The organism is Streptococcus sanguinis, assembly GCF_019929145.1.
GTDB classification, from domain to species: Bacteria; Bacillota; Bacilli; order Lactobacillales; family Streptococcaceae; genus Streptococcus; species Streptococcus sanguinis_U.
This window is the reverse complement of sequence record NZ_JAHZOW010000001.1, coordinates 692,058-1,153,430: the sequence shown is the minus strand read 5'-3', so window position 1 is coordinate 1,153,430 and position 461,373 is coordinate 692,058. Positions and strand designations below refer to the sequence as shown.

The window sequence follows — 461,373 nt, the reverse complement described above, 5'->3', positions numbered from 1 at the left end:
TGACCAGCTTCATCATAGCCGACATAGCCCGGAGGAGCACCGACCAGCTTAGCCACGCTGTGTTTCTCCATGTATTCACTCATATCAAAGCGAATCATACTGTCAGCCGAGCCAAAGAGCTCAATGGCTAGTTGCTTAGACAGTTCAGTCTTACCGACACCAGTAGGTCCGACAAAGAGGAAGCTGCCGATTGGGCGATTAGGGCTTCCTAGTCCGACTCGGTTCCGGCGGATGGCCTTTGCAATCTTATCCACAGCATCGTCTTGACCGATGACATGAGCCTTTAAGTCACTGGCAAGATTGACTAGTTGAGACTGTTCCTTTTCTTTGAGGTCGCCAACTGGAATATTGGTCTTTTGCTCTACAATGTGCTCAATCGTTTTCTCGCTGATAATCGGAGTATCCTTGTCTAGTACACTTGTCTGCTGGAGTTCCTTGTACTTGGCAATCTGGTCGCGGAAGTAAGCTGCTTTCTCGAAATCTTCGTCACGGGTTGCTTGAGCCTTGAGGTTTTCTGCTTCAATCAGACGTTGGTCAATGACCTTGGGATCAACAAAGTTGAGGGTCAGATTCATCTTGGATCCGGCCTCATCCAAGAGGTCAATAGCCTTGTCTGGCAAGAAGCGATCTTGGATGTAGCGGTTGGAGAGAAGCGCAGCAGCTTCAATGGCCGCATCTGTGTACTTGACATGATGGTAGTCTTCGTATTTTTTCTGAATCCCTTTGAGGATGATAACCGTTTCTTCAACAGTCGGCTCGTCTACCTTAACGGGCTGCATACGGCGCTCCAGTGCAGCATCCTTCTCAATAATACGATATTCGTTGAGGGTAGTTGCTCCGACCATCTGGAGTTCTCCGCGAGCCAGAGCTGGTTTGAGGATGTTCCCAGCGTCCATATTGCCATCGCCAGCAGAGCCTGCTCCGACAATTTCATGGATTTCATCAATAAAGAGAATGACATCCTGACGAGAACGAATCTCATCTATAAGCTTCTGCATTCTCTCCTCAAATTGGCCACGTATACCAGTTCCCTGTACTAAGCTGACAACGTCTAGGCGGATAACTTCCTTGCCTTGGAGTTTATGAGGTACATCACCATCAACAATCTTCTGGGCCAAGCCTTCAACCACGGCTGTTTTTCCGACTCCTGGCTCTCCTATGAGAACAGGATTGTTTTTGGTGCGGCGGTTGAGGATTTCAATGACACGGACGATTTCTTCATCACGGCCAATAACAGGATCAATCTCGCCTCGCCGAGCCAACTCAGTCACGTTGATACCAAACTCTTCCAGTAGGCCTTTTGGCTTTTGCGGACTTGGCTGAGGCTGGCCACCTTTGCTTGGATTAGAGCCGTAGCCGCCACCGCCCCCATAGGCTCCGCCAGATTGGGTAGGCGGGGTAGTTGGTTCCTGAGGCTGTTGGAAATTGCTGAGGCTGTTGAAAAAGTCATCGATAGGATCTGTTCCGTGATTGTTGGCATTAGCAATTCCGCCGAACAAGGAATGTTCAGGGTCTGTTTTCATGATTTGGTAGCAGTTTTGACACAAATCCACCTGCTGTTTATGGCCATTTACATTGGTATAAAGGTGAATCGTAGATTCGTTGATTTTACAATTTTGGCAAAGCATGCAGATACCTCTTTTCTTTTAGTGTGCAAGCTATTTATAGGAATGATTAAAGGTCAAAAATAGTCAAAGTTTTATAGTTTCATTATATCAGTATTCTCGAACTTTGCAAGAATTTACTACAAAATCCTCCCTTAGACCGAGCAGAATGAAAACAAATTCTTGAAAAATTACAAAAAATTGGCTTTTAGTGGTATTTCAGCAGCTATTTATGGTAAAATAAGAGGGAACTAAGTAAATAGGAGAAACAAAATGGAATCACATTTAGTTAGAATTATTAACCGCTTAGAAGCTATGGCTAAGGATGGCGGAAATTTAAAACGTAATTTTGAGCGTGAAGGAGTGGTTGTAGCAGAAGTAGCTTACAGTTACGACGAAGAAAACGGCTCTGTCTTCACCTTGCGTGATGTTGCTGCGCGTGAGACCTATACTTTCGACAGCATCGATTTGATTGCAATGGAAATTTATGAATTACTCTACTAAAAAGCACGTCGTTGCTTTTTATTTTTACCCTTTTTATCTTAATTTTGAAAAAGATTTAGTAGGTCTGAAAATTTTACAGCTAGCTGCCAATGAATCCTCGCCTTATAACCTTGTATAAGAAAAAGTTATAGGTTGGGCACAGATTTTTTTGGTATAATGAAAAAGATAATGAAAAAGAAATGAGAATGACATGGCCCAGATTATTGATGGTAGAGGTTTGGCAGAGAAGCTTCAGAAAAAATTAGCCGAAAAAACGGCTCGCCTCAAAGAAAAGACAGGTCAGGTACCGGGCTTGGTAGTGATTGTAGTGGGAAATAATCCAGCCAGTCAAATCTACGTACGTAATAAAGAGCGCTCAGCCTTGGCTGCTGGCTTTCGGAGTAAGGTAGAACGTCTGCCAGAAGAGACCAGCCAGGAAGAGCTCTTGAGCTTGATTGAAACTTATAATCAAAATCCTGACTGGCATGGCATTTTGGTCCAGCTGCCCTTGCCTGACCATATCGATGATGAAGCTGTGTTGTTGGCCATTGATCCAGACAAGGATGTTGATGGCTTTCATCCGCTTAATATGGGTAAGCTATGGAGCGGCCATCCGGTTATGATTCCAGCTACTCCTGCAGGAATTATGGCAATGTTCCATGAATATGGCGTTGAACTGGAAGGCAAGCGAGCGGTCGTCATCGGGCGGAGTAATATTGTTGGTAAGCCCATGGCTCAGCTGCTTTTGGCTAAGAATGCGACGGTTACTCTAACACATTCGCGGACCCACAATCTAGCCAAGACTGCTAAGCGGGCAGATATTTTGGTGGTCGCTATCGGACGTGGACATTTTGTGACCAAGGACTTTGTCAAGGAAGGAGCTGTTGTCATTGATGTCGGTATGAACCGAGATGAAAATGGCAAGCTGATTGGCGATGTTCAATTTGATGAAGTGTCTGAACTTGCCAGTCTGATTACCCCTGTACCTGGAGGTGTTGGGCCTATGACCATTACCATGCTGATGGAGCAGACTTACCAAGCCTTTAAACGGAGTCTTGAATCATGAAATTTGTTTTTGATTTGGATGGGACCTTGTCCTTTGATTATATGACGATTGATGAGGAGATTAAGCAGGTTCTGCTGACGGCTCCTCAGTTTGGGCATGAAGTTCTGTTTGCTTCGGCGCGCTCCTATCGAGATTGTCTGGGACTATTAGGTCCGGAATTGAGCCAGCAGATAGTGATTGGCCTGAACGGCGGAGTAGCTTATCAGAAGGGGCAGCTGATGTTTGAGCGCCAGCTGCATCAGTCGAGTTATCAAGCCATTCTAGATACTTGTTTGACCTATAATTTGCCTTTTTTAGTTGATAATACTTTTGACTACAGCGGCCAGATTTTAGAAAAAATCCCTTTTATTGCCAGTGTGGATCCTCTCAAGCGGGCAAGACGGCTGGAACTGACTGAACTCCAGCATCCTATTAAGGTCGTTATTTACATGGGGAATCATGAGCAACTCTTAGATGATGTACAGGCTCGTTTTGCAAGCTTGCCTAATCTAAGTCTAGACTATCATGAACATGAGAAATGTTTTTATATCAATCCGGCTGAAACCAATAAAGCTTCAACTGTAAAGGAACTCTGCGGTTCGGATTATGTGGCTTTTGGTAATGATCAAAATGATATCCAGTTCTTTAAGAATTCTCTCTACGCTGTGCAGGTTGGTGATTTCCCAGGCTTGAGCGATTATGCGGATGAGCAGGTCGCCTTTCAGGAAAATTTACCCAAGGCAGTCGCAGCAAGAATCTTACAAAAATTTGCAGATTTCCGAAGAAAATAACTTTCTTGCGATACGAGGCACCTCTTTAGGTGCCTTTTGGTGTATAATGAAGATAGGTTTGAAGTGCAGGATGAAGTTGGTCTAGGAGAATATCATGTCAAAAAATGCTGAAAATATTTTAAAAAGAGTCATTAGGGAACGCCCCTTGGATAGCCACAAGGGCGATTACGGCCGTCTCTTATTGATTGGGGGGACCTATCCTTATGGGGGCGCCATTATCATGGCAGCTTTGGCAGCAGTCAATAGCGGAGCCGGTCTGGTGACTGTTGCTACAGATAGAGACAATATCGCCCCTCTGCACAGTCATTTACCGGAGGCCATGGCCTTTGACCTAGAGGAGCAAGAACGATTGATAGAGCAACTGACCAAATCAGATCTAGTTTTGATTGGTCCAGGCCTAGCAGAGAATCAACTAGGTCTAGATATCCTACAAAAGGTAATCCAGACTGTGGCAGAACAGCAGATACTCATCATGGATGGCGGAGCCATTTCTCTCTTTAGCAAAGCAGCTTTGCCATTTCCAAAAGCTCAGACAGTTTTTACCCCTCACCAGAAGGAGTGGAAAGGTTTATCGGGTTTGAGCTTGTCAGATCAGACAGCGGCAGCCAATCAGGCGGCGGTCAATCAGCTACCTTTGGGCAGTATTGTCGTGCAGAAAAAGCATGGAACGACCGTCTATCAAAGCGGGCAAGAGCAGGTCTTTGAGCTGACAGTAGGCGGACCTTATCAGGCAACTGGCGGCATGGGGGATACGCTGGCTGGTATGATTGCTGCTTTTGCTGGACAGTTCAAGTCAAGCAGTCTCTTTGAGCGAGTGGCGGCTGCAACCCTTCTTCATTCCCTTATCGCAGATAAATTGGGTCAGGAAGCTTATGTCGTCCTACCAACGGCAATCAGCAGAGCTATTCCAAGGTGGATGAAGGAGATGAGTCAGTAGACTTTTTCTTAGGTTTTAAGTCAGCTGGGTTTCTTTTGTGGAAGCCCAGTTTTTTTCTAGCTTTTCAGGGGATTTTTAGACTTTGTAATCGGTTTTTTATGCAGTTTTTTGTTATAATAAAGGTTACGGAAAAACTAGAAAAGAAAGGAAAAGGACATGCCAGAGTATTTGTCGGTTTCGACCTTGACCAAGTATCTGAAGATGAAGTTTGAGCGGGATCCTTATTTAGAGCGGGTCTATCTGACTGGCCAGGTGTCCAATTTCCGCCGACGTCCCAATCACCAGTATTTTTCATTGAAGGATGAGAAGGCCGTTATTCAGGTTACGATTTGGTCTGGTGTCTACCAGAAGTTGGGCTTTGATCTGGAAGAAGGCATGAAAATCAATGTCATTGGCCGGGTACAGCTCTATGAGCCGAGTGGTTCCTATTCTATCATCATTGAAAAGGCAGAGCCGGATGGTATCGGAGCTTTGGCTATCCAGTTTGAACAGCTCAAGAAAAAACTGGGAGAAGAAGGGCTTTTTCAAGATAAATTCAAGCAAGCCTTGCCCCAATTTCCTAAGAAAATCGGTGTTGTAACCAGTCCCAGCGGAGCGGTCATTCGGGATATTATCACGACGGTCAGCCGTCGCTTTCCGGGAGTGGAGATTGTCCTTTATCCGACAAAAGTGCAGGGAGTTGGGGCTGCAGCTCAGGTTGCTGACCACATTAGACTGGCCAATGAGCGGTCCGATTTGGATGTGCTGATTATTGGTCGAGGCGGCGGTTCTATCGAAGATCTCTGGGCTTTCAACGAAGAGGAAACGGTTCGGGCTATTTTTGAGTCTCGGATTCCTGTTATTTCTAGTGTCGGCCATGAGACAGATACGACTTTGGCGGACTTTGTAGCAGATCGCAGGGCTGCGACTCCGACGGCTGCGGCTGAACTAGCCACACCAGTCACCAAGCTAGACCTGCTGGGACATTTGCAGCAGCAGGAAAACCGCATGTCTCGAGCGATTTCCAATCGCCTGAGCTATTATCGAGAGCGATTGAATAAGCTGACCCAGTCTGTTATCTTCCGACAGCCAGAGCGGCTTTACGATGGCCATCTGCAGAAGTTAGATCAGCTTAACCTGCGACTGAAGCAAAAAATTCGCGAATATTATAGTGAAGAGCAACAGCGGGTCAAAATCTTGCAGCATCGTTTGGAAGCATTGAATCCTCTCAGTCGCGTTCAGCGTTTTCAGGAGCAGACTGCCCAGTTGGAGCGTTTGCTGCGCAGCAACATGGCGGTCATTTATGATAACAAGGTGGCTCAAGTCAGGAGATTGTCTGAGGCCTTGCTTATGCTGGATACCAGTCGAATCGTGGCGCGTGGCTATGCTATTGTCCAAAAGAATCAAAAGGTTGTCGAGTCAAGTGCAGGCATTGAAGAAAAAGATGAGCTGACCCTGCTTATGCGGGATGGGCAGCTGGAAGTAGAGGTAAAACATGTCCAAAGAAAAGAAATTTGAAGAAAATTTAGCAGACTTGGAAGTCATTGTTCAAAAGCTGGAAAATGGTGACGTAGCGCTGGAAGAGGCGATTGCGGAATTTCAAAAGGGAATGAAGCTTTCAAAAGAACTTCAGGCTAGTCTGGACAAGGCTGAAAAGACCTTGGTTAAGGTCATGCAGGCAGACGGCACAGAAACGGAAATGGAATGACAAGAAACGAGAAACTGGAAAAAATTGGTCTGACGATTGAAGATTTTTATAGGTCTCAGCAAGTGTCGTCGGATTTATCAGAAGTTATTTTGTACTCGGTGCAGGCTGGCGGCAAGCGGATTCGTCCTCTATTGCTATTGGAGTTGATTCAAGCCTTTGGCCTAGAACTAGCTGAGGCTCACTATCAGGTTGCCTCTGCTCTTGAGATGATTCACACTGGCAGCCTTATCCATGATGATTTGCCGGCTATGGATGATGACGACTATCGTCGCGGCCGCCTGACTAGCCATAAGAAGTTTGGAGAGGATATGGCTATTTTGGCGGGTGATTCTCTCTTTTTGGACCCCTATGGACTATTGGCAAGGGCCGAGCTGCCCAGTCAGGTCAAGGTGGACTTGATTTCTGAATTGTCTCTGGCAGCAGGGAGCTTTGGTATGGTCGCAGGACAAGTTCTGGACATGCAAGGTGAAGGCCAAGCAATTAGTTTAGAAGATTTAAAAAACATCCATGCCAATAAGACTGGTAAGCTACTGACCTATCCTTTTGTCGCAGCTGGTTTGATTGTTCAGGCTCAGCAGTCTGTTCAAGACAAGCTTCGTAGGATTGGAGAACTCTTGGGCTTGGCCTTTCAAGTGCGGGATGATATTTTGGATGTGACGGCCAGCTTTGAAGAGCTGGGTAAAACCCCGCAGAAAGATTTAGCTGCGGCCAAGTCGACTTATCCAGCCTTTCTGGGACTGGATGGAGCTAAAAACTTTTTCAATCAGACCCTTGATGAAGCTGTAGACATTCTGAAAGACTTGGAAGAGAAGACAGAGTTTTCAGGCGAAGAAATTCAAAAGATAATAGAAAGTTTGAGATTGAATGGCTAAGGAAAGAGTAGATGTGCTGGCCTACAGGCAAGGGCTCTTTGAGACCAGAGAGCAGGCTAGGCGCGGCGTAATGGCTGGACTGGTTATCGCTGCGGCCAATGGCCAGCGCTTTGACAAGCCTGGTGAAAAGATTGACGCAGCCACAGAGCTGCGCCTAAAAGGTGAGAAACTCAGATATGTCAGCCGAGGCGGCCTCAAGCTAGAAAAGGCTTTGCAAGTGTTTGATATTTCGGTAGCGGACCGAGTGACCTTGGATATCGGAGCTTCAACCGGCGGTTTTACAGATGTCATGCTGCAGCACGGAGCTAAGCTGGTCTATGCAGTAGATGTCGGTACTAATCAGCTGGCTTGGAAGCTCAGACAGGATGAGCGGGTTGTCAGCATGGAGCAGTTCAATTTTCGCTATGCCCAAAGGACTGACTTTGAGCAGGAGCCGAGCTTTGCTAGTATTGATGTTAGCTTTATATCGCTGAGCTTGATTTTGCCAGCTCTGCATGAGATTTTGGCTCGGGATGGCCAAGTGGTCGCCTTAATCAAGCCTCAGTTTGAAGCAGGCCGCGAGCAGATTGGTAAAAAAGGGATTGTCAAGGATAAAAAGGTCCATCTGGCAGTTCTGGAAAAGGTCACAGCATTTATGATGGAAGCTGGATTTTCTGTTAGGGGACTGGATTTTTCGCCTATTCAGGGCGGTCAGGGCAATGTAGAATTTCTGGCTTATTTAGAAAAGAGTACAGAGCCGCAGTCTCTTGATTCAGCTATGATGACAGCTGTCGTAGAGGCAGCACACAAGGAATTTAAGGATGAATAAGAAGGATAGATTAGAAAAGATTAGACGCTTTGTCAGTGACTATGACATTGGCACTCAGGAGGAAATCGTAGAACATCTCAGGGAGTCTGGGATTACAGCGACCCAGGCCACGGTCTCTAGGGATATCAAAGAGCTGGGCATTGTCAAGATACCGCTCAAGGACAACACTTATATCTACGAGCTGCCTAAGACCATGACTAGCAGTCTGGGCTTGGCTGAAAATAACATCCTGTCCTGTCATGTTTTGGGAAATATGATCAATCTCAGTCTGGTACCGGGGAGCACAGCACTGGTCAAGCGCCATCTTAGGAATGAATTTGCTGAAGATATTTTCAGTATCTTGGCAGACAACGACAGTATTTTGATGGTTATGATGACAGAGGAAGCGGCCGCAAGGATTGCAACCATCATTCACCATTGGTAGGAAAGCCTATGTTATTAGAAATTTCGATTAAAAATTTTGCCATTATTGAGGAGATTTCCCTTAATTTTGAGCAAGGTATGACGGTTTTGACCGGAGAAACCGGAGCCGGTAAGTCTATTATTATTGATGCGATGAACATGATGCTGGGCAGCCGTGCTACGACGGATGTTATTCGTCATGGGGCACCCAAGGCTGAGATAGAGGGACTTTTTTCGCTGGAAAATAGCAGAGCTTTGCAAGAGATTTTTGAGGAGCAGGGCTGGGAGCTGACCGATGAGCTGATTATCCGTCGGGAAATTCTGCAAAACGGCCGCAGTGTTAGCCGTATCAATGGTCAGCTGGTTAATTTGTCTGTTCTAAAGGCTGTCGGCCAGCATTTGGTGGATATCCATGGCCAGCATGATCAGGAAGAGCTGATGAGATCTCAGCTTCATATTGCCATGCTAGATGAGTTTGGCTCAGCAGACTTTTTGCATCTCAAAGGCCGCTATCAGGAGACCTTTGACCGCTATCGAAGCCTGCGCAAGCAAGTCCTGACTTTGCAGAAAAATCAGCAGGAGCATAAGGCCAGGATTGAGATGCTGGAGTTTCAGATGGCGGAGATTGAGAGCGCAGCCCTCAAAAGCGGTGAAGATACTGCCCTGCATCAGGAGCGAGATCGTTTGCTCAATCACAAGCTCATTGCCGATACGCTGACGAACGCCTATACCATGCTGGATAATGAAGAGTTTTCCAGTCTGGCCAATGTCCGCTCAGCTATGAATGACCTTGATTCTATCGAGGATTACGATCCAGCCTACAAGGAGCTTTCCGGCAGCTTGTCAGAGACTTATTATGTTTTGGAAGATGTCAGTAAGCGCCTAGAGGAGATTTTAGATGGACTGGATTTTGACGGAGATAGGCTGCTGCAGGTCGAGAGTCGTCTGGATTTGATTAACAGCATCACGCGTAAATACGGCGGCCAAGTAGATGATGTGCTGGATTACTTTGCTCAGATTTCCAAAGAATACAGCCTTTTAACTGGAAGTAACTTGTCCTCAGAGGATATGGACAGAGAGCTGAAATCCTTGGAGAGAGAGTTGGTAGAGCTGGCCCAGGAGCTGAGTCAGGCTCGTCATAGCCTAGCAGCCCAGCTGGAAGCGGAAATCAAGCAGGAGCTGCAGGACCTCTACATGGAAAAGGCGCGCTTTAAAGTGCAGTTCAGTAAGGGCAAGTTCAACCGTGAAGGCAATGAACAAGTAGAGTTCTACATCTCAGCCAATCCGGGCGAGGATTTCAAACCTCTGGTGAAGGTTGCGTCTGGTGGCGAGCTCTCCCGTCTCATGTTGGCTATCAAGTCGGCCTTTTCTCGTAAGGAAGGCAAGACCAGCATTGTCTTTGACGAAGTGGATACGGGCGTTTCTGGCCGAGTGGCCCAAGCTATTGCTCAGAAGATTCACAAGATTGGCTCCAACGGGCAAGTCTTGGCAATTTCCCATCTGCCGCAGGTCATTGCGATTGCCGATTATCAGTTCTTTATTGAGAAGATTTCGGATGAGAATTCGACCGTCTCAACGGTTCGCCTACTGACGGCTGACGAGCGTGTTCAGGAAGTCGCTAAGATGCTGGCTGGCGAAGATGTGACGGAGGCTGCTTTGACTCAGGCCAAAGAATTATTGAAAAAATAAACAAGCGAGACTGAGACACTAGTGTTTCAGTCTCCTTTAGGAGGTGGCGACTATGACAGAATATTTTGCAATCGGTGATGTCCATGGCAAGGCAGGCATGCTTGATGAATTGCTCCAGCACTGGGATGGTCGCAGCCAACTAGTCTTTCTAGGCGACTTGATAGATCGTGGCGAGGACAGCCGAGCAGTTTTGGAGCAGGTCAAGGATCTAGTGGACCAAGAAGGAGCTGTTTGTCTGTCAGGCAATCATGAGTATATGTTTCTGACCTGGCTGGACAATCCTGAAAAGTCTTATGACCACTACCGACATAATGGCGGAGATACGACGATTAATTTGCTTTTAGGCCGGTCTCTCAATGCTCCGGTAGATGGAGTAGCGGACGCGGAACGTGTCAAGACGGAGGCGGCAGATTTAGTAGATTTTATTCGTCAGATGCCTTTCCTATTGGAGACAGGACAGTACATTTTTGTCCATGCTGGCCTAGATTTGGAGTTGAAAGACTGGCGAGAGACCAGTGATTATCAAAAAGTTTGGATTCGCGCGCCTTTTCACGAAGGCAGCAATCAGACTGGCAAAAGGATTGTCTTTGGCCATACACCGACATTTTATCTCTTGCATGAGGTGCCGGGAACTGATCAGCTATGGATAACTGAGGATGGTAAGATTGGCATGGATGGCGGAGCTGTTTATGGTGGAGTCCTTCATGGAGTTCTCTTTGGCCATAATGGCATCATAGAGCAGTACGCCATCAAAAATGATGGTTTGATAGCTGAAGACTGAAAAAAGAGGCTGGGACAAAAGTCCTAGCCTCTCAATTGTCTTTGGATTGTCGAGCAAGACGCAGTGGTTGAGTGGGCTCTACTACGCTGATTTCATCAGCTTTTACAGCCCTACTCAACTGTGCGGAGGTGGGACGACGAAATCGAATTCTAACGAATTACCGATTTCTGTCTCACTCTCTTTTTTGCTGCGATTCTCTTTGAAAACCAGCTTTTTCCTAAAATTTTCCCCCAATAAAGCTAAAAAAGCTGCATGTAAACACTTTTTCATCTAATTTTAAAGAAGCGCAAAAAGATTAAAAAACTAAAACAAGCAGATTAAATTTAGGAAACGCTTGGTCTGAGCTGTGATTTTAGCGAATATTCCCCCACAAAACCATAAAAATTTGGTATAATGTAGTGTAATAACAAGTTAAAATTTAGATACAGAGTAGGAAATCTATGACAAAAATAAAAATCGTAACAGACTCATCTGTAACCATTGAACCAGAGGTTGCTAAGGAATTAGACATTACAATTGTGCCTCTCTCTGTTATGGTGGACGGGGTGGTCTATTCGGATGCAGACTTAGAGGAAGGTGAGTTTCTTCGTCTCATGCAGTCTAGTCGCAATCTGCCTAAAACCAGCCAGCCGCCTGTTGGAGTTTTTGCTGATGTTTTTGAGCGCTTGGCAGAGGATGGAGCACAGATTATCTCCATTCACATGTCTCACGCCTTATCAGGAACTGTCGAAGCAGCCCGTCAGGGAGCGACTTTGGCTAATGCTGATGTGACGGTTGTTGACAGCTCTTTTACTGATCAGGCTATGAAGTTCCAGGTCACTGAAGCAGCTAAACTGGCCAAAGAAGGAGCTAGCCTAGAGGAGATTCTGACTAGAATTGAGGAAGTGAAAGAAAAGACAGAACTCTACATCGGTCTTTCTACCTTAGAAAATCTGGTTAAAGGAGGCCGCATAGGTCGAGTTTCCGGTCTGATTAGCTCCTTGCTTAATATCCGGGTTATCATGCAAATGAAGGACCATCAGCTAGAGCCCATTGTCAAGGGGAGGGGTGCTAAGACCTTTAAGAAATGGCTGGATGATTTGACAGCAAGTCTGCAAATTAAGCAAGTGGCTGAAATTGGAATTTCCTATGCTGGCGGTTCAGAATTGGCCCAGGAAATGAAGGAAAGTTTACAGCCATATGTCAAGAAACCTATTTCAGTGCTGGAAACAGGGTCCATTATTCAGACACATACAGGGGAAAATGCTTGGGCTGTGCTGATTCGTTACGAATAAAACCATAATAATTTAGAAAATAGCGGCTTAGTACTTGACCTGAAAGCTATTTTTAGATATGATAATATTTGTTAGGGTTATCAACCCAGAAAAAATTTGGAGGATTTGTTAAATGGCTAACAAACAAGATTTGATCGCAAAAGTAGCAGAAGCTACAGAATTGACTAAAAAAGATTCAGCAGCAGCAGTTGACGCTGTATTCGCAGCTGTAACTGAGTACCTTTCAAAAGGTGAAAAAGTTCAACTTATCGGTTTTGGTAACTTTGAAGTTCGTGAGCGTGCAGCACGTAAAGGTCGCAACCCACAAACTGGTAAAGAAATCAAAATCGCAGCTTCTAAAGTACCAGCTTTCAAAGCAGGTAAAGCTCTTAAAGACGCTGTAAAATAATTTTGGTTAATAAAGCCTGATACACTTGCCTCTGGCGAGTATGTCAGGTTTTTCTTTTTGCTCTCAGTTCTTGAACTTAATAAAAGATTTAGTGGCTTCAAGAAAGTTGCTTGATGAACTTTCTTGGAGTTTTTATTTTGCAAAAAAGTAAAGGAAATTGTCTCTAATCAAAAGAGAATGATAAAGGGCAAACATTTTCAAAGACATAAAATAAAAAGTTGAAAATTTTAGCAAAAGTGCTTTTAAATCATAGGTGTTTATGATAAAATGAAGGGAGCATTTCTTTTTGTGTAATGATTGCGAGATCATTGAAAAAGTTTAGGAGGTAAGAAATGAAATGGAAACCACTTCAGGGCTCACTGCGCCCTGTTAATCCTTATGGCAGCAAATTTCGCCTGCTGATGGGATTGTTTGTCGTGCTTTTTTCAATCTTTCTGCTCCCCATGCAGACATTGTCTGCCTTGGAGGAGCTGAAGGATGGAACGGATTTGTCCAAGTTGAATATTCATAAGTTTGACTTGAATGTTAACAATGTCAGTGTTCTTTCTAAGTCAGAGGCGATTGAACAAGTTCATTTGACTAATCCAAATTATGAGTATCTGGGAGCAGTTTATCCTGGAGAAATGGAAAATTTCACCATCAAAGTAGACAAGTCTCAAAAAGCAGATCAGGTCTTTAATAAGCCGCTTTCTCTTAAGTTCTCTAATGTTGGAACGGCTTATGGAAAACAAGTAGATGCCTATCTGACTTTTAATAAGGTAACACTCCACTATCTGAACTCATCTACAGCAGAAGCTCAGATGAATGATGCTCAAAAAAATGCAGTTGAATTTTTCTCTATCTCAGAGTTGTGGGAAAGAAGCGCTTTTGAGATTGGGAATATCCCATATGTGGATGCTGCCCATAATAACATTATGAACAAGGCTTTCTGGGTGGAGGCTGATGTTACAGCAGAGCTACGTTATGCGGATGGTTCGGATACAGATTTAAAGTTGGTTATGAAACCGACTGACATTGATGTAGTTGACGGGTTTGGTCTAAAAGAGTCTTTCTATATTAATGATTATAAAAATGCTGTTGATAAGCGCTTGATGAACAATGCCAATGCTTTGAATCAAACAGATCAGAGCGGTCGGACAATTTGGGAAGCAACGACTTCAACTAGCGGTGCTGCTAATGAAAACAACATCTCTGGTTTGGCCGTTCGTTCTTCAGATAACACGTTGAATTTCGGTTATTTATCAACAGAAGCTTGCTCGGCAGTCTTTGGTCTTTATATTGAAAAAGTTGATCCCAAGCCAGTCTTAGAAGTGGATCCAGTTAAGATTCCAGCTAAGGAAGGTCAAGAGGTGACTTATAAGGGAACCTTCAAGATTCCAGTTCCTGGTAAGGATATTTTGGCTACCCCGACTACTATTGAGATGACTGAAACCTTTGACGAGCGTCTGGATTACAAGGAGCTCAAGGTTGAGGCTGGCGGTAATGCCTTGCAGGAAGGTCGTGATTACACGATTGAAAAGAAAGGTCAGACCGTTATGGTCAAGATGACACCGGAGTATGTTAAAGCAAATTCTTCTCAGGATATTGTCATTACCTACAAGACTGCAACCAATCAAAAGGTAGCAGAAAAGGGTGCTGCAACGATTGCAAATACCGTGACTTTAAAAGTAGATAATCTTTCAGCACCATCTAATCAAGTTACTACTGACTTGCTCTATGAAAAGAAACATGAATTTGTCAGTGGCACTGCTGGTAAGGAACTCCCGCAGGAAATCAAAGACCTAACACCAGAAACAGAAAAGAATCTGGAGAATGGCACTAAGGCCACGCCGACACAGCCGGCTAAAACAGAAGTGCAGACTGCCGATGGCACTTGGACTTTCAAGTCTTACGACAAGGCTGAAGAGACGATTAACGGTGCAGATGCTCACTTTGTTGGTACCTGGGACTTCACTCCAGCGCCAACTTATAAGGCAACTCACGAGTTCGTCAGTGGTACAGCAGGTAAAGAACTGCCACAAGCAGTGAAAGATTTGCTTCCAGCCGACAAGCCTGATTTGGCAGATGGCACGAAAGCCGCTCCGACACAGCCAACAAAGACGGAAGTGCAGACCGCCGACGGTACTTGGACCTTCAAGTCATACGATAAGAACGAAGAGACCATCAATGGAGCAGATGTGAAGTTCGTCGGTACTTGGGACTATACACCAGCGCCAACTTATAAGGCGACCCATGAGTTTATCAGTGGAACAGCAGGTAAAGAACTGCCACAAGAAGTGAAAGCCTTGCTTCCAGCCGACAAGCCTGATTTGGCCGACGACAGCAAGATCACTCCAACGCAACCAGTGAAGACAGAAGTGAAAACCGCCGACGGCACATGGGCCTTTAAGTCTTACGACAAGGCTGAAGAGACTATCAACGGAGCGGACGCTCACTTTGTCGGCACATGGGAATTCACAGCAACTCCATCATCAACTTATAAAGCAGTGCATGAGTTCGTTAGCGGTACAGCAGGTAAGGAGCTTCCACAAGAAGTGAAAGCTTTGCTTCCAACTGATAAATCTGATTTGGCCGATGGCACTAAGACCACTCCAACGCAACCAGTCAAGACAGAAGTTGAAACATCTGATGGTAGCTGGAGCTTCCAGTCATATGACAAGAACGAAGCGACCATTAATGGTGCAGACGCTAAATTTGTTGGAACTTGGACGTTTGTGGCGAAGCCTAGTTCAGCACCAACCTACAAGTCTACACATGAATTTGTCAGCGGTACAGCAGGTAAAGAATTGCCACAAGAAGTGAAAGCTTTGCTTCCAAGCGATAAATCTGATTTAGCCGACGGTACTAAAGCTACTCCAACGCAGCCAGTGAAGACAGAAGTGAAGACTGCTGATGGCAGCTGGAGCTTCCAGTTATATGACAAGAACGAAGCAACTATTAATGGTGCAGACGCTAAATTTGTTGGCACTTGGACGTTTGTGGCAAAACCTAGTCCAGCACCAACTTACAAGTCTACACATGAATTTGTCAGTGGCACAACAGGTAAGGAATTGCCTCAGGAAGTTAAATCCTTGCTTCCAGCCGACAAGCCTGATTTGGCAGATGGCACTAAGGCCATTCCAACACAGCCAGTCAAGACGGAAGTGAAGACATCTGATGGCACCTGGACCTTCAAGTCATACGATAAGAACGAAGAGACCATCAATGGAGCGGATGCGCACTTTGTCGGAACTTGGACTTTCGCAGCTGACTCAACTACGCTTACTGGCAGTGTGATCTGGATTGACAATGATAACGGTGCAGGTCGCCGACCACAGAGTGTCCTTGTTCACTTGCTTGCAGATGGACAGGATACAGGCATCAGCATAACTGTTGATGAGGCGATGGGCTGGAAATACAGCTTTGAAAACTTGCCACGCTTCGAGGATGGGAAAGAAATCATCTATAGCGTCCGCGAGGACGAAGTGGATGGCTACAGCAATCAAGCTGAAGGTATGAATGTAACTAATCGTTTGCTTGTAGATGCTCAAGTTAAAGAGATTGGCAAGAAACGAATTCTGCCTAAGACCGGCCAAGATACATCTATCTGGATGCTGATTCTTGGATTCTTGACTCTTGGAGGAGCAGTTGGCTTGACCAAACGTCAGCGTGACTAAGAGTAAGCTTCAGTAAAATACCTTGAAAATATAGAATATATGAAAAGTCTGTTGTCTCAATTTTTGTTGGGAATAGCAGGCTTTTTATTTTTGGCAGGAAAATCAAGGCACTGATAGAATTTAAAAATTTTAGGTCTTATTTACAATCATTCTTAATAGCCAAGTAAGCCTAGTCATGGTATAATGGTAATGACTTAGATGAGAGGCTATAACGGAGTAAATAATGAAACAAGAACATCAGCATGACTTTGACCAAGTAATTGGCCATTTGCGCGCCAAGGGTGTGCGCATTACAGAAACGCGGAAGGCGGTAATTGACTATATTATCCAAAGTCACGACCATCCTAGCGCTGAAATGATATATCAGGACTTGAAGCCCAATTTCCCTAATATGAGTCTGGCAACAGTCTATAATAATCTCAAGGTTCTGATTGATGAGGGCTTTGTCGCTGAGCTCAAGGTTCGCAATGATACGACGACCTACTTTGACTTTATGGGTCATCAACATCTCAATGTCATCTGTGAAAAATGCGGCCGTATCGCTGATATGGAGCTGGAACTTCCAGATGTGAAGCATGAGGCTGAAGTGCAGACTGGCTACCACATCACCCAAAGCCAGACGACTGTCTATGGCCTTTGCCCCCAATGCCAGCAGGAGACGGTGTGACTGCGAGAATGATTAGCAGCTTTTTGGAGACTCAAAGACGAACAAAGTTGTGACTCGCTTCGCAAATTCAATCTGCAACTTCAAAGCGGCAATTTGAGCAATCAGCTATTGCGTTAAGATTCTATTCCTAATAAAAGGTAAGGCTAGAACTTATGTCTCTTAGCCTTTTTCTATGTGTTTTAGCGAGGCTTGTTCGCAGGATATCATCTGAGCTTAGAGACATTGGTACCTAGTCAAGTACAGCACTTAGCAAGATCAGATATTTTAAGTATAACCCTTATATACTTATGCTATTATTTTACAGGTAGAATAATCTGTGATATAATGGGTACATAGAAAGCGCTTTTAAATAATAGAAGGGAGTAAATTATTAAAAAATAAGGCCTTGAGCCGTTTTGTTGTTTCTAAGGATTTATCATTTTTGGAGGTTTTTATCATGAAAAAAGCACGACTCACTAGCATTTTTATGCTTAGTTTACTGATTGTTTCAAACCTAGTTCTTCCGGCTCGTGTCTTTGCTGAAGAGGCAAATGCTAATAACACCGGGAAAGAAATTTTGTCTTCTCTTTTTGCAATAGAAGAAAGTTTAAACGAAAAAGGTTTGTCGCTTAAACAATTTGCTCAACTTCAACAAAGAGGGGAAGGTTTTTATTCAAAATTGGCAGCTCTAGCTGGGGAGATGAGCACAAAACAGCCACAGTTGACTGAAGAACAGAAAAAAATTGTAGATGAAAAACTGGAAAAGGCTAGAAAAATATCTGATAAATGGGATTATGCTTCTCAAATGGCACAACAAAATATGCAGCGAGATGGTAATGCAAGAGACATTAATAAAGAGACAGTCTATATGTATCTATCTCATTACATAGACATTAAGACTGGGATTTTGGATACGGTTAATCCGTATATCTCAAATGATGGCTATTTCAGTGCATGGATTGTTAATGACGATAGGCGAGCCTATGACCAGTATCTATCTAAAGCCTTACCTGTAGAGCAAGTAGCCACAGGAGTGAAAATGATAAAGTCAATTATTGATGTAAAAAATCTCTTCAAAGAACCAGGGAAAATTCTTTCAATAAATAATTACACTTTACAAATTCTCTATTCTTTAATTTTATTACGTTCAATACCCAAAGATTTACAAGGACTTGACGATAATATTAAAGAATTTGTGACTGCATTAAATGTTTCAAATGATCCTAAAATGACCATAGGAGCGTTAGAGCAAAGCCTTGAACTCGAGGGTTATGATGATGTTGTTAAAGGAGCAGTAAAAGGTATGGTTGTAAATGTCATTGCTTTATTGGCAGGACTGAAACCTTCCATAGTAATGGATTTAATTGAATCTGGAATAGAATTTTTAGGATATGCATCAAAGGATTTATATGATAAAGCATTATGGATTTCTTTGATTCAATACAATAATATGAGAGTTTCTAAACGTATCATGCGTTATTATGGGTTTGATTTTTAGGAGGTCTTATGTTCTGGAGAAGAGATTGGGAGGAAGAGATATCAGTAAGCAGAGAATCGCCTTTTTTGGAATGCCGTCATCTTCTTTTTGCAGAGGAAACGGACTATCCCATTTGTCCTTCTTGCGGCAAGCTAATAAAGAAAAATTTTCCTCAAAACAGTGTGGATCGCTCGCGTCTTTTTCTGATTTATCAAAAAGTGAAGCGACTCTGGATTATGAAATGGAAACTTATTATAATCACTCTAATTGCATTTATATCTTATAGTTTTCCAATAGATTTTAGTAATTGGCTTTTGAGGAATGGAGACTATGGTTTTAGAGACTTTTTTCCTATTACGCCTCATACACCGCTAGTATCTGACTTTACCTACATTGCTTATCTTCCTCTTTTTGTCTTCTTTTTTATTGGAGAGCGTTCTAGGCGTTTCACTAGCTTTTCTTTGGGCTTCGTTCGTTTTCATAAAATCATCTATTCCTTACCTGTGCAGCTAGCTTTTTTCTTGGCAGTATTTGCTGGGATTAATCAAGTAATGCCAGGTGTCTACAAGGTGATTGGAGATAATTACATATCAAAGTATGATTACCTAACTTCGGATCAGCACGTCAGGGGGGTAGAGCTTTTCATTTTTGTCAATATGCTCTCTATCTGGATTGTGTCTGGCTTACTGCTTATTTATCAGTTGATAGACAGGCGGCGGACTTGGTGGCTCAAGGAAGCTAATGAGGCTTATCTGTCTGGCGGGTGTTGATATGAAGAGATTTAGGAGGTCTTATGTTCTGGTGGAGAAAGAAATGGCTGGATGAGTTGTCAGACAGTGATGAATCGCCTCTTTTGGAATGCCGTCATCTTCTTTTTGAAGGGGAATCGGACTATCCTATTTGTCCTTCCTGTGGCAAGCTAATAAAGGAAAATCTTCCTCAAAACAGTGTGGATCGCTCACGTCTTTTTCTGATTTATCAAAAAGTGAAGCGAGTATGGAGTGTCAAAATTGGGATTACTTCAACACTGCTCATTATCATTCTATCTTATTGGTTGCCACAGGTTATAGGTGGCTGGTTTCTATGGACAGGCGACTATGGATTTAGTAGATTTATTCCTTCTAGTTCTCATAATCCCACCTTATTTAGTGTGACACTTTTTGGCTACATTCCCTTATTTATCCTTTTTGTAGCAAGAGAGCGTGTTAAGCGATTTTTTACCTTCTCTTTGAGGATTGAGCATTTTCATAAAATTCTTTATTCTTGGCCAGTTCAGCTTACTCTCTTTATCTTTGTTATCATCTTATTAAGTGCTTATATGCCTAAGTTTTACGAAATGGAAGGAGAATCGTTGATTGTCAAGCAAATTCAGCTAACTCCCGCCCAGCAGACTAAGGGAGTAGAGCTCTTTGTCTTTGTCAATATGCTTTGTAACTGGATAGTAGCAGGCTTGTTGGCCATTCATCAACTGATAGACAGGAGACGGACTTGTTGGCTCAAGGAAGCTAATGAGGTTTATCTGTCTGGTGGGTGTTAGGGCAAAGGTTTCTGCTAGGAAATACAAAAGCGCTTTCTTGCTGAAAAAGGTCTGATTTGACGAAATAGGCTAGCTTTTTAGGCGAAAATTTTGTAAAATAGAATAGATAAACGGGGACTGCCTCGGAAAATAAAAGGAGAATCCATCTAATGGTAAAATTAGTTTTTGCTCGCCACGGTGAGTCTGAATGGAACAAAGCTAACCTGTTCACTGGTTGGGCCGATGTTGATTTGTCTGAAAAAGGTACACAGCAAGCAATCGACGCTGGTAAACTGATTAAAGAAGCAGGTATTGAGTTTGACCAAGCTTACACTTCAGTATTGAAGCGTGCGATTAAGACAACTAACCTTGCTTTGGAAGCAGCTGATCAGCTTTGGGTACCAGTTGAAAAATCATGGCGTTTGAACGAGCGTCACTATGGCGGCCTGACTGGTAAAAACAAGGCAGAAGCAGCTGAGCAATTTGGTGATGAGCAAGTGCATATCTGGCGTCGTTCATACGATGTATTGCCTCCAGCAATGCCACGTGATGATGAGTACTCAGCACACACTGACCGTCGTTACGCTTCACTTGACGACTCAGTTATTCCAGATGCTGAAAACTTGAAAGTTACGCTTGAGCGTGCCCTTCCATTCTGGGAAGACAAGATTGCTCCAGCTTTGAAAGATGGCAAAAATGTCTTTGTAGGTGCACACGGTAACTCAATCCGTGCCCTTGTGAAGCACATCAAACAATTGTCTGACGATGAAATCATGGATGTGGAAATTCCAAACTTCCCACCATTGGTATTCGAATTTGACGAGAAATTGAACGTAGTAAAAGAATACTACCTTGGAAAATAAGCTTAAAGGAATCTGAGATTATTCTCAGGTTCTTTGCTTTTCCAGAGAGGAAGGACAAGGATTGTTAGAAGCCTAGCCGGTAAGTCTTTTAGGTTCCGTGCTTTGACGGATTTCTTCTTAACTCGTCCACTTTTTCAGATTTTCTATCAGTTTTGAAACATTCATCGAGCTGGATTTATGGTAAAATAAAGGTCAGAACTTTTACTAGAATGAGAGAGAAGATGGCAAGGAAGAAGAGAAAATTTGACAGTCATTCCATCACCAGAAGGCTTTATCTGCTGTTTGGAATCGTGATGTTTTTATTTTTAGCCTTGATTGCCCGTCTGGGCTATATGCAGGTGGTCAATCAGGACTTTTATACAGATAAGTTGGCCAAGGCCAGTAAAACCAAGATTACCACTAGCTCAGTGCGTGGGCAGATTTATGATGCTACTGGAAAGCCCTTGGTGGAAAATACGACCAAGCAGGTGGTGACCTATACACGGGATAACCGGCTGACGGCTGGTGAGATTCGAGCGACAGCTCAAAAGCTCCTGGGCTATATCAGTGTCAGCGATACAGAGGTGACAGACCGCCAAGAGGTGGATTATTATTTGGCGGACAGCGCAGTCTATCAGGAAGTAGTGGAAAAGCTACCCAAGGACAAGAAATTTGATACAGATGGTAACCGCCTGCCTGAGTCCAGAATCTATAAGGCGGCAGCTGAAAGCATTGACCCTAAGCAGCTGGGCTATACGGATGAGGAAAAGAAGGCCATTGTTCTCTTTAGTCAGATGAATGCGATTTCCAACTTTGCGACGGGGACCATCCAGACAGATCCGCTGACAACAGAGCAGGTGGCTGTACTGGCTTCCAGCAGCAAGGATTTGCCAGGTATCAGTGTCTCAACGGGCTGGGACCGCAAGGTCTTGGATACCTCGCTGGCTTCTATCGTGGGTAATATCTCGACAGAAAAGACTGGACTTCCGGCTGAGGAAGTGGATGATTACCTGAAAAAAGGCTACTCCCTTAATGACCGGGTGGGGACCTCTTATCTGGAAAAGCAGTATGAGTCGGTCCTTCAAGGCAAGCGAGCCGAGAAGGAGATTCATCTGGACAAAAATGGTAATATGGAGAGTGTGGAAAATATCTCTGACGGCAGTAAGGGAGACAATCTCAAGCTGACGGTGGACTTGAGCTTCCAGCAAGGAGTGGAGGACATTCTCAAAAATGCCTTTAATGCGGAGTTGGTGAGTGGCAATGCGACCTACTCTGAGGGTGTCTATGCTGTAGCTATGGATCCAAATACCGGCGCCGTCTTGGCTATGGCAGGCATCCGGCACGATCTGGAAACTGGAGAAAACTCTGTCGATGCTCTGGGAACCATGACCAATGTCTTTGTTCCGGGATCTGTGGTCAAAGCTGCAACATTGACCTCGGGCTGGGAGAATAATGCCATTAGCGGCAACCAAGTCCTGACAGACCAGCCGATTAGCTTTGGCGGTACGGACAGTATCACTTCTTGGTTTACCCAGTATGGTTCACGTGCTATCACAGCCCAAGAGGCCTTGGAATACTCTTCCAATACCTATATGGTGCAGGTGGCGCTGAAGATGATGGGAACGCCTTACTCAGCGGATATGAAGCTGGATTTTGATGAGCTGGATCCGTCCATGAAAAAGCTGCGGTCGACCTTTGCAGAATATGGTCTGGGCACTGAGACAGGGATTGATTTGCCAAATGAGTCCACAGGCTATCTTCCAGACAAGTTTACCTTTGCTAACTATCTGACCAATTCGTTCGGCCAGTTTGACAATTATACAACGCTTCAGCTGGCCCAGTATGCCTCAACAGTAGCTAATAACGGCAAGCGTGTGGCTCCGCATATCGTTGAAGGCATTTACGGTAACAGCGACCAAGGAGGACTCGGTGATTTGGTGCAGAAAATTGATACCAAGGAGCTGAACCAGGTCAATATCTCTGACGAGGATATGAGCATTATCAAGCAAGGCTTCTATCAAGTGGTTCATGGCAGCAGTGGCTTTACGACTGGCCGGACTATTTCTCAGGGAGAGAGTGTGCCAATCAGTGCCAAGACTGGTACGGCTGAGACCTTTGTGGACAAGGGCAAGAAAGAAGCCATCAATACCAATGTCGTGTCCTATGCACCAAGTGAGAAACCGCAGATTGCGGTGGCGGTGGTGTTCCCTCACAATACGGACCTATCTTCTACTGTCAGCCACAGTATCACTCGTGATATTATCAATCTATACAATCAACAACACCCTATGAATTAGTGCTCAATGAAAATCATCAGCAAACGGAGAAAGCTTAAGTTGTCAGTGCTCAAGTAGAGCAATCTGGTTTGAGGAGATTTTTTGAGAATAGAGAAAGGATTTTATGCTTTACCCAACCCCTATTGCCAAGCTGATTGACAGTTTTTCAAAACTGCCCGGCATTGGCATCAAAACAGCCACTCGACTGGCTTTTTACACTATTGGCATGAGCGATGACGATGTCAATGAATTTGCCAAGAATCTTCTGGCTGCTAAGCGTGAGCTGAGCTACTGCTCTGTCTGCGGCAACCTGACGGACGAAGACCCTTGTGCTATCTGCCAAGACCAGTCGCGCGATCAATCAACTATTTTGATCGTTGAGGACAGCCGGGATGTGTCAGCCATGGAAAATATCCAGGAATACCACGGACTTTATCATGTCCTGCACGGCTTGATTTCACCTATGAACGGCGTTGGACCGGATGACATCAATCTCAAGAGTCTGATTACTCGTTTGATGGATAGTGAGGTAACGGAAGTTATCGTCGCGACCAATGCGACTGCGGATGGCGAAGCGACCTCCATGTATATCTCCCGGGTCTTGAAGCCCGCTGGGATTAAGGTGACTCGCCTAGCGCGTGGTTTGGCGGTTGGCTCCGATATTGAGTATGCGGATGAGGTTACACTGATTCGCGCTATCGAAAATCGGACGGAATTATAAACATAAAGGATTTTTCTGGCTCTAGCTGGCTGGAAGAGTCCTTTTTTCTGTTCAAAAATGCTAGGAATTGTGATATACTAAAACGGACTGATACAGAAGCTTCTGCTTGGAAGACTTGACTAGCTAGGTAGATGCAAAACCAAGCTTTTGAACTTGATTCTTCTCGGGCTGGCAGCTTTTGTAAATTGTACTATTTTTAGAAAATGATAGGAAAAATCATGGCAAAACAAAGATTGATTTTATTGTATGGCGGACGCAGTGCAGAGCGGGAAGTTTCGGTTTTATCAGCTGAGAGCGTCATGCGGGCTGTCAATTATGATAGATTCTCGGTGAAGACTTACTTCATCACCAAGGATGGAGATTTTATCCAAACTCAGGAATTTGAAGCAAAGCCAGCAGCTGATGAGAAGCTGATGACCAATGCCACAGTTGATATGTCTCGGAAGATTAAGCCTAGCGATATTTACGAAGATGGAGCAGTGGTCTTTCCGATCCTGCATGGTCCCATGGGCGAAGATGGCTCTATCCAAGGCTTTCTAGAAGTACTCAAAATGCCTTATGTTGGCTGTAATATTTTATCTTCTGGCCTGGCCATGGATAAAATCACGACCAAGCGAGTGCTGGAATCGGCAGGTATCGCCCAAGTGCCTTATGTGGCGCTAGTTGATGGAGAGGATATAGAGCAAAAAATCCAGGAAATCGAAGAGCAATTGACCTATCCAGTCTTTACAAAGCCTTCTAATATGGGCTCCAGTGTCGGCATTTCTAAATCGGAGAACCAAGCAGAACTGCGTGCTTCTCTGGACCTGGCTTTCAAATACGACAGTCGGGTACTGGTTGAGCAAGGAGTGACAGCTCGCGAGATTGAGGTTGGGCTTCTGGGCAATGTTGACGTCAAGAGTACCCAGCCTGGAGAAGTGGTCAAGGACGTGGCTTTCTATGACTACGAAGCCAAATACATTGATAATAAAATTACCATGGATATTCCGGCCAAGATTCCAGAAGAAGTGGTGAGCCTGATGCGTCAAAATGCAGAGGCCGCTTTCCGAGCTCTGGGGGGTCTGGGACTGTCCCGCTGTGATTTCTTCTATACAGAAGATGGTCAGGTCTTCCTTAATGAGCTCAATACCATGCCAGGTTTTACCCAGTGGTCTATGTATCCATTGCTTTGGGAAAATATGGGGCTGGCCTATCCTGACTTGATTGAGAAACTAGTTGGCCTAGCTGAAGAGGCATTTGCCAAGAGAGAGGCGCATCTTCTCTAAAATATGATATAATAGAGGGGCTGAAAATTTTCGGTCCTTTCTTTTTGCGAGCAAACCGAAAAATGAGGAAGAGAAGAAGTATGAAATTAGATTTATATGAAATCGCAGAAGTCCTGTCTGCGAAAAATGATGTGACTCAGTTTGAAAATGTCGCGCTTAGAAATGCTGAGTTTGACAGCCGCTTGATTGAATCGGGTGACCTTTTTGTGCCCCTTAAGGGAGCACGTGATGGCCACGAATTTATCCCAACAGCCTTTGCCCAGGGAGCTGCTGCCACCCTATCTGAGCGTCCAGTTGCAGAGGGGGCTTATATCTTGGTCGATGATGTCCTGACGGCCTTTCAGCGCTTGGCCCAGTACTATCTGGAAAAGAAGCAAGTGGATGTGCTGGCAGTGACAGGTTCCAACGGCAAAACGACAACCAAGGATATGCTGGCTCAGCTACTAGCAACCACTTACAAGACATATAAGACCCAAGGTAATTACAATAACGAAATCGGTCTGCCTTACACAGTTCTGCACATGCCTGAGGACACAGAGAAACTTGTCTTAGAAATGGGGCAGGACCACTTGGGCGATATCCATCTCCTGTCTGAACTTGCCAAACCTAAGACAGGCATTGTAACTCTGGTTGGAGAAGCCCATCTGGAATTTTTCGGCAGCCGAGCTGAAATTGCCCAAGGCAAGATGCAGATTGCGGACGGTTTGAGAAAAGATGGTCTCTTGATTGTTCCGGCGGATAAGATTGTCAATGAATTTCTGCCAGCAGACTGCAAACTGGTTCGCTTTGGTCCTGATGCGGATATCTTCCTGACGCGTTTGGAAGAGCGCAAGAACAGCTTGAGCTTTGAATGCAACTTTTTAGAGCAGAGGATTGACCTGCCTGTGACCGGTAAGTATAATGCAACCAACGCCATGATTGCAGCCTATGCAGCTCTGCAGGAGGGGGTATCTGAGGTGGCTATTGCTCAAGCCTTTTCTGAGCTGGAGCTGACCCGCAATCGAACAGAGTGGAAGAAAGCTGGTAATGGCGCAGATATCCTATCGGATGTCTACAATGCCAATCCAACAGCCATGCGCTTGATTCTGGAGACTTTCTCGACCATTCCGGCCAATCCAGGCGGACGAAAATTGGCAGTGCTGGCGGATATGAAAGAGCTGGGAGCGGACTCTAAGTCTATGCATGGCTCGATGATTACCAGTCTCAATCCAGAAATTGTGACCGACCTTTTCCTTTATGGACAGGACATGGAAGCTCTCTATGACTATGCCAAGGAAATCTACCCGCCAGGCAAGGTCCATTACTTTATCAAAAATGACGAGAAAGACCAGTTTGAACAGCTGACCAAAGCTGTCAGAGAGAAGCTTGCTCCTGCCGACCAAATCCTTCTCAAAGGTAGCAATTCCATGAATCTGGCGAAGCTGGTAGAGGACTTGGAAGATGGAAACTAAAGAAATTGCAAAAACCATTCAACGTCTCCTTTCTATTACAGAGACAGGTCTAGCATTTAGTCGTGATGAATTTGATCGAGAGCGTTACTTAGAACTCCGTCAGCTTTTGGGACACCTCCTGGCTGATTGGTCAGATTTGGATGGGAAAGAATTGGCAGAGCTGTTGCGCCCAACGGATTTTTATGCCACTCCCTTGATTGATGTCCGAGCTGTACTGGTTCGAGACGGGAAAGTCTGTTTAGTCAAGGGTAAAAATGAGAAAACTTGGGCTTTACCTGGCGGCTTTTGTGAAGTCGGCCTATCTCCTAAGGAAAATATCGTCAAGGAAGTCCAAGAAGAAACGGGATTTAATGTTTCAGTTTCGCGTCTGCTTGCAATTTTTGATACTAATAAATTTCAATTTCAGAGTAAGCAATATGCTAAACTGGTCTTCGAGTGTCAGATAGAGGATGGAGATTTTCAGCCTAATACAGAAATAGAAGAGTTAGCTTTCTTTGATATCCAATCTTTACCAGAATTATCCTCTAAGCGGACGACAAAAGAACAGTTGGAAATCCTTTGGGAGATTTATCAAGGAGATAGAGAACAGTATTTGGATTAGTTAAGTAAGTTTCTGGAATGCTTTTTGTCTGAAAAAGTTAGAAATTATTGCAACAACAGGTAAAATCAACCTCGTTCAAACCTTATATTAGAATGGGAGCCTAGGAGATGGGAATAAGAGATATGTTTACAACCTATAAAACCGAACCGCCTCAACTGGGACTTTGGTATTTTGTTCTTTTGGGGCTGGTCTTTGCGATTATCTGGCTTTCCTATCGCTACTACAATCGGAAGCCTTACCAGCAGCTATTTGTCGGGATGCAAGCTTGCCAGCTGATAGGCCTCTACTCTTGGTATATGCTGACTGCTGCCCCTTTGTCTGAGAGTCTGCCTTTTTATCATTGCAGAATGGCTATGTTTGCCTTGATGTTTCTGCCTAATCGCTCAGTGTATAAATTTTATTTTGCACTTTTGGGGACTTTTGGTTCGATTGTAGCCTTTATCTATCCGATTTTTGATCCCTATCCTTTTCCCCATATCACTATTTTGTCCTTTATCATCGGTCATCTAGCGCTCTTGGGAAATTGTTTGATTTATCTTTTCAGATATTATCATACTTTCTCTATGAGCTGGCAGCGAGTGGTGTGGACGACCTTTATGATGAATGCTTTTTTGCTTGTTATCAATATGTTGACAAAGGGTTCTTATGGATTTCTTACAGATCCGCCGCTTGTTGGCAATCACGGACTCTTGCTCAATTATCTGCTTGTTTCAATCGTCTTAAGTGCAGCAGTCTGCTTGGTTTCTGAAATTTTTAAGCGCGTGGAGCAGACCAAGACAGTCACCCTAACTTAATTATCTCATGGAGGATTTATGAAAGATTTTTTAACTACGACAAAAACGGTAGCACCGCCTATCTCGATTTTATGGTATGCTGTGATGATTGCTCTGGTTTTGCTGTCTATTTGGAGCTCGCTCAAATACCACGATAATCCGCGTTTTGTCAAAGCTTTTAAGTGGATTCAGATTGCTCAACTGCTGATGCTTTATAGCTGGTATTTTGGTTTTCGAATTCCCTTTACCAACAGCTTACCCTTTTATCATTGCCGCCTGGCTATGTTTGCGGTGGTCTTTCTGCCAGACAAATGGCGCAGCAAGCAGTATTTTGCTCTTTTAGGAGCTAGCGGAGCGGTCTTTGCCTTGGGCTATCCAGTTTTTGACCCCTATGATTTCCCGCACATTACCAGCTTTTCTTTCCTAATTGGCCACTATGCCCTCTTGGTTAATTCCTTGATTTATCTGATGAATCACTATGACAAGACCCTGCTCAAGAAATACATGATTGTAGCCTACACCTTTGGGCTCAATCTTTTCCTAGTCGGCGTTAATCAAGTGACCGGAGGAAATTACGGTCTGCTAAAAAGTCCGCCTTTCATCCCTGATGCCCCCCTATGGATAAAGTACCTCCTTGTGTCAGTCATCCTTTCTCTGGCTCTGGTTCTCTTTGATATATTGTTTAAGAAACGGTGGAAAAAGCAGTTAAGTTTGGTCCGCAGTTAATTCACTTTAAATTTATAGCTCCTGTCAAGTTAATTTGGCAGGATTTTTTTATTAGGAAGCCTTATCACGCCCTGCTTTGCTTCTAGTAACAAATGGACTATTTGTCTATCAACTCTTTAAGTTGGTCGAGCTAGACGCTTCTGTGACATCTGAAGAAAAAGAAGAGCTGGAAACCAGAAAAAGCGCCTGCTCTGTTTACTGGGGTTGAACTCAATCTTTGCAATTTGTGTCATTGTCAGATTTTAAAGGAAATTTCATTGACTTAGGAGAATAGAATCGCACGAAAGGGCGATTTTTATCTTCTTTAGATAATTGAAAAAAAGCGCTAAATCCGCTATAATAGGTAGGTTGAAAGGTTGGAATACTCCAATGTAAAATATCAAAAAACAAATACTAAGATTCGCCATTATCCTAAATGAAAGAAAGAGAAGAAGATGACTTTACAAGAAGAAATTAAGAAACGCCGGACCTTTGCCATTATCTCCCACCCGGACGCGGGGAAGACGACCATCACAGAGCAGTTGCTCTACTTCGGAGGCGAGATTCGTGAGGCTGGGACAGTCAAGGGGAAAAAGACGGGTAATTTTGCCAAGTCTGACTGGATGGATATTGAGAAGCAGCGGGGGATTTCAGTGACTTCCTCTGTCATGCAGTTTGACTACGATGGCAAGCGGGTCAATATCCTGGATACGCCAGGGCATGAGGACTTCTCAGAAGATACTTATAGGACCTTGATGGCTGTGGATGCTGCGGTCATGGTTATTGACTCGGCCAAGGGTATTGAGGCTCAGACCAAGAAATTGTTTGAGGTTGTCAAGCATCGGAATATTCCGGTCTTCACTTTTATGAACAAGCTGGACCGTGACGGTCGCGAGCCCTTGGACTTGCTGGAAGAACTGGAAGAGATTTTGGGCATTGCCAGCTACCCGATGAATTGGCCGATTGGCATGGGTAAGAGCTTTGAGGGACTTTATGACCTCTACAATGAGCGGCTGGAACTTTATAAGGGCGAGGAGCGCTTTGCGACTCTGGCAGAAGGCGACCAACTGTTTGCTTCCAATCCTTTTTATGAGCAAGTTAAGGAAGATATTGAGCTCTTGAGCGAAGCTGGGAATGAATTCTCGGAAGAAGCGATTTTGGCTGGCAAGCTGACACCTGTTTTCTTCGGCTCAGCCCTGACCAACTTTGGCGTCCAGACTTTCCTGGAAACCTTCCTCAAGTTTGCTCCGGAACCGCATGGCCACAAGAAGACAGATGGCGAGGTAGTCGAGCCACTCAGCCCAGACTTTTCAGGCTTTGTCTTTAAGATTCAGGCCAATATGGATCCGCGCCACCGCGACCGCATCGCCTTTGTTCGTATCGTTTCAGGCGAGTTTGAGCGCGGTATGAGTGTCAACCTGCCTCGCACTGGCAAGTCCGCTAAGCTGTCTAATGTTACTCAGTTTATGGCTGAGAGTCGGGAAAATGTGACCAATGCTGTAGCTGGTGATATTATCGGGGTTTATGATACGGGGACTTATCAGGTCGGCGACACCCTGACTGTAGGTAAGAATAAATTTGAATTTGAGCCTCTACCAACCTTTACTCCAGAGATCTTTATGAAAGTTTCGGCTAAGAATGTCATGAAGCAAAAATCCTTCCATAAGGGGATTGAACAGCTGGTGCAAGAGGGAGCCATCCAGCTTTATACCAACTACCAGACGGGCGAGTACATGCTGGGCGCTGTCGGTCAGCTTCAGTTTGAAGTCTTCAAGCACCGCATGGAAAATGAATACAATGCTGAAGTAGTTATGAATCCTATGGGTAAAAAGACTGTCCGTTGGATTTCACCAGATGACTTGGACGAGCGCATGTCTTCTAGCCGTAACATTCTAGCCAAAGACCGCTTTGATCAGCCAGTCTTCCTCTTTGAAAACGACTTTGCCCTGCGCTGGTTCGCGGACAAGTATCCAGATGTTAAACTGGAAGAGAAGATGTAACGTACTAAGATTGCTTGGCTACATAGTAGTCTAAGCAATCTACGCCATGTCCTATGGGACCATGGCTAAGTACCTTACTAACTGCGTTTGGCAAATAAAATCGATTTGCCAAACTCCGTGTCGTAGTGAATGGGATTGTTATGATTGTATAACAAACTAAGGTTACTAAGGCCGAGTTCAGTTGGCCCCTTGCTAACCACTTGACTAATCTCATTAGGCGAGGCAGTTGATTTGATTGGTTTTGTGCTCCGACATTGCATATTTACTTGCAGGAAGAGTTTATGAAGTTGGGTGCTAGTTTATTAGAGAATTATTCTACATTGTAGAAAGGAGCTCCATGTTTCTGGAAAGAAAACTAAAAGATCAGTCTGTCTGGATCAACATTGACTCAGATAGTTTCAAAAAGAATGCCCGGATTTATCAGGATTATGAAATTGATAAAGAGACCATCGAGTATGCGCTGGATAAGAACGAGCGGGCTCACATGGATTACAATCGTGAGAATGGAACTGTTGTCTTTATCTACAATGTCCTTGATCTAGCGACAGATAAGGAACATTATGAGACGATTCCTATGACCTTTGTGGTGCAACAGAGACGGCTCATTACGATTAGCAACCAGGATAATGCCTATATTGTCGATATGATGAAGTCTTATACTGAGCGTCATGAGCCAGTATCGGTCTATAAGTTTCTCTTTGCTAGTCTAGAGTTGATCTCCAATTCTTACTATCCGGTTGTTGAGCGGATGGACAAGCGCAAGGATGAGATTAATGCTCTCCTGCGTCAGACCACTACCAAAAAACACCTATTTGCCCTGTCCGACTTGGAAACTTCTATGGTCTATCTAGTTGCTGCAGCTAAGCAGAATCGTATGCTCCTAGAGCATATTAAGAGTCATGGCATTTATCGCCGTTTTGATGAATTAGAAACCGAGCAATTTGAGGATGCTATGATTGAGGCTCGTCAGCTCGTTTCGATGACTGATCTGATTGCTCAAGTTCTCAGCCAGCTCTCTGGCTCCTACAATAATATCCTGAACAACAATCTGAATGACAATTTGACGGTATTGACCATCATTTCGGTCCTTCTGGCAGTGCTTGCAGTTATCACTGGTTTCTTTGGTATGAATGTTCCTCTGCCCTTGTCTAATGATAAAAATGCCTGGATCTATATTGTTGTCATTAGTCTAATCATCTGGGGACTTCTGACCAAGCTTCTTAAATGGTTGGCCAATAAGAAGTAAACATTTGAAATTATTTTCCCTATAACAAGCACCGAGAATGGTGCTTGTTTTTTTCTTGCTTTGGAAAGAAAATGATTAGTACAGTTTGCCTGCATTTAAAAAACTGTTATTTTATGTAATAAAACATAACATAAAAATTATAATTTTTATTGCATAAATTTTCATAATAAAGTATAATATAAAACAATTTAAAATAAGTGAGGGGTAGAAATATGGCAGAATACCTAAACGATTTAAATTACAAAGGTAAAATATACCAATACATAGACCTTGGGAAAGCCTCGGCTCTACTAGGAGGGGATATAGAAAAACTTCCTTATTCTATACGAATATTATTAGAAAGTGTTCTTCGTAAGGAAGACGGGATTGATGTAACAAAAGATAACATTAGCTCTTTGATGCATTATCGAGCTAAATCACCAAGCGGAGAAGTTCCTTTTAAGCCTAGCCGAGTCATTCTCCAGGATTTTACAGGTGTTCCTGTCGTGGTGGATTTGGCTAGTATGCGCGATGCTATTGTCGGACAGGGAGGTCAAGCTGATCAGATTAATCCAGAGATTCCGGTTGATTTAGTTATTGATCACAGTGTTCAGGTGGATTTTTATGGCTGTGACATAGCTCTAGAGGCCAATATGAATCAAGAGTTTGTCCGTAACAATGAGCGCTACGAATTTCTCAAGTGGGCAGAAAAATCATTTGATAATTATCGTGCGGTTCCCCCTGCTACTGGGATTATCCATCAGGTCAATATCGAATTTCTCAGTGATGTCATCATTGAAAAGGATGGCCAACTCTATCCAGACAGCATGTTTGGAACGGATAGTCATACGACAATGATTAATGGGATCGGTGTTCTGGGCTGGGGAGTCGGTGGGATTGAGGCTGAGGCTGCCATGCTGGGTGAGGCTTCTTATTTCCCTGTTCCTGAGGTGATTGGTGTTCGTCTCTTGGGCAAGCTGCCTAAGATTGCGACAGCGACAGATTTGGCTTTAAAGGTCACGCAAATCTTGCGGCAGGAAAATGTTGTTGGTAAATTTGTCGAGTTCTTTGGGCCTGGTTTGTCTAATCTAAGTCTGGCTGACCGGGCAACAGTTGCTAATATGGCGCCGGAATACGGAGCTACCTGTGGTTATTTTCCGATAGATGAGGAAACGCTCAATTACATGCGTCTGACCAATCGATCAGAAGATCATATCGAGCTGACCCGTCTCTATGCTCAAAAAAATCACCTCTTCTATGATGAAAAGGTTGAGCCGAACTATACCAAGGTAGTCGAAATTGATTTGTCCAGCATTGTGCCGAGCATCTCAGGACCCAAGCGACCCCAAGATTTGATTGAATTAACAGCTGCTAAAGAGGAATTTCAAGCTAGTCTAGTCAGAGAAGCGGGGGTCCGAGGCTTTGGATTAGATGAGAGCGAGCTTGAAAAGTCAGCAGTGGTCCAATTTTCTAACCATGAGGAGAAGATTAAGACGGGCCATGTGGCTATCGCTGCCATTACTAGCTGTACCAATACATCCAACCCCTATGTCTTGATGGCGGCAGGGCTTTTGGCCAAGAAAGCAGTAGAAAAAGGCTTACGAGTCTCAAAGACCGTCAAGACTTCTTTGGCTCCCGGCAGCAAGGTGGTCACAGGCTATCTTAAGAAGAGTGGTCTGCAAACTTATCTGGATCAGCTTGGTTTCAATCTTGTCGGCTATGGCTGTACCACTTGTATTGGAAATTCAGGCAATCTCCGACCGGAAGTGGCTCAGGCGATTACGGATACTGACTTACTGGCTAGTGCTGTTCTTTCAGGAAATCGCAATTTTGAAGGTCGGATCAACCCACTGGTCAAGGCCAATTTCCTAGCTAGTCCGCCCTTGGTAGTTGCCTATGCTCTGGCTGGAAATACCAATATCGATCTGACCAGCGAGCCACTAGGTTATGATCAAAAGGGACAGCCGGTTTATTTGATGGATTTGATGCCGGAGCACGACTTGGTTGCAGACTATGTTCAAAAATATGTGACGCGCCAGCTTTTTGAAAAAGAATATGCCCATGTGTTTGACGACAATGAAAAATGGAATCAGATTCCGACAGCCTCTTCTCAAAATTATCAGTGGAATCAGGCTTCGACCTATATTCAAAATCCACCTTACTTTGATGGCTTGGATGATGATTTAGCCATTCAGCCTCTGAAAAATCTTGCAGTGCTGGCAAAATTTGGGGATACGGTGACGACAGACCATATCTCCCCAGCAGGAAATATTGCCAGAAACAGCCCAGCAGCTTCCTATTTACTGGAGCATGGAGTGGATTACCAAGAGTTTAATTCCTATGGCAGCCGTCGGGGCAATCATGAGGTCATGATGCGGGGGACTTTTGCCAATATTCGGATTAAAAATGAACTGGCAGATGGAAAGATTGGTGGTTACACAGATTATAAAGGAGAGTTGCTATCCATTTATGAAGCAGCCATGCGCTACAAGGAAGAGCAAATTGACACCATAGTTCTAGCTGGTAAAGACTATGGTATGGGGTCTAGCCGTGATTGGGCAGCTAAGGGAGCTAATCTTTTGGGTGTCAAGGTGGTGCTGGCAGAGAGTTTTGAGCGTATCCACCGGTCCAATCTGGTCATGATGGGGATTCTTCCTCTGCAGTATCTAGAGGGCCAAAATGCGGCTAGTCTGGGCTTAACAGGCAAGGAGACTTTCGACATCAATCTGCCACAGAACCCACAAGTTGGCCAGCTAGTTGACGTGGTAGCGCGGAAAGGCGCTGAAGAAATAGCTTTTCAAGCTCGGCTGCGTTTTGATGCAGAGGCGGATATTCGTTACTATGAAAATGGGGGGATTTTGCCCATGGTCGTTAGAAAGAAATTAGAGGAGGTGTGAGCATGAGTCAGACGGACGGTTTGAAAGATACCATTGCCTGTGATACTAGGATTAGCCAGATTGTGGATGATTCTTTGTCTTATGCAGGCTACAATATTTCTGAATTGGTAGAGCACCATGCGAGTTTTGAAGAGGTGATTTATCTGCTCTGGCATTTGCATTTGCCGACTCAAATTGAGCTCAAGCATTTTGAGGAAGATCTGCGAGCTAATTATGCCATTAGCGATGCGGTGGAGCAGTGCATCCTTATCCAGTCCCGCAAGCACCTTCATCCCATGAGTGTCTTGCGCTCAACGGTTAGTCTTCTGGGCGTTTATAATGTCCATGCTGAGGAGGCGTCTCTTGAAGCAACCTATGAGCAGAGTATCCAGCTTATGGCAAAGATGCCAACCATTATTGCAGCTTTTGCCAGACTGAGGTCAGGTCAGACTCCGATAGAGCCACGAGAGGATTTGGGATTTGCGGCTAATTTCCTCTATATGCTCAAAGGGCAAGAGGCAAGTGAGCTTGAAGTCAAAGCCTTCAACTGCGCCTTGGTGCTTCATGCCGACCATGAGCTCAATGCTTCAACCTTTGCGGCTCGTGTATGTGCCTCAACCTTGACCGATATTTATTCCTGCGTGACAGCAGCTGTCGGAGCGCTCAAGGGTTCCCTTCATGGCGGCGCTAATGAATGTGTCTTTGATATGCTGAAAGAGATCAGAGAGGAAGGGGATTGTCAGGCCTACCTAGACCGCAAGCTGGCCTCTCACGAGAAGATTATGGGCTTTGGTCATCGAGTTTACAAGACCCAAGATCCGCGTGAAAAATACCTGCGTCAAATGGCCAAGGACTTGACGCAGGGGACTAAGGATGAGGTCTGGTATCAACTTTCAGAGGAAATTGAAGCCTATATGAAGCATACCAAGCATCTGATACCGAATGTCGATTTTTATTCGGCTACGGTTTACCATGTGCTGGGCATTGACAGCAGTATCTACACCCTGATTTTTGCCATGAGTCGGGTGGCTGGCTGGATTGCCCATATTCAGGAACAGCGTAAGAATAATAAGCTGATTCGGCCGCGTTCTAACTATACTGGTGCTCAAGGTTTGGAGTATCTTCCCATTGGAAGGAGATAAAATGGCAGATAAGATTTTGTTTGAGAAAGGGCGATTGCAGATACCGGATGCTCCTATTATTCCTTACATCCAAGGTGACGGGATTGGGGGTGATATCTGGAAAAATGCCCAGTTGGTCTTTGATAAGGCAGTGGAAAAGGCTTATGGTGGCCGGAGAAAGGTTGTTTGGAAGGAAGTTTTGGCTGGAAAAAAAGCAGCAGACCTGACGGGTGACTGGCTGCCGGATGAAACGCTGGCAACGATTAAGAGCCATCTAGTGGCTATTAAGGGCCCGCTAGAAACCCCAGTCGGAGAAGGGATTCGTTCCTTGAATGTGGCCTTGAGACAGGAGTTGGATCTCTATGCTTGCCTGCGGCCGGTTCGTTATTTCAAGGGAGTTCCAAGTCCGCTCAAGCACCCAGAGAAAACAGATATCACGATTTTTCGGGAGAATACAGAAGACATCTATGCAGGGATTGAGTGGGAGAGTGGAACGGCTGAAGTCCAAAAAGTTATCGATTTCCTGCAGGAGGATATGCAGGTTGACAAGATTCGCTTTCCAGAAAGCTCTGCTATTGGGATTAAGCCTATCTCTAAGCAGGGCAGTGAGCGGCTGATACGGGCGGCTATTGACTATGCACTAGCCAAAGGACTAAGGCGTGTCACTCTGGTTCACAAGGGTAATATCCAGAAATTTACAGAGGGCGGTTTTCGGAAATGGGGCTATGAACTAGCTCAAAGAGAGTATGTGGACGAGCTGGCTTCTGGAAAACTAATCATCCAGGATGTCATTGCGGATAATTTTCTGCAACAGATTTTGCTCTATCCCGAGAAATTTGATGTTGTTGCCTTGACCAATCTAAATGGTGACTATGCCAGCGATGCCTTGGCTGCTCAGGTGGGCGGGATTGGTATTGCGCCAGGGGCCAATATCAATTACGAGACTGGTCATGCTATTTTTGAAGCTACTCACGGGACGGCGCCAGATATAGCAGGTCAAAACAGGGCTAATCCTTGTTCTCTTCTCTTATCGGGAGCCATGCTCTTTGATTACATTGGTTGGTCGGAGGTCTCTCATCTCCTGACTAAGGCCGTTGAGAAAGCTCTCTTTGAGCAAAAAGTGACAGGGGATTTTGCCAGTCAGCTGGAAGGAGTAGCAGCTTTGACCACTAGTCAATTTGCTGAGGAGCTAGTAGCTAATATAGAAAAGTGCTTATAGTGAAGAAAAAAGCGATGAGGAAACTGCCTATCTAGACAGTCTCTTCATCACTTTTTTGTCTTTTTCGATATTCCAGTCCCCAGCCGATGATCCAGCAGAAAACTAGCAGATAATTTTCGATCCAGCCCAGTAGATTGGCTTGATTCGCCTTTTCCAGATAGCCTAGCAGATGGTTGGTACCAAAGCCCAGCCCACCTAGAATCAGTGCTAGCAAGGTCATACGCAGATAGAACCAATCATACTTTATGTTGGCAGCAATGACTAAAGGCAGAATAGCCAGATTCCAGAAACCAATTTCCCGCTGCCAGTAGGGAGCTAGACCATAGATGGACTCATTTCCCAAGAGCTGGGGCTGGAAGATCTGGATCATAGCTGCGCCCAGCATAGCTAAGATTAGTAAAATGAAAATCACTCGTAAAAATTTATTCATACCTGTCCCCTTTCTTCTTTGTAGATTATAATGTTTTTGAAAATGATTTTCAAGTTTTCGTTTTTTACAAAAGAAATCTCTAATAAAATATTTTACAGGCAAGTCCTATCTTTTTAGGTGCTTTTGTGGTATACTAGATTAGTTGCAGAAATACAGTTTTTCTATTCAGTGGGAACTAGCGACCGAGTCGGCGCTTTTTTAGTGCCTGGACTTGAGAGACCATATTTATGAAGAGAAGAGCGAATACTCTCAGAAAATCGAGATTTAGCAAGCGACACGTGGTTGTTATGTTTCGATAGTTGAGTATCAAAAGCCTTATAAGGTGGCTTCGCACCGCCTTTAGAAAGAAGAAGAACATTGAAGTTTAATGAATTACATTTATCTGCTGAATTACTAGCAGAGATTGAAAAAGCTGGCTTTGTAGAAGCAAGCCCTATTCAAGAGCAGACGATTCCACTTGCTATGGCAGGTAAGGATGTCATTGGTCAGGCCCAGACAGGGACAGGAAAGACGGCAGCCTTTGGCTTCCCAACTCTGGAGAAGATTGATACAGATAATCCTGCTGTGCAGGCTTTGATTATCGCTCCGACCCGTGAATTGGCTGTGCAGAGTCAGGAAGAGCTTTTCCGTTTTGGCCGCAGCAAGGGGGTCAAGGTGCGTTCTGTCTACGGTGGCTCCAGCATCGAAAAGCAAATCAAGGCCCTCAAATCTGGTGCTCATATCGTCGTAGGAACACCTGGCCGTCTCTTGGACTTGATCAAACGCAAGGCGCTTAAGCTGAATCGGATTGAAACTTTGATTTTGGACGAAGCGGATGAAATGCTTAACATGGGCTTTTTGGAAGACATTGAGTCGATCATTTCCCGTGTGCCAGAAGAACGTCAGACTTTGCTCTTTTCAGCGACCATGCCGGATGCTATCAAGCGTATCGGTGTTAAGTTTATGAAGGAGCCTGAGCATGTCAAGATTGCTGCTAAAGAGCTGACGACGGAGCTTGTAGACCAGTATTATATCCGTGTCAAGGAAAATGAAAAATTTGATACCATGACCCGCTTGATGGACGTGGAGCAGCCAGAGCTGTCTATCGTCTTTGGCCGGACCAAGCGCCGGGTGGATGAGCTGACTCGTGGTTTGAAAATCCGCGGTTTCCGAGCAGAGGGTATCCATGGTGATTTGGACCAAGGCAAGCGCCTTCGCGTTCTACGCGACTTTAAAAACGGCAATCTGGATGTCTTGGTGGCGACAGATGTGGCAGCGCGTGGATTGGACATTTCTGGTGTGACCCATGTCTACAACTACGATATTCCGCAGGATCCAGAAAGCTATGTTCACCGGATTGGTCGGACTGGTCGTGCTGGTAAGTCAGGTCAGTCTATCACTTTTGTTGCGCCAAATGAAATGGGCTATCTGCAGATTATCGAAAATCTGACTAAGAAGCGCATGAAAGGCCTCAAGCCTGCGACTGCAGAAGAAGCTTTCCAAGCTAAGAAAAAAGTTGCCCTTAAGAAGATTGAACGCGATTTTGCTGACGAAAGCATCCGTTCTAACTTTGAGAAATTTGGCAAGGATGCTCGCAAACTAGCAGCAGAATTCAGTCCGGAAGAGCTGGCTATGTATATCCTCAGCTTGACGGTGCAGGATCCAGATGCTCTTCCTGAAGTAGAAATTGCCCGTGAAAAACCATTGCCATTTAAACCGTCTGGCGGTGGCTTTGGCGGAAAAGGCAAGGGCAGTCGTGGCGGAAATAGCAACCGTCGCAGCAATGACAACCGCCGTGACCGAGGTGGCCGTCGCGATCAATTTAAGAAAGGTCGCAAAGACGAGCGTTTTGACAAAGAAAATCGCTACCGCAAGGACCACAAGAAGCCACGCAATACTTCTAGCGAAAAGAAAACCGGCTTTGTTATCCGTAACAAGGGTGATAAATAAAGCGGGGTGTTAACTGGAGTTGACGACAATTTTAGCGTCGAGAGAGAATGCAAGTTCTCTCTTTTTTTGTTTGTTCGATGAGTCTGGTTACCGTCTGTCCCACAGAAATATAAGTATGAGCCAATGTAGTTTCCTTAATCATGCTGATTGAAGCAGTCCTGTTTTTCAAAGTAAATTATAGCCTCCTTATTTCTGCTGTGAACTGTTTCTGGTGTTTTTGCTATAGAACAGGATTCAAAGTATTTCAACTAATTTCGACATCAAAATTCAACATATCAGCTATTTAAAATAAAAAAATTCACAAATCTTTGTTTATATGCTGGAACTGTTGTATAATAAGGTGAAGGTGAGTCTGTAAGAAATTCAGGAGCAAAAGGAGAATGTAAAATGAAAGAAAGTAGACATAGAATCATTCTGCAAGAACTGGATCAAACAGGTGTGGTTGCTGTTAAAAACCTCAAGGAAATGCTGGGTGTCACGGATATGACCATCCGTCGGGATTTGATTGATTTGGAGAAGCAGGGCATGCTGACCCGTGTTCATGGCGGAGCCCATAAGAAGGTCAAAAATGCTCTCAATGAGATTTCTCACTCAGAAAAGCAAATGCTGAATGTTGAGGAGAAGAAGCAGATTGCCCGTAAATGTGCGGATTTGATTGCTGACGGGGATACGGTCTTTATTGGGTCAGGCACCACAACCGATTTTATCGGAGACTATTTGGATGGCAAAAATATCAGCATTGTCACCAATTCGCTGCCAATTTTTGAAAAGTTAAAAGAAAGAGCCAACTTAGATTTAATTCTGATTGGCGGCCGTTATCGGGCTAAGACTCAAACCTTTGTCGGTCAGTTTGCCAATAATCTTTTGAAAGAAATCAAGGTTTCCAAGGCCTTTATCGGGGCGAATGGCATTGACGGTCATAATGTTACGACAAGCAATGAAGAGGAAGGCAACGGAGATGCGATTATCCTTAACAATGCCATCAGCAAATACATTGTAGCCGATAACAGCAAGTTTGACAGCTATTCTTTCTACTCTTTTTACCGGCTGGACAACCTCAGTGCAGTTGTGACGGACGACAATATCGCTCCGAAAGTCAAGGAAAAATACAGCACCTATGTTGAAATTTTGTGATGTCTGACCGATGAGAGAAACCTGGCTCAAATGAATAATTTATAGATGCTGTGACTGGGATTTTGTCTAGAAATTCTAGTCGCAGCTTTTTTATATCTTGGTCGATTTTTGTAAACAACAGTCTTGACTTTGCTGCGGAATTCCTTATATAATAAAATGTATTATTAAATTTTAGGAGGTCTTATGACAATCAATATAGTGATTTTTGTGGCTGTGTCGCTTTTTCGTTTGGTGTTTTTGAGGAAATCCTCTCAGAATGAGCAGGATATTCTGGCCAAGGGTGGTATGGAGTACGGGGTGAAAAACTCAAATATCATGAAGTACCTGCACATGCTTTTTTATGCGGTCTGCTTTCTGGAATTGCTCCTGAAAAAGCCAGCTTTTGACTTTGTGAGCCTATTGGGAGCTGTCTTGTTGCTCTTTTCTATGTTTATGCTCTACCTTGTTGCCAAGCTTTTAGGACCAGTTTGGACTATCAAGCTTATGCTGGTTAAGGATCATAAGTTTGTTGACCACTGGCTCTTTCGCAATGTCAAACATCCTAATTATTTCCTGAATGTTGTACCAGAATTGATAGGCTTAGCACTGCTCAGTCATGCCTACTTTGCTCTTTTCATCCTCTTCCCGATTTACTGTATCACCCTCTATGTCCGTATCAAGGAAGAAGAGCAGTTACTCAAGGAAGTTATCATTCCAAATGGAATTGCTGGTGAATAAAGTTAATAAAATGCATATCGACTGCAAAAGAAAGTCTAGGACATAAAGGTCCTAGACTTTTCTTGCATTAATTTTCGTATTTCATCAGCCATTTGCTGAGGTTGGTTCGCTTCAAAAAGTAAAGTATTTTCTTCAGGCTGGTGAGCAGTTTGGCTGAAAGCTAAAACTGGCTTCCCCTTGCTGATAGCCCTTTGGACAATTTGGTCAACTTCTCCCCAGTGATTAATATCCAAGTAAATATCCGCCCTATCGAGCAAGTCCTCAATAAAGTCTTCCTGGTGGATATTGGTGTAGAGGTTGATATTAGGATAGTCCTTAAAGCTGGCTAAGTAAGGAGAAATATTGGTCTTAGCAGCAATGTGAAATTCTAATTCTGGCAGATTTTCTGCTAAATAGGCCAATTGTTCCAAGGTATCAGAAGCCGTTAGTGTAAAGGCATGGAAATTGCCCTGTGGACGCTCCTTGATGATAAGCTCTTCCTTGCTCATAGCGATAGAGTTGCTGGGAATATCTTGGAAAATCAAGCTGTTGGCTCCAATGATGACATTATCACCAATGGTCACACCTTTGAGAATCACAGTATTGGCCCCAATCCAGCAGTTAGCTCCAATCTTGACTGGCGCAACACTATAATCAATCTTCTCGATATGGTAATTAGAATACTGATGATTGTGGTCAAAAATACGGACGCCATCACCAAACATGGTGTCCTTGCCGATTTCGATAGAGTGCTGACAGCGGACAGTGCAGTGATCGTTAAAGAAAACCCGGGTTCCTAGCTTGAGTTGTGCGCCGCTGGCTACATTGAGGCTGGTAAAAGATTGGAAGATGACATCTTGACCGATATCAAGATGACTATCTGGGGAAATTTCGATATGATGAAAGTCGCCTTTAAACTGGATTTCAGGCATGTTGAGTCCTTTCTTTGATGTAAGCCAGTTTGGCTTGTCTAGTTTTCTTTTTAAAAAGTGCTTCAGCCGACATGGCAGCCGGCTTGCTAGGGTGTTCTTCTTGGTAAAGTAAGGTAACTGGCAGCCGAGCGCGGGTGTACTTGGCGCCTTTGCCAGCTTGATGTTTTTTGAGTCGGGCTTGGACATTCGTTGTGTAGCCAGTATAGAGGGAGCCGTCCCCGCATTCAAGCACGTACATATATGCTTTATTTTCCATAGTAAATCTCGTGAATCTCCGGAGTGTAGCTGCCGTCCTGATTGTGAATAAAGAGAGGAGGCAGGATTTTTAGACCGTCGCGGGAACCATCTTTAATAGCTTCGATAAGTAGCATATTGGCCTCTTTACCCAACTTTGGATAGACAAACTGGATGCGCTTGGGAGCCAGGTTGTGGGCTTGCATGGTATCTAAAATATCTAAAAAGCGTTCTGGTCGATGAACCATAGCCAACCGACCATTGGATTTGAGGACTCGCTGGGCAATTTTGCAAATCTCTCCCAGATTGGTTGATATTTCGTGGCGGGCTAAAAGGTAGTGCTGGCTTTCATTGAGATTGGATTTCTTGTCAACCTTGAAATATGGCGGATTGCAGAGAATCATATCAACCTTGCTGCCAGTGATATAGCGTCCTAGGTTTTTCAAATCGTCCTGAATGACCTGCATTTGCTGAGTCAAATCATTGAGCTCAATGGAGCGCTCGGCCATGTCTGCCAGACGTTCCTGAATCTCGACTGCTAAAATCTGAGCCTTGGTGCGAGTGCTGGCAAAAAGTCCAACGGCGCCATTTCCAGCACAGAGATCAACGATTAGACCCCGCTGGGGCAGCTTGGGAAAGCGGGAAAGCAGCACGCTGTCTACCGAATAGCTGAAGACCTCACTATTTTGAATAATCTTGACATCCGTCGAAAAGAGCTGGTTGACGCGTTCTCCGTCTTTTAGTTTTGCTTCGTTCATAAGTCAATTATAGCATGATTTAGCAAGGATTCCAAAGGGATATGGGAAGTTTTTGCACAATCAAAAAACATGCGAGGATTCTCGCATGTTTCCATGAGCTTAAATGCTGATTCTATTTTAGCTAGTCCTTAATCAAATCTGTATTTCTGCTTGATGGTGCAGGCAACAAAGACAAGTCCAAAAATGACCATGAGAATCAGATAGACTGGCAAAGTTGCGGCTGTCAGCGTTGCAATTTCCAAAAGGTGCTGCAGGACAAAGGCTGATAGATAGAAGCCAAAGACAGAAAAGATAATGAGCAGGCTGCGCCAGAGGTTGAGTGGCAGACAGGCCCTAATGACGGACAGGAAGCTGATGCTGCCTAGTAAGTAGTAGGTCAGGGTGGACATTTCTATGTCACTCCAGCCATGGCTGCTGCCCCAGATGCGAACAAATAGCACGCTGAAGACAATCATGAGGGAGCTTGGCAGAGCAAGCTGCAGAGAGCGTTTGAGGAAGTGCTTTTCAACCGGCTTAATATTGCGCTCAAAGGTGAGGATAAAGGGTGGGAAACCTTCGACAAACTGGTCAATCAAGGTAATCTGAATCGGGATGAATGGGAAAATCAAGAGGTATTCAGTTTTTCCGAGCAGGATACTAGCGATACAGATAATAGCTAGGATAAAGGAATAGATGGTCTTGATGAAGAAAATCGGAGCAATCCGGCCGATGTTGTTAACAACTCGGCGGCCTTCAAAAAGAATCTCAGGGACATCGTTAAAGTCGGAATTAAGAAGGACCAAGTTGGCAATTTGCCGAGTTGCGGGATCGCCCTCCGCCATGACGATGGAGCAGTCTGCTTCACGTAAGGCCAAGATATCATTAACCCCATCTCCGGTCATGGCTGTTGTCCGACCAGCGGCTTTAAGAGTCTGGATGAGCAGCTTCTTCTGATGAGGAGAAACACGGCCGAAGATGGCTGTTTCTTCTGCTTGCTCAACCAGTTCTTGATCGCTGATTTTAGAGCAGTCGATGTAGCTGTCGTAGTTGGCAAATCCAGCCTGGCTCGCGATATGGGAAACGGTCACAGGATTGTCACCAGAGATGATTTTCAGATCAACATCCTGAGAGCGTAGATAATCCAAGGTCTCGGCCGCTCCCTCACGAATAGGGTCAGTGATTTCCAGAACAGCCAGAGCAGTCATATCTTCAGGCAGACGGATGCTGTGTTTGTCTAGCACTTGGTCGCTGTGAGCCAGCACCAAAACCCGCGATCCGCGTTTTTGAGCCTCTCCAACCGCTGCAGGATTGCTATCCAGCAGCATTTCTGGTGCCCCCAAAAAGATGGTTCCGACACTGGATAAATGCATAGCGCCCCATTTTCGGTCACTAGAAAATGGGATGACATTATCGCTAGTATAGGCATGGTCCAGATGGCCGTAGCCCTTGCGGATAGCCTGGGCTGTTGGATTATTATCCTCGCTGGTTTGGATATAGGCAGCTAAGATTTGACCGACAGTCTCATCAGAAAACTTATCTGACAGGCTATGTAAGGCTTCAACAGTCATCTTACCTTGAGTAATTGTCCCGGTCTTGTCTAGGCAGAGAGTATCCACCCGAGCCAGAGTTTCAACTGAATACATTTCCTGAACAAGAACCTTACGCATGCCTAGCTTGATGACAGCTGTCAGGAGTGACGTGACTGTCAGCAGAGCGATTCCCTTAGGCAGCATACCCAAAAGAGCTGTCGAGCTGGTAATGACAGAGTTCTTGACAGGCAGTCCCTTTATCACTAGGGCTTCAAAGAAGAGAGCCAGTCCGAAAGGAATGATGATTTTTCCGGTAAAGCGGGAAATTTTCCCAAGATTGTAAAGAATGCGCGAGTTGATAGGCTTGAGTGTTTTAGCCTCAGTCATGAGCTTGTTGGCATAGTTGTCTGCGCCGACATGGTGCACCTCAGCATAAATCTGCCCACTAGCCAGAAAGCTACCAGACAGCAGCTCAGCGCCTTCTTCCTTGAGCACCAAGTCACTCTCACCTGTCAGCATGGCTTCATTGGCCTCGGCAACACCCTCTACTACACGGGCATCACTGGGAATTTGCTCGCCGGCTGACAGCTTGATCAGATCGCCCAGTACAATTTCTTCTGGCTGAATCTTGACTTCCTGGCCGTCGCGGATGACTGTGACCAGCTCTCGGCTGACCAGATTGAGCTTGTCAATCATGTGTTTGGCTCGCAGCTCTGTAATAATACCAGTGACGGCGTTAAAGCTGATTACTGCGAAGAAGACTAGATTGCTCCAGGCTTGGACAGAGACCAAGGCCAGAGCAATAACAAAGTTAAGGGCATTAAAAAGGGTGAAAACATTCCGCTTAACGATTTGCCAGTTACTGGTGCTGGTGTCACTTGTAAAATCGTTGGTTAAGCCCTGCGAAATCTTTTCATCTACTTGGGTTTGGTTTAAACCAATTAATTCTTTCTTATTCATGAGATTAATGATACCATTTTTTTATGGAAATGGCTATCAGAATCAGCTGTTACAGCCAAAGTTTGGAAAAATATTGCAGACTATAAGGGTATAGGGTATAATGGGAAAGGATGTAATAAATTTCAAGTACAATCACAGTTTGAAATAAGGAGAGTTTATGTTTTATACTTATTTGCGAGGTTTAGTGATTTTTATCCTGTGGACCTTGAACGGCAATGCACATTACCACAATAAAGAAAAGATTCCTTCAAAAGATGAAAATTATATCTTGGTTGCCCCTCACCGGACATGGTGGGATCCAGTTTACATGGCTTTTGCGACCAAGCCCAAGCAGTTCATTTTCATGGCCAAGAAACAGCTTTTTGAAAATCGGGTGTTCGGCTGGTGGATTCGCATGTGTGGTGCCTTTCCTATTGACCGGGAAAATCCTGGTCCGTCAGCTATCAAATACCCTGTCAATATGCTGAAAAAGAGCAATCGTTCCCTGATTATGTTCCCAAGCGGCAGCCGCCATTCTACGGATGTCAAGGGAGGAGTGGCAGTGATTGCTAAGATGGCTAAGGTCCGTATCATGCCAGTAGTCTATGCTGGTCCCATGAGCCTCAAAGGCTTGGCAGCTGGAGAGCGCGTGGACATGAATTTTGGTAATCCAATTGATATTTCAGACATTAAGAAGATGAATGATGAGGGAGTTGAGGAAGTAGCTCGCCGTATTCATGCAGAGTTTGACCGTCTGGATGCTGAAGTGGCTCCTTATCAGGCGCAAAAAAAAGGCAATATTTTCTTGCGGATTCTACGTGCCTTTGTCTTTATTCCTGCTATTTTGATTGGAATTTTGACCATCATTTTCAGCTTTTTTGCTAGCTTTGTCTGGGATCCGGATAAGCACAGAAAATAAGAGACTAATCAGCTTGCTGAGCAATCTTGCTTAGGAGCTGATTTTTTTATGTGAGTGAGCTATAATGTTGGTATGTTTTATAAGGAGGATGCTATGTCTCTTACTTTTTTATCTTTTGTAACCTTATCACTATTTATGCTGCACGAGTTTGATGAGATTATCCTGGTTCGGCCTTGGATTTCTCAGAATCAAGACCATCAAGACTATCAAAAGGAGATGTTCATTGCCAGAAGAGGAAGTTATCTTTCTGCTGAAAGTATAGCTCTGATGATTGCAGAGGAATTTCTACTGGCTTTTATCCTTTTGTTGCTTGCGATTCTATTTCGCATTCCTGAGCTAGCTTTGGCTATTGGTTTCTGTCATACTCTTCATCTGCTGGGCCATATCATGCAAGTGTTTCGCTTTCATCGCTGGGTACCGGGCGGCTTCACAGCTTTGACGACTTTTCCTATACTCATCTTAATCTTCATCCTTTATCTATGTCAGCAGTCAGTTTCTTGGCCGCTGCTTCTGATTCTAAGCGCGCTAGTGATGGCTTTTCTTTTGGCAAATTTAGCTTTTTTACATAGCAGAGCTCAAAAGATAGAAGCTTGGATATACAGGATAAGCAAAGCAGACTGATATTGCAGCTTCTATTTTTGTCAATGGCCTTTCTATCTATACGACTTCTTGCAAAATAAAGATTTTAAAATATGACAAGCTGAAAATTCTCTCGGTTTGTCATATTTTTTTGAATTTTTTACGAATAAAAAGATAAAGGAGAAAAATATGCTTGAAAAAATCATTGAAAAGCTTAAAGAATACAAGCTCTTTGTCGGTCTGGCAGTAGTTGGCGCTGTGCTAGGTGGTTTTTTCCTCATCAAAGGAAATCACCAGCCACAAAATCAGGTAGCCGCCTTGAGCCAAGAAATAACTTCCTCATCCAGCTCAGCTGATGAAGAAAGCGAAAAAGTTCTTTCTAAGGCTAAGGCGGACGAAGAGGAGAGCGAGCAAGTTACTGTGGATATTAAAGGCGCAGTTAAGAATCCTGGTGTCTATGAGCTGAGAGCGGGAGCGAGAGTCCATGAAGCCATCCAAAAAGCTGGCGGATTGACAGCAGATGCCGAAGCTAAGTCCATCAATCAGGCGCAAAAATTAACGGATGAAGCAGTAATCTATGTGGCAAAGATTGGTGAAGAAGGAGCCGATGTCACACAGGGTGGCCAGCATCAAGCAGGAGCTTCTGATTCAGTTGGAGCCAGTGGTGGAAAGTCGGACAAGGTCAATCTAAATACGGCGACAGAGGCTGAGTTGCAGACCATCTCAGGCATCGGCCAGAAGCGGGCTTCAGACATCATCGCCTACCGTGAAAGCAATGGCCGCTTCAAGTCAGTAGATGATCTAAAAAAAGTGTCAGGGATTGGAGATAAGACCTTAGAAAAGCTGAAAGAATATGTCACAGTGGATTAAAAAGCTACCCCTCCCCCCTATCTATCTGGCTTTCATTCTTGTATGGATCTATTTTGCAGTCTATTCTGGCAGTTCCTTGGCTTATTTAGGACTGGGTGTCCTTCTGCTTCGTCTCTTTTTCAGCTATCCTCTCAAAAAAAGTCTAGCTGCCTTGGCATTCCTGTCCCTTTTTGTCCTCTTTTTCTTGCTTCGTCGGGAAATGGCAGAGCAGGCCTTTAGGCAGGAACCTCCTTTAGCTAGCGCGGTTCAGGTCTTGCCAGATACGATCAAAGTCAATGGAGATTCCCTATCCTTTCGAGGGCGAACGGACGGTCGGCTTTATCAGGTCTTCTACAAGATTAAATCAGCCAGTGAAAAGGAAGTTTTTCAGCAACTGACAGATTTGGTCGTTCTTGATATGGAAGGAGAGTTTGAACAGGCCCAGCAACAACGAAATTTTTCGGGCTTTGACTATCAGGCTTATTTAAAGAGTCAGGGGATTTATCGTACCTTAAAAATCAATAAGATTCAGTCACTAAGACCAATTTCCAGCCTGAATCCACTGGATTGGCTGTCTGTCTGGCGCAGAAAAGCGCTGGTCTATATTCGAAGTAATTTTCCTAGTCCAATGAGCCATTACATGACAGGACTCTTGTTTGGTGACTTAGATACGGAGTTTGCGGAAATGAGTGACCTGTATTCTAGCTTGGGTATCATCCATTTGTTTGCCTTGTCTGGTATGCAGGTAGGTTTCTTTTTGTATGGTTTTCGCAGAATTCTTCTACGTTTGGGGATGAAGAGGGAGACAGTAAATGCTTTGCAGCTGCCTTTTTCATTTATCTATGCTGGACTGACAGGCTTTTCTGTTTCTGTCGTCAGAAGCTTAGTTCAGAAGTTGTTGGCCCAGCAAGGACTGACCAGATTAGATAACTTTGCTCTGACACTGATGGTTCTCTTTATCATCATGCCCAATTTTCTTCTGACAGCAGGCGGTGTCTTGTCCTGCGCCTATGCCTTTTTGATTTCTATGATGGATTTTGAAAAGTTACCGCCGATTCGTAAGCTTTTAGCGGAAAGTCTGACTATTTCATTGGGGATTTTGCCTATACTGATCTACTACTTTGCAGAATTTCAGCCTTGGTCCGTGATTTTAACTTTTCTATTTTCACTACTCTTTGACCTACTGATGCTGCCAGGGTTAACTCTCATTTTTATTTTGTCACCACTGATAAAAATCTCTCAGGTCAATTTTTTCTTTGAGATGCTTGAAGATGTGATTCGTTGGGTAGCTGATTTTGCTCCGCGCCCTTTGATTTTTGGGAAGCCCAACCTCTGGTTACTGTTCGCTTTGCTTTTGGTTTTGGCTTTAATCTATGACTTTCGGAGAAAGAAAAGCTGGCTTTTATCTTTTAGTTTGCTTGCTCTTCTCTTATTTTTCCTAACAAAGCATCCGCTGCAAAATGAGATTACAGTAGTGGATATTGGTCAGGGAGATAGCATTTTTCTCCGGGAATGGCAGGGCAGGACGATTTTGATTGACGTTGGGGGACGAGTCGAGATAGGAAAGAAAGAGGCTTGGCAGGAGCGACAGACTTCATCCAATGCAGAAAAGACCTTAATTCCCTATCTCAAAAGTCGTGGTGTTGCTAGTCTGGATGTATTGGTCCTGACTCATACCGATACCGACCACATGGGAGATATGCTGGAGGTGGCCAAGCATCTTTCTATCAAGGAAATCTATGTTTCTAAAGGAAGTCTGACTCAGCCTGATTTTGTTCAAAAATTGGAGCAGATAGAAACTTCTGTCCATGTCGTCGAAGTGGGCGATGAGATTCCAGTATTTGACTCAGCTTTGCAGGTTCTCTATCCTAGTGGGACAGGCGACGGTGGAAATGATGATTCGATTGTACTCTACGGGGAGTTCTTTCAGACAAAATTTTTGTTTACAGGTGATTTGGAAAGACAAGGAGAAACCGAACTGCTGCAGCGCTTCCCTCAGCTGAAAGCGGATGTCTTAAAAGCGGGTCACCATGGTTCCAAAGGCTCTTCCAGTCCAGAGTTTTTAGAGCAAATTCAGCCGAAGCTGGCCTTGATATCAGCTGGCCAGAATAATCGTTATCAACATCCCCATCAGGAAACCTTGCAAAGATTTGAGAAGTTTAATACAGCCATCTATCGAACTGACCAGCAAGGGGCCATTCGTTTGATTGGTTGGAATTCCTGGAGGATTGAAACGGTACGCTGATATCTAGATTGAAGATTCCAACTGATACTTTTTTCTCATGTCCATTTAGCTTCAGTTAGGAAGTCATATTGATTTATTTATGCATTTGTGATAAGATAATGGGTATAAAAAATTATAGAGGAGAATTTTATGTTTGCTGCATATAAAAAATTTTGGACACACTATGCTGATTTTTCGGGCCGTTCAAGTCGGTCAGACTATTGGTGGGCGTTTTTGTGTCACATGATTATCATCGTACCATTGTTTATCATTATTTGGGTTTCTGCATTAGGAAGTATTTTTTCTGTAGCTCAGGACGCAGCTTATGGATATGAACCAGATCCATCAGCATTCTTGGCTGGGGCAGGATTTGCTGTTATTTTTTGGTTTATCCTACTGATTTATTATTTAGCTATCTTAGTTCCTAGTATGGCAATTATAGTTCGCCGTTTGCGGGATGCTGGTTATCATTGGGCTTTCCTATTTTTGGCTATTGGTCCGTCTATTGCAATCCTTATTCCTGTTCTAAATATTATTGCAGTTCTTGTAGCTCTTCCATGTTTTATTGCTTTGATTGTTTTGCTTTGTCAAGGATCTAAGCCTGAAATGGTTGGAAATTCATACGGTCAGCAATATGGCCAGCAAAACTTCCAAGGACAACAGTTTGGCCAACAGTCATACAATCAAGGTTTAAACTATGAAAAACAACCACAACAAGGTGGTTTCCAAGGACAACAGTTTGGTCAGCAATCACAGCAAGGTGGTTTCCAAGGACAACAGTTTGGTCAACAACCGCAACAATCTGTTCAAAACCAACCATTTGGTCAACAGCCACAGCAAGGTGGTTTCCAAGGTCAGCAATTTGGTCAGCAACCACAGCAACCTGTCCAAAACCAATCATTTGGTCAACAACCACAACAACCTGTTCAAAATCAACCATTTGGCCAACAACCACAACAAGGTGGTTTCCAAGGACAACAGTTTGGTCAACAACCACAGCAACCTGTCCAAAGCCAACCATTTGGCCAACAGCCACAGCAAGGTGGTTTCCAAGGACAACAGTTTGGTCAACAGCCACAACAACCTGTTTCTGAGCAAAGTCAAGCGGTGGAGCAAGCAGAACCAGTTCAAAATCCATTTACTGCTGAAACACCTGAGCAGTCAACACCTCAGGATTTTGGAACTCAAGCACCTGTTCAAGATAATCCTTTTGTTTCACCAATTCAAGAGGAGCAAGCTTCTACACCAGCTGAAAACAGTGTAGATGATGCAACTGAAAATCAAGAATAAACAAAGAAGAGTTGGAATTTCTCCAGCTCTTTTTGTTCTATCGCTCGCAGAAAATCTTGAACAGAACTGGACATTGATAGTTTTGTAGAACAAATAAAAATGAAGCCACTAACAGTTTATATTTATATAGCAGCTATACTCAAAAATTAGATTTTGTTTGCAAAGAAAATAGCAGACTTTCCGACTCTTTTTTGTTACAATCAATACATGAAAAAAATTGACAAGAAATATAAAGTAGGGGAGACTTTCTGTGTTAGCTATTGAGGAAATTAAAAAAATCACGCCAAGCAATCTTCCTGCTTTGACAATTTTGGCTGGGGATGACTTGGGGCAGTTTGAGTTGTTGAAGGAGCAGTTTCTCCGCCAGATTCAGTTTCAACCGGGCGATTTGAACACTGCTATTTTCGATATGAAAGAAGCAAACTATCAGGATGTGGAGTTGGACTTGGTCAGTCTGCCTTTTTTTACGGATGAAAAAATCGTGATTTTGGACCATTTTGCTGATTTGACAACAGCTAAGAAGCGGTATCTGACTGATGAAGAACTCAAATCTTTCGAAAATTATCTGGAAAATCCAGCGGATACGACTCGTCTGGTTATCTTTGCAGAAGGCAAACTGGATAGCAAGCGCCGTCTGGTCAAACTGCTGAAACGGGATGGGAAAATTTTTGAAGCTGCAGAACTCAAGGAAGCAGATCTACGGGCTTATTTCAGCAAGGAAACGCAGGCAGAAGGATTACAATTTGCTCCGGCAGCTTTCGATCAGTTGCTGCTGAAATCAGGTTTTCAGTTCAGTGAAGTCAGTAAAAATTTAGCCTTTCTGAAAGGTTATAAAGAGTACGGTCAGATTGGTTTAGAAGACATTGCCGAGGCCATTCCCAAGACCCTTCAGGACAATATTTTTGATCTGACCCAGCTGATTTTGCAGCAGAAGATTGATGAAGCCAGAAGTTTGGTACGAGATTTGACACTTCAAGGCGAGGATGAAATCAAGCTTATTGCTATTATGCTGGGGCAGTTTCGTATCTTTACGCAGGTTAAGGTTTTAGCAGAAAATGGCAGAGCTGAGAGTCAGATTGTGTCTGATTTGTCCGACTATCTAGGCCGCAAGGTCAATCCTTATCAAGTCAAGTTTGCTTTAAAGGATGCTCGCTCACTGAGTTTAGCCTTTCTTAAAAAGACCATGGCCTGTCTGATTGAAACGGATTACCAGATTAAGTCGGGGCTGTATGATAAAGATTACCTGTTTGATTTGGCTCTGCTCAAGATTGCGACGGGTGACTTACAAGCAAAATAGTTGAAAAATTCTAATGATTGCGTTATCATTTTTATAATCATATAGAAAAAGAGGTCTATCAAATGGCAATTATCTTACCTGATCTTCCTTACGCTTACGATGCGTTAGAGCCTTACATTGATGAAGAAACAATGCACTTGCATCATGACAAGCACCACAATACCTATGTAACGAATGTTAATGCTGCGCTTGAAAAACATCCTGAAATTGGTGAAGACTTGGAAACATTATTGGCTGATGTGGAGTCTATCCCAGCTGATATCCGTCAAGCAGTCATCAACAACGGTGGTGGTCATCTTAACCACGCTCTTTTCTGGGAATTGATGACACCAGCAGAAACATCACCATCTGCAGAGTTGGCAGCGGATATCGAAGCTACTTTTGGATCATTTGAAGACTTTAAAGCAGCTTTCACTGCAGCGGCTACAACTCGTTTTGGTTCTGGCTGGGCTTGGTTGGTTGTCAACAAAGAAGGCAAGTTGGAAGTAACTTCAACAGCAAATCAGGATACTCCTATTTCAGAAGGTAAAACTCCAATCTTGGGACTGGATGTTTGGGAACATGCTTACTATGTGAAATACCGCAATCTTCGTCCGAACTACATCCAAGCTTTCTTCTCAGTTATTAACTGGAAAAAGGTTGACGAACTTTACGCTGCTGCTAAATAAACAGGCAGTTTCAATAGATAAAAAGGCGAATCGATTAATGATTTGCCTTTTTTGATGCTTAAAATGCCTTTTTTCTGGGTTTCACTTGTTATTTTCCTCATAATTTTTTATAATACAAATGCTAGGAGAAATGTTTTGAGTAAAAAAATTGTAACGATTATCGTAGCTGTCCTTTCTTGTCTTTGTCTGCTGGGTTTCATCTTCCTTTTTATAACCCAACGAAATAAGGCTATTGAAAAGAAAGCACAAGAGGCTGCCCAACTTGCAAAGTCTGGCGAGCAAGAACAGGAAGAAGAGAAAGTCAAGCCTGATTCCAAACTAGTTGAAGAAAAGCCGAAGCCTGTTGAGAAAAGTCCAGAGGAGAAGCAGAAGGTCATGGAGGCGGACGGCCCGACTATGGATGCTTTGGGGCTGCGATTTGACTATGCAAATTTGGATTTGACTCAGGTCATTCAGGCTTATATGACTGAAATGGGAATTGAACCCTCCCAGGTTGCATTTTCATATAAGGATTTGACGACTGGCAAGACCTTTGCAATGAATGATACCCAGCCTATGACTGCGGGATCGACCTACAAGCTCCCTCTCAATATGCTGGTAGTAGATGAGGTTGCTGCCGGCAAACTTTCTATGGACGAGCGGTTTGATATTACCAATACAAACTATGAATATAGGGGCGAGCATGATAACTATGTTGGTGCTTTCAACGGTGCTATGAGAATATCAGACATGCAGGAATATTCCTTGGTTTATTCTGAAAATACTCCAGCCTACGCTTTAGCAGAGCGTCTAGGCGGCATGGAAAAGGCCTATGATATGTTTAGTCGCTACGGTCAGTCCAAGGCTGATATTAAGACGATCAGCCGTGAGAATAATAAGACCACGACGGACTACTATATTCAGGTTCTTGAGTATTTGTCTAAAAATCAGGAAAAATACAAGGATATCCTTTATTATATTGGCGAATCCTTCCCAGGTGAATACTATAAGCGCTATCTGCGTGACATTACCATCTATCAAAAGCCTGGATATGTTCGTGAGGCGCTCAATGTGGATGCATTAGTTATGGAAGAGAAGCCCTATATTATAGCTCTCTATACGGCTTATCTGGGTGGTAGCACCGAGGCCAGTGATGAGATCAGTGGTGTCGGAATTGAGCAAGTTGGTCAGTTAGCCTACGTCATCAATGAATGGCATCGGGTTAATATGAACTAAGAGCAATCTAGTCTAGACAGGCTAGATTTTTTGATAGCTATTTAGAAAAAAACCAAAATACCTCTTGCTTTTTTGAAAGAGAAGTGTTACAATCTATTTAGAAGATGTTCTAATTACTTCATTCTGCTCTGTTTAATTAGTCACTGAGCAATTTTTTATAAAAGCTATTTAGAAAAAATTCTAAATTTCTCTACTCAAAAAGGAGGAAAAATGAAGAAAGCAAGAAACTCAATCCTACTAACCGTAGTAGGTCTAGTGACGGGTCTATCCATTTGGCTGGCTGTTTTTTCCTGGGTGCTCTATAAAAATAAGGACGACCTGCAAAAAATATCCAATCAAAAACATTTTTAAATACAAAATAGGCAATCTAGTTTTTCTAGACTAGATTTTTTAATCCAGAGTATTTAGAAACAAATCGAAATACCTAAGAAGGATTAGATTGCTTCGTTTCGTACTCTTTATTTAGAAAATTTTCTAAATAGATAGATAAAGGAGAAAAGATGAAAAGAGGATTACTTTTATTGCTTATAGGCTTGCTCACGGTTTTATCCGTCTGCTGGGCAATCCCGTCTTGGATCGTTTTCAAAAATAGACGAAAATTGGAAGGAAAAATTAAATGTTGAAAGAAATTTTACGGAAATACCGCGCTTCTTATCTGGGTGCGACTATCTTTAGCATTGGAGCAACGATTTTTATCACTTTGTTTTCTTTGCAGCTGGGAGTTGTTGTGGACAGTGCGCAGAAGGCTCATTCTAACTTGCTTGGACAATTCTTTATCTGCCTTTTTTGCACTTGTGCTTGGTCTCTTTGCAGCTTGCTGGCTATTTGGTTCAAGAACAATCATCATAAGCAAGTCTTGGAAGAAGTCAAAACGAGGCTTTTCCATTCTTTTTATGACAAGAATTTGCATGACAAGGCTTCCGAGCAGGAAAATAGCTATCTCAACACAACGACCAAGAATATGGATATTTACCAAGAGAATTACTTGACCCCGCGCTGTGATATTGTGGCTGCCTTTTCTTCAGTTTTTATCAGTACACTGGCTATTTTTTGGATTGAATGGCGCATGGCTCTGGGCTTTATTCTCATTTCTTTTTTGACCATGGCTGCGTCACAAATTCCAGGGATATTGATGCGCAAGGCGACAGTGAATTTCACTCAGAAAAGCAATTACTTTTTGAAGCAAGTCACCAATTTTTTGGAAGGCTTTGAGCAAATCAAACTTTTGCAAATCCAAAAAAGGGTGGTTGAGCACCTGTCTAGCAGCAACAGCGACTTTGAGCAAGCCAGAAAAAGCTATAATGCGGCTAAGGAGGGCGCTGTGACTCTGATGATGTTCTTTAACTTTCTGTCTCAGATATTTTGTATGTCTCTGGGGATTTGGTTTGTCAGCCAAGGGTCTCTGACCATTGGGGCTTTGATTGCCAGTGTTCAGCTTTTGAACTTTGTCTTCACTCCTTTGCAGCTTTTTATCAATAACAAAAATCTCATGAGCACGGTCAAGGATATTGAGAATGATTTTGATGCTAAGTTGGCTAAGAAAGAAGCGGAGCCCGCTCAAAATCTGACCGAAACGATTGATCGGATTGATTTTGAACATCTCGGTCTGGAGTTGGGCGACAAGGCTCTCTTTCAGGATTTTTCTTATCAGTTTGCCAAGGACAAGCACTATGCTATTATCGGCGAGTCTGGTCGGGGCAAGTCGACCTTGATGAAGCTCTTGCTCAATTATTTTGATAGCAAGGACTACGCTGGTCAAATCATGGTCAATGGTCAAGCGGTCAGCCAGCTAGCAAGCGACAGTCTCTATCAGAAAATCGCCTTTATCCAAAAGAATGACTTTTTTATCGAGGGAAGTGTGGCGGACAATATCGCGCTATACAGAGATATAAATGTACCTGACCAAACTTTCTTGTACCAAAGTCTGCATTTTAATGAGGCTTTCTTGAGCAAGAAGCTGGATTTGGAGCGGCAGGAAGTTTCCTATGGTGAAAAGCAGCGGATTGATTTGGCGCGTTTCTTGGTTAAGGATTATGATGTGCTGATTTTTGATGAGCCGACCAGTAATCTTGACCCGAGCTTGGCGGCGGAAGTCATGGACTATATCTTGTCCATCAAGGACCGCATTGTTATCGTTATTACCCACAATCAAGGTCGGGCTCTTCTAGACCGCTTTGATGACTGTCTGAAATTATAAAAGGAGGAAAAAAATGAAATTAAAATGGAAAGAATTAGTGGCAAGCCTAATCGTTATTTGGCTACCGCTTATCTACGCTTTGTCAATCTATGCAGACCTACCTCAGCTAATCAGAGGGCATTTGCCCTATAGCGGTCTAGGCATGCCCAAGCAAATCTTTATCTGGTTTTTACCAGTTCTCTTGAGTGTAATTCAACTGATTGTTTGCTACACGACGACTATTAAGGAGATTATCGACAAGCAATTTGTCCATTTCCTTTACTGGCTGGTTCCCTTTATCAATGCCGTAGTTTATATCAGCGTTCTTCTTTATGCGCTCAATCCGGCTTTTCCGATATTTAAGGTCAATGGGATTATGGTGGCAATCAGCCTTAATGCTGTCAGCTACTTTCTCACGAGAAAAATAGTGGCAGACCAAGAGCCTGCACCACGCGTCTTAGCTTATATCTTCAGTGGCATCAGCTCAATCCTTTTTCTTGTGAGCCTCTTCCTCTTTTAAAAATGTCTGATACGAAAGGAGAAAATCATGTTTCATATTTTCTGTTTTGTTAAAATCCTGTTATTCTTTATCTTTGGCTGGTTGTGGCTGCTTTTCAGCCTGCTCGGTTTGCTCTCTTTCTTTCCTTTTTGAGTGAGCGAACTCTAGTAAATGATGATTGGAGGCAAACATGAAAACATCATTTTTGAAAAGCGCTGTGGCGCTGGTAACGTGTGGCTTGCTCGTTCTAGGAGCAGCCCACGCTTACGCCGACCAGCAAAAATTGCCGTCAGGCACGCCTTACGACCAAATCGGTCAGAAGATTGAAAATTACTACCAAGAACACGAAAAAACCAGCGCAGGACTGGCAACAACGGTCTTTGACAAAGACGGCAATACTCTCTATCAAAAGAACTTCGGCTATATGGACAAGGAAAAGAAGCTAGCGGTGGATGACAAGTCGGTCTTCGAGTGGGGTTCAACGACCAAAATCACCGTCTGGGTCAGCGTCATGCAGCTTTGGGAAGAGGGAAAGATTGACCTGAAAACGGACATCAGGGAGTATCTGCCCCAAAATCTCCTAAAAAATCTCAAGTACGACAAGCCCATTACCATGCTGGACCTCATGAACCACCAAGCGGGTTTTGAAGACTACCCTTTATATATAGGTTCTGACAAGGATTTAGGAGCATTGATGAAAAAAACTCCGTCTCAGATTTATGAGCCGGGAACGGTGACCTCCTATTCTAATTATGGGACAGCGCTGGCAGGCTATATCGTGGAGCGGGTGAGCGGGCAATCCTTTGCCGACTATGTCCACGAGCATATTTTCCAGCCGCTGGGTATGGAGCACACCGCTCTCAAGCCTGATTTGTCGGATAATCGCTATGTACAAAAGCAGCGGGAGAAGGAGAAAACCTACGATACAGAAGGTAACTTGCTAAAAGGTGATGTGCCATTTGTCCTCGGAGAATATCCAGCGGGGCGAGCGACAGGCACTTTTTTCGATTTGAAACGCTTTGCCCAAGCTCTCTTGCAAAAGAAAACGCTCTTTAAGCGAGCAGAGACTTGGGAGAATTTTTACAGCGCTAGCCATACTTATCCGGGTACGGACGTTCCTGTCAATGCTCATGGACTGTGGGCAACAGAATTTGAAAACACCAGAACGCTTGGGCACGGTGGAAATTCGCCGGGTTTTACGACCAGCCTCTTGCTTGATTTGAAGTCAGGGATTGGCTCAGTCGTTACAGTCAATCAGAGAAATGAGTTCCATTTTGCTATCGCCATGCCTGACCTCATTTACGGTAAGAAAAAAGAAGCCTCAAAGGCGTCACAAAGAGATTTTCAAGCTGGTTTTTATCGCGAAGCGCGCATTTTTAGCAAAGGTCCTCTGTCCATATTTAGAGTTTTCAAATCGACCAGCTATCTGAATAATCCTTCTGAAAATGCGGCTATCAAAGTCTATTTTGGTTTTTGGACGGCAGGTGAAAAAGGAGGGAGCTATCGTCTGAATTTGCCCATTTCAGATAGAATGAAGCTATCCTTGCTTGACGTTATCAGAGACTATGGCAGTTTAGTGCTTGCTGGGCTAGCCTTACTTTATGTCGCTCTTTGCTATCTTTGTGGTATTTTGGCAAAATTGTATCGTTTGCTTTTGGGAAAAAATAAGGGAAGCAACTCAGCTGTTTGGTCAATCTGGCATTATCTGACGGGCTTCATTATTCTTTGGGTGTTTCGCAATTTATTCTCATTTTTCTCTATTATTCTTGCGAAAAATTCTTTCGACCTAGCTGGTCTGACGGGGCATTTTCAACTCTTTGCCTTGCTTGCTCTAGTCTTGCTGATTAGTGCTTTTCTGCCCTATCTGCCTTTTTTCAAAGAGAGATTGAAGCAAGGAAATAAATACCTCACGCTAGCGACCAGCTCCGCCGCTTTTATCATCGCTTTTAATATTTTCTACTGGTCGCTGTACCAGTGGTGGGCACTTTAATAGAAAGGTGAATATCATGAAAAGATCATTTTTGAAAAGCGCTGTGGAGCTAGTAACTTGTGGGCTGGTCGTTTTTGGAGCGGGTCACGCTTACGCCGACCAGCAGAAATTACCGTCGGGCACGCCTTATGACCAAATCGGTCAGAAAATTGAGGACTACTACAAGGAACACGAAAAAACCAGCGCCGGGCTGGCAACATCCGTCTTTGACAAAGACGGCAATACTCTCTATCAAAACAACTTTGGCTATATGGACAAGGAGAAGAAGCTGGCAGTAGATGACAACTCGGTCTTTGAGTGGGGGTCAACGACCAAAATCATGGTCTGGGTCAGCGTTATGCAGCTCTGGGAAGAGGGAAAACTTGACCTCAATGCCGACATTAAGGAATATCTGCCCAAGGATTTCTTGACAAACCTCAAATACGATAAGCCAATAACCATGCTTGACCTCATGAACCACCAAGAAAGTTTCGACGAAACACCCCTTTACATGGGCAGTGACAAGAGCTTGGAGGAGCTGCTCAAAGAAAATCAACCACCACAATCCTACAAGCCCGGTGAGCTGACGGCTTACTCTAACTATGGAACAGCGCTGGCGGGCTATATCGTGGAGCGAGTGAGTGGACAGTCCTTTGCCGACTATGTCTATGAACATATTTTCCAGCCGCTGGGTATGGAACATACTGCTCTCAAGCCTGACTTGTCGGATAATACTTTTGTAAAAGAGCAACGCAAATCAGAAAAAGCCTACGATACAAACGGCAAGTCAATGGGATTGACACCCTTTGAAGTCGGACTTTACCCAGCAGGTCGGGCAACAGGAACCTTGGCGGACATTAAAAAGTTTGCCCAGGCTCTCTTAAGCAAAGAAAAACTCTTTAAGAGAGCAGAAACTTGGGAGACCTTTTACAGCCCTACGAATACATTTCCTCATACAGATATTCCAATCAATGCCCACGGACTTTGGTCAATAGAGTACGAAAATACCAGAACGCTTGGACACGGTGGAAATACGACAGGCTTTACGACTAGTCTTTTGCTTGATTTTAAAACGGGTGTCGGCTCTGTCATTATGGTTAATCAAGGGCTGGAGACTAATTTTACTTCTAAAATACCCGAGCTTATCTACGGTCAGAAAAAATCGACTTCGCAAGAACAAGTGAAAAACTTCCAGCCCGGCTTTTACCGTATGGCTCGCACTTTCAATCAAGGTCCGTTATCCCTGATGAAAATGATGCCCAACTATACAACTTATATCAAAAATCCTAATGATAATCCAAATATTCAATCGCGTGGTTTCTGGATAGCAGGTGAAAAACATGGACGTTATGTGATTAGTTTGCCGATTTCCGACTGGATCAAGATGTCTATATTTGATGTGGTAAAGGACTATGGTGTTTTGATTTTGGCAGCTGTAGCAGTGTTTTATGCGCTACTAGCTTACATTGGTGGTTTTCTTGTTAAAATGTATCGCTTGATTTTCCGCAACCCAAATCAGTAGCCTGCTAATCTAGTCTGGAACATCTGGCACTATGTGACTGCAGTGTTTGTGCTCATTGTGCCAGTCAACTTTGTGACGGCTTTATCCTCTATCCAAGCGACGGCTTCAACAGCTGGCAGCCGCTTGCAATTTATCCTCTTTGCCGTGATAGGACTGGTCTTGGTTGTTAGCACCCTTTTACCAGTCGTTTGGCGCTCTGCCTTCAAATCAGCTAGTAAGGCGCGGATAGCTCTCACGCTAGCGACCAGCTCCGCTGCCTTTATCATGGCTTTTAATATTTTCTATTGGTCGCTATACCAATGGTGGACTTTATAATTTTACAAATGACAGAAAGGAACATTTCATATGCAAACTTCCATTTCAACTTCAACCATTAAAAAGTTTCTCATCTGGGCTTATGGCATAGGTTGGTTTCTTATGATTTTCTTATGTTATTTCTCTCAGCAAAAGCAAAATGTCATAGCCTCGGTCTTCTCTATTTCCGCTATGTTTGCGCCGAGTATCGCCGCTCTTCTTTCTAAAGCGCCCATAAAAGAGGTTGGCTGGCGACCTAACTTTATCAAAAAGTGGAAATCTTATGCTGCGGTTTGGCTCTGGCTTGCCTTTTATGTTATCTTTGGTGCGGTGGTTTACTTCGCTATCTTTCCTCAGCACTTTTCACTAGCCTTTAGCCTACTTGCTAAAAGCATTGGAACTAGCGATCCGGCTCTGGTTCAATCCACAGCTTGGCAGTATGTCTTTAATTTTCTAACGTGGATAAATTTACTTTGTATCATTCCAGCTTTAGGTGAAGAGTTAGGCTGGCGGGGTGTGCTCTATCCTTATCTGAAAGAGCGCTATGGTCGAACCAAGGGGCGCATCATTGGTGGTCTGATTTGGGCTTCGTGGCATTTACCTATATTACTGTTTGCGGACAAATTATCACTAGACACCATTCTCTATATCATTCCTTACTACATCATGGCGATTACTATGGGCTTCTTGTTAGATATTTATTATGTAAAAAGCAAATCCATTTGGTTGCCTGCTTTTGGTCACTCCACTATTGATACACTTGGCCCCCTGACTTCTTTGTTGGTCGCAGGCAATGTCAAACCTCTTGCCTATCTCGGGCCTGGAGCCAATGGGCTATTTGTAGGCTTACTAGCCATTGTAGTGGTTACTTGGCTAACCAAGCGGGAGGCGAAAGAAAACTAGAATTAAAAAAAGAAAGGAGCATTTTATATGCAAAACACAATTTCAACTTCAACCATTAAAAGGTTTCTAGCTTGGGCGTTTGGGCTCGCTTGGCCAGGTATGCTAGCCATAGCTTACTTTTATGCGATCAATCAGAAACTTGTCGGTAACATTTTATCCGCAAGTGTGGTAATGTTCGCCCCTATGGTTGCTGCTTTTTTGGCCAAAGCTCCTGTCAAGTCTATCGGCTGGAAATTGAAGCTCGCCAGTAAATGGCGCGATTACCTAGCCTGCTGGTTAGCCATTTGTAGCATTATACTTGGCGGCGCACTTGTCTATTTTGCTGTCTTTCCGCAGCATTTGGCTTTTGCCCTGAACCCACAAGTCGCCCTTCAAATTTTAATGATTTTAACGGTCTTAACTCTAGTCATCAGTCTTTCTGGCTTGGGCGAGGAAGTCGGCTGGCGGGGTATTCTCTATCCTTATTTGAAAGAGCGCTACGGACGGACTAAGGGACGCATCATTGGGCTATTTGGCATTTTCCTGTCAATATGATTGGAGCAGGGACGCTGGGTGAGCGTTTCTTAAATTTAATTCCCTATTATATCATGGCTATTTCTTTTGGGATTATCCTTGATATTTACTATGTACGTAGCAAAACCATTTGGCTGCCAGCCTTTGGACATGGGGTCATTGATGCCGTTGCCATGATAACTACCGTTTTCACTGTTAGTGGGGTAGAAACGTTTAAATTCCTTGGTCCTAGTCCAACTGGACTTTTTAGCGCTCTCATTGCTCTTGTCATTGCCGTTTGGCTGACCAAGCGCGAAGAGAGAGAAAGTCAGCAGGGGATTTCTTAATCTTTTTTAGGTGATTTTTCTACCACTTACTAGCGCAATCTAACCACTTACCAAAAAGAGCTTGAGTTGGTGTACTTCTTTTGTTAGGATAAGGGTGTAGGGGAAAATACACCTTAAGGAGGTCACACATGACACATACTTATCAAAAGACAGCCCATCGCTCTAGTCTGGAAATCTTGCAAGAAGAAGCAGGGGCAAAAAATTGGTGGCTGAGCCTGCCGCTGGCTTTTCTTGCGATTGCTGCGGGAAGCCTCATCAGCGGAGCTTTGTCCCAATGGCTTTTGCTACCGAGCATGACGGACGCCAATCGCTTACTGATAGGCTTCGTTTCTCTATCCGTCTTTCTGGGCAGCAGTTTAGTCCTCATTCTCTTCGTCGCTAAATTTTGGGAACGGCGCAGTCTTGCCAGTTTCGGTCTCTGGAAGGAAAAATTAGGGTTCAATCTGCTGCTTGGTACAGCACTGGGTTTCTTCTTAGTCCTTCTGGAAGTGGGCTTCAATCTGCTCGGCGGACAGCTCCACATTCAAGTCGAAAAGCAGTTCAATCTAGGAATTTGGCTCTTTTTCCTGGTCAATTTCTTCTTTCAGGCGCTGGCTGAAGAGATGATTTACCGTGGCTTTGTCATGAACAAGCTCCGCACCAAACTGAGCTTGCTGCCGGCTGTCCTGCTCAACTCCCTGCTCTTTGCGGTTATCCACATTTTTAAAGGTGGAACGTCCGTCCTTTATATCCTCAATGTCTTTCTGACCGGGATTTTCCTTTCCCTCCTTTTTGCACTGACGGACAATCTCTGGCTGGTCACAGCGCTGCATGCGGCTCATAACATGATTTATCTAGGCATCTTTGGAGTGATTGGGGCGGGCAATAATCTCCAGCACGGCAGTTTTTTACAGACGACTTTGACCAGTCAAGCCAACAGTTTCTTAGCAGGAACGCCAAGCGAACCTCTATCAGGCGGGCTGATAGCAGTCATCGTTATGGCGCTGGCTGCTCTTCTCACCGCTTATCTAGCCAAGAAAAAGCAAGTGTTTAGCTAAGCCCTCCTTGTCTTTTATCCTCAAAAACAGTATAATGGAGAAAAGAATTTGAAAGTTCTCTAAATAGTTTTAGGAGGATTGCTGGCAGAAAATCTTGTCCGTTTGAGTAGCGCCTTGCTTACATTTGTAGGAGCCATGACTTATCTAGAGCTAGTTGCTTTGTTTGTCCTTAGCTAGAAATCAATTTTAAGAGGTATCAAAATTGGGAATTAGTGAAACCATGAAAGCCCTAGCTGATCCAGTTCGGCGGGAAATATTAGAAATATTAAAAAAAGGTCCTAAGTCGGCTGGTGAAATCGCTCAAGTCTTCGATTTGACGGGAGCGACGGTATCCTACCATTTGTCCCAGTTGAAAAAAGCGGGGCTCATCTATGAAGAACGGCAGAAAAATTACATTTACTACCATTTAGATGCTACGGTTTTTGAGGAAATTTTGGTCTGGATTGCCGCGCTAGGAGGGAAAAATAATGAAAACGAAACTGAGAAATAACCTTAGAGAATTGCTGCTGACTTTCTTGGTTATTTGGCTGCCACTTGCTTATGCCTTATGGATTTATCCTAGTTTGCCAGAGAATATTAGGATCAATTTCACGTCGCCGATTAGCCCGACATTTAAGTATGTACCCAAATTTCTCTTTATCTGGGGTCTGCCAATCTTTATGACTTTGGCACAGCTGATTGTTTATGGGGCAACGGCTTACCGAGAAATCACCAAGCCAGCTTTTGCCCGCTTCGTCCTTTGGATTGTTCCCTTGACCCATATCATTGTCTATCTTTCTATTTTGTTCTATGCTCTCGATTCTCACTTCAATGTTAATAAGATTGCCTTGATTTTTTCAGGCTTGATGTTTATGATTTCTGGGAATTATATGCCCAAGAAAGTGGTGGTGGAAGAAAAACCAGCGCCGCGTTGGCTAGCCTACCTCTTTATCCTAGTCGGATTGACAGCCGTACTAGTGGGACTTTTTCTTTTGTAAATCAAGTGAAAACAAAGTGCACAGATTGTGCGCTTTTGTTTAGTCTCATTCTGACTCTTTGTCAACTGTAGTGGGTTGATGAGAAGTTATAATCTGGAGAGGACTAAATCAGTCCTCTCCTTTTTGATGTTCAAAGCGATGATTTCTTTATGAGTTCCAGCATCTAGAACATCCAAGATTATGATGTTAGGGTCTTTTATTCCCAGTAAGTTTGTGATAAAATTGAACTGTTCCATAAGAGTCTTTCTAATGATGGTTTTGTCGCTTTTCATTATAGGTCTTATGGGACTTTTTTTCTACAACAAATAGACTCCATCATTCCTACAGTGGTTTTACCAACTACAGAAATTATAGAGCCGTTTTTTATTGCAGTAGAGCTTGATGATTTTTAGATTGAAGTTATTTAGAAAAAAATCGAAATAGGTTTGACAGAAAGAAAGGAAAGATGTATAATCTATTTAGAAAAACCAAAACAGTTTAGGAGAAAAAACGATGATTTCCATTCATATCTTGATTGCTATGCTGCTGATTTTAGGGACAGTCCTTGTTCCTTTGGTTTATTTTAAAAAGACCAAGCACATTTCTCTATTAGTCTTTCTTTTAGGGGGAGTTGGCTTTTATCTGTCTAGTCAGGTTCTGGAAAATATCTTGCACCGTATCGTCTTACAACCTCAGGCTGATGGGACTATCGCTTTGCAGACGGAAAAACCTTGGCTATATGTTCTTTATGGTATTGCTGCGGCAGCTATTTTTGAAGAAACAGCCCGCTGGGTCATCTTTTACTGGCTGCAAAAGAAGCGCCCACTGACCTTTAGGGATGGTGTGGCCTATGGCTTGGGTCATGGTGCTATTGAGGCTTTGTTCGTTGGTATTGTCAGTCTCTTAAACTTTTGGGTTATAGCTCAAGTAGTAACTCAGGGGAATGCTCAGACGCTGGCTCAAATTCCTCAAGCAGTTATTGACAATGTCCGCTCCATGAGCGCTGGCAGCATCTATCTTTGGGCTCTTGAACGAATCTTGGCTATTCTCATCCAAATCCTTCTGACCTTCTGGGTTTGGAAAGCGGTCAAGGAGAAGGCTCCAGTGTATTTTTTAGCCGCTCTGGGACTTCACGCCCTGATTGACTTAGCGCCTGCTCTGGCTCAGGTAGGCGTTCTTCCGCCACTTGCAGTTGAAGCTCTGCTCTTGGTAGAGGTAGTGGCACTAGTCTTTCTGACCAAGAAAATTTTGAAAGTTTACCTGAAGGAAAGGTTCAATCATGGGGATCAGTCAAACGCTTAAAGCTCTAGCTGACCCAGTTCGAAGGGGGATTCTGGAAATGCTCAAGCATGGTCCGAAGTCTGCTGGGGAAATTGCTCAAGCTTTTGAGCTGACGCCTGCGACGGTATCCTACCACCTCTCTCAGCTAAAGAAAGCCGGTCTGCTCATAGAAGAAAAGCAGAAGAACTTTATTTATTACAGCTTAGATGTCACTGTTTTTGAAGAAATTCTTGCCTGGTTTCAATCTCTTGGAGGAGGAAACGAAAATGAAAAAAAATAGTTTACAAGAATTAGGTTGGGCGCTTGGCGTCATGCTCTTGCCAGTTTTATATGCCATCTGGGTCTATCAAACATTACCAGAAAACCTAGCTATTCACTTTGACTTATCTGGAAAAGGTGATTCCTTTTTACCTAAGTTTTTAGTAGTTTCGGCTTTTCCAATTGTCATGATGCTGCTAGAAGTCATGATCTATTGGATAACCATTGCCAAAGATATCTTAAATAGAACCTTTAAGCACCTTATTCGCTGGGTCTTTCCCTTTAGCTTTGTCTTACTCTATATGGCGACTATCTATGGGGGCTTAAATGAGGAATTTGATATCCGTAAAATAGCAGCCATGATGGTTGCTTTGGTTTTCATAATAGTAGGCAATTACTTGCCCAAAAAAGTACAGGCTGACAGAAATTCCATGAATAGAAAATGGGCACACCTCTTTGTTTTGTTAGGATTTCTTACTTTTATAGTCAGCATTTTCTATTTGTAAGCGGATTTATGCTATAATGGTATCAAGTATCAAATAAAAGGGTTATCATGATTACCAAGGAGCATTATCAATTTATCCGGCAGCACCCTGCCTTTGTCAATCTGCCAGTGGAGCTTTTCGATAAATTAGCAGTGGAGATTCAGTATCGCAAGATTCCAAAAGGGCAAATTATCTTTTTTGCAGGAGACCGACGAGAGCGCCTTTTTCTCTTGTCTCAAGGCTATGTTCGGATTGAGCAGTATGATTCGACAGACACATTTTCTTATATGGATTATGTCAAGAAAAACAGTGTTTTCCCCTATGGAGGTATGTTTTTTGATGAACGCTACCATTATACAGCCAGCGCTGTCACCAATGTCGAATATTTCTCCATTCCTATCGATTTGTTTGAAGATTATTCAAAGAAGAGTGTGGACCAGCTGTTGTTCATTACCAAGCGGCTGTCGCAAATTCTGGAATTTCAGGAATTGAGATTGCGCAATGTCGTAGCGGCCAGTGCCAGTGAGCGTGTTATCCAGTCTCTATCACTGCTCTGCATGGATTTGTGCAAGGAGGGGGATAGCCTGCCCTTTCCTATCAGTATGAAAGAGTTGGCAAAGCTAGGAGCCACGACCCGGGAAACGGTCAATCAAGTTCTGAAAAAGCTCTTGGATGAAGGTCGGATTGAATACGAACATAAAAAATTAACTTTTAAAGAGAAAGAGTATTTTATGAAATACCTTGCTGGAAGCTAATCTATTTTGATTGGCTTCTTTTTTGTCAAATAAATTCAAAATATTCTAATATTAACCATGTACTGATTTTATTTTAAAAAATAAATATTCACAAAAATAATAAAATGCATAAAATATTCAAAGAAAACGCTTTAAAGAAGAATATTATAAAAATAAAAATAGAAAAAAGCAAAGGATTTGGCATTTGCAATGTAGGCTTTTTCTTGAAAGCGGTAGCATTAAATGCTAGAATAGTACATGTAAACGGGCTTAGAAAAACCTAAACCGCAAAGAAAAAGGAGGATAGTAGATGTCTACACATCCAATTCGTGTTTTCTCAGAAATTGGAAAACTGAAAAAAGTTATGTTGCACCGTCCTGGCAAGGAGTTAGAAAACTTGCAGCCGGACTACTTAGAACGTCTTCTCTTTGATGATATTCCTTTCTTAGAAGATGCACAAAAAGAACATGATAACTTTGCTCAAGCGCTTCGCAATGAAGGAGTTGAGGTGCTCTATCTTGAGCAGCTGGCTGCTGAGTCACTGACTTCTCCAGAAATCCGCGAGCAATTCATCGAAGAATATCTGGAAGAAGCCAATATTCGCGGACGTGAAACCAAGAAGGCTATTCGTGAGCTGCTCCGTGGTATCAAAGATAACCGAGAGTTGGTTGAAAAAACGATGGCAGGGGTTCAAAAAGTTGAATTGCCAGAAATTCCTGAAGAGGCAAAAGGATTGACGGACTTGGTAGAATCTGATTATCCATTCGCTATTGATCCAATGCCAAACCTTTACTTCACACGTGACCCATTTGCTACAATTGGTAATGCTGTATCGCTTAACCACATGTATGCAGACACTCGTAATCGTGAAACTCTCTACGGTAAATACATCTTCAAATACCACCCAGTATACGGTGGAAAAGTGGATTTGGTATACAATCGTGAAGAAGATACACGTATCGAAGGTGGGGACGAACTGGTTCTTTCAAAAGATGTGCTGGCAGTTGGTATCTCACAACGTACAGACGCAGCTTCTATCGAAAAACTCTTGGTCAATATCTTCAAGAAAAATGTTGGCTTCAAGAAAGTTTTGGCTTTTGAATTTGCCAACAACCGTAAGTTCATGCACTTAGACACTGTCTTCACTATGGTTGACTATGACAAATTCACGATTCACCCAGAAATCGAAGGCGATCTTCGCGTTTACTCTGTGACTTATGTTGATGACAAACTTAAGATTGTTGAAGAAAAAGGTGATTTGGCAGAAATATTGGCAGAAAACCTTGGTGTGGAAAAAGTTCATCTGATTCGCTGTGGCGGTGGCAATATCGTAGCTGCTGCGCGTGAGCAGTGGAACGACGGTTCTAACACCTTGACCATCGCACCAGGTGTGGTAGTGGTGTATGACCGCAATACAGTTACTAACAAGATTTTGGAAGAATACGGCTTGCGTTTGATTAAGATCCGCGGAAGTGAATTAGTTCGCGGTCGTGGTGGACCACGCTGTATGTCTATGCCATTTGAACGTGAAGAAATTTAGAAATCCAGTATTTTACTGATACTCAAAGAAAAGAAAGAGGAACAAATAGAATGACACATTCAGTATTCCAAGGACGTAGCTTCTTAGCAGAAAAAGACTTTAGCCGTGCTGAGTTAGAATACCTTATCGGTCTTTCAGCTCACTTGAAAGATTTGAAAAAACGCAATATTCAACACCACTATCTTGCTGGCAAGAATATCGCTCTCTTGTTTGAAAAAACATCTACTCGTACTCGTGCAGCTTTTACAACAGCAGCCATTGACCTGGGAGCACATCCAGAATACCTTGGTGCTAACGATATCCAGCTTGGTAAGAAAGAATCTACAGAAGATACTGCTAAAGTTTTGGGCCGTATGTTTGACGGGATTGAATTCCGCGGTTTCAGCCAACGCATGGTAGAAGAATTGGCAGAATTCTCAGGTGTTCCAGTATGGAATGGTTTGACTGACGAATGGCACCCAACTCAAATGTTGGCTGACTACTTGACTGTTCAAGAAAACTTTGGCCGTCTGGAAGGCTTGACATTGGTATACTGTGGTGATGGACGTAACAACGTTGCCAACAGCTTGCTGGTAACAGGAGCTATCCTTGGTGTCAACGTTCACATCTTCTCACCAAAAGAACTCTTCCCAGAACAAGAAATTGTTGAATTGGCAGAAGGCTTTGCGAAAGAAAGCGGCGCACATATCCTCATCACAGAAGATGCTGACGAAGCAGTTAAAGGTGCAGACGTACTTTACACAGACGTTTGGGTATCTATGGGTGAAGAAGACAAGTTTGCAGAACGCGTTGCCCTCCTCAAGCCTTACCAAGTTAACATGGATTTGGTGAAGAAGGCTGATAATGAAAACTTGATTTTCTTGCACTGCTTACCAGCATTCCACGACACAAATACTGTTTACGGTAAAGACGTCGCTGAAAAATTCGGCGTAGAAGAAATGGAAGTAACAGACGAAGTCTTCCGCAGCAAATATGCTCGTCATTTCGACCAAGCAGAAAACCGTATGCACACTATCAAAGCGGTTATGGCTGCAACTCTTGGAAACCTTTACATTCCAAAAGTATAATCTTACATAAGAAACCGTCTACCAACAGCTATGAGGGCTGCGACTAATAGCTTTAGTCCGGCCCTCTTTTATATGATAAGGAAAGCTCATTTTCTTATTGAAAATTAAAAAATCTACTAAAATAAATTGGAAGCGCATTCATTAGGGCGCAATTAAGGAGAATTTAATGGCAAATCGTAAAATCGTTGTAGCTTTGGGAGGGAATGCCATCCTTTCATCTGACCCATCAGCGAAAGCACAGCAGGAAGCCTTGGTGGAAACTGCTAAACATTTGGTAAAATTGATAAAAAACGGGGATGATCTTATCATTACCCATGGAAATGGTCCACAAGTAGGGAATTTGCTGCTGCAACAGTTGGCAGCGAACTCTGAAAAGAATCCTGCCTTCCCACTAGACTCTCTTGTGGCTATGACAGAAGGCAGTATCGGCTTCTGGCTGCAGAATGCTTTGCAAAATGCTCTCTTGGATGAAGGTATCGAAAAGAATGTTGCTTCTGTTGTGACGCAAGTAGTGGTAGATAAGAACGATCCAGCCTTTGTCAACCTCAGCAAACCAATCGGGCCTTTCTACTCAGAAGAAGAAGCAAAAGCAGAAGCTGAAAAGAGCGGAGCGACTTTCAAAGAGGATGCTGGCCGTGGTTGGCGTAAGGTCGTTGCTTCACCAAAACCAGTGGATATCAAGGAAATTGAAACAATTCGTACGCTTTTGAATCAAGGTCAAGTAGTGGTAGCTGCGGGTGGCGGCGGAATTCCTGTCGTCAAAGAAGAAAATGGCCATCTTACAGGTGTTGAAGCCGTTATTGACAAGGACTTTGCTTCTCAGCGCTTGGCAGAGTTGGTTGATGCTGACCTCTTCATCGTCTTGACTGGTGTGGACTATGTCTTTGTTAACTATAACAAACCTGACCAAGCAAAACTGGAACATGTGAATGTTGCTCAGTTGGAAGAGTACATCAAGCAAGAACAATTTGCACCAGGCAGCATGCTTCCAAAGGTAGAAGCAGCTATCGCCTTTGTCAATGGCCGTCCAGAAGGTAAAGCAGTTATCACATCTCTGGAAAATCTGGGTGCTCTGATTGAGTCTGAGAGCGGTACGATTATTGAAAAAGGCTAAAAAAATACTGATTGAAGGTTGATAGCAGAGATTATCTCTCTGATGGAAATCTTTTCTTGAAAATCATTTATAATTTTCAAAAATACTGGCTTTTTCAATGTTAATATGGTAAAATAAAAACAAAGTAAGCGTTTTCTTGTTTGCTCATACAGGGGAATGCAGGTTCGTAACCTCGTTAAAAAATTTTTAGGAGGGAATACAAATGAGTGAAAAAACAAAAAAAGGGTTTAAGATGCCTTCATCTTACACCGTATTGTTGATAATCATTGCCATTATGGCAGTGCTGACTTGGATTATCCCAGCCGGGGCTTTTGTAAAAGGTGTTTATCAGCCTCAGCCCCAAAATCCACAAGGAATTTGGGATGTCCTGATGGCACCGATTCGTGCTATGCTGGGCACGCATCCTGAGGAAGGATCCTTGATTAAGGAGACAAGCGCAGCCATTGATGTTGCCTTCTTCATCCTCATGGTTGGTGGTTTCCTTGGTGTTGTCAACGAAACTGGTGCTTTGGATGTAGGAATTGCCTCTATCGTTAAGAAGTACAAGGGTCGCGAAAAGATGCTGATTGTTGTCTTGATGCCTCTCTTTGCTCTTGGTGGTACTACCTATGGTATGGGTGAGGAAACCATGGCCTTCTATCCGCTTTTGGTGCCGGTGATGATGGCAGTTGGTTTTGACAGCCTTACTGGGGTGGCTATTATCCTGCTTGGTTCGCAAATCGGATGTTTGGCTTCTACGCTAAATCCATTTGCAACTGTTATCGCTTCAGAGGCTGCTGGTGTCGGAACTGGTGAAGGGATTGTCCTTCGTCTCATCTTCTTGGTTATTCTTACTGCTCTCAGCACTTGGTTTGTTTACCGCTATGCAGATAAGATTCAAAAAGATCCGACCAAGTCATTGGTTTACAGCACTCGCGAAGAAGATTTGAAACACTTTAACGTTGAAACTTCTTCATCTGTTGAGTCAACTCTGAGCAAAAAACAAAGAACTGTCCTCGTTCTGTTCATTTTGACATTCGTTATTATGGTATTGAGTTTCATTCCTTGGACAGATCTCGGTATTACTATATTTAAGGACATCAATACTTGGCTGACTGGTCTTCCAGTTCTTGGTAAGATTGTTGGTTCATCTACTTCTGCACTGGGTACTTGGTACTTCCCAGAAGGAGCTATGCTCTTTGCCTTCATGGGAATCTTGATTGGTGTTGTGTACGGTCTCAAGGAAGACAAAATTATCTCTGCCTTTATGAACGGTGCAGCTGATCTGCTTAGCGTAGCCCTAATCGTAGCAATCGCCCGTGGTATCCAAGTTATCATGAATGACGGTATGATTACAGACACTATCCTCAATTGGGGTAAACAAGGACTCAGCGGTCTATCATCACAAGTATTTATCGTCTTGACTTACATTTTCTACCTGCCAATGTCCTTCCTTATCCCATCATCATCTGGTCTAGCCAGTGCAACTATGGGAATCATGGCTCCAATGGGAGAATTTGTCAATGTCAAAGCTAGCTTGATTATCACAGCTTATCAGTCTGCTTCAGGTGTGCTGAACCTGGTTGCACCAACTTCTGGTATCGTTATGGGAGCCTTGGCACTCGGACGTATCAATATCGGAACTTGGTGGAAATTTATCGGCAAGCTGATTGTAGCGATTATTGCTATCAGTATTGGTCTTTTACTCCTAGGAACTTTCTTACCGTTCCTATAAGCTAGAAGCTGAGGTGATTCCATGAAAAAATTTATAACGGAAGAGATTAAAGAAGATTTTCTTGAATCTTTGAAAACAATCGTTTCCTATCCTTCAGTCCTCAATGAAGGCCAAAATGGAACACCTTTTGGACAAGCTATCCAAGATGTCCTAGAAAAAACTTTAGAAATCTGTCGAGGGCTAGGTTTTACAACATACCTCGACCCTAAAGGTTATTACGGATATGCAGAAATCGGTCATGGAGCTCAGCTCCTGGCCGTTCTCTGTCATTTGGATGTTGTTCCATCAGGTGATGAGTCGGACTGGCAGACACCTCCCTTTGAAGCCACTGTCAAGGATGGCTGGATTTTCGGTCGAGGGGTTCAGGACGACAAGGGACCTTCCATGGCCGCTCTTTATGCGGTAAAAGCATTGCTGGATAGCGGAGTAGAATTTAAAAAGCGGGTTCGCTTTATCTTTGGTACAGACGAGGAGACGCTTTGGCGCTGCATGGCTAGGTATAATCAGCTTGAAGAGCAGGCTGCACTTGGCTTTGCACCAGACTCTTCCTTCCCTTTGACCTATGCTGAGAAGGGGCTTCTGCAGCTTAAGCTGGAAGGACCTGGCTCTGATACTTTAGAGCTCGAAGCTGGTCAAGCTTTTAATGTCGTTCCTGCCAAGGCTTCCTATTCAGGCAGCCTACTAGAGTCAGTCGTCACAGGGCTGGAAGATTTAGGCTATGAATATGAGCGAACGGCAGAAGAAGTAACGGTTATCGGCTTGCCTAAGCACGCCAAGGATGCTGCCCGAGGAATTAACGCCATTATTCGCCTAGCTAAGGTCTTGCAGCCCTTGGATTCGCATCCAGCTCTTGCCTTTCTCGCTCAGGCGGTTGGTGAAGATGCGACAGGCAGCCATCTCTTTGGGGCTGTGTCTGACGAACAGTCGGGCTTTCTTTCCTTTAATGTTGCCGGTCTGACTTTAACCTCTGACCGCTCTGAGATTCGGATTGACATGCGGATTCCGGTCTTGGCAGACAAGGACAAGTTGGTTGAAAAGCTAGCAGAAATAGCCAGTCAATACGGGCTGACCTATCAGGAGTTTGATTATTTGGCTCCGCTCTATGTACCTTTGGACAGTGAGTTGGTCAGCACCCTGATGGCAATTTATCAGGAGAAAACAGGAGACAACAGTCCAGCCATGTCGTCTGGCGGAGCGACCTTTGCTCGTACGATGCCTAACTGTGTTGCCTTCGGCGCCCTCTTTCCGGGAGCTGATCAGACAGAGCATCAGGTCAATGAACGATTGCTCTTAGATGATCTGTATCGGGCCATGGATATTTACGCGGAAGCCGTTTATCGTTTGGCTACGACACCTTAAATGCTGACTTTTTGAAAAAACTTTAAAATCTTATCGGTCTTGCTCTACTCTGGTCAAGTATGGCTTGCTGATTTACTAATGGGTTTCATTGAGGAAAAATCGTAAATAGAAAAAGCTGAGGCAATGTTGTCTCAGCTTTTATTTACTAAAGAAGAATGGTGGGGTGAATTCCTTGAGCTTCTCAAAGCAGTCAAGAGCCCCTTGGTCATCTTCGCAGATAATCAGACAGACGTCATCACCGCAGACAGTAGCAACAATCTGCGGCAGCTCTAAGGCGTCTAAGATTGCACCGAAAGATTGAGCTAGACCAGGCAGGGTTTTCATGACGACTTGATTTTGAACTGGCCGCAACATGACCAAAGCATCCTCCATATAGAAACGAAGGCGTTTTTCCCAACGGGATGGTGCAATGCTGTTGATGATATAGTAGGAAGTATCGTTCTCACTGACCTTGACCAGATTGAGTGCTTTCATATCTCGTGAAAGAGTGGACTGGGTTACAATGACGCCGTTTGCTTCCAAATGCTCCTGGAGTTCTTGCTGGGTATGGATTTTTTTCTCCATGATTAAGGAGCGGATGAGACGGTGTCTGCTTTCAATTTTATTCATAAATTTTCACCTATAGTTATTTGATAAACATAGCATCACCAAAGCTGAAGAAGCGATAGCGCTCAGCAATAGCGTGCTCATAAGCTTTAAGTGTTAAGGAACGTCCGGCAAAGGCAGAGACTAACATGACCAGAGTTGACTTGGGCAGGTGGAAGTTGGTTGAAAAAGCATCAACGATCTTCCAATCGTATCCCGGCTTGATAAAAATATTGGTCCAGCCAGAGTCACCCCGAATCTGCCCCTGAAATTTACTACCAATTGTTTCCAAGGTGCGGATAGATGTCGTGCCGACTGCAATGACACGGCCTCCCTTAGCCTTGACCTGACGGAGTGTCTGGGCAGCTTCCTCGGACAGGCTGTAAAATTCGGAGTGCATCTCATGATCATCTAAGCTATCTACAGAAACCGGTCGGAAAGTTCCCAGTCCGACATGAAGGGTGAGATAGACCAGCTTGACTCCCTTGGCAGCGATCTGCTCCAGCAACTCTTCTGTGAAATGAAGTCCGGCAGTTGGCGCAGCGGCAGAGCCGTTTTCTTTAGCATAGACAGTCTGGTAGCGTTCGCGGTCTGCCAGTTTTTCGTGTATATAAGGCGGAAGCGGCATTTCTCCCAAACTTTCCAAGACTTCTAGGAAAATCCCTTCGTAGCCAAAGCGCACAATTCGGCCGCCGTGCTCAAGCTCTTCTACCACAGTAGCAGTTAAGCGTCCATCGCCAAAGGAAATTTGAGCACCTACTCTGAGGCGCTTGGCTGGCTTGGCTAGCACTTCCCAGTCGTCTCCCTTAGTATTTTTAAGTAGCAGCAGCTCGACATGGCCTCCTGTCTCAGGTTTGGTACCATAAAGGCGGGCGGGCAGGACACGTGTATTATTCATAACTAGGGCATCGCCGGGCTGGAGCTGATCAATAATCTGGTCAAAGTGCTGGTCGGAGAAGGCTCCCGTTTCTTTATCGACCACTAGCAAGCGGGAAGCATCCCTTTTCTCCAAAGGTGTCTGAGCAATCAGCTCTTCGGGCAAGTCAAAATCAAAATCAGCGGTATTCATCGTATCTCCTTATATTGTTTTCATCAGCCAGAGTAGATAGGCAGCGAGTAGAAAGGGACTGGCTGTAAGTAAGCCGCCCAAAATCAAACTTAGCATCTGCCAGCCTGGTTGTTTTTTCATGAGGAAACTCAGGCTGCAGAGTAAGACTCCGACTAAAAATAAAATCAATAAAACAATCAGTAAAAACATGTCTCTATTATAACACGATTTGCTGCAAAAGGAAGCGAGCATGACTAAAAAGTATGTCTATTTTGCAGACTTTTTCTTGACAAAAATTGGTCTATACCATATAATAAAATTAAGAACAGAAGTGGAGGTGGAAAATGAAAATTATTCAAGTGGAAAACCAAGTAGAAGGTGGCAAAGTGGCTCTCGAATTGCTCAAGGAAAAACTAGCTCAGGGAGCAAAAACGTTGGGATTGGCTACAGGCAGCAGCCCAGAAGGATTTTACAAGCAGATCGTTGAGAGCGATCTTGATTTCTCAGAGATGTTCAGTGTTAATCTGGATGAATATGTTGGTTTGCAGGAGGACGATCCTCAGTCTTATCGCTATTTCATGAATCAGCACCTCTTTAACCAAAAGCCTTTTAAGGAAAGCTTCCTGCCCAATGGCGCAGCGAAAGATTTAGAAGCAGAAGTGACGCGCTACAATCAGCTTCTCGCAGAGCATCCTGCTGATTTGCAGATTTTGGGAATCGGTACGAATGGTCATATCGGCTTTAATGAGCCGGGAACCAGTTTTGACAGTCAGACTCACTTAGTGGATTTGACACCGTCCACCATTCAGTCCAATGCTCGATTCTTTGACAAGATGGAAGATGTTCCGACTCAGGCCATTTCCATGGGGATTGGCAATATCCTAAATGCTAAGTCCATCATCCTCTTTGCTTATGGTTCTGCTAAGGCTAAGGCTATAGCAGGGACTGTTGAGGGGGAAGTGACAGAGGAGCTGCCAGGCAGTGCTCTCCAGAAGCATCCAGATGTTGTGATTATCGCTGATAAGGAAGCGCTTAGCCTGTTAAAACACTAGGATTTTGATATTGATGCTATAAAACTAGCTTTGCCAGATAAAAGTCTCTTAATTTCCTATCTATTTTTTAGGTAGGATTTTTAGATTTATGGTTGACTTTGCGTAAAATGTGATATACTAGATAGGTATAATTGTTCTTTGGAGGATCCTGTGAAGAAAAAGCTTTTGTTATTGGGAATTGTGTTTCTGACCTCGTTAGCGCCACTAGCTGCTAGGGCTGATGAATTGGTGGATATGGCTAAAAAGATGTATCCGCATGATAATGTTCAGGCGATTAATCGTCCCAAGTCTTCTCTCGTTATTGACGGCAGTACAGGTGATGTTGTCTGGGAGGATAATGTTGATGAGGTGCGTGACCCAGCTAGTATGAGTAAGCTCATGACGCTTTACTTGGTCTTTGAAGCGATTAAGGAAGGAAAAATCAGCGAAAAGACGGTCATTACAGCTACACCTCAGGATCAGGCTACCGCTAATATTTATGAAATTTCTAATAATAAAATTGTCGCTGGTGTGGATTATACCGTATCTGAGCTGATTACCATGACAATCGTGCCTTCATCCAATGCGACAACCGTTATGCTGGCCAATTATTTATCGGACAATGATCCAGATGCTTTCTTGGATCGGATGAATGCCAAGGCTCAAGAACTGGGCATGACGAATACCAAGTGGTTCAATGCCAGCGGTGCAGCGGCGGTTTCTTTTAAGGGCTATTATAACCCTCAAAACTACGATAATTATGCCAGCAATCAGACAACAGCCCGTGATTTGGCGATTCTGGCTTACAATTTTGTCAATCACCATCCTGAGATTTTAAACTATACTAATAAAGCAAAGGTTACGGTTAAAGCTGGAACTCCTTACGAAGAAACCTTTGAAACTTATAATTACTCTCTGCCGGGTGCTAAATACGCACTCAAGGGCGTAGATGGCATGAAGACGGGTTCTAGCCCTAATGGTGCTTTCAACTATATCGCGACCATTAAGCGTGGAGATCAGCGCATGATTGCTGTGATTATGGGAGTCGGTGACTGGTCTGACCAAGACGGTGAGTATTACCGCCATCCTTTTGGTAATGCTTTGATTGAGAAGGCTTATGCGGACTACGAGTACAAAAAACTCTTATCCAAGGGTGAGCAGGAGATTGATGGACAGAAGTATAAGCTGCCTGAGGATTTCTACGCTACTGTTAAAAAGGGAACCGAGCCTAAGGTCAAGGTAGAAAACAATGTTCTCAAGGCTGAAAATGGCTTGAAGACCTTGTCTAGCAAGATCTCTGATGAAATGAAAGTCGAGAAAGTTGAGAATCCAGTTGCTCAGGCTATTGAAAATGTGACTGGCAGCAAGTCGGAAAGCAAGCCTTGGTATGGTGTGTTCTTCAGCGATAAGATGTTAATTCTGTTGCCTGTTGGCATCCTGTTGATCATTCTGTACTTTGAATACCACAGTCGCCAAAAACGCAAGGCTGCAAAGCAGGAACGTCGTAGAAATACAGATGTTGAATAAAGGGAATGTCCTCTGTCACATACGAACGGAATGACTTTCCAAGCTAAAACTCAGTTCTTTTGCTGAGTTTTCTTTCTGTTTTAAGGAGATTTTCATGCTAAAAAAGTTTCACAACAGCTATCTAGCTCATTTTTTACTCTTTAATTTTTTCTTTCTAGCCTATTCTCTTTTTTCGACTCTGATATCAGTCTATATGCAGGACTTAGGCTATTCTAATGCTCAAGTATCGATGGTAGTGTCAGCTTCTTTCTTTGCTTCCATGTTGGCTCAGCCAATTTTTGGAGTTCTCAGCGATGCTTTGGGCATTAAAAAGGTCTTCCTTTTTAGCTTTCTAGCTATGATGGTTGGGGCTGTATTTTTCATGAAAGCGACTCAGCTTTGGCAGTTACTGGTCTGGTATAGTCTGGTCCTCATGCTGATTAACGGGGTCAATCCAGTCATGGATGTCCTTGCGGCCCAAAGTCCTTATACTTATGGCAAGATTCGGATTTGGGGAACCATTGGCTATGCACTAGGCTCTCAGCTGGCAGGATTGATTTATCAAAGAGTCGCACCGCAGGCTATTTTCCCAGTCTTTATTGGCATGATGCTTATCAGCAGCATAGGACTTTTGGGAATCCATCCCAAGCACGACCGAGCAGCCCTAGAAAGCAGGAATACCCGCAAGCAGACAGGTCTGGGGAAGATCTTGACCAACAAAACCTATCTCTTTTACCTGCTTTTGGTCGCCCTTTATTCAGGGGTAGGGAATACTGGTCATACCTATATCCCCGCTATGCTACAGCACAGTGGCTTAGAGGTGGATATGGCCTCGACTGTCGTTGCCTTATCAGTTCTGGTTGAAGCGCCTTTTATCTTTTATTCCTATCTCTTTATGGACAAGATTTCGATGAAAAAGCTTCTTTATATCTGTCTGGGAATCATCTTTCTCCAGTACAGCGTCTATGCTTTAGACCTAGATTTGATTTCGAAAATCGGGATGACTCTCCTTTCCAAGCACGTGACCGGCATGGTTTTGATTATGGTGACTTTAAAAATCGTAGCCAGCTTGGTTGATGAAAAATATCTGGTAACTGCCATTGCTCTGGTCCAGACAGCCCGGAGTCTAGGAACCATTCTCATTCAAAATCTGGCCGGCCATTTTCTGGACAGTTGGGGTTACGAAGGAATGAACCTATTTCTAGCAGCAGTTATCTGTCTAGTCTGCCTGCTGGCCCTCTTTCTAAAATTGCCAGAACGAAAAGGAAATCAATTATTTGGATAATAAAAAACGAGTCAGAGAGATGTTCTCTTGACTCGTTTTTTGATGATGTAGATCTTTTCTCTTTTCTTTTGCGAATATTTTAGTAAATGAGAGAAATTTTAGAGGGGGCTAGGATATGTTTGTGGCGAGAAATCATAAGGGGCTTTTGTGTAATGCTCTGGAGGAGAAGATTGAGAAGGGGGCTGATTTCGTCTGCCCGGCTTGTTCAGGGGCAGTCCGTTTTAAAAAAGGGAAGGTTATGCAGCCGCATTTTGCGCATGTTTCGCTAGAAGAGTGTCGTTTTTACAGGGAAAATGAGAGCGCTGAGCACCTGAACCTTAAGGCGGAGCTTTTTCGCTGGGCTGTCCAGACAGAAGAAGTTGAGGTGGAGGCTTTTTTGCCTGCTCTGCAGCAGATTGCTGATCTACTGGTTGATGAAAAACTGGCGCTTGAAGTCCAGTGCAGTCCCCTAAGTATAGAACGGTTGCAGGAACGGACGCTTTCTTACCGCCAGCATGGTTATCAGGTTCTCTGGCTTTTGGGGCGAAAACTTTGGCTCAAGGATTCCCTAACTCGCCTGCAGAAGGATTTTCTCTATTTTAGTAAAAATATGGGCTTTCATCTTTGGGAGCTGGATCAAGAAAAGCAAGTTCTGCGTCTCAAATACCTGATTCACGAAGATCTGCATGGAAAAGTCCAGTACAAGACCAAGAACTTTCCCTTTGGTCACAGTCAGCTTTTGGATATTTTGCGTTTGCCCTTTCAAAAGCAGGATATGAACAGCTTTCTGGCCCAGCAAGATCCGCAGATCTGCAATTATATCCGCCGTCAGCTTTATTACCAACAGCCTAGATGGATGCGGCTGCAGGCCCAGCTTTATCAGGCTGGAGATAATCTCCTGACTAAGTCAGCAGAGGATTTCTATCCGCAGGTTAGGCCGATACAGGCAACCTCCTTCTGTCAGATAACTACTGACCTGACAGACTATTATCAGCAGTTTGAGAACTATTATGCCAATCTCCAGCAAAAAAATCTGCAAATTGTTTATTCACCGGCCTTTTATGAGATGACAAGAGAAAATTGCTAAGTATCGTTAGTTTCCCATTGATGAAGCTATAAATTTTTAGCTATCCTTTCAGTTTTAGAATATTTTAGAATCCTGTATAATATAATAAAGTAATAAGTTAGATAGTTAAAAATTCTAAATCGTGCTAATTCAGCTAGCTATAGAAAAGATTAGAATCGAAAGGAGTTGTCATGAAGAAAGATTTTGTAATATTTCTGAGTATCATAACGATTAGCTCGGCTATGTTTTTAGGAGGGTGCAGTATTGTAAAAAGTCAATCAGAAAAAGAAGAAATGATTCAGATTGCGGAGAGTAAAAAGATGAAGAGTGTAATTGAAATTTTTTTAAAAAAATTAGATCCCAAAGCTTTGACACCAGAAGGAAAGATTAAATCCTATGAAATTCAAGAGTATAAGTTAGAATATAATCCAATGGGAGGGATAATGATTCAAATGTTTATTAACGGAGATAAGAATTTAAGTTTAAGTGTAACAGTAGTGGAAGATTCAACAACTGGTAATTATGAAATTGCTACAAATTCAAGAAGTCGGAAACTTAGTGACCTATTGGCGAAATAGAATACATAGGCTCCGTTTCCCAAATTTACGACAATATTAAGGGTGAGAGAGAATGAGTTTTTGTCTTTACAACTCTTTATACGTAGCGTAGTCCTTAAAACTTTAAAAAAATAGCACAAAAATGATAATATCAAACATTAATCTAAATCCAGTTTTCCATTTTCGTTAAGGCATTAGCTTTAGTAAATATAACAAGCGAAAGGAGCTATTATGAAGAAAATTTTTGTCATTTTTCTGAGTATCATAACGATTAGTTCGGCTATGTTTTTAGGAGGCTGCAGTATTCTAAATAGTCGGTCAGAACAAGAAGAAATGATTCAGATTGCAGAAAGTAAAAAGATGAAGAGTGTTATTGAGGAAGGGCTGAAAAAGATTGACCCTCAAGCATTAACACCTGAAGGGAAAATTAAAAGTTATGAAATTAATAAGAAGTCACTAACTCAGAACCCAATGGGAGGATTAATGTTTGATTTAATCATTAATGGTGACGAAGAAGTAACACTAGGATATGTCATTGGAGAGGACGAAAATGGGAAATTTCACAGAGATGGGACTGTGTGGTCACCGAAGCTTACAAAACTAATGGATGAAGAAAATGTAAATGGCAATGAAGAATAAGGTTTTTCTAGATAACTTCCTAACAATGATTGTGCTATCATGTTCTTTTGAAAAATAGTACAATAATTAATATAAGACGTTAATCTAAAATTGGTTTCTCATTTTCGTTAAGGTACCAGCTTTAGCAAAGATGAGAAACGAAAGGAGCCGTCATGAAGAAAATTTCTGTCATTTTTCTGACTATCATCACACTTAGTTCAGCTATGTTTTTAGGAGGGTGCAGTATTGTAAAAAGTCAATCAGAAAAAGAAGAAATGATTCAGATTGCGGAGAGTCAGAAATCTAAAAAGTTAATTGAGGAAATGTTAAGGAAGAAAGATCCTGAAGCACTGACAGAAAAGGGGATAATAAAAAAATATACAATAAATGAAAAAAATCTTAAATATAATCCAATGGGTGGCTTAATAGTTGAGCTTATAATAAACGATGACCCGGAATTAACAATTACCACAACATTGATTGAAGAGTCTGATGGGAAGCTAGAACATACAGGTTATGTAATCTCTGGTGAGATTGCAAAGAAGTTGAGGGGAGAATGACATATGATAAAGCATTAAGTGATAAGAAAAAACGAACTCTTTGGAATCTAATTTTTGTTTGGTCAGGAATTAGGTTCAAAGAGTTTTTTTATTAATTAAGTCTGTCTGCCTAGCTACTATGTGATTTTGGTACTTGAGTTTTATAAAAAGTAGAATTTTGTGATAGAATAGGGGAGTCGGAGGATTTTTTTATGGCAAAACAAAGAAATGAAATTGAAGAAAAATATACTTGGGATTTGAGGACTATTTTCCCAACAGATGAAGCCTTTGAAGCGGAGTTGGCGCAGGTTTCAGAAGAAGTGAAGAAAGCAGCTAGTCTGGCTGGGCATTTGCTGGATTCAGCAGACAGCCTCTTAACAACGACTGAAGTGCAGTTGGACTTGATGCGCCGTATTGAAAAGCTTTATTCTTATGCTCACATGAAGAATGACCAGGATACACGTGTAGCTAAGTACCAAGAGTATCAGGCTAAAGGTATGACTCTTTACAGCGATTTTGGTCAAAGCTTTGCTTTCTATGAGCCAGAATTTATGGCGATTACAGAAGAGCAGTACCAAGCTTTCTTGGCTGAGCAGCCAGCCTTGCAGCAGTATCAGCATTATTTTGACAAGCTTTTGAAAAAGAAAGCCCACATCCTAACACAGCGTGAAGAGGAGCTATTGGCCGGGGCTGGTGAAATTTTTGGTGCAGCGGGCGAAACCTTTGCTATTTTGGATAATGCAGATATTGTCTTTCCGATGGTGCATGACGAAGATGGAAATGAAGTTCAGCTCAGCCACGGTAACTATATCACCTTGGTCGAGTCTAAGAACCGAGAGGTCCGTAAGGAAGCTTACGAGGCTCTCTACAGCGTCTACGAGCAGTATCAGCATACCTACGCTAAGACTTTGCAGACCAATGTCAAGGTTCACAATTACAATGCGAAAGTCCGCAAGTTTTCATCTGCCCGTGAAGCGGCCTTGTCAGCTGACTTTATTCCAGAAAGTGTTTATGACAGCCTAGTTTCAGCTGTCAATAAGCATTTGCCTCTTTTGCAGCGTTATATCGCTTTGCGAGCGAAGATTTTAGGCATTTCTGACTTGAAGATGTATGATATGTACACACCTTTGTCAGAGACAGACTACAAGTTCACTTATGAGGAAGCCTTGGCTAAGTCTGAGGAAATTCTGGCTATTCTGGGTGACGATTATCTAAGCCGAGTGAAGACAGCTTTCTCAGAGCGCTGGATTGATGTTCATGAAAATCAAGGCAAGCGCTCAGGAGCATACTCAGGCGGTTCTTATGATACCAATGCCTTTATGTTGCTCAACTGGCAGGATACGCTGGACAATCTCTTTACCTTGGTGCACGAGACAGGACACAGTATGCATTCCAGCTACACCCGTGAGACTCAGCCTTATGTCTACGGAGACTATTCTATCTTCCTAGCTGAGATTGCTTCAACGACTAATGAAAATATCCTGACTGAGAAGCTCTTGGAGGAAGTAGAAGACGATGCTACCCGCTTTGCGATTCTCAACCACTTTTTGGACGGCTTTAGAGGTACGGTCTTCCGTCAAACCCAGTTTGCTGAGTTCGAGCACGCTATCCACAAGGCTGACCAAGAAGGTCAAGTTTTGACCAGCGAGTTTCTCAATGAGCTCTATGCTGATTTAAACGAGAAATACTATGGACTGAAAAAAGAAGACAATCCACAGATTCAGTACGAGTGGGCTCGGATTCCGCATTTCTACTATGATTACTATGTTTTCCAATATTCGACAGGATTTTCAGCGGCTTCTGCCCTGGCTGAAAAGATTGTCCATGGCAGTCAGGAAGACAAGGACAAGTATCTGGACTATCTCAAAGCTGGGAACTCTGACTATCCACTCAATGTCATCAAAAAAGCAGGTGTGGATATGGAAAAAGAAGACTACCTAAACGCTGCTTTTGCTGTCTTTGAGCGTCGGTTGAACGAATTCGAAGCCTTGGTCGAGAAGTTGGGACTGGCATAAGATGGTCGATACTTATAACCAAAACTCTAATCCCAATATGCGTCGGCCAGTGGTCAAAGAAGAAATCGTTGACTTTATGAGACGGCGTCTCCAGCCGGTAGCTGGTGGACTCAAGGAGCTGGAGGATTTTGCTAAAGCCGAAAATGTACCCGTGATTCCCCATGAGACAGTGGCCTACTTCCGTCTGCTACTCGAAAGCCTCCAGCCTGAGAAGATTTTAGAAATCGGTACGGCTATTGGTTTTTCAGCCCTTTTGATGGCGGAGCATGCTCCTCTGGCTCAGATTACAACTATTGATCGCAATCCAGAGATGATTGAGCTGGCCAAGGCTAATTTTGCTAAGTATGACAGCCGCCAGCAAATCACTCTGCTGGAAGGCGATGCGGTGGATCTGCTTGAGACACTGGAGGATTCTTACGACCTTGTCTTTATGGACTCTGCCAAGTCCAAGTATGTGGTCTTTCTGCCCCAAGTCCTCAAGCGCCTCAATACTGGTGGTCTAGTCCTCATTGATGATGTCTTTCAAGGTGGCGATGTTGCCAAGCCTTTTGAGGAAATTAAGCGTGGTCAACGGGCTATTTACCGAGGCTTGCACAGCCTGTTTGACGCAACTTTGGACAGTCCAGATTTAACTGCGAGTCTGCTTCCCTTGGGAGATGGGCTGCTTATGATTAGAAAAAAATGACATCTATGATTTTTTCCTAATTTCCAAAAATTTTTAGTAAAATTTAAGATATCAATTCAAATTTGTGCTACAATAGAAAACATGAACTTTTAAGAATAAGGAGTCAATATAAAATGAAGAAAAAAATATTTGCAGGAGCTGTGACACTCTTGTCAGTCGCTGTATTAGCAGCATGTTCTAACTCAGAAGGCAAGGACATCGTGACCATGAAAGGAAACACGATTACTGTCAATGAGTTCTACGATCAAGTGAAAAACAATGGTGCAGCTCAGCAGGTCTTGCTGCAGATGGCTATCAAAGACATCTTTGAAGAAAAATACGGCAAAGATGTCAAAGACAAGGACGTTAAGGATGCTTTCGAAAAGTCTAAAACTGCTTACGGTACAGCTTTTGCCCAAGTCTTGGCTCAAAACGGCTTGACCGAAGATGCCTACAAGGAGCAAATCCGCACCAATATGCTGGTAGAGCATGCTGTTAAGAAGGCTGCTGAAAAAGAGCTGACTGACGAAAACTACAAGGCTGCCTTTGAAAACTACACGCCAGAAGTAACAGCTCAAATCATCAAGGTTGACAGCGAAGACAAAGGTAAGGAAGTTCTTGAAAAAGCTAAAGCTGAAGGAGCAGACTTCAGTCAAATCGCTAAGGAAAACTCTACCGATGCTGCCACTAAGGAAAAAGGCGGAGAAATCAAGTTTGACTCTGGCTCTACTGATGTTCCAGATGCTGTCAAAAAAGCTGCTTTTGCTTTGGAAGAAAATGGCGTTTCAGACCTTGTGACTGTGCCAGATTCACAGTATTCAGCAAGCTACTATATTGTTAAGCTGGTCAAGAAGTCAGAGAAATCTTCTAACTGGAAAGACTACAAAGATAAACTGAAAAAGATTATCATTGCACAAAAAGAAAAAGATACTAGCTTTATCCAAAGCGTTGTGGCGAAAGAGCTGAAAGATGCCAACATCAAGGTTAAGGACAGTGCTTTCCAATCTATCTTTGCTCAGTATATCGAAACGACAGGTTCTTCAACTTCTTCATCAAGTGCTGCCAGCAGCTCAAAGACTTCTGAGTCTAGCTCAGCAGCTGAAAGCAGTTCAGCAGAAGCTTCATCATCAGCCGCAGAATAAGGTTGACGAAAAGAGAATAAGCAAGTATAATAAGACTGGTGAGAATTGATTTTTCAAGTTCTTAGTTCAGAGAATTGGCGGTGCTGCGAGCCATCTAAGACGGGGAATCATGCTACTCATCTAGCAAAGTATAATACGAAATGAGAATGACAAGTTCATTGAATGAAGGTGGTACCGCGGTTTTTCGCCCTTCGGACAAGGAACTTGTCTTTTATGTTGACTGTGGAGGTAATATAATGAAAACCTATCTTGTCAAACAGAAATTTCGCTTAGGCGGCGAACGCTTTGATATCAAGGATGATCGCGGAAATGTGGATTACCAAGTGGAAGGCTCTTTCTTCCAGATTCCTAAGACCTTTACTATCTATGATAGCCAGGGGCAAATCGTCAGTCAGATTACCAAAACCCTTTTAACCCTCCTGCCCCAGTTTGAAATCAAACTCAGAAGCGGGCATAGCTTTTATATCCGTAAGAAATTCTCTTTTTTGCGTGATAAATATAAATTTGATAATTTGGGTCTTCGAGTTGAAGGGAATATCTGGGATTTAAACTTTCGTCTGCTGGATGACAGCAATCAAGTCGTTGCAGAGATTACCAAGGAACTCTTCCATCTAACCTCTACTTATCAGGTGAGTGTCTATGATGTGACTTATTCAGATTTGGTGATTTCCCTCTGTGTCGCTATTGATTATGTTGAAATGCTGGAAAGTTCGTCGTCATAATGCAATTATTTTTAGAAAAAAATTAAGGAGAAAAATAAATGAAACAAATGTCAAGTGCTCAGGTTCGTCAAATGTGGCTGGATTTTTGGGCAACTAAAGGTCATGCAGTAGAACCATCTGTCAGCTTGGTGCCGGTCAACGATCCAACCTTGCTCTGGATTAACTCTGGTGTAGCAACCCTCAAGAAATACTTTGACGGAACCATTATTCCAGAGAATCCTCGGATTACCAATGCTCAAAAGGCCATTCGGACCAACGATATTGAAAATGTCGGAAAGACTGCCCGCCACCATACTATGTTTGAAATGCTGGGCAACTTCTCTATCGGTGATTACTTCCGTGATGAAGCGATTGAGTGGGCTTACGAGCTTTTGACTAGCCCTGAGTGGTTTGATTTCCCTAAAGATAAGCTCTACATGACCTACTATCCAGATGACAAGGACTCTTACAACCGCTGGATTGCTATGGGCGTTGAGCCTAGTCATTTGATTCCGATTGAGGATAATTTCTGGGAAATCGGTGCGGGACCTTCTGGGCCGGATACAGAGATTTTCTTTGACCGGGGTGAGGCTTTTGATCCAGAAAATATTGGGGTCCGTCTCTTAGAAGAAGATATTGAAAACGACCGTTATATCGAAATCTGGAATATCGTTTTGTCACAATTCAACGCTGACCCTGCTGTACCGCGTAGCGAGTACAAGGAATTGCCACATAAGAACATTGATACGGGCGCAGGTTTGGAGCGTTTGGTCGCTGTTATCCAAGGGGCTAAGACCAACTTCGAGACCGACCTCTTTATGCCAATCATTCGCGAAGTAGAAAAACTGTCTGGCAAGGTCTATGACCAAGATGGCGACAATATGAGTTTCAAGGTTATCGCAGACCATATCCGCTCGCTCTCCTTTGCCATTGGTGATGGGGCTCTTCCTGGAAATGAAGGTCGTGGCTATGTCCTTCGTCGTCTACTCCGTCGTGCTTCAATGCATGGTCAAAAGCTGGGGATCAATGAGCCTTTCCTTTACAAACTGGTTCCAACAGTGGGCAAGATTATGGAAAGCTACTACCCAGAAGTTCTTCAAAAGCAAGACTTTATCGAAAAGATTATCAAGAGTGAGGAAGAATCTTTTGCTCGTACACTGCACTCTGGTCAACACTTTGCAGAAACAATCGTGGCAGATTTGAAAGCTAAGGGTCAAACAGTCATCTCTGGTCAAGATGCCTTCAAACTCTACGATACTTACGGTTTCCCGCTGGAGTTGACTGAAGAAATTGCTGAAGAAGCAGACATGACTGTGGACCGTGCTGGCTTTGAAGCGGCTATGAAAGAGCAGCAGGATCGGGCGCGTGCTTCTGTCGTCAAGGGTGGCTCAATGGGCATGCAAAATGAAACCCTGCAGGCCATCACCGTAGAGAGTGCCTTTAACTACGAAAAAGAAGAGCTGACAGCTGAACTCCTTGCTATCGTAGCGGATGATGCGGCAGTCGAATTTGTTGAGTCAGGGACAGCTGCCCTTATCTTTGCAGAAACGCCATTCTACGCAGAAATGGGTGGTCAGGTAGCCGACCACGGTCAAATCTTTGATGGAGCAGGCAATCTGGTAGCGCAAGTTACGGATGTGCAAAAGGCACCAAATGGTCAGCCACTGCATACTGTAGAAGTTTTGGCTCCTCTGGCTCTGGGTCAAAGCTATAAGCTGGAAATTGACCACAGCCGTCGCCACCGTGTCATGAAAAACCATACGGCAACCCATCTTTTACATGCAGCCCTGCATAATGTTCTTGGTAACCATGCAACCCAGGCTGGTTCTCTGAACGAAGTAGAATTCCTGCGCTTTGACTTTACGCATTTCCAAGCAGTGACAGCAGAAGAGCTGCGTGCTATTGAGCAAGAAGTCAATGAGAAAATCTGGGAAGCCCTTGCCATTGAGACAGTAGAGACAGATATTGACACGGCTAAGGAAATGGGTGCCATGGCGCTCTTTGGCGAAAAATATGGTAAAGAAGTTCGCGTCGTAACCATCGGCGACTACTCTGTCGAGCTTTGCGGAGGAACCCATGTAGGCAATACTTCTGAAATCGGCATTTTCAAGATTGTCAAAGAAGAGGGGATCGGATCTGGAACTCGCCGTATCTTGGCGGTCACCAGCAAGGAAGCTTTTGCAGCCTACCGCGAGGAAGAAGAGGCGCTCAAGGCTATCGCAGCGACCCTCAAAGCACCGCAAATCAAGGAAGTGCCTCACAAGGTAGAAGCGCTGCAAGAGCAGCTGCGTCAACTGCAAAAAGAGAATGCAGAACTCAAGGAAAAGGCAGCAGCAGCGGCCTCTGGTGAAGTCTTCAAGAATGTTCAAGAGGTAAATGGACATAGCTTTATTGCTAGTCAGGTCTCTGTTTCTGATGCAGGTGCCCTGCGTACCTTTGCGGACACTTGGAAGCAGAAGGACTATTCAGATGTTCTTATACTGGTCGCAGCAATTGGTGACAAGGTCAATGTTCTTGCAGCCAGCAAGACCAAGGACATCCATGCTGGTAATCTGATTAAGGAATTGGCACCGATTGTAGATGGTCGAGGCGGCGGTAAGCCAGATATGGCTATGGCCGGTGGCAGCAAGCAATCAGCTATTCCAGACCTGCTAGCAGCAGTTGCTGAGAAGTTGTAATATTAGATAACAGATAGATGAAAAGGTCTGCTCTTTGGGCAGACTTTTTTCTGTGCTCTCGGCTCCCTTACTTCTCTATATGAGAAGCAAATAGGCCGCTTTAAGGCAAGAAATTATGAATTGTTTTAGAATAAATAATGATATTTTCAAAAATATTGCATAAAAATACAGAAAATACTTGACAAAGGGAAAATATACGAGTAAAATAAAACGCATATTTATACGGAGGTGTTTTAAAAATATGCGAATTTCGATTGTAGGAATAACTGGTTACTCAGGAATGGAACTCCTCCGTATTTTACTGCAGCATCCGCAAGCAGAAGTCGTTTCCCTTCATGCCAGCCAAGATATGGAGGCTCCTGTGTCAGAGCTTTATCCTCATTTGAAGGGGATTTGCGACCTGAGAATAGAAGCTTTCGACAGTCAGGAAATAATGCGACGAGCAGATCTTGTTTTCTTTGCAACGTCAAGCGGAGTGGCTAAAGATTTGTCAAAAGACTTTGTAGAAGCGGGATTTCCAGTCATTGATCTATCAGGAGATCATCGTTTGCCAGGGAATATTTATAAAAAATGGTATCAGAAAGAGCCAGCTGAAGACTATGTTCAAAAAGAGTTTATTTATGGGCTATCTGAGTTTACAGATATCAGAGGGAAGCGATTTATTGCTAATCCCGGATGCTATGCAACGGCTACAGAATTGGCTCTGATTCCCTTGCTGCAGGCTCAAGCTATTGAGCTGGGCTCCATTATTGTCGATGCCAAGAGCGGTTTGACAGGGGCGGGGAAAAATCCAGCTGCATCCAGCCATTTTGTCCATGTGCATGACAATTATGTGACTTACAAGCTGAATCAGCATCAGCATATTCCAGAGATTGTACAGCAGTTGCAGCATTTTGATGAGGGATTGCAACAGATTCAGTTTTCAACTTCCCTTATTCCGCTCAATCGTGGCATCGTGGCGACAGTTTATAGTAAGTTGAAAACACCTTTGACTCGAGAAGAGCTGACTGCTATTTACCAAGATTGCTATCAGGATAAGCCTTTTGTCCGTATCCAAGCTACTCTGCCGAATCTGCATCAGGTTGTCGGTACTAATTATACAGATATTGGTTTTGACTATAATTCTGTGACAAATATTTTAACTGTCGTGGCTGTGCTGGATAACTTAATTAAGGGGGCTGCTGGTCAGGCAGTTCAAAATATGAATCTGATGCTGGGCTTCCCTGAAACAGATGGCCTGCTCAGTCAACCGTCCTATGTCTAGATGAGAAAGGGTTAGATATGAAGATTATTGATGGAACGATTGCCAGTCCGCTAGGCTTTTCGGCTGACGGTTTGCACGCTGGCTTTAAGAAAAAGAAGTTGGATTTTGGCTGGATTGTATCAGAAGTACCGGCCAGTGTGGCAGGAGTCTATACGACCAATAAGGTCATCGCTGCTCCGCTTCTAGTGAACAAAGCATCAATTCAAAAGAGCCAGAAATTGCAGGCAATAGTGGTTAATTCTGGTATTGCTAATTCCTGCACAGGACAGCAGGGACTGGACGCTGCCTATGAAATGCAGCGATTGGCTGCTCAAAAGCTGAAGATTGAGCCCGACTTGGTAGGTCTGGCTTCTACAGGAGTCATCGGTGAGCAACTTCCAATGGATGCTCTGAAAAACGGCCTGTCACAGATTCTGGTGAGTGGCAAGGCAGAAGATTTTGCTGAGGCTATCTTGACGACGGATACTTGTACTAAGACCTGTGTGGTCACAGAAGAGTTTGGCTCAGATCTGGTGACTATGGCGGGAGTGGCTAAGGGATCGGGCATGATTCATCCGAATATGGCGACCATGCTGGCCTTTATCACCTGTGATGCTAATATTTCCAGTGCTACCCTGCAAGCGGCTCTCAGTCAGCATGTGGAGACGACTTTCAACCAAATCACGGTGGATGGCGATACATCGACCAACGACATGGTGCTTGTCATGGCTAACGGCTGCCGGCAGAATGAAGAAATCCTGCCAGATACAGAAGAATTTAAAAAGTTTTCTAAGATGCTCCGCTATCTTATGGCTGACTTAGCTAAAAAAATTGCCAAGGATGGCGAAGGAGCAACTAAGCTGATTGAAGTCAATGTTCGGCATGCCAAGGATGAACAGAGTGGCCGTATGATTGCTAAGAGTGTCGTTGGATCTAGCCTGGTCAAAACGGCTATTTTTGGTCAAGATCCCAATTGGGGCCGAATCTTAGCAGCTATCGGCTATGCGGGAGCAGATGTCTCGGTGGATTATATTGATATTTGGATTGAAGGGATTCCAGTTATGCAGGCTTCTAGCCCTGTGGCTTTTGACCCCGAGGAAACAAGTGATGCCATGGCTGGAGAGCTGCTAACCTTGACCATTGACCTACACGATGGGGACGCTGAAGCTCAGGCCTGGGGCTGCGATCTATCCTATGATTATGTGAAAATCAATGCCCTCTATAGAACCTAAGGAGAAATGCAATGAAAGATGTGATTGTTATAAAAATTGGCGGTGTTGCTGCGCAAAAGCTGTCTGATAAGTTTATCAAGCAGATGCAAGAATGGATAGCAGCTGGTAAGAAAATCGTGATCGTTCATGGGGGCGGTCTGGTCATTAACCAACTCATGAAAGAGCGCCAGCTGCCTACTCGCAAGGTTAAGGGGTTGCGGGTGACAGCTAAGTCTGACTTGCCCATCATTGAGCAGGCCCTGCTAGGTCAAGTCGGCCGGACGCTGACTCAAGAACTGAACGACTCAGATATTGAAAGCGTTCAGTTGGCTTCTCATTTGGGAAAGACAGTTTCGGCAGATTTTATCGATAAAGAGCTCTATGGCTATGTCGGTGATGTGACGGCCATTCAAACTGCTTATCTAGAGCAGCTGCTGGCTGTGGACATAGTCCCGGTGCTGGCTTCGTTAGGAGAAAATGCAACTGGCGAGCTCTTAAATATCAATGCAGACTATCTAGCAGCGGCAGTTGCTAGCAGCTTGCAGGCAGAGAAGCTGATCCTGATGACAGATATAGAAGGGGTTCTAGAGGACAAAAAAGTCCTGCCCCAGCTTCTGACCAGTCAGGTTTCCAAGAAGATTCAGACAGGTGTCATCAAGGGTGGTATGATTCCCAAGATTGAGAGTGCTGTCCAGACTGTGCTTTCCGGTGTCGGGCAGGTTCTGATTGGTGATAATCTTTTGACAGGCACCTTGATAGCAGAGGGATAACGATGACTTATTTATTTGAAAACTACAAGAGGGCGTCCATTGAGTTTGTTAAAGCAGAGGGCTCCTATCTGATTGACAGTGAGGGAAAGGCTTATTTGGACTTTTCATCGGGGATTGGTGTAACCAATCTTGGCTTTCACCCGCAGGTTCAGCAGGCTTTGATCCAGCAGGCAGGGCGCATCTGGCACAGTCCCAATCTCTATCTTAGCTCTCTGCAAGAGCAGGTGGCTCAGGAACTGGCAGCTTCTTATGATTATTTGGCATTTTTCTGTAATAGCGGAGCGGAAGCCAATGAAGCAGCTATTAAGCTAGCCCGTAAGGCTACTGGCAAGCAAGGTATTATCACTTTTCAGCAATCCTTTCACGGTCGGACCTTTGGTGCTATGGCCGCAACAGGACAGGATAAGATCAAGAAAGGATTTGGTGATGGGGTACCCCATTTCAGCTATGCAGTTTACAATGATCTAGCTAGCGTAGAAGACTTGGTTAATCAGGATACGGCAGCTATCATGCTGGAATTGATCCAAGGAGAATCGGGTGTTCGTCCAGCAGAAGCAGCTTTTGTCAAAGATTTGGCTGATTTTTGCCGACGAGAGGAGATTTTGCTGATTGTTGATGAAGTGCAGACAGGTATGGGGCGCACGGGTCAGCTTTATTCCTTTGAGCATTATGGGATTATACCGGATATTGTGACGCTGGCTAAGGGGTTGGCCAATGGCCTGCCCGCAGGTGCTCTATTAGGAAAATCCAGCTTGGCTCCGGCTTTTGGACCTGGCAGTCACGGCTCTACCTTTGGTGGCAATAAATTAGCCATGGCAGCTGCCTTAGAGACTTTGCATATCATGAAAGAGGCGGGCTTTTTGGAAGAAGTCAGGTCTAAGAGTGCCATCTTATTGGAGCAGCTGCAGCTTGCTTTTCAGAATCATCCAAAAATTTCTGCTGTTCGCGGTTTGGGCATGATGATTGGGATTGAAACAAGTGCCAGTCTGTCAAAGATTGTTGAAGCCGCTCGTCAGAAGGGCTTGATTATCCTGACAGCCGGAGAAAATGTTATTCGTCTCCTGCCGCCTTTGACTATCAGCAGGGAGGAAATTCAGCAGGGGATTGCTATTTTAAAAGAAGTATTTTCAGAAGTAGATGAATAAAGGAAAAGGATTCAGTTTGAGCTGGATTCTTTTTTCTCTATGATAATGGTGTTTTTGACAATGATTATTATTTTTTTGACAAATATACTTGTCAAAAAGAAAAGAATCTGTTACAATGATTTTATCCAAGGGAGAATAATAAATAAGGAGTTTATGATGCAGCTTAGAAATCGACTCAAGGAGTTGAGGGCGCGTGACGGTCTCAACCAGACAGAACTGGCTAAGCTGGCCGGTGTTTCCAGGCAGACAATCAGCCTTATAGAGAGAGGCGAATATACCCCGTCGATTGTGATTGCCCTTAAGATTGCCCATATTTTCAATGAAAACGTTGAGAATGTCTTTCGGCTGGTGGAGGAAGCAGAATGAAGAACCAATTAAGATTCATTTCAACAGGAGCTAAAACAGTCCTTCAGCCTCAGCATTCTTGTATCATCTATTGTAAAAAAATAAAGGAGAAGAAGTCGTGAAAGAGAAAAAACGTATATCTACACAGAAAAGAGTTTTATATAATGTCCTTATATTTCTAGCTGGAGCTTTAATAGGTGGTCTGTCTATTTTGTTTTCTGAAACTGGTCTGCTAAAAAACATCAGTTGGTCGACTATTTTTTCTGTTCAACTGCTGCGCCAGCTAGGTAGGGCCAGCCTTATCATCCTCTATCCCTTGGTCTTTTTCTTGATTTATCGGACTCGTAAATACAATGAAGCCTATGAAAAAGAAGCAGATGAGGATAAGAATTATGAATGGTACCGGCTAACCTTTAAAAATCTGGAATATGCGACTATTGTCTTTAATATCAGCAGTGCTATCGTTCTTTTTACGATTTTAGTTGGAGTTGTTTTTATTGGAAATATTACTAATCATAAGAGCCCTCTTCAGTGGAGTTTTATAGATTATGCGATTGCCTTTGTTTATATTATTTTGCAAGTTGTCTTTTTAAAGACAGTTCAGAAGGTGCGGCACTATAAGCTATCAGCCTTTCCGACTACTGAGGAAATAAAAGAATTTGCCCTCTCTTATGATGAGTCAGAGCTGCAAGCCAATTATGAACAGTGCTATCTCATTCTCTTCAATGTAAATCAGAGACTTCTGCCAGCCCTCTATGTCATTTTAGGGATGCTGGGAGCCTTCACACCCCTCAATGTCGTTTCCGGCTTTGTCGTCCTAGTGGTGATTCATATCTATATCAATCTTATGTATTATCCAATGGTAAGAAAATATTTCAAATAAGCTTATTTCCCGATGAAAGGCGGAAATTATGAAACTACTGAAAGAACTTGATTTTATCCATAATAAAAAGGTCAATCTGACTCTGAATATAACGGCTGTATTGCTGATCTTCCCTTTTCTAGCCCTCTTTACTTGGATTGCTATTCTGATGTATGGCAAGGGTAGCGAAGTTTTTCATTTTTTTGACTTACTCTACCTACTTGTTCTAATGGTCATCCATGAGCTGATCCACGGCTTTTTCTTCAAGGTCTTGGGGGATGAAAATACCAAGGTCAAGTTTGGTTTTAAAAGCGGCATGGCCTATGCGACCAGCCCAGGCAGTTGTTACAGTCGAAAAAGGATGCTTGTCATCATCCTGGCACCTTTCTTTCTGATTAGCCTAGCCCTGACCTTGATCTATGCCTTGCATATTCTGACTGCGGCTTCTTATATCGTCCTTGCTAGCTTCCATGCAGCTGGCTGTGCAGGAGATTTTTTCCTCGCTGCCACTATTCTCCAGCAGAAGGGAGATATTGCTGTTGAGGATACGGAAGTCGGTATCAATATTTATCAAAAGGAGAATACAAAATGAACAACTTCAAATCAACTGCTTTAGGACTTGTAAAATGGATAGGCTTAATTGCTCTTAGCCTCCTTATAAATGTTGCTCCAATGCTATTCTTAAGGCTCGGGAAGAATTTACCTATTTATGTAGAAATCTTATTGGTAGCCTTGTATCTGATTTTAGTTTTCCTGATTTTTCGTGTCTTATGGCGGCGATATCAGAAGCATGTGCCTGAAGAAAAGAAGAAATTTAAACTGTCTGGCAAGGATATCGGTTTTGCTTTTCTATTCTTTTTCCTTGCCAGAGTGGCTGCTATTATCGGTGTTTATCTCAATCTCATCTTGAGCGGCAATTCCCAGACCAGTAATGACAGCGCCATACAAGGGCTGGGGGGAATGATGTCTTCGCAGCATATCTTCTTTGCCTTGCTCTTTGTTGCGACGATTGCTTTTATTGCTCCTATCATGGAAGAATTAATTTTCCGCGGTTTTGGTACTGCCTTCTTTTTCAAAAATAATCAAAAGGTTTTGGCTGCCATTGTGACTTCTGTGGTCTTCACCCTGCCTCATATCACCCAATTGACTGAGTTCCCAATTTATTTTGCACTTGGACTGGTCTTATATTTATCCTATGCTCGTCGGGGGAATATAAAAGATTCCATGTTAGTTCATATCCTGAACAATCTCCCCATGGCTATAATACTGCTGCTAGCCATGTTTAAGTAAATCAATCTATAAGGAATCACTATGAAATTAAAAACTTTCTTTACTAATTTTGGCCTTTATATACTTGTCCTCTTGGCCTATTTCTATATATTTTCGGCTATAGTTGTCTTCACTATAGGTTCTCTGACAGGAGGAACTTCTCAACTATTAATTTTGCCGATTTTTGTCATACTTGCCAGTCTCTATTCTTTTGCCATGTGGAAATGGTACCAGCAAGATTTGAAACTGGAAATCAAAAGCACTAAGCTGACCAGTTCTATCTGGCTTCCCAGTGTTCTCTTGCTTGCTTTTCTCATCTTTCAGCAGCTCGTTCCTATTGAATCTTCTGCCAATCAGAACACTGCTGTACAATTGATTCAGCAGCAGCCAGCCTTTGCCTTCCTATACATGGTAATCTTTGCTCCTATTCTTGAGGAGTTGCTAACACGAGGATTTTTGGCTAAGTTTCTCTTTCCCGACCAAAATAGCTTGGCGAAAATCCTGCTCTATTTAACTGTATCTGCCAGCTTCTTCTCTCTTCTGCACATGCCGGGCAATCTAGTTCAGTTTCTGGTCTACTTCATCTTGGGGGCAATCTTTGGCCTAGGCTATCTAGCTAAGAAGGACCTACGTTACTCAATGGGCCTACATTTGGCCAATAATCTAATTGCCTTTGTTCTCATTGTCTTCTTTTAATAGAAAAACGAAATATAAGACAGCACTTCTAAAGTTAGGCAGTAAAGTCTAACGGCAGAAGTGTTTTTCTGTGGAATGGAGTTTAAATACCAAACTGCTTTTCTGGTCTTTCGAAAGCCAGCAGTTTCAAATTCTTGTGAAAGTGTTTTCCAGATGGTATAATAAGCTATCAAACGAAAAGAGGTTTCCTTATGTCTAAAGTCCTATTAATTGTCAACCCTAGCTCGGGAGGCGAAAAAGCCAAGTCCTATGAAGACTTGGCAAGAGAAAAACTGGCAGAATGTTTCAATGAGGTAGTGGTCAAGCATACTGAAAAAGGCGGAGACGCAGCGGCTTTTGCTAAGCAAGCAGCAGAAGACCGTTATGATAGCGTCTTTGTCATGGGTGGCGATGGAACAGTCAATGAAGGAATCAGCGGCCTGGCTGAACTAGACTATCGTCCGACTTTTGGCTTCTTTCCACTTGGTACGGTCAATGACTTGGCGCGTGCTCTTGGCATTCCCCTGGACGCTGAAGAAGCCATTCAGAATCTGGATATCAACAAAGTCAAGCCACTTGATATTGGCAAGATTAACGACCAGTACTTTATGAATGTGGTTGCCATTGGAACGATTCCTGAGTCGATTAACAATGTAGATTCAGAAGACAAGACCAAGTGGGGTAAGTTTGCCTACTTTATCTCTGGTTTCAAGCAGTTGATGGATACTAGTTTTTACGAGTTTCACTTGAAGATTGATGGAGAGGAGCGCACGATAAAAAGCAGCACACTCTTGATTGGTTCTACCAACTCAATCGGAGGTTTCGAAAGCATTCTCCCTGAAGCCACTGTCAATGACGGCTTGCTTCATCTCTTGTATCTTAAGGATAAAAATCTCTTAGATACCTTGGTTTCTGTGCCGGATTTGATTTCGGGCAATGGTGAAGAAAGTGATAATATCGAGTATCTGACCTTTAAGGAAATCACAGTTGAGTTGGCTGATGATAAGGCAGAGCTCAGCGTCAACGTTGACGGAGATGAGGGAGACCAACTGCCAGTAACGATTCGTGTTTTGCCATCTCACTTGAATGTGTATTACTAATTATTTTTGGGAAGTTCAGAAAAGCTAGAGGATATTTACTTTCTCTGTTCTCCTTGCTAGTTTAGACTACAGAACCCCTCTTTCCATATTTTGGAAAGAGGGGTTCTTTGTCTTATAAACCGTAATTATAGTCGTCATCCTGCATGGCTTCTACTTCGCCCAGCAGGTAGCCGTTACCCACTTGGGAGAAGAAGTCATGGTTGGAAGTGCCGGTTGAGATACCGTTCATGACGATAGGATTGACATCGTCCGCTGAGTCTGGGAAGAGGGGATCCTGTCCCAGATTCATCAGAGCCTTGTTGGCATTGTAGCGCAGGAAGGTCTTGACCTCTTCGGTCCATCCGACTGTGTCATACAGGCTTTCAGTATAGCCTTCTTCATTTTCATAGAGGGTGTAGAGCAGGTCGTACATCCATTCTTTGAGTTTTTCTTGCTCGTCTTCTGGCAGCTCGTTAAAGGCTAGCTGGAACTTATAGCCGATATAGGTTCCATGGACAGACTCGTCACGGATAATCAGCTTGATAATCTCAGCAACGTTGGCCAGTTTGTTATTACCCAGATAGTAGAGCGGAGTAAAGAAACCGGAGTAGAAGAGGAAGGTTTCCAAGAAAACGCTGGCTATTTTCTTTTCCAGAGCTGTACCATTCAGGTAAATCTCGTTGATAATCTCAGCTTTCTTTTGCAGATATGGATTGGTGTTGGTCCAGGCAAAGATTTCATCAATTTCTGACTTGGTGTTGAGCGTAGAAAAGATAGAAGAGTAAGACTTGGCGTGAACGGATTCCATAAATTGAATGTTGTTGAAGACAGCTTCTTCGTGAGCAGTGCGGACATCCTTGCGAAGGGCATCCACACCAGACTCAGACTGGAGGGTATCCAGCAGGGTCAGGCCGCCGAAGACTTTGCCGACCAGGTCTTTTTCCTTGTGGGATAGCTTTCTCCAGTCATCCAGATCATTGGATAGGGGAATCCGCGTATCCAGCCAGAATTGCTCAGTCAGTTTTTCCCAGGTGGACTTATCGATGACATCTTCGATAGCGTTCCAGTTAATGGCTTTGTAGTAAGTTTGCATTCTTTCTCCTTTAGTAGATGGTACGACCTGATGTGGTATCAGCTATCCCTTCTTGGATACTGTCCCAATGCTTCACGATTTTACCTTCCTGACAATGATGAGGAAGGTAAAATTGTAACATGGTCGAATTTCCTTTTCTTTTTCTAAAATCTCTTGTTAGATGACACAGCTTTCACATTGGTTGGCACCTACTTCGCCGCCATCATCAGTAAAGGTGCGGACGTAGTAGATGGACTTGATTCCCTTGTTGAAGGCGTAGTTACGCAGGATAGAAAGATCGCGGGTTGTCTGCTTGCTTTCTTTTTTCCATTCGTAGAGGCCTTTAGGGATATCGCTGCGCATAAAGAGAGTCAGGGAAAGTCCTTGATCCACGTGCTCAGTTGCGGCTGCATAGACATCGATAACCTTGCGCATGTCCATGTCATAGGCGCTGGTGTAGTAAGGGATAGTCTCAGTTGACAGACCAGCAGCAGGATAGTAGATCTTACCGATTTTCTTTTCTTGACGTTCTTCGATCCGTTGAGTGATTGGATGAATTGAAGCAGAAACGTCATTGATGTAGCTGATAGAGCCATTTGGTGCGACAGCTAGGCGGTTTTGGTGGTAGAGGCCATCAGCCTTGACCTTGTCGCGCAACTCTGCCCAATCCTCTGCAGATGGGATAAAGATGCCAGCGAAGAGTTCTTTGACACGGTCAGACTTAGGTACAAATTCACCTGTCAGGTATTTGTCAAAGTAAGTGCCGTTAGCATAGTCAGATTTTTCAAAGTTATGGAAAGTCACGCCACGCTCGCGAGCGATATTGTTAGACTCAACTAAAGTCCAGTAGTTCATAAGCATGAAGTAGATGCTAGTGAACTCTACAGCTTCCGCTGATCCATAATCGATCAGCTGCTGTGCCAAGTAGCTGTGCAGTCCCATAGCTCCCAGACCAAAGGTATGCGCCAGACTGTTACCATTGTCGATAGAAGGTACAGCTGTGATGTGCGAGCTGTCTGTGACAAAGGTCAAAGCGCGTGTCATAGTTCGGATGGATTTTCCGAAGTCAGGCGAAGTCATCATGTTGACAACGTTAGTAGAGCCTAAGTTACATGATACATCTGTTCCTAGGTGAAGATACTCTTGCGCATCATTCAAAAGGCTAGGTTCTTGTACTTGCAGGATTTCAGAGCAAAGGTTACTCATGACGATTTTACCGTCAATTGGATTTGAACGGTTGGCTGTATCAATGTTTACAACATAGGGATAGCCAGATTCTTGTTGGAGTTTAGAAATTTCTGTTTCCAAATCACGGGCCTTGATCTTGGTCTTAGTGATATTTGGATTAGCGACCAACTCATCGTATTTTTCAGTGATGTCAAGATAGGCAAATGGCACTCCATACTCGCGTTCAACAGAGTATGGGCTGAAGAGGTACATTTCTTCATTTTTACGCGCCAATTCGTAGAACTTATCCGGAATGACGACACCGAGTGAAAGGGTTTTAACCCGAACTTTTTCGTCGGCGTTTTCTTTCTTGGTAGAAAGGAAAGAGATGATATCTGGGTGGAAAACATTGAGGTAAACAACCCCAGCTCCCTGACGTTGGCCCAGCTGGTTAGAGTAAGAGAAGCTGTCCTCAAAGAGTTTCATAACAGGCACAACCCCAGATGCAGCTCCTTCATAACCCTTGATAGGTGCTCCAGCTTCCCGCAGATTGCTGAGGGAAATACCGACCCCGCCTCCGATACGAGACAACTGCAGGGCAGAGTTGATGGAGCGGCCGATTGAGTTCATATCATCTGTTACTTGGATGAGGAAGCAGGAAACCAATTCGCCGCGACGAGCCCGACCAGCGTTGAGGAAGCTTGGTGTAGCTGGTTGGTAGCGCTGGTGGATAATCTCATTTGCAATATCCTTGGCAATGGCTTCATCTCCGTTGGCAAAGTAGAGGGCGTTGAAGAGTACCCGATCTTCCATGCTTTCCAGATAGTATTCACCATCATTGGTCTTCAGTGCATACTGGTTGTAGAACTTGTAAGCAGCCATGAAAGATTTAAACTTGAAATCTTGAGCATGGATAAAAGCAGTCAGCTCCTCGATGTATTCCGGAGAATAAAGTTCAATAAATTCCTTTTCCAAATAGTTTTCTTCTATTAAATATTTAATTTTTTCTGTGATAGAAGAAAATTGCTTGGTGTTTGGCTCAACGTTTTCTTTAAAAAAAGCTTTTAAGGCTTCTTGGTCTTTATGAAGCATAATCTGACCATTAACTGGACGGTTGATTTCGTTGTTGAGTCGGAAGTATGTCACATCCTCTAAATGTTTGAGTCCCATGTTTTTCCTTTTCTATATAAATAAGATAATTAGCTAGCGGAAAAATATCCGCCTTACAAAAGAAACGGCTCCTATGAGCATAGGAGCTGCAGTTTGCCCTGATAATCTGTCTTTTAGTTTATCTCCCAATCAAGGCGCGCCGCCCTCAAAATAAACTACATTAAGACAGTTTTTTCAATTTACCAGGTTGGAAACCAGAAAATGCCTCAGTTGCTGTCTGAATCACAGGAGCAGCATTGAAACCAAGATCTTTGACATGGTCAATGAATTCTGGCTGTTCATCCAAGTTGATTTCGCGATATTCTACATGATTAGTATCTAAGAAGCGCTTGGTCATTTTGCACTGAACGCAGTTGTTTTTTGAGTAAATAGTTACCATTAAAAATTCCTCTAAACTTTCGTTTTTTCTTTTAAATAATACGAAACTAGTATATCTAAAAGAAAATAGAATGTCAATAGTTTTGAACTAAATATTGTGTGATATTTTGTTATAGGATAGATTACAATACAATATATAGTGTTTGTATAAGCGGTGAAAAGAAGTGAAAAATTGCAGAAAAGGAGCAAAATGCTGATGCGGCAATGCTTAAACAAGTCTTAAAATGTTAGAAAAATGACTAGTAGCTTTTCCGCCTAAAAACAAAAATCCAATATCTTGTGTTACAGAATTTAGGGAATCACTAGGAGGAGTGGAGGGGGAGTTTATATTCTTATTTTATAACAATTAGTTTCTATAAAATAAGAAATTTATGATTAAAAACTTAGTGGAAGCCATTTTTGAATAAAGCTTGAGGAATGTGGGATTTTGCTCGAAAATTCTCTCTTCAATATAATAAGAAGAGTTTTCATTTCCTAAGAAATATTTTGTAAGCGGGCTATAAAATTCTTGAAAAAGATTTCAAAAGGTGATATAATATCAACTTGTAAGGGTTATCACAATAACTCAAAAAGAATTATTTAAAAGGAGAGTCTAACTATGGCTTCTAAAGATTTCCACATTGTAGCAGAAACAGGTATTCACGCACGTCCAGCAACTTTGTTGGTTCAAACTGCTAGCAAATTTGCTTCAGACATCACGCTTGAATACAAAGGTAAATCAGTAAACTTGAAATCTATCATGGGTGTTATGAGTCTCGGTGTTGGCCAAGGAGCTGATGTTAAGATCTCAGCTGAAGGTGCAGATGCAGACGATGCCATCGCTGCAATCTCCGAAACAATGGAAAAAGAAGGATTGGCTTAATATGACAGAAATGCTTAAAGGAATTGCAGCATCTGACGGTGTTGCCGTTGCTAAGGCATATCTATTAGTTCAACCGGATTTATCATTTGAGACTGTTTCAGTCGAAGATACGAATGCAGAAGAGGCTCGTTTGGATGCAGCTCTTGAAGCTTCACAGAACGAGCTTTCTGTTATCCGTGAGAAAGCAGTAGATAGCCTTGGTGAGGAAGCCGCTCAGGTGTTTGACGCTCACTTAATGGTACTTGCTGACCCTGAAATGGTTGGGCAAATCAAAGAAACAATCCGTGCGAAAAAGACCAATGCAGAAGCTGGTCTGAAAGAAGTAACGGACATGTTTATCACTCTCTTTGAAAACATGGACGACAATCCATATATGCAGGAACGTGCGGCAGATATCCGCGACGTGACAAAGCGTGTTCTTGCTAACCTTCTGGGCAAGAAATTGCCAAATCCAGCGTCTATCAATGAAGAATCAGTTGTGATTGCTCATGACTTGACTCCTTCTGATACAGCACAGCTGGATAAGAAATTTGTTAAAGCTTTTGTAACCAATATCGGCGGCCGTACAAGCCACTCTGCTATCATGGCACGTACGCTTGAAATCGCAGCAGTATTGGGAACTAATAACATTACTGAGCTTGTAAAAGATGGCGATGTGATTGCAGCTAACGGTATCACTGGTGAAGTGATTATCAACCCAACTGAAGAGCAAATCGCAGCATTTAAAGCAGCTGGTGAGGCTTATGCTAAGCAAAAAGCTGAATGGGAATTGCTTAAAGATGCTCAGACTGTGACTGCAGATGGCAAGCACTTCGAATTGGCAGCCAATATCGGTACGCCAAAAGACGTTGAAGGTGTCAATGCTAACGGTGCAGAAGCGGTTGGTCTTTACCGGACTGAGTTCCTTTATATGGATTCTCAAGACTTCCCGACAGAAGATGAGCAGTATGAAGCATACAAGGCTGTGCTTGAAGGCATGAATGGAAAACCAGTTGTTGTTCGTACGATGGATATCGGTGGAGATAAGGAACTTCCTTACTTCGATATGCCGCATGAAATGAACCCATTCCTTGGTTTCCGTGCTTTGCGTATCTCTATCTCTGAAACTGGCGATGCTATGTTCCGTACACAAATCCGCGCACTCTTGCGTGCTTCTGTACATGGACAATTGCGCATCATGTTCCCAATGGTAGCCCTTCTGACAGAATTCCGCAAAGCTAAAGCGGTTTATGACGAAGAAAAAGCTAAGTTGCAAGCTGAAGGCGTTGCAGTAGCAGACAATATCCAAGTAGGTATCATGATTGAAATCCCAGCAGCAGCTATGCTCGCGGATCAATTTGCCAAGGAAGTAGACTTCTTCTCTATCGGTACCAACGACTTGATCCAGTACACTATGGCAGCTGACCGGATGAATGAGCAAGTCTCTTACCTCTATCAACCATACAACCCATCTATCCTTCGCTTGATCAACAATGTTATCAAGGCAGCTCATGCTGAAGGCAAGTGGGCAGGTATGTGTGGAGAAATGGCCGGGGACCAAACAGCGGTGCCATTGCTCGTAGGTATGGGCTTGGATGAATTCTCTATGAGTGCGACTTCTGTTCTTCGGACTCGTAGCCTCATGAAGAAGCTGGATACGAAGAAGATGCAAGAACTGGCTCAGCGTGCACTGACTGAATGTGCAACGATGGAAGAAGTTCTTGAACTTGAAAAAGAATATCTGAACTTCGATTAATCTGAAAAATTAAGATCAGGGAGATTTTCCTGGTCTTTTTTAGTTTTCTTCAAGGGAATAGTGAAGTTTGTGAAGAAAGTTGAAATCAAAGAAAACAGAAAATAAGCAGATCTAATATGAACAAAATTTAGTAATCTATCTTAATTGTGAAAAAATTCTTTAAATTTATAACTTTTGGTTGAAATTTTCAGAAAATTTGGTAAAATAATATTTAATAACATTTTGGAGGGGACAAGTGACACAATATAAAAACTATATAAATGGAGAGTGGAAAGTTTCTGAAAATGAAATTACCATCTCATCTCCTATCAACAATGAGATTTTAGGAACTGTGCCTGCCATGACTCAGGCAGAGGTCGACTATGCGATGGCAAGCGCTCGTGCGGCTTTGCCAGCTTGGCGAGCTCTTTCAGCAGTTGAACGTGCAGCTTATTTGCATAAGGTTGCGGATATTTTGGAACGCGATCAGGAGAAGATCGGCGAAATTCTTGCAAAAGAAGTTGCCAAGGGTATCAAAGCGGCAGTCGGAGAGGTAGTCCGGACAGCAGACTTGATTCGCTATGCGGCTGAAGAAGGCATTCGTATTCACGGTCAGGTTATGGAAGGTGGCGGCTTTGAAGCTGCCAGCAAGAAAAAATTGGCTGTGGTTCGTCGTGAGCCTGTAGGAGTTGTACTGGCCATTGCGCCATTTAACTACCCAGTCAATCTGTCTGGTTCTAAGATTGCTCCTGCCCTTATCGGCGGAAACGTCGTGATGTTTAAGCCACCTACTCAAGGCTCAATCTCTGGTTTGCTCTTGGCTCAGGCTTTTGCTGAGGCTGGTCTGCCTGCTGGTGTTTTCAATACCATCACAGGACGTGGTTCAGAAATCGGGGACTACATCATTGAGCATAAGGAAGTAAACTACATTAACTTTACTGGCTCCACTCCAATCGGTGAGCGCATCGGTAAGTTGGCTGGTATGCGTCCAATTATGTTAGAATTGGGTGGTAAGGATGCTGCAGTTGTGCTGGAAGATGCTGACTTGGAGCATGCAGCTAAGCAGATTGTTGGCGGGGCATACAGTTATTCCGGTCAGCGCTGTACGGCTATCAAACGTGTCATTGTCATGGAGAGCGTAGCAGATAAATTAGCGGCGCTGATTAAGGCAGAGGTAGAGAAACTGACGGTTGGTGATCCCTTTGATAATGCGGATATCACACCAGTCATTGATAACGCATCAGCAGATTTCATCTGGGGCTTGATTGAAGATGCTCAAGAAAAGGGAGCGTCAGCCTTGACAGAAATCAAACGTGAAGCAAATCTCATCTGGCCTGCCTTGTTTGACCATGTGACACTGGATATGAAATTAGCTTGGGAAGAGCCATTTGGTCCTGTTCTTCCGATTATTCGTGTGACTTCCGTTGAAGAGGCTATCCAAATTTGTAACCAGTCAGAGTTTGGTCTTCAATCTTCAGTCTTTACAAATGATTTCCCGAAAGCATTTGAAATTGCTGAGAAACTGGAAGTGGGTACTGTACACATCAATAATAAGACCCAACGTGGTCCAGATAACTTCCCATTTCTTGGTGTTAAGGGATCTGGAGCAGGAGTGCAAGGGATTCGTTACAGTATCGAAGCGATGACACAAGTGAAATCCATCGTGTTTGATGTGAAATAATGAGAAAGGCGGCTTTGTGCGGTCTTTTTTCTTACCTTGATGAACTTGTAAATTTAACAAGATTATCGAACCATTTGAAAAGAATCAAGCATTTATATATTTAATTGCTTATTATTTTAAAATGTAAATTTACATATTGGTCTATATCTTTATGAAAATTTTCATATTTTTCTTGTTTTGGATAGCTCCTATATTTAGCGAAAAAGGAATTAAAATATACTGAGAGACACAAAATGCAGTGTTTTCTCTCTCATTTATTACTAATTTCAGCTAATGTTCGGTTTTAGTAATTTTCCGTAAGGATATTTGAAATTTACTTGAAAAAGAGATAAAAATAATGTAGAATAGTATTATAGAAAACGCTTACAAATAGAAAGGTGATTGCATGGATAAGAACGAAGCATTAAGAACCTTTACAACAGGTGAAAACTTTCATTTACAGCATTATCTAGGGGCGCATCAGGATGAAGTGGACGGCAAGTCTGGCTACTCTTTCCGCGTTTGGGCACCTAATGCTCAGAGTGTCCATTTGATTGGAGATTTCACCAATTGGTATGAAGAGCAGATTCCTATGGTCCGAAATGAAGCGGGCGTTTGGGAAGTCTTCACAGAGCTGCCTAAGGAAGGAGATATTTACAAGTACAATATCAAGCGCAGCAGTGGTCAGGAAATTTTAAAAATTGATCCGTTGGCTATCTATATGGAAGAGCGTCCGGGCACGGGAGCAGTCATTCGCACTATTCCTGAAAAGAAGTGGAAAGACGGTCTTTGGCTGGCACGCCGGAAGCGCTGGGGCTTCTTCTCTCGGCCGGTCAATATCTATGAAGTGCATGCCGGATCTTGGAAACGCAATGAAGACGGCAGTCCTTATAGCTTTGCCCAGTTAAAAGAAGACTTGATTCCTTATCTGGTGGAGATGAACTACACACATGTGGAATTCATGCCGCTTATGGCTCATCCGCTGGGACTTAGCTGGGGCTATCAGCTCATGGGCTACTTCGCCTTTGAGCATACCTATGGCACACCTGAGGAATTTCAGGACTTTGTCGAAGAATGTCACTTGAACAATATCGGGGTCATTGTGGACTGGGTACCAGGTCACTTCACTATTAATGATGATGCTTTGGCTTACTATGATGGGACACCAACTTTCGAGTATCAGGACCACGATCGGGCTCATAACTATGGCTGGGGTGCTCTCAACTTTGATTTGGGCAAGAATCAGGTTCAGTCTTTCTTGATTTCCAGTATTAAATTCTGGATTGATTTTTATCATCTGGACGGAATTCGGGTTGATGCTGTCAGCAATATGCTCTATCTGGACTATGACAGCGGCCCATGGCAACCAAATAAAGATGGCGGCAATCGCAACTATGAAGGCTATTACTTCCTGCAGCGCCTCAATACGGTTATCAAATTAGCTCATCCTGATGTTATGATGATTGCAGAAGAAAGCTCCTCAGAGACCAAGATTACTGGTATGAGAGAGCTGGGTGGTCTTGGATTTGACTACAAGTGGAATATGGGCTGGATGAATGATATCCTTCGCTTCTACGAAGAAGATCCGATTTATCGTAAGTACGATTTTAATCTAGTGACCTTTAGCTTTATGTACGCTTTCTCTGAAAACTTCCTCCTACCATTCTCGCATGATGAAGTGGTTCACGGCAAGAAGAGTCTTATGCACAAGATGTGGGGCGACCGTTACAATCAATTTGCAGGGCTCCGCAACTTGCTGACCTACCAAATCTGCCATCCGGGCAAGAAATTGCTCTTTATGGGATCAGAATTTGGTCAGTTCTTAGAATGGAAGTCAGAAGAGCAACTAGAATGGTCTAATCTGGACGATCAGATGAACAAGAAGATGCAGGGCTTCACTGCTGCGCTCAATGCCTTCTATAAAGATAATCGTCCGCTTTGGGAAATTGATCTGAGCTATGATGGTATCGAAATCATTGATGCGGATAATACTGATCAAAGTGTCCTCTCCTTTATCCGTAAGACAGAAAAAGGAGATATGTTAGTTTGTGTATTCAATATGGCGCCGGTAGAGCGGAAGAACTTTACCATTGGTGTTCCAGTGGAAGCCATTTATGAAGAAGTATGGAACACTGAATTAGAAGAATGGGGAGGTGTTTGGAAGGAACATAATGAAACAGTTCAGTCTCAAGAAGGACTTTGGAAAGATTATCCACAGACCTTGACCTTTACACTGCCGGCTCTTGGAGCCAGCATCTGGAAGATCAAGCGTCGGATTGCTCGTAAAAATGTTAAAAAAGATTCCACAAAGGAGTAATAGTCTATGAAGAATGAAATGCTAGCTTTGATTCTTGCCGGCGGGCAAGGAACTCGTCTTGGAAAGCTCACACAGAGTATCGCAAAACCTGCGGTACAGTTTGGCGGCCGCTATCGTATTATTGACTTCGCCTTGTCTAACTGTGCCAACTCCGGTATTCATAATGTCGGTGTCATTACTCAATACCAACCACTAGCTCTGAATAGTCATATCGGAAATGGTTCTAGCTGGGGGCTTGATGGTATTAACTCAGGCGTGTCCATTCTTCAGCCTTATTCTGCGAGCGAAGGAAATCGCTGGTTTGAAGGTACTAGCCATGCGATTTATCAAAATATCGACTATATCGACAGCATCAATCCTGAGTATGTCCTGATTTTGTCTGGGGACCATATCTATAAGATGGACTATGATGACATGCTTCAGTCACACAAGGACAACAATGCCAGCCTGACAGTTGCCGTTCTGGATGTGCCTCTCAAAGAAGCCAGCCGTTTTGGTATCATGAATACAGATGCTAATAATCGGATTGTTGAATTTGAAGAAAAACCAGAAAATCCTAAGTCAACCAAGGCTTCTATGGGGATTTATATCTTTGACTGGCAGCGTCTGCGCAATATGCTGGTAGCTGCTGAAAAGAGCAACGTGGACATGTCTGACTTTGGTAAGAATGTTATCCCTAACTACCTAGAATCTGGTGAAAGCGTTTATGCTTATGACTTTGCAGGCTATTGGAAAGACGTTGGTACAGTAGAGTCTCTCTGGGAAGCCAACATGGAATACATCAGCCCAGAAAATGCTCTGGATAGCCGCAATCGTCGCTGGAAAATTTATTCTCGCAACTTGATTTCTCCTCCAAACTTCATCAGTGAAAATTCCCATGTAGAAGATTCGCTGGTCGTTGATGGATGTTTCGTTGACGGTACAGTAAAACACTCTATTCTTTCTACTGGTGCTCAGGTCAAGAAGGGCTCAGTCATTGAAGACTCTGTCATCATGAGTGGCGCTGTTATTGGCAAAGACGCTAAGATTAAGCGGGCCATTATCGGAGAAGGTGCTATCATCTCTGATGGTGTAGAAATTGATGGTACAGAGGAAGTATATGTTGTCGGATACAACGAGAAAGTGGGGGTACCAAAAGATGAAGATTGATAAATACTCAGCAATTTTAGGAAACACAGTCGGCTTCCATGATATGTCAACTCTGACAAATCATCGTCCAGTAGCCAGCTTGCCATTCGGTGGGAAATATCGCTTGATTGACTTCCCACTTTCAAGCCTTGCCAATGCTGGTATCCGCAGTGTCTTTGGTATCTTCCAGCAGGACAATATCAGCTCTGTCTTTGACCATATTCGTTCTGGTCGTGAGTGGGGTCTGTCTACCTTGCTCAGTCACTATTACTTGGGAATCTACAATACTCGTGTAGAAAGTTCTACAGTCGGTGAGGAATACTATGACCAGCTTTTAACCTACCTCAAACGTTCTGGTTCCAACCAAACGGTCGCACTTAACTGCGATATCCTGGTTAATATTGACCTCAATCAAGTTTTCCATTTGCACAATACAACAGAACAGCCGATTACAGTTGTCTACAAGAAATTGCATAAGGAAAATATTTCGGATGTGAACGCTGTCCTAGATATTGACGAGACGGACCATGTCAGAGGTCATAAACTCTTTGATGGTCGAGAAGATACTGAGCTCTTCAATATGTCTACAGACATCTTTGTGGTAGATACTCCATGGCTGATTGAAAAGCTGGAAGAAGAAGCTAAGAAAGAGCATCCGCAAAAACTGCGCTATGTCCTGCGTGATTTAGCAACTCAGGAAGGGGCATTTGCCTACGAATATACAGGCTATCTAGCTAATATCTATTCTGTAGAGACCTACTACCGTTCCAACATTGATATGCTTGAAAGCAAGAAATTCTACTCTCTCTTTAGTCCTAACCAAAAGATTTACACCAAGGTTAAGAATGAGGAGCCAACTTACTATGCTGAGTCTTCGAAAGTAGCTCGCTCCCAATTTGCGTCAGGAAGCATTGTGGAAGGTGAAGTTATCAATTCTGTAATTTCGCGGAATACCAAGATTAAGACTGGAAGCAGTGTTAAATCCAGTGTTCTCTTCCCTCGAGTCAAAGTTGGAGAAAATGCAACTGTTGAGTACGCGATTGTGGACAAGGGAGTTGAAATTGCTGAAGGAGTGGTGATTCGCGGAACAGCAGAAGACCCAATCGTAGTTAAGAAGGGCCAAAAAGTTACAGAGGACATAATTCGATGAAGATTTTATTTGCAGCAGCAGAAGGAGCCCCATTTTCTAAGACAGGTGGTTTGGGAGACGTTATCGGCGCTCTCCCCAAATCACTGGTCAAGGCTGGCCATGAAGTTGGTGTTATTCTGCCTTACTATGACATGACCCATGCTAAATTTGGCGACCAAGTGGAAGACCTTTTCTACTTTGAAGTCAGTGTTGGCTGGCGTCGCCAATACGTTGGGGTCAAGCGACTGGTCTTGAACGGTGTGTCCTTCTATTTTATTGACAATCAGCATTATTTCTTCCGCGGCCATGTTTACGGGGATTTTGATGATGGTGAGCGCTTTGCTTACTTCCAGTTAGCAGCCGTAGAGCTGATGGAGCGGATTGATTTCATTCCGGATGTTCTGCATGTTCACGATTATCATACAGCTATGATTCCTTTCTTGGTTAAGGAAAAATACCATTGGATTCAAGCATATCAGAATATCAAAACCGTCTTGACCATTCATAATTTGGAATTCCAAGGTCAATTCCCTGACAGCATGCTTTGGGAACTGTTTGGAGTAGGCTATGAGCGCTATGCAGACGGAACCCTGCGTTGGAATGACTGTCTCAACTGGATGAAGGCTGGTATTCTATATGCTGATCGAGTGACAACTGTATCACCAAGCTATGCAGGCGAAATTCGTACACCAGAATTTGGCTGTAATTTGGATCAAATCCTGCGGATGGAGTCTGGTAAGCTGGTCGGAATTGTCAACGGTATAGATACAGATATCTATAATCCAGAAACGGATCCGCTATTAGCCCATCACTTTGACAAATCTGACTTATCTGGTAAACTAGAAAACAAGCGGGCTTTGCAAGAGCGAGTTGGTCTGCCTGTGCGTGATGATGTGCCAGTAGTTGGGATTGTTTCCCGTCTGACCCGTCAAAAAGGCTTTGACTTGGTAGTGGAAGAGCTGCACAATCTCCTCCAGGAAGATGTGCAGATTATCCTCTTGGGAACAGGCGATCCAGCTTTTGAGCAGGCTTTCGCTTGGTTTGGCCATGCCTACCCTGATAAGCTTTCAGCCAACATTCTCTTTGATGTAACCTTGGCTCAGGAGATTTACGCTGCCAGCGATATTTTCCTCATGCCAAGCCGTTTCGAACCTTGTGGCCTGTCACAAATGATGGCTATGCGCTACGGAACCCTGCCTTTGGTGCATGAAGTGGGCGGTCTGCGTGATACCGTCGAGCCTTACAATGTCTATACAGGACAGGGAACTGGCTTTAGCTTCAATAACTTTTCTGGCTACTGGCTGACTTGGACCTTCAAGGAAGCACTCAGGCTTTATGCCGATGACAAGGAAGCTTGGAAATCTCTGCAAGAGCAGGCGATGGAGAGAGACTTCTCTTGGGATACAGCCAGCAAGGCTTACAGTGATTTATATCAATCACTTCTATAACATTTACTTTGGAATCAGTATAAGCAAATCCTCTCTTGCCCATGGGACAAGGGAGGATTTCCGTGAGAATTACATTTTTATATATTATCATACTGTGTTGGAGCCCTGTTTTTAGCTTGTGGCTGAAGTGAGCGATTCCCATCTTGATTGAAAAAAGTATTTCTACGTTTAAATCTGCTTCCCGCTATTAAGAAAGGGAGATAACCATCCACTATGGAACTAACAAAAGAACGTTTTATTCGAGATTTTAAGGATATTCTACATGAAAGACAGCTGATTAAGGTTGCTGATGCGACTTCAGTGGAGCTTTTTCAGGCTCTGGCCAGCACTGTCCGCAAGTATATCACGCCCCTGTGGCTGGAGCGTCGCAATCAGTTGATTGATCAGCAGCAAAAGACAGCTTATTACTTTTCTATTGAGTTTCTTCCAGGTCGCATGCTGGAAACCAATCTGCTCAACTTAGGTATCCTCGATACGGTCAAGGAGGGCTTTGCCGAGTTGGGCGTTGACTTTGAAGATGTCAAGAATGCGGAGTATGACATGGCCTTGGGCAATGGCGGTCTGGGCCGCTTGGCGGCTGCCTTTATGGACTCGCTGGCAACCACTGGCTATCCAGGATTTGGAAATGGGATTCGCTATCGCTATGGACTCTTTAAGCAACGCATCGTAGATGGCTATCAGGTAGAAATTCCTGATGCTTGGTTTGGCAGTCTGGGCAATGTCTGGGAGACCCGTAAGGACCATGATATTGTTGATGTTAAAATCTTCGGAAATGTTTCCCTCCATGCCAATGAAAAAGGCCGGATTGTGCCTCTTTATGAGAATTCCAAAACCTTGCGTGCTGTTCCTTACGATGTGCCGCAGATTGGCTTTGGCAATGACAATGTCAACAATCTCCGTCTTTGGGATGTTGAAATTCCAGAGGAGCATGAACTGGACTATCCGACTATTGAAGCTCGTCGCCGTGTACAAGATATCACTGCCATTCTCTATCCAGACGATTCTAGCTACGAAGGAAAAGAGCTGCGCCTGATCCAGGAATACTTCATGACCAGCGCAGGTCTGCAGACTATTATCAAATCCTACCTCAAGCAGGGTCGTCCGCTCAAAGATATTCATGAGAAGGTCTCTGTCCATATCAACGATACCCACCCAGCTGTCGCACCAGCTGAGTTTATGCGCCTCTTGGTGGATGAGTACGACCTGGAATGGGCAGATGCTTGGAATGCTACGGTTAAAACCATGAGCTACACCAACCATACCATTTTGTCAGAAGCCTTGGAAAAATGGGATGCAGAGCTCTTTAAGAATGTCCTGCCGCGGGTTTATCAGATTATCCTAGAGATTGACAACCGCTATGTAGCTGAAATGGCTGGGCGCGGCCTGGATCCGCAAGTCATAGAAAACACTCGGATTGTCAAGGACAATCAAATCCACATGGCTCACTTGGCTATCATTGGCGGTCATTCAATCAATGGTGTTGCTAAACTCCACACAGAACTGCTCAAAGAAGATACTTTGCGTGATTTCTACAGCATTTATCCAGAGAAGTTTAATAACAAGACCAATGGCATTATCCAGCGCCGCTGGCTGCAAATTGCGGACCAGCCTCTGTCAGCTGAGATTGATAAGCTGATTGGTAAGGGCTGGAGAAGTGATATCCATGAGCTGCGTAAGCTTTTGGAATTCAAGGATGATCAGCAAGTGCTGGGCGATTTTTATCGAGTGAAGCAAGAAGCCAAGGCTCGTCTGGCCGACTTCATCAAGGAATCAACTGGAGTAGAAGTTTCTACAGAAGCTATCTTTGATGTCCAGGTGAAACGCCTCCATGCTTATAAGCGTCAGCTGCTCAACCTGCTTCATATCATCAAGCTCTACTGGGACCTCAAGGACAATCCTGACAAGGACATGGTACCGCGCGTCTTTATCTTCGGTGCCAAGGCTGCTCCAGGCTACCACTTTGCTAAGTCTGTTATCAAGTTGATCAATGAAGTAGCCAATCTGGTCAACAAGGATGAAAGCCTGCAAGGCAAACTCAAGGTTGTCTTCTTGGAAAACTACCGGGTCAGCCTAGCTGAGCTCATCATTCCAGCAGCGGATGTATCAGAGCAGATTTCTCTGGCTTCCAAGGAAGCTTCTGGTACTTCTAACATGAAGTTCATGATGACAGGTGCCATTACCTTGGCTACTCTGGATGGAGCCAATATCGAAATCAAGGACGAGGTCGGTGACGACAATATTGTCATCTTTGGGATGGACAAGGACCAAGTTTACGAGCACTATGCCCGCCACGATTACTACTCACGCGGTGTCTATGAAAGCAATCCAGATATTCGCCGAGTGGTCGATACCTTTGTCAACGGCACCATTCCAAACGTCCGTGAAGAAGGATCTGAAATCTATGAAGCCCTCATTACCCACAATGACGAATACTTCCTTTTGGAAGACTTTCATGCCTATGTAGAAGCTCAAGAGAAGATTGATGCTCTCTATCGTGACAAAGAAAAATGGGCCCGCATGAGCTTGATTAATATCGCTACATCAGACAAGTTTACTTCAGACGATACCATTGAGCAATATGCCAAGGAAATCTGGAACTTGGAGAAATAATACTCCTGAGAAAACATGAACAATAAGAGATTGGGGCCTGGGCCTCAGTCTCTTTTGCTATCCATCTACCATCTTGTCTAGAAATATGCTATAGTAGAGAAAGTATGAGAATCCAACTTTTAGAAAAGCAGGGTAAGAAAGCATGAAAGACTACACGATTTTTTATCAACAATTAACGGCTCCTTTTCGCAGTCGCCCTCAGTGGCTGAAAGGGCTGGTTTACTTCAATAGGGGAATGACCCTCTTCATACCTATTGTTTATGGTCTCGTTCTAATTAGTGCCTTTCTGACGGAAGACTGGAAAGGCCTGCTTACTTTTTTCTTCTTACCAGCCATTGGATTTGCTCTGTTGTCAGCTATTCGCAAACGGCTGAATCAAGCACGCCCTTACGAGAAATGGGCTATTCAACCCTTGCTGGCTAAGGATACATCAGGCAAGTCCATGCCCAGCCGCCATGTCTTTTCGGCTACAGTGATTTCCATGTGCCTGCTCTACTTTTTCTGGCTGCCGGGGCTTATCTGCCTCTTGCTTTCAGCAGGGCTGGCCGTAGTGCGTGTGATTGGCGGTGTGCACTATCCAAAGGATGTGCTGGTCGGCTATCTTTGCGGCATTTTCTGGGGAGCTTTACTCTTTTTATTATAAAGGACCTGTTTTCAGCAGAGAGTAGACAAAGGACTTCCAGCTATATTATAATAGAAGCAGTAACAACCGTTTCGACACCAAGGATTATTCCTTGGATTATTCCTTGGTGGATCTAAAAAATATTTAAGGAGAAAACTATGTCAGAACCATTATTTCTACAGTCTGTGATGCAGGAGAAGATCTGGGGCGGAACCAAGCTGCGCGATGTCTTTGGCTATGAGATTCCCAGCAACCATGTAGGGGAGTACTGGGCTATCTCGGCTCATCCCAATGGTGTGTCAACCGTCAAGAACGGACGATTTGCCGGCCAGAAGTTAGATGTTCTCTATGCCGAGCACCGTGAGCTTTTTGGCAATCGTCCGGAACCAGTCTTTCCACTTTTGACGAAGATTTTAGATGCCAATGACTGGCTTAGTGTTCAGGTCCATCCTGATGATGCCTATGGACTAGAGCACGAAGGGGAGCTTGGTAAGACTGAATGCTGGTATGTCATTGCTGCAGACGAAGGAGCAGAGATTATTTATGGTCACAATGCCAAGAGCAAGGAAGAGCTGCGCCAGCAGATTGAGAGCAAGGACTGGGACCGTCTCCTGACCAAAATCCCAGTCAAGGCTGGTGACTTCTTCTATGTACCAAGTGGCACCATGCATGCCATTGGCTCGGGGATTCTGATTTTAGAAACTCAGCAGTCCAGTGACACAACCTACCGTGTCTATGACTTTGATCGTAAGGACGATGCTGGTAATCTTCGTGAGCTGCATTTGGAGCAGTCGATTGACGTTCTGACTATCGGTGATCCAGCCAATAGCCGTCCTGTTACCATTCAGGCAGATAGTTTGACTTCTACTCTTTTGGTGGCCAATGACTTCTTTGCTGTTTACAAGTGGGATATTGCCGGTTCAGTCAATTTTAAAAAGACAGCAGACTATAGCTTGGTCAGTGTCTTGGAAGGTGTCGGTGAGCTAGAAGTTGGTGGGGCAGTTTATCCTCTTGAAAAAGGGGAGCATTTCATCCTGCCTAGCGATGTCACAGAATGGACCTTGTCTGGAGATATGCAGTTGATTGTTAGCCATCCATAATCATAGAAAAATCAAGAGCAAATAATCACTTTGCTCTTTTTTCTTTAAAAAACATATGAAATAAGTGAAATTTTAATCACTTTCTTCTTATTTATATAGCAGAATAGTTTGTATATCAATAATAATTCAATTGTTTTGACAAGAAAATTTATAAATCAAAAGAAAGAAACAAAAAACGCTTACAATGGTGGCAAAAGATTGACTATTCGATATTTTAGGAGTAAACTAAGGAAGTAAATTTTAAAATATAAAGGAGAAGTCATCATGAATTTAACATTTTTAGGACTTTGTCTTGCCTGTATGGGTGTTTCGATTGCAGAAGGAATGCTTATGAGTAACCTTTTCAAATCAGCGTCTCGTCAGCCAGAGATTATCGGTCAATTAAGAACTTTGATGATTATGGGGATTGCCTTTATCGAAGGTACTTTCTTTGTAACATTGGTTATGGCATTCATCATCAAGTAAGAACAGGAAAGTTTTTCATCTTTAGAAAAGGAGGGGAGTTAGTTGGAAGAAAGTGTAAATCCAACCATTCAGTTAGGTCCTGTGACCTTTGATTTGACCCTGCTTGCTATGTCTCTTTTAGCTGTTCTCATGGTCTTTGCCTTTGTTTATTGGGCGAGCCGCAAGATGACCCTTAAGCCGTCGGGAAAGCAAAATGCCTTAGAATATCTCTATGATTTTGTGATTGACTTTACCAAGGGAAATATCGGAAGCAAATATATGAAGAATTATTCTTTGTTTTTGTTTTCACTTTTCTTGTTTTTGGTAATAGCCAATAACCTTGGTCTCATGGCAAAATTGCAAACGACCAGCGGTGAAAATCTTTGGACGTCACCAACGGCTAACCTCGGTTTTGACCTTAGCATGTCTTTCTTGATCACTTTGATTTGCCATGTAGAAGGCATTCGTCGCCGAGGCGTGAAAAAATATCTGAAAGCTTTTGCGACACCGGGCTTTATGACGCCAATGAATATCTTGGAAGAGTTCACCAACTTCGCTTCTTTAGCCTTGCGGATTTACGGGAATATCTTTGCAGGGGAAGTTTTAGCTGGTTTGCTGGTGACCCTTTCTCATCAGGCTTTTTATTGGTACCCAGTAGCTTTTGTTGCTAATTTTGTATGGACAGCTTTTTCCGTTTTTATTTCTTGCATTCAGGCTTATGTTTTCACTATGTTGACATCCATGTACTTGGGCAAGAAAATTAATGGTGAGGAATAAAGAGAAAGGAGTCGAATAAATGAATATAACCATAGGTGAATTGATTGGAAACTTTATCCTTGTGGCAGGTTCCTTTCTTCTTTTGATTGTCCTCATCAAAAAATTTGCTTGGGGCAATATCACCAGCATTTTTGAAGAAAGAGCAAAGAAAATTTCTGACGATATTGATAGTGCAGAATCTGCGCGTCAAAAAGCAGAAGAACTGGCTCAAAAGCGGGAGCATGAGTTGGCAGGAAGTCGTGCGGAAGCCGTTACTATCGTTGAAACAGCTAAGGAGACAGCTGAAAAGAACAAGGCTGGAATCCTAGCTAATGCGGCAGAAGAAGCAGGGCGTTTGAAAGCTAAAGCCAATCAGGAAATTGCCCAAAACAAGGCAGAGGCTATGAGCAGCATCAAAGGAGAAGTAGCCGACTTGACAGTAACTCTGGCTAGTAAGATTTTGAGTCAGGAGCTGGATAAGGAAGCTCAGAGCGAGCTCATTGACCGCTATATCAAACAGTTAGGAGATGCCTGATGGATAAGAAGCAATATGCAATCATTGAGAAATATGCTTTGCCTTTTGTTCAGACGGTCTTTGAAAAAGGTCAGCAAGAAGATGTTTTTGAAAAACTGAGTCAGATTAAGGCTGTTTTCGCGGAGACCGGCCTTGCTGACTTTTTGTCACATATCGGCATCAGTGACCACGAGAAAGAAAAGAGTCTGCGGCTCTTTCAAAACTCAGGCTCCCAGCTGCTTGATAATCTGATTGAAATTGTCATTCTCAATCATCGTGAGGACCTCTTTTATGAGATTGTGCTGGAGAGTCAGCACCAGCTTGAAAAGATCAGCAATGAGTTTGAGGTGACACTGCGCTCTGTTCAGCCTTTGACAGCCGGTCAGAAGGAAAAGATTCGACCAATTATTGAGCAGAAGATGGGCCTAAAAGTCCGCTCGCTCAAGGAAGAATTGGACAGCAGCTTGATTGGCGGCTTTGTCATCTCTGCCAATAACAAAACAATTGATGCAAGCATAAAACGTCAATTGCAAGTCGTAAAAGAAAAATTGAAATAGAAAGTGGTGTGAATTTTGGCGATTAACGCACAAGAAATCAGCGCTTTAATTAAGCAACAAATTGAAAATTTCCAGCCAAATTTTGACGTCACAGAAACAGGGGTCGTCACTTATATTGGTGATGGAATCGCGCGTGCTCATGGTCTGGATAAGGCTATGAGCGGAGAGCTGTTAATCTTTGAAAATGGCTCTTATGGTATGGCGCAAAATCTAGAGTCGACCGATGTTGGGATTATCATCTTGGGAGACTTTACAGACATTCGTGAAGGAGATACCATTCGTCGGACTGGTAAAATCATGGAAGTTCCTGTGGGCGAGGCCTTGATTGGGCGGGTTGTTGATCCGCTGGGTCGTCCTGTTGATGGACTTGGTGACATTGTCACGGACAAGACACGTCCGGTTGAAACACCGGCTCCGGGTGTCATGCAGCGTAAGTCAGTATCTGAGCCTTTGCAGACAGGTCTCAAGGCTATTGATGCCTTGGTTCCGATTGGCCGTGGCCAGCGGGAGCTGATTATCGGGGACCGTCAGACTGGGAAGACGACCATTGCCATTGATGCCATCCTGAACCAGAAAGGTCAGGATATGATTTGTATCTATGTGGCGATTGGTCAGAAAGAATCTACAGTCCGTACGCAGGTAGAAACGCTCCGTCAGTATGGTGCTTTGGACTATACGATTGTCGTGACAGCCTCTGCTTCACAGCCGTCGCCTTTGCTTTTCTTGGCGCCTTATGCTGGTGTAGCGATGGCAGAAGAGTTTATGTATAATGGCAAGCATGTTTTGATTGTCTATGATGACTTGTCTAAGCAGGCGGTGGCCTATCGTGAACTGTCCCTCTTGCTCCGCCGTCCGCCAGGCCGTGAGGCCTTTCCAGGAGATGTTTTCTATCTGCATAGCCGTCTCTTGGAGCGTTCAGCCAAGGTTTCTGATGAGCTGGGCGGTGGTTCGATTACAGCTTTGCCATTTATTGAAACGCAGGCAGGAGATATTTCAGCTTATATCGCGACCAACGTGATTTCAATCACTGACGGACAAATTTTCCTCAGCGACAGCCTGTTCAATGCTGGGGTACGTCCAGCTATTGATGCAGGTTCTTCTGTATCACGGGTTGGGGGCTCTGCCCAAATCAAAGCTATGAAGAAAGTAGCTGGAACCCTGCGTATCGACCTGGCTTCTTATCGGGAGCTGGAGGCCTTTACTAAGTTTGGTAGTGATTTGGATGCAGCAACGCAGGCCAAACTCAATCGTGGACGCAGGACTGTAGAAGTCTTGAAACAGCCGATTCATGAGCCGCTGCCGGTTGAAAAGCAGGTCGTGATTCTCTATGCTTTGACCCATGGTTTCTTAGACAGTGTGCCAGTAGACGATATTCTGCGCTTTGAGTCAGAACTATTTGCCTACTTTGATGCACATCAAGAAAGCATTTATGAAACCATTCGGACAACGAAAGATCTTCCAAGCGAAGAAGTCTTGGATGCTGCCATTACTGAGTTTATTGACCAGTCTAGCTTCAAATAAGAATAGAGGTGTCAGATGGCAGTTTCATTAAATGATATTAAAAATAAAATTGCATCCACGAAAAACACCAGTCAAATCACCAATGCCATGCAGATGGTTTCTGCTGCTAAGTTGGGAAAGTCTGAGGAAGCAGCTAAGAACTTTCAGGTCTATGCCCAGAAAGTGCGTAAGTTAGTTACGGATATGCTGCATGGCCACGAGGCAGAAAATGCCCGTCATCACTCAATGTTAATCAGTCGGCCAGTCAAGAAATCAGCCTATATTGTCATTACTTCTGACCGCGGTCTGGTAGGCGGTTATAACGCAACCATTCTCAAGGCTTTGATGGAGCTGAAAGCTGAGTACCATCCGACTGGAGAGGACTTTGAAGTCATCTGTATCGGAAGCGTCGGTGCGGATTTCTTCCGAGCTCGGGGCATTCAGCCAGTTTATGAACTGCGTGGTCTAGCCGACCAGCCTAGCTTTGATGAGGTTCGTAAAATCATTAGCAAAACCATTGAGATGTATCAGAATGAACTCTTTGATGAGCTCTATGTCTGCTATAACCACCATGTCAACAGTCTGACCAGTCAGATGCGGGTGGAGCAGATGCTGCCAATTATTGACTTGGACCCCAATGAAGCTGATGAAGATTATACGCTGAATCTGGAACTGGAGTCCAGTCGGGATTCTATCTTGGACCAACTGCTGCCCCAGTTTGCAGAGAGCATGATTTACGGTGCTATTATTGATGCCAAGACGGCTGAGAATGCTGCCGGCATGACTGCTATGCAGACAGCGACAGACAATGCTAAAAAGGTCATCAGTGATTTGACTATTCAGTACAACCGCGCTCGGCAGGCTGCCATTACGCAGGAAATTACTGAAATCGTGGCGGGTGCAAGTGCCCTAGAATAAGGCCACAAATGAATTAGAAATTAAACGAGGGAAAAAACATGAGCTCAGGCAAAATTGCTCAGGTTATCGGGCCGGTCGTAGACGTTGCGTTTGCTGCCGGAGACAAACTACCTGAGATAAATAATGCACTTGTAGTCTATAAAAATGATGAGAAAAAATCAAAAATCGTCCTTGAAGTAGCTCTTGAGCTTGGTGACGGTGTGGTGCGGACCATTGCCATGGAGTCGACCGATGGTTTGACGCGTGGTTTAGAGGTCTTGGATACTGGTCGTCCTATTTCTGTGCCAGTCGGCAAGGAAACTCTGGGGCGGGTGTTCAATGTCCTTGGGGATACTATTGACTTGGATGCGCCATTTCCTGCTGATGCAGAGCGCCAGCCGATTCATAAGAAGGCACCGACCTTTGATGAACTATCAACTTCATCAGAAATCCTGGAAACAGGGATCAAGGTTATCGACCTCCTGGCACCTTATCTGAAAGGTGGGAAAGTTGGTCTCTTTGGCGGTGCCGGAGTAGGGAAAACAGTCCTGATTCAGGAATTGATCCACAACATTGCCCAAGAGCACGGTGGGATTTCTGTCTTTACAGGTGTTGGTGAACGGACGCGTGAAGGGAATGACCTCTACTGGGAAATGAAAGAGTCTGGCGTTATCGAAAAGACGGCTATGGTCTTTGGTCAGATGAATGAACCGCCAGGAGCTCGGATGCGGGTTGCTCTTACCGGACTGACTATCGCGGAATATTTCCGTGATGTGGAAGGTCAGGACGTGCTGCTCTTTATTGACAACATCTTCCGCTTTACGCAGGCTGGTTCGGAAGTATCTGCCCTTTTGGGCCGCATGCCGTCAGCCGTTGGTTACCAACCAACACTTGCGACAGAAATGGGACAGTTACAAGAACGGATTACCTCAACCAAGAAAGGTTCCGTTACTTCCATCCAGGCTATTTATGTACCAGCGGATGACTATACTGACCCAGCACCAGCGACAGCTTTTGCTCACTTGGACTCTACAACCAACCTAGAGCGGAAATTGGTTCAGCTTGGGATTTATCCAGCCGTGGATCCATTGGCTTCCAGCTCTCGTGCCCTTTCTCCTGAGATTGTCGGAGAAGAGCACTATGCAGTGGCAGCAGAGGTTAAGCGGGTTCTGCAACGTTATCATGAATTGCAGGATATCATTGCTATCCTTGGTATGGATGAGTTATCTGACGATGAGAAGACTTTGGTTGCACGTGCGCGGCGGATTCAGTTCTTCCTGTCACAGAACTTCAACGTGGCGGAGCAATTTACCGGCCAGCCAGGTTCTTATGTACCAGTAGCTGAAACGGTTCGTGGTTTCAAGGAAATCCTTGAAGGTAAGCACGATAAGCTGCCAGAAGACGCTTTCCGTGGTGTGGGCTCCATCGAGGATGTATTGGCCAAGGCTGAGAAAATGGGATTCTAAGAGGTGAATGATGGCTCAAATGACAGTACAAATCGTGACACCGGATGGTCTTATTTATGATCACCATGCTGCATTTGTTTCCGTAAAGACCATTGATGGTGAGCTGGGGATTTTGCCCCGTCACATCAATACCATCGCTGTTTTAGAAGTGGATCAGGTTAAGGTACGCCGGGTTGACGATGACAAGCATATCGACTGGATTGCAGTTAATGGCGGCATCATTGAAATTGCAGACAATGTCATTACCATTGTGGCGGACTCAGCTGAGCGTGAGCGAGATATCGACATTAGTCGGGCTGAGCGGGCTAAGCTCCGAGCTGAGCAAGAAATCGAAGAAGCACATGATAAGCATTTGATTGACCAAGAACGCCGGGCTAAGATCGCCCTGCAGCGGGCAATCAACCGGATCAATGTCGGAACAAGATTATAAGAAGCTATTTTACATAGATTGATGGAGGTCGTTCATCATCTGGTAATATGCTTTCTTGAATACAAACTGAATACGCAAAACTGAGGCAAATCTGTCTCAGTTTTCTTTTCCAAAGAAAAAGGGCGGGATTGTTTAGTTCGTCCTTGACTGGAGTCTTGTGGTATAATAAAAGTTATGGTAGAAGTTGTTTTTAAATTATGCAGTCATTTGCTCTTTATTTTCTTTGCCTTTCATCTGCTGTCAACGGTTGTTGAGTGGGAGAGGTTTTTCAAGGTCAATGCCGATAATGCGATGAAGATTCGCTTTTTGATTCTCTTGTTTAGCATTTCCTTGGGCTATTTAGTCAGCCTTTTCTTCATTGGTATTTACGATATGAGCCGGGCGATTTTTAATGGTACTTTATAAGGTCATATTTTTGATTTTATGGTATGATAGTATGGATGATTTTAAAAATTTAGAGTAAGGAATCGGTATGGAAAAAATTATTATTCAAGGTGGAGATAATCGCTTGGTCGGAAAGGTCAAGATTGAAGGAGCAAAAAATGCGGTGTTGCCTCTCTTGGCAGCGACAGTCTTGGCTAGCGAGGGTCAGTCAGTTTTGAAAAATGTTCCGGTCTTGTCTGATGTCTTTACCATGAACAATGTGGTCCGCGGTTTAAACACTCAGGTGGATTTTAATCAGGAAGAAAATACAGTTGTTGTAGATGCCACCCAGTCCTTGTCTGAGGAGGCGCCTTACAAATACGTCAGTAAAATGCGGGCATCTATCGTTGTTTTGGGGCCAGTCCTAGCTCGTAATGGTCATGCTAAGGTTTCCATGCCAGGCGGCTGTACGATTGGCAGCCGACCTATTGACTTGCACCTGAAGGGCTTAGAAGCCATGGGCGCTCAGATTACCCAAACAGCGGGTTATATCGAAGCGAAGGCAGAGCGGCTCAAGGGAGCTCACATTTACATGGACTTTCCTAGTGTGGGAGCAACGCAAAACATCATGATGGCTGCGACGCTGGCTCAAGGCACGACAGTGATTGAAAATGCCGCTCGGGAGCCTGAAATCGTTGACCTAGCCCTCTTTTTAAATGAAATGGGAGCCAAGGTCAGAGGAGCGGGTACAGAGACTCTGACTATTGTCGGAGTGGACCAGCTACGCGGGGCCAAGCATAATGTGGTTCAAGACCGTATCGAAGCAGGAACTTTTATGGTTGCTGCAGCTATGACCAGCGGTGACTTGCTGATTGAGGATGCCATTTGGGAGCACAATCGTCCCCTGCTTTCCAAAATGCAGGAAATGGGAGTGGAAGTGACAGAGGAAGATGAAGGGATTCGGATTCGTTCCGATGTTTCGAAACTTAGACCGGTTGCGGTCAAGACCCTTCCTTATCCAGGCTTCCCAACGGACATGCAGGCTCAGTTTACGGCGCTCATGGCCATGGCCAAGGGCGAGTCTACGATGATTGAGACTGTCTTTGAGAACCGCTTCCAGCATCTGGAGGAAATGCGTCGGATGGGGCTGCACTCTGATATCATGCGTGATACAGCTCGTATCTGGGGCGGTGGCAGTCTTCAGGGAGCTGAAGTCATGTCAACTGACCTTCGGGCTAGTGCGACTTTGATTCTGATGGGCTTGATTGCCGAAGGCGAGACTAAGGTCAGCAAGCTAGTACACTTAGACCGAGGCTACTATAAATTCCATGAGAAATTGGCAGCCTTGGGAGCCAAAGTGAAGCGTGTAAAGGAAGAAGACGATGAGTGAAAATCTTAAATATTTAGGCCGGCAGATTGGCCTTGTTCTGTTGGTTCTCCTGGTAGCCGTGATTCTCTTTTTCGTGTCTCTGATGATTGGCTATAACATTATCGGAAACGGTAAGGGCTCAGTTTTTTCACCAGAAACCTGGCAAGAATTAATTGGGAAGTTTACTGGAAACTAGCTCCTAGTCGAAAAGACTGGCTGAAATGAATCCAGTTTGCTAAGTTGAGAGAAAGAAGATGAAAAGAAAGACTAGTCAGAAAAGGAATTCTAAGAGCCTGCAAGGCTGGGCTGGGCTGACTCTGGCCTTGATTTTAGCTCTGGCTGGCTATTTCTGGGGACAGGAAGGTCAGCAGCCACTTCAAAATCCAAATTCAGAAATCAGAGTTGGGCAAGTTCAAGATCAGGGCACCCCTAGTCGGGAACTGGCTGAGAGCGTTCTGACGGATGCTGTCCGAGCTCAACTCAAAGGCAGCATTGAATGGAATGGAGCTGGTGCCTTTATCGTGAATGGGAATAAGACAGACTTGGATGCGGGGATTTCTAGTAAGCCCTACGCTGACAATAAGACCAAGCTTGTACAAGGGCAAACCCTTCCGACAGTGGCGAATGCCTTTTTATCCAAGTCTACCCGCCAGTACAAAAAACGGGAAGAAACTGGAAATGCCAACACTTCATGGGTACCGGCAGGCTGGCATCAACTCAAGAACCTCCCTGGTGAGTACAATCACGCTGTGGACCGCGGACATCTCTTGGCCTATTCGCTGATCGGTGGTTTGAAGGGCTTTGATGCTTCTACTAGCAATCCTGCCAATATCGCTGTGCAGACGGCCTGGTCCAACCAAGCCAATGAAGCGGATTCGACAGGGCAGAATTACTATGAGACAAAGATCCGGAAGGCTTTGGATAAGAACAAGCGGGTGCGCTACCGGGTAACCTTGATTTATGCCACGGAGACTGATTTAGTGCCAGTTGGTTCTCATCTAGAGGCCAAGTCCAGCGATGGCAGTCTGGAATTCAATGTCTTTATTCCGAATGTGCAAAAAGGGATTCGTTTGGACTATAATAGTGGCAAGGTCAGTCTGGATAGAGGTTCTTAATTTTATACTCAAAAATAGATTTGCAAAGAGTATTCAATAGTATGAAAAGAAATGGTTGCAGATTTGTAGTCATTTTCTTTTATAATAATAGATAGAAAGAAGGCGAATTTTTCAGTCTTTTTTAAGAAAGCGGTGGTAAAATCAACGTTCTCTTACAATCTAATAAAGGAGGTTGCGATGAGACTTATTTTTAAAAGCATCCGGTTCCTCATGCGTCTGATTGGGCGTGTAGTTTGGGGACTTGCCTGGTCCTTTGTCCTGAGCTTTATGGTTATTGTCGGAATTTTCTATTTTACCACTTCGACAAAACCGGGTACAGAGGGACTGACGCAGGCTGTTCAGACAGCTGTTGGCAGAGTGGATCAGTTTTTAAATCACCAAGGCATTTCTACGGGGCTTCACAGCAGTGAGGAGACGCAGACGGATCCGCTGACAGATGAGAATGCAACAACAGGGGCTCGTTGGGATCAGCCAAGCGCTACAATTTATATTGATACAAATAATGAAACCTTCCGTTCAGCCTATAAGGAGGCTATTGATTCTTGGAATCAAACAGGTGCCTTCACCTTTCAAATCATCAATGACAAAGACAAGGCGGACATTGTTGCGACGGAGATGAACGATGGCAATGTCAGTGCAGCTGGTGAAGCTGAGTCGCAGACCAATCTCCTAACCAAGCGGTTTACCCATGTCACGGTTCGCCTTAATAGTTACTACCTGCTAGACAGTCGCTATGCCTATTCTCATGAGCGGATTGTCAATACAGCAGCGCACGAATTGGGCCATGCTATCGGATTAGACCATAATGAGGAGGAATCAGTGATGCAGTCAGCAGGCTCATTTTACAGTATCCAGCCGACAGATATCCAGGCTGTAAAAGACTTGTATCAATCGTAAGCCTATGTTAAAATCTATTTTTTACTTGATTCGACACTTTCCAGAGCAAGTTTTTCTCTTTGTTTTTAACTCAGGAATCTTTGTCTGGCTATGGAAAAGCGGCAATGAGATTGCCAACCAGCTAGGAGTGACAGCGGCTTGGGAAAATCATGTTCCGGCACCCATTCAGCTCTTCTTCGGTCAGAATATTGAGGCAGTTCAGGGCTTTTTTCACAATTCCGCCTTTATGTGGCTAGTCGGGTCCATGATTATCCTTCTGGTCATTCGTCTAATCAAGGGAATGATTAAATTTGTTGTCTTTGCGGTTCTGATTCTGCTGGGAATTTATCTGATTTTGCAGAATCAATCTATTCTCAATAGTTTTATGTAAGGCAGTCTGGTATGACTGTCTTTTTTCTTTTGGGGAGCTGAGTTCGCTTTCTCTTGAATTCTGATAGCTGTGCTTCTGGAAATCTGCTATAATGGTCTTATGATTATTTTACAAGCAAGCAAGATTGAACGCTCTTTTGCAGGGGAGCTTCTTTTTGACAATATTAACCTGCAGGTGGATGAGGGCGATCGGATTGCCCTCGTCGGTAAAAATGGAGCTGGGAAGTCAACCCTGCTCAAGATTTTGGTGGGCGAGGAAGAGCCTACTTCTGGTCAGATCAATAAAAAACGAGATCTTTCCCTGTCCTATCTGGCACAGGACAGCCGCTTTGAGTCGGAGAATACTATCTACGACGAGATGCTGCTGGTCTTTGATAGTCTGCGTCAGCAAGAGAAGCGCTTGCGGCAGATGGAGCTACAAATGGGAGAATTGTCAGGGGAAGAGCTGACTGCTCTCATGACCCAGTACGACCAGCTTTCAGAGGATTTTCGCCAGAAAGGTGGTTTTACCTACGAGGCCGATATTCGAGCTATTTTGAATGGCTTCAAGTTTGACCAGTCCATGTGGCAGATGAAGATTTCTGAACTGTCAGGCGGTCAGAATACCCGTCTGGCTCTGGCTAAGATGCTTTTGGAAAAGCCAGAACTGCTGGTCTTGGACGAGCCGACCAATCACTTGGATATTGAGACCATTGCCTGGCTGGAGACTTACTTAGTCAACTACAGCGGTGCCCTGATCATCGTCAGCCACGACCGCTATTTCCTAGACAAGGTTGCTACCATCACGCTGGATTTGACCAAGCATTCCTTGGATCGCTATGTGGGCAATTATTCTAGCTTTGTGATCCAAAAGGAGCAGAAGCTAGCCACTGAAGCCAAGAACTATGAAAAGCAGCAGAAAGAAATCGCTGCGCTGGAGGATTTTGTCAATCGCAATCTAGTTCGGGCTTCCACAACCAAGCGGGCTCAGTCCCGTCGCAAGCAGCTGGAAAAGATGGAGCGTTTGGACAGGCCAGAGACCGGCAGCCGCTCGGCTAATATGACCTTCAAATCCGATAAGGTTTCTGGAAATGTTGTGCTGACCTTGGAAGATGCGGCTATTGGCTACGGAGAGGAAGTCCTGTCGGAGCCGATTAACCTTGATATTCGCAAGTTTAATGCGGTAGCTATTGTCGGTCCGAATGGGATTGGAAAGACGACCTTGATTAAATCACTAATCGGTCAAGTTCCTTTCATCAGAGGCAAGGAGCAGCTGGGAGCTAATGTGGAAGTGGGCTACTATGACCAGACCCAGAGCAAACTGACTGCCAGCAATACGGTTCTCGATGAGCTATGGAATGACTTCAAGCTGACACCAGAGTGCGAGATTCGCAATCGATTAGGCGCTTTCCTCTTCTCGGGAGACGATGTCAAGAAGTCTGTCGGCATGCTATCAGGTGGAGAGCGGGCACGTTTGCTCCTAGCCAAGCTGTCTATGGAAAACAACAACTTCCTCATTCTGGACGAGCCGACCAACCACCTGGACATTGACAGCAAGGAAGTGCTGGAAAATGCCCTGATTGACTTTGACGGCACCCTGCTCTTTGTCAGCCATGACCGTTACTTTATCAATCGCGTGGCCACCCAGATTATCGAGCTCTCTGAGACAGGCTCTACCCTTTATCTGGGTGATTATGACTACTATCTGGAGAAAAAGGCAGAGCAGGAAGCCTTGCGTGAGGAGATGGAGCAGGTTGATTCTGACAAGCCTGTCCCTGCCAATGACTATCAAATCCAAAAGGAAAACCAGAAAGAACAGCGCCGGCTGGCCCGCCGCTTAGAGCAATTGGAAGCGCAAATCGAGGAATTGGACAGCCAGATCAGTCAGCTTCAGGAAGCCATGCAGGCTACCAACGACGCCGCTGAACTCATGGAGAGCCAGCAGCAAATCGACCAGTTGACCGCCTCCCAAGAAGAAGCCATGCTAGAATGGGAAGAACTGGCGGAGAAGGTGTAGGAGTATGCAGTTTCTGTGAGAAATGAGCTTTCCAGAGCTCAGAATGCTTAATTTACATGTGAAATCAGCCAAAAAAGAGTAAAAAAAGAATTTTTACATGTAATATCTCTAGTTTTAGAGTAAAAAGATAAATCCTTTATGAAAAATCGTTTCCCTAAGAGTAAAAACCGAACTTTTACATGTGTTCTGAGATTTTTTAGAGGAAAAGAAAGCATTTTTCATGTAATCTAAGTTCTTTTAAAGAAAAGTCAGCCCATCAGATTTTCTGAGAAGCTATTTTGGAGCAAAATGACTCTGTCAGATTTTCAGACGGTTGGTCTGAGAGCAAAACCCGAACTTTCTATTTTCTGACGAGTTCTTTTAGCAGAATTTGCCTTTTCCGATTTTCAGCCGATAAGATTTTGACGAAAGAAGCCTCGTCTGAAAATAAAATCCGAACAAGGGGCGGTGAAGGTAGTTTTGAAAGAGCGACTAGGGAAGCGAAACAGCAATTAAAGGAATTGAAGTGGTAAACAAATGGAAGATTTAGGCAAAGTTTTTCGTGATTTTCGTTTAAATGGACATTATTCTTTGAAGGAAGCGGCGGGTCAGGTTTGCTCGACTTCTCAGCTGTCTCGTTTTGAGCTGGGTGAGTCGGACATGACCCTCTCGAAATTTTTAGATCTCTTGGATAATATTCATGTGACCCTTGAAAATTTTATGGACAAGGCACGGAATTTCCAGCAGCATGAGCACGTGGCCATGATGGGTAAAATTATCCCTCTTTACTACTCAAATGACATCAAGGGATTTCAGGACTTGCAAGCGGAGCAGTTGGAAAAGTCCAAGGCCAGTAACACGCCTCTTTACTATGAGCTGAATTGGATTTTGCTTCAGGGCTTGATTTGTCAGCGAGACAGCCAGTTTCGTATGAGGCAAGAGGATTTAGATAAGGTGGCTGATTATCTTTTCCAAGTGGAAGACTGGACTATGTATGAGCTGATTCTCTTTGGCAATCTCTATAGTTTTTATGATGTGGACTATGTCTACCGTCTGGGCAAGGAAGTCATGGAGCGGGAGGACTACTACAAAGAAATCGGTCGCCATAAGAGACTAGTCTTGATTCTAGCCCTCAATTGTTACCAGCATTGTTTGGAAAGTCGTTCTTTTGATAAGCTAGTTATTTTGAGGCTTACGTAGAGAAAATCATTGGCAAAGGCATCAAACTCTATGAACGCAATGTGTTCCTCTATCTCAAGGGTTTTGCGGCTTATCAGAAGGGACAGAAGAAGCAGGGAATCACGCAAATGCAGGAAGCCATGCATATCTTTGAAGTGCTGGAACTACCTGAGCAAGTCGCCTATTATCAAGAGCATTTCGATAAGTTTGTAAAAGCATAATTTCCCAAATATGGGAAAAATAAAGAACCTCCCTCCATTCCTGATACAATAGTTTCAGAAATGGAAGGAGGTATTTTTATGAATCGACAGGCAGCACAGCTGATTACACGAGCTGCGATTAATAAAATTGGGAATATGCTTTATGATTATGGGAATAGTATCTGGCTTGCTTCTTTGGGAGCTCTGGGACAGACGGTCTTGGGCATTTACCAGATATCGGAGCTAGTCACTTCCATCTTATCCAATCCTTTTGGGGGAGCTATTACGGACCGCTTTTCCAGACGTAAGGTGCTGATGGTAACGGACTTGATTTGTGCTGGTCTTTGTCTGCTGATTTCTTTTATTTCAAATAACCAGCTCATGATTGGAGCGTTGATTTTTGCCAATGTGGTTCAGGCTATAGCCTTTGCCTTTTCTCGACCAGCTAATAAGTCTTATATTACCGAAATTGTAGACAAGGAAGACATTGTAATCTACAATTCTCATCTGGAATTGGCCTTGCAGGTTATCAGCGTCTCAGCTCCAGTTTTATCTTTTATCGTGATGCAGTATGTAAATTTGAGTGTGACCTTTCAGCTGGATGCTCTTAGCTTCTTTCTGGCTTTTGCCTTGGTTTACTTTCTGCCTAATCATGAGCCAAGCAAGCAGAAGTCTCCCATCAATTTTGGAAATATCCTGGGAGATATCAAGGAAGGTTTAGTTTATATCCGTCAGCAAAAAGAAATCTTCTTTCTGCTTTTAGTAGCTTCCGCAGTCAACTTTTTCTTTGCGGCCTTTAATTATCTATTGCCTTTTACCAATCAGCTCTACGATAAGACCGGCTCTTATGCGACTATTTTGAGTTTGGGAGCTGTAGGCTCAATCGTTGGAGCCATTCTAGCCAGCAAGGTTAAGGCCAGTATGGGAAATCTACTCCTAGCTCTGCTATTGACCGGTGTTGGAGTCGCAGTCATGGGCGTCTCTGCCTTGCTACCGGTTCATCCATATTTCTCCTATTCTGGTAATCTAATCTGCGAGCTCTTTATGACTGTTTTCAACATTCATTTCTTCAGCCAGGTTCAGACCAAGGTGGACAAGCAGTATCTAGGTCGCGTTTTCTCAACGATCTACACGCTGGCAATTCTTTTCATGCCTCCTGCGACTTTTCTGATGACTTTTCTGCCGAGTGTCCATACCCTTTCCTTTCTTCTGATTGGTTTCGGAGTGATGGGATTGGCTTTGATTTCCTACCTTTATCAAATGAGAATACAAACAAACTAGGCTGGAGTGATTTCCAACCTAGTTTTCTGTATGGGAATTTTTAAGTGCTTCTTTGGTTTTTTTAAGCTCTTTTTTCAGAGAGAAGTTTTTTAGCATGCTGATGAGAAAGGTCGTGACAGAGCCTAGGAGCACTGAGACCAAAATCAATATGATTAAGGGAAGTTTGAAGCTGAACAAGATAAAGCTAACATTGACACTCTGCATATTGGCCAAGGAAATACTGGCAACCAATAGAATGGTAATTAAAAGCAGGATATAATGCAATTTTTCTTTCATAGTGATTCTCCTGTTTATCTATTCAAACTCAGCCTTGCTCTTGATATCTCCATATTCTTCTGGGATTTCTTGGGCTAGGATATCTTCATAAGCCGCCAGTTCAATATCTGAGCCATACTTGTTTTTCAGAGCAGTGGTCACCAGACGGTAGGCCAAGTTCGCATTACGGGACAAGATGGGACCGTGGAAGTAGGAGCCAAAGACATTTTTATAATGAACACCCTCGCAACCATCCTCTTGATTGTTGCCATTTCCATAGACGACTTTGCCCAGAGGTTTTTCGTCGTCAGAGAGGAAAGTACGCCCTTGGTGATTTTCAAAGCCATAGTAGGTTTCATCGAATTCTTCGTTATGAATCTTAATATCACCAATATAGCGGTTTTTGGTCTGGTTGAGGGTATAGTGGCCCATGATGCCCAGACCTTCGATTCGTCGGCCAGAAGCTTCGATATAGTATTGGCCTAAAAGTTGGAAACCTCCGCAGATAGCTAGCACTACGCCGTTTTCATTGATGAAGCTTTCCAAAGCTTCCTTTTTAGCTGGCAAGTCACGAGCCACGATCGTTTGCTCATAGTCTTGACCTCCGCCAAAGAAGACGATGTCGTAGCTGTCCTTGTCAAAGTCATCTTCTAGAGAGACGATATCGACTTTAACCCTAGCGCCTAGCTTTTCAGCCACATACTTGAGCATGAGAACATTACCGTTATCGCCGTAGGTATTCATGAGATTGCCATAGAGATGGGCAATCTTTACATCGTAGCGATAGTCCTTGTTTTCAGGAGAAGTAAGGGATCTGTATACCATTAGTTCATCTCCTTTCTGACCACTTGTCGTTCTGCCAGTAATTCGCGGAATTCCAGCATGGCAGTATAAGTTGCTAAGATATAGGCATGCTTGGTTTCTTGCTGTTCAATGGTCTTAAAGACTGCTTCCAAATCTTTGACTTCGGTAATCTGATCTGCTGGATAGCCCGTTACCCGCAGTCGACGAGCAATTTCTGAGTGGCGGACACCACCTGCAATGACATGAGGAATCTCCATCTCTAGAATCTTCTCAAAATCAGCATCCCAGATCCAGCTGGTATCAATGCCGTCTGCATAGTTGGCATTGAGTAGGACAGACAAGCTAAAGTCAAATGGTGCAAGTCCAATCATATCCAAAGCTTGGGTCGCCCCAACCGGATTTTTAATCAAGACTAAGGTACATTCCTTATCACCGATTTTGAAAGTTTCCTGACGACCAAAGACGGCTCGGCTCTTGTCAAAGCCAGCCTTGATAGTAGCCGGCTCGACACCAAAGAACTGAGCTACTGACACAGCAGCTAAAGCATTGTAAATATTATAAAGACCGCCGATATTGATTTGATAGTCTTGACCATCAATGGTAAAGGCCGAGCGGTTATGCTCAAGTGTTTTGAGAGCGATCAGGCTGTAGTCAAGCTTAGGGCGCTTGAAGCCGCAGTCCTCACAGATATAAGCCCCCAGATTAGCATAAGTATTGAGCTCGTACTTGAGGATATGCTCGCACTTGGGGCAGAGGATGCCCTCTGTATTGTAGTGAGCTAGCTGGGCATGACCTTTCTCGGTGTCAAATCCATAGTAGCGGACAGGATTCTTTAGGGTGACCGAGTTAAAGAGCGGGCTGTCACCATTCATCAGTACAGTCGCTTCAGGCACTTTAGCTGCAGCATCCAGAATCATCTGGTAGGTCGTGTAAATCTCACCATAGCGGTCCATCTGGTCGCGGAAAATATTGGTAAAGACGAAGAGACTAGGCTTGATATAATCACAAATCCGAGATAGGCTGGCTTCATCTATTTCTAGCACAGCGATATGTTTGCCAGATTTGCCTTTTTTAGCAGTCAGGAAGGTTGTCGTAATCCCAGTGATCATATTGGCACCGCTGGGATTGGTCACCACTTCTCCAAAGGCTTCCTTGAGAATGCCTACTGTCAGAGCTGTAGTCAGAGTTTTACCATTGGTTCCGGTAATAACCACGACCTCATAGTTCTTTGCTAGGTTCTGTAGAATATTTTTATCAAATGTCAGGGCAACTTTCCCTGGCAGAGTCGATCCACGCCCCATTTTGCTGAGAACAAAGTGGGAGGACTTTCCTGCCAAGAGGCCCAATGCTGTTTTTATCTTCATAAGAAATATTTTATCATAAAAAAGTAAAGAAGGTTACAGAAAAATATTGACAAACGTGATATAATGGGGTGGTAAGTCTTTAAGCATTAAGACCCACTGTAAAATAAAAAGAGAGAAGTTAATTGAGTAAACTCTAATTACAAGATAAAATCAGGCTGTGACTAGATTTAATAAGCTCGATTTGTTGCTACAGCTGTTTGATTTTGCTTGTAGAGGAGTAGGAAGTCTAAGTATGAATTTTCAACAACTAACCAATCTCCAATATTGGGCCAGTTTGTTTTCTGACCCTTGGAGGATTGTAATTAATATTATTGACGTCGCTATCGTCGCATGGATTCTATATTATCTAATCAAGGCCATTGCCGGTACCAAGATTATGATTTTGGTCCGTGGGGTGCTCTTCTTTATCTTGGCACAGTTTTTTGCCAATATCATCGGCTTTACCACCATTTCTTGGTTGATTAATCAGGTCATCACTTACGGGGTTATTGCGGCTGTGGTGATTTTCTCGCCTGAGATTCGGGCAGGATTGGAAAAGCTGGGCCGAGCAACGGATATTTTTTCTGCGACGCCCATCAGTAACGAAGAAAAAATGGTTCAGGCCTTTGTCAAGTCTGTTGCCTATATGAGTCCGCGGAAAATCGGGGCTTTGGTGGCCATTCAGGGAACCCGCACCTTGCAGGAGTACATTGCAACAGGGATTCCCTTGGATGCAGATGTGTCCGGAGAGCTACTAATCAATATTTTTATCCCCAATACGCCATTGCATGATGGGGCTGTCATCATAAAAAACAATAAGATTGCGGCTTCCTGTGCCTACCTGCCTCTGACAGAAAGCAGCGGCATCTCTAAGGAGTTTGGAACCCGGCACCGCGCAGCTATTGGCCTGTCTGAAGTATCCGATGCTTTTACTTTTGTTGTTTCAGAAGAAACAGGTGGGATTTCCACTACACACAATGGAATTTTCAAGCATGATTTGACTTTGGATGAGTTTGAGATAGAGCTGAGAAAGGTCTTCTTATCAGAGCAGGACAAGCCAGCGGGTTTGAAAAAACGCTTCATGGGAGGATGGAAGAAATGAAAAAACGTAAAAAAATTCTTTATATCATCTCTTCGTTTTTCTTTGCCCTAGTACTTTTTGTCTATGCAACCTCTAGCAGTTATCAAAACAATACAGGAGTTCGACAGGTCACATCTGAAACTTATACCAATACGGTTTCCAATGTGCCGATTGACATCAAATATGACAGCGAGAATTACTTTATCAGCGGTTTTACTTCTGAAGTTTCCGTTGCCTTGACAGGCTCCAACCGAGTCAATCTAGCCAGTGAAATGCAGGAAAGTACTCGGAAGTTTCGAGTTGTAGCTGATCTTTCCAAGGCTACAGAAGGCACAGTAGAGATTCCGCTAAAAGTGGAAAACCTGCCGAGCGGTCTGACTGCTACAGTCACCCCGCAGAAGATTTCGGTTAAGATTGGTAAAAAAGCCAGCAAGAAGGTTGAGGTCCGCTACCTCATCACAGACAGCCAAGTGGCTGAAAATGTGTCTATCAGTGGTGTGACCTTGGAAAATAAGGAAGCTACTGTAACAAGTGACGAGGAGACCCTATCTAAGATTGAGTCTGTCGTAGCTATTCTTCCGACCAATGTCATTATCACCGGCAACTACAGCGGAACAGCACCGCTGCAGGCTGTTGATGGTCAGGGAAATGTCATGCCAAGCGTGGTGACACCATTTGAAACAACTATGCGTGTCAACACTAAAACAGCAGACAGCTCAGGCTCGTCTTCCTCTAACAGTAGCTCAAATACGAGCTCATCAAATAAAAACTAAATAAAATTTTGAAAATAAACTTGGATTAAAGCAATCTGCCTTGCTTGCAGCCTATATCTTTACATCCAGGTCTTATGAAAGGAAACTATTTATAATGGGTAAATACTTTGGAACCGATGGTGTTCGCGGAGAAGCAAATGTAGAATTAACGCCGGAATTGGCCTTTAAACTTGGCCGCTTTGGTGGTTATGTTCTGAGCCAGCATGAAAGTGAAGTGCCTCGGGTCTTTGTTGGCCGGGATACTCGAATTTCAGGAGAAATGTTGGAAAGCGCCTTGGTTGCAGGACTTTTGTCCGTTGGGATTCATGTCTATAAATTGGGTGTCATTGCAACGCCTGGTGTAGCTTATTTGGTCAAGTCAGAGAAAGCCAGCGCCGGAGTCATGATTTCTGCCAGCCACAATCCAGCTTTGGATAATGGTATCAAATTCTTTGGTGGTGACGGCTATAAGCTGGATGATGAGCGTGAGTTGGAAATCGAAGCTTTGTTGGACGCAGCAGAAGATACCTTGCCACGTCCAAGCGCAGAAGGATTGGGTGACTTGGTGGACTATCCAGAAGGACTGCGCAAGTACCAACAATACTTGGTTTCAACTGGCTTAGAACTAGAAGGAATGCATGTAGCTTTAGATACGGCCAACGGTGCGGCTTCAACCAGCGCCCGTCAGATTTTTGCGGATCTAGGCGCACAGTTGACCATTATCGGAGAAAATCCAGACGGCCTCAATATCAATCTGAATGTCGGGTCTACGCATCCTGAAGCTTTGCAGGAAGTTGTTCGTGAGTCTGGTGCAGCGATTGGTCTGGCCTTTGATGGAGATAGTGACCGCTTGATTGCTGTGGATGAAAATGGTGAGCTGGTAGATGGTGACAAGATTATGTACATCATCGGGAAGTACCTGTCTGAAAAAGGTGAGCTGGCGCAGAATACCATTGTTACGACCGTCATGTCCAATCTTGGCTTCCATAAGGCTTTGGATCGCGAAGGTATTCAAAAGGCTGTGACAGCAGTTGGTGACCGCTATGTAGTAGAGGAAATGCGCAAGAATGGTTATAATCTAGGTGGCGAGCAGTCTGGACATGTTATCATCATGGACTACAATACAACAGGTGACGGTCAGCTTTCAGCTGTGCAATTGACCAAGGTCATGCAGGAAACAGGTAAGAAACTATCCGAATTGGCTGCTGAAGTAACCATCTATCCGCAGAAACTAGTCAATATCCGTGTGGAAAACAGTATGAAGGACAAGGCGATGGAAGTTCCAGCTATCAAGACGGTGATTGAGAGAATGGAAGCCGAAATGGCTGGCAATGGCCGGATTTTGGTTCGTCCGAGTGGAACTGAGCCTCTGCTGAGAGTCATGGCTGAAGCACCAACTGACGAAGAAGTAAATTATTATGTAGATACCATTGCCAATGTTGTTCGAGATGAAATTGGGATAGACTAATAAATGTAAAGAAACTGAGACATAATGTCTTGGTTTTTTTATATTCGTATGAATTTTTAAACACTTTGAATAAAAATGTTGATAAATTGCAATACTCTTGGTATAATAAGCTACGAAAGGAGTATAAGATGAAAAATAAGAAAACACTCATTCTTAAAATTTTAATCTTGTTAACGGCCATTGTTACAGGTCTTGGTTTGGCTGCTAGGACACAGGCTGCTGAGGTAACAGATTATACCCAGCAAACAAGCATTACCAAAGATGGTGTGCCATTAACAAGTGACTCAACAGTTATGACCAATGAAACTCTGTCTGTAACAACTAGTTTCACATTCCCGTCATCTCAAACTATCGCTGAAGGCGACACCCTTACTTTCTCACTGCCGCAGGAATTAACCCTGATTACTCCCTTAAACTTCCAAGTATCTGATGTTGTCAATCACAAGGGAGAAGTAGTCGGAAAAGCTCAAGCGAATCCAGCAAGTCAGACTGTTACGGTAACCTTTAGTAATTACTTTACTAACTACACCGAACAAAAAGAAATGTCCCTGACTTTTAATGTACGAGTTAATAACGACAAGGTGCAAAATTCAGGGCCAGTTTCCTTCAAATTTGGCCAGACAGATTTTTCTTTCCAATACGAAAAGGTAGAAGGAACTGCTGGTGAGTATGAAATGAAATATGGTTACCAAGACAGTAGCGATCCAAAGATTGTCAAATGGCGCATTATCCTGAATGCAAGACAGGACATGCTTCGTAACATGGTGATTTCAGACAACTTTGGCGATGGTCTAACACTGGTACCAGGTACACTGCGCGCAGTTCGTTATGCTCCTGTAGAAGGTGGTATCCGCAATGAAGCGCACTTGCTGACTCTGCCTGTTTTGGATAACTTCACTAACAAGGCGGTTCTTACGCAAAATGCTAATGGTGATGCCAATGGCTTTACCATCAACTTTGGTGATAACTACAATTGGCCAATGTACATCGAGTACTCTACTCGCGTACCAGATGGTGTTCAAGTAGGCGATGTGGTTAACAACACCTTGTCTTGGACAGCTAAAGGCTTCCCAGAGCGTACTATTACTAAGTCAGTCCGCTTAGAAGATGGTTCTGGTAAAGGAAGCGGATTGTTAGCAAAAGACGTAATGATTAAGGCTCAGAAGAAGCTTGTTAACAAAGAGTTAGAAAAAGGTCAGTTTACCTTTGGTCTCTTTGATGAAAATGGTAACTTGCTTCAAACAGTTACCAATGAAGCAGACGGCTCTATCAACTTCAAGGCTTTAAACTACAGTGCTGCTGGTACTTACCGCTATAGCATTAAGGAAATCCCAGGAAACGATCCTAACTACGTCTATGATGACAAGGAAGCACAGCTGACAGTTACTGTAACTGACGTTAATGGTGAGCTTTTAGGCTCTGTTAAGTATGACTTGGATCCAGTCTTTACAAATACTTATAGAGGTAATGATCCAGGCAAGTCAGTTCAGCCGCCAACTCCTGGCAATAACAACAATCCAAACAACAACCCAAATAATAATCCAAACAATAATCCAAATAATACCCCAGGCAATGGTAACAATACCCCTGGTAACAGTTCCGACAATCCAAAGGGTGGAACAGACAATCCAGGGAATGGAAATAACAATTCAAACAATGGTACCAACGATCCGGGTGCTGCAGGAGGCAACAAAAAAGTTCTGCCTAAGACTGGTCAAGAAACTACACTTTGGCTGTCAGTTGCAGGTTTGGCAATCTTAGTTGGCTTTGGAAGCTATGTTTTTCTTCAAAAAAAGACTAGATAAAATTCAAAGGTTTTAAGAGTTTTCTCTTAAAGCCTTTTTGCATACTTTTCCATTTGAAAAAACGGAGCAATCATGTTAGAATAGACCTAGTAATTTTTAAAGGATAGAGGTGTTATCGTGGCTTTTGGAGATAACGGACAACGCAAAAAAACAGGATTTGAAAAATTGACGATGCTGGTCGTGATTATCATGCTCATCGTGACAGTTGGAGCTATCTTTGCTTCCGCTCTCAGTGCAATCTTTTAATCCAAACGCTTCAGGGCGTTTTTTTAGACTAGAAAAAGAGAATAGAAAAAATGAGTATGTTTTTAGATACGGCCAAGATTCAAGTTAAGGCTGGCAATGGTGGCGATGGCATGGTGGCCTTTCGCCGTGAAAAATATGTTCCTAATGGCGGTCCTTGGGGTGGCGATGGCGGTCGAGGCGGCAATGTTGTTTTTGTTGTAGACGAGGGCCTGCGTACCCTGATGGATTTTCGTTACAATCGCCACTTCAAGGCTCAGTCTGGTGAAAAGGGCATGACCAAGGGAATGCATGGCCGAGGGGCTGAGGACTTGATTGTTCGTGTGCCGCAGGGGACGACGGTTCGTGATGCTGAGACTGGCAAGGTGCTGACAGACTTGGTAGAAAATGGTCAAGAATTTATCGTAGCGCGTGGTGGCCGAGGCGGTCGCGGAAATATCCGCTTTGCGACGCCTAAAAATCCTGCACCTGAGATTTCTGAAAATGGAGAACCAGGTCAAGAGAGAGAGCTTCTGCTTGAGCTCAAGGTCCTAGCAGACGTTGGTCTGGTCGGATTCCCATCTGTCGGGAAATCCACTTTGCTTAGTGTTATTACAGCAGCCAAGCCTAAGATTGGTGCCTATCATTTCACGACAATCGTGCCCAATCTAGGCATGGTTCGCACTCATTCTGGAGAGTCCTTTGCGGTGGCAGATCTGCCGGGTTTGATTGAGGGGGCTAGCCAAGGAGTGGGACTGGGAACCCAGTTTCTCCGTCATATTGAGCGGACACGGGTCATCCTGCATGTCATCGATATGTCAGCTAGTGAGGGACGTGACCCTTATGAGGACTATCTGGCTATCAATAAAGAGTTGGAATCCTACAATCTTCGTCTCATGGAGCGCCCGCAGATTATTGTTGCCAACAAGATGGATATGCCAGATAGCGCTGAAAATCTTAAGATATTCAAAGAGAAGTTAGCAGCTAATTATGATGAGTTTGCGGAACTACCGCAAATCTTCCCGATTTCCAGTCTGACTAAGCAAGGCCTTGCGACTCTCTTGGATGCGACTGCAGAGTTACTGGATAAGACACCAGAGTTCTTGCTTTATGATGAGTCTGAAATGGAAGAAGAAGCTTACTATGGCTTTGACGAAGAAGCACCAGCCTTTGAAATTTCTCGTGATGATGACGCGACTTGGGTACTGTCTGGTGACAAGCTTGAGAAACTCTTTAGTATGACCAACTTTGACCGCGATGAAGCAGTTATGAAATTTGCCCGTCAACTGCGTGGTATGGGAGTTGATGAAGCCCTTCGGGCTCGTGGAGCCAAGGATGGCGACTTGGTTCGCATCGGCAAGTTCGAGTTTGAATTCGTTGACTAAGGAGGCTTGCAATGGGTGATAAACCAATATCCTTCCGCGATGAAAATGGAAATTTTGTCTCTGCAGCCGACGTCTGGAATGCAGAAAAGCTAGAAGAGCTCTTTAATAAACTCAACCCCAAACGCAAGCTGCGTCTGGAAAGAGAAGCATTAGCGAAAGCAGAAGAGGAATAAGACTTCTGATTTTGAAACTATAAACGCTGGGAAAAATTTCTCAGCGTTTTTAAATCTTAAAAAATGTGTTCTGATAGGTAAGTCGATTTCCTTTTAGCTTCTAAGGACATCATTAATGAAAAAATGGAAAAAGTCAAGGCTTATCAATCTGTCGTGGCCATTGCTTGCTATTTTATGGTATAATGAAAAAAATAAGTAGGAGAAGTGATAATTATGGCAAAAACGATTCATACAGATAAAGCACCAGCAGCGATTGGACCTTATGTTCAAGGAAAAATTGTCGGCAATCTTTTGTTCGCGAGCGGGCAAATTCCCCTGTCTCCTGAAACTGGAGAAATCATTGGGACGACTATTGAAGAGCAGACCCAGCAGGTGCTGAAAAATGTTTCAGCCATTTTGGAAGCCGCTGGAACAGATTTTGACCATGTAGTCAAGGCTACTTGCTTCTTGAGTGATATCAATGATTTTGTGGCCTTTAATGAAGTTTACAAAACGGCCTTTACAGAAGCATTTCCAGCTCGTTCAGCAGTCGAAGTGGCTCGCCTGCCTAAGGATGTGAAGATTGAGATCGAGGTTATTGCCGAGATTCTCTAAAAAAGAGCGGGGGAAAACCACTCTTTGACAGATTCTATCTGATGAAAGGATTATTATGTCTGAGAAGAAAATTCAGCTTGTCATTGTGACTGGAATGAGCGGGGCGGGGAAAACCGTAGCCATCCAGTCCTTTGAAGATTTGGGTTATTTTACCATTGATAATATGCCGCCGACTCTGGTGCCGAAGTTCTTGCAGCTGGTCGAAGGGACCACTGACAATGATAAATTGGCTCTGGTTGTCGATATGCGCAGCCGTTCCTTCTTTTTGCAAATCCAGAACGTTTTGGATGAATTAGAGCAAAATGAGAATATTGATTTTAAGATTCTTTTCCTAGATGCGGCGGATAAGGAGTTAGTAGCTCGTTATAAAGAAACTCGGCGCAGCCATCCGCTGGCAGCTGATGGACGGATTTTAGATGGGATTAAGCTGGAGCGTGAACTTTTAGCTCCTCTGAAAAATCTTAGCCAAAATGTTGTGGACACAACAGATTTGACACCACGGGAGCTCAGAAAGACCATCTCTGAGCAATTTTCAAATCAGGCTGACATGCACAGTTTCCGCATTGAGGTCATGAGTTTTGGTTTCAAATACGGTCTGCCTTTAGATGCTGACTTGGTTTTTGATGTGCGCTTTCTGCCAAATCCCTACTATAAGCCTGAGCTACGCAATCAGACAGGCTTGGACAAGGATGTCTTTGACTATGTCATGAACCATGCCGAGTCAGAAGAATTTTACCAGCATCTGCTGGGCTTGATCGAGCCCATTTTGCCAGGCTATCAGAAGGAAGGAAAGTCTATCCTGACGATTGCTGTTGGCTGTACAGGTGGTCAGCACCGCAGTGTAGCCTTTGCTCAGCGCTTAGCAGATGATTTGGCTAAAAATTGGCCGGTCAATGCCAGTCACCGCGACAAAAACCGTCGGAAAGAAACGGTGAACCGCTCATGAGAAAGCCACGAATTACAGTCATTGGCGGTGGAACAGGAATTTCAGTTATTTTAGACAGCCTGCGTAAAAAGGACGTAGAGATTACAGCCATTGTTACAGTAGCAGATGATGGCGGCAGTTCTGGTGAGCTGCGGAAAAACATCCAGCAGTTAACTCCGCCAGGTGACTTGCGAAATGTGCTGGTAGCTATGTCCGACATGCCAAAGTTTTATGAGAAGGTCTTCCAGTATCGCTTTGCGGAAGGAGATGGCGTTCTAGCGGGGCATCCCTTGGGCAATCTGATTATTGCCGGCATTTCCGAAATGCAGGGCTCAACTTATAATGCCATGCAGCTTTTGACCAAGTTCTTCCATACGACAGGCAAAATCTACCCTTCTAGTGACACCCCTTTAACTCTGCATGCTGTGTTTGCAGATGGGACGGAAGTTGTCGGTGAAAGCAATCTGACCAGCAAGAGTGGAATGATTGAGCGGGTCTATGTGACCAATACCTATGATGACAAGAAGCCTTCTGCCAGTAAAAAGGTGGTCGAGAGCATCTTAGAAAGCGATATGGTGGTTCTGGGACCAGGTTCACTATTTACCTCTATCTTGCCTAATCTCGTTATTGAGGAAATCGGTCAGGCACTTTTGGATACCAAGGCAGAAGTGGCTTATGTCTGCAATATTATGACCCAGCGAGGTGAAACAGAGCATTTTTCGGACAGCGATCATGTTCAGGTCCTGCACCGTCATTTAGGCAGGAAGTTTGTAGATACAGTCTTGGTCAATATCGAACCTGTCCCTCATGAGTACATGGACAGTAACCAGTTTGACGAATATCTGATACAGGTGGAGCATGATTTTCAAGGCTTACAAGAGCAGGTTCCGCGCGTTATTTCTTCAAACTTTCTGCGTTTGGAAAATGGCGGAGCTTTCCATGATGGTGAGTTGGTCGTTGACGAATTGATGCAGATTATACAGGTACGCAAATGAGCTTTACAGTAAAAGTAAAAGAAGAACTGCTGAGTCTGGCAAGCAGAGATAAAAATGAGCTGTCAGCCATGATTAAGATGTCTGGCAGTTTGGGTTTGGCCAGCAGTGGTTTGACCCTGTCTGTCACAACAGAAAATGCCAAAATTGCCCGCCATCTCTATGAGTTGCTATCTGACCTTTATCAGGTCAAGTCAGAAATCCGCCACCATCAGAAGACCAATCTGCGCAAGAACCGTGTTTATACAGTATTTCTAGATCAGAAAGTGGAAGAAATCCTTTCTGACCTGCACTTGGCTGACTCCTTTTTTGGTACCGAGGCAGGGATTGACCAGGCTATTTTGACTGATGACGAAGCCAGTCGAGCCTACCTACGGGGAGCCTTTCTCTCAAATGGCAGCATGCGGGAGCCAGACTCAGGCAAGTACCAGCTGGAAATCCTGTCCGTTTATCTGGATCATGCTGAGGACTTGGCTGCCTTGATGCGTCGTTTTCTGTTGGATGCTAAGACCATTGAGCGCAAGAAGGGGGCTGTCACTTATCTGCAGAGAGCTGAAGACATCATGGATTTTCTCATTGTCATCGGGGCTATGGAAGCCATGGCTGAGTTTGAGTCTCTTAAGCTCATGCGGGAAGCGCGCAATGACCTCAACCGCGCTAATAATGCGGAGACAGCGAACATTGCCCGCACAGTCACAGCCAGTATGAAAATCATCAACAATATTGCTAAAATCAGTGATAATATTGGCATTGAGAGTCTACCTGTAGACCTGCAGGAGGTAGCCCAGCTTCGCATCCAGCATCCAGACTACTCCATCCAGCAGTTGGCTGATAGTCTGAGCCGGCCACTGACTAAGAGCGGCGTCAATCATCGCTTGAGAAAAATCAATAAAATCGCAGATGAATTATAAAAGCTGCTGAGCTTGAGCTCGGCAGCTGTTTTTTTATAGGCTTGTAGAATGTTTGGGTTGGACTTTTTGCTCAGGATAGATATGGTTAATGGCATTGTTGACAGCAGTAGGTGCCTCACCTAACCCAGTCGCAATCAAGTCAATCTTTCCCTCGTAGCTGCAGCAGTCACCAGCTGCATAGATACCTGGCACGGAAGTTTCTTGCTTGCTATTGACCAAAATTTTGTGACGGTTGAGCTCCAAGCCCCAATCTTTGAGATTGCCGACAGAGGATTTAAAACCGTAGTTGACAAAGAGGTGATCCAGAGGCAGAAGCTGACTTTCCTCTCCTTTGACTTGGCTGATTTCCAAGTGGGTTATCTTGCCATTTTCACCAACCAATCGGCTCGGTATAAATGGTGTCTTAATCTCAACACTAGAAGCCTTGAGTTCTTCCACACTATGCTCTAAAGCTCGGAAGTTGTCCCGACGATGAACCAGACTGGTTTCTGCAATCTTTTCAAAAGCTAGCGCCCAGTCAACAGCCGAGTCACCGCCGCCCAGAACAACAACCTTTTTGCCTGCGTACTGGCTGATGTTTGAAACGTGATAGTGAAGGTTGCTGTAGCTTTCAGCATCGTCTAACTCCAAAGCCCTCGGTTTGAAGGCGCCGCCTCCCATGGCGATGATAATGGTTTTGGTCTGATGCTGGGCTTGAGAAGTCGTGATGGTGAAGCCATCATTAGATTTAACGATATCCAGAACCGTTTCATTGAGGCAAATCTCAGTCTGGAAAGTTTCCAGCTGCTCAATCAGACGCTGTGTCAGTTCTTCGCCACTTAGATTGGTAAAGCCCGGTACATCCAGAATTTTCTTCTCTGGATAGAGAATGGCTGGCTGACCACCCAGCTGAGGCAGGGAATCAATGATTTTAACCTTGGCTTGGCGCAGATGGGCGTAAAAAGCTGCGAATAGGCCAACTGGACCGCCGCCGACAATCGTAATATCATACAGTTCAGACATAATTTTCCTCAATCTTTTTAAAATAAACTAGCATTATTGTACCATAAAAAGGGGTTGAAATGTAAGCAAATGTTTTAAAGACATCTTAAAAGCCCCAGCTGGGGCTTAAAATTAGATAGCAAATAAATCATTGAGGTTTTCAGCCAGCGTTGGGTGGGTGAAGATTTGCTTGCTCAAGTAGGTGTAAGGAATCTTATTATCCATGGCTACAGTCAGGATATTGATAATTTCCTGAGCTCCAGCCGAGAAGATAGTTGCTCCGACGATTTCCTTGGTTTCAGTGTTGACAACGGCCTTGAAGGCACCACGCAAGTCAGCATTGACATGACCACGAGGCATTGCTGCGACTGGAATCTCCTTCACTGCAATCGGCAGTCCTTGCTCTTTGGCTTCCTTTTCAGTCAATCCGATTTGAGCCAAAGGCGGTGTGATGAACATGCTGGTAGGGACGTTTTTACGGTCTTCCAGTGTGTAGCTGCCATCGCCAGCCAGATAGCTATAAAGGATACGGAAGTCATCCAGTGAGATATAAGTAAACTGCAGACCGCCATTGACATCGCCCGCCGCAAAAACACCAGGTACAGATGTTTCCAAGTGCTTATTGACCTTAATCGCTCCCCGCTCTGTCAGCTCGATATCTGTATTTTCCAACTGCAGTGGCTCAACATTGGGCTTGCGGCCAGTAGCATAGAGCAGGGCATCAAAGCGGAATTCTCCCTCCTCAGTCACAACGACAACTTCAGCACCATCATTTTTAATCTGCTTGGTTTGTACATTTTGCAGGAGCTGGATTCCGTCTTCTTCCATGTACTGCTTAGCTAGAGCAGCGATAGAAGGCTCTACTCGAGGGAGAAAGACAGGAGCAGCATCCAGCACAGTCACCTGACTGCCCAATTTGTTGTAGAGTCCAGCGAATTCTAGTCCGATGTTACCGCCACCCAGAACTCCTAAACGTTTAGGAAGTTCCTTCAGATTTTGAATGCCAGTTGAGTCATAGACATGCTCGGTTTCAGTCAGTCCAGGAATTGGCAGGACATTGGAAACGGCACCGGTATTAATGACAATAGTTTCAGCAGTCATTTCCTCTTTTTCATCACCAGCTGTGATTTCGATGACTTTATTGGAAAGGAAATGAGCTTCCGCATCGATGATGTCGACACCAGCACCACTGATTGCTGCATAGTTCTTCCTGTTGAGACGGCTGGTTACAGCGTTCTTTTCAGCCATGACTTGGTCGAAAGCCAGGCCTTTTTCAGCTGCGACAAGCAGGGTCTTGGTTGGGATGCAGGCGATATTGATACAGGTTCCCCCGTACATAGCCTTGCTTCGCTCAATCAAAGCAACTTTTTTTCCTTGAGCCGCCATTTTGGCTGCCAATGTTTTACCGGCTTTCCCAAAGCCGATGACAATTAAATCATAGGTTAACATAATTTACCTCCATTTTTCAAAAAAGATTGTATCACATCTAGTCAGAAATTGCTGATTTCTGCTACGCTTTTTTTCTTCAGTATTTTTAGTATTTATTTTTATACATAATGTCCATTTTTGAGCAATGTTTTCGCAGTTCCAGTCATTCTGTGTTATACTAAGTTTCGTTATTTATTTTAGGAGGGCAAAATGTCTATTATTACACTGATTCTGGCAAGCTTGGTTGCCTTGGAATTTTTCTATATCCTGTACTTGGAGACCTTCGCGACGACTTCTGCAGCGACAGCTCGGGTTTTCGGTATGTCGCAAGAAGAGTTGGGGCAGCAGTCGGTCAATACTCTTTTCAAAAACCAAGGAGTCTATAACGGATTGATAGCTGTTTTAGTGCTGATTGCGGCCTTTGTGCAGCCTAGTCCGGTTTGGCTGGGAATTTTTATGGTTTATATCATCTTGGTAGCAGCTTACGGTGCAGTGACCAGTGACCCCAAAATCCTGCTTAAGCAAGGAGGGCTGGCGATGCTGACCCTGCTTAGTTTATTTTTCTAAATAGAGTGAAGAAAATTGATTTCTCGCTCTTTTTTATATAATGATTGACTTTTTTGTTAGACAAGTGTAGAATAAAAATAGAAATAGCATTAATTTAGAAAGCGCGTGGAAACGATGAAAAGATCTATTAAACGTTTGCCAGACGGGGAATTTACTATTTTAAAGGTAATTTGGCAGCTACCTGCCCCGACGACCTCTGCTCGTATCATGGAAAAGTTAGGACCCGACAATCACTGGAAGCCTCAGACTTTGCTGACAGTCTTGGCTCGCTTAACAGAAAAGGGCTTTTTAGAAAGTGTCCGCAAGGGGCGTGAAAGGCAGTATACAGCCTTGATCTCAGAAGATGAGTATCTGGAAGTTGAGGCTTCGGATTTCTTGAAGCGTCACAGTGGTCGTTCTATGGGCGGGTTTGTCAAAACACTCTTTTCTTCTAACTCCTTTTCGGAAAATGAATTGGATGAGCTGCGCAGTCTGCTCAACCAAGGAAAGTAGGATGGAGGGATAAGCATGAAACAGTTCCTTCTTTCTTTTCTGCTGACCAGTTTGTCAACATCCATTTTGGTGCTTTTGCTTAGTCTGCTTTTTACGGCCTTTAAGACTAAGATTTCGGTCAGAGTGAAGTATTTTATTTGGTTTCTGATATTGCTGAGTTTTCTGTTTCCGTTCCGTCCCCAATTTGGCTCAGGCCTGATTCGGCTGAATACAGGATCGGTAGTTCAGACAGCAGTGACTGCCACCCAGACAGGTGGAACGCAGGGCGCCTCTCAAACTGTTGAAAAGGCTGCCCAGACAAATCTGTGGGAGGCTTTTCTAAACCTGCCTTGGTTTGAAATTCTCTTTACCATCTGGCTGATTGGCTTTGTCTTTAGCATAGGAAGATACGCTTATTCTTATATTCGCTTCAGAAAGATGCTGAAGCGCTGGGGCACGGAGTTTCAGGACGAAGAAGCGATGGCTCAGCTGCGGGCTGTTCAGCAGGAGATGGGAGTTAAGGGCCGGATTCGTCTGCTCCACTATCCTATGTCCCAAAGTCCTATGCTGCTAGGTTTCAGAGATATTTTAATCGTGCTGCCAGAGTTGGACTACACAGAAGAAGAGCTGCAGCTGATTTTCAAGCATGAGCTGACTCACTATAAGCACCGCGATGTTTTAGTTAATCTTTTGGGAATTTTTGCCAAGAGTCTGCACTGGTTTAACCCGGTTGTCCGCTTTGCCTGCCGTGAAACCCAGGAAGCAGGAGAAATGTACTGTGACTACGATGTTCTGAGCAGTAGAGATACAGAGTATCGGACTTTCTACGGTGAAACGATTTTGACCATGATAGACCGCAGTAAGAAGACCCCAATTGCTCTGACGACCTGCTTTTACTCTGACAAGTTTAATCTCAAGCGGCGGATTGTTGGTATTATGGATAACCGCCTGCCTAAGAGGTTTCTGTCTGCTGCTTTTGTAGTGGCCGTTCCTCTACTTTTGCTCTTGACTAGCTCGGTCTTTGCTCTAGAAAGTCCAGCTGCTCAACAAAGCAGACCTGTTGCAGGGCAAAAACAGTCTCAAGGGCTCAGTCAGCATCAGGCTCTAGCGTCCGTCTTAAAAGAGCTGTCTCTTTCTGAAAAAGATATTAAAGATTTACAAATTTCTCGTGAGAAAGACACCTATAACATTCGCTTCTCGCACGGACAAACAGCCCATGAAACCATTGTCAATGCTAAGGATGGAAAACTGATCCAATCCAAGCAGCATACTATTGTCGAAAAGACGGTAACGGTCGAAAAAGAAGTCAACCCATCCTCGTCAGCTGCATCAACTCCAGCTGACAACAGCGCTACTGCAGGCACAGGGAATACGGGAGCAGCGGGCTCGACCGGAGCGAACACTGGAGCTAGTACAGCGACAGTTCAAACTCCGTCTCAGAACAGTTCCTCTCATACGACAGACACCGATGATCCGGACGATGATGATGACCATGATGACGATTAAATAAAGGATTCTGCCAGTTTAAGTTTCTTAAAAGCTTAGACTGGTAGAATTTTATTATCTTCTCAAAAGGGGATTTAGAAATCCTCCAAGAGCAGTTAGTCATCAGTTTATCTTTTTTTAGGACGATTTTGCTTACAGTTTGCACTTCGTTTCCTAATGCTAAAAAAACTGAAAGATTATTTATCTTTTTTCTTGACATTCACAAACGACAATTGTAGAATAAATTTATAAACTACATTTGTAGAATGTTTTTGAAAAATACTGCTTGGAAAGGAGAAGAAAGCAAAGCTTATCCAGACGCTTGTAGGATGCAGAGCGGAAGCTCTATTTCTTTTGAAAGCAAAAACTACATTTGTAGAATCAAAGGAGAATTCAAATGAAACAAAAGCAAATCCAAACAAATTTCCAACGGATCGAAACGAAGTATATTCTTGACCGAGCAATGCTAGCTCGTCTTGAAGCTGACATGAGGCCTTACTTCACCGCAGATGATTATGCGACATCAACCATTTCCAATGTGTATTTTGATAATGATGAGTTCCAGATGATTCAGGATTCCATTGCCAGAAAAGGTGGTCGTGAAAAGATGCGGATGCGGACTTATGCTGAGCAGCCGAATGATGATAGTCAAGTTTTCTTGGAAATCAAGAAGAAACGTGATGAAGTAGGTTTCAAATACCGTTTGGTTTCGAATCCTCTCTCTGTGACCAACTATATTGTGAATGGTGTGGCAGACCATACTATTTCTGATGACCGGGTCAAGGCAGAAGTGGAGCAGTTACAGGAGCGCTATATAGACTTGAAGCCAAAAATGGTGATTAGCTATGACCGCTACTCTATGAGAGGCTTGGAAGATAAAAAAGTTCGTGTGACAGTTGATTCCAACATCCGCTACCGAGATTATGATGTAGACTTGGCTTTAGGCCGCTATGGACTGCCCTTGCTGGATGACGACAAGGTGATTATGGAAATCAAGGTTCCTGGTCAATATCCTCAGTGGCTAGCCGATATTCTGAATAAATACGGTCTTGAAGACCAGTCCTTCTCAAAATACGGCAATGCCTACCTGAAAACTAAAGAAAGGCTGACTCAAACAGTCAAGGCCTAAGGAGGTAGTCTATGCTCAATCAGTTGTTTAACAGTATCTACTCCTCTACGGAAGTCAAGATAAATCCTTTAGCGTTGATTTTTTCACTAGCAACTAGTGTGGTTTTAGGAATTATCTTGGCCAAGGTCTATAAGCGCCAAACCATTTATACCAAGGAATTTGTCGTCACCCTCTCCCTTTTGCCAGCCATTATTTCCATTATCATCTTCTTGGTTAATGGAAATCTGGGTACCAGTGTCGCCGTAGCGGGAACTTTCAGTTTGATTCGCTTCCGGTCGGCTGCAGGTGGCTCCAAGGAGCTCCTAGCCATCTTTATGGCGACAGCTATCGGGATTACAACAGGGATGGGCTTTGTAGCACTGGGAATTGTCTTTACTCTAGCTATTTCAGGCATCTGGATGCTCTTTGAAAAGATGAGCTTTACTTCAGTCAGTCCGACCAGACGTTATGTCCAGGTTCAGGTTCCAGCTGACTTTGACTACGAAGTACTCTTTGATGCTATCTTTGAAACGACTTGTAAGTCAGCCGAACTGACATCTCTCAAGTCGGCTGAAAAGAAGTCTATCAAGCTGGACTATGTTGTTGACTTGAATCCTGACATGAGCGACAGGGAGCTTATTCAGCAGTTCCTGTTCTATGATAAGGTACAGGATATTTCCCTTTCCAAAGCCGCTAAGAAGCGTAAAACCCTCTAAGCAAAAGAAGACCAGCTGCAGCAGAGCAGTTGGTCTTCTTGTTTGTATCATAAAAAGGGGATACATCATACTTACAGAAAATACTTGACACTCTTTTCTATATGTGGTATGATTATATAGATTTTGGACTTGAAGGGAGTGAAAAAAATGTCAAAAACAGTAGTACGCAAGAATGAATCACTTGATGATGCACTTCGTCGTTTCAAACGTGCGGTTACTAAAGCTGGTACTCTTCAAGAAACACGCAAACGTGAATTCTATGAAAAACCTTCTGTTAAACGCAAACGCAAATCAGAAGCAGCTCGTAAACGTAAAAAATTCTAATTGAACAAAAAAGCAGGCTTCGGTCTGTTTTTTGTTTTGGCTCTTTGGAGAGAAGAGGATGATTATGAGCAACAGGAAAGAAAAAAACACTGATTTTCATCAGTGAATTCTCTTTATTTTTTCTCAGCCAACAAAGCTTTGATTTCTTGCAGGACTTCCAATTCAGTTGGTCCAGCTGGCGCTTCTTCAACTTCTTCCTTCTTCTTAGCAAGGCTTTGTGCTTTTTCAGCAGACTTAACGATGAAGAAGAGAACAGTACCGATTACCAAGAAGTTAATTACAGCGCTCAAGAAGTTACCATAAGCGATCCCGTTCCATTTCAATTGAGAAATTTGCTCCAAGTTTGCAGCTTTCAAAATTGGGTTGAGGAAGAGGGGAGTGATTACGTCAGTAATCAATGAAGTGACGATTGCTCCAAAGGCGTTAGCGATGATCACACCGACTGCCAAATCAATCACGTTCCCGCGCAGCAAGAATTCTTTAAGATCCTTTAACATTCTTTCTTTCCTTTCAAGAATTTATTAATGAGATTATATTATAGCTTATTTATATGACATCCTCAAGATATTTGTTTGTCAAATATTTTACATTTGCATCATTTTAGTATAAAATATAGAATGATATTCTATGATAAATTGGAGGTATTGTCTCTTGATTGATAAAGAAATCATTTCTGAAATTAAAAACAGCGTCAATATCGTCGATGTCATAGGAGAAACAGTGGCCTTGACTAAGGCTGGGCGGAATTTTCTGGGACTCTGTCCCTTTCATGGCGAAAAGACGCCCTCTTTTAACGTTGTAGAGGACAAGCAGTTTTATCACTGTTTTGGCTGCGGCAAGTCGGGCGATGTCTTCAAATTCATTGAGGATTATCGAGGCGTTTCCTTTATGGATGCCGTGCAGATTGTAGCAGATCGAGCAGGGATTCCTTTGGCTGTAGAGACAGTAGGCAATGACCGACCGAGACAAAGCCATCCGCACCAGGCTCTCTACGATATCCATACCGAGGCAGCGAAATTTTACCATGCGGTCCTGATGACGACCAAGATGGGAGAGGAAGCGCGGGCTTATCTCTACCAGCGGGGTCTGACAGATGATGTTCTTAAGCATTTTCAAATCGGGCTGGCTCCTAATGAGGGGAATTATCTTCATAAGAGTATGGCTGGCAAGTTTGATGAGAATACCATCATGAACTCAGGCCTCTTCAATCTGGCGGAGAATAATCTGGTCTATGATGCCTTTCAGAACCGGATTATGTTTCCCCTGACCAATGACAGCGGTCAGGTTGTGGCTTTTTCCGGACGGATTTGGCAAGCGGCGGCTTCAGACGGCCATCAGGCCAAGTACAAAAATAGTCGCAGCACCGCTATTTTCAATAAAAGCTACGAGCTCTATCATCTGGATAAGGCCAAGCCGGTTATCAAGAAGAGCCATGAGGTCTATCTGATGGAAGGTTTCATGGATGTGATTGCGGCTTATCGGGCCGGAATTGAAAATGCTGTAGCTTCTATGGGAACAGCTCTGACACCAGAGCATGTCCAGCATCTGAGCAAGTATTGCAAGAAGATTATCCTGTCTTATGATGGAGATAGGGCAGGGCAGGCTGCGACTGCAAAGGCTTTGGATGAGCTGAAAGATATGACGGTGGAAATTGTTCGGATTCCGGATAATTTGGATCCGGATGAATTTCTCGCTAAAAATTCTGAGGAAGATTTGCAGCATTTGCTGAGCAAAACGCGAATAAGTAATGTGGAGTTTCTGCTGCATCATCTGAAACCAGATAATATTGAAAATCTACAGGCTCAGATTGAGTTTGTAGAGAAGATGGCGCCGATTATTGCGAAGACCAAGTCCATCACAGCTCAGAACTCCTATATTTACATGCTGGCTGAGTTGCTGCCGGACTTTGACTATCAGCAGGTGGAGCAGACGGTAAATAACAGTCGGCTGGCTGAGCGCTCTAGTCGCAGTCAGGAGGCGCCGATTCAGCAGTCTCAACCAGCCGTCATGCAGTTTTCGCCTTCGAACCGGCTGAGTCGGCTCATGAGGGCGGAAAATCATATCTTCCACCGCATGATACATCATCCTTTGATTTTGAACCAATACCGGCTGAGAGAAGACTTTGCCTTTGACTCGGAAGAATTGCAGATCTTGTATGAGATTTTACTGGCAAATGGCGAAGTGACACCGCAGGATTTGTCCCAGCTACCAGATCATGTCCAGCAGGCTTGGTACCGCGTCTTGGAAGAAGACTTGCCGGATGAGGTTTTGGAAGATGAGTTGAAAGAAGTGGAAGAAACCAGAGAGCGGGAGATTTTGCGCAAGCATAATCAGTTTATTAGTAAGAAGATTCGAGAAGCCTCTCACAGCGGAGATACGGATACAGCCCTGTCCGAGCTAGAGCGCTTGATTGAGCAAAAAAGAAGAATGGAGTAGGAATGGCTACAAAACAAAAAGAAGTAACAACATTAGACGTTCAAATTGCAGAATTTATCCGCAACCACAAGCAGACAGGGGTTGCGACAGATGATGAAATCAATGACCAGCTGGTCATTCCTTTCACTTTGGATGCCGATGGGATTGAGGATTTGCTGCAGCGCATCCAGGATGCGGGCATCTCAATTACGGATAAAGAAGGAAATCCCAGCGCGCGTGTCTTAAATAACGAAGAGGAAGAAGCGGAGCTGACGGATGAAGAGCTCCTAGGCAGCAATTCAGCCAAGGTTAATGACCCAGTCCGCATGTATCTGAAAGAAATCGGGGTTGTGCCCCTTCTCAGCAATGAAGAAGAGCAGGAGCTGGCTATCTTGGTAGAACAGGGAGACTTGGAAGCCAAGCAGCGTCTGGCTGAGGCCAATCTTCGTCTGGTTGTTTCCATTGCTAAGCGTTATGTCGGTCGTGGTATGCAGTTCCTTGATTTGATTCAAGAAGGAAACATGGGGTTGATGAAAGCCGTTGATAAGTTTGACTACACCAAAGGATTTAAGTTTTCAACTTATGCGACTTGGTGGATTCGTCAGGCCATTACCCGTGCGATTGCTGACCAAGCTCGGACTATTCGGATTCCAGTCCACATGGTGGAAACCATTAACAAGCTAGTCCGCGAGCAACGCAATCTCTTGCAGGAATTAGGTCAAGATCCTACGCCTGAGCAAATCGCTGAGCGGATGGATATGACACCTGACAAGGTTCGTGAGATTCTCAAGATTGCTCAAGAGCCAGTTTCCTTGGAGACACCTATCGGTGAGGAAGATGACAGTCATCTGGGAGACTTTATCGAAGATGAAGTGATTGAAAATCCAGTCGACTATACTACTCGTGTCGTCCTTCGTGAACAGCTGGATGAGGTCTTGGATACGCTGACAGACCGCGAGGAAAACGTCTTGCGTCTGCGCTTTGGTCTGGACGATGGAAAAATGCGGACACTGGAAGATGTCGGCAAGGTCTTCAATGTAACTCGCGAGCGGATTCGCCAGATTGAAGCCAAGGCTCTGCGTAAACTTCGCCATCCAAGCCGCAGCAAACCACTCAGAGACTTTATCGAAGATTAAGAAGTGAAGAGTAAGAAGGGGCAGAAATTTTTCAGCAGGAAGCATAAAGTCGGCAACCTTAGCTGAAAGCAAAAGCCCCCTCGAGCTAACTTGAAATTTCTGCTATATCTATAAGGAGGATATTGCATGTCAGAAAAAAAATACAGCCCTGAAGAAGTTGAAAAGATTAAAACACGTATTTTGGAGAGCTTGGAGCAGGTCATTGACCCAGAGCTGGGGATTGATATTGTCAATCTAGGTCTAATCTATGAAATCCGTTTTGATGAGACCAATGGAGAAACGGAAATCGATATGACCCTGACAACCATGGGATGCCCTCTGGCGGATCTTCTGACTGATCAAATCTATGATGCTATGTCAGATGTTCCAGAGGTTACCAAGACGGATGTTAAGTTGGTTTGGTACCCAGCTTGGACGGTGGAAAAGATGAGCCGCTATGCTCGAATCGCTTTGGGGATTCGCTAAGAACTGATAGTAAGTGCTGGCCTGCTGTGTGCAGGCTTTTGCTTTTTTTAGTGGATTCTGTTATAATGTTCCTATTGTCTTGGGGTCGTTACGGATTCGACAGGCATTATGCGGCACATTTTGCAACCCATCTAGCGGATGTAAAACGCCAGTTAAATATAACTGCAAAAAATAACAATTCTTACGCTTTAGCTGCCTAAAAACCAGCCAGCGTGACCCGATTCGGATTGCTTGTGTCTGATGACAGGTCTTATTATAAGCAAGCTACGGCAAGGTCTAGTCTAGGGATTTTGCAAGAGATTGATAGACTCGCTTGACTTGGGCTTGAGCTATGTGTCAAAGTGAAGTTAAATCAATACATAGCCTATGGTTGTAGACAAATGTGTTAGCAGATGTTTGGACGTGGGTTCGACTCCCACCGGCTCCATTATTTTAAAATCCTTCTAAAACGTTGAGAAATCAACGTTTTTTGCTTTTACGATCTTCAGAGAATCTTGATTTCTGTCTGAAAAAGTAATACAATAATGTTAGTGATGACAAAGGAAATATTGGTATTTCTATTGGGTTGATTTCATAAGTATTAAGGGAAGTTTGATATGAGTTTTTTTAAGAATCTGTTTAGTAAGAAACAAGAGGAAGAGAAAGTAGAAAAGGTTGAAGAAGCAGTGCTTGATGTGCCTTCTGAAGATCCTTTTCCGAGTGAGTGGGGATCTTTCTCGACCTATATTGATGACAAGTTGGCTAGTATCCGTCTGAATCTAGCTTTGGCTGATGAGGCACCCTATCCTCTCTATGCTTATGCTATGAGGCTCAAGGTAACGCTCCTCCAGTACGATGGGGAGACAGGTTTTCCATCTAGTGATGAGTTTAAAGAGCTGAATGTGATTGAGGACCGGCTTTCTGAGGCTTTAGGGCAAGTCGGTGGCATTCATGTCGGTGTGATTACGACAGATGGAAATATTGAGTTTTACTACTATCTGCAAGACAAGAAAAGCCATCTGGAGCCAATTGCCGAAGTGATGCGCGACTTTCCAGACCGCCGCTATGACTCGGCAACCCTGGAAGACGAGGAATGGAATCAGTACTTTGATTTTCTCTATCCTAATGAATACGAGTATCAGACCATTCTCAACCAGCGGGTCTGGTACCAGCTGGAGCAGGACGGCGATGACCATAGTCAGGAGCGCGAGATTGACCATTGGGCCTATTTTGCGTCTGAGGAAGATCGAGATGGTTTCCTAAAGGAAGTCGAGGAACTGGGCTATAGCCTCGTATCCGCTGAAAAGATAGAGGATGCGGACAAACCATATCAGCTACACGTGATTCGTATGGATACGACAGAAATCTTTGATTTGAACCAGAATGTTTGGACTTTGGTTGAATTTGTGAAAAAATTTAACGGAAACTATGGCGGTTGGGGCTGTAATGTGGTATAATGGTTAAAGTTTTGAGAAAGCTAGGCTTTCTCTTTTGTGGAAGATTACTCAAGAGGCTTAAGAGGCTGTGTTGGAAACGCAGTAGGCGTGTAAAAGCGTGCGTGGGTTCGAATCCCATGTCTTCCGTCATAAGTTGCAAGAAACGCTATTTGGCGTTTTTTCTATTTGTAAAAGGAGATGAAGGCAACCTAATTATTTTAAAATATGAATATTTTTGGAAATGCTTGAAAACAATTTCAACAAAAAAATGAGTAAATTATTGTTCACTTTATCAAATAGTGTGGTAAAATGGGATTAATGGATTTTTAAAAAGGATATAAATTAAAGGGAGAATTATGTTTTTTAAACGTCAAAAAGGTAAGTACCACGAAGTAGAGCGTGTGACTCGTTTTAAGCTGATTAAATCGGGTAAGCATTGGCTGCGTGCTGCGACATCACAGTTCGGCCTTTTTAGATCAATGAAAGGGGGAGGCCTTTCATCGATCGAGCTCAAGGTAACGGAAGAACAAGTTACCGATAAGAAGAGTGGCATAGACTTTTTGAGGGGCATTGTCGCCACGGGGGCCGTGCTGGGCGGTGCTCTTGTGACAAACACAACCGTTCACGCAGAAGAAGAACAGGCTCTGGAAAAAGTCATTGACACGACAGACGTTTTAGCGACACGTGGTGAAACAGTTTTAGGAGAAGAAAGTAGTGCTGCTGAAGCGGCAACCGCAACGGCAAGCTCACATACTGAGTCAGAGTCTGTATCAGATACATCCTCAGCCAGCGCCAGTGCTTCTGTCAGTGCATCTATCTCTGCCAGCGTCTCAGCTTCAGAGTCAGTGTCACAGTCTAGCTCTGCTTCTATCAGTGCTAGCACATCTCAGTCAGTCTCAGATTCCTTAAGTGTGTCTGAGTCTCTTTCAGTATCTTCAAGTGCATCTGATTCAGTCAGTGCATCTCAGCCAGCATCTACCTCAGCTAGCTCCAAGTCAGAATCTACTGTAAATAGTCAAAGTGCATCATCTGAAACCAATAGATCTTCGACTAATAATGCCTCAACCAGTACCTCAAGTGAAACTGCTCGTGTTCGGAAACGTCGTGATGTAGCAAATGCAGTTGATACAGAGAGACCTGTTGTTAATGTTCCAAGTGAAATTACAGTTTATAGAGGAGAGTCATTCGAATATTATGCGACTGTTACAGATAATTCGAATGCTTTTGATATATCCAGAACACGATATCGTTGGCTATATAATAATGGCGATGATAGAGCTACTAATTGGGTGCAACATTCAGTTCAACAAGAGGGTAATCAGCTAAGGATACGAATTTATGGAAATGTTCCTGTTGATACAGCTATTGGTGACTATACGCGTTATATTGTTGCTACCGATGCTGCAGGTAACGTGAATGTGACGCAACAAGAAATGAACGCTGCGGTTAGAAAAAGAGAAGTTAATGGTCAGTTTATGTTAATTATTCGATACAGACCAAATCTTCCTGAGAATACTGTATTAGTCAACAATCCTAATCAATTATCTGAAACTGAAAAAAATCAGGTCAGAGAAGCGATTAAGCAGAGTAATCCAAACTTAAGAGCGATAGATGTAGAAAATAAAAACTTAAATACAGCTATTTCGGTTTCTAATAATGGTAATACTACTATCACATTCAGAGATGGCAGAACGGCCACAGTTGATGGTGGCAAGTTAGTAGATACAAGAGAAGGAAGTACTTCTAAATCTGCAAGCACCTCTGCATCCGTCAGCGCCTCTACCTCAACAATCGCATCTATTGCTGAAAGTAAGTCAGCCTCTGCTAGTGCCTCAACTTCAGCAAGTAGTTCCGCATCTATAAGTACTTCTGTGTCAATTAAGACCTCTGCGTCCACTAGCGCATCGGTAAGTGCAAGTACGTCCGCGTCGACAAGTGCATCAGTTTCAGCAAGTACATCTGCTTCCTCGAGTGCCTCAGTGAGTGCCAGCACGTCCGCGTCAACTAGTGCGTCTGTATCTGCAAGTGAATCTGCGTCAACCAGCGCGTCAGTAAGTGCAAGTACGTCGGCCTCAACGAGTGCATCAGTTTCTGCAAGCACGTCCGCATCGACGAGTGTGTCAGTGAGTGCCAGCACGTCCGCGTCGATCAGTGCATCTACAAGTGCAAGTACCTCAGCTTCAACGAGCGCGTCTACAAGTGCAAGTACGTCTGCGTCAACCAGTGCATCCGTATCTGCAAGCACGTCCGCCTCGACGAGTGCATCAACAAGTGCCAGCACGTCCGCCTCAACGAGTGCATCGGTAAGTGCAAGTACGTCCGCATCGACGAGTGCATCAGTTTCAGCAAGCACCTCAGCGTCAACCAGCGCGTCAGTAAGTGCAAGTACGTCGGCCTCAACGAGTGCATCAGTAAGTGCAAGTACGTCAGCTTCAACGAGTGCATCAGTATCTGCAAGTACGTCCGCATCGACTAGCGCTTCAGTATCAGCAAGTACATCAGCTTCAACGAGCGCGTCAGTAAGTGCCAGCACGTCAGCGTCCACAAGCGCGTCTGTGTCTGCAAGTACATCAGCTTCAACGAGCGCGTCAGTAAGTGCAAGTACGTCAGCGTCCACAAGTGCCTCTGTCTCAGCAAGTACGTCCGCATCGACTAGCGCTTCAGTATCAGCAAGTACATCGGCGTCCACAAGCGCGTCAGTAAGTGCCAGCACGTCCGCGTCCACAAGTGCGTCAGTGTCTGCCAGCACGTCCGCTTCAACGAGTGCGTCAGTATCTGCAAGCACCTCAGCCTCAACGAGTGCATCTGTAAGTGCAAGTATATCGGCGTCCACAAGTGCGTCAGTGTCAGCAAGTACATCAGCTTCAACGAGCGCGTCAGTAAGTGCCAGCACGTCAGCGTCCACAAGCGCGTCTGTGTCTGCAAGTACATCAGCTTCAACGAGCGCGTCAGTAAGTGCCAGCACGTCAGCGTCCACAAGCGCGTCTGTGTCTGCAAGTACGTCCGCGTCGACGAGTGCATCAGTAAGTGCAAGTACGTCAGCTTCAACGAGTGCATCAGTATCTGCAAGTACGTCCGCATCGACTAGCGCTTCAGTATCAGCAAGTACATCGGCGTCCACAAGCGCGTCAGTAAGTGCAAGCACGTCCGCGTCCACAAGTGCCTCTGTCTCAGCAAGTACATCGGCGTCCACAAGCGCGTCAGTAAGTGCAAGCACGTCCGCGTCCACAAGTGCCTCTGTCTCAGCAAGTACATCAGCTTCAACGAGCGCGTCAGTAAGTGCAAGCACGTCTGCGTCGACTAGCGCGTCAGTAAGTGCAAGTACGTCCGCATCGACCAGCGCGTCTGTGTCTGCAAGTACGTCAGCGTCGACGAGTGCATCTGTATCTGCAAGCACATCCGCTTCCACAAGCGCGTCAGTATCTGCAAGTACGTCAGCTTCAACGAGCGCATCTGTATCTGCAAGTACATCTGCCTCAACGAGTGCGTCGGTAAGTGCAAGTACATCTGCCTCAACGAGTGCGTCAGTATCTGCAAGTGAATCTGCGTCAACCAGTGCGTCAGTATCTGCAAGTACGTCAGCTTCAACGAGCGCGTCTACAAGTGCAAGTACGTCCGCGTCTACCAGCGCGTCAGTGAGCGCAAGTATCTCGGCTTCAACGAGTGCATCAGTAAGCGCAAGCACCTCAGCGTCGACGAGTGCATCAGTTTCTGCAAGCACATCCGCGTCTACCAGCGCATCTGTATCTGCAAGTGAATCTGCGTCAACCAGTGCGTCAGTAAGTGCAAGTACGTCAGCTTCAACGAGTGCGTCCGTATCAGCAAGCACCTCAGCGTCAATGAGCGCATCTGTATCTGCAAGCACATCGGCTTCAACAAGTGCCTCTGTTTCTGCAAGTACCTCAGCATCGACCAGCGCATCGGTAAGTGCAAGTACTTCAGCGTCGACGAGTGCGTCTGTATCTGCAAGTGAATCTGCATCGACGAGCGCGTCAGTCAGCGCAAGTACTTCAGCGTCGACGAGTGCGTCGGTATCTGCAAGTGAATCTGCATCGACGAGCGCGTCAGTCAGCGCAAGTACTTCAGCATCGACGAGTGCGTCAGTAAGTGCAAGCACCTCAGCTTCCACTAGTGCGTCCGTGAGCGCCAGCACGTCAGCTTCAACGAGTGCGTCAGTATCTGCAAGCACGTCAGCTTCAACGAGCGCATCAGTAAGTGCAAGTACGTCCGCATCGACAAGTGCGTCTGTATCTGCTAGCACGTCAGCATCTACTAGCGCGTCAGTGAGCGCAAGTACGTCAGCTTCAACGAGTGCATCTGTATCCGCAAGTACGTCTGCATCGACGAGTGCGTCAGTAAGCGCAAGCACATCGGCTTCAACAAGTGCCTCTGTTTCTGCAAGCACGTCAGCTTCAACGAGCGCATCAGTAAGTGCAAGCACCTCAGCGTCCACGAGTGCATCTGTATCTGCAAGTACGTCTGCTTCCACGAGCGCATCGGTAAGTGCAAGTACCTCAGCCTCCACGAGTGCATCAGTAAGTGCAAGCACGTCAGCGTCGACAAGTGCATCCGTGAGCGCAAGCACGTCCGCATCGACGAGTGCATCAGTAAGTGCAAGTACGTCTGCTTCCACGAGTGCATCCGTATCCGCAAGTACCTCAGCATCAACGAGCGCGTCAGTAAGTGCAAGTACCTCAGCGTCCACGAGCGCGTCAGTAAGTGCAAGTACGTCAGCGTCGACAAGTGCATCCGTATCTGCAAGCACATCCGCTTCCACAAGTGCGTCCGTATCAGCAAGTACGTCAGCGTCGACGAGTGCATCCGTAAGTGCAAGTACGTCCGCATCGACGAGTGCCTCTGTATCCGCAAGTATGTCTGCATCGACGAGTGCATCCGTAAGTGCAAGTATGTCCGCCTCAACGAGTGCATCCGTAAGTGCAAGTACTTCAGCGTCCACAAGCGCGTCTGTGTCTGCAAGTACGTCAGCGTCGACGAGTGCATCAGTAAGTGCAAGTACGTCAGCTTCAACGAGTGCATCAGTATCTGCAAGTACGTCAGCGTCCACAAGCGCATCAGTGTCTGCAAGTACGTCAGCTTCAACGAGCGCGTCTACAAGTGCAAGCACGTCTTCGTCGACTAGCGCGTCAGTATCTGCAAGTACGTCCGCATCGACTAGCGCATCTGTATCTGCAAGTACATCTGCCTCAACGAGTGCGTCTGTAAGTGCAAGTACATCTGCCTCAACGAGTGCATCAGTAAGTGCAAGTACGTCTGCCTCAACGAGTGCGTCTGTAAGTGCAAGTACCTCAGCGTCCACAAGCGCGTCTGTATCTGCCAGCACGTTGGCATCAACAAGTGCGTCTGTATCTGCAAGCATGTCTGCGTCAACCAGCGCGTCAGTGAGTGCCAGCACGTCAGCGTCCACGAGCGCGTCTGTAAGTGCAAGTACGTCAGCATCAACTAGCGCATCCGTATCCGCAAGTACGTCCGCGTCTACCAGCGCTTCTGTATCCGCAAGTACATCCGCGTCCACGAGCGCGTCTGTATCTGCCAGCACGTCGGCATCAACAAGTGCGTCTGTATCTGCCAGCATGTCTGCGTCAACCAGCGCGTCCGTAAGTGCAAGTACGTCAGCATCAACTAGCGCATCCGTATCTGCAAGTACATCCGCTTCAACGAGTGCTTCAGTAAGCGCAAGTACTTCCGCCTCCACGAGTGCGTCCGTTTCAGCAAGCACATCAGAGTCGACCAGTGCATCTGTATCTGCCAGCACGTCCGCGTCTACTAGCGCGTCTGTATCAGCAAGCACGTCCGCCTCCACGAGTGCATCTGTAAGTGCCAGCACGTCTGCATCGACGAGCGCATCAGTCAGCGCCAGCACGTCCGCGTCCACGAGCGCGTCCGTAAGTGCAAGTACGTCTGCATCGACGAGTGCGTCAGTGAGTGCAAGTGAATCAGCGTCTACAAGTGCATCAGTATCCGCAAGCACATCAGAGTCGACCAGTGCATCTGTATCTGCCAGCACGTCCGCGTCTACTAGCGCGTCGGTAAGTGCCAGCACGTCTGCATCGACGAGCGCATCAGTCAGCGCCAGCACGTCCGCGTCCACGAGCGCGTCCGTAAGTGCAAGTACGTCTGCATCGACGAGTGCGTCAGTGAGTGCAAGTGAATCAGCGTCTACAAGTGCATCAGTATCCGCAAGTACATCTGCATCAACGAGTGCGTCTGTAAGTGCGAGCGAATCCGCCTCCACGAGCGCGTCCGTAAGTGCAAGTACGTCCGCCTCAACGAGTGCGTCAGTGAGTGCAAGTGAATCAGCGTCTACAAGTGCATCAGTATCCGCAAGTACGTCTGCATCCACGAGTGCGTCTGTAAGTGCGAGCACGTCAGCTTCAACTAGCTCATCTGCGAAAGCGAGTGAATCAGCATCCACGAGCGCATCAGTATCCGCAAGTACATCAGCGTCGACGAGTGCGTCAGTATCTGTAAGTACGTCCGCCTCAATGAGCGCGTCCGTAAGTGCAAGTGAGTCCGCTTCAACTAGCTCATCTGCGAAAGCGAGTGAATCAGCATCCACGAGCGCATCAGTATCTGCAAGTACATCTGCGTCAACGAGCGCGTCCGTAAGTGCGAGCGAATCCGCGTCGACAAGCGCATCAGTATCCGCAAGCACGTCTGCCTCAACGAGCGTGTCCGTAAGTGCAAGTGAATCAGCTTCAGCTAGCAGCTCTATATCCGCAAGTGAATCCGCATCAATCAGCGAATCGACTTCAGTTCAGGCTTCTGCCTTAGCGTTGGCAAGTAGATCTGCTTCAGTAAGTGCTTCAGAATCCGCAAGTACTTCGGCTAGTCTGTCTGGTTCAGAAAGTGCTTCGATTAGTGATTCTCAGTCAATCAGCGAGTCGACTTCACTGAGCACTAGCACATCAGTCTTGCATAGTCAGCTGGATCTGGTTCATGAGAAGGAATTCTACTCACTAAGCCTTTCTACAAGTGAGTCACTGTCAGCGGCAGTCAGTCTCAGCGAACTTGCCCGTGTCAGTCAGTCTGTATCAGAAAGCCTGTCTACGAGTCTGTCAGCTAGTCAGAGCACATCTGAAAGTCTGTCCGCTTCAGCAAGACAGTCTGAGCTGGATCTGATTTCCAGAGGTCGTCTGCCTCAGACAGGGGAAACGGAGAGCAAGGCTTCTATCCTAGCTTTAGGCTTAGGAGCATTGGGCTTGGCCTTCAAGAGACGTAAAAAGAAAAGCGACTCTGAGGAGTAGCAGTAAATAGAGCCAATCAGTTTATCTTTTAGTCCGTCAAAAGTCCACTCTGTTAGTGAGCTGTGGAAGTGATGGACAAAGTAAGCCTTAAGGAAATAATTTGATAATTTCTGGTACTTGCTTCCTAAAATCCTAGACTAGGAATTAGCAAAAAGAAACCGAGAGGCAATAGAAACAGGAAGTTTTGACAACTTCCTGTTTTTTTGACAATTTAGTAGAAAAAAGTATCCTTTATTCTGCAGGAAAGTCCCTGAGAATATAGATTTTTTGGACAATATTTTATATAATATCAAGTATAGAAATGATGTTTATGAGTTTATGAAATGAAAGAGTAAGGGAAGAAATGAAAACGATTGTTTTGGTTGGGGACCAGGCCTATCAGGAGCAAGTTTCGACTACAATTAAGTCGATTTTATATTACAATAAAAATGTAAAAATCTATGTTTTCAATCAGGGATTGAGTGACGAATGGTTCCGTGATTTTAATGATCTGGCCGAGCAGCTGGACAGTGAATTAGTCAATGTTAGCTTGGACCAAGTGACTATCAGTCCAGAGTGGCTGACTCAGGACCATATCAGCTCAGCAGCCTATGCTCGCTATTTCATTCCGCAGTTTGTGGTAGAGGAGCGTGTCCTTTACCTGGACAGCGATTTGGTGGTCAATAGAGATTTGCAACCTTTATTTGATATTCCTCTGGAAGGTAAGCTTGTGGCAGCGGTTGGAGATGCCGGCGGTTATGGCTTTAACTCTGGCGTTCTGCTAATTGATAATCGAGCTTGGAAAGAAAGGCAGCTGCAGGAGATCTTTATCAAGGAAACGGACCGCATCATGGGCTTGGTTCAGTCTGGCCAGATGGAGGATTTTAACGGCGATCAGACGGTTTTAAATCATGTGCTGGCTCAGGACTGGCTGCCCTTGGATAAGATTTACAATCTTCAGGTAGGCCATGACTTGGTGGCCTTTTACAGTGGCTGGAATGGCCATTTTGAGCTGGATCAGGAACCTCTGATTATCCACTATACGACCTTTCGCAAGCCTTGGAACTCGGAAGTTAGCTATCGGTACCGTCAGCTTTGGTGGGACTTTCAGGCCTTGAGCTTGGCGGAGATTTCAGCCCATCATCGGGGAGAGTTTGAGCTGCCGGACCGTTGGGAGCAGGCCGCTCTGAACTGCATGCTCCTGACAGATGTGCAAGAGTTAGAGCAGATTGAGTTTTTAGCCCAGTCCTTGCCTAGCGTTCATTTTTATATAGCCTGTTACACAGATATGGGAGATTATCTGCGTTCTTTGGATCGCTATGAAAATATCCATCTCTATCCACAGGTTATCCATGCAGTGCTGGATGAGCTCATTGATAAGTGCCAGATCTATTTGGATATTCACCATGGAAGCGAGCACTATCAGTTGAGCAGTCGTTTCAAGACGCTGGACAAGCCAGTTTTGGCTTTTGACAATACTAAGAAAAATGAAAACGAAGAGCTGGTCTATCCGCATGAAAATCCACAGGAGATGGTGGAAAAGCTGCGCAGTCTGATGAAAAAAGAGAAGCCGCAAGCCTTTCGCGCTGTGGTGCTGGCGGCTAATGCTGCCTATAGTGAGCAGGTCTTAACCACCATTAAGTCCATCGTCTGCCACAATCGCTTTATCAAGTTTTATGTCATCAACAGTGACTTTCCGACAGAGTGGTTTGTCAGCATGCAAAAGAGACTGGCCAAGCTGGACTGCCAGATTGTCAATGCTCGGGTGGATGCTTCGCTGGTGTCAAATTTTAAAACGGATATTAGTTATACAGTTTTCCTACGCTATTTTGTAGCGGATTTTGTCGAGGAAGACAAGGCTTTGTATTTGGATTGCGATATCGTTGTCACGCGGGATTTAAGCTCCCTCTTTGAAACAGAACTTGGAGAGGCACCACTTGCTGCGGTCAAGGATCTGGGGGGGCAAGTGTATTTTCATCAGCATATCTTTAATGCTGGGTTCTTATTAATCAATAATGCCCTTTGGAAGCGAGAAAATATTCGCCAACGATTGATTGAGCTGACCAATGAATGGCATGACAAGGTACCGTCTGGTGACCAAAGCATTCTCAATATGCTCTTTGAGAACCACTGGCTGGAGCTGCCTTTTGCTTATAACTGCATTACGTTGCACACGACTTTTTCGGACTATGAGCCAGAAAAAGGTCTCTATCCGCCTGTGATTCACTATCTGACCGAGCGCAAGCCTTGGAAAGAGTATACCCAGTCTATCTATCGTGAGGTCTGGTGGTTCTATCAGGGACTGGATTGGTCGGATATGCAGGAGCCAATCGGAGCCTTGACCCATAAGATGGTAGAAGGTGAAGAGGGCTCAAGTCTGTCCTGCCTAGTCTATACCTACTCTTGTGACCTGATGCATATCAACTATCTGATTCAATCCCTGCCTGCCTGTCATTTCTACATTGCGGCACCGGTAGTGGTGGCAGAGCCGATTACGCGTCTGCTCCAATATCCTAATGTCAGCGTCAGTTCAGATATTGCTGGCATTCCGGCTCTCTTGGAGTCGCTGGAAGCCAAGTCTCAGCTGCTGCTGGATATCAATGCCGGTGATGAGGTTGGTGATATCATTGCTTGCTTTAAGTCTGCTGGCAAGCCAGTCTTTGCCTTTGACAGCACAGCCCATGGCCAGCAAGGGCAGGAGGTCTTTCCAGCTGATAACCCTGAAGTCATGGTGCAGGCTATTGAGAAGCTAAGATTGGCCGAGCCTGAAGAGCGGCAGATTTCTGTACTCTCTATCGACCAATCACTGGATTATCTCTTGGAGAAAGGTGCTTCAGTGGTTCGCTTTGGAGATGGGGAGATGGATTTAGTTGCTGGCCGTAGTATCGTTTATCAAGACTTTGGTCCAGAACTATCAGCACGCTTGAGAGAAATCATGTCTATGGAAAGCGATGAGCGTTTGATGGTCTGTCTGTCCGATGTATTTACAGGGCTAGAGCGCTATTCCATTGACGCCCAGAATTTTTGGAAAGTTCACTTGTATTATCACTTGTCAGATTACCAAGAGATTTGCCGAGCACCTTGGTACGGATCGACTTTTATTTCCCGGCCTTATATCGACTTGGAAGATAAGACACCGTCTGCGGGTTATTTTGCAAAGCTCAAGCAGCTTTGGCAGGACAAGGACCTCTTGATAGTAGAGGGCTTGACTTCCCGTTCTGGTGTGGGCAATGACCTCTTTGACGGGGCTAGGTCCATCAAGCGGATTATCTGTCCTTCGCGCAACGCCTACAGCAAGCTGGAGGCTATCAAGCAGGCTGTTCGAGAACATGCGGATAATCGTCTGATTTTGACCATGCTAGGTCCGACGGCCAAGGTCTTGGTCTATGATCTGGTTCAGGAAGGTTATCGGGCCCTGGATATTGGGCATATTGACTCGGAGTATGAGTGGTTCCAGATGGGGGCTACGCACAAGGTCAAGCTGTCGCACAAGCATACGGCTGAGCACAACTTTGATCAGGATATTGAGTTTAGAGATGACCAAGCTTATGACAGTCAGATTGTTGCCAATCTGGCTCAGGAATGAAGATTAGAAAAAGAGTATGAAAGTTAATATTACCAATCTATACGGTATGTCTGGCCAGAGTACGGCCTTGATTGCCCAGAATGATGTGACCAAGCTAGCCAAGCAGCTGGGCTTCAATGAACTGAGTTTTTATTTTTACGATATTTACAGCGACAGCCAGTCAGAGATGAGTACCCGTCTGGATGGCATCATGGCGAGTGTAGGCTATGGCGATGTCGTGATTTACCAGTCGCCGACTTGGAACGGCCGGGAGTTTGACCAGGCCTTTATCAGCAAGCTGAAGATTTTGCAGGCCAAGCTGATTACCTTTATTCATGATGTGCCGCCACTGATGTTCCCGTCAAACTACTATCTGATGCCGGAGTATATCGATATGTACAATCAGTCGGATGCGGTCATCGTGCCTTCTGAGCAGATGCGAGACAAGCTTCTGGCAGAGGGGCTGACTGTGGAAAAGATTTTGGTCCAGCGCATGTGGGATCATCCCTATGATCTGCCCCTGCACCAGCCTCAGTTTGAGCGCAAGCTCTATTTCGCAGGAAGTGTGGAGCGTTTTCCGCATCTGAGCAACTGGTCTTATGCTACGTCGCTGGAGATTTTTTCGCCTGAAGAAGAGTCAAATCCAGAGGCCAATGTCAGCTATCGCGGCTGGGTCAGCCGGCCGGAGCTGCTCTTGGAGCTGTCCAAGGGAGGTATAGGTCTGGTCTGGGGTGTCGAAGAAAATCCAGCAGACGAGCCGGAATACTACGGTCTCAATATCTCTCATAAGTCTGCCACTTATCTGGCAGCTGGGATTCCGGTCATCGTCCCTTCTTACCTGTCCAATGCAGAGCTGATTCGCGAGCGCGGTCTAGGCTTTGTCGTAGACAGTCTGGAAGAGGCCAGTCGGATTGTTGAAAATCTGACTGTCGAGGAGTATCAGGCTATGGTCGAGTGGGTTAGAAAGTTCTCTTTCCTGCTCAAGGAAGGTTATTTTAGCAAGAAAGTCTTAGTAGATGCGGTGATGGAAGTCTTATCTTAGAGCTTTTCCAACCATCGTCATGAGGAGTCAGTGTGAAGTCATTTTTTAAACCGGTCATTATCAAGAAGTTTCTGTGGACCTTATTTTTCTTATTTATTTATGTCTTGGGAACCAAGCTGACCCTGCCCTTCGTTGATATGAGTAAGGCAGCTGCCATGGACGGGACCTCTGCGACCTTGAACTATGCGACAGCCCTGATGGGGGGGAATCTGCGCAGTATGTCGCTCTTTTCTGTCGGCTTGTCTCCTTGGATGTCCTCTATGCTGATCTGGCAGATGTTTGCTGTGTCCAAGCGCCTAGGCTTGAGTAAGCTCCCTCTGGAAGTGCAGGAAAGGCGGCGGATGCTGCTGACCTTGGTCATTGCCTTGATTCAGTCAGTAGCGTTGGTCCTAAATCTGCCATTGCAAGAAGCAGGTGGGGTGGATATGACTACGATTATGGTCTTAGATACCTTGGTCTTGATGGCTGGGACTTACTTTCTCATCTGGCTGACGGATTTGAATGCTGCCATGGGACTTGGCGGCTCCATCATGATTGTCATGGCCAGCATGATTGCCTACATTCCGCAGGATATTTGGAACTCCATTCAGGAGCTGAAGATTTCTTCACTTTGGCTGGCCTTGATGCTGGTTTTCAGCCTAGTCTTTCTCTATCTGGCTGTTACAGTTGAACGGTCTAAGTACCGAATTCCAGTCAATAAGATCAACATCCATAACCGTTTCAAGAAATACTCTTATCTGGATATTCGTCTGAATCCTGCTGGTGGCATGCCCATCATGTATGCGATGACCTTGGTCAGCATTCCCCAGTATTTCCTTTTGATTATCCACTTTCTCCAGCCAGGCAACCAGCTGATTGAGCAGTGGATAGAAGCGCTGTCTATGGGAAGTCCAGCTTGGTTTATCCTCTATTTGCTGACTATTTTCATTCTGGCACTGGCCTTCGCCTTTATCAATATCAGCGGCGACCAGATTGCTGAGCGGATGCAAAAGAGCGGAGAGTATATTGAAAATGTTTATCCGGGAGGAGCAACCCGCCGGTATATCAATGGTTTGGTAACCTATTTTGCACTAGTGGGAGCTTTCTATCTTATTCTGATTTCTGGCCTGCCCATGATGGTGGTGCTTCTGGACATTCGCTATCTGCGGCTCAGTATGATTCCGGGGATTTTTATGATTTTTATCGGGATGGTCTTTTCTATTAAGGACGAGGTGGATGCCTTGACGCTTAATGACCGTTATCGTTCATTGTTGTAGGAGAAACTATGTATTACTTTATTCCTTCATGGAGTGGCAGTGGGGATCGGGTTTGGCACCGGGATATTATCCCTTGGTACCGTTCCATGCAGCGACTGGAGTTTGATGACTCGATTCATCAGATTCGGATTTTTCAAAGTGAAAATCTGCCCGTCCAGCTGCTTTTGCCAGCCTATATGCCACATGCCCGCTATCTCTTGCATCGGCAGGATATTTTTGAGACGGACTATTACTCGGTCTTTGATGAGATTCAGGGGATTCAGTCTAAAGAAATGCAGGTCTTGCAAATCAAGGAACTGGACTGGGAACCAGACTGCGAATTTGTCTATACGCCCTTTCTAGTCATGGTCCGTAGGCAGGGACAGCTCTATGCCCATGTCGAGTTTGGAGTAGAAGGCTTTATCAGCTTCATCAAGTTTTTCAAGGATGACCAGCTGGAGAAGTTTTATATCTTTGATGATCGGGGCTTTGTCTCCAGTATCACCTATTATGAAGATGGTCAGCCCCTTTATCAGGACTACCTGCAGCCGGATGGTGACTGGCGGATTCGTGAACATCTCAAGCCTGACGACAGTCGGGTAGAGGTCAACCCTGCTTACTTACTGGACTTTGATAAGCTGGAGTATGAGCGGATGCCGGACTTAATCTTGGAGAAATTGGGACACTATATCGAGCGCAATGCAGGAGAGGACAGCCGGTTTGTCCTAGCAACGCATCCCTTATACACTCAAGCCATTTTGCGCTTGTTGCCCAAGAATGTTCAAATCATTCTCAGCTTTTTCCACGAGCGCAATCATACAGTTGATTGGCCAGCTTTAGAAACAGATTTGCAGCAGACAGATTTAGTCTTGACTGATCGCATGGATTTCAAGAAGGCTATTCAGCGCTACCTGCCTGGGCAGGCTCAGAAGGTGCATTACCTGTCGCCTTTTGATACCCGTCTGCAGCTGGGCAAGAGCCAGCGTCGTCGTGAATCCAAGATTTTTTATCAAATTAATCTGGAAGAAGGGCTTAATGACTATGCCATCTTCAAGGTTCTCCACTATGTGGCCAAGCATCCAGATACAGAGCTGACTATCGGTGTTTACAATGCCTGGCAGGAAGGAATCCAAAAGGTGGAGACCAAGGTGCGGGAGGTTATTGATGAGTATCTGAATCAATATGAATTTGTCAAGAACTACCGTCGCAGTGAGCAGGCTGAGAATGCCCTGCTGGAAAATCAGGAGCAGGACCTTCGTTTTACGATTAAAAATATCACGGACGAGCTCAGCTTGATTCAGGAGCTGGACGATACACGGTTAATCATCGACCTGAGTGAGCAGCCCAATCTCTATACGCAGATTGCTGGGATTTCTGCCGGGATTCCGCAGATCAATCTGGTGGGCTCGGACTATGTGACCCATCTGCAAAATGGCTATATCTTGGACTCTATCTCTGATCTACCAACTGCTGCAGACTATTACTTGGAAGGTTTGAAAAATTGGAACCAGGCCTTGATTTATTCCATTGAAAAAATCCATCATAATACTGGTCTGGAGCTGATTGGCCGGTGGGAGCAGTGGCTCAAGGAGGCTGAGAATGCAAAATAAGCTGAAAATCTTACAGATTGGCTCAAGCGACTGGAGCAAGGAGCTTGCCATTCCAGACAATATGGCCTGGTATTATTTCTTTCCTAACTCCAATCTAGCCATCAAAAAGGTCATGGAAATGGATAAGATTGTCAAGTTTGATGCGATTCTGGTGGACGACCTGCGTCGGATTCCAGATTTGTTTATGATTGAGTCCAAGATTATCCCTCATACAGTTTTCTATGACCAGGAACAGGAAACCCAGGAAGCGGATATTGAGTACTTCCTTAAGCGTCACTGTGCTCAGCCAACGGATATGAGCGATCGAGTTGACCTGCTCCGCAAGCTGTCTAAGGCTCTCTTTTCCGGCCAGTATGGCGATAAGATGACCCCGCTTGATATGGTGGTCAGTCCCGGATTTCGGGGCAAGATTTGCTACAATGGCTATGAAAATCTAGAGCTGGAAGGGGACTTCGGTCAAGACTTTCAGCCAATCCTGTCTTGGAAATATAATATTATTGCCAACAAGTTCAATCCAGTTGAACTCTGGCTTGAATATGAAAAGTCAGGCAGCTGTGAGCTGCGGCTGCGCCTCTATAATATCCAAGAAGGATCAACTGCGGAAATTGCTCGCGAGACTATCTTCGCAGAAGAGGATATGCGGGAATCCATGGTTCTGGACAATGACTTTACTTCCTATCTGGGCGTCAGTTTGGAGGCTAGAGGCGAGGGACGGATTCAGGTCGGCGCTCTGCATCAGCGTCTGACCCGCTTTGAGTTTGGTAAGTATGTTCTGGGTGGAAAGATTTTTCGTGATAGTCACCGTCAGGAGATTAATTACTTCTTTTATCCGGGAGATTTGAAGCCGCCTTTGGCTGTTTATTTTTCTGGTTACCGTCGGGCGGAAGGCTTCGAGGGCTTCGGAATGATGCGGAGTCTGGGCTGTCCTTTTCTCTTGTTTTCAGATCCGCGCGTGGATGGCGGTATGTTTTATCTAGGCAGTCAGGAGCTAGAGAGCGGTATTCATAAGATTATCCAAGAGCATTTGGACTTTCTGGGCTTTACCGAGCGGGATCTAATCCTGTCGGGCATGTCGATGGGGACCTATGGTGCGGTTTATTACGGTTCGGAGTTTCGTCCGCGGGCTATCGTTTTGTCCAAGCCCTTGGGAAATCTAGGAAGTATTGCCCAACGTGGCCGTTTACGCCTGCCCGAGGTCTTTCCGACGGCTCTAGATGTCCTTCACCGTCACACGGGTGGCAAAGATCAGGAACATGTAGAGGAGCTGAATCAACGCTACTGGCGTAAGTTTGAGAAGGCTGATTTCAGCCGGACGACCTTTGGTATCGCCTATATGAAAGAAGAGGACTATGATCCGACGGCCTATGAGGACCTGGTGGCAGCTCTTCATCTGACTGAGGCCAAGCTGATTAGCAGAGGTGTCCCGGGACGGCATAATGACGACTTAGCTGTGTCTGTGTCTTGGTTTATGAATTACTATCGAATGATATTGGAAAAGGAATTTGGGAGAAAGAAATGAAGATTCAAAAAAGAAAGGGCATTTACTGGGGAGAGCTGAGAGGGGTTTCAGCAGCTGGTAAAATGACTGACTTTACCTATCTCTATGGCACTACCCTTATTATTCATTCCCCTTCACATGTATTTTTTGAAAATAAACTGATGGCCTCCGGCCAGACCATCCATGAATGGTCTTCCAAATGGAATTATCAGCGAGACCGGCAGGTGCCTGCTCTCCCCTTGCTCAAAAAGGGGGCTCGCTATTGCCTGTCTAGAGATATGACCACCTATCCTGAATCCAGCGTCTTTCTGAAAATCATCTTCTTTGACCGCTATGAGAAAGAAATCAGCAATCAAGTGGAGCGTTCGGAGAGTATGATCTTTACCTACCCAAAGGAAGCCTATAGCTATAAGATTCAGCTGCTGAGTGCAGGAGTTGAGTCCTTAGAGTTTCATTGCCTAAACATTGACCAAATCATAGAGGAGTCTGATGATTAAAAATCATTTTCAAATTCAGCGCTTAAAGAAAATCTTAGCCAAAGTCAAAAGCTTTGAGTCAGAAATGGCTGGCTTGTCAGATGCTGAGCTGCGGAAGAAAACTCAGGAATTTAAGGAGAGACTGACCGCAGGAGAGACTTTAGACGACTTACTGCCGGAGGCTTATGCTGTGGTGCGGGAAGCAGACAAGCGGGTGCTGGGCATGTTTCCCTACGATGTGCAGGTCATGGGGGCGATTGTTCTTCATGAGGGCAATGTCGCTGAGATGGCTACGGGAGAGGGCAAGACTCTGACGGCTACCATGCCACTCTATCTCAATGCCCTGTCTGGTCAAGGAGCTATGCTGGTGACCACCAATACCTATCTGGCTCTTCGGGATGCTCAGGAAATGGGGCAGGTCTATCGTTTTCTGGGGTTGACTATTGAGGCAGCGGTGGTAGCTGATGAGACTGAAAATTTGACGCCCAAGCAGAAGCGGCTGATTTACCAGGCGGATATTGTCTATACGACCAATAGTGCCTTGGGCTTTGACTATCTGATTGAAAATCTAGCAGAGAATAAGGATAGCCAATATCTTAGTCCTTTCAACTATGTCATCATAGACGAGATTGACTCCATTCTCTTGGATAGCGCTCAGGTACCTTTGGTTATCTCTGGAGCGCCTCGAGTTCAGTCAAACTTCTATAGTATCATGGATACCTTCATTACGACTTTGAAAGAAGAAGAGGACTACCACTACGATGACGAGAAGAATGAAGTCTGGCTGACATCAAAAGGTATTCTGGCGGCTGAGTCTTTTCTTGACTTGGAGCATCTTTTTTCCAAGGAAAATCAAGAGTTGGTTCGCCACCTCAATCTAGCCTTGCGAGCCCACAAGCTCTACAAGAAGGACAAGGACTATGTTGTCCGCCAGGGTGATAAAGAGGCAGAAGTCGTACTTTTGGATCGTTCAACCGGCCGTCTGCTGGAAATGACCCGGCTTCAGGGAGGCCAGCACCAGGCTATTGAGGCCAAGGAGCATGTCAAGCTGACGGAGGAAACGCGGGCCATGGCTTCCATTACCTATCAGAATCTCTTCCGGCTCTTCCGGAAAATCTCTGGTATGACCGGGACCGGCAAGGTGGTGGAGAGCGAGTTTATGGAGACTTACTCCATGTCTGTCATCAAGATCCCGACCAACCAGCCAGTGATTCGGCAGGATTTACCAGACCAGCTTTATCAGACCCTGCCAGAAAAAGTCTTTGCTTCACTGGACGAGGTCAAGCACTACCATGCTCAAGGCAATCCGCTCTTGATTTTTACCGGCTCAGTGGAGATGTCAGAGATTTACTCTTCCCTACTGCTGAGAGAAGGCATCGCCCACAATCTGCTCAATGCCAACAATGCGGCGCGTGAGGCACAAATCATCGCTGAGTCTGGGCAGAAAGGTGCGGTGACGGTGGCTACATCCATGGCCGGCCGCGGTACGGATATAAAGCTGGGACTGGGTGTCGCAGATTTGGGTGGTCTCGTGGTGATTGGTACGGAGCGGATGGAGAACCAGCGGATTGACCTACAGATTCGTGGCCGTTCAGGCCGTCAAGGTGATCCGGGAATTAGTAAGTTCTTCATCTCGCTAGAGGATGACCTGCTCAGGAAGTGGGGACCAGACTGGCTCAAGAAGTTCTACAAGGACTACTCAACCGAAGAAGTTCAGCAGCATCCAGTCCAGCTGGGACAGCGCCGCTTTAGACGCTTAGTGGCCAAGGCTCAGAGAGCCAGCGAAAGCAGCGCCAAGATGTCCCGTCGAATGACGCTGGAATATGCCCAGTGTATGAAGATTCAGCGGGAGATTACCTATGCTGAGCGCAATCGTCTAATTCAAGCCGAAGAGCGGATTGATGAAGAAATCAGCCGCGTCCTCAGTCAGGTCATTCATCAGGCAGCCTATGAGCAGTCCTATGGGACGCGGGCTGACCTCTATCGCTTTATCTTAGACCATTTCAGCTATCATGCTGAGCGCATTCCTTATGATTTCGATATTTATTCGCCGGAGAAAATTGCAGAGCTCTTGCAGGATATTGCCGAGCAGGAATTGCAGGCAAAGAAAGACTATCTCAAGTCTGACAAGCTCTTTACCCATTTTCAGCGGGTGTCCGTTCTCAAGGCTATTGATGAGAACTGGGTCGAGCAGGTGGACTATCTGCAGCAGCTCAAGACAGCCTTGAGCGGTCAGCATTTCTCTATGAAAAATCCTCTGGTAGAATACTACCAAGAGGCTTACGATGGCTTTGAATATATGAAGGAGCGCATGAAACAGCAGATTGTCAAGAATCTTTTGATGAGTGAATTGGCACTCAACCCTAAAGGAGAAGTCATCATGTACTTCCCGTAAGACGAGGAGAATATGACAGTATATAACATCAACTTAGGCATTGGCTGGGCCAGCAGCGGTGTAGAATACGCCCAAGCTTATCGGGCCCAGCTATTGCGCAGAATCCAGCAGCCGGCTAAGTTTATCTTTATGGATATGATTTTAGCGGATAATATTCAGCATCTGACGGAAAATATTGGTTTTCTGGATGAGGAAGTTATCTGGCTTTATAACTATTTTACTGATATCAAGATTGCACCGACGACGGTGACGCTGGACCAGGTGCTGGCTCAAGTCGCTGGTCAGCCGGAGCGCTCAGAGAGAGAGGGCAAGATTGTCCGCTATTTCTATCCGCAAGATGATCAGTTTATCACTTGCTATCTGCGGCAGGAAGACCAGGACTTTGTGGAGCATGTGGAGTATGTCTCGCGGGGGAGATTGATTCGCAAGGATTATTTCTCCTATGTCCGCTATGCCAGCGAGTACTTCGCACCCCACAATGACGCCGCCACCCTTTACCAGCGCCGCTTCTACAATGAAGACGGCAGTGTGGCCTATGACATGCTGATAGAGGATGGTCAGGAAGAGCTCTATCGCTTTCCAGATCGGATTTTCTATTCCAAGGCTGAGCTGGTTCGTTATTTTCTCCAGCGTTTGCAGCTGCAGGCAGATGATGTGGTCATCTTGGATAGGGAGACAGGGATTGGTCAGATTGTCTTTGAGGAGAGCCAGAAGGCTAAGCTGGGAGTAGTGGTCCATGCGGAGCATTTCAGTGAAAATGCCAGCAGTGATGACTACATTCTCTGGAATAATTTCTATGACTACCAGTTTACCAATGCTGACAAGGTAGACTTTTTCATCGTGGCAACAGAGGCTCAGAAAAGGATTCTAGAGCTGCAGTTCCAGCATTACTCGGACAAGCAGCCCAAGATTGTTACCATACCGGTAGGGAGTCTGGACCAGCTGACTTATCCCAAAGAGCCTCGCAAGCCTTTCTCTATGATCACGGCTTCGCGTCTCGCTACGGAAAAACATATTGATTGGCTAGTGGCAGCAACTGTCCAAGCCCATGCCCAGCTGCCTGAGCTGACTCTTGATATTTACGGTAAGGGGGGCGAAGAGGAGAAGCTGCGCCGCAGGATTGATGAAGCAGGAGCTCAGGACTATATTCGGCTCAAAGGGCATGCAGATTTGAGTCAGATTTATGCAGGCTATGAGCTTTATCTGACGGCTTCAACCAGTGAAGGCTTTGGTCTAACGCTCATGGAAGCGGTCGGATCAGGTCTGCCCCTCATTGGCTTTGATGTCCGCTATGGCAATCAGTCTTTTATCGATGATGGTAAAAATGGTTATCTGATACCGGTCAGTTCCAATCAGGTCGAGGATCAGATTATTGCTGCTTTTGTGGAGAAAATAATAGCTCTCTTTAGCCAAGGACGCCAGCAGGAGATGAGCCAACACTCTTATCAAGTGGCCGAGAATTATTTGACCAGCCGGGTTGAAGCGGCTTGGTCCCAGCTTTTAAAGGAGGTCAAAGATGATTCAGCTCTTTGATTATTACAATCAGGAAACCCAGGATCTGCATGATTCCCTCCTTGCAGCTGGCTATGACTGTCCGACCATTGTCATTGAGGCCAATGGTTTTCTGCCGGACGACATGATCTCCCCCTATACTTACTTTCTGGGGGATGAAGAGGGAGCAGACCACCCGCTCTTTTTCAATCAAGTGCCAGTGCCCCCTTTCTGGGAAATCACAGGCGACCACCAGTCGGCGCGTGTCAGTGACATGGGAGAAGAAAGAGCACGGATTCACTACGCCAGTCAGGCCAGGGGCCGGCTGGTCAAGCAGGTGGATTGGCTGGATAAAAAAGGCCAGCTGCGACTGAGTGAGCGTTATAATAAGCAAGGCCGTTGCTTTGCCAAAACAGCCTATAAATCAGGCCAGGAGGCTTTCAACACAACCTATTACAGCACTGATGGTCAGGAGCGTATCGTGGAAAATCACGCCACCGGTGACATTATCCTGACCCTGGACCAAGAGCCCTTGCGGATTTTTAAAAGTCGAGTGGATTTTATACGTTTCTTTTTGGAGCGGTTAGACTTGGACTTGGATCACATTCTCTTTAATTCGCTGGCTAATTCTTTCCTGGTTTCCCACAGCTTGACAGGTCGAGCTAGCCAGGATATTCTCTTTTGGCAGGAGCCTCTGTATGATGAGATTCCGGGCAATATGCAGCTGATTCTAGAAAATAGTCAGCTGCGGGCGCAGACCATTGTCATTCCAGATTTAGCAACTTATGAAAAGGCCAAGAGTCTGGCAGCGACTGACCAGCAGCAGAAGTTCCTGCATCTGGGCTATCATTATGACTTCAAGCGGGACAACTACCTACGAAAAGATGCCTTAATCTTGACCCATTCAGATCAGATTGAAGGCTTAGAGACCTTGGTTCAGTCCCTGCCACAGCTAGTCTTTCGCATTGCTGCCCTTACGGAAATGTCGCCTAAGCTATTGTCTATGCTGTCCTATAAGAATGTTGTCCTTTATCAAAATGCCAGTCTCAAGCAGATCGAGCAGCTCTACTTGGAATCAGACATTTATCTGGATATCAATCACGGCGGTCAGGTCCTGCAGGCAGTGCGCAAGGCTTTTGAGAACAATCTCTTGATTCTAGGCTTTGAGCAGACTCTGCATGACAGGCACTACATTGCCCAACAGCATATTTTCGACAGCAGCCAGCCAGCTCAACTGGCATCAACTTTGGAAGAAGCCTTATCTGGTGTTGAGCAGATGCGGTCAGCTTTGCAAGCTCAAGGCCGACATGCCAATGATGTACCCGTCAGTCTTTATCAGGAGACTCTCCAAAGCTTGTTAGGAGGTCAGCATGGCTAAAAAAGATTTATTTCATAAGGATATTGAGGGACGGTTAGATGAGCTCAAGCATGGCAAGCCCAAGAAAGAAAAGGCCAGCTTGGGGGAAAACCTCAACAAAGCCTTTGTCATCGTCTTGGGCTTGATGATCTTGATTGGCTTGATTTTTACATTGATTGGAGCCTTGAGGAAATAAAATGCAAATAATATTGATTATACTTACCATTGTAGCTGCCCTAGTTTTGATTTTGCTGGTTAGTCTTTTTCCCAGAGAGAGCCAGCAATTTTACAGAGACACCAATACATCGATTGGCAAGTCAGGCTACTGGGAAACCCATCTCGCAAAGAAAATCCTAGTTCTTTTGGCAAGCCTTGCCTTGATTGTGCTCATGATTTTCTTTATGATTCAATCTATCTAGCATCTGTTTAGGAAGTTACTCAGACGACTGCTAAATAAGAAAGACCCTCTATTGCAGACAATAGAGGGAATTTTTATAAGCAAATTTTTTATGTAAAGGTTTTAATTTCTGAAAGCACCTTGATATTTTTCTGAAAAGGAGTAAACTGGATATACAAGTGATGGAGGTTTGGTATGAAATTATACGTTCAGTTGATGATTATTTTTATGATTTCCCTCGTTGGAGAAGGAATTTCAAGTGTTTTCCACCTGCCTGTTCCGGGCAGTATCATTGGTCTGGTTTTGCTGTTTTTGGCTCTGCAGTTCAAGCTCCTGCGCTTGCGTCATATCAGTATGGTTGGCAATTTTCTCTTGGCAAATATGACCATCCTTTTTCTGCCTCCAGCAGTTGGCATCATGGATAAATTTCAGGTCATTGCACCTTATCTGCTGCCGATTATTTTGATTGTTTTAGGAGCGATTGTGCTCAATGTCTGTGTGATTGCAGTTGTGGTGCAGCTGATTAAGACTCGTTTTGAAGGAGATTATGAGGAAGGAGACGCCAGCAATGTCTGATTTATGGAGCAACCCTCTCTTTGGCCTTGCCTTGTCTATCTTGGCCTATCTGTTCGGTCTATTGATTTTTCGGAGATTTCCTCATCCTTTGACAACACCGTTGCTGATTGCAGCAGTTTTGGTTATTGCATTTTTAAAATTAACCGGTATTTCCTACAAGGATTACTATGTCGGCGGCTCCTATTTAAACAACCTAATTGTGCCATCTACGGTTGCTTTGGGGATTCCGCTTTACAAGACTTTTCATTTGATGAAGCACCATGCACGCAGTATTTTGATTGGGACCTTTGCGGCGGTTGTAGTCAATACCTGCTTCACTGCTCTGATGGCTAAATTTTTCGGCATGGATTTCTTTCTGGCTGTTTCTCTTTTTCCGAAATCTGTCACAACGGCCATGGCTGTCGGTATCACAGACAAGCTGCAAGGTCTTGCTACAGTGACCTTAGTGGTGGTGGTTGCGACGGGCATTCTAACCAGTGTATTAGGACCAACGCTTCTTAAGCTCTTAAAAATAACGGATCCAGTAGCTATTGGTCTTGCTTTAGGGGGAACTGGCCATGCGGTAGGAACGGGAACCGCCTTTAAATACGGCCAGGTCGCAGGAGCTATGGCAGGACTTGCGATTGGCGTGACCGGCCTCATGTATGTTCTGGTCAGCCCCATCGTGGCAGCGATTATTCTGAAGTAAAAATAAACAAGGTTGAAACGTTTTGTTTCAACCTTGTTTTGCTTATTGCAGATTTAGTTTGTTTTTTACAATGGTATGGATTGTAAAATAGAAACCAAAAATTTTGACCAGTTCAAAGACGATTCGGATAATAAGAAAGGCATCTAGCATCATTTCAAAATCCGTATCGGAGTGACTATAATCGTATGGAGAAAATAGGCCGTACGGATTTAAGAAACTAGGTAAGAAGATTGACAGGACCGCCAGAACACTCCAAATCAAAAATCCGAAAAGCACAGCCATCATAATCCGATTCTTCTTAAATAGCTGTCCGACTGAGATTGCTAGATAAAAGAAGAGGATACCAGAAAGTATTTGAAGGAGATTAAGGAAGCCGTATTTGACAATCCAAAGCCATAAATCTGGGATTTCGCCAATATATTTAAAAATCTCATTAAATGAATAGCCTGTAATAGGGAGGGCAATGCCAAAAATGACAAGGCCGCTAATAAACATGATTAGCATACACAAGAGGGTCCAAACAAATGCGGAAAGAAGTTTAGACAGAAGAATCTGATGCGGCGTAACCGGCAAGGTCCAAGTCAGGTAGCCTTCTCGCCCAAAAACATTTTTATAAAACCGACGGATGATAATGATGGTATTGGACAGAAAGACAGCGCAGGATGCAGAAAAAAGCAAGAGGAAGAGTAGGTATAAAGTGAAAATAACACCACTAGTAGCCATTGGGTAGTCACTATAGCGTTCCATGACCTCAGGTCTCAAGCTGCTGCCAGTTATAAATCCCATCAAGATAGAGAGAGACAGAAGAATGGCAAAGGTGATACAATACCATTTGTAATTAGACTTAAAGTCGTATTTAAACAGTTTTCCAAACATATAATGAAGTCCTCCTAATAAAAGCGAAACTGGCTGCGGAAGAGATTATCAATGGATTGATTGTACTGTTGACGCAGCTGATTAGCATTTTCATGCAAAAAGATCTGACCTTGGTTAATCAGGATTACTTCATCCAAGATTGGCTCGATATCTGCAATCAAGTGGGTGGAAATGATGACAGAAGACTGAGGTGTGCGGTTTTGGATGATGGTCTGCAGGATATAGTCACGAGCAGCCGGATCAACACCACCAATAGGTTCGTCTAGGATATAGAGTTCCGCATGGCGGCTCATGACCAGAATGAGCTGCATTTTTTCTTTATTTCCTTTTGAAAGGCTTCCGATGCGTGCTTGAGGATCGATATGAAGATCCTTTAGAAGCTGCATGGCTTTCGTGCTGTCAAAATTATCATAAAAATCTTGGAAATATTTTACAGCTTCGATTACTTTGGAGCTGTCGCTCAGATAAGTCGTATCTGGCAGATAGGAAACGATTCTTTTGGTATCAGGAGAAGGTTTGACGCCTTTGAGATAAATATGACCAGAGGTCGGCTGCAAGAGACCATTGATAAGCTTGATAATAGTTGTCTTGCCGCTTCCATTAGGACCTAGAAGTCCGATGATTCTGCCGGGCTGGATATTTAAGCTCACATCATACAGAGCGGGTGCGTCGCCATAATTTTTATGGACATGGTCAAGATAGACCAGAGGATACTGATTCATACATGTCTCCTTTATTTTCTTCAATTTACAATTATTATACCTTTTCCTTAGGAAAATGGCAAAGAAAGCCGGAAAGGGTGAATGGAATCTTTCTGTTCAGTCAAACTCCTATTTCCCTCATTCAGTGAATTGCGGTATAATAGTTGTAAGAAGAAGCAAAGCATGTTCAAGGAGAAAAATGTGGTGATACAACTTGATACCAAGACTGTTTACAGTTTTATGGATAGCTTGGTCCCGATAAAGAAATATGTGCAGAAAGCCAAGGACTTAGGATACAGTCATCTGGGCATGATGGATGTGGACAATCTCTATGGAGCCTATCATTTCTTAGAGGAAGCCGAATCTGCGGGACTGCAGCCACTTTTAGGCTTGGAGCTGAGTCTGATCAAGGCAGAGCAGGAGCTTCATCTCCGTCTGCTGGCCTTGGACAGTCAGGGCTATCGCAATCTGATGAAAGTCTCGACTCTCAAGATGATGGGACAAAAAAACTGGGAGGATTTCCAGCATCTCTTTAAGGGATTGGCTGTGATTGTTCCTGCTTTTGATGGAGTAGCAGATCTGGATTTGGGGTTGGATTTTTATGTTGGTGTCTTTCCAGCAACGCCCAAGCAGGAGTTCGGTCGGCCAACCCTGCCCCTGCATACTGTCCGATATTTTGACACGGGGGATTTGGAAACCTTGCAGATGCTCCGGGCTATTCGAGAAAATGCCAGCCTGCGGGAGATTGGCAGCCTTCCCAATCATGAGTTTTTGCTGGCACCAGATGCTCTGGCAGGAGCTTTTAAGGAAACTTTCCCAGAGAGTCTGGCTAATCTTGAGAAGCTAGTCCGTCATGTTCACTATGATATCAATAGGGAGCTGAAACTACCTCGCTTTAATCGGGAGCGGCCAGCTGTGGAAGAACTAAGGGAGCGGTCTGAAGCTGGCTTAAAAAAACGCGGTTTAACAGGTAAACTTTATCAGGAACGGCTGGACCAGGAGCTGGATGTCATTCATCAGATGGGCTTTGATGATTATTTTCTCATTGTCTGGGATTTGCTGCGCTTTGGTCGCAGTCAGGGCTATTATATGGGCATGGGCCGAGGATCTGCTGTTGGCAGTCTGGTGGCATATGCCTTGGAGATTACTGGGATTGACCCAGTCAAAAACAACCTGCTCTTTGAGCGCTTTCTAAATCTAGAGCGCTATACCATGCCCGACATTGATATCGATATTCCTGATGTTTACCGGCCAGAGTTTATCCGCTATGTTCGTGACCGCTATGGCAGTATGCATGCGGCTCAGATTGTGACCTACTCGACTTTCGGAGCCAAGCAGGCCATTCGCGATGTTTTCAAGCGTTTCGGTCTGCCAGAGTATGAGCTAACCAATATCACCAAGAAAATCCGCTTTGGCGATAGTCTGACCTCTGCTTATGAGAAAAATATGGGCTTTCGTCAGATTATCAACAGCAAGCTAGAATACCAAAAGGCTTTTGATATTGCTAAAAAAATCGAAGGTCATCCCCGTCAGACTTCTATCCACGCAGCCGGCGTTGTGATGAGTGACAATGACCTGACTGATCAGATACCGCTTAAATACGGTGAGGACATGTATATCACCCAATATGATGCCCACGGTGTGGAGAGCAACGGTCTGCTCAAGATGGACTTTCTGGGCTTGCGCAATCTGACCTTTGTCCAGCGGATGAAAGAAGCAACACTGAAAAAATATGAGGTAGATATTGAGATTGCAGACATTGACTTGGAGGATGCAGACACTCTGAAACTCTTTGCGGCTGGCCAGACCAAGGGGATTTTCCAGTTTGAGCAGCCGGGTGCAATCAGCCTGCTCAAGCGAGTTCAGCCAATTTGCTTTGAGGAAGTAGTGGCCACAACCTCTCTCAATCGTCCTGGAGCCAGCGATTATATTGATAATTTTGTCAAGAGAAAGCACGGGCTAGAGCAGGTGGAGCTGATTGATGACAGTTTGGCTGATATTCTAGCTCCGACTTACGGTATCATGCTCTACCAAGAGCAGGTTATGCAGGTGGCCCAGCGCTTTGGTGGCTTTAGTCTGGGGAAAGCCGATATTTTACGAAGAGCAATGGGTAAGAAAAATGCTGCTGAAATGCATCGCATGCAGGAGGACTTTGTTGCAGGTGCTCTCAAGCTAGGGCATTCGGAATCCAAAGCCAAGGAAGTCTTTGCTATTATGGAGAAGTTTGCTGGTTATGGCTTTAACCGCAGCCACGCCTATGCCTACTCAGCTCTGGCCTTTCAGTTGGCTTTCTTCAAGGCTCACTATCCAGATGTTTTCTTTGATGTCATGCTTAATTATTCTAGCAGTGACTATATCACCGATGCCTTGAGTTTTGACTTTGAAACAGCACCCCTCAGCATCAATAATATTCCCTACCATGATAAGTTTCAGGATAAAAAGATTTTTTTGGGTCTGAAAAATATCAAAGGCTTGCCTAGGGATTTGGCATACTGGATTATAGAAGAGCGACAAAATGCCACCTTTACTGGGGTGGAAGACTTTATTCTGCGCCTGCCTCAGAATTACCATAAGATTCCACTGCTGACTCCTCTGATCCAGCTGGGGCTCTTTGACAGTTTTGAGAAAAATCGCCAAAAAATTCTAGCCAATCTGCCTAATCTATTTGTATTTGCAGATGAGCTGGGCAGTCTCTTTGCGGATACGACTTATTCTTGGACAGAGGCTCAGGATTTCAGCGATGCTGAAAAGTTTGAGCTGGAACAGAGCATTATCGGTGTGGGGCTTAGCGATCACCCCTTGGTTAAACTGGCCAAAGAAGCGGACCAGCCCTTTAGCTGGATTAGTGAGCTGACGGAAGATAGCAGAGCTAGGATTTTAGCTCAAGTCCAGACTATCAAGACTATCCGGACCAAAAAGGGCGAGAATATGGCTTTCTTGCAGGTTTCAGATACGAAGAAAAAACTGGATGTCACCCTTTTTCCTGATACCTATCGTCAGTTGGCCGAGCGTATTAAGGAAAAGGGGGTTTACTACTTGACCGGCAAGGTGCAGGAACGGGATGGACGCTTACAGTTGGTCTTGTCAGATATAGAAGAAGCCACTACAGAACGGTTCTGGATAAAACTTGCTGGACATGAGCATGATCGGGAAATATCTCATATTTTGCAGAAATACCCCGGCAATATTCCGGTTGTCCTGCGCTATGAAGATGAGAAGCGAACCATGTCTGCACCGAATTTTCGAGTGGAGAAATCGGAGCAGCTGCAAGAGGAATTGAAGAATTATACTATGAAAACGATTTTTCGTTAAAAAATATGGAAAATAAGAGAATTTTCATGATGATTGTGGTATAATCTATAAGAATGTTAAAAAGAAAAAGGAGCAAAAAGCGAAATGAAACGTATTGCTGTTTTGACTAGTGGTGGTGATGCCCCTGGTATGAATGCTGCCATCCGTGCGGTTGTTCGTAAAGCAATTTCCGAAGGAATGGAAGTTTACGGTATTTATGATGGTTACGCTGGAATGGTAGCTGGCGAGATTTACCCACTTGATGCAACATCAGTTGGTGACATTATTTCTCGCGGTGGAACTTTCCTTCACTCTGCTCGTTACCCTGAGTTTGCCCAAGTTGAAGGGCAGCTGAAAGGGATTGAGCAGCTTAAAAAACATGGAATTGAAGGTGTCGTTGTTATCGGTGGTGATGGATCTTACCATGGTGCGATGCGCTTGACAGAGCATGGCTTCCCAGCTGTTGGTGTTCCAGGAACCATTGACAATGATATCGTCGGAACAGACTTCACTATCGGTTTTGATACTGCTGTTACTACAGCTATGGATGCGATTGACAAGATTCGGGATACCTCATCCAGTCACCGCCGTACTTTCGTTATCGAAGTAATGGGCCGTAATGCTGGTGATATTGCTCTTTGGGCAGGTATTGCATCTGGTGCGGACGAAATCATCGTTCCTGAAGAAGGTTTCAAGATCGAAGAAGTTGTTGAAAGCATTAAGAATGGCTATGCTAAGGGCAAGAAGCACAACATCATCGTCTTGGCTGAGGGTGTCATGTCAGCGGATGAATTCGCTGAGAAGCTAAAAGAAGCTGGTGATATGAGCGACTTACGTGTCACAGAGCTCGGACATATCCAGCGTGGGGGCTCACCGACTGCGCGTGACCGTGTTCTTGCATCTCGTATGGGAGCACATGCTGTTAAACTGCTTAAAGAAGGTATCGGCGGAGTTGCTGTTGGAATCCGCAATGAGCAGATGGTTGAAAGCCCAATTCTGGGAACTGCTGAAGAAGGAGCACTCTTTAGCTTGACTGCTGAAGGCAAGATTGTTGTCAATAATCCGCACAAGGCTGATCTGGACTTGGCTGATTTGAACCGCAGCATCAATATTTAATCATTATTTGTTATTCAGGCCAAAAGGCCAAATAGAAGAAGGAGTTTCATACAATCATGAATAAACGTGTAAAAATCGTTGCAACATTAGGTCCTGCGGTAGAAATCCGCGGTGGAAAAAAATTCGGTGATGACGGATATTGGGGAGAAAAGCTGGATGTTGAAGCATCAGCTCAAAACATTGCTAAGTTGATTGAAGCTGGCGCAAACACATTCCGTTTCAACTTCTCACACGGTGACCATGCTGAGCAAGGAGAGCGCATGGCAACTGTTAAGCGTGCAGAAGAAATTGCTGGTCAAAAAGTTGGTTTCCTTCTTGATACAAAAGGACCAGAAATTCGTACAGAATTGTTCGAAGGCGATGCAAAAGAGTATTCATACAAGACTGGTGAAAAAATCCGTGTTGCTACTAAGCAAGGTATCAAATCTACTCGTGAAGTCATTGCTTTGAACGTTGCTGGCGGATTGGACATCTACGATGATGTTGAAGTTGGCCGTCAAGTATTGGTTGACGATGGTAAACTTGGTCTTCGTGTTATCGCAAAAGACGCTGCTACTCGTGAATTTGAAGTAGAAGTTGAAAATGACGGCATCATTGCTAAGCAAAAAGGTGTGAACATCCCTAACACTAAGATTCCTTTCCCAGCACTTGCTGAGCGTGACAATGACGATATCCGCTTTGGTCTTGAGCAAGGAATCAACTTCATCGCGATTTCATTTGTACGTACTGCAAAAGACGTTAACGAAGTTCGTGCAATCTGTGAAGAAACTGGTAATGGCCATGTTCAATTGTTCGCGAAAATCGAAAACCAACAAGGTATCGATAACTTGGACGAGATCATTGAAGCTGCTGACGGTATCATGATTGCCCGTGGTGACATGGGTATCGAAGTGCCATTCGAAATGGTTCCAGTTTACCAAAAGATGATCATCACTAAGGTCAATGCAGCTGGTAAAGTGGTTATCACAGCAACTAACATGCTTGAAACCATGACAGAAAAACCACGTGCAACTCGTTCAGAAGTATCAGACGTATTTAACGCTGTTATCGATGGAACTGACGCAACTATGCTTTCAGGTGAATCTGCAAATGGTAAATACCCACTTGAGTCAGTAACAACAATGGCTACTATCGATAAGAACGCTCAAACCCTTCTTAACGAATATGGACGTTTGACAACTGATAACTTTGAGCGTAACTCTAAGACTGAAGTTATGGCTTCAGCAGTTAAAGATGCTACAAACTCAATGGATATCAAGTTGGTAGTTACCCTTACTAAGACTGGTCACACAGCTCGCTTGATTTCTAAATACCGTCCAAACGCTGATATCTTGGCTATCACTTTTGACGAATTGACTCAACGCGGTCTTATGCTGAACTGGGGTGTTATTCCAGTGACTACTGAAACTCCATCTAATACAGACGATATGTTTGAAATCGCTGAAAAGATTGCGGTTGAGCAAGGCTTGGTTGAATCTGGTGATGATATCGTTATCGTTGCTGGTGTGCCGCTTGGTGAAGCAGTTCGTACCAACACAATGCGCATCCGTACAGTACGTTAATCTAAGACAACAAAAAAGAACCGTTGATTGGAAAATCACCGGTTTTTTTCTTGTCTATGTGATACCACTTATCTTACTTGAGAGAAGAACAAGTTTGAGAATTGATTTTTGAAATAAAATTGTACCTTTGTCTATTTTGTCTAAAAATGATATAATGGTATAAAAGAGATGGGGGAGACGAATGTTAAAGAGAGATTTATTAAGAAATATTATTATTTTTTCAGTACTGGCAGCTATCATTATAGGGCTGAGAGTTTTTATTTATACGCCTTATCGGGTGACTGAGCAAGACAGCAATGCTTATTTGGCAAAGAATGACTTGGTCTTGGCGACGAGAAAGCAAGACATCAAGCGTGGGGACTTTGTCCTCTATGAAGTGGATGGCAAAGACTATGTCGGCCGGGTCATTGCCCTGGAAAAGGATCAAGTGACCTATATGGATGACCTCCTTTACCTGAACGGTCAGGTCATGTCGGAAGAATACATTGAGAAAATGCGCGAGAAATATTTGGCTTCAGCAGGAAGTTCAGGTTATTATACTCATGATTTCTCTATTATGGATTTGAAGGGCTCAAAGTCAGATAAAATTACTAAAGATACTTATCTGATTCTTAATGACCGACGGGAAAATACGAAGGACAGCCGAGAATTTGGGCTCATCAAAGCCAGTCAAATCAAGGGAGTGGTGGAGTTCCGACTCTCACCGCTTAATGAATTTGGTTTTATTAAGAATAAGTAAATTAAAGTCTATTTTCAACCAAGGCAGGGCAACCTTGGTTTTTTTCTTTGAAAATCAATTTTAAAGTTACAAGTAAACATAAAGATACTTGTTCTGATGTGGTATACTAATATTAAAAGACTGTTAAAGGAGACTGCTCTTGAAGTCAAGAAAGAAAAAATTATTATTTTTGGCTATACTTGCAATGAGTTTTCTGTCTGCATGTAGCAGCATAGTAAATAGAGATGGTGAAAAAATATGGATGTCAGATACAGAAATGACAGAGCTTCATAAGAAAGAGCAAAAGCTTGCACTTTATATCATTAATCATTATGAAGATGTTCAAAAAATTGAATTTGATGAATTTTCCAAGGGAAATTTATGGAAAGGGGATTCCGTTAGTCTCATTGTAAATGACACCAGTTATATCCCACATATTTCTTTGGAGTCAAAGGATGAAAGCTATAATATAAATAATGATTCTCACACTGATTCGACAGAATTGACTTTTCGTCTGAAAAAGAAAGAGAAGGTCACAAATTTTAAAGATACGGGTGAGACAGATGTTATTTACTCTGGAGAAAATGCTTGGCTGACGACTGAGGAAAAAGTAAAGGTACGCAACCAGGAAGAGGGGCTGGCTTTATTTTTACTGAATCACTATGAAAATGTTGAAAAAATTGAATTTACAAAGATTTCAAGAAAGCCTTTTGGACAGGCAAGATATGCTGCTTTACTTGTTAATGATAAGATAAAGATTTATACCGACCTAGATGATAGCTATGACAACTATTATTTGTCTGACAATCCTGAAAAAGACGGCCTGAAAGCTAAAGAGAAACTAACAAATTTGCAAAGTCTAGATAATATTACTGTTATTTATTATACAGGGAAATGAAGGATGTGTTGCAATGAAAAAGCCAGACTGATTTAATCATCAGACTGGTTTTTTCGTGTCTCTTGGTGAAAGATGTTTTGCCATACTTCGTGGCGGCGCCAGAGGCTGGTATGGATAACACCGTCCATTTCATAGCGGATGAGCTTGGTTTTCTGGCTGACAGAGAGCAGTTCAACGTTCTTGATAGGTGTTTTTGAGGCTCTTTCTGCCAGAAATTCAGCCTTGTTCAGCTGTCGGCCATCTTGGGAAATATAGAGAAATTCAGCAGACAGAAGCGTATCCAGTTGGCTACCTTGCTCCACGAGCTGTTCGCGCATGAGCAGGTTTGGGTAAAGATTGTCCAACGTCTCATCTTCGGGAATGGGAGCGGGCTCAATATGAATATCAATATCAAAAACTCCGAAACGCTCCATAAGCATTTCCTCAACTTGGTCCGCAATCTCATGGCTTTCAAAAACAGATAAATCAGGATTCATTTCAAGAATAATATCCAGATAGATATTACTGCCATAGGTCCGGCCACGCTGTGACTTGACTTGAGTGATTTTAGGAATTTCCAGGATAGCTTGCTTATAGTCTTGGAGCAGGCTTTCATCAAATCCGTCGGACAGGCTGAAGGAAGATTCCATAAAGATATCATAGGCCGTCTTGAGAATGAAGAAGGTGATGACAATGGCTGCCAGCTTATCAACTATTGGAAAGTTAAAGGCGCTGGCAATGATAGCAACTGAAGTGCCGATAGAAGTGACAGCGTCTGATAGGTTATCCTTGGCTGTGGCATCCAGAGCCTTGGAGTGAGCTTTTTTAGCCAGTGTTTTATTGTAAAAATAAACACCCAACATAATGATTGACGAGATAATCCCGACCACGGCACCAACAGGGTCAAGCTCGGTTTCTTGATTGGAGATGATTTTCTGAATGGTCTCAATCAGGACATCAAATCCAACGAAAAACATGATAAAAGATGTGATGAGACTGGCCAAATCTTCTATCTTCCAATGGCCGAAGCGATGGTCACGGTCGGCTGGTTTTCTAGCCATACGCAGGCCAATTAAAACGGCGATATTAGCCACGATATCAGAGACGTTGTTAAAGCCGTCGGCCGTCAGACTGGAGGACTGGAGGGTCGAGCCTGCGATAATCTTGACCGCGGAGAGAATCAGATAGGTAGCGATGGACAGGATGGCTCCTCTCTCCGCTAGTTTCAGATTGTTACTAGGATTTTTCATGACAGCCTTTCTTTTTGAGTGGGGCAGCAGAATGGAAAAGAGACTTGCGAAAAAATGTCATCTATGGACAGATGCTCTAAGTCTCATATGGGCATATTATAGCAAAAATAGACCTGATTTTCAATTTCCGTCGGGCTTAGGGTGCCTTAGATGACTTTGCCGAAAATCTAACCTAAAATCAGAAATTCCTCTTCTTTCTGGTTTAGCTTCATCAGGATTTTTGTTATAATAGTAGCATTGACTTTGAAAGAGGAAGAAAAATGCATCCTTTATTAAACGGTATGAATGATCGTCAGGCTGAGGCGGTTCAAACAACAGAAGGGCCTTTACTGATTATGGCGGGAGCTGGTTCGGGTAAGACCCGTGTCCTGACCCACCGCATTGCCTATTTGATTGATGAAAAAATGGTCAATCCATGGAATATCTTAGCCATTACCTTTACCAATAAGGCGGCGCGGGAGATGAGAGAAAGGGCTGAAGAACTCAAAACAAAGGCCCAAGATTGCTTAATAACAACCTTCCATTCCATGTGTATACGCATCTTGCGTCGAGAAGCAGATCATATTGGCTACAACCGCAACTTCACCATTGTTGATCCGGGCGAACAGCGGACTCTGATGAAGCGAATTCTCAAAAATCTCAATCTGGATCCTAAAAAGTGGAATGAGCGCGCCATTCTGGGGACTATTTCCAATGCTAAGAACGACCTGATTGATGAGGTGGCCTATGCGAACCTAGCTGATGATTTGAATACAAAGATTGTGGCCAAGTGCTACATGGCCTATCAAAAGGAATTGCGCCAGTCTGAGGCTATGGACTTTGACGACTTAATCATGCTGACCTTTCGACTTTTTGACCAAAAATCTGATGTCCTGACCTACTACCAACAACGTTACCAGTACATCCATGTAGACGAGTATCAGGATACCAACCACGCCCAGTACCAGCTGGTCAAGCTCTTGGCTTCCCGCTTTAAGAATATCTGCGTGGTCGGAGACGCTGACCAGTCTATCTATGGCTGGCGGGGAGCCGATATGCAGAATATCCTGGACTTTGAAAAGGATTATCCAGAAGCTAAGGTAGTTCTATTAGAGGAAAACTATCGTTCCACCAAAACCATCCTTCAGGCAGCTAATGAAGTCATCCGAAACAATCGCAACCGCCGTCCTAAAAATCTCTGGACTCAAAATGAAGACGGTGAGGAAATTGTCTACTATCGGGCTGATGACGAGCAAGACGAGGCTCTCTTCGTCGCCCGAACCATTGATCAGCTAAGTCGAGAAGGCTACAACCATAGGGATTTTGCAGTCCTTTACCGAACAAGTGCCCAGTCACGTACGGTGGAAGAAGCCCTGCTCAAGGCCAATATCCCCTATACCATGGTGGGGGGAACCAAGTTCTACAGCCGCAAGGAAATCCGCGATGTTATTTCTTATCTCAATCTCATTGCCAATCCTAGCGATAATATCAGCTATGAACGCGTGGTCAATGAGCCCAAGCGTGGTGTCGGACCAGGTACTGTTGATAAGATTCGAAATTTTGCAGCCAGTCAAGAAATCTCCTTGCTGGATGCGTCGGCCAATATCCTGCTGTCGCCGGTCAAGGGTAAGGCTGCTCAGGCGGTCTATGATTTTGCCAATATGCTTCTGGATTTGCGGGAGCGCTTGGACGACTTTACAGTGACGGAGCTGGTAGAGGCTGTATTGGAAAAGACAGGCTATTCTGCAGCCTTGGCTGCCCAGGCAACCTTGGAAAGCCAAGCTCGGATTGAAAATATCGAAGAATTCCTGTCTGTAACCAAGAACTTTGATGAAAATCCAGATAATCCTGCTGATGAGTCTGGTCTTGATAAGCTCAGCCGTTTTCTCAATGACTTGGCCTTGAACGAAGACTCTGATGACGGAGATACGGAAAGTTTCGAAGTGACGCTGATGACCCTCCATGCGGCCAAGGGATTAGAATTTCCAGTCGTTTTTATTATTGGTATGGAGGAGAATGTTTTTCCTTTTAAATGGCGAGAAAACAAAGATAAAGAGCTGGAAGAGGAGCGGCGTCTTGCTTACGTTGGCATCACCCGAGCAGAGAAGATTCTCTATCTGACTAATGCCAAGTCTCGAATGCTTTATGGTGAAAGAAAGTATAATGAACCTACCTGTTTTTTGAGAGAAATCAGCTCAGACCTGCTAAACTATCAGGGACTGGCTCGACCGGCAAATAGCTCCTTTAAGGTCAGCTATACCAATAGCGATATCAGCAAATTCGGTCAGGGCATGAGCCTGGCCCAGGCTCTACAAGAGCGGAAACGTCAGGCGGCACCAAGTTCGATTTCTACAGGCAGTCTGCCTTTTGGCAAGAGCAGCCAGCTATCTAAGCCGGAAGTTGATTGGGCTATCGGAGATATTGCCCACCATACGAAATGGGGCGATGGAACAGTTTTGGCAGTCTCTGGCAGCGGAAATAGTCAAGAGCTCAAGATTAATTTCCCAGAGGTCGGTCTGAAGAAAGTGCTGGCCAGCATAGCACCGATTGAGAAAAAATCATGATGAGGCGGTCGATTGAAGCCTGGATTTATCATCCAGAGGATGGAGAAATCTTGCTCTTGAAAGTTGAGGATGAGAATGTTTCCTTTTGGCAGCCCATTACTGGAGGGATTGAGAGCGGAGAGAGTCCAGAAGAAGCTTGTCTTCGTGAAATAAGAGAGGAGACAGGCTTGGTCTTAGCTTGTTCAAACCTGACGGCTCTTGGAGATTTCACAGTAAAGATTGATGAAAATCTGACCATCCACAAAAATCTCTTTCTAGTTCTGACAGAGCAGAAAGAAATCCGGATTTCTGATGAGCATGTGGGAGCTCAGTGGATAGCTTTAGACAAAGTTTCGTCGCAGTTGTACTGGGCTAGCAATCAGGCGACTTTTGAGATTATATCTGAGAAGCTATAAGATATAGCTTCTCTTTATTTCTTTTGATAAGGAAATTCTATTAGTCAAGCGAGACGTTTAGTGGTAGACTTATCACATAACTATAGTGAGGTGACCTTATGACACGTGAATTTAAATTTGAAACTCTGCAGCTTCATGCTGGACAGACAGTTGACCCGACAACTAAGTCGCGGGCTCTGCCTATTTACCAGACAACTTCCTATGTGTTTGATGATACGCAGGAGGGAGAAGATCTTTTTGCCCTACGTAAACCGGGCAATATCTACACTCGGATTACCAATCCGACCCTGTCTGCTTTTGAGGAGCGGATTGCGGCTTTGGAAGGTGGGGTTGGAGCTCTAGCAACAGCTTCTGGTATGGCGGCCCTTACCTACACCATTCTAGCCTTGGCGCATGCTGGTGATCATGTAGTAGCAGCCTCTACCATCTATGGCGGTACCTTTAATCTGCTCAAGGAAACCCTGCCTCGCTATAGCATTACCACGACTTTTGTGGATATTGAAAATCTGGCTGAAGTAGAAGCAGCTATTCAGGACAATACCAAGCTGGTTTTGATTGAAAGTTTAGGCAATCCGCTGATTAATATCCCTGACTTTGATGCTTTGGCTGAGCTGGTTCATGCTCATAAAATTCCGCTGATTTCCGACAATACCTTTGCTACTCCTTATCTGATCAATGTCTTTTCTCATGGAGTGGACATCGCGGTGCATTCTGCGACCAAGTTTATCGGTGGTCACGGAACCAGCATTGGCGGTGTGATTGTGGACAGCGGTCGTTTTGACTGGGAAGCTTCTGGCAAGTTTCCGCAGTTCGTGGACCCAGACCCGAGCTATCATGATATCAGTTATACGCGCGATGTCGGAGCAGCAGCCTTTGTCACTGCTGTCCGGACCCAGCTCTTGCGCGATACGGGCGCAGCTATGTCTCCCTTCAATGCCTTTCTTTTCCTACAAGGGTTGGAAACTCTCTCTTTGCGAGTAGAGCGCCATGTGTCCAATGCGGAGAAGATTGTAGATTTCTTAGCAGGGCATCCAAAGGTTGAGCAGGTTAATTATCCTAAGCTTGCTGACAGTCCTTATCATGCTTTGGCAGAAAAATATTTCCCTAAAGGTGTAGGCTCTATCTTCACCTTTAATGTCAAAGGTGGGGAAAAAGAAGCTCGTAAGGTTATTGACAGCCTAGAGATTTTCTCTGACTTGGCCAATGTAGCAGATGCTAAGTCGCTGGTCGTCCATCCAGCTACAACAACTCACGGTCAGATGTCGTCAGAGGCTCAGCTGGCAGCAGGCATTACACCAAATCAAATCCGTCTCTCTATCGGTCTGGAAAATGTGGAAGACTTGATAGAGGATTTGAGAATCGCCTTGGAATCTATCTAATTTTCAGGGCCTCTAGACAGAGCAAATAAGATTAAAACTAGGTTTTCGCCTAGTTTTTTGTTATAATGAGAGATATTAAAAAATAGCAGGTAATCAAAATGACAATTTCAGTGATTGTTCCGTGCTTCAATGAAGAAGAGTCTATTCCTCTGTTTCATGAAGCTATGGAAGCGGTGAAATATCAAATCCGTGACCAGTTTGAATATATTTTTGTCAATGACGGATCGACAGACCGGACCTTGGCTGTTTTGCGTGAGCTCAGCAGTCGCTGTCCTGACGTGCACTATCTGTCCTTTTCTCGTAATTTCGGAAAAGAAGCAGCGCTCTATGCTGGTTTACAAGAGGCGAGCGGGGATTTTGTGACGGTCATGGATGTAGATTTGCAGGATCCGCCTGAGCTCCTTATTGAGATGAAGGCCATGCTGGACTCGAATCCTGAGTTGGACTGTGTGGGGACTCGTCGCACTACTCGAGAGGGCGAGCCCCCAATCCGAAGCTTTTTCGCCAATTTATTCTATAAGCTGATTAACAAGATTAGTCAGGTAGAGATGGTAGATGGTGCGCGTGACTTCCGACTGATGCGCCGTCAGATGGTGGAAGCCATTCTGGAGGTTTCAGAGTACAATCGCTTCTCCAAGGGAATTTTTGCCTGGGTTGGCTTTAATACCGAGTACTTGGAATACAAAAATGTCGAACGAGTAGCTGGCAAGACCTCTTGGAATTTCTGGTCTCTTTTCAACTATTCTTTGGAAGGCATCGTCAATTTCTCTGATGCGCCGCTCAACATCGCCTTTTTAGGAGGTATCCTGTCTTGGATTTTAGCCTTTATCCTGATGGCAGTGATTATTATTCGCACCTTGGTTTTTGGTGACCCGACATCGGGTTGGCCGTCCCTTATGACTGTCATTCTCCTTATCGGAGGCTTCCAGCTGCTGACCATCGGCATACTGGGTAAATACATTGGTAAAATCTTTATGGAAACCAAGCATCGCCCAATCTATGTGATTAAAGAGAAGAGTAAGTGAGTTTTTGAGCTTAAGTTATTCTTATTTAGCTGAGGAGAGATTGTGAAAAATAAAAAAATTAATATTGTCTTATGCTTATCTTCGTTTATTTATACGATACAGTTTTACATCAATAATAAAATCACCCCAGTAGGAGACCAAACAGCATTTTTAGAATATGCTAAGGAATTTCATTACAATTATTTATTCTTTGGGATTGATCGTTATTTTACTTGGAGTAGTAGACTACTCATTGAGTCAGCCACCTTGTTATTTTCTGTTCACGAAAAGCTGTTTATAGCAGCAGCCTTTCTGGCAACTTTGCTTTTGGTTTATGCTTTAAGGAAGCTGACTCCTTCCTTGCCTTGGCTGCCAGCTTTACTAATTTTTATATTCCTTCCAGCAACTGAATTTTTAAGCGCGGGTTCTATTCCAACCTATGTCAATTACATTTTCCCTGCTTCCTTGTTGCTTTTCGCACTTTTTTTCAGAGAATCTAAAAATATTTGGATTAATATGGCTAGCCTTTTGTGCTTTTTAGTTGCTATCATGCAAGAACAATTAGCTGTCTACGCTTTTTTGTGGCTTCTGTTTGAAACTGTTCTTGCGAAAAAAGATAAAAAACCTTTACTGGGTAATTTATGCTATTTGGCACTAAGCGCTTTAGGAATCATATCAGCCAAGCTGTCTCCGGGGAATGCTCTGCGTTTGGAGAAGAACATTGTCAGTTGGTTCCCAAACTTTCCTAACTTGAATATCTTTCAAAAGCTTGGGCTTGGCTTTCTGGAGACAGGGGATAATCTGCTTTCCACGTCCTTTGCCTTTGTGATAGTCTTCTTGCTTGTGCTCTTTGTCTATGCTCTTCACAAGAAAAATGTAACAGCCATAGCTCTGAGCGGTTTTGTCATACTCAATATTTTTTCACAAAAAATGGGCTGGAATACTATTTTTGGTACCTTAACAGGTATCAGTAAAGTAGCCAGAGAATCAGGGACATTTTCTTTTAATATCACGTATATGAGCGCGGTAGCTTTTTATGGCTTGCTGCTATTAATGATTCTTTACGCTTTATGGCTTGTAGTTTCTGACTGTAAAGAAAAGATATGGCTGACCTATTTGTTTGTAATTGGCTTTATTGGCCGCATGGTCATTTCATTATCTCCGACTCTCTATGCATCAAGCACTCGAACTTTTTTGCCTCTGATGATAAGTCTATTCATTATTACTTGCAGATTGTTGTATCACTTATATACAGAATATCAAAAGCGGCAAGAGGATGTTCTCTAGATTATACTATTAAGTATATTTTTCGATAGGGATTCGATCAAGCAGATTTTTTCTGCTTTTTTTGTTATAATAAACTCATTGAATGTTTATGATGTGAAAGGAAAGACAAATGATTTTAATTACAGGTGCGAATGGACAGCTGGGTACAGAGCTCCGCTATCTTTTAGATGAGCGCAATGAAGAGTATGTGGCTGTTGATGTGGCGGAAATGGATATTACCAATGCGCAAATGGTGGACAAGGTCTTTGCGGAAGTCAAGCCAAGCTTGGTTTATCACTGCGCAGCTTATACTGCAGTTGATGCGGCTGAGGACGAAGGAAAAGAGCTGGACTATGCCATCAATGTGACCGGGACCGAAAATGTTGCAAAAGCAGCAGAAGCACACGGAGCGACCTTGGTCTACATCTCAACAGACTATGTCTTTGACGGACAAAAGCCTGTCGGAGAGGAATGGGAAGTAGATGACCGGCCGGATCCACAGACAGAGTATGGCCGTACCAAGCGCATGGGTGAGGAGCTGGTTGAGAAATATTCCAGCCGTTTCTATATTATCCGTACTGCCTGGGTCTTTGGTAACTACGGTAAAAACTTTGTCTTTACCATGCAAAATCTTGCTAAGACGCACAAAACTCTGACTGTAGTCAATGACCAGCATGGCCGTCCGACTTGGACTCGTACGCTGGCTGAATTTATGACTCATCTGGCTGAGAATCAAAAGGAATTTGGTTACTACCATCTGTCTAATGATGCGGCTGAGGACACGACATGGTATGACTTTGCAGTGGAAATTCTCAAAGATACAGATGTGGAAGTCCAGCCGGTTGATTCCAGCAAATTCCCGGCCAAGGCTAAGCGGCCTTTCAACTCAACTATGAGCCTGACCAAGGCCAAGGCTACAGGCTTTATCATTCCGACTTGGCAGGATGCCTTAAAAGAGTTTTACAAGCAAGAGAAGAAACAGTGATTTTCTTTGACGTTTATAACAGCGACAGAACTTAGTCTCAGACTAGGTTCTGTTTTTTTTTCTAGCAGACTAAAGAAACGATTTTCAGGAGCGTGCTCTGGTGGAGAAATAGCTAGCTTGAAGATGCGGGTGGAAAATGAGAATGAGAAGAATTTTCCACAGATCTTATCCCCTTAAAATAAAGATGTTTCAATTTGATGAAATTCTGTGGATAACCTTTATTATTTCATTCAACTATGTTACAATGTTACTATAAATAAAATAGAAGAGGTGTGTGAATATGTCACGTAAACCATTTATTGCTGGTAACTGGAAAATGAACAAAAATCCTGAAGAAGCAAAGGCTTTTGTAGAAGCGGTTGCTGCTAAGCTACCTTCTTCAGATTTGGTAGAAGCTGGTATCGCTGCTCCAGCACTTGATTTGACAACTGTTTTGGCAGCAGCTAAAGGAAGCAATCTTAAGGTTGCAGCGCAAAACGCTTACTTTGAAGATGCAGGTGCCTTCACTGGTGAAAACAGCCCTAAAGTTCTTGCAGAAGTTGGAGTTGACTACATTGTTATCGGTCACTCAGAACGTCGCGATTATTTCCATGAAACAGACCAAGACATCAACAAAAAAGCGCATGCTATCTTCCGCAATGGTCTGGTGCCAATCATCTGCTGTGGTGAATCACTGGAAACTTACGAAGCTGGTAAAGCAGTAGATTTCGTTGGTGCTCAAGTATCAGCTGCTTTGAAAGACTTGACAGCTGAGCAAGTTGCATCATTGGTTATCGCTTATGAGCCAATCTGGGCTATCGGTACTGGTAAGTCAGCAACTCAAGATGACGCTCAAAAGATGTGTAAAGCAGTTCGTGACGTTGTAGCAGCTGACTTTGGTCAAGAAGTAGCAGACAAGGTTCGCGTTCAGTACGGTGGTTCTGTAAAACCTGAAAATGTTGCGTCTTATATGGCTTGTCCAGATGTTGATGGTGCTCTTGTTGGTGGTGCATCACTTGAAGCTGAAAGCTTCTTGGCATTGCTTGATTTTGTAAAATAAAAAATGTTGAAAAAAGACTTGTCCTCCCAAAGGTGACAAGTTTTTTAAAAGTTGGAGAGAAAAGTTGAAATCGAAAGAATTAGTTTATTTAGCGAGTACGGCTATTTTGCTGGCAGCGACTGCCAATGTTGCAAAAGCCGAGGAACATACTATCGCTGAGTCAGAAGTTTTAAAAACAGAAAGGTCTGTTAGTTCCCAGAATCAAACAGTGAATGCGGCCGCATCACAAACGTCTAATCAGCCGACTGTAGCAGTATCATCTGCAGAACAGTCAGTTCAAGCTGTTAAGCAAGAGGAGGAAGCAACGAACGCTACAGGAACAGCTGTTGAGTCTGGAGGAGCAGCTCAATCAGTTCCTGTAGAAACTCAGGTAGCTTCTGCTAAGCCAGAAGGGCAAAGTCAGCCAGATGCAAATGCTTCTAATCAGAACGAAACTGCAGCTGATCAGTCAGCAAAAGCAAGCTCTTCTGTTGCAGATTCTGCCACTGCTTCAGAACCGAAGGCCAGTCCTGCAGTAGCATCAGCACCAAAAGCTAGTAATGCTGGAAGAACTGTATTTTATAATGCTGGGTCAAAGGCTCAGGCAGCCCGCGGGAATTCCCAAGCGGAGATAAAAGGCACATCCTTTGTAGATGTCAGCAGCCACAATGGCCATATCAGCGTAGACGACTATCGTAAATTAGCCCAGCAAGGGGTTGGCGGTGTCGTTGTCAAACTGACTGAAGGAACCCATTACACTAATCCATTTGCTGAGTCTCAGGTGAGAAATGCGCAGGGAGCTGGTTTACAAGTATCGACCTATGCCTTCTCGCACTATACCAGTGATGAAGAAGCGAGAGCAGAAGCTCGTTATTACGCTGCCTTTGCTAATAGACTAGGTTTGCCTAAAAACACAGTCATGGTCAACGACATGGAAGATCCTAAAATGCAAAATGGGATCAACCAGCATACCCAGGCTTGGGCGGATGAGATGCGCAGACTGGGTTATTCAAACCTGATGTATTATACCAGTGCCAGCTGGCTGGATCAAAATAATCTTCGCAGCAAGGGATCAGTTAATACATCGCAATTTGGCTATAGCAACTTCTGGGTGGCCCAGTATCCGTCCTCTAATTTAAATCTTGATGGAGCTAAATCTCTCAAATACAATAGTGGTGCTGGAGCATGGCAGTTTACAGCTCAGGCTCAGCTTTTAGCTGGCAAACATGTATTTGACCATAGCGTAGATTACACTGGGAGATTTACCCAGCAGTCTGCTCTTGCTAAGCAGCCTTTAAAGGGTAACATCAGTATTCAGAATAAGAATAATGTCAACGGTAGCTTTGATGTTGTGATTTCAAACGTTTCTGCTCCTTATGGAGTGTCTGTCGTTAGTGTTCCAGTGTGGTCAGAAGCTAATGGCCAAGACGATATTATCTGGTACACAGCCACTCAGCAGGCCAATGGTACTTATAAAGTTTCTGTTGATTCTAGCAGACATAAGGATTCAGTTGGAAAGTACAATGTCCATCTCTACTATGTCCGCAACGACGGTCAATTAGTCGGTGTTGGCGGTACTACAACCAATGTATCTGTCATCAAGCCACAGGGCAAAATCAGCATTCAGAATCGCAACAGCGAAACTGGTGATTTCGATATTGTGGTTTCAGGTATCTCATCCCCAGGTGGTCTTAAGACTGTCTCTCTGCCAACTTGGTCAGAGTCCAATGGCCAAGATGATATCAAATGGTATACTGCTGAACGTCAGGCCGACGGCACCTATCGGAAGCGGGTGCGCATAAGCGACCACAATAATGTGCAGGGAGAGTACAATGTCCATCTCTACTATGTTCAAAATGACGGCCGCTTGGTAGGTGTAAGCGGTACTAAAACGACAGTTTCTCTTGGTAAACCTAAGGGTACCATCAGTATTCAAAATCGAAATAAAGAAACCGGCGATTTTGATATTGTGGTTTCAGGTATTTCATCTCCGGGCGGTCTGAAGGAAGTTTCCCTGCCAACTTGGTCTGAGGCTAACGGCCAAGATGATATCAAATGGTACAACGCTGAGCGTCAAGATGATGGCACCTATCGTAAGCGTGTCCGTCTGAGCGATCACAAAAATGTAGAGGGCGAGTATAATGTGCATCTCTATTATGTGCAAAATGATGGCAGCTTGGTAGGTGTAAGTGGCACTAAAACGACTATTTCTGTAGAGAAACCAAAAGTTCAAGGCAAAATCAGCATTCAGAATCGCAACAGCGAAACTGGCGATTTTGATATTGTGGTTTCAGATATCGTATCGCCAGGCGGTCTCAAGAATGTTTCCCTACCAACTTGGTCAGAGGCCAATGGCCAAGATGATATCAAGTGGTACAATGCAGAACGTCAGGCTGACGGTACTTATCGGAAACGAGTTCGCCTGAGCGATCATAACAATGTCCAAGGCGAATATAATGTGCATCTCTACTATGTGCAAAATGATGGCAAGCTAGTAGGAGCAGGTGGCATCAAGACCAACGTTTCTATCAGCAAGCCGCAGGGTAAAATCAGCATCCAGAATCGCAACAGCGAAACCGGCGATTTTGATATTGTAGTTTCAGGTATCGTATCTCCAGGCGGTCTTAAGAATGTTTCCTTGCCAACCTGGTCAGAGGCCAACGGTCAAGATGATATCAAGTGGTACAACGCAGAACGTCAGCCGGATGGTACCTATCGTAAGCGAGTCCGTGTGAGTGATCACAAAAATGTTGAGGGCGAGTACAATATTCATCTCTACTATGTGCAAAATGATGGCAGCTTAGTCGGTGTAAGCGGTACTAAAACGACTATTTCTGTAGAAAAACCAAAAGTTCAAGGTAAAATCAGCATTCAGAATCGCAATAGCGAAACTGGCGATTTTGATATTGTAGTTTCAGATATCGTATCACCGGGCGGTCTTAAGACAGTTTACCTGCCAACTTGGTCAGAGGCTAATGACCAAGATGATGTCCAATGGTACACAGCGGATCGCCAGGCTGATGGTACTTATCGTAAGCATGTATATGCGCGTGAACATAACAACGTTCAGGGCGAGTATAATGTACATCTCTACTATGTGCAAAATGATGGCAGGCTGGTAGGAGCAGGTGGCATCAAGACCAATGTTTCCATCAGTAAGCCGCAAGGTAAAATCAGTATTCAAAATAAGAACAACGATACTGGAGAGTTTGACATTGTAGTATCAGGTATTGTGGCACCAGAAGGTCTCAAGACAGTTTACTTGCCGACTTGGTCAGAGGCCAACGGCCAAGATGATGTCCAATGGTACACGGCTGATCGTCAGGCTGACGGTACTTATCGTAAGCATGTATATGCGCGTGACCATAAGAATAATGCAGGCGAATACAATGTTCATTTGTATTACTTAAATAATCAAAATCAGCTGCAGGGAGCTGGTGGAGAAAAGACCTCTATCTCTGTGAACCGTCCTCAGGCAGCTAGTCAGCGAGACCGTGTTCTTGCGGCGGCAGCTGCTATGGTAGGTGTCAGGGGAGGAAGTGCTGAGCATCAGCGCTTGGTCAACGATTATAACAGTGTCAGACCGCTGCCGGTTGGCTATGCTGTGAAGAACACAGATGACTGGTGCGACATTTTCACGACGGTTATTTTCCAAAGAGAGGGCTTGAGTGATCTTATCGGCCGCGAGTGTGGTGTAGAGCGCCATATTCATATTTTCCAAAGACTAGGTATCTGGAATGAAGATGGTAATTCGACTCCTAGCGCAGGCGATATCATCACCTTTAACTGGGACAAAGATACCCAGCAAAACGATGGCTGGGCTGATCATATCGGTATTGTCGAAAAAGTTGAAAATGGCATCATTCACACGATTGAAGGCAACAGCAATAACGTAGTTAAACGCAATACTTACCGCATCGGTCATGGAAATATCCGTGGTTTTGCGACACCGCGTTATAGATAAACATACAAAAAAACCAAGGGAAACCTTGGTTTTTTAACGTCTTAGAATTTTCTTTATGAGCTGAAGCAGCTTAAACTTGAGAGGGTTAGGGTAGTAGCGGAAAGTTCCCATTTTTCGGATGATGAAGCCGTTGAAGTTTTGTTTGAAGCGCAGAACGCCGTCAGAACCATCGAAAATTCCCATAATACCGAGGAAATTGTAAAATGGAATGCCTCTCTTGATACTTTCGGTCATAACGTATTCCTGCAGCAGGGCAGGAGCGTAGAATTTATTAAACTCAGGATAGGAGCCGCTGAAAAGATAGGTTGCTTCCTGAGGGGTGTAGATAAAGAGGCTGGCAGCCAGAATTTGGTCTTGGTCGCCGTATTTGTCAATCAGCTCTTGGGCCTCTGATTTGCGAGTTTCAAAGCTATCAAACTGGCTGGAAAGCTCTCGCAGCAGATTTTGTTTCTTTTCAGATTGAGGATTTTTTTCCAAGTCCGCCTGCAGTTTCTGGATTTTCTGGCCCAGTTTCTCTTGGTCTTTTTGTAAGTTCTGAAGATAGTCCTTGAAGTTGAGACTGGCTGTCATAAAGTCTGCTTGCTGACCAAAGCTATCATAAAAATCTTGATAGTAGTCTAGTGGCTTGTCATCATATTCCCGTCGGTCAGAAGTGGCAGCTGTGATATCTTTAAAAATGCTGAGTTGGTCACGTTCCAGCCTTTTTAGCTTGATACCAAAGGTATTCGCCTTTTTGACGGTCGCCTTGCCATTTTTACTGAAGGATTTGAGCAAGTCTTTCTCCGTCAGACCAGTTAAGTCTTTGACATAATGCCAATCAGGCTCCCCGCCTGGATAGCCAGTCTGTAGGCCGTCAAAGTCAAAGCCCAAGTCAGTCAGTTGCTGGATAAGCTCGCCTTTTTCTTCAGATGTGGGCTGGCCATTGCTGTCAAAGGCCTGATAAGTCTCATAGGGCTTGATGATGAGCTCTAGGGCACCTTCTTTTTTAGCATAGACTTGCAAAGCTTGATAGAAAGGAGTCAGGTATTGAGCATCAGTAGAGACAGGACCGCAGTTGATTTCCATATGAAGTCCGCCAGTCATAGGCATACTATAGAGGACAGCTGACACCACGACCTGTCCCTGCGGGTCAGTGTAGCCGACATACTGGGTACTGAAGCCCCGCTTGCTCAGCAGCTCTGCCATTTCCACGGTCTGCATAAAAGAGCGTTGGGAGCTAGCTGAGGTATGCTGGATGAATTCTTCTTGGTTGAGAAGTTTAAAGGTCATAGGCTTCCTTTCTGTTAATGCTTGCTGCGCAGTTTCTTTCTGAGAGTATAGGCTAGATTGGAGAGGTGGTAGAGGGGATTAGTTGGCAGGTTGAACTCACCAGCAAATTCCTCAATGGTTGGATTGAACTTGGATTTAAAGCTGTAGAGACCGCCCTTGAGGTCGTTTTCGATGCCGCCCATATTTTGCCAATCAGCTCCGCGCTCAAAAGCATGTTTGGCTGTTTCGTACCAAGTGATGATGGCTGGCTGGTAACGGCGGTACTCCTCGTCCATTCCGGCATAGATATTTTCAGAGGTCTTGCCGTATTCTAAGACCAGTGTTCCAGACAGGGGAACAACAGCAGCCCCTTGGCTGATTTTGTCCTGTAGGAAGTCAATCTCTTCTTGGAGTCGTTTCTGTTCTTGCTGGTTATTCTCAATCTTGCCGGGCTTGGTTTTCTCGGTAAATTTCTCTGCTTCCTTGAGTGTCTTAGTCAGCTGAGCCTGCAAGTCTTCCAATCGTGCCTTTAGATCAATAGTGGACAAGGTGACATAGGAGTGCTCAGGATAAGTATCCAAGAGTTTTTGGTAATAGTCTTTGCCGCGTAGGTGGATGTTTTTTCTGTTTTCTGTCTTCTTCATCAGGCCTGAAAAGTCATCCAGTAATTCTGTTCCGCCAAATTGGATTTGAATGCCTTTGTTACGGGCTGTACGAATAGCCTGGCGAGTACTCTTAGAAAGCAGATCCTCACTAAAATCTTCTTTATGAATATTGGCCTGCAAGCGAGGCTGGATGGTTTCGTCCAGAGACTCAGTCCGTCCGACCCAGACAGCTCCAGCTTGCTGCAGATCTTGAATCAGCTCAACAGTCTCTGTATTGTCTTGCAATTCAGCACCCATCTTGCTTTCTGCCAGAAAGAGGCTAGGATCAAACTTGACAAAGAGCGCTTTTTTCTCCTTGGCAAATTTCTTGAGCGAGGCCAAAACAAAGGTCAGCAGCTCCTTGTCACCATAGTCCATGATGGGACCGCGCGGAATATAAAGCATGGTCATCCCTAAGGGCAGTGGCTTGATCAGGACACTGGCTGCAGCAACCAAGCGGTCGTCTTTATAGAAGCCCAAGCGCTCATTGGCCCAGTTATCCTTAATCTGAGCCCAGGCTGAACTCTGCAGAAGATTGGCCTGGGGATGAGCTGTGACAAAATCGTCGTGTTCCCGAGCTGAAATTCCAATTTTGTAACTAAACATTATTTTAAAACCCACTCTCTAATAGCGTGTGCTACGCCGGATTCGTCGTTTGATTTGGTGATATACTTGGCGATTTTCTTGAGTTCTTCCTTGCCGTTTTCCATGACAACAGGAGAGCCGACGGCTTCCAGCATGGCGCGGTCATTTTCTTCATCACCGATAGCCATAGTCTGCTCCTTGCTTAAGCCAAGTTTTTCAGCCAGATGAAGGATAGCAGCCCCTTTATTGACAGTCTTTTTGACAATTTCCAGATAGAAAGGAGCTGATTTAACCAGTGTATATTTTTCAGCTAATTCCGGTGGCAGCTTGGTAATGGCCGCGTCCAAAATTTCCGGCTCATCAATAAACATGCACTTGACGATTTCTTTATTGGCCATTTCCTCAGGTGTACGGTAGAAAATAGGCATGCTGACCAGATTGGACTCGTAAACAGTGTACTTGCCGATGTTGCGATTGGCTGTATAAATGCCGTCCTTGGTGATGGCATGCATGTGAACGCCTAATTTTCGCCCGAGCAGTTCGATATCCAGATAGTCCTCATAAGTCAATGTTTCTTTGATTAATTCTTGACCTGTAACAGTATCCTGTACTAGTCCGCCGTTGAAGGTAACGACATAGTTGTCTGGCTGATTAAGCTCTAGATCCTCGAGAAGCTTTTGAACGCCTGCAATAGGACGGCCGGTTGCAATGACGATCTTGACACCAGCAGCCTTGGCATCCTGAACAGCACTGAAGACTTCAGGAGTGATTTCTTTTTGGTTATTTAAAAGGGTACCGTCAATGTCAACGGCAACTAATTTGATAGACATTTTATTCTCCGTAGGTAAATTGGTCGTTTTTGATATAGTGCATAAAGGTCTGGTTTTTTTCGCTGAAAAGTCCGGTCTCTGCTAGCATTTCCTTGGGGAAGTAGAAGCGATTATCGCCCTGTCTGGTCCCGGCTAGCGAATGAACGATAGGAGATAGGCTGGACAATTCTGCTAAGCTGCCATCTTTTTGCAGAATCTCAATCTGGGTCCGGGGTTTTTCAACGTCAGGCCGGTAGAAATCGTAAGGCAAATCAAAATTACGATGGATAGCAGTATAGTAATCAGGGTCAAAACCAACCTGTCCAACTAGGTCTCGCATGATATCCAAATGCGCTTCGTTTTCCTGAGAGAAGACGATAGACTTAAAGACCTTGCGGTTGATAAAACGCTGAGCCAAGTCAGATAAAATCTTGTCTGGACTAGTCATCCAAACTTGGAAATAGGTATTCATAACACCATCATCCAAGGCCAGATAATCCTGCAGGGTCACTCTGTTTTCAAAGAATGGAATGAGATTGGGCGATGACAGCGCAAAATAATCCTTCTGAGCTGGATAGAGAAACTTGGCCCGCTTGAGCAGATTTTGCAGCAGAACTTCCATAGCACGGCTAGCTGGGTGGAAATAGACCTGCATATACATTTGGTAGCGGCTGACTACATAGTCCTCCACCGCATGCATGCCATTGCGCTTGAAGGCGATGCCGTTTTCTACTGGACAAATCACTCGTAAAATTCTGGTTAAGTCAAATTGCCCATAGGAAGCGCCAGTAAAGAAGGAATCGCGCAAGAGATAATCCATCCGGTCCACATCAATCTGGCTGGAAATCAGCTGGACCACCTGCTTATTGGGATAGGTATGGTTAATAACGCTAGCTACCTTTTCTGGAAAATCTGGTGAAACCTGCACCAGTACCTGATGAATCTCTGTTTCAGGACTGGTGATGATTTGCCGCGTAATGTCCTCGTGATTAGTATCAAAAAGGCGCTCGAAAGTGTGTGAATAAGCTCCGTGTCCCAAGTCATGCAGGAGAGCGGCTGTCATGGTCAGTAGGCTTTCATGGCTGTCCCAGTTGGCTTGGTATTTTTCGTTGAAAATCTTGGTGATGCGCCGAGCAATCTCATAAGCTCCCAGACAATGCGAAAAACGGCTGTGCTCCCCGCCGTGGAAAGTATAGCCGGAAGTACCCAGCTGTTTGATGCGGCGCAGCCGTTGAAATTCTTTAGTATTGATTAAATCATAGATAACCTGATGGTCCACATGAACATAATTATGAACTGGGTCCCGAAATACTTTTTCAATCATGTTATCATTATACCACAAATCATAGTAGGAAAAAAATCAAAGCTGCAACTGAAAGAAGAGCAATTTTGTCCTTTTTTTGATAAAATAGGGAAAGAAAAAGAGAAACGAGATAAAGATGCAAATCAGAATAAAAAATCACATCCAACTGGACGGGCATACCGAGCTAATCGATCAGGTCTACGATACGGACTGGACGCAAAAAGGAGACTTTCATTATCTGCTATACAAAAATGAAGAAGGAGAGAAAGTAGTTCTGAAGTTTCATGATAAAGAGTTGCTTATGACCCGCTTTTCTGAGCCTAAGTCCATCATGCGCTTCATCAGTCAAGGGCAGGCGCTGGTTGGCATCCATACACCTGTGGGCTTGCAGCAGTTTGTGACCGATACTTCTTTTTACAAGGTTGATTTTACCAAGCAAATTCTGCAACTTCATTATCAGCTGAAAACTGTTGATGGAGAGCAGATTTTTGCCAGCTATGAAATGGAGATTAGCTGGGGTTAATTGCTATTCTCCAAGAAAACTCTTGAAAATCATAATGTTTCCCCTTGCAAAAGCTTGAAAATTTGGTATAATAGTTTTTACTCAAGGGAGTAGCTAACGGAATAACCGTTACAAGGTCGTCAATACGAAAGAAATTTCCGGCCTTGTATGAAATAGCGAGACTTGTTAATAAACAGGTCTCTTTTTTGTTTCTGACTATTTGGATATGACTGGTGTGGCTCGATATGATGAGTCGTTGAGGTCAGAAAACTTCAGAAATAAAAGAGGCCAAGAGGAGGAATACATTGTCAAAAGAACAAAAGCGCCAAGCTTTTTACACCCAGAGTCCTGAGGAAATTTTCAAAACTTTGGACGCTTCAGAGCAAGGTTTGTCCAGTCAAGAAGCAGCCAAGCGTTTAGCTGATTATGGCCGTAATGAACTGGATGAAGGGGAGAAAAAATCTCTCTTAATGAAGTTTTTGGAGCAGTTCAAGGATTTGATGATTATCATCTTGTTGGTAGCGGCTGTCTTGTCTGTTGTCACATCAGGTGGTGAAGATATTGCAGATGCTTTAATCATCTTAGCTGTCGTAATCATCAATGCCATCTTCGGTGTCTATCAGGAGGGCAAGGCTGAAGAAGCGATTGCGGCTCTCAAGTCTATGTCTAGCCCGGCTGCGCGTGTCCTGCGTGATGGCCATGTCACAGAAGTAGATTCTAAGGACTTGGTACCTGGTGATATCGTTAGATTGGAAGCCGGTGATGTTGTCCCAGCAGATATGCGGCTTTTGGAAGCTAATTCACTGAAAATCGAAGAGGCGGCTCTGACAGGTGAGTCTGTGCCGGTTGAGAAAGATTTGACTGTTGAGGTAGCTGCAGATGCTGGTATTGGCGACCGTGTGAATATGGCCTTCCAAAACTCAAATGTCACCTATGGTCGTGGGGTTGGATTGGTTGTCAATACAGGGATGTACACGGAAGTAGGCCACATCGCGGGTATGTTGCAGGATGCGGATGAAACAGACACACCGCTCAAGCAAAATCTTAATAGCTTGTCTAAGGTTCTGACCTATGCTATCTTGGTGATTGCTGCAGTGACCTTTGTAGTCGGTGTCTTCATTCAAGGTAAAAATCCACTGGATGAGCTGATGACCTCTGTAGCCTTGGCAGTTGCGGCTATCCCTGAAGGTCTGCCAGCTATCGTTACCATTGTGCTGGCTTTGGGAACTCAGGTTCTGGCTAAGCGGAATTCGATTGTCCGTAAGCTTCCAGCTGTTGAGACTTTGGGATCAACGGAGATTATCGCTTCGGATAAGACCGGGACCTTAACCATGAATAAGATGACGGTCGAAAAAGTCTTTTATGACGGGGTCCTGAATGAAGCTGGACAAGATATTGAACTTGGACTGGAGCTGCCGCTCTTACGTTCGGTTGTTTTGGCCAATGATACCAAGATTGACCAAGAAGGAAAGCTAATTGGTGACCCAACGGAAACAGCCTTTATCCAGTATGCTTTGGACAAGGGCTATGATGTGAAGGCCTTTTTAGAGAAATATCCTCGAGTAGCCGAGCTACCATTTGATTCAGATCGTAAGCTCATGTCTACTGTCCATCCATTGCCAGATGGGAAATTCCTTGTGGCAGTGAAGGGAGCACCAGATCAACTCTTGAAACGCTGTGTTGCCCGTGATAAGGCTGGAGATGTTGCAGCGATTGATGATGCTACTTCACAGCTGATTAAGTCTAACAACTCAGAGATGGCTCACCAAGCTCTGCGCGTGCTGGCTGGTGCCTACAAGATTATTGATACAGTTCCGACTGACCTGACATCTGAAAATCTAGAAAATGATTTAATCTTTACTGGTTTAATCGGTATGATTGACCCAGAACGTGCAGAAGCGGCAGAAGCTGTTCGTGTCGCCAAGGAAGCAGGTATTCGTCCGATTATGATTACCGGTGACCATCAGGATACAGCTGAAGCTATCTCTAAGCGCTTGGGTATCATCGAAGAGGGAGATACTGAAGACCATGTCCTGACTGGTGCAGAGCTCAATGAGCTTTCTGATGCAGAATTCGAAAAGGTTGTTGGTCAATACTCTGTCTATGCCCGAGTTTCGCCTGAGCATAAGGTACGGATTGTCAAAGCGTGGCAAAACCAAGGTAAGGTCGTAGCCATGACAGGTGATGGTGTCAATGACGCACCAGCTTTGAAAACAGCTGATATCGGTATTGGTATGGGTATTACAGGTACAGAAGTATCTAAGGGTGCTTCAGATATCATTTTAGCGGATGACAATTTTGCGACAATAATCGTAGCCGTTGAAGAGGGAAGGAAAATATTTTCTAATATTCAAAAGACTATTCAATACCTACTTTCAGCTAATATAGCAGAAGTATTAACGATATTTTTTGCAACGTTATTTGGTTGGGATGTGTTGCAGCCAGTTCACCTACTTTGGATTAACCTAGTAACAGATACCTTCCCAGCTATTGCTCTGGGGGTTGAACCTGCTGAGCCAGGTGTCATGAGTCATAAGCCTCGTGGCCGTAAGTCTAGCTTCTTCTCAGGTGGAGTTATGAGCTCTATCATCTATCAGGGTGTCCTGCAAGGGGCTTTGGTTCTGGCAGTTTATGGTTATGCTATCTCTAATCCCGTTCATGTTGGTGATATAAAGGCTATCCATGCGGACGCTCTGACAATGGCCTTTGCAACGCTTGGCCTCATCCAGCTCTTCCATGCTTATAATGTAAAATCTGTTTACCAGTCTATCTTTACAGTTGGGCCATTCAAGTCTAAGACCTTTAACTGGTCTATCCTGGTTTCTTTCATCCTATTGATTTCAACTATTGTAATTGACCCACTGGAAAAGATTTTCCATGTGACCAAGCTAGACTTGTCACAATGGGCAGTTGTTCTGATTGGTAGCTTTGCCATGATTGTCATTGTTGAAATTGTTAAGTTCATCCAACGTAAATTAGGTATGGACAAAAATGCTATTTAATAGCAAAAAGTCATCTACGGATGGCTTTTTTGCGTACAAGGCGATATAATCAAATTCAAAGAAAGCAACTCGAAAGGACGGTGAAAGTATGTATCAAAACTTACGAAAGAAGTTGGAAGAAGCTTCTCCTTTATATTATGAGGAAGAAATCTTATGGTTACTGGATCATATTGATCATCCAGAAGCGAAAATCCGTGATGAGTTAGTCTTTTCGTCCATAGCAAGGGGACTTCAGGATGATCTGTTTTCAGCTGAACAGTTTCGTTTCTTAGCTCAAGAAGCAGTCAAAAGACAAGGACTTTTTTATATGAGTGATAAAAATGGTCAAGCTACCTTAACACGTTCCTTCACGGCTTTGCTTTATGCTAATCTCTTAAACTGTGATGGCAATCCAAATTCTTCGTATTATCAGGCTTTATCAGTGCAAGGAAGAAAATACTTACTAGATAAGGGGCTAACCTACTTGTCAGTAGAAAGAGACACAAGGGGTTACTCCAGGAAATACGGTTGGGTTCATGCCTTCGCTCATGGAGCAGACTTATTGACAGAAGTGGCTTGTCATCCGGACTTCCCCTCCAGTAGGATGCCAGAGGTTTTAGAGGTCATTCATCAAGTTTTTAAAAGAGTCTCAGTCCGTTTCGGAAATGATGAGGATTGGCGCTTATCCCAGGTGCTCTATCAAGCTGTCTTAAAGAAAAAACTGTCGCAGCATGAACTTAGACTGTGGCTTCAATCACAGAGTTTTCCATTGGAAAGTAACCAAGACTTCATTGCTTTTTCCAATTTTCGTTCCTGTTTATTAGAAGTCTATGTGCAGTTGGACAGCAAAAAACAGCTCTCAGATGAGCTGAGAGCTGCAATTCAACATTTCCATTACTGAACTTCAATCACTGTTAAAGCATCTCGCAGTTCAGCTGCCAGGTGTTTTTTCTTATAGTCTCGAAATTCGGCTAAATCTTTAACAGCATTATAACGCTTGTGCAGGCGGTACATCTGGGGAATCTTATACTGAGGAAAATCATTAAAAAAGTTCCGAGTCAGTTCCCATTCACGAATGTAGCCCAGAGGACGCATATGGTAGCGGACACCTTCGATGACACGGCTTTGGTGGCGGTGATGGAGATGACCGAAAACCACCTCTTTCACCCTGTATTTGACAAAGAGCCGATGAAAAGCTTGGCTTCCTAGAAAGGCGTTGAAGCGCTGGAAATAGGGATGGTCGTATAGAAAGTCTTGATGGGGGACAAAATGCAGAGCAACGATAATGGGGCCATCTAAAGTAGCCAGCAGTTTTTCTAACTTTTGCAGTGTCTGGGCCGTAATACTGGGATCGTCGAATTGACGCTCCAATCTGCGGTCAAACCAGAAATTGGTCTTGGTTCTCAGATGCTCTTCCTTGCTTTTTTCTGGAACAAAGCTGTAGTCATACCAGCCAGAAAAGCTGACGAGCTTGGTCCGGCTGAACTGCTGGACCTGAAAATCATAGTTTGAAATTTCTTGCTCAGAAAGTCCCAGCATATCGTGGTTTCCCAGATTAAAAGAAAGGGGAATTTCTTGCTTCAAAGTTTCAATAAAGGGCAAACTAATCTTGGTCAGGTCGTTGGACAGGTCTCCAGCGATGTGTAGGTGGTCAATTCCTTCCTCTTTTAAAATCTGGTGAAGAGCTTGCCGCTCAAAATCCCCAAACTGATTGGAGTCCAGATGGAGGTCGCTCATAAATCCAATTCTTGTCATGGTTTTAGTCTAGCATATTTTTCAAAACTTGGAAATGCTTAAGCACCCATGGAGAGCCTCCCTTTTATCTGAATACCTCATAAATTATCGTAACCATGTATTTCGTTTATTCATGGTCGAAGTCTAGGAAGGCTTGAAATAATTCTTCCAACCCCATGTCATTATATTACTTTTCTAACAATTAGGTGACAAGGAGTCGCTTGTCTTGCCTAGCTAGGGAAAATCCGATAAAATGTAAGCTGCTGAATGTGAGATTAGGCAAACTGTTTAATTTATGTTATAATTAAACGATATGTGAAAAGAGGTATTTATGGACATTTCAGAAATTCGTCAAAAGATTGACGCAAATCGTGAAAAATTAGCTTCTTTCAGGGGGTCTCTTTGACTTAGAAAGTCTGGAAGAAGAAATTGCCATCTTAGAAAATAAGATGACAGAACCCGACTTTTGGGATGACAACATTGCAGCCCAGAAGACATCTCAAGAGCTGAATGAACTCAAGCAAACCTATGAAAATTTCCATCAGATGACTGAGCTTTTTGATGAATCGGAAATCTTGCTTGATTTTCTGGCCGAGGATGAGTCAGTTCAGGGTGAGTTGGAAGAAAAGCTGGCTGAACTCGAGAAAATGATGACCAGCTATGAAATGACCTTGCTCCTATCTGAGCCTTATGACAATAATAATGCCATCCTTGAAATTCACCCGGGCTCTGGTGGTACAGAGGCCCAGGATTGGGGAGATATGCTGCTGCGTATGTATACACGCTTTGGTAATGCCAAGGGCTTCAAAGTAGAGGTCTTGGACTATCAAGCTGGAGATGAGGCAGGCATTAAGTCAGTGACTCTTTCATTTGAAGGGCCGCACGCTTATGGTCTGCTTAAGTCAGAAATGGGGGTCCACCGTTTGGTTCGGATTTCGCCATTTGACTCAGCTAAACGTCGCCATACTTCCTTTACCTCAGTAGAGGTCATGCCAGAGCTGGATGACACCATTGAGGTGGAAATTCGCGATGACGATATTAAGATGGACACTTTCCGTTCGGGAGGAGCCGGCGGACAGAACGTCAATAAAGTTTCTACTGGTGTGCGACTGACGCATATTCCTACAGGAATTGTGGTGCAGTCTACGGTTGACCGGACTCAGTATGGAAACCGTGATCGGGCGATGAAGATGCTACAGGCCAAGCTTTATCAGCTAGAGCAAGAGAAACAAGCAGCCGAAGTCGACTCACTCAAGGGAGATAAGAAGGAGATTTCCTGGGGCAGCCAAATCCGCTCCTATGTCTTTACGCCTTATACCATGGTCAAAGACCATCGAACTAGTTACGAAGTAGCTCAGGTGGACAAGGTGATGGACGGAGATTTGGATGGTTTCATTGACGCTTATTTGAAATGGCGTTTGAACTAGGAAATGTAAGAGATTAGAATTAGATTGAAAGGAAATTTCAATAAATGTCAATAATTGAAATGAAAGATGTTGTCAAGAAGTATGGCAACGGGACCACTGCCTTACGTAGTGTGTCTATTAACGTAGAACCTGGGGAGTTTGCCTATATTGTAGGTCCTTCAGGAGCGGGGAAGTCAACCTTTATTCGTTTGCTTTACCGGGAGATAAAGCTGGATAAGGGAAGTCTGAAAGTAGCTGATTTTGACTTGGCTAAGATTAAGAAGCGAGATGTTCCAATGCTGCGCCGTCAGGTTGGAGTAGTCTTCCAGGACTATAAACTTCTTCCTAAAAAGACGGTGTATGAGAATATTGCCTACGCCATGGAAGTTATCGGTGAGCGCCGCCGCAATATTAAAAAGCGGGTTATGGAAGTGCTGGACCTAGTTGGTCTTAAGCATAAGGTCCGCTCATTCCCTAATGAGCTTTCCGGTGGTGAGCAGCAGCGGATTGCTATTGCGCGTGCTATTGCTAACAACCCTAAAGTCCTGATTGCGGATGAGCCGACAGGAAACTTGGACCCAGATAATTCTTGGGAGATTATGAACCTGCTGGAGCGGATTAACCTTCAGGGAACAACTGTCCTGATGGCAACCCACAACAGCCAGATTGTAAATACTCTGCGTCACCGCGTTATTGCTATTGAAAATGGCCGTGTGGTACGTGATGAAGCGGAAGGAGAATACGGATACGATGATTAGAAGATTTTTTCGTCATTTGATTGAGTCGCTTAAGAGTCTTACGCGGAATGGTTGGATGACTGTAGCGGCTGTCAGCTCGGTTATGATTACCTTGAGCTTAGTGGCTGTTTTTGCTTCAGTAATTTTAAATACAGCCAAATTGGCAAATGATATTTCCAATAATGTCCGCGTCATGGTATACATGCGTAAGGATGTTTTCGATAATAGCGAAACGATTGTAAAAGAAGGCCAAACAGTTCAGAATGAAGACTATCACAAGGTCTATGATGCTCTGACTTCTATGAAAAATGTAGAGAAGGTTACTTTTTCTAGCAAGCAAGAGCAGTATAATAAGCTAACAGAGACCATGGGTAGTGAGTGGGATGTTTTTGATGAAGAAAATAATCCTCTTTACGATGCTTATATTGTTGAGACCAAGGCACCTAAGTATGTAGAATCTGTTACAAAAGATGCTCGTAAGATTGATGGTGTTTCAGAGGTTCAAAATGGGGGTACCAATACCAAAAATCTCTTTGCGTTTTCTAATTTCATCCAAACATGGGGATTGATTGGGACAGCGCTTCTGATTTTCATTGCTATCCTTCTCATTTCCAATACTATTCGGATTACCATTATTTCCCGAAGTCGCGAGATTCAAATCATGCGCTTGGTTGGTGCCAAGAATAGCTATATCCGCGGACCATTTCTGTTTGAAGGAGCATGGATTGGCTTGCTAGGAGCAACAGTTCCGTCACTTGTAGTGTATTTGACATATGGTATAGCCTACCAGACTATGAATAAGAGCTTGGTAGGTCAAGGACTTTCTATGATTGATCCAAAACTCTTTAGTCCGATTATGATAGCTGCACTCTTTGTGTTGGGAATTCTTATCGGATCATTGGGATCTATCATCTCTATGAGACGCTTCTTGAAGATTTAACAAATCATAAAAAAACAGAGTTTGAAATTCTTCGAACTCTGTTTTTGTTATAGGTAATTGTTTTAATGGCTACTGAACTAAAAATGGGTTAAAGATTTTTTCATGTGAAATAGTGGTATCATGACCATGACCAGGATAAACAGCATAGTCTTTAGGCAATACCAGAAGTTTCTCACGAATGGACGTCAGTAATTGCTCCATGTTTCCAGTCGGCAGATCCGTTCGTCCGATGCTTTCCCGAAAGAGGGCATCACCTGTCAAAACAAGGCGGTCATCTGGAAAGACTAGAGAGACACCTCCGATGGAGTGGCCAGGTGTTGCAAGCACATAGAAGTGAAAGCCTCCAAGATCATAGTCTGTTTCGTAGGAGAAAAACTCTTCTGCTCGTCGACAGATAATATCATCCAGATCAGCATGGCGCGCCAGACCAGATAGGTTATCTGTCGGTGTGTAGAGCCAGCTGCTTTCACTCTCAGCCACATAGACAGGTGGGGCAGCATAGTGCTCCCGGACCTTTTCTAAACTCATAATGTGGTCATAATGGGTATGGGTCAAGAGTATAGCAATCACAGGCTTGGCGAGTTCCTCCAGCTTGCGCTCAATCTTTTTCCAGTCACTGCCAGGATCGACGACTAGGAGACCCTGATCGTTCTCTAAGATATAGGTGTTTTCAAAAGCTACAAGGTTGGTAATTTTATGAATCTTCATTTGATTTCCTCGGAAAATGTATTCTGCTATTGAGTGTAACAGAAAAGAAAATTTTTTGCACAGAATTGCTTTCTAGGCTAGGGCTGAAAATTTTCAGATGTCTCAGAATGGCTTTTATGATATAATCATAGCAGTATGACACAAAATGATTATAAGTATGCCGTTGTGGACTTGGAGGCTACAGGAACGGGCAGCGGTGCAAAGATTATCCAGATTGGCATTGTTCTGATTGAGAATGGAAGCATTACCAAGGCTTATGAAACAGATGTCAATCCTCATGAGGATCTGGATGAGCATATCAAAGAGCTGACAGGTTTGGATGATGAGCGGCTTGGCCGAGCTCCGGAGTTTTCTCAGGTAGCAGCGGAGGTATATGAGCTGATTCAGGATGCGATTTTTGTCGCTCATAATGTCAAGTTTGATGCCAATCTACTAGCGGAGGCCCTTTTCTGGGAAGGGTTTGACTTGCTGACACCGCGTGTGGACACGGTAGAGTTGGCTCAGGTCTTCTACCCGACTTTTGATAAATACTCCTTGGGTAATCTCTGCGATCTACTGGATATTTCTTTGGAAAACGCCCATACTGCGCTGGCAGATGCTCAAGCAACGGCTCAGCTATTTTTAAAAATACAAGACAAAATCAAGAGCCTGCCCAAGGCCTTGGTTGAGAAAATGCTAACTTTGGCGGACAGCATTATCTATGAGTCGCGCTTGGCTATCGAGGAAGTTTATCAGACGATGCCGGATCAGCAAGATAAGGAACTGCAATCCTGCCATGGTATTTTCCTGCGACGTCCCCAAAAGCTGACTTCGGAAAAGAAGCTGTCGCAGGATTTCCTGACCAATCTATACCTGCTGGGCTTAGAAGAGCGGCCAGAACAGCTCAAGTTTGCTCGCTTTATGGAGGAAGCTCTGGACCAGCAGGAGGCTAGTTTTTTAGAGGCGCAGACAGGCTTAGGTAAGACCTTTGGCTACTTGCTGCCTATCTTGTCTAGAGGTCAAGAAAAAGTATTAGTGACGGTTCCGACTAAGATCCTGCAGGACCAGCTGCTGCAAAAGGAAGGGCGATTGTTGGAGGAAGTATTTGGTATTTCCTTTCACAGTCTCAAGAGTCCGGAGAATTATCTCAAGCTGGACCATTTCTATCAGACACTGGATAGGGAGTATGACAACCGTCTGATTAATCGCTGCAAGCTGCAACTTTTGGTTTGGTTGACAGAAACTAAAACTGGTGATTTGAACGAAATCGGGCAAGCTCATCGCTTCTCAAGCTACTTCAATGAAATCCGTCATGATGGCAAGCTAAGCAAACATTCTCTTTTTTATGAGGAAGATTTTTGGCGGTTGGGACAGGTCAAGTCAGCTACCAGTCGAGTCGTGATTACCAATCATGCTTATCTACTGACTCGTTTAGAGGATGACCAGTCTTTGCTGGACAATCGTGTTCTGGTAGTTGATGAGGCTCAGAAGATGTTTTTTGCCTTGGAAAGCTTCTCTCAGTCCAGTATAAATCTAACTAAAACGCTGCAGCAGATAAATCATCTCCTTCAGGAAGAAGGGGAACTTCTGCAGCAACGGCTTTTGCAAAGCATTCAGTTTGAGCTGGCTGATGCTGCAGAGAAGCATCGCAAGAAAACATCTGAGCTCAGTCCGGAAAAGATTGATCGACTGCTTCAGGATGTGTCCGAGTTAAAGACAAGTGCACTTCCTGAGCTGCAGCACTTGTTCAGTGGCAAATACCAGTATTATTGGTTGGTTGATGAAGCTTTGGCAGACCATCGCTTGATGACTCTGCATGCTGGCCGTTCAGAATTGCTGCATTTCACTGACTTCCTGCCTGAAAATGCTAAAGTTATCTTGGTTTCGTCTACTCTGGAAATTAGCTCTAAGGTTAATCTGGCGCAGTTGCTAGGCTTTGAATGTTATCACTTTTATAAGCTGAAAAGCAAGAAGAAGCCACTGCAGAAGCTCTTTTTAGATGAAAATTTTCCAGCAGTAGTGGATTTGTCAACTGAGGATTTTGCTCGAGAGATTGTTGCTTGCTTGCGAGAAGTGACGGAACTCGGTCTGCCTATCTTCGTCCTCTTCACCTCTAAAGACTTGCTTTTAACTGTTTCGGACTTGCTGGCTTTGCCGCATTTGGCCCAATATAAAAATGGCGATGCCGGCAATATTAAGCGGCGTTTTGATAGAGGAGAGGCAGGTATCCTTTTGGGATCTGGCAGCTTCTGGGAGGGGGCTGATTTTGCTGAGCAAGATCAGATTATTCAGTTGATCACTCGGATTCCATTTGACAATCCCAAGGATTTCTTTGTGCAGAAGATTAACAGCCGCCTGAAAACGGAAGGTAAGAATGCCTTTTATGATTATCAACTGCCTCTTGCCATCTTACGGCTTAAGCAGGCTATTGGCCGGACTCGGCGCAATGAGCATCAGAAATCAGCTGTTATTCTTTTGGACAATCGCATTTCTAGTAAACGCTATGGAAAGCAGATTCAGCATCATCTATCACAATTGGCTTCTTTGGATATTCTGCCAGAGGCAGCCATTATGCAGGAGTTACAAGACTTTTTTGACTGAAGCTATCTCAAATCGGCTGAGTTTTATCAGCTGATTTTTTAGGTTCATTCAGATTTTTGGGACAAAATTTGTTATAATGAGAGGCATAGGAAAGAAGGGGTGTTCGTGAAAAAATATTTACAAGGAATTCTGTTATCTTTTGGCATAGCAGCTGTTTCTATCTTTTTAGGCGGTTTGCTTCCCTTGATAGGCTCTAGTGTTTTGGCTATTATCTTTGGGATTGTTTTGAACAACAGCATGAAGCTGCCGGCTGCTTTTCAGGAAGGACTCAGCTATTCAGGGAAGAAATTGCTGCAGTATTCCATCATCTTTTTGGGATTTTCCATGTCCATTGGTCAGGTTTCTGAGACAGGGATTTCTTCTCTTCGTATCAGTCTTATCACCATTCTGATAGCCTTTCTGGCGGCTTATCTGGCTGGCCGTTTCTTTAAAATGAACCGCGTTTTGACTATTTTAATTGGTTTTGGAACAGCCATCTGCGGCGGTTCTGCCATTGCGGCCGCATCACCAATCTTAGAAGCTGATGAAGAGGAAATCGCTCTGTCTATCTCCACTATTTTCTTTTTCAATATTTTAGCAGTATTCATTTTCCCTTTTTTAGGGCATTTGCTGCAGATGTCGGATGCATTTTTCGGGACTTGGGCTGGAACAGCCATCAATGATACTTCGTCAGTAGTGGCAGCAGGCTATACATATAGCTCGTCAGCTGGCGACTTGGCGACCATTGTTAAGCTTAGTCGGGCTCTGATGATTGTACCGGCCTGCTTGATCTTCGCATCTTATCGCTATATCAAGTCTAAGAAGTCGTCACAAAAGACAAACTTGAAACAGATTTTTCCTTGGTTTATAGCTTGGTTTGTCCTAGCTTCACTTATCAGCAGTCTTGGATTTCTTCCGGCTGCTGTTATCCCCTATACAAAATTCATTTCTCAGTGGCTGATGGCTATGGCCTTGGCAGCTATTGGCGCAAAGGTTTCCTTTAAGCAGTTTAAGCAAGCAGGAGCAGCGCCTTTGCTGACTGGTGCTTTCGCTTGGTTTTGCGTCGCTGTTTCCAGCTTGATTATCCAGTATTTTTTCTAAAAAGGAGGGACTATGCCCTATCAAAGACGGACGTTTGAGTCTCGGATTGATTATAGTTTAATTTTGCCCGTTTTGATGCTGCTCTCAATCGGTGTTGTGGCTATTTACATTGCTGTTAGTCATGATTATCCTGACAATGCCTGGCCCATGGTTGGTCAGCAGATTGCCTGGATTGCGGTGGGCTTCCTGCTCAGCTTTATCCTCATGTTTTTTAACACCAAGTTTCTCTGGAAAATTACGCCTTATCTCTATGTTTTTGGTCTTGGCCTCATGGTCTTGCCTCTGATTTTTTACAGTGAATCTCTGGTAGCCTCCACTGGTGCCAAAAACTGGATTGCTATTCGTGGTGTGACCCTCTTTCAGCCCTCGGAGTTCATGAAGATTTCATATATTCTCATGCTGTCGCGGCTGGTGGTTCATTTTCTCCAGCAGCACAAGCAGGATGAGCGAACCTTGGCTTTAGACTTTTTTCTGATTCTGAAGCTTGGGCTCTACACAGTGCCTGTTCTGGTTCTGTTAACCCTTCAGAGTGATTTGGGGACGGCTCTGGTTTTTGTTGCTATATACGGCGGCATCGTTCTACTGTCAGGTGTTTCTTGGAAGATTATCCTGCCGGTCTTTCTGACGGGAGTCCTGCTGTTGGGAGGATTTCTCTTTATCTTTATTTCTGATGGCGGTCGTTCCTTTCTGCATAATCTAGGCATGCCAACCTACCAAATCAATCGGATTTTGGCTTGGCTTCATCCCTTTGACTACGCTCAGACGACCACCTTCCAGCAAGCACAGGGACAAATCGCTGTCGGAAGCGGTGGTCTGACTGGCCAAGGCTTTAATGTTTCCAATCTCTTGGTGCCTGTTCGGGAAAGTGATATGATTTTCACCGTCATTGCAGAAGATTTTGGCTTTTTGGGCTCGACCTTGGTTATCATGCTCTATTTACTGCTGATTTATCGCATGCTCAAGATTACGATTAAATCCAACAACCAGTTTTATACCTACATCTCAACTGGCTTTATCATGATGCTGCTCTTCCATATCTTTGAAAATATTGGAGCGGTGACAGGAATTCTGCCTCTGACAGGGATTCCACTGCCCTTTATCTCACAGGGCGGCTCTTCCATCATCAGTAATCTTATCGGTGTTGGTCTCCTACTGTCCGTCTCCTATCAGAACAGCCTGACGGATGAAAAGAAGGAGCGAATTCCAGCTGTCCGTAAAAAAGTCGTACTGAAGAAATTAAAATAAATATAAAGCAAGTTTTTGTCTCACAAATCAGATGTGATTTTGTGATTGGCTCATCACAGAAAGGATATTTTCATGAAAAAAGCAGCTTTACTCTTAGCTCCCGGCTTTGAAGAAATCGAGGCCTTGACAGTTGTGGATGTCTTGCGCCGTGCAGATCTTGTCTGTGATATGATTGGTTTTGATGAATCAGTGACTGGCTCTCACGCCATCACTGTTCAGGCGGATCAGGTCTGGAAGGGCAGACTGGATGACTACGATATGGTCATCTTGCCAGGGGGGATGCCAGGATCGGCCAATCTTCGTGATGACGACCGCCTGATGCAGCTTTTGCAGGATTTTCAGCAGGCGGATAAATTCATCGCTGCCATTTGTGCCGCTCCCATTGCTCTTGACTGCGCAGGTATCTTGACTGGTAAGTATTTCACTTGCTATGATGGTGCTCGAGACAATATTAAAAATGGAACTTACCGTAAAGAAACAGTTCTTGTTGATGGGAAGTTGATTACTAGTCGTGGTCCATCAACTGCCTTGGCTTTTGCCTATGAGCTGGTTCGTCAGCTGGGCGGAGACGCTGACCAGTTGGCTGATGCTATGCTTTACACAGATGTATTTGGAAACTAAAAAAAGGCTGGGACTCAAACTATGTCCCAGCTTTTTTGAAGTCTTATTTATCTTCGCAGTCCTCTATATGGAACGGGTTTAGAGCTGTTGAAAAGGACGAAACCATCATCTATTTTTAAATTTTGGATTCTTTGAGATATTTTGTTTAGAAAAAGGGTTGAAAAAAGTCGGAAAAGTGCTGGATTCGGGCAAATATTAGCCCCTTTTTCATGAAAATTATGGTATAATGAAAGGTATGAATTATCAAGATTACATCTGGGATTTAGGTGGAACACTCTTGGATAATTATGAAACTTCGACTGCAGCTTTTGTTCAAACCTTGAAAGAGTTTGGTCTGCAAGCTGGTCACGACGAAGTTTATAAGGCCCTCAAGGTGTCTACGGACTATGCAGTCCAGCAGTTTGCTCCCCAAGAAAAAGACTTTTTAAAGTTTTATAAGGCCAATGAAGCAGAAGAGTTGAGTCACCCTGTTTTATTTGACGGAGCGGCAGACTTGCTTAGACGGATTGTGGCCAAGGGTGGTCGGAACTTTCTGGTCTCCCACCGGGACAACCAAGTGCTGGAAATCTTGGAGAAAACTGCCGTTGCATCAGCATTTACAGAAGTGGTGACAGCTGCAAATGGTTTTCCAAGGAAACCCTCTCCAGACTCCATGCTCTATCTAAAAGACAAGTATCAGATTGCCTCTGGCTTGGTCATTGGTGACCGTCCGCTGGATATTGAAGCAGGGCAGGCAGCTGGCTTTGACACCTATCTCTTTGATAATATGCAGCATCTTGAAGAATTTATAGATATTGATTAGAAAAGGAACACTATGACAGAAGAAAAGCAACAAGATATACAGGCCCAAGAATATGATGCCAGTCAGATTCAGGTCTTAGAAGGCTTAGAAGCCGTTCGTATGCGTCCGGGGATGTATATCGGTTCGACCTCCAAGGAAGGTCTTCACCATTTAGTATGGGAAATTGTTGACAACTCAATTGATGAGGCGTTGGCTGGTTTTGCCAGCCACATTCAGGTCTTTATCGAAAAAGACAATTCCATCACAGTAGTAGATAACGGTCGGGGAATTCCCGTTGATATTCAGGAGAAAACAGGCCGTCCGGCCGTGGAAACCGTCTTTACTGTGCTCCATGCCGGAGGAAAATTCGGCGGTGGCGGATACAAGGTATCGGGAGGTCTGCACGGTGTAGGTTCTTCCGTTGTAAATGCCCTATCCACTCAGCTGGATGTCCGTGTTTATAAGAACGGTCAGATTCATTACCAAGAATACCGCCGCGGTCATGTAGTCGCTGATTTAGAAATCATTGGCGAGACAGACCGTACAGGTACCACAGTTCATTTCACACCGGATCCAGAGATTTTCACTGAAACAGTAGAATTTGACTTTGAAAAGCTCAATAAGCGGGTACAAGAACTGGCCTTCCTCAATCGTGGTCTCAGAATTTCCATCACTGATAAGCGAGATGGAATGGAGCAGGTCAAGGATTACCACTATGAGGGTGGGATTGCCAGCTATGTACAATACATCAATGAAAACAAGGATGTAATCTTTGAAACGCCGATTTATACCGACGGCGAAATGGACGACATTACGGTTGAAGTGGCTATGCAGTATACGACTGGCTACCACGAAACAGTCATGAGCTTTGCCAATAATATCCACACCCACGAGGGTGGAACGCATGAGCAAGGCTTCCGGACTGCCCTGACAAGGGTTATCAATGACTACGCTAAGAAAAATAAACTTCTCAAAGAAAACGAGGACAATCTGACTGGGGAAGATGTGCGAGAGGGACTGACAGCGGTCATCTCTGTCAAGCACCCTAACCCTCAGTTTGAAGGTCAGACCAAGACCAAGCTTGGCAATAGCGAAGTGGTCAAGATTACCAATCGACTTTTTAGCGAAGCTTTCTCAGATTTTCTTTTGGAAAATCCTGCGGTGGCTCGAAAAATCGTTGAAAAGGGAATTTTGGCTTCTAAGGCTAGAATTGCTGCCAAGCGAGCTCGGGAAGTAACCCGCAAGAAGTCTGGCTTGGAAATCTCCAATCTGCCAGGTAAATTGGCCGACTGCTCGTCTAACGACCCTCAGGAAACTGAACTTTTCATCGTGGAGGGGGATTCAGCGGGTGGTTCAGCTAAGTCCGGTCGTAACCGTGAATTTCAGGCCATTCTGCCAATTCGCGGTAAGATTCTCAATGTTGAAAAAGCCAGCATGGACAAGATATTGGCCAATGAAGAAATCCGCAGTCTCTTTACTGCTATGGGAACTGGTTTCGGCGCTGACTTTGATGTCAGCAAGGCCCGCTACCAAAAATTAGTCATCATGACCGATGCCGATGTAGACGGTGCTCACATTCGGACCCTGCTCTTGACTTTGATTTACCGCTATATGAAGCCGGTGCTGGAAGCAGGATTTGTCTATATCGCTCAGCCACCAATCTATGGTGTCAAGGTCGGAAGTGAAGTCAAAGAATACATCCAGCCAGGTGCTAATCAGGAAGAAGAACTTCAGGCTGCTTTGGCTCGTTACAGTGAAGGTCGCTCCAAGCCAACCATTCAACGCTATAAAGGTCTCGGAGAGATGGATGACCATCAGCTGTGGGAGACGACTATGAATCCTGAACATCGCTTGATGGCAAGGGTTTCAGTGGATGATGCAGCGGAAGCTGACAAGATTTTTGACATGCTGATGGGGGATCGCGTTGAACCTCGTCGTGAATTTATCGAAGAAAATGCTGTATACAGTACGCTCGACGTCTAAAAAAATCAGAAAAATCAACCATTATGGGCAAAAATATGATATAATCATTATGTTTGCTTTATAGTAACAATGTGAAGGAGTTCTATATGTCTATTGGACTAGTTATTCTCGTTGCTGTGGTAGCTCTGCTTTTGGTTGTCGGCTATGGTACTGCAGTTCTGATGAGAAAGAGAAATGAAGCTTTACTTCAAAATTTGGAGGAGAGAAAAGAAGCACTCTATAATCTCCCTGTGAATGATGAAGTTGAAGAAGTAAAAAATATGCATTTGATTGGGCAGAGTCAGGTAGCCTTCCGTGAATGGAATCAAAAATGGGTAGACCTGTCCTTAAATTCATTTGCTGATATTGAAAATAATCTATTTGAAGCAGAAGGCTACAATAATTCTTTCCGTTTCATAAAAGCCAAGCATGCTATCGGCAATATTGAGAGTCAGATTGACTTGATTGACGAAGACATCAAGATGATTCGTGCTGCCTTGGAAGATCTTAAAGAGCAAGAGTCTAAAAACAGCGGTCGTGTGCTCCATGCCTTGGATTTGTTTGAAAAACTGCAAACTCAGGTGGCGGAGAATGCAGACTCGTATGGGCAAGCCCTAGCTGAGATTGAGAAACAGCTGGAAAATATCCAATCAGAGTTTTCTCAGTTTGTGACCCTTAATTCTTCAGGTGACCCGGTTGAGGCGGCTGAAATCTTGGATAAGGCAGAGGACCATATTCTTGCTCTGACACATATCGTTGAGAAAGTTCCTGCCATTGTCGAAGAGTTGACTGTGAAGCTGCCAGATCAGTTGGAAGACTTAGAATCTGGTCATCGTAAGCTCTTGGAATCTGGTTATCACTTTATCGAAACAGATATAGAGTCTCGCTTCCAGCAGCTACATGCAAGCCTCAAACGCAACGAAGCCAACATTTCAGCCCTAGAGCTGGATAATGCTGAGTATGAAAATGAGCAAGCGCAAGAAGAGATTAACGCTCTCTATGAAATTTTTACGCGGGAAATTGAAGCCCACAAAGTAGTGGAGAAGCTGATTAAAAACTTACCTAGCTATCTGGCTCATACAAAGGAAAACAACCAGCAACTCCAAAAAGAGATAGAACGTTTATCTCAAACCTTCCTTATCTCTGATACAGAAACTTCTCATGTCAAGGAGTTGCAGGCCGAGCTTTCTGCCCAGGAAGATGTGGTACTTAGCGCGGTAGAAGATTCTTCTGAAACCAAACAAGCTTATTCAGTGGTTCAGGAAGAGTTGGAAGCTATCCAAGAGCGTTTGAAAGAAATCGAAGATGAGCAGATTTCTCTTGGCGAAGCACTGGCAGAGATTGAAAAAGATGATGCCAATGCTCGCCAGAAAGTCAATATCTATGCTAACAAATTGCATACCATTAAGAGATATATGGAAAAACGCAATTTGCCAGGTATTCCAGACTCTTTCTTAGAAATTTTCTTCTCAACCAGCAATAATATTGAAGAGTTGGTTAAGGAATTGGAAGCTACACGAGTCAATATCGAATCAGTTAACCGTTGGCTGGAAATTCTAGGGAATGATATGGAGCAATTGGAAGAAGAGACCTATCGTATCGTCCAAGATGCTACCTTGACTGAGCAGCTGCTGCAGTATTCAAACCGCTATCGTTCCTTTGATGATAACGTACAAGCAGCCTTCAACAAGTCCTTGTATGTCTTTGAACATGACTACGACTACGCTCAATCCTTGGAAATCATTTCAAAAGCTTTGGATCTTGTCGAGCCAGGCGTGACAGAGCGCTTTGTGACTTCCTACGAAAAAACACGCGAGAATATTCGCTTTTAAAAGAAGTTCCTTCGGGAACTTTTTTCTTTTACAAAGAGAACGTTAGAGAACAGTCAGTAACAAGGATTCTGAGATTTCAATTTTTCCCAGCTTGTTTTGAAATAGAATTTCTTGTATAATACAAAAAATAGAAAGAATGAGGTCGGACAATGAAAACAGTCAAAGGCTTGTTAGTCATGGATGTAGACAGCACCTTAATCATGGAAGAGGGGATTGACCTGCTAGGAGAGGAGGCGGGTGTAGGAGCTCAAGTTGCGGCTATTACAGAGCGCGCCATGCGAGGAGAGTTGGACTTTGAAGCTGCTTTACGTGAGCGTGTTGCACTTTTAAAAGGTCTGCCAGAGGACATTTTTACTCGAATTGCTGAAAGGATCCACTTCACTCCGGGAGCCGAGGAACTGGTCGATGAGCTGCATAAACGTGGTTATAAAGTAGGCTTGGTGTCAGGTGGTTTTCATGAGACGGTGGACAGACTGGCTGAGCAGCTTGGAATTGACTATGTCAAGGCAAATCGTTTGGAAATTCAACAGGGGTTTTTGACAGGACAAGTCTTAGGAGAGATTGTCACTAAGGATACCAAGCTTGCCATGTTAAAAGCATGGGCAGCTGAAAATATGTTGGAATTAAATCAAACGATTGCTATGGGGGACGGCGCCAATGATCTGCCTATGATTCAGGCAGCAGGAATAGGAATTGCCTTTATGGCCAAGCCAATTGTGCGAGAGCAGGCTCCTTATCAGATTCAAGAATGTAATCTCTATCGGGTCATTGATCTTTTAGACAATAGAAAAGTATAGGAGAGAGGCATGCATATTCTAATTGCACCGGATTCATTCAAGGAAAGTTTGTCAGCTGCTCAGGTTGCTCAAGCTCTGCAGACAGGATTTTCTCAGGCCTTGCCAGATGCCAGCTTTGACTTGCTGCCGGTTGGTGACGGCGGCGAGGGGACAATGGCTGCGCTGACAGCAGCTTTGGGCTGGGCTGAATTTTACCAAACTGTAACCGGACCCTTTGGCCAGCCAGTAAAAATGCCCTACGCCAGAAATGGTCAGCAAGCGCTTTTTGAAATGGCTGACTTGGTAGGACTTGCCTCTATTTCGGAGGAAAAACGAAATCCCTTGGCCATAGAAACCAAAGGATTAGGGGAATTAATTTTGCATCTGGCTGAAGACGGTGTTAGAAAAATTTTAGTTGGTGTTGGAGGTTCGGCTAGCAACGACGGTGGGATTGGACTAGCAGCGGGCCTGGGCTATGAATTTTTCGATGCGGACAATCATAGATTGCGCCCCATTGGCTCATCTTTGGAAAAGGTCGCCCGAATATCTGCTGAGCAGGTTCCTGATTTCTTGAAAGAAGTTAAGATTGAGATTTTGACGGATGTAGACAATCCTCTTTGTGGAGCGCGCGGTGCGACAACTGTTTTCGGAGGTCAGAAAGGTCTATCTCCCCTACTATTTTCTCAAGTAGACCAAGCCATGGCTGATTTCTATCAGTTGGTCAATCCTCAGGTGATTGATATGGGTGGCGCTGGAGCCGGAGGCGGAATGGCAGCAGGACTGGTTGCTTTTGCTGGAGGAAAAATCGTTTCGGGCATCGAAACCTGTCTTGACTTACTGGATTTTGATGACAGAGTCAAAAAGGCGGACTTGGTCGTAGTGGGCGAGGGTCGGTTGGACCGTCAGTCTTTGGCGGGCAAGGCACCAGTCGGGGTCGCAAGGCGAACACCAGAAGGAATCCCTGTACTGGCGATTTGCGGCAGTCTGGCAGATGATTTACCGGATTTCCCAGTTGAGAATATTCAGGCAGCTTTTCCGATTATTGCGCGAGCAGATAGTTTGGATAGGATTCTAGAGCAGGCGGAGCAAAATTTGATTCGCACAGCCAGAAATATTGGCAATGTACTAAAAATGAAAAAAAGCGGTTAGTCCGCTTTTTTTAGTAGATATTCAATTTCTTTGACTATCAATCCTTTTTCAAAGAAAAAGATGTCACAAGACAGGTCACCAAAATCATTTTCTAAAAGGGTTACAATCCGATTCTGGTCAGGACTAAGCTGATAATAAGTACAACGAAATTTGACGGGGTTCTTATGGTAGGCTTTTTAATCTTAGTCAGGTAGTCCGCTTTTCCTTTGATAATTTCGATTGTATCACCCTCTAATTCCCAGCTAACTTGATTAGAAAGAAAGGTCTGATAGGTTTGCCAATCACGCTTGTTTTCAGCTTCAAAAAAGGCAAAAAGTTTTTCTAAATTTGTCATCCTATCCAAACCATTTTTTCCAGAGGGAGCGCTTTTCTTTTGCAGGGATTTCTGCTGGTTGAAACAGGCTAGCAAACTGTTGGTTCATATCCTTGTCATCTACTTGGACAAGATGGTCGCTATGGACAATCAGGCCAAAAGGAGAAGACTGGTAATCGCTAGAGACAATAGTTGCCTCGCAGCCCAGTTCCTTGGAGGTTTTTAGATAAAAGATTTGATTGCCTGACTCGACTTCTGGGGAAATTTTGACAATTACAGGTTGGCAGTTTTTCATGATGCTGCTGAGCATTTCCTTGAAATGACTGCGAATGAGAGAATCGTTGGCTTGCTCAATAGAGCAGGAGGCCAGCACTCGCTCCTCAAAAGTCCCTAAAAACCTACGCTGTTCATCAGGGTTGAGCTTGACTCCGCCCCGAGCTTTTTTCATGATTACTTTATTAATATCAGTCATAATAAAATTGTACCATAAAAGGAGGAATTCTAAAAGCTCGAATGTCTGTTCTGATTTGCTGGAAAAGCTTTTATATAGTAAATTTGGAATCGTTTTCTTGTGCAAAATTTCTCAAATTTGCTTAGATTCTCTATTTTTCCTTGAAAAAAAAGCGTTTTTGAGGTATCATAGACTAGTAAATAATTTTAAATAATAAGGAGAGTAAGAAATGTCAATTATTACTGATGTTTACGCTCGCGAAGTCCTAGACTCACGCGGTAACCCAACACTTGAAGTAGAAGTTTATACTGAATCAGGTGCTTTCGGACGTGGTATGGTTCCTTCAGGAGCTTCTACAGGTGAGCACGAAGCAGTTGAACTTCGTGATGGCGACAAATCTCGTTACGGTGGTCTTGGTACACAAAAAGCAGTTGATAATGTAAACAACGTTATCGCTGAAGCTATTATCGGTTACGATGTTCGTGACCAACAAGCCATCGACCGTGCAATGATCGCTTTGGACGGTACTCCTAACAAAGGTAAATTGGGTGCGAACGCAATCCTTGGTGTGTCTATCGCTGTAGCTCGTGCTGCTGCTGACTACCTTGAAATCCCTCTTTACAGCTACCTTGGCGGATTCAACACTAAAGTTCTTCCAACTCCAATGATGAACATCATCAATGGTGGATCTCACTCTGATGCTCCAATCGCTTTCCAAGAGTTCATGATTTTGCCAGTTGGTGCTCCAACATTCAAAGAAGCTCTTCGTTACGGTGCTGAAATCTTCCACGCTCTTAAGAAAATCCTTAAATCTCGTGGTTTGGAAACTGCCGTTGGTGACGAAGGTGGATTCGCTCCTCGTTTTGAAGGAACTGAAGATGGTGTAGAAACTATCATCGCTGCCATTGAAGCTGCTGGTTATGTTCCAGGTAAAGATGTATTTATCGGATTTGACTGTGCATCATCAGAATTCTACGATAAAGAACGTAAAGTATACGACTACACTAAATTTGAAGGTGAAGGCGCTGCTGTTCGTACATCTGCAGAACAAATCGACTACCTTGAAGAGTTGGTTAACAAATACCCAATCATCACTATCGAAGATGGTATGGATGAAAATGACTGGGAAGGTTGGAAAGCTCTTACTGAACGTCTTGGTAAGAAAGTACAACTTGTTGGTGACGACTTCTTCGTAACAAACACTGACTACCTTGCACGTGGTATCAAAGAAGGTGCTGCTAACTCAATCCTTATCAAAGTTAACCAAATCGGTACTCTTACTGAAACTTTTGAAGCGATTGAAATGGCTAAAGAAGCTGGTTACACTGCAGTTGTATCACACCGTTCAGGTGAAACTGAAGATTCAACAATCGCTGACATCGCTGTTGCAACTAACGCAGGTCAAATCAAGACTGGTTCACTTTCACGTACAGACCGTATTGCTAAATACAACCAATTGCTTCGTATCGAAGATCAACTTGGTGAAGTTGCTCAATACAAAGGTCTTCAAGCTTTCTATAACTTGAAAAAATAATTCATTCAGATTAAATGAAGTAAAAATCCCTCAAGCTTGACTTGAGGGATTTTTCAATAAAGTAAAGGGAGATTCGGGAGATGTTTTATTTTTTTCTATATATTCTAAGTAGGGAATGGCCAGCTCTTATTCTCTTAGCTGTTGGATTGCTTATATCTTATTGGTTGAAGTCGTGGCGTTTGGCACTTTTGGCAGTCCTTGTATTCTTTTTGGTCACCAGTATATTGTGGCGACCTCAGTTGAGTCCGTGGCTTACTTTTCTCTTTTTATTCCTCGCTTTCTATTTATTCATTAAAAGATACAAATGGGTTCTTTATCCTGCTCTTGCTTTAGGCTTGTTGCTGTTGGCAGTTTCTCCTATAATTGGCTATCTTATTACAGTTTATGTTCCAGTAAGCCATTATGCCTATCTAGAGGAGAAAGGACAGACGGTAGTGGTTCGAGAAGACTATTATGGAGCTTATTTTGGTGATAGTAATATAGAGATTACAACTTATGTAGATGGGCAGCTTACATCATCAAAGGTAAAACGGTATGATAATGTCCCTATGAATAAGTTTTATAAAGAGAAAGATGTTAACTTAGATGCTTTTCTTGATCAACCCCTAACAAGCAAACGATTAGAGGAGTTAAAAGGTTTTATTAAGGAGAGGGAGCATCAAGAACCGTAGTTTACCAAGAAGTTGTTTTGATAGACCTATTGGGAATTTTCCTTGCCCGAATCGATAAAAAGTAGTATGATAAGACACAGATTATAAGGAGAAAGAAATGAAAGACTTTCACTTTGATGCGATTTCAGCATTTGAAAACTATGAGATTGAAAAGATGAAGGACGGTCAGGTTATTGTCACGACAGAAGTCGTTCAGTCTTCTTTGAACTATTATGGTAACGCTCACGGAGGTTATCTGTTTACTCTCTGTGATCAGATTTCTGGTTTAGTCTTGATTTCTCAAGATTTAGATGGGGTGACGCTTCAGTCTTCTATCAACTATATGCGAGCGGGACATCTGGGTGATAAATTAATCATTTCAGGAAACTGTGTCCACCCAGGGCGTAAAACACGAGTTGTAGATGTTACTATTACGAATCAAGATAAAGAAAATGTATGCAAGGCAACATTTACCATGTTTGTAACTGGTCAGAGAAAAGAAGCTAGCAAAATTAATATTTAGTTTAAAAGGCCTGATTTCTAACTGGAAACGGAGTTTTAAGTTTTTAAAATATGATAACCAGTATCTGAAATCGTGCACATAAAAAGCATCGCTCAAAGAGGATGCTTTTTATGTTTGTGACTTTCAGTCTGTCTCGCTCCGTTAGGTGCGAGACAAATAAACCACCCGCTATGCGGGTGCGCATCGAAGGTTATACCAAAAAAACTCCAAACGCGATACAATAAAGGTGTTCAAGCCAATTGTGAAGCGAAAGGAGAAAAATATGGCGCAAAAGGCACATAGTCTATCACACACAAAGTGGATGTGTAAATATCACATTGTGTTTACACCTAAGTATAGGTGAATCTTATCTATAATCATATCGAAACAGTTTGGGTGAAATATTTCACCCATTATGTAGTTATAAAGGTGTTGAAATTATCGAGGGTCACTTGATGCCGGATCATGTACATATGTTAGTAAGTATTCCACCAAGGATAAGTGTTTCTAGTTTCATGGGGTATTTAAAAGGGAAAAGTGCACTCATGATGTTTGACAAACACGCTAATCTCAAGTATAAGTTTGGGAACCGACATTTCTGAGCGGAAGGTTATTACGTGAGTACAGTTGGACTTAATGAAGCCACAATTAAGAAATATATTCAAGAGCAGGAAAAACATGATATAGCGTTGGATAAATTGAGTGTAAAAGAATATGAGGATACCTTTAGGGATAGTGGTAAGTAATGCAAACACCTCTTTGAGAGGATTGTGACGAGTCAAGAGCAATGAGGCTTGAACAAAGTGAAAGCCAGCGTCTTTAGGCGCTGGCTGGTGATCTGGGCTTATAGCCCTGGGACAAACCACCCGTTAGACGGGTGGTTATGATGTGTAAAGATATAACAATGGATATTTTTGATTTAGGAACCACCCTAATTGATGAGAGGGAGCTTTATCATCTTTTCCTAGAAAATTGCTTGGAAGTAGTGTGCGGGTCTGGTCATGCACCTTCCCTTGAAAAATTTGAGGATAAGATGACATTTTTATTTCGGAAAATATAATCAAGTAATCCCTGCGTTTCCTTGTGACTACATGCTTGAAAAAGTGAGTGATTTATTGAAGATTTTATAGCTTTCTTGTATCAAAATCAGTCTTTTATGGTATACTAGCAAAGTGGAAGGAGGAGTACAATGGAAGAATTATTAAATCAGGTCTTACTATCACAGGATAGTGAAGTTTTCAATCAGATATTTGACGATTACTATCCCATTGATATTGCTCTTTCTTTGGAGGCCTTGGAGGATGAGGAAGGGAATCTTCTCAAAACCTTTACAGAAATGGCTAGTGATGATCAATTGGTAGAGATTTTAAAAGAAGCCGAGCCGGAGTTGCAACGACAGATTATCCAATCGATTTCTTTCAAACGTACCAGCACTCTTTTTCATCTTATGCCAGATGATGATGTGGTAGATATTTTGGGTTACTTGAGTGTGGACTTGCGTAAGCAATACTTAAGTATGATGAAAAATACCAGTCAAGAGAATTTGAAAGCTATGTTGGCTTACGATCCTCAGACAGCTGGTGGTCTGATGACGACAGAATTCATCACCTTAAATGAAAATCTGACCGTCTCAGCAACTCTCAATAAATTGAGGGAGATTTCGCCCAATACGGAAGTTATTGATACCTTATTTATAAGGAATGTGCATCATTCGCTAGTTGGCTGGATTGATATTCGTGATTTGTTTATTCATGATGCGGAGATGAAACTCAGTGAATTTATGAATACTCAGATAGTAAGTGTAACGCCAGAGGTTGACCAAGAGGAAGTGGCACAGCTTTCTGCCAAATATAATTTATCTGTCGTACCGGTCGTCAATCATCGGCAGGTATTGCTAGGGATCATCACTATTGACGATATCGTCGATGTTTTGCAAGAAGAGTATCAAGAAGATATCTTGCGGATGGGTGGTGTCCAAGAAAGTGAAGAAATTGGAGGACCTTTCAAAGAATCACTCAAGAAACGCTTACCTTGGTTGATGATTAACCTAGTGACAGCCTTTCTAGCTTCTGCGACAGTGGCACTTTTTGATGATACGATTTCAAAAGTTGTAGCATTAGCAGCGATTAGTCCTATTATCACAGGAATGGGCGGAAATTCTGCCTCTCAGACACTTGCTTTAGTTATCCAGGGAATTGCCTTGGGGAAACTGGATCTGAAAGAAGATCGGAATTTAGTATTCAAAGAAATCGTGCTAGCTTTGGTTAATGGTTTCTTTACTGGCTTGATTGCAGCTATTGTCATGTTTGTCTTCTATCAAAATTTCTATCTGTCTGTTATTGTGGTATTGGCTATGATGATCAATCTAGCATGTGGGGCTCTATTTGGTTACTTTGTACCACTGATTATCAAGACACTGCAGCAGGATCCAGCTCTAGCCTCGACCATTTTCATTACCACAGCAACAGATGTATTGGGTTATCTAGCTTTTCTAGGCTTAGCACAGATTTTCTTACCATTGATTGTATAAAAAATGATACACAAAAAACGCTTGATTTTTCAAGCGTTTTTTTGTTTTCTTAATTGTCGAACAAACCTTTAACTTTATCAATAGCACCGCTGGCTATTTCATTTCCAGCTACTAATTTTTTAGCTTGATCAAGGTATTCACCGAGTTTGTCTTTGTTTTCTTCGATAAACTTTTTGGCGCCATCAAAGTCTTTCTTTTCAATCATTTCTTTTACTTGATTAAATAAATCTACTGGATTCATAGTTGTTGCTCCTTAGTAATTTTTTATACCATTTAATCAAATTTCAAATAGAAAGACAAGAATTCTGATTACTTGAAGGTCACACAAACGGCTTCGGGAACGTAGAAATCGTGGGAGATTTCTGTCAATTTTCCACTTTCCGCATCGCGTTTGAAGATAGTTGCATTATCTGAGTCTTGATGGACAGCAATGATATGGTTTTGATCTGGTGTGATGTTGAAATCCCGCGGATTTTGGCCATTGGTAGGTACAATCTGGATTAACTCCAAGCTGCCATCAGCTAAGATTTTGTAAACGGCAAGAGAGTCATGGCCGCGGTTGGAGCCGTAGAGGAACTTGCCATCAGCAGACAGACGTATAGCAGCTGTTCCGTTTGCGCCTTCAAAGTCCTCTGGCAAGGTGGAGACGGTTTGCAGGTGTTCAAAATGGCCGACTCCATCGTAAATTAGGACTTCAATAGTAGAATTAAGCTCACAGATCAAATAGGCGATTTTATAATGATGGTGGAAAACGATATGGCGGGCACCAGCTCCAGCGGCACACTTGTAGGTGTTCAGAGGAGCGATCTTTCCATCTTCAGCAACATCATAAGTGGTGACTTCATCAGTTCCCAAGTCGCAGGTAATCAGGTATTGATCTGGTGTAAGGTCAGCATAGTGGACGTGAGCAGAGGCCTGATTGGTGTGTGGTCCTTGACCTTTGTGGGTAGCTGAGTCAGCCAGTTCCAGTCTGCCATCCGTCAGGCGTTTGTAGACCAGAACTTGTCCCTTATGATAATTGGCACCGTAAACCAAGTCACGCTCTTCGTCAACTGCCACATAGCAGAGCGGAGCCCCCTCTTCAACGACATGGTTGAGGAGCTGACCTGCCTGATCAAAGGCTGCAATACCTCCCTGTCCGTCCTTTGCGCCAACAGAATAGAGATGTCCAGTCTTGTCAAAGGCTAGGTAGGTTGGACTGGGCTCTTCAGCAAGCAAGGTCAAGTTTTCTAAAGTTCCTTTGTTAGAATTAAAATCTGCCTTGTAAATTCCCTTGGAATCTCTGCGAGTATAGGTTCCAAAGTAAACCGTTTGTGTCATGACATTACCTCTTATATATTTAGATTGCTTGCTACTATTATATCATAAAAGCAGATGATAGGCCTTAGAGCGGAGGATTTGTCTGATTTTCAAAAGAATAGTATTGATTCGAAAAAACAGATAAAAAACAGATAGTGGGTAGGAAGGGGATAGATGGCTTTGTTAGAATAGAATTGTTCAAAAAAACAATTACTGTCAGGAAGCAACAAACTTCCTACTTGCTAAACAAAGGAGAAATCAAATGAACGTTAAAAAAATTGCTATGCTCGTTGCTCTTATCGGAATGTCAGGATTCTTTTTAGCCGCATGCGGAAATAAAGAAGCTGATAACTCAGAAATTAAGGATGGGAAACAAGTGGACTTCCAGAAGGACGCTGTTGACAAGAAAACCAAGACGGTAGATGGCAAAGAAGTGACAGAATACACAATGCCTGATGGAAACGTTATCCAAATCCCAGCAGATGGTGAGGAAATCCCAGAAGGTGGGTCAGGATCTAGCTCAGAAGCAGAATAAAGATTAAAACATGTAGGTTGGAGGCAATATGTTTCGAAGAAAAAAAATGAATCGTAAGACCATTCTATTGGGCAGCACGGTCATTCTCGCTTGTGCTGGGCTGGGAGGCTATCTGTATTTTAGACAGATCAATCAACAACAGGCCATGAAAATGGTTGATAAGACGATTGATTCGCTGACAGTCCAAGAAGCTGTCAATAACAGCAAAAAAACAAGCCTGGTTTTATCTGGGGAAGTAGTTGCCAACAATAGCAGTAAGGTCAAGATTGACCCTTCTAAAGGGGAAGTCAAGGAAGTATTTGTCAAAAATGGTGATACCGTTACACAAGGACAGCCACTCTTTTCCTATGCGACAGAGCAGCAATTGACAGCCCAGTCGGCTCAATATGATGCCCAGTCCAAGGCAAATGGCATTACAGCCGCTCAAAACAGCGCTGCGATTAAATGGGAAACCTATAATCGCAAGTTGGCCAGTCTCAATGCTCTCAAGGACAAATACAATTCCAGTCAGGATGAGTCACTGCTGGAGCAGATAAAGTCAGCTGAAGATGAGCTAGCTCAGGCGCTGAGCGATGCCAAGACTGCGGATAATGAAGTAACGACAGCTCAGATTGAGGCTGAAAAGGCCCAAGTGACAGCCCAGACAGAATCAGATCGGATGAAGTATGATACTGTGACTGCCGATACAGCAGGAACAATTACCTCTATGAATGAAGATTTGCCTAATCAGTCCAAGGCCAAGAAAGAAGAAGAAAACTTTATTGAGATTATGGACAAGTCCAAAACTCTGGTCAAAGGTACTGTCAGTGAATTTGACCGTGAAAAGCTGAGTGTCGGCCAGAAAGTGGAAGTGGTGGATCGCAAGGATCCTAAGAAACGCTGGAGTGGTACGGTAACTCAGGTCGGCAGCCTGACAGCAGAGAATACTTCCAATAATAATGGTGGGAATAAGCAACAGGAAAATCCCAACCAAGGTAAGTATCCTTATACAGTTGAGCTGGATCAGGGTGGTGAAATGCCACTGGTAGGCTCCCATTCCTATGTCAACATCGTGGAGAATGCTCCCGAGGCTGGAAAGGTAGTCGTCAATAAGGCTTATACTTTCAATAAAAATGGTAAGACCTATGTCTGGAAAGTAGAGGGCAAGACTATCAAAATGCATGAAGTCAAGACCAAGAAAGTTTCTGACCGTTTGGTGGAGATTACAGAAGGTTTGACTATGCAGGATACCATTTCAACACCGAGAGCAGGTATGGAAGAAGGGATGGAGGTAGGACAGCATGTTAAAGCTTAAGGATATCCACAAATCTTATCAGCAGGGCAGTCAGGAATTTCCAATTTTAAAAGGAATCGATCTGCATGTGAAAGAGGGGGATTTTCTAGCTATCATGGGACCGTCTGGATCTGGTAAGTCGACTCTAATGAACATTATCGGATGTCTGGATAAGGCAAGTTCAGGGACTTATCATATCGAAGGGACCGATGTGTCTGAGCTGTCTGACAATCAGCTGTCCGATCTGCGCAATCAGAAGATTGGCTTTGTTTTTCAAAATTTTAACCTCATGCCCAAGCTGACGGCCTGTCAAAATGTGGAACTGCCTCTGACTTACATGAAAATTCCTAAAAAAGAGAGACGGGAGCGGGCTCTGGAAATGCTGCGGTTGGTCGGGCTGGAAGAAAGAAGTGATTTCAAGCCTATGGAGCTTTCAGGTGGTCAAAAGCAGCGGGTAGCCATTGCGCGAGCCTTGGTAACCAATCCCAGCTTCATCCTTGGTGACGAACCAACGGGGGCCCTGGATACCAAGACCAGTGTGCAGATTATGGACCTTTTCAAGCAGTTTAATGATGAGGGAAAGACCATTGTCATCATTACCCATGAGCCGGAAGTAGCCCAACTCTGCAAGCAGACGGTTATCCTGCGGGATGGTAATATAGAGAGCAAAGCGATAGGATAGAAAGGAAGCTGTATGGAAGATATTTTTGTAGCTCTGAATTCAATCTTGTCGCATAAAATGCGCTCTATGCTGACCATGTTGGGGATTATCATCGGGATAGGCGCTATCATCGCTATCTTTTCTATCATTGAGGGAAATACGGAGAATACCAAGCGTCAGCTCATTGGCGGCAATAATAACACTATCAAGGTCGTTTATGACAAGAAAAGTGTGATTGATCCAACCATTCCAGAGAAATCTCAAGCTCAGAAGCCTTCTTATATTCCCTTTATGGGAGAGGATGTGCTGAGTAAGATTAAGGAAATCTCTGGGGTCAAGAATGCTCTGCTGACCTATGGTACAGATGAGAAGATTTACTACCTAAGCCAAAAGTCGTCTGGGAAGATTCAGGCTGTTTCGCAGACAGCCGCTGACATCAAGCAGCAACGTCTGCTAGAAGGTGAAGGATTTGACTCAGAAGCCTTTAAAAATCAAGAGCAGGTGACCTATCTGGAAAAGTCCCTTTATGACAGTCTTTTTCCAAAGGGTGATGGCATCGGCAAATATGTGGAAGTCTTGGGCAATCCCTTTAAGGTTATTGGCGTGTTTGAGTCCACAGAGCAGAGTGGCTTAACAGCTGGTGCGGAAAAGGTGGCCTATATTCCCCTGCAGCAGTGGCATCGGATTTTTGATACCATTAATGTCAGTCCTGAAGTGACCGTCCAAACCCATAAGGCAGATGATTTGAAGAAGGTAGCCAAGAAGGTTAGTGATTACCTCAATCAGCAAATGCCCCCGTCAGACTATATGTTTGGCGTGCTCAACCTACAGGAATTTGAACGGCAGCTGGACAATCTCAACAAGTCTAACTTCGTCTTGCTAGCAGGTATTGCCAGCATCTCCCTCCTAGTCGGAGGTATCGGTGTTATGAATATCATGCTGGTTTCAGTGACAGAGCGGACTCGTGAAATCGGGATAAAAAAGGCTCTGGGAGCTCGGCGGAAGATCATTCTCAAGCAATTCCTGATTGAGGCAGTTATCCTGACTCTGATGGGAGGGATTATTGGCGTGGTGGCTGGTATCGCCTCTGGCTTTGCCATCACCCAGTCTCTAGCTTATCCGTATATTTTATCCCTCTTTTCTGTCTTTGTAAGTTTGCTCTTTTGTTGTATAATAGGAGTAGTATTTGGGCTCCTGCCAGCTGTGAAAGCATCCAAGTTGGATCCGATCGAAGCCCTGCGATTTGAATAGGTAAAGGAGAAAAATCTAAGTATGCACAAGATTCTAGTGGTGGAAGATGATACGACGATTAATCAAGTGATTTGCGAGTTTTTAAAGGAAAGTCAGTATGAGGTAAGGCCAGTCTTTGACGGAGGCGATGCTTTGCAGGCTTTTGAAGAAGAGCCCTTTGATCTGGTCATTTTAGATATGATGCTGCCGACCAAGAGCGGTCTGGAAGTACTGAAGGAAATCCGCAAGACTTCTCAGATTCCGGTCATGATTTTGACAGCACTGGATGACGAGTATACCCAGCTGGTCAGCTTTAACCATCTCATCAGTGATTATGTAACCAAGCCTTTTTCACCGCTAATCTTGGTCAAACGGATTGAGAATATTCTGCGCAGAAATACAGTTGCTTCAGAGATTGCTGTTGGCGACCTGACGGTTTCGATTGATGATTGCACGGTTTACTGGCAGGGTGAGAAGATGCCTCTGACCAAGAAAGAATATGAAATCTTGCAGACTCTGGCTAAGAGGAAGGGGCATTTGGTGACCCGAGATCAGCTGATGAATACCATTTGGGGCTACAGCGAGCTGGATAGTCGGGTACTGGATAATCATATCAAGAATATCCGCAAAAAGATTCCTGGTGTGCCGCTGAAAACCATTACGGGTATGGGCTATCAGCTTGGAGGAGAAGACAAGTGAAAATTGTCAAAAAGAACTTTCTCTTGACCTCGTCCATCATTTTCGTGGTGGTGACTATCGTTCTAGCCAGTCTTTACTTTGCCATGCCGGTGTATTATCAGCAGGTTAAGAGTGGGGAAGCTCAGCAGGAATTTAACCAAGTTTCCAAGCAAGTCAAGGGAAAGTCCAGTCAGGAAATCGGCGAGCTCTTGAGCGATTATAGTAAAAAGAGCAATCTGATTTGGTTTACCTTGCTGGCGAAAGACAATACGATCCTCTATCCCTCACTCGAAGCTGGCGATGAAAGTTCTCTGCAGCTGACCATCGTTCCAACGATTGCCAACAGCGACTATGAGAGCAAGAGTTTATCAGAAAGCTTTCGAACTTCAGATGGTAAAGAAGTTGTCCTGAGAGGGGAATATTCCTTACAACCGGTTTCCGATGCTAGTCGGATTTTGCTTAATCTCTATCCATTTGTCTTGCTTGTATCTCTGAGTCTGGGTGGTCTGGCTGCCTATCTCTACAGCCGGACTTCCAGTCAACGTATCAAAGCCATCTCTAAGAGCACCCGTCAAATGACGAGTCTGGCTCCAGATGTGACCTGTCAGGTCAAGGGGCGTGATGAGATTGCCGAACTGGCCCAAGACATCAATCATCTCTATGCTAATCTACTGACCAGTATCGAGGCTCTGCGCCTGGAAAATGAAAAGGTAGCAGAAAGCGAGCGGGAAAAGGCAGAGTTTTTGCGGATGACATCACATGAGCTCAAGACGCCCATTACCAGCATGATGGGGATGGTTGATGGCATGATCTATGGAGTAGGAGAGTTCAAGGATCGAGACAAGTACTTGCAGAAGTGCCGAGAAATCCTAGAGGAGCAGTCGGAGTTGGTCCAGTCTATCTTAGCCATTTCTAAACTGGAGATGAAGACTGAAACTGAACAGGAAGTCTTTTCACTCAAGCAGGTCTTGGAGGAAAATCTGAGCACCTATCGAGTTTTAGCAGATGTCAGACACTACCATTTTCAGGTTGAGCTGGCAGAAGCGAAGGTCAAGGGTAACCGCACCTATCTGCTCAAGGCTGTCAAAAATCTTCTGGACAATGCCTTTCATTATACAGTAGAAGGCGGACAGATTTTACTCAGGCTGGAAAGGCGTAAGCTAGTCATCGAAAATGAGGCGGAACGCGTCTTAAACAAAGACCAAATCCAGCAGATTTTTCAGCCTTTCTACCGGCCAGACTACAGTCGCAATCGCAAGGATGGCGGAACAGGTCTGGGACTCTTTATCGTTCAGCAAATTTTGGACAAGCATGGTTTGCGATATCAGTTTGAAGCTGTTGATGGGCGGAAAATGCGCTTTAGCATTTATCTGCCAGCTGTCGAGAAATAACCTTGCATTCTAGCTGGCTGTGCAGGAGCAGAAGAGAGAAGTCAGAAGCTGTATTTTGCGAAAAATACAAGTTTTCTGGCTCCTCTCTTTTTTTGCTTTTCCCTATAGCTGAGCTGAGAATTTTTCTCTGAAAAATGTTACAATAAAATGACAAGTTAAAGGAGGAGAATATGGAGCACAAAGAAAAAGATTTTAGCCTATCTTGGTTTTTTAAATGGTTTTTAGATAACAAGGCCATTACAGTATTTCTAGTGACCCTTTTGATGGGGCTGAATATTTTTATACTGAGTAAAATCAGTTTTATTTTTAGTCCAGTCATTGAATTTTTGGGAGTGATTATGCTGCCGGTTATTTTAGCTGGTCTGCTTTATTATCTGTTAAATCCGATTGTTGACTGGATGGAAAAGCACAAGATTAATCGACTGGTTGCTATTACCATTGTCTTTGTTTTAATTGCTTTTTTGATTATCTGGGGCTTGGCTGTTGCTATTCCTAGCTTGCAGCATCAGGTCATGGCCTTTGTCAGAAATGTTCCAGCTTATCTGAAGCAGGCTGACAAGTTCATCGATGATGTCGTGACTAAGTATATTTCGGAGGATTTCAAGCCGCAGATTGAAGAATACACTAGCAATCTGTCTAGTCAGATTACCGATTGGGCCAGCAATTTTTCATCGCGGGCAGTTAATTGGGCAGGGAACTTAATCAGTACAACTTCGCAGATCATCGTGGCAATTATCATCATGCCTTTTATCCTTTTTTACCTGCTGAGAGATGGGAAAAACCTGAAAGGCTATGTGACCCAGTTTCTGCCAACTAAATTCCGAGAATCCTTTGGTCAAGTGATGACGGATATCAACAGCCAGCTGGCCAACTATGTGCGAGGTCAGGTGACGGTTGCTATCATTGTAGCTATGATGTTTATTGTTTTCTTCAAGATTATTGGCCTGCGCTATGGTGTCACTCTTGGAGTAATTGCGGGCGTTCTCAATCTGGTACCTTATCTGGGCAGCTTTTTGGCTATGCTTCCGGCTCTGGCAATCGGTTTGATTGCTGGCGGTCCAGTGATGCTGGCTAAAGTCATTGTCGTTTTCATCGTTGAGCAGACAATCGAGGGGCGTTTTGTTTCTCCTTTGGTTTTGGGCAGTCAGCTCAGCATTCATCCAATTACGATTTTATTCGTATTATTGACTTCTGGCACCATGTTTGGGATTTGGGGCGTTTTCCTGGGAATTCCCGCCTATGCTTCAGCCAAGGTAGCCATTGCAGCTATCTTTAAGTGGTATCAGAAAGTAAGCGGCCTCTATGAAGCCGATTTTGAACAAGAAGGAGAAATCAGTGAGCAAGAGTGAGCAAATGTTGGCAGCTTTACAGGAGCAGGACCTAGCTCTGGCTGATCGCTATTTCGAGCAAGCCCTGACTACAGACAGTGAAGAAGAATTATTGGATTTGGCCGATTACTTAGAGAGTATCGGCTTTTTCCCTCAGGCCAAGCGTGTTTTTGAAAAGTTGGCTCCTGACTATCCGGCTTCTTATATCAGTTTGGCAGCTATTGCCAGTGATGATGGGGACTTGGAGCAGGCATTTGCCTATCTGGAGGAGATTCAGCCAGACAGTGACTGGTATGTTGCTGCTCTCTTGGCTAAGGCTGACCTCTATCAGCTAGAGGGGCTGCCCGATGTAGCTCGTGAGAAACTGGCTCAGGCAGCAGAGCTGACTGATGAGCCTTTGGTAACCTTTGGTCTGGCTGAGATTGATTTGGAGCTGGGGGATTTTTCACAGGCGATTAAGGAATACGCTCAGCTAGACAATCGTACAATCTTTGAACAGACAGGCGTCTCAACCTATCAGCGGATTGGGGTATGCTATGCCAGTCTTGGAAAATTTGCAGCTGCCATTGAGTTTTTGGAGAAAGCAGTTGAGCTGGAGTATGACGATGCTGCGGTTTATGAGCTGGCGACTATTTTAGCGGACCAAGAAGAATACCAAAAGGCCAATCTTTATTTCAAGCAATTGGATACTCTGTCGCCGGATTTTGAAGGCTACGAATATGGCTATGCCCTGTCTCTTCATGCGGAGCATCGGACGGCTGAAGCCTTGACTCTTGCCCAGCAAGGCTTGGCTAAGAATCCTTTTGAGACTCGGCTCTTGCTTTTAGCCTCACAGCTTTCTTATGAACTTCACGATGAGAAAGCGGCTGAAAATTATCTTTTGCAGGCTCAGGAAGATGCGGATGATTTGGAAGAGATTGCCTTGCGACTGACTACTCTTTACTTGGAGCAGGAGCGTTATGAGGATATTTTAGAATTTGCTGAGCAAGAAGTCGATAACGCCTTGACTCGCTGGAATCTGGCGCGTGCTTATCAGGCTTTGGAAAATCTGGAAAAAGCAGAAGAACTCTATAATCAACTGGCTCGCGAATTGCAAGATAATCCAGAGTTTTTGGAGCAGTATGTCTATCTTTTGCGTGAACTAGGCAGATTTGAAGAAGCTAAAAGAGCTGCTGCTTCTTATCTAAGATTAGTGCCTGATGATGCTAGTATGCAGGAGCTTTATGAAAGCTTATAAAAGCTCAAGAAGCACTTGCTCAGCTCTTTCCCACAATTTATGGTATAATGATTGGCGGTAGAAATTCAGTAAGTACATGTAATTAGGATGAAAAAATCTTAGCTGGATGGGCAATAATATTTTTAGAAGAGAAAGATTAAGGAAAAAGAATGGCAGAACCAATCAAATTATTTCAATATAATACTTTGGGAGCCTTGATGGCTGGTCTTTACGACGGCAGTATGACTGTTGGGGAGTTGCTGCAGTATGGAGATTTGGGCTTGGGGACATTGGACTCTATTGATGGTGAGCTCATTGTTCTTAATGGTAAGGCTTATCAGGCAAAGGGCTCTGGAGAAGTGCCAGAAGTGGTTGAGGTGTCACCAGATATGACAGTACCTTACGCGGCAGTTGTTCCTCATCAGGCGGAGGTCATTTTCCGTCAGCGCTTTGAGATGGATGACAAGGAGTTGGAGAAGCGGATTGAGTCTTACTATGATGGCGAAAATCTTTTCCGCTCTATCAAGATTCATGGCGATTTCGCCCGCATGCATGTTCGGATGATTCCCAAGTCTACGACGGAACGGAAGTTTGCAGAAGTAGCAGTCAACCAGCCTGAGTATCGTAAGGAAAATGTCACGGGCACCATCGTTGGTATCTGGACGCCTGAGATTTTCCACGGGGTCAGTCTGGCAGGCTATCATCTGCATTTTGTATCGGATGATTTAACTTTTGGTGGACATGTTATGGATTTTGTTATCAAGGAAGGTGTCGTCGAGTTGGGCGCTGTAGACCAGCTGGATCAGCGTTTCCCGGTACAAGATCGCAAGTATCTCTTTGCTAAGTTTAATATGGATGAGATGAAAGAAGATATGGAAAAGTCGGAATAAATAGTAGGGGTGAGCATTGTTTGCTTCCCTCTTTTTTGATATAATTGGAAAAAGAATAGAGGAGAAGAGAAGCTATGATTTATTTGGTAAACGCCAGTCCGAATAGGAATGGTAATAGTTTTAAGTTGGGGCATTTTTTTCTGCGGGATAGAGATTATGAGGCTCTTCAATTAGTGGACTACCACATTGAGCAATATGGCCAGTCAGCAGAAAACGATAACTTCTTTCAAGTCTATGAGCAGCTGAGTCAGGCTGATGTGCTGGTCTTTACCAGCCCTATTTATTGGTGGTCTTTTTCAGGTTTGCTAAAAACTCTGTTGGACCGAGTGGCTGATGTACATGAGCCGCAGGAAGCACTTAAGGGCAAAAAGGTATTTTTCCTTCTGCAAGGTTCTCAGCCCAGCAAAGAAATTGAAATGCTGGACTACGTGATGAGCCGCTTTTGCCAGAACTGCGGACTCGAATATGAGGGGCTGGCAGTAACCAATCATAAGCTAAAAGAAATCGAAGGTTGGGAATTGGCGGCCCTGCAGGAAAAATTAGATAAGGTTTTATCAGAAGGTTAAAAGTGAGAAGATTCGTTTGCGGATCTTCTTTTTTTACTATAAAAATGGAGTCTTTTTTTTATGTGTCTATTTTTGGACACTATGCCCCTCAACTACAGTCATATCCATGGCTAACTAAATATAAATGTTGTATAATACCAATTGCTATTAAATATTAATATAGGAGATTCTATGGGAAAAGAATTATTTAACCCCCATTTAAACAAATTTTCGATTCGAAAATTAAATGTTGGAGTTTGCTCGGTATTATTATCTACCGTTTTCCTTTTAGGTACTGCGGCTACAGTCAATGCAGATGAAACTGCCAGCGGAACTGTAGATGATAATATCTCACTGCCAGAAAAACCGACGGACTCTGCTATGAGTCAGCCAGTCAGTCAGCCTGCTCTTGAGAATACAGCAACATCCGCTGTTTCTGAAACAGCTAACTCAGAAGCAAGTGTTAATCAAAATCAGCTGGTAAGTCCAGCTTCTGCCCCAGAGCAAGTGACACCTGAAAAGGCGCAAGAAGCTAATCAGACAGTTGAGACCTCTAACGAAGCTAGTCGGACGCGCTCTTACTCAGTGCAATATACGCCAAAACCAAGTTCTGCGGCTATGCCAAAGTCTGATCGTAATGGCCAGCCAATGGAGACAGGAACATCATTCCGTACAGCCAGTCCTGCTGGTCAAGCTAGCTCTGCCATACAAGATGCAACACCTAATCCTACAGTTTCTAAACCAACATTGGAAGAATCAGTGAGGAAACGTTCTGATGAGTTGATGAAGCAAGTGAACTGGCTGGATTTTGGTGATACGAAATCATTGAGAAATCTAGATAAAGACGGCTCGTTTAAAGTTGGAACGGTATATGAGAAGGAAATTTCGCCGGGCTATGTGGTCAAACTGACTGTCACGGAATTGAAACCTTTCTATGCGACAGAGATTTATCGTGATCGAGTAAAGGGGACTGAGTACGAAAGCAGTTATGATCCCAATGCAAAAAATACTTGGCTTCAATATAACAATAGTAATAATTATGCTTATCAGTATTGGTATGGTGATGATTACCGTCCTAAAATTACTGGTGCAGCTCAAAACCAATGGTCTGCTATTAAGTCAGAGGGAATTGATACCAAAGGGCGTAAGACCCAACTGCAGGTTCCTAAAGATGAAGCCAACTATGGTGTGAAGTTCAAAGTTGAAGCTAGATATCGTGGGAAGCCAGTTAAAGCAACAGTTGTCATGGCTGATGGAGAAGAGGCAAACCCAGGTGAGTATGCTATCTTTACAACCAATGGTAAGGGTTGGGAACATTTGGCCGAGTGGAAGCGTACAGTTACAGACGCAAATGGTGTGACTACTGAGATTACAGAAACCTATAAGCCAATGAAGCCTACTACAGAAGGACAATTTATTGGAAATGACGGTACAGGCGTTCATTGGCAGGCCTATGTCAGTCCTGACCAAAAGACTGGCGGACTGGGAAGTCAAGTATTTGGACCGAACGTTTCTAGAAACAATACAATTCCGCTTGTGATGACTCGTGGTGCATCAGAGGTTGGTATTTATATAGCTTCTTCTGGCCAGCAGGCTGCGATGATTGGTTTTATGGCAATCGATGAAGGGGATGCACCGGATTCTTATGGAAAAGCTATCCATGCTATTTCAAGATACAATGCTGAAACTGGCGGTCAAAATCCACAGCCATTCTTGGGCCGTGTTGCGGCTGATATTGATACCACATCTGGAAACAACTGGAAGCATGACGATCAGAATGATTTAGCCGATGAAGGTATTAATCAGCTCTTGTCTGATGATTTAGTCGGGAAAACCAATGGTCTTTTTCCAGTCAACCGTCTGCATGACGGAGATTATTCTCTCCGCATCCATGCTTCAGCTAACGGATACGAAAAAGCCTATGTCCGTGCCTGGATTGACTTCAATAATAATGGTGTCTTTGACGAAGACGAAGCCAGTGAATTTACCGAAGTAACAACTGCGGGAGATTATACTGTCAACTTTAAGAAGAATCCAGCTATGACTAATCCTGAACTTAGCAAGCTGGGAATGCGGGTTCGTATCGCCTTGAACAAGGGAGATATTGAAAAGCCAACCGGAACTGCATTTAGTGGTGAGGTGGAAGATCTAGAAGTTGAACTGACTTATCCACCAAAAGGTGAGAAGAAGGAAAGTACTGGAATCCGTGATCAGAGACAGACAGCCACTCTTCATTTTACTCCGCAGGGGATTGCTCAAAATACTGAAAATAAGAGAGTAGCGATTGATACTACTAAAGCTCCGATTGTATTGGATGCGAGAGGAAATGCCCTGACAGCTGATGCAGAAGGCTGGTATAACACTGCTGAAGGCCGTTATAAAGTAACTGCAAACGGTGCTGATGTAGATGTGGTATATGAGCCTAAGGCAGGCTTTATCGGCACAGCTCAGGGGATTAACATCCGTCGTTTTGATACTAACGGCGCAAGTACGGATTGGATTGCCAAGAATCAGGCTGAACCAGTCATCAATGATCAACTGAATACGATGGATGGACGCTATGTGCCAACCGTGCTCAATGTTCCTAAGTATGAAACAACGGATGCTCAAGGATTAACGCAAGAAAAGACGCCTGTCTTTAATGATGGTGATGCTCGCAAAACTCCGGCAAGTCCGACGGCAGCAAATCCAGTAAAATTTGTGAAAGCGGATGGAACGACTACAGATGATACTAGAGTTCCAGCTTTATCAAATGGTCGGGAAGTCGGTCGTTTTGAAGTCGAATCTGCAACAGGTAAGATTACTTTCAAACCAAACAAAAACTTTGTTGGTACTGTAGACCCTGTGTCTGTTCAAATGATTGATGGCAAAGGTATTCCCCATCAAGCTGTTTATCAGCCAAAGGTGATACCTGTCAGACCAACTGCTCAAGGTGCCAGCAGCGAGGGCATTCAAGGTGCAGTTCAGACAGGACAGTTGAGCTTCAATCCGGGCAATAATCGTGTGCCTATTGATAGCAAGAAGTTGCCAACCTTTGATAATGGCAGCCAGACTAAAACAGTTGCTGGTGTCGGTACCTATCAGATAGATAATCAAGGCCTAGTTACCTTCACTCCACTACCGACTTATGCTGGACGTCCAGCTGCAGAGACTGTCAAGCGAGTAGATGTCAATGGAACGGAAGTAACAGCTACTTATCAGGCTGATGTAAAAGCAGCAGCACCAAGTGCGACGAATGCTGAAACCAGTGGCAGACAAGGCCAAGTTCAGCGAGGCAAAGTCAGCTTCACAGAAGGTTCTGCGCAAGTTAATGGTCAAAAGCAAACGGTGGCCTTTCCAACTGGCTCAACTCCGCTCTTCGACAATGGTTCGAATGTTAAAGAAGTGGCTACTGTTGGTAAGTTTGAAGTGGATGTGAATGGAAATGTAACCTTTACTCCAGAGAAACAATTTAAAGGCCTTACGCCGGACATCAGGATTACTCGTACAGATACGAATGGCAGCACAGCTATAGCTATCTACAAGGCAACAGTCACTGCTGTTACTCCAACTGGAACAAACATCACTAGCACTGGTAAACAAGGCCGTCCACAGACAGGTAAGCCAAACTTTGTAAGTGGCAACCCAGATGTACCAATGGATAATGATACTCCAGCGACTTTCGATGATGGAAGTAAGCGCAAAGTCGTTCCAAATGTCGGAATCTTTGAAGTGGCACCAGATGGATCTGTCACTTTCACACCAGACAAGCAATATGTTGGGACACCAGATCCAGTTCTTGTTAAGCGAGTGGACAAAAATGGCACTCCTGTGACAGCTAAATATACGCCTACTGTTGAGAAAGTGACCCCAAGAGCAACAGGTGCTCAGACAAAAGGCCCGCAAGGTCAAGTTCAAAAAGGAAAAGTTACTTTTGAACCAGGAAGTCCTCAAGTTGGTTTCCCAGAAAACAGCACCCCAGTCTTTGACACCGGCACGAATATGAAAGAAATTGCCAAAGTCGGTAAGTTCGAAGTGGATGGAGAGGGTAATGTCACCTTTACTCCAGTCAAAACCTTTGTAGGTAAAACTCCTGAAGTTGAACTCAGCCGTACAGATGTCAACGGTACAGTAGCTAAGGCCAAATATCGAGCGACTGTGACCGCTGTGACTCCGACGGGAACTGGAGATCAGACAGAAGGTCCGCAAGGCCAAGTTCAAAAGGGCCGTGTAACTTTTAAAGCTGGCGATCCTAAAGTAGGATTCCCAGCCAGCAGCACGCCAGTCTTTGATACAGGTACAAATGTGAAAGAAATTGCCAAAGTTGGTAAGTTCGAAGTAGATTCGGAGGGCAATGTCACCTTCACGCCAGACAAACAGTTTAAGGGTGAAACACCAGAAATTAGCATTTCTCGCAAAGATGCAAATGGTATTGCCGCGAAAGTCACTTATATCGCGACGGTTACATCTGTAACTCCAACAGGAACTAATGTGACTAGCACTGGTCCTCAAGGTCTTCTGCAAACGGGTACCCCAACTTTCCAAGGTGGCGATCCACTGGTTCCGATTGATGAAGCAGTTGAGCCAAGCTTTGACGATAGCAGCAAGGAAAAGGTTATTCCAGGTCAGGGAACTTACACCATTGCACCAGATGGCACAGTGACCTTCAGGCCAGAGAAGCAGTTTGTAGGCACACCGGACCCAATCACAGTGAAGAGAGTGGATAAGAATGGTACGCCAGTAACTGCGACTTACAGCCCAGAATTCACCAAGGTGACTCCAACAGGTACTGGTGATAAGACAGAGGGCTTGCAAGGTCAGGTTCAAGAAGGTCATGTCACCTTCACGCCTGGTCATGCCTCTGTACCATTCCCAGCTGAAACAACTCCGCTCTTTGACAATGGTTTGACTGTTAAAGAGATTCCAACCGTTGGTAAATTTGAAGTGGATGCCAATGGCAAGGTGACTTTCACGCCAGACAAGCAGTTTAAGGGAACCACTCCTGAGCTGACATTGGTTCGAGCAGATGTGAATGGTACTCCTGTCACCGTTAAATACCAAGCAGTAGTGAAAGAAGTGGTTCCAACGGGAACAAATATTACCAGCACTGGTGAGCAAGGTCGGCAACAAACAGGCAAACCAAACTTCGTAAGCGGCACTCCTGGAGTACCATTGGATAATGACACTCCGGCTACTTTCGACGACGGAAGCAAGCGCAAGGTTGTTCCAAATGTCGGTATCTTTGAAGTGGCACCAGACGGTTCTGTTACCTTTACTCCAGATAAGCAATATGTTGGCACACCAGATCCAGTTGTTGTTAAGCGAGTGGACAAAAATGGCACTCCTGTGACAGCTAAGTATACGCCAACAGTTGAAAAAGTGACTCCAAGAGCGACAGGTGCTCAGACAGAGGGGCTTCAAGGCCAAGTTCAAAAAGGCAAGGTTACTTTTGAAGCAGGAAGTCCGCAAGTAGGTTTCCCAGAAAACAGCACGCCAATTTTTGACACTGGCACTAATGTCAAAGAAATTGCCAAAGTCGGTAAGTTCGGGGTTGATGCGGATGGTAATGTTACCTTCACACCAGTTAAAACGTTTGTCGGTAAGACACCAGAAGTTGAACTCAGCCGTGCAGATATCAACGGTACAGCAGCAAAAGCCAATTACCAAGCAACTGTGACAGCTGTTACTCCGACAGGTACTGGTGACAAGACAGAGGGCTTGCAAGGTCAGGTTCAAAAAGGTCATGTCACCTTCACGCCAGGCCATGAATTAGTTCCATTCCCAGCAGGTTCGACTCCGCTCTTTGGTAACGGAAAAAATATTAAAGAAGTACCAAATATCGGTAAGTTCGAAGTGGATGCAGATGGCATTGTGACCTTCACTCCAGACAAACAGTTTAAGGGTGAAACACCAGAATTAGGAATTATTCGTGTGGACGCCAACGGAACTCCAGTAACAGTTAAATACCAAGCGGTAGTGAAAGAAGTAACTCCGACAGGTACCACCGTTACGAGCACCGGTCCACAAGGTATCCCGCAAACAGGAACTCCAATCTTCAAAGCTGCGGACCCACTAGTTCCGATTGATGAAACAGTTGAGCCAACCTTTGCGGATGGAAGTAAGGAGAAGAAGATTCCAGGTCAGGGAACTTACACCATCACTCCAGATGGCGTAGTGACTTTCACGCCAGAGAAGCAGTTTGTAGGCACACCTGACCCAATCACAGTGAAGCGAGTGGACAAGAACGGCACTCCAGTGACGGCAACTTACAGTCCAGAGTTCACTAAGGTAACTCCAACTGGTACCGGTACTAAGACAGAAGGCTTGCAAGGTCAGGTTCAAGAAGGTCATGTTAGCTTCACTCCAGGCCATGATTCAGTTCCATTCCCGGCAGGTTCAACTCCATTATTCGATAATGGTACCGCAGTTAAAGAAGTGCCAAATGTTGGTAAGTTCGAAGTGGATGCGGATGGCAAGGTGACTTTCACTCCAGACAAGCAATTCAAGGGTGAAACGCCAGAACTTGAATTGACTCGTGTAGATGCCAACGGCACCCCTGTTACAGTTAAGTACCAAGCGGTAGTGAAAGAGGTAACTCCAACAGGCACCACCTCAACCAGCACTGGCCCACAAGGCCGTCTACAAACGGGTAAACCAAACTTTGTTGGTGGCGACCCGAATGTACCACTGGATAATGATACTCCAGCGACTTTCGATGATGGAAGCAAACGCAAGGAAGTTCCAAATGTCGGAATCTTCGAAGTAACACCAGATGGATCTGTCACTTTCACACCTGACAAGCAATATGTTGGTACACCAGATCCGGTAACTGTTAAGCGGGTAGATAAGAATGGTACACCAGTGACGGCTAAGTACACACCAACTGTTGAGAAAGTGACTCCAAGAGCCACAGGTGCTCAGACAGAGGGGCTTCAAGGCCAAGTTCAAAAAGGTAAGATTACTTTTGAAGCAGGAAATCCGCAAGTCGGCTTCCCAGAAAACAGTACGCCAGTCTTTGACACTGGCACGAATGTCAAAGAAATTGCCAAAGTCGGTAAGTTCGAAGTAGACGGAGAGGGTAATGTTACCTTTACTCCAGTTAAAACGTTTGTTGGTAAGACACCGGAAATCGAACTCAGCCGTGCCGATGTTAATGGCACAGCAGCTAAGGCTAACTACCAAGCGACTGTGACTGCTGTTATTCCAACTGGTACTGGTGATAAGACTGAAGGATTGCAAGGTCAGGTTCAAGAAGGTCATGTTAGCTTCACACCTGGTCATGCCTCTGTACCATTCCCAGCAGGTTCAACTCCATTATTCGATAATGGTACCGCAGTTAAAGAAGTGCCAAATGTTGGTAAGTTCGAAGTGGATGCAGATGGCAAGGTAACTTTCACTCCAGACAAACAATTCAAGGGTGAAACACCTGAACTCGAATTGACTCGGACTGATGCTAATGGAACACCAGCAACTGTCAAGTACCAAGCAGTAGTGAGAGAGGTAACTCCAACAGCTACTACGTCAACTAGCACTGGTCCACAAGGCCGACCACAAACGGGTAAACCAAACTTTGTCGGTGGCGACCCGAATGTACCACTGGATAATGATACTCCAGCGACTTTCGATGATGGAAGCAAACGCAAGGAAGTTCCAAATGTCGGTACCTTTGAAGTAGCACCAGATGGATCTGTCACTTTCACACCTGACAAGCAATTTGTTGGGACACCAGACCCAGTTGTTGTTAAGCGAGTAGATAAGAATGGTACCCCAGTGACGGCTAAGTACACGCCTACTGTTGAGAAAGTGACCCCAATAGGAACTACCGCAACTAGCACTGGCCCACAAGGCCTTCCTCAAACTGGCACCCCAACCTTTGCAGGTGGTGATCCATTGGTTCCGATTGACGAAACAGTTGAGCCAAGCTTCGACGATGGTAGCAAGGAAAAGACCATTCCAGGTCAGGGAACTTACACCATTACTCCAGATGGCTCAGTGACCTTTACTCCAGACAAGCAGTTTGTAGGCAGACCAGATCCAGTCACAGTCAAACGAGTGGATAAGAATGGTACTCCAGTAACTGCGACTTACAGTCCAGAGTTTACCAAGGTAACTCCAACTGGTACTGGCGCCAAGACAGAAGGTCTTCAAGGCCAAGTCCAAGAAGGCAAAGTAAGCTTCACCCCAGGCCATGAGTCTGTTCCATTCCCAGCTGGTTCAACTCCATTATTCGATAATGGTTCCGCAGTTAAAGAAGTACCAAATGTTGGTAAGTTTGAAGTGGATGCAGATGGCAAGGTAACTTTCACTCCAGACAAACAATTCAAGGGAGAAACGCCAGAACTTGAATTGACTCGCACTGATGTCAATGGAACCCCTGTTACAGTTAAGTACCAAGCGGTAGTGAAAGAGGTAACTCCAACAGGCACCACCGTGACGAGCACTGGCCCACAAGGCCTTCCGCAAACAGACACTCCAACCTTCAAAGGTGGTGATCCATTGGTTCCAATTGACGAAACAGTTGAACCGACCTTTGAAGATGGAAGCAAGAAGAAGACCATTCCAGGTCAAGGAACGTATACCATCACTCCGGATGGAGCAGTGACCTTCACGCCAGACAAGCAGTTTGTAGGTAAACCAGATCCAGTCACAGTAAAACGAGTGGATAAGAACGGCACACCAGTGACAGCGACCTACAGTCCAGAGTTTACCAAGGTAACTCCAACAGGCACCGGTACTAAGACAGAAGGTTTGCAAGGTCAGGTTCAAAAAGGTCAAGTGACTTTCACGCCAGGACATAAATTAGTTCCATTCCCCGCTGGTTCGACTCCACTTTTTGGTAACGGAAAGAATATTAAAGAAGTACCAAATGTTGGTAAGTTCGAAGTGGATGCCGATAACAAGGTGACTTTCACTCCAATAAAACAATTCAAGGGTGAAACATCAGAACAGGGATTAATTCGTTTAGACGCTAACGGAACTCCGGTTATTGTCAAATATCAAGCAATAGTGAAAGCAGTAGTCCCAACTGGTAAAGATACCACATCTACAAATATCAAGGGCCATGTTCAGACTGGCACACCTGTCTTCGAAGCAGGTGATCCATTGGTTCCAATTGATGAGTCAGTTGAGCCAACCTTCGAAGACGGAAGCAAGGAAAAGACCATTCCAGGTCAGGGAACGTACACCATCGCACCAGATGGGACAGTTACTTTCACTCCAGAAGCTGACTTCCTTGGTCAAGGAACCGGTGTGACCCTTGTTCGTCGTGATAAGAATGGCACCTCAGTGACAGCTCGCTACGTTCCGACCGTAGTTGAACCATCAACTAGCAAGGACAGTGTATCCAGCGGTCGCAAGGGCCAAGCTCAAACAGGCACGCCGACTTTTGAAGGAGCGATTGACCAGGCAGTGGCACCGACCTTTGCGGACGGCAGCACCGAAATGGTTGTCCCAGGTGAGGGAACTTACAGGTTCAATATGCTAGGGGCAGTGACTTTCGTACCGGAAGCCGACTTTGTCGGAACTGCTCGCGGAGTTGTCGTGAAGCGTTCAGATATTTATGGCAATGCCGTGACGGCTACCTATACACCAACTGTTTTGGGAAGCACTGCCACAGAAGATAGCGGCAGCACCGGTCTTAAAGGTCAGCCGCAGACTGGTAAACCAATCTTTGAAGGCGACGTGGATCCAACTGTTCCGCCAACTTTCGAGGATGGCAGTACTGAAAAGGTCGTTCCGGGTCAAGGTACTTACACGATTGCGCCAGATGGCACTGTAACCTTTGTACCAGAAACGGGCTTTGTCGGTCAAGCTGACGGTGTGACAGTGATTCGCAAAGATCGTAATGGTCAGACGATTTCAGCGGTTTACGTTCCAACTGTGACAGAAAATCCTGTTCAGCCAGAGCGGACGATTACACCTGCACCGCCATCACTTTCCAAGAGTGAGGGTGCAAAATCCCTTCCTAAGACCGGTACAGAAGAAACCTCATACTTAGCAGCAAGCTTACTTGCAGGAGTATCAGGTTTGGGACTGATGGGCTTAGATAAGAGAAAGAAGAAGTCTGAAGACTAAGAGGTGAGAACTTAGCTTCTAACCGCTAAATCAAAATAGGAAAGATTCGTTTATGGATCTTTCCTATTTTTTGTTAAAAATAGACTGTTTTTAACAAAGTGTCTAATTATAATGTTAGTTTCTTACAATTATAGTTATATATATGGATAACTAAAATAGAATAGTGTATAATAAAAGCTGCAATTTAAATGATTATTTAGGAGATTATTATGGGAAAAGATTTATTTAATCCTCACCTGCGTAAGTTTTCGATTCGAAAACTAAACGTCGGTGTTTGTTCTGTGCTCTTATCAACCCTGCTTCTTTTGGGTGCGGCAACGCAGGTTAGCGCTGATGAGACTGTTTCTTCTGGGACTCAAAGCGAGGTTTCTCAAGCAGGCATAGCTGATTCCTCAGTAAGTACTGCAGAGCCGCTAAATTCACCAGCTGAGGAAAGCAGACCTGCTACTTTCGTGGCTCAAGCAGAAGATGCGTCTGCGGTAGCGACTGCAAGGCCTGATTCAGTTGATAAGCCAACAAGTGAGCAGCCGGCGGCAGAAACTACCTCTGCACCAGCTGTTGTTCCTGCAGAAGTTAAGACTGAAGATAATGCCCAACCAGCTCCTGCTCAACCGGCAGGAACTACAGAGCCTGCTCAGCCTAGTCGCTCTCGTCGGGTAAGACGGGATGCAGCACCTACTGGTCTGCGAGATGGTGACCCTAACAACACCATTGAGAAGCCTACTTTGGCTGATTCTGAAAAAAAGAACCCGACAGACTTGATGAAGCAGATTAACTGGCTGGATCTTGGGGATAAAAGTGCTATCAGCAACTTAGATACGGACGATTCCTTTAAAGTTGGTACTGTCTATGAAAAAGAAATTTCACCTGGCTATCGTATCAAACTGACAGTGACGGAATTAAAACCCTTCCACTCAACAGAGATTTATCGTGACCGCGTCAAGGGTACTGCGTATGAAAGTAGCTATGATCCGAATGCGAAAAACACTTGGTTCAGATATGTAAATGAAGACTATAAAAAGCAGGAAGCTGAGGGAGATTCGGCTAGACCGAAAATTATAGGAGCGGAGCAGAATCAATGGACATCTGTCCGAGACCAAGGGATTAACACCAATGGCCGAAAGACTCAATTACAAGTTCCTAAAAATGGTGCTAGCTACGGTATAAAATTCAAGGTAGAAGCGACTTACCTTGGGAAACCTGTAAAAGCGACGGTTATCATGGCAGATGGAGAAGAGGCCAACCCAGGGGAGTATGCTATCTTCACGACCAATGGCCAAGGTTGGGAACACTTGGCAGAATGGAAACGTGTCCTACCAGATGGTCGGGAAATTACCGACACTTATGCACCGATGAACCCTAATAGATATGGACAATACATAGGGGATAATGCGACTATACCTGTAATCGACTGGACTGCTTTTACTAATCCAGATCAAAAAACAGGAGGCTTGGGTTCTCAGGTCTTTGGTCCTAATACTTCTAAAGATCGCACAGTTCCGATTGTGATGACACGAGGTGCTTCAGAAGTTGGGATTTATATTGCTTCTTCTGGTCAGCAAGCTGCTATGATTGGTTTTATGGTAGTTGATGAGGGAGATGCTCCGGCTTCTTATGGAAATGCTGTTCATGCTATTTCTGGTTATGATGCCAATACAGGTGCAAGAACTCCTCAGCCATTCTTGGGTCGAGTTGAAGCTGATATTGATACTACTTCGGGTAATGACTGGAGGCATGATGACGATACTGATCACGCAGACGAAGGGGTTAATCAGCTCTTGCCCTCTGATTTGACAGGTAAGACGAATAACCTTTTCCGAGTCAATCGTCTTCAAAATGGTGACTACTCAGTTCGCTTGCAAGCCTCTGCCAATGGTAATAGCAAGGCCTATGTTCGTGCTTGGATTGATTTCAATCAAAACGGTATTTTTGATGAAAATGAGGCCAGCGAATTTACTGAAGTAACAACGGCTGGTGACTATACTGTTAATTTCAAGAATAATCCAGCGATGACCAATCCTGAAGTTAGCAAGTTGGGAATGCGGGTCCGTATTGCCCTGAATAAAGGAGATATTGAAAAACCTACTGGAGCAGCCTTTAGTGGGGAAGTTGAAGACTTAGAAGTCATCTTGACCTATCCGCCAAAAGGTGAAAAGAAGGAAAGTTCGGGAATAATCGGTCAGCCTCAGAAAGCTACTCTTCAGTTTACACCTCAAGGTATTGATCAAAATGATGAAAGCAAGAAAGCGGCTATTGATACAACTGTAGCACCTGTTGTTTTGGACAATGCTGGAAATACATTAACAGCAGATGGCGACGGTTGGTACAATACTGCTGAGGGACGATATAAAGTAACAGCCAAGGGTACAAATGTGGATGTGATATTTGAACCTAGCACTGGCTATATCGGTACTACTCAAGGAATTAATATCCGCCGTGTTGATACTAATGGCGCAAGTACAGATTGGATTGCGAAGAATAATGGAGAACCTGTTATCAACGATAAGTTGAATAACATGGATGCCCGCTATATTCCGACTGTTTTGAATTTCACGGAACATCGTTCGACGGACGCACAAGGTTTGCCTCAAGTACAAGATATTGTCTTTAATGATGGAAATCCTGCTAAGACACCTGCTCAACCATCTGCAACGAATCCTGTCTTTTTCTTGGATGCTGATGGCAATCGTATTACTGGAACAAGTGCGAAGGCAACCTCGCAAGGCCAAGAAGTGGGAACCTTTGAGTTAGATCCAGCTACTGGTCGTGTGATTTTCACTCCGAATAAGTCGTTTGTGGGGACAGTTGACCCAGTCAATCTACAATTGCATGATACCGATGGAACAGAGCACCGTGCAACCTATCAACCAACAGTAACTCGTGTTGTTCCAACAGCACAAGGAGCAAACTCTGAAGGTATTCAAGGTGCTGAACAATCTGGTAATTTGATCTTTACGCCAGGTGATAATCGTGTGCCAATTAATGAGGCAGTTGCTCCAACTTTTGATAACGGTCAAACAACTAAGGTTGTTCCGAATGTTGGAACTTATATGGTTGATAACGCAGGTCGTGTAACCTTCCAACCGGTTCCTAGCTACACTGGCCGTCCAAGTGCTGAATATGTTAAACGTGTTGATATGAACGGGACAGAAGTAACCGCAACTTATCAAGCTGAAGTTAAGGCTGCGACCCCAACTGGTCAAGATACACAGACTGTTGGGCTTCAAGGACAACTTCAAACTAGCCAGCTTAACTTTACTCCAGGTCAAGCAACTGTTAATAACCAAACACAAACAGTCCCATTAAACCCAGCAGGACCACAATTCGTTGTGGATGGGCAGGTTCAACAGGGTAATACCTTGGCAGTTAACGACGCAAGTGGCAAGCTACAAGGAACTTACACTGTTCAAGCTAATGGAGATATTAGCTTCCAACCTGCTCCTGATTTCTACGGAACGCCTACTCCTGCACATCTTCGTGTAAGGGATAAGAACGGTTCTACTGCAGATGCAGTTTATTGGCCAAACGTTACGCAAGTAACTCCAACTAGCACTGATGCGACTAGCACTGGTCCTCAAGGTGTGCCACAAACTGGCACCCCAAGCTTCCAAGGTGGTAATTCACTGGTTCCAATCGATGAAACAGTTGAGCCAACTTTCGAAGGTGGAAGCAAGAAGAAATCCATTCCAGGTCAAGGAACATACACGATTGCCTCAGATGGGGCAGTGACCTTCACACCAGAGAAGCAGTATGTTGGTACACCAACACCAGTCACAGTAAAACGTGTGGATAAAAATGGCACGGAAGTGACTGCAACTTACACGCCAACTGTGACTAAGGTAACGCCGGTAGGTACTAATGCGACTGGCACTGGCCCTCAAGGTCTTCCACAAACGGGCACTCCAACCTTTGCGGGCGGTGACCCACTAGTTCCGATTGATGAAACAGTTGAACCGACCTTTGAAGATGGAAGTAAAGAGAAGAACATTCCAGGCCAAGGCACTTACACCATCACTCCAGATGGGGCAGTGACTTTCACACCGGAGAAGGAGTTTGTAGGTAAGCCGTATTCAGTTACTGTGAAACGTATCGATAAAAACGGTACGCCAGTGACTGCAACTTATAGTCCTGAGTTTACGAAAGTGACTCCAACAGGCACCAATACAACCAGCACCGGTTTACAAGGTGTTCCACAAACCGGCACACCGACCTTTTCAGGTGGTGATCCACTAGTTCCAATCGATGAAACCGTTGAACCAAGCTTCGAAGATGGAAGCAAAGAGAAGACCATTCCAGGTCAAGGAACATACACGATTGCTCCAGATGGCGCAGTGACCTTCACGCCAGACAAGCAATTTGTAGGCAAGCCCGATCCAGTCACTGTAAAACGTGTGGATAAAAATGGTACGCCAGTAACTGCAACATATAGCCCAGAGTTTACTAAGGTAACTCCAACCGGCACCACAGCGACTAGCACCGGTCTGCAGGGTGTTCCGCAAACAGGCACTCCAACTTTCCAAGGTGGTGATCCACTGGTTCCAATTGATGACTCGGTAGAGCCTACCTTCGCAGATGGAAGTAAAGAAAAGACCATTCCAGGTCAAGGAACTTACACCATTGCTCCAGATGGGGCAGTGACTTTCACGCCAGACAAGCAATTTGTAGGTAAACCGGATCCTATCACTGTGAAGCGAGTGGATAAGAATGGTAGCCCAGTAACGGCTACATACAGCCCAGAGTTTACTAAGGTTACGCCAATCGGCACCAACGCAACCAGCACAGGTCCTCAAGGTCTTTCGCAAACGGGTACCCCAACCTTCCAAGGCGGTGATCCATTAGTTCCAATTGATGAGACAGTAGAGCTAAGCTTCAACGACGGAAGCAAGGAAAAGACAATTCCAGGCCAGGGAACGTACACCATTACTCCAGATGGCGCAGTGACCTTCACGCCAGACAAGCAATTTGTAGGCAAGCCAGATTCAGTGACTGTTAAACGTGTTGATAAGAATGGCACTCCAGTAATTGCGACATACAGTCCAGAGTTCGCCAAGGTAACTCCAACTGGTAAAGATGCTACATCTACAAATATCAAGGGCCATGTTCAAACTGGCAAACCTATCTTCGAAGCAGGTGATCCATTGGTTCCAATTGATGAGTCAGTCGAGACAACCTTTGAAGACGGAAGCAAGGAGAAGACCATTCCAGGTGAGGGAACATATACCATCACACCAGACGGTACAGTCACTTTCACTCCAGATGCTGATTTCCTTGGTCAGGGAAGCGGTGTGACTCTTGTCCGTCGCGATAAGAATGGCACCTCAGTGACGGCTCGCTATGTTCCGACCGTGGTTGCACCATCAACCAGTCAGGACAGTGTGTCCAGCGGCCGCAAAGGCCAAGCTCAAACGGGCACGCCAACCTTTGAAGGAGCGATTGACCAGGCAGTAGCACCGACCTTTGCGGATGGCAGCACAGAAAAGGTTGTCCCAGGTGAGGGAACGTATAGATTTACCGTTCTGGGAGCAATAACCTTTGTGCCAGAAGCTGACTTTGTCGGAACTACTCGCGGAGTTGTCGTGAAGCGTTCAGATATTTATGGCAATGCTGTGACGGCTACCTATACCCCAACTGTTTTGGGAAGTACTGCCACAGAAGATACCGGCAGCACAGGTCTTAAAGGCCAGCCGCAGACTGGTAAACCAATCTTTGAAGGAGACGTGGATCCAACCGTTCCGCCAACATTCGAGGATGGCAGTACCGAAAAGGTTGTTCCAGGTCAAGGTACTTACACGATTGCGCCAGATGGCACCGTGACCTTTGTACCGGAAACTGGCTTTGTCGGTCAAGCTGACGGCGTGACAGTGATTCGTAAAGACCGCAACGGTCAGACGATTTCAGCAGTCTATGTTCCGACTGTGACAGAAGATCCTGTTCAGCCAGAGCGGACGATTACGCCTGCACCACCGTCTCTTTCTAAGAGTGAGGGTGCAAAATCCCTTCCTAAGACTGGTACAGAAGAAACCTCCTACTTGGCAGCAAGCTTACTTGCGGGAGTATCAGGTTTGGGGCTGATGGGCTTAGAGAAGAGAAAGAAAAAGTCTGAAGACTAAAATAGGCTTGAAGAAATTTCGCCAATGAACTAGAAGAATTTCAGGAGAGCGCAAAAACAGGTAGAACATAAGTTCTACCTGTTTTGTTATCAAAAAATTCTTGAAAGTGATGGAGATAATAGAATGCTTCAGCTGGCTAATGACTGTCCTGCTCCTAAGTCAGTTTGATAGTTAAAGAGGGTAACTTTATATCTTCATGCTTTTAATTTTCTCTTCATCCGGTGTGACGCGCAGGGTTTTCTGGCCCGTATAGGTGACAAATCCTGGCTTTCCACCGGTTGGTTTGTTGAGCTTTCTAGTCTCAATCATATCTACTTGGACCAGATTAGAGAGTCTGGCCTTGGAGAAGTAGGCCGCTAGCTCGGCAGCGTCAGTCTTAACTTCATCGCTGGGCTGAAGATTGCCTGTGATGACCACATGACTACCTGGAATATCCTTGGCGTGAAACCAAAGCTCATCCTTTTTAGCTATCTTAAAAGTCAGCTCGTCATTTTGTAGATTGTTGCGGCCAACTAGGATAATGGTTTGGCCATCTGTTGCCAGATATTTCTCCGGTTTCTGCCTTTTCTGGATTTTCTCTCTCTGGCGTCGGCGGATAAAGCCAGTCTGGATTAGTTCCTCCCGAATTTCCGCAATTTCAGTCAGGCTGGCTTGAGCAAGGGCTGTTTCCACGCTCTCTAGATAGAGAATCGTAGTCCGTGTTTCCTCGATCAAGCTGGTCAGATGTTTGACGGCTTCCTTGAGCTTCTGGTAACGTTTGAAATAGCGCTGGGCATTTTGGTTGGGGGTTAGGGCCTTGTCAAGCGAGATAATAATCTTCTCACCTGTATAGTAATTATCCAACTCAACCTGGTCCTGATCGTTAGGTACCTGATGGAGAAAGGTAGTTAAGAGCTCCCCTTTTTGACGGAATTCCTCTGCATTCTCCGTTGCTAGAAGTTCTTCCTCTTGCTTGACCAGCTTTTTTCGGTTCTTTTCCAACTCATTTTCTACTCGACGAATCAGTTCGCTAGCCTGCTGGTTGACTCGATCTCGCTCAGCCTTGTCCTTATAGAAAGTGTCCAAAAGCTCGGATAGCGTGGACATTTGGGTCTTGCTGTTGGAAAATAGCAGAGCAGAGAAGGATTTTTCGGTCAGGCTTGGCTGAGTTGGACTGGAAAAAAATGCACGGAAAGTTTTGAGCTTATCAGCTGTCAAACGGCCACTGAGCTCAGTAGCCGTATCTCGGCCCAATCCCTGAAAAATTTGCTGCAAGCGTTTGGGCTCTAAGTCTTCAGTATGTAAGATTTCAAAGAGCTTTTCATCGCCCACAGTGAATGGGTTGAGACTGCCAGTCTGAGGAGGTGCGACATAGGTTGATCCTGGCAGGATGGTTCGATAGCTATTCTGCGAAAATCCGACATGTTTGATGGCTTCAATAATCTTACCGCTAGCTTTGTCCAAGAGAATGATATTGCTATGCTTGCCCATGATTTCGATGACCAGAGTCACAGCCACGCTGTCGCCGATTTCGTTCTTATTGGAGACGCTGATTTCCAAAATCCGATCATTCTCCACTTGCTGGATTGCTTCAATGACAGCGCCCTGCAGGTATTTGCGCATCACCATGATAAAGGTATTGGGAACAGCTGGATTTTCAAACGTGGTATCTGTCAGCTGGACGCGCCCAAAGACCGAGTGGGCTGATAGGAGCAGCTTGTGGCTTTGGCGATTGCTGCGAATCTGTAAAACCAGCTCCTGTTCAAAGGGCTGATTAATCTTCTGAATGCGGCCGCCCAACAATTCGCGGCGGAGCTCCTCTGTCATGTGGTGTAAAAAAAATCCGTCGAAAGACATGCTTTTCTCCTTGAAAGTTGCTACAGAAAATTATAACAAAAAACCAAGCTAAAAGCTTCTAAAGTCTCGCCAAAAAGCAATTTAATTTTTGCCTATAATTGCCTCTATAAACCAAATCCGAACATTTTATAAAAATTTTCAAAAAGGTCTTGACATCCTTTCAGGAAAAACTTAAAATATAGGAAATTAGAAAAGTAGTAGATGAATTTGTTTTTAGCGAGCTTGTGGTTGGTGGAAATGAGCAGCAAATCTTTACGAAGTTGGGCTAATTGATAAAATGAATTTGAAACAATAAGAATTCGGTGGGCACACCTTACAGTGCAGCTTGTTTGATGACAAGATAGAGATATGGGAATATTAGCTATTTTCCATAATTGAGGTGGCACCGCGATTTTCGCCCTCACACAGAATACCTGTGTGAGGTTTTTTGTTGCTTATTATAAAAAACAAGGAGAACTGCCTATGTTTAAACGATGGCGTCCCTAGGGATTAAACAGAAAAAATATAAAACATAGAAATGGAGAAAGAACATGAAAAATAAACGATTAATGACTATCTTAGGCCTTCTGGCCGTTTTGGCAATCGGTGGGATTGTCTATTCCAGCTTGAACAGCAAAGGTAACACCACTAAGACTGGCGACGACAGTCAGACAGTCAAGGTAGGCGTGCTGCAGTATGTCAGCCACCCTTCGCTAGATTTGATTTACAAGGGGATTCAGGATGGTCTGGCTGAGGAAGGCTATAAGGGCGACAAGATTAAGATTGACTTTATGAATGCTGAGGGCGATCAGAGTAAGGTCTCTACTATGAGCAAGCAGCTGGTCTCCAATAACAATGATGTGCTGATTGGGATTGCGACTCCGTCTGCACAAGGACTGGCTGCAGCTACTAAGGACAAGCCTATTGTCATGGGAGCTATCACAGATCCTGTCGGAGCAAACCTAGTGAAAAATCTGGACAAGCCAGGTGGCAATATCACTGGTGTCTCTGACCGCAATCCAGCTAAGCAACAGCTAGAGCTGATTAAAAAATTGACCCCAGATGTTAAGACTATCGGTGCGCTCTACTCTAGCAGCGAAGACAACTCCAAAGCTCAGGTGGAAGAGTTCAAAAAATTAGCTGAAGAGGCAGGCTACAAGGTAGAGGAATACTCTGTTCCGTCAACCAATGAAATTGCTTCAACCATGAATGTCATGACTGGCAAGGTTGACGCTATCTGGATTCCAATTGACAATACCATTGCGTCAGCTTTTGCGACAGTTGTGTCCAGCAATAAAGAGGCTAAGAAACCGATTTATCCAAGTGCGACAGCCATGGTAGAAGAAGGAGGCCTTGCCTCTGTCGTTGTAGACCAGTATGACCTAGGTGTTGCGACTGGTAAAATGGCAGCTAAAGTCCTTAAAGGTGCTAAACCTGCTGACACTGCAGTAGATATTTTCGATACAGGTAAATCTGTAATCAATACTAAAAATGCCAAAGAACTTGGCATTACTGTACCAGAAGATGTCCTCAAAGAAGCAGGACAAGTGATTAAATAGAAAGAAAGGGAGTCTGTTGTTTCACAGGCTTCTTTTTCTTGATAGTCTCTTCTTGTAAATTCTTTAACTGAGCTTGCGAAATGTTTAGAAATCTGTTAGAATGAAATATAACTAAATAGCAATCCGCAAGACCAGTAACCTAGGGGAAGTTTAACAGGGAGGGGAGCCAGCGACTGAAAGCTCTCTAGATGAAAGCTAGGCGAATTCACTTGCTCTAGGATTGATAAGTAAGGTCTGGCTTGCCAGATAAAAAACGGATGGTACCGCGTGTCAACGCTCCGCTTATGGAGATTGGCGCGCTTTTTATTTTGGAGGGAAAATGACGAAAACGATTGAAGAACAACTAAAAAGCCTGCGTGAAGAGACTCTAGCTTCTCTCAAGCAGCTCAAGGCTGAGAATCAAAAGGAACTGCAGGACTTGCGTGTAGCTGTCTTGGGTAAAAAAGGTTCACTGACTGAAGTCCTGAAAGGGATGAAGGATATCTCTGCAGAAATGCGGCCGATTATCGGGAAGCACGTCAATGAAGCGCGTGATATTCTGACAGCAGCCTTTGAAAAGACTGCTCAAGAGATGGAAGAGCAATTAGTAGCTCTGAAACTGGCTGAGGAATCCTTGGATGTGACTCTGCCAGGCCGTCAAATTCCGGTAGGGAACCGTCATATTCTTAGTCAGACTAGTGAGGAAATCGAAGATATTTTCATCGGGATGGGCTATCAGGTCGTGGACGGCTTTGAAGTGGAGAAGGATTATTACAACTTTGAGCGGATGAATCTGCCTAAGGACCATCCTGCACGGGATATGCAGGACACTTTCTACATTACAGAGGAGATCCTGCTCAGAACCCACACCAGTCCGGTACAGGCGCGGGCTATGGATGCTCATGACTTTTCTAAAGGGCCACTCAAGATGATCTCACCAGGACGCGTCTTCCGTCGAGATACCGATGATGCGACTCACTCCCACCAGTTCCATCAGATTGAAGGCTTGGTGGTTGGAGAAAATATTTCCATGGCCAACCTGCAAGGAACGCTGCAGCTGATTGTCCAGAAGATGTTTGGCCAAGACCGCAGTATCCGTCTGCGTCCGTCTTACTTCCCATTCACAGAGCCGTCTGTTGAAGTGGATGTTTCCTGCTTTAAGTGTGGCGGAGCCGGCTGTAATGTCTGCAAGAAGACAGGCTGGATTGAGATTATGGGAGCTGGTATGGTGCATCCACGCGTGCTGGAAATGAGCGGCATTGATGCAGAGAAATACTCTGGATTTGCCTTTGGTCTTGGTCAAGAGCGGGTAGCTATGCTTCGCTACGGTATCAACGACATTCGTGGCTTCTACCAAGGAGATATTCGTTTTTCTCAGCAGTTTAAGTAGAAACCTGTAATCATCAATGCAGCTTTTCTGAGAAAGGAGTGCAGTATGCTAGTCAGAGTCAAGAAAGAAGAAGCGAGTCTCTTGCGAGAGTTGGAGGTCGCGACTTATCAAGAAACTTTTGGTCCTTTTATCAAGGAAGCTGATATGACTCATTATTTTGACAATGAGCTGTCGCTTGCAACTATCGAAAAGGAACTGGCAGATCCTGAGTCAGAGACCTATTTTGTTGTCAAAGATGATAAAATTGCTGGTTTTCTCAAGTTTAACTGGGGACAAGCTCAAACGGAGCAAGAACTGCCACAGGCCTTTGAGGTTCAGCGAATCTATGTCTTGAAAGCTTATCATGGTCAAGGCTTGGGCAAGGAAATGTTTGAATTCGCCTTAGATGAAGCCGAGAAACGAGGCTTTGACTGGGTCTGGCTGGGCGTCTGGGAAAAGAATTTTAGAGCTCAAGATTTTTACTTCAAATACGGCTTTGAAAAGTTCAGCCAGCACGACTATATCACTGGTGAGACGGTGGACACAGACTGGCTGCTGCGCAAGAAATTGAAATAAACAAGAAAATTTAAAGAGAGGAAATGATACGACCTAAAAGTTTAAATTTAGATGATTTGGTCATTCACATTCAGATTCCTCAGTGATAGAATAGAGAAAGGAATTGAACCAGGGCTAAAAACTCGGAAAAAAGATAGATTTGCAATCATTCATTGAATGCTTAGCCAATCTCCTATTTTTCAGTCGTTTTTGACGCCCTTGGTATCTTAAATATGCTAGTAAGTTATAAGTGGTTAAAAGATTTAGTAGACATTGATGTGGCGAGCGCTGAGCTGGCTGAGAAAATGTCAACGACAGGAATTGAAGTGGAAGGTGTGACGTCACCAGCTGCTGGCCTGTCAAATATTCTTGTTGGTGAGGTGGTATCGTGTGAGGATGTTCCTGATACCCACCTGCATGTTTGTCAAGTCAATGTTGGAGAAGAGGAGAACCGTCAGATTGTCTGTGGTGCTCCAAATGTTCGCGCAGGCATCAAGGTTATGGTGGCTTTGCCAGGTGCTCGCATTGCGGATAATTATAAGATTAAAAAAGGGAAAATCCGTGGCTTGGAGTCACTGGGCATGATCTGCTCTCTCGGTGAGCTGGGCATTTCTGATTCTGTCGTGCCAAAGGAATTTGCGGATGGCATTCAAATCCTGCCTGAAGAAGCAGTGCCAGGTGAGGAAGTCTTCTCTTATCTGGACTTGGACGATGAGATTATCGAGCTTTCCATCACACCAAATCGGGCAGATGCTCTGTCTATGCGTGGGGTGGCTCATGAAGTGGCTGCCATATATGACAAGTCAGTACATTTTAAAGATTTTCCGCTGGTGGAAAATGAAAAGCAAGCAGGTGACAGCCTATCAGTGGCTCTTGAAACCGAGAAAGCCCCTTACTATGCGGCTCGTATCTTGGAAAATGTCACTATTGCCCCAAGTCCTCAGTGGCTGCAAAATCTCCTCATGAACGAAGGAATCCGTCCGATTAACAATGTAGTGGACGTGACCAACTACATCCTGCTCTACTTTGGTCAGCCTATGCATGCCTTTGATCTGGATACGTTTGAGGGCGACCAGATTGTCGTCCGGGAAGCGCGTGCTGGTGAAAAACTGGTGACGCTGGACGGTGAAGAGCGGGATCTGGAAGTGAGCGACCTAGTCATTACTGTCGCAGATAAGCCGGTGGCTCTGGCTGGTGTTATGGGTGGTCAAGCGACAGAAATCTCTGAGAAATCTAGTCGTGTCGTCTTGGAAGCAGCTGTCTTTGATGGAAAATCAATCCGAAAGACCAGCGGTCGCCTCAACTTGCGCTCGGAATCATCTTCCCGCTTTGAAAAAGGCATCAATGTGGCAACTGTTAATGAAGCTTTGGACGCAGCAGCAAGTATGATTGCGGATTTGGCGGGAGCGACTGTTCAGGCTGGTATCGTATCAGCTGGTAGCTTAGACACTAGAGATGTAGAAGTAGTGTCTAGTCTCGCGGATGTCAACCGTGTGCTGGGAACAGATTTACTTTATACAGATATCGTGGATGTCTTCCGCAGACTTGGCTTTGGCCTGTCAGGAAGTGCTGAACAGTTCACTGTCAGCGTGCCTCGCCGTCGCTGGGATATTTCAATCGAAGCAGACCTCTATGAAGAAATTGCCCGCATTTACGGCTATGACAAATTGCCAGCTAGTCTGCCAAAAGATGACGGGACTGCTGGTGAATTGACTGCAACGCAGCAACTGCGCCGTCAAGTAAGGACCTTAGCAGAGGGAGCTGGACTGACAGAAATCATCACCTATGCTTTGACGACGCCAGAAAAGGCGATTGAGTTCACTCTAAATCCTAGCAACCTGACTGAGCTTATGTGGCCGATGACAGTGGAGCGTTCTGTTCTTCGTCAGAACATGGTTTCTGGCATTTTGGACTCCCTAGCCTACAATGTAGCTCGTAAAAATAAGAATCTAGCTCTCTATGAGATTGGAAAAGTTTTTGAGCAGACTGGCAATCCTAAGGAAAAACTGCCAAATGAAATCAATAGCTTTGCCTTTGCTTTGACAGGTCTGGTTAATGAAAAAGACTTCCAGACCAAGCCAGTAGCAGTTGATTTCTTCTATGCTAAGGGTGTAGTGGAAGCACTCTTTGCTAAGTTGGGCTTGACTGCTGAATACGCGGCTAACAGCCAAATTAAGAGTTTGCATCCTGGTCGGACTGCTTTAATCTCTATCAATGGCCAGCCTGTCGGCTTTGTCGGCCAAGTCCATCCTGCGACAGCCAAGGCTTACGATATTCCTGAAACTTATGTGGCTGAGCTCAACCTGTCTGCTATCCAAGAGCAGCTCCAGCCAGAACAGCCATTTACAGAAATCACTAAATTCCCAGCTGTCAGCCGTGATGTGGCCCTCTTGCTCAAGGCTGAAATCACTCACCAAGAGGTCCTTGATGCAATCCTAGCAGCTGGTGTTAAGCGCTTGACAGATATTAAGCTCTTTGATATCTTCTCTGGTGACAAGCTAGGTGTCGGCCTCAAATCCATGGCCTACAGCCTGACTTTCCAAAATACAGAATCTAGCCTGACTGATGAAGAAGTGGCTAAATACATGGAAAAAATCGAAAAATCTCTGACCGAAAAACTTGGTGCAGAGGTACGTTAATGAACTATTCCCCAGTCATGTGATTGGGGATTTTGATTAATACTCTTCGAAAACCTATTCAAATCATAGTTGATTTGCAGTTTCGCTTAGCTTTCTGTCTTGGCAAACTTATTACTGGGTTGCGAGCAATAATGTAGACGAAACGAGAAGTATTCGAAATTAAAAATCAGTAGGAAAAGTAATCATGGAAAATGTAAACCAAATCTCCCAATGTCAGACTCTTTGGGCTAGAAATAAATATCTGGTTCTCAGTCATTCCAGTAAGATCTATCTGGAAATCCGCCAATATCTAAAAAGTGACTCGGTGGAAGCAGCACATGTTCAAGGCTTGATTGACCAGGCGGTAGCCTTGTCTGAAAACCGCGGTCAGGTCAGCAATGCCTTTCAGCATATTTGGGGCTATTTTAAGAAAAAAGCCAGTAAGACTGAAAAAGAAGATTTTATGCATCTTTTGCTTCGTTACCAATCCGGTCAGGCTGAGCAGAAAGACTTGGTAAGAGCTGTAAGGGGCCTGCTAGTCAAGTATCCCAATTCTTATCTGCAGCAGTCAACCTTGTTATTTGGGGATGAAGAATGAGTAACTGAAATCCAGGTGAAAGATAGTTACTTTAGTAGCTTTGAGGGGTGTAGATGATAAGAATAATTTGTTAGGCTCATAAACAATATTATTTTGACTGGTTTCGATAAAGGCTCCACCTCGAGCAAAACGTGTCTTTAAGGTATGATTGGAGAAAAAATGTTTTTTACTTATCAGGGAAATAAATTATATTATAAAGTGATTGGTCAAGGAAAGCCAGTCTTGGCAATTCATGGTTTGGGCTGTTCATCTGAATTGATGGAAGGATGTTTGGAACCTATTTTTGAGAAACATGCTGACTATAAAAGGATTTATTTAGATTTGCCTGGCATGGGTAGGTCTGATGCCAATCCTGCTTTTGCAAGCGCGGATGCGATTTTAGAGATGATCTTAAACTTTATAGAGACTGTAATCAGCGGACACTCCTTTCTCTTAGCTGGAGAGTCTTATGGTGGCTATCTTGCTAGAGGAATTTTGGCTAAGAAAAGGTCGGAGATTGATGGTTTGCTGCTTATTTGTCCAGTAGTTGTACCCAATCCGCAAGAAAGAATTCTGCCAAAAGACAGCCTGCTAATTAGAGAGGTAGGTTTTGATATAGCAGGCAAAAGCGAAGATTTCGTTGATTTAGCGATTTTGCAGACTAAAGAAACTTATCAACGATTTGAAAAAGAAATCCTAGCAGGGCTTCAGATGATGAATGCTCCCTTTGTCCAAAAGCTGCAAGAAAACTATTCTTTTTCGTTTGAAGTGGATCAAGAGCTACAGGAAAAGGGCTATGACAAGCCCAGCCTTTTTATAGCAGGAAAGCAGGATCAAGTCGTGGGCTTCCAGCAGTTAGCCCAGCTGTCTCGCTATTATCCAAGGGCAACTCATGCTGTAATGGATCTTGCTGGCCACAATGCACAGATAGATCAAGAGGCTCTCTTTACGGCCTTGGTTGAAAATTGGCTCAAGCGAATTGAACTTTCCTGATACTACATGATTTAATATATTGAACGGATGTAGATGAAACTGGAGTTCATCAAAGAAATCTAATTCAGCCCCAAATTGATTTTAAAAGCATTGAAAAAAGCGGTCATACCGCTTTTTTGCTTATTATCCCCAGAATTTCTGGGCGATTTCTTGGCCTTGTTTTATTTTGGCCCATTGTTGCTCAATGGTGAGTTCGTTTCCAGAGTCACAAGAGGCGAAGCCGCATTGGTGGGAGAGCAGGAGACGCTCTTTCGGTAGAACGGTTGCTGCTTTCTCGAGGAGGTCTAGGACACGCTTTTCATCATCCAAGCCTGTCGTCTTACTGGAGAGCAGTCCTAAAACAACTTCAGCATCCTTGTCTTTCAAAGCTGCTAGAGCTGATACATCACCAGCTACATCGCTGTCCCACTCTAGGAAGTAGCGATCATAGTGTTGGTCGCGCAGGAATTTTTCCGCGATAGCTTCGTAGGTACCCTCGGCAGCAGAGCGGCTTTCGTAGTTACCACGGCAGTTGTGGGTCCAGACAGTCAGTCCAAGCTCATGAGCGTAGTCTACGACTTCATTGTTGATGGCGACAAACTCGTCTGCCAGGTCAGCCAGACTAGCATTGCCCTCCGCAAAAAAGCTAGCAGGATTGGACTCATCAAAAAGCTCCCAGAGGCAGTCGTCAAACTGGATAATCTGTCCGCCAGCAGCCTTATAGTCGTCCAAAAATTCCTTATAGGCTTGAATCAAGCCTTTTTTCAAATCTTCATTGGTCTCATAAACTTGTCCTGGTCCAGCCAAGCGGTCAAAGACAGCTAACTCAGTATAAGCGTGGGCAGGCCCCCAGACAGTCAGCTTAGTATCTTCACCAGCAGCCTCTTCCTTGACTAGCTTATAAATTTCGATAAAGTGATGGTTTTTACCAGATAGTGGTGCTGTGATACGGATACCAATATCCTTGCGGGTCTCGTATTGCCCGCCGTCGTGGTCCTTGAAGGTATAGCCGTGGTCAGCAATGTAGCGCTCGATTCCCTTAAGTCCCCAGACAAAGTCCAGATGCCACATAGACTTGGAGTATTCTCCATCCGTCAGGATGTCAATCCCCTTAGCCTTTTGCTCAGCAATAATCTCCTTGATGTCAGCTGTCTCCGTCTCATGGTAGCCTGGGAAGCTGTCGTAGAAGGGGTATTGAATATCATCGCGGTGCTCAATTTCTGTCTTATACTGGCGGAGATTTTCTGGGCGCAGAAGAGATCCAACCAGTTGAAATTTTGATTTCGTCATAAGATTTCTCACTTTCATTAGGGATTATGGTCTATTGTATCGAAAATTCCTCGGCAAATAAAATAGTTAATTCTGCTGGTAGGGTATAGTCGAAAACTATTGCTAGCGCTTCCTGGAATTTGTCTTTCAAAATCAAAGTATCTTCTCCATCACTGTTTCCTGAGGCTGAAGCCCTAACCGCTCATAGAATCGTAGGGCTCCGACATTGTCGTTCCAAGCATTGAGAGTCAGATTATAGCAACCGATTTCCCGAGCATAGTTTTCCGCAAAGCGATAAAGCTGTTCGCCAACCTTTTGCCCTCTGGCTTTCCCATCTACACATAAGTCCTCGATAAAAAGTGTCTTGATGGGATTGAGTATAGGACTGACAGGTTCCTTGATGGAGCAAAAGAGGTGACCGAGGATTTCTCCAGCTTCATTTTCAAAGACGAAAATAGGGGTGGACTCTTGCTCCAGAATCTTCTCTAATTCTTCATTGCTAAACTTGCTTCCCTTGGCCTTGAAAATGTCTGGACGAGCCTGATGGTGGACAAGCAGGATTTGCTGAAGGAGTTCTTGGAGTGCAGGAATATCTCTGACTTGGGCTTTTCTGATTGGCATAATTTTCTCCTTTTATCGTTCATAGAATCATTATACGACAGGGAACTATTTTGTCAAGCGAGCTTGGAAAGACTAAGAGAACAAGTAGCATCTAAATAGCAAATGTCAATCAGAGTGCGTCATTTCCTTTATATGTATTTTCCTTATAATAAAAACTGCTTTTTCTTGACAAATGAAACAGACAAGTGTAGAATATAAGTATAAACTACAAATGTAGAAAAAGGAGAAAGCGATATGACTATTACAAAAAAAGCCTTTATCGGAATTCTATCTCTGACAGCAGCAGTTCTATTAGCTGCCTGCTCAGGCAATACCAACCAAGGAGGGAATACTAGTTCATCACAGAATACGCAAGGCCAGACATCACAATCTGCGCAAAATCAGACTTCGCAGTCATCAGCTGCATCTTCCTCTAATCAGCCTTCGTCATCATCAAATGCAGGGCAGGCTACTAATCTAGACGGGCGCTACCAAGCAACCGACCATGATGGCGACCAACATGTCCTAGAAATCAATGGTACGACTGGTACTTGGACTGAGACCGAGGTTGATGGCAGTAAGGAAATCAAGCAGGTACAAGTAGATGCTGCTAATCAAAGACTGATTGTCGGTGATGATGCTAAAAGTTACCGCCAAAATGGCAATCAGCTGATTGTGGACGAATTGGATGATGATCCAGACACTCTGACCTTTACTAAGCAGTAAAGCGCTTCTCATTCTGCTCAGGACAACAGGGATGAGCAGTGAGGAATTAAACTAGGAAACTCTGAGAAAAGAGTTTCCTTTTTTATAAGAATTTTATCTTAAATAATGTCAAAAATTTGACTTCTAGGTTGCTCTAAGTTGTATAATAGTTACTATAAAGATATCAAAGGAGAAGAAACGATGAAATCAGCAGTTTATACAAAAGCGGGCCAAGTTGGGCTGACTGAGATTGATCGTCCGCAAATTATTGAGGCAGATGATGCCATTATTCGGATTGTTCGGACCTGTGTCTGTGGCTCTGACCTATGGCGCTACCGCAGTCCAGATATTGAAGCAGGCCATCAAAATAGCGGGCATGAAGCTATTGGAATTGTCGAAGAAATTGGCGATGCAGTAACGACTGTTAAACCTGGCGATTTTGTTATCGCCCCATTTACTCATGGATGCGGGCAATGTGATGCCTGTCTGGCAGGATTTGATGGCACTTGTGATTCTCATATTGGGAATAACTGGTCAAACGGAGTACAAGCAGAATATATGCGCTTCGAATTTGCTAACTGGGCTCTTATCAAAATTCCGGGTCAGCCTTCTGATTATACAGAAGGCATGCTCAAATCACTCTTGACACTGGCTGATGTTATGCCAACTGGCTATCATGCTGCGCGAGTGGCAGATGTTAAGCCTGGTGATAAGGTGGTCGTGATTGGTGATGGAGCTGTTGGACAATGCGCTGTTATTGCTGCTAAAATGCGTGGTGCTTCCCAAATCGTTCTCATGAGCCGTCACGAAGATCGACAAAAGATGGCCTTGGAATCAGGTGCGACAGCTGTTGTGGCAGAACGTGACGAAGAAGGAATTGCCAAAGTCCGTGAAATCCTTGGTGGTGGTGCAGATGCAGCTCTGGAATGTGTCGGGACAGAAGCAGCTGTTGATCAAGCTATGGGAGTTCTTCACAACGGTGGTCGCTTGGGCTTTGTCGGTGTGCCTCACTATAATAATCGAGCTCTCGGTTCTACCTTTGCTCAAAATATTACAGTGGCAGGAGGAGCAGCCTCAGTCACAACTTACGACAAGCAAATCTTGCTCAAGGCAGTTCTTGACGGTGATATTAATCCGGGAAAGGTCTTTACTTCAAGTTACAAACTGGAAGATATCGATCAAGCTTATAAGGATATGGATGAACGCAAGACCATTAAGTCCATGATTGTCTTTGATTAGGTGTAGAAGAAAACAGCCTTGCTGCAGTCTCTTTAAGATGGCAGTAGGCTGTTTTTGCATGGCTTGGTAGTTCTTTTCATGAAAGGAAATTCATTCTTTATGCTCTTTGCACCAAGTTATCCATCTTGACCATTCGGCAGCCAGGTGGAGCTGGTGTTCTTTGATAAGGCTGTCTGGACAAAGGCTGGGGAATTCGACGCAGAATCGGGCTTCTAGGCCTTTTTCTGTGTCGCGAAATTGATGGCGAATTCCACCGATATTGCAACCATTCGCTAGACTGGCAGCACCGACAGTTTGGAAGGGATAAGACGCATCACGAGGCTCCTCTATCTCAGCTTCACCACCAAGGCCAAGAAAAAACTGTGTCGGTAGCGGGCTGTTTCCTGCTGTCTCAATGACTTCTAGTTTATCGCCGTGCGGCTGCAAGGCATAATGGTCTGGACAGGCACCAAGATTGACTCGTTTATGAACATTTGTCTTTTCTAACATCAACTTTTCTAGCATTTTACTGAAAGAAGCAGCAGTCAGTCCACTTGCAAAAATTGTGATGATAGCTCTTTTTCGTGGTTTCTTGGACCATTTGGCCGCCCATTTCATTAAACATTGGCTCCATTTGAGTTTGGTTCCGATTTGCTGGATTAGCTCTTCGTATGTCAGCTTCATTTTTGCTTCCAGTAGGGCTTGGTCTAAAATCTCCGTGTTGTCAGTATTAGGTAGTTGTAGATTAAGTATCTTAGCTGCTTTATGGATTCTCTTCTTCCGCCATTGCTCAATTCTTTCTTGACCGACTTCCTTTTGATTGATCATAATCTTCATCTTTTAATCCTCCTGTTCTTGCCTTCTGCTTGTATTTATTATATAGTGGGAGCTGGATGGTAGACAAGCATCAATTTTAGAGAGACTGTTGCATTTTGAGGTGAATGGCATGTATGAGAAAAAAAGAAGAAAGACAGAAAAGCAGATAGAGACTAGCTTGCTGAAGCTGATGAAGGAGCAGACTTTTGATACTATCAGTATTCGCCAGCTTATTGACTTAGTAGAAGTGAATCGCAGTACTTTTTATCGGCATTATCTGGATAAATATGATCTACTGGAGAAGATAGAAGACCGCTTGCTAGGTGATTTGCAGGCCTATTATCAAGAGGCTCTAGAATCTGCCTGCTTGTTCAAGTTAGAAAAGGATTTTAAAGTGGAAGACTATATCCATGAGAAACAAAATCTTTTTCATTTTTTTGAGCCTTACTTGGAAGATTTAGCCATTCTTTTGGGTCCGAATGGAAGTCCAACTAGTTTTAGGCGGTTGCAGAATGCTCTGAGGGAGATTTTCTGGCAGAGTATTTCCTTGGGTAATCCACATTTAGAGGAGGTAGAAGCGGATTTACTACTGAATCATCAAGCTGCGTCCTTTATGGGAACCCTGACTTACTGGATGGCTCATCCTCGCTATAAGGCTCAGCAAATGAGTGATTTTCATGCTAGGGTGACCGCTGTCGGTCTGGCAGGTTTTGTCAGAGAGCATATGCAGGGGGATTGACAGGATAGTTTTTCCAGTTTGCTTCTTTATGGTATAATAGTCTCGAATATCTCAAAGGAGGACAGCTTTGTTTTTAGCTTTTAAAGAGATTGTCTACAGTCGCGGACGCTATCGTTTAGTGGTTGCTGTGGTCTTTCTCATTACCTATATGGTTTTCTTTTTATCTAGTCTTTCCGTCGGTTTGGCTAGGCTCAATCGCTTGGCTTTGGACCAATGGCAGGCTGAGTCGATCGTCTTGTCGGAGTACGCCAATAAGAATCTAATAGCTTCGACTCTCAAGGAAGAGGAATACAGCCGCCTGCTTCAAGGGGACTCAATCGCTGCTTTGGGACAAACGTCAGCAGTGGCCAATTATGAAGATGGGACTGATAAACTCAATGCTCAGGTTTTTGGTCTCACTTGGGATAGTTTTCTAGCGCCTGACATTATTGAGGGACGTCCTGCTGAGAATGCTTATGAAGTTATTGCGGATAAGCGTCTGCAGCAAAAAGGTGTGAAACTAGGCGACCAGCTTCAGCTTAATGGAAGTGAGCGCCTCTATCAGGTTGTTGGTTTCACAGAGGATAATAGCTTCTTTACGCAACCTGTAATTTTTATGGATCTAGATGATTTCAGGGAATTAAAGTACGGCTCTAGTCAGGTTAAGAATATCAGTGCACTTGTGGTCAAGGATGGTCAGAAGATTGAAGAAGCAGGACTTAGTCAGCTCTCTATGAGTGATTTTATAGAAAATATCCCTGGTTATCAGCCTCAGGTACTGACTTTTTCCTTTATGATTGGGGCCATGGTTCTGATTACATTTTTGGTATTGGGAATTTTTATGTACATCATTACCATCCAAAAGACGCATCTTTACGGTATTATGCGAGCCCAAGGGATTGCCAGTGGGAAGATTATTGCTTCTATTTTTTGGCAGATTTTCATCCTGTCAACTCTGGGAATCAGCTTAGCTGTTTTGGCTCTCTTGGGAACCCAGCTAGTCTTGCCGGCTTCTATGCCTTTTTACAGTGACTGGAGAGCTTATGCTGGATTGATTGTCCTGATTGTGTTCATGTCACTGGCTGGCGGACTCTTGTCCATTCATCGGGTTCTGAAAATTGACCCTATCACAGCGATTGGAGGTGAGTAAATGTCAATCATAGAACTAAAAGGGGTTACAAAAGAATATGGTCAGGGGCATACGCTGGTTCAAGCCCTGAAACCAACTGATTTCCAACTGGAAGCGGGGCAGTTTGTAGCTATTATTGGGCCATCAGGCTCGGGTAAAACAACCTTTTTGACCTTGCTGGGCCATTTGCAAACTCCCTCAAAAGGACAGATTCTCCTGCATGGGAAAGATACCTCCCAGCTCAAGGAAAAGGAACGAGCTGCTCTGCGTTTCAATGATTTCGGCTTTATTTTGCAGGCTTCCAATCTCATTCCTTTTTTGAAAATCGAAGACCAGTTCCAGCTGATTGACCGCTTATCTAAAAAGGAAAGAACAGATCTAGACAGTCTGATTGAGTTGCTAGATCTACAAGGAACACTCAAGCAGTATCCGAAAGAATTGTCTGGCGGAGAACGGCAGAGAGCTGCTATCGCTCGAGCACTTTATAATAGCCCTGATATTATTTTGGCTGATGAGCCGACAGCTAGTCTGGATACGGAGCGGGCTAAGCGCGTGGTCCATCTGCTCAAAGAAGTGACCCAGAAATTCCATAAGAGCGTGGTCATGATTACTCATGATACCCGCTTGCTGGACGAGGTTGACAAGGTCTATGAGATGCAAGACGGAGTGCTGACTCAAGTTCGATAAAGCTTTAGAAGGTTTATGCAAACCAACAGATAAAAAACAAGGAGAGGACTATGATTCATTATAAAACAAATCCGCAGCTGGATTTTGCAGCAGTGCTAGATCTCTATGCTTCGGTTGGTTGGAGCAATTACACCAATCATCCTCGGCGGTTAGAGCAAGCCTTCCATCAGTCCTTGTTTGTGATGGCGGCCTATGACGAAGACAAGTTGGTTGGTTTGATCCGAGTGGTCGGAGATGGGCTTACCATTGTCTTTATTCAGGATTTGCTGGTGTACCCAAACTACCAGCGCCAGGGGATTGGCCGGAGCCTTCTTCAGCAGACGTTGGGAAGATTTAAAGATGTTTACCAAATCCAGCTGGCAACGGAGCAGTCAGATAAAAATCTAGCTTTTTATCAAGAACTCGGCTTTCGCCGACAGGAAGATTTCGACTGTACTGGCATGATTTATGCACCTAATAAAAATTAAAATTCTAGAGGAGCTTGTTCGCAAGCTCCTTTTGTCATGTTTACAAGAAAAAAGGAATAGAACTAGACCGATGAAAATATTTCTCGGTCTCTTTTGTTTTCCCTTGACAGTTAAATTGTCAGAATTTATAATAAAAGAAGAAAGGTGATAACAGTGTTATCAAATTAAAAAACCATGAAAAAAGAAACAGATGAGTTAAACGAAAAAATCTTGGAAAGCGCGAGGAGTGAGTTTTTGGCTTATGGCTATCAGGATGCTTCACTGCGGAGAATTTGTCGCGCTGCTGGCTTGACGACTGGGGCTCTTTATAAGCGCTATGACGGTAAGGACAGTCTCTTCACTGCCCTGCTTGAGCCTACTCTGACAGCCTTAGACCAGTATGGACAAGAGCAGAAGCGACGTGACTATGCTTTCCTAGAAGAGGGACACCTGTCTGATATGTGGGCCCATCGCTTGGAGGATCTCCACTCCCTGATGCGGATTCTCTATGAACATAAGGATATTATGCAGCTCTTGCTCTTTAAATCTCAGGGATCTTCGCAAGCGGACTTTAGGATGCGTCTGCCTCATTTGGCTGCAGACGAGACTTATCGCTATTTGGAGCTGGCTTACAAAGAGGGTAAGATCAATCATTTGGTCAAACACGAGTTTCTGCGATCGTGCATGACAGCTTATTACACTGCTGTATTTGAGCCCTTGGCTCAAGACTGGTCCCAAGAGCAGGCGCTGGAATTTTGCCATTCCATCATGGACTTGTTTGACTGGGGAGGTTTGTTAGGTTTTTGATAGAAAGAAGGAAATTCTATGAAGAAAAAATCTGTCCTTGCTTGGATCTGGGACTTTGTTTCCCTTCATAAGATATATTTTGTGCTCAGTCTGATCTTTGCCTTTGCCTCTGTGATTTCAGGATTTCTGCCTTATTTCTTTATTGGTGGAATGATTAATCAGCTCTTGGCTGGCAATAAAAACTGGGATTTTTACCTGCAGCAGTCAGCGTGGGCAGGTCTGGCCTGGATTGGCTACTGGGGATTCCATGGTATTTCTACCATGCTGTCGCATACGGCTACTTTTAAGATTTTAGCGGAAATGCGGCACCGCCTGACAGACAAGCTGGCTAGGCTGCCTCTAGGTACAGTGCTTAGTCAGTCATCAGGCAGTTATAAAAACATTATCGTTGAGCGAGTGGATGCAACTGAAACGACCTTGGCTCACCTGATTCCAGAGTTTACCGCTGGGATTTTTGGTCCGATTATTGTCCTCATTGCCATGCTGGTCATTGATTGGCGGCTGACCTTGCTGTCTCTCCTGACTATTCCTATTGTGGTATTGGCCTATGTGCGGATGGCTGTCAATAGCGAAGCAGACTATCAAAATACTCTGGTCAAGACAAAAAAACTCAATGATACAGCGGTGGAATACATCAATGGGATTGAGGTTATCAAGGTTTTTGGTAAGGAAAAGTTCTCTTACGATAAGTTTGTGACGGCTGCTAGAGAAGGAGCAGACTGCTTTATTGAGTGGATGCGCAAGTTCAATCTAGAGATGGGCATTGTGACTGCTTTTCTGCCATCAGGTTTGCTCTTTCTGCTGCCGGCTGGCTGTTATTTCTATCTGCAAGGTAGTTTGACTGCCAGTAATTTCATTCTGATGATTATTCTTTCGCTCAGTCTTCTGACTCCTCTGATTTTAGTGGCTAGTTACATGGACGATTTACGGAAAATCGGCACTATTTTTGGTCAAGTCATTGATATTCTGGAAAAGCTTGATTTGGAAAGGCCTCAGGAGCTGCGAGAACTTCCAAAAGGAAGGGATCTGGTCATGACGGATGTCAGCTTTGGCTATACAGATGAAGAGGAAGTACTGCACGACATTTCGCTAGATATTAAGGCTGGCAGCATCAATGCTTTGGTTGGGCCATCAGGCTCGGGTAAGTCTACAATTGCCAAGCTTCTAGCTTCTTTCTGGGATGTCAGTTCTGGTCAGATTACCTATGGTGGCTTGGACATTCGTCAGCTTCCGCTAGACTATTACAGTCGGCAGATTGCTTACGTGACCCAGGATAACTATCTCTTTGATGAGACTATTATGGAAAATATCCGGATGGGAAATCCAGCAGCATCTGATGAAGAGGTCATCGAAATTGCCCGTCGCTGCGGCTGTTATGACTTTATCATGAACTTAGAAGACGGCTTTGAAACTCAAGTAGGCTCTGGCGGCGGTCATCTATCTGGTGGGGAGCGTCAGCGGATTGCCATAGCCCGTGCTATGCTTAAGGATGCGCCGATTCTTATCTTGGATGAAGCGACTGCTTATACGGATCCGGAAAATGAAGCACGGATTCAGTCCAGTCTGGCTAGTCTGATTGAGGGACGGACCTTGATTGTCATTGCCCACAGGCTGTCTACGATTATGAGTGCAGACCAGATAGTCTTGGTCAATGACGGTCGGATTGAAGCTAGAGGCCGGCATGAAGAGTTGCTGACAGCAAGTCCGCTTTATGCTTCCATGTGGCAAGCCCATATAGCTACTAGGGATAGTGATGAGATGAAAGGAGGGCTGACTCATGCTTAATATACTGAAGAAATTCTTTGATTTCTGTACGTCAGAGGACCGTAGGAAATTTTATCAATCCATTTATCTGGGCATCATCAAGTCCTTTATCATCGCTCTGCGTATTCCAGCAATCGGCCTAGTCGTTATGGGACTGATTGAGAAGAATCTCTCTATGCAGACCTTCTGGCTGGCTCTGGGTATCATGTTGGTATCCACTGTGCTAAACGTCTGGATTACCCTGAAAATCACCATGCTTCAGACGGAAGCGGGCTATCATACCTGTGCTCAGAAGCGGATTGAAATTGCTGAGCACATGCGCTATCTGCCTATGGGTTACTTTAATCAAAATAGCTTGGGTAAGATTACCAGTGTTACGACTAATACGCTGGAAGGGTTGTCTGATGTAGCTACGCGAGTGGTTATGATGACTGTGCAGGGCTTTCTGACGACTGGGCTCATAACCGTCTTGGTCTTTCTCTATGACTGGCGGGTTGGACTGGTTCTCTTGGTGGGTCTTGTCCTTTTTCTCCTGCCCAATACCCTCATGCGTTGGCAAGTTGGCAAGGTTTCTGATGACAAGTATCAGGCGGATATGGACCTGGTAGCCGTTGTTTTGGAGTACAGCCAAGGGATTGCTGAAGTTAAGAACTACAATCTGGTCAACCGTTCTGCCAAGAAGCTGTCCAAGGCTATTGAAGGCAAGAGTCAGCTAGATACCAAAATGACACTCGTGACCTCACCTTACATCGCCCTCCAGGGTATGGTGACCAAGCTGACCGGTCTCTTTATGGGGCTTTTCTCTATCTACTTTTATCTCAATGGCAGTATGGAACTGCTGGTAACCATTATGATGATTGTCAGTGGCTTTATGATTTATGAAAATCTAGACGGCGTTGGCTCTTTCTCTTCTCTCCTGCGCATTGTTGATTTGTCGGTTGATATGGTCAATCAAGTCTTAGCTATCCAGCCGATGGACATCAGTGGTCAGGATATTGAGCCTAAGAGTAGCCGGATTGAGCTGAGAGCTGTTAGCTTCTCTTATGGGAATAAGAAAATTATTGACCGGGTTTCCCTCACCATTCCAGAAAAAACGACAACTGCCCTGGTCGGACCTTCTGGCTCAGGCAAAACAACGCTCTGCAATCTCATCGCCCGCTTCTGGGATGTTGACCAAGGAAGTATCAGTCTGGACGGGCATAATGTTAGAGATTACAGCTATGACAGCCTGATTCGTAATTTCAGCTTTGTCTTTCAAAACGTCTATCTCTTTGAGGATACCATTGCCAATAACATTCGTTTTGGCAAGCCGGAGGCCAGTCAGGAAGAAGTGATAGAGGCTGCTAAGAAAGCGGCCTGTCATGACTTTATCCTCTCGCTGCCTGATGGCTATGACACTAAGATTGGTGAAGGGGGTGCCAGTCTTTCTGGAGGTGAGCGACAGCGCATTTCCATCGCTCGGGCTATTATCAAGGATGCGCCTATTATCATTCTTGATGAAGCAACAGCCAATGTTGATCCAGAAAACGAAGAAGCCCTCATGCAGGCTATTCAGGCTCTGACTCGCGATAAGACCATTATCATGATTGCCCACCGACTCAAGACAGTTGAGCATGCAGATCAGATTTTGGTGATGGATCAAGGCCGCATTGTCGAGCAAGGAAAACATCAAGACTTACTAGCCAAACAAGGTATTTACAGTAAATTTATCCAAGAAAGAAAAACAGCCGCCAGCTGGCGGATTGAGATGGAGGAGTGATAACCTGAAACAGCAAGCTATTTGGCTTGCTGTTTTTCATCTGAGAAAAGAATGGTATAATAAAACTATCTTTGTTAATCAAAATAAGAGGGGGTCCTATGTTTAAATCGAAAAAGTGGATTATTATTCTTTTCATTGTTATTGCCCTTCCGATTCTTATTATAAATCTACCATTTTTGACTAATCCTCAATATAGTAACGATGGTAAGTTTATTCTTGAACATCAAGATTCTATCAAAAAAGAAATTATCGAAAACTTGGATTTCGAAAAAAAACGCATAAAATCTGTGACACTTTTGCCAGGTTCTGCTAGCGGAGAGTATGACAATGGCGGTGACGTGAGTGGGAATTATCATATCTATTTTTCAGCCTATGTCAATGATAATAAAGAACAATCATTAAGAACTGAATTGTCTTTTCCAGATGCTGGCATTGCACCCTTTACTTTTATCCATCCTAACCCTTATAAAGACAAAAGTCAGGATATGAGTACTTGGTATATGGGCGAGATTGAAATATCGGAAGACTCTTCTTGGGATTGGAAGCGAGAGCAGGATGAGGCAAAGGAAGCCTTGTATAATTTTTCGAATGCTCTTGTAGATTCAGGAGAGAATATCGTGTATCGAGTTCAAAAAGAAAGAGCGACTCGTTTCTTTAATGAATGGCTGCAAGTACATCAGGAAAATTTCAAATCAGCGATTCAATCAGAACTGTATAGGGAACTTCCAGAACTCGAACAATCATTGGGAAAGATTCAAAATATTCGTCTGAGTGAACATCAAGCCTATTTTCCATCTTCTTCAAGAGAACTTAGTTTCGATATATCCTTTGAAAAATATCCTGAAGAAGTTGCAACCATAAAAGGAGTGGTTCGTTCTCAGAGTGAACAATCTATTTTTCAAGATTCTTCAGCGTCCGCATCTATAAGTTTTGACAATGGGCGTTTTGTCATTGATTCTGAGAATGATTCAAAGCTATATTCCATTTTTAGTAAGAGTAGACTAGGAAGCAGTGCAGGGGACATATCTTATTACCTCCCAGAGGATCATGGACATAGCATTTTAATTCCGTGAAAATCGAGCAAGCCATTGGCTTGCTGTTTTTCATCTGAGAAAAGAATGGTATAATAGTTGATAGTCGTGAGAAGTAGATTAGTGAATTTGGGAGAATGTTGAAAAAAATAACAACAAAGAATAAATGATAGCGATATAATCTATCAGCTTGGAAAAGACTAGGAATAAAGGTTTTTAATTTTAGATGAAGAGGTACGCCATGAATGAAATCAAATGCCCCAACTGCGGGGAGGTTTTTACTGTTAATGAGAGCCAGTACAGTGAGCTTTTGTCGCAGGTTCGGACAGCAGAGTTTGACAAGGAGATTCATGCTCGGATTGAGCAGGAACTGGCTTTAGCAGAGCAAAAATCCCAGAATGCCCAACAAGCTCTGCTATCGCAGAAAGAGCAGGAAATTAGCAATCTTCAAAGTCAGATTGCTCAGTTTGAGACTCAGCAGGAGTTGGCTAAGAAAGAGGCGGAGCAGGCAGCCAGTCTTCAATTGCAGGAGAAGGAAAAGGAAGTTCAGCAATTGGAAAGTCAGTTGACTACTCTGCGCTTGGAGCATGAAAATCAACTGCAAAAGACCTTATCTGCGCTGGAAAAAGAGCGAGACGAGGTTAAGAACCAGCTAGTCTTGCAAGAAAAGGAAGCGGCGCTGGCTCAGACCTCGCTCAAAGAGCGCTATGAGGTAGAGCTGCGGCAGAAAGATGAGACCATAGAGTTCTACAAGGATTTTAAAGCCAAGCAGTCTACTAAGATGATTGGCGAGAGTTTGGAACAGCACTGTGAGTACGAGTTTAACAAGAACCGTATGGGGATGTTTCCACGAGCGGAGTTTGGCAAAGACAATGATGCCAGAACCGGCAGCAAGGGTGACTACATTTACCGTGAGGTGGATGAAAATGGCGTGGAAATTCTCTCCATCATGTTTGAGATGAAAAATGAAGGCGATGAGACAGCGACTAAGAAGAAAAACGAGCATTTCTTCAAAGAGCTGGATAAGGACCGGAGGGAGAAAGGCTGTGAGTATGCCATTCTGGTGACACTTCTTGAGGCTGATAGCGAGCTCTACAATTCGGGTATTGTCGATGTATCCTATGCCTATGAGAAGACGTATGTTATCCGGCCTCAGTTTTTCTTGCCCATGATTACCCTCTTGCGCAATGCTGCGCTTAACTCGCTCCAGTACAAGCAGGAACTGGCCTTGGTGCGGGAGCAGAATATTGATATTACGCATTTTGAGGAAGATTTGGATGCCTTTAAAGTAGCTTTTGCCAAGAACTATCAGTCTGCTTCGACTAACTTTGGCAAGGCAATCGAAGAGATTGATAAGGCCATCCGCCGGATGGAAGAAATTAAGAAATTCCTGACGACCTCTGAAAACCAGCTGCGCTTAGCAAATAACAAACTGGACGACGTCTCTGTCAAAAAACTGACACGCAAAAATCCTACCATGAAAGCTAAGTTTGAAGCTTTGAAGGGAGACTAGGAGGATCCTATGCAGATACGAAAAGCAACCATGAAAGATGCTGAAGCCTTACTGTCTTTATACGAAGACTTGGGCTATCCAACGACCGCTTCTAAGCTGGCTCGACGTTTAGAAACGATTCTTTCTCAGCCGCATTATGGCTGTCTTTTAGTTGAAAGAAACGGAGAAATTTTAGGTTTCTTAGGTTATGCAAAGCTCTTCTTTTTTGAAGCAGATGGATCTTACTATCGTATTTTAGCTTTGTCAGTTGCAAAAGAGGTAAGGCGACAAGGAATTGCTAGTAGGCTAATCGATGAATTGAAAAAACAAGCGGTAAATGAGGGAGTTAAGGCACTGACTCTAAATAGTGGATTAACTGCTGAACGAAATGCTGCACATCAGTTTTATCAGGCGGTTGGATTTGAAAAAGTGACTGCCGGCTTTGCCCTGCATTTAAAAAGTCAACATGGATAAACATGATAAAATAGTAAGGGAAACGAAGTAATGTCTTCAACAAAAGGGAAAACCTTATATTTTAACAATAAGAGCATGGACTATGTGACCTTTGGAAAAGGTAAGAAACCTCTGCTCATCATTCCAGGTCTAGGGGATGGTTTGGCGACTGTCAAGGGAATGGTGCAAATGCTTGCCCTAGCTTATAGGGAATTCGCAACAGCATATCAAGTGTATGTTTTTAGCAGAATCAATGAGTTGCCAGAAAATTATTCAACACGAGATATGGCGACTGATATAGCTGAAGCTATGAAGGTTTTAGGTCTGAAAAGGTTAGCTGTCCTAGGAATTTCTCAAGGCGGTATGATTGCTCAGTGGTTGGCAGCAGATTTCCCGGAAAGAGTTGAAAAATTGATTTTGACAGTTACAACTGCGAAATTGAATAATCTTGGTAGGGAGCGGATTACTCGCTGGCTTGAGTTGAGTCAGACTGGATCCTATAAGGAACTAATGTTGGATATTGCAAGTCACTCTTATACATCTAAATCCTTTGGAAAGTTTAAATACCTTTATCAAATAATGGGAATCTTTGGTCGTATTAAAGATAAACAGCGGATTGCTATTCAGGCCATATCTTGCTTAAGACATGATAGTCTGGCAGTTCTGGAAAAGATCAACTGTCCTACGCTAGTCATCGGAGCAAAAGAAGATGATGTTCTAGGTGTAGAAGCTTCGCTCGAATTGCATCAACATATCAAAGATAGCCAGCTCACTATTTTGCCAGATTGTGGCCACGCACTCTATGAAGGGCATAAGGATTTCCAAAAGAGAGTTTTAGTATTTTTAGAAAGTTAACCAATGAACGGAATTATCAACCTAAGAAAAGAAGCGGGCATGACCTCGCATGATGCAGTATTTAAGCTGCGAAAGATTTTAAAAACCAAGAAAATTGGTCATGGGGGAACCTTGGATCCAGATGTGGTCGGGGTGCTTCCGATTGCTGTGGGCAAGGCGACGCGCTTGGTCGAGTTTATGCAGGAGGAAGGCAAGATCTACGAGGGAGAGATTACCCTGGGCTGCTCAACAACGACAGAGGATGCCAGTGGAGACCTCCTAGAGCGGACACCGGTGACAGAGCTTTTAGAAGAAGCTCTCATTGATGAAGCGATGGAGTCCATGACTGGTGAGATTCGCCAGATTCCGCCCATGTACTCTGCAGTAAAGGTCAATGGCCGCAAGCTTTATGAGTATGCAAGAGCGGGTCAAGAAGTGGAGCGGCCAGAGCGGCAGGTGACCATCTATAGTTTCGAGCGCACCAGTCCGATTTCCTATGAAGATGAGCAAGCCCGCTTTCGTTTTCGAGTCAAGTGCAGCAAGGGGACCTATGTCCGAACCCTGTCTGTTGATTTGGGAACCAAGCTTGGCTTTGCCAGTCACATGTCCCAGCTGACACGGACTTCCTCGGCAGGTATGAGCTTAGATGATGCCTTGACTCTGGATGAAATAGCAGAGCGAGTAGCAGTAGATGATTTTTCCTTCCTCCAACCACTCGAATTAGGAATCGGAGATTTAGTGACGGTTGAGCTCTCAGACGAGCAGGTTGAGGATGTGAGAAACGGTCGTTTTATCAGCTTGATGTCAGAAGAAGCGGATCTAGCTGGCTTTTATAAGGAGAAGTTAGTAGCCATTTTGGAAAAGCGGGAAGCAGCCTACAAGCCCCGCAAAGTCTTCCTTTAATATCCGCAGTAGAATTGTCAAAAGATTGTTACTCTTTTGTAATATGAAATGTGCGCTTGCATGTTATAATTATTTCATTAAACCTCACAAAAGGACAGCAACTGCACAACTGCTGTCCTTTTGTTTTGCATTTTTTCTGATTTTGACAAACGTCCTGACTAGAGTAGTAAAATTTTTTTGAATGTTTTGCAGTTTCGCGCGGAACGGATATTGTAAAAATAGCAAATGCGTAGTAAAATAGAGGAATGATGATAACCAAGAGAATTATAGATGAAAAAGGGATTGATCAGACAGAAGATACGGTCCTTGTTCTAGGCTATTTCGATGGGCTGCATAAGGGCCATCAGGCACTCTTTGAGAAAGCGAGAGAGATTGCTGATGAGCAAGGTCTCAAGATTGCCGTGATGACCTTCCCAGAGTCTCCTAAACTGGCCTTTGTCCGCTATCAGCCTGAACTCATGCTGCATCTGGCTAGTCCTGAAGACCGGATGGCGCAGCTGGAAAGTCTGGGTGTTGACTATCTTTACCTGATTGATTTTACTAGCCATTTTGCGGGCAATACAGCCCGGGACTTTTTTGAGAAATATGTATCTCGTTTGCGTGCCAAGGCTGTGGTAGCTGGCTTTGACTATCATTTTGGCTCAGACCGCAAAGAGTCACATGAGCTGAGAGATTATTTTAATGGTAAGATTGTTATCGTTCCTTCGGTTAATCTGGATAATTGGAAAATTTCTTCCACTCGGATTCGGGAGACGATTGCTGTCGGAGATATGCTGAAAACACAAGAGCTGCTGGGCTATCCTCTGTCTACTCGCGGTATTGTGGTTCATGGAAATGCCAGAGGAAGGACGATTGGTTATCCAACAGCCAATCTAGCTCCCTTGGATCGAGTCCTGCTTCCAGGAGATGGCGTTTATGTCGCGGATGTTGAGCACAATGGTCAGCGCTATCGTGGTATGGCTAGTGTTGGGAAAAATGTAACTTTTGACGGTGATGAACTCCGTTTTGAGGTCAATATCTTTGATTTTTCTCAGGATATCTATGGCGATACCATTCGGATTTACTGGCTGGATAAGATTCGCGAGATGGTTAAGTTTGAAGGTATTGACAGTTTGGTTGCTCAGCTGCAGAGCGATGAACGGATCGCTAGAAGTTGGACTGGTTATCGAAATAGTTGAAAAATTTATATTTTCATGACATTCGGCAGTAATTTTCAAAAAAATATAGTCAAGCCAAATAAAATTTAGTATAATAGAGGTAGTTATTATACAGAATTAGAAGAGAAACGCATGATTACATTATTTTTATCGCCGAGTTGTACTTCTTGCCGTAAGGCGCGTGCTTGGCTGCTAAATCATGAAGTGCCCTTTCAGGAACATAATATCATGACGAGCCCTCTGTCAGCTCCCGAATTGCAACACATTCTTTCTCTGACAGAGAACGGTACAGACGACATTATTTCAACTCGCTCAAAAATTTTTCAGAAATTAGATTTGGATGTGGAGGATTTGTCCATTTCAACTTTGATTCAGTTGATTGAGGAAAATCCCAGTCTTTTGCGACGCCCAATTATTTTAGACGGCAAACGGATGCAAATCGGCTTTAACGAGGATGAAATTCGTGCTTTCCTGCCTCGTAGTTATCGTAAGGAAGAGTTAAGATCCGCAACCATGCGGGCAGATATTCAGTAAAGATGAACAAAAATTATAGTTACCCACTAGATTTATCGTGGAGCACTGAAGAGCTTGCTTCGGTGCTCTCTTTTTTTAATGATGTAGAAGCATCTTATGAGCAGAAAGTCCAAGCGGAAAAGCTCTTGAAGTCCTATGCGGCTTTCAAGCAAGTTGTTCCTAGCAAGGGCCAAGAGAAGCGAATCGGCCGTGAGTTTGAAAATGTCAGCGGTTATTCGCTTTATCGTGCTGTTCAAGAGGCAAAAAGTAAAGGTAAAGGAAGCATTTCTCTTGGAAAATAAATTTCATTTTGCTAAAGAAATCATCTACCAAGCTGGTGCTTTTTTGAGAGAACATCTCTATGATGATTTGGATGTGAGTCAAAAGACCAGTGCCACTGACTTGGTCACCCAGATGGACCGGAAGGTTCAGGATGATTTGGTGGCTAAGATTCTAGCCCGCTATCCGCAGGATGCTATTTTAGCGGAGGAAAATGGACTCCGACATAATATTACTGATGGCAATGTCTGGGTGATTGATCCGATAGACGGGACCACCAACTTTATCACTCAGAAAGCTGATTTTGCCGTTATGATTGCCTATTTTGAAGAGGGTATTGGTCGTTTTGGGCTGATCTATGATGTGACCAGAGACCTGCTCTATCATGGTGGCGGAGACTTTGATGTCTATTGTAACGACTGGAAACTTCCTGCTTTTGAGGACCGGCCTTTTCAAGATTTTCTCATGGCTTCCAATGCCGGTATGCTGCAAGCCAATGATTGGGGCTTGGCAGACTTGGCCCGAGAGTGTTTAGGGGTTCGGATTTATGGCAGTGCTGGGATTAGCTTTAGCAAGGTACTGTCTGGTGGCCTCTTGGCTTATTTTTCCTACAACTGGCCTTGGGATTATGCAGCGGCTTCGATTATGGCGGAGAAGCTAGGCTTTATCGTCCAGACCTTGGATGGCAGTCAGCTAAATTTCCAGACTCGGCAGCCTGTCATGATGGCGCCTAAGTGCAAAATATTGGCTCTGAAGCCTTATTTAGAAAAGGGGAAGCAGTAGATGGACTTTCCTAAAGGTTTTAAAGAAAAATATGAGCAGATTTTAGGCGCAGAAGCGACGGATTTTTTTGCAACCTTTGACGAGGAGCCGATTTCGGCCTTTCGCAGCAATCCTCTGAAAGAAGGCCAGCAGAATTTCTCAGATGCCATTCCTCAGACAGACTGGGGCTTTTATGGCAAGGTGTCTGGCAAGTCAGCTGAGCATGTGACTGGTCTGGTTTATTCGCAGGAGCCAGCAGCTCAGATGGTGGCTCAGATAGCAGCACCATCTAAGGGTATGAAGGTCCTAGATTTGGCGGCAGCACCAGGTGGCAAGTCCACCCATCTTTTATCTTTTTTAGATAATACTGGCTTACTGGTTTCCAATGAAATCAATAGTAAACGCTCTAAAATCTTAGTGGAGAACATTGAGCGCTTTGGTGCCAGAAATGTGGTGGTTACCAATGAATCAGCTGACAGTCTGGCTCAGGTTTTCGAGGGCTATTTTGATCTGATTGTTTTAGATGCCCCTTGTTCGGGCGAGGGTATGTTTCGCAAGCAGCCGGATGCTACTCAGTATTGGACTCCGGATTATCCAGCCCAATGCGCCCAGCTCCAGCGAGAGATTTTAACAGCTGCTATGAGCATGCTTGCTAAGGATGGTCGTCTGGTTTATTCGACCTGTACTTGGGCTCCTGAGGAAAATGAAGACATCGTTGCTTGGTTGCTGGAAGAATTTCCACTTGAATTGATTGATATTCCTAAGATAAACGGGATGGCTGAAGGGATTGGCTTTCCTGAGACAGCTCGGATGTATCCGCATCGCTTCAAAGGTGAAGGTCAGTTTGCAGCCCATTTTCGCTTTACTGGTGAGAATAGCTGCAAGAAAATTAAATCAGGTAAGAATCGTTTGACGAGCGAGCAAAGAAAACTCTGGCAGGATTTTGAGAGCAAGCATCTAAAAACAATCTTGACTGGAGAACTGCAGACCTTTGGGGACAATCTTTATTTGTTGCCTCCTGGCCTGCCAGACCTGTCCAAGCTAAAGATTGCCCGTAACGGTTTGCATCTAGGAACGTTTAAGAAGAATCGCTTTGAGCCTAGCTTTGCCCTAGGCTTGGCTATGAAGCCCAGCGAAGTTCTGAATCGAGTTGAAATCAGTAATCAGGACTTCAAGAAATATGCGGCTGGCGAGACGATTGAACTGGCAGAAGCGCAGCCAAACGGCTGGTACCAACTAGTCCTTGGCGGGAACGGCCTGGGCTTTGCAAAAGTCACTGGAAAAACCCTGAAAAATTATTTTCCAAAAGGCCTGAGATTTAGATAAAATATTAGGAAAAGCTGGTATTATATGATATAGTTGAAGATGTGAATGTATTGAAAAAAGCTTCTTTCTGCTAAGTAAGAAATACTAAAGATACTTCCCATCCTCTTGATTTTATTAAAGGAGAAATCTTTTGAACAAATTGAAAAAATTTGCTTTAGCGCTGACAGCTCTGGGCTTAGGACTCACCTTATCAGCTTGTTCATCATGGATTGACCGTGGTGAATCTATGACAGCAGTAGGGTCAACTGCTTTGCAGCCTTTAGTTGAAGCGGCAGCTGATGACTTTGGCTCTAACAACATCGGTAAAACAGTCAATGTACAAGGGGGGGGATCTGGTACAGGTCTATCTCAAGTGCAGTCAGGAGCTGTTGAAATCGGGAACTCTGATGTTTTCGCTGAAGAGAAGGAAGGGATCAAAGCGTCTGATTTGGTAGATCATAAGGTCGCCGTGGCTGGGATTGCTGTGATTGTCAATAAAGAAGTTGACGTGGATAACCTGACGTCCGAGCAGCTGCAGAAAATTTTCACTGGTGAAATCACCAACTGGAAAGAGCTGGGCGGTAAAGACTTGGAGATTTCAATTATCAATCGTGCGGCTAGCTCTGGTTCCCGAGCAACCTTTGACAGTGTTATCATGGATGGGAAATCAGCTTTGCAGAGTCAGGAGCAGGATTCCAACGGTATGGTCAAAAATATCGTTTCGCAAACTCCTGGTGCGATTTCTTACCTGGCCTTTGCCTATGTTGACGAGTCTGTTAAAACCTTGAAACTCAATAACTACGAACCAACAGCAGAAAATGTTGCTACCAATAACTGGTCGCTCTGGTCTTATGAGCATATGTATACACTGGGCAAGCCGACTGGTCTGGCTGCTGAGTTTTTGGACTATATGCTGTCAGATGATGTTCAAAAAGGCGTTGTTACCAGCATGGGCTATATCTCAATCAACGATATGAAAGTCAGCAAGGACGCTGATGGGAATGTCACAGCAATAGAAGGAGATTCAAAATGAAAAATGAGGAATTAACCAAAAAGTTGTTATCGCCTTCTAAGAATTCTCGCTTGGAGAAGTTTGGCCGCTATCTGACTTTTGCCTGTTTGTCACTGATTGTGGTGATTGTGGCTATGATTCTAATCTTCGTTGCTCAGAAAGGTCTATCTACTTTCTTTGTCAACGGCGTTAATGTTTTTGATTTTCTTTTTGGTGGTGTCTGGAATCCTTCTGGTAAGGAATTCGGTGCCCTGCCAATGATTTTAGGCTCCTTTATCGTTACCATTCTGTCTGCTCTGATAGCAACTCCCTTTGCGATTGGTGCAGCTGTCTTTATGACAGAAGTTTCTCCAAAAGGAGCAAAGATACTGCAACCGGCTATTGAACTTTTAGTTGGTATTCCGTCTGTTGTTTATGGATTTATCGGTCTGCAAATCGTGGTGCCTTTTGTCCGTACAGTCTTTGGCGGTACTGGTTTTGGGATTTTGTCTGGTATTTTTGTGCTCTTTGTTATGATTTTGCCGACAGTAACCTTTATGACGACGGACAGTCTGCGTGCTGTGCCGCGTCACTACCGTGAAGCAAGTCTGGCTATGGGCGCAACGCGCTGGCAGACTATTTGGCGGGTAACACTCAAGGCTGCTCGCTCAGGTATTTTTACAGCGGTGGTCTTTGGAATGGCGCGTGCTTTCGGTGAAGCCCTAGCTATCCAGATGGTTGTTGGTAACTCTGCGGTGATTCCAACCTCTTTGACAACACCAGCAGCCACACTGACCTCTGTCTTGACCATGGGAATCGGAAATACCGTTATGGGAACGGTGGACAATAACGTTCTCTGGTCTCTGGCTCTGGTGCTCTTGATGATGAGCTTAGCCTTTAACAGTGTGATTAAACTAATTACAAAAGAAAGAGGTAAGAAAAACTATGCACGCTAAGAAATTAGATAAATTGGCGACTGGTGTTCTCTACACAATAGCGAGTATCATTGTTGCCATCCTTGCCTCTCTCATCCTCTATATCTTAGTTAGAGGATTGCCGCATGTTTCCTGGTCTTTCTTGACAGGGAAATCCTCTTCTTACCAAGCTGGCGGTGGTATTGGGATTCAGCTATACAATTCCTTCTTCCTGCTGGTGATTACTTTGATTATCTCTGTGCCTCTTTCTATGGGGGCTGGGGTTTATCTGTCAGAGTATGCTAAGAAAGGTCCAGTGACCAACTTTGTCCGTACCTGTATTGAAATTCTGTCTTCACTGCCTTCGGTAGTAGTTGGGCTCTTTGGTTATTTGATCTTTGTTGTCCAGTTTGAGTATGGCTTCTCAATCATTTCTGGTGCCTTGGCTCTGACAGTCTTTAATCTGCCTCAGATGACGCGGAACGTCGAAGACAGTCTGCGCCATGTCCATCATACCCAGCGTGAAGCTGGTTTGGCCTTGGGAATTTCCCGATGGGAAACGGTCCTGCATGTGGTCATCCCGGAAGCTTTGCCTAGTATTGTGACAGGGATTGTACTAGCTTCCGGTCGTATCTTTGGTGAGGCAGCAGCCTTGATTTATACAGCAGGTCAGTCAGCTCCGGCTCTTGACTGGTCCAACTGGAATATTTTCAGCGTTACCAGCCCTATCTCTATCTTCCGTCAGGCTGAGACCTTGGCCGTCCATATCTGGAAGGTCAATAGTGAGGGAACAATTCCTGATGGAACAGCTGTTTCTGCTGGTTCAGCAGCAGTTCTTCTGATCTTCATTTTGATTTTCAATCTGGGAGCCCGCAAACTGGGCAGCTATCTGCATAAGAAATTAACCTCTGCTTAAAGGAGAAGAAATGACAGAATATAATTGGAATGAAAAACATATCATTACTTTTCCTGAAGAAAAGGTAGCCCTGTCGACCAAGGATTTGCATGTTTACTACGGTAAAAAGGAATCCATCAAGGGCATTGATATGCAGTTTGAAAAAAACAAAATCACTGCTTTGATTGGCCCCTCTGGATCAGGTAAATCAACCTATCTTCGCAGCCTCAACCGCATGAACGATACCATTGATATTGCCAATGTGACTGGAGAGATTCTCTATGAGGGGATTGATGTCAACCGCCCTGAAATCAATGTTTATGAAATGCGCAAGCATATCGGCATGGTTTTCCAACGGCCAAATCCTTTTGCCAAGTCTATCTATCGAAATATCACCTTCGCCCATGAACGGGCTGGTGTCAGAGATAGAAAGGTGTTGGATGAGATTGTGGAGACTTCGCTCAAGCAAGCAGCTCTTTGGGATCAGGTCAAAGATGACTTGCACAAGTCAGCCCTGACTCTCTCTGGGGGTCAGCAGCAGCGGCTCTGTATTGCCCGTGCTATCTCAGTCAAACCAAACATTCTGCTCATGGATGAGCCAGCGTCAGCCTTGGATCCGATTGCGACCATGCAGCTGGAAGAAACCATGTTCGAACTTAAGAACAACTATACCATTATCATTGTGACCCACAATATGCAGCAGGCTGCCCGTGCTAGTGACTACACTGGATTCTTCTATCTGGGCGACTTGATTGAGTACGATAAGACAGCCAATATTTTCCAAAATGCCAAGCTTCAGTCCACTAATGACTATGTTTCAGGCCACTTTGGTTAAGCAGCTGTCCGTATTCATCACGATTCAACAAGCTTGGTCTTTGGTTGAATGTAAAATAAAATGAAGGAAAAACCTATGACAGAACCTATTTTGCAAGTCAAGGACTTGTCGGTTTATTATAATAAAAAGAAAGCCCTTAATAGCGTTTCACTTGATTTCATGCCAAATGAGATTACGGCTTTGATTGGCCCGTCAGGCTCAGGTAAGTCAACCTTGCTCAAGGCTATCAACCGAATGGGCGACCTGAATCCAGAAGTAACAACTACAGGAACGGTCATTTATAACAGTCACAATATCTATGGTCCGAGGACAGATACGGTAGAGCTTCGCAAGGAAATCGGCATGGTTTTCCAGCAGCCCAATCCTTTCCCTATGACTATTTATGAAAATGTGGTTTATGGACTTCGGATTAATGGTGTCAAGGACAAGGCAGTTTTGGACGAAGCAGTAGAGCGCTCCCTTATTGGTGCTTCTATCTGGGACGAGGTCAAGGACCGTCTGCATGATTCCGCTATCGGTCTTTCCGGTGGTCAGCAGCAACGGGTTTGTGTGGCTCGCGTGCTAGCTACTAGTCCTAAGATCATTCTCTTGGACGAGCCGACATCAGCCTTGGATCCAATCTCAGCTGGGAAAATCGAGGAAACTCTCTACAGTCTGAAAGACAAATATACCATGCTTTTGGTCACTCGCTCCATGCAGCAGGCATCTCGGATTTCTGAAAAGACCGGCTTCTTCCTTGGTGGAGACTTGATTGAATTTAATGAAACCAAGAAGATGTTCCTCAATCCAGCCCATAAAGAGACCGAAGATTACATTACTGGTAAATTCGGATAACAGAAAGGAATCTTATGCTTAGAGTACAATTTGAAGAAGATTTAGAAAAACTTCATAATCAATTCTACGCGATGGGAAACGAAGTCCTATCGCAGATTAACCGGACGGTTCGTGCCTTTGTCACGCATGACCGTGAACTGGCTCGTCAGGTCATTGAAGACGACGCTGAAGTCAATGAATACGAGGTGAAACTGGAGAAAAAATCTCTGGAAATCATCGCCCTGCAGCAACCTGTGTCTCAGGATTTGCGAACCGTTATCACCGTGCTGAAAGCCAGCAGTGATTTGGAACGCATGGGCGACCACGCTGTATCTATCGCCAAAGCGACTGTTCGGATGAAGGGAGAAGTCCGCATCGAGTCTGTAGAAGATGCCATCAGCAAGATGGGGCGTGATGTTAAGAATTTCGTCGAAGAAACCCTGAACGTCTACCTCAATGGAAATGTAGACCAAGCTTATGCTGTAGCAGCTATGGATGAGAAAATCAACCAATACTTTGATGATATTCGCGATCTTGCTACTGAGGAAATCAAACAAAATCCAGAGCTGATTGTGACTGGCCGTGACTACTTCCAAGTTATCTCTTACTTGGAACGAATCGGCGACTATGCCAAGAATATCTGTGAATGGGTTGTTTACTTTGAAACAGGTAAAATTATTGAGTTGTGATGATAAAAAAGGTACGATTTATTTCGTGTCTTTTTTGTATAATCTCAAGTATAGTTAGCATTCTATTTTGTGTTTTAACTTACAACTAACTATGTTATACTACGAGAGTAGAGTTAAAGTTTATATATTTTTATATGAGTACATAATGGAGAATGTTTATGAAGAAAAAGATCCTTATAATGATTACTGTTTTGGTCATGTTAGGTTCAGGCGGAATCTATATATACAACAAACTAACCAAACCTAACTTTAGCCCCAAAACAACCAAGCTCTATCAGCGAGGCTTTAGACTCTTAGAAGAACAAATTGGCACTTATATTAAGGAAAAATATTCAGGTATTGAAAAAATTGAATTTTCTCCAATTTATGTGACTGGAGATGACTATTCTTCTATGTTGAATGCCTATGTACGTCCGACTATTTATGATAAGCATGGAAATAAAGCCACTTTGGGTACGCAAATAAAAAAATATGTCCCAAATAGTTTTGGGATTGAAGCTGATCTTGTTCTTGATTTTGACTGGAGTGGTAATGAAGTAATTGAATTGTTAGACTCAGATGATAATAGTATTGATGTCTCAAATGCTAAAGAACTCCCTGAAGAAGCTAAATTAACAGATGCAGAAAGTATAGATATAAATATTCAAATGTTAGTAGAAGACGGTCAGCTAAAAGATGTTGTTAAGGATGAAAAGGGAAGCCCAAAAGCTCAGATCATTTACAATGTTAAGCTAAGCAAAGAGGAAGTATGATGTGGCGTGAACTAAGCGACAAATACAACTATTTTCTTAGGTAGTTGAGGATAGAAGTTTGCTAAAAATAATGAAAGGATTTTATATGACAATACTAAGGTATTATGCTATTCTATTAGAAAAGAACTATGAAAATGCGTTATAATGGAGGTATATTAGTGAAAAAGAAGATTATTATTGTTTTAACAATTCTATTCATTGTAATTTCAGGCGGAATCTATATATACAACAAACTAACCAAACCTAACTTTAGCCCCAAAACAACCAAGCTCTATCAGCGAGGCTTTAGACTCTTAGAAGAACAATATGGAACCTATTTCAAAGAACACTATAAAGGTATTGAGAAGATTAAATTTTCTCCGATTTATATTGAAGGGGATAATGGTGGTTCTATGCTAAATGCCTATGTACGTCCGACGATTTATGATAAATATGGGAATAAAGCAACATTAGGAACAACAATAGAGAACTACACACCTAATAGCTATGGTTTAGTTACTCATATATTTCTTGATTTTGATGGTGCAGGAAATGATGTTATAGAATTAATGGACTCACACGGTAATGAGATTGATGTTTCAAATGCAAAACATTTGCCAGACGAAGCAAAGCTCACGAAGGCTAGAAGTACAGATGAAAATATTTCTTTATTGGTTGAAGACAGTCAGTTAAAAGATGTTGTCAAGGATGAAAAAGGAAGCCCAGAAGCTGAAATCATTTACAATGTTAAACTAAGTAAAGAGGAAGGATGATGTGGAACTAACTGGGGAATGTGATAGTTTTCCTAGCTATTTGAATGGTAACCTTTCTTCTATTATCATAAAGCAAATGGACAGGTACTACATCTGTCTTTTTGTTTGCATTTATTCTGCAACGAAATCTTTTAAATATGATACAATAATAACAGATTATAAACGGACAAGGGCGGCAGAGTAATCTTGCCATGTTGTTCGCTAGATGAGGAGAAGCTGATGCAAGCAGTTAAACATTTTATTGAAACTTTTGTTCCTGAGCACTATGATCTCTTTTTGGATCTGAATCGTGCCGACAAGTCTTTTTCAGGCAAGGTGACCATTACTGGAGAAGCTAAGACGAGTAAGATTTCCCTACATCAAAAAGATTTGACAGTTGAAGCTGTAGAGGTGGCTGGCCAAGCTCGTCCTTTCACTCTTGATAAGGACAATGAAGCTCTTTATATCGAGCTGGAAGCAGCTGGTCTTGTAGTGGTGACAATAACTTATACTGGTAAGATTACGGACAATATGACCGGGATTTACCCATCTTACTACACGGTAGATGGTGTGAAAAAAGAGATTATTTCTACGCAGTTTGAGAGCCACTTTGCCCGCGAAGCCTTTCCGAGTGTGGATGAGCCAGAGGCTAAGGCAACTTTTGATTTGGCTTTGAAATTTGACCAAGCAGAGGGTGAGTTGGCTCTGTCTAATATGCCAGAAATTGATGTTGAAAACCGCAAAGCGACTGGCGTTTGGAAGTTTGAAACGACTCCACGTATGTCTTCCTATCTCTTGGCTTTTGCTGCAGGTGATATGCAAGGAATTACTGCTAAAACCAAGAATGGAACTTTGGTAGGAGTTTATGCGACCAAGGCCCACCCAGAGAGCAATCTTGAGTTTGCTTTGGACATTGCGGTTCGCTGTATCGAATTTTATGAAGAATACTATGGAGTCAAGTATCCTATTCCTCAGTCCCTTCATGTGGCCCTGCCAGATTTTTCTGCTGGTGCTATGGAAAACTGGGGCTTGGTGACCTATCGGGAAATCTATTTGCTGGTGGATGAAAATTCAACAGCTCTGAGCCGTCAGACAGTTGCCTTGGTTGTTGCACACGAACTAGCCCACCAATGGTTCGGAAATCTAGTGACCATGAAGTGGTGGGATGACCTCTGGCTCAATGAAAGCTTTGCCAATATGATGGAGTATGTCTCAGTTGATGCGATTGAGCCTGGCTGGAAGATTTTTGAAGATTTCCAGACCAGTGGAGCTCCTTATGCCCTCAAGCGTGACGCGACAGATGGTGTCCAGTCGGTCCATGTAGAGGTCAAGCACCCTGATGAAATCAATACTCTTTTTGATGGGGCAATCGTCTATGCCAAGGGTAGCCGTCTCATGCACATGCTGCGTCGTTGGCTGGGAGACGATGCCTTCCGTAAGGGGCTAGGCGCCTACTTTGAGAAGCATCAGTATGGAAATACCATCGGTCGTGACCTTTGGGATGCTCTTTCTCAAGCTTCTGGCCGTGATGTAGCTTCCTTTATGGATGCTTGGTTGGAACAACCGGGTTATCCAGTTGTCACTGCTAAGGTTGAAAATGACTGCTTGATTTTGACCCAGAAGCAGTTCTTCATTGGAGAGCACGAAGACAAGGGCCGTCTCTGGCCAGTACCGCTCAATAGCAACTGGCAAGGACTTCCTGATACTCTGACGACAGAAAGACTGGAAATTCCTAATTATGCAGCCTTGGCAGCGCAAAATGAAGGAGCCCTGCGTCTTAATACAGAAAATACTGCCCACTATATCACCGATTATCAAGGTGAGTTGCTGGATGCTCTTCTGAATAATCTCAGCTCTTTGGACAATATCAGTAAACTGCAAATCGTGCAGGAGCGCCGACTTCTGGCAGAGTCAGGTAAGATTTCCTATGCGGACCTGCTACCAGTCATCAGCAAGCTGGCAAACGAAACTTCTTATATGGTGGTTTCAGCTGTTTCCCAAGTGCTAGAAGGATTGAACCGCTTTGTGGATGAAGGCAGTCAGACTGAAGAAGATTACAAAGCCTTGCTGAAAATTCTCAGTCAAAGTAATTTCGACCGTCTTGGTTTTGAAAAACAGGAGGGTGAAAGCGATGAGGATGAGATGGTTCGTCAGCTAATTGTGGGCAATATGATTAAGGCAGACGATGAGACAGCTAAAGCTCAAGCAAGCCAGATTTTTGACCGCTATCGTGATAATTTGGAAAAACTCCCTGCCGCTATTCGCTTGCAGGTATTGGTCAACCAAATCAAGCATCATGAAAGCAAGGAGCTGACTAAGCTTTATCTGGACCTCTATGTTGCTTCAAATGATGGAAGCTTCAAAAATGCACTTTCTACAGCCCTTTCTTATACGAAGAACAAGGAAACCTTGGATGAACTTTTAGCGACTTGGAAGGATAAATTTACTGTGAAACCGCAGGATTTGTCAGCTTGGTATGCCCGTTTCCTCAGCCGAGATTTTACTCAAGAAGCAGTGTGGACTTGGGCGCGTGAGAATTGGGACTGGATCAAGGCAGCACTAGGTGGCGACATGAGCTTTGATAGCTTTGTCATTAGCCCAGCAGTGGTCTTCAAGACAGAGAAGAGATTGGCAGAGTACAAAGCCTTCTTTGAGCCGCAGTTGGACGATATGGCGATTAGCCGAAACATCAGCATGGGAATCAAGGAAATCGCTGCGCGTGTTGAACTGGTGAAGCGTGAGAAAGAAGCAGTGGAAAAAGCAATTCGAGCTGCTATCTGATAGTTTTAATTAAATTGAGAAGAAAGTCTGAGATATTATATTATCTCAGGCTTTTTCTTTATCATTTTGAGTATTTAAACATTGCTAATATGCCTTTGCTTTGATAAAATAGAATAGTATGTGAAATAAACAGGCAACTGTTTAAAGGAGAAATGGAGTTTATAATGGAAAAGAAAATAGTCTATGGCTTCCGCAAGAGCCGCCTTTCTAAGGGCTTGTGCGGAGCTGTTTTGGGTGTGGCTTTGTTGGTAGCTGCCGGATCAGTTCAAGCAGAGGAAAAGGTATCTTCAGCAGCAGATCAGTCTGCCCTTTCTGAAGCTGCACTTTCGCCAACCGAAGCGTCCCAGACAACTGCTGCCCCTGCTCAGTCGGAGCCAGTAAGTCAAGACAAGCTTCCCTTGGAGGTTTCTCATGCGGACTTGGACCAAGCTGTGGCAGAGGCTGAGAAAGTAGGTATCCAGCTAAAGCAGGAGCCAAGTGTTGATTTAGGAACAGCTAGAAATCCAGAAGAAGCTGCTAGTAAACGGGAGACAGCGCTAACAGATTATGAGACCCAAGTCAAGGAAATACGTGAAACCACAGCAGCTTATCAAGAGCAACTGAAGACTTATGAGAAAGAACTCAGTCAGAAAGAGTCTGCCAATCAAGCCCTGAAAGACCAATATGACAAGGCTCTGGCTTCCTATGAACAAGAGTCCAGTCGCATTCAGGCTGAAAATACTCAGCTTCAGGCAGACTATGAGCAGAAACGGACGGCTTATCAGGCAGAATTGAGCCGTATAGTAAAAATCAATCAAGAGAAAGAAGCCTCCTATCAAGCAGCTTTAGCAGCCTATCAAGAGGAGCGTTCACGGATTTTACAAGAAAATGCTCAAGCAAAAGCAGACTACCAAACTGTTATGGAGAGCTATGCTACAGAGCTGAAAGCTACTCAGGAGAAGAATGCAGAAGCAAAGCGTCGCTATGAAGAAAGGCTTGCTCATGTCTCAGCTCACAACAAAGCTGCCCAAGCTGAAAATGCAGCTATTGCAGAACGAAATCAGGCAGCTAAAAAGGCCTATCAGGAAGCAGTCAAGCAGTATGAAGCTGAAGTTTCCAGACTGGCTCAGGTTAAGGCAGAAAAAGAAGCTGTTTATCAAGCAGCCATGGCTGACTATGAGAAAGAGTTGGCTAGAGTTCAGAAAGACAATGCTGAGTTAGAAAAGCAGTATCAGTTAGATTTAAGGGCTTACCAGCAGGAAGTAGAACGCATTCAAACAGCCAATCAAGCAGCCCAACAATCTTATGAGACAGTCTTGGCTAAAATTCAAGAACAGAATAAAGAGATTGAGGCCCAAAATCTAGCTGTTCAGAAGAAAAATGCAGCCTTAAAGGAGCAGTATCAGGCTGATTTAGCAGCTTATCAAGAGCGATTGGCTGAGATTCGTCAAAAAAATCAAGCGACAGAGAAAGACTATGAGAGCAAATTAGCTGCTTATCAAAAGAATCGCTCTGAAATCGAGGCGGCCAATGATGTCAAAGCGAGAGATCATCAAGCAGCTTTGACTGCCTATCAATCTGAACTTGAGCGTGTCCAAGCTGAAAATAAGAAGCGCCAAACTGCCTATGAGACAGAAAAAGCAGAAGTAACAGCCCGTAATGCTGCCATTCAAGCTGAAAACGCCCAGATTCGTCAGCAAAATCAGGAAAAACAAGAGTTTTATAAAAATCAATTAGCTCAATATGAGCAGGATGTGGCTCGAATCACCGAGAGCAATCAGAAAAGTCGAGAAGCATATGAGAAAGCCTTGCTTACCTATCAGGAAGCGACTGCTCGGATTGAGACAGAAAACAAGAATAAACTAGCTGCTTATCAGGCAGACTTAGCGACATACCAAGCAAATCTTGCAAAGATTGAAGCAGAAAATCAAAGAATAAAAGAAGACTATGAGGCAAACCTTGCTTCTATTTCAGCGCAGAACGCAGTGATTGAGCAGGAAAATGCAAGCATTAAGGAAAAAAATGCCCGCTTGAAAGCTGACTATGATAAGCTCTTAGAAGAATATAAGAAGGCAAAAGCTGCCTATGATACAGCCAAAACTAAGTATGATGCAGCTCTTGTAACTTTTGAGAGAGAGTTGCAGGAAGCTGAAGCTAAGAAAAATGAAGAAGGCTATCTCAGTAAGGTTGAAAGCCAGCCTTTTGTTTTCAAATCTGAGCCCCAGGCTGTCTTGACGCTTGATCCCTCTATTAGAACCTATACCAATGATGAGCTGACTGATGAGGTTCGTTCTTGGGGAATGGATCAACAAGGAATAACTGCTTTGACCAGTGTTTTAAAAGGGAAAGAACATCAGACTAAAGTCATTTTACAAAAAGATGTGCCTCTGGTAGCTACTTATACTAATATCAAAAATTCCAGTATTCAGGGCAAGAAAATCGCTAAAGTTGTCTACACTTATACTCTGAAAGAATCAACGAAGAGTCAGGATAAGCTTCCAGTTTTCTTAGTTAAGGATCCGACCTTGACTGTCTGGACCTTGGATTTTCGCGGCCATTCTCGAGTCAATGTCCAAGCGGAGTTTTTCGATGAAGCTGGAGAAAGGCTTGATATGACAGGTTCGCTTGTTAGCTTCTCATCTTTAAATACGAATAAAGCTGCGATTGAGTACATCAAGAATTTTAATGGTGAATATATTCCTATCACAGGATCTGCTATTAACATTCACCCAGATACCAGTGTTCATGCCGATATTTCTATTAACCATGAGAAGGAAGGCTCTCGCTTTGAGTATAATAAGTGGGATACGCCTACTAGTCCCTATAACTGGTATGGCGCTATTGTAGGTAAAGCTCAGGGAGATGTCATTTCCTTTGACATTGGTTCGCGAAACCGGGGTTCTGCTTGGTTTGTATTTAACTCTGATATTAAAGCCAAAGGTGTTCCAATCAAGCCTGTTGCTCCGACAGAAGTTGCTCAACCTCAGGAACCGGCTTATGAGGAAGTTAAGGCCTTGCAGCCTCTTCCGAGTCAGCCAGTCTATCAACCTTTGCCGCAAGGGCCAGCACAGCCGGCCTATCAAGAACTTCCTAGCCAGCCGACAGAAACTCAGCCTCTTCCTCTTCCAAATCGGTCTGAGGAGCCAGTAGTCCTACCAGAAAGAGATCTGGAAATTCTGCCGCAAGAGCCAACTTATCTGCCTGAGCCGCTTCAACCTCAAAAGCCAGTTTATCAGGAAGTGCCAGAAGAACCTAGCTCCCCTTCTCTATTGACAGAGCCGACTGCAGTTGAAGAGCCAACCTATGAGAAGGAGCAGCCCTTGCTGAGCCTTCCGCAAGCACCGGTCGAAGATCCACTTCCACAGGAACCACAGCTCCCAGCTTATTTGAAGGAACCAGAAAAACCTCAAAAAGCTCCTGAAGTAAGCACGGGTGAGGCTCCGAAACCGCCTGTTTATGAAGAAGAAATTGCTTTAGAGGACCTGCCTCAGGAGCCAAGCTATCTACAGGAACCACAGCTCCCTCAAGAACCAGTTCTTCAGCCTGAACCCCAGTCACCTGTCAGAGAAAGTGATCTGCCTTTGATTGAGGAGCCTGACAATCCGAACTATAAAGAGGTTCCTCAAAAGCCGGCTGAACCTAGCTATCAAGCTTTGCCAAGCCGTCCGCAAGCGCCGACTCAAACTTATCACTATAACCAGCTCTTTATCCAGTTAAAAGTCAGAGAAGAGTTGGAGGATGAGTCCAAGAAGAATATTCATCAACAAGAGGTTAGCCAAGGAAGTTTTGCTGTCCTTAATCTGGTAACGGATGCTTTGCCTGCTTATCGTTTGCCAATTCACTCTTTTGTATTGGAAGATCGTCTGCCAGAAGGTTTTGAATTAGATCTAGAAGCTACTAGAGCGAAAAGTTCTGGTTACGAGGTTTCTTATGACCCGAGCACCAGAGTTTTGACTTTTGTTGCTGCACCAGGTCTGCTTGAACGCTACAATGCTGACTTGAATACTGCGACCGAGACCCTAGCTCCAGCAGCAGTCGGTCGACTCTTGTATCCAGGCAGAACCTATACCAATCATTTCAGCTTGCTGATTAATAATCAATACCGGATAGAGTCCAATCAGGTTAGTGTTTCGACACCTCCTGCAGAAATTACTATTCAAACAGCACAGAAATTTGAGCCTCTTTCAAACCAGGATTGGCAGCATCAAAGATCTGCAAGTAAGCAACCAAGCAACATGCAGCTATCTGTCAGCTACCAAACCAGTCAAGGTCAATTGCCTAAAACTGGAAGCAGTTCGAGCTCTCTTCTCACTTATCTTGGATTTGCGGCCTTGCTAGCTTCAGCTGGTTTCCGCCTTTCTAAGAAAAAGTCATAAAAAAGTAAGCAGCTCCTGTATCAAGAGCTTTTGAACATGATAAATTTAGACTGAGACAATTTTGTCCCAGTCTTTTTTACTGAGGATTTTTGAGCAAATGGTTGATAGATGTATCAAGTGTTTTAGATAGGCAAGTATTTTAAGATGAACGTAAATCGTGTTATAATAGCCATGTCAAAGAATTTTTACTTACAATAATCACTAATGTTAAAGAATTTCATCTAGCCAAACAACTAAAAAATAAGTATGATGAGGAGGAAAAGATAATGTTAGGAAAACAATTGAAGTTTATACGGGAGCAAAAAGGCTATAGTCAAGCTCAGATTGCAGAATCACTAGGGACGACTCGGCAGACCATCTCGAACTGGGAAAATGATAAGACGATTCTAGATAGTGTAAGTCTTATTCGTCTAGCCGATTTTTACCAGATTTCATTAGATGAGCTATGTGGTCGAAATGCTTTATCTATCTCCAAAGATTCGAGCATAAAATCAATGATTTTGACAAATGCCTGTACACTTTGGACTTGCTTTGTTTCATCTCTCGGATAGTTTTATTGATTTTCCTGCTAACTTTTTAGTTATTTAGAATATTAGGAGGAAAACAATGTTTTACTATTTTTATTTATCTCTCGCAATTCTATTTGAAATTGCCGCCACAAGTCTTTTAAAACTATCTCAAGGTTTTTCGAAACTATTTTTCGGTTGCCTTGCTTTGATGTTTTATGGCTTGTGCTTTTTCTTTTTATCTCTATCTTTAAAGGGCATTCAGTTAAATCTAGCTTACGCTATTTGGTCTGGAATAGGTCTAGTAGGGACAACGATATTATCTATTCTGCTTTGGCACGAAAAAGTAACAGCTATAAGTCTTTTAGGAATAACTCTGGTTATAGTCGGACTTGTTTTATTAAATTTATCACAAAAGACTCACTAGAGAATGGAGAATTATATGTTTGATAATTATTTTAAAAATAAAAAGGTTGTAATTATTGGTGCAAGTGGGAGCTTGGGAAGAGTCTATACTCGAGCTTTTCATCAAGCGGGTGCTAGGTTATTCCTCTTAGGAAGAGATATAGATAAGTTAACGATGTTTGTGCAAGAATTTTCGCCTTTTATTCCAATAAGCTCAGTGGATATTACAAGTGAAGAGTCTCTAAAAAATGTAGTATCAGAGATACAAGAGTGGTCGGAATGTATAGATATTGTTATCAATGCAACTGGTTTTGATGTAAGAAAGTCTTTGTCAGCGCATTCCCTTGAGGACATAGAGCAGACACTATTGATCAATTTATCTGGCGCCATTCTGATTAGCAAGATTTTTCTGCCCTTATTAGCAAATGAAAAAGGTGCTACAATTGTGCATTCTGGCGGTTTTGCAGATGGGCGGCTCGCTTTCCCTTACTATAGCGTAGATGTGGCCAGTCGTGCAGGGATTTTTTCTTTTATTGAATCAATAAATCGCGAATTAAAGCAGGAGCAGAAAAAGGTGTATTTAACCTATTTTTGTCCCAATGCTGCGGACACACCCTCAGAAAAGCCTTACCATCCTGTTTGGAAGGAAATGGGGATTAAGATTTCAACTACAGATGAAGTTTGCCTAGCTTTGCTAAAAGGTATTAAGTCTCATCAAAGAGTCATCCTGATGGGGCGAGGAGCAACTTTGTTTGCTAAACTCAATCTTCTGTCTTCAAGATTAGCTGATTTTCTTTTATTAGATAAATATAGCCGTATATTGAAAAAGCACTTTTCATAAACCATTTTCCCTATCTTTCAGCCTTTTTTAAGAAAAAATTCAGTCCTGTTTAAGTAAAAATCTATATGATAATGCTATTCAAGTGAAAGGATGTGTATGGGATGACTTGAAAGCTGCATTAGCTTCTTGTTTGATAGAAACAGATAGAAAAATTTACAAAAGAAAGAAGGAACATATTAAATGGATATGGAAAAAATGATTGTTGTAGAAAAAAGCACTAAATGGTGGCTGACGGTTGCGACGGGTGGTGCTCTAGCAGTCGGACTTCTGGGCGGTTATGGTCTTGCGACAGCTATTCACGGTACAAACAATCAGCAATCAGCTATTCAACAGCCAGCTGCTATGCCTGGAGCACCGGAGCAGGGGCAGAATGCAGGAAATGGCATGCCGCCACAAGCTGGTCAGAATGGTCAAAATGGTGGACCAGGTAATGGAATGCCGCCGCAGGATGGTGGACCAGGACAGAACGGTCAAGACCAAGGAATGCCGCCTCAAGACGGCCAGCAGTCTGACAATGACAAGAGCAAGAATTCTTCTGCTCAGCAAAATGACAACGGGAAGAAAAACAAGAAAAAGTCTTCAACGAACACAAATGAACAATCGGACAAGAATAATAAGTCGACAAAAGAAAATAAAACGTCGCAGTCGTAGAAAAAACTTACTGATTTTGACCCAAGTCATGATATAATAAGAATAGCAAATAAAACAAAAACCAAAAGACATAATCTTGGAAAGTTTTATTGGAGGAAAGAAAAATGATTAAAATTCTATTGGTAGAAGATGACCTTGGACTGTCAAACTCAGTTTTTGATTTTTTAGATGATTTTGCAGATGTAATGCAGGTTTTTGATGGTGAAGAAGGTCTATATGAAGCAGAAAGCGGTGTTTATGACCTCATCTTGCTGGATCTCATGCTGCCTGAAAAGGACGGTTTCCAAGTGCTGAAAGATCTCCGAGCAAAAGGAGTTACAACACCTGTTCTCATCATGACAGCTAAGGAAAGCTTGGATGACAAAGGACATGGCTTTGAGCTCGGAGCTGACGACTATCTGACAAAACCTTTCTATTTGGAAGAACTGAAAATGCGGATCCAGGCGCTTTTGAAACGCGCTGGTAAATTCAACGAGAATACTCTTTCTTACGGTGATGTGACTGTCAATTTATCTACAAATTCGACCACGAAGGCAGGTAAAGATGTAGAGTTGCTTGGTAAAGAGTTCGACCTCTTGGTTTATTTCCTGCAAAATCAAAATGTAATCTTGCCTAAGACTCAAATTTTTGACCGTCTGTGGGGCTTTGACAGTGATACCACTGTTTCCGTTGTCGAAGTGTACGTTTCAAAGATTCGTAAAAAACTGAAAGGAACGGCATTTGCGAAAAACCTACATACTCTTCGTAGTGTCGGCTACATTTTAAAAGATGCTGAATAAAATCAAGAAGACCTTTTATGCGGATGATTTCTCTTATTTCATTCGCTATTTTGGGTTGTTTACATTAATCTTCTCAGCCATGACCTTGATTATTATTCAGGTTATGCGCTCCAGCCTTTATACGTCAGTTGATGAAAATCTGAAAAAACTGAGTAATGATCCTAGTTCAGTAGCTGATTTGGCCTATCGGACGACAGGTCAGCAGTCTGATCCGAGTAATAAGGTCAATTCTAAAAGTCCTAAAAGCAGTAAAGAGCCAGATGGCGATTCAGATGAAGAGCCTAAGCCTAACAATCTAACTACGCCAAATGTTAGCTCTAATACCTTTGCCTTGCTTTTGGATGATGATTATAAAAATATTTCCACTAGCAAGAGCGATGGTTTTCTGGACTTTAATTCATTAGAGTTTAACAAGTCCTATCTGAATCAAATCAAGGAAATTGTGATTGGCAACAGCTTTGGTCAGACAGAAAGCTATCGGGCTTATCTCTTTGATATTGATCCTAAAAATGAGTATCCTGATATCAAGTATGCTGTGGTCATGACTAGTATCAGCCAGTTGGAGCAGACCAGCAGCAAGCATGAGCAGTTGATTGCCATGGTCATGGTCAGCTTTTGGGGAATTTCTCTAATTGCCAGTATTTATCTGGCTCGGATGAGTGTCAAGCCTCTGCTGGAAAGTATCCAGAAGCAGAAGGCTTTCGTGGAAAATGCCAGTCACGAGCTACGGACTCCTCTGGCAGTATTGCAGAGCCGCTTAGAGACGCTCTTTCGTAAGCCTGAAGCTACAATTATGCAGAGCAGTGAAAATATTGCTTCTAGCTTGGATGAAGTACGGAATATGCGCTTGCTGACGACCAATCTGCTCAATCTGGCCCGTCGCGATGATGGCATTAAGCCTCAATATGGTGAAGTTGAACCAGAATTTTTTGATACGACCTTTGCTAATTACTGCATTATCGCAAGGGAGAATAAAAAAGCCTTTCATTCAGAAAATATGATCAAGCACCCTATTGTGACCGATCAAATTTTTCTCAAACAGCTGATGACTATTCTATTTGACAATGCTATCAAGTATACAGATGATGATGGCGTAATCAGTGTCATGGCTACTTCGACAGATCGCTACCTTATTTTCCGAGTGGCGGACAATGGTCCTGGTATCAGCGATGAAGATAAGAAGAAGATTTTTGATCGCTTTTATCGGGTGGATAAGGCTCGGACCCGTCAGAAAGGTGGCTTTGGTCTGGGACTTTCTCTGGCCAAGCAGATTGTCGATGCCTTCAAGGGCACCATTTATGTCAAGGACAACAAACCAAAAGGTACGGTCTTTGAAGTTAAACTGCTATTGAAAGAAACGAAAAAGCGCTCTGTTAAATAGCGGGAGAGGCCTAATATGAACATTTTGGTTTATGGTGCTGGCACAATTGGTTTGACATACGCTTGGTTACTGTCTAATCAGCATCAAGTTACTGTCTTAGTTAGAGAGCATAAGCTGTCGACTTTAGAGCAAGGCTTCACACTTTCTATTAAAGATTTAAGGAAAGATGAACAGGTCTATAAAGAACATCATTTCCAGCCGCCATTGGTGACGAGCATTGCTCAAGACTATGACCTGATTCTCTTAACGGTAAATAGTTTGCAACTAGAGCAGGCATTGAATCATTTAGCGGCTATAAAGGAAAAAGCTCATTTACTTATTTTACAGAATAACTGGAATATCAACTCCAAGATTCCTTCTTATTTGAACAGAAAGCAGGTGTCGTTAGCTTTTCCTTCTTCTGTTGGAGGAGGGCGAAAGAGTGATGGTCGTATCCAAGCTATCATTTTCAAAGAAGCTACGTTACTTGATGATGATTCTTATACATCAGAGTTGTCTCCTATTTTCACAGCTAGTGGGATAGGCATTGATGCTATGCCTAACTTGGCTTCTTGGATGAAGGTTCACTGCCTTCAGGAGGCGGTAATGGCAGGTGCAGTTGCAGAAGTGGGGTCTTTTGATGCACTCTTGAAAGATAAAAAAGCAATTCGAAAGATGATTTGCGCTTGGCGAGAAGGTTTAGAACTCTGTCAGCGATATGGCATTCCTAAACATCGTTATAAACCTACTAAATATCTATCCCTGCCCTTATTTCTCTTGGTTCCAGTAATGAAGTTCATGTTGAGTCAGCCTTTGGTTGCCGAAATGGTCACAAATCACATGCATTCAGGCTATGCCGAATGGGTTGATCAATATTTTGAAATCAAAAGAAGTGCTGAGAAAGAAAGCATTCCCATGCCTCAATGGAATTCGTATAGCGACTTCATTGAACAGTTTTTGAAAAACAATTCTTAGCAAGCCTTATTGGCTTGCTTTTTATATACTTTCATTTACTTTTTTAAAAATTTAATATAAGTTTTGCCCAAAATAGGGTATAATAATAAACAAGAAAGAATGAGGTGAAATTATGGCATCAAAAATGTTACATACTTGTTTGCGTGTGGAGAATTTGGAAGCGTCTATCGCTTTTTATGCAGAGGCTTTTGGCTTTAAAGAGCTGCGCCGCAAGGATTTTCCAGATTATCAGTTTACTATCGTTTATCTAGGTTTGGAAGGCGATGATTATGAGCTGGAACTGACCTATAACTATGACCATGGTCCTTATGTGATTGGGGACGGTTTTGCTCATGTGGCACTTAGCACGCCAGACTTGGAAGGTCTGCACGCTGAGCACAAGGCCAAAGGCTATGAAGTGACAGATCCAAAGGGTCTTCCTGGCAACCCGCCTAATTATTATTTTGTAAAAGATCCTGATGGCTACAAGGTGGAAGTCATTCGTGAGAAGAGTCTCTAACATCTAGCTGCAGTTAATTTTGCAAGATAAATGATGATTTTTATTCATTTAGGACAGGTGTATGAAAAGACAAAATAACAAGAAACACGGTAAGAAAACACTCATCGTTCTCAGCTTGCTAGGCTTAGCTTTTGTTGCTGCTTTATTTCTGGGTGCTGTAAAGATTTACGCTATTTTCCAAGAAAAGGAACTGCAAGAGAAAGTTAGTGTGCTGATTGCCCAAGAAGAGACCTTCCACGCTGAAAATACTGAAAAGCAGAACAAGATGATTGGCAGCCACTATGTAGAGGCCTTTTATCCTCTGCTAGATGGTCAGGTTATGGCAAGCGTCAAGGAGCAGATGGACGCAGATAGCCAGACGATTAAGGATAATCAGAAGAAGGGCGATAAGATTGAGGAATTGACTTTCTACTATGCTGAGGAAAAAGAAACGAGCCTGAAGGATGTCAAAGAAGTACTGGTGCATCGCAAGGACTATCATGTCAAAGAGATGAAAATCAGTAAAGGAGAAGAGCGGGAAGTTGCTGACAGCTATCTCGGTGCAGACGGTAGCCCTTTCACTCTGGATAAGCTCTTTCAGGATCCCGATGCAGCTAAGGAAATCTTCATCAACGAAATATCCAGCCAGCTGACCTTTAGACAGGCCGATGAGGCGGTGCAGACAGAAATTCTCAATACCCTCAATGGAACGGAGTTGGGTCAGTGGTCTTTCCGTTATGAGTACAGCCATTTTTCTATTAAACTGAGTAAGGAAGTGCAAGGCTTAACCAGCATTGACGTTCCTTTGTCTAGCTTTTATGACCAAATCAATGCGGACTATCTGACCGGCGATGACTTGGCAGCTTATCAGAGTTTTGAGGCTAAGAAGCATGTGAAGATGGTTGCTCTGACCTTTGATGACGGTCCAGATCCTAAGACAACACCGCAGGCTCTGGATATCCTAAAGAAATACGGTGCCAAGGCGACCTTCTTTATGGTTGGGCAAAACATTGCTGGCAATGAAGCGATTGTCAAGCGCGTGCACAATGAAGGTCATCAGATTGGGATTCATACATGGGACCATCCAGTCTTAACCAAACTTCCTCTGGAGTCAGCCAAAAAAGAAATCCTTGATACCCAGACCGCTATTAACAATGTCATAGGCATCAAGCCAACGATTACGCGGCCTCCTTATGGAGCTATTAATGCTACAATACAAAATTCGGTTGACCAGTCCTTTATCATGTGGAATGTGGACAGCCTAGACTGGAAGACACGCAATACTAAAGCTATTATGCAAGAGATTGCCAAAACCCAGCCAGGCTCAATTATCCTCATGCATGATATTCACCAGACCAGTATTGACGCCCTACCAAGTGTCCTCGAGTATCTGAAGAGTAACGGCTATACTTTGGTAACGGTCGATGAGCTTCTGGAAGGTCAGCTAGAGCCCCATCGTATTTATTACGGCAGAGACTAAGACGGTCCTTGGGTTTAGATTTTGGAAATCATTGTTGGTAATGAGTAAAAGCAAAAAAAGCTTTGGAAACATTAGATTTCTAAAGCTTTTTAGTTTAACTTGTTACATAAAGTTCTTGATTTTTTAGTAGAATTTCACGAACGGAAGCGTATTTTTTCAAAGTTTTCAGTTCTTCAGGATGGCTGATGAGGGTGATGACATAGCCTTCCTTGCCCATGCGGCCGGTTCGGCCAGAGCGATGGGTATAGGTTTCTAAATCGCGCGGAAGCTCATAATTGACGACGCATTCTAGTGAGTCAATATCAATGCCGCGAGCAACCAAGTCAGTGGCTAGCAGGAGAGTAATCTGGTGTTCTTTGAACTTATCCAGAATCACCTTGCGGAACTTAACATTGACATCGCTGGCCAGTGAAACAGCATTGGCTTCACGATACTGGAGTTTTTCCTCGGCGCTTCCTAGGTCTGATAGAGCGTTGAAAAAGACCAGTCCACGGAATTCTTCAACATTGGATAATTTGCGGAGCAAGTCCACCTTATCACGTTTTTCGACTTGCATGTAAAAATGCTGGATGTTGTCCAAAACTTGGTCGTCAATGCTGATTTCTAGGGTATTTTCAGTAATCTTATCGTGGTCGAACTTAGCGGTGGCGCTCATATATACCAGCTGGTGGTCACGAGGCGCATAGTGGGTGATTTTATCTACAAAGTGATACTGAGAATCGCTGAGCAGCTGGTCAAATTCGTCCAAAATGATGGTTTCGACATTCATCATCTTGATTTTCTTGAGCTTGACCAACTCAAAAATCCGTCCAGGCGTTCCGATGATAATTTCCGGACCTTTCTTGAGGCGCTCAATCTGTCGCTTCTGGCTGGAGCCAGACAGCAGGAGCAGGGCTGTCAGCCCTAAAGGCTCCGACCAAGTCTTGCAGACCTCAAAGATTTGTCCAGCCAACTCAGTATTAGGAGCTAAAATCAAGAGCTGTTGGGCTTTTTTAGGTGTTAGTCTAAGCAGACTTGGAAAGAGATAGGCCAGAGTTTTACCAGTACCAGTCGGACTGATTCCCAGCACCGTATCGCCTGTAGAAATAGAATCAAACATCTTCTCCTGAATAGCTGTCAAATCTTCAAAGCCTAGCTGAGCCAGCTGATTTTGCCAGCTCGGGGGAAATTGTTCCTTAATCATCATCAACCTCAAATCTAATGCCAGCGTCCTTGCGCATGGCAAATAAGCTTTTGTGAACAGCTACGGCAGCATCCAACCATTTCTCGTAAACCGCATCCTGTCCACCCTTGAGCACTCGTGCGAAAGCCTGAGCCTCTTCCAGCATGGTATGGGAAGCACGCTTGATAGGTAGCAGCTCCTCTTGACCGTCCAGATTTTGGAAAATAGCAGAGCTGATAAATTCAATCCCGTCTAAAGTCAGAGTTCCCTGATCCGTATAAATCTCTGCTGGCAGATTGCTGTTTATATTTTTACCGGCCTGAATCTGAACTTGAAAATCTGCATAGATGAGACAGCCGGCTCCATTTAAATCAATCGTATTAGCTAGCTGCTGGGCGCTGTAGCGAGCGAAGCGCGGATGACCAAAAAGTCTGATAGCCGCATAGACAGGATAGACACCCAGATCCATCAAAGCACCGCCTGAAAACTTAGCTGAGAAAACGTTAGGCTGCTCTCCTGCAAGCAGAGCTTGCATTTTAGAAGAATACTTGGCATAGGTGAAGTTGGCTCCCAGGACGGTCTTGTCCTTGAGAAAATCACTGATCGTATCAAAGGCCTGCTCATGATAGTTGCGGGCAGCTTCAAAGAGATAGACTTGATGCTCGTCAGCCAGCTTGACCAATTCCCGCCATTCTTTGGGTCGAGAGACCGCCGGCTTTTCGACAATAACATGTTTACGAGCCAGAATAGTTACCTTGGCATGCTTGAAATGCAGGCTGTTGGGACTGGCGATATAAACGACATCGATATCAGATGACAGAAAGTCCAGCATTTCAGTATAGACGGCTGTATTTTCATAGTTTTGCACAAAGCGCTCAGCAGAAGTTAAAGTCCGAGAGTAGACAGCAGCAAGCTGATAGTCGCCTGTTGAGTGAGCAGCCTTGATGAACTCATGAGAAATTGAACCTGTTCCGATGATTCCAAGTTTGAACATAAAAACCTCCTTTTTTCTATTTTTAAGCATGTACTTTTTTTATTTTAGCTCTTTCATTATAACATGAATTGCGGTAAAATAGATAAGATAACAAGAGATGGAGCTTATAATGCAAAATAGACCTATTATTATTGGTGTAACTGGTGGTTCCGGAGGCGGAAAAACCAGTGTTTCTCGAGCAATTTTGGCTAATTTTCCAAACGAAAATATTGCCATGATTGAGCATGACTCCTACTATAAGGATCAGACGCATCTGACTTTTGAGGAGCGGGTGAAGACCAACTATGACCATCCTTTTGCCTTTGACACGGACTTGATGATTGAGCAGATTAAGGAGCTCTTGGCTGGTCGGCCAGTGGATATTCCCACTTATGACTATACAGAGCATACCCGCAGTAAAAAGACCTATCGTCAGGATCCTCAGGATGTGTTCATCGTTGAGGGGATTTTGGTCTTAGAGGACCAGCGCCTGAGAGATTTGATGGATATTAAGATCTTTGTGGACACAGATGATGACGTTCGGATTATTCGTCGTATTAAGCGGGACATGGAAGAGCGCGGCCGCAGTTTGGATAGCGTTATTGAGCAGTATTTGGGTGTCGTTAAGCCTATGTACCATCAGTTTATTGAACCGACCAAGCGCTATGCAGATGTCATCATTCCAGAGGGAGCTTCTAACAAGGTGGCTATTGACCTGATTACGACCAAGATTGAAAAAATTCTTAAGGAAGCCAGAGAAGGCTAGGTCAGGCAGCTTTCTAGCTCTGTCATTTTAGGAAATAACAGTTTGTGAATCTGGTAAATCGCAGTAGCTGCAAGTTTTTTGTAATGTATTCTAGCAAGGGGAAGTGGACGGACTGAAATCTATGATTTTCGGAGTCTGGTCACTCCCTTATTTTGTAGGTGGTTTATGAAACAATTTGTAAAAAGAGAGTTTCACTCTCGTTCAAAATTTTTTGCCTGCCTCTTGACCTTTTGTGCAGGATTTATCGATGCCTATACTTTCATTGAGAGGGGAGGCACCTTGGTGGCAGGTCAGACGGGAAATGTCGTTTTCCTTTCGGTTGAACTCATCAATCAAGAGACAAGAGGAATCGAAGTGAAATTAGCAACTATGTTGGCCTTTATGCTGGGTATTTTTCTGATGACCGTTTTTCAGCATCATTTTGAGCATTCTTGGCGCAGACTGTCCAGCGTTTTTCCTTTGATATTGACGACAGCTGTCGCTGGATTTTTGCCAGCAAATGTGCCCCATCTCTATATCGTGCCGCCACTGGCTTTCTGCATGGGCCTGGTTGCGACGGCTTTTGGCGAGGTGGATGGCATTGTTTATAACAACTCCTTTATGACGGGGAATATCAAGAAAACCATGGTAGCTTTTGGTAACTATGCTCGAAACAAGAAAGGGAAAGATTTGAAAGAAGGTCTTTTCTTTGTTGCCCTATTGGCAAGCTTTGTTGTCGGAGCCATCATCTCTACCTATCTGATTCAGTTTTACCTCTTGAAGACCATCTGGCTTGTTTCCCTGATTTTAACAGCCTTTCTCCTTTTCCGAGGAATTCAGTATATGAGGAGATGAGGGTGTATATTCTTCTTAGAAACGAAGTGCCTTAAGAAGTGATATTGTGAAATTATAGAAAGAAGTAGAAATATAAGAGAATATGAGAAAAATAATTTTTATTGGACAGAGCGGTGGTGAAGCTGTCTACTATAAACACGCGAACAAAAGAAGCTCTGGTAGCCGATAAGAGTGCTCTCTTAAATACAGAAGGAGCAAGGAAGTCTAATAGGGCCATTATTCCTTTGATGTTTGCTTTTGTTTTTTTGGGTATTATTGGAGGATTAGTAGCTATACCTACATTTTCAGGTTTTCGATACAACAGCGGAATGACAAAGTTTTTCATTACTGGATTAATGTTTGTGTTTTTTGGTAGCATGTGGATGTTAGAGATTGCTCTATATAAAAACGTTAAATATGTTCGAGGAGCCACTAAACAACAATTTGCAAAGGCAGTAGATTCGAACTTGTTTTGGGAAAATTTTGACGTCAAAAAGGCTTCGATAGGAAAGTTTTTGGCCTTTTTAGCTGTTATTCTGTTATTGCTTTTTGCAACGGTAATAACATTCATTGCTTTTATTCCAGGTATTATTGATTCATTTGAAAGGAAAGCTCCATTTGAATTGCAGATAATAACTTCGCCCTTAATAGGAATACTACCAGCAGTTTTTTATCTTTTCTTATTCCAAAACAACCCTATCCGCTGGCTCTTAGCTGTGCGAAAGTATGAACAAGGGAAAGTGATATTTGCAGAAGAAGAGGAGAAACAATAGGTTTCATACTTATGCTATTGAGACCTTATTTGGTGCATGGGTAGGAACAGTGGTTTATGATGTTTTATCAACGATCTATGATAAAAATTGAAGTTTCTGATTATAGTGATTGGTGGAAACTGTGGTGATTTTATATGAGAAAAATAATTTTTATTGGACAGAGCGGTGATAAGGCCGTTTACTATAACACGCGAACGAGAGAAGCTCTTGTAGCAGATAAGAGTGCCCTCTTAAATACAGAAGGTGCAAGGAACTCTAATAGGGCCATTATTCCTTTGATGTTTGCTTTTGTTTTTTTGGGTATTATCGGAGGATTAGTAGCTATACCTGCATTTTCAGGTTTTCGATATAGCAGCTGGATGGTTCCGCCTTATATCGTTGCCCAGTTCTTTGTCTGCTTTGGCTTTATATGGATGATGGAAGAGGCCTTGTATAAAGAGGTGAAACAGGTTCAAGGGGCAAGTTCTCAACAGTTTGCGAAAGCTGTTGATTCAAATCTGTTCTGGGAAAATTTTAGTGAGAAAAAAGCGACGTTTGGGAAGATGATAGTTTTTCTAATAGTACAGTTAATACTTATATTTTTAGCATTTATAGGAATTGCTACCATACCAAATATTGTAAATTCATTTATAAGGCAGGAGAAATTTGATGCACAAATTTTATTTTCATTATTGATAGGTCTCTTTCCTGCCTTGTTGTATCTTTTCTTATTCCAAAACAACCCTATCCGCTGGCTCTTAGCAGTGCGAAAGTATGAACAGGGGAAAGTGATATTTAAGGAAGAGAAGTGAGAGGAGGATAGGATGAAAGATAGATACTTATTTTTCTGCTTCTTCCGGCCCTAATGGTATTAGGAGATACAATACAATGATTTGATCATAAAAGGAGCAAACTAATATGAAAAAAATTATCCTAAGTCTCTTCACCCTCCTTGTAGTAGGTAGCTGTGTCTTTGGTTTTCTAAGATATCGGGACTATGACTCACTAAAAAATCCAATTGATGAAATCTATTATGCGAGCGTTCATTACAAAAATATTCTTGGTTTGCCAGTCATGAGTAAGATTATAGAAAGTAATACGGCATATGTAGGTGAGCCGGCCTGGATATATTATCATCGGGAAAAACCTAGTTTGGCAGATGATGAAGATTTGCAGCTATATATCAATTCCGATGGTTTGCTTGCTGTTCTATATAGTAAAAAGTTATCAGGAGATACTTATCTCAACATTGACTATGTATATGAGAACGGTTTCGTTAAACAAAATGTCTCCATTGCTTTCTCCAAAGTTTCGGATTTTACTGTTCAAGCTTTTATTAATGAATCTAAAAATAGGGGCTATGTCAGGACAGCAGATGAAATTTATCGCTCTATTGGAGGGGAGGAGCCTCCACGTAAGAGTCTAGTGTCAAAAGAGGAGATTTTGGACTATCTGAAGGATTATGATATTGATCAGGCTTGGTTGGCAGAAAAATCTGATCAAATTCTCTACACCTATTTTCTAGATATTTGGTTTAAAGAGGGAAGTCAGCGCTATTCCAAAGAAAAAATGGGGAATTTAAAAGTGAAGTACTCTGAAACAATAGGGAAAGAGTGAATAGGCTATTCTAAACCAGACAGAATTTAATAAGTATTTTCACTTTAAAAAAGTTATATGCCTTTTCGATTCAAAGTTGAATTATCAGAGGCGATGTAACCCTTGTAGGATTCTAATGAGCAAAATAGTATTTGTAGAAGTATTAGAGAGGGAGCAGAATTGAGAAAGAAAACATCGATTGCGATATATACACTAAAAGGAATTGCTCTGATTAGTATTTTCAGCTTAATGATTATCGTAAGTTTTTTTAACCTCTTTTTAGATGGTAATTTGTTGGCAAATTTTTTATATTTCTCAGGGTCAGTTGTTTTATTAATTACAGTAGGATGGATGGCTTTTGCTTTTATGGGGAGAATAGAGCTTGATGGCCAAGACTTGCTTGTTTTCCGAAGTTTTAAATGCTATCGCTTTCCTCTTTCTTCGGTTACATTTTACTTCGGTAAGAACAGACACATTTATCGCGGTAGTTATGAATGGCCTTTATTTATTGTAGGAGAAGCATTGACCCCAAATGGCAGTGGTCAAAAAGTAACATTGAAGTTGATTGGAAGTAAGTGGAAGAACCGTCAATTCCAGCATTTTATTCAAGAACATCTTGAAGGGAAAATACCCCCTTTGCCTAAGGAAGATTCTTGGAGGCTGAATACTTTTGGTCAGTTAGAGATCATTGAAGATGAGGTGCATGAAGAACCAAAGTCAGCATTGGCAGTTACTAGGAAGCTGACTGATTTTATCGAATTTGGAGCAGATCAAGGAAATGTCAAAAGGACTGTGTTTTATGATATTAAGCGAAATGAGCTTTTTGTAGGGAAAAGTGTGCCTTTTCCAATGATTTTTCTACCAGGTGCTGTTTTTTCTTATGGCTTGTATGAATTAACTGAGAATCTGACTGTACGAGGCTTGTTCCCTTTACTTTTTTCCTTCATTTTCATGCTTTTACTGGCTCTTTACCAGTTTAAAAATAGAAGGGAAAAATCAGTAGTTGAAGTAGTGCCTTATGAGATGCCCAGAGATTATTTTGCTACTCAAAAATCCAATGGTCTAAAAACCTATGCTCTCATTTTCCTCTTTGCCTTGATCGCAGCTGTTTTTTCTTGGCTTTTTCTTCTATTTGGCGGTTTCCTACTTTTATTTTTGACGATTGTGATATGGTATTGTTTCTTACTCTTGCTTCTGTCTGGGCAATTTAAAAAAACTAAATATTTGAAAGTATTAGAAAAAAGAAAACTTACATAGAAAGCAATGATTAGCATGTTTATAGGGAATATTTTATGATGATTCTTTTACTTTGGAGTTTAATAATAAGTATGAGAATGAGGCTGTCAACCTATCCATGCTATAATAATGTCAGTAGTTGAAAGGATGATTTGAGATGAAGACTATCAAAAGTACGTTATTTGTAGCATCACTGATACTTGTATTTATAGGTGCAACTATAATAGTCCAAAATAGAAATTTGCTTATACATGGAACTAAGCAGGAGAAAAAGAAAGAGCAAGATCCGCATGAAAAGCAGCTGGCTTATCTTAAGAAACATGAAGAAGAGATTAAGGAGTTTGTAAAATCTCAAAATTCAAAGATAGAATCGGTTCAAATAGATTGGAATGAAACCATGTGGGAAGAAGTTGGAAATGGAACGCCTCAAGGAGGAGGTGAGGTTGTGATAGTTGGAGGAGGATTCAATAACATAGAAGGATCGACATGGCAGGTTATGTTTAGAATTAAAAATGAAAAAATTATTTTTGATACTATGACGCAAGGAAGCCCATTGCGAGTAGGTGGTAGAATTTATGAGTAACAGCAATTTAAAACCATTTGATAATTTTTACGCTGATTTAGCGCGGTCAGTCAATTTCTAATTTAACGAGAATACTTTTCAAAAGTATTTTTTTAATGCATTCATGATATAATAATAGTAACTTATTATTATGCACAAGGAGGCTAGAAGATGAAACAAAAACAAATAGCGATTCTATCTGTGGTAGCAGTAATAGCTTCTCTGGTCATAGGAGGGACAATTATGACAGTTCAAAATAAAAATTTGTTTACACATGGAACTAAGCAGGAGAAAAAGAAAGAGCAAGATCCGCATGAAACACAGTTAGCTTATCTTAAAAAGCACAAGAAGGATATTGAGGATTATATTAAGTCTTTGAATCCTAAGATAGAAACTGTTCAAATTGATTGGGATCAAACACAATGGGATCAGATAGGAAATGGAACACCGCAAGGAGGAGGGGATATTATTCAGCTTTATGGAGGCTTTAATAATATAGAAAAATCAAGCTGGAGTGTTGTAATTGATATTGAAAATGAAAAAGTTCTAATTGATACTATTGGAATAGTTAGCCCTTTAAGTATAGGAGGTGATTTGTTTGAGTAACAGCAATTTAAAAAACTTTGATAATTTTTATGCAGATTTAGCGCAGTTTGTAAATTTCATATTTTACGGAATACTTTTCAAAAGTATTTTTTTAATGCATTCATGATATAATAATAGTAACTTCTATTTATAAGGAGGACAAATGGTGAAAAAAGGCAAAATAGCTACTCTATCAATCGTAGCGCTAACTGCTACACTAGTCATAGGAGGGACGATTATGTCAGTTCAAAATAAAAGTTTGTTTACAAATAGAACTACACAGGAGAAAAAGAAAGAGCAAGATCCACGTGAAAAGCAGTTGGCTTACTTGAAGGAACATGAAGAAGAGATTAAGGAGTTTGTAAAATCTCAAAATCCAAAGATAGACTCGGTTCAAATTGATTGGGATCAAACACAATGGGACCAGATAGGGAATGGAACACCCCAAGGTGGAGGTGATATTATAGATATTTATGGGACTTTTAATAATATTGAGGATTCCGGCTGGCATGTAATGGTAAATGTAGAAGACGAAAAGATTGACTTAGACTCTATGACCTTAGTAAATGGTCTAGGGATTGGAGGGAAACCATTTGAGTAATAGCAATTTAAAAACATTTGACAATCTTTATGCAGATTTGGCGCAATCAGCCAATTTCTAATTTAACTAGAATACTTTTCAAAAGTATTTTTTTAATGCATTCATGATATGATAATAGTAACTTCTATTCTTAAGGAGGACAAATGGTGAAAAAAAGAAAAATAGCTACTCTATCAATCGTAGAGCTAACCGCTACTCTAGTTATTGGAGGGACAATCATGACAGTTCAAAATAAAAATTTGTTTACAGACGGAACCAAGCAGGAGAGAAAGGAAGAGCAAGATCCGCATGAAAAGCAATTGGATTATTTGAAAGAGCATGAGGAGGAAATTATAGAGTTTGTAAAGTCTAAAAATCCAAAGATTGAATCAGTTCAGCTTATTTGGGATAGTTTAATTGTTGAAGAGATAGGGAATGGGACTCCTCAAGGAGCGGGTTTTAATCTATCGTTGAAAGGAACTTTCAATCATATAAAAGATTCTGATTTTACAGTAGATTTTCCGCTAGAAAATGAGAATGCTATCCCTTCGATAGATTTAATTGGAATGCTAAATCCACCTAGTGTATTAAAAAATGGGGGATGGGACAAATATGAGTAATAGTAATTTAAAAACATTTGATAATTTTTACGCTGATTTAGCGCGGTCAGTCAATTTCTAATTTAACGAGAATACTTTTCAAAAGTATTTTTTTAATGCATTCATGATATAATAATAGTAACTTCTATTTATAAGGAGGACAAACGGTGAAAAAAGGCAAAATAGCTACTCTATCAATTGTAGCGATAACCGCTACTCTAGTTATTGGAGGGACATTCATGACAGTTCAAAATAAAAAATTGTTTACAGACGGAACCAAGCAGGAGAGAAAGGAAGAGCAAGACCCACATGAAAAACAGCTTGCTTATCTTAAAAAGCATGAAGAAGAGATTAAGGAGTTTGTGAAATCTCAAAATTCAAAGATAGAATCAGTTCAAATTGATTGGAATCAAACGCGCTGGGAAGATGTTGGAAATGGAACCCCACAAGGTGGAGGGGAAGTTGTGAGTATATTTGGTGAATTTAATAATTTAAAAGATTCAGACTGGAATGTTCTAATAGAAATCAAAGATGGGAAAGTTGATTTAGAAAGCATGAGTATCAGCAATGGTATAAGATTAGGAGGTGAACTTTTTGAGTAATAGCAATTTAAAAAACTTTGATAATTTTTATGCTGATTTAGCACAGTCAGCCAATTTCTAATTTAACGAGAATACTTTTCAAAAGTATTTTTTTAATGCATTCATGATATAATAATAGTAACTTATTATTATGCACAAGGAGGCTAGAAGATGAAACAAAAACAAATAGCGATTCTATCTGTGGTAGCAGTAATGGCTTCTCTAGTCATAGAAGGTGCAATTATAATAGTTCAAAATAAAGATTTGTTTACAGATAGAACCAAGCAGGAGAAAAAGGAAGAGCAAGATCCGCATGAAAAGCAGCTGGCTTATCTTAAGAAACATGAAGAAGAGATTAAGGAGTTTGTGAAATCTCAAAATTCAAAGATAGAATCAGTTCAAATTGATTGGGAACAAACACAATGGGATCAGATAGGAAATGGAACACCGCAAGGCGGAGGTGATATTATTGATGTTTATGGAACATTTAATAATATTGAAGAATCTGGTTGGAATGTTACAATTCCCATAAAGGATGGGAAAGCCGATTTACACTATATGGGACTAAGTAATGGATTAAGTCTAAGAGGTGAGCTTTTTGAGCAATAGTAATTTAAAAACATTTGATAATTTCTACGCAAATTTAGCGCAGTTTGTAAATTTCATATTTTACGGAATACTTTTCAAAAGTATTTTTTTAATGCATTCATGATACAATAATAGTAGCTTCTATTTACAAGGAGGACAAATGGTGAAAAAAGGCAAAATAGCGACTCTATCTATCGTAGCGCTAATCTCTGCTCTAGTCGTAGGAGGAACGATTCTGACAGTTCAAAATAAAAATTTGTTTACACACGGAACTAAGCAGGAGCAAAAGGAAGAGCAAGATCCGCGTAAAAAACAACTTGCTTATCTCAAAAGGCATGAAGAAGAGTTGACCGACTTTGTTAAAGCTTTGAATCCTAAGGTTGAAAGTGTTCAGTTTAATTGGGACAGTATGAAGGTCGAAGACATAGGGAATGGCACCCCACAAGGTGGTGGATATATTTTGACCTTGGATGGTAGAATAAATAATAACAAAGACACTGAATTTACATTAGGAATCCCTTTAAACTACGATTCAAATGAAGTTCCTGATAAGCTAGTTATTTATGAAATGCAGCCGATAAGAATTTTAAGAGATGGAGGTTGGTTCTTATATGAGTAACAGCAATTTAAAACCATTTGATAATTTTTATGGAGATTTAGCGCAGTCAGTAAATTTCATACTTCACAGAATGCTTTTCAAAAGTATTTTTATGCTTTCATGATATAACAATAGTAACTTCTATTCACAAGGAGGACAAATGGTGAAAAAAGGCAAAATAGCTACTCTATCAATTGTAGCGATAGCCGTTACTCTAGTTATTGGAGGGACAATCATGACAGTTCAAAATCAAAATTTGTTTACAGACGGAGTTAAGCGGGAGAAAAAGAAAGAGCAAGATTCGCGTGAACAACAGCTAGCTTATCTCAAAAAACATAAGAAAGATATTGAGGAGTATATTAAGTCTTTGAATCCTAAGATAGAAACTGTTCAAATTGATTGGGATCAAACACAATGGGATCAGATAGGAAATGGAACGCCTCAAGGTCGAGGTGATATTGTTCAGGTTTATGGAGGCTTTAATAATATGGCAAAATCAAGCTGGAGTGTTATTATTAGAATTGAAGATGAAAAAATTCTAATTAATTCTATTGGAATTGGTAGTCCTTTACGTATTGGGGGTGAACTTTTTGAGTAATAGCAATTTAAAAAACTTTGATAATTTTTATGCAGATTTAGCTTAATCTTCTTACCATGGAAGACCAATTAGATTCCCCTATGAGTCTCAATTGAAAGATAATCAAAAAATATTAGATAATGGCGGCTCTCTAGAATTTGATTTCTCAAATGATGCTTATGTAAGAGATGAAGATGGGAAGATAACAGAAATCACCCCTGGAGGTAAGAAACTCGATAATGATGGGAAAGTTTACCTGCAGCCAGATCCAGATTTGCATGTTGAAAAGGGATTGGATTTACCCTTTTTGGATGATAATGATAAGAAAATTGCTGATTATAAAGAGAAAGCAGGTTTAGGACCTTACCAGAAAGGTCGTTTAACTAATGAGAGAGTTGGCTTTAATGCATATTTTCTAACAGATACACCGACCTTAGGTAAGGATACAAAGCATACTTATATGGCTATTCGAGGTAGTGATGGTTTCAATACTGAGAGAGTTAAGAAAGAAGGAATTAAGCCTTTAAATCTGAATGACTGGCTTATTAATGATGCTAATTTTGCTTTATTTGATTCGCATATACCTCAGGCTAGACTAGCAACAGAGGGAATGAAAGCCACCATTGCAGAAATGAGCGAGAAAGCTCCCCAAGCTACGATGGATCTTACAGCCCACTCGCTGGGGACGATGGTGACAGTTCAAGGAATAGCTAATCTGAGCCAACAAGAATTTGATAAAATTGGAAAGGTCGTTCTTTTCGATGGACCGGATACTACCGATAGTTTGAAAAAAATGGGAGTTGATGATGATAGGATTAAAGCGATTAGCGCAAAACTAGAATACTATGTCAATCCTTTTGATATTGTTAGTATGCTCAATCGTGAGAATACAATCTATAATTTAGAGAAACCTGGAGAAAAGCCAACTCGTAAGGAATTGGGAACAGCTCATATAGTTGTGCCTCTTCATTATACTCGCTTTGACTTTATGTCTGATAGTGCTCATGATTTTGGTGTTTTTCAGGCAGACGGCAAGGGGGGATTTTTAGTCGCTTCAGAAGATTTTCATCCAGAACTTCTGAGAGCAGGGGAGAAGCTTGCGAGATTAGAAGCGAAATTTTTAGATTTGCTTCGTATGCAAGGTTTGACTGATGATGAGGCGATAAAATTCATGAATGCTGTTGTTGACGTTTCTTCTTTTGGAACAGCAAATTTTGCGCGTGCAGGTATTTCTACATCTGCTTTCTATGAATTTAAGCGGGATTATCAAGCAATCATTGATGAAGCGCGTAGAGAGTCGATTAAGTGGGACAAGAAGATGATTCCAAGCTATCAGAAACAGCTTGGAAATGGCAATCTTACAGGAGAAGATAGAATTTTGGTTCGTGCTCGTCTCCTTCAGACTGCAGCTCAGTTGGCTATCTTTGAAATAGAAGATAAAGTTAAGCATGTCAAAACTTTATTGTCGGATGCCAAGGAATCTGTCCAAAAGATAATTAATGACGCAAGAACAGAGGCAGCTGGCCTTGCTACTTATTTGAGCGACTCAGAAGTGGAGAGTTTATTGATTGATTTCGATATAAAGCACTACTGGGACGATTCGGTTGAAACAAATACGAACACATCCGCGAAAGGCTTCCTGACAGAGATTAAACAGTTAGGAATGACTTTGGTTAGAGCTAGTGGAGATTTTGCAGCAGTTGATACTCAGCAAGCTGAGGATTTCAATAATCTCTTAGCAGATGTGAAAGGAACATGGAGGGGTATTGAAAATGCTTATACCAAATGATGATGCGCTCGTAACTAGAGTGGAGTTAGAGAGACAGTTTAAAGAAAAGATGAAGGAGCAGGAGAGGCAGGCTATCAAGGCTTTGATAGTGGCCAAAGAGCTGCTTATCCTTGCAAAAGGATTAGATCTGGCAGCTCAGCTACAGGCGGCGGCTTTGGATATGAAAAATTATGCTTCTACTAACTATGTCAATGATATTAAGGGTGGATTTGAAGGGAAGGCAGCGCAAGCTGCTGAAACTCATCTAACTCAGACGATGCAGATGCCTTCTTTGGATAGCCCGATTAAGGGATAGGAGGTGAGGCAATGCTGGATAAAAAGAAGCTTCAGGAACTGGAAGATGAACATGCTCTAAAAATGCGTGAGTTTGAGCGAGTAGAGACAGACTTAGATACATACTACTATAAGTTTGACAGAGAGACGAACAAACTCTTAGAGGCAATTTCTTATGCATGTAGAGAGGTTCCTTTGACAGCGGCTCAACCTTATATTTTTCAAATAGAGGATAATCTGGAACAATACCATCAGCAATACAAAAAGCGCATAGACGATGTTCTAGAAGCTCGCTATCAGGAGAACAGACGCTTTCAGAATAAGCTGGATGAAGTGAGTAAATAAACTATGTTACGATTCCTGAAAAAATAGAAGAAGCAAAGTTACCTCACTTCCTTTTTCTCGTATTTACAGTTTTAAATCCCCCAAAATAATCCAGTATATTAAAAATTTTCAGAAAATATCGACTTTTTCTTGACAGGTTTATGATACTGTGTTAAAATACTAAACAATAAGAAACCATCTCAAAAAGGAGTTAGTCAAACATGAAGTCAACCCAATCTTCAAACTTTGCTTTGTTGTTGCGTTACTCGGGCTAGTGCAAAAGCATTAGTCCTGTTTGGCTTACCAAGCGGGAGTAAATCAACATCTCGCTTGTTCCTCAAGTGAGATGTTTTTTATTTCACCTATCTTACCTCAAATTCTGATGAGGAAGAAATGGTTTCTAAAGGAGCGACGGGAGTGGGAATGCATCTTGATTTTTCTGAAATCAATTTGTCTCATACTGTCTCAGTCATTGAACACGACCTAGAAGTTGGGGAAGATTTTTTCCTAAATGGTCTATGTATCTTAGAAAAGGAGTTGTCTATGACACGCAAAGTTGAGTTTTTTGATACCAGCCTCCGGGATGGCGAGCAGACACCAGGAGTGAATTTCTCTATCAAGGAGAAGGTGGCTATTGCTAAGCAGTTAGAGAAGTGGGGTATTTCAGTCATTGAAGCTGGTTTTCCTGCTGCGAGTCCAGATTCTTTTGCGGCGGTGCAGGAGATTGCTAAAGTCATCACAAAAGCTTCTGTTACTGGGCTGGCGCGTTTGGTCAAGTCCGATATTGACGCCTGCTATGAAGCGCTCAAGGATGCCAAGTATCCACAGATTCATGTCTTCATTGCGACCAGTCCTATTCACAGAGAGTTTAAGCTGAAAAAGTCCAAGGAAGAGATTTTAGAAGCTGTGAAAGAGCATGTCTCCTACGCGCGCTCCAAGTTCGATATAGTCGAGTTTTCACCAGAGGATGCGACAAGAACAGAGCTGGATTTCCTTTTTCAGGTGGTACAAACAGCAGTGGATGCAGGTGCGACTTATATCAATATTCCAGATACAGTCGGCTTTACTACTCCAGAAGAGTTTGCAAATATTTTCGACTACCTAGTGGCAAATGTGACTTCTGATCATAAGGTGGTATTTGGTGTTCATTGTCATGATGACCTTGGTATGGCAACGGCCAATACTTTGACGGCTATCAAGCACGGTGCTGGTCGTGTTCAGGGAACTATCAATGGAATCGGTGAGCGGGCTGGAAATGTAGCATTGGAAGAAGTAGCAGTTGCCTTAGAGATTCGCCAGGACTATTATCAGGTTGAGACAGACATTGTCCTTAATGAAACTATTAACACTTCTGAGCTGGTGTCCCGTTTCTCAGGTATTCCAGTGCCTAAGAACAAGGCGGTCGTTGGTGGCAATGCCTTCTCTCATGAGTCCGGTATCCATCAAGATGGTGTTCTTAAGAATCCACTGACCTATGAAATCATTACACCTGAGCTGGTTGGAGTCAAGAGCAATTCACTGCCGCTTGGTAAACTGTCTGGCCGCCATGCCTTTGTCGAAAAACTTAAAGAACTAGCTCTGGACTTTGCGGAATCTGAAATTAATGCTCTCTTTGCTAAATTTAAGGTCTTGGCTGATAAGAAAAATGAAGTCACGGACGCTGATATTCGGGCTCTGATTGCTGGAACGACGGTCGAAAATCCTGAAGGCTTCCACTTTGATGATCTGCAGCTCACGACCAATGACGACCATACCATCACAGCTGATGTGCAGCTGGTTAATGGCGACGGAGAGACGGTCAGCTGTGTGGCGGAAGGCAAGGGAAGCGTCGAAGCCATCTTCAATGCCATTGACCAATTCTTTAACCAGTCTGTTCAGCTTTTATCTTATAATATCGAGGCAGTAACGGACGGTATTGACTCTCAGGCTCGTGTTTTGGTAGCTGTTGAAAATACGGATACAGATACAATTTTCAACTCCTCTGGTATTGACTTTGATGTTCTTAAGGCCAGCGCCATTGCCTATATCCATGCCAATACCTTTGTGCAAAAGGAAAATGCGGGTGAAATCGGCCACCAGGTATCCTACCGCGATCTGCCTGCAAATAATTAGAAGGAAGCGACTATGACAAAAGAAATTGTAGCTCTGGCGGGTGATGGAATTGGCCCAGAAATCATGCAAGCGGGTCTCCAAGTACTGGCTGCTGTTGCGGATAAGTTCGGTTTTACTTATCATATCACGAAGAAGGCTTTTGGGGGTGCTGGTATTGATGCGGAAGGTCATCCTCTGCCTCAGTCAACTCTGGCAGTAGCCAAGAAGGCGGATGCTATTCTCCTAGCAGCTATCGGCAGTCCCCAGTATGATAATGCACCGGTTCGTCCTGAGCAAGGTTTGCTCGCTCTGCGGAAGGAGCTTGAACTCTATGCCAATATCCGCCCAGTTAAGATTTTCGATTCTTTGAAGCATTTGTCACCTTTGAAAGCAGAGCGAATTGCTGGCGTGGACTTCGTGGTCGTGCGTGAGCTGACTGGTGGGATTTACTTTGGCGAGCATATTTTGGAGGATAAATCTGCGCGCGATATCAACGACTACAGCTATGAAGAGGTGGAGCGAATTGTCCGTAAGGCCTTTGACATTGCGCGTGGTCGCAGAAAGCGCGTGACCAGTATTGACAAGCAAAATGTGTTAGCAACATCCAAACTCTGGCGCAGAGTGGCAGATGAGGTGGCCAAGGATTATCCAGATGTGACCTTGGAGCACCAACTGGTGGACAGTGCTGCTATGCTCATGATTACCAATCCTGCTAAGTTTGACGTTGTAGTAACGGAAAATCTCTTCGGGGATATTCTATCAGACGAGTCCAGTGTCCTATCAGGAACGCTGGGAGTTATGCCCTCAGCCAGTCATTCGGCTGCTGGGCCAAGTCTTTACGAGCCTATTCATGGATCGGCTCCAGATATTGCGGGGCAGGGTATTGCCAATCCTATCAGTATGATCCTTTCTGTAGCCATGATGCTGCGGGATAGTTTTACAGAGCTAGAAGCTGCAGAAGCGATTGAAGCAGCGGTTGAGAAGACTTTGGCTCAGGGTATTTTAACCCGAGATCTTGGCGGTCAGGCAGGGACAGCTCAAATGACGGAGGCAATTATTAATAACTTATGAATTGGATATTAACAGGTATTTGCCTGCTATGGAACCTTGTCGTTTTCTTGCTTTATGGCTGGGATAAGAGTAAGGCTAGGAAAAATCACTACCGCATTCCAGAGAAAACCTTGCTCCTGTCAGCTTTGGCAGCCGGAGGTTTGGGCGCTTTATTAGGCGGTCGCCTCTTTCATCACAAGACCAGAAAATGGTATTTCTGGTTGGCTTGGATTGGCGGAATAATAGTGGAAATCGGAATTTTATATTACATATGGAGAAGCTAGTATGGCTGGAAAATCGATTTTTGATAAGCTTTGGGAAAGGCATCTGATAACAGGTGAAGAAGGCCAGCCCCAGCTTATGTATGTGGATCAGCATTATATTCATGAAGTGACCAGCCCTCAGGCTTTTCAGGGCCTTCGAGATGCAGGGCGCAAAGTTAGACGGCCGGATTTGACCTTTGGAACATTTGACCATAATGTTCCTACGGTCAATATCTATGATATCCGAGATGTGATTTCCAAGGCTCAGATTGATAAACTTTCTGAGAATGTCAAGGATTTTGGCATCGAGCATGCGGCTCATGGATCGGAATTGCAGGGTATTGTCCATATGGTTGGACCCGAAACGGGCAAGACTCAGCCGGGCAAATTCATCGTCTGCGGTGATAGTCACACGGCTACTCATGGAGCTTTTGGAGCTATTGCTTTTGGAATTGGTACTTCGGAGGTGGAGCACGTTTTTGCCACGCAGACCATTTGGCAAGTCAAGCCTAAGAAAATGCTGGTCAAATTTACTGGGGTGCCACCTAAAGGTGTCTATTCCAAGGACTTTATCCTCGCTCTGATTGCCCGATATGGTGTGGCCGCTGGTGTTGGTCATGTGGTCGAGTATGCTGGTGATGCGATTGATCATCTGACCATGGAAGAGCGCATGACCATCTGCAATATGTCCATTGAGTTTGGCTCTAAGATGGGCATTATGAACCCCGACCAGAAGACTTATGATTATGTTCAAGGGCGGCCGGGCGCTCCAAAGGACTTTGAGGCGGCGGTAGCCGATTGGAAGACTCTGGTCAGTGATCCTGATGCTGTCTATGATAAGGTCATTGAGATTGATGTCTCCCAGCTGGCACCTATGGTGACTTGGGGAACCAATCCTTCTATGGGAGTAGAGTTTGGCGCGGCTTTCCCAGAAATACGTGATATGAACGACGAGCGGGCCTATAATTACATGGACCTCGCCCCTGGTAAGAAAGCAGAAGATATTGATCTTGGTTATATCTTTATCGGCTCTTGCACCAATGCCAGACTCAGCGACTTGCAGCTTGCAGCTAAGTTTGTCGCTGGCAAACACATTGCTCCCAATCTAACAGCTATCGTCGTGCCAGGCTCTCGTCCGGTCAAGAGGGCTGCTGAAAAGATGGGACTGGATAAAATTTTCATGGATGCAGGCTTTGAATGGCGCGATCCGGGTTGTTCCATGTGCCTGGGAATGAATCCAGATAAGGTGCCAGACGGAGTCCACTGTGCCTCGACCAGTAATCGGAACTTTGAGGATCGTCAGGGATTTGGCGCTAAGACTCATCTTTGCAGTCCAGCCATGGCAGCAGCGGCAGCCATTGCCGGGCGCTTTGTAGACGTCCGCCAGCTACCGGAGGTCCAGTAAGGAAGGTTTATGGAAAAATTTACAATTTACACGGGGACAACAGTGCCCCTCATGAACGATAATATCGATACAGACCAAATTTTACCCAAGCAATTTCTCAAGTTGATTGATAAAAAAGGCTTTGGCAAGTACCTCATGTATGCGTGGCGTTATCTGGACAATCAGTACACGGAAGATCCTGATTTCGTCTTTAATAGACCGGAGTACCGCAAGGCGACTATTCTGATTACAGGGGACAATTTCGGAGCCGGTTCCTCTCGCGAGCACGCTGCTTGGGCCTTGGCTGACTATGGTTTTAAGGTAGTTATTGCCGGATCTTTCGGGGATATTCACTACAATAACGAACTAAACAACGGTATGCTGCCTATCGTCCAGCCACTGGAAGTGCGGCAAGCCTTGGCTAACCTGAAGCCGACGGATCAAGTGACGGTGGATTTGGAGCAGCAGAAGATTTTTTCACCAGTGGGAGAATTCTCCTTTGACATTGATGGAGAATGGAAACATAAGCTCCTCAACGGTCTGGATGATATCGGCATTACGCTTCAGTATGAGGATTTGATTGCAGAATATGAAAAAAATCGTCCATCTTATTGGCAGTAACCTCATTTTTGCTATATTGAGAAAATTCTGAAAAAACCTTGTCTCCGATAAAAATATATGGTAAAATAAATCTTAATTTAATAGAAAAGGAAGAAACTTATGACAAAACACATTCAATGGAACGGACAGCTTTCACAAGAAGGTTATGACATCCTGAAAGGCGATGGCGGCTGTATCGTTTGCCCGACCAAGGTGGGTTACATCATCATGACCAGCGATAAGGCTGGCTTGGAGCGTAAGTTCGAAGCTAAGGATCGTAACCGTAATAAGCCAGGTGTTGTCCTCTGTGGCAGTATGGATGAGCTCCGTGCTTTGGCTCAGCTGAATCCGGAAATTGAAGCTTTTTATCAAAAGCATTGGGATGAAGACATCCTCTTGGGCTGTATCCTACCATGGAAGCCAGAAGCTTTTGAAAAGCTCAAGGCATTTGGCGACGGTCGGGAAGAGCTGATGACAGATGTTCGTGGCACTAGCTGTTTTGTTATTAAGTTTGGTAAGGCGGGCGAGCAGCTGGCAGCTAAGCTTTGGGAAGAAGGCAAGATGGTCTATGCTTCCTCAGCCAACCCATCCGGTAAAGGAAACCGTGGCAAGGTTGAAGGAATTGGCGAGCGCATCGAAAATGCTGTTGACCTCGTCATTGAAGCAGATGACTATGTAGCCTCAATCCAGCCAGACAAGACCATTGAAACTCGCTACGAGCAAGGCGTTATGGTCTCTATGGTGGATAAAGATGGAAAACTGATTCCAGAACAAGGTGGGCAACGTTCCATCTCACCAGCACCAGTGGTCATCCGCAAAGGCTTGGACATCGACAAAATCATGATGCACCTGTCTGATACCTTTAACTCATGGGATTACCGTCAGGGTGAATATTACTAAGATAAAAAAATAAGCTCAGTGTAGGAGTCGCCTCTTTACACTGGGCTTTTTAGTTTATAATCTTTATTCAGTTTAAAATTATTTCGAAACAGAACAAAATCCTTGACAGATGTAATTCTAGATGTTACAATTAACAAAAAAGATTCGATATAGAAATAAATTGGGAGAAAGTATGAAAGACAGTCATTTAATAGCCTATCATATTCGTTTGTTGAATGGGCGGATTTTTCAAAAGTTACTGAATCAAGATACTGAAGCCCTTTATCGCAGTGAACAGGGCAAGATTCTCACAGTTTTATGGAATAGTGAAACGGGCTGCGCGACGGCGACAGACATTGCGCTGGCGACAGGACTTGCCAATAATACGCTGACGACTATGCTGAAAAAGCTGGAAGAACAGGGTTTGGTGAGCTTTAGTCAGTGTGGTTTAGACAAGCGAAAAAAATATGTCAAGTTGACAGAGCAAGGTTGGTCCCAAAAAGAAGTTGGCCATCGTATCAGTCAAAAACTGGATGCTATTTTTTATAAAGGCTTCTCAGAGGAAGAAATTCGCCAGTTTGAAAGTTATCAGGAACGCATCTTAGCAAATTTAAAAGAAAAAGAGGCATAAATCATGTCAAAACAAGTTGAAAATGCACAAAATTTATACATTCATGCCATTCAAGATGGGCGTGTTGCCGAGGCTCAAACTCAGTCTGTAGGGGATACCTACATTCAACACTCGACAGGTGTGCCAGATGGGAAAGAAGGGTTTGCGGCTTTCTTTGCAAATTTCTTTGAGCGCCATCCCGAGCGTGAGATGAAGATTGTTCGCACCATTGAGGATGGTAATCTAGTCTTTGTCCATGTCCATCAATATCTCAATGGCGGGGAAGCTCAATGGGTGACGACGGATACTTTCCGTTCTGATGAGAATGGTCGCATCGTGGAGCATTGGGATGTGATTGACTACTACCGCGCTCCAGAAAATGGACAGTTAGACCAGATCTTTGGAGATTTTGAAATCACGGATTTGGACAAGACAGTAGCAAATAAAAAAACCGTTCGTCGTTTCTTGACAGAAATTTTCCAAAATGGGGAGCTAGAGCAGTGGAGTGATTATGTGGCAGAAGATTTGATTCAGCATAATCACGAGATTGGCCAAGGAAGTCAGGCTTATAAAAACTATGTTGCAGAGCACGGGCTTACTTTTGACTTTGTTTTCCAGCTTTTGGGACAAGGAAACTATGTGGTTAGCTATGGACAGACTCAGATAGATGGGGTGGCTTATGCCCAGTATGACATCTTCCGTTTAGAGAATGGATTGATTGTAGAGCATTGGGACAACAAAGAAGTCATGCCTAAGGTAGAAGACTTGACGAATCGAGGGAAGTTTTAAATTGAGGACAAAGAATGATTGAATATAAAAATGTAGCGCTAGGCTATACAGAGAAGGATGTCTTGAGAGATGTCAACTTACAGATTGAGGATGGTGAATTTATGGTTTTAGTGGGTCCTTCTGGGTCCGGTAAGACAACCATGCTCAAGATGATCAACCGCCTTTTAGAGCCAACAGATGGCAATATCTATATGGATGATAAGCGGATCAAGGACTATGATGAGCGTGAGCTACGCCTTTCTACAGGCTATGTCTTACAAGCGATTGCTCTTTTTCCAAATCTAACGGTGGCTGAAAATATCGCTCTCATTCCTGAAATGAAAGGATGGAGCAAGGCAGATATTCAGCAGAAGACTGATGAATTGTTGGAGCTAGTAGGCTTGCCTGCTGATGACTATGCCCAGCGTATGCCGAGCGAGCTGTCTGGTGGTGAGCAGCAGCGGGTGGGTATTGTCCGTGCCATTATCGCCCAACCCAAAATCCTGCTGATGGACGAGCCTTTTTCTGCTCTTGATGCCATCTCGCGTAAGCAATTGCAGAGCTTGACCAAGAGTATCCATGACCAGTTTGGGATGACGACAATCTTTGTGACTCATGATACGGACGAGGCCTTGAAATTGGGGAATCGGATTGCTGTTCTGCAGGAAGGAGAGATTCGTCAAGTGGCGACACCTGAGGAAATCTTATCTGCACCTGCGACCAGCTTTGTAGCAGATTTGTTTGGAGGTGTTCAACATGGCTAATTTGTTTTCTACCTTTCAGGAGCGCTTTGGCGAATGGTTGGCAGCCTTAGGGCAACATCTCCAGCTGTCTCTTCTGACCTTACTGGTGGCCATCTTCTTGACCATTCCGCTCGCTATTTATCTCCATAGTCATAAAAAAGCAGCCAATTGGGTACTGCAAATTGCAGGGATTTTTCAAACCATTCCTTCAATGGCCTTGCTGGGACTCTTTATCCCCCTCATGGGGATTGGCACACTTCCGGCACTGACTGCCCTGGTGATCTACGCTATTTTCCCGATTTTAGAAAATACTGTCACTGCTTTGAATGGGATTGATCCTAGTTTAGAAGAAGCTGGAATCGCCTTTGGGATGACCAAGTGGGAGCGACTCAAAAAGTTTGAACTGCCTCTAGCTATGCCCGTCATCGTGTCAGGAGTTCGGACGGCAACGGTAATGGTTATCGGAACAGCAACTCTAGCAGCACTTGTTGGAGCTGGCGGACTAGGTTCTTTTATCCTTCTAGGAATTGACCGTCGCAATGCCAGTCTGATCTTGATTGGAGCAATTTCATCCGCAGTTTTGGCTATTCTTTTCAACAGTCTTCTTAAATGGATGGAAAAGGCTAAGCTTCGGACGGTATTTACAGCTTTTGCAGTCTTAATGCTCGGACTTGGCGCTTCTTATACGCCAAGTTTGCTACCGAAACAGGAGGAGGATCATCTGGTTATTGCTGGGAAATTAGGTCCAGAACCAGAAATTCTTATGAATATGTATAAACTCCTCATCGAGGAAAATACGGATATGACTGTTACGGTCAAACCAAACTTTGGTAAAACCGACTTCCTTTATCAGGCTTTAAAGAAAGGCGATATTGATATCTATCCTGAGTTTACCGGTACGATTACTGGAACCCTCTTGCAGCCTGCTCCAAAGGTCAGCAATGATGCTGAAGAAGTTTTTGAAGCAGCACGTGATGGAATCAAAAAACAGGACAATCTAGTCTTGCTCAATCACATGGCTTATCAAAATACCTATGCTATTGCTGTACCTAAGAGTGTCGCCAAAGAATACAATCTTAAAACCATCTCTGATCTTAAAGCAGTCCAAGACAAGCTCAAGGCTGGGTTTACCTTGGAATTTAACGACCGTGAAGATGGAAACAAGGGACTTCAATCTGTCTATGGACTGAATCTCAATGTGTCAACCATGGAACCAGCCCTTCGCTACCAAGCTATCCAGTCGGGTGATATTCAAATCACGGATGCCTATTCGACTGACGCAGAACTTGCGCGTTATGATTTACAAGTTTTAGAAGACGATAAGCACCTTTTCCCTCCTTATCAAGGGGCACCTCTCCTGAAGGCTGAATTGTTAGAAAAACACCCTGAATTGGAAGGTGTTCTCAATAAGCTGGCTGGTAAAATTACGGAAAGCCAGATGAGTCAGATGAATTATCAAGTTGGCATTGAAGGCAAAAAAGCGGAAGCTGTTGCGCGTGATTATCTGGTTAAGGAAGGACTTCTAAAAAAATAAGAAGTAAAAGAGTTAGACTTATAAGGTCTAGCTTTTTTGCTTACTTGTGGATAGACAGAATACGGATTGAAGGAGATGTGTCTATCTCTTAGTCAGGAAATCTTCATTCATTTTTGGTATAATAAAGTATCAATGCGTGGAGGTGTTTCGATGGCATCTAGTCAAGAATATTTGGATTTTATCCTGAAGCAGCTGGAGGGCTTAGGCCAAGAAATCAGCTTTCGCAAGATGATGGGGGAATATCTGCTCTATTATCGAGGTCGCTTATTCGGCGGGATTTATGACAATCGCTTGCTGCTCAAGCCGGTCCAGCCAGCCCTGGATTTTTTTGAAAATCCAGTTTATGAGTCCCCTTATCCAGGCGCAAAGTCAATGCTTCATATAAAAGAAGTAGAAGATGCTGCCTTTCTCTGTAATTTGATTGAAGCTTCCTATCCTGCCTTACCAGCACCAAAAAAGAAAAAATAGTCTTTCCTTTTCAATGGATATTCTAAAAAGTTGCCGTTTAAATAGACATTTTTTGAATTTTCCTTTATAATGGACTTAAAGGAGGTTTGGTATGCTTTATATTGCTCTTATTGGAGATTTAATAGAATCCAAACAGCTGAAAAATCGCAAACAGGCGCAGAAGGACCTGCAGGACATGATGGCGGTGCTAAATCAGGATTATCGGGATTATCTGGTGTCACCTTTCACGGTGACGACTGGAGATGAGTTTCAGGCTTTGCTGCGGCCTAATCCAGAGATTATGCAGCTCCTTGATCAGATTGCCTTGGGCTTTCCTCACCCAATTCGCTTCGGGCTTGGCCTGGGGGAGATTGTGACGGATATCAATCGGGAGCAGAGTATTGGTGCCGACGGTCCGGCCTACTGGAGGGCGCGCGCAGCTATTGAGGCTATTCATGAGAAGAACGACTACGGCAGCAGCCGTATAGCTGTATCCTTAGGAGATGAAGAGCTCAGTCAGGCGGTCAATACGGTGCTGGCAGCTACTTCATTTATTCAAAGCAAGTGGAATAACAGTCAGAGAGAGGTTCTGGAGCGGATGCTTATGGAATATATCTATGACGAGAATTTTTCTCATGGGGAAATAGCAGAGCTGTTGCAGATTAGTCCCAGTGCGCTTAGTAAGCGGCTCAAGTCGTCTGGACTGAAGATTTATCTGAGAAATCGCCGTTTAGCTATGAAAATGATTCTACAGGCAGCAGAGGAGGCTGAACAATGACAAATTTTATGGGATTTTCAGAATTTTTCATGCAGAATCCGATTCTTGTGTTGACTTTGCTGGCTCATGTACTAGCTGATTTTCAGCTTCAAAGTCAGAAATTGGCCGACCTTAAAAGCCAGCGGTTGAATTTTTTGATTCTCCACTTGGGAATTGTTCTGCTGCCCTTATTGCTCTTGGGGCTAGTCCTACCTAAGTATCTGCTATATTTCGGCTTGGTCTGGCTCAGTCATGCACTTATTGACTTCTTGAAGAATAGGTTGAATTCATCGATTGTCCGGCATCATGCTCAAAAGTTTGCCTTTATACTGGATCAGGTCTTGCATCTGATTAGCATTTTTGCTCTTTATTTTCTCTTAGGTCAACAGCAAATTCCAGCTCCTAATTGGCTGTCTGAGCGTTATCTCATGCTGCAGGCTCTCTTTTTCTTCGCACTTACTGGTAAGCCGGTCAATATCCTTTTTAAACTCTTCTTCAGCAAGTATCAGGCGGGGGAAGACAGCGGAGAGACTATTGCGGGGGCTGGTGCCATGATTGGGATTTTGGAGCGCTTGATTATGGGACTTTCCCTTATTTTCGGGCAGTTTACTGCGATTGGGCTAGTTTTTACAGCTAAGTCTATCGCCCGCTATAATAAGATTTCAGAAAGCCAGTCCTTTGCTGAATACTACCTGATTGGCTCGCTTTTCAGTATGATTGCAGTCTTGTTGGTTTACGGCTGTCTGTATTGGTAAAAATAAATAAAAAAACAGATCATCACAGCAAGGATGTTCTGTTTTTATGTTCTTATCTGTAACTCTACTCAATCATAGTATTGACAGCAGTGCCTGTTTGGTAGTCAATCTCTGCATTTGGAGAGACATTGTCCAAGAGGACATGAGACATTCCGTCCTCGTCTATTGTTTCCTTGCCACCTAGCTGAATGCTGACAACATTTCCTTCTGCGTCAAGCCCGACATACTGGAGCTCAATCTTGCGAGGAAGAAGCTCATTGTCCGTGTAAATCGGAGTAACCTTGTAATCCAGCCAGTAATCTGGATTTTCCTCTAACCAGCGCTCCAAGCGAAGTTCATAATAGAGCATGCTATCTGGATTATTGTCGTCCAGTCCTTGGAAACTGCCGGAGTTGAGCCAAGCGGTCATCGGAACGAGGTTTTTCCCTTCGTTATTGAGGCCGCTGAAAGTGAATCCAATCAGGTGAGCGCGATTCATGAGCCAAGCCCGATCATCTCCATTACCGTAGTAAAATTTGTAATTGTGCCAACCGATGGGATTGTAAGTGACCTTGGTCTCCTTTTTCTTTTTGGCTTTGTGTTGCTCCTGCATTTGGACATGAGCAGCAGTAGCCCGACCGTATTTGTCCTTTTTCCCAAGCTTTAGCTGATACTCTCCATTCAACTCCAGAGTGCCGATAGCTGTTTCATCGCTATGGTTAAGCAGCTGGACCTTAATCTGGTTCTTCTGATTGGCAGCAACATTTTCTGCAGGAAGAGCCTGTGAAAGTAACAACAAAGAGCCGGCTGACAGGACAAGCCAAGTGCCAAACCTAAACTTTTTCATAAAGAACTCCTTTTAAATAATATATCTCCGACATCATTCTACTAAAAAATAGATTGTTTGACAACTGAAACTTTTCAAAAATATTACAAAAATAAATATCTGTTCAATAAGTGCAGGGTTTGACTAGGATGTGTATTTTTCCTATAATCATAACTAGAGAAAACGCTTGTATAAATTACCTAAGGAGGTGCTTATGAGTCCATCTTTAGAGGAAATGTCACTCGAGGAGCTGTGGCAGCTTTTTCCGATTTTTTTAAGAGAGCATCAGGATGAGTGGAAAGACTGGTATGCGGAGGAACGGCTTCGGCTTTTGAGTTTTTTGCCTGCAAATCAGCTGGTTCGGATTAGTCATATTGGGTCGACATCGGTAGAGACCATCTGGGCCAAGCCAATAGTGGATATTTTACTGGAAATTCCCAAAGAAACAGATATGGCGGTAATGAAAGACTTGCTACTGCAAAATGGTTATCTGCTCATGTCAGAAAGCCAAGGGCGGATGTCATTCAATAAAGGATACACACCGAGTGGTTTTGCCGAGCGGGTTTTCCATCTGCATCTGCGCTATGAGTGTGATCATGATGAACTTTACTTTAGAGACTATTTACAGGAGCACCCTGCTGTAGCTAAAGACTATGAAAAGCTTAAGCTGTCCTTGTGGAAAAAATACGAACACAACCGTGATGCCTATACAGAGGCGAAAACAGATTTTATCAAGAACTATACAGACGAAGCTAAAAAGCTTTATGGCAGACGATACGAGAGGGAAAACAGATGATTTATCTAGCAATAGTTGGCCTTCTGATTATTCTTGCTTTTCTTTACTTAATGTACCAATCAAAGAATTTGATTTGATTACAGCATTTTAAACTCATTTTTATTAATCGAATCTAACTCAGGCGTTCCTAGAACTTAAGCGGATACTTAAGCCAGATGGAATCATCTTACTGGCATGTGAATGGAGCAAATTAGCTTATTACCAACCAGACTTTAGAAAGCAAGAAAAAGTTGAAAACTATTTGACAGACTTGGATTTATATCTCATTGATAGTCAAAAAAAGGTCCAATGGATTCTTTATAAAATCATGAAAAAATAAGGAGGTATCCTATGAAACAATTATTTTTATGTTCATATTTTGCAGGAGTCAAGGACTTGTTCAGACAATATGCGTCCGAAAAGCAATTGGGCAATAAGGTACTTTTTATCCCGACGGCTGGAAATGTAGAAGACTACAGGGGTTATATTGACGAAGCCCTGCAGACCTTTGCGGATTTGGGATTTCAGGTAGAAATTTTAGATATTTCAGCTTGTGATAGAGAGACAGCTCAGGCCAAAATTTTCCAAATCAAACTCCTCTATGTCTCTGGCGGCAATACTTTTTACCTTCTGCAAGAACTAAAGAAAAAGCAGCTTCTGTCCTTGATAAAAGAACAGATTGCGGATGGCATGGTTTATGTGGGCGAATCCGCTGGTGCTATCATCACAGCCAAGGACATTGACTATAATAAGATTATGGACGATAAGGCGGTCGCTAAGGAACTGAATGATACAGAGGCACTAAACGAGGTGGATTTTTATGTTCTTCCTCATGTTGGCGAAGAACCTTTTGTTGAAAGTGCCCAGGACACTCTGGATACATACAGCGACCAGCTGAATCTGCTTCCCCTCAATAATCACCAAGCTGTGCTTGTGAAGGGTAAAGAAGTGAGGGTTTTGGAGGAGGATAAGTAAGCAGAATATATGTTCTAGTTGACCTACTTGAGAAACTCTAATAAGAGGACTGAGTGCAATTGAGATAAACTAGATTAAACAAATTAGAATGCGAGTGTTGAACTTTGATTGAAAAAATATATGAAACACCAAGTGGAATAATTCATTATTGGACAAATGATGCTGTTGAATCATCCCAAAGTGCTCTTATCTTTTTACCTGGGCTAACTGCTGACCATAGGTTATTTGAAAAACAAATAGAATATTTTAAAGATACATATAGAGTCTTGGTTTGGGACGCACCTGGACACGCTTCATCTTATCCATTTCGTCTCGATTTTACTTTATTTGATTTTGCAACTTGGCTGGATGAAATATTTATCAAAGAGAGAATAGAAAATCCAATAGTAATTGGTCAGTCAATGGGAGGATATGTAGGACAGGTTTATGCTCAACTTTTTCCTGAGAAATTAAAAGGTCTTGTTACGATTGATTCACCATCCCTTCAAAGGAAGTATTATACAGCTATGGAATTGTGGCTCTTAAAAAATATGGAGACAATTTATAGAATCTATCCATGGAAATTTCTTTTGAAATCAGGCCCTAAAAGCGTATCAACAACAGACTATGGAAGAAAACTGATGTATGATATGATGATGATTTATGATGGCGATCAAGAAAGGTATGCTCGTCTTGCGGGATACGGATATAAGATATTTTCAGAAGCAGTGGAGAAGAAACTTTCCTATGAAGTAAAATGTCCACAATTGGTTATATGTGGAAAAGAAGATCGTGCAGGGTCTTGTATACGATATTTGAAGGCCTATGAAAGAAATACTGGGAAGTCTGTTCAATGGATTGATAAGGCGGGGCACAATTCTAATACCGACCAACCCGATATTGTAAATAGACTGATTGATGAATTTTTGGATAACAAAATTAAAGAAAGGCTTGGTTGAAAGACCAGCTTTTTGATATAATAGACTCTATGAACACAAAAGAAAAAATTTCAAATTATCAACTTTTACTGGCACAGCTGGAAGCTTTGTTGGAGGGTGAGACCAATGCTTTGGCTAATCTTTCCAATGCTAGCGCTCTGCTCAATCAAGCTTTGCCTTAATAATCACCAAGCTTTGCTTGTGGAGGGTGAAGAAGTGAAAGTTTTGGTGGAGTAATAAAATATTTTTGCCACTAATTTTAACAAAAGGTCTATAAAAAGTAAGAAAAGCTTGGTTGAAGCAACCAGCTTTTTTGCTATACTAACAGTGTAATCATAAAAAGGATATTAAAAAATGATTTCTAAAAATATTGCTATTTTAAGAAAAAGAGAGAATATTTCTCAGGAAAAACTGGCCGAGGAAATAGGTGTATCAAGGCAGACTATAGCAAAATGGGAAGCAGGAGAAAGCGTTCCAGATGTGATTTATTCCTCTCAATTAGCTGATTTTTTTGATGTGAGTTTGGATGAACTAGTACATTTAGAAAGCAATTTATTGACAACTCCTAGTTTCAAAGGGAAATATATTTTTGGAACAGTAACGGTGGGAGAGCGTGGTGAAATCCACTTACCCCCTCGGGCACGAAATATTTTTCAAATAAAAGCGGGAGATCAGCTTCTTTTGCTAGGAGATGAAAATCAAGGATTGGCGTTATTAGATCCGAATTTTTTTCTAGAAACTCCTAAGTATTTTTCAGAAAAGTAGGAGGCAATGAATGAAAAGGAAAATGATGTTAGTTATTTTGATATTGATAGCTGTTATATTGGTAAGTGCAGGGTGGTTTGCTTATCGTAATCTTCACTATGATAAGGCTAATCTTGAATATATCCGACAAGCTGGGATGATAGAAAAGCAAGTGACTTTACCAGATGGATCTCTTATAAATTATGGCGAAGGTCCCAAAAATGGTCCCCCTTTACTCCTGATCCATGGCCAGCAAGTATCTTGGGAGGACTACGCCAAGGTTTTTGGAGAATTGTCTAAGCGATATCATGTATATGCAGTAGATTGTTATGGACATGGTGGGTCTAGTAAAAATCCTGCTAAATATTCAGCACTGGAAAATAGTCAGGATTTCATTTGGTTTATTCATAATATTATAAAAGCTCCTGTGTTCATTTCAGGACATTCATCAGGAGGGCTTCTGGCAACAATGGTAGCTGCACTAGCTCCTGATACTGTTAGAGGACTATTGATAGAAGATGCACCGTTCTTTTCAACAGAGCCTAGTCGAGCACTTTCTACTTTTTCTTGGTTAGGATTTAAAGATATGTATGATTTCTTAAAAAGCGGTAAAAAAAATTATACTGCCTATTTTTTAGAACATACTTATTTAAAAAAACTTTTTGGTGAGGAAAATTTTAATAAAATTGTCAAAAAACCAGCTCTGAACTATATGAAAAATCATCCAGGAAAGATTCCTAGAATTTGGTACTATCCGCCAGAATTACAAGTGAATCTAATCTATGACTTAACAGCTAATTTACAGGATGGAACAGGAGATTACGATCTTCGTTTTGGCACAACATTTTATGATTTTTCTTGGTTCAAGGGATTTGAACAGGAAGAAATCTTGAAAAAAGTTCAATGTCCATCTATATTGCTTCATGTGGCTCGGCCTTTGAATCAGAAAAATTACTATGATAAAAATGGAATTCTATTGAGTGCTATGGATGACAAAGATGCTAAGCGAGTAGACAAACTTTTGTTGAACAATCATCTAATAGATAATATCAAGAGTGGGCATGATATTCATGCTGAAAAACCTGAGATTTTTATTCGGGCGATTGATGATTTACAAAAAAGGTGTAAATAGAATCTTAAAGGTGAGAGATGTTTTTACTTGATCTATTGGGATTTTCACTTGACGAAAAGTTTAAAGTTTATTTTAGTTGTACTTCTTATTTTTATTTCAAAAACAGTCATCAGACTGTTTTTTTGATATAATAGACTCTATGAACACAAAAGAAAAAATTTCAAATTATCAACTTTTACTGGCTCAGTTGGATGCCTTGCTGTATGGAGAGACCAATGCTTTAGCAAATTTATCGAACGCTAGCGCCCTGCTTAATCAAGCTTTGCCTCATTCGGTTTTTACTGGTTTCTATCTTTTTGATGGGAACGAGCTGATTTTGGGGCCTTTTCAGGGCGGTGTTTCCTGTATCCATATTACCTTAGGTAAGGGTGTCTGTGGGGAATCTGCGGGAAAAGAGCAGACGATTATCGTAGATGATGTGACCCAGCATGCCAACTATATCTCCTGTGACAGCAGAGCGAAAAGCGAAATTGTGGTGCCCATGGTAAAAGACGGTCGACTGCTTGGAGTATTGGATTTAGACTCGGCCTTGACGGGTGATTATGATAAGGTAGACCAGGAATATCTGGAAAAGTTCGTCCAGATTTTGCTTGAAAAGACGACTTGGAATTTTGAAATGTTTGGAGAAAAAGCCTAATGTATCAAGCTTTATATCGGAAGTACCGCAGTCAGACCTTTGGTCAGCTGGTGGGACAGCAGGTAGTAGCCACCACCCTGCGTCAGGCTGTTGAGCAAGGGAAAATCAGTCATGCTTATCTCTTTTCTGGTCCTCGTGGAACAGGGAAGACCAGCGTTGCCAAGATTTTTGCCAAGGCTATGAATTGTCCGAATCAAAAGGACGGTGAGCCCTGCAATGACTGCTATATCTGCCAGGCTATTACTGAGGGAAGCCTTGAAGACGTCATCGAAATTGACGCGGCTTCTAATAATGGGGTGGATGAGATTCGTGATATTCGGGACAAGTCCACCTATGCGCCCAGCCTAGCCAAGCACAAGGTCTATATCATTGACGAGGTTCACATGCTCTCGACTGGGGCTTTTAACGCCTTGCTCAAGACCTTGGAAGAGCCGACGGAAAATGTGGTTTTTATCCTAGCAACGACAGAGCTGCATAAGATTCCAGCGACCATTCTTTCCCGTGTCCAACGTTTTGAGTTTAAGTCTATCAAGACGCAGGACATTATTGGTCATATTGAGTGGATTTTAGAGCAGGAAGGCATTGATTTTGAGCAGGAAGGTGTGCAGATTATTGCCCGTCGAGCTGAGGGCGGTATGCGGGATGCCCTATCTATCCTCGATCAGGCTCTTAGCTTAACTCAGGAAAATCGTTTGACTACTGATATTGCTGAAGAAATCACTGGCTCTATCAGCTTGGGAGCCTTGGATGCCTATGTAGCAGCCTTGATTGCTCATGATGCTGGTGCAGCCTTGGATAATCTCAATCTGATTTTTGACAACGGTAAAAACATGGCTCGTTTTGTGACGGACCTCCTGCAATATCTGCGTGACCTGATCATTGTCAAAACTGGTGGAGAGAATCATCATGCCAGTGAGCTCTTTCTGGAAAATCTCAAGACACCGCAGGACACTCTCTTTGCCATGATAGATATGGCGACCAAGAGTTTGGCGGATATCAAGAGCAGTCTGCAACCTAAGATTTATACAGAAATGATGACCATTCGACTGGCAGAGACTGGTAGTCATCCTGCAGCGGCAGCGATTCCGGATAATCTAGCTGATGAGCTCAAGGGCCTGAGGCAAGAGATTGATAGTCTTAAGCAGCAAGTGGCTAATGGCAATGGGAAACCCGCAGTAGCTATCAAAACTTCAGATATTCGGCCGCAGAAATCTAAGGGCTACCGAGCAGACCGCAATAAGGTCAATGCCATCCTAGAAGAGGCTGTTGACAATCCAAGCCTTGCTCGCAGCAATCTGACTAAGCTGCAGAATGCTTGGGGTGAGATTATCGAAAGTCTGGCTGGAGCTGATAGGGCCTTGTTGGCAGGCTCGCAGCCGGTGGCGGCCAACGAAAGCCACGCTATCTTAGCTTTTGAGTCTAATTTCAACGCTGAGCAGACCATGAAGCGGGACAATCTCAATACTATGTTTGGTAATATCCTCAGCAATGCGGCAGGATTTTCACCAGAGATTTTGGCTATTTCCTTGGAAGAGTGGACCAAGATTCGGGCGGATTTTTCGGCTCGCAGCCGCAATGGCAAGGCAGAGGCTGAAGAGAAGCAAGAGGAAAGCTTGATTCCAGAGGGATTTGACTTTTTAGCAGAAAAAATTACCATTCAAGAGGATTAAAAAAGATTTTTCTAGGCTTTCGTGTTATAATAAAACTATGAACAGACGACAATTTATTGTGATGGCTGTTTTCACAGCCTTAGAAACCTATTTTTTCAATGAATCCATCATGGCGGGGCGCTATTTTATGGCTGCTTTCTGGGCAGTTTTGGTGCTGCGCAATCTGCAGATTTCCTATGTCATGGGGCGGATTGTGGATGAAATCGATAAACATTTAGGACCGAAATAATGAAAACAGGACTGAGCTATGAGACTCAGTCCTTTTGAAATGAAATTTTTGATTACCAACTAGTCAGTGAGACTTCGCCACTGTTGAGCCAGATTTCCTGACCATCAGTCAGCTGGACTAAGAGTTGTCCGCTGTCTGAGATGTCTTTGGCTAAACCTTGGTAGTCCACGCCTTTTTGGCTAAAGGTCACTTGTCGTCCCAGCACCAAGGAACGCTGCTTGTAGAGGTAGATGAGCTCTTCTGGGTCACTTTCGTAGAAGCATTTCCAAATCTCGGCAATGAGCTCATTGCGACTGATGGCTGGTTTCTCTTCAAAGAGGGAGCCAGCTTTTTCCTTAATGTCAGCTGGAAAGTCTTTAATGAAAAAATTGAAGCCAACACCGATGATAACATCAGTGACGAGCCCTGTCTCAATAGAAGTTGTAGCCTCGGTCAGGATGCCGGAAATTTTCTTGTTTCGATAGTAAATGTCATTGACCCACTTGATATCAACCTCCATAAGGGTTAGATTTTTTACTGCCTTGTAGATAGCTCCTGCGGTCAAGATAGTATAGGAGGGGAGCTGGTCAAAGGGGAGGTTGGGTTTGAGGTGGAGAGACATGTAAAAGCCGCCCTGGTTGGGGCAGAAGAAGGCACGACCGAAGCGGCCTCGGCCAGCAGATTGGGCAGCGGCCAGATAGAGAGTATCGGCGGGATATCCGGCCTCCATACCAGCCTTAGCATCCATCTGAGTGGACTGGCAGTCAGGATTAAAGGAGACCTGAACAGGTGAGTGTGTCTCAATCCAATCAGGAATCAGCAAGTCACCAGTTGTCAATCGATAGCCCCGGTTCTTGACGGATTCGATTTGAATACCTTCTTTTTCCAGTTTTTGGATGGCTTTCCAAATGGAAGTTCGTGAAATGCCCAATTCTTGGGCTATTTTTTCACCGTTGACATAGTCGTCAGTCTGACTGAGGATATCAAAGATTTTTTCGTAGGTTTTCATAGGCGGTCTTTCTAACTTAATGGCTGCTTTCTCTTAGTGTCAGCTTGGTTGAGAGCTTGATCATGTAAGGGATGGGACTTTCATCGGTTTTAATCACCTGATCCAGCATCTGCAGAGCTTGCTTGCCCATTTCCTCTGTAAAGACTGTCACAGTGCTGAGAGGCGGATAGACGTATTTGGCAATAGATGTATCATTAAAGGAAATAATTTGGACATCTTGGGGAACAGCTATTCCTGCTTCCTGAAGAGCACGGAGGGCACCGACTGCCAGAGCATCGCTAGCTATGAAGAATGCTTTGGGCATCTGTTCTTTTTGGTGGTCAATCAATTCTTTCATCAGCTGGTAGCCAGACTCTGAGGAGAACTTGCCGACCTTGACATAGGCCGGCTGATAAAGACCTTTTTCACTAAGGTAATGGCAGAAGCAGGCCAAGCGCGGGTCATCAAGACTTATCGTTCCGTCTGCAGTCTCTTCACGTCCAGCAATCATCCCGATTTCTCGAATGCCCTGCTGAAGAAAATGGTCGAGAACATGAGTAACGGCATGCTCAAAGTCCGTTGTCACACAGCTGTGGCCTTGGTCGAGCGTATCGCTATCCACGAAAAGCAGTGCAGGACTGTATTGCTCCAGCTCCTTGACTTGCTTGCTGCTGAATTTTCCGATGGCAATGACGCCGTCAATCTGTTCTAGCTGGCTCAGAGAGTCGTTGTTGAAAATACGCACGATATCATAGCCCAGTTCCTGGGCTTTCTTTTCGATGCCTAAGCGGATGGAGTAGTAGTAAAGATCATCCAGCTCTTCCAGCTCTGTGTACCATTCAACGATAGCGATGCGATGGGTTTGAGATGCAGTCTTTTTCTGCCTGTTGCTTTTTTTGTAGTTGAGCTGTTCAGCGATATCGAAAATCTTTTTGCGCGTCTCATCGCTGACAGACATGGACTTGTCATAGTTCAAAACCCGCGAAACAGTTGCGGGAGAAACACCAGCAGTCTGGGCGATATCTTTGATAGTAGCCATTTGATTTGGTCCTTTTTAATTTACTGTCTTCATAAATTATAACTCAAAAATTAGTAAATAACAAAGATATGTTTAGTAAAACTTAACTTTGTTCTCGAAAGGAACTGGGTGAAAAGCCAAAATATTTTTTAAAAGCCTTTGAAAAGTAAAGGGGATCTGAGAAACCTACAGAATAGGCGATAAATTGGACAGGCTCACGGGTGCTTTTGAGGAGTTGTTTAGCTCGATGCATTCGGACATATTCCAGATATTCTTTAGGTGAGCTTTGGTGCTCCTCCTTGAAAATGGTTGTTAGATAGCTGCGATGAACGGACAACTTAATTGCCATATCCTGAATGCTGAGGTTAGGATTGGGATATTGAGTGTCAATTATCTGCTTGCAGGCTAGATAGAGTTGCTGGCTTGCAGATAGGGTATTTGCTTGGGGCTTATAGGCAACACTGCCCAAGTGAAAGATGAGTTCATAAAGTTGGCCCATAATGTGGAGTTGAGCTAGTTGGTTAGATTTGGTCTGCTCGGCGAAGTAAACCAAGTTCTCAACAATTTTCCCAATCCTATCTGTTTTTCGTTCATGGTTAGCAAGTAGGTAGCAGTCTTCGGAAATCTGTGAGTGATTGAAGTAGTCATAAACCCTACCGCCAGTCATTCCCAGCCAGTAGTAAGACCAAGGTTCTTCTTTGTCAGCCTGATAAAAGGTAAGTTCATTTGGCTTGAGCAGAAAGAGATCTCCAGCTCTTAAATCGACAATGTTTCCTTTGTAATGAAATTGACCTTTCCCTTTAGTAATGTAGTGAAGAACGTAGGTATCTCTAATAGCTGGTCCAAAAGAGTAGCTAGGTGTGCACTCTTCATAACCGTAGAAGCTAAGTGAGAGATCAATTGTTCCTGTTTGGTATTCTGAAAAAACAAGCATATTTTGCCTCCTACCTAACATTTTACCATATTTCCCTAACATAATTCTATTTTGGGAAGCGATTTCATAAGGTAAAATATTAGTAAATATGGAGGTTCAGAAATGGCTATCAAAATAGACAAACATCTATTCTACATCAATACAAAAAATTCCAGTCTTATCATTGAGGAAAGGGATGGCTACCTTTTGCTTAAACACTTAGGCAGAAAAATCGAATCCTATCATTTTTCCAATACAGTATTTGAGCGAGATCATGCTTTTTCTGGTAATCCGAGATCGAATGAGAGAAGTTTTAGCTTAGATACCCAGCGGCAGGTTTTGGGTCAGCATGGTTTAGGGGACTTTCGGCAACCTTCTCTGCAAGTCCAACATGCTAATAATGAAGTAACAGATTTTCGGTTTGTTGAGAGTCAGCTGATTAAGGGAGGTTTGGAAGTTCCGGGACTGCCTAGCCCTCACAGTACAGAAGATGCTGAAACACTGGCCTTTATTTTAGAGGATACAGTAGCTCACTTACGCCTCACTCTCTATTACACAGCTTTTGAAGATAGTAATACTATTGCAACCTTTACTAAGCTGGAAAATATAGGTAGAGAGACAGCAATCATACATAAGAACTTGAGCTTAATGGCAGATTTGCCAGCAGGGACTTATGATGTGATTAGTTTACAGGGAGCTTATGCTAGGGAGAAAACAGTTCGTCGTCACAAGTTAGAACAGGGAATTTTCAAAATAGCTTCCAACCGAGGAGCTTCTGGTCACGCGCAGACTCCAAGCCTTATCCTTTGTGATAGTGAAACGACGGAAGAGGCTGGTCAAGTTTGGGCAATTCAGCTCCTTTATAGCGGAAACTTTGAAGCTTGGATTCAGCAAAATCAGTTGAATGAAGTTCGGCTAGGTATCGGTATCAATGAAGATAACTTTGCTTGGAAACTGGAAGCGGGGCAGACTTTCTATAGTCCTGTTGCTCTGTTGAATTATTCGGCTCAGGGTTTGACTGGTCTTAGTCATGAGAGCCAAGCTTTTGTTCAAGAGCATATCATTCCTAAAGCATTTGCGAAGCGAGAGCGGCCAATTTTAATCAATAACTGGGAAGCAACTTACTTTGATTTCAAAAAAGAGAAGTTGCTAGAGTTAGCAGATGAGGCACAGAAAGTTGGTATTGAGCTCTTTGTTCTCGATGATGGCTGGTTTGGCAACCGTTTTGATGACAATCGGGCTCTGGGCGACTGGTTTGTCAATGAAGATAAGCTAGGTGGCAGTTTGACGGAGCTCATAGCAGAAGTTCATAGCAGAGGATTGCAATTTGGTTTATGGGTTGAGCCAGAAATGATTTCCGTAGACAGTCAGCTGTATCGGACACATCCAGATTGGGCTATTCAAGTGCCTGATCGGGATCATACCTACTCTCGCAATCAACTCGTATTGGATTATGCTAATCCAGATGTGGTAGCCTATATCAAAGAAACACTGGATCAGCTGTTAAGTCAGCACGATATTGACTACATAAAATGGGATATGAATCGTAATATTACCAATCTTGGGAATGGCAGTAACTATCTGGCAACCAAAATGCAGTCGCATAAGCATATCTTGGGGCTTTATGAAATTGTAAAATATTTGACAGAGAAATATGAGAATATTTTATTTGAGTCCTGCTCAGGTGGTGGTGGACGAAATGATCTTGGTATGATGCGGTATTTCCCTCAAGTCTGGGCTAGTGACAATACCGATGCCATAGCTCGTTTGCCAATCCAATATGGGTCTTCTTATCTTTATCCGACTATTTCAATGGGTGCCCATGTGTCGGCAGTGCCTAATCATCAGATGGGACGAATTACTCCGCTGGCAACCCGTGGTCATGTAGCTATGATGGGAAATCTGGGTTATGAGCTTGATTTGACTAGTCTATCAGATGAAGAGAAAGCTGCGATTGCTGACCAGGTGAAGTTGTATAAAGAATTACGGCCAGTGATCCAGCTAGGGCGTCAGTATAGGCTAATCAATCCAGATGTTGGCTCCAATGAAGCAGCAGTTCAATTTAACTATGGAAATCAAACGATTGTAACCTATGTCCGAGTCTTATCAGTTGTGGAAACGATGGAAACAACCTTGAAACTAAAAGGCTTAGAGGAAGAAGAGCTTTATGAGCTACAGGGAAATGGCGCAGTTTACTCAGGTGCAGAACTCATGTATGCTGGTATCACTATGAATCTTCCGCAAGGAGATTATCTTAGCAGACAGCTGCATTTTATTAAAAAATAAGGAGGCTAGATCATGAAATGGTATAAAAAGATGAGCTTAGCTGCTATTACAGGACTGTCCCTTTTGGGGCTGTCAGCTTGCAGTAGCCAAGGGGAGTCAACAGATGGTAAGGTAACGATTGAGTATTTCAACCAGAAGGGTGAAATGGTTGATACCCTTCGTGAGATTGCAAAAGACTTTGAAAAAGAAAATCCGAATGTGCATGTGAAAGTGGTGAATGTTCCTAACGCTGGGGAAGTACTCAAAACTCGAGTTCTGGCTGGAGATGTTCCTGATGTTGTCAATATCTATCCCCAATCTATTGAATTGCAAGAATGGGCTAAAGCTGGGTACTTTGAAGATTTATCTAATAAAGATTATCTCAAGCGAGTTAAGAATCATTACGCAGATAAATATGCGATAGATGGAAAGATTTACAATATCCCTTATACTGCTAATGCTTATGGTATCTATTACAACAAGGATAAATTTAAAGAATTGGGATTGAAAGTTCCAGAGACTTGGGAAGAATTTGAGGAATTGGTTGATACGATTATAGCAAAAGGGGAAACGCCTTTTGCCATTGCAGGAGCAGATACTTGGACCTTGAATGGTTATCATCAGTTAGCTCTTGCCACTGCAACAGGTGGCGGTAAGGAAGCGAATGATTACCTACGTTTTTCCAAGCCAAATGCCATCAAGTCTTCAGATTCAGTGCTTAAAGATGATTTCAGGCTGTTAGATTTATTCCGCAAAAAAGGAGCCATGCAGACCAACTGGCAGGGAGCAGGCTATACTGATGTTGTCGGTGCCTTTGCTAGAGGCGATGCCCTGATGACTCCAAATGGCTCTTGGGCTATCACAGCAATCAATGCGCAAGATCCTAAGTTTAATGTTGGAACTTTCCCTTTCCCTGGAAAGCAAAAAGGACAAAGCTTGACCATTGGAGCAGGAGACCTAGCTTGGTCTATCTCGTCAAGTAGTAAGCACAAGAAAGAAGCCAATGCTTTTGTTGAATATATGTCACGTCCAGAAGTTATGCAGAAATATTATGATGTGGACGGCTCACCAACAGCTATTGAAGGTGTCAAGGAAGCTGGGTCAGATGCACCGCTAGCCGGTCTTGCTGAACTAGCATTTACAGACCGACACCTCGTTTGGCTAGCCCAAGACTGGACCAGTGAAAGTGATTTTTATACCTTGACTGGGAATTATATTACAACTGGAAACAAAGAGGATATGGCGAAAGCACTAAATGCCTTCTTCAATCCGATGAAAGCAGACGTAGAGTAGGAGTAGATCTACTATGAAAAAATTGATTGAGAAATATTGGGGTTGGTTCTTTGTCCTAGTTCCCCTTGTACTACAGGCTGTATTCTTTTATGTGCCCATGTTTCAGGGTGCCTTCTACAGCCTGACAAACTGGACTGGCTTGACCTATAATTATAAGTTTGTCGGACTCAATAACTTTATGCTCCTCATGAGCGATCCTAAGTTTATGAACGCGATAGGATTTACATTGATCATTACTATTTGTATGGTTGTTGGTGAGATTATGCTGGGGATCTGGATAGCACGAGCTCTCAACTCGAAGATAAAGGGGAAAACTTTCTTCCGAGCTTGGTTTTTCTTCCCCGCTGTCCTATCTGGATTGACTGTGGCTCTTATCTTTAAGCAACTTTTTAACTACGGGTTGCCAGCTATAGGGAATGCCTTAGGAATTGAATTTCTTAAAACCAGCCTTCTAGGAACGAATGGCGGTGCAATCTTTGCAGCAATCTTCGTCTTGCTTTGGCAAGGGGTAGCCATGCCTATTATCATCTTCTTAGCTGGTCTTCAGTCTATCCCGACTGAGATTACAGAAGCAGCTCGAATTGATGGAGCTAGCAGCAAACAAATCTTTTGGAAGGTGGAACTTCCTTATCTCCTACCAAGCGTTTCCATGGTCTTTATCTTGGCTCTAAAAGGTGGTTTGACAGCATTTGACCAGGTCTTTGCCATGACAGGCGGCGGTCCGAATAATGCGACCACCTCTCTAGGACTTCTGGTATACAACTATGCTTTTAAGAGCAATCAATTTGGTTATGCCAATGCCATTGCTGTTATCTTGTTTCTCTTGATTGCGGTTATTTCTATTATCCAGTTGAGAGTATCTAAGAAATTTGAAATCTAAGAGGAGAAGCCCGATGAAAAATGCAGAAAGAAAAGCTAATTTTAGTAAATATATCTTGCTAACACTGGGATCTATTATCATTTTAATTCCACTCTTAGCAACAATATTTAGTTCCTTTAAGTCTACCAAAGACATCGTTAATAATTTTTTCGGATTTCCGACTCAACCGACTTTAGAAAATTTTCAACGCCTTTTGGCTGATGGTATCGGAGGCTACTATTGGAATTCAATTGTAATCACGGTTCTATCTTTGGTTGTTGTCATGATTTTTATTCCCATGGCTGCTTACTCTATCGCTCGTAATATGTCTAAGAAAAAAGCTTTTGGTATTATGTATACGCTCTTGATTTTAGGAATTTTCGTTCCTTTTCAAGTTATCATGATTCCTATTACAGTTATGATGAGTAAGCTAGGACTAGCCAACACTTGGGGATTAATTATTCTCTATCTGGCTTACGCTGTTCCACAGACTCTCTTTCTCTATGTAGGCTACATTAAGATTTCCATTCCAGACAGTCTGGATGAGGCAGCAGAAATTGATGGTGCTGGAAAGTTTACAACCTATTTCAAGATTATCTTTCCTATGATGAAACCCATGCATGCTACAACCATGATTATCAATGCCCTCTGGTTCTGGAATGACTTCATGCTTCCTCTCTTGGTACTCAATAAAGACTCCAAGATGTGGACTCTGCCACTCTTCCAATATAACTACACAGGTCAATACTTTAATGATTATGGACCGAGCTTTGCTTCTTATGTTGTTGGGATTATCACCATTACTATCGTCTATCTCATCTTCCAGCGCAACATTATTGCTGGAATGAGCAACGGGGCAGTGAAGTAAGCTCAAGATACAGAGCCCGTAAACTACTGAATTTGTAACGCCTGTGGAAAAATAGGGAATTGGAAAAAGAAGCTTCAGCTTTTTCATACAGAGCTTAGGGCGTTTTCCATTCAGCGCACGGGAAAGAGTATATAAGACAAGATTTTAGAGGAGAAGACTATGGCTATTCAAAATAAGACCATGCTGATTACTTACTCAGACAGCCTGGGGGAGAATTTAAAAGATTTATATGACAATTTAGAAAAGCATTTTGGCGATGCTGTTGGAGGAGTGCATTTGCTCCCTTTCTTCCCATCAACTGGTGACCGGGGATTCGCTCCAGTAGACTATGAAGAGGTTGATTCAGCCTTTGGTGACTGGGAGGATGTAGAAAAGCTGGGCGAGAAATATTATCTCATGTTTGACTTTATGATCAACCACATCTCACGCCAGTCCAAGTATTATAAGGATTTTCAGGAAAAGAAGGATCAGAGTGAGTATCGTGACCTCTTTCTCAGCTGGGATAAGTTTTGGCCAGAAAATCGTCCGACGCAAGCTGATGTTGATTTGATTTATAAGCGTAAGGATCGGGCACCTAAGCAGGAAATCGTCTTTGCAGATGGAAGCACTGAGTATCTGTGGAACACCTTTGGTGAAGAGCAGATTGATCTAGATGTGAGCAGCCAGGTAACTAATGATTTCATCAAGAAAACATTGCGTCAACTGTCAGAGCATGGCTGTGATCTGATTCGTTTAGATGCATTTGCCTATGCAGTCAAAAAGTTAGATACTAATGATTTCTTTGTTGAGCCAGAAATCTGGGATCTCTTAGAAAAAGTCCAGCAGCAAGCGGCTGAGTTTGGGACGGATATTTTACCAGAAATTCATGAGCATTATTCTATCCAGTTCAAGATTGCAGAGCATGGCTACTTTGTCTATGATTTTGCGCTGCCGATGGTAACTCTTTATTCTCTATACAGTGGTAAAGCTGAGCGTCTAGTCAAGTGGCTTGAAATGAGTCCTATGAAGCAATTCACAACACTGGACACCCACGATGGTATTGGGGTTGTTGATGTTAAGGATATTTTGACTGATGAAGAAATTGATTTTGCAACCAATGAACTATATAAGGTTGGGGCCAATGTCAAGCGTAAGTATTCCTCAGCTGAGTACAATAATCTGGACATTTACCAGATTAACTCGACTTACTACTCAGCCTTGGGCGATGACGACAAGAAATACTTCATTAGTCGTCTGATTCAGGCTTTTGCTCCAGGGATTCCACAGGTCTATTATGTTGGTTTCTTAGCTGGGAAAAATGATCTTGAACTGCTAGAAAACACCAAGGAAGGTCGCAATATCAACCGTCATTATTACAGTAATGAGGAGATTGCTGAAGAAGTCAAGCGTCCAGTTGTGCAAGCCTTGCTCAAGCTTTTCCGTTACCGCAACCAGTCTGCTGCCTTTGACCTAGATGGCACTATTGAAGTGAATCTATTGGATGAAAATAGCCTCCGTATTGTCCGTAGCAATGCAGAAAAGTCGGTCACTGCTCAAGTAGTTATCAACCTCAAAGAATTGACATATAGCGCTAGTGAAAATGGCCAAGCTATCACTTTTGAATAGAGATAAGAAAAGAGAAGAAGAATGGTAGAATTAAATCTGAAAAATATCTATAAAAAATATCCCAACAGCGACCACTACTCAGTGGAAGACTTCAATCTTGATATCAAGGACAAAGAGTTTATCGTCTTTGTCGGTCCGTCCGGCTGCGGAAAATCAACTACGCTGCGTATGATTGCAGGTTTGGAGGATATTACAGAAGGAACTGCCTCTATTGACGGTACAGTGGTCAATGATGTGGCACCAAAAGACCGTGACATCGCTATGGTCTTCCAGAACTATGCCCTCTATCCCCACATGACGGTCTACGACAACATGGCCTTTGGTCTCAAGCTGCGCAAGTACAGCAAGGAAGATATTGATAAACGGGTCAATGAAGCAGCAGAAATCCTAGGCTTGAAGGAATTCTTGCAGCGTAAGCCAGCTGATTTGTCTGGCGGTCAGCGTCAGCGGGTAGCTATGGGACGCGCTATTGTTCGGGATGCAAAGGTTTTCCTTATGGATGAGCCTTTGTCTAACTTGGATGCTAAGCTGCGTGTTTCTATGCGGGCGGAGATTGCCAAAATTCACCGCCGTATCGGGGCAACAACTATTTACGTTACCCACGACCAGACTGAAGCTATGACCTTGGCGGATCGTATCGTTATCATGTCAGCGACCAAGAATCCTGCTGGAACTGGTACGATTGGTCGAGTGGAGCAGATTGGTACGCCGCAGGAAGTCTATAAACATCCGGCAAATAAGTTTGTGGCCGGCTTCATTGGCAGCCCAGCTATGAACTTCTTTGAAGTGACACTGGAAGATGGCCGTCTTGTCGGACCAAACAGAGACTTCAGTCTCCAAGTCCCAGAGGGCAATCTTAAGAGGTTGCGGGAGAAGGGCTATGAAGGCAATAAGTTGATTTTTGGTATTCGTCCTGAAGATATCAACATGGAACCAGCTTTTCTGGAAACCTTCCCTGAGTCGGTTCTAACTGCGAAGATTTCTGTTTCTGAGTTGCTTGGAGCGGAGTCTCACCTCTACTGTACGGTTGGTGGCAGTGAGTTTGTTGCCAAAGTTGATGCACGTGATCATATGAATACCGGAAGCAGTATTAAACTTGGCTTCGACCTAAACAAGGCGCATTACTTTGATGCTGAGACGGAAGACAATATTTTCTAATCTATTGCTCCTTATAAAATAATCCAGACAGATTACTGTTTGGATTTTTACAAAAAATCTATCTATAAAATTAGTAAAATTTTACTAAATTTATTGAAGTTTTACTCGGAAACAGTTATAATAAATATAAGAAAACGATTACAATGTCGATCATTCATTTTAAAGGAGTTTAGCTTATGTCAAACCTAATTTCAGCGGAGCAAGTCCGCGCAGATTTTGCTAAAGTTTTTGGAGTAGAAGCGGACCACACTTTCTTTTCACCCGGTCGGATCAATCTGATTGGTGAGCATACGGACTATAACGGCGGCCATGTTTTTCCTGCTGCGATTTCTCTAGGAACTTATGGAGCGGCTCGCAAGAGAGATGACCAGCTCTTGCGATTCTTCTCAGGGAATTTTGAAGAAAAAGGGATTATTGAAGTGCCACTGGAAAACCTGCACTTTGAGCCTGAGCATAACTGGACCAACTATCCAAAAGGAGTTCTGCATTTTCTGCAGGAGGCAGGCCATATAATTGACCGAGGCATGGATGTCTATGTTTATGGAAATATTCCAAATGGTTCTGGCTTATCATCTTCTGCATCGCTAGAGCTTTTGACGGGTGTCATTGCTGAGAAATTCTTTGATTTGCAGTTGGAACGTTTGGACCTAGTGAAAATCGGTAAATTAACTGAGAATGAATTTATCGGGGTTAATTCTGGCATCATGGATCAGTTTGCTATCGGGATGGGTGCTGACCAGCGGGCTATTTACTTAGACACCGATACTCTCGAATATGACTTGGTGCCGCTTGATCTCCAGGACAATGTCGTAGTGATTATGAATACCAACAAGCGTCGTGAGTTGGCGGATTCTAAGTACAATGAGCGTCGGGCGGAGTGCGAAAAAGCTGTTGAAGAACTGAACCGTAAACTGTCTATCGCAACCTTGGGCGAGTTGGATGAGTGGGCCTTTGACGAGTATAGCTATCTGATAGAGGACGAAAATCGTCTCAAACGGGCTCGCCATGCTGTTTTGGAAAATCAACGTACTTTGCAAGCACGGGCAGCTTTGCAGGCGGGCAATCTTGAAAAGTTTGGCCGTCTCATGAATGCTTCCCACGTTTCTTTGGAACATGACTATGAAGTGACAGGTCTAGAGCTGGACACCTTGGTTCACACGGCCTGGAAGCAAGAAGGTGTTCTGGGGGCTCGTATGACCGGAGCAGGCTTCGGTGGCTGCGCCATTGCTTTAGTTGCTAAGGATGCGGTGGAATTTTTCAAAGAAAATGTCGGCCGCAAGTATCAAGAAGTTGTCGGCTATGCCCCTAGCTTTTACATTGCAGAAGTAGCTGGCGGAAGCCGATTGCTGGACTAATTCACAGAAAAGGAACTTGGGTCTGGGACAAAAGTCCTAGCCTCTCAATTGTCTTTGGATTGTCGAGCAAGACGCAGTGGTTGAGTGGGCTCTATTACGCTGATTTCATCAGCTTTTACAGCCCTACTCAACTGTGCGGAGGTGGGACGACGAAATCGAATTCTAACGAATTACCGATTTCTGTCCCACTCTCTTTACTAGCAAAAGAAAGGAAGACCTATGTCCAAGAAGTTACTGGATGCTTTTGTATCTGCAGTGATTGACAATAGCACTTTTGAGGAAATGGACACCATTTATCTGAGCAATCGTGTCATGGCTTTAGTCGGAGAGGCAGTGACAGAGCAGGAGACAGAGGCTGAGCAGCTAATTGACCTGAAGGATGACTTGGTAGCTTTGGCTGTCAAGAATGGTACGATTGGTGATACCCTAGCTGAGCAGGATATACTGGGAGCTGAGCTCATGGACTTGATTACACCAGCTCCTAGCCAGCTCAATCGGGACTTCTGGACGACTTATGCCTCCAATCCCGAGCAAGCTGTGGCTGATTTTTACCAGCTTAGTCAAAAGAACGACTATATCAAGGTCAAGGCTATTGCTAAAAACATTGCTTTCAAAGCGCCGACTGAATATGGAGATTTGGAAATCACCATCAATCTCTCTAAGCCAGAAAAGGATCCCAAGGAAATTGCGGCAGCTAAAAAGGCTAAGAATAGCCATTATCCAGCCTGTCAGCTCTGCATGGAAAATGAAGGCTACCAAGGCCGCTTGGACCACCCAGCTCGCGCCAATCATCGGATTATCCGCTTTGACTTGGCTGGACAGGAGTGGGGTTTTCAGTATTCGCCCTATGCCTATTTTAATGAGCATTGCATCTTTCTGCACAGCCAGCACCTTCCCATGGCTATCAGTCGGCTGACCTTTGAGCGCCTGCTGGACATCGTCGAGACCTTTCCAGGCTATTTCGCAGGATCCAACGCCGACCTGCCTATTGTCGGCGGCTCTATCCTGAGTCACGACCACTATCAGGGCGGCCGACACATTTTCCCTATGGAAATGGCAGAGCTGGATTACAGCTTTACTTTTAGCGGATTTGAAGAGGTGGAGGCAGGCATTGTCAAGTGGCCGATGTCCGTCATTCGTCTGAGGTCTGAGAAAAAGGAGCTGTTGATTGAGTTGGCTGACAAGATCTTGAAAATTTGGCGGACTTATTCTGACCCAAGTGTGCAGGTGTTGGCAGAGTCTGAGGGTGAGCCTCACCATACCATCACGCCGATTGCCCGCAGGAAAAATGGATCTTTTGAGCTGGACTTGGTCTTGCGGGACAATCAAACTTCCTCAGAACATCCAGACGGCATTTACCACCCTCATAAGGATGTGCAGCATATTAAGAAAGAAAATATCGGTCTGATTGAGGTTATGGGACTGGCTATTCTGCCGCCTCGGCTCAAGGAAGAACTCAAGCAGGTGGAACTTTTCTTGCTGGGAGAAGACTGTCAGGTTGCTGCCTATCATCAGGATTGGGCCAATCGGCTCAAAGACCAAAATCCAAATATTTCCGCTGAAACGGTGGAAGGAGTAGTTCAGGCTTCGGTTGGACAAATTTTCAGCCGTGTGCTGGAAGATGCTGGAGTTTACAAGCGAACAGAGGAGGGGCAGGAAGCTTTCATGCGCTTCGTCCAATCCGTCGGCATCCAGCCTTAGGAAATGTGTTATAATGAATCTAGCGTAACAGGGAAAGGAAGTTTTATGGCAATTTTAGTATTAGGTGGTGCTGGCTATATCGGCTCGCACATGGTTGATCGCCTGGTAGCAGCAGGCAAGGAAGAGGTAGTCGTTGTTGATAATTTGGTGACTGGCCATCGCGCAGCCGTCCATCCGCAAGCTGTCTTTTATGAGGGAGATTTAGCTGATAAGGATTTTATGCGTAGTGTATTTGCCAAACATCCATCCATCGATGCAGTCATTCACTTTGCTGCCTTTTCACTGGTCGCAGAGTCCATGGCGGACCCGCTCAAGTATTTTGATAATAACACGGCCGGCATGGTTTCTCTCTTGGAGGTCATGCAGGAATGCGGCGTTAAAAACATTGTCTTTTCTTCAACTGCTGCGACTTATGGCATTCCTGAGGAAGTGCCGATTCTGGAAACGACTCCGCAAAAGCCGATCAATCCTTATGGTGAGAGCAAACTCATGATGGAGACCATTATGCGCTGGGCAGACCAGGCTTATGGCATCAAGTTTGTAGCCCTGCGTTATTTCAATGTAGCCGGTGCCAAACCCGACGGCTCAATCGGCGAGGACCACGGACCTGAAACTCATCTCCTGCCCATTGTGCTTCAAGTGGCTCAGGGCAAACGTGAGAAGATTGCTGTCTTTGGCGATGATTACGATACTCCGGACGGGACTAATGTCCGCGATTATGTCCATCCTTTCGACTTGGCTGACGCCCATATTTTGGCTGTTGAGCATCTGCGTGCTGGACAGCCTTCAGATGCCTTTAACCTTGGCTCTTCGACTGGTTTTTCCAACCTTCAGATTGTAGAAGCAGCACGAAAGGTGACCGGACATCCTATTCCTTTGGAAATAGCAGAGCGGCGCCCAGGGGATCCGGATACGCTGATTGCTTCCTCTGAGAAAGCAAGAAATGTTCTGGGCTGGCAGCCGAAATTTGACAATATCGAAATCATTATCGAAACTGCTTGGAAATGGCATTCCAGTCATCCAAATGGCTATGATGATAGAGGATAAACTGACAAACCAGCTAGAAAGGCTGGTTTTTTACTTTGAATCATAAAGCGCTTCTTTACAAATTTTTAAAAGCCTTTTATAATAAAAGGAAGATTGATTGACATATTATCTGCAATCTTGCTTAGTTGCTACTAACTCTTAGTATGTCTTAAAAAATCAGGTAGTTACAGATGCGACGGGAAGCAACATTTTAGAATAACGAATTTTTGTACTACGATCAGATGTGACAGTTGTTGACAGTTTGTTGTGTAAGGGCTTTAGAGACTTATGATATAATGAAGCCATAAAAGTTTGAGAAGTCTCTTAATCTTTTCAAGCAGATTTTCATAAAAAGAATAGGAAATAAGTATGCGTTCGATTCTTGCCTTATATATCACCCTGATGCCGGTCATTCTGGCTGGAGTTCTGAATATGATCTTTTGCAAGTCTTCACTGCTAGAGGCGGCTTATCGACCAATGGATGCTGGGCTGATTTTAAAGGATGGGAAGAGGCTTTTTGGGGCTAACAAGACCTGGAAAGGTTTCTTTGGCATGATTGTCTGGGGAGCTTTGGCGCAGATCCTTTGGGGATTGTTCTTGAAGAGCATTCCTAGCCTAGAGAAGCTACACTTGGTCTATGCCTTCTACGAAAATGCCGTGCTCTTTAATCTGGTGCTAGGGGCTCTTTTGGGGCTGGCTTATGTTTTGTTTGAGCTGCCCAATAGCTTTATCAAGCGCCGTTTGGAAATCAGAGAGGGCAAGACGGCGGAAAATGGCTGGAAATGGACCTTTATCTGGATAGACCAGATTGATTCCTTGATTGGCTGTATTATTTTCTTACTTTTCTATATCCCTCTGTCCTGGCAGCAGATGCTGGGCATTCTAATCCTAGGGGCGGGTACGCATCTGGGAGTCAATCGTCTGCTCTACTGGGCTAAGCTTAGAAAAAATCGTATGTGAGATGGGAGTTTTTGATGAAAGAACTATGGCTGGAAAAAGAGCCTTCGGTCGTCTATGGCGGTAAAATCAATCAGTTAATCAACCTTTGTCAGCTGGGGCTTTCGGTTCCTAAGGCTTTGATTTTGCCGGCGGACCAAGTAATGGCTTGGCTAAGAGCGGCTCTGCCAGAATACTCAAAAGAGGGACTTAAAGAGTTAATCAAACTGGGCAAGGAGGAAATCGCGGAGCGTTTGCAGCAGTATCCCTTGGATCCAGCTTGGCTACAGCAGTTAGCAGACTTTTGTCAGGAAAATCAAGCTTATATTGTTCGCAGTAGTGCCATCTTAGAAGACGGACAGGCCATGTCATTCGCTGGCCAATATGACTCGATTGGCAATTGCCGGACACTGTCAGAAATTGAGCAGGGCATTCGTTCTTGTCTGCTTTCCCTCTTTAATCCAGAAGCTTTGGCCTACTGGCAGCGCCAGGGTTTGCCTGAGCAGGATTTTGCTATGGCAGTGCTGATTCAGGAGCAGATAGAGCCTGACTTCAGCGGTGTCTGCTTTTCTCTAGATGTGGCGACTAATCAGGACCAGTCTATGCTGCTTGAGTATGTAAAAGGCTCGGCTGAGAGCTTGGTTAACGGTCAAATTAATCCTGAGCAGCTGACTCTTGCTTGGTACAAGCCGGACTGGAGCCAGTTTGAAAAAGTTGAAATGCCTCTGGCAGTCTTGCAGAAGCTGCATGAACTGGTATTGGAGATTGTAGCGTATTTTGGTCGGCCGATGGATATTGAGTGGTGTGCTGTCCAAGAGCAAGTCTATTTGCTGCAGGCTCGGCCCATCACGACAGTACCAACTAAAATCGACAGTGGCCGCTGGACGACGGCGAATTTTCGGGATGGTGGCGTGGCGGCCCAGCCCTGTCCAAATCTGATGTGGAGCCTTTACCGCCATTCTTGGCAAGAGGCACTCTCCAGTTTTTTGCTGGCAATTGGCTTAGAGCCTGAAGGAGTGATGCCGCCGCTGATGCGCCTGCATTATGCCCGACCTTTCTGGAACTTAGGCGTGGTCAAGCAAGGTATGGAGCAGATTCCGGGTTATATTGAGCGAGACTTTGATGATGAGCTGGGAGTCAATAAAGACTACCAAGGTCAAGGTTTTACCAGCAAATTAAGTCCAGCCTTGCTCTTGAATTTCCTGCGGGTAGCCTTGAAAACGCAAAAGGTAACTAAGACTTTTCTGCATCAGGCGCCAGACAAGCTGCAAGAGCTGCGTCAGCAATTTACCCGCCTGAATCAAGAAATCCAAGAACTAAACGACCAAAGCCCGCTCCAGCAAGTCGAGAGTCTTTGGCAGTTAGTGCTAAATCAGGCTTATTTAGACAGTGAGGGAACTTATTTCTGGCAGGCCTACATCAATACGGTCCAGCTGTCTATGAAAAAGACCAGTCTCCTCAAATGGCTGACGGTCGATGAATTTTTCCAACTGATTGCCAAGTTAGGAAATGTTTCTCATACCAAGCCTTTGACTCGAATGCTGGAAGCTGCTAATTTTGTTTTGGCAGATGAGAAACTGACAGACGATTGGTTGAAGCTATCGGTGGAAGAATTGCAGGAACTGGCTGCACAATATCCTGAGCGAACTGATTTTATCAAGATTCAGAATTTTCAAAAGGACTTTGGCTATCACTCGGCACGGGAGCTGGACTTGCGAGTAGCTAGTTATGAAGAAGATGCTCATCAGGTCCTGAGAGCGGTTCAGCAGTTGGTTGCTGATTCAACGTATTACCAAGCGGCCAAAGCTTCGCTCAGTCCTGTCTCAGAGTCTGAGCTAGATCTTGCTCATCTATCTCGAGCCAAGCAGAAAAAGATAGAAAAAATCAATCAAGACCTTCGGAACTTGCTCTGGTGGCGAGAGGAGTTCAAGGATATTTCCACGCGCTATTACCACCTCATTCGTCAAATTAGCCTCAAACTCGGCCGAGCCTATGAAAAGCGAGGCTTTCTGAAAGATTCTCAAGATGTTTTTTACATTAAGAAAGAAAGTCTGACTTCCTTTATAGAAGGGCAAAAGACTGCAGACCAGCTTCAAGAAGAAGCAGCTGATAATCGGCATTATTGCCAGGCCTATCGGAATTTTGAGCCAGTGGGTGATTTGACCGACAAAGAGATGAGTCTGGAAGCGGTGTCCCGTGATAGCCAAGCGCTTCTTACGGGAATGCCAGCCAGCAGTGGTCAGGTGACCGGTCGGGTTCGAGTCCTCTTGGATTTGGCTGATATTGAGACGATTGAGCCGGGAGAAATTCTTGTCACTCGCTATACAGATACGGGTTGGAGCTATGTTTTCGGTATTCTGGGCGGTCTTGTGACAGAGTATGGCGGTGTTCTCTGCCATGCCTCTATTGTCGCTCGGGAATGCGGGATTCCAGCTCTGGTCTGCGCCAAGAATGCAACTCAGCTGCTAGAAACTGGCATGCTGGTAACCTTAGATGGAAGAAGAGGAGAAATAAGAATTCATGAAGAAGAATGAACCTTTGTTTATCGGTGAATACGACAAATCTGTTATCCTGACCTATATGGGCGCTGCTTTTGCACTTTTGGCAATCTATGCCGTCATTCAGTCCCAGCTGCGACTGGCCATGATGGCCTTTATCGTTAGCGGTATCTGTGACCTCTTTGATGGTGTGGTGGCGCGGCGGATGAAGCGGACTGAAAGTCAGAAGCGCTTCGGCATTGAGATTGATTCGCTCTGTGACATGATTAGCTTTGCGGCTCTTCCGGCTGTGCTTCTCATGACCCAGCTGCCCTTGGGAGCGGCCAATATCATCTTGGCTGTCCTCTATGTCTTAGCTTCAGTTACGCGCTTGGCGCATTTTAACCGCTTGGCCAAGCATGATGAAGGATCTGGCTCTTATTTTATCGGCTTGCCCGTGACTTACAGCGCCCTATTTTTCCCTCTGACCTATCTGGTCTGTCAATGGCTGGCGCCTGATCTCTTTGCTTGGGTGTGGCTGGGCTTGTCTCTTTTGCTGACCTTCCTATTTGTCTACAACTGCCGGATTCCCAAGCCAAATAAGCTGGCCTATCTGGTCTTTGCGATTTTAGCTGTTGCAAGTCTGATTGGTCTGGGAGTTCTCCCGCATGGTTAAGGTCTATCAGAGAAAGACTAGCCAAGTAGTGGAACCGACAGAATATAAGGCGGGGCTGTTAGATAAGCTTTATGGTACTGGTTGGGGCCGCATCTTGTTGCGTTTCTTGACCCGACCTAGCCTGTCTTATCTTCTAACTTTGAAAGACTACACTCCTTGTTCTCGCAAGAAAATAGCAGCTTTTGTGAAAAATTATCAGCTGAATCTGGCTGACTATGAAGATGGCCCCTATCCTAGCTTCGCGGCTTTTTTCCAACGGAGAATCAATCCCGCTCTGCGTCCAGTCTGTCCTGACAGTCAAGTACTGGCAGTGGCGGATGCCAAGCTAGAGGTTTTTACCATCAGTCAGGATTTGCAACTGAAGATTAAGGGGCAGACATACAGGCTAGCTGACTTACTGTTGGATGAAGAGTTAGCTCAGCTGTTCAGTGGTGGAACAGCGCTAGTTTATCGTTTGGGAGTGGAAGACCTGCACCGCTATCTGGCAGCTGAATCCGGCAGAATTACCCAAAAACGAAAAATCAAGGGACGCCTGCATACGGTCAGACAGGTAGCCCAGAAGCGGTGCTTGATTTACAAGGAAAATAAAAGAGAATACTGTCTTTTAGATACCGACCTAGGACCTGTCCTGCAGATGGAAGTAGGGGCACTTCTGGTCGGAAGAATATATAATCACAGTCAGGATTATTTGGTCAGGGGACAGGAGAAGGGCTGCTTTGGTCTGGGTGGCTCAACCATTCTTGTCCTCTATCCAGCAGACACGATTCGCTTGGATCAGGATATCCTGACTTACTCAGACCTAGGAATAGAAACCCAGATTCAAATGGGGGAAAAGATTGGAGAAAAGCTATGTTTAAACGATTAGCTGTTTATTATAAGGAAATGTTTCCTTTGCTGCCACGCTTTTTTGTGGCTGCCATCATGTTTTTTGAGATTTATTTTGTCCTTCTGCTCAATGACGGAGTGACTACCTTTCACTTTGATCATCAGGAGTTGATTGGTATTTTTACCATTTTCGTCTTTCTGATGATTTTGCGGATTGCGGATGATTTCAAAGACTACGAGACCGACAGGCGGCTCTTTCCTCATCGGTCTCTGCCATCTGGACGAGTGAAAAAGAAGGACCTGGCTATTGCCCTCAGCTTTATCGTAACTGTATCTGTACTTCTCAATGTTCTCTTTATGAACAATATTGGCTGGTTTCTCTTTCTCTATATCTACGGAACTCTCATGTCCTTCTGGTTCTTCAAGCGTGACAAGATTCAAAATTCTCTGCCACTGGCTCTAGTAACCCATAATCCAGTCATGATGATTTTGAATCTCTATACCATTTCTTTTGTCTGCTACAAGTACAATCTGCCTCTCTTGTCCTTGCCGACCGTTTTGCTGGCCTTTACCATGTATTTCCCAAGTCTGATCTGGGAAGTCTGCCGCAAGATTCGGGCGCCAAAAGATGAGACAGAGTATGTGACCTATTCTAAGCTTTTTGGCTACAAAAGAGCCACTCGCTTTATCGAGGTGGTGACTCTGCTGGATATCTTGACCAATTTCGCCCTTCTCTGGAATATTTCCCATGTCGGAGTAGTGGTCTTGGTGCTGAATGTCATCTGGATGACCGTCCAGTTTGAGCAGTTTATCAAGGATCCAACTCGCTTTAATATACGGGAGCGGGTGGAGCGCTATACCTATATCACGGAGACGACCATGGTTCTGTCCGTCGCTGTTTATCTCTTGATGGGGGTGCTTTGATGAAAAAAATCAAGCAGACAGGGCTTGACCAGGTCGGAGGCAAGGCCTATCATTTGCTGAAAATGCAGGCTGCTGGTTTGCCGATTCCTGACTTTGCAGTGTTTGCTTTTGACTTTTTTCAAGAATCTACCAGCTCTGCTGACTTGGAGCGGATGGAAGAAGCTTATCGGTCTGGAGAGTTGGACTTGTCCCAACTCAGTCAGCAATTGCAGGATTGGGCTAAAGAGCAGTTTGCGCAGGAAGATCTGACAGCAGCAGAAAACTGGATTCGGCAGGAGCTTTCTCAGACAGACTGTCGCTTCGCAGTCCGCTCATCTGCTACCATTGAGGATGGGAAGACCTCATCCTTTGCCGGTCAGTTTAAGAGCCAGCTCAATGTGAAGCCAGAGCAGCTTAAAGAAGCCATCCAAGCAATCTTGCTCTCTCTTTATCAGGAGTCAGCACTTAGCTATCTATTTGAGCAGGGACTATCGTTGAAGCAAGCGCAGATGATTTGCCTTGTGCAGGTCATGCAGGAGGGAGACTTGTCTGGGATTTACTTCACAGCTAATCCCAAGGGCATTCTGAACGAGCATATCATTGTCATCGGTCGAGGCTTGGGCAACAAGGTTGTTGAGGATAAGATTCCTACGACAATGGTGACCCTCCATCCCAAGGACCAGCTCTTTTATACAGAGCAGACGGAGGACTCACCAGACGTATCACAGGAACAACTAGAGGAGCTGCAAGACTTGGCAAGTCAGGTAAGTAAACTTTTCGGCCCCTTTATGGATATGGAGTTTACCTTCGCAAATAGCCAGCTCTATCTCTTGCAGGCACGACCTATTACTACCTTGTCAGAAGGCCAGCAGATTATTCTGGATAACAGCAACATTGTCGAGAGCTATCCGGGCGTTTCCAGTCCTCTGACCATTAGCTTTATCCAGGAGGCTTATGCCAGCATTTTCCGAAGCCTGGCTCAACGCTTGGTTGGCAAGGATGCCCCTGAGTTGGCTGCCTATGAAGCCACCTTTCAAAATATGCTGCAGCCGGTCAACAGTCGAGTATATTACCAGATTCAGAGCTGGTATCAGCTTCTGCAGATTTTGCCTTTTTCTAAGAAAATCATTCCTATCTGGCAGGATATGCTGGGAGTGAGAGAAACAGAGGTGCCTCAGATGCCGGTGCACTTGTCTGCTTTCAAACGCCTGCAAATCATGCTCCGTATCATCCGAGAGTTTTGGACAGCACCCAAGCAAATGAGGCAATTGGAAGAGCAGTTTGCCCAGATTCAGCCAGAATACGAAGCAAGCTTTTCTCCCGATGCAGATGCAGAGACCTTGATTGCCTTGGCCAGCAAGCTAAAGGAGGATATTCTGGCTCACTGGGACATTACGCTGGTCAATGACCTCTATGCTTTTGTCTATACTGGACTCCTGAAGAAGTCGCGTCGCGGCGGGGCTGTTCAGGCTGAGATTGCAGGAATTGAGCAGATTGAAAGTATGAGGCCGGCTTTGGCTCTGCAGGCTTTAACAGCTCAGCTGAAAGCAGAAGAAAATGCAGAGATTAGACAGGCTATGGCAAGTGAAAGTCCAGCAGTTTTTCTAAGTCGCCATCATCCTTTGGTCCAAAAAATAGTCCATTTTATCCATGAATTTGGTGATCGGGCTCCAGAAGAGTTGAAGTTAGAAACTCCAACCTTCCGAACGCACCCAGAGCGTCTGCTCAAGCTCCTGCTGCAAATGTGCCAGCAAGAGGAGAAGAAGTTGGCACCTCAGAAACTTGAAGAAGAGGTGCAAAAATCAGACTGGTGGACGAATTTTCTTCGCAAGCGAGCCATGACTGGTGTTAAATATCGGGAGAGCTCCCGCTTAAACCGCACACGAATCTACGGCATGATGCGACAGATTTTCCGAAGGCTTGGGCAGCAATTAGCCGAGCAAGGGCTGCTGGCTTCGCCTGACGATGTTTTTTACCTGACAAAGGAAGAATTGTTTGAGCTTACCAGAAAGTCCAGAGATGTTAGTGGCTTGATAGCTGAGCGTCGGGAGAAGTTGGAGGCTGACAAGGAGCTGCCAAGCTTTAGTCGCTATGTTTTTGCTGGACAAGTCTTTGAGAAATACCTGAAACCGCAAAACCGCACTAGCAGTCATAATACGGGCAATCAAGCCTTACAAGGGATTGGCTGCTCACCTGGCTGCGTTAAGGCACAGGTTTTGGTCGTGGAAGATGTGCAGGAGATTGAGTCTGCTCAGGACCGGATTATTGTGACCAAGATGACCGATCCGGGCTGGGTTTATCTTCTGACCCAAGCCAAGGGTGTCATTGCCGAGCAGGGGTCTTTGCTCTCGCACACGGCCATTATTTCCCGCGAGTTAGGTATTCCTTCCATTGTCAATGTCAGAGGTGTCTGCAGCCAGCTGCAAAACGGTGACTGGATTGAGATGGATGGCCTTACTGGCAAGATTCGACTAATCAAGGAGGAAGACCATGCTGGAAATTAAACCAGTCAAACCTAATGCTGTAGAGCTGGACGATTTTCTAGCCCTGCCCAAACAGATTTACCAGCCAGACCACCTCATGCAGTCAGAAGAGGAAGAACTGGCTTTGATTGAGGGCAGTCACCCGCTGAGTTCTGACTTAGAAACCTATGCCTTTGTTGGCTATGAGGAGAGTCAGTCTTGTATTCGAGGCCTCCTGACCTTCTATCCAGATGATGAGGCTGCTTACTTGGGATTTTTCGAGTCGATCAATGACCAGCAGATTGCATCTGCTTTTATCGAGCATTTAGCAGGTTTTGCTCGCAGTCTCGGAGCGATTAAGATAATCGGCCCCGTACAAGCAAGTTTTTGGCTGGGCTATCGAATGCAGCTGACTGGAACAGAGGAGCTTCCTTTTACTGGAGAACCTCATAATCCAGCCTATTATCCTCAGCTATGGCAGGCTACTGGTTTTGAGCTCAAGGAGCGCTATCTATCCAATTTTTATCCCAAGGTCAGCAATCAAATTCATCAGGACAAGCTGGCTCATCGCTTTGAGTCTTTTGAAGAAGCGGGTTTCACCATTTGCTCTCCCAAAAAGAAGGACTGGGAAGAAGCCTCGCTGCAGGTTTTTGAGCTTCTCAATCGTCTCTATCAAGATTTTCCGATTTATCGGTCTATTTCCAGTCAGCAGTTCAGTCAGATTTTTCAAAAATACCAGTATATTCTTGATTTTTCAATGGTTAAGCTGGCCTATAAGGAGGGCAAGCTGGCTGGTTTTCTGATTGCCATGCCGGACTACGGTTCTCTGGTTTATCAAAAACTGACTTCTCTTAACCTAGCCAAGCTTTTTTGGACCAAGCGTTTTCCAAAACGTTATACGATTATGTATCTAGGAGTAGATGAGCAATTCTTGGGGTTGGGCTCTGCCTTGGCCTATCCGATTTTTAAAGAAGCGCAGAAGCGACAAGCTTCAGCTATTGGGGCCTTGATTCATCAAAAAACTGTCACGCGCCACTATGCGGCAGAATTGCAAGGAGACAAGCATGAGTATGGTCTCTTTGAGTTGAATTTGAGCTCTTGATTAACAAATTAAAACATAGATTAAAAAGCAAATTTTCTAACCGAAGATTTGTTTTTTTAGTTAAAAATGAACACTATTTTCAGGTTGTTCAAAAATCAAAAGATTTCAGCCTTCAAAGATATATTTTTAAGCAAAAGCATTGAATTTTTGTAGGAAATTCTGTAAAATTTTAAGAGATTATTATATGAAGAAAAGGGAATTATTATGGAAAAAAGAATCACTGGCGATACGCTCCAGCGTTATTCTTTTAGAAAGTTATCAGTAGGATTGGTTTCCGCCACTATCGGAAGCTTCTTTTTGAGTACCGCCATAGGGGGAAATATAAGCACGGTTGAGGCCGCAGAAGTCTCAGCCGGCAAAACCGTTCCAGTCCAGTATCACTACGTAGTAGAGTCTGAGCTGACTGAAGCTGAGAAGAATGCAGTTGTTAAGGAGCTTCCAAAGTTTGTGGAAGAAAACTCTGATGCTTATTATCTGGTTTACCGTCCTAAGACCCAGGGGCTTTCGGCAAAAAGTTTGCCAAAGACGGGATACTCAAGTCTGTGGGAAGCAACTTTTGCAGCTGCTGGACTGACTTTAGCAGTCTTAGTAATTGCACGAGGTAGAAATGGCAAGCGATACCTGTCTTCTATTTTGCTAGTGACAGGTCTAGGGTCTATTCTCCTAGCTCCTTCTGTATTTGCAGTGACCAATATTGAATTAGCCGCCTACAATCAAAGACTAAATTTGACAGTAGGAGAAAAGCTGCCGGAGCCTTTAGAGATTGCTGGTTTCGAATATGTTGGCTATCTGAAAAGCGGTGAACAGGGCAAGGAGAACGCAGCAGGAAGTCATCAGCTTCCTACGGCACAAAAGGACTTGTCAGCTGTTGAAGTCGATCCGCAGGCGGGCAAATCTGCTAGTCTTTCTGGGAATCCGAGTGCTGCCAACAAGCCAGTATCTACTGAGACAGAGAAACTAACCGAGCAAGAAAAAGAGATTATTGCTGCCAAAGAACGTGAATTCGCTCGGCTTTCTCCAGTAACTGAAGTACCAGAGCTGGAATTCAAGAGCCAGGAAAGCAGCCAAACCCAAGTCCTGCCTTATCAAACAGAATACCAATATTCAAATGAACTCGCAGAGGGGCAATCTCAGGTCATTCGCGCAGGTGTCGCTGGTACACGTACTGTCGTCACTCGCAATTATATTGCAGGTAAAGAAATTGTAAAAAGCGAAGTGGTTTCGGACCAGGTAACTGCAGAGCCAGTTTCGGAAATTGTGTTGGTTGGAACTGCTGCAGTAAAATCTGTGCCAAAAGAGGCGCCAGTGCATCAAGTCCCAGAGCTTACCAGCTATGGCACTGCACCAGATACCGCACCCGTAAATGAAGTTCCCGAATTGACGACCTATGGAACGACGCCCGATACAGCGCCAGTGCAAGAAGTTCCAGAGCTAACCACTTATGGTACCTCACCAGATGAAGCACCCGTGCAAGAAGTTCCCGAATTGACGACTTATGGCACAACGCTAGATACAGCACCGGTTCAAGAAGTCCCAGAGCTAACCACTTATGGTACCTCACCAGATGAAGCACCCGTGCAAGAAGTTCCCGAATTGACAACGTATGGCACTGCGCCAGATACCGCACCTGTGAATGAAGTTCCAGAATTGACAATGTATGGCACTGCACCAGATACAGCGCCAGTACAAGAAGTTCCGGAACTAACCACTTATGGTACCGCACCAGATGAAGCACCCGTGCATCAAGCCCCAGAATTAGAGCTGACTGCGACGGATGAAACAAGAAGAGAAAAGATAGATTTTTCCGTTGAAGAACAGTATACTGATGAGATTCCAGAAGGCAGTCGCCAAATTGTCACACCAGGTGTCCAGGGTGAGCGGGCTATTACCACTCGTATCTATACCTCTAATGGCCAAGAGGTTGACCGCCAAGTTTTATCAGATGAAGAAATACTTGCAGCAGTCACTCAGATTATTAAGGTCGGTACAAGTAAGTCAAGCCTGATTCCGGCTGACGCACCAAAGGTTGAAGAACTACCAGAATACCTGCTAACTTACACCGACGAAACGCGCGTAGAGAAAATCAACTATACTATTCGTGAAGAAGAAACGGACGAGCTAGTCCAAGGCGCCCGTCAAATAGCGACTCCAGGTGTTGAGGGTGAGAGCACGATTAAGACTCGTGTCTACAGTTCCAACGGTCAAGAAATTGATCGCCAAGAGCTATCTAATGAGGAAACCCTAGCTCCAGTGACGCAAGTAGTCAAAGTTGGTACAACTAAACCATATTTGGTTCCAACCGATTCACCAAAAACAGACGCCTTGCCAGAATACCCGCTGACTTATACGGATGAGACTCGTATTGAGAAAATAGCCTTCAACATCGAGGAGCAATATACCGATGAATTGCCTCAGGACGCCCGTCAAATTGCCACTCCAGGTGTGCAGGGCGAGCGAACTATCAAGACCCGTGTCTACAGTTCCAACGGTCAAGAAGTTGACCGTCAAGAACTTTCAAATGAGGAAACTCTCGCTCCAGTAATGCAAGTCGTCAAAGTCGGAACAGCTAAGCCGCATATGATACCGAACGATGCACCAAAAGAAGAGGCTTTGCCAGAGTATCCACTGACCTACACGGACGAAACCCGTGTTGAAAAAGTAGCCTTCAATATTTTGGAACAATATACTGATGAGTTGCCACAGGACGCCCGTCAAATTGCAACTCCAGGTGTCCAAGGAGAGCGCACTATTAAGACTCGTGTCTATAGTTCCAACGGTCAAGAAGTTGACAGCCAAGAGCTTTCTAATGAAGAAACTCTGGCTCCAGTAACGCAAGTCGTCAAGGTTGGTACGGCTAAACCAAATATGGTACCGAATGATGCACCAAAAGCAGACGCTTTGCCAGAGTATCCGTTGACTTATACAGATGAAACTCGTGTAGAAAAAATTAATTTCAGCATTCGTGAAGAAGAGTCGGACGAATTGGTTCGTGACGCCCGTCAAATTGCGACTCCAGGTGTGCAAGGCGAGCGTACGATTAAGACCCGTGTTTACAGCTCCAATGGTCAGGAGATCGACCGCCAAGAGTTGTCTAATGAAGAAACTCTGGCTCCAGTAACGCAGGTTGTTAAAGTCGGAACGGCTAAGCCAAGCATGGTACCAAACGATGCGCCAAAAGTAGATACTTTGCCAGAGTACCCTCTGACTTATACGGACGAAACTAGAGTTGAAAAAATCAACTTCACAATTCGTGAAGAAGAGACGGACGAGCTTGTCCGAGATGCTCGCCAAATTGCGACTCCGGGTGTCCAAGGCGAGCGTACGATTAAGACTCGTATTTACAGCTCCAATGGTCAAGAAATTGATCGTCAAGAACTGTCCAACGAGGAGACTCTAGCTCCAGTAACACAAATTGTTAAGGTTGGCACAGCTAAGCCAATCATGGTTCCAAACGATGCGCCAAAAGCAGACGCTTTGCCAGAGTACCAGTTGACTTATGCCGACGAAACGCGTGTTGAGAAAATTGCTTTCAATATTGAAGAACAATACACTGATGAATTGCCACAGGACGCTCGTCAAATTGCGACTCCAGGTGTGCAAGGTGAGCGAACTATCAAGACCCGCGTTTATAGTTCCAACGGTCAAGAAATTGATCGTCAAGAGCTTTCAAATGAAGAAACTTTAGCTCCAGTAGCACAAATTGTTAAGGTTGGTACCGCTAAGCCAACCATGGTTCCAAGTGATGCACCAAAAGCCGATGCTCTTCCAGAGTACCCATTAACTTACATGGACGAAACGCGTGTTGAAAAAGTAGCCTTCAATATTTTGGAACAATACACTGATGAGTTGCCACAGGATACCCGTCAAATTGCGACTCCAGGTTTTGAGGGTGAACGAACAATCAAGACTCGTGTCTACAGTTCCAACGGTCAAGAAGTTGACCGCCAAGAAATTTCAAATGAGGAAACTCTAGCGCCAGTAACGCAAGTTGTCAAAATCGGAACAGCTAAGCCGCATATGGTACCGAATGATGCACCAAAAGCAGACGCTTTGCCAGAATACCCGTTGACTTATACGGATGAGACGCGTGTAGAGAAAATCGCCTTCAATATTGAAGAGCAATATACTGATGAATTGCCTCAAGACGCTCGTCAAATCGCGACTCCTGGCGTTCAGGGCGAGCGCACCATCAAGACTCGTGTCTACAGCTCCAACGGTCAAGAAATCGACCGCCAAGAGCTTTCTAACGAGGAAACTCTAGCCCCAGTGACGCAAGTTGTCAAAGTTGGTACGGCTAAACCAAATATGGTACCGAACGATGCACCAAAAGCCGATGCTTTACCAGAATATCCACTGACTTACACAGACGAAATCCGAGTAGAAAAAATCAACTTCACCATTCGTGAAGAAGAAACGGACGAATTGGTTCGTGATGCCCGTCAAATAGCGACTTCTGGCGTTGAGGGTGAGCGAACAATTAAGACTCGTGTCTACAGCTCTAATGGTCAGGAGATTGATCGTCAAGAGTTGTCCAACGAGGAAACTCTAGCTCCAGTAACGCAAGTTGTCAAAGTTGGTACAGCTAAGCCGAACATGGTACCGAACGATGCACCAAAAGCAGACGCCTTGCCAGAGTATCCACTGACTTATACAGATGAAACGCGTGTAGAAAAAATCAACTTCACCATTCGTGAAGAAGAGACGGACGAGCTTGTACGAGATGCTCGTCAAATCGCCATTCCAGGTGTTCAAGGTGAGCGAACAATCAAGACTCGTGTTTACAGCTCCAATGGTCAAGAAGTTGACCGCCAGGAGTTATCGAATGAGGAGACTCTAGTTCCAGTAACGCAAGTTGTCAAAGTTGGCACAGCTAAGCCAAACATGGTACCGAACGATGCGCCAAAAGCAGAAGCTTTAGAAGAATTCGATTTAATTCCACTGCACAATCTATTAGCGGAAGCGGATCAGATTAAAGCTCAGGCACGTTATTTCAACGATAGTCAGAGCCATCAAACTAGCTATGATACTGCTTTGACAGCAGGTCAAGCGATTCTGAGCCAATCAAACGCCAGCCAAGCAGAAGTCAACCAACTGGTGGAACAAATCAATCAAGCCAAGACTCAGTTAAGCGGTCTTGAGGTTGTCAAAACGGCTCTTCAAAACGAGTACGATTTAAATCAAACTATTAAAACAAGTGCTAAATATAAGAATGCTGATTCAGATAAGCAGACAGCTTATACTGACGAATTGGATAAGGCCGAAAGAGTTCTGAGCAATCAAACTGCTACACAAGTGCAGGTTAACCAAGCTTTTGCTAGTCTGATAGCAGCCAAAGAAGCTCTAAATGGAGTGCCTAAAGTCAAGCCGACAGTTTCAATTCTAAGTCTGACAGAAAATGCAGACGACAAGTCGGTTACAGTCCAATATAGATTAGAAGACCAGACTCAGTCCTTCCGTTCAGCGACTGCTGAATTGTACCAGGGAGATCAGCTTGTTCGCACTCTTCCGATTACCAATTTCACAGGAAGTCTGAAGATTGGCGACTTAGACTACTACACAGGCTATACCCTGAAAACCAAGCTGACTTATGAACTGGATAATGGCAGCTTCACAGACCTTGAAACGGACAGCCGCAATTTTGAATTGGAATACAAGAAGATTGCCTTCCGAGATATTGATTCGGCCGAGTTTTACAGAAAAGAAAACGACCAGTTTAAGCGCATCGTGTCCATGAGCTCTATGCCTACGGATTTGTCTACCTACTTCGTCAAAGTCAAATCAAGTGAATCTAAGGAAATGCTTCTGCCGGTTCACAGCATAGCGGAAAGTCATAAGGATGGCAGGGACGTCTATAAGGTGACAGTATCTCTGCCTGAGCTGGTCCAAGAAGGTGAGACAGGCTATAAGTCTGGCTATGACTTCTATATCAGTAAGGCAGTCCCTAGTCAACAAAATGTCTACACTAGCTTTGCTGGTTTGATAGATGCCATGAAGAAAAATATGGCCGGCAACTATGTTCTGGGGGCTGATTTGGATGCTAGCGAAGTTAGTCTGGCACCTGCAGACTATGTCTACCTCAAAGGGAACTTCACAGGCAGTCTGACAGGTAACCATAATGGCAAGCAGTACGCTATTTATAATCTAGCCAAGCCTTTATTTGAAAACCTCAAGAGTGGTTCTTCTATTTCTAATCTGGATTTGAAAGAGGTCAATATTGTCGGTACTTACGACTCAGCTGCCCTAGCCCGCAATGCAGAAAATGCTCGAATCACAGATGTTTCAGTTCAAGGTAGAGTAGAAGTAAAAGAAAATGCTTCACAGGTTGCAGGTTTGGTAGTTATTGCTAACAATACCCAAATTACCAATAGCTCCTTTACTGGAACTATCGTGTCAAATGATAAACAGGGCAAAGAATACAATGTCGGTGGTTTGGTTGCCAATCTTAAGGGAGGAAACTCCTTGATTAGCCAAAGCAGGGCAGATGTGACCATTCTGGCAGGCGCTAGAGCAAATAATCAACGCTTCGGCGGCCTGGTTGGTCGTTTAGAAAACAATGCCCGCATCAGTCGTTCTTATGTAGCTGGAAAGATTCAAAACTCTACTAAGAACGGTCAGATTGGTGGTGTGGTTGGTTCCAATTACTTCAATGGCTTGATTGATAATGTCATCAGCAACGTCAGCGGTACAAATGTTTACAGTATTTCTGGCGATCAGGGATATGAGAACAACCGTATCACAGAAGCTTATGCCGTTGAAGGAAATAAAACACTGGAAAATGACAAGTTTGTCACTTCAACACTGACTCTGAACGAGGCAGAAGAGAAGCTAGCTAGTTTAGACATTACGACCACGCTGGAAGACACAAATCTCAACCTTTATTCTGTCAACTATGCTCAGGAAAAGAATGCCCGAGAAGATCGTCTGATAGCTTATGCTAACATGGAAAAGCTCCTTCCATTCTACAATAAGGAGACCATTGTTGCTTATGGAAATAAACTTCCAGATAATCACAAGCTCAATACAGAGTACTTGCTGGATGTTGTTCCGATGAAGGGTGACCAGATTATCACTGATATCAATAGCAACAAGACTGGGATTAACCGTCTGATGCTACACTTTGAGGATAATACGGTTGAATATCTGGATCTGACCTATAAGGGAGATTTCAAATATAAGGCAATTGCAGAGTACAGTGTAAACGGCTTAGACCTCCTTTATACTCCAGAGGCTTTCCTATCAGACTACAGCAGGGTTCTCAATCAAGTGCTGCCAGAGTTGAACAAGGTTGTCCTTGACTCACCGGCTATGCGAACTGTTTTAGGCGTGAATGCTGACACTTCTCTGGATGATCTCTATCTGGATACAGCCTTTGACCAAGTCAAGACTAAGCTGTCAGAAGAGTTGCGCAAAGTTCTGGCTATGGACAAGTCCATTAATACTGAAGGCGATGTCGTGACTGACTATGTAGCTCAGAAGATTACAGCCAATAAGGAAGCCTTTCTTCTTGGTCTGACCTATCTCAACCGCTGGTATAATATCAACTATGACAATATCAATGTCAAGGATTTGTCTGCCTATAAGTTTGATTTCTTTGGAAATCATAATGCTTCAACGCTGGATACCATTATTTCACTTGGTAAGTCAGGCTTTAATAATCTTAAAGCCAAGAACAACTATATGGCTTATGATACCTCTCTCTCTGAAGCGACTGGCAAGCGAGGACTCTTTAACTACCTGGAAGGCTATCGTCAGCTCTTCCTTCCGGACAAGAGCAACAATGAATGGCTCAAGACCAATACAAAAGCCTATATCGTTGAGGCCAAGTCGGATGTGCCAGAAGCGAGACAGCTTCAGGATGCTGCAGAGGGCAAGAGCAAGTATTCTGTCGGCGTTTATGACAAGATTACTGCAGATAACTGGGAACACAAGGGCATGCTTCTGCCGCTCTTGACCATGACTGAGAAGGGCGTCTATGCTATCTCCAATATGTCCACCATCTCCATGGGAGCTTATGATCGCTATCGCCTTGATGCCAATGGCAGGGTGCGAACAGATGCTGAACTAGCTGAATATGTCGAAGACCGAGTGAGAAAAACAGCTGAATACCAGCGCGATCACTATGACTTCTGGTATAAGATTCTAAGCGATGAAAGCAAGGACAAGCTCTTCCGTTCTGTTCTGGTTTACGATGGATTCTCATTGGTTGACAAGGATGGTAAAAGATATTGGGCTCCAGCTAATGACAAAAAATCACAGGCTATGCAGGAGTTCTTCGGACCAGCTGGCAAGTGGTACCCAAGCAAGGGCTACAATGCCTATGCTACAGGAAGTGTAACCCACTTTGATGCTGCTCGCTTGTTAGAAGACTATGGTAACTCTGTCTACACGCATGAGATGACCCATAACTCTGACGGTGGCATCTACTTTGAGGGCAATGGCCGCCGCGAAGGTCTGGGAGCTGAGCTTTATGCTCGTGGTCTCTTGCAGTCCACTCCAAGTGCAGACGAAGCTACCATTACTCTCAATACCCTCTTCAAGGTGGACAAGGACTCTAAGACGCGCCTACACACATATAACTTCAAGGAACGCGTTCAAAATGCAGAAGACCTGCAACACTATGTCCATGGTATGTTTGACATGATCTACACCCTAGATTATCTAGAAGGTACCTCTATGCTGAAGCAGAGTGATGATGCCAAGCTTCAGTGGTTCAGAAAGATGGAGAATTACTATGTTACAGATAAGTATGGTAAGGAGACTCATGCTGGTAACCAGACGCGAAGCTTTACTGCTGAGGAAATCAAGCAGCTGAAAACCTTTAACTCCCTGATTGAAAATGATGTTATCACTCGTCGGGAGAACAAGGATAGTGGGAAATACGGCCGAAATGGCTACCTCAGTCTCAGCCTTTTCTCACCAATCTACTCAGCCTTGAGCAATCCAAATGGAGCACCGGGTGATGTCATGTTCCGCCGCACGGCCTACGAGTTACTGGCAGCTAAGGGTTACCATGAAGGATTTATCCCGTATGTTTCTGGTAAGTACTCTAAGGAAGCCTTTGATGAAGGTAAGAAAACGTGGGATGGATGGTCCGGAAGAGATGTTGGTCTCGTAACTGACCAGAAAGTCTTGGAAAATGTATTCAAGGGTGAATATGACTCTTGGCTAGCCTTCAAGAAAGCTATGTATAAAGAGCGGATTGATCAGCTGACCAAGCTCAAGCCAATCACCATTGAGTACGAGCTCAGAAACCCAAGCAGTACCAAGAAAGTAACCATTCGCTCTTATGAAGAGATGCAGAAGCTGATGGACGAAGCAGTAGCAGAGGATGTACGCAACATTACCAATGCTACCAGCCGTGTTGATGCTAGCTGGGTCAACCTGCTCAAGAAGAAGATATATAATGCTTATCTTCGCGAGACAGATGACTTCAGACAGTCAATCTTTAATAAGTGATCTTTTTAATACTAGCTAAGGAAACTTAGCTAGTATTTTTTTACTTGATTTTTGAATTAGGATATGGTTAAATATTTTAAAGAAACAACTGTTGCGCAACGAATGTGTCAGAAAGGAATGTCTATGCCTCCAAAAAATAAATTTACCAAAGAAGAAATCATTGAAGCTTGTCTAGATCTTGTTCGAGAAGAGGGGAAGTCAGCTGTCAAGGCACGAGCTGTTGCTGCTAGATTGAAGTCTTCACCTAAGGTCATTTTTGGTCTTTTCGATAATATGGATGAGCTGAGCAAGGCTATCGTCGTTGCTGCCGAGAGGATCTTTGTCAGACAAGTTGAAATTGCCTTGCAGGAAGAAAAAGCCTTTCGGGCTGTTGGGATCGCTTATATCCGATTTGCAGCAGAGGAGTCCCAGCTTTTTCAATTGATTTTTATGAATGAGTCCGAACGTGCTATTCATCAATTTTCTGAGTTCTTACCAATCAAAGATTACAGTTATGAAAAAATGATTTTGTCCATTCAAGAGGAATATGGACTTTCAAGACAGTTATCAGAGCAACTTTATCAACATCTATTTATTTATTCACATGGAATTGCCAGTATGACTGCCGCAGGAATCTATCGCTTTTCACCCGCAGAACTAACTACCATGCTGACACAAGTTTTCACAGCTCTTATAAAGGAATTATTAGGAGGAAATCATGATTGAACTAAAGGGAGTAAGAAAGTCCTACGGAGCCAATGAGGTTTTAAAAGGTATCGATTTACGGATTGAAGAGCAAGATTATTTAGTGATTTTGGGTGCTTCTGGATCGGGTAAGTCGACTTTGCTAAATATTCTTTCAGGCTTGGAAAAACCTGATCAGGGTGAAGTATTATATGATGGGGAAAATATTGCGTCTTTAAGTGAAAGTCAACTGACTAAGTTCCGTAAGAATCAGGTCGCTTTTATATTCCAGCAATATTATTTATTACAAGAGTTGACGGTAGTGCAGAATGTTAAAATGGGAGCCCATCTTGCAAAGAATCAAGATTACCTCCCAATTATTGAAGCCATGGGTTTAAAAGAAAAACTCCATCAATATCCTAGTGGACTATCGGGTGGAGAGCAACAACGCGTAGCGATTGCCAGAGCCTTGGCCAAGAAGCCCAAAGTACTTTTCCTTGATGAGCCTACAGGAGCCCTTGATGAGGCGACAGGCCGCCAGATTCTCTCCTACATTGCTCAAATGAAAAAAGAGTTTGGATTTACCTTAGTGATGGTCACCCATAATGAACATATTGCCCAGCTGGCAAATACTGTGGTGAGGGTAAATAGCGGGCAAATTCAGGACATCGTGGTTAATGAAGAGCCAAAGAGCGTAGAAGAGATTGGGTGGTAGACTATGGTAATCAGTATCAAAGATTTACGGAAATTATCTGTTGTCTCCATTATCAGCTTTTGTGCAGTTTTGGTCTCGACTTTATTTGTCAATTTTTACCTAGATATTCAATCTATTGAGGTTGAGAAATTATCTCTACCAGCCAAGGCTTATTACGATGCACAAGTTCTCATTGCTAAATTTGTTTCCTTAGTAAGTGGTGGAGTGCTTTCTCTCCTAGCTGTTCTTCTCTTATTCTTTTATATCAAGCAGTTTATTGATGATCATAAGGAAGAATTAGGGATTCTCAAAGCTCTGGGCTACCACAATGTTGAATTAGCCAAGCATTTCTGGATATTTAGTTGCTCTGTTTTTCTAGGAGCCTTGCTTGGCTTTGCTTCTTCATTCTTCTTTATGAAGGACTTTTATGATTTGCGCAATCAAAAAGATCTCTTGCCCAATATTGAAATTCATTTTCATTGGCAATTATTTATTGCGATGGTCATCTTACCGACTCTTCTATTTGCCTTATTAGGATTTGTCTATGCTTTGGTTAAATTGAAGCAGCCTAGTCTTTATTTGCTGAAAAGATTAGAATTAGCACAAGTAAAGCAAAAGCATCGCAAAACTAAAGCAAATAAACCTTTTTTGAAAGAGTTGGGGGCTGTTTATTTTTATAAAAGGAAATTATTGATTTTCTTTGTCGTCTTTGCGGCATTTTCTTTTGCTGCTATGATGCAGCTTTCCCTAGGAATGAAAGACTTTATAGATGGTACGATTCAGGTCATGATGATGGGAATAGGGGTTCTTTTGTCTCTTTCTATTTTGCTCCTTTGTCTAGGTACTGTCGTCCAAGAAAACAAAGCCGGACTGGCACTTATGAAGGCCTTTGGCTATAGCCAAAAAGAATGTAGTCAAGTTATTCTCACTCGTTATCGAATGGTGGCTTATCTAGGTTTTGTCTTAGGGACGGCATATCAGTATGGCCTGATGAAGATACTACTTAAAGTTATTGTGAAAGATGCTCAGGATGTGCCTGACTACTCATTTGATGTTCATCTTTGCTTAATCACCTTCTTAGCCTTTGTGATTTTATATGAACTTTTAGTCACAAACTATTTCAAAGCAATTAGGCGAATGACACTCAAAGAGATTATGTTAGCTGAATAATACATAATTTCCTTTTATAAGCGAAATCCCCTTAGAGCTAAAAATTCTGGAAAAATATCTAGACTAAAAAAGTCTAGGTATTTTTTCTGCCATTTATTTCTAATATATCAATAATAATCCATCCAAGTCTGAATAAATCAATTTTTTGTGACTTTTTTGTAACGATAGTAGACAAAGAATAGAAAAATGATAATAAAAATTATAGTTTACAGGTCGTAAATTATAATTTTTATGTTATAATTGATATGTATATGTCATATTTGCTTATCATATACGAGTACTATCATTTTTAGTTTGGTAATAAATCTTGATTTAAAATCGGCTGAAAATGAGGGGGTAGACAGGTGATGGTGTGCCTGCCAGCATTTGTCTAAAATAAAATATAAAAAGAAGGAGGACCGCATTCAAGGTGAAACAAACTTATCATAAAGTGTCTCATGCTCTGATGACTTTGCTGCTTTTGGTATCAACCTTTCTTCCCTTGTTAAGCTCAAGTCCTAGGGTTTCTGCTGCAGAGTTAGGTGAAAGTGATTATCAGCTAACTACAGATGTCACCATTAATACTAATCCTTTAAAGGATACAGGCTACGGTGAAGGTAAATTTTACATTGCTCCGACCTATACATTTGAGGATAGCAAAGTATTAAATAATGGTGATATCATGGTTTATCGTGTTCCATCACAGTTCAAAATTGAGCGAACTTTGGAGGAAAACATAAGTGCACCGGATGGTACTGTTGTTGCCAAGTTGGTGACAGATCCTGTTACCAATACAGCGACCATTACAGTCACAAATGCTGAGTATTTTGCGAAAATGCCAGATACCAAGCGTATTCAATCTTCTTTCACAGTGGTTTGGGCTGATAATATGCCTTATGACCAAGAGCAAGAAGTTAATTTCCCAGGTGCTAGAACCTATAGGCTGAAGCGTATCAAGGTTGATGAAGAACCTCAGGGGTATTCCAAGTGGGGTGTTCAGGATTCTAAGGATCCTAACTATGTCAACTGGCGTATCCGTGTCAATCGTGATGTCCAAAATCTTGGTCAAGTTGTCATTGAGGACGCTATTCCAGAAGGCCAAGAGCTGGATGAAGATTCAGGGATTACAGGTTACTACTTTACTGAGTGGGAAGGTGCTTCTGGCACCCGTCAATCCTTTAATCCGAGCCAGATTGTGACAATCACTGACTCCAATCATTTCACAGTTAATGCTGGGGATTTGAGTGGAAGAGGTATTTATGTTATCTATCGGACACGTTTGACAGAGCCAGTTGATAAGGTGACCAAAAAAGCCTTTAACGATGTAACAGTTACGGCTAATGGACAAAAGATGCCAGATTTAGTATCACGTCCATTTGCACCTTTGACAACTCTTGATGGTGTCGGGGAAGGTACCCGTTCGGATGAAGTTATCTTCAAAGTCAAAAAGGAATTGACTGGCCGCAATTTGGCAGATGGTGAATTTACTTTTGATTTGATCAACAAGGATGACAACGACAAAGTTGTTCAAACGGTAACAAACAAAGACGGTGCCGTAACCTTTAAGAAACTTCGTTTCAAAAATGAGGGAACCTTTAACTATGTCATTCGTGAGCGAGCGAGCAATCTGCCAGGTGTGACAAACGATGCCAATTCAGACATCAATGTCACTGTTACTGTAACAGACAACAATGGCGTTAAGACAGCAGCGGTTACCTATGACCGTGAGGCTTTCACAAATACATACAAGTTAGAGCCAGCGACGGCAGCAATTACCGCTAAGAAAGTTCTGGATGGTAAAGCACTTGAAGCTGGTAAGTACACTTTCAAGCTGACTGAGGTTGGCGGAAATAACGTGGAACTTCAAGCAACAAATGACGCCAATGGTAATATCAAGTTTCCTGAAATCAACTATGATAAAGAAGGGACTTATACCTACAAGCTGAAAGAAGTGGCTGGAAATGAAGCTGGAGTAACGTATGACAGTAAAGAACATACTGTGACTGTCACAGTGACTGAAAACAATGCTAAATTGGAAGCTGCTGTCGCAGGTAACAATCCAACATTCACCAACAGTTATAAAGACTATGGTGTCAGCTATGAGTTTCTCAGCTCTAACCCAGCCTATCCAAACCTGCCAAAAGAAGTAACGGATTTGCTTCCAGCAGATACTAATCGCTACACTAGTGGTACTAATGTAGACGCTAAGCAGCCTGCTAAAACAAGTGTGACAGTTACTGAAGGCACATGGACTTTCGAAGGCTATGCAGAAACGAATGCACAGACTGTTGCGGATAGGGACCTTAAATTTACTGGTAAATGGAATTTCACTCCAGCACCGAAATATAAGGTAACGTATGAATTTGTAAGCGAAGACCCGAATCGCGCCTTGCCAGCAGAGGTAACAGAATTGTTGCCGACCGATGCCAATGAATACACAGATGGTACTGCAGTTCAAGCGGTTCAGCCAGCTAAGGATTCTATTGAAGTAACTGGAGGTACTTGGAAATTCCTTAAATATGACGCGGATAGTAAAACTATTGCAGGCTCAGATGTCAAATTTACAGGCACATGGACATTTGAAGCTAGACGTCCACAAGGACCAACACCACCACCATCTTCTTCAGATTCGACACCACCACCGTCATCATCTGGTGATAAACCAAGCGGTTCGACTGATGGAACCCCAGGTAATTCGTCAGATAAAGATGGAAAAGATGTTCGTGGATCAGCAACTGGCAAAAAAGTTTTGCCGAAAACTGGCAGTGAAACATCTATCTTTGCGATAGCAGCAGGATTTGCACTGATTCTTTTATCAGCTCTTGTCTATCGTTTCAAAAAAGCTAATTAATATTAGCCAGACGAATCATCTCAGCTCGCTGAGATGATTTTTTCTTGTGTTTGTGCCTTTTTAGCTTTTCTATGAAGAAGTGTAGAAGTACAGCGATAGTAATTGAGGAGTTTTTATTGCATTTAATCCTTAAAAGCCTGCTGAAAATCTATTTGATCAGGCTTTCTTTATGCTATAATAAAGAAAAACGATGAGGAGACATTCATGAATCAAACTATTCAATATTTACAGGAATTAACGGCTATTCCTTCGCCAACAGGCTTTACGGCTGAGGTGGCAGACTATTTGGTACACACTCTGGAAAGATTGGGCTATGAGCCTGTCCGGACTAATAAAGGCGGCGTTCATGTTGTGGTTAAGGGTGAAAATGATGCCCAGCATCGGGTAGTGACTGCCCATGTGGATACACTGGGGGCTATTGTGCGTGCAATCAAGCCAGACGGTCGTCTTAAACTGGATCGGATTGGCGGTTTCCCTTGGAACATGATTGAAGGAGAAAACTGCCTAGTCCATGTGGCCAGCAGTGGCAAGACTATCAGTGGGACTATTTTGGTTCACCAGACATCTTGCCATGTCTATAAGGATGCTGGGACGGTTGAACGTACTCAGGACAATATGGAAGTCCGTTTGGATGAAAAGGTGACTAGTGAGAAAGAAACTCGCGATTTAGGAATCGAAGTGGGGGATTTTATTTCCTTTGACCCGCGTACCACAGTTACAGAGTCAGGCTTTATCAAGTCTCGCTTTCTGGATGATAAGGTCAGCGCAGCTATTTTGCTCAATCTTTTGCGCGTTTATAAAGAGGAAAATATTCAGCTACCGGTGACGACTCATTTTGCTTTCAGTGTCTTTGAAGAGGTTGGGCACGGTGCTAACTCCAGCCTGCCGGCTCAAGCGGTAGAGTATTTGGCGGTTGATATGGGGGCTATGGGTGACGACCAGCAGACAGATGAGTATACGGTTTCAATCTGTGTTAAGGATGCATCAGGACCTTATCACTATGGCTTCCGCCAGCATTTGGTAAATTTAGCCAAGGAGCAAGACATTCCTTATAAACTGGACATCTATCCATTTTACGGATCAGATGCCTCTGCAGCCATGAGTGCAGGAGCAGAAGTCAAGCATGCTCTGCTAGGCGCTGGCATCGAATCCAGCCACTCTTATGAGCGTACCCATATTGATTCAGTTGTTGCGACAGAGCGCATGGTGGATGCATATCTAAGGAGTGGTTTAGTTGAGTAGGTGAACTTCATTCTATCTTATTGGCGGGGATTTTTATGTAATGTCAGTTCTATAGAAAACAGGAGTTCTTCCTCGTCTATCTAAAATGCTAGAGATTTAAAAACCGATTCGTCAGTGCATTGCGAATCGGTTTTTAGTTTGCTATATGTAAGTAAATTGATTACCTAGCACTCCAGGCACTAACTGATTTTTCCTCAACAGGAAATTCTCCCCAGCCTTGGTCGTCAATAGTTACGATTTGAGAGCTGTTACCCAGATAGTCGCTGAATTCTCTGCCAGCCCATTCTGGACCGACAAACATAGATTTGCTAGTTGCTTGGTCATTACTGATAAGGACAGCGATTGGCTGACCATTGTCCTTGCCTTGGCGGGTCCAGCCTATACAGTTGGCTTCGTCTAAGTAGTCGGTCTGCTCGCCATAGGCCAGATTGAGGCGGATGTCTAGGAGTTTATCCAGTATCTCTTGAAAGCTCTCTTGTGCAAATTCTCCGCTAATGCCATAGTAGTCTCCATAAAAGACGCAGGGCAATCCAGCTTCTCTTAGAAGTATAAGAGCATAGGCAGCTGGTTTGAACCATTCTTCGACAGTAGATTCCAGAGCCTGACCTCTCTGAGTATCATGGTTGTCCACAAAGGTTACAGCCGATTCAGGATGATTTTTTGCAAGTGTCTGATCAAAAATAGTTCGCAGGTCATAGTCTGCTCCAGATTTGCTGGCATCAAATAAATTCTGATGGAGCTTGACATCGACTAGGTCAAAGCGGTAGTCAATATTTTCTAGATAATCATTATTAGCCTTCTCATCGCTATTCCAAAATTCCCCAAAGACATAGAAATCTTCACCGTATTTTTCAGTAATATCGCGGATGAAATTTTTCATAAAAAATGAATCAATGTGCTTAACAGCATCTAAGCGAAAGCCATGAACACCAGTGCTTTCAATGAACCAATGAGCCCAGTCGTATAGATTTTGGATGACTTCAGGGTGCTTGAAATCAATATCAGCATACATGAGATAATCGTAGTTGCCGTTCTCATTGTCTACTAGCTCATCATCTGCCCAACCTTTATTGTCGCCTTGAATGAGGAAAATTCCTGACCTATTGTTTTTAGCATCGTAGTCAGTGCCAGTGAAGTGGTACCAGTGCCATTCGAAGTCATTGTAGGTTTTATTGCGGCCGGGGAATGCAAAATGCATCCACGCTTCTATTTCAAATGGTTCTGAGATTTCTACATTTCGGTCATTTGGATCAACTTCAACGACAGTAAAACGCTCTTTGTAGTCAGCTGCGGCCTTGTGATTGAGGACTACATCTGCAATAGCTTCGATACCGTTCTGGCTAAGTGCTTCAATCGCTCGGAGGTATTCTTCTTTCAATCCATACTTTGTGCGGACGGTCCCTTTTTGATCAAATTCACCCAAATCAAAAAGGTCGTATACACCATAGCCGACGTCATTAGAGCCTGTTCCTTTGAATGCTGGTGGCATCCAGACCTTGCGAATTCCTTTCGCTGCTAAGTTTGATGCATCTTCCGCCAAGCGATTCCAATGCTGACCATCATCTGGCAGATACCATTCAAAATACTGCATTAAGGTTTGGTTTTCCATATAAATTTTCCTCTTCATTCTCACTGATTGGCTTTATTGTACCAAAAGAAGCAGAAAGGCGCAATCGTTTGCGTCTTTCTGCTTCTATAGATATTTTGACATCTTTCATAGATAAAAGATAGAATAGATTGAAACAAAAGCGCTTACATAGTATAATGGACTTGTTATAAAAGATTCTATCTAAAGAAAGGTGTCTTTATGAGAAAGAAAAGACTAGTTACATTACTCCTGCCAAGTTTGTTACTTGCACCTTTGGTATTGGCACAAGCTGTTCAGGCGGATGAGGCGACTCAAGCTAGCAGCGAGCGCACGGACAATCTCAAGACAGAAACAGTTGCAAAGGCTTCTGAAACTGGCTCCAAGGACCAAGAGTCAACGACAGTAGAAACTTCAAATCAGACTTCTTCAGAAGATTCGGTGCAGGAAAAGCAAGACAAGGCACCGCTTGCGGCTGAGGGAACGGTACCTAGCCTTAGCCCAGCGCAGGAGCAGGAGCTTCTTGCTTTGGCTAAAGATGTCAGCTCAGCACCTTCCGCTGCCTCAACTGCTGTGAAAGGTCAAGATTTATCTGCCTATACCGGCGGTCTTTCAAATCCTTCACTCTCAGATAAGGAACTAACCCTGCAGGAGGCTGTAGATGAATTGCTCAAGTGGGCAGCAGTCAGTGAATCTCAGTTGGGTAGCAGTGCCGAGGATAGAGCAAATCTAGCAAAGAGTCTGGGGATGATTGAAAAAGAGGCTGATTTGACAGCCAGTGTCCAGGGTGCTAATCTGCAATCTATGTATTCGGTTGCCAAGCGACTGCATGATGCCTATCGCTCCGAAAAGAAAGAGCCCCTCTTTTTGAATGGTCGTTCACAGCCAATTTTTCCATATAGTAGTGGTGAAGACAGATATGAGGAGTATACTTATGAAGGCAGTGAGATTGTTCGTTTCCCAGTCTATGTAGAGACTGACTACGATACGGATGGTGACGGTAAGCTTGATTTAGTCAAGGCTATTGTGCAGCTTCCTAAAGCAGCTGCTAAGGGTGATTATAAGGCTGCGACAATCTTGGAAGCTCGTCCCTATGTCGCTGGAACCTTGGACGAAGACCATGTGACGCTAGAAAGTCTCAATCTGCCGACAAACGGTTCCTATGACATGAAGAGCCTGCGCAATCAGCCAGCTAAGCGCCAGCCAGTTTCTAGCATGAGCAGTATTGATGCAGCAAAAAGAGCAATGTCATCGGCTTGGTATTATTACAGTCCATATGAGGGGATTTATGACTATGAAAACTTGAACTGGTATGATTATTTCCTCGTCCGGGGCTATGCCTTTGTTTCTAGCGCTGGTCTAGGAACAAAAGGTTCTGAAGGTTTTAATACAACTGGCTCTGATTTAGAAATTGAAGCATTTAAAAATATTGTCGAATGGATCAATGGTAAACGAACGGCCTACACAGACAGGACTAATAATATCGAAATCAAGGCCGACTGGGCTAATGGAAAAGTCGGTATGACTGGTCTGTCTTGGGCTGGTACGACAACTTTCGGTGTGGCCACGACTGGTGTTGAAGGCTTGAAAACCATTGTTCCAGCAGCTGGAATTGCCAGCTGGTATGATTATTTCAATAGTCAAGGGTCGGCTTACACCAATCCACCCTACAGTGATTTATCTTGGCTTTCTCTCTATGTCGCTACACGGTTGCTAGATCAAAAAGACTGGGCTGCTATTAGTAACAAGTATGCTGACTACATTAATCAGTTAAATAAGGACCAGAATGCCCACGGCCGTAACTATAGTCCGGTATGGCAGGAACGAGATTATACACTGCATCCAGAAAAGATAAAAACCAGTGCCCTGCTTGTGCATGGTTTGAATGATGATAATGTCAAAACCAAACACTTTGAGCTTATGTATGATGCGCTAAAAAAAGCCGGTCAAGATGTGAAACTTTATCTTCACCAAGGGAATCATATTAATCCTGCTGCCGTATCTAGAGGCTTTGGTATTACAGCTAACAAGCAAGATTTTTATGACTTACTCAATACCTGGTTCTCTCATTACCTCTATGATGTAGAAAATGATGTCAGCAAACTTCCTGCTGTTTTAGCGCAAAATAACTATGATCCAAATAAATGGACCATTTATGATAGCTGGAAAAGCAGTAATCGTTTGATTCTGACAGCTCAGTCCAAGCGCTTAGAAGAAACGATTTCCAGTAACTACGCGGGAGCGGGAATTGATACCAGCAAGCGTGATGAAGCAGTTAGCAAAGCTTCTTCTAAAGCTAATTTGACCTTTATGACAGATGTCCAAGAGGATATGACCATTAAAGGACATATCCCAGTCCATTTCAAGGCGGCTCTGGCAAAGGGTGGAGGCAGTAATCTGCAGGTCAATGCCCTCCTAGTAGATGTATCAGACCAAGAGTTTGATGTGGTTGGAAACGGCGCAGCCAGTGATGAAAATCAGAAAGATGGCTTCTGGATGGGCAGTAATCTCAGCAATATGGATATCAAAAATTTTGCGACTGTCAAAACCAAATACAAAGTCATTGCCAAAGGATGGGTCAATCTGGCTAATCCAGAATCGGGCTATACACCGTCTAGCTCGCAAAATAGTATCGATCCTCAAATTGGTCAATTCCATGACTATACAGTCTATTTGCAGCCTAATCTCTATACGGTGAAAAAAGGTCATAAGCTGGCTCTGGTTTTCAACACGTACGACCCAAGCGACCTCACGATTGATCGTCAATATGAAGTAACTTTCAAGACGGACTCCATCAGTGCCCTAATACCTACTTTGGAAGCTAGTCGCCTGCAAAAGGCGAACTATATACCACATGCTCTTGATACTGCTTATGCAGCTCTACCAGAAATTATTGGTGCGAAATTAGTTGCACCAGCAATTTTAGAAGTTCCTGAGTATATCTTTGACAGCGAAGAAGGAAAAGAAGTTCCGTCAGTTCAGTTGGCGGTTCACTATGCAGAACATTATGATCAGGCAGTAGGAAAAGTTCAGAAGATCAGCAAGCAGCAAGCTCCAGCTACCTTACCTGAAACCGGCAGTAATTCAGATAAGGGAATTCTGCATCTTGGCCTGGCTCTGCTGGTCAGCACACTAGGTTTATCTAGTTTAGCAAAGAAATACTCACAACGTTAGAGGTTCTGTTTAAAAAAGCAGCTAGAATTTCATAGTTAGATGAAGTTCAGCTGCTTTTAGCTTTATCTTGTATCTGACCTTAGGCAGAGACGAGACAAAAAGCCGTAAAAAGAGTATACTAATCTGTATAGAAATCGGTAAAGGAGCTCTCTTATGATTGAATTTAAAGATGTCACTAAAGTTTATGAAGGAACGGTAGCTCTCAATCAGCTGAATCTGACCTTGCAGAGCGGAGAAATCGTCGGTCTGATTGGTCACAATGGCGCCGGCAAATCTACTACCATTAAGTCATTGGTCAGCGTTATCAATCCAAGCAGTGGACAGATTTTTGTGGATGGGAAAGAATTGTCCGCTAATCGTTTGGAAATCAAGAAAAAAATTGGCTATGTAGCTGATTCACCTGATTTATTTTTGCGCCTAACTGCCAATGAGTTCTGGGAGCTGGTAGCGACTTCTTACGATATGACAAATGCTGAAGTAGAAGAGCGGTTGGGAAATCTGCTCCATATTTTCGACTTTGGCTCTCATCGGTATGAGGTCATTGATTCATTTTCTCATGGGATGAGGCAAAAAGTCTTCGTCATAGCGGCACTTTTGTCTGATCCGGATATTTGGGTTCTGGATGAGCCGCTGACAGGTCTTGATCCGCAGGCAGCTTTTGACCTCAAGCAGATGATGCGGGAGCATGCAGATAAAGGAAATACAGTTCTCTTTTCAACCCACGTCTTAGAAGTTGCAGAGCAGCTCTGTGATAAGGTGGCCATTCTCAAAAAAGGAAAATTGATTTTCTACGGAACAATTGAAGAACTAAAAGGCCAACATCCAGAAAAGTCTCTTGAAACCATTTATCTTGGTCTAGCAGGCCGCAGAGAAGAGGTGAGTCCTGATGCGCATTAAAGCTATAAAAAAACTCGTTGATATCAACATCCTCTACGCCATTCAGCTGTCTCAGCTGCAGCAGTACCGCAAGATGCAAGCTAAGAATCCTGAGCGCAAGGTCAATGTATCGCTGAAGGCCATCCGCATGTATCTGATCTTAGGACTGGTCTATCTCTTTCTTTTCGGCTTGATGGGCTCCCTGAACCAACTGGTTGGCAATCCGGGCCTCTTTGCCAATTTGGTTTCCGCTTTTGCTCTCTTTTCTATGTCTCAGGGCTTTCTGGTTTTTTACAATGTCTTTTATGAAAGCAAGGACTTGCAGTCTTATCGTCCCTACGCTTTTAGCGAAGCAGAAATCATCGTCGGCAAAAGCATTTCGGTTATTCTGACCTTGCTGATTGCCATTCTGCCTATGTTCAGTTATTTCTTGGTTTTGGCTTTTCAAGGTGGCAATCCTTTCTTGGGCCTGCCTTTGGCTCTGCTTGCTATTCTGATTTTAAGTTCGGTCATCACCTTTCTGATTTTGATTGCTGTCCATTTCATTACCAAGACAGCCTTTTTCAGGAAGTACAAGACCATCCTGTCCAATGTCATTCTGGCTCTTGTTTCTGTCGGATCCTTTTTCCTCTATTTTATGATTAATCAAATGAACAGCAGAAGCGTTGTAAATCGTACAGAGGTTAAAGCTTTCTTCCCGCCAGTTCAAGCCTTTTATGATTTTATCCTTCATCCTTTTCATGCAGCTTCCTTGCTGGGATTTTTGGGATGGGTGGCAGTTGCGGCTCTTCTATTTTTTATCGTAAAGACCAAGGTGATTCCAGAGTTTTATGAGGCGGCTCTCATGACGGGTTCTTCAGTAGGAAAGCGGGAGCGCGTGCATGACATCAATATTGCGGAAGCAAAAAATCTCAAAAAGTTTGTCTGGCGCTACAATATCAGGCTCTTGAGCGAGGGTTCTGTCATTATGCAGGCCATCTTTATGTCGGCCTTTCTCCCTTACATTGTTATTTTCAGTATGGGAATGGGGATGATACAAGGCGGCCTGTCTTTGACTTCTTATCTGGGACCGCGCTTTCTCTTGCCAATGATTGCCCTGGCTGTTTTGATTGCAACACTAAACTCAGGCGGTAGCAACCTTACTGCTATTGGGATTTCTCTGGAAAGGGAAAATTTTGATTATCTCAAGGTTCTCCCCTTTGATTTGAAGCAATATATTCGTCTGAAGTTTTGGCAGCTCTTTGCCGTCCAGTCTATCCTGCCTTTGACCTTGCTTTTGATAACTAGCCTTGTTTCCGGTATGCATCCAGTGACTTTCTTGGGCATGGTGATTGTTTGGGCCTTGATTAGTCTAATGTGGAGTTCTTGGGGGTACTACCGAGACTACAAGCATCTCGTGACCAATTGGTCCAATGTCACAGAATTGATGAGCCGAGATAACAGTATGGTGAAAACTCTTCTAGCTATCGCCCTGATTTTAGGAATGTTGATTGTCATTACTCTTCTCTTCTTTATATCCAATGTTCTTGCGCCTCTGGTAATTTATATGATAGTCGCTCTAGTTTTAGCAGGCTTAGCTGTGTTGTCTTACATAGTCCACAAACACTACATGAAGAAGCTGAATGAAGAATTAGCAGTATTTTATTAAACAAGCATCAGGAAGTCGAAAGACTTTCTGATTTTTTGACTGAAAATCATCAAAATAACAGCTCTGTACATTTGCAGAACTGTTATTTGTTTTTCTTTATTTTTTCTACATTCAGTGGCATGAAAGTCGCCATAACTCGACCGATTAGTTTAGGTTCTTCCTCATGCGGGATAAACTTATCACTGTATTTTTTATTAAGGGAAATTAGACGGATACCAGATGGATCGTTGAAGACCCTTTTTATAATGGTTTGGCCGTCATAATCGATAGCATAGATAGCGCCAGCAAGTTCGAAATGAGTCTGCTTGATTAGCGCTACGGAATCTCTCGGATACTTGGGCTCTAACGAGTCAGTTCGTACCCAAAGGGCAATATCGTAGTCGATTTCTCTGTCCAGCCAGACTAAATCAGCTTGTTCTGGCTTATGCTGAGAGAGATAGTAATTTTCATAGACCAAGTAGGGGAAGTAGTCGTCCTTTAAGCTAGCTTGTGTTTCTTGCTCAGTCAGGCTAGCTTCTAGTAGCTTTAATCCTTTCTCCTGTCTGTCTTGGCCAAGTTGTTGATATATACGATTTAAATCGGGAAATTGTTGAGGGATATCTGCAATTAGTCGGTAACGAGGGTCAATTTCTTTGACCTCTACCTCAAAAAATCTTGCAATCTTTTCTAGATTGGCTGCGATAGGCAGAGATGTTCCTTTAATATAGCCAGTCAGTGTACTAGCAGGAATGCCTGTTTCACGAGATAGCTCAACTTGTTTTTTCCCTGTTTCCTTGAGAAGTTCTTTGAGTTTTTTAGAAATGAGAAGACTTGCTTCCTTGTCTTGGGGGCTTGCGGCGCCTCTTCCTCTGGCCATAATATCAACTCCTTTACTTGGTTTTATTATAGCGAATTAAATCGAAAAAGTAAAGGATTAGGTCAATTATCTTAGCCTAATCCTTTACTTTTTCGATATTTTATTAAATTTCGTAGCCCATTAAGATTCCGCCTTCTTCAGCATAGAAGCTGCAGAGACCTGAAGTCGGCACCGTTTCGATTTGAGCTTGAGGATACTTTTCTTGTACCAGTTGACTAAATTGCTGGCAGAATTTTTCGTTATTGCGGTGAGCGATGATGAGTCGGCCACCCTTGTAACCAGCTTTGAGTAGCTCTTCAATTGCAGAAGCAAGGGCTTTTTTCGGACCTCGTGCCTTTTGCAGAAGCTCTAGCGTGCCAGTCTGGCTAGCTTCACCGACCATACGGATATTGAGCAAGCCGACCACGGTTCCCAGAAGCTTGCTCAGTCGGCCGTTTTTGACCAAGTTATCTACCTTTGCCAGAACGAAGAGAAGCTTGGTTTTCTCCTGATAGCGACTAATGACTTCAACAACCTCATCAAAGCTGAGTTCTTGCTGAATGAGTTCATTGAGTTTAGTCACAAGTAAGTCCACCTCGCCGCCGGCAGAAAGACTATCAATGACATGAATTTGGGCATCAGGATGTTCTTCCAAAAAGATTTTCTTAGCAACCTGTGCACTATTATTGCTGCCAGATAGAGTTCCAGTGATAGTCACCACAAAGATTTTGTCAGCCCCCTCAAAGCTTTTGAGATAGTCATCTGGACTAGGGCAGGCAGACTTTGAAGCAGCAGAAGAAGCATACATCTTTTCCATCATTAGGTCGATATCAAGCTTCTTATCATCTATAAAAATCTCATTTTCCACTTGAATGGTCAAGGGAACACTTTCAAATTGGGTGTCTTTGGCCAAGTTTGCCATTTCACGAAAGTCACAGCCAGAGTCAGCTATAATTTTCCAAGTCATATTTTTCTCCTTTTTTGTCAAGTATGTACAATAAAAAAATTGACAAAAAATCTGTCTTTTTTTAAAATTATAACATGAAGAATGCTTACTAGAAAGCGGAAACTGTCAGCTGATACAAGAGGGAAGAAATTGTTATGTCGGAAAAGAAAATATCGGAAAAATCACTCGCGAATTTAAAGAAATACAATCAGGAATCCAATCAAATCACGAGAGAGTCTCTGGAAATTTCTCTCATGCAGCTGCTGGAGAAGAAAGAACTCAAAAAAATTACGATTTCAGAGCTGGTTGAGCGGGCAGGGGTTTCCCGTGCGGCATTTTACCGCAATTATAGCTCTAAAGAGCAGATTCTGGAAGAGATTTTTAAAAACACTGTTCAAGGTATTACGGATAAATTGGAAGAGTTTAACTTTAAAACTGAGATGTACCAGATCTGGCTTTTTCTTTTTAAAGAAGCCAAGAAAGAAGCTCGGGTAATCAGTCTAGCCATTGACTATAATTTTGAAAAGCTGCTTACTCAGGCCGTATTCGACTTTTTGGAAAAGCGCAATCGCAATGCTAAGAAATCGACTAACTCTTACATGAATTCCTTCTGGAGTTCGGCAGTTGTTTCCGTTCTTTCCAAGTGGATTAAGGACGGCATGAAGGTTCCAGCTGAAAAAATAGCTTCTTTAGGCCTACCTCTTTTCCCACAGAAAAAGAAATCAAATAAAAACAAGTGAGTCATTAGGGCTCGCTTGTTTTTAGGTTCTGTAAGAAGTTGGTTAGTTCTTTTTGATTTTTTAATTCGTAGAATTTCTGAGGAAAAGTTTGTCGGATTCTCTTATATCTTGCCAGTGCAGTCTGACGCCGTCCGTTCCAAAGAACCCAGCAGATAAACTCCCAGTCAAACTTTTCAGGGCAACCGGGAGCCATGCTTTCTCTGGTTCGATTGCGGTATTTTAGATAGCGTTTGAAAGCTCGATAGAGGCAGTTCCAGCGAGAGAAGTTCAGAAAGATGATTTGGTCGGCTTCTGCCATCCGACGTTCATAAAAACACCAAGAGTAGTTGCCATCAATAATCCAGTCGGTATTTTTTGACAAAAAATCATCCATCTGTTCACTCATCCAATTACGGTCGCTATCCTTCCAGCCAGATTGGAACTGCAATCTATCCATGTGAAGTTTGGGAATGGAGTAGTGGTTGAACAGTTGTGCTGCTAGAGTGGATTTGCCAGAGCCGGAATAACCAATAATTGCTATTTTCATCCCTACCTCCTTTATGTGAGAAACAAAAAAAGCTCCTGAGAGCTCCCTTTGTATGCATTATTTAGCAAGTTTAGCTGAAAGGCGTGCTTTATCGCGGCTTGCTTTGTTTTTGTGGATCAAACCTTTTGTTTCTGCTTTATCGATAGCTGAGCTAGCAGCACGGAAAAGTTCTTCAGATGGGTTTGCTTCAAATGCTTTGATTGCAGTACGCATAGCTGACTTTTGAGCTGAGTTTTTTTCGTTATGTTTCACGTTCAATTCAGCGCGTTTGATAGCTGATTTAATGTTTGCCAAGTTGTTTCACCTCCATTGAAAATACTAACTATCTAATTATATATGAAAAGTTAGGATTTGACAAGCTTTTTTATTTTTTTAAGTAAATTTCATCAATTTCATGATTTCCAGCTTTGTGCAGAATAATTTCTGCCCGATTGCGGGTTGGCTCAATGTAGTCTAGCAGGTTGACAAGGTTAATGCTTTTCCAGACATTATGGGCGAAAGCCACCACTTCCTCTTCTGATTGCGTGGTGAAGCGGTGGTAGTAGTTTTTGGGGTCGTTTTCAGCCAACGTCAGCATTTTTTTAAAGCGATCCAGATACCAGTTTTCAATATTTTCGACTTCTGCATCGACATAAATTGAAAAGTCAAAAAAGTCTGTCATATATAGGCGCTCGTTCTGAGGATTCTGGAAAACGTTAATCCCTTCGACGATAACAAAGTCAGCGGCCTTTACCTCTTGCATTTCCTGAGGGACGATATCATAAGTTTCATGCGAGTAGACAGGGATTTGGAAATCCTGACCGTTTTTTATGCTATCCAGAAAGGAAAGAAGCAGTTCCATATTATAGCTTTCTGGGAAACCCTTGCGGTTTAAAATGCCGTTAGCTTCTAAAATTTGATTAGGAAACAAAAAACCATCTGTGGTAACTAGCTCGACTGTCGCATTTGAAAAAGTCCGAGAAAGCAGAATCTGCAGCAACCGGCTGGTGGTGGATTTCCCAACGGCCACACTGCCAGAAACTCCGATGATAAAGGGCTGTTTCCGGCTCTCTTTTTGTAGAAAAATCCCCTTGGAAAAAGCCAAGTCTTCCTTAGAACGTTTATAAATCTGAATGAGATTGGTCAAGGGTAAATAAATGTCCGTCACGTCCTGCAGGCTAATCTTGTCATTGAAACTCTTGATAGAGTTAAGTTCGGCCTGGGTCAGAGGCGGAGTTGTTTTGCGGTGCAGGTTTTGCCAAGTATGGCGGCTGATTTTTTCAAAATGAAGAAATTCGTTAGTCATAAGTTACTCCTGTATGATGGACTTTAGTATAACATACTTTTTGGAGAAATGAAAACGATTTACAAATCTAGGAAAATTATGATAAAATGGTTGTATGACTAAAATGTATTTTGCAGAAAATCCTGATGCCAAACATGATATTCATGAATTAAATGTAGAACTGTTAGGACAGCGGCTGACTTTTTTGACTGATGCTGGTGTTTTCAGTAAAAAAATGATTGATTATGGCAGTCGGGTTCTTTTGTCTGTCTTGGACTTTGAAGCTGGAGAACGAGTGCTGGATGTTGGCTGTGGCTATGGGCCTCTAGGTTTGACCTTAGCCAAAGCGCAAGGAGTGACTGCGACCATGGTGGATATCAACCAGCGAGCCTTGGACTTGGCTCAGAAGAATGCTGAGAGAAACCAGATTTCAGCTGAGATCTTCCAGTCTAATGTTTATGAAAAGGTCAGTGGCATTTTCGACCATATTATCAGTAATCCACCTATCCGTGCTGGTAAGCAGGTTGTACATGAAGTTATCAGCGGAAGCTATAGGCATTTGACAGAAGGCGGTGATTTGACCCTTGTGATTCAGAAGAAGCAAGGAGCGCCCAGTGCCAAGTCGAAGATGGAAGCTGTTTTTGGAAACTGTGAGATTGTTAAGAAAGACAAAGGCTACTATATACTAAGGAGCGAAAAATAGGATGCGTGCTGTAGATATTATCCAAAAGAAAAGAGATGGTCTTGAACTGACCAGTCAGGAAATCCAGTGGCTGATTGAGGGCTATGTGGATGGGACTGTGCCAGACTATCAGATGGCAGCCTTTGCGATGGCTGTCTATTTTAAGGGCATGATGACTCGGGAAATTTCGGATTTAACCATGACCATGGTTGGAACTGGAGAGCAGTTTGACTTGTCAGAAATCGCAGGTATAAAAGTAGACAAACATTCCACCGGAGGAGTGGGTGATAAAGTAACTCTGGTCTTGGTACCTTTGGTGGCTAGCTTTGGTGTGCCTGTTGCTAAAATGAGCGGCCGCGGTCTGGGTCATACTGGTGGAACCATTGATAAATTAGAATCCATTAAAGGATTTCAGGTAGAGCGCAGTCAGGAAGACTTTATCAAGCAGGTGCAGGAAATCGGCTTGTCAGTAATTGGTCAGTCTGATCAGTTGGTGCTAGCGGATAAGTTGCTCTATGCCTTGCGAGATGTAACCGCAACTGTTGATACAATTCCGCTGATAGCGAGCTCTGTCATGAGTAAGAAAATTGCTGCTGGTGCAGACAGTATCCTTCTGGATGTGACGGTCGGTGAAGGCGCCTTTATGAAAAATATTGATGACGCTCGTGTACTAGCACGTACTATGGTAGATTTGGGCAAGGCGGTCGGAAGAAAAACAGTAGCTGTTCTGACAGATATGAGTCAGCCTTTGGGAACCAGCATTGGCAATCGTCTGGAAATCTTAGAAGCTTTGGATATCTTGCAGGGCAGGGGTCGTGAAGACATCACAACTTTCATTTGTGAGTTGGCTCAGATTATGCTCGGACTGGCAGATGTTGAGAAAACAGCAGAAGAAGTGAGAGAACAGTTGACTAATGGAGCTGCTTTGAAGAAATTTGAAGCTATGATTGCTGCTCAAGGCGGTGACTTGGAAGACCTCTATCGTCCATCAAGTGCAGCTCATATTATAGAAGTGAAAGTAGAACAGGCAGGTTATATCACTGAGCTGCCTGCTATGGAATTCGGACTCTTTGCTATGAGACTTGGAGCAGGACGTGCAGTTAAATCTGACGACTTGGATTATGAAACTGGAATTGTTTTCGAAAAGAAAGTCGGAGACAAGGTCGAAATTGGAGAAGTTTTCGCAAAAATTTATTCAAATGAAAAAATTTCTCAAGAACTAGTTACAGAATTTCAAAAAAATGTTAAAATAGGTGATGAAAGCGTTGCAGTAAGCGAGATTATCGAGGTTATTGCTTAATTCTAGGAGAAGCCAACATGAAATTAAACAAATACATAGACCATACGCTTTTAAAACCAGAAGCGTCAGAAGAGCAGATTCTGAAGTTAATTGAAGAAGCAAAAGTTTATGATTTTGCCAGTATCTGTGTCAATCCAACCTGGATAGAGTTTGCTGCGGAGCAGCTGAAAGGCTCAGATGTCAAGGTTTGTGTGCCAATTGGTTTTCCTTTAGGAGCCAATACTTCCGATGTAAAGGCTTTTGAAACGAAGGACGCAATCCAAAAGGGTGCGGGCGAAGTGGATATGGTCATCAATGTCGGCGCTCTGAAGTCTAAAAATTATGATTTGGTAGAGCGAGACATCCGTGCGGTTGTAGAAGCTGCAAACGGTACCTTGGTCAAGGTGATTCTGGAAACTTGCCTGCTGACAGATGAGGAGAAGGTTAAGGCCTGCCAATTAGCTCAGAAAGCTGGAGCTGATTTTGTTAAGACTTCTACAGGATTTTCAACTGGCGGTGCAACAGTCGAAGATGTTGCCCTTATGAGAAAAATAGTTGGTCCTGACATGGGCGTCAAGGCTTCTGGCGGTGCTCGTTCTTATGAAGATGCGCTGGCCTTTATTGAAGCAGGTGCGACTCGGATTGGAACTTCGGCCGGTGTGGCGATTATGAAGGGAGAAGAAGTCAGTGGCGACTACTGAGTTGATTGACTTGGCTGTCCAAGCAAGCAAAAATGCTTATGTTCCCTATTCTCATTTCCCTATCGGAGCAGTTTTAGTCGCTAAAGACGGACGGGTATTTACCGGCGTTAATGTTGAAAATGCCAGTTTTGGTTTGACCAACTGCGGAGAGCGGACAGCTATATTTAAGGCAGTTTCAGAAGGGGCTTTAGACTTCGAGGAGCTGATTGTCTATGGTGAGACGGAAAAACCCATATCACCCTGTGGTGCCTGCCGCCAAGTAATGGCAGAATTTTTTGCTGAGGATCTAAAAGTGACTTTGGTTGCTAAAGATAAATCGACGGTCGTGATGACGGTCAAGGAATTACTTCCATATTCTTTTACAGATTTAACATAAGTCTGTTATCGGTCATCTGACCAAACTCAAACTTGCAACTGTGTTGCACATCTTATTTAGGAGGTTCAGAAATGAACAAAAAACAATGGCTAGGTCTTGGTCTAGTAACTGTTGCAGCATTCGGACTTGCTGCATGTGGAAACCGTGCTTCTCGCTCAGATTCTTCAAACGCGAAAACGGATTTGAAGGCTGCTATCGTAACTGATACTGGCGGTGTTGATGATAAGTCATTTAACCAGTCTGCATGGGAAGGTCTGCAAGCTTGGGGTAAAGAAAGCGGTCTTTCTAAAGATAACGGCTTTACTTACTATCAGTCTACAAGTGAAGCGGATTTTGCGAATAACTTCAGTCAAGCAGCTACAAATGGCTATAAATTAGTTTATGGCGTTGGTTATAAATTAGCACCTGCTGTTACAGCTGCTGCTGATGAAAATGCTGATATTAATTATGTTATTATTGATTCTGTTATCAAAGACAAGAAGAATGTAGCATCTGCTGTTTTTGCTGATAATGAAGCTGCTTATCTTGCAGGTGTTGCTGCTGCAAAAACTACTAAGACTAACAAAGTTGGTTTTATTGGAGGGGCACGTGGCGAAGTTATCACTCGTTTTGAAAAAGGCTTTGAAGCAGGAGTGAAGTCTGTTAACAAAGATATTTCGGTTGATATTCAATATGCCGAAGACTTTAATAATCCTGAAAAAGGAAGAACTATTGCTGCAACCCAATATGCCGCAGGAGCTGACGTGGTTTATCAAGCTGCAGGTGGTACAGGAGCAGGTGTCTTTAAAGAAGCAAAAGACTTGAATGAGAAGAAAAATGAAGACGAAAAAGTTTGGGTAATCGGTGTCGATCGTGATCAAGCTGAAGAAGGTAAATATAAGTCTAAAGATGGCAAGGAATCTAACTTTGTACTTGCTTCCAGCTTAAAACAAGTTGGCAAAACTGTTCAAGAGATTGCTACTCAAACAGCTGATGGTAAATTCCCGGGTGGGAAAGTAATTACATTTGGTTTGAAAGATGGTGGAGTTGAATTGACAACTTCCAACCTATCTGAAGATGCTAAAAAAGCCGTAGAAGATGCTAAGAAACAGATTATTGATGGTAGTGTAAAAGCACCTGAAAAATAATAAAGATCCAGAAGCGACCCAACCTTCTTGGGTTGCTTTTTTAGGGTATTGAGACATTTTGTCTCAATAGAACTTACTAACTTGATTAGTAGGCTCTACTGAAATAAAATATAATTTTCTAGAAAGGAATACTCTAATGGCACATGAAAATGTCATTGAGATGCGTGAGATAACCAAAGTTTTTGGTGAATTTGTCGCAAATGACAAAATCAACCTACAACTGCGTAAAGGTGAGATTCATGCACTTCTTGGTGAAAATGGAGCTGGGAAATCTACCTTGATGAATATGTTGGCTGGTCTTTTAGAGCCAACTAGTGGAGAAATTTTTGTCAACGGAAAATCGGAAAAATTGGATTCTCCTTCTAGGGCTGCAGCTCTCGGAATAGGAATGGTTCATCAGCACTTTATGTTGGTTGAAGCATTTACTGTTGCTGAAAACATTATTCTTGGTAGCGAAATAACGAATAAAGGTGTATTAGATTTGAAAAAAGCTAATGCAGATATCCTTGAATTATCAGAACGCTATGGCTTAGCTGTTGACCCAACAGCTAAGGTTGAAGATATTTCTGTTGGTGCCCAACAACGTGTAGAAATCCTGAAGACCCTCTATCGTGGTGCCGAAATTTTGATCTTTGATGAGCCAACGGCAGTATTGACCCCTGCTGAAATTTTGGAATTAATGGATATTATGAAAACTCTTGTTAAAGAAGGGAAATCTATTATCCTGATTACTCATAAACTAGATGAAATTCGAGCAGTAGCGGATCGTGTCACAGTTATTCGCCGTGGAAAATCAATTGAAACTGTTAGCATTGAGGGCGTTTCAAATAAAGATTTGGCTGAAATGATGGTTGGACGTTCGGTTTCTTTTGTTACTGAAAAGGAAGAAGCTAAACCGAAAGACGTTGTACTTCAAATTTCTGATTTGATAGTGAATGAGAATCGTGGTGTACCAGCTGTTAAAGAGCTTTCTCTTGATGTTCATGCAGGTGAAATCGTAGGAGTTGCTGGGATTGACGGTAACGGTCAGAGTGAGTTGATTCAGGCTATTACAGGACTTCGAAAAGTAAAATCAGGAAGTATTAAAATCAAAGGAAGGGAAGTTGTAGGACTTTCTCCACGAAAGATTACAGAAATGCAAGTAAGTCATGTACCTGAGGATCGTCATCGTGATGGTTTGGTACTTGAAATGATGCTTTCTGAAAATATTGCTCTCCAGACTTACTATAAAGAACCGCTCAGTAACAAAGGTGTTTTGAATTATAATCAAATTAATTCATATGCCCGTAAATTGATGGAAGAATTTGACGTTAGAGCAGCTAGTGAACTTGTTCCAGCAGGTGCTTTGTCAGGGGGGAATCAACAAAAAGCTATTATTGCTCGAGAAGTTGATCGTAATCCAGATCTATTAATTGTCAGTCAACCTACTCGCGGATTGGATGTTGGTGCGATTGAGTATATTCATAAGCGCTTAATTTCTGAACGTGATAAAGGGAAAGCCGTTCTTGTAGTCAGCTTTGAATTAGATGAAATTCTTAATTTATCAGACCGTATTGCTGTTATTCACGATGGAAAGATTCAAGGAATTGTAAAGCCATCTGAAACTAATAAGCAAGAACTTGGTATTCTCATGGCTGGTGGAAAAATCAAGGAGGGTTCTAATGGATAAAAAAACACAGCAAATTGCTATTCCTTTTATTTCAGTTCTTTTAGGAATCTTACTTGGCGCCATCATCATGTGGATTTTTGGTTATGATGCCTTGTGGGGTTATGAAGAGTTGTTCAAAACAGCTTTTGGTTCCATTAAAAATATTGGAGAAATTTTCCGAACCATGGGGCCTCTAATTTTGATTGCTCTTGGGTTTGCAGTGGCTAGTCGTGCTGGTTTTTTCAATGTTGGTTTACCTGGTCAAGCTTTGGCAGGTTGGATTGCAGCTGTTTGGTTTGCCCTATCTTTTCCAACCATTCCTCGTTTTGCAATGTTACCGCTGACTGTCCTTGTAGCAGCAGTTGCCGGTGGTTTAATCGGTTTAATTCCGGGTTTGTTGAGAGCATTTTTAGGTACAAGCGAAGTTATTGTTACCATTATGATGAACTATATTGTTCTTTTTGCTGGAAATGAAATTATTCGGAATTTTCCTAAAAAACTAATGGTTGATTCCGAATCAAGTATTCCTGTTTCAGCAAACGCTAGCTATCGTCTAGACTTTCTTACAGAGCTTACTAAGTCACGTATGAATATTGGAATTTTCATTGCTTTTATTGCTGTCGCTGTAATTTGGTTTATCATAAAGAAAACCACACTTGGATTCGAAATTCGCTCAGTAGGTCTTAATCCAAATGCTTCAGATTATGCAGGGATGTCGGCGAAACGAACTATTATTCTTTCAATGGTGATTTCTGGAGCTCTTTGTGGTATTGGAGGAGCAGTTGAGGGTATAGGTACTTTCCAGAACGTTTATGTTCAAGCAGGATCTCTGGCTGTTGGATTTAATGGTATGGCAGTTGCTCTTCTTGCTAGCAACTCTCCTATCGGAATCATTTTTGCTGCGTTTCTACTTGGAACATTGCAAACTGGTGCGCCTGGTATGACAACAGCTACTATTCCTCCAGAACTTGTCAATATTGTAACAGCTTCCATTATCTTCTTTGTAAGTGCTCACTACATTATTGAAAAATATATCAAACCTAAAAAACGAATGAAAGGAGTAGAGTAAAGATGAATATTGTTGCTATTCTAACAATACTTGTATCAAATATGCTGGTCTATGCTGCTCCTCTCATTTTCACCAGTATTGGAGGTGCTTACTCTGAGCATGCTGGTGTTGTTAATGTTGGTTTGGAAGGCATCATGGTCATGGGAGCTTTTACAGGAGTTGTTTTTAACCTGACTTTCGCTGAAAGCTTAGGAGGAATGACTATTTGGCTTTCTCTTCTCGCAGGTGGTTTAGTTGGTCTCATTTTTTCTGCGATTCATGCAGTAGCAACCATTAATTTTCGTGCTGATCATGTTGTCAGCGGTACTGTACTGAACTTGCTGGCGCCAGCTTTAGCTGTCTTTCTTGTCAAGGCTATTTATGGAAAAGGACAAACTAATAATATTGATTTATCTTTTGGTAAATTTGATTTTCCGATTTTGTCTAACATTCCTGTTATTGGAGATATTTTCTTTAAGAATACTAGCTTGATGGGTTACATAGCTGTTGGATTCTCATTTTTAGCTTGGTTCATCATGTTTAAGACGAAATTTGGGCTTCGCTTACGCTCAGTAGGTGAACATCCTCAAGCTGCTGATACATTAGGGATTAACGTTTATCTCATGCGTTACTACGGAGTGTTGATTTCAGGATTTTTGGGAGGAGTAGGTGGAGCTTTATATGCTCAATCTGCTTCGGTTAATTTCTCTGCTACGACGATTGTCGGCCCTGGATTTATCGCTTTAGCTGCTATGATTTTTGGCAAATGGAATCCAATAGGTGCTATGCTTTCAAGTCTTTTCTTTGGACTTTCCCAAGCTCTAGCTGTTGTTTCTACTCAGATTCCTTTCCTTGCTCATATACCTGCGGTTTATCTTCGTATCGCGCCTTATGCGTTGACAATCATTGTTTTAGCCGCTTTCTTTGGTAAATCAGTTGCTCCCAAAGCGGATGGTATCAACTATATCAAGTCTAAATAAAACTTTACACCAGTTCTTTGGAGCTGGTGTTTTTTTTCTGTTTGAAAAAAGTTATAATCATAGGAATAGAAAAAGCCTACTTCAAGTGAAGCGGGCTTTTTAAGATTAGTTGGTTGCAATTTCATTTAGTAGGTCTTCTGCAGTAGTGGTCGGGTTAACTCGTACTCGGTTGAGTGAGAGCAAGCCATTGGATAGGGAAGCTAGTCCGTTATTGGTTGTCAGTCCCATCTTGTAGCCAAGACTTTCAGCAATCTGCAAGGTTGCATCACTGTATCGTCCAGATGGATAGGCAACGGTTGTTGTAGTTTGAGACAATTCTTTATCTAAGTAAGACTTGGAGTCTTTTAACTCAATTTTTTGTTGGTCTTCTGCAGTCGCTGAAAGGTCGGGATGGTTGACGGTATGGTCTTCAAAAGACATGCCTTTGTCCTTCATTTCCTTTATCTCATCTAGCGTCAGCATATCTTCACGACCCGCTTGAACAAATCCAGTAATGACATTATTGGTTGCTTTCATGTCATATTTCTGGAGAAGTGGAAAGGCATTAGTATAGAAATCCCTTAAACTATCATCGAAGGTCAGCCAGACGACTTTTTTATTTTCTGGCAAGACATTCTCCGTCAGTACCTTGTATACTTCTGCCGGTGTTAGTGAATAGTAGCCTGCGTCTTTCAAGGCTTTCAGATGGCTTTCAAATGTAGCTGGATCTACAATCAAACCAGCATTAGCTGCTTCTGATGGTTCCATGACATGAATGGCATGATACATCAAGATAGGAACTTGAACTGGCTGGTCTTGCTTGACCCATTTGACCTTGTCTTTACTGTTGTCATCCGAAGTTGTCTTTTTTTCCCGAGTTGGTGCTGACGAAGTTTTAGATGAAGTATTGACTTGGTTCGTTGACACGTTATTAGCTTCTTTTTGGTTGTGAGAGTTTTGCAGCTTGGCTAGTAAAGATAAGCCACCTACAATCAGGACGAGAAAAAGTAATAAACTTGTCAGAGAAAGTAAAATAGCCCGTTTTCTAGCTTTGCGTTGCTGCATGCGATTTCCTCGGTGTTTTCCTGTCATAATATCTCCTTTTTTAAAAAAATTACAATTCCTTGCGGAAATTTACATCTATTATAACAAATAAAGAAGTAGTTTTGTAGGCATTTTTTTATAATTTTGTTATAATATTTTTTATACAAGAAATTTTCAAGGAGTGCTTCATGTCTATTAAAATAGCTTTACTTGGTTTTGGAACAGTGGCCAGCGGTGTGCCTTTTTTGCTGGAAGAAAACGGAGAAAAAATCGTTCAAGCAGCTCATTCAGAGATTGAGGTTGCTAAAGTCTTGGTCAAAGATGATGACGAAAAAGATCGTCTTTTAGCAGCTGGAAATGACTTTAACTTTGTCACAAATGTTGAAGAAATTCTGAAGGATCCTGAGATTACTATCGTTGTAGAATTGATGGGACGAATCGAGCCAGCGAAAACGTTCATCACTCGTGCTCTTGAAGCTGGCAAACATGTAGTAACGGCCAATAAGGACTTGTTGGCTGTTCACGGATCAGAGTTGCTGGAAATTGCTCAAAAGCAAAATGTTGCTCTCTATTATGAAGCAGCTGTTGCCGGTGGAATTCCAATCCTCCGTACCTTGGTTAATTCATTGGCTTCTGACAAAATCACTCGTATCTTGGGTGTGGTCAATGGAACCTCTAACTTTATGATGACCAAGATGGTGGAAGAGGGTTGGTCTTATGAAGACGCTCTTGCTGAAGCTCAGAAACTTGGATATGCTGAAAGTGATCCAACCAATGACGTAGATGGTATTGATGCGGCTTACAAGATGGTGATTCTCAGCCAGTTTGCCTTTGGTATGAATGTTAAATTTGAAGATGTAGGGCATCAGGGAATTCGTCATATCACACCAGAAGATGTGACTGTTGCTCAAGATTTGGGATATGTAGTCAAGCTGGTTGGTTCTATCGAAGAAACGCCGTCAGGAATCGCAGCAGAAGTAGCTCCAACATTTCTGCCTAAAGCGCATCCGCTGGCTAGTGTCAATGGAGTGATGAATGCTGTCTTTGTTGAGTCCATCGGCATCGGAGAATCCATGTATTACGGACCGGGAGCTGGTCAAAAACCAACTGCAACTAGTGTCGTGGCGGATATTGTTCGTATTAGTCGACGTTTGAATGAAGGAACAGTTGGCAAGGCTTTTAATGAATTTAGTCGTGAGCTTGTGCTGGCTAAGCCAGAAGATGTGAAGAGCAGCTATTACTTCTCTATCTTGGCACCTGACTCTAAAGGTCAAGTTCTGCACTTGGCTGAGATTTTCAATGCTGAGGATATTTCCTTTAAGCAGATTCTGCAGGAAGGTACTGACGGCGAGAAGGCTCGCGTGGTGATTATTACCCATGCTGTCAGCAAGACACAGCTGGAAAATGTCACTGCTAAGCTCAAAGAAGTTGCTGAGTTTGACTTGCTCAATACCTTCAAAGTATTAGGAGATTAAGATGAAAATTATTGTACCGGCGACCAGTGCCAATATCGGTCCTGGCTTTGACTCTGTTGGGGTAGCCCTGTCAAAATATCTGGAAATTGAAGTCTTGGAAGAAAGTCAGGAGTGGGTGATTGAGCACGACCTCAATCCGAGAATTCCTAAGGACCGGCGCAATTTGCTGGTTAAGATTGCCCTGCAGTTGGCTCCAGATATTCAGCCACGCCGTTTGAAAATGACCAGTGATATTCCATTGGCTCGTGGGCTTGGGTCTTCTAGTTCGGTCATTGTGGCTGGGATTGAATTGGCCAACCAGCTGGCTCATCTTAATTTGTCGGATTATCAGAAACTGAAAATCGCTACCAAGATTGAAGGCCATCCTGACAATGTTGCGCCGGCTATTTATGGTAATTTGGTCGTATCTAGCTCGTCTAGGAATCAGGTATCTGCTGTGGTAGCGGACTTTCCGGACGCAGACTTCATCGCCTATATCCCAGACTATGAGCTTCGGACGGTTGAGAGCCGCCAAGTCTTACCAAATCGGCTTTCTTACAAGGAAGCTGTTGCAGCTAGCTCCATTGCCAATGTTGCGATTGCAGCCCTTTTAAAAGGTGATATGAAAATCGCTGGTCGGGCTATCGAGTCTGATTTGTTCCACGAAAAATACCGTCAGCCTTTGATCAAGGAATTTTCAGATATTAAGTTCTTGGCCAGAAAAAACGGTTCTTATGCAACCTATATCTCAGGAGCGGGACCGACCGTGATGGTCCTTTCGCCTAAGTACAAGACGGAAAAGATATACCAGCTTTTGCAAAAACAGAATTTCAAGGGGCAAATCTTCCGACTTCAGGTGGATACTGAGGGTGTCCGAGTAGAAAAATAAATCATCAAGAGGTTTTCTATGAACCTCTTTTTTCTTTTTGTAAAATAAGGATTTGATATCCCTATCTTTTTATACCTAACTGTGCTATAATGGGTCTAGCTTAAAGGAGGATAATTCACTTTATGGATCATTTAGAATTACAGGCCCTAGCGACTGAGCTAGCTTTCGGTGCCATCAGAAATGCTCTTTCTAGTCAAACACAGCGTTTTACTACTAGACAATTATAAGCATTAAAAAGCTGACCTTTCTCAGCTTTTTCTTTGTAATCTATCGTAAATGCCATAGATTTTTGATATAATAGAGTGTATTTTGTTTACATAAAAGAGAGAAAATCATGCAAAAACTAGAGAAATTAAAATCTGAATTAGAGGGAATCGACATTCGCTTCAATGAGCCTTTAAGTCAATACACCTACACAAAGGTCGGGGGCGCAGCCGATTTCTTAGTTTTTCCCCGCAATCGTTATGAGCTGGCTCGCATTGTCAATTTTGCTAATCAAGAAGACATTCCTTGGATGGTGCTGGGAAATGCCAGTAATATCATTGTGAGAGATGGTGGTATTCGAGGTTTCGTGATTATGTTTGACAAGCTCAACAATGTAGCGGTGGATGGCTATATGATTGAGGCAGAGGCTGGAGCTAATCTGATTCAGACAACCCATATCGCCTTGCAGAATAGTCTGACTGGCTTTGAGTTTGCCTGTGGTATTCCAGGTAGCGTTGGCGGAGCTGTCTTTATGAACGCTGGGGCTTATGGCGGCGAGATTGCTCATGTTTTGGTATCTTGCAAGGTACTGACTCCTCAGGGGCAAGTCAAAACGCTGGACGTTCGGGATATGAAGTTCGGCTATCGTCACTCACTGGTACAGGAAACGGGCGACATCGTTATTTCTGCTAAGTTTGCTCTTTCTCCTGGTGTTCACAGAACGATTCGTCAGGAAATGGAACGCTTAACCCATCTGCGGGAGCTCAAGCAGCCTTTGGAATATCCATCCTGCGGCTCTGTTTTCAAGCGTCCTTTGGGTCACTTTGCTGGTCAGCTCATTAGTGAAGCAGGCCTCAAGGGGCATCGTATCGGTGGTGTAGAGGTATCTGAGAAACATGCCGGCTTTATGATTAATGTCGATAAAGGAACGGCTCAAGATTATGAAAATCTTATCGCTCATGTGATTGAAAGGGTGCGGGAAAATTCAGGTATTACTCTGGAGCGCGAAGTCCGCATCATTGGTGAATCTCTGTAAGACAGATATGATTTCCAGTAGAAGTATGCTGGATAAGGAACTGCAGCTGGCTGCAACTTAGTAAGGGGGTGAAAGCCTATCGACACGGAATTTATAAAGGGCCTTTACAGCCCTCACGAGGTAGCAGCGGTCTGACAGAACCCTTAATCTGTTAATACGAGAAAGAAGGAATTTATGACAATTGAAAAAACCAATCATCGAGTTTAAAAACGTTTCAAAAGTTTTTGAAGATAATAATACTGTCGTTCTGAAAGATATTAATTTCGAGCTGGAAGAAGGAAAGTTCTATACTTTGCTGGGCTCTTCCGGCTCTGGCAAATCAACGATTCTGAACATCATTGCAGGCCTTTTGGATGCGACAGACGGGGATATTTTTCTTGATGGCGTCCGCATCAATGATATTCCGACTAATAAACGAGACGTCCACACGGTTTTTCAGTCCTATGCACTGTTTCCGCATATGAATGTTTTTGAAAATGTTGCCTTTCCGCTGCGTCTGCGCAAGGTTGATAAAAAAGAAATTCAAGAGCGGGTTGCTGAAGTACTGAAAATGGTCCAACTGGAAGGTTTTGAGCGCCGTTCTATTCGCAAACTGTCGGGCGGCCAGCGCCAGCGTGTAGCCATTGCGCGGGCAATCATTAATCAGCCACGGGTCGTTTTGCTGGATGAGCCGCTGTCTGCTCTGGATTTGAAGCTGCGTACGGACATGCAGTATGAGCTGCGGGAATTGCAGCAGCGTCTGGGCATTACCTTTGTCTTTGTCACGCACGACCAAGAGGAAGCCCTGGCCATGAGTGACTGGATTTTCGTTATGAATGACGGTGAGATTGTTCAGTCGGGAACACCTGTCGATATTTATGACGAGCCCATCAACCACTTTGTTGCAACCTTCATTGGCGAGTCCAATATTCTGCCAGGTAAGATGATTGAGGACTATCTGGTTGAGTTTAACGGCAAGCGCTTTGAAGCAGTGGATGGTGGGATGCGCCCAAATGAATCTGTTGAAGTGGTGATTCGGCCAGAGGACTTACGGATTACTCTGCCAGAAGAAGGCAAGCTGCAGGTTAAAGTTGATACCCAGCTTTTCCGTGGTGTTCACTATGAGATTATCGCTTATGATGAACTGGGCAATGAATGGATGATTCACTCGACTCGCAAGGCCATTGTCGGTGAAGAAATTGGTCTGCATTTCGAGCCTGAGGATATCCACATCATGCGTCTCAATGAAACCGAAGAAGAATTCGATGCCCGTATCGAAGAATATGTAGAAGTAGAAGAGCAGGAAGCGGGTCTGATCAATGCCATTGAGGAGGAACGCGATGAAGAAAACAACCTCTAATCTTTTTCTCTTGCCCTACCTGCTCTGGATTTTCCTCTTTGTTTTGGCACCTGTTGTCATGATTATCTGGAAGTCCTTCTTCAACATTGAAGGCCAGTTTACGCTGGAAAATTACCAGACCTACTTCACATCGCAGAACTGGACCTATCTCAAGATGAGTCTGAATTCGGTTCTTTATGCAGGGATTATTACTGTTGTAACCCTGCTGATTTCCTATCCGACCGCATTCTTTTTGACTCAGCTCAAGCACAAGCAGCTCTGGCTCATGCTGATTGTCCTGCCGACCTGGATCAATCTCCTTCTCAAAGCTTATGCTTTCATTGGTATTTTTGGTCAGAATGGTTCAATTAATCAATTTTTGACTTTTATCGGAGTAGGACCGCAGCAGATTCTCTTTACGGACTTTTCATTTATCTTTGTAGCTAGCTACATTGAGCTACCCTTTATGATTCTGCCCATTTTCAACGTTCTGGATGATTTAGATCCTAATCTTATCAATGCCAGCTACGACTTGGGAGCTAATCGCTGGGAGACTTTCCGTCGGGTTGTTTTTCCTTTGTCCTTGAATGGTGTCAGAAGTGGGGTGCAGTCAGTCTTTATACCTAGTCTCAGCCTTTTCATGCTGACTCGCTTAATCGGGGGTAATCGGGTAATTACTCTGGGAACTGCCATTGAGCAGCACTTCCTAACCACTCAAAACTGGGGCATGGGCTCCACTATCGGTGTGGTACTGATTGTTGCCATGCTCTTTACCATGTGGGCAACCAAGGAAAGGAGAGGGCGATGAAAAAAATTGCAAATCTCTATCTGGCCTTTGTCTTTTTGGTGCTCTACATTCCCATCTTTTACCTGATTGCTTATGCTTTTAATGCTGGGGAAGACATGAATCGTTTTACAGGATTCAGTCTCAGCCATTTTCAAAATCTCTTTGAGGATTCGCGTCTGATTTTGATTTTGGTTCAGACTTTCTTTCTGGCTTTCCTGTCTTCGCTAATTGCGACGCTGATTGGGACTTTTGGAGCCATCTATATCTATCAAGCCCGCAAGAAATATCAGGATGCTTTTCTGTCTATCAACAATATCCTCATGGTGGCACCGGATGTCATGATTGGCGCCAGTTTCCTGATTCTCTTTACCACTGCAAAATTCCAGCTGGGCTTCCTGTCTGTGCTGGCTAGCCATGTGGCCTTTTCCATTCCGATTGTGGTGCTGATGATTCTTCCGCGTCTGAAGGAAATGAATGATGATATGATTAAGGCTGCCTATGACTTAGGCGCCAGCCAATTGCAAATGCTGAAAGAAATCATGCTGCCTTATCTGACTCCAGCCATCATCGCTGGCTACTTCATGGCCTTTACCTACTCACTAGATGACTTTGCAGTGACCTTCTTCGTTACAGGCAATGGCTTCTCGACTCTGTCTGTTGAGATATACTCCCGCGCTCGTCAGGGAATTTCTCTGGAAATCAATGCCCTGTCAGCCTTGGTCTTTCTCTTCAGCATTGCTTTGGTAATTGGGTATTACTTTATCACCCGTGAGAAGGAGGAGACTGTATGAGAAAGCTCTATTCATTTTTAGCGGGGATTCTGCTGATTATCTTAGTCTTGTGGGGTGTTAGCTACCAGATCGAAAGTCGGACGCAGAGCAAGGAGAGCGATAAGCTGGTCATTTACAACTGGGGTGACTATATTGATCCTGAGCTGCTGACTGAGTTTACTAAGGAAACTGGTGTCCAAATCCAGTACGATACCTTTGACTCCAATGAAGCCATGTATACAAAAGTGAAGCAGGGCGGCACAACCTACGACATTGCCATTCCTAGTGAATATATGATTGCCAAGATGATGAAGGAAGGCTTGGTGGAGAAGCTAGATCATAGCCAGATTAAAGGTTTGGAAAATATCGGATCTGACTTTTTAGACCAGCCTTTCGATCCAGGAAATCAGTACTCGATTCCTTATTTTTGGGGAACGCTGGGTATTGTCTATAATGAAAAAATGGTTGATAAAGCTCCAGAGCATTGGAATGACCTCTGGCGTCCTGAATACAAAAACTCCATCATGATAATTGATGGAGCTCGTGAAGTCATGGGAATTGGTCTGAACTCAGACGGTCATAGTCTCAACTCCAAAGATGCTAATCAGCTGCAGGAAGCTGTCGACAAGCTCTATACTCTGACGCCAAATATCAAGGCTATTGTAGCTGATGAGATGAAGGGATACATGATTCAGAACAATGCAGCTATCGGTGTGACCTTTTCTGGCGAGGCTCGTCAGATGCTGGAGGCTAATGAAGACCTACGCTATGTCGTGCCTACAGAAGCCAGCAACCTTTGGTTTGACAATATTGTCATTCCTAAAACGGTCAAAAATAAAAAAGCAGCCTATCAGTTTATTAACTTTATGCTGAGACCGGAAAATGCTTATAAAAATGCCCTTTATGTTGGTTATGCGACACCAAATCTTCCTGCCAAGGCCATGTTGCCTAAGGAAACTCAGGAAGATGAGGCTTTTTATCCGACTGAGGAAACGATGAAACATCTGGAAGTTTATGAGCAGTTGGGCCCTAAATGGTTGGGAACCTACAATGACCTCTATCTTCAAGTCAAGATGTATCGGAAATGATAGTCAAATAATTACTTGATGAATACAAAAAACGCCTGGCTCAATGAGCTGGGCGTTTGCTGCTTGCTTAGTTTGAAGCTTCAGTCTGAGTGTTGGTTGCTGTATCTGCAGCAGAGCTAGAGGCAGTAGTGTCGCCTGCTGCTGTATCAGCCGTAGAGCTAGACGCACTAGTCTCAACTGCTGTTGCATCACTGCTGGAAGCAGCTGTATCAGTTGCAGTTGTTGAAGCAGGGCTGCTTGTTTCTTTTTCGATTTCCTTGATAATAGTAGTCGTTGCAGTAGAGCTACTGGTATCAGTTTTTGATTTTTCATCCTTATGGCCAGTCAGATTCATGATCGTGATGCTGGCAATGATGATAGATAAGATACTGGCAACCGTTGCAATAGTCTTTTGGAAAGCTGAAAGACCTGTTTTAATATGCTGTTTAGTAGGTTTTTTAGATGATTTTGTCTTGTTTTTATTACTGCGAGAATAGTTTTCCATGCTTGCAAGAATCTCCTTTTAAAATTTCAATGATTTCTTATCTCTCATTATACGTTTTTTATCTGAAAATGTCTTTAAAAAATCAAATTTTTATTTATGAAAACGCACACAGAAGATTGCTCTTAAGAAAAGAAGCTGCCCAAATTTAGGTTGAGCAGCTTCTTGAGCTAGAATAGCAAAGTAATTAAGCTTTCTCATCTTGGAGTGCGGCTTGAGCGACAGCCAGTCTTGCTGCTGGAACCCGATAAGGAGAGCAGGAAACGTAGGTGACACCAATTTCCTGGAAGAAGGGGATGGAAGCCGGATCGCCACCAACCTCGCCACAAATGCCGATAGGAAGGTCAGGCTTGACTTGACGGCCCTTGCTGATAGCTATCCGCATCAATTCACCAACACCGGCTTGGTCGACACTTTGGAAAGGATCAAAAGGAAGGATTTCTTTCTCCTTATAATGGCCGATGAATTTTCCAATATCGTCCCGTGAGAAACCATAGGTCATCTGGGTCAGGTCGTTAGTACCAAAGCTGAAGAAGTCTGCTTCCTGAGCCAGCTGATCTGCAACCAAACAGGCACGCGGAAGTTCAATCATGGTGCCAATTTCATAAGGGAAAGGCTCCAGACCTTGATGCCTAAAGAGTTTGTTGATATGTTGGGTGAGAAAAGCTTTGACAGAGTCCAGCTCAGCCTTGTCCGCAATCAGCGGAATCATGATTTCTGGCTTGACGGTCAATCCTTCCTGACTCAGCTTGATAGCACTCTTGAAGACGGCTTCGACCTGCATCTTGTAAATTTCTGGTTGCGTGATACCCAGACGGCAGCCGCGGTGGCCTAGCATTGGATTGCTTTCTTGCAGCTGTTCAATGCGGCGAGTCAGCTTTTCTGGTGACTTGTGCAGCTTGTCAGCCAAAGCCTTGATTTCCTGTGAATCTTTAGGTAGAAATTCATGCATTGGTGGATCCAAAAGGCGGATAATCATAGGTTTGTCCTGAACTGCTTGGAACATTTGATAGAAGTCTTCTTCTTGGAACTCCAGCAGTTTTTTGAGGGCGGATCTGGTTTCCAATTCGTTGTCGGCTAGAATCAGGTGCCGCATTTCCAAAATCCGCTCCTGACCAAAGAACATGTGTTCGGTACGAGCCAGACCAATGCCCTTTGCCCCAAACTTAATAGCTGTTTTTAGATCTTGAACGGTCTCTGCGTTGGCACGGACTTTGAGCTGTGCGACTTGATCTGCCCATGAAAGCAGTCGTTGGAGTTCTTGGTCATTTTCGACTAGGACGGTCGGAATCTCACCGCTATAAATGCGTCCCGAGCTGCCATCAACTGAAATGACGTCACCTTCAGTCAAGACAAGATTTCCGCAGGAAACGGTCTTGCTTTCCTCGCTGATGTTCAACTCTCCACAGCCAGCCACACAGCAGGTTCCCATTCCTCGGGCTACGACAGCTGCGTGAGAGGTCATACCGCCCTGACTGGTCACGATAGCCTGGCTGACGACCATCCCCTCAATGTCTTCGGGTGAAGTTTCCTGCCGTACTAAAATGACCTTTTTGCCCAAGGAGTGGTAGTCTTTGGCACGCTCAGCTGTAAAGACAATCTCGCCAGTTGCTGCACCAGGGCTGGCTGGCAGTCCTTGAGCCAAGAAAGGAGCATCTTGCAGAGCTTTTTCTTCAAATACAGGATGGATAAGCTGGCTAATCGTAGTAGGAGATATGCGCTGGAGAGCTTCTTTTTTGCTGATAATGCCCTCGTCTACAAGATCTAAGGCGATTTTCAAAGATGCCTTAGCAGTCCGTTTACCGTTTCTAGTTTGGAGAATATAGAGTTTACCCTTTTCGATGGTAAATTCGATATCTTGCATGTCCTTGTAGTGGTTTTCGAGAATCTTAGCATAGTCTTGGAAAGCTGCATAGGCCTGAGGGAGAGCTGTCTCAAGTGCAGCGATAGGCTCAGGTGTTCGAATGCCGGCTACGACATCCTCTCCTTGAGCATTGAGCAAAAATTCACCAAATAGCTGATGCTCACCGCTGGCGGGGTTTCTCGTGAAGACAACTCCTGTACCACTGGCTTGGTCGCTATTTCCGAAAACCATGGCTTGGACATTCACTGCTGTTCCTAAGTCATGAGGAATATCATTCAAGTTGCGGTAGACCTGAGCTCGGGGGTTATTCCAAGACTTGAAGACTGCCTTGATAGCAGCATAGAGCTGCTCTTTCGAGCTTTGGGGGAAGGTTTGATGATGCTCACGATAAAGCTGCTTGTACTGGTCGATTAATGCTTGATGTTCATCCAATGTGAAATCCTTGGCCTGTTTGCCAGCATTCCTTTCAAAATAGCCCAAGAGGTCATCGAACTCGTCCTTGGAAATACCATAAACCACATCAGCAAACATTTGCAGCAGACGTCGGTAGCAGTTGTAGGCAAAGTCAGCATTGGTCTGCTCAGCCAGAGTCTGGGTTCTTAAATCGTTCAGACCTAGATTGAGAATAGTGTCCATCATGCCCGGCATGGAAAACTTGGCTCCGCTTCGAACAGACACTAAGAGCAAGGCAGAGTCGTTGCCGCTGAAATATTTACCGGTTTTCTCTTCTAAATCGGTAACCGCTTTCAAAACATCTTCTTTTAAAGAAGATTCAAAGAAATAAGGACTTTCTAAATATTCGATACAGCTTTCTGTGGTAATAGTAAAACCTGGAGGGACAGGCAGTCCCAAATTGGTCATTTCAGCTAGGTTGGCTCCTTTTCCGCCAAGCAGGGCCTTGTCATCTGCACATCCTTCCTCGAAGGAGTAAATCCATTTCGCCATATTTACCTCCAAAATTATGAAATATGTGTCATATTGTAGGACAACTACATTGTAATATACATCACATATATTTGTCAACAGAAAAAAGCATCCTATTTTATTGACAATTTTTCTTTTTTTGTTATAATGTGTTACAAAATGATGATTATTTCAACGTTTGAAATTGAAATATGATCAATAATTCCTAAATTTTAAGCGAAATCAGGCTAATCATCTATTATAAAGAACGAAGGAGTCAGACCTATTTGAAATTAAGTGAACGGCAAAAGAAAATTGTAGAAATTGTAAAAGAACACCAGCCACTCAGCGGTGAGAAAATCTCTGAATTACTCGATATTTCTCGGGCGACCCTGCGCTCGGATCTGTCTTTTCTGACCTTGGTTGGGATTTTGAAGGCTACGCCTAAAGTTGGTTACACATATTCGGGCTCAGATTTAGAGACGCTTTTCTTTTTCGATACCTTTCGAAAGGAAGTGGCGGAAATTATGACATCTCCTGTTTTGGTATCTCATGATTCCTTTATTCAAGATGCCATTATCACCTTATTTATGTATGATGCGGATGTTCTCTATGTCATTGATGAGCATAAGCTGCTCTTGGGGATTTTGTCGCGTAAGGACTTGCTGCGGGCTTCGCTCAATACTAACATTGACAGCACGCCTGTAGCGGTCTGCATGACCCGAATGCCCCATATTAAAACTTGCTACAAGGATATGAATATTTTGGAAGTGGCAGCAGTTTTGCAGGATTTTGCGATTGATTCACTGCCGGTAGTGGATAAGGATAATGAACGTAAGCTTTTAGGAACTGTGACCAAGTCAGCTCTGCTGGATTATATTATTCAAGAGGCCAGAAGCGCTGAGGTTAATAGGTAAGAGGAATGAACATGAAGAAAGAAATTATTGTTTACAGCATTTCAGATTCTTTGGGGGGGACTTCGCAGAAGCTATTGTCTGCGGTGACAGCCCAGTACCCAGATATTATTTTTAATAACAGCTATCGTTTTCCATTTATCAACAAAGAAGAAGAATTGCTGGATATTCTGCGCGATGCCATCAAGGACGATGCCCTTGTCATCAGTACACTGGTCGATGGTGGGCTAGCTGCTGCAGCTAGAGAGTTCAGCAAGGCCAATGGCCTTGCTTATCTGGATTTGATGCATCCATTTTTTGAGATTATCAGAGAAAAGACGGGCACCAGTCCTATAGAGGTGCCGGGTACTCTGCACCGGCTGGACACTGAGTATTTTAATAAAATTTCCGCTATTGAGTTTGCTGTCAAATACGACGACGGCAAGGCGCCACAAGGTTTTTTAGATTCAGATTTAGTGCTCCTAGGCGTCTCCCGTACATCCAAAACGCCACTCAGTATTTATCTGGCTAATAAAGGCTATAAGGTTTCCAACCTGCCTTTGATTCCAGAAGTCCCTCTGCCTCAGGTCTTGGATAAGGTTGATCCGGAGCGGATTATCGGCCTCTTATGTGAGCCAGAAAAACTGTCTAAGATACGCAGTAATCGCTTGAATTCTCTGGGATTGACCCAGTCAACCAGCTATACAGATCTGGAAAAGATATATGAAGAACTAGACTACTCAAAAGAAGTCTTTAAAAAGTATCGGGCTCATGTCATCAATATCACGGATAAATCAATCGAGGAAACGGCTTTCTTGATTGAAGACCATTTAAAGAAATTGAGATAAGAGAGAAGATTGCAAAAAGCGGTTATAGAGTGAGGGTTGATGATGGAGCAATATAAGCGGATTTTACTGAAAGAATTTGACAGTCGGCAGAAGGTCATTACAGAGCTGACCAATCTAGAGGCAATTTTGAATCTGCCCAAAGGGACGGAGCTGTATATCAGTGACATTCACGGGGAGTTTGCTGCTTTTGACTATATTTTGAGAAGCTGTGCTGGTATCCTCAATGAGAAGATCAAGGACTGTTTTGGAGATAGCTTGTCAGAAGCTCATAAAGACCGCTTGTCAGCGCTGGTTTCCTATCCTGAGCTAGTGCTGGGGGAAGAAACTAAAGGCCAAGACTGGTATCAGGAAACCATTCCCCAGCTCTTGAACTTGCTGGCTTTTGCAGGTGCAAAATATAGTCGGTCCAAGGTTAGAAAGGCTTTGCCGCCACAGTATGCCTATATTATCGAGGAGCTGCTCTATAGTGACAGGGCTTTGGCTGATAAAAAGTCTTATTTTGAGAATATCCTGACTTATGTGATTGAGCTGAGAGAAGCGGTGCCCTTTATTTTGGGCTTGGCCCGAAGTATTCGGCAGTTGTTGATTGACCATCTACATGTGGTTGGAGATATTTTTGACAGAGGAGCTGGCAGCGCTCAGGTCATGGATGAACTGCAGCATTTTCACTCGCTTGATATTCAGTGGGGCAATCACGACATTATCTGGATGGGAGCCTTTTTTGGCTCCAAGGCTTGCTTGCTCAATGTGCTGCGCATAGCAGCTCGCTACGGTTATCTCTGGGATATCGAGAAAGATTATGGTTTAAACCTGCGCTCCTTGACTCTTTTTGCGGACAAGACTTACCAGTCTAATCCTAAGTTTAGACCCATTCTAGGCGGTAGAGAGCAGGAGTTTTCTGAAGAGGAAATTCTGCAGCTGGAAAAGGTTCACCAAGCATTAGCGATTATCCAGTTCAAGCTGGAAAATCAGCTCATCAAACGACGACCTGAATTCCAGATGCAGGATCATGTTATGCTGGACAAGATTGACTATTGGGAAGAAAGTGTTACGATTGACGATACTAAACATGCCCTGGTTAATACCTGCTTCCAAACTATCAATCCGGAAAATCCGTCAGCCTTGACACCTGAAGAAAATCAAGCAGTAGAGAGTATGCTGGCCTCATTCCAAAGTTCGCTTAAGATGGCGGAGCATATGAGCCTTCTGATGAACAAGGGCTCTATGTATAAGATTTACAACCAGCACTTGCTTTTTCACGGCTGCATCCCGCTGGAGCCGTCAGGAGAATTCCAGCCTTTCATTCTCAATCAAGTCCATTATGCGGGCAAGGAATTGCTGGATTTTTTTGAGTATCATATTCGACAGTCGGCCAAGAACAAGGAGGTGGGTGATGATTTGTCGACTGATTTGATTTGGTATTGCTGGAAAGGTAAGCTTTCTCCTCTGTTTGGCAAAGAAAAGATGACTACCTTGGAGCGCTATTTCATTGAAGATAAGGAGACCCACAAGGAAGTGGAAAATTCTTATTTTTCTTATCGTAATTCTGAGAAAATCTGCCAGCTGATTTTGGAAGAATTTGGTCTCTTTTCTCAAGAGTCTAGGATGGTCAACGGTCATACTCCGGTTAAGACAGGCAAGGGAGAGTCGCCTATCCGTGGGGGCGGTCTGCTCTTTGTCATTGATGGTGGTCTCTGCAAGGCTTATCAGAAGAAGACTGGAACGGCTGGATATTCACTGCTCAATAATTCCTATGGCTTCCAGCTAGTGACCCATCAGCCTTTCCAAAACGCTCAAAAGGTTGTGGAATCGCCGTTTGCTCAGACCTCCCTGAAAAAGGTGATTGAAAATGTAGAGGAACGAACCCTCATCAAATCTACTACCATCGGTCAGAGCTTGTTCGCTCAACAACAGGAACTCTTTGGCTTATTGCATGAGTTTTATGACCGGTGAAGTTTAGCCCTAAGTTTTAACAGAATTTAGGGCTTTTTCTTTCTTGTTCCAGTTTCTCTTTCGTGTTACAATAGGAGTATTGAAATTTAGAGGAAAGAACATGATTTATTTAGATAATTCAGCGACAACCAAGCCTTATCCTGAGGCTTTGGCTGCTTACACAGAGGTGGCTTCTAAAATATGGGGAAATCCATCCAGTCTGCACAGTTTAGGCAGTCAGGCAACCCGTCTCTTAGAAGCTTCACGCAGGCAAATAGCAGAGCTTTTAGGCAAGTCTTCGTCGGAGATTTTTTTTACGTCTGGAGGAACAGAAGGGGACAACTGGGTGCTTAAAGGAGTTGCTTTTGAAAAAGCTCCTTTTGGCAAACACATCATCATATCTAACATTGAGCATCCCGCGGTTAAAGAATCAGCCCTCTGGTTGCAGAGTCAAGGATTTGAAGTTGATTTTGCGCCAGTAGATAAGGCGGGTTTTATTGAGGTAGACAAGCTAGCGGAGCTGATTCGACCAGACACCACTCTGATCTCTATCATGGCTGTCAATAATGAAATCGGCAGTATTCAGCCCATTCAGAAAATATCTGAACTGCTAGCAGACAAGCCGACTATTTCCTTTCATGTGGATGCAGTACAAGCTGTTACGAAGATTCCTACAGGGGCTTATCTGACAGAACGTGTGGATTTTGCGACATTTTCCAGTCATAAATTTCACGGTGTCCGGGGAGTAGGATTTGTCTATATCAAGTCTGGCAAGAAAATCAGCCCGCTCTTGACTGGTGGCGGTCAGGAGTCGGATAAGCGCTCCACAACAGAAAATTTAGCTGGTATTGCAGCGACGGCCAAGGCACTGCGTTTGTCCATGGAAAAGCAAGAATCATTTGCCCAGCGGACGACTCAGATGAAGAAGATTCTTCTTGAAGAACTGCAGAAGTATCCAGATGTGATGATTTTCTCAGGGCTGGAAGACTTTGCGCCTCATATACTGACCTTTGGTATCAAGGGAGTGCGGGGTGAAGTCGTCGTCCATGCATTTGAAGACTACGAGATCTATATCTCGACTACCAGCGCATGTTCTTCTAAGGCTGGAAAGCCAGCGGGGACTTTAATCGCTATGGGCGTCGAAAAGTCTCTCGCTCAAACTGCTGTTCGTATCAGTTTGGATCTTGACAACAATATGAGCCAGATGGAGCAGTTTTTGACGACTTTTAAAATTATTTACGAAAAAACCAGAAAAGTAAGGTAAACAATGCAATATTCAGAAATTATGGTGCGCTACGGCGAGCTCTCAACCAAAGGGAAGAACCGCATGCGCTTTATCAACAAACTTAAACGCAATATCCAGGCTGTCTTGTCAGTCTATCCGCAGGTCCATATCAAGGCTGACCGTGACCGGACCCATGTTTATCTGCACGGTACAGACTATCAGCCAGTCGCTGAGTCACTCAAGCAGATCTTCGGGATTCAGAATTTCTCGCCGTCTTACAAAATTGAAAAATCTGTACCAGCCCTAATCGAAGCTGTCCAAACCATCATGAAGGAAGTCTATCAAGAAGGTATGACCTTTAAGATTTCCAGCAAACGCAGTGACCACAGCTTTGAATTGGATAGTCGCGAGCTTAACCAGACACTTGGTAATGCTGTTTTTGAGGCCATTCCCAATGTTCAGGTCAAGATGAAAGCGCCGGATATTGAGCTACGTGTCGAAATTCGTGAAGAAGCGGCCTATATCTCTTATGAGACGATTCGTGGTGCTGGAGGGCTGCCAGTCGGTACTTCAGGAAAAGGCATGCTCATGCTGTCGGGTGGAATTGACTCACCGGTGGCGGGCTATTTGGCTCTCAAGCGGGGTGTAGATATCGAGGCGGTTCACTTTGCAAGTCCGCCTTACACCAGTCCAGGTGCGTTGAAAAAAGCTCAGGATCTGACTCGGAAATTAACCAAGTTTGGTGGCAACATCCAGTTTATCGAAGTACCTTTTACAGAGATACAAGAGGAAATCAAGGCCAAGGCGCCAGAAGCTTACCTGATGACACTGACTCGTCGCTTTATGATGCGCATTACAGACCGGATTCGAGAGGAGCGGGGCGCTCAAGTTATCATCAACGGAGAAAGTCTAGGTCAGGTGGCAAGTCAAACCATCGAGAGTATGCAGGCTATCAACGCTGTGACCAATACACCGGTTATTCGTCCTGTCGTGACTATGGACAAGCTGGAAATCATTGAGATTGCAGAGAAAATTGATACTTTCCAAATTTCTATCCAGCCATTTGAAGACTGCTGTACCATTTTTGCTCCAGACCGGCCTAAAACTAATCCAAAAATCAAGAATGCTGAGAAGTATGAAACTTACTTAGATGTTGAAGACTTGGTTGAGCGCGCTGTCGCAGGCATCATGATTACAGAAATCACACCACAAGCAGAGACTGATGAAGTTGATGAGCTGATTGAGGGGTTGTTGTAAAAGCGAGAGAAGGTGACGTCTATGCTTGCTGTTTTTCTCTTGATTCCTTTTTTACTGATTCGTTTTCCTTTATTGAGTCATTTCAGCAAAAATGCTTTATCACGCGCAGCTTATTTTGCACCAGTCCAAGGAAAGGAAAATATAGCTTATATAATTTATCAATTGAGCAATCTAGCCGTGTTCATAACTCCTTTTTTGCTTGAAATTAAGTTTGATTGGTCTGTTTTCTTTTATGTTGGTATGACTATCTACCTGCTTGGTTTGGCTTTGTGTGCTATCAGTATGAGAGATTTCGCTAGACCAGATGCAAACGGCATGAATACAAAGGGTCTTTATCGCTATTCCCGTAATCCCATGTATGTAGCTTACTTTGTTTGTTTTTTAGGAATAGCTTTTTTGACTAAGTCAATGATTTTCTTTCTGGTTTTATTCATTTTTCAGACTTCGGCCCACTGGATTATCCTCTCCGAGGAGCGCTGGTGTCTTGAAAAATTCGGAAAGTCTTACCAAGACTATCAAGATAGGGTGCGGCGTTATATTTAGAAATTTTTTATCTAATCATTATTTAACAAGGAGGTTAGCGGATAACTGAGATTGTCTTTGTTCATTAGCAGACAAAATCTAAAGATAATCCTTGAAAATCCGTTTTCATGAGATGAAAAAGCTTGCTAAAGAGCGGTAGAAGTGCTATACTTATAGAGTTGACTATGCACATTCCTGTGCAACCGCACGATCATCGTTGCTCACTCTGTGAGACAGAAGTGGTTCGTCCCACGATGCTAGGCGAGTCTTCACAAAATCCGGGGAAACCCTAAAAATCATAGGAGGTGCATAATGAGCACATACGCAATCATTAAAACTGGCGGAAAACAAGTTAAAGTTGAAGTTGGTCAAGCAATCTACGTTGAAAAGTTGAACGCTGAAGCTGGTCAAGATGTTACTTTTGACGAAGTTGTTCTTGTTGGTGGTGAAAACACTGTTGTCGGAACTCCGCTTGTTACTGGAGCTTCTGTTGTCGGAACTGTTGAAAAACAAGGCAAGCAAAAGAAGGTTGTTACTTACAAGTATAAACCTAAAAAAGGCAGCCATCGTAAACAAGGTCACCGTCAACCATATACAAAAGTTGTCATCAACGCTATCAACGCTTAATTTTAAGGAGATTAAATGATACAAGCAGTCTTTGAAAGAGCCGAAGATGGCGAACTGAGGCGTGCAGAAATCACAGGTCACGCCGCGAGTGGTGAATACGGCTTTGATGTCGTGTGTGCGTCCGTTTCGACGCTCGCCATTAATTTTGTCAATTCAGTTGAGAAATTCGCAGGCTACGAACCAAACTTAGAATTAAACGAAATAGAAGGCGGTTATCTGAAGGTTGAAATTCCTCAGGATATACCGTCGCACCAAAGAGAAATGACTCAGCTTTTCTTTGAATCATTTTTCCTAGGAATGGCAAACTTATCGGAGGACTCTTCTGAGTTCGTCCAAACCAGAGTTATCACAGAAAACTAACACGGAGGAAAAACATTATGTTAAAAATGAATCTTGCTAACTTGCAACTATTCGCCCACAAAAAAGGTGGAGGTTCCACATCTAACGGACGTGATTCACAAGCGAAACGTCTGGGAGCTAAAGCAGCTGACGGTCAAACTGTAACAGGTGGCTCTATCCTTTACCGTCAACGCGGCACTCATATCCATGCAGGTGTCAACGTTGGACGCGGCGGAGATGATACTTTGTTTGCAAAAGTTGAAGGCGTAGTACGCTTTGAACGCAAAGGTCGCGATAAGAAACAAGTTTCTGTTTACCCAATCGCTAAATAATTAATAAGAAATCCCCATGCTCGGATAATTGAGCATGGGGATTTCTTATTAGAGACGGCACGATAAAGCATTTGTTTAATGATTCATGATGATGCTCATCAATTTTAGCATACAAACTCTGATAATATTCTAAAATTTTAATTTTTAGACTAATAAATATCTGAAATCGCTTGCAGTTCCTATTTTTTTATGTTATTCTATATAAAATAGATGCAATCATGTTTCTAAATCTAAAAAGATAAGGAGAAATTATGGAAAAAGAATCATTTAAACTTCCAGGCTTTTCATTGTACAAATTGAAAGTTGGATTAGCATCAGCAACTCTTCTATTTGCCTTTTCACAAGCTTCGCATGTTTTTGCAGACCAGATTGGTACACCACCTTCATCAAGCGGTATAGCAAAAACTGAAGCAGTAAGTTCTCCGATTGAAGCTGCTGGTGCTGAAATTGCTGCTGATACGACGAAACCTGTTGTTGAAGAATCTGCAGCGAAACCAGGGGATTTGATCGATGTCTCAAAAAACGTATCGCCTGTTGATGTCAAAGAAAGTCAAGAAGGCAATCAAACAGTCCGTGTAGAAACGTCGACTGTTGATGTTACAAAGACAGAAGTGGCTCCGGCAAAGGTTGATAAGGCGCCAGAGCCAATAACTAGACGTACTGAAAATACTTTATCTGGCACAGATGAAAATGGGAATCCCTATACGCAGTATGAGCGAGTAGATAAGACTACAACTATTACCTACACCTCAACGCCACCAACTGTGACAAAATCTGGTTCAGCTGATATTGTATTTGTTGTCGACCGTTCAGGATCTATGGGTGGCACAATTGATATTGTTCGTGCAAATATTAATGAATTTGTGCGAAATATTACTAAAGAGGGGATTACAGCACGTTTTGGCTTGGCGACATTTAGTGATGAAGTCTACGGTCGTAATTCTGGCAGCAAAGATGAAGATACGGTTCTAACACGGTTTGGGTCATCTTATTTTACAACTGATCCGGCTGAGCTCGAAAAAGCGTTGGCTGCAATTCGTATAGCGAGTGGAGGAGATACTCCAGAAACACCAACTCCTGCCCTGAACCAGATTATTTCAACCTATGATTGGTCTAAGTCATCTAAAAATAAGAAATTCGTCGTTTTATTGACAGATGCTGAAATGAAAGAAGACCCTTCAATTCCAACGGTTGCTGATACACTTGCTGCTCTAAAAGCTGCTGGTATAGAAAGAACCGTAGCGACGGTAAAAGCGATTGAGGGAATTTACAAAAATTTTGCAACAGAAGGCAGAGTGCTTGATATCGAAAATAACTTAGCTGATGCTCTAACAAAAGGAACCACTTCATGGATTGTTGAAAGTGTCAATGAAGCTCGTTACTATAAAATCATAAAAGATAGTTATCAATTCTATCTTGAGCGTCGTACTACAATGCCTATATCTACCGTCTACCATGTTCAGGCACCAACACTTTTGGCCAAATCAGAACAGTCTCTTCCTAAAACAGGAAGTAGCGAAAAGGCAGTCTATAGTGTTGTGGGGCTTGGTTTGCTTCTGGCTGGATTGGGGCTAGATATTAGTGTAAGAAAATCAAAAGAACAATAACCATCTGCTTATAAAAAATGAATTTTCTATTTGAGTGATTTTGAATAAAATAAATACCAGAAACGAAGACATACGTCCTCATTTCTGGTATTTTTCGTTATGGTGTAACTTCTTCGTCTTTTATATTGACAACGCCGTGCCAATTTGCATAATAGGTCTTTCCGTTGTAGTTGACAATGCTTTCCCTATAAAGATTGCCATACTCACCAAAGTAATAATAGTACTTGCCGATCTTATAAAGTCCGTTTTTATAAGGTGTTCCATCTTCTCCAAAGTAATAAGTGTATTCAGAGTAACTAACAAATCTGTTTTTAACCATTTCTCCGTAAGAATCAAAGAAGTATTGCTTGCCGTCAACACTGTAAAGATTGATGACCCTTCGTCCTTTTTCGTCAAAATAATAGACCTTACCTGTTGGGCTAGTATAGAAAGAGTTTTTTAGATTCGTCGGAATTTGTTCTCCTGGATCATCCCGAACTTCGTATATAGATCTATTAGGATCAAGTGCATAGTATTTACCCTTGTAAAGAACGATTCTATTTCTAATCCTTTCACCAGTTTCTTCATCAATAGAGCTAGGAAGGTCACGCTTAGGAGCTTCCGGAACCTTGATAGGTCCTGGATCATCAAAGATAGTAGGGTCGTCCTCAATATCTGGTACACTAGGATCGTAAATACCAACTTCACGTCTAGAAACCCAGTCAGGGATTGACTTGTTCTCCGCTCGAACTGTTCCAGTGGAAATCAAAGCAGCGGCTAAAGTCGCAGCAGAAGCGAGAGAGAGGCCCAACCAATAGCGGCGGTTGAACATTGCTTTGGTGTTCTTTTCTTGTCTCATAGCAAATCCTTTCTATGCAACTGTTACTATAAGATTAAAGAATCTCATTTTTAACAGTTAGGTTATGTTATTTCTATAAAATTATACCTCTGTAACATTTCTATAATATTGTAATATTATTTCATTTTTATAGAGATTATATTACTAATTGGTGATAAAAACAAACAATCATTAGATAATATGTAAACGTTTACAAACATCGTTTTTTATGCTATTATTATAGGGATGAAAGGAGAATGCCTATGATGAAAAGGTATAAATTGCTATTGGCGCTTGCCTTATCATTACTAGTTTTTTGGCCATTGGGAGCCATAAAAGCAGATTCGGTTAATCAGCCGCCAGAATCTGCTAACCAGTCTGAACAAGCAAGTGCAGCAGTTGTAACGGACTCTTCTGATAGTGGTGTAGGAGCTAGTGGCACGCCAAGTCAGGATAGTCAGATTGCTGCAAAAGCTCTGACGGTCTCTGATACTTCGGCAGTTGCAGGTACTGAAACGGCTGCTTCAACCCAAGAAGCCAATACTGGTAATTTAGTAGAAGATTCTGCCAAACCAACGACCGCCCAGTCTGCAGAAGTTTCCTCTACTGCCAATCAAGATCAAGGTCAGGCTGAGACTGATGCGCCGCTGGCTTCTAAGAGAGTCCAGCAGCTTGTGGCGGATATGACGCTTCGTCAGAAGATTACCCAGATGCTGATGCCAGATTTCAGAAAATGGCAGCAAGAGGGCCAGGCCTCTCAGTCTGATATGACGGAGCTGAATAAAGAGGTTGCAGAAGCGGTTGATAAATACGACTTTGGCGGAGTTATTCTTTTTGCTGAGAATGTGAAAGGAACTGCTCAAACCTTAGCCTTGACGCAGGCCCTGCAGCAAGCAGCTATCAGTAACCAAGCTAATAATGGCAAGTTGCCGCTCTTGCTCGCTATTGACCAAGAAGGTGGTATTGTCTATCGTTTGGGCAGCGGGACTGCTCTTCCAGGCAATATGGCAGTTGGCGCGACGCGAGATCCAGAGTTAGCCAATCAAGCAGGTCAAATTATCGGACGGGAGCTGTCGGCTCTAGGTTTGAATGTCAACTTTGCCCCAGTTTTTGACACAAATAACAATCCGCAGAATCCAGTTATTGGTTTGCGTTCCTTCTCTTCAGATCCTAAGGTGGTTGCCCGTTTGGGAACGGCTATGATGGAGGGGATTCAGAAATACAATGTTGCAGTAGCGGCTAAGCATTTCCCTGGGCATGGTGATACGGCGGTAGATTCTCATACTGGTCTGCCTCTGGTAGATAAGTCCTATGCAGAGTTAGAAGCACTGGAGTTGCTTCCTTTCAAGGCTGCCATTGACAAAAACGCTGATATGCTGATGACAGCCCATATTCAGTATCCTCAGATTGAAAAAGACACGGTTATATCTAAACAAACTGGGGAAACCATCTATATCCCTGCTACCTTGTCTGATGACATTATTACCGGCATTGTTCGCAAGAAATTTGGCTACAAGGGAGTGGTGGTATCTGATGCTATGGGGATGGATGCGATTGCCAAAAACTTCGGAGAATCTGAAGCGGCTATCATGGCAATCAAGTCTGGTGTAGATGTGGTGCTGATGCCAACCGTCTTACGTAGCAAGAGTGATTTAGCCAAGATTGATAAGATTATCAGTGATATTGAGCAGGCAGTTCAGAGGGGAGATATTCCAGTCAGCAGATTGGATGAGTCAGTGACCCGAATCTTGAATCTAAAAGAAAAACGGGGTGTTTTAGACTTTGACCCATCTGAGCGTACCCAAGCCAAGGCTGAAGCAATTGTTGGCTCAGAGTTAAACAGAGATACTGAACGAAAAATCGCTGCTAGTGCAGTAACGGTAGTTAAAAACGATGATACTGTTCTGCCCTTTAAGGTCAAATCTGGTGACAGGATTTTGCTGCTAGCGGCTTATGACGATGAAGTGCCAGGACTAGAGCTGGGTGTCAAGCGTCTGATAGCGGACGGAGTGATTCCAGCAGGTGTCACATATGAAGCGCTAAACTACAGCAAAACAACCAAGTTAGAAGATTTGAAAGGGAAGATTGACCAAGCAACTCACCTAGTCTTGATTTCTGAAATTGGACGTCAATCTCAACTAGCCAGCGATTTCTGGCTGACAAGAGTTCCGACAGAAGTCGTGGACTATGCAAATGCAACTGGAAAACAAGCAGCTGTCATGAGCATTTCCAAACCTTATGATGTAGCGAATTATCCTAATGCCAAGGCTATTGTAGCAGTTTATGGAAACAAGGGTATGGATCCAACTGAGTCCCTGAAGCCGGACAATGCCTTCGGTCCTAATATCCCAGCAGGTGTGGAAGTCATTTTCAATGGTCAAAATCATGTTGGGAAGTTACCGGTAAATGTGCCGAGTATCAAGGATGGTATCATGTCTGAGACAGAGGTTGCCTATCCTATCGGGCATGGTCTCTTTTATACAGATCCGGTTAAGGATATCAAAGTCAATATCCCTGCATCTGCTCAGCTAGATCAGCCTTTTACAGCTACGGTTACCCTGAGTGAATTAAACGGTCTAGAGAAAAATGACTACCGTCTTGCCCTTAAGATGGATAGTCAGCATTTCAACATCCTGCCAAGTCCTGACTATACCATCTCTGGCGATACTGTTCTGATTTCTAAAAAAGCCAATGATACCAATCCGGTTGAGATCAGCTTGAAAGGATTAGGAGAGGGTCAGTTCAGTCCAGTGCTTTCCCTGACCTTGATTGACAGTCAAGACAGAGAATTCAGCATGGGAGAAGGTTATTACAAGGAGCTTGTTCAGATTACTGCAGCTAGGCAGAGCATGGTTCCAGGTCAACAAAATCCTCCGCAGTTGAGTTCGCGTTCTGCTGATTCTGTAAGTCCTCGTCGGCAACTAAGTCTGCAGGTTACACAGGTTAGCCAGCTTCCTGAAACAGGAGACAGCAGTAGTTTGTTTTTGGCCTTGCTGGGTGCCTTGTTCTTGCTTGGATTTGTCTGCTTGTACGGCTTATCATTCCGAAGACTATAAGAAATAAAAGAATGAGCAAGCAGTGTTGAAGAGCTCACGGTTCTAATCATTCTTGATAGAATAACAAAAAGGAAGAATCCGCAGCAACTTTGCAGTAAAAGCGGATTCTTCTTTTTTACTTGGAAATTTGTAGGAATCCAGTAACGGAAAGCTTTTTGATCTTGCTAAAAGCACGCAGCCTTAAATATTTTACTCAACTGCCATCGGTTTACTATTTACTTTTTATACGTTTTTTGGTATAATAGTTCATGTTATAAAATGTGACATCAAAGGAGGTTCTATCCATGAAAGCATCTAAATGGCTGATTGCGACTGGAGTTGCACTGAGTGCCGGGCTATTGCTGACGGCTTGTAGCCAGTCTTCATCTAGCACAAATAATTATACTTACGTTTATAGTTCAGATCCTGACAGCTTGAACTATCTTGCTACAAACCGTGCAACGACAGGTGATGTCATTTCCAACCTGGTCGATGGACTTTTTGAAAATGACAAGTATGGGAACTTGATTCCCTCTATCGCGAAGTCATGGACAGTTTCTAAGGACGGTCTGACCTATACTTATAAGCTGCGTGATGATGCTAAATGGTACACATCCGATGGTGAAGAATATGCAGAAGTAAAAGCTCAGGACTTTGTGACTGGCTTGAAGTATGCAGCAGATGAAAATTCTGAAGCTATTTATCTAGTCCAGGACTCTGTGAAAGGCTTGGATGCTTATATCAAGGGTGAAGATAAGAATTTTGACAATGTTGGTGTCAAGGCTATTGACGACCATACTCTCCAATACACTCTGGCGCGCCCTGAGCCATACTGGAACTCTAAAACGACCAGCACGATTCTCTTCCCAGTCAATGAAGAGTTTCTGAAAGCAGAAGGAAGCAATTTTGGTTCAGTCAAGCCATCTAGCATCCTCTACAATGGTCCTTACTTGCTCAAGTCGCTGACTTCCAAGTCTGTGATGGAATTTGTCAAGAACCAAAACTACTATGACAAAGACAATGTCACTCTGGATAGCATCAAGCTGACCTACTATGATGGAAATGATCAGGAAGCGCTGATTCGTAACTTCAGCGATGGCGTTTACAGCACGGCTCGTCTCTATCCGAATAGCTCTGGCTTTGCTTCAGTCAAGAAGAAATATGCGGACAATATCGTATACAGCCCGCAGGATTCTACTTCTTATTACTATAATTTCAACTACAACCGTCAGTCTTACAATCATACTTCTAAAACAACAGACGCTCAAAAATCTGCTACTAACGAAGCAATCATGAACAAGGACTTCCGTCAGGCTATTAACTTTGCCTTTGACCGTACATCTTATGGTGCGCAAGGAAATGGTGAAGACGGAGCGACTAAGGTCTTGAGAAACACCTTAGTGCCGCCTACTTTTGTTCAAATTGGCGACAAGGACTTTGGAACCGTTGTTGGGGAAAAATTAGTCAACTATGGCAGCCAATGGCAAGGAATTGATCTTTCTGACGCTCAAGATCCTTACTACAATCCTGAAAAGGCTAAGGCGAAATTTGCAGAAGCGAAGCAAGCCTTGCAGGCTAAGGGAGTTGAATTCCCAATTCACTTAGATATGCCAGTGGATCAGTCTAGCACGATTGGAGTTCAATGGGCTAGCTCAACCAAGCAGTCTATCGAATCAGCTCTTGGAGCAGAAAATGTCGTCATTGACCTGCAAAAGATGAGCACAGACGATCTTAATAATATCACCTATTTTGCTAACTCTGCTGCTCAGAAAGACTATGATATGTCTACTGGTGGCTGGACTGGGGACTACCAAGACCCATCTACTTACCTTGATACTCTCAATATCAAGAACGGTGGAAGCTTGCAAAACTTTGGTTTTGAGCCAGGTCAGGATAATGATAAAATTAAAGAGCTAGGCTTGGATACATATACTAAGATGCTGGAAGAAGCTAATGCTGAAACCAACGATGTGCAGTTGCGTTACGAAAAGTATGCAGAAGCGGAAGCTTGGTTGCTAGATAGTGGCTTGATTATCCCGACTGTTTCACAAGGAGCAACACCGTCTGTTACTAAATCAGTACCATTTACAAAGGCCTACTCACCAGTTGGTGTCAAAGGTTCAGCTTACAACTTCAAGCTGACCCAGCTTCAGAAGGATGTTGTAACGACCAAGGAATACGAAGCGGCTAAGAAAAAATGGAAAGAAGAAGCTACTGCGGCAAATAAAAAAGCCCAGGAAGAACTTGCTGACCACGTTGAAAAATAAAAAACGATTCACTTATCGACATTGGGGCTGGATTTTTCCAGCCTCTTTTTGAATGGCTTGGTCTGGCTATTCGTGGTAGATTCGTGGTAGAATAGAAAGAAATACTGGAAGGAAGTGAGACGGATGCAAATAAGAATTTATAGTGCATTGCCTGAGAAAGAAAAGCAGGTATTGTTTGAATTAGTTCAAGAGTGTAATAAGGTAGACAGAGGCTATCGACTGCCCTATCTGGATAATAATTATAATACAGATCCTGAAATGCCAGCCTTTTTCGTGGCTGAGATGGGTGGCCGAACCATCGGTTTTTTATCAGTCTACGCAGATGAACCTGGCCAAGCTGAGGTTTCTCTCTATGTTCTGCCATCGTATCGCCGTCAGGGTGTGGCTAATCAGCTTCTGGCTGCTTTTGCAAAAGTAGCGGATAAGTATGAATTGACCGAGATTGAGTATGTAGCGGAGCTAGCTTTTTTGAACGATCAACCTGACTTTGCTAGGAGATTTGATTACCAAGAGGATGAAGCGGAAATCTGGCTGGCACAGCCTGCTCAAGCTTTTCCTCTAGAAGAAAGAGAAGGGATTGAGGTTTTGCAGGGGAGTTTGGACTTGGCTGAAGAGATTGCAGCCTTTCAGTCCCAAGTCTTTGAGACACCGCTAGATGTTGCCTTGAAATACGCCAGAGAAGCCGTTAGCAGTGGTTCCAGTCTGCTTTACATCTTGAAGAAAGATGGTAGAGTTGTAGCTTCTGTGTCGGTTGATACGGATTTTGGCACTAATTATTTCTTTGGCTTGGCAGTTAATCAAGATTTTCAGGGGCAGGGGCTAGGAAGCTATCTCTTGCTTGCAAGTATGCAGGATTTGAACGAGCGCAATGGACAGGAGTTTCAGATTGTCGTAGAAAAGCAGAATACCCGAGCTTTGAAACTCTATAAAAAGCTAGGCTTCAAAAAGATGACTGAGGTTGTCTATCTAAAAGAAAAATAGCAAATTTGTCTCAGATTACTCATTAACTTAAAAGGAGAAACCGGCTTCTTACAGCTGGTTTCTTTTGTTCTGCCTTGGTTTATGGTATAATGAGACGATATGTAAAGAAGGAAAATGTTATGAATATTCAACAATTGCGTTATGTGGTCGCCATTGCTAATAGTGGGACTTTTCGAGAAGCAGCGGAAAAAATGTATGTCAGCCAGCCTAGTCTGTCTATCTCTGTTCGTGATTTGGAAAAAGAGCTAGGCTTCAAGATTTTTCGTCGGACCAGCAGCGGTACTTTTCTGACTCGCCGAGGAATGGAGTTTTATGAGAAGGCTCAAGACTTGGTCAAAGGTTTTGATGTCTTTCAAAACCAATATGCCAATCCTGAGGAAGAGCGGGATGAGTTTTCTATTGCCAGCCAGCACTATGATTTTTTGCCACCTTTGATTACACAATTTTCTCAGACCTATCCAGAATATAAGAACTTCCGGATTTTTGAGTCAACAACCGTGCAGATTCTAGATGAAGTAGCGCAAGGCCATAGTGAAATCGGCATTATCTACCTCAATAATCAAAATACCAAGGGCATTATGCAGCGGGTGGAAAAGCTAGGTTTGGAAGTAATAGAGCTGATTCCTTTTCAGACTCACATTTACCTGCGGGAAGATCATCCTCTGACACAAAAGGAGGAGCTGGTCATGGAAGATTTGGCTGCTTTGCCGACTGTTCGCTTCACCCAGGAAAAGGACGAGTATCTCTATTATTCAGAGAACTTTGTCGATACCAGTGCCAGCTCACAGATGTTTAATGTGACGGACCGTGCGACTTTGAATGGAATTTTGGAGCGAACCGATGCTTATGCGACTGGATCTGGCTTTTTGGACAGCAACAGTGTGAATGGTATCACTGTCATCAAGCTTCGTGACAACTTGGACAACCATATGGTCTATGTCAAGCGTGAAGATGTGGAGCTGACTCAGGTCGGGGAAGACTTTGTATCAGTTATGAAAGAGTATTTTGCACAGAAAAAATAAAGTATGAAAAAAAAAATTATTATTCCTTTTGCAGTCTTGGTTCTTATTGTTCTGGATCAGCTGGTTAAGTTATATATTGTCAGCGGTTTTAAGCTGGGGCAGGTCAAGAGTTTCATTCCGCATCTGGTGAGTCTGACCTATCTTCAGAATACCGGAGCAGCCTTCTCCATGCTGGAAAATCAGCAATGGCTCTTTACTTTGGTGACTTTTCTGGTCATCGGTGGAGCTGTTTACTACCTCATCAAGCACCTCCATGCCTCAAAGTGGATGCTGGCTGGGCTGACCTTGGTGATTGCTGGCGGTTTGGGGAACTTTATTGACCGGATACGCCAAGGTTTTGTCGTGGACATGTTTCAGTTAGATTTTATTAATTTTGCTATTTTCAATGTAGCGGATATGTATCTGACCTTTGGTGTAGCTATTTTACTGCTGATGATTTTGAAGGAAGAAAAAGATGGAAGTAAGGATTGAGGCTTCAGTAGCTGGTCAGCGATTGGACAAGGCGGTTGCTGAGCTGACAGACCTATCGCGGAGTTTGGCTAATGAGCAGATTAAGGATGGCAGGATTTTGGTCAATGGACAAGTCAAAAAAGCCAAATACGCTGTCAAAGAAGGCGATGTCATCTCCTATGAGCTGCCTGAGCCAGAAGTGGTTGAGTATGTGGCAGAGGATATTCCGCTAGAAATCGTCTATCAAGATGAGGACGTGGCAGTTGTCAATAAACCGCAGGGAATGGTGGTTCATCCTTCTGCAGGCCATACAAGCGGTACGCTAGTCAACGCCCTTATGTACCACATCAAGGACCTGTCTGGCATCAACGGAGTCCTAAGACCGGGGATTGTCCATCGGATTGACAAGGATACTTCAGGACTTCTCATGATTGCTAAGAATGACCAAGCCCATGTGGCTCTGGCTGATGAGCTCAAGGATAAGAAATCCTTACGCAAGTATTGGGCTATTGTTCATGGAAATTTACCTAATGACCGTGGAGTTATTGAAGCACCGATTGGGCGCAGTGAAAAAGATCGCAAGAAGCAGGCTGTGACGGCTAAAGGTAAGTCAGCTCTGACGCGTTTCCAAGTCTTGGAACGTTTTGGTGACTATAGCTTGGTTGAGCTTCAACTGGAAACAGGACGGACTCATCAAATCCGCGTTCACATGGCCTACATAGGACATCCTGTGGCTGGAGATGAGGTCTATGGACCGCGCAAGACTTTAAAAGGACATGGCCAATTTCTGCATGCGCGAACTTTGGGCTTTACTCACCCTCGAACTGGTGAAGTGCTGGAATTTACAGCTGAAGTGCCAGATATTTTCCAAGAAACCTTGGAAAAGCTACGGCAAGATTAGTCAGGTTCATTCATTTTTAAAATACAAATTTTCCTCTGACCGCTTCAATCGCGGTCGTTTTTATTTTCCGTAAATCGTGGTATAATAAGACAATCTAGCAGTGAAGGAAAAGGAAATGAAAGCAAAGCGAATCGTATTTAAGGTGGGGACTTCGTCATTGACAAACGCAGATGGCAGTCTGTCACGCGCCAAGGTAAAGGAAATTACTCGGCAGTTGGCTTTCTTGCATGAGGCGGGACATGAGTTGATCTTGGTTTCATCAGGAGCTATCGCGGCAGGTTTTTCTTCTCTGGGCTTTAAAAAGCGACCGACCAAGGTGGCGGATAAACAGGCTTCAGCAGCTGTTGGACAGGGTTTGCTTTTGGAGGAATATACAACCAATCTTCTTTTGAAGCAAATTATTTCTGCTCAGATTCTTTTGACACAGGATGATTTTGCAGATAAGCGGCGTTACAAGAATGCCCATCAAGCCTTATCTGTCTTGCTGAATCGCGGCGCTATTCCTATCATCAATGAAAATGACTCGGTGGCCATCGAGGAGCTCAAGGTCGGGGATAATGATACACTGAGTGCTCAGGTAGCAGCCATGGTTCAGGCGAACCTCTTGGTGCTTTTGACTGATGTAGATGGACTCTACACGGCCAATCCCTCTAACAATCCAGATGCCCGCCGGCTTGAAAAGATTGAGAAGATCAGCTCTGAGCTGATTGATATAGCAGGAGGTGCAGGAACGAGCAATGGAACTGGCGGCATGCTGACAAAGATTAAGGCTGCAACACTTGCAACCATGTCTGGTGTTCCGGTCTATATCTGCTCCTCACTCAAGACTGATGCTCTGCTGGAAGCTACGGAGAAAACCAAGGATGGCAGTCTCTTTTTGGCCCAGGAAAAAGGTCTAAAAACGCAGAAGCAATGGCTTGCTTTCTATGCTAAAAGCCAAGGGGAAATCTATGTAGACCAAGGAGCAGCTGATGCTCTCAGAAATAAGGGAAAAAGTTTGTTGGTATCCGGTCTTGTGTCTGTATCGGGTAGCTTTGCCTATCAAGATACGGTGACGGTTTATGAAGAAGGCAGCGGAGCTATTCTTGGTAAAGGGCGCGTGCGTTTTGGCAAGTCAACTCTTAAAGATATGCTCAAGTCAAATAAACCTAAAGGTGTTGTTATTCATCGGGATGACTGGATTTCTTTGACACCGGAGTTGAATGATTTATTTGCAGAATTTTAGAAGACGAGGAAAGGAGAAGCGATGACCTCGACACAAGCAATTTTTGAAAAGGTTCAGAAAGTCAAGAAGACAATCAATACGGCTACAACGGCTGAGAAAAACCATGCTTTAGAAGAAATGTCAAAGCAGCTCTGGCTTTCTCGTGCGGACATTTTAGCAGCCAATGAATTGGATATGACCGCAGCAAAAGGTAGGATTTCAGATGTGATGCTGGATCGCCTCTATCTGGATGAGGAGCGGATTGCTGCCATGGCTGAGGGCATTCGCCAGTTGATTGACTTGGAGGATCCTGTAGGGCAAGTCTTGGAAAGGACCGAGCTTGATAACGGCCTTGTCATCAGTAAAAAGCGGGTGGCTATGGGCGTGATTGGGATTATCTACGAAAGCCGGCCTAACGTCACCTCTGACGCAGCAGCTCTGGCTCTAAAGAGTGGTAGCGCAGTCGTCCTCAGAAGCGGCAAGGATGCCTATCAGACAGCGCTAGCCATTGTCACAGCTTTGAAAGAAGGTTTGGCTCAGACGAAGATTTCGCCGGATTGTATCCAGTTGGTTTCTGATACCAGTCGGGCTTCCGCCCAGACTATGATGAAAGCCAAGGGCTATCTGGATTTGCTCATTCCTCGTGGTGGCGCGGGCTTGATTCAGGCGGTCGTGGAAAATGCGACAGTGCCAGTTATTGAGACAGGTACCGGAATTGTCCATGTCTATGTAGATAAGGATGCTGATCAGGATAAGGCTTTGGCGATTATTGAGAATGCCAAGACCAGTCGCCCTTCTGTCTGCAATGCCATGGAAGTACTACTGGTTCATGAAGAGATTGCAGCTGCATTTTTACCACGTGTGCAGAAGATGCTGGTGACAGAACGAGATGCTGCGCAAGAAAACCTTGTTGAATTACGTTTGGATGAGAAAGCGGCATATTTTATCTCGGGCTCGCAAGCTAGACCAGAAGATTTTGATACCGAATTTTTGGACTATATCTTGGCGGTCAAGCTGGTTTCTTCGCTGGAAGAAGCGGTGGAGCACATTGAAGCTCACAGCACCCATCACTCGGATGCCATTGTGACGGAGAACGATGCAACGGCAGCATACTTCACAGAGCAGGTGGATAGTGCGGCAGTTTATGTCAATGCCTCAACCCGCTTTACAGATGGCGGTCAATTTGGCCTTGGCTGCGAAATGGGGATTTCTACTCAAAAACTGCATGCCAGAGGTCCTATGGGGCTGAAAGAGTTGACCAGTTATAAATACGTCATCCAAGGGACCGGTCAAGTGAGGAAATAAAGATGAAAATTGGATTTATCGGTTTGGGAAATATGGGCGGCAGTTTGGCTCGCCTAGTTGCCCGAGATGAAAGATACAGAAGCGAATTACTCCTGGCCAATCGCAGTCGTGACAAGGCTGAAAAGATTGCTACGGAACTTGGTGGACAACCGGTCAGTAATGCAGAAGTTTTTGCTCAGGCAGAGGTGATTTTTCTGGGTATCAAACCAGCTCAATTTGCTGACTTACTGACTGAATATCAGGAAATTCTAAACAAACGGGATTCTCTTTTGCTGATTTCGATGGCTGCTGGTTTGCCTTTTGAGTTATTAGAAAAATTAACACCTAGCCACCATCGCTGGATTCGGATCATGCCTAATACGCCAGTAGCTGTTGGCGAGGGTGTTATTAGCTATGCCTTATCCCAGCAAGTGAATCAAGCAGACGAAGATTTGTTGCGTGAGCTACTGTCTTCTGCTGGTCTTTTGGTCAGACTAGAGGAAAAACAGTTGGATGCAGCGACTGCTCTTGCTGGCTGTGGACCAGCCTTCGTCTATCTCTTTATAGAGGCTTTAGCGGATGCGGGTGTCCGAGCAGGACTCAGTTGCGATATATCGCTTGAACTAGCCAATCAAACTCTCTTAGGCGCTGCCAAGCTAAGTCAGCACAGTGGGCAACATCCTGCCCAACTCAAAGACCAGGTCTGCAGTCCTGCTGGTTCGACCATCGCTGGTGTAGCTAGTCTGGAAGAAAATGCCTTTCGAGGAACGGTCATGGATGCCGTTCAAGCTGCCTACAAGAGGACGCAGGAGTTGGGGAAATAAAGAAATCTACCAGTTTTAAGCTGGTAGATTTTGTATAGGTTGGTAGTCAAATCAGAGGGGGAATTATGTTCTTTCAACAATTTGCAGATGAAAATTTTATCTTGAATAATCTTCATAAATGGTACGGTCATGATTGTCAGATTTCTCAACTCTCAAAAGGTAGTGAAAATCTAAATTATTTGATTGATGACCAGTTGGTGGTTCGTGTGCTTTATTTGGCCAAAAGTTTGCCAATTTTTTCGCAAGCCTTTGCGTATCTAGAAAGAGAAGTGTATTTTGTCAATACTTTATACGAGAACAAGTTAAATCCGCTTCGGTATCTGTCTTTTCCAGATGGGAAGTTCATTCATCGGCTGGATGTGAAGGATGGAAGTCTCTTTTTTCTGAAATATCCTTATTTAAGAGGTGAACGAATGACTTTCTCTTCCTATAATTTGACAAAACTTGCTCGAAAATTAGCAAATATACATAATTTTTCTCAGAGATATTTGATGACATTTGAAAGAGTCTCCTTTTATGACGACTTGATTTCTTCTTTGCATTTCAGAGCTTTTTCTTACAATCCTCAGCTTGAAAGAATCATTCCAGGCTATCAGGCATTGTGGAAAATATTTCAAGAGAACACAGAAATTTTGAAGTCAATGAAATCTGAGAGGGGGAATATTTTTATTCATAACGACTTACATAATGAAAATTTGCTGCTTTGCGAAAAGGAAGTAGTCATATTGGATTTTGGAGATTGCAGATATTCATTGCCTGAAGAGGATATTGGAACCTTGTTTTGGGGAATCCTGCAGAAAGTTGAAAGGTCAAAATATGAAGAAATGCTAGATCGTTTTTTTAAATATTATTCCAGACCAATCGATAAAACAGTTTGTTTTCGTTATGCCTTGCAGAGATTTTTAGATATTCATTTGTATTATCTGAATGAAAATCTAAAAGAAGCTGGCTTAATCAAGTATCAAAAAGAAAAATTCAACAAAGAAGAAGAAATGATTGATTTTCTCATATCGAAAATTACTGAATAATACTTGCTTAATAAAAATGTTTAAAGCTTGAAGCAGGGATTTGGCAATTATGATTTTAACCTTATTAATCCAATATTTATCCCGCTTGTCTTTGTGATTTATGTTATAATCTTACTATGCAAACCAAACCTACTTCTGCTTATGTGCACATTCCTTTTTGTACTCAGATTTGTTATTACTGCGATTTTTCCAAGGTTTTTATCAAAAATCAGCCGGTAGATAGTTATCTGGAGCATTTGATTGAGGAGTATAATTCTTACGACATCAAAAAGCTCCGTACCCTCTATATCGGTGGTGGGACTCCGACCGCTCTATCGGCGTGTCAGTTGGCTTTTTTGCTGGAAAAGCTGACAGACAAGCTGGACTTGTCTTATCTAGAAGAGCTGACTATTGAAGCCAATCCTGGGGATTTGGATCAGGGGAAGATTGCTGTACTCAAAGACTCACCTGTCAATCGGGTTTCGCTGGGAGTACAGACCTTCAACGACCGCATGCTCAAGCAGATTGGCCGCAGTCACTCGGAAAAGGACATCTATGAGAATATTGCCAATCTCAAAAAAGCGGGTTTTGACAATATTTCGATTGATCTGATTTATGCCCTGCCCAAGCAGACCATGGAAGATGTGAAAACCAATGTAGCCAAGGCCATTGCTCTGGACATTCCCCACATGAGTTTGTATAGCTTGATTTTGGAAAATCATACGGTCTTCATGAATCGGATGCGGCGGGGGAAGTTGCCTCTACCCAAGGAAGATTTGGAAGCGGAGATGTTTGATTACATTATTGCTGAGCTAGAAAAAGCAGGTTTTGAGCATTATGAGATTTCAAACTTTTCCAAGCCAGGCTTTGAGAGCCGCCACAACCTCATGTACTGGGACAATGCGGAATATTATGGTATTGGAGCAGGAGCGTCTGGCTATGTCGATGGTGTTCGCTATAAAAACCACGGGCCTATTCGTCATTATCTGCAGGCGGTGGAAGCGGGCAATCCCCGTGTGCAGGAAGAAGTGCTGACGCTGAATGAAAAGATGGAAGAAGAGATGTTTCTCGGACTGCGCAAGAAATCAGGTGTTTCTAAAAAGCGCTTCGAGGAAAAATTTGGTCTTTCCTTTGAAGACCAGTACGGAGCTGTTGTGTCTGAGCTGACTGAACAGGGCTTGCTAGTGCCGGACAGAGATATCGTGCGCATGACCAAACAAGGTCTCTTTTTGGGCGATACGGTTGCTGAAAAATTTATATTGGAGTAAATCATGGGCTTAACTTATCAAATGAAAATGAAAATTCCTTTTGATATGGCAGATATGAATGGCCATATCAAGCTGCCGGATGTCATCTTGCTGTCCTTGCAGGTATCGGGGATGCAGTCAATTGAGCTTGGTGTCAGTGACAAGGATATGCTGGAGCAGTATAACCTAGTCTGGATTATCACTGACTATGATATTGATGTGACACGACTGCCTCGCTTTGCAGAGGAGATTACCATTGAGACAGAAGCCTTGACCTATAATCGGCTCTTTTGCTACCGTCGTTTCACGATTTTTGATGAAGCGGGTGAAGCCATTATACAGATGATGGCAACCTTTGTCCTTATGGATCGTGATAGCCGCAAGGTTCATGCTGTTGATCCTGAGATTGTAGCGCCATATCAATCTGAGTTTTCCAAGAAATTACTGCGCGGTCCTAAGTATCCAGACTTGGAAAATCCTGTCAGCAAGGACTACCATGTGCGCTTTTACGACTTGGATATGAATGGCCATGTCAATAATAGCAAGTATCTGGACTGGATCTTTGAGGTCATGGGTGCAGACTTCCTCACGAAACATATTCCTAAGAAGGTCCATCTCAAGTATGTCAAGGAAGTTCGACCAGGCGGCATGATTGCTTCTAGCTACGACCTAGAAGGTCTGCAGAGCAATCACCAAATTTCCAGTGACGGCGAAGTCAATGCCCAGGCTTTGGTTACCTGGCAAGAGTTTAAACATGAGAATGAGGAAGAGTAGAAATGGCTTATAAAGGATATTTGATTGATTTAGACGGGACGATTTATAAGGGCAAGAGCCGGATTCCGGCTGGTGAAGCTTTTGTGCATGAGCTGCAGAAGCGCAAGATTCCCTATCTTTTCGTGACCAATAATACCACGCGAACGCCAGAAGCAGTGCAGACCATGCTGGCTGCAAACTTCAATATTGAGACACCGCTTGAAACTATTTACACAGCTACTTTAGCTACCATCGATTATATGCAGGAGAAAAATCTGGGCAAGAAAGCTTACGTTATTGGTGATGTTGGTCTTAAACATGCTATTGAAGAAGCTGGATATATAGAAGACACAGAAAATCCAGACTATGTAGTAGTGGGCCTGGACTGGGAAGTGGACTATGAGAAGCTGACAATAGCGACTCTGGCTATTCAAAAGGGTGCTCACTTTATCGGGACCAATCCTGATCTCAATATTCCGACGGAGCGCGGTCTGCAGCCGGGAGCAGGTGCTATCATCGCCCTCTTGGAAGCAGCCACTCGGGTTGAACCGACCTTTATCGGCAAGCCCAATGCCATCATCATGGAAAAAGCAATAGAGCATCTAGGGTTGGCGCGTGAAGAAGTGGTTATGGTGGGTGATAACTATCTGACAGATATTCGAGCGGGAATTGACAACGGCATTCCGACCCTCTTGGTTACAACAGGTTTTACTCTGCCAGAAGAGGTGCCCAATCTGCCTATCCAACCGACGCATGTCTTGTCCAGTCTAGCGGAGTGGGACTTTGATGCGTGATAAATTGAGATTTTTAACTAGCGTTTTGTGCTTGTTGGCAGCAGCGATATTGCTAACCATTTATCTGGCTTGGTTCTTATACCCAATGGAGATTTCTTATTTCAACTTGCCGGATAAGGTGTATTTGAAAGCAGAGACCATTCAGTATAATTTTAATATTTTGATGGATTACCTGACCAATCCTTTTAGTCAGAAATTAGCGATGCCGGATTTTCGCTCGTCGGCAGCTGGATTGCATCATTTTCAGGTGGTCAAGTATCTTTTTCACTTGGCGCAAGTTATTTTTCTAATAACTTTGCCGGCCTTTATCTTCTTTATCAAAAAAGTGGTTAAAAAGGGATTTTTAGGTCTCTACAGACGGGCTTTTCTGGCTATTAGTCTTTTGCCACTTGTCTTTGTTGGATTGGCTTTTATGATTGGCTTTAACAATTTTTTCACACTCTTTCATCAAGTTCTCTTTGCAGGAGACAATACCTGGATGTTTGACCCGGCCAAGGATCCAGTCATTTGGATTCTGCCAGAAGAATTTTTCATGCACGCCTTTATTCTTTTTGCTTTGCTTTATGAGGGCATCTTTTTGACCTTGTATTTCCTAAGCAGAAAGGATAAAGAGCAAACTTAAAACAGGAGATTTTATGTATTATATACCCGAACCTTTAAATCCTAAAAAAGATCTAGGACGATTTTCAGCGACTTGCTTTACTTATTTATGGGTTATGCTTGCTGCTGTCTTCATTTACGTATTTGTTGCTTTTTTTGTCATCATGCCAGGACAAGGTATGGACATTCAAAAGACGCAAGACATTGTCACCAAATTTATGGAAAAGGACGGCGGAGCCTATATTCTAGCTTCCTGTCTCGGTGTTCTTACTTTCACGGTGTCTCGAGGAAAGCAGCTCTTTAAATACGACCTTCGTCGCAAGGGGCGGAAGATGACTCCTAAAGTTTTCTTTTATATGATTTGCTTCCTTTTATTCGCCCAAATGTTTACAGCTGTTGTCAATCAGATAATGCAGGCTATCATGCAACTCTTCAATCTAGATCTTTCTAGTATGGAATCAGGAGGCGGCGGTTCTGAAACACTAACCATGTTGATTTATTCATCCTTGATGGCTCCGGTTACGGAGGAAATTATTTTCAGAGGTGCTGGATTAAGAGCGTTAGAGAAGCATGGAAAGATTTTTGCCATTCTTCTGACTGCGATTTTGTTTGGTCTCTTTCATGAAAATCTTTATCAGTTTTATTTTGCTAGTTTGATTGGTTTAGGTTTTGGCTATATCGCTTTTGAGTATTCGATTATCTGGTCTATCATTTTTCATGCTCTCAATAACTTTGTCATAGCAGAAGGTATAGCTTTTCTTTCAAAAAAAGCTCCAGATCCTATTGTTAACATCGTTTTTTACGGCCTATTAATCGCTGGCAGTACAGTATTTCTTTTGCTCTTAATCTTGAAATGGCCAAAATTTAAGGAATACATTGACACAAATCGTTCGCTCCCAGGGACCTACCGACAGGCTTTTAAGTCAGTCTGGTTCTGGGTTCTGGTTGTGTTTACTTTTCTTGGAACTTTTCTGCCTGTCATGGCAGCCTATCTTGTATCCTTGATCAATAATAGCTAATTGCCTTTTATTTGGCAGTTATGCAACGATATGTAAGGAGTTGGATATAGTCCAGCTCTTTTTTGTTCGATAAAAAGATAGAAAATGAAAGATTTTGACAGAAAGTGCTTGACATTGAAAATTAAAGAGGTATAATAATAATCGTAAACGATTCCAAAGGAGGTGCTTTATGCTGAAGTCGGAAAGAAAGCAAGTTATTCTAGAGACAGTCATAAGAGAAAAATTTGTTTCCTTAGACTATCTAGTACATGCTTTAAACACTTCAGAATCAACTATCAGAAGAGATTTGGATGAACTGGAGAGCGAGCATAAACTGCGACGAGTTCATGGTGGAGCCGAAAGTTTTCATTTTCTGCAGGAAGAGGAGAGTAATCAGGAAAAATCTATCAAAAGCATTCAAGAAAAGACAGCTATTGCCAAGATGGCCGCAAGCTTGATTCAAGAGCATGATGTGATTTTTATTGATGCGGGGACAACCAATGAGCTTTTAGTCAATGAGCTGCATGACCCTAGAGTGACAGTTGTCACCAACTCCATTCACCATGCGACAAAGTTGGTAGAGCGTAATATTCCGACGGTCATTATCGGCGGAAAGGTCAAGCGTTCAACGGATGCCAGCATTGGCGGTGTGGCTCTGAATCAAATCGGTCAGTTGAATTTCGATAAAGCCTTTATTGGAATGAATGGCATTGACGATGGCTTCTTTACCACTCCAGATATGGAAGAAGGAGCTGTCAAAAGAGCGATTTTGGAGAATGCTAAGAAAACTTATATCTTGGCTGATCTTTCTAAACTAGGACAGACGTCCTTTGTCAAGGTTGCTCCTCTTGCCAAAGCAAGCATTATTACTAATCAAAATGAATCAGAAGTGATTCAAGCGCTCAAAGAAAAAACGGAGGTGATTGAAGTATGATTTATACTGTCACACTAAACCCTTCCATCGACTATATTGTCCGTCTGGACAAGGTCTTTATAGGAAGCGTCAATCGGATGGACAGTGACGATAAATTCGCTGGCGGGAAGGGAATCAACGTTAGCCGAGTTCTCAAACGTCTAGGCATCGAGAATACAGCGACTGGCTTTATCGGTGGTTTTACTGGCAAGTTCATCACAGATACTCTGGAAGAGGAAGGAATCTCAAGCCATTTTGTAGAAGTTGAGCAGGATACTCGTATCAATGTCAAAATTAAAGCAGATGCTGAGACAGAAATTAACGGACCTGGTCCAGAAATTTCCAGTCAGAAACTAGAAGAACTTGAGAAGTTCCTTTCTTCTCTGACTTCAGAAGATACGGTAGTCTTCGCAGGCAGCAGTCCTAAAAATCTAGGAAATGTTGTTTACAAGGATCTAATTGGCTTAACCAGAAAGACGGGAGCTCAAGTCGTCTGTGACTTTGAAGGTCAGACACTGCTGGATTCTTTAGAGTTTGAGCCGCTCTTGGTCAAACCTAACAACCACGAACTAGGTGATATTTTCGGAGTCAAGCTCGAAAGCTTGGATGAGATTGAGAGCTATGCCCGTCAAATCTTAGACAAGGGTGCCCAGCATGTGATTATTTCCATGGCTGGTGATGGTGCCTTGCTGGTAACTAGTGATGGTGCCTATTTCGCTAAACCTATCAAGGGCAATGTGAAAAATTCTGTTGGTGCTGGCGACTCTATGGTGGCTGGATTTACCGGAGAGTTTGTCCGCTCTGGCGATGTTATTCAAGCTTTCAAATGGGGAGTGGCCTGCGGAACGGCAACCACCTTCTCAGATGATTTAGCGACAGCTGATTATATAAAAGAAATCTATGAAAAAGTAGAGGTAGAAAAAATATGAAAATTCAAGACTTACTAAGAAAAGATGTGATGTTGCTAGACTTGCAGGCAACAGAGAAAAATGCTGTTATCGAAGAAATGATTCAGAGCCTAGTGGATCATGGCTATGTAACAGACTTCGATACTTTCAAAGAAGGGATTTTGGCTCGTGAAGCCTTGACTTCTACAGGCTTGGGTGATGGAATCGCTATGCCTCACAGCAAAAATACTGCAGTGAAAGAAGCGACTGTACTTTTTGCCAAATCAAATAAAGGCGTAGATTATGAAAGTTTGGATGGCCAACCAACTGATCTTTTCTTCATGATTGCAGCTCCAGAAGGTGCTAACGATACTCACTTGGCTGCCTTGGCTGAATTGTCCCAATACCTGATGAAGGATGGTTTTGCGGATAAACTGCGTCAAGTGACTTCGCCTGATCAGGTGATTGAGCTCTTTGACCAAGCTTCGGAAAAAGCGGAAGAACCTGCTGTTGTCGAACCTGCCAATGAGGGGGGAGACTTCCTTGTAGCTGTAACAGCTTGTACGACAGGGATTGCACACACCTACATGGCTCAAGAGGCTTTACAGAAGGTTGCAGCTGAAATGGGTGTCGGCATCAAGGTTGAAACCAACGGTGCTAGTGGTGTTGGGAATAAGCTGACAGCAGAAGATATCAAAAATGCCAAAGCTGTTATCATCGCTGCTGATAAAGCGGTAGAGATGAATCGTTTTGATGGCAAGCCGTTAATTAAACGACCTGTTGCGGATGGTATTCGTAAGACGGAAGAACTAATCAATCAGGCTCTTTCAGGAAATGCTGAAATTTACAAGGCAGCCAATGGTGGCGGTACGGCAGAATCCGGCGATGAGAAACTTAGCCTGGGAGCTGCTTTCTACAAGCACTTGATGAGCGGTGTTTCCCAAATGTTGCCATTCGTTATCGGTGGCGGGATTATGATTGCTATCTCATTCTTGCTCGATCAAGGGGTTCCTAAAGATCAGTTGAGTCACTTGGGGAATTATAATGGTTTGTCAGCTCTCTTCAATCAGATTGGTGGAGCAGCCTTTGGCTTCATGGTTCCTGTATTAGCTGCTTATATTGCATATTCCATTGCTGAAAAACCTGGATTGGTGGCTGGTTTTGTGGCAGGTGCAATTGCTAAAGCAGGTATTGCTTATGGAAATATTCCAGTATACAAAGAACTTGCAAATAAAACTCCGGAACAAGCTGAAGCAATTTTGAAATCGCTAGCTGAATCCCAAGTTTCATCTGGTTTCCTAGGAGCTTTGGTAGGCGGTTTCTTAGCTGGTGGTATCGTACTATTGCTTAGAAAATACATCAAAGTTCCTCGTTCACTTGAAGGTGTTAAATCTATTCTTCTTCTCCCTTTGTTAGGTGTTGCTCTTACCGGATTTGCTATGTTGGCAGTAAACATTCCTATGTCAGCGATTAATACAGCTCTTAATGACTTCCTTATGAGCTTGAGTGGTACATCAGCAGTTATTCTTGGACTTCTGGTAGGAGGAATGATGGCTGTCGATATGGGGGGGCCTGTTAATAAGGCTGCTTATACTGTGGGTACTCTTTCTTTGGCTGAATCATTGACAAGTGGTGGTTCAACTGTTATGGCGGCTGTTATGGCAGCTGGTATGGTTCCGCCTTTAGCAGTGTTTGTAGCAACAGTTCTTTTCAAAAATAAATTTACAGAAGAAGAGCGTGACTCTGGAATTACCAACATCGTTATGGGACTATCTTTCATCACAGAAGGAGCGATTCCTTTTGGAGCTGCTGACCCAGCCCGTGCTATTCCAAGCTTTATCGTAGGTTCAGCTCTAACAGGTGCTCTTGTAGGATTGTCAGGTATCAAACTCATGGCTCCTCACGGAGGAATCTTCGTTATCGGTTTGACAAACAATCCAATCCTTTACTTGGTATATGTATTGATTGGTGCAGTAGTCAGCGGTATTATCTTTGGTTACCTGCGCAAACCACTTAAAAAATAATATTTAAAGAATCTCGCTTGTCAGTGAGATTCTTTTTTGTGTATTCTGGCCTGCAAATTTTAGCATGGAAACTTCGCTCGATATATGGTATAATGGCCCTATCGCATATTTTTAGGAGAATAAAAATGAACATACAGCGCGAAAAAGAATTTGTTAGTCAATACCATTTTGACGCCCGAAATTTTGAGTGGGAAAAAGAAAATGGAACACCTGAAACCAAGGTTGATGTGAATTTTCAATTGGTCAAAAGAGATGTCGAAGCCCACACAACTTCATTGATTGTGATTTTGACCTTTATGATTGTTTTTGAGAATTTTGTTATCAGCGGAACTATTTCGCAAGCCAACCACATTCACGGTCGTCTTATTGAGGAACCGAGTGAATTTGACCACGATGAAGTAGAAGAGCTGGCTCGGCCTTGCTTAACCATGCTCAATCGCTTGACTTATGAAGTGACAGAAATTGCTCTAGATTTGCCGGGCATTAATTTGGAGTTTTAATCATGAAGTTAGCGGTTATCACAGATTCATCGGCCTATCTGCCGGATTCCCTGCTAGAGAACGAAAATCTTTTTGTTTTGGACATCCCGGTCGTGATTGACGGTGAGTCTTATGTCGAAGGCAGAAACTTAACAGCTAGTGAATTTTATGAAAAAATGGCTCAGTCAGATGAACTACCCAAGACCAGTCAGCCTAGCATTGCTGACCTAGAAGAGATTCTCACCATTCTAGACGGAAAAGACTATACCCATGTTCTGGGACTCTTTCTATCTAGCGGAATTTCTGGTTTTTATCAAAACATTCAGTATCTGAAAGATGAATTTCATGGTTTGCAAATTGCCTTTCCAGATTCTAAGATTACCAGTGCACCGCTCGGTATTATGGTTCAATCTGCTCTAGAATGGGCAGAAGAAGGACTAGATTTTGAAACAATTTTAGCTAATGTTCAAAAGCAGATTGATGGCACCAGCGCCTTTATCATGGTGGATGACTTGAACCACTTGGTCAAAGGAGGACGCCTGTCTAACGGTGCAGCTATTCTGGGAAATCTGCTCAGCATCAAGCCTATTCTGCATTTTAACGATCATGGTGTGATAGAGGTTTTTGAAAAGATTCGGACGGAGAAGAAGGCTACCAAGCGTATGCTGGAACTTGTCCAAGAAAGAACAGCAGGCGGTGCTTATCAGGTTATGGTTATCCATGGCAATGCGCCAGAAAAAGCAGCTGAGCTTCAGCAGAATCTGCTAGACGTTGGTATTGCTGGTGAAGTCCCTATCGCAACCTTTGGCAGCGTCATCGGGACGCACCTAGGCAGGGGTAGTGTTGCACTTGCTTATATTCCTGTGATTTGATTGTCTGAATATCTGTGCTTGTCTCTGTAAGGAGGAGAAACATGAGTATCAAAGTTATTATTGCTGGTTTTAAAGGAAAAATGGGTCAAGCAGCCTATAAAATGGTGACAGAAGATCCTGAATTAGAGTTAGTTGGACTGTTGGATCCTTTTACGGATGAAAAAGAGGTGGCTGGTGTTCCCGTCTTTAATGCCAAGGAAGAATTGGCTGGACTGGAAGCCCATGTCTGGGTTGATTTTACAACCCCTAAAGTAGCTTATGAAAATACTCGCTTCGCCCTAGAACAGGGATTTTGCCCAGTGGTCGGAACTACAGGTTTTACTCCTGAGCAGTTGGAAGAGTTAATCACGCTGTCTAGAGAAAAGAAGCTAGGTGGATTGATTGCTCCAAACTTTGCTTTGGGGGCTGTTTTACTAATGCAGTTTGCAGCTCAGGCAGCTAAGTATTTTGCAAATGTAGAAATTATCGAGTTGCATCATGATCAGAAAAAGGATGCTCCGAGTGGGACGGCTATCAAGACAGCCGAGCTCATCAGTCAAGTCAGACCAAGCAAGCAGCAGGGAGCTGCTGATGAGGAAGAGTCTATAGTTGGCGCCCGCGGAGCTGATTTCGATGGCATGCGTATTCATTCGGTCCGCTTGCCAGGTTTGGTTGCCCATCAAGAAGTAATCTTCGGCAGCCAGGGAGAGGGATTGACCATGCGACATGATTCCTATGACCGTGCTTCCTTTATGACAGGGGTTAATCTTGCCATTAAAGAAGTTGTCAAACGCTCAGAATTAGTCTATGGATTGGAACATTTACTATGAGATTAGAAACTCTGCCTTCTGAATTTCAGGAGGCTTTGCCAGTATTAGAGAAGATAAAAGCGGCTGGCTTTGAAGCTTATTTTGTTGGGGGCTCTGTTCGAGATGCCCTTTTGAAGCGACCTATTCACGATGTGGATATTGCTAGCTCCAGCTATCCTGAGGAAACCAAGCGTATCTTTGATCGTACAGTTGATGTGGGGATTGAGCATGGAACCGTCTTGGTCTTGGAAAATAACCGCGAATACGAAGTGACGACTTTCCGGACCGAGGATGTCTATGTGGACTACCGCAGGCCTAGTAAGGTTTCTTTTGTGCGTTCTTTGGAGGAAGACCTCAAGCGACGCGATTTTACCATCAATGCTCTAGCTTTGGATGAAAACGGCCAAGTCATCGATCTTTTCCAAGGCTTGGATGACTTGGAAAATCAGATTTTGCGGGCAGTTGGAACTGCTGCAGAGCGTTTTAATGAAGATGCTCTCCGTATCATGCGGGGCTTTCGTTTTCAGGCTGCCTTGGATTTTGACTTGGAGCAAGATACTTTTGTGGCTATGAAGGATTGTGCTCCTTTGCTTGAAAAGATTTCGGTTGAACGAATTTTTATCGAGTTTGACAAGCTCTTGCTGGCTCCGTTTTGGCGCAAGGGTTTAGAGGCACTCTTGACAAGCGGTGCCATAGAATTTTTGCCTGATTTGAAGGGAAGCAGAGCTAAGTTAGAAAGGCTCTTTGACTTGGCTTCAGATTTTCGATTTTCAGCGTCGGAGCAGGCTTGGGCAGCTCTTTTACTGGCCTTGGATGTGCAAAATGTCAAAGGTTTTCTAAAAAAATGGAAGACGTCTCGTGAATTTGCCAAGAAAGTAGAAGATTTAGTTGAGATTGCGGCCATTCGTTCAGAACGAGACTTGACCAAGCGAGACTGTTATGACTATGATATTGACTTATTGTTACAAGCAGAGGAGCTTCGACAGGCGCAAGGTCTACCAGTTGATTTCTCTGCCATTCAAAATCTTGATGCCAATCTAACTATTCATAACAAACAGGAAATGGTGGTCAATGGCGGCATGCTGATGCGGGAGTTTGACTTTGAGCCAGGACCAAAACTGGGTCAAATTCTGAAAGAGTTGGAATACGCTATTGTAGATGGCCATTTACCTAATGACTTAGAGACCATTTATGCTTATATCGAGGAGAAGAAATGAGCGATTTTATCGTTGACAAGCTAACTAAATCAGTAGGAGATAAGACTGTTTTTCGGGATATTTCCTTTATCATTCATGATCTAGACCGGATTGGTCTGATTGGTGTCAATGGAACAGGAAAGACAACGCTGCTGGATGTCTTGTCGGGCAAGTCGGGCTTTGACGGAGATGTCAGCCCTTTTTCTGCTAAGACAGGCTATAAGATTGCATATCTGACTCAGGAGCCTGATTTTGATGAGGAGCAGACGGTGCTTGACACGGTCTTGTCCAGTGATTTACGTGAAATGCAGTTGATTCGAGAGTACGAGCTGCTCCTGACAGCTTATGATGAAAGTCAGCAGTCCAGACTAGAAGCAGTTATGGCAGAGATGGACTCGCTCCATGCTTGGGAAATCGAAAGCCAGGTCAAGACGGTTCTGACCAAACTTGGTCTGACTAATCTGTCACTTAAGGTTGGTCAGTTATCAGGAGGACTTCGTCGCCGAGTGCAGCTGGCACAGGTTCTCTTAGGCGATGCCGATTTGCTCTTGCTGGATGAGCCGACCAACCACCTAGATATCGATACCATTGAATGGCTGACCCATTTCTTGAAAAATTCAAAGAAGACCGTGCTTTTCATCACCCATGATCGCTATTTCTTGGATAATATTTCAACTCGGATTTTTGAGCTGGATGGCGGTCGCTTGATTGAATACCAGGGAAATTATCAAGACTATGTCCGTCTCAAGGCGGAGCAGGATGAACGGGATGCGGCCTTGCTTCATAAGAAACAGCAGCTATACAAGCAGGAGCTTTCCTGGATGCGGAGGCAGCCTCAGGCTCGGGCAACCAAGCAACAGGCCCGTATCAATCGTTTCCATGACCTCAAGAAAGATTTGGTCGGTCAGACGACGGACAGCAATCTGGAAATGAACTTTGAAACCAGCCGTATCGGTAAGAAAGTCATCGAATTTCAAAATGTAGACTTTGCTTATGAGCAGAAGCCTATTCTCTCTCAGTTCAGTCTTTTGATCCAGAACAAGGACCGCATTGGGATTGTCGGAGATAACGGTGTCGGCAAGTCAACCTTGCTCAATCTGATTGCCGGTAAACTTCAGCCTCAGGCTGGTCAGCTCATTATCGGAGAGACAGTTCGAGTGGCTTATTTCTCTCAACAGATTGAGGGCTTGGATGAGTCTAAGCGAGTCATCAATTATCTGCAAGAAGTGGCTGAGGAGGTCAAGATTGGCAGTGGAACGACTTCCATTGCAGAGCTCTTAGAGCAATTTCTCTTCCCTCGTTCTACTCATGGGACTTTGATTGAAAAGCTATCTGGTGGAGAGAAAAAGCGCCTTTATCTGCTCAAGCTTCTCTTGGAAAAGCCCAATGTCTTGCTTCTTGACGAGCCAACCAACGATTTGGACATTGCGACTCTGACGGTACTGGAGAACTTTCTGCAAGGGTTTTCCGGGCCAGTTATTACAGTCAGCCACGATCGATATTTCCTGGACAAGGTAGCCAGCAAGATTTTGGCTTTTGAGGATGGAGTGATCAGAGAATTTTTCGGAAATTACACCGATTACCTGGATGAAAAAGCCTTTCTGGCAGAAAGCTCTGCTATTTCCCAAAAGGTGGAAAAGGAAAAATCGGCCAAAGTGCGCGAGGAGAAAAAGCGTATGAGCTACTTTGAAAAGCAGGAGTGGGAGTCCATTGAGGCCGATATCGAGGCGCTTGAGGAGCGGATTTCTGAGATTGAAGCGGCTATGCAGGAGAATGGATCTGACTTTACTCGCCTATCTCAACTTCAGCAAGAACTGGATGAGCAGAACGAGAAATTGCTGGAAAAATACGAGCGCTATGAATACCTAAGTGGGTTAGATGGATGAAAGAAGTAGTGTTTAGACAGAAATCTAAACGGAGGCATCTATGAAACTAAGATTGGAAAATACCGACTCGAAGAAGACACAGGAACTGGGAAATTTGATCAAGGCCTACAATCAATCTAAGAGGGAGCCCTCCAAAAGCGAACCTCTTAACATCTATGTGGAAGATGAACATGGAAATTTGCTGGCCGGTATGGCGGCCGAAACTTTTGGAAATTGGCTGGAGATTGAGTATTTGTATGTGAACGAGGATTTGCGAGGGCAAGGCATAGGTTCAGAAATACTGTGCAAGGCTGAACAAGAAGCCAGAGAAAGGAAATGCAAATATTCATTTGTAGACACGTATCAGTTTCAAGCCCCAGATTTTTATAAAAAGCACGGCTATACAGAAGTGTTTGCGTTGAAAGAATACCCCTATACTGGTGAAAGATATTATTATACAAAAGACTTGTGAGTTTACTTTGGGAATAAAGAAGAATTCGATTTTCACTTTTCTTTATGCAAACCTTTTCCTTACTGAAAAAATCTGATATAATGATGATAAATAAAACACAGAGGAGAACATCATGTCGAAAAAAATAATCGGAATTGACCTTGGTGGAACATCTATTAAGTTTGCTATTTTGACTTCAGAGGGCGAAATTCAGGAAAAATGGTCCATTAAAACCAATGTTTTGGACGAAGGTAGCCACATCGTAGAGGATATGATTGAGTCAATCCTGCATCGTTTGGACTTGCTTCAGCTTTCAGCAGAGGATTTTATCGGAATTGGTATGGGATCGCCAGGAGTTGTTGACCGAGAAAAGGGCACTGTTATTGGTGCTTACAACCTCAATTGGAAGACGCTGCAGCCGGTCAAGGATAAGATTGAAAAAGCGACTGGGATTCCTTTCTATATTGACAATGATGCTAATGTTGCTGCTTTGGGTGAACGCTGGATGGGAGCTGGAGAAAACCAGCCTGATGTAGTCTTTATGACACTGGGTACAGGTGTTGGTGGAGGAATCGTTGCAGAAGGTAAGCTCTTGCATGGACTTGCTGGAGCAGCAGGAGAGTTGGGCCACATCACTGTTGACTTCGATCAGCCGATTCAATGTACCTGTGGCAAGAAAGGCTGCCTAGAGACTGTTGCATCTGCGACTGGTATTGTTAATTTGACTCGTCGCTATGCTGATGAGTATGCTGGTGATGCTGAGCTGAAAAAACTGATTGACAATGGTGAAGATGTCAATGCAAAGGTTGTCTTCGACTTGGCGAAAGAGGGCGATGAGCTGGCTCTGATTGTCTATCGCAATTTCGCGCGCTATCTAGGTATTGCCTGTGCCAATATCGGCTCTATCCTAAATCCATCTACAATTGTTATCGGAGGTGGCGTATCAGCTGCGGGTGATTTCTTACTTGATGGCGTGCGCAAGGTTTATGAAGAAAATAGCTTCCCGCAGGTTCGTACTTCAACCAAGTTGGCCTTGGCTACTCTTGGAAATGATGCCGGTGTTATCGGGGCAGCTTCATTGGTCTTACAATAATTCTACAAGTATGCTTCATTTGTTCTCCTGCAGAAAGGTCTGTAGGAGAATTTTTATGGAAAATTTGCTATACTAGAAAAAGCTCACTGAACGAAGGAGAAATCATGACGCTAGCAGATACGATTTTCAAAGAGAATATTAAAAAAATTATGGAGCAGGGTGTTTTTTCTGAAAATGCCCGTCCGCGCTACAAGGATGGAAATGTAGCCAACTCTAAATATATCACTGGCTCTTTTGCGGAATATGATTTGAGCAAAGGAGAGTTCCCAATCACGACTCTGCGCCCTATTGCCATCAAGTCTGCCATCAAGGAAGTCCTTTGGATCTATCAAGACCAGTCTAATAGCCTGGAATTGCTCAACGACAAGTATAATGTTCACTACTGGAATGACTGGGAAGTTGGCGATACAGGTACCATTGGCCAGCGCTACGGAGCTGTTGTCAAGAAGCACAATATTATCAATAAAATTCTCCAACAGCTGGAAGCCAATCCTTGGAATCGTCGCAATATCATCTCTCTCTGGGATTATGAAGCTTTTGAAGAAACAGATGGCTTGCTCCCATGCGCTTTTCAAACCATGTTTGACGTTCGGCGTGTAGATGGAGACATTTATCTGGATGCAACTCTGACTCAGCGCTCAAATGATATGTTGGTTGCTCACCATATCAATGCTATGCAGTATGTGGCTCTGCAGATGATGATTGCCAAGCATTTCGGCTGGAAGGTCGGCAAGTTCTTTTACTTTATCAATAACTTGCACATCTATGACAATCAGTTCGAGCAGGCGGAGGAGCTATTGCGTCGGGAACCTAGCGACTGTCACCCTAGGCTCGTGTTAAATGTGCCGGATGGAACCAATTTCTTTGATATCAAAGCAGAAGATTTTGAGTTGCTGGACTATAATCCTGTTAAACCTCAGCTGAAGTTTGATTTGGCTATTTAATGTTTTTGATGAGTGTATGCGAAAACCGCCAACCTCTGCAAAAGTTCTGCTTGAATCATACTTTAAACATGCCTTTTTACAGCAAATTTGATAGAATAGAGTTAATAATACAAAGGATAAAAGGATGACAAAGAAGATTATTGCCATTTGGGCTCAGGCAGAGGATGGTCTGATTGGAAAAGACAAAGTCATGCCCTGGCATCTCCCGGCAGAATTGCAGCATTTTAAAGCAACAACCACTGGACATGCTATTTTGATGGGTCGAGTGACCTTCGATGGTCTGCAGCGTCGCGTTTTGCCAAATCGAATCAGCCTGATTTTGAGCAAGGACAAGAACTATCAAGTTGACAATGAGAATGTCTTGCTGTTCAGCAATGTGGAAGATGTCTTGGATTGGTACCACAAGCAAGATAGAAACTTGTATATTATTGGCGGAGCGCAGATTATCAGGGCTTTTGAGCCGTATTTGGAAGAATTGATTCAGACTCGGATTGCTGCTAAGTTGGAAGGAGATACCTATTTCCCTGAGACATTTGACTGGGCTCCTTATCAGGAAGTTAGCAGTGAATTTCATGCCAAAGATGAAAAGAATCCTTATGATTTTACAATAAAAAGATACCAAAGGAAGGACTCGTAAGAATGGAACGTAGTATTTTTGGTTTTTTTACGGCCTTTTTATGTGTCATTTGCCTTATTTGTGCCGTTCAAACCTTTCGGAAAAAGCGGTTTGGACTGGCAGCTTTATTTTTGCTGAATGCTTTTACAAATCTGGTAAATTCCATTCATGCTTTTTATATGACACTTTTTTAACATGTACGAAAGAAAATAAATAGATTTAGAATTTTAGAATTGGAGTAAACAATGCCTACAAGTCGTAATGATGATATGATGGTTTTTTGTTCTTTCTGTGGGAAGAACCAAGATGAGGTTCAGAAGATTATTGCTGGAAATAATGCCTTCATCTGTAATGAATGTGTAGAGTTAGCACAGGAAATCATCCGTGAAGAGTTAGCTGAGGAAGTGCTAGCAGATCTGTCTGAGGTGCCAAAACCTCAGGAGCTGCTGAATATCTTGAACCACTATGTTATCGGGCAAGACCGAGCTAAGCGTGCCTTGGCAGTAGCGGTCTATAATCACTACAAGCGTATTAACTACCACGACAGCCGAGAAGAAGAAGATGTGGAACTGCAAAAGTCAAATATTTTGATGATTGGTCCGACCGGATCAGGTAAGACCTTCCTGGCGCAGACTCTGGCTCGCAGCCTTAATGTGCCTTTCGCCATTGCGGACGCAACAGCTCTGACTGAAGCTGGTTATGTCGGAGAAGATGTGGAAAATATCCTCCTCAAGCTTTTGCAGGCAGCTGACTTTAATATCGAGCGTGCTGAGCGCGGGATTATCTATGTCGATGAGATTGACAAGATTGCTAAGAAAGGCGAAAACGTCTCTATCACTCGTGATGTTTCGGGTGAAGGAGTTCAGCAAGCTCTGCTGAAGATTATCGAAGGTACCGTAGCTAGTGTACCGCCACAAGGTGGACGCAAGCATCCGCAGCAGGAAATGATTCAAGTTGATACTAAGAACATTCTCTTCATTGTTGGCGGTGCTTTTGACGGTATCGAAGAAATCGTAAAACAGCGTTTGGGTGAGAAAATCATTGGTTTCGGTCAGAATAACCGAGCAATTGACGAAGATAGTTCCTACATGCAGGAAATTATCTCAGAAGACGTTCAAAAGTTTGGGATTATTCCTGAGTTGATTGGTCGTTTGCCTGTTTTTGCTGCTCTGGAGCAACTAACAGTTGATGATTTGGTTCGGATTTTGAAAGAGCCTAGAAACGCCCTTATTAAGCAGTATCAGGCACTTCTGTCTTATGATGATGTTAAGCTTGAATTTGACGAAGATGCTCTGCAGGAGATTGCAAATAAAGCGATTGAACGTAAAACAGGTGCACGCGGTCTTCGATCAATCATCGAAGAAACTATGATGGATGTCATGTTTGAAGTTCCAAGTCAGGAAAATGTCAAACTTGTCCGCATTACCAAAGAAGCAGTAGATGGAACAGATAAGCCTATTCTAGAAACTGCCTAACGAGGTGCTTATGGAAATCAATACACACAATGCTGAGATTTTGCTGAGTGCAGCCAATAAATCGCATTACCCTCAAGATGATATTCCAGAAATTGCCTTGGCTGGCCGCTCCAA

General features: G+C 43.7%; 397 protein-coding genes, 1 tRNA gene, 1 other RNA gene, 12 pseudogenes and 2 other annotated features (2 of these 413 running past the window's edge). Of the genes and pseudogenes, 359 read left to right on the top strand and 52 right to left on the bottom strand.

Annotation, left to right across the window (positions count from 1 at the left end):
- Positions 1-1,628: the 5' portion of an ATP-dependent Clp protease ATP-binding subunit gene (locus tag K1I94_RS05450; protein WP_223314664.1), read on the bottom strand. 643 nt of this gene lie to the left of the window's left edge; only the first 1,628 of its 2,271 coding nucleotides appear in the window; its start codon is at positions 1,626-1,628; the stop codon falls past the left edge of the window.
- Between the two features lie 249 nt (positions 1,629-1,877).
- Between K1I94_RS05450 and K1I94_RS05445 the strand changes: the two genes are divergently transcribed.
- The 32 genes from K1I94_RS05445 (at position 1,878) to icd (ending at position 37,131) form a co-directional block, all read left to right on the top strand.
- Positions 1,878-2,108 (top strand): DUF1797 family protein, encoded by a 231-nt coding sequence (locus K1I94_RS05445; protein WP_002896146.1) that lies wholly within the window; start codon positions 1,878-1,880, stop codon positions 2,106-2,108.
- A 190-nt stretch (positions 2,109-2,298) separates the two neighbouring features.
- Positions 2,299-3,153 carry a bifunctional methylenetetrahydrofolate dehydrogenase/methenyltetrahydrofolate cyclohydrolase gene (locus K1I94_RS05440; protein WP_223314663.1) on the top strand — a complete coding sequence of 285 codons (855 nt, stop codon included), beginning with the start codon at positions 2,299-2,301 and terminating at the stop codon, positions 3,151-3,153.
- Complete coding sequence (locus K1I94_RS05435; RefSeq protein ID WP_223314662.1) at positions 3,150-3,923, top strand: HAD hydrolase family protein; 774 nt, start codon at positions 3,150-3,152, stop codon at positions 3,921-3,923. The genes K1I94_RS05440 and K1I94_RS05435 overlap by 4 nt, the downstream gene beginning before the upstream one ends.
- Positions 3,924-4,017: 94 nt before the next feature.
- Positions 4,018-4,860, top strand: a complete 843-nt coding sequence (locus tag K1I94_RS05430) for an NAD(P)H-hydrate dehydratase (protein WP_223314661.1) — start codon at positions 4,018-4,020, stop codon at positions 4,858-4,860.
- Positions 4,836-5,072, top strand: coding sequence for a hypothetical protein (locus tag K1I94_RS11375; protein ID WP_002919435.1), 237 nt, complete (start codon positions 4,836-4,838; stop codon positions 5,070-5,072). Before K1I94_RS05430 ends, K1I94_RS11375 begins: the two co-directional genes overlap by 25 nt.
- A complete protein-coding gene (xseA, locus tag K1I94_RS05425) occupies positions 5,017-6,357 on the top strand; it encodes an exodeoxyribonuclease VII large subunit (RefSeq protein WP_223314660.1) in 1,341 nt (446 codons plus the stop codon). The genes K1I94_RS11375 and xseA overlap by 56 nt, the downstream gene beginning before the upstream one ends.
- Complete coding sequence (locus K1I94_RS05420; RefSeq protein ID WP_002896137.1) at positions 6,335-6,547, top strand: exodeoxyribonuclease VII small subunit; 213 nt, start codon at positions 6,335-6,337, stop codon at positions 6,545-6,547. The genes xseA and K1I94_RS05420 overlap by 23 nt, the downstream gene beginning before the upstream one ends.
- A complete protein-coding gene (locus K1I94_RS05415) occupies positions 6,544-7,419 on the top strand; it encodes a polyprenyl synthetase family protein (protein WP_223314659.1) in 876 nt (291 codons plus the stop codon). Before K1I94_RS05420 ends, K1I94_RS05415 begins: the two co-directional genes overlap by 4 nt.
- The gene (locus tag K1I94_RS05410; RefSeq protein WP_223314658.1) at positions 7,412-8,227 is read left to right on the top strand and encodes a TlyA family RNA methyltransferase; all 816 of its coding nucleotides are present in this window, start codon (positions 7,412-7,414) and stop codon (positions 8,225-8,227) included. The genes K1I94_RS05415 and K1I94_RS05410 overlap by 8 nt, the downstream gene beginning before the upstream one ends.
- A complete protein-coding gene (locus tag K1I94_RS05405) occupies positions 8,220-8,651 on the top strand; it encodes an arginine repressor (protein WP_223314657.1) in 432 nt (143 codons plus the stop codon). Before K1I94_RS05410 ends, K1I94_RS05405 begins: the two co-directional genes overlap by 8 nt.
- A gap of 8 nt (positions 8,652-8,659) precedes the next feature.
- Positions 8,660-10,318 carry a DNA repair protein RecN gene (gene recN, locus K1I94_RS05400; RefSeq protein ID WP_223314656.1) on the top strand — a complete coding sequence of 553 codons (1,659 nt, stop codon included), beginning with the start codon at positions 8,660-8,662 and terminating at the stop codon, positions 10,316-10,318.
- Between the two features lie 52 nt (positions 10,319-10,370).
- Positions 10,371-11,099 (top strand): metallophosphoesterase, encoded by a 729-nt coding sequence (locus K1I94_RS05395; protein ID WP_223314655.1) that lies wholly within the window; start codon positions 10,371-10,373, stop codon positions 11,097-11,099.
- 440 nt (positions 11,100-11,539) lie between these two features.
- Complete coding sequence (locus K1I94_RS05390) at positions 11,540-12,373, top strand: DegV family protein (RefSeq protein WP_223314654.1); 834 nt, start codon at positions 11,540-11,542, stop codon at positions 12,371-12,373.
- A 112-nt stretch (positions 12,374-12,485) separates the two neighbouring features.
- Positions 12,486-12,761 carry an HU family DNA-binding protein gene (locus K1I94_RS05385; RefSeq protein ID WP_002896125.1) on the top strand — a complete coding sequence of 92 codons (276 nt, stop codon included), beginning with the start codon at positions 12,486-12,488 and terminating at the stop codon, positions 12,759-12,761.
- Between the two features lie 332 nt (positions 12,762-13,093).
- Positions 13,094-16,417: an LPXTG-anchored SHIRT domain periscope protein gene (locus K1I94_RS05380; RefSeq protein WP_223314653.1), complete on the top strand. Its 3,324-nt coding sequence runs from the start codon at positions 13,094-13,096 to the stop codon at positions 16,415-16,417.
- A 223-nt stretch (positions 16,418-16,640) separates the two neighbouring features.
- On the top strand, positions 16,641-17,084 hold the full coding sequence (locus tag K1I94_RS05375; RefSeq protein ID WP_223314652.1) for a Fur family transcriptional regulator: 444 nt from the start codon (positions 16,641-16,643) through the stop codon (positions 17,082-17,084).
- Positions 17,085-17,520: 436 nt separating this feature from the next.
- Complete coding sequence (locus K1I94_RS05370) at positions 17,521-18,561, top strand: hypothetical protein (RefSeq protein WP_223314651.1); 1,041 nt, start codon at positions 17,521-17,523, stop codon at positions 18,559-18,561.
- 8 nt (positions 18,562-18,569) lie between these two features.
- Positions 18,570-19,310, top strand: a complete 741-nt coding sequence (locus K1I94_RS05365; protein ID WP_223314650.1) for a hypothetical protein — start codon at positions 18,570-18,572, stop codon at positions 19,308-19,310.
- Between the two features lie 23 nt (positions 19,311-19,333).
- Positions 19,334-20,077 (top strand): hypothetical protein, encoded by a 744-nt coding sequence (locus K1I94_RS05360; protein ID WP_223314649.1) that lies wholly within the window; start codon positions 19,334-19,336, stop codon positions 20,075-20,077.
- Between the two features lie 149 nt (positions 20,078-20,226).
- Positions 20,227-20,919, top strand: a complete 693-nt coding sequence (locus K1I94_RS05355; protein ID WP_002896114.1) for a phosphoglycerate mutase — start codon at positions 20,227-20,229, stop codon at positions 20,917-20,919.
- A gap of 209 nt (positions 20,920-21,128) precedes the next feature.
- The gene (gene pbp2b, locus K1I94_RS05350; protein WP_223314648.1) at positions 21,129-23,195 is read left to right on the top strand and encodes a penicillin-binding protein PBP2B; all 2,067 of its coding nucleotides are present in this window, start codon (positions 21,129-21,131) and stop codon (positions 23,193-23,195) included.
- Between the two features lie 103 nt (positions 23,196-23,298).
- On the top strand, positions 23,299-23,895 hold the full coding sequence (gene recR, locus K1I94_RS05345; RefSeq protein ID WP_002897999.1) for a recombination mediator RecR: 597 nt from the start codon (positions 23,299-23,301) through the stop codon (positions 23,893-23,895).
- A 218-nt stretch (positions 23,896-24,113) separates the two neighbouring features.
- Positions 24,114-25,160, top strand: a complete 1,047-nt coding sequence (locus K1I94_RS05340) for a D-alanine--D-alanine ligase (RefSeq protein ID WP_223314647.1) — start codon at positions 24,114-24,116, stop codon at positions 25,158-25,160.
- A gap of 80 nt (positions 25,161-25,240) precedes the next feature.
- On the top strand, positions 25,241-26,611 hold the full coding sequence (locus K1I94_RS05335; protein ID WP_223314646.1) for a UDP-N-acetylmuramoyl-tripeptide--D-alanyl-D-alanine ligase: 1,371 nt from the start codon (positions 25,241-25,243) through the stop codon (positions 26,609-26,611).
- The gene (locus K1I94_RS05330; protein WP_061592087.1) at positions 26,601-27,212 is read left to right on the top strand and encodes an NUDIX hydrolase N-terminal domain-containing protein; all 612 of its coding nucleotides are present in this window, start codon (positions 26,601-26,603) and stop codon (positions 27,210-27,212) included. The genes K1I94_RS05335 and K1I94_RS05330 overlap by 11 nt, the downstream gene beginning before the upstream one ends.
- Positions 27,213-27,319: 107 nt before the next feature.
- Positions 27,320-28,006, top strand: coding sequence for a YwaF family protein (locus tag K1I94_RS05325; protein WP_223314645.1), 687 nt, complete (start codon positions 27,320-27,322; stop codon positions 28,004-28,006).
- 18 nt (positions 28,007-28,024) lie between these two features.
- Complete coding sequence (locus K1I94_RS05320) at positions 28,025-28,711, top strand: YwaF family protein (protein ID WP_002900863.1); 687 nt, start codon at positions 28,025-28,027, stop codon at positions 28,709-28,711.
- Between the two features lie 434 nt (positions 28,712-29,145).
- The gene (locus tag K1I94_RS05315) at positions 29,146-30,690 is read left to right on the top strand and encodes a peptide chain release factor 3 (RefSeq protein WP_004187794.1); all 1,545 of its coding nucleotides are present in this window, start codon (positions 29,146-29,148) and stop codon (positions 30,688-30,690) included.
- Between the two features lie 337 nt (positions 30,691-31,027).
- Positions 31,028-31,936: a magnesium transporter CorA family protein gene (locus K1I94_RS05310; RefSeq protein ID WP_223314644.1), complete on the top strand. Its 909-nt coding sequence runs from the start codon at positions 31,028-31,030 to the stop codon at positions 31,934-31,936.
- Positions 31,937-32,148: 212 nt separating this feature from the next.
- Entirely contained in the window at positions 32,149-34,812 is a 2,664-nt protein-coding gene (gene acnA / locus K1I94_RS05305; RefSeq protein ID WP_223314643.1) for an aconitate hydratase AcnA, read from the top strand.
- 2 nt (positions 34,813-34,814) lie between these two features.
- A complete protein-coding gene (locus tag K1I94_RS05300) occupies positions 34,815-35,933 on the top strand; it encodes a citrate synthase (RefSeq protein WP_223314642.1) in 1,119 nt (372 codons plus the stop codon).
- Entirely contained in the window at positions 35,920-37,131 is a 1,212-nt protein-coding gene (gene icd / locus K1I94_RS05295) for an NADP-dependent isocitrate dehydrogenase (protein WP_223314641.1), read from the top strand. Before K1I94_RS05300 ends, icd begins: the two co-directional genes overlap by 14 nt.
- Before the next feature lie 31 nt (positions 37,132-37,162).
- On the opposite strand, the gene K1I94_RS05290 is transcribed toward icd, so the two are convergent.
- Positions 37,163-37,561 carry an Asp23/Gls24 family envelope stress response protein gene (locus K1I94_RS05290; RefSeq protein WP_004191898.1) on the bottom strand — a complete coding sequence of 133 codons (399 nt, stop codon included), beginning with the start codon at positions 37,559-37,561 and terminating at the stop codon, positions 37,163-37,165.
- Positions 37,562-37,918: 357 nt separating this feature from the next.
- On the opposite strand from K1I94_RS05290, the gene K1I94_RS05285 reads away from it, so the two are divergent.
- The 3 genes from K1I94_RS05285 (at position 37,919) to K1I94_RS05275 (ending at position 41,341) form a co-directional block, all read left to right on the top strand.
- Entirely contained in the window at positions 37,919-39,490 is a 1,572-nt protein-coding gene (locus K1I94_RS05285; RefSeq protein ID WP_223314640.1) for a DEAD/DEAH box helicase, read from the top strand.
- 387 nt (positions 39,491-39,877) lie between these two features.
- Entirely contained in the window at positions 39,878-40,624 is a 747-nt protein-coding gene (locus tag K1I94_RS05280) for a DeoR/GlpR family DNA-binding transcription regulator (protein ID WP_002897983.1), read from the top strand.
- Positions 40,625-40,807: 183 nt separating this feature from the next.
- Positions 40,808-41,341 (top strand): isoprenylcysteine carboxyl methyltransferase family protein, encoded by a 534-nt coding sequence (locus tag K1I94_RS05275; RefSeq protein ID WP_223314639.1) that lies wholly within the window; start codon positions 40,808-40,810, stop codon positions 41,339-41,341.
- 35 nt (positions 41,342-41,376) lie between these two features.
- On the opposite strand, the gene K1I94_RS05270 is transcribed toward K1I94_RS05275, so the two are convergent.
- From K1I94_RS05270 to K1I94_RS05255, 4 genes are all read right to left on the bottom strand, one after another.
- On the bottom strand, positions 41,377-42,252 hold the full coding sequence (locus K1I94_RS05270; RefSeq protein ID WP_223314638.1) for a DapH/DapD/GlmU-related protein: 876 nt from the start codon (positions 42,250-42,252) through the stop codon (positions 41,377-41,379).
- Positions 42,245-42,508 (bottom strand): GIY-YIG nuclease family protein, encoded by a 264-nt coding sequence (locus tag K1I94_RS05265; RefSeq protein ID WP_002910268.1) that lies wholly within the window; start codon positions 42,506-42,508, stop codon positions 42,245-42,247. The genes K1I94_RS05270 and K1I94_RS05265 overlap by 8 nt, the downstream gene beginning before the upstream one ends.
- A complete protein-coding gene (locus K1I94_RS05260; protein ID WP_223314637.1) occupies positions 42,498-43,244 on the bottom strand; it encodes a tRNA1(Val) (adenine(37)-N6)-methyltransferase in 747 nt (248 codons plus the stop codon). The genes K1I94_RS05265 and K1I94_RS05260 overlap by 11 nt, the downstream gene beginning before the upstream one ends.
- A gap of 128 nt (positions 43,245-43,372) precedes the next feature.
- On the bottom strand, positions 43,373-45,712 hold the full coding sequence (locus K1I94_RS05255) for a cation-translocating P-type ATPase (RefSeq protein ID WP_223314636.1): 2,340 nt from the start codon (positions 45,710-45,712) through the stop codon (positions 43,373-43,375).
- Positions 45,713-45,869: 157 nt separating this feature from the next.
- On the opposite strand from K1I94_RS05255, the gene K1I94_RS05250 reads away from it, so the two are divergent.
- The 27 genes and pseudogenes from K1I94_RS05250 (at position 45,870) to K1I94_RS05115 (ending at position 74,479) form a co-directional block, all read left to right on the top strand.
- The gene (locus K1I94_RS05250; RefSeq protein ID WP_002904087.1) at positions 45,870-46,610 is read left to right on the top strand and encodes a lysophospholipid acyltransferase family protein; all 741 of its coding nucleotides are present in this window, start codon (positions 45,870-45,872) and stop codon (positions 46,608-46,610) included.
- A gap of 72 nt (positions 46,611-46,682) precedes the next feature.
- Complete coding sequence (locus K1I94_RS05245) at positions 46,683-47,231, top strand: HXXEE domain-containing protein (RefSeq protein ID WP_223314635.1); 549 nt, start codon at positions 46,683-46,685, stop codon at positions 47,229-47,231.
- A gap of 147 nt (positions 47,232-47,378) precedes the next feature.
- Entirely contained in the window at positions 47,379-48,059 is a 681-nt protein-coding gene (locus tag K1I94_RS05240) for a helix-hairpin-helix domain-containing protein (RefSeq protein ID WP_223314634.1), read from the top strand.
- Positions 48,043-50,283, top strand: coding sequence for a DNA internalization-related competence protein ComEC/Rec2 (locus K1I94_RS05235; protein WP_223314633.1), 2,241 nt, complete (start codon positions 48,043-48,045; stop codon positions 50,281-50,283). The genes K1I94_RS05240 and K1I94_RS05235 overlap by 17 nt, the downstream gene beginning before the upstream one ends.
- 129 nt (positions 50,284-50,412) lie before the next feature.
- A complete protein-coding gene (locus K1I94_RS05230) occupies positions 50,413-51,552 on the top strand; it encodes a DUF805 domain-containing protein (RefSeq protein ID WP_223314632.1) in 1,140 nt (379 codons plus the stop codon).
- 250 nt (positions 51,553-51,802) lie between these two features.
- Positions 51,803-52,849 (top strand): DNA polymerase III subunit delta, encoded by a 1,047-nt coding sequence (gene holA / locus K1I94_RS05225; protein WP_223314631.1) that lies wholly within the window; start codon positions 51,803-51,805, stop codon positions 52,847-52,849.
- 62 nt (positions 52,850-52,911) lie between these two features.
- Positions 52,912-53,517, top strand: coding sequence for a superoxide dismutase SodA (gene sodA, locus K1I94_RS05220; RefSeq protein ID WP_223314630.1), 606 nt, complete (start codon positions 52,912-52,914; stop codon positions 53,515-53,517).
- Positions 53,518-53,652: 135 nt separating this feature from the next.
- Positions 53,653-54,732: a serine hydrolase gene (locus K1I94_RS05215; RefSeq protein WP_002934461.1), complete on the top strand. Its 1,080-nt coding sequence runs from the start codon at positions 53,653-53,655 to the stop codon at positions 54,730-54,732.
- 210 nt (positions 54,733-54,942) lie between these two features.
- Positions 54,943-55,083, top strand: coding sequence for a hypothetical protein (locus K1I94_RS05210; RefSeq protein ID WP_002897970.1), 141 nt, complete (start codon positions 54,943-54,945; stop codon positions 55,081-55,083).
- Between the two features lie 265 nt (positions 55,084-55,348).
- On the top strand, positions 55,349-56,929 hold the full coding sequence (locus K1I94_RS05205; protein WP_223314629.1) for an ATP-binding cassette domain-containing protein: 1,581 nt from the start codon (positions 55,349-55,351) through the stop codon (positions 56,927-56,929).
- Positions 56,930-56,942: 13 nt separating this feature from the next.
- Complete coding sequence (locus tag K1I94_RS05200; protein WP_125340712.1) at positions 56,943-57,428, top strand: hypothetical protein; 486 nt, start codon at positions 56,943-56,945, stop codon at positions 57,426-57,428.
- Between the two features lie 169 nt (positions 57,429-57,597).
- Positions 57,598-59,397 (top strand): serine hydrolase domain-containing protein, encoded by a 1,800-nt coding sequence (locus K1I94_RS05195; protein WP_125340714.1) that lies wholly within the window; start codon positions 57,598-57,600, stop codon positions 59,395-59,397.
- Positions 59,398-59,413: 16 nt separating this feature from the next.
- Positions 59,414-61,213: pseudogene (locus K1I94_RS05190) on the top strand (serine hydrolase domain-containing protein).
- A 30-nt stretch (positions 61,214-61,243) separates the two neighbouring features.
- The gene (locus K1I94_RS05185; protein ID WP_223314628.1) at positions 61,244-62,095 is read left to right on the top strand and encodes a CPBP family intramembrane glutamic endopeptidase; all 852 of its coding nucleotides are present in this window, start codon (positions 61,244-61,246) and stop codon (positions 62,093-62,095) included.
- 27 nt (positions 62,096-62,122) lie between these two features.
- Positions 62,123-62,934 (top strand): annotated as a pseudogene (locus K1I94_RS11370) (CPBP family intramembrane glutamic endopeptidase).
- Positions 62,935-63,062: 128 nt separating this feature from the next.
- Complete coding sequence (locus K1I94_RS05170) at positions 63,063-63,971, top strand: CPBP family intramembrane glutamic endopeptidase (RefSeq protein ID WP_223314625.1); 909 nt, start codon at positions 63,063-63,065, stop codon at positions 63,969-63,971.
- 202 nt (positions 63,972-64,173) lie between these two features.
- Positions 64,174-64,461, top strand: coding sequence for an autorepressor SdpR family transcription factor (locus tag K1I94_RS05165; protein WP_002897962.1), 288 nt, complete (start codon positions 64,174-64,176; stop codon positions 64,459-64,461).
- Positions 64,439-64,948, top strand: coding sequence for an SdpI family protein (locus K1I94_RS05160; RefSeq protein ID WP_002906985.1), 510 nt, complete (start codon positions 64,439-64,441; stop codon positions 64,946-64,948). The genes K1I94_RS05165 and K1I94_RS05160 overlap by 23 nt, the downstream gene beginning before the upstream one ends.
- A 492-nt stretch (positions 64,949-65,440) precedes the next feature.
- Positions 65,441-66,229 carry a YhfC family intramembrane metalloprotease gene (locus K1I94_RS05155; protein WP_223314624.1) on the top strand — a complete coding sequence of 263 codons (789 nt, stop codon included), beginning with the start codon at positions 65,441-65,443 and terminating at the stop codon, positions 66,227-66,229.
- On the top strand, positions 66,207-66,488 hold the full coding sequence (locus K1I94_RS05150) for an autorepressor SdpR family transcription factor (protein WP_002900829.1): 282 nt from the start codon (positions 66,207-66,209) through the stop codon (positions 66,486-66,488). The genes K1I94_RS05155 and K1I94_RS05150 overlap by 23 nt, the downstream gene beginning before the upstream one ends.
- Positions 66,475-66,972, top strand: a complete 498-nt coding sequence (locus K1I94_RS05145; RefSeq protein WP_223314623.1) for a DUF1648 domain-containing protein — start codon at positions 66,475-66,477, stop codon at positions 66,970-66,972. The genes K1I94_RS05150 and K1I94_RS05145 overlap by 14 nt, the downstream gene beginning before the upstream one ends.
- 47 nt (positions 66,973-67,019) lie before the next feature.
- On the top strand, positions 67,020-67,706 hold the full coding sequence (locus K1I94_RS05140) for a Crp/Fnr family transcriptional regulator (RefSeq protein WP_223314622.1): 687 nt from the start codon (positions 67,020-67,022) through the stop codon (positions 67,704-67,706).
- A gap of 289 nt (positions 67,707-67,995) precedes the next feature.
- The gene (gene arcA / locus K1I94_RS05135) at positions 67,996-69,225 is read left to right on the top strand and encodes an arginine deiminase (RefSeq protein WP_125356513.1); all 1,230 of its coding nucleotides are present in this window, start codon (positions 67,996-67,998) and stop codon (positions 69,223-69,225) included.
- A gap of 50 nt (positions 69,226-69,275) precedes the next feature.
- Positions 69,276-70,292: an ornithine carbamoyltransferase gene (gene argF, locus K1I94_RS05130; RefSeq protein WP_125377646.1), complete on the top strand. Its 1,017-nt coding sequence runs from the start codon at positions 69,276-69,278 to the stop codon at positions 70,290-70,292.
- Positions 70,293-70,458: 166 nt separating this feature from the next.
- Positions 70,459-71,406, top strand: coding sequence for a carbamate kinase (arcC, locus tag K1I94_RS05125; protein WP_223314621.1), 948 nt, complete (start codon positions 70,459-70,461; stop codon positions 71,404-71,406).
- A 202-nt stretch (positions 71,407-71,608) separates the two neighbouring features.
- Positions 71,609-73,120 (top strand): YfcC family protein, encoded by a 1,512-nt coding sequence (locus K1I94_RS05120; RefSeq protein WP_002900824.1) that lies wholly within the window; start codon positions 71,609-71,611, stop codon positions 73,118-73,120.
- 21 nt (positions 73,121-73,141) lie between these two features.
- Positions 73,142-74,479, top strand: a complete 1,338-nt coding sequence (locus tag K1I94_RS05115) for a dipeptidase (protein WP_223314620.1) — start codon at positions 73,142-73,144, stop codon at positions 74,477-74,479.
- Positions 74,480-74,617: 138 nt separating this feature from the next.
- Here K1I94_RS05115 and K1I94_RS05110 read toward each other — a convergent pair whose 3' ends face one another.
- Genes K1I94_RS05110 through K1I94_RS05100 form a run of 3 tightly spaced genes read right to left on the bottom strand, consistent with a single transcriptional unit; the run spans position 74,618 to position 76,322 of the window.
- Entirely contained in the window at positions 74,618-75,088 is a 471-nt protein-coding gene (locus K1I94_RS05110) for an arginine repressor (RefSeq protein ID WP_002896068.1), read from the bottom strand.
- A gap of 16 nt (positions 75,089-75,104) precedes the next feature.
- Positions 75,105-76,133, bottom strand: coding sequence for a tRNA preQ1(34) S-adenosylmethionine ribosyltransferase-isomerase QueA (gene queA, locus K1I94_RS05105; protein WP_223314619.1), 1,029 nt, complete (start codon positions 76,131-76,133; stop codon positions 75,105-75,107).
- Positions 76,134-76,142: 9 nt separating this feature from the next.
- The gene (locus tag K1I94_RS05100; RefSeq protein ID WP_002904113.1) at positions 76,143-76,322 is read right to left on the bottom strand and encodes a hypothetical protein; all 180 of its coding nucleotides are present in this window, start codon (positions 76,320-76,322) and stop codon (positions 76,143-76,145) included.
- A gap of 134 nt (positions 76,323-76,456) precedes the next feature.
- On the opposite strand from K1I94_RS05100, the gene nagB reads away from it, so the two are divergent.
- The 22 genes from nagB to K1I94_RS04990 all read left to right on the top strand — a co-directional run bounded on the left by nagB (position 76,457) and on the right by K1I94_RS04990 (position 98,513).
- Positions 76,457-77,164 carry a glucosamine-6-phosphate deaminase gene (gene nagB, locus K1I94_RS05095; protein ID WP_223314618.1) on the top strand — a complete coding sequence of 236 codons (708 nt, stop codon included), beginning with the start codon at positions 76,457-76,459 and terminating at the stop codon, positions 77,162-77,164.
- 150 nt (positions 77,165-77,314) lie between these two features.
- Positions 77,315-78,670, top strand: coding sequence for a DUF1958 domain-containing protein (locus K1I94_RS05090; RefSeq protein WP_023915963.1), 1,356 nt, complete (start codon positions 77,315-77,317; stop codon positions 78,668-78,670).
- Between the two features lie 94 nt (positions 78,671-78,764).
- Complete coding sequence (locus tag K1I94_RS05085) at positions 78,765-79,934, top strand: MFS transporter (protein WP_223314617.1); 1,170 nt, start codon at positions 78,765-78,767, stop codon at positions 79,932-79,934.
- A gap of 115 nt (positions 79,935-80,049) precedes the next feature.
- Complete coding sequence (locus K1I94_RS05080) at positions 80,050-81,000, top strand: competence protein CoiA (RefSeq protein ID WP_223314616.1); 951 nt, start codon at positions 80,050-80,052, stop codon at positions 80,998-81,000.
- Between the two features lie 170 nt (positions 81,001-81,170).
- Complete coding sequence (locus K1I94_RS05075; RefSeq protein ID WP_125405730.1) at positions 81,171-81,557, top strand: DUF1310 family protein; 387 nt, start codon at positions 81,171-81,173, stop codon at positions 81,555-81,557.
- Positions 81,558-81,767: 210 nt separating this feature from the next.
- Entirely contained in the window at positions 81,768-82,175 is a 408-nt protein-coding gene (locus K1I94_RS05070; RefSeq protein WP_125405733.1) for a DUF1310 family protein, read from the top strand.
- Between the two features lie 152 nt (positions 82,176-82,327).
- The gene (locus K1I94_RS05065; RefSeq protein ID WP_223314615.1) at positions 82,328-82,714 is read left to right on the top strand and encodes a DUF1310 family protein; all 387 of its coding nucleotides are present in this window, start codon (positions 82,328-82,330) and stop codon (positions 82,712-82,714) included.
- Between the two features lie 191 nt (positions 82,715-82,905).
- Positions 82,906-84,708, top strand: coding sequence for an oligoendopeptidase F (pepF, locus tag K1I94_RS05060; RefSeq protein ID WP_223314614.1), 1,803 nt, complete (start codon positions 82,906-82,908; stop codon positions 84,706-84,708).
- 1 nt (position 84,709) lies between these two features.
- Positions 84,710-85,393 (top strand): O-methyltransferase, encoded by a 684-nt coding sequence (locus tag K1I94_RS05055; protein WP_223314613.1) that lies wholly within the window; start codon positions 84,710-84,712, stop codon positions 85,391-85,393.
- A gap of 113 nt (positions 85,394-85,506) precedes the next feature.
- Entirely contained in the window at positions 85,507-86,514 is a 1,008-nt protein-coding gene (gene prsA / locus K1I94_RS05050) for a peptidylprolyl isomerase PrsA (RefSeq protein WP_002904120.1), read from the top strand.
- A 140-nt stretch (positions 86,515-86,654) separates the two neighbouring features.
- Positions 86,655-87,236 (top strand): LURP-one-related/scramblase family protein, encoded by a 582-nt coding sequence (locus tag K1I94_RS05045; protein ID WP_223314612.1) that lies wholly within the window; start codon positions 86,655-86,657, stop codon positions 87,234-87,236.
- Positions 87,237-87,274: 38 nt separating this feature from the next.
- Positions 87,275-89,893, top strand: coding sequence for an alanine--tRNA ligase (gene alaS, locus K1I94_RS05040; protein ID WP_223314611.1), 2,619 nt, complete (start codon positions 87,275-87,277; stop codon positions 89,891-89,893).
- A gap of 241 nt (positions 89,894-90,134) precedes the next feature.
- On the top strand, positions 90,135-91,157 hold the full coding sequence (gene argC, locus K1I94_RS05035) for an N-acetyl-gamma-glutamyl-phosphate reductase (RefSeq protein WP_223314610.1): 1,023 nt from the start codon (positions 90,135-90,137) through the stop codon (positions 91,155-91,157).
- 17 nt (positions 91,158-91,174) lie between these two features.
- On the top strand, positions 91,175-92,368 hold the full coding sequence (argJ, locus tag K1I94_RS05030; protein ID WP_223314609.1) for a bifunctional glutamate N-acetyltransferase/amino-acid acetyltransferase ArgJ: 1,194 nt from the start codon (positions 91,175-91,177) through the stop codon (positions 92,366-92,368).
- Positions 92,369-92,379: 11 nt separating this feature from the next.
- Entirely contained in the window at positions 92,380-93,117 is a 738-nt protein-coding gene (gene argB / locus K1I94_RS05025) for an acetylglutamate kinase (RefSeq protein ID WP_223314608.1), read from the top strand.
- Positions 93,118-93,119: 2 nt separating this feature from the next.
- Positions 93,120-94,262, top strand: a complete 1,143-nt coding sequence (locus K1I94_RS05020; protein WP_223314607.1) for an acetylornithine transaminase — start codon at positions 93,120-93,122, stop codon at positions 94,260-94,262.
- A gap of 156 nt (positions 94,263-94,418) precedes the next feature.
- On the top strand, positions 94,419-94,628 hold the full coding sequence (locus K1I94_RS11395; protein ID WP_009659847.1) for a helix-turn-helix transcriptional regulator: 210 nt from the start codon (positions 94,419-94,421) through the stop codon (positions 94,626-94,628).
- A gap of 97 nt (positions 94,629-94,725) precedes the next feature.
- On the top strand, positions 94,726-95,490 hold the full coding sequence (locus tag K1I94_RS05010; RefSeq protein WP_223314606.1) for a DUF3169 family protein: 765 nt from the start codon (positions 94,726-94,728) through the stop codon (positions 95,488-95,490).
- Between the two features lie 28 nt (positions 95,491-95,518).
- On the top strand, positions 95,519-96,061 hold the full coding sequence (locus K1I94_RS05005; RefSeq protein WP_223314605.1) for a DUF3267 domain-containing protein: 543 nt from the start codon (positions 95,519-95,521) through the stop codon (positions 96,059-96,061).
- The gene (locus tag K1I94_RS05000) at positions 96,058-96,759 is read left to right on the top strand and encodes a CPBP family intramembrane glutamic endopeptidase (protein ID WP_223314604.1); all 702 of its coding nucleotides are present in this window, start codon (positions 96,058-96,060) and stop codon (positions 96,757-96,759) included. Before K1I94_RS05005 ends, K1I94_RS05000 begins: the two co-directional genes overlap by 4 nt.
- Positions 96,760-96,780: 21 nt before the next feature.
- Positions 96,781-97,434 carry a CPBP family intramembrane glutamic endopeptidase gene (locus K1I94_RS04995; RefSeq protein WP_223314603.1) on the top strand — a complete coding sequence of 218 codons (654 nt, stop codon included), beginning with the start codon at positions 96,781-96,783 and terminating at the stop codon, positions 97,432-97,434.
- A gap of 161 nt (positions 97,435-97,595) precedes the next feature.
- The gene (locus tag K1I94_RS04990; protein WP_223314716.1) at positions 97,596-98,513 is read left to right on the top strand and encodes a diacylglycerol/lipid kinase family protein; all 918 of its coding nucleotides are present in this window, start codon (positions 97,596-97,598) and stop codon (positions 98,511-98,513) included.
- Positions 98,514-98,625: 112 nt separating this feature from the next.
- Here the strand turns inward: K1I94_RS04990 and nrdF are convergent, their stop codons facing one another.
- The 3 genes from nrdF to nrdH form a co-directional block, all read right to left on the bottom strand.
- Positions 98,626-99,585, bottom strand: a complete 960-nt coding sequence (gene nrdF, locus K1I94_RS04985) for a class 1b ribonucleoside-diphosphate reductase subunit beta (RefSeq protein WP_002896021.1) — start codon at positions 99,583-99,585, stop codon at positions 98,626-98,628.
- Positions 99,586-99,741: 156 nt separating this feature from the next.
- Complete coding sequence (nrdE, locus tag K1I94_RS04980; RefSeq protein WP_223314602.1) at positions 99,742-101,901, bottom strand: class 1b ribonucleoside-diphosphate reductase subunit alpha; 2,160 nt, start codon at positions 101,899-101,901, stop codon at positions 99,742-99,744.
- Between the two features lie 160 nt (positions 101,902-102,061).
- A complete protein-coding gene (nrdH, locus tag K1I94_RS04975; protein ID WP_002897920.1) occupies positions 102,062-102,280 on the bottom strand; it encodes a glutaredoxin-like protein NrdH in 219 nt (72 codons plus the stop codon).
- 597 nt (positions 102,281-102,877) lie between these two features.
- Here nrdH and K1I94_RS04970 point away from each other — a divergent pair.
- The 27 genes and pseudogenes from K1I94_RS04970 to K1I94_RS04840 all read left to right on the top strand — a co-directional run bounded on the left by K1I94_RS04970 (position 102,878) and on the right by K1I94_RS04840 (position 132,181).
- The gene (locus tag K1I94_RS04970; RefSeq protein ID WP_002896017.1) at positions 102,878-103,141 is read left to right on the top strand and encodes a phosphocarrier protein HPr; all 264 of its coding nucleotides are present in this window, start codon (positions 102,878-102,880) and stop codon (positions 103,139-103,141) included.
- Position 103,142: 1 nt separating this feature from the next.
- On the top strand, positions 103,143-104,876 hold the full coding sequence (gene ptsP, locus K1I94_RS04965) for a phosphoenolpyruvate--protein phosphotransferase (protein WP_149566404.1): 1,734 nt from the start codon (positions 103,143-103,145) through the stop codon (positions 104,874-104,876).
- Positions 104,877-105,111: 235 nt separating this feature from the next.
- Positions 105,112-106,536 carry an NADP-dependent glyceraldehyde-3-phosphate dehydrogenase gene (locus K1I94_RS04960; protein ID WP_002910196.1) on the top strand — a complete coding sequence of 475 codons (1,425 nt, stop codon included), beginning with the start codon at positions 105,112-105,114 and terminating at the stop codon, positions 106,534-106,536.
- A gap of 385 nt (positions 106,537-106,921) precedes the next feature.
- The gene (gene glgB / locus K1I94_RS04955; protein WP_125434725.1) at positions 106,922-108,832 is read left to right on the top strand and encodes a 1,4-alpha-glucan branching protein GlgB; all 1,911 of its coding nucleotides are present in this window, start codon (positions 106,922-106,924) and stop codon (positions 108,830-108,832) included.
- Positions 108,833-108,838: 6 nt separating this feature from the next.
- The gene (locus K1I94_RS04950; protein ID WP_223314601.1) at positions 108,839-109,981 is read left to right on the top strand and encodes a glucose-1-phosphate adenylyltransferase; all 1,143 of its coding nucleotides are present in this window, start codon (positions 108,839-108,841) and stop codon (positions 109,979-109,981) included.
- Positions 109,971-111,110 carry a glucose-1-phosphate adenylyltransferase subunit GlgD gene (gene glgD, locus K1I94_RS04945; protein WP_223314600.1) on the top strand — a complete coding sequence of 380 codons (1,140 nt, stop codon included), beginning with the start codon at positions 109,971-109,973 and terminating at the stop codon, positions 111,108-111,110. Before K1I94_RS04950 ends, glgD begins: the two co-directional genes overlap by 11 nt.
- A complete protein-coding gene (gene glgA / locus K1I94_RS04940; RefSeq protein WP_125357088.1) occupies positions 111,107-112,537 on the top strand; it encodes a glycogen synthase GlgA in 1,431 nt (476 codons plus the stop codon). The genes glgD and glgA overlap by 4 nt, the downstream gene beginning before the upstream one ends.
- Before the next feature lie 213 nt (positions 112,538-112,750).
- Complete coding sequence (locus K1I94_RS04935; protein WP_223314599.1) at positions 112,751-115,147, top strand: glycogen/starch/alpha-glucan phosphorylase; 2,397 nt, start codon at positions 112,751-112,753, stop codon at positions 115,145-115,147.
- Between the two features lie 142 nt (positions 115,148-115,289).
- Positions 115,290-115,790, top strand: a complete 501-nt coding sequence (locus tag K1I94_RS04930) for a phosphatase PAP2 family protein (protein WP_002900746.1) — start codon at positions 115,290-115,292, stop codon at positions 115,788-115,790.
- 137 nt (positions 115,791-115,927) lie between these two features.
- Positions 115,928-116,869, top strand: a complete 942-nt coding sequence (gene manA / locus K1I94_RS04925) for a mannose-6-phosphate isomerase, class I (protein ID WP_002913739.1) — start codon at positions 115,928-115,930, stop codon at positions 116,867-116,869.
- 264 nt (positions 116,870-117,133) lie between these two features.
- Positions 117,134-117,334 carry a F0F1 ATP synthase subunit C gene (locus tag K1I94_RS04920; protein WP_002913737.1) on the top strand — a complete coding sequence of 67 codons (201 nt, stop codon included), beginning with the start codon at positions 117,134-117,136 and terminating at the stop codon, positions 117,332-117,334.
- A gap of 42 nt (positions 117,335-117,376) precedes the next feature.
- On the top strand, positions 117,377-118,090 hold the full coding sequence (atpB, locus tag K1I94_RS04915; protein WP_002912078.1) for a F0F1 ATP synthase subunit A: 714 nt from the start codon (positions 117,377-117,379) through the stop codon (positions 118,088-118,090).
- A 19-nt stretch (positions 118,091-118,109) separates the two neighbouring features.
- The gene (atpF, locus tag K1I94_RS04910) at positions 118,110-118,604 is read left to right on the top strand and encodes a F0F1 ATP synthase subunit B (protein WP_002912080.1); all 495 of its coding nucleotides are present in this window, start codon (positions 118,110-118,112) and stop codon (positions 118,602-118,604) included.
- Positions 118,604-119,140: a F0F1 ATP synthase subunit delta gene (locus K1I94_RS04905; RefSeq protein WP_223314598.1), complete on the top strand. Its 537-nt coding sequence runs from the start codon at positions 118,604-118,606 to the stop codon at positions 119,138-119,140. Before atpF ends, K1I94_RS04905 begins: the two co-directional genes overlap by 1 nt.
- A gap of 15 nt (positions 119,141-119,155) precedes the next feature.
- Positions 119,156-120,661: a F0F1 ATP synthase subunit alpha gene (gene atpA / locus K1I94_RS04900; protein WP_002895997.1), complete on the top strand. Its 1,506-nt coding sequence runs from the start codon at positions 119,156-119,158 to the stop codon at positions 120,659-120,661.
- Between the two features lie 15 nt (positions 120,662-120,676).
- Positions 120,677-121,558, top strand: coding sequence for a F0F1 ATP synthase subunit gamma (locus K1I94_RS04895; RefSeq protein ID WP_002895995.1), 882 nt, complete (start codon positions 120,677-120,679; stop codon positions 121,556-121,558).
- Positions 121,559-121,596: 38 nt separating this feature from the next.
- Positions 121,597-123,003 (top strand): F0F1 ATP synthase subunit beta, encoded by a 1,407-nt coding sequence (gene atpD, locus K1I94_RS04890; protein WP_002897903.1) that lies wholly within the window; start codon positions 121,597-121,599, stop codon positions 123,001-123,003.
- A gap of 7 nt (positions 123,004-123,010) precedes the next feature.
- Complete coding sequence (locus tag K1I94_RS04885; protein ID WP_002904155.1) at positions 123,011-123,433, top strand: F0F1 ATP synthase subunit epsilon; 423 nt, start codon at positions 123,011-123,013, stop codon at positions 123,431-123,433.
- Between the two features lie 174 nt (positions 123,434-123,607).
- Entirely contained in the window at positions 123,608-123,838 is a 231-nt protein-coding gene (locus K1I94_RS04880) for a DUF1146 family protein (protein ID WP_223314597.1), read from the top strand.
- A 67-nt stretch (positions 123,839-123,905) separates the two neighbouring features.
- Positions 123,906-125,186 carry a UDP-N-acetylglucosamine 1-carboxyvinyltransferase gene (murA, locus tag K1I94_RS04875; protein ID WP_223314596.1) on the top strand — a complete coding sequence of 427 codons (1,281 nt, stop codon included), beginning with the start codon at positions 123,906-123,908 and terminating at the stop codon, positions 125,184-125,186.
- Positions 125,179-125,361: a DNA-directed RNA polymerase subunit beta gene (locus K1I94_RS04870; RefSeq protein ID WP_002895988.1), complete on the top strand. Its 183-nt coding sequence runs from the start codon at positions 125,179-125,181 to the stop codon at positions 125,359-125,361. Before murA ends, K1I94_RS04870 begins: the two co-directional genes overlap by 8 nt.
- 58 nt (positions 125,362-125,419) lie before the next feature.
- Complete coding sequence (locus tag K1I94_RS04865) at positions 125,420-126,280, top strand: DNA/RNA non-specific endonuclease (RefSeq protein WP_223314595.1); 861 nt, start codon at positions 125,420-125,422, stop codon at positions 126,278-126,280.
- Between the two features lie 177 nt (positions 126,281-126,457).
- Complete coding sequence (locus tag K1I94_RS04860; protein ID WP_042762941.1) at positions 126,458-127,177, top strand: matrixin family metalloprotease; 720 nt, start codon at positions 126,458-126,460, stop codon at positions 127,175-127,177.
- Between the two features lie 4 nt (positions 127,178-127,181).
- The gene (locus tag K1I94_RS04855) at positions 127,182-127,547 is read left to right on the top strand and encodes a hypothetical protein (protein ID WP_061602940.1); all 366 of its coding nucleotides are present in this window, start codon (positions 127,182-127,184) and stop codon (positions 127,545-127,547) included.
- A 99-nt stretch (positions 127,548-127,646) separates the two neighbouring features.
- Positions 127,647-129,542, top strand: coding sequence for an ABC-F family ATP-binding cassette domain-containing protein (locus K1I94_RS04850; protein WP_223314594.1), 1,896 nt, complete (start codon positions 127,647-127,649; stop codon positions 129,540-129,542).
- A 516-nt stretch (positions 129,543-130,058) separates the two neighbouring features.
- Positions 130,059-130,921 (top strand): annotated as a pseudogene (locus K1I94_RS04845) (Rgg family transcriptional regulator).
- Between the two features lie 78 nt (positions 130,922-130,999).
- Positions 131,000-132,181: an MFS transporter gene (locus tag K1I94_RS04840; protein ID WP_317627927.1), complete on the top strand. Its 1,182-nt coding sequence runs from the start codon at positions 131,000-131,002 to the stop codon at positions 132,179-132,181.
- A gap of 18 nt (positions 132,182-132,199) precedes the next feature.
- On the opposite strand, the gene K1I94_RS04835 is transcribed toward K1I94_RS04840, so the two are convergent.
- Genes K1I94_RS04835 through murT form a run of 3 tightly spaced genes read right to left on the bottom strand, consistent with a single transcriptional unit; the run spans position 132,200 to position 134,604 of the window.
- On the bottom strand, positions 132,200-132,457 hold the full coding sequence (locus K1I94_RS04835; protein ID WP_006267878.1) for a LapA family protein: 258 nt from the start codon (positions 132,455-132,457) through the stop codon (positions 132,200-132,202).
- A gap of 18 nt (positions 132,458-132,475) precedes the next feature.
- On the bottom strand, positions 132,476-133,261 hold the full coding sequence (gatD, locus tag K1I94_RS04830) for a lipid II isoglutaminyl synthase subunit GatD (RefSeq protein WP_223314592.1): 786 nt from the start codon (positions 133,259-133,261) through the stop codon (positions 132,476-132,478).
- A complete protein-coding gene (murT, locus tag K1I94_RS04825) occupies positions 133,261-134,604 on the bottom strand; it encodes a lipid II isoglutaminyl synthase subunit MurT (protein WP_223314591.1) in 1,344 nt (447 codons plus the stop codon). Before murT ends, gatD begins: the two co-directional genes overlap by 1 nt.
- Positions 134,605-134,836: 232 nt before the next feature.
- On the opposite strand from murT, the gene cdaA reads away from it, so the two are divergent.
- The 11 genes from cdaA (at position 134,837) to whiA (ending at position 144,891) form a co-directional block, all read left to right on the top strand.
- Positions 134,837-135,685: a diadenylate cyclase CdaA gene (gene cdaA / locus K1I94_RS04820; RefSeq protein WP_223314590.1), complete on the top strand. Its 849-nt coding sequence runs from the start codon at positions 134,837-134,839 to the stop codon at positions 135,683-135,685.
- Positions 135,673-136,437 (top strand): CdaR family protein, encoded by a 765-nt coding sequence (locus K1I94_RS04815; RefSeq protein ID WP_002902728.1) that lies wholly within the window; start codon positions 135,673-135,675, stop codon positions 136,435-136,437. The genes cdaA and K1I94_RS04815 overlap by 13 nt, the downstream gene beginning before the upstream one ends.
- A gap of 94 nt (positions 136,438-136,531) precedes the next feature.
- Positions 136,532-137,884: a phosphoglucosamine mutase gene (gene glmM / locus K1I94_RS04810; RefSeq protein ID WP_002902729.1), complete on the top strand. Its 1,353-nt coding sequence runs from the start codon at positions 136,532-136,534 to the stop codon at positions 137,882-137,884.
- Positions 137,885-137,949: 65 nt separating this feature from the next.
- Positions 137,950-139,689, top strand: coding sequence for an Ig-like domain-containing protein (locus K1I94_RS04805; RefSeq protein ID WP_185754987.1), 1,740 nt, complete (start codon positions 137,950-137,952; stop codon positions 139,687-139,689).
- Between the two features lie 117 nt (positions 139,690-139,806).
- Positions 139,807-139,935, top strand: a complete 129-nt coding sequence (locus tag K1I94_RS04800; RefSeq protein WP_002895969.1) for a DUF4044 domain-containing protein — start codon at positions 139,807-139,809, stop codon at positions 139,933-139,935.
- A gap of 50 nt (positions 139,936-139,985) precedes the next feature.
- A complete protein-coding gene (obgE, locus tag K1I94_RS04795) occupies positions 139,986-141,296 on the top strand; it encodes a GTPase ObgE (RefSeq protein WP_223314589.1) in 1,311 nt (436 codons plus the stop codon).
- A gap of 11 nt (positions 141,297-141,307) precedes the next feature.
- The gene (locus K1I94_RS04790; RefSeq protein ID WP_002895966.1) at positions 141,308-141,469 is read left to right on the top strand and encodes a hypothetical protein; all 162 of its coding nucleotides are present in this window, start codon (positions 141,308-141,310) and stop codon (positions 141,467-141,469) included.
- A 213-nt stretch (positions 141,470-141,682) separates the two neighbouring features.
- Entirely contained in the window at positions 141,683-142,063 is a 381-nt protein-coding gene (locus tag K1I94_RS04785; RefSeq protein ID WP_002895964.1) for a RidA family protein, read from the top strand.
- Between the two features lie 55 nt (positions 142,064-142,118).
- Positions 142,119-143,009 carry an RNase adapter RapZ gene (rapZ, locus tag K1I94_RS04780; protein WP_002906915.1) on the top strand — a complete coding sequence of 297 codons (891 nt, stop codon included), beginning with the start codon at positions 142,119-142,121 and terminating at the stop codon, positions 143,007-143,009.
- The gene (locus tag K1I94_RS04775) at positions 143,006-143,983 is read left to right on the top strand and encodes a YvcK family protein (RefSeq protein WP_223314588.1); all 978 of its coding nucleotides are present in this window, start codon (positions 143,006-143,008) and stop codon (positions 143,981-143,983) included. The genes rapZ and K1I94_RS04775 overlap by 4 nt, the downstream gene beginning before the upstream one ends.
- On the top strand, positions 143,980-144,891 hold the full coding sequence (gene whiA, locus K1I94_RS04770; protein ID WP_223314587.1) for a DNA-binding protein WhiA: 912 nt from the start codon (positions 143,980-143,982) through the stop codon (positions 144,889-144,891). The genes K1I94_RS04775 and whiA overlap by 4 nt, the downstream gene beginning before the upstream one ends.
- A gap of 33 nt (positions 144,892-144,924) precedes the next feature.
- Here the strand turns inward: whiA and K1I94_RS04765 are convergent, their stop codons facing one another.
- Together K1I94_RS04765 and K1I94_RS04760 are read right to left on the bottom strand one after the other, a co-directional pair.
- The gene (locus tag K1I94_RS04765; protein ID WP_223314586.1) at positions 144,925-145,893 is read right to left on the bottom strand and encodes an NAD(P)/FAD-dependent oxidoreductase; all 969 of its coding nucleotides are present in this window, start codon (positions 145,891-145,893) and stop codon (positions 144,925-144,927) included.
- A gap of 111 nt (positions 145,894-146,004) precedes the next feature.
- Positions 146,005-147,321: an FAD-containing oxidoreductase gene (locus K1I94_RS04760; RefSeq protein ID WP_223314585.1), complete on the bottom strand. Its 1,317-nt coding sequence runs from the start codon at positions 147,319-147,321 to the stop codon at positions 146,005-146,007.
- A gap of 189 nt (positions 147,322-147,510) precedes the next feature.
- Between K1I94_RS04760 and K1I94_RS04755 the strand changes: the two genes are divergently transcribed.
- The 6 genes from K1I94_RS04755 to rpsU all read left to right on the top strand — a co-directional run bounded on the left by K1I94_RS04755 (position 147,511) and on the right by rpsU (position 151,971).
- On the top strand, positions 147,511-147,867 hold the full coding sequence (locus K1I94_RS04755) for a DUF1304 domain-containing protein (protein ID WP_011836732.1): 357 nt from the start codon (positions 147,511-147,513) through the stop codon (positions 147,865-147,867).
- A 114-nt stretch (positions 147,868-147,981) separates the two neighbouring features.
- Positions 147,982-148,359, top strand: a complete 378-nt coding sequence (locus tag K1I94_RS04750) for a BlaI/MecI/CopY family transcriptional regulator (RefSeq protein ID WP_002933016.1) — start codon at positions 147,982-147,984, stop codon at positions 148,357-148,359.
- Positions 148,360-148,374: 15 nt separating this feature from the next.
- A complete protein-coding gene (locus K1I94_RS04745) occupies positions 148,375-149,844 on the top strand; it encodes a M56 family metallopeptidase (protein WP_223314584.1) in 1,470 nt (489 codons plus the stop codon).
- A gap of 376 nt (positions 149,845-150,220) precedes the next feature.
- Positions 150,221-150,952 carry a polyphosphate polymerase domain-containing protein gene (locus tag K1I94_RS04740; protein ID WP_223314583.1) on the top strand — a complete coding sequence of 244 codons (732 nt, stop codon included), beginning with the start codon at positions 150,221-150,223 and terminating at the stop codon, positions 150,950-150,952.
- Between the two features lie 11 nt (positions 150,953-150,963).
- A complete protein-coding gene (locus tag K1I94_RS04735; RefSeq protein ID WP_002895949.1) occupies positions 150,964-151,647 on the top strand; it encodes a DUF4956 domain-containing protein in 684 nt (227 codons plus the stop codon).
- 147 nt (positions 151,648-151,794) lie between these two features.
- Entirely contained in the window at positions 151,795-151,971 is a 177-nt protein-coding gene (rpsU, locus tag K1I94_RS04730; RefSeq protein WP_000048054.1) for a 30S ribosomal protein S21, read from the top strand.
- A 113-nt stretch (positions 151,972-152,084) separates the two neighbouring features.
- On the opposite strand, the gene mscL is transcribed toward rpsU, so the two are convergent.
- On the bottom strand, positions 152,085-152,468 hold the full coding sequence (gene mscL, locus K1I94_RS04725) for a large conductance mechanosensitive channel protein MscL (RefSeq protein ID WP_002904176.1): 384 nt from the start codon (positions 152,466-152,468) through the stop codon (positions 152,085-152,087).
- Between the two features lie 154 nt (positions 152,469-152,622).
- Here mscL and dnaG point away from each other — a divergent pair, with 154 nt between their 5' ends.
- The 7 genes and pseudogenes from dnaG to K1I94_RS11480 form a co-directional block, all read left to right on the top strand.
- On the top strand, positions 152,623-154,407 hold the full coding sequence (dnaG, locus tag K1I94_RS04720; protein ID WP_317627926.1) for a DNA primase: 1,785 nt from the start codon (positions 152,623-152,625) through the stop codon (positions 154,405-154,407).
- Between the two features lie 2 nt (positions 154,408-154,409).
- Complete coding sequence (rpoD, locus tag K1I94_RS04715; protein ID WP_002897871.1) at positions 154,410-155,522, top strand: RNA polymerase sigma factor RpoD; 1,113 nt, start codon at positions 154,410-154,412, stop codon at positions 155,520-155,522.
- Between the two features lie 126 nt (positions 155,523-155,648).
- Complete coding sequence (locus K1I94_RS04710) at positions 155,649-155,987, top strand: metal-sulfur cluster assembly factor (protein WP_002895943.1); 339 nt, start codon at positions 155,649-155,651, stop codon at positions 155,985-155,987.
- An 81-nt stretch (positions 155,988-156,068) separates the two neighbouring features.
- Positions 156,069-156,417: a transfer-messenger RNA gene (gene ssrA / locus K1I94_RS04705) on the top strand.
- 166 nt (positions 156,418-156,583) lie between these two features.
- Positions 156,584-157,423, top strand: a complete 840-nt coding sequence (locus K1I94_RS04700; protein WP_223314581.1) for a DUF695 domain-containing protein — start codon at positions 156,584-156,586, stop codon at positions 157,421-157,423.
- Between the two features lie 38 nt (positions 157,424-157,461).
- A tRNA-Ser gene (locus tag K1I94_RS04695) sits at positions 157,462-157,549 on the top strand.
- A 209-nt stretch (positions 157,550-157,758) separates the two neighbouring features.
- A pseudogene (locus K1I94_RS11480) lies at positions 157,759-157,950 on the top strand (accessory Sec-dependent serine-rich glycoprotein adhesin); the annotation flags it as partial.
- Positions 157,951-158,024: 74 nt separating this feature from the next.
- On the opposite strand, the gene K1I94_RS11475 reads toward K1I94_RS11480, so the two are convergent.
- Positions 158,025-158,285 carry a hypothetical protein gene (locus K1I94_RS11475; protein ID WP_457810432.1) on the bottom strand — a complete coding sequence of 87 codons (261 nt, stop codon included), beginning with the start codon at positions 158,283-158,285 and terminating at the stop codon, positions 158,025-158,027.
- Positions 158,286-158,835: 550 nt separating this feature from the next.
- On the opposite strand from K1I94_RS11475, the pseudogene K1I94_RS11470 reads away from it, so the two are divergent.
- The 15 genes and pseudogenes from K1I94_RS11470 to K1I94_RS04625 all read left to right on the top strand — a co-directional run.
- Positions 158,836-159,066, top strand: a pseudogene (locus K1I94_RS11470) (hypothetical protein); the annotation flags it as partial.
- Positions 159,067-160,734: 1,668 nt separating this feature from the next.
- A pseudogene (locus K1I94_RS11465) lies at positions 160,735-164,667 on the top strand (LPXTG cell wall anchor domain-containing protein); the annotation flags it as partial.
- 343 nt (positions 164,668-165,010) lie between these two features.
- Positions 165,011-168,232 carry an SP_1767 family glycosyltransferase gene (locus K1I94_RS04685; RefSeq protein ID WP_223314580.1) on the top strand — a complete coding sequence of 1,074 codons (3,222 nt, stop codon included), beginning with the start codon at positions 165,011-165,013 and terminating at the stop codon, positions 168,230-168,232.
- Between the two features lie 16 nt (positions 168,233-168,248).
- Positions 168,249-169,253 (top strand): sugar transferase, encoded by a 1,005-nt coding sequence (locus K1I94_RS04680; protein WP_125338641.1) that lies wholly within the window; start codon positions 168,249-168,251, stop codon positions 169,251-169,253.
- A 32-nt stretch (positions 169,254-169,285) separates the two neighbouring features.
- Complete coding sequence (secY2, locus tag K1I94_RS04675; RefSeq protein WP_125338640.1) at positions 169,286-170,509, top strand: accessory Sec system protein translocase subunit SecY2; 1,224 nt, start codon at positions 169,286-169,288, stop codon at positions 170,507-170,509.
- 8 nt (positions 170,510-170,517) lie between these two features.
- Positions 170,518-172,098 carry an accessory Sec system protein Asp1 gene (gene asp1 / locus K1I94_RS04670; RefSeq protein WP_223314579.1) on the top strand — a complete coding sequence of 527 codons (1,581 nt, stop codon included), beginning with the start codon at positions 170,518-170,520 and terminating at the stop codon, positions 172,096-172,098.
- Positions 172,088-173,617: an accessory Sec system protein Asp2 gene (gene asp2, locus K1I94_RS04665; protein WP_223314578.1), complete on the top strand. Its 1,530-nt coding sequence runs from the start codon at positions 172,088-172,090 to the stop codon at positions 173,615-173,617. The genes asp1 and asp2 overlap by 11 nt, the downstream gene beginning before the upstream one ends.
- Positions 173,614-174,093 (top strand): accessory Sec system protein Asp3, encoded by a 480-nt coding sequence (asp3, locus tag K1I94_RS04660; RefSeq protein ID WP_223314577.1) that lies wholly within the window; start codon positions 173,614-173,616, stop codon positions 174,091-174,093. The genes asp2 and asp3 overlap by 4 nt, the downstream gene beginning before the upstream one ends.
- On the top strand, positions 174,086-176,467 hold the full coding sequence (gene secA2, locus K1I94_RS04655; RefSeq protein ID WP_223314576.1) for an accessory Sec system translocase SecA2: 2,382 nt from the start codon (positions 174,086-174,088) through the stop codon (positions 176,465-176,467). Before asp3 ends, secA2 begins: the two co-directional genes overlap by 8 nt.
- A gap of 12 nt (positions 176,468-176,479) precedes the next feature.
- The gene (gene gtfA, locus K1I94_RS04650) at positions 176,480-178,000 is read left to right on the top strand and encodes an accessory Sec system glycosyltransferase GtfA (RefSeq protein ID WP_223314575.1); all 1,521 of its coding nucleotides are present in this window, start codon (positions 176,480-176,482) and stop codon (positions 177,998-178,000) included.
- The gene (gene gtfB, locus K1I94_RS04645) at positions 177,984-179,336 is read left to right on the top strand and encodes an accessory Sec system glycosylation chaperone GtfB (protein WP_223314574.1); all 1,353 of its coding nucleotides are present in this window, start codon (positions 177,984-177,986) and stop codon (positions 179,334-179,336) included. Before gtfA (K1I94_RS04650) ends, gtfB begins: the two co-directional genes overlap by 17 nt.
- Positions 179,329-179,511, top strand: a complete 183-nt coding sequence (asp4, locus tag K1I94_RS04640; protein WP_125377559.1) for an accessory Sec system protein Asp4 — start codon at positions 179,329-179,331, stop codon at positions 179,509-179,511. Before gtfB ends, asp4 begins: the two co-directional genes overlap by 8 nt.
- A gap of 1 nt (position 179,512) precedes the next feature.
- Positions 179,513-179,734 (top strand): accessory Sec system protein Asp5, encoded by a 222-nt coding sequence (gene asp5, locus K1I94_RS04635; protein WP_223314573.1) that lies wholly within the window; start codon positions 179,513-179,515, stop codon positions 179,732-179,734.
- A gap of 173 nt (positions 179,735-179,907) precedes the next feature.
- Positions 179,908-180,288, top strand: coding sequence for a CidA/LrgA family protein (locus K1I94_RS04630; protein ID WP_002900667.1), 381 nt, complete (start codon positions 179,908-179,910; stop codon positions 180,286-180,288).
- Positions 180,281-180,976: an LrgB family protein gene (locus K1I94_RS04625; RefSeq protein ID WP_223314572.1), complete on the top strand. Its 696-nt coding sequence runs from the start codon at positions 180,281-180,283 to the stop codon at positions 180,974-180,976. The genes K1I94_RS04630 and K1I94_RS04625 overlap by 8 nt, the downstream gene beginning before the upstream one ends.
- 42 nt (positions 180,977-181,018) lie before the next feature.
- Here the strand turns inward: K1I94_RS04625 and K1I94_RS04620 are convergent, their stop codons facing one another.
- Entirely contained in the window at positions 181,019-181,852 is an 834-nt protein-coding gene (locus tag K1I94_RS04620; protein ID WP_223314571.1) for a lantibiotic ABC transporter permease, read from the bottom strand.
- A gap of 14 nt (positions 181,853-181,866) precedes the next feature.
- Complete coding sequence (locus K1I94_RS04615) at positions 181,867-182,574, bottom strand: ABC transporter ATP-binding protein (RefSeq protein WP_002913696.1); 708 nt, start codon at positions 182,572-182,574, stop codon at positions 181,867-181,869.
- Between the two features lie 180 nt (positions 182,575-182,754).
- Between K1I94_RS04615 and K1I94_RS04610 the strand changes: the two genes are divergently transcribed.
- From K1I94_RS04610 to K1I94_RS04590, 5 genes are all read left to right on the top strand, one after another.
- Entirely contained in the window at positions 182,755-185,865 is a 3,111-nt protein-coding gene (locus K1I94_RS04610) for a DNA polymerase III subunit alpha (protein ID WP_317627925.1), read from the top strand.
- An 84-nt stretch (positions 185,866-185,949) separates the two neighbouring features.
- Complete coding sequence (pfkA, locus tag K1I94_RS04605) at positions 185,950-186,960, top strand: 6-phosphofructokinase (protein WP_002895919.1); 1,011 nt, start codon at positions 185,950-185,952, stop codon at positions 186,958-186,960.
- A 56-nt stretch (positions 186,961-187,016) separates the two neighbouring features.
- On the top strand, positions 187,017-188,522 hold the full coding sequence (gene pyk, locus K1I94_RS04600) for a pyruvate kinase (RefSeq protein ID WP_002921681.1): 1,506 nt from the start codon (positions 187,017-187,019) through the stop codon (positions 188,520-188,522).
- Between the two features lie 181 nt (positions 188,523-188,703).
- Positions 188,704-189,261 (top strand): signal peptidase I, encoded by a 558-nt coding sequence (gene lepB, locus K1I94_RS04595; RefSeq protein WP_223314569.1) that lies wholly within the window; start codon positions 188,704-188,706, stop codon positions 189,259-189,261.
- A 139-nt stretch (positions 189,262-189,400) separates the two neighbouring features.
- Complete coding sequence (locus K1I94_RS04590) at positions 189,401-190,138, top strand: hydrolase (RefSeq protein WP_223314568.1); 738 nt, start codon at positions 189,401-189,403, stop codon at positions 190,136-190,138.
- Between the two features lie 32 nt (positions 190,139-190,170).
- On the opposite strand, the gene K1I94_RS04585 is transcribed toward K1I94_RS04590, so the two are convergent.
- On the bottom strand, positions 190,171-191,367 hold the full coding sequence (locus K1I94_RS04585) for a cation diffusion facilitator family transporter (protein WP_223314567.1): 1,197 nt from the start codon (positions 191,365-191,367) through the stop codon (positions 190,171-190,173).
- Positions 191,368-191,627: 260 nt separating this feature from the next.
- On the opposite strand from K1I94_RS04585, the gene pcrA reads away from it, so the two are divergent.
- From pcrA to K1I94_RS04545, 8 genes are all read left to right on the top strand, one after another.
- The gene (gene pcrA, locus K1I94_RS04580) at positions 191,628-193,910 is read left to right on the top strand and encodes a DNA helicase PcrA (protein ID WP_223314566.1); all 2,283 of its coding nucleotides are present in this window, start codon (positions 191,628-191,630) and stop codon (positions 193,908-193,910) included.
- Entirely contained in the window at positions 193,907-194,305 is a 399-nt protein-coding gene (locus K1I94_RS04575; RefSeq protein WP_223314565.1) for an NUDIX hydrolase, read from the top strand. The genes pcrA and K1I94_RS04575 overlap by 4 nt, the downstream gene beginning before the upstream one ends.
- Before the next feature lie 98 nt (positions 194,306-194,403).
- Complete coding sequence (locus K1I94_RS04570; RefSeq protein ID WP_223314564.1) at positions 194,404-195,684, top strand: O-acetylhomoserine aminocarboxypropyltransferase/cysteine synthase family protein; 1,281 nt, start codon at positions 194,404-194,406, stop codon at positions 195,682-195,684.
- Between the two features lie 98 nt (positions 195,685-195,782).
- Positions 195,783-196,709 carry a glycosyltransferase family 2 protein gene (locus tag K1I94_RS04565; RefSeq protein ID WP_002897843.1) on the top strand — a complete coding sequence of 309 codons (927 nt, stop codon included), beginning with the start codon at positions 195,783-195,785 and terminating at the stop codon, positions 196,707-196,709.
- Positions 196,710-196,751: 42 nt separating this feature from the next.
- Entirely contained in the window at positions 196,752-197,975 is a 1,224-nt protein-coding gene (locus K1I94_RS04560) for a beta-carotene 15,15'-monooxygenase (RefSeq protein WP_223314563.1), read from the top strand.
- 109 nt (positions 197,976-198,084) lie between these two features.
- Positions 198,085-198,939, top strand: a complete 855-nt coding sequence (gene rfbD / locus K1I94_RS04555) for a dTDP-4-dehydrorhamnose reductase (protein ID WP_061602709.1) — start codon at positions 198,085-198,087, stop codon at positions 198,937-198,939.
- A gap of 280 nt (positions 198,940-199,219) precedes the next feature.
- A complete protein-coding gene (tpiA, locus tag K1I94_RS04550; RefSeq protein WP_002900651.1) occupies positions 199,220-199,978 on the top strand; it encodes a triose-phosphate isomerase in 759 nt (252 codons plus the stop codon).
- Positions 199,979-200,042: 64 nt separating this feature from the next.
- Positions 200,043-203,921, top strand: a complete 3,879-nt coding sequence (locus K1I94_RS04545; RefSeq protein WP_223314562.1) for a GBS Bsp-like repeat-containing protein — start codon at positions 200,043-200,045, stop codon at positions 203,919-203,921.
- A 33-nt stretch (positions 203,922-203,954) separates the two neighbouring features.
- Here K1I94_RS04545 and K1I94_RS04540 read toward each other — a convergent pair whose 3' ends face one another.
- From K1I94_RS04540 to K1I94_RS04525, 4 genes are read right to left on the bottom strand one after another with little or no spacing between them, the layout of a single operon-like run.
- Positions 203,955-205,190 carry an aminoacyltransferase gene (locus K1I94_RS04540; protein ID WP_223314561.1) on the bottom strand — a complete coding sequence of 412 codons (1,236 nt, stop codon included), beginning with the start codon at positions 205,188-205,190 and terminating at the stop codon, positions 203,955-203,957.
- Between the two features lie 14 nt (positions 205,191-205,204).
- Positions 205,205-206,419 carry an aminoacyltransferase gene (locus K1I94_RS04535; RefSeq protein WP_223314560.1) on the bottom strand — a complete coding sequence of 405 codons (1,215 nt, stop codon included), beginning with the start codon at positions 206,417-206,419 and terminating at the stop codon, positions 205,205-205,207.
- Positions 206,419-207,228 (bottom strand): sugar-phosphatase, encoded by an 810-nt coding sequence (yidA, locus tag K1I94_RS04530; RefSeq protein ID WP_223314559.1) that lies wholly within the window; start codon positions 207,226-207,228, stop codon positions 206,419-206,421. The genes K1I94_RS04535 and yidA overlap by 1 nt, the downstream gene beginning before the upstream one ends.
- Before the next feature lies 1 nt (position 207,229).
- Positions 207,230-208,531 carry an HD domain-containing protein gene (locus K1I94_RS04525; RefSeq protein WP_002915501.1) on the bottom strand — a complete coding sequence of 434 codons (1,302 nt, stop codon included), beginning with the start codon at positions 208,529-208,531 and terminating at the stop codon, positions 207,230-207,232.
- A gap of 115 nt (positions 208,532-208,646) precedes the next feature.
- Here K1I94_RS04525 and K1I94_RS04520 point away from each other — a divergent pair, with 115 nt between their 5' ends.
- The 3 genes from K1I94_RS04520 to K1I94_RS04510 all read left to right on the top strand — a co-directional run bounded on the left by K1I94_RS04520 (position 208,647) and on the right by K1I94_RS04510 (position 212,894).
- Positions 208,647-209,033: a DUF1934 domain-containing protein gene (locus tag K1I94_RS04520; RefSeq protein WP_002897831.1), complete on the top strand. Its 387-nt coding sequence runs from the start codon at positions 208,647-208,649 to the stop codon at positions 209,031-209,033.
- Positions 209,034-209,317: 284 nt separating this feature from the next.
- Complete coding sequence (locus tag K1I94_RS04515) at positions 209,318-212,014, top strand: cation-translocating P-type ATPase (protein WP_223314558.1); 2,697 nt, start codon at positions 209,318-209,320, stop codon at positions 212,012-212,014.
- 88 nt (positions 212,015-212,102) lie between these two features.
- Positions 212,103-212,894, top strand: a complete 792-nt coding sequence (locus K1I94_RS04510) for a DUF2785 domain-containing protein (RefSeq protein ID WP_223314557.1) — start codon at positions 212,103-212,105, stop codon at positions 212,892-212,894.
- On the opposite strand, the gene K1I94_RS04505 is transcribed toward K1I94_RS04510, so the two are convergent.
- Positions 212,888-213,748: a metallophosphoesterase gene (locus tag K1I94_RS04505; RefSeq protein ID WP_223314556.1), complete on the bottom strand. Its 861-nt coding sequence runs from the start codon at positions 213,746-213,748 to the stop codon at positions 212,888-212,890. The genes K1I94_RS04510 and K1I94_RS04505 overlap by 7 nt on opposite strands.
- 310 nt (positions 213,749-214,058) lie before the next feature.
- Between K1I94_RS04505 and prfB the strand changes: the two genes are divergently transcribed.
- The 3 genes from prfB (at position 214,059) to ftsX (ending at position 216,810) form a co-directional block, all read left to right on the top strand.
- Positions 214,059-215,154, top strand: a protein-coding gene (prfB, locus tag K1I94_RS04500; RefSeq protein WP_223314555.1) for a peptide chain release factor 2 whose coding sequence is annotated in 2 segments (ribosomal slippage) — positions 214,059-214,130 and positions 214,132-215,154 — 1,095 coding nt in all. Because the reading frame shifts where the segments join, the coding sequence is not laid out codon by codon here.
- A gap of 44 nt (positions 215,155-215,198) precedes the next feature.
- Positions 215,199-215,891 carry a cell division ATP-binding protein FtsE gene (gene ftsE, locus K1I94_RS04495; RefSeq protein WP_002895890.1) on the top strand — a complete coding sequence of 231 codons (693 nt, stop codon included), beginning with the start codon at positions 215,199-215,201 and terminating at the stop codon, positions 215,889-215,891.
- On the top strand, positions 215,884-216,810 hold the full coding sequence (gene ftsX / locus K1I94_RS04490) for a permease-like cell division protein FtsX (RefSeq protein WP_002895888.1): 927 nt from the start codon (positions 215,884-215,886) through the stop codon (positions 216,808-216,810). The genes ftsE and ftsX overlap by 8 nt, the downstream gene beginning before the upstream one ends.
- A gap of 69 nt (positions 216,811-216,879) precedes the next feature.
- On the opposite strand, the gene K1I94_RS04485 is transcribed toward ftsX, so the two are convergent.
- On the bottom strand, positions 216,880-217,518 hold the full coding sequence (locus K1I94_RS04485; RefSeq protein WP_223314554.1) for an MBL fold metallo-hydrolase: 639 nt from the start codon (positions 217,516-217,518) through the stop codon (positions 216,880-216,882).
- A gap of 135 nt (positions 217,519-217,653) precedes the next feature.
- Between K1I94_RS04485 and K1I94_RS04480 the strand changes: the two genes are divergently transcribed.
- The 9 genes from K1I94_RS04480 (at position 217,654) to K1I94_RS04440 (ending at position 229,544) form a co-directional block, all read left to right on the top strand.
- A complete protein-coding gene (locus K1I94_RS04480) occupies positions 217,654-220,098 on the top strand; it encodes a bifunctional DnaQ family exonuclease/ATP-dependent helicase (protein WP_223314553.1) in 2,445 nt (814 codons plus the stop codon).
- Positions 220,099-220,197: 99 nt separating this feature from the next.
- A complete protein-coding gene (locus tag K1I94_RS04475; RefSeq protein ID WP_223314552.1) occupies positions 220,198-221,178 on the top strand; it encodes a YeiH family protein in 981 nt (326 codons plus the stop codon).
- A 12-nt stretch (positions 221,179-221,190) separates the two neighbouring features.
- Positions 221,191-222,423, top strand: a complete 1,233-nt coding sequence (locus K1I94_RS04470; RefSeq protein WP_223314551.1) for an FtsW/RodA/SpoVE family cell cycle protein — start codon at positions 221,191-221,193, stop codon at positions 222,421-222,423.
- 72 nt (positions 222,424-222,495) lie between these two features.
- Entirely contained in the window at positions 222,496-223,044 is a 549-nt protein-coding gene (locus tag K1I94_RS04465) for a DJ-1 family glyoxalase III (RefSeq protein ID WP_223314550.1), read from the top strand.
- A 235-nt stretch (positions 223,045-223,279) separates the two neighbouring features.
- Positions 223,280-223,846, top strand: a complete 567-nt coding sequence (locus tag K1I94_RS04460) for an HAD-IA family hydrolase (RefSeq protein ID WP_317627924.1) — start codon at positions 223,280-223,282, stop codon at positions 223,844-223,846.
- Positions 223,847-223,858: 12 nt separating this feature from the next.
- Positions 223,859-225,808: a DNA topoisomerase (ATP-hydrolyzing) subunit B gene (gene gyrB, locus K1I94_RS04455; RefSeq protein ID WP_002895870.1), complete on the top strand. Its 1,950-nt coding sequence runs from the start codon at positions 223,859-223,861 to the stop codon at positions 225,806-225,808.
- Positions 225,809-225,894: 86 nt separating this feature from the next.
- Positions 225,895-227,619 carry a septation ring formation regulator EzrA gene (gene ezrA / locus K1I94_RS04450; protein WP_002906841.1) on the top strand — a complete coding sequence of 575 codons (1,725 nt, stop codon included), beginning with the start codon at positions 225,895-225,897 and terminating at the stop codon, positions 227,617-227,619.
- Between the two features lie 149 nt (positions 227,620-227,768).
- Complete coding sequence (gene serB, locus K1I94_RS04445) at positions 227,769-228,416, top strand: phosphoserine phosphatase SerB (protein WP_223314548.1); 648 nt, start codon at positions 227,769-227,771, stop codon at positions 228,414-228,416.
- A 9-nt stretch (positions 228,417-228,425) separates the two neighbouring features.
- Positions 228,426-229,544, top strand: coding sequence for a glycerate kinase (locus tag K1I94_RS04440; protein WP_223314547.1), 1,119 nt, complete (start codon positions 228,426-228,428; stop codon positions 229,542-229,544).
- On the opposite strand, the pseudogene K1I94_RS04435 reads toward K1I94_RS04440, so the two are convergent.
- Both K1I94_RS04435 and K1I94_RS04430 read right to left on the bottom strand, forming a co-directional pair.
- Positions 229,541-229,878 (bottom strand): annotated as a pseudogene (locus K1I94_RS04435) (nuclear transport factor 2 family protein). The gene K1I94_RS04440 and the pseudogene K1I94_RS04435 sit on opposite strands and share 4 nt — an antisense overlap.
- Position 229,879: 1 nt before the next feature.
- The gene (locus K1I94_RS04430; RefSeq protein ID WP_223314546.1) at positions 229,880-230,329 is read right to left on the bottom strand and encodes a DUF1694 domain-containing protein; all 450 of its coding nucleotides are present in this window, start codon (positions 230,327-230,329) and stop codon (positions 229,880-229,882) included.
- 208 nt (positions 230,330-230,537) lie between these two features.
- Between K1I94_RS04430 and eno the strand changes: the two genes are divergently transcribed.
- The 5 genes and pseudogenes from eno to mgtE all read left to right on the top strand — a co-directional run bounded on the left by eno (position 230,538) and on the right by mgtE (position 235,524).
- Positions 230,538-231,842, top strand: coding sequence for a surface-displayed alpha-enolase (gene eno, locus K1I94_RS04425; RefSeq protein ID WP_002904241.1), 1,305 nt, complete (start codon positions 230,538-230,540; stop codon positions 231,840-231,842).
- A gap of 80 nt (positions 231,843-231,922) precedes the next feature.
- Positions 231,923-232,513 carry a hypothetical protein gene (locus tag K1I94_RS04420; protein WP_223314545.1) on the top strand — a complete coding sequence of 197 codons (591 nt, stop codon included), beginning with the start codon at positions 231,923-231,925 and terminating at the stop codon, positions 232,511-232,513.
- Positions 232,514-232,610: 97 nt separating this feature from the next.
- On the top strand, positions 232,611-233,015 hold the full coding sequence (locus K1I94_RS04415) for a PaaI family thioesterase (protein WP_002904243.1): 405 nt from the start codon (positions 232,611-232,613) through the stop codon (positions 233,013-233,015).
- Positions 233,016-233,277: 262 nt separating this feature from the next.
- Positions 233,278-233,740, top strand: a pseudogene (gene tnpA / locus K1I94_RS04410) (IS200/IS605 family transposase).
- A 443-nt stretch (positions 233,741-234,183) separates the two neighbouring features.
- Positions 234,184-235,524 carry a magnesium transporter gene (mgtE, locus tag K1I94_RS04405; RefSeq protein WP_125337825.1) on the top strand — a complete coding sequence of 447 codons (1,341 nt, stop codon included), beginning with the start codon at positions 234,184-234,186 and terminating at the stop codon, positions 235,522-235,524.
- Between the two features lie 49 nt (positions 235,525-235,573).
- Here the strand turns inward: mgtE and K1I94_RS04400 are convergent, their stop codons facing one another.
- Together K1I94_RS04400 and K1I94_RS04395 are read right to left on the bottom strand one after the other, a co-directional pair.
- Positions 235,574-235,765 (bottom strand): hypothetical protein, encoded by a 192-nt coding sequence (locus tag K1I94_RS04400; protein ID WP_223314544.1) that lies wholly within the window; start codon positions 235,763-235,765, stop codon positions 235,574-235,576.
- Positions 235,766-235,833: 68 nt separating this feature from the next.
- Entirely contained in the window at positions 235,834-236,844 is a 1,011-nt protein-coding gene (locus K1I94_RS04395) for a lactonase family protein (protein WP_223314543.1), read from the bottom strand.
- A 241-nt stretch (positions 236,845-237,085) separates the two neighbouring features.
- On the opposite strand from K1I94_RS04395, the gene K1I94_RS04390 reads away from it, so the two are divergent.
- From K1I94_RS04390 to K1I94_RS04335, 12 genes are all read left to right on the top strand, one after another.
- A complete protein-coding gene (locus K1I94_RS04390) occupies positions 237,086-237,358 on the top strand; it encodes a YgdI/YgdR family lipoprotein (RefSeq protein ID WP_002897808.1) in 273 nt (90 codons plus the stop codon).
- Positions 237,359-237,386: 28 nt separating this feature from the next.
- Entirely contained in the window at positions 237,387-238,652 is a 1,266-nt protein-coding gene (locus tag K1I94_RS04385) for an efflux RND transporter periplasmic adaptor subunit (RefSeq protein ID WP_223314542.1), read from the top strand.
- Positions 238,639-239,313 (top strand): ABC transporter ATP-binding protein, encoded by a 675-nt coding sequence (locus tag K1I94_RS04380; RefSeq protein WP_002895848.1) that lies wholly within the window; start codon positions 238,639-238,641, stop codon positions 239,311-239,313. Before K1I94_RS04385 ends, K1I94_RS04380 begins: the two co-directional genes overlap by 14 nt.
- Before the next feature lie 12 nt (positions 239,314-239,325).
- Positions 239,326-240,543 carry an ABC transporter permease gene (locus K1I94_RS04375; RefSeq protein WP_223314541.1) on the top strand — a complete coding sequence of 406 codons (1,218 nt, stop codon included), beginning with the start codon at positions 239,326-239,328 and terminating at the stop codon, positions 240,541-240,543.
- A 21-nt stretch (positions 240,544-240,564) separates the two neighbouring features.
- Positions 240,565-241,221, top strand: a complete 657-nt coding sequence (locus tag K1I94_RS04370; protein WP_002897805.1) for a response regulator transcription factor — start codon at positions 240,565-240,567, stop codon at positions 241,219-241,221.
- Positions 241,218-242,591, top strand: a complete 1,374-nt coding sequence (locus K1I94_RS04365) for a sensor histidine kinase (protein WP_223314540.1) — start codon at positions 241,218-241,220, stop codon at positions 242,589-242,591. Before K1I94_RS04370 ends, K1I94_RS04365 begins: the two co-directional genes overlap by 4 nt.
- Positions 242,592-242,761: 170 nt before the next feature.
- Positions 242,762-243,940, top strand: a complete 1,179-nt coding sequence (locus K1I94_RS04360) for an AI-2E family transporter (protein WP_223314539.1) — start codon at positions 242,762-242,764, stop codon at positions 243,938-243,940.
- Complete coding sequence (locus K1I94_RS04355; protein WP_317627932.1) at positions 243,927-245,156, top strand: tetratricopeptide repeat protein; 1,230 nt, start codon at positions 243,927-243,929, stop codon at positions 245,154-245,156. Before K1I94_RS04360 ends, K1I94_RS04355 begins: the two co-directional genes overlap by 14 nt.
- 149 nt (positions 245,157-245,305) lie before the next feature.
- Positions 245,306-246,025: an acetolactate decarboxylase gene (budA, locus tag K1I94_RS04350; protein WP_002921628.1), complete on the top strand. Its 720-nt coding sequence runs from the start codon at positions 245,306-245,308 to the stop codon at positions 246,023-246,025.
- Between the two features lie 74 nt (positions 246,026-246,099).
- Positions 246,100-246,591, top strand: a complete 492-nt coding sequence (locus K1I94_RS04345; RefSeq protein WP_223314537.1) for a flavodoxin family protein — start codon at positions 246,100-246,102, stop codon at positions 246,589-246,591.
- Positions 246,592-246,762: 171 nt separating this feature from the next.
- Entirely contained in the window at positions 246,763-256,623 is a 9,861-nt protein-coding gene (locus K1I94_RS04340) for a CshA/CshB family fibrillar adhesin-related protein (protein ID WP_223314536.1), read from the top strand.
- A gap of 209 nt (positions 256,624-256,832) precedes the next feature.
- Positions 256,833-262,733, top strand: coding sequence for a CshA/CshB family fibrillar adhesin-related protein (locus tag K1I94_RS04335; protein ID WP_223314535.1), 5,901 nt, complete (start codon positions 256,833-256,835; stop codon positions 262,731-262,733).
- Positions 262,734-262,919: 186 nt separating this feature from the next.
- Here K1I94_RS04335 and fbpA read toward each other — a convergent pair whose 3' ends face one another.
- Positions 262,920-264,569 (bottom strand): Rqc2 family fibronectin-binding protein FbpA, encoded by a 1,650-nt coding sequence (fbpA, locus tag K1I94_RS04330; RefSeq protein ID WP_223314534.1) that lies wholly within the window; start codon positions 264,567-264,569, stop codon positions 262,920-262,922.
- A 171-nt stretch (positions 264,570-264,740) separates the two neighbouring features.
- Positions 264,741-264,974, top strand: a binding site (T-box leader).
- A gap of 125 nt (positions 264,975-265,099) precedes the next feature.
- On the opposite strand from fbpA, the gene trpX reads away from it, so the two are divergent.
- The 6 genes from trpX to K1I94_RS04300 all read left to right on the top strand — a co-directional run bounded on the left by trpX (position 265,100) and on the right by K1I94_RS04300 (position 272,198).
- The gene (trpX, locus tag K1I94_RS04325; protein WP_223314533.1) at positions 265,100-266,107 is read left to right on the top strand and encodes a tryptophan ABC transporter substrate-binding protein; all 1,008 of its coding nucleotides are present in this window, start codon (positions 265,100-265,102) and stop codon (positions 266,105-266,107) included.
- A 319-nt stretch (positions 266,108-266,426) separates the two neighbouring features.
- Positions 266,427-267,476 carry a phenylalanine--tRNA ligase subunit alpha gene (gene pheS, locus K1I94_RS04320; protein ID WP_002904274.1) on the top strand — a complete coding sequence of 350 codons (1,050 nt, stop codon included), beginning with the start codon at positions 266,427-266,429 and terminating at the stop codon, positions 267,474-267,476.
- A 45-nt stretch (positions 267,477-267,521) separates the two neighbouring features.
- Complete coding sequence (locus tag K1I94_RS04315; RefSeq protein WP_223314532.1) at positions 267,522-268,031, top strand: GNAT family N-acetyltransferase; 510 nt, start codon at positions 267,522-267,524, stop codon at positions 268,029-268,031.
- Between the two features lie 212 nt (positions 268,032-268,243).
- Complete coding sequence (pheT, locus tag K1I94_RS04310) at positions 268,244-270,649, top strand: phenylalanine--tRNA ligase subunit beta (protein WP_223314531.1); 2,406 nt, start codon at positions 268,244-268,246, stop codon at positions 270,647-270,649.
- 184 nt (positions 270,650-270,833) lie between these two features.
- Positions 270,834-271,226, top strand: coding sequence for a YbgA family protein (locus K1I94_RS04305; protein ID WP_223314530.1), 393 nt, complete (start codon positions 270,834-270,836; stop codon positions 271,224-271,226).
- 144 nt (positions 271,227-271,370) lie between these two features.
- Positions 271,371-272,198: an alpha/beta fold hydrolase gene (locus tag K1I94_RS04300; protein ID WP_223314529.1), complete on the top strand. Its 828-nt coding sequence runs from the start codon at positions 271,371-271,373 to the stop codon at positions 272,196-272,198.
- 123 nt (positions 272,199-272,321) lie between these two features.
- Here the strand turns inward: K1I94_RS04300 and K1I94_RS04295 are convergent, their stop codons facing one another.
- Together K1I94_RS04295 and K1I94_RS04290 are read right to left on the bottom strand one after the other, a co-directional pair.
- A complete protein-coding gene (locus K1I94_RS04295) occupies positions 272,322-273,467 on the bottom strand; it encodes a cobalamin-independent methionine synthase II family protein (RefSeq protein WP_223314528.1) in 1,146 nt (381 codons plus the stop codon).
- Between the two features lie 132 nt (positions 273,468-273,599).
- Positions 273,600-274,067 (bottom strand): GNAT family N-acetyltransferase, encoded by a 468-nt coding sequence (locus tag K1I94_RS04290; RefSeq protein ID WP_148876241.1) that lies wholly within the window; start codon positions 274,065-274,067, stop codon positions 273,600-273,602.
- 234 nt (positions 274,068-274,301) lie between these two features.
- Between K1I94_RS04290 and K1I94_RS04285 the strand changes: the two genes are divergently transcribed.
- Both K1I94_RS04285 and K1I94_RS04280 read left to right on the top strand, forming a co-directional pair.
- Entirely contained in the window at positions 274,302-274,772 is a 471-nt protein-coding gene (locus K1I94_RS04285; protein WP_002919233.1) for an SP_0198 family lipoprotein, read from the top strand.
- A gap of 180 nt (positions 274,773-274,952) precedes the next feature.
- On the top strand, positions 274,953-275,990 hold the full coding sequence (locus K1I94_RS04280; RefSeq protein ID WP_223314527.1) for a zinc-binding dehydrogenase: 1,038 nt from the start codon (positions 274,953-274,955) through the stop codon (positions 275,988-275,990).
- A 90-nt stretch (positions 275,991-276,080) separates the two neighbouring features.
- Here the strand turns inward: K1I94_RS04280 and K1I94_RS04275 are convergent, their stop codons facing one another.
- On the bottom strand, positions 276,081-276,806 hold the full coding sequence (locus tag K1I94_RS04275) for a hypothetical protein (RefSeq protein ID WP_223314526.1): 726 nt from the start codon (positions 276,804-276,806) through the stop codon (positions 276,081-276,083).
- 109 nt (positions 276,807-276,915) lie between these two features.
- Here K1I94_RS04275 and K1I94_RS04270 point away from each other — a divergent pair, with 109 nt between their 5' ends.
- The 36 genes from K1I94_RS04270 to K1I94_RS04095 all read left to right on the top strand — a co-directional run bounded on the left by K1I94_RS04270 (position 276,916) and on the right by K1I94_RS04095 (position 314,055).
- Positions 276,916-277,524 (top strand): TetR/AcrR family transcriptional regulator, encoded by a 609-nt coding sequence (locus K1I94_RS04270; RefSeq protein WP_223314525.1) that lies wholly within the window; start codon positions 276,916-276,918, stop codon positions 277,522-277,524.
- A 67-nt stretch (positions 277,525-277,591) separates the two neighbouring features.
- Positions 277,592-278,653 carry an ABC transporter permease gene (locus K1I94_RS04265; protein WP_223314524.1) on the top strand — a complete coding sequence of 354 codons (1,062 nt, stop codon included), beginning with the start codon at positions 277,592-277,594 and terminating at the stop codon, positions 278,651-278,653.
- Complete coding sequence (locus K1I94_RS04260) at positions 278,654-279,319, top strand: ABC transporter ATP-binding protein (protein WP_002895797.1); 666 nt, start codon at positions 278,654-278,656, stop codon at positions 279,317-279,319.
- Between the two features lie 50 nt (positions 279,320-279,369).
- On the top strand, positions 279,370-279,786 hold the full coding sequence (locus tag K1I94_RS04255; RefSeq protein ID WP_223314523.1) for a GNAT family N-acetyltransferase: 417 nt from the start codon (positions 279,370-279,372) through the stop codon (positions 279,784-279,786).
- A gap of 174 nt (positions 279,787-279,960) precedes the next feature.
- On the top strand, positions 279,961-280,572 hold the full coding sequence (locus K1I94_RS04250; RefSeq protein WP_223314522.1) for a TetR/AcrR family transcriptional regulator: 612 nt from the start codon (positions 279,961-279,963) through the stop codon (positions 280,570-280,572).
- 18 nt (positions 280,573-280,590) lie between these two features.
- Positions 280,591-282,357 carry an ABC transporter ATP-binding protein gene (locus K1I94_RS04245; RefSeq protein ID WP_223314521.1) on the top strand — a complete coding sequence of 589 codons (1,767 nt, stop codon included), beginning with the start codon at positions 280,591-280,593 and terminating at the stop codon, positions 282,355-282,357.
- Positions 282,350-284,095 carry an ABC transporter ATP-binding protein gene (locus tag K1I94_RS04240; protein WP_223314520.1) on the top strand — a complete coding sequence of 582 codons (1,746 nt, stop codon included), beginning with the start codon at positions 282,350-282,352 and terminating at the stop codon, positions 284,093-284,095. The genes K1I94_RS04245 and K1I94_RS04240 overlap by 8 nt, the downstream gene beginning before the upstream one ends.
- A gap of 98 nt (positions 284,096-284,193) precedes the next feature.
- Entirely contained in the window at positions 284,194-285,168 is a 975-nt protein-coding gene (locus tag K1I94_RS04235) for a hypothetical protein (RefSeq protein WP_223314519.1), read from the top strand.
- Between the two features lie 199 nt (positions 285,169-285,367).
- Positions 285,368-286,639 carry a DUF2130 domain-containing protein gene (locus K1I94_RS04230; protein WP_223314518.1) on the top strand — a complete coding sequence of 424 codons (1,272 nt, stop codon included), beginning with the start codon at positions 285,368-285,370 and terminating at the stop codon, positions 286,637-286,639.
- A gap of 9 nt (positions 286,640-286,648) precedes the next feature.
- Positions 286,649-287,092, top strand: coding sequence for a GNAT family N-acetyltransferase (locus K1I94_RS04225; protein WP_223314517.1), 444 nt, complete (start codon positions 286,649-286,651; stop codon positions 287,090-287,092).
- A 30-nt stretch (positions 287,093-287,122) separates the two neighbouring features.
- Complete coding sequence (locus K1I94_RS04220) at positions 287,123-287,926, top strand: alpha/beta fold hydrolase (protein ID WP_223314516.1); 804 nt, start codon at positions 287,123-287,125, stop codon at positions 287,924-287,926.
- Between the two features lie 3 nt (positions 287,927-287,929).
- Positions 287,930-288,808 (top strand): tRNA pseudouridine(55) synthase TruB, encoded by an 879-nt coding sequence (truB, locus tag K1I94_RS04215; protein WP_223314515.1) that lies wholly within the window; start codon positions 287,930-287,932, stop codon positions 288,806-288,808.
- 248 nt (positions 288,809-289,056) lie between these two features.
- On the top strand, positions 289,057-289,986 hold the full coding sequence (locus K1I94_RS04210) for a bifunctional riboflavin kinase/FAD synthetase (protein WP_317627923.1): 930 nt from the start codon (positions 289,057-289,059) through the stop codon (positions 289,984-289,986).
- A 111-nt stretch (positions 289,987-290,097) separates the two neighbouring features.
- On the top strand, positions 290,098-290,499 hold the full coding sequence (locus tag K1I94_RS04205; RefSeq protein ID WP_002906786.1) for a Spx/MgsR family RNA polymerase-binding regulatory protein: 402 nt from the start codon (positions 290,098-290,100) through the stop codon (positions 290,497-290,499).
- Positions 290,500-290,501: 2 nt separating this feature from the next.
- A complete protein-coding gene (locus tag K1I94_RS04200) occupies positions 290,502-290,780 on the top strand; it encodes a UPF0223 family protein (protein ID WP_223314513.1) in 279 nt (92 codons plus the stop codon).
- The gene (locus K1I94_RS04195) at positions 290,770-291,540 is read left to right on the top strand and encodes an inositol monophosphatase family protein (protein ID WP_223311279.1); all 771 of its coding nucleotides are present in this window, start codon (positions 290,770-290,772) and stop codon (positions 291,538-291,540) included. The genes K1I94_RS04200 and K1I94_RS04195 overlap by 11 nt, the downstream gene beginning before the upstream one ends.
- On the top strand, positions 291,541-292,845 hold the full coding sequence (locus tag K1I94_RS04190; RefSeq protein ID WP_223314512.1) for an RsmF rRNA methyltransferase first C-terminal domain-containing protein: 1,305 nt from the start codon (positions 291,541-291,543) through the stop codon (positions 292,843-292,845). It begins immediately after the preceding gene.
- A 130-nt stretch (positions 292,846-292,975) separates the two neighbouring features.
- Positions 292,976-293,857 carry a phosphate ABC transporter substrate-binding protein PstS family protein gene (locus K1I94_RS04185; RefSeq protein ID WP_223314511.1) on the top strand — a complete coding sequence of 294 codons (882 nt, stop codon included), beginning with the start codon at positions 292,976-292,978 and terminating at the stop codon, positions 293,855-293,857.
- Positions 293,854-294,771, top strand: a complete 918-nt coding sequence (gene pstC / locus K1I94_RS04180) for a phosphate ABC transporter permease subunit PstC (protein ID WP_002895771.1) — start codon at positions 293,854-293,856, stop codon at positions 294,769-294,771. The genes K1I94_RS04185 and pstC overlap by 4 nt, the downstream gene beginning before the upstream one ends.
- Positions 294,761-295,645 carry a phosphate ABC transporter permease PstA gene (gene pstA / locus K1I94_RS04175; protein ID WP_002895770.1) on the top strand — a complete coding sequence of 295 codons (885 nt, stop codon included), beginning with the start codon at positions 294,761-294,763 and terminating at the stop codon, positions 295,643-295,645. Before pstC ends, pstA begins: the two co-directional genes overlap by 11 nt.
- Before the next feature lie 10 nt (positions 295,646-295,655).
- Positions 295,656-296,459 (top strand): phosphate ABC transporter ATP-binding protein PstB, encoded by an 804-nt coding sequence (gene pstB / locus K1I94_RS04170; RefSeq protein ID WP_002895769.1) that lies wholly within the window; start codon positions 295,656-295,658, stop codon positions 296,457-296,459.
- 75 nt (positions 296,460-296,534) lie between these two features.
- The gene (pstB, locus tag K1I94_RS04165; RefSeq protein ID WP_009660526.1) at positions 296,535-297,293 is read left to right on the top strand and encodes a phosphate ABC transporter ATP-binding protein PstB; all 759 of its coding nucleotides are present in this window, start codon (positions 296,535-296,537) and stop codon (positions 297,291-297,293) included.
- Between the two features lie 14 nt (positions 297,294-297,307).
- The gene (gene phoU / locus K1I94_RS04160; protein ID WP_002895767.1) at positions 297,308-297,961 is read left to right on the top strand and encodes a phosphate signaling complex protein PhoU; all 654 of its coding nucleotides are present in this window, start codon (positions 297,308-297,310) and stop codon (positions 297,959-297,961) included.
- Positions 297,962-298,113: 152 nt separating this feature from the next.
- Positions 298,114-298,713: a hypothetical protein gene (locus tag K1I94_RS04155; protein WP_398578207.1), complete on the top strand. Its 600-nt coding sequence runs from the start codon at positions 298,114-298,116 to the stop codon at positions 298,711-298,713.
- Between the two features lie 128 nt (positions 298,714-298,841).
- Complete coding sequence (locus K1I94_RS04150; RefSeq protein WP_223314509.1) at positions 298,842-299,465, top strand: hypothetical protein; 624 nt, start codon at positions 298,842-298,844, stop codon at positions 299,463-299,465.
- A gap of 219 nt (positions 299,466-299,684) precedes the next feature.
- The gene (locus K1I94_RS04145; RefSeq protein ID WP_223314508.1) at positions 299,685-302,225 is read left to right on the top strand and encodes a M1 family metallopeptidase; all 2,541 of its coding nucleotides are present in this window, start codon (positions 299,685-299,687) and stop codon (positions 302,223-302,225) included.
- 152 nt (positions 302,226-302,377) lie between these two features.
- Positions 302,378-306,580, top strand: coding sequence for a GbpC/Spa domain-containing protein (locus K1I94_RS04140; RefSeq protein ID WP_223314507.1), 4,203 nt, complete (start codon positions 302,378-302,380; stop codon positions 306,578-306,580).
- Between the two features lie 266 nt (positions 306,581-306,846).
- Positions 306,847-307,131 (top strand): helix-turn-helix domain-containing protein, encoded by a 285-nt coding sequence (locus K1I94_RS04135; RefSeq protein WP_002906772.1) that lies wholly within the window; start codon positions 306,847-306,849, stop codon positions 307,129-307,131.
- A 55-nt stretch (positions 307,132-307,186) separates the two neighbouring features.
- Positions 307,187-307,513, top strand: a complete 327-nt coding sequence (locus tag K1I94_RS04130) for a DMT family transporter (protein ID WP_223314506.1) — start codon at positions 307,187-307,189, stop codon at positions 307,511-307,513.
- Positions 307,514-307,516: 3 nt separating this feature from the next.
- Positions 307,517-308,332, top strand: coding sequence for an SDR family NAD(P)-dependent oxidoreductase (locus tag K1I94_RS04125; protein ID WP_223314505.1), 816 nt, complete (start codon positions 307,517-307,519; stop codon positions 308,330-308,332).
- 180 nt (positions 308,333-308,512) lie between these two features.
- Positions 308,513-308,983, top strand: coding sequence for a hypothetical protein (locus tag K1I94_RS04120; RefSeq protein WP_223314504.1), 471 nt, complete (start codon positions 308,513-308,515; stop codon positions 308,981-308,983).
- 104 nt (positions 308,984-309,087) lie between these two features.
- The gene (locus K1I94_RS04115; protein ID WP_002897753.1) at positions 309,088-309,762 is read left to right on the top strand and encodes a response regulator transcription factor; all 675 of its coding nucleotides are present in this window, start codon (positions 309,088-309,090) and stop codon (positions 309,760-309,762) included.
- On the top strand, positions 309,752-311,143 hold the full coding sequence (locus K1I94_RS04110; RefSeq protein ID WP_223314503.1) for a sensor histidine kinase: 1,392 nt from the start codon (positions 309,752-309,754) through the stop codon (positions 311,141-311,143). The genes K1I94_RS04115 and K1I94_RS04110 overlap by 11 nt, the downstream gene beginning before the upstream one ends.
- 15 nt (positions 311,144-311,158) lie before the next feature.
- Positions 311,159-312,097, top strand: coding sequence for a ketopantoate reductase family protein (locus tag K1I94_RS04105; RefSeq protein WP_223314502.1), 939 nt, complete (start codon positions 311,159-311,161; stop codon positions 312,095-312,097).
- A 112-nt stretch (positions 312,098-312,209) separates the two neighbouring features.
- On the top strand, positions 312,210-312,596 hold the full coding sequence (gene gloA / locus K1I94_RS04100; RefSeq protein ID WP_002895748.1) for a lactoylglutathione lyase: 387 nt from the start codon (positions 312,210-312,212) through the stop codon (positions 312,594-312,596).
- Between the two features lie 61 nt (positions 312,597-312,657).
- A complete protein-coding gene (locus tag K1I94_RS04095; protein ID WP_223314501.1) occupies positions 312,658-314,055 on the top strand; it encodes a polysaccharide deacetylase family protein in 1,398 nt (465 codons plus the stop codon).
- A gap of 94 nt (positions 314,056-314,149) precedes the next feature.
- Here the strand turns inward: K1I94_RS04095 and K1I94_RS04090 are convergent, their stop codons facing one another.
- Positions 314,150-315,241: a DEAD/DEAH box helicase gene (locus tag K1I94_RS04090; RefSeq protein WP_223314500.1), complete on the bottom strand. Its 1,092-nt coding sequence runs from the start codon at positions 315,239-315,241 to the stop codon at positions 314,150-314,152.
- A complete protein-coding gene (locus K1I94_RS04085; RefSeq protein WP_223314499.1) occupies positions 315,231-316,241 on the bottom strand; it encodes a Gfo/Idh/MocA family protein in 1,011 nt (336 codons plus the stop codon). Before K1I94_RS04085 ends, K1I94_RS04090 begins: the two co-directional genes overlap by 11 nt.
- Before the next feature lie 79 nt (positions 316,242-316,320).
- Between K1I94_RS04085 and udk the strand changes: the two genes are divergently transcribed.
- From udk to K1I94_RS03935, 30 genes and pseudogenes are all read left to right on the top strand, one after another.
- Entirely contained in the window at positions 316,321-316,956 is a 636-nt protein-coding gene (gene udk / locus K1I94_RS04080) for a uridine kinase (RefSeq protein WP_032907433.1), read from the top strand.
- A gap of 165 nt (positions 316,957-317,121) precedes the next feature.
- A complete protein-coding gene (locus K1I94_RS04075; RefSeq protein ID WP_009660317.1) occupies positions 317,122-317,790 on the top strand; it encodes a YoaK family protein in 669 nt (222 codons plus the stop codon).
- A gap of 82 nt (positions 317,791-317,872) precedes the next feature.
- Positions 317,873-318,542, top strand: a pseudogene (locus tag K1I94_RS04070) (hypothetical protein).
- A 134-nt stretch (positions 318,543-318,676) separates the two neighbouring features.
- The gene (locus K1I94_RS04065; RefSeq protein ID WP_223314498.1) at positions 318,677-319,333 is read left to right on the top strand and encodes a hypothetical protein; all 657 of its coding nucleotides are present in this window, start codon (positions 318,677-318,679) and stop codon (positions 319,331-319,333) included.
- 106 nt (positions 319,334-319,439) lie between these two features.
- Positions 319,440-320,138, top strand: coding sequence for a TipC family immunity protein (locus K1I94_RS04060; RefSeq protein ID WP_223314497.1), 699 nt, complete (start codon positions 319,440-319,442; stop codon positions 320,136-320,138).
- Between the two features lie 228 nt (positions 320,139-320,366).
- On the top strand, positions 320,367-321,374 hold the full coding sequence (locus K1I94_RS04055; protein ID WP_317627931.1) for a hypothetical protein: 1,008 nt from the start codon (positions 320,367-320,369) through the stop codon (positions 321,372-321,374).
- A 136-nt stretch (positions 321,375-321,510) separates the two neighbouring features.
- The gene (locus tag K1I94_RS04050) at positions 321,511-321,936 is read left to right on the top strand and encodes a hypothetical protein (protein ID WP_223314495.1); all 426 of its coding nucleotides are present in this window, start codon (positions 321,511-321,513) and stop codon (positions 321,934-321,936) included.
- A gap of 150 nt (positions 321,937-322,086) precedes the next feature.
- Entirely contained in the window at positions 322,087-322,521 is a 435-nt protein-coding gene (locus K1I94_RS04045) for a hypothetical protein (protein ID WP_061592838.1), read from the top strand.
- Between the two features lie 142 nt (positions 322,522-322,663).
- Complete coding sequence (locus K1I94_RS04040; protein WP_223314494.1) at positions 322,664-323,101, top strand: hypothetical protein; 438 nt, start codon at positions 322,664-322,666, stop codon at positions 323,099-323,101.
- Positions 323,102-323,244: 143 nt separating this feature from the next.
- Positions 323,245-323,700 (top strand): hypothetical protein, encoded by a 456-nt coding sequence (locus K1I94_RS04035; protein WP_223314493.1) that lies wholly within the window; start codon positions 323,245-323,247, stop codon positions 323,698-323,700.
- 146 nt (positions 323,701-323,846) lie between these two features.
- Complete coding sequence (locus K1I94_RS04030) at positions 323,847-324,281, top strand: hypothetical protein (protein WP_223314492.1); 435 nt, start codon at positions 323,847-323,849, stop codon at positions 324,279-324,281.
- Between the two features lie 150 nt (positions 324,282-324,431).
- Complete coding sequence (locus tag K1I94_RS04025; RefSeq protein WP_223314491.1) at positions 324,432-324,869, top strand: hypothetical protein; 438 nt, start codon at positions 324,432-324,434, stop codon at positions 324,867-324,869.
- Between the two features lie 139 nt (positions 324,870-325,008).
- The gene (locus K1I94_RS04020; RefSeq protein WP_223314490.1) at positions 325,009-325,467 is read left to right on the top strand and encodes a hypothetical protein; all 459 of its coding nucleotides are present in this window, start codon (positions 325,009-325,011) and stop codon (positions 325,465-325,467) included.
- 139 nt (positions 325,468-325,606) lie between these two features.
- The gene (locus K1I94_RS04015; protein ID WP_223314489.1) at positions 325,607-326,044 is read left to right on the top strand and encodes a hypothetical protein; all 438 of its coding nucleotides are present in this window, start codon (positions 325,607-325,609) and stop codon (positions 326,042-326,044) included.
- A pseudogene (locus tag K1I94_RS04010) lies at positions 326,037-327,812 on the top strand (DUF2974 domain-containing protein). The gene K1I94_RS04015 and the pseudogene K1I94_RS04010 overlap by 8 nt, the downstream one beginning before the upstream one ends.
- A complete protein-coding gene (locus K1I94_RS04005) occupies positions 327,796-328,107 on the top strand; it encodes a hypothetical protein (protein WP_002900542.1) in 312 nt (103 codons plus the stop codon). Before K1I94_RS04010 ends, K1I94_RS04005 begins: the two are co-directional and overlap by 17 nt.
- Before the next feature lie 11 nt (positions 328,108-328,118).
- Entirely contained in the window at positions 328,119-328,430 is a 312-nt protein-coding gene (locus K1I94_RS04000) for a hypothetical protein (RefSeq protein ID WP_002900541.1), read from the top strand.
- Between the two features lie 522 nt (positions 328,431-328,952).
- Positions 328,953-330,521, top strand: a complete 1,569-nt coding sequence (locus K1I94_RS03995; RefSeq protein ID WP_223314714.1) for a 2-isopropylmalate synthase — start codon at positions 328,953-328,955, stop codon at positions 330,519-330,521.
- 12 nt (positions 330,522-330,533) lie between these two features.
- Positions 330,534-331,571, top strand: a complete 1,038-nt coding sequence (leuB, locus tag K1I94_RS03990; RefSeq protein ID WP_223314488.1) for a 3-isopropylmalate dehydrogenase — start codon at positions 330,534-330,536, stop codon at positions 331,569-331,571.
- Complete coding sequence (locus K1I94_RS03985; RefSeq protein ID WP_223314487.1) at positions 331,568-331,834, top strand: DUF1294 domain-containing protein; 267 nt, start codon at positions 331,568-331,570, stop codon at positions 331,832-331,834. Before leuB ends, K1I94_RS03985 begins: the two co-directional genes overlap by 4 nt.
- 1 nt (position 331,835) lies before the next feature.
- Entirely contained in the window at positions 331,836-333,218 is a 1,383-nt protein-coding gene (gene leuC, locus K1I94_RS03980; RefSeq protein ID WP_002933988.1) for a 3-isopropylmalate dehydratase large subunit, read from the top strand.
- Between the two features lie 9 nt (positions 333,219-333,227).
- On the top strand, positions 333,228-333,818 hold the full coding sequence (gene leuD, locus K1I94_RS03975; RefSeq protein WP_002897735.1) for a 3-isopropylmalate dehydratase small subunit: 591 nt from the start codon (positions 333,228-333,230) through the stop codon (positions 333,816-333,818).
- A 99-nt stretch (positions 333,819-333,917) separates the two neighbouring features.
- On the top strand, positions 333,918-334,697 hold the full coding sequence (locus tag K1I94_RS03970; RefSeq protein ID WP_223314486.1) for an L-threonylcarbamoyladenylate synthase: 780 nt from the start codon (positions 333,918-333,920) through the stop codon (positions 334,695-334,697).
- 172 nt (positions 334,698-334,869) lie between these two features.
- Complete coding sequence (locus tag K1I94_RS03965; RefSeq protein WP_223314485.1) at positions 334,870-335,307, top strand: MarR family winged helix-turn-helix transcriptional regulator; 438 nt, start codon at positions 334,870-334,872, stop codon at positions 335,305-335,307.
- 3 nt (positions 335,308-335,310) lie between these two features.
- Positions 335,311-336,075, top strand: a complete 765-nt coding sequence (locus K1I94_RS03960; protein WP_223314484.1) for a nuclear transport factor 2 family protein — start codon at positions 335,311-335,313, stop codon at positions 336,073-336,075.
- A gap of 14 nt (positions 336,076-336,089) precedes the next feature.
- Positions 336,090-336,818, top strand: a complete 729-nt coding sequence (locus K1I94_RS03955; RefSeq protein WP_004191489.1) for an ATP-binding cassette domain-containing protein — start codon at positions 336,090-336,092, stop codon at positions 336,816-336,818.
- A complete protein-coding gene (locus K1I94_RS03950; RefSeq protein WP_223314483.1) occupies positions 336,811-338,331 on the top strand; it encodes an ABC transporter permease/substrate-binding protein in 1,521 nt (506 codons plus the stop codon). The genes K1I94_RS03955 and K1I94_RS03950 overlap by 8 nt, the downstream gene beginning before the upstream one ends.
- A gap of 150 nt (positions 338,332-338,481) precedes the next feature.
- Positions 338,482-338,799 (top strand): TfoX/Sxy family protein, encoded by a 318-nt coding sequence (locus K1I94_RS03945; protein WP_223314482.1) that lies wholly within the window; start codon positions 338,482-338,484, stop codon positions 338,797-338,799.
- Positions 338,800-338,890: 91 nt separating this feature from the next.
- Complete coding sequence (locus tag K1I94_RS03940) at positions 338,891-339,556, top strand: SatD family protein (RefSeq protein ID WP_223314481.1); 666 nt, start codon at positions 338,891-338,893, stop codon at positions 339,554-339,556.
- A complete protein-coding gene (locus K1I94_RS03935; RefSeq protein WP_002912275.1) occupies positions 339,553-340,290 on the top strand; it encodes a DUF3307 domain-containing protein in 738 nt (245 codons plus the stop codon). The genes K1I94_RS03940 and K1I94_RS03935 overlap by 4 nt, the downstream gene beginning before the upstream one ends.
- A gap of 64 nt (positions 340,291-340,354) precedes the next feature.
- Here K1I94_RS03935 and K1I94_RS03930 read toward each other — a convergent pair whose 3' ends face one another.
- Complete coding sequence (locus tag K1I94_RS03930) at positions 340,355-341,116, bottom strand: DNA/RNA non-specific endonuclease (RefSeq protein WP_002912276.1); 762 nt, start codon at positions 341,114-341,116, stop codon at positions 340,355-340,357.
- Positions 341,117-341,309: 193 nt separating this feature from the next.
- On the opposite strand from K1I94_RS03930, the gene K1I94_RS03925 reads away from it, so the two are divergent.
- From K1I94_RS03925 to K1I94_RS03880, 10 genes and pseudogenes are all read left to right on the top strand, one after another.
- A complete protein-coding gene (locus K1I94_RS03925; RefSeq protein WP_223314480.1) occupies positions 341,310-341,891 on the top strand; it encodes a GrpB family protein in 582 nt (193 codons plus the stop codon).
- Positions 341,892-341,940: 49 nt separating this feature from the next.
- A pseudogene (locus K1I94_RS03920) lies at positions 341,941-342,210 on the top strand (methyltransferase domain-containing protein); the annotation flags it as partial.
- Positions 342,211-342,221: 11 nt separating this feature from the next.
- Entirely contained in the window at positions 342,222-342,845 is a 624-nt protein-coding gene (locus tag K1I94_RS03915) for a Type 1 glutamine amidotransferase-like domain-containing protein (protein ID WP_223314479.1), read from the top strand.
- A 104-nt stretch (positions 342,846-342,949) separates the two neighbouring features.
- Positions 342,950-343,783 (top strand): alpha/beta fold hydrolase, encoded by an 834-nt coding sequence (locus K1I94_RS03910; protein ID WP_223314478.1) that lies wholly within the window; start codon positions 342,950-342,952, stop codon positions 343,781-343,783.
- Between the two features lie 29 nt (positions 343,784-343,812).
- Positions 343,813-343,941, top strand: a pseudogene (locus K1I94_RS03905) (GAF domain-containing protein); the annotation flags it as partial.
- 175 nt (positions 343,942-344,116) lie between these two features.
- A complete protein-coding gene (locus tag K1I94_RS03900) occupies positions 344,117-344,527 on the top strand; it encodes a helix-turn-helix domain-containing protein (protein WP_002895706.1) in 411 nt (136 codons plus the stop codon).
- Between the two features lie 10 nt (positions 344,528-344,537).
- Complete coding sequence (locus K1I94_RS03895; RefSeq protein WP_223314477.1) at positions 344,538-345,638, top strand: alpha/beta fold hydrolase; 1,101 nt, start codon at positions 344,538-344,540, stop codon at positions 345,636-345,638.
- 139 nt (positions 345,639-345,777) lie between these two features.
- On the top strand, positions 345,778-346,275 hold the full coding sequence (locus K1I94_RS03890; RefSeq protein WP_223314476.1) for a GAF domain-containing protein: 498 nt from the start codon (positions 345,778-345,780) through the stop codon (positions 346,273-346,275).
- Entirely contained in the window at positions 346,275-347,945 is a 1,671-nt protein-coding gene (gene dnaX / locus K1I94_RS03885; RefSeq protein ID WP_223314475.1) for a DNA polymerase III subunit gamma/tau, read from the top strand. Before K1I94_RS03890 ends, dnaX begins: the two co-directional genes overlap by 1 nt.
- A gap of 37 nt (positions 347,946-347,982) precedes the next feature.
- On the top strand, positions 347,983-348,174 hold the full coding sequence (locus tag K1I94_RS03880) for a DUF3272 domain-containing protein (RefSeq protein WP_002895701.1): 192 nt from the start codon (positions 347,983-347,985) through the stop codon (positions 348,172-348,174).
- A gap of 52 nt (positions 348,175-348,226) precedes the next feature.
- Here the strand turns inward: K1I94_RS03880 and birA are convergent, their stop codons facing one another.
- From birA to K1I94_RS03865, 3 genes are all read right to left on the bottom strand, one after another.
- On the bottom strand, positions 348,227-349,162 hold the full coding sequence (gene birA, locus K1I94_RS03875) for a bifunctional biotin--[acetyl-CoA-carboxylase] ligase/biotin operon repressor BirA (protein WP_223314474.1): 936 nt from the start codon (positions 349,160-349,162) through the stop codon (positions 348,227-348,229).
- A 16-nt stretch (positions 349,163-349,178) separates the two neighbouring features.
- Positions 349,179-350,180: a LacI family DNA-binding transcriptional regulator gene (locus K1I94_RS03870; protein ID WP_223314473.1), complete on the bottom strand. Its 1,002-nt coding sequence runs from the start codon at positions 350,178-350,180 to the stop codon at positions 349,179-349,181.
- 82 nt (positions 350,181-350,262) lie between these two features.
- On the bottom strand, positions 350,263-351,093 hold the full coding sequence (locus tag K1I94_RS03865) for an AraC family transcriptional regulator (RefSeq protein ID WP_223314472.1): 831 nt from the start codon (positions 351,091-351,093) through the stop codon (positions 350,263-350,265).
- Positions 351,094-351,195: 102 nt separating this feature from the next.
- Between K1I94_RS03865 and K1I94_RS03860 the strand changes: the two genes are divergently transcribed.
- From K1I94_RS03860 to K1I94_RS03755, 22 genes are all read left to right on the top strand, one after another.
- Positions 351,196-353,358 carry an alpha-galactosidase gene (locus K1I94_RS03860; protein ID WP_223314471.1) on the top strand — a complete coding sequence of 721 codons (2,163 nt, stop codon included), beginning with the start codon at positions 351,196-351,198 and terminating at the stop codon, positions 353,356-353,358.
- Between the two features lie 12 nt (positions 353,359-353,370).
- The gene (locus K1I94_RS03855; protein WP_223314470.1) at positions 353,371-354,630 is read left to right on the top strand and encodes an extracellular solute-binding protein; all 1,260 of its coding nucleotides are present in this window, start codon (positions 353,371-353,373) and stop codon (positions 354,628-354,630) included.
- A gap of 13 nt (positions 354,631-354,643) precedes the next feature.
- Entirely contained in the window at positions 354,644-355,510 is an 867-nt protein-coding gene (locus K1I94_RS03850; protein WP_223314469.1) for a carbohydrate ABC transporter permease, read from the top strand.
- Positions 355,511-355,523: 13 nt separating this feature from the next.
- Positions 355,524-356,357, top strand: coding sequence for a carbohydrate ABC transporter permease (locus tag K1I94_RS03845; RefSeq protein WP_002904353.1), 834 nt, complete (start codon positions 355,524-355,526; stop codon positions 356,355-356,357).
- Positions 356,358-356,516: 159 nt separating this feature from the next.
- Positions 356,517-357,962 carry a sucrose phosphorylase gene (gene gtfA, locus K1I94_RS03840; RefSeq protein ID WP_223314468.1) on the top strand — a complete coding sequence of 482 codons (1,446 nt, stop codon included), beginning with the start codon at positions 356,517-356,519 and terminating at the stop codon, positions 357,960-357,962.
- A gap of 21 nt (positions 357,963-357,983) precedes the next feature.
- The gene (locus K1I94_RS03835; RefSeq protein WP_002909910.1) at positions 357,984-359,120 is read left to right on the top strand and encodes an ABC transporter ATP-binding protein; all 1,137 of its coding nucleotides are present in this window, start codon (positions 357,984-357,986) and stop codon (positions 359,118-359,120) included.
- Positions 359,121-359,296: 176 nt separating this feature from the next.
- On the top strand, positions 359,297-360,475 hold the full coding sequence (locus tag K1I94_RS03830) for a galactokinase (protein ID WP_223314467.1): 1,179 nt from the start codon (positions 359,297-359,299) through the stop codon (positions 360,473-360,475).
- A 219-nt stretch (positions 360,476-360,694) separates the two neighbouring features.
- The gene (galT, locus tag K1I94_RS03825; RefSeq protein WP_223314466.1) at positions 360,695-362,176 is read left to right on the top strand and encodes a UDP-glucose--hexose-1-phosphate uridylyltransferase; all 1,482 of its coding nucleotides are present in this window, start codon (positions 360,695-360,697) and stop codon (positions 362,174-362,176) included.
- 45 nt (positions 362,177-362,221) lie between these two features.
- Positions 362,222-363,223, top strand: coding sequence for a UDP-glucose 4-epimerase GalE (gene galE / locus K1I94_RS03820; RefSeq protein WP_223314465.1), 1,002 nt, complete (start codon positions 362,222-362,224; stop codon positions 363,221-363,223).
- Positions 363,224-363,571: 348 nt separating this feature from the next.
- On the top strand, positions 363,572-364,162 hold the full coding sequence (locus K1I94_RS03815; protein ID WP_223314464.1) for a CDP-archaeol synthase: 591 nt from the start codon (positions 363,572-363,574) through the stop codon (positions 364,160-364,162).
- Positions 364,163-364,176: 14 nt separating this feature from the next.
- On the top strand, positions 364,177-366,672 hold the full coding sequence (locus tag K1I94_RS03810; protein WP_223314463.1) for a PEP/pyruvate-binding domain-containing protein: 2,496 nt from the start codon (positions 364,177-364,179) through the stop codon (positions 366,670-366,672).
- A complete protein-coding gene (locus tag K1I94_RS03805) occupies positions 366,659-367,291 on the top strand; it encodes a CDP-alcohol phosphatidyltransferase family protein (protein WP_223314462.1) in 633 nt (210 codons plus the stop codon). The genes K1I94_RS03810 and K1I94_RS03805 overlap by 14 nt, the downstream gene beginning before the upstream one ends.
- Complete coding sequence (locus K1I94_RS03800) at positions 367,284-368,156, top strand: phosphatidylserine decarboxylase (protein ID WP_223314461.1); 873 nt, start codon at positions 367,284-367,286, stop codon at positions 368,154-368,156. Before K1I94_RS03805 ends, K1I94_RS03800 begins: the two co-directional genes overlap by 8 nt.
- The gene (locus tag K1I94_RS03795) at positions 368,141-369,040 is read left to right on the top strand and encodes a UbiA family prenyltransferase (RefSeq protein WP_223314460.1); all 900 of its coding nucleotides are present in this window, start codon (positions 368,141-368,143) and stop codon (positions 369,038-369,040) included. Before K1I94_RS03800 ends, K1I94_RS03795 begins: the two co-directional genes overlap by 16 nt.
- The gene (locus tag K1I94_RS03790) at positions 369,040-371,523 is read left to right on the top strand and encodes a phosphoenolpyruvate synthase (protein WP_223314459.1); all 2,484 of its coding nucleotides are present in this window, start codon (positions 369,040-369,042) and stop codon (positions 371,521-371,523) included. The genes K1I94_RS03795 and K1I94_RS03790 overlap by 1 nt, the downstream gene beginning before the upstream one ends.
- Entirely contained in the window at positions 371,510-372,583 is a 1,074-nt protein-coding gene (locus tag K1I94_RS03785) for a hypothetical protein (protein WP_223314458.1), read from the top strand. The genes K1I94_RS03790 and K1I94_RS03785 overlap by 14 nt, the downstream gene beginning before the upstream one ends.
- Before the next feature lie 204 nt (positions 372,584-372,787).
- Positions 372,788-382,039 carry an SIALI-17 repeat-containing surface protein gene (locus K1I94_RS03780; RefSeq protein WP_223314457.1) on the top strand — a complete coding sequence of 3,084 codons (9,252 nt, stop codon included), beginning with the start codon at positions 372,788-372,790 and terminating at the stop codon, positions 382,037-382,039.
- Positions 382,040-382,162: 123 nt separating this feature from the next.
- Positions 382,163-382,744, top strand: a complete 582-nt coding sequence (locus K1I94_RS03775; RefSeq protein ID WP_223314713.1) for a TetR family transcriptional regulator — start codon at positions 382,163-382,165, stop codon at positions 382,742-382,744.
- Entirely contained in the window at positions 382,737-383,417 is a 681-nt protein-coding gene (locus K1I94_RS03770; protein ID WP_223314456.1) for an ABC transporter ATP-binding protein, read from the top strand. The genes K1I94_RS03775 and K1I94_RS03770 overlap by 8 nt, the downstream gene beginning before the upstream one ends.
- A gap of 3 nt (positions 383,418-383,420) precedes the next feature.
- Positions 383,421-384,566: an FtsX-like permease family protein gene (locus tag K1I94_RS03765; protein WP_223314455.1), complete on the top strand. Its 1,146-nt coding sequence runs from the start codon at positions 383,421-383,423 to the stop codon at positions 384,564-384,566.
- Between the two features lie 409 nt (positions 384,567-384,975).
- The gene (locus K1I94_RS03760) at positions 384,976-387,396 is read left to right on the top strand and encodes an SHIRT domain-containing protein (RefSeq protein ID WP_223314454.1); all 2,421 of its coding nucleotides are present in this window, start codon (positions 384,976-384,978) and stop codon (positions 387,394-387,396) included.
- 204 nt (positions 387,397-387,600) lie between these two features.
- Positions 387,601-388,638: a M42 family metallopeptidase gene (locus K1I94_RS03755; RefSeq protein ID WP_223314453.1), complete on the top strand. Its 1,038-nt coding sequence runs from the start codon at positions 387,601-387,603 to the stop codon at positions 388,636-388,638.
- Positions 388,639-388,798: 160 nt separating this feature from the next.
- Here K1I94_RS03755 and K1I94_RS03750 read toward each other — a convergent pair whose 3' ends face one another.
- The gene (locus tag K1I94_RS03750) at positions 388,799-390,265 is read right to left on the bottom strand and encodes an alpha-amylase (RefSeq protein ID WP_223314452.1); all 1,467 of its coding nucleotides are present in this window, start codon (positions 390,263-390,265) and stop codon (positions 388,799-388,801) included.
- A gap of 180 nt (positions 390,266-390,445) precedes the next feature.
- Here K1I94_RS03750 and K1I94_RS03745 point away from each other — a divergent pair, with 180 nt between their 5' ends.
- From K1I94_RS03745 to K1I94_RS03735, 3 genes are all read left to right on the top strand, one after another.
- Complete coding sequence (locus K1I94_RS03745; RefSeq protein WP_223314451.1) at positions 390,446-393,397, top strand: CocE/NonD family hydrolase; 2,952 nt, start codon at positions 390,446-390,448, stop codon at positions 393,395-393,397.
- A 153-nt stretch (positions 393,398-393,550) separates the two neighbouring features.
- The gene (locus K1I94_RS03740) at positions 393,551-394,294 is read left to right on the top strand and encodes an ABC transporter ATP-binding protein (RefSeq protein ID WP_223314450.1); all 744 of its coding nucleotides are present in this window, start codon (positions 393,551-393,553) and stop codon (positions 394,292-394,294) included.
- On the top strand, positions 394,284-395,921 hold the full coding sequence (locus K1I94_RS03735; protein ID WP_223314449.1) for a hypothetical protein: 1,638 nt from the start codon (positions 394,284-394,286) through the stop codon (positions 395,919-395,921). The genes K1I94_RS03740 and K1I94_RS03735 overlap by 11 nt, the downstream gene beginning before the upstream one ends.
- 82 nt (positions 395,922-396,003) lie before the next feature.
- On the opposite strand, the gene K1I94_RS03730 is transcribed toward K1I94_RS03735, so the two are convergent.
- Both K1I94_RS03730 and K1I94_RS03725 read right to left on the bottom strand, forming a co-directional pair.
- Positions 396,004-396,777: an XRE family transcriptional regulator gene (locus tag K1I94_RS03730; protein WP_223314448.1), complete on the bottom strand. Its 774-nt coding sequence runs from the start codon at positions 396,775-396,777 to the stop codon at positions 396,004-396,006.
- Between the two features lie 103 nt (positions 396,778-396,880).
- A complete protein-coding gene (locus tag K1I94_RS03725) occupies positions 396,881-397,723 on the bottom strand; it encodes a DegV family protein (RefSeq protein ID WP_223314447.1) in 843 nt (280 codons plus the stop codon).
- Positions 397,724-397,857: 134 nt separating this feature from the next.
- Here K1I94_RS03725 and K1I94_RS03720 point away from each other — a divergent pair, with 134 nt between their 5' ends.
- Complete coding sequence (locus K1I94_RS03720) at positions 397,858-398,442, top strand: TetR/AcrR family transcriptional regulator (protein ID WP_149565604.1); 585 nt, start codon at positions 397,858-397,860, stop codon at positions 398,440-398,442.
- 4 nt (positions 398,443-398,446) lie between these two features.
- Here K1I94_RS03720 and K1I94_RS03715 read toward each other — a convergent pair whose 3' ends face one another.
- The 3 genes from K1I94_RS03715 to coaA all read right to left on the bottom strand — a co-directional run bounded on the left by K1I94_RS03715 (position 398,447) and on the right by coaA (position 400,253).
- Positions 398,447-398,968, bottom strand: coding sequence for a DNA topology modulation protein (locus K1I94_RS03715; RefSeq protein WP_223314446.1), 522 nt, complete (start codon positions 398,966-398,968; stop codon positions 398,447-398,449).
- 57 nt (positions 398,969-399,025) lie between these two features.
- Positions 399,026-399,262 carry a 30S ribosomal protein S20 gene (gene rpsT / locus K1I94_RS03710; RefSeq protein WP_002895661.1) on the bottom strand — a complete coding sequence of 79 codons (237 nt, stop codon included), beginning with the start codon at positions 399,260-399,262 and terminating at the stop codon, positions 399,026-399,028.
- Between the two features lie 70 nt (positions 399,263-399,332).
- Positions 399,333-400,253, bottom strand: coding sequence for a type I pantothenate kinase (coaA, locus tag K1I94_RS03705; protein ID WP_002906691.1), 921 nt, complete (start codon positions 400,251-400,253; stop codon positions 399,333-399,335).
- A gap of 94 nt (positions 400,254-400,347) precedes the next feature.
- On the opposite strand from coaA, the gene K1I94_RS03700 reads away from it, so the two are divergent.
- The 8 genes from K1I94_RS03700 to K1I94_RS03665 all read left to right on the top strand — a co-directional run bounded on the left by K1I94_RS03700 (position 400,348) and on the right by K1I94_RS03665 (position 408,073).
- Entirely contained in the window at positions 400,348-400,935 is a 588-nt protein-coding gene (locus K1I94_RS03700; RefSeq protein ID WP_223314445.1) for a class I SAM-dependent methyltransferase, read from the top strand.
- 1 nt (position 400,936) lies between these two features.
- Positions 400,937-402,214: a pyrimidine-nucleoside phosphorylase gene (locus tag K1I94_RS03695; protein WP_223314444.1), complete on the top strand. Its 1,278-nt coding sequence runs from the start codon at positions 400,937-400,939 to the stop codon at positions 402,212-402,214.
- 17 nt (positions 402,215-402,231) lie between these two features.
- Positions 402,232-402,894 (top strand): deoxyribose-phosphate aldolase, encoded by a 663-nt coding sequence (deoC, locus tag K1I94_RS03690; RefSeq protein WP_223314443.1) that lies wholly within the window; start codon positions 402,232-402,234, stop codon positions 402,892-402,894.
- Positions 402,881-403,270 carry a cytidine deaminase gene (locus K1I94_RS03685; RefSeq protein ID WP_002906685.1) on the top strand — a complete coding sequence of 130 codons (390 nt, stop codon included), beginning with the start codon at positions 402,881-402,883 and terminating at the stop codon, positions 403,268-403,270. The genes deoC and K1I94_RS03685 overlap by 14 nt, the downstream gene beginning before the upstream one ends.
- 71 nt (positions 403,271-403,341) lie before the next feature.
- The gene (locus K1I94_RS03680; protein ID WP_223314442.1) at positions 403,342-404,397 is read left to right on the top strand and encodes a BMP family lipoprotein; all 1,056 of its coding nucleotides are present in this window, start codon (positions 403,342-403,344) and stop codon (positions 404,395-404,397) included.
- Between the two features lie 136 nt (positions 404,398-404,533).
- On the top strand, positions 404,534-406,066 hold the full coding sequence (locus K1I94_RS03675; protein ID WP_002900481.1) for an ABC transporter ATP-binding protein: 1,533 nt from the start codon (positions 404,534-404,536) through the stop codon (positions 406,064-406,066).
- Positions 406,059-407,114: an ABC transporter permease gene (locus tag K1I94_RS03670; RefSeq protein ID WP_002909876.1), complete on the top strand. Its 1,056-nt coding sequence runs from the start codon at positions 406,059-406,061 to the stop codon at positions 407,112-407,114. Before K1I94_RS03675 ends, K1I94_RS03670 begins: the two co-directional genes overlap by 8 nt.
- Before the next feature lie 2 nt (positions 407,115-407,116).
- Positions 407,117-408,073, top strand: a complete 957-nt coding sequence (locus K1I94_RS03665) for an ABC transporter permease (RefSeq protein WP_002900479.1) — start codon at positions 407,117-407,119, stop codon at positions 408,071-408,073.
- A gap of 105 nt (positions 408,074-408,178) precedes the next feature.
- On the opposite strand, the gene K1I94_RS03660 is transcribed toward K1I94_RS03665, so the two are convergent.
- Positions 408,179-409,144, bottom strand: coding sequence for a polysaccharide deacetylase family protein (locus K1I94_RS03660; protein ID WP_223314441.1), 966 nt, complete (start codon positions 409,142-409,144; stop codon positions 408,179-408,181).
- A 140-nt stretch (positions 409,145-409,284) separates the two neighbouring features.
- On the opposite strand from K1I94_RS03660, the gene K1I94_RS03655 reads away from it, so the two are divergent.
- The 7 genes from K1I94_RS03655 (at position 409,285) to K1I94_RS03625 (ending at position 416,642) form a co-directional block, all read left to right on the top strand.
- Positions 409,285-410,571: a homoserine dehydrogenase gene (locus K1I94_RS03655; protein WP_223314440.1), complete on the top strand. Its 1,287-nt coding sequence runs from the start codon at positions 409,285-409,287 to the stop codon at positions 410,569-410,571.
- A 1-nt stretch (position 410,572) separates the two neighbouring features.
- A complete protein-coding gene (thrB, locus tag K1I94_RS03650) occupies positions 410,573-411,439 on the top strand; it encodes a homoserine kinase (protein ID WP_223314439.1) in 867 nt (288 codons plus the stop codon).
- A 334-nt stretch (positions 411,440-411,773) separates the two neighbouring features.
- Positions 411,774-412,679 (top strand): UDP-N-acetylmuramate dehydrogenase, encoded by a 906-nt coding sequence (gene murB / locus K1I94_RS03645; RefSeq protein WP_002897679.1) that lies wholly within the window; start codon positions 411,774-411,776, stop codon positions 412,677-412,679.
- A gap of 181 nt (positions 412,680-412,860) precedes the next feature.
- Entirely contained in the window at positions 412,861-414,018 is a 1,158-nt protein-coding gene (locus K1I94_RS03640; protein WP_002904388.1) for an ABC transporter ATP-binding protein, read from the top strand.
- Positions 413,999-414,805 carry an ABC transporter permease gene (locus K1I94_RS03635; RefSeq protein ID WP_002895634.1) on the top strand — a complete coding sequence of 269 codons (807 nt, stop codon included), beginning with the start codon at positions 413,999-414,001 and terminating at the stop codon, positions 414,803-414,805. The genes K1I94_RS03640 and K1I94_RS03635 overlap by 20 nt, the downstream gene beginning before the upstream one ends.
- Positions 414,802-415,575 carry an ABC transporter permease gene (locus K1I94_RS03630; protein ID WP_002900472.1) on the top strand — a complete coding sequence of 258 codons (774 nt, stop codon included), beginning with the start codon at positions 414,802-414,804 and terminating at the stop codon, positions 415,573-415,575. The genes K1I94_RS03635 and K1I94_RS03630 overlap by 4 nt, the downstream gene beginning before the upstream one ends.
- On the top strand, positions 415,572-416,642 hold the full coding sequence (locus tag K1I94_RS03625) for an ABC transporter substrate-binding protein (protein ID WP_002906674.1): 1,071 nt from the start codon (positions 415,572-415,574) through the stop codon (positions 416,640-416,642). The genes K1I94_RS03630 and K1I94_RS03625 overlap by 4 nt, the downstream gene beginning before the upstream one ends.
- A gap of 67 nt (positions 416,643-416,709) precedes the next feature.
- On the opposite strand, the gene K1I94_RS03620 is transcribed toward K1I94_RS03625, so the two are convergent.
- On the bottom strand, positions 416,710-417,126 hold the full coding sequence (locus K1I94_RS03620) for a DUF6556 family protein (RefSeq protein WP_002900470.1): 417 nt from the start codon (positions 417,124-417,126) through the stop codon (positions 416,710-416,712).
- A gap of 184 nt (positions 417,127-417,310) precedes the next feature.
- A complete protein-coding gene (gene ppdK, locus K1I94_RS03615) occupies positions 417,311-419,932 on the bottom strand; it encodes a pyruvate, phosphate dikinase (RefSeq protein ID WP_223314438.1) in 2,622 nt (873 codons plus the stop codon).
- 245 nt (positions 419,933-420,177) lie between these two features.
- Here ppdK and K1I94_RS03610 point away from each other — a divergent pair, with 245 nt between their 5' ends.
- From K1I94_RS03610 to K1I94_RS03565, 10 genes are all read left to right on the top strand, one after another.
- Positions 420,178-420,807 carry a CBS domain-containing protein gene (locus K1I94_RS03610; protein WP_223314437.1) on the top strand — a complete coding sequence of 210 codons (630 nt, stop codon included), beginning with the start codon at positions 420,178-420,180 and terminating at the stop codon, positions 420,805-420,807.
- Between the two features lie 5 nt (positions 420,808-420,812).
- Positions 420,813-421,631 carry a pyruvate, water dikinase regulatory protein gene (locus tag K1I94_RS03605; protein WP_002924939.1) on the top strand — a complete coding sequence of 273 codons (819 nt, stop codon included), beginning with the start codon at positions 420,813-420,815 and terminating at the stop codon, positions 421,629-421,631.
- A 42-nt stretch (positions 421,632-421,673) separates the two neighbouring features.
- Positions 421,674-423,584: a fructose-1,6-bisphosphatase gene (locus tag K1I94_RS03600; protein ID WP_223314712.1), complete on the top strand. Its 1,911-nt coding sequence runs from the start codon at positions 421,674-421,676 to the stop codon at positions 423,582-423,584.
- 100 nt (positions 423,585-423,684) lie between these two features.
- The gene (locus K1I94_RS03595) at positions 423,685-424,827 is read left to right on the top strand and encodes a cysteine desulfurase family protein (protein ID WP_223314436.1); all 1,143 of its coding nucleotides are present in this window, start codon (positions 423,685-423,687) and stop codon (positions 424,825-424,827) included.
- A gap of 3 nt (positions 424,828-424,830) precedes the next feature.
- The gene (gene thiI / locus K1I94_RS03590; RefSeq protein ID WP_223314435.1) at positions 424,831-426,045 is read left to right on the top strand and encodes a tRNA uracil 4-sulfurtransferase ThiI; all 1,215 of its coding nucleotides are present in this window, start codon (positions 424,831-424,833) and stop codon (positions 426,043-426,045) included.
- 21 nt (positions 426,046-426,066) lie between these two features.
- Positions 426,067-426,588: a methyltransferase family protein gene (locus K1I94_RS03585; RefSeq protein ID WP_223314434.1), complete on the top strand. Its 522-nt coding sequence runs from the start codon at positions 426,067-426,069 to the stop codon at positions 426,586-426,588.
- 170 nt (positions 426,589-426,758) lie between these two features.
- Positions 426,759-426,846 (top strand) — a sequence feature (ribosomal protein L21 leader region).
- Positions 426,847-426,879: 33 nt separating this feature from the next.
- The gene (gene rplU, locus K1I94_RS03580; RefSeq protein WP_223314433.1) at positions 426,880-427,194 is read left to right on the top strand and encodes a 50S ribosomal protein L21; all 315 of its coding nucleotides are present in this window, start codon (positions 426,880-426,882) and stop codon (positions 427,192-427,194) included.
- 15 nt (positions 427,195-427,209) lie between these two features.
- Positions 427,210-427,554, top strand: coding sequence for a ribosomal-processing cysteine protease Prp (locus K1I94_RS03575; RefSeq protein WP_002900460.1), 345 nt, complete (start codon positions 427,210-427,212; stop codon positions 427,552-427,554).
- Positions 427,555-427,571: 17 nt separating this feature from the next.
- Positions 427,572-427,865 carry a 50S ribosomal protein L27 gene (gene rpmA, locus K1I94_RS03570; protein WP_002895619.1) on the top strand — a complete coding sequence of 98 codons (294 nt, stop codon included), beginning with the start codon at positions 427,572-427,574 and terminating at the stop codon, positions 427,863-427,865.
- 251 nt (positions 427,866-428,116) lie between these two features.
- The gene (locus K1I94_RS03565) at positions 428,117-429,472 is read left to right on the top strand and encodes a vWA domain-containing protein (protein WP_223314432.1); all 1,356 of its coding nucleotides are present in this window, start codon (positions 428,117-428,119) and stop codon (positions 429,470-429,472) included.
- Between the two features lie 97 nt (positions 429,473-429,569).
- Here the strand turns inward: K1I94_RS03565 and K1I94_RS03560 are convergent, their stop codons facing one another.
- Positions 429,570-430,310: a hypothetical protein gene (locus K1I94_RS03560; protein ID WP_223314431.1), complete on the bottom strand. Its 741-nt coding sequence runs from the start codon at positions 430,308-430,310 to the stop codon at positions 429,570-429,572.
- Positions 430,311-430,546: 236 nt separating this feature from the next.
- On the opposite strand from K1I94_RS03560, the gene K1I94_RS03555 reads away from it, so the two are divergent.
- From K1I94_RS03555 to yihA, 29 genes are all read left to right on the top strand, one after another.
- Positions 430,547-433,345, top strand: coding sequence for a glycoside hydrolase family 3 protein (locus tag K1I94_RS03555; protein WP_223314430.1), 2,799 nt, complete (start codon positions 430,547-430,549; stop codon positions 433,343-433,345).
- A 284-nt stretch (positions 433,346-433,629) separates the two neighbouring features.
- On the top strand, positions 433,630-435,591 hold the full coding sequence (locus tag K1I94_RS03550; RefSeq protein WP_223314429.1) for a peptide ABC transporter substrate-binding protein: 1,962 nt from the start codon (positions 433,630-433,632) through the stop codon (positions 435,589-435,591).
- 123 nt (positions 435,592-435,714) lie between these two features.
- Entirely contained in the window at positions 435,715-436,572 is an 858-nt protein-coding gene (locus tag K1I94_RS03545; RefSeq protein WP_223314428.1) for a GNAT family N-acetyltransferase, read from the top strand.
- Positions 436,573-436,691: 119 nt separating this feature from the next.
- Entirely contained in the window at positions 436,692-437,594 is a 903-nt protein-coding gene (locus K1I94_RS03540; protein WP_009660400.1) for a LysR family transcriptional regulator, read from the top strand.
- Positions 437,595-437,597: 3 nt separating this feature from the next.
- On the top strand, positions 437,598-438,065 hold the full coding sequence (lspA, locus tag K1I94_RS03535; protein WP_223314427.1) for a signal peptidase II: 468 nt from the start codon (positions 437,598-437,600) through the stop codon (positions 438,063-438,065).
- Positions 438,049-438,945 (top strand): RluA family pseudouridine synthase, encoded by an 897-nt coding sequence (locus tag K1I94_RS03530; protein WP_223314426.1) that lies wholly within the window; start codon positions 438,049-438,051, stop codon positions 438,943-438,945. Before lspA ends, K1I94_RS03530 begins: the two co-directional genes overlap by 17 nt.
- 115 nt (positions 438,946-439,060) lie before the next feature.
- Positions 439,061-440,170 (top strand): glutamate 5-kinase, encoded by a 1,110-nt coding sequence (gene proB / locus K1I94_RS03525; RefSeq protein ID WP_223314425.1) that lies wholly within the window; start codon positions 439,061-439,063, stop codon positions 440,168-440,170.
- 21 nt (positions 440,171-440,191) lie between these two features.
- On the top strand, positions 440,192-441,454 hold the full coding sequence (locus K1I94_RS03520; RefSeq protein WP_223314424.1) for a glutamate-5-semialdehyde dehydrogenase: 1,263 nt from the start codon (positions 440,192-440,194) through the stop codon (positions 441,452-441,454).
- Between the two features lie 2 nt (positions 441,455-441,456).
- On the top strand, positions 441,457-442,257 hold the full coding sequence (proC, locus tag K1I94_RS03515) for a pyrroline-5-carboxylate reductase (RefSeq protein ID WP_223314423.1): 801 nt from the start codon (positions 441,457-441,459) through the stop codon (positions 442,255-442,257).
- A gap of 65 nt (positions 442,258-442,322) precedes the next feature.
- Positions 442,323-443,285, top strand: coding sequence for an aminoglycoside phosphotransferase family protein (locus tag K1I94_RS03510; protein ID WP_223314422.1), 963 nt, complete (start codon positions 442,323-442,325; stop codon positions 443,283-443,285).
- Between the two features lie 116 nt (positions 443,286-443,401).
- Positions 443,402-444,532, top strand: a complete 1,131-nt coding sequence (hemW, locus tag K1I94_RS03505) for a radical SAM family heme chaperone HemW (protein ID WP_223314421.1) — start codon at positions 443,402-443,404, stop codon at positions 444,530-444,532.
- Between the two features lie 3 nt (positions 444,533-444,535).
- Positions 444,536-445,285 carry an acyl-[acyl-carrier-protein] thioesterase gene (locus K1I94_RS03500; RefSeq protein ID WP_223314420.1) on the top strand — a complete coding sequence of 250 codons (750 nt, stop codon included), beginning with the start codon at positions 444,536-444,538 and terminating at the stop codon, positions 445,283-445,285.
- A gap of 2 nt (positions 445,286-445,287) precedes the next feature.
- Positions 445,288-446,058, top strand: a complete 771-nt coding sequence (locus tag K1I94_RS03495) for a TIGR01457 family HAD-type hydrolase (protein WP_223314419.1) — start codon at positions 445,288-445,290, stop codon at positions 446,056-446,058.
- Complete coding sequence (locus tag K1I94_RS03490; protein WP_223314418.1) at positions 446,051-446,680, top strand: TIGR01906 family membrane protein; 630 nt, start codon at positions 446,051-446,053, stop codon at positions 446,678-446,680. Before K1I94_RS03495 ends, K1I94_RS03490 begins: the two co-directional genes overlap by 8 nt.
- A 13-nt stretch (positions 446,681-446,693) precedes the next feature.
- A complete protein-coding gene (locus K1I94_RS03485; RefSeq protein ID WP_223314417.1) occupies positions 446,694-447,677 on the top strand; it encodes a CPBP family intramembrane glutamic endopeptidase in 984 nt (327 codons plus the stop codon).
- 169 nt (positions 447,678-447,846) lie between these two features.
- Positions 447,847-448,590: a DeoR/GlpR family DNA-binding transcription regulator gene (locus K1I94_RS03480; RefSeq protein WP_223314416.1), complete on the top strand. Its 744-nt coding sequence runs from the start codon at positions 447,847-447,849 to the stop codon at positions 448,588-448,590.
- Complete coding sequence (pfkB, locus tag K1I94_RS03475) at positions 448,587-449,498, top strand: 1-phosphofructokinase (protein ID WP_223314415.1); 912 nt, start codon at positions 448,587-448,589, stop codon at positions 449,496-449,498. The genes K1I94_RS03480 and pfkB overlap by 4 nt, the downstream gene beginning before the upstream one ends.
- The gene (locus tag K1I94_RS03470; protein WP_002902855.1) at positions 449,495-451,480 is read left to right on the top strand and encodes a PTS fructose transporter subunit IIABC; all 1,986 of its coding nucleotides are present in this window, start codon (positions 449,495-449,497) and stop codon (positions 451,478-451,480) included. Before pfkB ends, K1I94_RS03470 begins: the two co-directional genes overlap by 4 nt.
- A 125-nt stretch (positions 451,481-451,605) precedes the next feature.
- A complete protein-coding gene (locus tag K1I94_RS03465) occupies positions 451,606-451,980 on the top strand; it encodes a DUF1149 family protein (RefSeq protein ID WP_002915309.1) in 375 nt (124 codons plus the stop codon).
- Positions 451,981-451,982: 2 nt separating this feature from the next.
- Positions 451,983-452,831: a DegV family protein gene (locus K1I94_RS03460; RefSeq protein ID WP_223314414.1), complete on the top strand. Its 849-nt coding sequence runs from the start codon at positions 451,983-451,985 to the stop codon at positions 452,829-452,831.
- Positions 452,832-452,872: 41 nt separating this feature from the next.
- A complete protein-coding gene (gene dapB, locus K1I94_RS03455) occupies positions 452,873-453,640 on the top strand; it encodes a 4-hydroxy-tetrahydrodipicolinate reductase (protein WP_223314413.1) in 768 nt (255 codons plus the stop codon).
- Positions 453,637-454,836, top strand: a complete 1,200-nt coding sequence (locus tag K1I94_RS03450; protein WP_223314412.1) for a CCA tRNA nucleotidyltransferase — start codon at positions 453,637-453,639, stop codon at positions 454,834-454,836. The genes dapB and K1I94_RS03450 overlap by 4 nt, the downstream gene beginning before the upstream one ends.
- Positions 454,833-456,701 carry an ABC-F family ATP-binding cassette domain-containing protein gene (locus K1I94_RS03445; RefSeq protein ID WP_223314411.1) on the top strand — a complete coding sequence of 623 codons (1,869 nt, stop codon included), beginning with the start codon at positions 454,833-454,835 and terminating at the stop codon, positions 456,699-456,701. Before K1I94_RS03450 ends, K1I94_RS03445 begins: the two co-directional genes overlap by 4 nt.
- A gap of 40 nt (positions 456,702-456,741) precedes the next feature.
- On the top strand, positions 456,742-457,152 hold the full coding sequence (locus tag K1I94_RS03440) for a GNAT family N-acetyltransferase (protein WP_223314410.1): 411 nt from the start codon (positions 456,742-456,744) through the stop codon (positions 457,150-457,152).
- Between the two features lie 112 nt (positions 457,153-457,264).
- Entirely contained in the window at positions 457,265-458,224 is a 960-nt protein-coding gene (locus tag K1I94_RS03435) for an ROK family glucokinase (RefSeq protein ID WP_002902862.1), read from the top strand.
- Between the two features lie 104 nt (positions 458,225-458,328).
- Positions 458,329-459,168, top strand: coding sequence for a thymidylate synthase (locus K1I94_RS03430; protein ID WP_002902863.1), 840 nt, complete (start codon positions 458,329-458,331; stop codon positions 459,166-459,168).
- Positions 459,169-459,292: 124 nt separating this feature from the next.
- Complete coding sequence (locus K1I94_RS03425; RefSeq protein ID WP_223314409.1) at positions 459,293-459,805, top strand: dihydrofolate reductase; 513 nt, start codon at positions 459,293-459,295, stop codon at positions 459,803-459,805.
- A gap of 224 nt (positions 459,806-460,029) precedes the next feature.
- The gene (gene clpX, locus K1I94_RS03420; protein WP_002895582.1) at positions 460,030-461,259 is read left to right on the top strand and encodes an ATP-dependent Clp protease ATP-binding subunit ClpX; all 1,230 of its coding nucleotides are present in this window, start codon (positions 460,030-460,032) and stop codon (positions 461,257-461,259) included.
- A gap of 10 nt (positions 461,260-461,269) precedes the next feature.
- Positions 461,270-461,373 carry the 5' portion of a ribosome biogenesis GTP-binding protein YihA/YsxC gene (gene yihA, locus K1I94_RS03415; protein WP_002915299.1) on the top strand. Its footprint extends 484 nt past the window's final position, so only the first 104 of its 588 coding nucleotides appear in the window; the start codon lies at positions 461,270-461,272; its stop codon lies beyond the right edge, outside the window.

Bases quoted from the DNA above. Each gene is read 5' to 3' on its own strand.
- K1I94_RS04130 (WP_223314506.1), top strand. From the start codon at position 307,187: ATGTTTTACTATTTTTATTTATCTCTCGCAATTCTATTTGAAATTGCC.
- K1I94_RS04870 (WP_002895988.1), top strand. From the start codon at position 125,179: ATGAGTGAAAATCTTAAATATTTAGGCCGGCAGATTGGCCTTGTTCTG.
- fbpA (WP_223314534.1), bottom strand. From the start codon at position 264,569: ATGTCTTTCGACGGATTTTTTTTACACCACATGACAGAGGAGCTCCGC.
- K1I94_RS04280 (WP_223314527.1), top strand. From the start codon at position 274,953: ATGAAATCAGCAGTTTATACAAAAGCGGGCCAAGTTGGGCTGACTGAG.
- K1I94_RS04085 (WP_223314499.1), bottom strand. From the start codon at position 316,241: ATGCTTAAAAATAGAAAAAAGGAGGTTTTTATGTTCAAACTTGGAATC.
- trpX (WP_223314533.1), top strand. From the start codon at position 265,100: ATGAAAAATAAACGATTAATGACTATCTTAGGCCTTCTGGCCGTTTTG.
- rpsU (WP_000048054.1), top strand. From the start codon at position 151,795: ATGTCAAAAACAGTAGTACGCAAGAATGAATCACTTGATGATGCACTT.
- K1I94_RS03500 (WP_223314420.1), top strand. From the start codon at position 444,536: ATGGGCTTAACTTATCAAATGAAAATGAAAATTCCTTTTGATATGGCA.
- coaA (WP_002906691.1), bottom strand. From the start codon at position 400,253: ATGACTAACGAATTTCTTCATTTTGAAAAAATCAGCCGCCATACTTGG.
- K1I94_RS05210 (WP_002897970.1), top strand. From the start codon at position 54,943: ATGAAGAAAGCAAGAAACTCAATCCTACTAACCGTAGTAGGTCTAGTG.
- K1I94_RS05375 (WP_223314652.1), top strand. From the start codon at position 16,641: ATGAAACAAGAACATCAGCATGACTTTGACCAAGTAATTGGCCATTTG.
- asp5 (WP_223314573.1), top strand. From the start codon at position 179,513: ATGCAAATAATATTGATTATACTTACCATTGTAGCTGCCCTAGTTTTG.
- pbp2b (WP_223314648.1), top strand. From the start codon at position 21,129: ATGAGAGAGAAGATGGCAAGGAAGAAGAGAAAATTTGACAGTCATTCC.
- K1I94_RS03670 (WP_002909876.1), top strand. From the start codon at position 406,059: ATGGATAAAAAAACACAGCAAATTGCTATTCCTTTTATTTCAGTTCTT.
- tpiA (WP_002900651.1), top strand. From the start codon at position 199,220: ATGTCACGTAAACCATTTATTGCTGGTAACTGGAAAATGAACAAAAAT.
- K1I94_RS03805 (WP_223314462.1), top strand. From the start codon at position 366,659: ATGAAGAAGAATGAACCTTTGTTTATCGGTGAATACGACAAATCTGTT.
- pstC (WP_002895771.1), top strand. From the start codon at position 293,854: ATGAAAAATGAGGAATTAACCAAAAAGTTGTTATCGCCTTCTAAGAAT.
- asp1 (WP_223314579.1), top strand. From the start codon at position 170,518: ATGTATTACTTTATTCCTTCATGGAGTGGCAGTGGGGATCGGGTTTGG.
- K1I94_RS04240 (WP_223314520.1), top strand. From the start codon at position 282,350: ATGCTTAATATACTGAAGAAATTCTTTGATTTCTGTACGTCAGAGGAC.
- K1I94_RS04895 (WP_002895995.1), top strand. From the start codon at position 120,677: ATGGCAGTTTCATTAAATGATATTAAAAATAAAATTGCATCCACGAAA.
- pfkB (WP_223314415.1), top strand. From the start codon at position 448,587: ATGATTTATACTGTCACACTAAACCCTTCCATCGACTATATTGTCCGT.
- K1I94_RS05390 (WP_223314654.1), top strand. From the start codon at position 11,540: ATGACAAAAATAAAAATCGTAACAGACTCATCTGTAACCATTGAACCA.
- K1I94_RS03895 (WP_223314477.1), top strand. From the start codon at position 344,538: ATGAAAAGGAAAATGATGTTAGTTATTTTGATATTGATAGCTGTTATA.
- pfkA (WP_002895919.1), top strand. From the start codon at position 185,950: ATGAAACGTATTGCTGTTTTGACTAGTGGTGGTGATGCCCCTGGTATG.
- K1I94_RS04375 (WP_223314541.1), top strand. From the start codon at position 239,326: ATGGAAGATATTTTTGTAGCTCTGAATTCAATCTTGTCGCATAAAATG.
- K1I94_RS04125 (WP_223314505.1), top strand. From the start codon at position 307,517: ATGGAGAATTATATGTTTGATAATTATTTTAAAAATAAAAAGGTTGTA.
- K1I94_RS05440 (WP_223314663.1), top strand. From the start codon at position 2,299: ATGGCCCAGATTATTGATGGTAGAGGTTTGGCAGAGAAGCTTCAGAAA.
- K1I94_RS05230 (WP_223314632.1), top strand. From the start codon at position 50,413: ATGTTTGCTGCATATAAAAAATTTTGGACACACTATGCTGATTTTTCG.
- K1I94_RS03445 (WP_223314411.1), top strand. From the start codon at position 454,833: ATGAGCGATTTTATCGTTGACAAGCTAACTAAATCAGTAGGAGATAAG.
- K1I94_RS03450 (WP_223314412.1), top strand. From the start codon at position 453,637: ATGAGATTAGAAACTCTGCCTTCTGAATTTCAGGAGGCTTTGCCAGTA.
- K1I94_RS04290 (WP_148876241.1), bottom strand. From the start codon at position 274,067: ATGCCAATCAGAAAAGCCCAAGTCAGAGATATTCCTGCACTCCAAGAA.
- K1I94_RS03600 (WP_223314712.1), top strand. From the start codon at position 421,674: ATGGAGCAATATAAGCGGATTTTACTGAAAGAATTTGACAGTCGGCAG.
- K1I94_RS04540 (WP_223314561.1), bottom strand. From the start codon at position 205,190: ATGACCTTTAAACTTCTCAACCAAGAAGAATTCATCCAGCATACCTCA.
- K1I94_RS05100 (WP_002904113.1), bottom strand. From the start codon at position 76,322: ATGTTTTTACTGATTGTTTTATTGATTTTATTTTTAGTCGGAGTCTTA.
- dnaX (WP_223314475.1), top strand. From the start codon at position 346,275: ATGTATCAAGCTTTATATCGGAAGTACCGCAGTCAGACCTTTGGTCAG.
- K1I94_RS05170 (WP_223314625.1), top strand. From the start codon at position 63,063: ATGACACATACTTATCAAAAGACAGCCCATCGCTCTAGTCTGGAAATC.
- K1I94_RS04250 (WP_223314522.1), top strand. From the start codon at position 279,961: ATGAAAAAAGAAACAGATGAGTTAAACGAAAAAATCTTGGAAAGCGCG.
- K1I94_RS04020 (WP_223314490.1), top strand. From the start codon at position 325,009: ATGGTGAAAAAAGGCAAAATAGCGACTCTATCTATCGTAGCGCTAATC.
- atpF (WP_002912080.1), top strand. From the start codon at position 118,110: ATGAATATAACCATAGGTGAATTGATTGGAAACTTTATCCTTGTGGCA.
- K1I94_RS05045 (WP_223314612.1), top strand. From the start codon at position 86,655: ATGAGAATGACAAGTTCATTGAATGAAGGTGGTACCGCGGTTTTTCGC.
- K1I94_RS03700 (WP_223314445.1), top strand. From the start codon at position 400,348: ATGACTAAAATGTATTTTGCAGAAAATCCTGATGCCAAACATGATATT.
- K1I94_RS04745 (WP_223314584.1), top strand. From the start codon at position 148,375: ATGAAACAGTTCCTTCTTTCTTTTCTGCTGACCAGTTTGTCAACATCC.
- K1I94_RS04220 (WP_223314516.1), top strand. From the start codon at position 287,123: ATGTCTTCAACAAAAGGGAAAACCTTATATTTTAACAATAAGAGCATG.
- K1I94_RS05080 (WP_223314616.1), top strand. From the start codon at position 80,050: ATGTTTGTGGCGAGAAATCATAAGGGGCTTTTGTGTAATGCTCTGGAG.
- K1I94_RS05000 (WP_223314604.1), top strand. From the start codon at position 96,058: ATGAACAACTTCAAATCAACTGCTTTAGGACTTGTAAAATGGATAGGC.
- K1I94_RS03985 (WP_223314487.1), top strand. From the start codon at position 331,568: ATGAATTGGATATTAACAGGTATTTGCCTGCTATGGAACCTTGTCGTT.
- K1I94_RS03770 (WP_223314456.1), top strand. From the start codon at position 382,737: ATGATTGAACTAAAGGGAGTAAGAAAGTCCTACGGAGCCAATGAGGTT.
- K1I94_RS03855 (WP_223314470.1), top strand. From the start codon at position 353,371: ATGAAATGGTATAAAAAGATGAGCTTAGCTGCTATTACAGGACTGTCC.
- budA (WP_002921628.1), top strand. From the start codon at position 245,306: ATGGCAGAACCAATCAAATTATTTCAATATAATACTTTGGGAGCCTTG.
- K1I94_RS05370 (WP_223314651.1), top strand. From the start codon at position 17,521: ATGAAAAAAGCACGACTCACTAGCATTTTTATGCTTAGTTTACTGATT.
- udk (WP_032907433.1), top strand. From the start codon at position 316,321: ATGCAAAATAGACCTATTATTATTGGTGTAACTGGTGGTTCCGGAGGC.
- argJ (WP_223314609.1), top strand. From the start codon at position 91,175: ATGAAGATTATTGATGGAACGATTGCCAGTCCGCTAGGCTTTTCGGCT.
- K1I94_RS04060 (WP_223314497.1), top strand. From the start codon at position 319,440: ATGAAAAAAATTATCCTAAGTCTCTTCACCCTCCTTGTAGTAGGTAGC.
- K1I94_RS05365 (WP_223314650.1), top strand. From the start codon at position 18,570: ATGTTCTGGAGAAGAGATTGGGAGGAAGAGATATCAGTAAGCAGAGAA.
- K1I94_RS04400 (WP_223314544.1), bottom strand. From the start codon at position 235,765: ATGAATCCAGTAGATTTATTTAATCAAGTAAAAGAAATGATTGAAAAG.
- K1I94_RS04525 (WP_002915501.1), bottom strand. From the start codon at position 208,531: ATGATTGAAAAAGTATTTCGGGACCCAGTTCATAATTATGTTCATGTG.
- rpoD (WP_002897871.1), top strand. From the start codon at position 154,410: ATGGCTACAAAACAAAAAGAAGTAACAACATTAGACGTTCAAATTGCA.
- K1I94_RS03665 (WP_002900479.1), top strand. From the start codon at position 407,117: ATGAATATTGTTGCTATTCTAACAATACTTGTATCAAATATGCTGGTC.
- K1I94_RS04790 (WP_002895966.1), top strand. From the start codon at position 141,308: ATGGGTGATAAACCAATATCCTTCCGCGATGAAAATGGAAATTTTGTC.
- K1I94_RS05320 (WP_002900863.1), top strand. From the start codon at position 28,025: ATGAAAGATTTTTTAACTACGACAAAAACGGTAGCACCGCCTATCTCG.
- nrdF (WP_002896021.1), bottom strand. From the start codon at position 99,585: ATGCAAACTTACTACAAAGCCATTAACTGGAACGCTATCGAAGATGTC.
- K1I94_RS04305 (WP_223314530.1), top strand. From the start codon at position 270,834: ATGGAAAATGTAAACCAAATCTCCCAATGTCAGACTCTTTGGGCTAGA.
- K1I94_RS03845 (WP_002904353.1), top strand. From the start codon at position 355,524: ATGAAAAATGCAGAAAGAAAAGCTAATTTTAGTAAATATATCTTGCTA.
- K1I94_RS03585 (WP_223314434.1), top strand. From the start codon at position 426,067: ATGCTTGCTGTTTTTCTCTTGATTCCTTTTTTACTGATTCGTTTTCCT.
- K1I94_RS03655 (WP_223314440.1), top strand. From the start codon at position 409,285: ATGTCTATTAAAATAGCTTTACTTGGTTTTGGAACAGTGGCCAGCGGT.
- xseA (WP_223314660.1), top strand. From the start codon at position 5,017: ATGCCAGAGTATTTGTCGGTTTCGACCTTGACCAAGTATCTGAAGATG.
- K1I94_RS04905 (WP_223314598.1), top strand. From the start codon at position 118,604: ATGGATAAGAAGCAATATGCAATCATTGAGAAATATGCTTTGCCTTTT.
- K1I94_RS04700 (WP_223314581.1), top strand. From the start codon at position 156,584: ATGAGTTTTTTTAAGAATCTGTTTAGTAAGAAACAAGAGGAAGAGAAA.
- K1I94_RS04230 (WP_223314518.1), top strand. From the start codon at position 285,368: ATGAATGAAATCAAATGCCCCAACTGCGGGGAGGTTTTTACTGTTAAT.
- pepF (WP_223314614.1), top strand. From the start codon at position 82,906: ATGGCAAAACAAAGAAATGAAATTGAAGAAAAATATACTTGGGATTTG.
- ptsP (WP_149566404.1), top strand. From the start codon at position 103,143: ATGACAGAAATGCTTAAAGGAATTGCAGCATCTGACGGTGTTGCCGTT.
- leuD (WP_002897735.1), top strand. From the start codon at position 333,228: ATGGAAAAATTTACAATTTACACGGGGACAACAGTGCCCCTCATGAAC.
- proB (WP_223314425.1), top strand. From the start codon at position 439,061: ATGAAAGCAAAGCGAATCGTATTTAAGGTGGGGACTTCGTCATTGACA.
- K1I94_RS04315 (WP_223314532.1), top strand. From the start codon at position 267,522: ATGCTAGTCAGAGTCAAGAAAGAAGAAGCGAGTCTCTTGCGAGAGTTG.
- galE (WP_223314465.1), top strand. From the start codon at position 362,222: ATGGCAATTTTAGTATTAGGTGGTGCTGGCTATATCGGCTCGCACATG.
- K1I94_RS05435 (WP_223314662.1), top strand. From the start codon at position 3,150: ATGAAATTTGTTTTTGATTTGGATGGGACCTTGTCCTTTGATTATATG.
- K1I94_RS03565 (WP_223314432.1), top strand. From the start codon at position 428,117: ATGGAAAAAGAATCATTTAAACTTCCAGGCTTTTCATTGTACAAATTG.
- K1I94_RS04105 (WP_223314502.1), top strand. From the start codon at position 311,159: ATGAACATTTTGGTTTATGGTGCTGGCACAATTGGTTTGACATACGCT.
- proC (WP_223314423.1), top strand. From the start codon at position 441,457: ATGAAAATTGGATTTATCGGTTTGGGAAATATGGGCGGCAGTTTGGCT.
- K1I94_RS03545 (WP_223314428.1), top strand. From the start codon at position 435,715: ATGCAAATAAGAATTTATAGTGCATTGCCTGAGAAAGAAAAGCAGGTA.
- K1I94_RS04025 (WP_223314491.1), top strand. From the start codon at position 324,432: ATGAAACAAAAACAAATAGCGATTCTATCTGTGGTAGCAGTAATGGCT.
- K1I94_RS05085 (WP_223314617.1), top strand. From the start codon at position 78,765: ATGCTAAAAAAGTTTCACAACAGCTATCTAGCTCATTTTTTACTCTTT.
- K1I94_RS04120 (WP_223314504.1), top strand. From the start codon at position 308,513: ATGGATATGGAAAAAATGATTGTTGTAGAAAAAAGCACTAAATGGTGG.
- rpmA (WP_002895619.1), top strand. From the start codon at position 427,572: ATGTTAAAAATGAATCTTGCTAACTTGCAACTATTCGCCCACAAAAAA.
- K1I94_RS03675 (WP_002900481.1), top strand. From the start codon at position 404,534: ATGGCACATGAAAATGTCATTGAGATGCGTGAGATAACCAAAGTTTTT.
- K1I94_RS04970 (WP_002896017.1), top strand. From the start codon at position 102,878: ATGGCTTCTAAAGATTTCCACATTGTAGCAGAAACAGGTATTCACGCA.
- K1I94_RS03695 (WP_223314444.1), top strand. From the start codon at position 400,937: ATGCGTGCTGTAGATATTATCCAAAAGAAAAGAGATGGTCTTGAACTG.
- K1I94_RS03795 (WP_223314460.1), top strand. From the start codon at position 368,141: ATGTTTAAACGATTAGCTGTTTATTATAAGGAAATGTTTCCTTTGCTG.
- glmM (WP_002902729.1), top strand. From the start codon at position 136,532: ATGGGTAAATACTTTGGAACCGATGGTGTTCGCGGAGAAGCAAATGTA.
- K1I94_RS04345 (WP_223314537.1), top strand. From the start codon at position 246,100: ATGATTTATTTGGTAAACGCCAGTCCGAATAGGAATGGTAATAGTTTT.
- K1I94_RS03465 (WP_002915309.1), top strand. From the start codon at position 451,606: ATGAACATACAGCGCGAAAAAGAATTTGTTAGTCAATACCATTTTGAC.
- K1I94_RS03735 (WP_223314449.1), top strand. From the start codon at position 394,284: ATGCGCATTAAAGCTATAAAAAAACTCGTTGATATCAACATCCTCTAC.
- dapB (WP_223314413.1), top strand. From the start codon at position 452,873: ATGAGTATCAAAGTTATTATTGCTGGTTTTAAAGGAAAAATGGGTCAA.
- whiA (WP_223314587.1), top strand. From the start codon at position 143,980: ATGAGCTTTACAGTAAAAGTAAAAGAAGAACTGCTGAGTCTGGCAAGC.
- K1I94_RS04415 (WP_002904243.1), top strand. From the start codon at position 232,611: ATGAAAGACTTTCACTTTGATGCGATTTCAGCATTTGAAAACTATGAG.
- argB (WP_223314608.1), top strand. From the start codon at position 92,380: ATGAAAGATGTGATTGTTATAAAAATTGGCGGTGTTGCTGCGCAAAAG.
- K1I94_RS05260 (WP_223314637.1), bottom strand. From the start codon at position 43,244: ATGAACGAAGCAAAACTAAAAGACGGAGAACGCGTCAACCAGCTCTTT.
- mscL (WP_002904176.1), bottom strand. From the start codon at position 152,468: ATGTTAAAGGATCTTAAAGAATTCTTGCTGCGCGGGAACGTGATTGAT.
- K1I94_RS04225 (WP_223314517.1), top strand. From the start codon at position 286,649: ATGCAGATACGAAAAGCAACCATGAAAGATGCTGAAGCCTTACTGTCT.
- K1I94_RS03790 (WP_223314459.1), top strand. From the start codon at position 369,040: ATGAAAAAAATCAAGCAGACAGGGCTTGACCAGGTCGGAGGCAAGGCC.
- rapZ (WP_002906915.1), top strand. From the start codon at position 142,119: ATGTCTGAGAAGAAAATTCAGCTTGTCATTGTGACTGGAATGAGCGGG.
- pstB (WP_002895769.1), top strand. From the start codon at position 295,656: ATGACAGAATATAATTGGAATGAAAAACATATCATTACTTTTCCTGAA.
- serB (WP_223314548.1), top strand. From the start codon at position 227,769: ATGAAAACAGTCAAAGGCTTGTTAGTCATGGATGTAGACAGCACCTTA.
- K1I94_RS04255 (WP_223314523.1), top strand. From the start codon at position 279,370: ATGATTCATTATAAAACAAATCCGCAGCTGGATTTTGCAGCAGTGCTA.
- murB (WP_002897679.1), top strand. From the start codon at position 411,774: ATGCAAAAACTAGAGAAATTAAAATCTGAATTAGAGGGAATCGACATT.
- K1I94_RS04440 (WP_223314547.1), top strand. From the start codon at position 228,426: ATGCATATTCTAATTGCACCGGATTCATTCAAGGAAAGTTTGTCAGCT.
- K1I94_RS03485 (WP_223314417.1), top strand. From the start codon at position 446,694: ATGTATTATATACCCGAACCTTTAAATCCTAAAAAAGATCTAGGACGA.
- gtfA (WP_223314575.1), top strand. From the start codon at position 176,480: ATGACAGTATATAACATCAACTTAGGCATTGGCTGGGCCAGCAGCGGT.
- K1I94_RS04210 (WP_317627923.1), top strand. From the start codon at position 289,057: ATGATAACCAAGAGAATTATAGATGAAAAAGGGATTGATCAGACAGAA.
- K1I94_RS03900 (WP_002895706.1), top strand. From the start codon at position 344,117: ATGATTTCTAAAAATATTGCTATTTTAAGAAAAAGAGAGAATATTTCT.
- clpX (WP_002895582.1), top strand. From the start codon at position 460,030: ATGCCTACAAGTCGTAATGATGATATGATGGTTTTTTGTTCTTTCTGT.
- K1I94_RS03970 (WP_223314486.1), top strand. From the start codon at position 333,918: ATGACAAAACACATTCAATGGAACGGACAGCTTTCACAAGAAGGTTAT.
- deoC (WP_223314443.1), top strand. From the start codon at position 402,232: ATGAAATTAAACAAATACATAGACCATACGCTTTTAAAACCAGAAGCG.
- cdaA (WP_223314590.1), top strand. From the start codon at position 134,837: ATGAATTTTCAACAACTAACCAATCTCCAATATTGGGCCAGTTTGTTT.
- arcC (WP_223314621.1), top strand. From the start codon at position 70,459: ATGGCAAATCGTAAAATCGTTGTAGCTTTGGGAGGGAATGCCATCCTT.
- K1I94_RS04680 (WP_125338641.1), top strand. From the start codon at position 168,249: ATGAAAGTTAATATTACCAATCTATACGGTATGTCTGGCCAGAGTACG.
- K1I94_RS04930 (WP_002900746.1), top strand. From the start codon at position 115,290: ATGAAAGACTACACGATTTTTTATCAACAATTAACGGCTCCTTTTCGC.
- K1I94_RS05360 (WP_223314649.1), top strand. From the start codon at position 19,334: ATGTTCTGGTGGAGAAAGAAATGGCTGGATGAGTTGTCAGACAGTGAT.
- K1I94_RS04340 (WP_223314536.1), top strand. From the start codon at position 246,763: ATGGGAAAAGAATTATTTAACCCCCATTTAAACAAATTTTCGATTCGA.
- K1I94_RS03625 (WP_002906674.1), top strand. From the start codon at position 415,572: ATGAGAAAGCTCTATTCATTTTTAGCGGGGATTCTGCTGATTATCTTA.
- K1I94_RS04785 (WP_002895964.1), top strand. From the start codon at position 141,683: ATGGCAAAAACGATTCATACAGATAAAGCACCAGCAGCGATTGGACCT.
- K1I94_RS03940 (WP_223314481.1), top strand. From the start codon at position 338,891: ATGCTTTATATTGCTCTTATTGGAGATTTAATAGAATCCAAACAGCTG.
- gtfA (WP_223314468.1), top strand. From the start codon at position 356,517: ATGGCTATTCAAAATAAGACCATGCTGATTACTTACTCAGACAGCCTG.
- ftsE (WP_002895890.1), top strand. From the start codon at position 215,199: ATGTCAATAATTGAAATGAAAGATGTTGTCAAGAAGTATGGCAACGGG.
- ftsX (WP_002895888.1), top strand. From the start codon at position 215,884: ATGATTAGAAGATTTTTTCGTCATTTGATTGAGTCGCTTAAGAGTCTT.
- K1I94_RS05380 (WP_223314653.1), top strand. From the start codon at position 13,094: ATGAAATGGAAACCACTTCAGGGCTCACTGCGCCCTGTTAATCCTTAT.
- K1I94_RS03440 (WP_223314410.1), top strand. From the start codon at position 456,742: ATGAAACTAAGATTGGAAAATACCGACTCGAAGAAGACACAGGAACTG.
- K1I94_RS04155 (WP_398578207.1), top strand. From the start codon at position 298,114: ATGTTTATGAAGAAAAAGATCCTTATAATGATTACTGTTTTGGTCATG.
- K1I94_RS05115 (WP_223314620.1), top strand. From the start codon at position 73,142: ATGAAAAAATTTATAACGGAAGAGATTAAAGAAGATTTTCTTGAATCT.
- K1I94_RS05340 (WP_223314647.1), top strand. From the start codon at position 24,114: ATGGCAAAACAAAGATTGATTTTATTGTATGGCGGACGCAGTGCAGAG.
- asp2 (WP_223314578.1), top strand. From the start codon at position 172,088: ATGCAAAATAAGCTGAAAATCTTACAGATTGGCTCAAGCGACTGGAGC.
- pcrA (WP_223314566.1), top strand. From the start codon at position 191,628: ATGCATCCTTTATTAAACGGTATGAATGATCGTCAGGCTGAGGCGGTT.
- K1I94_RS04855 (WP_061602940.1), top strand. From the start codon at position 127,182: ATGTTAAAATCTATTTTTTACTTGATTCGACACTTTCCAGAGCAAGTT.
- K1I94_RS04885 (WP_002904155.1), top strand. From the start codon at position 123,011: ATGATGGCTCAAATGACAGTACAAATCGTGACACCGGATGGTCTTATT.
- K1I94_RS04850 (WP_223314594.1), top strand. From the start codon at position 127,647: ATGATTATTTTACAAGCAAGCAAGATTGAACGCTCTTTTGCAGGGGAG.
- K1I94_RS05445 (WP_002896146.1), top strand. From the start codon at position 1,878: ATGGAATCACATTTAGTTAGAATTATTAACCGCTTAGAAGCTATGGCT.
- atpD (WP_002897903.1), top strand. From the start codon at position 121,597: ATGAGCTCAGGCAAAATTGCTCAGGTTATCGGGCCGGTCGTAGACGTT.
- K1I94_RS03755 (WP_223314453.1), top strand. From the start codon at position 387,601: ATGAATCAAACTATTCAATATTTACAGGAATTAACGGCTATTCCTTCG.
- K1I94_RS03950 (WP_223314483.1), top strand. From the start codon at position 336,811: ATGGCTAATTTGTTTTCTACCTTTCAGGAGCGCTTTGGCGAATGGTTG.
- K1I94_RS04760 (WP_223314585.1), bottom strand. From the start codon at position 147,321: ATGTTAACCTATGATTTAATTGTCATCGGCTTTGGGAAAGCCGGTAAA.
- K1I94_RS05205 (WP_223314629.1), top strand. From the start codon at position 55,349: ATGTTGAAAGAAATTTTACGGAAATACCGCGCTTCTTATCTGGGTGCG.
- K1I94_RS04300 (WP_223314529.1), top strand. From the start codon at position 271,371: ATGATTGGAGAAAAAATGTTTTTTACTTATCAGGGAAATAAATTATAT.
- K1I94_RS03730 (WP_223314448.1), bottom strand. From the start codon at position 396,777: ATGGCCAGAGGAAGAGGCGCCGCAAGCCCCCAAGACAAGGAAGCAAGT.
- K1I94_RS05185 (WP_223314628.1), top strand. From the start codon at position 61,244: ATGCAAACTTCCATTTCAACTTCAACCATTAAAAAGTTTCTCATCTGG.
- K1I94_RS04950 (WP_223314601.1), top strand. From the start codon at position 108,839: ATGAAGAATGAAATGCTAGCTTTGATTCTTGCCGGCGGGCAAGGAACT.
- K1I94_RS04570 (WP_223314564.1), top strand. From the start codon at position 194,404: ATGACACGTGAATTTAAATTTGAAACTCTGCAGCTTCATGCTGGACAG.
- gyrB (WP_002895870.1), top strand. From the start codon at position 223,859: ATGACAGAAGAAAAGCAACAAGATATACAGGCCCAAGAATATGATGCC.
- K1I94_RS03865 (WP_223314472.1), bottom strand. From the start codon at position 351,093: ATGCTTGTTTTTTCAGAATACCAAACAGGAACAATTGATCTCTCACTT.
- K1I94_RS03495 (WP_223314419.1), top strand. From the start codon at position 445,288: ATGGCTTATAAAGGATATTTGATTGATTTAGACGGGACGATTTATAAG.
- acnA (WP_223314643.1), top strand. From the start codon at position 32,149: ATGGCAGAATACCTAAACGATTTAAATTACAAAGGTAAAATATACCAA.
- sodA (WP_223314630.1), top strand. From the start codon at position 52,912: ATGGCAATTATCTTACCTGATCTTCCTTACGCTTACGATGCGTTAGAG.
- K1I94_RS05275 (WP_223314639.1), top strand. From the start codon at position 40,808: ATGACAATCAATATAGTGATTTTTGTGGCTGTGTCGCTTTTTCGTTTG.
- K1I94_RS03635 (WP_002895634.1), top strand. From the start codon at position 413,999: ATGAAGAAAACAACCTCTAATCTTTTTCTCTTGCCCTACCTGCTCTGG.
- K1I94_RS04510 (WP_223314557.1), top strand. From the start codon at position 212,103: ATGTATCAAAACTTACGAAAGAAGTTGGAAGAAGCTTCTCCTTTATAT.
- asp4 (WP_125377559.1), top strand. From the start codon at position 179,329: ATGGCTAAAAAAGATTTATTTCATAAGGATATTGAGGGACGGTTAGAT.
- K1I94_RS04995 (WP_223314603.1), top strand. From the start codon at position 96,781: ATGAAATTAAAAACTTTCTTTACTAATTTTGGCCTTTATATACTTGTC.
- K1I94_RS04755 (WP_011836732.1), top strand. From the start codon at position 147,511: ATGTCTATTATTACACTGATTCTGGCAAGCTTGGTTGCCTTGGAATTT.
- K1I94_RS04275 (WP_223314526.1), bottom strand. From the start codon at position 276,806: ATGAAGATTATGATCAATCAAAAGGAAGTCGGTCAAGAAAGAATTGAG.
- hemW (WP_223314421.1), top strand. From the start codon at position 443,402: ATGCAAACCAAACCTACTTCTGCTTATGTGCACATTCCTTTTTGTACT.
- K1I94_RS04385 (WP_223314542.1), top strand. From the start codon at position 237,387: ATGTTTCGAAGAAAAAAAATGAATCGTAAGACCATTCTATTGGGCAGC.
- K1I94_RS04470 (WP_223314551.1), top strand. From the start codon at position 221,191: ATGCCCTATCAAAGACGGACGTTTGAGTCTCGGATTGATTATAGTTTA.
- K1I94_RS04000 (WP_002900541.1), top strand. From the start codon at position 328,119: ATGCTGGATAAAAAGAAGCTTCAGGAACTGGAAGATGAACATGCTCTA.
- K1I94_RS05155 (WP_223314624.1), top strand. From the start codon at position 65,441: ATGATTTCCATTCATATCTTGATTGCTATGCTGCTGATTTTAGGGACA.
- lepB (WP_223314569.1), top strand. From the start codon at position 188,704: ATGTTAAAGAGAGATTTATTAAGAAATATTATTATTTTTTCAGTACTG.
- K1I94_RS03605 (WP_002924939.1), top strand. From the start codon at position 420,813: ATGAACATGAAGAAAGAAATTATTGTTTACAGCATTTCAGATTCTTTG.
- K1I94_RS05020 (WP_223314607.1), top strand. From the start codon at position 93,120: ATGACTTATTTATTTGAAAACTACAAGAGGGCGTCCATTGAGTTTGTT.
- K1I94_RS03930 (WP_002912276.1), bottom strand. From the start codon at position 341,116: ATGAAAAAGTTTAGGTTTGGCACTTGGCTTGTCCTGTCAGCCGGCTCT.
- K1I94_RS03620 (WP_002900470.1), bottom strand. From the start codon at position 417,126: ATGGAAAACTATTCTCGCAGTAATAAAAACAAGACAAAATCATCTAAA.
- K1I94_RS03890 (WP_223314476.1), top strand. From the start codon at position 345,778: ATGAACACAAAAGAAAAAATTTCAAATTATCAACTTTTACTGGCTCAG.
- K1I94_RS04630 (WP_002900667.1), top strand. From the start codon at position 179,908: ATGAAATTATACGTTCAGTTGATGATTATTTTTATGATTTCCCTCGTT.
- K1I94_RS04285 (WP_002919233.1), top strand. From the start codon at position 274,302: ATGACTATTACAAAAAAAGCCTTTATCGGAATTCTATCTCTGACAGCA.
- K1I94_RS11395 (WP_009659847.1), top strand. From the start codon at position 94,419: ATGCAGCTTAGAAATCGACTCAAGGAGTTGAGGGCGCGTGACGGTCTC.
- gatD (WP_223314592.1), bottom strand. From the start codon at position 133,261: ATGGTATACAGATCCCTTACTTCTCCTGAAAACAAGGACTATCGCTAC.
- K1I94_RS05280 (WP_002897983.1), top strand. From the start codon at position 39,878: ATGAAAGAAAGTAGACATAGAATCATTCTGCAAGAACTGGATCAAACA.
- K1I94_RS04575 (WP_223314565.1), top strand. From the start codon at position 193,907: ATGATGAGGCGGTCGATTGAAGCCTGGATTTATCATCCAGAGGATGGA.
- K1I94_RS05385 (WP_002896125.1), top strand. From the start codon at position 12,486: ATGGCTAACAAACAAGATTTGATCGCAAAAGTAGCAGAAGCTACAGAA.
- K1I94_RS04585 (WP_223314567.1), bottom strand. From the start codon at position 191,367: ATGAAAAATCCTAGTAACAATCTGAAACTAGCGGAGAGAGGAGCCATC.
- gloA (WP_002895748.1), top strand. From the start codon at position 312,210: ATGGCATCAAAAATGTTACATACTTGTTTGCGTGTGGAGAATTTGGAA.
- K1I94_RS04465 (WP_223314550.1), top strand. From the start codon at position 222,496: ATGAAAAAAGCAGCTTTACTCTTAGCTCCCGGCTTTGAAGAAATCGAG.
- K1I94_RS03630 (WP_002900472.1), top strand. From the start codon at position 414,802: ATGAAAAAAATTGCAAATCTCTATCTGGCCTTTGTCTTTTTGGTGCTC.
- K1I94_RS04245 (WP_223314521.1), top strand. From the start codon at position 280,591: ATGAAGAAAAAATCTGTCCTTGCTTGGATCTGGGACTTTGTTTCCCTT.
- K1I94_RS04050 (WP_223314495.1), top strand. From the start codon at position 321,511: ATGAAGACTATCAAAAGTACGTTATTTGTAGCATCACTGATACTTGTA.
- K1I94_RS04335 (WP_223314535.1), top strand. From the start codon at position 256,833: ATGGGAAAAGATTTATTTAATCCTCACCTGCGTAAGTTTTCGATTCGA.
- K1I94_RS03435 (WP_002902862.1), top strand. From the start codon at position 457,265: ATGTCGAAAAAAATAATCGGAATTGACCTTGGTGGAACATCTATTAAG.
- rfbD (WP_061602709.1), top strand. From the start codon at position 198,085: ATGATTTTAATTACAGGTGCGAATGGACAGCTGGGTACAGAGCTCCGC.
- K1I94_RS03470 (WP_002902855.1), top strand. From the start codon at position 449,495: ATGAAAATTCAAGACTTACTAAGAAAAGATGTGATGTTGCTAGACTTG.
- phoU (WP_002895767.1), top strand. From the start codon at position 297,308: ATGCTTAGAGTACAATTTGAAGAAGATTTAGAAAAACTTCATAATCAA.
- K1I94_RS04395 (WP_223314543.1), bottom strand. From the start codon at position 236,844: ATGACACAAACGGTTTACTTTGGAACCTATACTCGCAGAGATTCCAAG.
- K1I94_RS04860 (WP_042762941.1), top strand. From the start codon at position 126,458: ATGAGACTTATTTTTAAAAGCATCCGGTTCCTCATGCGTCTGATTGGG.
- manA (WP_002913739.1), top strand. From the start codon at position 115,928: ATGTCAGAACCATTATTTCTACAGTCTGTGATGCAGGAGAAGATCTGG.
- K1I94_RS04520 (WP_002897831.1), top strand. From the start codon at position 208,647: ATGCAAATCAGAATAAAAAATCACATCCAACTGGACGGGCATACCGAG.
- murT (WP_223314591.1), bottom strand. From the start codon at position 134,604: ATGAAGATAAAAACAGCATTGGGCCTCTTGGCAGGAAAGTCCTCCCAC.
- K1I94_RS03835 (WP_002909910.1), top strand. From the start codon at position 357,984: ATGGTAGAATTAAATCTGAAAAATATCTATAAAAAATATCCCAACAGC.
- K1I94_RS03550 (WP_223314429.1), top strand. From the start codon at position 433,630: ATGAAAGCATCTAAATGGCTGATTGCGACTGGAGTTGCACTGAGTGCC.
- K1I94_RS05065 (WP_223314615.1), top strand. From the start codon at position 82,328: ATGAAGAAAATTTCTGTCATTTTTCTGACTATCATCACACTTAGTTCA.
- pstB (WP_009660526.1), top strand. From the start codon at position 296,535: ATGACAGAACCTATTTTGCAAGTCAAGGACTTGTCGGTTTATTATAAT.
- pyk (WP_002921681.1), top strand. From the start codon at position 187,017: ATGAATAAACGTGTAAAAATCGTTGCAACATTAGGTCCTGCGGTAGAA.
- glgD (WP_223314600.1), top strand. From the start codon at position 109,971: ATGAAGATTGATAAATACTCAGCAATTTTAGGAAACACAGTCGGCTTC.
- recR (WP_002897999.1), top strand. From the start codon at position 23,299: ATGCTTTACCCAACCCCTATTGCCAAGCTGATTGACAGTTTTTCAAAA.
- K1I94_RS05150 (WP_002900829.1), top strand. From the start codon at position 66,207: ATGGGGATCAGTCAAACGCTTAAAGCTCTAGCTGACCCAGTTCGAAGG.
- K1I94_RS05070 (WP_125405733.1), top strand. From the start codon at position 81,768: ATGAAGAAAATTTTTGTCATTTTTCTGAGTATCATAACGATTAGTTCG.
- K1I94_RS05330 (WP_061592087.1), top strand. From the start codon at position 26,601: ATGGAAACTAAAGAAATTGCAAAAACCATTCAACGTCTCCTTTCTATT.
- asp3 (WP_223314577.1), top strand. From the start codon at position 173,614: ATGAAGATTCAAAAAAGAAAGGGCATTTACTGGGGAGAGCTGAGAGGG.
- truB (WP_223314515.1), top strand. From the start codon at position 287,930: ATGAACGGAATTATCAACCTAAGAAAAGAAGCGGGCATGACCTCGCAT.
- K1I94_RS04115 (WP_002897753.1), top strand. From the start codon at position 309,088: ATGATTAAAATTCTATTGGTAGAAGATGACCTTGGACTGTCAAACTCA.
- K1I94_RS04685 (WP_223314580.1), top strand. From the start codon at position 165,011: ATGAAAACGATTGTTTTGGTTGGGGACCAGGCCTATCAGGAGCAAGTT.
- K1I94_RS03810 (WP_223314463.1), top strand. From the start codon at position 364,177: ATGAAAGAACTATGGCTGGAAAAAGAGCCTTCGGTCGTCTATGGCGGT.
- nagB (WP_223314618.1), top strand. From the start codon at position 76,457: ATGAAAATTATTCAAGTGGAAAACCAAGTAGAAGGTGGCAAAGTGGCT.
- K1I94_RS05075 (WP_125405730.1), top strand. From the start codon at position 81,171: ATGAAGAAAGATTTTGTAATATTTCTGAGTATCATAACGATTAGCTCG.
- K1I94_RS03725 (WP_223314447.1), bottom strand. From the start codon at position 397,723: ATGACTTGGAAAATTATAGCTGACTCTGGCTGTGACTTTCGTGAAATG.
- K1I94_RS05240 (WP_223314634.1), top strand. From the start codon at position 47,379: ATGCTTGAAAAAATCATTGAAAAGCTTAAAGAATACAAGCTCTTTGTC.
- K1I94_RS03870 (WP_223314473.1), bottom strand. From the start codon at position 350,180: ATGGCTACTATCAAAGATATCGCCCAGACTGCTGGTGTTTCTCCCGCA.
- K1I94_RS03540 (WP_009660400.1), top strand. From the start codon at position 436,692: ATGAATATTCAACAATTGCGTTATGTGGTCGCCATTGCTAATAGTGGG.
- lspA (WP_223314427.1), top strand. From the start codon at position 437,598: ATGAAAAAAAAAATTATTATTCCTTTTGCAGTCTTGGTTCTTATTGTT.
- K1I94_RS05430 (WP_223314661.1), top strand. From the start codon at position 4,018: ATGTCAAAAAATGCTGAAAATATTTTAAAAAGAGTCATTAGGGAACGC.
- K1I94_RS03660 (WP_223314441.1), bottom strand. From the start codon at position 409,144: ATGACAGGAAAACACCGAGGAAATCGCATGCAGCAACGCAAAGCTAGA.
- K1I94_RS04750 (WP_002933016.1), top strand. From the start codon at position 147,982: ATGAAAAGATCTATTAAACGTTTGCCAGACGGGGAATTTACTATTTTA.
- K1I94_RS04200 (WP_223314513.1), top strand. From the start codon at position 290,502: ATGAACAAAAATTATAGTTACCCACTAGATTTATCGTGGAGCACTGAA.
- K1I94_RS03510 (WP_223314422.1), top strand. From the start codon at position 442,323: ATGTTCTTTCAACAATTTGCAGATGAAAATTTTATCTTGAATAATCTT.
- K1I94_RS05410 (WP_223314658.1), top strand. From the start codon at position 7,412: ATGGCTAAGGAAAGAGTAGATGTGCTGGCCTACAGGCAAGGGCTCTTT.
- K1I94_RS05265 (WP_002910268.1), bottom strand. From the start codon at position 42,508: ATGGAAAATAAAGCATATATGTACGTGCTTGAATGCGGGGACGGCTCC.
- K1I94_RS03925 (WP_223314480.1), top strand. From the start codon at position 341,310: ATGAGTCCATCTTTAGAGGAAATGTCACTCGAGGAGCTGTGGCAGCTT.
- K1I94_RS03880 (WP_002895701.1), top strand. From the start codon at position 347,983: ATGAACAGACGACAATTTATTGTGATGGCTGTTTTCACAGCCTTAGAA.
- K1I94_RS03520 (WP_223314424.1), top strand. From the start codon at position 440,192: ATGACCTCGACACAAGCAATTTTTGAAAAGGTTCAGAAAGTCAAGAAG.
- thiI (WP_223314435.1), top strand. From the start codon at position 424,831: ATGCAATATTCAGAAATTATGGTGCGCTACGGCGAGCTCTCAACCAAA.
- K1I94_RS04740 (WP_223314583.1), top strand. From the start codon at position 150,221: ATGAAACAAAAGCAAATCCAAACAAATTTCCAACGGATCGAAACGAAG.
- nrdE (WP_223314602.1), bottom strand. From the start codon at position 101,901: ATGGGACTCAAACATTTAGAGGATGTGACATACTTCCGACTCAACAAC.
- K1I94_RS05405 (WP_223314657.1), top strand. From the start codon at position 8,220: ATGAATAAGAAGGATAGATTAGAAAAGATTAGACGCTTTGTCAGTGAC.
- K1I94_RS03955 (WP_004191489.1), top strand. From the start codon at position 336,090: ATGATTGAATATAAAAATGTAGCGCTAGGCTATACAGAGAAGGATGTC.
- K1I94_RS04625 (WP_223314572.1), top strand. From the start codon at position 180,281: ATGTCTGATTTATGGAGCAACCCTCTCTTTGGCCTTGCCTTGTCTATC.
- mgtE (WP_125337825.1), top strand. From the start codon at position 234,184: ATGGAAGAATTATTAAATCAGGTCTTACTATCACAGGATAGTGAAGTT.
- K1I94_RS05415 (WP_223314659.1), top strand. From the start codon at position 6,544: ATGACAAGAAACGAGAAACTGGAAAAAATTGGTCTGACGATTGAAGAT.
- leuB (WP_223314488.1), top strand. From the start codon at position 330,534: ATGACAAAAGAAATTGTAGCTCTGGCGGGTGATGGAATTGGCCCAGAA.
- K1I94_RS04485 (WP_223314554.1), bottom strand. From the start codon at position 217,518: ATGAAGATTCATAAAATTACCAACCTTGTAGCTTTTGAAAACACCTAT.
- K1I94_RS04065 (WP_223314498.1), top strand. From the start codon at position 318,677: ATGAGAAAAATAATTTTTATTGGACAGAGCGGTGATAAGGCCGTTTAC.
- argF (WP_125377646.1), top strand. From the start codon at position 69,276: ATGACACATTCAGTATTCCAAGGACGTAGCTTCTTAGCAGAAAAAGAC.
- arcA (WP_125356513.1), top strand. From the start codon at position 67,996: ATGTCTACACATCCAATTCGTGTTTTCTCAGAAATTGGAAAACTGAAA.
- K1I94_RS05335 (WP_223314646.1), top strand. From the start codon at position 25,241: ATGAAATTAGATTTATATGAAATCGCAGAAGTCCTGTCTGCGAAAAAT.
- K1I94_RS03765 (WP_223314455.1), top strand. From the start codon at position 383,421: ATGGTAATCAGTATCAAAGATTTACGGAAATTATCTGTTGTCTCCATT.
- K1I94_RS05290 (WP_004191898.1), bottom strand. From the start codon at position 37,561: ATGAATAAATTTTTACGAGTGATTTTCATTTTACTAATCTTAGCTATG.
- K1I94_RS03740 (WP_223314450.1), top strand. From the start codon at position 393,551: ATGATTGAATTTAAAGATGTCACTAAAGTTTATGAAGGAACGGTAGCT.
- K1I94_RS03530 (WP_223314426.1), top strand. From the start codon at position 438,049: ATGGAAGTAAGGATTGAGGCTTCAGTAGCTGGTCAGCGATTGGACAAG.
- K1I94_RS04205 (WP_002906786.1), top strand. From the start codon at position 290,098: ATGATTACATTATTTTTATCGCCGAGTTGTACTTCTTGCCGTAAGGCG.
- K1I94_RS04535 (WP_223314560.1), bottom strand. From the start codon at position 206,419: ATGTTTAGTTACAAAATTGGAATTTCAGCTCGGGAACACGACGATTTT.
- K1I94_RS03430 (WP_002902863.1), top strand. From the start codon at position 458,329: ATGACGCTAGCAGATACGATTTTCAAAGAGAATATTAAAAAAATTATG.
- K1I94_RS04920 (WP_002913737.1), top strand. From the start codon at position 117,134: ATGAATTTAACATTTTTAGGACTTTGTCTTGCCTGTATGGGTGTTTCG.
- K1I94_RS05355 (WP_002896114.1), top strand. From the start codon at position 20,227: ATGGTAAAATTAGTTTTTGCTCGCCACGGTGAGTCTGAATGGAACAAA.
- K1I94_RS04880 (WP_223314597.1), top strand. From the start codon at position 123,608: ATGGTAGAAGTTGTTTTTAAATTATGCAGTCATTTGCTCTTTATTTTC.
- K1I94_RS03935 (WP_002912275.1), top strand. From the start codon at position 339,553: ATGACAAATTTTATGGGATTTTCAGAATTTTTCATGCAGAATCCGATT.
- obgE (WP_223314589.1), top strand. From the start codon at position 139,986: ATGAGTATGTTTTTAGATACGGCCAAGATTCAAGTTAAGGCTGGCAAT.
- K1I94_RS03945 (WP_223314482.1), top strand. From the start codon at position 338,482: ATGGCATCTAGTCAAGAATATTTGGATTTTATCCTGAAGCAGCTGGAG.
- K1I94_RS03575 (WP_002900460.1), top strand. From the start codon at position 427,210: ATGATACAAGCAGTCTTTGAAAGAGCCGAAGATGGCGAACTGAGGCGT.
- ezrA (WP_002906841.1), top strand. From the start codon at position 225,895: ATGTCTATTGGACTAGTTATTCTCGTTGCTGTGGTAGCTCTGCTTTTG.
- K1I94_RS04865 (WP_223314595.1), top strand. From the start codon at position 125,420: ATGAAAAGAAAGACTAGTCAGAAAAGGAATTCTAAGAGCCTGCAAGGC.
- K1I94_RS03785 (WP_223314458.1), top strand. From the start codon at position 371,510: ATGCTGGAAATTAAACCAGTCAAACCTAATGCTGTAGAGCTGGACGAT.
- K1I94_RS04005 (WP_002900542.1), top strand. From the start codon at position 327,796: ATGCTTATACCAAATGATGATGCGCTCGTAACTAGAGTGGAGTTAGAG.
- K1I94_RS04295 (WP_223314528.1), bottom strand. From the start codon at position 273,467: ATGACGAAATCAAAATTTCAACTGGTTGGATCTCTTCTGCGCCCAGAA.
- K1I94_RS04090 (WP_223314500.1), bottom strand. From the start codon at position 315,241: ATGATGATTAAGGAACAATTTCCCCCGAGCTGGCAAAATCAGCTGGCT.
- K1I94_RS04040 (WP_223314494.1), top strand. From the start codon at position 322,664: ATGGTGAAAAAAGGCAAAATAGCTACTCTATCAATCGTAGCGCTAACT.
- K1I94_RS04235 (WP_223314519.1), top strand. From the start codon at position 284,194: ATGTTTAAATCGAAAAAGTGGATTATTATTCTTTTCATTGTTATTGCC.
- K1I94_RS04095 (WP_223314501.1), top strand. From the start codon at position 312,658: ATGAAAAGACAAAATAACAAGAAACACGGTAAGAAAACACTCATCGTT.
- K1I94_RS05195 (WP_125340714.1), top strand. From the start codon at position 57,598: ATGAAAACATCATTTTTGAAAAGCGCTGTGGCGCTGGTAACGTGTGGC.
- K1I94_RS04775 (WP_223314588.1), top strand. From the start codon at position 143,006: ATGAGAAAGCCACGAATTACAGTCATTGGCGGTGGAACAGGAATTTCA.
- K1I94_RS04380 (WP_002895848.1), top strand. From the start codon at position 238,639: ATGTTAAAGCTTAAGGATATCCACAAATCTTATCAGCAGGGCAGTCAG.
- K1I94_RS03915 (WP_223314479.1), top strand. From the start codon at position 342,222: ATGAAACAATTATTTTTATGTTCATATTTTGCAGGAGTCAAGGACTTG.
- K1I94_RS04270 (WP_223314525.1), top strand. From the start codon at position 276,916: ATGTATGAGAAAAAAAGAAGAAAGACAGAAAAGCAGATAGAGACTAGC.
- K1I94_RS04045 (WP_061592838.1), top strand. From the start codon at position 322,087: ATGAAACAAAAACAAATAGCGATTCTATCTGTGGTAGCAGTAATAGCT.
- eno (WP_002904241.1), top strand. From the start codon at position 230,538: ATGTCAATTATTACTGATGTTTACGCTCGCGAAGTCCTAGACTCACGC.
- K1I94_RS03800 (WP_223314461.1), top strand. From the start codon at position 367,284: ATGGTTAAGGTCTATCAGAGAAAGACTAGCCAAGTAGTGGAACCGACA.
- K1I94_RS05200 (WP_125340712.1), top strand. From the start codon at position 56,943: ATGAAATTAAAATGGAAAGAATTAGTGGCAAGCCTAATCGTTATTTGG.
- K1I94_RS05110 (WP_002896068.1), bottom strand. From the start codon at position 75,088: ATGAATAAAATTGAAAGCAGACACCGTCTCATCCGCTCCTTAATCATG.
- K1I94_RS03715 (WP_223314446.1), bottom strand. From the start codon at position 398,968: ATGAAAATAGCAATTATTGGTTATTCCGGCTCTGGCAAATCCACTCTA.
- K1I94_RS05140 (WP_223314622.1), top strand. From the start codon at position 67,020: ATGATTACCAAGGAGCATTATCAATTTATCCGGCAGCACCCTGCCTTT.
- K1I94_RS03425 (WP_223314409.1), top strand. From the start codon at position 459,293: ATGACAAAGAAGATTATTGCCATTTGGGCTCAGGCAGAGGATGGTCTG.
- K1I94_RS03815 (WP_223314464.1), top strand. From the start codon at position 363,572: ATGCGTTCGATTCTTGCCTTATATATCACCCTGATGCCGGTCATTCTG.
- thrB (WP_223314439.1), top strand. From the start codon at position 410,573: ATGAAAATTATTGTACCGGCGACCAGTGCCAATATCGGTCCTGGCTTT.
- K1I94_RS03850 (WP_223314469.1), top strand. From the start codon at position 354,644: ATGAAAAAATTGATTGAGAAATATTGGGGTTGGTTCTTTGTCCTAGTT.
- murA (WP_223314596.1), top strand. From the start codon at position 123,906: ATGGAAAAAATTATTATTCAAGGTGGAGATAATCGCTTGGTCGGAAAG.
- K1I94_RS03750 (WP_223314452.1), bottom strand. From the start codon at position 390,265: ATGAAGAGGAAAATTTATATGGAAAACCAAACCTTAATGCAGTATTTT.
- K1I94_RS05315 (WP_004187794.1), top strand. From the start codon at position 29,146: ATGACTTTACAAGAAGAAATTAAGAAACGCCGGACCTTTGCCATTATC.
- birA (WP_223314474.1), bottom strand. From the start codon at position 349,162: ATGAAAACCTACGAAAAAATCTTTGATATCCTCAGTCAGACTGACGAC.
- galT (WP_223314466.1), top strand. From the start codon at position 360,695: ATGTCCAAGAAGTTACTGGATGCTTTTGTATCTGCAGTGATTGACAAT.
- K1I94_RS04615 (WP_002913696.1), bottom strand. From the start codon at position 182,574: ATGAATCAGTATCCTCTGGTCTATCTTGACCATGTCCATAAAAATTAT.
- K1I94_RS04430 (WP_223314546.1), bottom strand. From the start codon at position 230,329: ATGACTGATATTAATAAAGTAATCATGAAAAAAGCTCGGGGCGGAGTC.
- K1I94_RS03560 (WP_223314431.1), bottom strand. From the start codon at position 430,310: ATGAGACAAGAAAAGAACACCAAAGCAATGTTCAACCGCCGCTATTGG.
- K1I94_RS04110 (WP_223314503.1), top strand. From the start codon at position 309,752: ATGCTGAATAAAATCAAGAAGACCTTTTATGCGGATGATTTCTCTTAT.
- leuC (WP_002933988.1), top strand. From the start codon at position 331,836: ATGGCTGGAAAATCGATTTTTGATAAGCTTTGGGAAAGGCATCTGATA.
- K1I94_RS05120 (WP_002900824.1), top strand. From the start codon at position 71,609: ATGAGTGAAAAAACAAAAAAAGGGTTTAAGATGCCTTCATCTTACACC.
- K1I94_RS04075 (WP_009660317.1), top strand. From the start codon at position 317,122: ATGAAACAATTTGTAAAAAGAGAGTTTCACTCTCGTTCAAAATTTTTT.
- K1I94_RS04055 (WP_317627931.1), top strand. From the start codon at position 320,367: ATGATTATCGTAAGTTTTTTTAACCTCTTTTTAGATGGTAATTTGTTG.
- K1I94_RS03745 (WP_223314451.1), top strand. From the start codon at position 390,446: ATGAGAAAGAAAAGACTAGTTACATTACTCCTGCCAAGTTTGTTACTT.
- K1I94_RS05055 (WP_223314613.1), top strand. From the start codon at position 84,710: ATGGTCGATACTTATAACCAAAACTCTAATCCCAATATGCGTCGGCCA.
- alaS (WP_223314611.1), top strand. From the start codon at position 87,275: ATGAAACAAATGTCAAGTGCTCAGGTTCGTCAAATGTGGCTGGATTTT.
- K1I94_RS03960 (WP_223314484.1), top strand. From the start codon at position 335,311: ATGTCAAAACAAGTTGAAAATGCACAAAATTTATACATTCATGCCATT.
- queA (WP_223314619.1), bottom strand. From the start codon at position 76,133: ATGAATACCGCTGATTTTGATTTTGACTTGCCCGAAGAGCTGATTGCT.
- K1I94_RS04015 (WP_223314489.1), top strand. From the start codon at position 325,607: ATGGTGAAAAAAGGCAAAATAGCTACTCTATCAATTGTAGCGATAGCC.
- K1I94_RS05395 (WP_223314655.1), top strand. From the start codon at position 10,371: ATGACAGAATATTTTGCAATCGGTGATGTCCATGGCAAGGCAGGCATG.
- K1I94_RS04735 (WP_002895949.1), top strand. From the start codon at position 150,964: ATGCTCAATCAGTTGTTTAACAGTATCTACTCCTCTACGGAAGTCAAG.
- K1I94_RS03860 (WP_223314471.1), top strand. From the start codon at position 351,196: ATGGCTATCAAAATAGACAAACATCTATTCTACATCAATACAAAAAAT.
- K1I94_RS05420 (WP_002896137.1), top strand. From the start codon at position 6,335: ATGTCCAAAGAAAAGAAATTTGAAGAAAATTTAGCAGACTTGGAAGTC.
- K1I94_RS04420 (WP_223314545.1), top strand. From the start codon at position 231,923: ATGTTTTATTTTTTTCTATATATTCTAAGTAGGGAATGGCCAGCTCTT.
- K1I94_RS04710 (WP_002895943.1), top strand. From the start codon at position 155,649: ATGTCAGAAAAAAAATACAGCCCTGAAGAAGTTGAAAAGATTAAAACA.
- K1I94_RS04480 (WP_223314553.1), top strand. From the start codon at position 217,654: ATGACACAAAATGATTATAAGTATGCCGTTGTGGACTTGGAGGCTACA.
- ppdK (WP_223314438.1), bottom strand. From the start codon at position 419,932: ATGGCGAAATGGATTTACTCCTTCGAGGAAGGATGTGCAGATGACAAG.
- K1I94_RS03680 (WP_223314442.1), top strand. From the start codon at position 403,342: ATGAACAAAAAACAATGGCTAGGTCTTGGTCTAGTAACTGTTGCAGCA.
- K1I94_RS04565 (WP_002897843.1), top strand. From the start codon at position 195,783: ATGACAATTTCAGTGATTGTTCCGTGCTTCAATGAAGAAGAGTCTATT.
- K1I94_RS03965 (WP_223314485.1), top strand. From the start codon at position 334,870: ATGAAAGACAGTCATTTAATAGCCTATCATATTCGTTTGTTGAATGGG.
- pstA (WP_002895770.1), top strand. From the start codon at position 294,761: ATGCACGCTAAGAAATTAGATAAATTGGCGACTGGTGTTCTCTACACA.
- K1I94_RS04370 (WP_002897805.1), top strand. From the start codon at position 240,565: ATGCACAAGATTCTAGTGGTGGAAGATGATACGACGATTAATCAAGTG.
- prsA (WP_002904120.1), top strand. From the start codon at position 85,507: ATGAAGAAAAAAATATTTGCAGGAGCTGTGACACTCTTGTCAGTCGCT.
- K1I94_RS04360 (WP_223314539.1), top strand. From the start codon at position 242,762: ATGGAGCACAAAGAAAAAGATTTTAGCCTATCTTGGTTTTTTAAATGG.
- K1I94_RS03490 (WP_223314418.1), top strand. From the start codon at position 446,051: ATGCGTGATAAATTGAGATTTTTAACTAGCGTTTTGTGCTTGTTGGCA.
- rplU (WP_223314433.1), top strand. From the start codon at position 426,880: ATGAGCACATACGCAATCATTAAAACTGGCGGAAAACAAGTTAAAGTT.
- K1I94_RS03595 (WP_223314436.1), top strand. From the start codon at position 423,685: ATGATTTATTTAGATAATTCAGCGACAACCAAGCCTTATCCTGAGGCT.
- K1I94_RS03460 (WP_223314414.1), top strand. From the start codon at position 451,983: ATGAAGTTAGCGGTTATCACAGATTCATCGGCCTATCTGCCGGATTCC.
- K1I94_RS04190 (WP_223314512.1), top strand. From the start codon at position 291,541: ATGGACTTTCCTAAAGGTTTTAAAGAAAAATATGAGCAGATTTTAGGC.
- K1I94_RS05245 (WP_223314635.1), top strand. From the start codon at position 46,683: ATGTTTTATAAGGAGGATGCTATGTCTCTTACTTTTTTATCTTTTGTA.
- K1I94_RS04390 (WP_002897808.1), top strand. From the start codon at position 237,086: ATGAACGTTAAAAAAATTGCTATGCTCGTTGCTCTTATCGGAATGTCA.
- K1I94_RS04840 (WP_317627927.1), top strand. From the start codon at position 131,000: ATGAATCGACAGGCAGCACAGCTGATTACACGAGCTGCGATTAATAAA.
- K1I94_RS05255 (WP_223314636.1), bottom strand. From the start codon at position 45,712: ATGAATAAGAAAGAATTAATTGGTTTAAACCAAACCCAAGTAGATGAA.
- K1I94_RS03720 (WP_149565604.1), top strand. From the start codon at position 397,858: ATGTCGGAAAAGAAAATATCGGAAAAATCACTCGCGAATTTAAAGAAA.
- K1I94_RS04135 (WP_002906772.1), top strand. From the start codon at position 306,847: ATGTTAGGAAAACAATTGAAGTTTATACGGGAGCAAAAAGGCTATAGT.
- K1I94_RS04620 (WP_223314571.1), bottom strand. From the start codon at position 181,852: ATGTTTGGAAAACTGTTTAAATACGACTTTAAGTCTAATTACAAATGG.
- recN (WP_223314656.1), top strand. From the start codon at position 8,660: ATGTTATTAGAAATTTCGATTAAAAATTTTGCCATTATTGAGGAGATT.
- K1I94_RS04140 (WP_223314507.1), top strand. From the start codon at position 302,378: ATGGAGTTTATAATGGAAAAGAAAATAGTCTATGGCTTCCGCAAGAGC.
- nrdH (WP_002897920.1), bottom strand. From the start codon at position 102,280: ATGGTAACTATTTACTCAAAAAACAACTGCGTTCAGTGCAAAATGACC.
- K1I94_RS04145 (WP_223314508.1), top strand. From the start codon at position 299,685: ATGCAAGCAGTTAAACATTTTATTGAAACTTTTGTTCCTGAGCACTAT.
- yidA (WP_223314559.1), bottom strand. From the start codon at position 207,228: ATGTCTATCAAATTAGTTGCCGTTGACATTGACGGTACCCTTTTAAAT.
- glgB (WP_125434725.1), top strand. From the start codon at position 106,922: ATGGATAAGAACGAAGCATTAAGAACCTTTACAACAGGTGAAAACTTT.
- pheT (WP_223314531.1), top strand. From the start codon at position 268,244: ATGCTAGTAAGTTATAAGTGGTTAAAAGATTTAGTAGACATTGATGTG.
- K1I94_RS03775 (WP_223314713.1), top strand. From the start codon at position 382,163: ATGCCTCCAAAAAATAAATTTACCAAAGAAGAAATCATTGAAGCTTGT.
- K1I94_RS03480 (WP_223314416.1), top strand. From the start codon at position 447,847: ATGCTGAAGTCGGAAAGAAAGCAAGTTATTCTAGAGACAGTCATAAGA.
- pheS (WP_002904274.1), top strand. From the start codon at position 266,427: ATGACGAAAACGATTGAAGAACAACTAAAAAGCCTGCGTGAAGAGACT.
- K1I94_RS05250 (WP_002904087.1), top strand. From the start codon at position 45,870: ATGTTTTATACTTATTTGCGAGGTTTAGTGATTTTTATCCTGTGGACC.
- K1I94_RS04505 (WP_223314556.1), bottom strand. From the start codon at position 213,748: ATGACAAGAATTGGATTTATGAGCGACCTCCATCTGGACTCCAATCAG.
- glgA (WP_125357088.1), top strand. From the start codon at position 111,107: ATGAAGATTTTATTTGCAGCAGCAGAAGGAGCCCCATTTTCTAAGACA.
- K1I94_RS04035 (WP_223314493.1), top strand. From the start codon at position 323,245: ATGGTGAAAAAAAGAAAAATAGCTACTCTATCAATCGTAGAGCTAACC.
- K1I94_RS04150 (WP_223314509.1), top strand. From the start codon at position 298,842: ATGAAAATGCGTTATAATGGAGGTATATTAGTGAAAAAGAAGATTATT.
- K1I94_RS05160 (WP_002906985.1), top strand. From the start codon at position 64,439: ATGAAAACGAAACTGAGAAATAACCTTAGAGAATTGCTGCTGACTTTC.
- K1I94_RS05235 (WP_223314633.1), top strand. From the start codon at position 48,043: ATGTCACAGTGGATTAAAAAGCTACCCCTCCCCCCTATCTATCTGGCT.
- K1I94_RS05325 (WP_223314645.1), top strand. From the start codon at position 27,320: ATGGGAATAAGAGATATGTTTACAACCTATAAAACCGAACCGCCTCAA.
- K1I94_RS03830 (WP_223314467.1), top strand. From the start codon at position 359,297: ATGTCAAACCTAATTTCAGCGGAGCAAGTCCGCGCAGATTTTGCTAAA.
- K1I94_RS03780 (WP_223314457.1), top strand. From the start codon at position 372,788: ATGGAAAAAAGAATCACTGGCGATACGCTCCAGCGTTATTCTTTTAGA.
- K1I94_RS04765 (WP_223314586.1), bottom strand. From the start codon at position 145,893: ATGTCTGAACTGTATGATATTACGATTGTCGGCGGCGGTCCAGTTGGC.
- K1I94_RS05145 (WP_223314623.1), top strand. From the start codon at position 66,475: ATGAAAAAAAATAGTTTACAAGAATTAGGTTGGGCGCTTGGCGTCATG.
- K1I94_RS05270 (WP_223314638.1), bottom strand. From the start codon at position 42,252: ATGCCTGAAATCCAGTTTAAAGGCGACTTTCATCATATCGAAATTTCC.
- gtfB (WP_223314574.1), top strand. From the start codon at position 177,984: ATGATTCAGCTCTTTGATTATTACAATCAGGAAACCCAGGATCTGCAT.
- K1I94_RS05310 (WP_223314644.1), top strand. From the start codon at position 31,028: ATGTTTCTGGAAAGAAAACTAAAAGATCAGTCTGTCTGGATCAACATT.
- argC (WP_223314610.1), top strand. From the start codon at position 90,135: ATGCGAATTTCGATTGTAGGAATAACTGGTTACTCAGGAATGGAACTC.
- K1I94_RS04460 (WP_317627924.1), top strand. From the start codon at position 223,280: ATGAATTATCAAGATTACATCTGGGATTTAGGTGGAACACTCTTGGAT.
- K1I94_RS05005 (WP_223314605.1), top strand. From the start codon at position 95,519: ATGAAACTACTGAAAGAACTTGATTTTATCCATAATAAAAAGGTCAAT.
- K1I94_RS04835 (WP_006267878.1), bottom strand. From the start codon at position 132,457: ATGAAAGAAAAATTGCATTATATCCTGCTTTTAATTACCATTCTATTG.
- secA2 (WP_223314576.1), top strand. From the start codon at position 174,086: ATGATTAAAAATCATTTTCAAATTCAGCGCTTAAAGAAAATCTTAGCC.
- K1I94_RS05300 (WP_223314642.1), top strand. From the start codon at position 34,815: ATGAGTCAGACGGACGGTTTGAAAGATACCATTGCCTGTGATACTAGG.
- K1I94_RS03995 (WP_223314714.1), top strand. From the start codon at position 328,953: ATGACACGCAAAGTTGAGTTTTTTGATACCAGCCTCCGGGATGGCGAG.
- K1I94_RS03555 (WP_223314430.1), top strand. From the start codon at position 430,547: ATGCCTATGATGAAAAGGTATAAATTGCTATTGGCGCTTGCCTTATCA.
- K1I94_RS04260 (WP_002895797.1), top strand. From the start codon at position 278,654: ATGTCAATCATAGAACTAAAAGGGGTTACAAAAGAATATGGTCAGGGG.
- K1I94_RS04815 (WP_002902728.1), top strand. From the start codon at position 135,673: ATGGAAGAAATGAAAAAACGTAAAAAAATTCTTTATATCATCTCTTCG.
- K1I94_RS04935 (WP_223314599.1), top strand. From the start codon at position 112,751: ATGGAACTAACAAAAGAACGTTTTATTCGAGATTTTAAGGATATTCTA.